The sequence below is a fragment of the Streptomyces sp. L500 genome (assembly GCF_054551825.1).
Genome location: NZ_JBTOLC010000001.1, coordinates 1 through 455,301, shown reverse-complemented (window position 1 = coordinate 455,301; position 455,301 = coordinate 1). Strand labels below are relative to the sequence as shown.

Genomic DNA, 455,301 nt, shown 5'->3' with positions numbered 1-455,301 from the left:
GCCGCATCATCGACGTCAGCACCCCCTGCCTGCGGTGCGTCGGCCGGACGCCCACCATGGTCACGCCCGCCGCCGGCACCAGCGCCCCGCCCGGAACCGCCATCCGGAAGGCGAAAGAGCCCGCCGAACCCACCACGTCGGGCCCGTCCCAGGCCCCGATCGAGCGGTCGAAACGGGTCAGTTCCCGCCACAGCGTCCGCTCCTCCGGCGTCTCCGGTACGCCACCGAAAGCCAGCTCCAAGGTGCCGTACCACTGATCCCAATCGGCCGGCCGCAGTACCCGTAGATCCGTCGTCATAACCCATGCCTAGCAACGCAATCCCGTTCAAGCGAACGAATTTCGCATATGGTTGCTCTCCGGGTGCTGACCCGGCGCTCCGAAGGCAGCCGTGTCGGCGCGGCGTGAATCGACGCACCGCCGAATGGGTGGATAAGGTCCCGATGCAATGACTGGCGGTGCGGAGACTCCGACGGCCCGGATGCGCAAAGCACTGCACCGGGCCCGCACGAGCATGCGCAAAGCCGGGGTCGACTACTTCCGCGGCGACGGCTCCGACTCGGTCGCCCTCACCGCCCTGCTGCTGGCCGTCCCCGCCCTCGCCTGGGGCACCGTCGCCCAGCCCGAGTGGTGCGCCCCGGCCGCGCTCGTCCTGCCCATCGTCGCGGGCGGCCTGCTGCTGCGCCCCGCGAGCCTGCTGGGCCTGTACGCCGCGTCGGCCGCCGCCCTCATCATGGAGTCGGCGCTCCTCGACGACCCCTCCCACCACGGCGCGGAACGCGTCACCCCCGGCACCATCCTCGTCGTGGCGGCGGTCGGTTTCTTCGGCCTGCTGATCGCGCAGTTCCGCAGCCGGGTCGGGGTCCCCTGGAGACGCGGCGGAACGATGCTCTTCGACCTCCGCGAACGCATCCGCGTCCAGAGCAAGCTCCCCAAGCTGCCCCGGGGCTGGCACCGCGAGATGGCGCTGCGCCCGGCCGGCGGCCAGTCCTTCTCCGGCGACTTCGTCGTGGCCGCGCGCACCAACGGCGGCCGCACCCTGGAGGTCGTCCTGACGGACGTCTCCGGCAAGGGCATGGACGCCGCCTCGCGGGCCCTGCTGCTCTCCGGCGCCTTCGGCGGCCTCCTCGGCTCCCTCCCGCCCCACGCCTTCCTCCCGGCCGCCAACGCCTACCTCCTGCGCCAGGACTGGGACGAGGGGTTCGCCACCTCCGTCCACCTCGTCCTCGACCTGGAGACGGGCGACTACGAGCTGCTGTCCGCCGGCCACCTGCCCGGCCTCCAGCTCTGCGCCGGCACGGGCCGCTGGGAGGAGAAGGCCGCCGAGGGCCCCCTGCTGGGCGTCTACGACGGCGCCCAGTTCGACCCCGTGAAGGGCAGGCTGCGCCCCGGCGACGTCCTGATGCTCTTCACGGACGGCCTGGTGGAGACGAACGAGCGCGAGCTGACGGAGGGCATGGACCGCCTCACGGGCGAGGCCGACCGCTACGTCACCTCGGGCTTCCACGGCGCGGCCTGGCACCTGATCGAGGCGGTGGCCAAGGACGTCAACGACGACCGCGCCCTGCTGCTCATCTGCCGCGAGACGGGAGCGGTGCCGGCGAGCCGGAAGTCGCCGTCCGCGGGAAAACAAACCGTCCGTCCGGCAAAGTGACACTCTAAAAATCCGATAGGCAAGATTCCGGCCATCTGCGCCTACCCTCGGGGCCAGCCCAGGAGAAGAAGGTGCGTCGTGAGGTTCAGACTGATCGGCCCGTTCGAGTTCGTGACCGACGAGGGCGAGGTCCGCCGGGCGGGGACGCCCAAGGTCTCGCAGACACTGGCCCTCCTGCTGATACGGGCGAACGAGATCGTCACGACCGAGTCCCTCATCCGCGAACTGTGGCAGGGCGCCGCGCCGCGCAGCGCCCTGAACACCGTGCAGACCTACATCCACCACGCCCGCAAACTGCTGGCGCAGGAGGGCCGCCCCGCCGGCCGCGACCCGCTGCTGACGCTGCGGCCCGGCGGCTACATGATGCGGGTGGACCCGGAGGCCGTCGACATCAAGGTCTTCGAGTGCCTGGTGGCCCAGGCCAGGGCCGACGTCCGGGAGTGCCGCCACGAGAGCGCGGAGGCCGCGCTCGGCCGGGCCCTGGACATCTGGCGGGGGCCGCTGCTGGTGAACGTGCCCACGGGCGACGTGCTGTCGAGCCGCATCGCCCGGCTGGAGGAGATCCGGGTGCGGGCCCTGGAGCTGCGCATCGAGGTGTGGGCCGCGCTCGGCCGGCAGCGCGACGCCATCGCCGAACTGCGGGTGCTGGTCCACGACTACCCGCTCAACGAGTCCTTCCACGGTCAGCTGATCGCGGCCCTCCACCAGGCCGGGCGGCGGGCCGAGGCGCTCCAGGCGTACCGGCAGATGCACCGCATCCTCTGGGACGAGCTGGGCCTGGAGCCCTCCGGCGATATCCAGCGGCTGCACCAGGAGATGCTCGTCACGCCCCCGTCGTCGTCCCCGCCGGCGCGGCGGGCGCCCGCCGGGTCGTCGCGCCGGCCGCCGCAGCGCACGGCCTCCCTGGGCGGCCCGCCGCCCGCCGGCCTCGCCTGGCGCCGGCCCTGCCGCCCCGAGCTCGCGCCCTGACCGCCGATGCCACCGCCGGGCGGTCCGGGGGATGTCTCAGCGCTGCGTCTCGTCTGTCCAAATCCGACTGGTCAAATCCGTACCGCGCAGTACTTGTACACGCCAAGGATCAATGCGGAGAACGTGGTACTGGGGATCGGTGGGGCCCTCGCGCCAGAAGTTGCGCGGGTTGTAGCCGACGCCGGCGGGGCTGCCCTTCCGGTAGAGGTCCCAGGCGTATGCCCGCGTCTCGGCGTCCGTCGCCCAGGTGGAGACGCTGTCGATGAACACCGCGTTCTGGCGCGGATTCCAGTAGGAATAGGTGGTGTGCGGGTTGTTCGCCAGGTGCGCGGCCTTGACCGGCGTCTTGTAGGCGGCGAGCCAGCCGACCGGCCGGCCGTCGACCACCTCCCATATCGGCAGCAGCACCCGCGCGCGGGGCCGCCCCTTCCGGTCGACGGTGATCATTGTGCAGTAGACGATGTCCCGGATGTATTCGAAGAACTTGTCCTCGATTTCGGAGAACGTCGTAACTTTCGTGGCCACAGCGGATCCTCGGCATTCATCATGAGTCGTCCTGTCCGCCGTCAGCATGCATGGCCCGAACCCGCTGCGGAAGGAGGCACTTTCACCTCACCCACGCACCGCCGGGGTACCGCGCGCACGGCACCGGTGGACGGCACCGGTAGGCGACCCGAACCTCAAGAGAACCTCAAGAGACGGCTGACACCATGGCCGCCCAATAGCACTCTCCTCAGGGCACGCGGCCGGGTGGTGCCGCCCGTTCGTGCCCGGTTCGGTGACGTCCTTTTGGGGTGGGGTAACCATGCAATTCGGATTGCTGGGGCCGTTGGAAGTCCTTTCGGACGGCGTGCCGGTGGTGCTGGGCGGGACCAAACAACGAGCCACTCTGGGCTCGCTCCTGCTCCAGGCCAACCGAGTCGTCCCGACGAGCGAACTCCTCGGCTCGCTGTGGGACGGTGACGGCGCGCCGGCCACGGCGCGCAAGATCCTGCAGAACGCGGTGTGGGCCCTGCGCGGCCTGCTCACCGCCGGTGGCACCCGCGTCAACACCGCGGAGCTGATCACCAAAGCGCCCGGCTACATGCTCAAGGTCGATCCCGCGCGCGTCGACCTGTTCGTCTTCCGGCAGCGGGTGGCGGACGGCCGGGCCGCACTGGCCGCGCAGGCGCCCGAGGCCGCCGCGGTCCTGCTGCGCGAAGCACTGGACCTGTGGCGCGGGCCCGTCCTCGCCGACCTCGTGGAGGCGGGCGTCGCCTGGCCGGAACTGACCGCCGCCGAGAAGGCGCGGCTCGACGCGATGGAGGACTTCTTCGAGGCGGAACTCGCCTGCGGGCGCCACCACACGGTCCTGGGACGGCTGGAGGCGATGGTCGAGGGCCAGCCCCACCGGGAGCGGTCCTCCGGGCAGCTGATGCTCGCGCTCTACCGCTGCGGCCGCCAGGCCGACGCCCTCAACCTCTACGACCGGGTGCGCGCCGCCCTGGGCGAGGGCCTCGGCCTGGAACCCGGCCGAGGACTCCGCATGCTCCAGCGCGCGATCCTCCAGCACGACCCGTCCCTGCTGACACCGGGCGCCCCGGGGCCCGTTCCGCACACGCCGCCGCTCGCGGTGGCGCCGGCGTCGCCGGGCGGGGCGGGGTCCGGTGCGGCGGGACGTCCGATGGTGGGCCCGACGTCCGGGCCGGTGCCCGGGCTGACACGGGACCTGACGTCCGGGCCGGTGCCCGGCCTGGGGGTCCCGGCGGCGTACGTGGACACCCCGGCCGACGGCCCGGCGTACCGTCCGTCACGCGGCCCCGCCTCCGGCCCGGGAACCCCGCCGGGGCATCCGGACGCACCGGACACCGGCGCCGCCGCCCCCGAACGCATGACGGTCAGCGCCCTCCTGCTGTGCGCCCGCCCCGTGGGCTGGCGCACGGCGAGCCCCGGGAGCGCCGACTCCGCGTTCGAAGGGCTCGGCAGCATGATCCGCGAGGAAGTCGAGCGCTGCGGTGGCACGTTCGTGACGAACATCGGCTCCGTCGCCCTCGCGCTGTTCGGCATCCACGACCCGCGCGGCGCGGCCGAGCGGGCGGTCCGCGCGGCGCTGGCCGTACGGACGCGGTGCGGTGCCGACGGCGGCGCCGCGGTGACCGCCGCCGTGACGTCGGGCCCCGCGCTCGTCCGGCTGCCGGGCGGCGACGGCGCCGGGGGCGCCGACGGGGCGCCGCCCACGGTCGCCGGGACCCTGCTCGACGACGGCCGGGCCCTGCTGGCCCGGGTGCCGGACGGCCGGGTGTGGCTGTGCGGCACCACGCGCCACGACATCTCCGGCGCCCTCCACCTGCGCAGAGCCGCCGGCCGGCCGGACGCGTGGGAGGTCCTGGGCGTGCGGGGCGAGCCCGGGGCGCCGCGGGCGTACGCGCGCCTCGCGGCCGTCGGGGAGCACGACCACGAACTCGACCTGGTGGCCGGGCTGCTGGAGTGGTCGCGGCTGCGCGGGCTGTCCCACCTGGTGACCGTGCTCGGCGAGCCCGGGTCGGGCAAGACCCGCTTCCTGGGCGACTTCGAGCGCCGCGCCCTGGAGGCGGCCCGGGCGCCCGTGCGGATCGTCACCGCCTATCCGCCCGACGACGACGATCCGGGCCCCCTGGCGCTCCCGGCCCTCGTCCTGGCCGAGTGCTGCGACATCCTGCCGGGCGACTCCATCGACACGGCCCACGACAAGCTGAACGCCGCCCTCCGGCGCCAGACGGCCGATGCCGACGAGCGCCACCGGCTCCACCAGCGGCTGCTGCCGCTGCTGTCGCCCGTGGGCGCCGCGCTGCGCCGCCCGGACGTCGGCGACGTCCTCGACGCGTGGCGGGAGTTCACGGTCGCGGCGGCCCGCGTCCAGCCGCTGGTGGTGGCCGTGGATGACATGCACCTGGCTGGGGACGAGTTGCTCGGCTGCGTCGAGTCGCTCGCCGACACCGGGGCGGACGACGCGGCGGCGCTCCTCGTCGTCGTCACCGCCCGGCCCGATCTGCTGCGCCGCCACCCGTGCTGGGCCGGCAGCATGCGGCGCGCGGTCACCATCACCCTGACGCCCCCGGCCGGCGCGCGCCCCGAACCGTCCGTGGCCGAACCGTCCGTGGCCGGGCGGGGCGCGCCCTGCGAGGGGCGGATCGCCGTATGACGTAAAGGCTCTACGAAGTGAAGGCGGTGGCCTCCCCCGAGTGTCAGGGGGAGGCCACCGCCTCGTTCAGCCGTTCCAGACCCCGGTGGCGGCGGCCCGTGCCACGAACTCCGAGAAGTCGCGCGGCGGCCGGCCGAGCACCCGCTGGACGGTGTCCGTGGGGGTGGCGTTCCTGCCGTCCCTGATCGTGGCGACGAGGTCGGCCACGAAGACGGCGTAGTCCTCCGCGACGTCGTACGAGACGAGCTCGGCGACGTAGTCCTCGTGGGAGACCGGCGTGTAGCGCACGGTGCGGCCCGTGGCCCGGGCGATCTCGCCGACGGCCTCGTCGAAGCTCAGGGCGCGCGGCCCGCTCAGCTCGTGGATCTGCCCGCCGTGGCCGTCCTCCAGGAGCGCGGTCACGGCGACGGCGGCGACGTCCTCGGCGTCCACGAACGGCTCGCGGCCGCTGCCCGCGGGCAGCGCCAGCTCACCGGCGAGGATGCCGTCGAGCAGGACGCCCTCGTCGAAGTTCTGGGCGAACCAGTTGGGGCGCAGCAGGGTCCACTCGGCGCCGGACTCCCGGACCGCCCGTTCCCCGGCGACCAGGGACTTGCCGCCCACGGTGTCGGTGACGCGGGCCTGGAGGACCACCAGCCGCCGGACACCGAGGTCGACCGCCCGCTTCGTCAGGTCGCGGATCTGAGCCTCCGCGTCCCACTCGCCCGGCTTGTCCTGCCGGTCGACGAGGTAGGCGGTGTCCGACCCGGCGAGGGCGGGCTCCCAGGTGGCCGTGTCGTCCCAGTCGAAGCGGACTTCACCGGAGCGGCTCGCCGCGCGGACCTTCGCGCCGCGTTCCCGCAGCCCTTTCACGACACGGCGGCCGGTCTTGCCGGTGCCGCCGAGCACCACGATCTTTCTGTCGGACATGGTGGCCACGACCTTTCCGTCGAATCCGTGGAATCCGTCGAATCCGTCGGATCCGTCAGAGGAAGAGGGTGTCGGGGGCGAGGCCGAGCAGGGAGCGGCCGTGCACCTCCTGGTTGGTGCGGTAGGCGAACAGCGCGTGGAGCGCCAGGCCCCGCATGTCGCGGTGGAACCGCTGGAAGGCCACGTCCCGCATGATCACGGAGGCGCCGGCGGCCTCGAAGAGCTCGTCCACGGCCTGGTTGGCGAGCTCGATGGCGAAGGCCGCCCTGCCGCGCGCCGCCGCCCGCTCGGGGGCGGTCGGGAGGGTGCCCGCGTCCGCGTGCCGCTGGAGCTCGCGCAGCCAGCCCTCCTGGAGGGCCTCGGCGGCCGCGATCTTGTTCTCGGCCTGGGCCACCTGGACCTGGGTCACCGGCGACTGGCTCTGGTCGGTCCAGGACGTGTAGGTGATGCCGCGGCCGGGCAGCCGGTCCAGGAAGAGCTCGTACGCGCCCCTGGCGAGCCCGAGGTAGGCGGAGGCGCCCAGGGCCATGAAGAACGGGATGAACGCGTAGTTGCGGCCGGTGGCACCGGTGTTGGACCGGTCGCCGGTGCTGCCGGCGAGCACGTCCAGGAGGCTGACGACGCGGTGGGCGGGCACCCGTACCGCGTCGGCGGTGACGGTGGAGCTGCCGGTGCCGGCGCCGGCGGAGGCGTGCCAGTCGTCGGCGATGGTCAGCTCGGAGACGCGCACCAGGGCTGCGGAGGGCGCGGGCGTGCCGTCCGGCCCGGGCAGCAGGGCCGCGAGCAGCGCCCAGTCGGCGCCCCGGCAGCCGGAGATCCAACCCCAGCTGCCGCTGAGGGTGTAGGCGCCGTCCTCGGTGGGGGCGAGGGTGCCGGAGGGGGTGAAGCCGGTGGAGACGCGGACCGAGCCGCCCGCGTACACCTCCTCCTGGGCCGCGTCCGGGAAGAGGCTCGGCACCCACGCGCTGGACGCCCAGATCATCGACACCCAGCCGGTGGCGGTCTCGGCGCGCGCGATCTCGGACACGATCCGGGTCAGGTCGGCGACCGGGGCCTCAAGGCCGCCGAAGCGACGCGGGACGCTCAGCCGGAACACGCCCGCCTTGTCGAGCAGTTCGATGTTCTCGTCCGGGATCCAGCGCCGCTCCTCGGCCTCGGGGCCGGTGGCACGGAGCGTGGCGGCCAGGGCGGTCACCTCGTCGAATACGGCGGCGACGGCGCTGTCGGTGGTGGACATCATGCCTCCAGAAAGTTATCGGCTTTTCCGTGCGATCCGATTCTTTCGAGGGGCAGTCATGTGCCGGTAACGGCTATTCCTCGGGGGAGGAACGGGACGGCAACCGGGGGGCGGTGGGTTTCACGGCAGGAGGAAATGAGCCGGTAATTCAACTGGTAACCCACCCGGTAACCCGTGCGGTAACCCACCCGGTAATCCGTCCGCTAACCCGGCCGGTGATCGGGTGGGCAAGCCGTTCCCGGGAAATGAAAAAGCGCCCTGCCCCGGGCAGCGGGTGCGGCCGGGGCAGGGCGCCGTGGGAGGCCGGCTTCGGGGGAAGAGCCGGCGGGGCGGGTGGGGGTCAGGCGTCGACGGGCTCGCGGACGGGGTCGGTGCCCGCCGCGGCGGCGTCCTCGATGCCGGAGCGGTTGCCCAGGCCGAACGCGCTGATGAAGGCGGCGATCAGCGCGGCGGCGAGCGGCACGATCAGCGCGGCCCGGTAGCCGTCGAGCTGCGCGGCGGGCGACGTGCCGTGCGTGGCGCCGATGGAGACGGCGGTCACCGAGGACAGGCCCAGGGCCGCGCCGAACTGGAAGGAGGTGTAGAGCAGACCACCGGCCACACCCTGCTCCTCCTCGTCGATGCCCTCGGTCGCGATGATGGTCAGCGGGCCGTAGGCCAGCGAGAAGGCGAGGCCGAGGATGATCAGGCTCGGGAACATCGCCAGGTACGTCCAGTCCATGTTCACCGGCAGGAACAGGGCGTAGGACAGCGCGGCCAGCAGCAGACCGCCGAAGATCACCCGGGCGTTGCCGAACTTCGCGACCAGCTTGGGCGTGAGCGTCGGGGAGAGGATGGAGTCGATGCCGATGACGATGAGCGCGAAGCTCGTCTGGAGGGTCGACCAGCCGCGCAGCTCCTGGAGGTAGAGCACCGCGACGAACTGGAACCCGAAGAATCCGGCGGCGAAGAGCAGGCCCGTCACATTGCCGCGGATGAGCGCGCCGTTGCGGAAGAGGCCCAGCCGGATCAGCGGATTGCTGGACCTGCGCTCGATGAGGACGAAGGCGAGGAAGAAGACCAGCCCGGCCGCGACCGTACCGGCCGTCACGGCGGCCGCGACGTGCGTGGCCCGCTCGACGGCGAAGACGAGGAGCAGGATGCCGGCGGTCACGCTGATCGCGCCGCCCAGGTCGACGCCCTGCCCGGACCGCTCCGGCCGCGGCGACTTGGGGATGAGGACCACGGCGGTGATGAGGATGAGCAGGGAGAGAATGACGGGGGCGAAGAACACCCAGCGCCAGCTGACCGAGGCCAGCAGCCCGCCGACGACCAGGCCGATGGAGAAACCACCGGCGGCGGTGCCGGAGTAGACGAGCAGCGCCTTGTTGCGCTGCGGGCCCTCGTCGAAGCTCGTGGTGATGATCGACAGGCCGGCCGGGGTCATGAAGGCCGCCGCGACACCCGTCACGAAGCGGGCCACGATGAGCATCCAGCCCTCGGTGGCGAATCCGCCCAGGCCGGAGAAGAGCAGGAAGACGACGAGCCAGAACACGAACATCTGACGGCGCCCGAAGAGGTCGGCCGCCCGGCCGCCGAGCAGCATGAAGCCGCCGTAGCCGAGGACGTAGGCGCTCATGACCCACTGGAGCATGCCGGTGGACATGTCCAGGTCGGCGCGGATGGACGGCAACGCCACATTGAGCATCGCCACGTCGATGCCCTCGAGGAAGATCGCACCGCACAGCACGAACAGCACGCCCCAGGCGCGCCCGCTCATGCGGTCGGTGCCGCTGCCCGATGAGGTCTGCGGTGTGGACACGGAAAGGCTCCTTGCGGGGACGGAAAAAGGGAAGGGGAGGGTGAGGAAGGGGCGGAGCGGAGGTGACACCACTCTTGAGGGCCGCTTGAAAGTGGCGTGAAAGTGGCGTGGGGCGAGGCGAGTTGGGCCGGAGAACCCGCGGTTCCCTCTTGTAACCACTCGAATCATCGGGCAGTGTGAATCGCCATGGAAGAAGGCACTTTGAAGTCACCGACTCACTGCACGGGTACCGAGGCCGAGTACGAAGTCCGGCAATGGGACACCCGCGAGGGCTGCGAGGTGCGCCAGATCCTCGACCGGGTCGCCGACAAGTGGTCGCTGCTCGTCATCGCCCTGCTGGACCGCCGCAGCCTCCGCTTCTCCGAGCTGCGCCGGGAGATCGACGGCATCAGCCAGCGGATGCTCACGGTCACCCTCCGGCAACTGGAGCGCGACGGCCTCGTCCTGCGCACGGTCCACCCGGTGGTCCCGCCGCGCGTCGACTACGAGCTCACCCCGCTCGGGGTGACCCTCCACGACACGATCCGCTCCCTGGTCATCTGGACCGAGGAACACCAGACGGAGGTCGCCGCCGCACGCGCCTCGTACGACAGCCGCACGGCTGAGGAAGCGCAGGCGTCGTAGGTTCGTTCGTACGCCACTATGGTGGGCCGATGACGTCGATCAAGCAGTTCCAGGTGACCTTCGACTGCGCGGAGCCTGAGCGCGTCGCCCGTTTCTGGTGCGAGGTGTTGGGGTACGTCGTACCGCCGCCGCCGAAGGGGTTCGCTTCGTGGGGCGACTTCGACCGCTCGCTGCCGGCTGAGCACCAGGGTTCGGCGTTCGCCTGCGTCGATCCCTCGGGTGTCGGCCCGCGACTGTTCTTCCAGCGCGTACCCGAAGGCAAGGTCGTCAAGAACCGGGTGCACCTCGACGTACGGGTCGGCACCGGGCTCGTGGGCGACGAGCGCCTCGCCGCACTCGAAGCCGAGCGCGCGCGACTGGAGGCGCTCGGCGCGGTATGCGTGCTGGTGCAGCGCGCCGATGGCATCAACGAGTCCTGCATCACGATGCAGGACATCGAGGGCAACGAGTTCTGTCTCGACTGACGGTGGTTGGCCTCGACTGACGGGCGGTGGCCTCGACTGACGGCGGTTGATGACGGTTGGCTAGTTTGGGCGGATGCCTACCGAACCACCCGTCATCCTCCTGCTGTCCGGCAGCCTGCGCGCCGCCTCCTCCAACGAGTCAGCGCTGCGCACGGCCGAGTCGATGGCCGCGTCGGCGGGGGTCCGCACGGTCCGCTACGCCGGGCTCGCGGACCTGCCGCACTTCAACCCCGACGACGACCACGACCCGCTGCCGGCCCCGGTCGTGGAACTGCGGACGGCGATCGCGGAAGCCGCGGCCGTCCTGATCTGCGCCCCCGAGTACGCGGGCACGCTGCCGGGCTCGTTCAAGAACCTGCTGGACTGGACGGTCGGCGGGACCGAGATCTGCGACAAGCCGGTGGCATGGGTGAACGTGGCCCCGGCAGGACGCGGCGGGGGAGCGGAGGCCACGCTGCGGACGGTGCTGAGCTATACGGGAGCCGCCATTGTGGAGCCCGCGTGCGTGAGGATTCCGCTGGGGGAAGGCGCGGAGGTGGAGCTCCGGCGGGTGCTGGCACTGCTGGCGGAGGCCGCCTGAGCGGGGTGGTTCGCGCTGCCTTGTCGCGAGGCAGCGCGAACCTCGGCGGGAAACGCCCAAAAGCCCCATCGGGGTGAGGGTTTCGCTGTTAAGCCAGGTCTTTCGAGACGAACGAGCCCATCCCGGGCTCGGTGTAGATGAGACCCTCCGCGCGGAGCGCACGGTGCACCTTGTGCGCCGTGACGCTGGCGATGCCGAACTCCTCGGTCAGTTGAAGCACCGACGGCACGCGCGTGCGGGGTTGGTAGGTGCCGTCCTTGATGCGCTGACGGATCACATCGGCGACCTGTCGCCAGCGGGGAATATCCGGAGCGAATTCGATCACATGCGTAAGCTACGCAACCCATGGCGCTCTAGTCGAGATACATAGTGGTCATCGCTATGCACCGTGCTATATCACGCCCTACGCTCCGTGCCTGATGACCCGGACCCCGGCGGCCGCTGCAACCGGCCCCGGGGCATGGCCAACGCTGCGATAGGAGCGTCGACATGCTCAACCTTATCCGCCGCCTCGCCTCATGGGGCAGGCGGCCTCAACGCCCCCGCACTCCCCACACCCCGCATCCCCAGAGGCGCGACTACGCGGTCGTAGTCACCGCACACGGCATCAACTTCGTGCCGCGTCAGCCGAGCGCAGCGGACATGGCGGGGGAGGTGGCCCGATGAGAGGGGATCGCTACGCCCTCACGGCCCCCACCGCGCCGTCCACGGCTCGGCTCGCGCGGGAGTTCGTCACGGCGACGCTCGTCGCCGCCGAGCGGCGGCTGCTCATCGAGCCGGCACGGCTCTGCGTCTCGGACACTGTCGCGAACGTGGTGCGGCACGCCCGCGTGCCGGAGCTGACGGTGGAGATGACCGTCCATGCCGAGAACGTGGTCGTCGCGGTCCGCGACGACGACCCGGGGCGGCTGCCGTGGCCGCGTCAGGCCGTCGGCGAGAGGGGCGGCGACGGCCGGGGCCTGGCGCTCGTACGCAGGTTGTCGCACGCCTCGGGTGTGACGTGGGTGTGGGACGGCCTCGACGTCGTTGGCAAACAGGTGTGGTTCGAGCTACGGGAGTGCGCGGCGCTCACCGTGTGACATAAGGAGCCAAAGGGGCCACTGACGATTGTCAGTGGCCTCTGCCATGGTGTGTGCAACGACGGGGAAACGACCTGCACACGTTCGTAACAGAGTGCTCGTCAGCCCCGGAAGCGCTTTGTGATCACCTTGACGATGTTGATAGACATGTTCGAGTCGTCAGTGACACATGAGAAACGACGGGGGTGAGCTCGTGAAGTTCGATATGGGACAAACGACGCTGTCCGGACTGATTTCCCGGACGCGTGGTTCCAGTGACGATCTGGGCGGTCTGATCCGCCAGCTGATCGTGGCCGCGCAGCCGCTGGAGGGCAAGTTCAACGGCGCGGGCAAGGCCGCCTTCGACCAGTTCAAGTCGCACTCCGACGAGGTGACGGCCGCGCTGAACAGCTCGCTGAGCGCGATTCTCGGCGGCCAGTCCGGCATGGACTCGTCGTTCGGCCAGGGTGACCAGGAGTCGGCGGACAACGCGCGCCAGCAGATGGCTGCGGCGAACTTCGACGCGGCCCGCTTCTCGGGTCGCTAGGAAAACGGGGGTAATCGACATGGCTGGTGCGGGTGCGGACCGTCGTAGTTACGACACGGGCGCGTCGAGCGAGGTGCAGGGATCGCTCGCGGGCATCATCTCGCGGCTGGAGTCGGTGCTGAGCGAGCGTGACGCCGCGGTGAAGGCGGCGATGGCCGACTTCCAGGCCGATGGCGTCTCGGATCAGTACCACGGCAAGGAGCAGCGCTGGAACAAGGCGGCGACCGAGGTCCGCCAGATCATCCACCTGCTGCGCTCCACGATGGAGAAGAACGACGGCACGGCGCAGTCGACGCTCTCCAAGGCGAAGGCCGCGGTCGACGCCATCGGCTGAGGCCCGCGCCGACGGGCGAGAGCAAGCAGCGTTTCGTAGAACGGGGGAGACATCGTGTCCAAATGGGATATTCAGCCGGACGGTGTCCGTACGGTACTGAATAACACCGGTGAGATCGCCGGGAAATTCGAGGAAGAATTCACGGCCTACAGCGAGGGCCTGGTCGGCTCCGCGACATCGGCGGGCACGATGATCCTGGGCGGGACGAAGGCGCCCGAAGGGGGCGCGTTCGGTCCCGTCGCCCAGGCGCTGCAGGAGTTCCAGCAGCACACGGAGAACGACGTGAAGTTCCTCCCCGTTCGCGCGGGCAAGTCCATCAAGGGCGCCCGGGAGGCCACTGAGGCGTACCTCAAGGGCGACGACGAGATGCTGCAGAACAAGCAGCACATGGCCGCGCAGGCGCCGACTCCGGAAGAGCTCAAGGGCCCGGGCGCGAAGGACGGCAAGCCGTGATCGACCCCAGCAAGATTCCCACGTACACGGGCAATCTGGAGCAACTGGAGACGCACGCGGCGTCGCTCAAGAAGACCGCGGGCAACATCCGGACCACCGGCAAGGACGTCCACAACGCCTTCCAGGCGCTGGACCCGGTCTACAACGGTCCCGAGGAGAAGGAACTCTTCAACTCGACCATTCCGGTCCGGGACAAGGCCGACGATTTCGCGAAGAAGCTGGAGTCCGTCGGCGGCGCGCTGCAGAGCTTCGCGACGGAGGCGAAGCCGCTGGTCGACAAGATGGACCGGCTCCGCAAGGAGGCCGAGGCCTTCGTCGCCGCGAACAAGGGCGACGACGACTGGCAGAAGGACCAGAAGAAGATCGATCAGAACGCTCGGATGGTCAGCGAGGTCGGTACGACCTGGGTGGCCTTCCAGGGCGTCGAGCGTGACGCGGCCAACAAGATCACCGCGTTGGTGGGCGGCACGAAGTTCGTTGTCGATGACGGTTCGCACAAGGCCGGCATGTACGGCTTCAAGGAAAGCGACGTCAAGGACGCGAAGGAGACCCCTTGGGGCACGGTCGACAAGCGTGAGTACACCGGCTGGCGGGCCGCGTGGGAGTGGACGAAGGACAACGTCGGCGGTGCGCTGAAGGGCTTCTTCGTCGACGGCGTCTGGGGCACCATCAAGGGCCTCGGCAGCATGGTCAACGTCTTCGACTGGGACAACTTCAAGAAGACCTGGTCGGGCATTGGTGACGTCTTCGGTGGTGTCAGCGCGTACATCATGACGCCGTACGACTGGGCCATGGACAAGATGTTCGGCCCGGTCGACCACAGCGACACCGACAAGCAGAAGGCGGCCCTGCGTAACTTCGGCAAGTCGCTCGTCGCCTGGGACGAATGGGGCAAGGACCCGGCGCGGGCGTTCGGGACGGTGCTGTTCAACGGCATCACGATCGGCTCGGGCAGCCTCCTCAAGCTCGGCAAGGCCGGCGAGGTGGCCAACGCCGGCAAGGTGAGCGCGGGTGCGAAGATCGCGGGCGCGCTGGGCAAGGCTGGCGCGCTCTCCGACCCGATGAGCTACCTCGGCAAGGCGGCGAACGTCACCAAGATCAAGGTCGGCGACTTCATGGAGGGCCTGAAGGCCAGCCGCGAGGGCCTGAACGACCTGGGCAAGAACCTGCCCACGGGCACGGGCGCCCACCCGGTCGAGCCCCCGGCGACGCCCGCCGCGCACACGGGCGACGCGCCCCACGCGGGCACTCCCGCCCACACGGGCGACGGCCTCCACTACACCGACAACAAGGGCAACCCGCGGGTCGTCCACGGCGACGGCACCATCCGCGACCCGCAGGGCAACATCGTGCCCAACACGAAGGCCATCGAGGAGCCGCACAAGTCGGACCTGCCCAACACCACGCACGAGCACGAGACCGTTCCCTCCAAGGAGAAGGTCCTGGAGGGCGCCGGCGGCCCCGGCCACGTGGCCGACCACTCGACGGGCAGCGGCTCGGGTACGCACGGTTCGTCCGGCGGCTCGGGTGCCCACGGCGCCGGCAGCGGCGGCTCGCACACCCCGCCCGGCAGCGGCGGCGGTCACGGCACGCCGCCCTCAAGCGGCGGCCACGGCCCCTCCGACCCCGGCTCGGGCTCAGGCAAGGACGCGGGCCACGACGGCGGCTCGGGCTCGGGCAAGGGCGCAGGCCACGACGGCGGCTCGGGCTCGGGCAAGGACGCGGGGCATGACTCCGGTTCGGGTACGGGCAAGGACGCGGGCCACGACGGCGGCGGCTCCAGCAAGGACACCGGCTCCAGCAAGGACACCGGCTCCGGTCACGACTCCGGCTCGGGTAAGGGCGCGGGCTCCGGCCACGGCGGCGCCGGCCACGACGGCACCGGCTCCGGAAAGGGCGCCGGTCACGACGGCACCGGCACCGGCACCGGCGCGGGTCACGGCGGCGGCTCCGGACACGACGCCGGTGGTTCCGGTCACGACGGCGGTGGCTCAGGCCACGACGGCGGCGGATCCGGCACGGATTCCGGATCTGGATCCGGATCCGGGTCGGGCGACCACACGCCGCCCGGCACGTACAAGCCGGGTCACGGCGAGGAGGTCCCGAACCTCAAGCGTCACGACAACAACTTCTCGGACACGCACAACCACAAGGGCCAGCGCAAGAGCTACCTCAACGAGGACGGCGACCTCGTGCCCGCCAACCCCGACGGCGACGCGTCGATCGTCGACCACATCGTGGGACGCGAGCCGAAGAAGTCGGAGAGCCCCTACACCTCCACCAGTGAGGACGGCGCCAACGCCAAGGACTACGGCGGCCAGAAGATCTCGATCGATCTGCCCCGGCTCGTGGACGACATAGCCAAGGGCAAGGTCAAGGGCGTGGAGGTCTATTCGCCGAAGGAGGTCGAGGCGGCCATCCAGCAGAGCGCCGACAAGATCGCCGGCCGGCCCATCGACATCAGCGTCCCGCCGAACACGCCGCACCCCGAGATCGACGAAATGGCCCAGAAGATTGCCAAGGACCTCGGTCTGGGCAAGGCCAAGACGAAGAGCCTCGCGCAGCGCATGAAGGACATGATGCACACACGCCGGGACTCGGAATGGCTCATCAAGGGCATCGTGCCGCATGACTACATCACCGGACCGTGACGGCGGCCGACGGGCGGAATGCGAAAGGATGCCACTCATGACCCGCTTCAGTGAATTGCTCGGCACGGATTTCGACGGTGAGCCGACGACCGACATCGAGGACGTGCTCTACGGGGCCTTCGACGACCCCGGGCACCGGGACCGCGTCCCCGGGCTCGTCGAGCTGATGAACGACCCCGCCGCGCCGGAGATCGAACGATTCCTGGCCTGCCTGGCGCTGACGATGTGGGGCGAGGCGGCCGGTTACGAGGCGGTGCTGCGGGCCGCCGCGGATCCCGAGGCCACGCCCTGGTACGACTTCTCGATCGACCGCAAGTTCTCCGTCGACAGCACGTTCGCGCAGCTCGCGGACGCCGTGGCCGAGCGGGACCTGGCGGAGGAGAAGGGCACCGAGGCCCTGCGGGTGGAGGCGGCCCGCGCCCTGGTGCGGCTGGCCGACAGCCAGTACTTCGAGGACAAGCTGGGCGAGCTGTTCGACAATGCCACGCTCCGGGCGTTGCTGGACGACATCAAGGACGTCGTCGGCCGGGGCGTGCGGTTCCTGACCACGGACGAGAAGCGCCGGTTCGACCTGCCCACTCAGCTGGTCGACCTGGCGAGCGGGGTGTCCACCGTCGACGGCCCGCTGGGCGTGGAACTGGCCATGAGCGTGCTCGACGCCGGCACCTACCCCCGCACGCTCAAGCACGCCGTCCCCATCGTCCACCGCGCCCAGGGCCCGGAGGCCCGCCGGCTCGGCGAGTACCTGCTGACGGTCGGCGACGAGGACGTGCGGCGACAGGTCCAGGAGATCCTGAACGGGTCCTGAGACCGGCGCAGTCGCTGACACGCCGGTGTCGGGCACGGTCTCACCACGCCGTGCCCGGCACCCGCGTGTCCGTCCATGGTCATGGTTGGTGCGTGGCGTGCGCTCTCTCGCATCGGGGGGCGAGCAGCGGTTCCGGCACTTCGGGGGAAGGGCAATAAGTCGTGATCGATCCCAGTAAGATACCCACCTTCACGGGCAATCTGGAGCAACTGGAGACACACGCCTCGTCGTTGAAGACGACGGCGGGCAACATCCGGACCACCGGCAAGGACGTCCACAACGCCTTCCAGGCGCTGGACCCGGTCTACAACGGTCCGGAGGAGAAGGAACTCTTCGCTTCGACCGCTCCGGTCCGGGACAAGGCCGATGAGTTCGCGAAGAAGCTGGAGTCCGTCGGCGGGGCGCTGCAGAGTTTCGCGACGGAGGCGAAGCCGCTGGTCGACAAGATGGACCGGCTGCGCAAAGAGGCCGAGGAATTCGTCGCCGCGAACAAGAGTGACGACGACTGGAAGAAGGACCAGAAGAAGGTCGACCAGAACGCGCGGATGGTCAGCGAGGTCGGCACGACCTGGGTGGCCTTCCAGGGGGTCGAGCGCGACGCGGCCAACAAGATCACCGCGCTCGTGGACGGCACGAAGTTCGTCGTCGACGACGGCTCGCATCAGGCCGGCATGTACGGCTTCAAGGAAAGCGACGTCAAGGACGCGAAGGAAACTCCTTGGGGCACGGTCGACAAGCGTGAGTACACCGGCTGGCGGGCCGCGTGGGAGTGGACGAAGGACAATGTCGGCGGTGCGCTGAAGGGCTTCTTCGTCGATGGTGTGTGGGGCACCATCAAGGGCCTCGGCAGCATGGTCAACGTCTTCGACTGGGACAACTTCAAGAAGACCTGGACGGGTATCGGCAATGTCTTCGGTGGTGTCAGCGCGTACCTCATGACGCCGTACGACTGGGCCATGGACAAGATGTTCGGCCCGACCGACCACAGCGACACCGACAAGCAGAAGGCGGCCCTGCGCGAATTCGGCAAGGGCCTCGTCGCCTGGGACGAATGGGGCAAGGACCCGGCGCGCGCGTTCGGGTCGGTGCTGTTCAACGGCCTGACCATAGGTGCCGGCAGCCTTCTCAAGCTCAGCAAGGCCGGCGAGGTGGCCAACGCCGGCAAGGTGGGCGCGGGCGCGAGGGTCGCAGGCGTGCTGGGCAAGGCGGGCGAGTTCGTCGACCCGATGAGCTACCTCGGCAAGGCGGCGGGCGTCACCAAACTCAAGGTCGGCGACTTCATGGCAGGTCTGAAGGCCAGTCGCGAGGGCCTCGACGACCTGGGCAAGAACATACCCACGGGGACGGATGCCCACCCGGCCGGGACACCGGCGACGTCGGCCGCGCACCCCACGCCTGCGGGGTCCGGCCATCCGGCACCCGAGGGCACCCCGGCGGCCTCCGGCGCCGCCTCGGCGCACCCCGGCGGAACGCCCGCGCACACCAGCGGTCCCACGCATGCCGCCGGCGGCGCTCCCGCGCACCCGGCCGACACCCCGGCGTCGCACACGGGCGGTTCGAAGGCCTCGGACGGCCTTCACTACACCGACCGCGAAGGCAACCACCGCGTCGTCCACGGCGACGGCACCATCCGGGACGAGCACGGCAACGTCGTGCCCGACACGAAGCCCAAGCAGGAGCCGCACAAGGACGACCTGCCCAACACCACGCACGAGCACGAGCACGCGGACGAGCACCGGACCGCTCCCGTGACGGAGCCGGCGAAGGTCCTCGAAGGAGCGGGCGGCCCCAGCCACGTGGAGCACGCGGGTGGACACCCGTCCTCTTCGCACCCGTCCTCTTCGCACCCGACCTCCATGCAGCCGGCCAACATGCGCTCCGGCGACGGCGCCCACCCGACGGGTGGCGGCACCGGCGGCCCGAACTCCACGCCCCATATGGGCGGTGGCGGCGGCTCTCAGCCGCCGCACGCCGGCGGTCCGCACGGCCCCTCCGGGCACGGTGGCCCGAGCACCCCGGCACACGCCTCGCACGCCACTCCGGGTTCCGGCGCCGATGGTCACCATGCCGGGGGTCACGGTTCCCATGGCAACGACGGCTCCTCGCACGGCACTGCCTCAGCCCACCACGGTGGCGACGTGCCCGCGCCGGACCACGGTGGCAACGCGTCCGCGCCGGACCACGGCGGCAACGGGTCCGCGCCGCACCACGGTGCGGACGGCAATCACACGACGCCGACTCCCAAGTCGTCCACTCCGGCGGACGTTGCCGAGCAGGTGAAGAAGGCCAACACCAACCAGGAGTGGTTCGAGAAGTACTACCGGCCGAGCGACGGACACCGTCTGGACGTCACCGTCCGTGACGAGAACGGCCGCAAGCTTCCCATTCTGCGGCGGGACGAGAACGGCAATTGGAGCAACAAGTTCCCGCCGTCCGAGGACGCGACCTTCAAGTGGGACAAGGCTCGTCCGGGCGAGATGGACAAGATTCCTGCGCAGCACCTCGATGACCTGAAGGAGGCGGCCGAGCGGCGACAGAAGTCGCTCGACGACCTCAAGAAGGCCGAAAGCGACCATGCGGCCGCGGAAAAGGCTTACAAGGCCGCGGGCGGGGCCGATGACGCCCTGAAGGCCAAGCTCGACGACTTGGCGAAAAAGCTCTCCGAGGCGCATGCGGAGAAGACGGACGCCACTGAAATGTTCGGCGAGAAGGCGGCCGAATATCACGCCATACCGGAGCATTACCCCGAAGCGAAGCGGATCGACGACCGGGCGAAAGGCAATGACCGCTTCGACCAGATATATCCGACCAAGGACGGTCGCTATGTCGTGGTCGAGGCGAAGTCGGCGCCGAAGACGGAACTCAAGGACCGCTGGGGAGCGGGGCCTTACAAAAAGCGTCGGGTGGCGCAGGGGACCCGTGAATATTTCGAGACCATTCTCCTCAAAATGGAGGATCGTGGGGAGACCGAGCTCGCCGGGAAACTGGCGGCGGCTCTGGAAGCCGGCAAGCTAGACTATGTGCTGGTCAAGGGGAATCCCGTCGGCAAAATGTACGAAGGCTATCTAATGAACCATTTCGACATCGGCTAGGAGGGTCCCGAATGACAGTCACGGTACCGCGTCACCGGTTTCCCGCTGACGACGCGGCGGAGCGGGCGCAGCGGCTCGACGCCGGCGTCCAGAGCAAGATCGCCGCTCTCGAGGGGTCGCCGCGAGGGTTCAACCTGGCGTTCCACTCGTCGTTGCTCGCCGCGAACACGCACCTGGCCGTGAACCCGGACGCCTCCCTGCTCCCCACCTGGGAGGCGGTCGTGACGGCGACGCAGATCGGATCCGCCCTGTTCGCCTCGGCGACGGCGACCGGGGAAACGGTGGAGTGCCGTATCGCGCACAAGGTACGGACGATCCGCGCGACCGGGCCCACCTATTCCACGGATGCCGGTAACTGGGTGATGGCGTTCTTCCTTGCCGTCATCTGCCGTGACAAGGACCGCGCGACCGAGCTGGCCAACGTCCCGGTGTCCCTGCTGCGGGAATCCGGTGCCGAGTACGACGAGTACATCTACGCCTGGGTCGAAACGCTCCAGGCGTGGCTGCTCGGCAACGGTGACATCGGCGAGAAGCTGACCGCCGCGATGGAAGGAACGGACCCGGACGTCCTGCGGATCGCGGACCGGGAGATGATGCTGAGGATCATCTATCCCCCGATCAACCTCTTCTACCGCTACATCATCGGGGACCAGCAGGCGTTCAACGCCGAACTGGCGAAGGCGCTCGAGTGGCACAAGGAATACTGGTCGAAGGACGAGGAGCGGGCGAGCGAGTCCACCGGCCAGGTCGCCTGGGAGCCGCTGGCCGTCACCTGCCTCGCCTATGACGCCGGTTTCCCGATCGAGGTCGAGTCCGATTACCTGCCCAAGCACCTGATCGAGCGCAGCTGGGTGGGCGAGTTCGACACGTGAGCCGCGGGCGCGTGCGGAGCTGAGGTTCCTGGGGCAGCGGACGGCAACGCCCGCACGGGCGCGACCCGCCGGCCGGGGTCGAGCACGGCTTCCGGGGCGCCGACCTGACGGACGCCGCCCTGCGAGGGAACTCCTTCAAGGTCGCGGTCGACGAAACCACCGTGGTGCGCGGGGCGGACAGGTGCGGGTGATTCCGCCCGGCGGGGCGCCGGCTGAGGCCCCGCCATCGCCGAAGGCGGCGATATCCGCGTAATGTCCGGCAGCCGTCCGGCAGCGCTTTGCGTTTTCTCAGGAGAAGTTGATAGGCATGAGCGCGCCGGTGCGTGCCCAAGACCGCACCGCTTGAGAGTGCAGTGAACGATTCGGGGGATTTCGTGGCGACTCCGCCGCAGCAACAGCCATTTCCGGCACAACAGCCCGACGGGGGCCCGCAGCCCGCTCAGCCGCAGCCCGGCTGGGGCCGGCCCGGCTTTCAGCCGCAGCAGCCGCAGCAGGGATTCCAGGGGCATCCGGCCCAGGCGTACTGCCGCCTCTGCGGTGGTTTCCCCGCCGCCGATGTGACCGTCCGCGGGCATCAGGGCATTTTGATCATGATGCGGTTCCTGAGCCTGAACGGCCCGTTCTGCCGTAATTGCGGTACGGCCGTGCTGCGCGACATGACCGGGAAAACCCTGCTGCAGGGCTGGTGGAGTCCGCTCTCGCTGGTCATCATCACCCCGTTCACGCTGCTGTGGAACGTATTCGTCAGGGCCAAGCTGAACAAGCTCGAGCCCCCTGTCCCGGGCCAGCCCGGGCCTCAGCTGGATCCGGGGCTGCCGCTGCGGAAGAGGCCGGCTGTATGGGGGTTGGCGATCCCGGTGATCTGGGTGCTGTTCATGGCCTTTCAGTACGCCCGGGGTTCGTAGGGTCCGGCAGGGTCCCTAGGCCCACACCGGACGGCGGAGCGCGGCAGAGCGGGGAATGATGGCGAAGGATTACGACAGTCAACTGCTGGAGTCGGTGTCGGTACGGCGCCGGCGTATGCGTGATGCCCTGCTCTTCGGCGCCCAGCGGGCCCGCCGGACGGCCGACGAGAAGCTGGGCAAGGTATTCGCGGGGATCGCCGTCGCGGCGGTGCTGTGCGCGGGGTGCGTGGGGTGGTCGTTCATCCAGCACACCCTGGCCAAGCAGAAAGAGCAGCAGAAACAGCAGGAGCAGCGGTACGCGCCGCAAGTGACTCCGTCTCCGGCGTTGTCGCCCACGCCGTCGGACCCCAACTCCGACCCCGACTCCTCGCCCTCTCCTTCGCATACGAAGTCGGCGAAAAAACCGAAAGGAACGCACAAAGTGACGGAGCCGGCCCAGTGATAGGTTCTGCCGCGTGGTGAATACGGGGGCGAAACAGCGTACGGAATTGAGCAGGGTCACGCTTGTCGGTGAGCGCCGGCGGGTGGATCTCGTGCTCCCCGCGGACGAGCCCATCGGGCGGCTGCTGCCCGACGTTCTGCGACTGCTGGGCGACACGGTCGGCGAGCGCCCGGCCGCCCGGCATCTGATCACCGCTGAAGGAACGGTTCTGCCGCAGGACGGCACCCTCGCCGACGCCGGCGTTCCCGACGGTGCGCAGCTGCGGCTGGTACGCGTGAACGACGCGCCGTCCGCGCCGGTCGTGCACGACGTCACCGACGAGCTCGCCGAGAACCTGGACGTACGCGCCTGGCGCTGGCGTCCCGAGGCGCGGCGGTGGACCGCGAGCCTGGCGACGATCGCCCTGGCCGTGACCGCCGGTGTGCTCGCCCGCGCCAGCCTCGGGCCCGCCTCCGTGGCCGGTGGTCTCACCGTGGCCGCCGCGCTCGTCGCGGCCCTCGGCGCCGTCGCCTCCCGGATCCGTGCCCGAGGCGCCCAAGGCACCCGGAGCAACGACGGCGGCGACGGCGGCGATGACGTCGGCCGCGGCCTCGGCACGACGCTCATGCTGACCGGCGGCGCCCTCGGCACCCTCGCCGCGTGGACCGCCGCCGACGCCCATTCCTGGTCCGGGCCCGCCCGGCTCGCCGCCGTGGCCGCCGCGCTCGCGGCGACGCTCGCGCTGCTCGGGCTGTGCTCCCGCCTCGGCAAGGGCGGCCTGATCGGCGCCGGTGCCGTCGTCGTCACCGCCGGCGTGTGGGAGGCCGTCGCGGCCGCCCAGCACGACGCGGCGCGGCTGGGCTCGGTCATGGCCGTCGTCTCCGTCGTCGCCCTCGGCCTGCTGCCCCGGGTCGCGCTGATGGCCGCCGGACTCACCGGGCTCGACGACCGCCGCTCCGGCGGCGCCTCCGTCAGCCGGCACGAGGTCGAGACGGCCCTCGCGGCGACCCACCGGGGCCTGGTCCTGGCCACGGTCGCCGTCGCCGCCTCCGCCGCGGCCGGCGGCCTGCTGGCCGTCACCGCCATCTCGTGGTGGACGGTCCTGCTCACCTCCGTGCTGATGGTCGTGCTGCTGTCCCGCTCGCGCGCCTTCCCGCTCGTCGCCGAGGTCGTCGCGCTGCTGGTCGCCGCCCTCGTCCTGCTGGTCCGGCTCGTGACGCTGTGGATCGACCACGTCCCCGGCACCCCGTACGGCCCGCTGGCGGCCCTGTGCGCGGTGGCCGTCGTGCCGCTCGCCGTCCTGGCGGTCCGGCTGCCGGAGCACGTCGGCGTGCGGCTGCGCCGCGCCGTGGACCTCGTCGAGGCCGTCGGCGTCATCGCGTTGTTCCCGCTCGCTGTCGGGGTGTTCGGCGTGTACGTGCGCCTGCTCCACCAGTTCTGAGCCCCACCAGTTCTGAGTTCCAGGAGAGAGGCATGTCCCAGGACGACTGGCAGGGCGACGTCCTGCGCAACCTGCGGAACCTGACGAACGAGCTGAACGAGCTCGCCGACGGGCCGCGAACGGCGGAAGGCGGCACCGAGGACCCACAGGTCCCCGGGCCGCCCGCCCCCGTCGAGGACGCCCGGCCCGCCGCCGCGGCGGCGGTGCCCGCACCCGCCCCCCGTCCCCTGCCCACCCCGGTCACCATGGAGATCCCGCTCCCCGAGGAACTGGTCAAGGGCAAGCCGCTGAGCGGCGACTCCGCCGCCAAGCGGACCTCGCGCTCGCTGCGGCGCCTGGTGGGCTCCTCGGCCACCCGCGAGGTGGAGGAGGCCACACGCGTCGCCCAGGCGCTCCAGCAACCCCTCACCACCGGCCGGCAGATCGTCGTCACCAGCATCCGCGGCGGCGCGGGCAAGACGACCGTCTCCGCGCTGCTCGGCCGCACCTACGCCCACTACCGCCAGGACCCCGTCCTGATGCTGGAGGCCGACTCCGCGCTGGGCACGCTCCCGGCCCGGCTGGGCGTCACCAAGGTGCGCTGGACGACCAGCGACCTCGCCCAGATCATCGACCCCTCGATGCAGCTCACCGACGTCGTCGGCTACCTCGTCCAGCTCCCCGACCGGGGCTGGCTGCTGCCCGGCAGCCAGGGCCGCGTCGGCAGCCGGCTGGACCTGCCCGACTACCGCACGGTGATGGTCGCGCTGCGCCGCTATTTCGGCATCACCGTCGTCGACTGCGACACCCTGCCGAGCGAGCTGTCGCGCACCGCGCTGGCGGCCGCCCAGGCGCGGGTGCTGGTCACCCCGGCCACCGTGGAGGGCGTCACCAGCACCCGCGCGGTGCTGGACTGGATGGCGTCGCTGGGGCGGCCGAGGATGCTGACGGGAACCGTGGTGGTCGTCGCCGCGTCGTCCCCCCACATGACGCTCGACGTGACCGCGGCGAGCGAGCACCTCCAGCTCGACGGCGTGAAGGTCCTGATGCTCCCCTACGACCGGCACCTCGCCGCCGGCGGCCCGATCCGCACCGACCTGCTCGGGCAGGTGACCCGCGAGGCCGTCACCGAGCTCGCCGCCGACGTCCTCACCCGGGCCATGAGCCGGCGAACGCCCCGATGAGCCGTCGAACGACCCGATACCGGCCGACCTCCCGTTGAGCCGGCGAACCTCCCGATGCCGTCGAACGTCCCGATGCCGGCGAACCTCCCGATGAGCAGGCGAACCTCCCGATGACCACGCGAATAGTCCACCGCCCCGCCCGCACCACCCGGCCGTTGCCGGCGCCGGAGGAGCGCACCATCGAGCCGCCGCCCAACCTGCCCGAGGGCAAGACCGGCGGCGCCCTCCACACCCTCATGCCCATCGCGGGCGTGATGAGCTCCGTCGTGATGATGACGGTCGTGCGCAACAGCCAGTTCGCAGGGCTCGGCGCGATCGTGCTCGTCGTCACGGTGATCGGCTCGGTGGGCATGCTGCTGTCGCAGCGCGGCAAGGCCCAGCGCACCCGCCGCCAGCAGCGCGAGCGCTACCTCGAATACCTGGAGGAGCTCCGCGAGGAGCTGGGCGCCGAGGAGCGCGAGCGCCGCGAGACCGCCCGCGTCCTCAACCCACCGCCCGAGGCGCTCTACGACATCGTGCGCGACCCGGCCCGGCTGTGGGAGCGCCGCCGTCTCGACGGCGACTTCCTCAAGGTGCGCGTCGGCACCGGACGGATGCCCGCGCGGCCCCTGAAGGTCGGCCAGCAGGGCGGCAGCGTCCTCACCCCGCCGGACCGCTTCATGCTCAACGAGGCGGGCGCGCTCAAGAACCGTTTCTCCACCGCGGCCGACCTGCCCCTGACCGTCCCCCTCGACCGCGTCGGCGACGTCAGCGTCGTCGGCGACCGCGAGGGCGTCCTGCGCGTCGTCCGCGCCCTGCTCAGCCAGGCCGCCGTCACCCACGCCCCCGACGACGTGGCCTTCGCGCTCGCCTGCCCGGGCGAGCGGATGGCCGACTGGGGTTGGTTCAAGTGGCTGCCCCACACCCTCGACACCGAGGAGCACGACGGGCCCGTCGCCGCCCGCCGCATCGCCCCCGCGCTCGCGCAGCTCGCCCGGCTGATGGGCGCCGACCTGCGCGCCCGCGCCTCCTACGCCGCCGAGGTGCGGCGCGGCCTGTCCGGCCGGGACGCCCTGGAGATGGCGAGCCGCCTCCTCGTCGTCAGCGACGAGTACGGCCAGGACGCGCGCGAACTGCCGCGCCCCGACGAGGCCGTGGGCCTCACCGACATGGGCGTCACCGTCCTCCACCTGGTCGCCGAGCGCGTCCAGGAGCCCGGCCAGGTGTCCCTGCGCATCACCGTCGACGGCGACCGGGTCCACATCGAGGACCTGCGCCCCGCCGAGCCCGTCGTCTCCGAGGGCACCGCCGACAACGCGACCGCCGCCGGAGTGGAGGGCATCGCCCGGCTGCTCGCCCCCCTGCGGCTGTCCGCCGAATCCCTCGTGGACGCGCCCCTGTCCGGCCCCGTCGACTTCGCCGAGCTGCTCGGCATCGACGACCCGGCCGCCCTGGACGTGAAGTCCCTGTGGCAGCCGCGCGGCGAACGCGCCTTCCTGCGCGTGCCCATCGGCGTGAGCGACTCCCGCGAGCCCGTCCTGCTCGACCTCAAGGAGTCCTCCGAGCTCGGCATGGGCCCGCACGGCCTGTGCGTCGGCGCCACCGGCTCCGGCAAGAGCGAACTCCTGCGCACCCTCGTCCTCGCGCTGGTGGCCAGCCACCCGCCGGAGGACCTGGCCATGGTCCTCGTCGACTACAAGGGCGGCGCCACCTTCGCGCCCTTCGCCGACCTGCCGCACGTCGCCGGCGTCATCACCAACCTGGAGAACCAGGCCGGCCTCGTCGAGCGCGTCCACTCCTCCCTCGCCGGCGAGGTCCAGCGCCGCCAGCAGGTCCTCAAGGACGCCGGGAACGTCGCCGACATCGGCCACTACGCCGCCCTGCGCGAGACCCGCCCCGACCTCGACCCGCTGCCCCACCTGTTCGTCGTCATCGACGAGTTCGGCGAACTCCTCACGGCCAAGCCGGACTTCATCGACCTGTTCCTGTCCATCGGCCGCATCGGCCGCTCCATCGGCGTCCACCTGCTGCTCTCCAGCCAGCGCATCGAGGGCGGCAAGCTCAAGGGCCTGGACACCTACCTCTCCTACCGGCTCGGCCTGCGCACCTTCTCCGCCGACGAGTCCCGCACCGTCCTCGACACCACCGACGCCTTCCACCTGCCGCCCATCCCCGGCTTCGGCTACCTGAAGGTCGACACCAGCGCCTACGAGCGGTTCAAGGCCAGCTTCGTCTCCGGCCCCTATCGCGGCCCCGTGACGCGCGCCACCGAGGACGAGGGCCCCGCTGTCTTCCCCTACCCGGACTTCAACACCCTCGGCGAGCCCGAGGACGCCCCGGGCGACGGCGAACAGCCCGCCATGCGCCACCGCAACCCCGGCCCCACCACCATGTCCGTCGTCGTCGACCAGCTCCGCGACGCCGCCGTCCCCACCCGTGCCATCTGGCTGCCGCCGCTGCCCCGGGCCATCGCCCTGGACACCTCGGCCGGCCCCCTCCAGGCCGGCACGCGCGGCATGCAACTGGCCGTCCGCCCCGGCCCCATGCGGGTGCCGCTCGGCCTCCTCGACGACCCGGCCAAGCAGTGGCAGGGCCAGTGGATCCTCGACCTCACCGTCGCCGGCGGCCACGCCGCCGTCATCGGCGGCCCCCAGTCCGGCAAGACGACCCTGCTGCGCACCCTCGCCCTGTCCCTGGCGATGACCCACACCCCGCGCGAGGCCGGCGTCTACGGGCTCGACCTGGTCGGCGGCGGCCTCGCCGCGCTCTCCGGGCTGCCCCACGTCGGCGGCATCGCCGGCCGCGCCGACCGCGAACGCGTCAGCCGCACCGTGGAAGAGGTGCGCGGCATGCTGGCCGCCCGCGAGGAACTCTTCCGCGAGCACGGCATCGACTCCGTCGAGCGGCTGCGCGAACTGCGCGCCGAGGGCCGGCTGCCCGAGCTGTCCTCCACCGAGATCGTGCTGCTCATCGACGGCTTCGGCGCCCTGCGCGACGACTTCGAGGAGATCGAGGACGCCGTCAACGACCTCCTCAAGCGCGGCGGCGGCTACGGCATCCACGTCGTCGCCGCCATGCACCGCTGGAACGACTGCCGCATCGCCACCCAGTCGATGTTCGGCACCCGCGTCGAGCTCCGCCTGAACGACCCCGGCGACTCCAGCATCGACCGCAAGCTCGCCGAGACCCTCGGCCCGGACGAGAAGGGCCGCGTCCTGACCGACGGCAAGCTCTTCGCCCAGACCGCGCTGCCCCGCATCGACTCCCTCGCCAGTACCTCCGAGCTGGGCCCGGCCGTCGAACAGGCCGCCATGGTCATCCGCTCGTCCTGGTCCGGCGACGGCGCCCAGCGGGTGCGCGTCCTGCCCGCCCGCATCCCGGCGCCCTCGCTGCCGTCCGTGTCCGCCGAGCCCAACCGCGTGCCGATCGGCCTCGACCAGACGGCGCTCGCGCCCGTCCTGCTCGACCTGTTCAGGCGCGACCAGCACCTGATGATCCTCGGCGACAGCGAGTGCGGGAAGACCAACATGCTGCGGCTGGTCGCCCAGGGGCTCATGGAGCGCTACTCCGACGAGGAGATCGTCTTCGCGGTCTTCGACCCCCGCCGGGGCCTGCGCAAGCTGATCCCCGAGGAGTACCGCGGCGGCTACGCGCACAACTCCCGGCTCTGCGGCGCCCTGGCCACCGGCATCGCCACCGAGCTCGAGAAGCGGATGCCCGACGACCTCGCCGCCCAGGACGCCCTGGCGTCCGGCACCTGGTACTCCGGCCCGCGCATCGTCATCCTCATCGACGACTACGACATCCTCACCACCGCGGGCCAGCAACCGCTCGCGCCCTTCCTGCCGTTCATCCCCTCCGCCCAGGACATCGGCCTCCACTTCGTCGTCACCCGCCGCGTGGCGGGCGCCTCGCGGGCGCTCTACGAGCCGTTCCTGATGACCCTGCGCGAGAGCGGCACCACGGCCGTCGTCATGGCCGGCGACCGGCAGGAGGGCCAGCTCTTCCCCGGCGTCTACGCCGGGGCGCAGCCGCCCGGCCGCGGCACGCTCGTCCGCCGGGGCGAGGCGACGCGACTGATCCAGACGGCGCTGGCGGCGGAGGACGCCGAACCCACCGGCAGCACAGTCACCACGGGAGACACGGGGAACACCGCATGACCAAGGACGTGATCGCGCTCACCGAGCGCATGCCGGACGCGACGAGCGTCCTGGCGGGCCTCCTCGCCGGCGGCCCCGACCTGCGGGTCGAGACCACCGGCGAGGGCGCCGTCATCCAGCTCTGCGACGCCGAGGGACGGCCGCTGGTCTCGATCGAGGCGCCCCTGATGCTCCAGGTGCCCGGGGAGGCCGACCGGCTGCTCGGCCCCGGCGCCGCGCCTGCGGGCGAAGGCCCCGCCTGGTGGATCGAGGCCCGGGCCACCACCGGCGTCCCCGAGGCCGAGCGCCTCGCGGGCGCCTTCGCGGCCCGGCTGACGATGCTGCTGGGCGGCCGGGTCTGGCCGCCGGACGCCCCCGGCACCACCGGGGCCGCCCGCCCCGTCGACGTCTCGGGCATCACGGCCGTCCCCGTGCCGGCCGCCGCCCAGCCGGCCGTCGACATGCTCACGGACCAGGCCGCGATCGTCCTCCAGGACCGGCCCGTCGTCCCCATGACCAGCTGGCTCTCGGAAGTGCTCCGCGCCACCGTGGAGAGCGACCGGGCCCTGCAGATCGTGACGCCGCCGCACTGCCACCTCTCCCTCGCCACCCGCCAGCTCCTCCAGTCCACCCCGTCGCGCTGGGTGGTGCAGGACGAGCGCGGCGGCTACTACGACGGCCTGACCGGCGCGGTGCTGCGCTGGCAGGACGGCGCCTTCGTACCGGACCGGGGCGAGGACGGCGAGACGCCGGTGGCGGATGCCTTCGCGGAGCCCGCGCGCACCGCCGGCACCGCCCGCACCGAGGAGCGCCAGCTCGTCGTCTCCTTCCGCACCCACCACCGGCCCGAGGCGGACCTCGTCCTCGGCGGCGCGCTGGAGGCCGCCTGGCGGGCGCTGACGGGCGGCCCGCCGGCCGGCTGGGGCACGGCGGAACCCGCGGGCCTGGCCTGGTCCCGCCGCCAGCTGACGGATCTGGCCTACCGGCGCGCCCCCGAGCCCACCTGGACGATGGCCGTCGGCACCCCCGACCGCCCGGCCCTCGCCACGCTGCGCGTGGAGCGCACGCCGGACGGCGTGGAGGAGGACGTCACCCTCACCCTCGGCTACGGCCCCGGCGAGCGGCTGCCGCTGGACGCGCTGCCCGCGCTGGCCGGCGAGCTGGTGACCGGGTACGGGCTGAAGACCATGGTGTGCCAGCTGCGTGAGGCGCGCCGGGACCTGACCGCTCCGCCCCGCTTCGAGCGGCTCCCGGTGCCGTACGCGTTCGCCCTGGGCGCGGAGGGGGTGCGGGAGGCCGGCCACGACCGCGCGGCCCGCCCGCCCCTGCCGGAGGCCCCGCTGCGGCTGGGGCCGGAGTCCGGGCCGGGCTTCTTCTACGCGTTGGGGGACGGCGAGTCGGACGAGGGCTGGGGGGCGTTGGAGGCGCTCATCCGCCATCTGCGGGGCGCGTAACCCGGCGCGCTCCCGGCACTGATCACACTATTGCTCCGAATGCATGGTTCCGTTTTCACCCCTCTCCCTGAGAACCCCTGGTAATACCCCGATGAATCGTCACGGCATCGCAACCGGAGGCGAGTTGGTGGCACGATGGTCGGGTGGGGGGTGTGCGGGACGGCATTGGCTCCCGGGCCCGGCCAGGTGCTTCCGACCGAAGGTGTGATCAGTTGTGGCCATTTCACTGTCCGTGGTGCTGCTTTTGGCGATCATCCTGGTGGTGATGATCCGCAGTAAGAACATCAAGGCGGGGCCGGCGATCGTGGCGATCCTCTTCGGCTTCTTCCTCGCCTCCACGGGCATGGCACCGTCGATCAATCGTTTCCTCAGCTCGCTCGCGCAGACGATAAACGGCATCAAGTTCTGAGGCGGGGCCGAGGGCCGGAGCGAGTGCCGGACCGAGTGCCGGGCGAAACAAAAACGCCTCCGGCGGGGCCGGAGGCGTCATGTGGAGCGGGCGACGGGAATCGAACCCGCGTAGCCAGTTTGGAAGACTGGGGCTCTACCATTGAGCTACGCCCGCGTGCGCCGTACGCACCCCGATGGCGGTGCGGCACGGTGTGCATCGTAGCGGGTCGGGGCGGTCCGCCGCACGCCGCCCCCGGATGCGCCCCCCACGCGCCCCCTCGTGCACCGTCGTCCCCGTCCTGCCCTGCGAAAAAGCGGCGTCCGGCACCCCTGGGGGCATGTACCCTACGTGTCGCACCGACGGGGTGTGGCGCAGCTTGGTAGCGCGTCCGCTTTGGGAGCGGAAGGTCGTCGGTTCGAATCCGGCCACCCCGACCAGCAAGATCACATTGTGGGGCCCCTCGTGCGTGCGGTTACTATGCAAGCTGCGCGTCTGTGTGTCTCTGAACCGGGCGCGGTCCGCCGATCGGCAACATCCGCCGGTCGGCAGAATCCCAGAAGTCAGCCCCAAGGAGACCGAACCGTGAAGAGCGCCGTGGAGACCCTGAACCCGACTCGGGTTCGGCTCACTGTCGAGGTGCCCTTCGAGGAGCTCAAGCCCAGCCTCGACGCGGCGTACAAGAAGATCAACCAGCAGGTCACGGTGAAGGGCTTCCGCCAGGGCAAGATCCCGGCCCGTGTCATCGACCAGCGCTTCGGCCGTGGCGCCGTGCTGGAGGAGGCCGTCAACGACGCGCTTCCGAAGTTCTACACGGAGGCCGTCAACGAGGCCGAGCTGAACCCGCTGGGTCAGCCCGAGGTCGACATCACCGAGCTGAAGGACGGCGAGCTGCTCTCCTTCACCGCCGAGGTCGACATCCGCCCGGCCCTCGAGATCCCGGACTACTCCGGCATCGAGGTCACCGTCGACGCCGTCGAGGTCACCGACGAGGACATCGAGAAGTCCGTCGAGCAGCTGCGTGAGCGCTTCGCCACCACCTCCCCGGTCGAGCGCGCCGCCGCCGAGGGCGACATCGTCACCGTCGACCTGGAGGCCAAGGTCGACGGCGAGGTGCTGGAGGACGGCGTCGCGGCCGACGTCGACTACACCATCGGTTCCGGCCAGCTCCTCGACGGCATCGACGACGCCGTGACGGGCCTGGAGGCCGGTGGCTCCGCCACCTTCACCTCCGAGCTCAAGGGCGGCTCCGCCGAGGGCAAGGAGGCCGAGATCTCGGTCACCGTCAAGGCCGTCAAGGCCCGTGAACTGCCCGCCCTGGACGACGAGTTCGCCCAGCTGGCGAGCGAGTTCGACACGCTGGACGAGCTCAAGGCCGACAGCCGCAAGCGCCTCGAGCGCATGAAGAAGTTCGACCAGGCCACCCAGGCCCAGGAGAAGGTCCTGGACGAGCTGCTGAAGCTCGTCGAGGTCCCGATGCCCGAGAAGCTGCTCGCGGACGAGGTCAACACCCGCAAGCACAACCTCGAGCACCACCAGCTCGGCCAGATCGGCATGAACCTCGAGAAGTACCTCGAGATGCAGGGCAAGACGGTCGAGGAGTTCGAGGCCGAGCTCAAGGAGCAGTCCGAGAAGGGCATCAAGACCCAGTTCGTGCTCGACGAGATCGTCAACAAGGAGAAGGTCTCCGTCGGCCAGGACGAGCTCACCGAGCACCTGGTGCGCCGCGCCCAGTCCTCCGGCATGGCCCCCGACCAGTTCGCGCAGGCCGTCGTCGAGCAGGGCCAGGTCCCGATGCTCGTCGGTGAGGTCGCCCGCGGCAAGGCCCTCGCGACGGTCGTCGAGGCCGCCACGGTCAAGGACTCCGCCGGCGAGGTCGTGAACCTCGAGGACGACGAGGACGAGGTCGAGGCCGCCACCGAGACGGTCGAGGCCGCCGAGGGCACCGAGGCCTGAGCCTCACCCCTCCCCGGCCGGGTCGCCCGGCCTGCCCCCTGACGGGCCCGTACGACCCCCGTACGGAGCCGCCCGGGGGAGCTCGCAGGAGCGTTTGACGACGGGCCCGGACGTGCCGGTCCCCGCCATTCGGCGGGACCGCGCGACCGGGCCCGTCGCGCACCCCCGGACAGGCTGTGCGCGGCCTGTGCACGGCCCTTTGGCGCGGGGGGAACCTGCGCTCAGAGCGAACAGTTCCTGATGCGGGATGGCGCCTGCCGACCAGCGCGTTAGGGTCCGTAGATACGAGGGCAGGGGAGACATGGCAGCGCGTCGGCGCGTACCGGCCACGCCACCCCGGTCCCCAGAGAAGACGCGGAGACGGCCCGTTGCCGTCAGAGACGAGCAGGTGGATACGTGACGAATCTGATGCCTTCCGCCGCCGGTGAGATCGCCATCGGTGGTGGCCTCGGCGACCAGGTCTACAACCGGCTGCTCGGGGAGCGGATCATCTTCCTCGGCCAGCAGGTCGACGACGACATCGCCAACAAGATCACCGCGCAGATGCTCCTCCTGGCCGCGGACCCGACCAAGGACATCTTCCTCTACATCAACAGCCCCGGTGGCTCGGTGACGGCGGGCATGGCGGTCTACGACACCATGCAGTACATCCCGAACGACGTGGTCACCATCGGCATGGGCCTCGCGGCCTCCATGGGCCAGTTCCTGCTGACCGGCGGCACCCCGGGCAAGCGCTTCGCGCTGCCCAACACCGACATCCTCATGCACCAGGGCTCCGCGGGCCTCGGCGGCACCGCCTCGGACATCAAGATCCAGGCCGAGCAGCTGCTGCGCACCAAGAAGCGCATGGCCGAGATCACCGCCGCGCACACCGGTCAGACCGTGGAGGCGATCATCCGCGACGGCGACCGCGACCGCTGGTTCACGGCGGAGGAGGCCAAGGAGTACGGGATCATCGACGAGATCATCACGCACGCCTCCGGCGTTCCGGGCGGCGGCGGCACCGGGGCCTGACCGCCCCGGCAGCAGGACCGCCCGCCGGCCGTACCCAGCCCACATCGCCACCAGGAGTGACACCCGCATGAACATCTCGTCCCCCAGCGGCCTCTACACCGGCCCCCAGGCCGAGGCCCGTTACGTCGTTCCGCGCTTCGTCGAGCGCACCTCGCAGGGCGTGCGCGAGTACGACCCGTACGCGAAGCTCTTCGAGGAGCGCGTGATCTTCCTCGGCGTCCAGATCGACGACGCCTCCGCCAACGACGTCATGGCGCAGCTGCTGTGCCTGGAGTCGATGGACCCCGACCGCGACATCTCGATCTACATCAACAGCCCCGGTGGCTCGTTCACGGCCCTCACGGCCATCTACGACACGATGCAGTTCGTGAAGCCGGACATCCAGACGGTCTGCATGGGCCAGGCCGCGTCCGCCGCCGCGATCCTCCTCGCCGCCGGTACCCCCGGCAAGCGCATGGCGCTTCCGAACGCCCGGGTGCTGATCCACCAGCCGTCCAGCCAGACGGGCCGCGAGCAGCTCTCCGACCTGGAGATCGCCGCCAAGGAGATCATGCGGATGCGCACCCAGCTGGAGGAGATGCTGGCCAAGCACTCCACCCAGCCGATCGAGAAGATCCGCGACGACATCGAGCGCGACAAGATCCTCACCGCTGAGGACGCGCTCGCGTACGGTCTGGTCGACCAGATCGTCTCGACGCGCAAGTCGTCCGTGACCGTCTGACCGCACCAGTCGGTCCGACCGGTCCCGGCCACCACCGCGCCGCCGACGACGGGCCCTCCCTTGGCCGAGTAGGTCCAAGGGGGGCCCGCGCGGGGGGCCCGGCAAGGTACCGTCGATAGGCAAGCACTCGGGTTCGCAGAGCAAGGCGGATCCCAGGCGAAGGGGAAGCACCTCGTGGCACGCATCGGTGACGGCGGCGATCTGCTCAAGTGCTCGTTCTGCGGCAAGAGCCAGAAGCAGGTGAAGAAGCTCATCGCGGGTCCTGGTGTGTACATCTGCGACGAGTGCATCGACCTCTGCAACGAGATCATCGAGGAAGAGCTCGCGGAGACCAGCGAGGTGCGCTGGGAGGAGCTTCCCAAGCCCCGTGAGATCTACGAGTTCCTCGAGGGCTACGTCGTCGGCCAGGAGGCCGCCAAGAAGGCCCTCTCCGTCGCCGTCTACAACCACTACAAGCGGGTCCAGGCCGGCGAGAACGGCGCGCACAACCGCGACGACGGCATCGAACTGGCCAAGTCCAACATCCTGCTGCTCGGCCCCACGGGCTCCGGCAAGACGCTGCTCGCCCAGACCCTGGCCCGCATGCTCAACGTCCCCTTCGCCATCGCCGACGCCACGGCCCTGACGGAGGCCGGCTATGTCGGCGAGGACGTCGAGAACATCCTGCTGAAGCTGATCCAGGCCGCCGACTACGACGTCAAGAAGGCCGAGACCGGCATCATCTACATCGATGAGATCGACAAGGTCGCCCGAAAGAGCGAAAATCCGTCGATCACACGAGATGTGTCGGGCGAGGGCGTCCAGCAGGCCCTGCTGAAGATCCTTGAGGGCACCACGGCCTCCGTCCCGCCCCAGGGCGGCCGCAAGCACCCCCACCAGGAATTCATCCAGATCGACACGACGAACGTCCTGTTCATCGTGGGCGGCGCCTTCTCCGGCCTCGAGAAGATCATCGAGTCCCGCGCGGGCGCGAAGGGCATCGGCTTCGGCGCCACGATCCGCTCCAAGCGCGAGATCGAGGCCAGCGACCAGTTCCAGGAGGTCATGCCGGAGGACCTGGTGAAGTTCGGGATGATCCCGGAGTTCATCGGCCGCCTCCCGGTCATCACCAGCGTCCACAACCTGGACCGCGAGGCCCTCCTCAAGATCCTCGTCGAGCCGCGCAACGCCCTGGTGAAGCAGTACCAGCGCCTCTTCGAACTCGACGGCGTCGAGCTCGACTTCGACCGCCCGGCCCTGGAGGCCATCGCCGACCAGGCGATCCTGCGGGGGACGGGGGCGCGCGGTCTGCGCGCCATCATGGAAGAGGTCCTGATGTCGGTGATGTACGAGGTCCCGTCGCGCAAGGACGTCGCGCGGGTCGTCATCACGGCGGACGTGGTCCAGTCGAACGTCAACCCGACCCTGGTACCGCGCACGCGCGGCAACGAGCCGGGGGAACGGCACGAGAAGAGCGCGTAGGTTTTCGCGGAGTACGTACTGAGGGGGCGCCCGGCCGGAAGGCGGGGCGCCCCCTCAGCACGTACACCGGGCGTCAGTCCCCGCTGGTGAAGATTTCCTCGGCCGTGGAGACGATGACGGCACGGTCCAGCCACTGGCCCAACGTGTCCAGGTAGGTGCAGGTCAGGACGCGCTCGCGGATCTCGGGGGACACAGGGATTTTCCGCTGTTCCAGCACACGCAGTACTGCCTCTGCGCGTCCCCTCAAATGGCCCGTGGTCTCACCCTCCTGCCACGTCTGCTCGATGAGGGTGCCACGGCCGGGGAAGTAGGTACGCGGCATGAGGTTCCTCCAGATGTCTCGTGCCGGGGTGTTTCCCAGGCCGATTTCCAGCAGTTCCGAGTAGTAGGCGATGGACTCCGGGTCGGCTGTGCTCAGCGCACGGGCCAGCGTTTCCAGTATGGCCGGGGCTTCCTGGTCGCTGCCATGTGTGATGGCGGAGAACGTCGCCAGTGCCAGGTTCCCGGCAGCCCGGTCCGGGTCGGTGATGACCGGGACGTTCACAGGTCCCAGGACCAGTGGGTGAAGTGACAGCGCGGTCCAGCCCTCGGGCCCCAGGCGGAAGGGACCGGCAGCCCAGTTGGCGGTCGTCTTGTCCTGGCAGACCACCAGGAGCAGTGCCGGGCACCCGTACTTCGACTTCAGATACGACAGGTAGTACGCCCAGCTGATCGCCTTGTCGGGGTCGCGCCGCCCCTGCGCCTCGATGGCGAGGACGAAGCCCCCACTGCCGCCCGGAGGACCGATGCGCAGCACGCTGTCCACGCGCCGCTCCAACGGCCGGATTTCCGTGACGTCCGCCGTGAGCACCTCGACGGCTGCCTTTTCCGGCAAGGGCACGCCCAGGATCCGGAACACGGGGTCGAGCAGCTCAGGACGGTCCTGGAATATCCGGTGAGCCGCCTCGTGGTGTGAAGTAACCATGGCCCGAAGCTAGGAGCGGGAACGCCTGTGCTTCCGACTATTGGCGAACGATCACTCGTTCGGGCGGTCTTATGTGGTGATTTCCGCTGGCGCAACGCAACGGCCGCCGCGATGCCGGGTGGGCATGCGCGGCTGTCACGTACAAGGGGGCCCACTGGGCCCCCTTCGGCGTCCCGGAAGCTGGGGGATCACCCGATAGCGCGGGAGGCGTATGGCGAATCGATTCGCTTCACGCGGGACCACCCGATCGTGGCTATTGTGGCTGCGGGGGCGGTTGCCGCCCGGGATGCTGGGCCTGGAAGGAGGCGCCGCGATGACCCTGACGGACCACGACGTTGCCGAGGTTGTCTTGCGAGGCAAGCCCGATCACGACCTGCTGCGCTTTCTGGACAGGATCCCTGAGCTCGACGTATTCAAGATCGAGCTCATTGACGGAAAGATCGTTATGCAGGCATCGGCGGCACCGCTGCACAACCGCATTGTGTCGAAGCTGGTGACCCAGTTTGACGCGAATGGTTGGGAGGCCCTTGGTGAGCAGGCCCTCATCTCGGAGATTCCCGGATTTGAGCCCAAGCCGGATCTCACCATCACGACTGCTGAGGATGTGGCGGACAAGCGCAACCCGCTCCCAGCGGATCGGGTTCGCATGACTGTCGAGGTGGTGTCCTCGGATAGAAACAGCGACTACGTCAAGAAGCGTCTCTGGTACGCCATGAGCAGGGTTCCGCTGTATCTCCTCGTCGACCCCTACGACGGCACCTGTAATCTGCACTCGCGACCGCAGGGCTCGGCGTACCGGACCGTCGACACGTACGAGTTCGGTGAGCCGATCAAGCTCGGAGAGCCGTTCTCGTTCGCCCTGGACACGTCTGCGTTCAAGGCGTACCCGCCGAAGTTGCCGTGAGGGACGGCGTGCGGGTGCCGCATGTGGCCTGCGGCAGTGAAGCCATGGTCTTGTGTTAGGTAGACGTGGCGGCTGCCGAACGTTGACCCTAGCCTTCCTCTGGCTGGGGCAGAGCTTGCGGCTGCCGCCACCTTCTAGGCGTGCTCGATGTCAGCGTGCGTTGCACGCAAAGTCGAAGTGCTTTTCCTTGACGCCGAGCTTCTGAAGCTTGCTCATGCACGCCCAACGGGCCGGAAAGCCGCTAGCGATCTCTCCGTCGTATGCGTAGCTGCACGCATCCTCCACGCCCGACCCTATTCGGTATCCATAGGTGCTCAAGTATGTTCGGCACTGAGCGGGGGTGGCCTCGGCCGGAGTTGTCATTGCAAACTGAAGTGTGCCAGCGGCCATGACAGCGCCAGCGGCAGCTGCGGCTCGTCGGATCACCTTGTGCATCGAGCTGTCCATTCCTCTGCTATCGCCCAGCGGTTGCCTGCCGGGCGTTCGCTTCTTGATCAACTTGAGTACGCTACCGACCATTGGCCAGCGCTTGACAGGTTCGATCAAGACAACAATGGCTCGTATTGGCTGTGCGGCATGTGTTGGTGGCTGAGCGCATGCAGGAACGAGATGCCTTCAGGTCGAGGCTCTTGATAAAGGGAAGGCCACCACGAACTCCAGGATGTGGCGTTCGTGGTGGCCGCGTGGGAGTGAATCCCTTGGGCTACTTCTCCTTGCGGACCTGGTTGCGGATCTTGGCGGTCGCGTCGGAGAGTTCCTGGGTGGACATGACGTTGCCGGTGGCCGCGCCAGCGGCGGCGCCGTAGGGGGAGTTGCTCTTCGAGACCTGGTGCGAGACGGACCCGACCGCGCTGGTGTCGCCCCAGACGCAGCTGGCGCTATCAACCTCGGACGAGAACTGGCCCATGGTGATGGTGATCTTCTGCGTCCTGCACTTCATCACGGCGCCGTCGAAACCGCTCGGCGAGTAGTCCGTCCAAGGGCCGGAGTCGATTTTGCTGCTAGCGCCCGTGATCTTCTTCTGCCGCTCGTCAGCCTGGGCGAGCAGAGAATCGACGGTCTTCTTGGGGTCGCTGATGGTGCCGTAGGTGCCGCCGACCGACAAGCCCTGCTTCTCGGGGTTGGTGTAGCGCTTGCTCACCGACGTGCCGTTCTCGATGCCGGCCGCCTTGGCCTGCTCGTTGTCGGCGAGGCTCTGTGGCTGGTTCTGCTGTGCGCCCGCAGGCACGGGGGCCTCGACGAACTTCCCGTCCAGTACCGACACCGGCAGGTCGATCGTGTACGGCTTCACGTCACCGCCGCTACCGCCGCCGCCGTTCAGGAAGAGCACGCCGCCCACGATCGCGCCCACCACGACCAGCACGCCCACCGTGATGCCGATCGCCTTGCCCGCGCCGCCGCCGCTCGGCTGGGTCGGGGGCGGGTAGCCGCCCGGCATGCCCGGCTGCTGGCCCCAGCCCTGGGGCTGGGGGGCCGGGGGCTGGCCCCAGCCGGCCTGCTGGGGCGGGGCGCCGTAGGGCGTGCCCGGCGGCGGGGGCGGGGGCGGCGGGGCGCCGTAGGGGGCGGGGGGCTGCTGGGGGTAGCCGTAGCCGGGCTGGCCGGGGGCGCCGCCCTGGCCGTACGGGTTGGGCGGCGGCTGCTGGCCGTACGGGCCCGGCTGGGGGTAGCTCATCAGTTCCTCTTCGACGCAGTTCTCTCACGCGACACGCGACAGCTCTGCGCCATCTTTCCCGATGGCTTATTCCGGCTTTACCTCGGCCCCGCAACGGTTTCGGAACAAGTCCCGTGCGTGCTACCGCGAGACGGCCGTGCGGGCGTCGTGGCGGAGGCCGGCGGTGAGTTCGGCCGCCCGGTCGAGGGGGATGTCACGCCCGTAGCGGGCGAACGACGCGTCGGCCAGGGAGACCGTACCGACCGTGTCGTGGTCGGCCCACGCGCACAACGTCCTGATGTGCGTCGGCTTGTCGTCGGTGCCCGCGAGGGTGAAGCGCGTGCCCTGGCACTTCAGCACCGTGTCCTTGTCGAGGCCCTCGGGCGTGAGCCTCTGCGGGCTGCCCGACCAGGTGAACGTGCTGAGGCGCTTGTCCTTCCTCGCCGCCGTCGCCGAGGTCAGGAACAGCATGTCGACCGAGCGTTCGGGGTCCTCGACCCGGCCCCAGATGCCGGTGAAGCTCATGTCCTTGCGGAGCTCGGTGGTGTACACGGCGTGCACCCGCTGTCCGTTCGTCACCCCGAGGAGGAGCGTCGCCCGGCTCAGCTGGTCCGCGGCGACGTCCTTGTCCTCCCCGGGCGCCTTCTTGTAGCGGCCGTCCAGGATCGTGTCCGGTGTCGTCAGCCGGTAGTGGTTTGCGATGGCTGTTGGCGACGGGCTTGCTGCCGTTGTGGCAGACGGAATCGCTGTCGGACGGGTCGCGGAGTTGCGGTCGGCGCTGTCGCAACCTGCCAGCGCCGGCCCCGCCAGCGCCAGCAGGGCCGTTCCCGCCAGTGTCGCCACCCCTACGCGACGGCTCGTCACTTCGTCAGCTCCACCCGCGTGTCCTTGCGTACCTTCGACGTCAGCTCCGCCGCCTCCGGCAGGGGGACCTTCTTTCCCGCCAGGACCGCCGCCGTGTCCAGGCTGAACACCGCTTCCGTCGTGCTGTGGTCGGCCCAGACGCACATCTGCATCGTGATGGGCTTGCCGCCCGGGGCGGTGGTGCCGACCAGGTGGGTGTGCTGGCACTTCATCACCGCGCCGTCGTCCAGCCCGGAGGGCGTGACGCGCTCCGCGGTGCCCTCGAGTTCCATGCGGCCCTCGCCGTCGCCGTCGTCCCTCTTGAGCGCGGCGCCCAGCGACGCGAACATGCCGTCCACGACGCGCTCCGGGGTCTTGATGCGGCCCCAGGCGCCGGTGAAGCGGACCTTCTTCTGCGTCGGCCCCGGGCTGCCCGTCTCGTACGCGCCCGAGATGGTCTCCGGGTCGGCGACGCCCATGTGGCGGAGGTCGGCCTTCTCGTCCGAGCCCAGTACCGGCAGGTCCGCGCCGGTCTCCTTGCGGTACTCGCCGGCCAGGATCGTGTCGGGGGTGACGAGCTTGTGGCGCGGGCCCGCCTCCGTGACCGGACCCCCGCCGCCCTTGGCGCCCCCACCGCCCCCGGTGCCGCCGCCACCCCCGTGGCCGCCCGACATCAGCACGAAGCCGCCCACGACGATCGCGCCGACCAGGATGACCGCGCCCAGCGCGATGCCGATGGCCTTGCCCTTGTTGCTGTTGTGCGGGGGGAGGGGCGGCGGGTACGGCATCGGCATCGGCATGCCGGGCTGTTGTCCGTAGGGGCCCGGTTGTCCGTACGGTCCCGGCTGGCCGTACGAGTGAGCCTGCTGGTGCGGATAGCCGTAGCCGGGCTGCTGCGGATAGCCGTAGCCGGGCTGGCCGTAGGGGGCGGGCGGCGGCTGCTGGCCGTACGGGCCCGGCTGGGGGTGGCTCATCGTCGTTCTCGGCTCTCTCACGTGCAGGGGGCCTGGGTCAGGTGCACGTCATCTTTGTCGATCGCTTATTCGAGCCGTGCGGCGGGGCGGAAACGGGTTCGTGAGCTGTCGGCCCCTCCCCGTAGAATTCGGTCCGTGACCGAGAACACTCAGCAGAGCCCCGACCGCGGGCCGAACGACAGCAACCCCGAACTGCCGACCCAGTACGCGCCGGCCGAGGTAGAGGGGCCGCTGTACGAGCGCTGGGTAGAGCGGGGCTACTTCGAGGCCGACGCCAAGAGCGACAAAGAGCCGTACACCATCGTCATCCCCCCGCCGAACGTCACGGGCTCCCTCCACCTGGGCCACGCCTTCGAGCACACGCTGATCGACGCCCTCACCCGCCGCAAGCGCATGCAGGGCTTCGAGGTCCTGTGGCAGCCCGGTATGGACCACGCCGGTATCGCCACGCAGAACGTGGTCGAGCGCGAGCTGGCCAAGGAGGGCAAGTCCCGCCACGACCTCGGCCGTGAGGCGTTCGTCGAGCGCGTCTGGCAGTGGAAGGCCGAGTCCGGCGGTCAGATCTCCGGGCAGATGCGTCGCCTGGGTGATGGTGTGGCGTGGAGCCGTGAGCGGTTCACCATGGACGAGGGTCTGTCCAAGGCCGTCCAGACGATCTTCAAGAAGCTCTACGACGACGAGCTGATCTACCGCGCCGAGCGCATCATCAACTGGTGCCCGCGCTGTCTGACCGCCATCTCCGACATCGAGGTGGAGTACCAGGACGACGAGGGCGAGCTCGTCTCCATCCGGTACGGCTCCGGGGACTCGGAGATCGTCGTCGCCACGACCCGCGCCGAGACGATGCTCGGCGACACCGCCGTGGCCGTCCACCCCGAGGACGAGCGCTACAAGCACCTCGTCGGCACCGAGATCGAGCTGCCGCTGACCGGCCGCCGCATCCCGGTCGTCGCCGATGAGCACGTCGACCCCGAGTTCGGCACGGGTGCCGTCAAGGTCACCCCCGCCCACGACCCGAACGACTTCGAGATCGGGCGCCGCCACGACCTGCCGTCGATCACCGTTCTCGACGAGCACGGCGTGATCACCGCCCATGGCCCCTTCCTCGGCCTGGACCGCTTCGAGGCCCGCTCCGCGATCGTCGGCGCCCTGCGCGCCGAGGGCCGGATCGTCGCCGAGAAGCGCCCGTACACCCACTCCGTGGGCCACTGCTCGCGCTGCAAGACGACGCTGGAGCCGCGTCAGTCCATGCAGTGGTGGGTGAAGACGGCCCCGCTGGCCAAGGCCGCCGCCGACGCCGTCCGCGACGGCCAGGTCAAGATCCACCCGCAGGAGATGGAGAAGCGGTACTTCGACTGGGTGGACAACCTCCACGACTGGTGCATCTCGCGTCAGCTGTGGTGGGGCCACCGCATCCCGGTCTGGTACGGCCCGGACGGCGAGATGGTCTGCGTCGGCCCGGACGAGCAGCCGCCCGCCGGCGAGGGCTGGCACCAGGAGACCGACGTCCTCGACACCTGGTTCTCCTCCGGCCTGTGGCCGTTCTCCACGCTCGGCTGGCCCGAGAAGACCGACAGCGTCGCGAAGTTCTACCCGAACTCCGTCCTCGTCACCGGCTACGACATCCTCTTCTTCTGGGTCGTCCGGATGATGATGTTCGGCCTGTACGCGATGGACGGCACCCCGCCGTTCCACACCATCGCCCTCCACGGCATGGTCCGCGACCAGTTCGGCAAGAAGATGTCGAAGTCCTTCGGCAACGCGGTCAACCCGCTGGACTGGATGGACAAGTACGGCTCCGACGCCGTCCGCTTCACCCTCGCGCGCGGCGCCAACCCCGGCGTCGACGTGCCGATCGGCGAGGACTGGGTCCAGGGCTCGCGGAACTTCGCCAACAAGATCTGGAACGCCACGCGCTTCGCGATGATGAACGGCGCGACGGTCGAGGGCGAGCTGCCGCCGGTGGAGCAGCTGTCGGCCACCGACCGCTGGATCCTCTCGCGGCTCAACGCCACGGTGGCCGAGGTCGACGCCTTCTACGACGACTACCAGTTCGCCAAGCTGTCCGATGCCCTCTTCCACTTCGCGTGGGACGAGGTCTTCGACTGGTACGTCGAGCTGTCCAAGACCACCTTCATGGGCGGCGGCGAGCCGGCCAAGGTCTCGGCGCGCGTCCTCGGCGAGGTCCTCGACGTCACGCTCAAGCTGCTGCACCCGGTCGTCCCCTTCGTCACCGAGACGCTGTGGACCGCGCTCACCGGCAAGGAGTCCGTCGTCGTCGCCGACTGGCCCAAGGACAGCGGTTTCCGTGACGCCGAGGCCGAGCGGGAGATCGAGAACCTCCAGCAGGTGATCACCGAGGTCCGCCGCTTCCGCGCCGACCAGGGTCTCCAGCCCGGCCAGCGCGTCCCGGCGAAGCTCGACCTGTCGGGCACGACGCTCGCCGCCCACGAGGGCGCGATCCGTCAGCTGCTGCGCCTCCAGCCCGCCGAGGACGGCTTCCACGCCACCGCGACCCTCCCGGTCGCCGGTGCCACGGTCGCCCTCGACCTGTCCGGCACGATCGACGTCGAGGCCGAGCGCAAGCGCCTGGCCAAGGCGCTGGCCGCGGCCGAGAAGGAGAAGGCGCAGGCCACGGCCAAGCTGGGCAACGAGGCCTTCCTGGCCAAGGCCGCCGAGGTCGCCGTGGAGAAGATCCGTACGCGCCTGGCGACGGCCGAGGCCGACATCGAGCGGATCAGCGCGCAGCTCGCGGCGCTCCCGGGCGCCTGAGCCGACCGGTAGCCGATACGACGATGCCGGGTCCCCCCACCAGTGGGGGGACCCGGCATCGGCCGTTTTCCGGGAATCAGCGCTCCGTCACCGGTCGCGCCTCCCACGGCCTCGTCCGGCCCGGGTCCCACATCGGCCCCCACGGTCCCGCCAAGGGTTCCTCCTCCACCCGGTCGAGGGATCTGTGCTGGTTCCGGTCCCGGCGGTCCCGTACCGGGGCGAGGAGCACGTACGCCGTGGACACCACCACGAAGCCCAGCCGGATCAGCCCCTTGAGCGACTCGTCGGGCACCACGAACACGCTGCCGTAGAGCACGAGCAGCGCGATCCAGCTCCACCACGGCACCAGCCGCCGCTGGCCGCACACGTCCCACAGCAGGGTGCCGAGCAGCACGGACGCCGTGTAGTAGGTGTAGACGCTGGGGTCGAGGACGATCCGGGCGTTGGCGCCCAGCAGGACGACGGCCGCCCAGCGGCCGCGCCACACCGCGATCGCGCCCAGGCCGAGGCCGAGCGCCGCCTGGGCGGGGCGGGCCCAGTCGGGGGTCTGCGGGGTGTTGCCGCCCAGCCAGCGCAGCGCGGACGCCGGGTTGTTGGGGATGGTGAACTTCGCGGCGGCGAAGGAGTCCGGGGCGACGAGGAAGAACGGCAGCCAGGCGACGGCCACCAGGCCCACGCACCACAGCCCCGCCCGCAGCCACCGCTCCTTGGGCAGCGCCAGCAGCAGCGGCAGGAAGGCCACCGCCGTGGGCTTGGAGTCCAGGGCGAGGGCCATGCAGATGCCGGTGGCCGCCGCGTCGCAGCGCGTCAGATAGTGGACGGCGAGCGCGGTGAAGAACAGGGCGAGGACGTCGTCCAGGTGCGCGAAGCGGACCGAGACCTCGATCCACATGGGGATGAAGGCCAGGCCCGCGATGAGGACCCGCTGCCGCAGCCGCTGGTGGTTGGTGCCGGTGCCCAGGAGGTGCCGGGCGGCGCTGCGGCCGGCCAGGACCAGGATCACCAGGCCCAGCAGGGACATCAGGGCCTCGGCCAGCACCTGGCCGACCATGGCCGGGAAGGGGTTGAACAGGCCGGCCACCAGGAAGCTGATGGGGCCCATCTGGAGCTCGGGGTGGCGTGCGTAGAGGTTGAGGCCGCCGTCGCCGGAGGTGCCCCCGTCGTAGATCAGCTCACCGCCGGTGCGCAGGTAGTGCCAGGAGAACCCGCCGCTGGGCTCCACGACGATGAACCAGAGCACTGCCCACCCGGTGAGCAGCAGCAAATGTGTTCTGTTGCTGAGTTGTGGTGTGCGCACAACGCTCCGTTCCGCCACCCGGAACCGTTCCGGGCATAAATATCACCGGCGGTCAGATGGCGGAACGGAGCGAAAGGTTGCCTCGTCGGTCGGTTCTGTGACCGAACTCATGGTTTCGCGCTGAAGGGTGTCGCGCGAGGGCGGCTCACGCCTCGATGGCCACCGGGCCGGAGGTGGTGCTCTCGGCGTTGCGGCGGGTCTTCGCCCAGCCGTTGCGGCCGCGCAGCATCCGGACGAAGCCCCGGGCGGACGCCGGGAAGAGATGGTAGGCGTACACCCACAGCGCCAGGCCCCACAGCAGGGCGGTCAGCAGCGAGCGGTCGTCGGCGCGGTCCCGGCGGTACACCGGGCCCCACAGGACGAACGGGGTCACGGAGACCACGGCCAGGGCGATCACCAGCGGCCACAGGGCCAGCATGCCGCCGAACGCCTCGCCCACGCCGTCCTCGGCGGCGGTGATGCCCAGCAGGGTGAACATGACCGCGCACAGCGCGAGGGTGACCAGGTGGGCGACGGGCTGGAGGAAGGTGTACAGGGTCTCCAGGACGCCCTTGCCGCCGTAGTGGCGGGAGGAGACGATGCGCGGCGCGTAGCGGACGCACTGGAGGTTGCCCTGGGCCCAGCGGGTGCGCTGGGTGAGGAACCGGCGGCCGTGGGGGAGGCCCTCCTGGGAGACCCAGGTGTCGGCTATGTGGGATATCCGGTCACCGTTGAGGATCATGTGGAGGCCCAGCTCGTAGTCCTCCAGCAGCGCGCCGCGCTGCCAGGGGCGGCGCTCGGCGGCGGCGATGCGGTCCAGGGAGGCGAGGCGGGTGAACTGGCCGTTGCCGCCCAGGCCGACGGAGCCGGTGCGGCCGCGCAGCAGCTGCATTCCGGCGTTGGAGACGGAGAACTCCATGTCCTGCATGCGCACCAGCAGGCGGGCGAAGGCGTTGGCGGCCCGGCCGCGGTCGGGCAGCGGGCGCGGGTCCTCGGTGTTGCGCATCCGGACGCTGACCTGGACGCCGCCGGTCTCGGGGTCGCCGAAGCCCTGGGGGCCGCTGACGCGGGCGAGGGCGTGGGGGTCGAGCTGGCCGTCGGCGTCGATGACGCACACGACGACGCGCTCGCGGTCGGTGTCCTTGGACAGGAACTGGTTCAGCTCGTCGTACGCGGCGTTGAGCGCGGCGCCCTTGCCCTGGCGGGCGTTGGGGCGGCGTCGGCTGACGAGGTGGACCCGGCGGTCCTCGTCGGCGAGGGCGGCGACGATGGCGCCGGTGCGGTCCTCGCTGTCGTCGTCGATGACCCAGACGTGCGCGCCCGGGTGGTCGGCGCGCAGCCGTGTGACGGTGGTGCCGACGACGGCCTCCTCGTCACGGCAGGGGACGAAGAAGTGCCAGTCGAACGCGCCGGGGTCGCCGTTCTCGACGGCGGGACGGCGGGTGTACGCGTGGCGGGCGCCGGCCCAGTAGAGCAGGAAACAGAGGAGGAGGAAGAAGGGGAAGGCGAGGAGGAAGGGGCTGGAGAACATACGGGGGGTACAGCTCCGGGCGTCGAGGGCGTCGAGGGCGTCGAGGGCGTCGAGGTGGGGGCGGTCGGCGGCTTGCCGGGCGGTCGCGAGCCGGGGCTACGCGGCGGCGGCCAGTTCCGCCGGGGCCGCCACGGCGGCCAGGAGCGCGACGATGCGGTCCGACGCCAGCCCGTCACCGAACGGGCTCGGCAGAGCGGCCAGGCGGGCGAGGCCCTCCGGGCCCTCCGCGAGGCGGCGGCGGGCGGCCTCGCCGATGGCGCGGCCCGGCTCGACCAGGTCCGCGAAGTCGGCCATGGCCTCCGGGCGCTCGGTGGAGCGGCGGACGACGACCAGCGGGCGGCCGAGGACCGTGCACTCCTCCTGGATGCCGCCGGAGTCGGAGACCAGCAGGGCGGCGTGCCGGGCGAGGGCCAGGAACTCGGAGTAGCCGAGCGGTGCCGTCACCGTCAGCGGGGCCAGCAGGTCCGCCAGGCCGGCGGCCTCGACACGGGCGCGGGTGCGCGGGTGCAGCGGCAGGACGACCGGGCGGCCGGGGGCCACGAGGGCGCCCAGCTCGGTGAGGATCGCCCGCAGCGCCTCGGCGGAGTCGGTGTTCTCGGGCCGGTGGACGGTCGCCAGGACGTAGCCGTCGGCGGTCAGCCCGTTCCGGTCCAGCAGCGCCGCGCGCTCGGTCGCGCCGGGGAGCTGGTTGCGGACGGCCTCGACGACGGTGTTGCCGGTGAGGGCGATCCGGGAGGCGTCGACGCCCTCGGCGAGGAGGTTGGCGCGGTTGTCCTCGGTGGCGGCGCACAGCACGTCGGCGATGCTGTCGATGAGGACGCGGTTGTGCTCCTCGGGCATGTTGCGGTCGTGGCTGCGCAGACCGGCCTCGACGTGCAGCAGCGGGATGTCGCGGGCGTTGGCGGCCAGCGCGCCGGCGAGGGCGGCGTTGGTGTCGCCCTGGACGACGACGGCCAGCGGCGGCTCGGCGGTGAACAGCGCGTCGAGCTGGGCGAGGGCGGCGGAGATCTGCACGGCGCGCGGCTGCCCGCCGACACCGGTGAGGAAGGTCGGCTCGGGCAGGCCCAGCTCGGTCAGGAAGCGGCCGGACAGCTCCTCGTCGTAGTGCTGGCCGGTGTGGACCAGGTGAGCGGCGGGTCCCAGGAGGCGCACGAGGTCGGTGAGCTTGACCAGCTCGGGACGTGTACCGAGAACGATCGCGATGCTGCGGGAAGGCAGGGACATGCGGGGCTCCTGGGGCTGTCGGGGGCGGTGACAGCTCCAGAGAGTGGGTGGTCTTGGTTGCCGGGTCGGATGGGGTTTGGTTGCGGGACGGTAGCGAACGGATTCCGGGACTTTGGTCCCGTTCGTTCCGGGGGCTGCTCCCGTCGTTCCCGGGGCTACTCCGGCCGGTAGCGGTAGCCCAGTCCCCGCACGGCCTCCAGGGGGTCCGCCGCCTCGTCGCCCGCCGCCTGGCGGAGCTTCCGTCGCAGCCGCAGGACCGCGAACTTCACGCGCTCCCGGCCGGTGCCCTCCGGGTCGTCCCAGACCCGGTCGAGGAGCTGGTCGGTGGTGATCACCCGGCCGCGGTTGCGGACGAGGACCTGGAGCAGGCGGTACTCGATGTCGCTGAGGCGGATCTCGTGGCCCTGCCAGACCGCCGAGCGGCGCTCGGGGACCAGGCGCAGCCCGTCGTCGCCGAAGGAGTCGCCGGCCCAGCGGGTGGGGGCGCTGCGGCGCAGCAGTGCCTCGACGCGGGCGAGGAGCTCGTCGTTGCCGAAGGGCTTGGGGAGGTAGTCGTCCGCGCCGGCGCGCAGGCCGCGCACGCGGTCGCTCTCGGCGCCCCGCGCGGTGAGCAGGAGCACGGGCAGGTCGCTCATGTCGCGGGTGCGTTCCAGTACCTCCCAGCCGTCAAGGCCGGGGAGGCCGATGTCGAGGATCATCAGCCCGGGGCGCTCGGCGAACAGCAGCCGCAGGGCCTCCCGGCCGTCGTCGGCGGTCGTGACCTCGTAGCCGCCGCGGGTGAGCAGGACGCGCAGGGCGAGGGCGAGGTCGGGGTCGTCCTCGACGACGAGGACGCCGGTCATGACGCCGCCCCCGTGGCGTCCTGCGGCGGGCCCGCTGACGGGGCCGCCGGCGGGCCGGCGATCGGCAGCCGGATGCGGAAGACCGCGCCCTCGCCCTCGCGGCCGCCGACGGTGATCGTGCCGCCGTGCCGTTCGACGACCGTGCGGCCGATGGCGAGGCCGAGGCCGGTGCCGGGGTAGCCGCCGGAGCGGGCGTTGGGGGCGCGGACGAAGCCGGTGAAGATCTCGTGGCGGTACTTCCCGGGGATGCCGATGCCCGTGTCGGCGACCTCGATGTCCCAGTGGACGCCCCGGGGCGCGGCCGTGATGCCGACCCGGCCGCCGGCCGGGGTGAACTTCGCGGCGTTCTCCAGCAGATTGCCGATCACGTGCCGGAGCCGGTGGCGGTCGCCGTGCAGGGCGGGGCCGCTCTCGCAGTCCAGCACGGCGAAGACGCCCGCGGCCGCCAGCTCTCCCATGTGGTCCAGCAGGGCCTCCGCGAGCATGTCGGGCACGTCCACCGGGGCGAACTCCAGCTCCGGCCCGACGGCCCGCATCCGGGTGGTCAGCAGCAGGTCGGAGATCACCCGCTGCATCCGCGCGGCGTTGCGCCGGATGGCGTCGAGGAACGATGCCTGCTCGGTGGTGAGGGTGCCGAAGGCGGGGTCGGCCAGGAGCTCGCCGAAGCTGCCGATGGAGGTGAGCGGGGTGCGCAGCTCGTGGGAGGCGGCGGCGGTGAAGGCGTTGCGCTGGCGGGCCAGCTCGGTGAGCGCGGCGTTGTCGCGCTTCAGGTCGTGCTCGCGCCGTTTGGCGTCGCTGATGTCGGTGAACGTCCACAGGGCACCGAGATACGCGCTGTTGTCGCGCAGCGGCTCGACCCGGCGGCGGATGGTCCGTCCGTCGGTCAGCGGGATCTCCGCGACGCGGTGGACGTGGCGGCGGGCCAGGATCTCGTCCGGGGAGTGGGGCTGGGAGACGTCGGTGGTGTAGAACGCCCGGACGAGCGGGAGGACCGGGCGCATGGGGGCGCCGGGGGAGAGGTCGGCCCTCCCGTCGAGGTCGAACATGGCGACGAATCTGCGGTTGACGGCCAGGATCTCGTCGGCCGGGCTCTGCAGGAGGGCGCCGGACGGCAGCGCCTCCAGGACCGCCCGGAGCCGGTCCCGGTCCTCCGAGGACGCCATGGCTCTCACCGCCGGAACCTCGCTTAACGGATCTTCCGGAAGAACCGTATGACAATCCGGATGGGCCCGCTCCTCATGGCCGGAGGGCGCCGACCGAGACGCCCCGGCCTTCCGGGCGCCCCCGGTCCGTAGACTGGGCCGCGTGAGCGAGCGCCCCCTGAATGACGAGAACGGCGATCTCGAACCCGGCGAAACCGGTACGCCCGGTGCCGCCGACCGGTTCGAGGAGATCGTCGATGCCGAGACCGACAGAGACCCCGACCTCGCCGTGATCGAGGCGGGCAGCCGCACCCTGCGCACCCAGGGCGGGCCGCCGCAGGGCGACGGCGTGCCGGCGCGTCCGGAGGACCCGGAGGTGGACCGGGCCCTGCGCGAGGTGGAGGCGGAGCTCGCGGGCCGCTGGGGCGAGACCAAGCTGGACCCGTCGCTGGTCCGCATGGAGGCCCTGATGGACATCCTGGGGCAGCCGCAGCGCGCCTACCCCGCGATCCACATCACCGGCACCAACGGCAAGACCAGCACCGCCCGCATGATCGAGGCCCTCCTCGGCGCCTTCGACCTGCGCACCGGCCGCTACACCAGCCCCCACGTGCAGTCCGTCACCGAGCGGATCAGCCTGGACGGCGCCCCCATCCCCGCCGAGCGCTTCATCGAGACGTACCGGGACATCAAGCCGTACGTCGAGATGGTCGACGAGCGCGAGGACTTCCGGATGTCCTTCTTCGAGGTCGTCACGGGCATGGCCTTCGCCGCCTTCGCGGACGCCCCCGTCGACGTGGCCGTCGTCGAGGTCGGCATGGGCGGCACCTGGGACGCCACGAACGTCGTCGACGGCACCGTCGCCGTGGTCACCCCGATCGCCCTCGACCACACCGACCGGCTCGGCTCCACGCCCGGTGACATCGCCACGGAGAAGGCCGGGATCGTCAAGTCCGGCGCCACCGTCGTGCTGTCCCAGCAGCCGGTGGACGCGGCGCAGGTGCTGCTCAAGCACGCCGTCGAGGTGGACGCCACGGTCGCCCGCGAGGGCATGGAGTTCGGCGTGGTCGGCCGGGAGGTCGCCGTCGGCGGCCAGCTGCTGACCCTGCGCGGCCTGGGCGGCGAGTACGAGGAGGTCTTCCTCCCGCTGTACGGCGCCCACCAGGCGCACAACGCCGCCGTGGCCCTGGCCGCCGTCGAGGCGTTCTTCGGGATCGGCTCGCAGCACGCCCGTCCGCTCGACATCGACGTGGTCCGCCGCGCCTTCGCGTCGGTCACCTCGCCGGGCCGGCTGGAGGTCGTGCGCCGCAGCCCCACAGTGGTGCTGGACGCCGCGCACAACCCGGCGGGCGCCCGTGTCACCGCCGACGGCATCACCGAGGCGTTCGGCTTCAGCCGGCTGATCGGCGTCGTCGGCACCAGCGCCGACAAGGACGTCCGGGGTCTGCTGGAAGCCTTCGAGCCGATCTTCGCCGAGATCGTCGTCACCCGGAACTCCACCCCGCGCGCGATGGACGTCGACGAGCTCGCCGGCGTGGCCGTCGAGGTCTTCGGCGCCGATCGGGTGCAGGTCGAGCCGCGTCTGGACGACGCCCTGGAGGCCGCGATCACCCTCGCCGAGGAGGAGAGCGAGTACTCCGGCGCGGGTGTCCTGGTGACCGGATCGGTGATCACCGTGGGCGAGGCCCGGCTGCTGCTGGGAAGGGGCTGACATGCGGACGCTGTGCGCCAGCACCCTGATCGGCGAGTTCTTCGTCATCGGCTTCGCGGGCCTGGTCGCCATGCAGACCTCCGACCTGTCCGCGGGCACGGTCTGGGCCGTCAGCGGCACCGCCATGGTGCTGAGCGTGCTGCTGTGCGGCGTGCTCACCCGGCCCGGCGGCGTCCAGCTGGGCTGGGCGCTCCAGCTCGGCCTGATCGCGAGCGGCCTGGTCGTCCCGATGATGTTCATCCTGGGCGTGGTCTTCGCCGGCCTGTGGTGGGCCTCGGTCCACTACGGCCGCAAGGTCGACGAGGCGAAGGCCCGCTTCGCCCGGCTGACGGCGGAAGCGGAGGCGGACGCTTCCGGGGCCGCCTGAGCCCCGGGGCACGGCCGGGCCCGCCCCGGCGCCCGCTCCGGCGCCCGCTCCGGCGCCCGCCCCGGCCCGTCCGGGCCGAGTACCGGCGGGCCCCGGCGGGCCTGTAGCCTTCGCCCCACGCATCCGATCGCCTGCCCGCTAGGAGCCCGCAGTATGAGCCAGCGCACCCTCGTCCTCCTCAAGCCCGACGCGGTCCGCCGCGGCCTGGTCGGCGAGATCATCGGCCGTATCGAGCGCAAGGCCGGCTGGACGATCGGCGCGCTGGAGCTGCGCACCCTGGAGCGCGCCACCCTGGAGCAGCACTACGCCGAGCACGTGGGCCGCGACTTCTACGAGCCGCTGATGGGCTTCATGTCCTCCGGCCCGGTCGTGGCGCTGGTCGTCGAGGGCGAGCGCGTCATCGAGGGCGTCCGCGCGCTGGCCGGCCCGACCGACCCGATCTCGGCCGCTCCCGGCTCCATCCGTGGTGACTTCGGCACCATCACGCGCGAGAACCTCATCCACGCCTCGGACTCGCAGGAGTCCGCGGAGCGGGAAATCAAGATTTTCTTTCCCGGTCTCGCCTGATACGGGATCACTCGGGGCTGCCGAACAGGCATTCTGATCAGGGCGGTCGATTAATCCCTTCGGCCGCCCTTGGCATATGCGCGCCGATCGGGGGAACCTCTCACTCCGACACGACGTCACCATTACTGGGGCCAGCTCGTGTTCCGCCGACAATGGCGGAGGAACCCTCGCGCCACGTTCGAGTGGGCGAGACTACGATGAAGCTTCCGCGCCCCGCAGCGCACCACCTGCCGACCTCGAGTAAGCATTCGCCCAAACTGGGAAGGCCAGACGTATCCTCATGGGGAACAACATGTCGTTCATCGGCCGTGACATGGCTGTCGACCTCGGGACCGCCAACACGCTGGTGTACGTCAGAGGCCGCGGGATCGTCCTCAACGAGCCGTCAGTCGTCGCGATCAATACCAACACCGGTGGGATCCTCGCGGTCGGCGCCGAAGCCAAGAAGATGATCGGCCGAACTCCGGGGAACATCGTCGCGGTGCGTCCTCTGAAGGACGGTGTCATCGCCGACTTCGAGATCACGGAGCGGATGCTCCGCTACTTCATCCTCAAAATCCACAAGCGCCGCTGGATGGCCCGCCCGCGTGTCGTGGTGTGCGTGCCCTCCGGCATCACCGGCGTCGAGCGCCGCGCCGTCATCGAGGCATCCACCCAGGCCGGCGCGCGTCAGGTGCACATCATCGAGGAGCCCATGGCCGCGGCCATCGGCTCCGGCCTGCCCGTCCACGAGGCGACCGGCAACATGGTCGTCGACATCGGCGGCGGCACCACCGAGGTCGCCGTGATCTCGCTGGGCGGCATCGTCACCGCGCAGTCCATCCGTGTCGCCGGCGACGAGCTGGACAACGCGATCATCCAGCACATCAAGAAGGAGTACAGCCTCCTCCTCGGTGAGCGCACCGCCGAACAAATCAAGATCACCATCGGTTCGGCGTACGACCTGGAGCAGGACGAGCACACCGAGATCCGCGGCCGCGACCTGGTCAGCGGGCTGCCCAAGACCGTGGTCATCTCGGCCGCCGAGGTCCGCAAGGCCATCGAGGAGCCCGTCAACTCCATCGTCGACGCCGTCAAGACCACCCTCGACAAGTGCCCGCCCGAGCTGTCGGGTGACGTCATGGACCGGGGCATCGTTCTCACCGGTGGAGGGGCGCTGCTGCGGGGCCTGGACGAGCGGCTGCGCCGCGAGACCGGGATGCCCATCCACATCGCCGAGGACCCGCTGGACTCCGTCGCCCTGGGCTCCGGCAAGTGCGTCGAGGAGTTCGAGGCGCTCCAGCAGGTTCTGGACGCCCAGCCCCGCCGGTGAACAGGATGACCGTCCGGGCCCGGAGCCGGACGGTCCGACGAGAAGGGCTCGCCGCCGCACGTGAGGGACACACGAGAGAGCCGGCTGCTGCTGGTCCTGCTGATCGCGATCGCCTTCGCGCTGATCACGGTCGACATCCGCGGCGGTGAGCAGTCCCCGCTCGACGGAGTGCGCCACGCCGCCGCCTCGGCGTTCGGACCGGTGGAGAAGGGCGTCGCCGCCGCCGTCGACCCGGTCGGCGAGGCCGTCGCCGCCGTCCGCGACTCCGGGGACCGCAGCAGCCGCATCGCCGAGCTGGAGCGCGAGAACACCGCCCTCAAGCAGCGCCTGGGCAGCGACGACCGCAACCGCGGCCGGCTCCGCGAGCTGGACGCCATGCTCAAGACCGCCGGCCGCGGCCAGTACGGCATCAAGGGCGCCCAGGTCATCGCCATAGGAGCCGCGCAGGGCTTCTCCTGGACGGTCACCATCGACATCGGCGCGAACGACGGCGTCCGCCGCGACATGACCGTGCTCAACGGCGACGGGCTCGTCGGCCGCGTCACCACCGTCGGCCCGGGCACCGCCACCGTCCTGCTCGCCAGCGACCCCAAGTTCACCGTCGGCACCCGCATGGAGAAGACCGGCGAGATCGGCTTCGCCAACGGCCAGGGCGACAGCTCCCTGCGCGTCGAGCTCCTCAACGGCAAGGCCACCGTCCGCAAGGGCGACCGGCTGGTCACCTTCGGCTCCAGCCGCGACAAGCCGTTCGTCGCCGGGGTCCCCGTCGGCGAGGTCACCCACGTCGAGCCCGCGGGCGGCGGCCTCACCCGCACCCTCCTGGTCCGCCCCTTCGTCGGCTTCAGCAAGCTCGACCTGGTCGGGGTCGTCGTCCAGGCGCCCCATGAGGACCCGCGCGACACCGTGCTGCCGCCCAAGCCCGAGGCCCCCAAGCCCGCCCCCACCGTGACCGTCACCGTCACCCCCAGCCCGAGTGCCAAGCCCCAGGACTGAACCGATGCGCTTGAACCGGATCCTGCTCTCGACCGCGCTCGTGGTGGTGGCCCTGGTCGCCCAGGTGAGCGTCCTGGCCCGGCTCCACCTGCCCGGCGCCGTACCCGACCTGATGCTCCTCGTCGTCGTCGGCCTCGCCCTGGTCTACGGCCACACCACCGGCTGCCTCGTCGGCTTCGGCGCGGGCCTCCTCGCGGACCTCGCGCCGCCCGCAGACCACGCCACCGGGCGCTACGCCCTCGTCCTGTGCGTCGTCGGCTATCTGGTCGGCCTCGCCCGGCCGGACAGCGGCCGGGTCCGCTCGGCGACCGTCCCGATGCTCGCCGTCGTCGGCGCGGCCGTCCTCTCCACGCTGCTGTACGCGGGCGTGGGCTCCCTCGTCGGGGACACCGCCGCCCGCCACGTGGGCCTGAGCGGCCTGGTGGCCACCGCCGCCTGCTACGACCTGCTGCTCGCGCCCTTCGTCGTGCCGCTCGTGATGACCATGGCCCGCCGTACCGTCTCCGACCCGCTCACCGGCGACGGCACGGCCGTCGCGGGCGGCGGCGACGGAGGGTACGGGCGGACGGCCAAGCGCGGCTTCCGCGCCGGCCGGGTGAGCCGCAGGAACCGGCTGGGCGGACGCGGCCGGGGCGGCCGCCTCGGGGTCCAGAGCGGCGGCCTGCTGCCGAGGGCGGGGCGCCGTCAGCCGAAGCTCAAGGGAGTGAAGCGCCTGTGAGTACCCTCTCGGAAGGGGGGCGCACCTCCCGGGTGGCGATCCGGCTGATCGTCATTCAGATCCTGGTCTTCTCGCTGCTGCTCACCCTCGCCGGCCGCCTGTGGTACCTCCAGATCCGCAACGGCGACCAGTACACCGCCGAGGCCGCCAGCAACCACATCCAGCAGGTCGTCGCCGCCGCCACCCGCGGCTCCATCCTCGACGCCCGGGGCGTGCCGCTCGCCGACAACGAGACCCGTCTCGTTGTCTCCGCGAACCGCACCGACCTGATGAAGATGAAGGACAAGGGGAAGACCGTCCTCACCCGCCTCGCGGGCGTGCTGAACCTCAAGCCCGAGGACGTCTCCGCCAAGGTCCGGCTGTGCGACGCCAAGACCCCCAAGCCCTGCTGGGCCGGTTCGCCCTACCAGCCCATCCCCATCACCGACGAGGCCACCACCCAGCAGGCCCTCCAGATCCGCGAGCGCCAGGAGGACTTCCCCGGCATCACCGCCGAGCCCACGGCCGTGCGCCGCTACGCGGGCCCCGGCGGCTCCAACACCGCCCAGGTCCTCGGCTACCTCTCGCCCGTCACCGACGCCGAGATCACCAAGGCCAGGGACTCCCGCACCCCGCTGCTCCGCTCCGACCAGGTCGGCCGCTCCGGGCTGGAGCGGCAGTACGACAGCGAGCTGCGCGGCAGGGCGGGCGTCACCCGCTACGAGGTCGACAACCTCGGCCGCGTCATCGGCAAGGCCAAGAGCGACAAGGCCGTCCCCGGCGCCAACATCGTCACCAGCATCGACGCCCGTGTGCAGGCCATAGCGGAGCGCGAGCTGGACCAGGCGATGAAGGACGCCCGCAAGGAGCTCGACCGCAACACCGGCGTCAACTACAAGGCCGACGCGGGCGCCGTCGTCGTACTGGAGTCCAAGACCGGCCGGGTGGTGGCCATGGCCTCCAACCCCACCTACGACCCCAACGCCTGGGTCGGCGGCATCTCCGGCAAGGACTACAAGGCCCTGACCGGCGAGGACTCCAACTACCCGCTGCTCAACCGGGCCATCCAGGGCCAGGCGGCCCCCGGCTCCATCTTCAAGGTCATCAGCACCACGGCCGCCGTCAAGGCCGGCTACTCCTTCACCGACCACTACAACTGCTCCAGCGCCTACAGCATCGGCAACCAGGTCTTCAAGAACTACGAGTCCAAGGGCTACGGCGCCATCGACCTCGGCCAGGCGCTGGAGGTCTCCTGCGACACCGTCTTCTACGACCTGGCCTACAAGCAGTGGCAGAAGGACGGCGGCAACAAGCCCCAGCACCCGGCGGACTGGTTCTACAAGACCGCCCACCAGTTCGGGCTCGGCAAGGAGACCGGCATCGACCTGCCCAACGAGGTCCGCGGCCGGGTCCCCGACCGCGAGTGGAAGAAGCGGTACTGGGAGGCGAACAAGGACGTCTGGTGCAAGCAGGGCGACAAGGACGACAGCTACGCCGGAAAGATCGCCAAGGAGAACTGCGAGTCGGGCATGCGGATGCGCGCCGGTGACTCCGTCAACTACTCCATCGGCCAGGGCGACACCCTCGTCACCCCCATCCAGATGGCCACCATCTACGCGGCCATCAGCAACGGCGGCACCCTCTGGAACCCCACCGTCGGCAAGGCGGTCATCAGCCCCGACGGCAAGAGCGTCCGGGAGATCAAGCCGACCTCCCACGGCCGGCTGCCCATAGACGGCACCCTCCGCGACCAGATGGACGCCGCCCTCGCCGGCGTCGCCACCAAGGGCACCGCCGCCTGGCGCTTCCAGGGCTGGCCGCAGGACCGGATCCCCATGCACGCCAAGACCGGCACCGCCGAGGTCTACGGCAAGCAGACCACGTCCTGGTTCGCCACCTACACCTCCGACTACACGGTCATCATGACGATCGCCCAGGGCGGCACCGGCTCCGGCGCCTCCGGCCCCGCCGTGCGCAACATCTACAACGCGCTCTACGGCGTCGACGAGAAGGGCAAGGTCGACGACTCGAAGGCGCTGCTGCCGCACCCGGAGAGCGGACTTCCCAGGATCGAGAAGGACGGCACCATCCAGGCGCAGCCCATCCCCACCCCGCCGCCGTCCCCCTCCCCGTCCGGCTCCGACGGGGCGTCCCCGGCGCCGTCCGCCTCGCCCGCGGACACCGGGCTGCCGTCCCCGCCGCCGGAGACCCCGACCGAGCCCGCGACCCGGCGGGAGGAGCAGAACCGATGAGCACCGCCCAGGGCTACCGGGTCCGCCGCTTCACCCCCGAACGCGGCGCCTGGTCCCGCCTCACCGCCCGCGACTCCGTGCTGCGCCGCCTCGACTGGGTGATGCTGCTCGCGGCCCTCGCCCTCTCGGCCATCGGCACGCTGCTCGTCTACTCGGCCACCCGCAACCGCACCGAGCTCAACCAGGGCGACCCGTACTACTTCCTGCTGCGCAACCTGCTCAACACCGGCATCGGCCTCGCCTTCGCCATCGGCGCGGTCTGGGTCGGCAGCCGGGCGCTGCGGGGCGCCGTGCCGATCCTCTACGGCATCTCCTGCCTCTTCACGCTGGCCGTGCTCACGCCGCTGGGCGCGACCATCAACGGCGCCCGCTCCTGGATCCAGCTCGGCGGGGGCTTCTCCATCCAGCCCTCCGAGTTCACGAAGATCACCATCACGCTGGGGATGGCGATGCTGCTGGCCGGGAAGGTCGACGCGGGCGACCGCCGCCATCCCGACCACCGGACCGTGATGCAGGCCCTCGGCCTGGCCGCGCTGCCGATCGCGATCATCCTGCTGATGCCGGACCTCGGCTCGGTCATGGTGCTCGTGGTGATCGTGCTCGCCGTGCTCCTCTCCTCCGGGGCCTCCAACCGATGGATCGCGGGCCTGCTGGGCGCCGGCATCCTCGGCTGCGTCCTCATCTGGCAGCTCGGGGTGCTCGACGAGTACCAGATCAACCGCTTCGCGGCCTTCGCCAACCCCGCCCTCGACCCCTCCGGCGTCGGCTACAACACCAACCAGGCGCGGATCGCCATCGGTTCCGGCGGGCTGTCCGGTTCCGGCCTCTTCCACGGCTCGCAGACCACGGGCCAGTTCGTGCCCGAACAGCAGACCGACTTCATCTTCACCGTGGCCGGTGAGGAGCTCGGCTTCGTGGGCGCCGGGACGATCATCTTCCTGCTCGGGGTGGTGCTCTGGCGGGCCTGCCGGATCGCCCGCGAGTCCACCGAGCTCTACGGCACCATCGTGGCCGCCGGGATCATCGCCTGGTTCGCCTTCCAGAGCTTCGAGAACATCGGCATGACCCTGGGCATCATGCCCGTCACCGGCCTGCCGCTGCCGTTCGTCTCCTACGGAGGGTCGTCGATGTTCGCCGCCTGGATAGCGGTGGGGCTCCTCCAGTCGATCAGGGCGCAGCGGCCGGTTTCCGCGTAGCCGGGTGGCGGGGGACTGCCGCCCGCGCCGTTCGCGCACTAGATTCGGCGTCATGGCGGACACCGTGAGAGAGATCGAGCGGAAGTACGAAGCCGGGAGGGATACGGGCGCGGCCCGGCTCCCGGACCTGAGCGGGGCCGCGCCCGTCGCGTCCGTCACCGACGAGGGCGTGCGCGAGCTCGACGCCGTCTATTACGACACCGCCGACCTGCGACTCGCCGCGGCCGGCATCACCCTGCGCCGCCGCACGGGCGGCCCGGACGAGGGCTGGCATCTCAAACTCCCGGTCGCTGCCGGGGAGCGTGACGAGATCCGCGCGCCCCTGACTGTCTCCGCGATACCGCGCGCTCTCACCGCACTGGTCCGCTCCCGCACCCGGGACGTCCCCCTGGCCCCGCTGATGCGGATCGTCTCGCGCCGGGAGGTCCGCCGTCTGCTCGCCGCCGACGGCGCCCCGCTGGCCGAGGCCAGCACCGACACGGTCACCGCCACCCGCCTCACGGGCGATGAGACCACTACCAGCTGGACCGAGATCGAGATCGAACTCGCCGAGGGCGCCGACCCCGCCCTGTTCGACACCCTCGAACCCCTGCTGCGCGCGGCCGGCCTGAGGCCCTCCAAGGCGCCCAGCAAACTCGCCCGGGCCCTGCGCGAGACCGGCCTCGGCGACCCCCGGCGCCGACCCGCCGCCGCCCCGCCCGTCGGAGCCCGCGCCGGCGACCACGTCCTCGCCTTCCTGCGCGCGCAGGTCGAGGCCGTCGTCGCCCTCGACCCCGGCGCCCGGCTCGGCACCGAGGACGCCGTCCACCAGATGAGGGTCGCCACCCGCCGCCTGCGCTCCTCCTTCCGCAGCCACGGCAAGGTCGTCGACCGCCGGACCACCGACCCGCTCGCCCAGGACCTGAAGTGGCTCGCCGACGAACTGGGCGTCGACCGCGACCGCGAGGTCCTCGCCGAACGGCTGCGCGACCGCCTCGACGAACTCCCGCGCGCCCTCGTGCGGGGCCCCGTCCGCGCCCGGCTGCGCGCCTGGTCCACCAGCAGCCGTCAAGGCGCCCGGCGGCGCCTGACCGCCGTGCTCGACAGCGCCCGCTACCTGGCCCTCCTGAACCGCCTCGACGCCCTCCTCGCCGACCCGCCCCTGCGCGACGCCGCCGCCGGACCACCGGGCGCCGTGCTGGCCCGGGCGATGCTCCGCGACTACGGCCGACTGGCCGGCCGCGTCGAGCACGCCCTCGCCGCCGCCCCCGGCCACGACCGCGACACCGCCCTCCACGACGCCCGCAAGGCGGCCAAACGCGCCCGCTACGCCGCCGAGGCGGCCACCCCGGCGCTGGGCAAGAAGGCGAAACGATTCGCCGCGCAGATGAAGTCCGTCCAGACCCTGCTGGGCGACCACCAGGACAGCGTCATGGCCCGAGGTGCCCTCCGCGCCATCGCCGCCGAGGCCGAAGGGGCGGGGGAGCCCACCTTCACCTTCGGGGTGCTCTACGGGCGTGAGGAGCGCCTCGCCGAGCGGGACGAGAGGGAGCTGCCGGGCCTGTGGGAGCGGATCTCGGCCCAGGTCTCGGCCCTACCGCCGGCCTGACCAGCGCGGACGTTGGCGGACAGCGCTCCTCGCGCGGCACGTTACGCTAGAGAGTCGCACTGTGCCCGCTCACGAAGGTTCGCCCAGATGACTGCCGAATCGGTCTTCCCACAGCTCGAGGCCCTGCTCCCGCATGTGCAGAAGCCCATCCAGTACGTCGGTGGCGAGCTGAACTCCACCGTCAAGCCCTGGGAGGAGTGCGACGTCCGCTGGTGCCTCATGTACCCGGACGCCTACGAGGTCGGACTCCCCAACCAGGGCGTCATGATCCTCTACGAGGTCCTCAACGAGCGCGAGGGCGTCCTCGCCGAGCGCACCTACAGCGTGTGGCCCGACCTCGAGGCCCTGATGCGCGAGCACGACGTGCCGCAGTTCACCGTGGACAGCCACCGGCCGGTCAAGGCGTTCGACGTCTTCGGCCTCAGCTTCTCCACCGAGCTCGGCTACACCAACATGCTCACCGCACTGGACCTCGCCGGGATCCCCCTGGAGGCCAAGGACCGCACGATCGACGACCCGATCCTCCTCGCCGGCGGCCACGCGGCCTTCAACCCCGAGCCCATCGCGGACTTCATCGACTGCGCCGTCATCGGCGACGGCGAGCAGGCCGTGCTGGAGATCACCGAGATCATCCGCGCCTGGAAGGCCGAGGGCCGCCCCGGCGGCCGCGACGAGCTGCTGCTGCGCCTCGCCAAGACCGGCGGCGTGTACGTCCCGCGCTTCTACGACGTCGAGTACCTGCCCGACGGCCGTATCGCCCGTGTCGTGCCCAACCAGTCGGGCGTGCCGTGGCGGGTGTCCAAGCACACCGTCATGGACCTCGACGAGTGGCCCTACCCCAAGCAGCCGCTGGTCCCGCTGGCCGAGACCGTCCACGAGCGGATGTCCGTGGAGATCTTCCGCGGTTGCACGCGCGGCTGCCGCTTCTGCCAGGCCGGCATGATCACGCGCCCCGTGCGCGAGCGCAGCATCACCGGCATCGGCGAGATGGTCGAGAAGGGCCTCAAGGCGACCGGCTTCGAGGAGGTCGGCCTGCTGTCGCTGTCCTCCGCCGACCACACCGAGATCGGCGAGGTCGCCAAGGGCCTGGCCGACCGCTACGAGGCGGACAAGATCGGCCTCTCCCTGCCGTCGACCCGCGTCGACGCGTTCAACGTCGACCTGGCGAACGAGCTGACCCGCAACGGCCGCCGTTCCGGTCTGACGTTCGCCCCCGAGGGCGGCTCCGAGCGCATGCGCAAGGTCATCAACAAGATGGTCTCGGAGGAGGACCTCATCCGGACCGTCGCCACCGCCTACGGCAACGGCTGGCGCCAGGTGAAGCTGTACTTCATGTGCGGCCTCCCCACCGAGACCGACGAGGACGTCCTCCAGATCGCCGACATGGCGACGAACGTCATCGCCAAGGGCCGCGAGGTGTCGAAGTCCAACGACATCCGCTGCACCGTCTCCATCGGCGGTTTCGTGCCCAAGCCGCACACCCCCTTCCAGTGGGCGCCGCAGCTCTCCGCCGAGGAGACCGACGCCCGTCTGGAGAAGCTCCGCGACCGGATCCGCGGCGACAAGAAGTACGGCCGCTCCATCGGCTTCCGCTACCACGACGGCAAGCCCGGCATCATCGAGGGACTGCTCTCCCGCGGCGACCGCCGCGTCGGCGCCGTCATCCGCGCCGTCTACGAGGACGGCGGCCGCTTCGACGGCTGGCGCGAGCACTTCAGCTACGACCGCTGGATGAAGTGCGCCGAGGCGACGCTGCCCGAGCAGGGCGTCGACGTCGACTGGTACACCACCCGCGAGCGCACCTACGAGGAGGTCCTGCCCTGGGACCACCTGGACTCCGGTCTCGACAAGGACTGGCTCTGGGAGGACTGGCAGGACGCCCTCGACGAGACCGAGGTCGAGGACTGCCGCTGGACCCCGTGCTTCGACTGCGGCGTCTGCCCGCAGATGGACACCCACATCCAGATCGGCCCGACGGGCAAGAAGCTGCTGCCGCTCTCCGTGGTCAAGTGAGCACCATCCGGTGACGGGGGCGTGCGGGGCCGAACCCCGCACGCCCCCGTACCACCGGGCCGGCGCGCGTACGCTGGGCAGCAGCACGACCGCACTCACTGAAGGAAAGAACACTGGGCAAGCGACAGCCCGAAGGACCGCCGCCCGCACCCGTGGTGCAGCGCATTCGACTGCGCTACACCAAGCGCGGCCGCCTTCGGTTCACCAGCCACCGCGATTTCCAGCGCGCCTTCGAGCGGGCGCTGCGGCGCGCCGAGGTGCCCATGGCGTACTCGGCGGGCTTCACCCCGCACCCCAAGGTCTCCTACGCCAACGCCGCTCCCACCGGCACGGGCAGCGAGGCCGAGTACCTGGAGATCCAGCTCGCCGAGGCCCGTGACCCCGCGCACCTGCGGGCGCTCCTCGACGAGTCGCTGCCGGCCGGCCTCGACATCGTCGACGCGGTCGAGGCCCACACGTCCTCGTTCGCCGACCGGCTGCAGGCATCCGTATGGGAACTGCGCCTCGACGGCGTCGAGGTCGCGGACGTCCGGCGCGCGGTGGAGGGGTTCCTGGCGGCGGAGACCGTCGAGGTCCAGCGACGTACCAAAAACGGGTTGCGAACCTTCGACGCGCGTGGCGCGGTGGCCCGACTCGAGGCCCTCGACGCTCCGGCCGATAGGCCGGGCGACGGTGCCTGTGCGATACTGCGGCTGGTTGTTCGGCACGTGACACCTGCCGTACGACCCGACGACGTCCTGTCCGGTCTCCGCGCTGTGGCCGACCTGGCGCCGCCGGTCCCCGCAGCGGTGACCAGGCTGGCGCAGGGGCTGCTCGATGAGGAGTCCGGCACGGTGACCGACCCGCTCGCGCCCGACCGCGACGCCGCCCCGGCCGCCCCATCCACGGCCGCCGGGCCGAGCGCCGCGCAGCAGGTGCCGGAAGGTTCCCGTTAGGGACGGCCGTCGCCGCGCCGCCGCGCCACCAGGGAGCCACCCGGTCCGGCAGGCGCACTGACCAGGAGACTTTCGCCGGTGCCGTGACACTCGGAACCGGCGAGCGAGAACAGCTCCCGTGCGGCGATCGCGCCCCGGGCCGCGGTACCGCGCTCATCACGCGGTGTCGTGGCCGGAACCCGGCGCGGCGCCCGGGAGCGTGACGGGAGAACCGCCCGCATGCTCGAAGCCATTGAGCCCAAGGAGCCGGGGGCCGCGCAGAGCGTTCCCGGCAACAACAACGATGACTCGCCCAGCGACACGCTGCCGCCGCGCCGCCGTCGCCGGGTCGCGTCCCGCCCCGCGGGTTCGCCCGTGACCTCCGGCGCGTCCGAGGCCCCGGCCGAGGCCGCCGCGCCGGCCGCCGAGGCCGCAGCCCCGGAGACCCCGGCGCGTCCGCGCCGCCGGGCCACCCGCAAGACGGCCGCCTCGGCCGCCGTCGAGCCCGCGACGGCCGCGTCGTCCGAGGCCGCCCCGGCCGAGGAGGCGCCCACCCGCCGCCGCGCCACGCGCAAGGCGACGGCTCCGGCCGGTGCGCCGCAGGCCGCCGAGGCCGCTGCCGAGCCGGCCGCCGAGGCCGTGACCGAGGCCGAGGAGGCGCCGGCCGCCCCCGCCCGCACGCGTCGTCGCGCCACCCGTAAGGTGTCCGCTCCGGCGGGTGCCCCGCAGGGTGCCGAGGCCGCGGAGCCGGCCGCCGAGGCCGTTCCGGAGGCCGCGCCCGTCGAGGCCGCAGCCCCCGAGACCCCCGCGCGTCCGCGCCGCCGTGCCACCCGTAAGGCGACGGCTCCGGCCGGTGCGCCGCAGGTCGCCGAGGCCGTTGCCGTCGAGCCGGCCGTCGAGGAGGCGCCCGCCGCCGCTGTGGCCGAGGCCGAGGAGGCCCCCGCCGCCGCCCCCGCCCGTACCCGCCGCCGCGCCACGCGCAAGGCGACGGCTCCGGCCGGCGCGCCGCAGGCCGTCGAGGCCGTCGTGCCCGCTGCCGAGCCGGTCGCCGAGGAGGCGCCCGCCGCTGCCGAGGTCGAGGAGGCTCCGGCCGCCCCCGCCCGCACGCGTCGTCGCGCCACTCGTAAGGCGTCCGCCCCGGCGGGTGCCCCGAAGGCCGCCGAGGCCGTCGAGGCCGACGTCGTCGTGCCCGTCGCCGAGGTCGAGGCTGAGGAGGAGCCGGAGGAGGCTCCGGCCGCCGCGCCCGTCCGTACGCGTCGTCGTGCGACGCGCCGCGCGTCCGCCCCGGCCGGCGCGCCGCAGGCCGTCGAGGCCGTCGTGCCCGCTGCCGAGCCGGTCGCCGAGGAGGCGCCCGCCGCTGCCGAGGAGGCTCCGGCCGCCCCCGCCCGTACGCGCCGTCGCGCCACGCGCCGCGCGTCCGCTCCGGCGGGTGCGCCCAAGGCCGCCGAGGCCGTGGAGCCCGTCGAGGAAGCGGCCGTCGAGGCCGTGACCGAGGCGGAGGAGCCCGAGGCCCGTCCCGCCCGTACGCGTCGTCGTGCCACCCGTAAGGCGTCCGCCCCGGCGGGTGCCCCGCAGGTCGCCGAGGTCGTCGCCGAGGCCGAGGAGGAGCCGGAGGAGGCCCTGGAGTCCGCCGCCGAGCCCGTAGCCGAGGAGGCCCCGGCCCGCCCCGCCCGTACGCGTCGCCGCGCCACGCGCGCCGCCGAGGCCGCCGCTCCGGTGGAGGAGGCCCCCGAGGGCGGCCGTCGCCGCCGTGCGGTGCGTCCGCCGTCGGCCGTCTTCCAGGCGCCGGTCTTCGCCGAGCCGATGTTCCAGACGCCGGAGACCGCCGCCGCGGCCGCCGCCGCCGAGGTCGTCGCCGAGCCGGTGGAGGAGGCCGCCCCGCAGGCTCCCGCCGAGGAGCGCGGCCGTCGTCGCCGTCGCCGCCGCGGCGAGCCCGCCGAGCAGGTCGCCCCGGCCGCCCCGGCTGTCGAAGAAGAGCCCGAGGCGCTGGAGGAGCAGGCCGAGGAGGCCGTCGCCGAGGACGAGGAGCTGGGCGAGCGCCCGTCGCGCCGTCGTCGTCGCGGTGGACGCCGTCGCCGTCGTGGCGAGACCGCCGAGGCCGAGGGTTACGCGGAGGAGGCTCCGGCCGAGGAGGCCGCCGAGCCCGCCGAGGAGGAGCCCGAGGACGAGGAGGAGGCCGAGGAGTCGGCCCTCTCGTCCGCCGGCAGCCGTCGTCGCCGTCGCCGCCGTCGGCGCAGCGGTGAGGCCCTGGAGGCCGAGCCGGGCGTGGACGAGCCGGAGCGCACGGTCGTCAAGGTCCGCGAGCCGCGCGAGCGCGCCGCCCGCACCGAGGGCGGCACGGGCTTCGACGAGGTCCAGTCCATCAAGGGCTCGACCCGTATGGAGGCGAAGAAGCAGCGCCGCCGCGAGGGCCGTGAGCAGGGCCGCCGCCGGGTGCCGATCATCACCGAGGCCGAGTTCCTGGCCCGCCGCGAGGCCGTCGAGCGGGTGATGGTCGTGCGTCAGCACGGCGACCGCACGCAGATCGGTGTGCTCGAGGACAACATCCTCGTCGAGCACTTCGTCAACAAGGAGCAGGCCACCAGCTACGTCGGCAACGTCTACCTGGGCAAGGTCCAGAACGTGCTGCCGTCGATGGAGGCCGCGTTCGTCGACATCGGCAAGGGCCGCAACGCCGTCCTGTACGCCGGCGAGGTCAACTTCGAGGCGCTCGGCATGGGCAACGGCCCGCGCCGCATCGAGACCGCGCTGAAGTCCGGCCAGTCCGTGCTCGTGCAGGTCACCAAGGACCCGATCGGCCACAAGGGCGCCCGCCTCACCAGCCAGGTCTCCCTGCCCGGCCGCTACCTGGTCTACGTGCCCGAGGGCTCGATGACCGGCATCAGCCGCAAGCTGCCCGACACCGAGCGCGCGCGCCTGAAGCAGATCCTCAAGAAGATCGTCCCCGAGGACGCGGGCGTCATCGTGCGCACCGCCGCCGAGGGCGCGAGCGAGGACGAGCTGCGCCGTGACGTGGAGCGCCTCCAGGCGCAGTGGGAGGAGATCAAGAAGAAGTCCAAGCAGATCTCGACGAGCGCGCCGAGCCTGCTGTACGGCGAGCCGGACATGACCGTCCGGGTCGTCCGCGACATCTTCAACGAGGACTTCTCCAAGGTCATCGTGAGCGGTGACGAGGCGTGGCAGACCATCCACGGCTATGTCTCGCACGTCGCCCCCGACCTGGCGGACCGGCTGCAGAGGTGGACGTCGGACGTCGACGTCTTCGCCACGTACCGGATCGACGAGCAGCTGTCGAAGGCGCTGGACCGCAAGGTCTGGCTGCCCAGCGGCGGCTCGCTGGTGATCGACCGGACCGAGGCGATGGTCGTCATCGACGTCAACACCGGCAAGTTCACCGGTCAGGGCGGCAACCTTGAAGAGACGGTCACCAGGAACAACCTGGAGGCGGCCGAGGAGATCGTGCGCCAGCTGCGGCTGCGCGACCTCGGCGGCATCATCGTGATCGACTTCATCGACATGGTGCTGGAGTCCAACCGGGACCTGGTGCTGCGGCGTCTGCTGGAGTGCCTGGGCCGGGACCGGACGAAGCACCAGGTCGCCGAGGTGACGTCGCTGGGCCTGGTCCAGATGACCCGCAAGCGGGTGGGCCAGGGCCTGCTGGAGTCCTTCTCCGAGTCGTGCGTCCACTGCAACGGCCGCGGTGTGATCGTCCACATGGACCAGCCGTCCTTCGTGGGCGGTGGCGGCGGCGGTGCCGTCGGTGGCAAGCGCGGCAAGAAGAAGGGCAAGGCCGCCGCCGAGCCGGTCGCCGAGGCCGCTCCGGCCGCCGCGGAGGCTCCCGCCGAAGCGGCTGTCGAGGCGCCCGAGCTGGAGCCGGTGACGGTGGCCGAGGCGGATCTGGTGCCCACGGTCGCCGGTGACGACGAGTGGTTCAGCAGCCCCGCCGAGGCCGAGGCGGCCGCCCGCAGCCGCGGTGGCCGTACGCGCCGCCGGGCGACCCGCAGGGTGTCCGCGCCGCAGGCCCCGGCCGAGCCTGAGGTCGTCGTGGTGGAGGCCGCCCCGGCCGAGCCCGCCCCGGAGCCCGAGGCGGCGCCCGCGCCGGTCGTCGAGCCCGAGGTCGTGCCGGAGGCCGTCGTCGAGCCGGTGGCCGAGGTGGCCGCGCCGGTCCGTACGCGCCGTCGTGTCACCCGTAAGGCGTCCGCTCCGGCGGGTTCGCCGGCCGGGGCCGAGGACGCCGCGGTGCTCGTCGTCGCCGCGCCGGAGCCCGAGGCGCAGGCCGCCGAGGAGCCCGTGGTGGTGGCCGAGGCCGACGTCGAGGTGATGGCCGACGCGGAGCCCGAGGCCGCCCCCGCCAAGAAGACGGCCCGTAAGACGGCCGCCAAGAAGGCGACGGCGAAGAAGGCGACCACGGCCAAGAAGGCGGCGGCGAAGAAGACCACCACCGCCAAGAAGGCGACGGCGAAGAAGGCGGCCACCAAGACGGCCGCCAAGAAGGCGCCCGCCAAGCGGACGACGAAGAAGGCCGTGGCGGCCGAGCCCGCCGCGGAGGACTGAGTCACCGTCCCCGCCGGGGCGGGCCCTTGACGGCCCGCCCCGGCGAGGGGGTCGGTTTGACCCCCTGGTCAAGGCCCCGTAACCTTGACCGTCGGTGTCTGTGCAAACCTGTGCGACACCGAAACCCCTGAGCAAACACCTCCCGGCCCCGCCGGGGGAGGCCGCTCGTCCTTTCAGGATCGTCATGGGCCCCGCCCGTGCGAGCGGCTGGCATCAGAGGTCCGTTCCTAGCGAGAGAGAGTTCCGCGTGTACGCGATCGTGCGCACCGGCGGCCGCCAGCAGAAGGTTGCTGTCGGCGACGTCATCGAGGTTGACCGTATTTCCACCAGCAAGGTCGGCGACACCGTCGAGCTCTCCACGCTGCTGGTCGTCGACGGTGACGCTGTCACCAGCGACCCCTGGGTCCTGGCCGGCGTGAAGGTTCAGGCCGAGGTTGTCGACCACCACAAGGGCGACAAGATCCGGATCCAGAAGTACAAGAACAAGACCGGTTACAAGAAGCGCATCGGTCACCGTCAGCTGCACACCGCGCTGAAGATCACCGGCATCGACGCCCCGGCGAAGTAAGGGACTGACACAAAATGGCACACAAGAAGGGCGCATCGTCCACCCGGAACGGTCGCGACTCCAACGCTCAGCGGCTCGGCGTGAAGCGCTTCGGCGGTCAGCTCGTCAACGCCGGTGAGATCCTGGTCCGCCAGCGCGGCACCCACTTCCACCCGGGCGCCGGTGTCGGTCGCGGTGGCGACGACACCCTGTTCGCGCTGAACGCCGGTGCGGTGCAGTTCGGCACCCACCGCGGCCGCAAGGTCGTCAACATCGTCCCGGTCGCCTGATCATCTGATCAGCACTCCGTAGAGCGATGAGCGAGGGCGGACCTCGCTTCCCCGGCGGGGAAGCAGGTCCGCCCTTGTCGCGTTACAACAGAGACATTCCCGCACTTTCTGCGTATCTGGAGGCACCCCGCTATGACCACCTTCGTGGACCGCGTCGAGCTGCATGTCGCCGCGGGTAACGGAGGCCACGGCTGCGCCTCCGTGCATCGCGAGAAGTTCAAGCCCCTCGGTGGCCCCGACGGCGGCAACGGCGGCCGTGGCGGTGATGTGACGCTGGTCGTCGACCAGGCCGTCACCACGCTTCTGGAGTACCACCACAGCCCGCACCGCAAGGCCACCAACGGCAAGCCCGGCGAGGGCGGCAACCGCTCCGGCAAGGACGGCACGGACCTCGTCCTGCCGGTCCCGGACGGCACGGTCGTCCTCGACCGGCACGGCAACGTCCTCGCGGACCTCGTCGGCCAGGGCACCACCTACGTCGCCGCCCAGGGCGGCCGCGGCGGCCTCGGCAACGCCGCGCTGGCCTCGGCCCGCCGCAAGGCCCCGGGCTTCGCCCTGCTGGGCGAGCCGGGCGACGACCAGGACATCGTCCTGGAGCTGAAGACCGTCGCCGACGTGGCCCTGGTCGGCTACCCGAGCGCCGGCAAGTCCTCGCTGATCTCGGTGCTCTCCGCGGCCAAGCCGAAGATCGCGGACTACCCCTTCACCACCCTCGTCCCCAACCTGGGCGTGGTCACCGCCGGCGCGACGGTCTACACCATCGCCGACGTCCCCGGTCTGATCCCGGGCGCCAGCCAGGGCAAGGGCCTGGGCCTGGAGTTCCTGCGCCACGTCGAGCGCTGCTCGGTGCTGGTGCACGTCCTGGACACCGCGACGCTGGAGTCCGAGCGCGACCCGCTGAGCGACCTCGACGTCATCGAGGCCGAGCTCAAGGAGTACGGCGGCCTGGAGAACCGGCCCCGCCTCGTCGTCCTCAACAAGGTCGACATCCCGGACGGCCAGGAGCTCGCCGAGATGGTCCGCCCCGAGCTGGAGTCCCGCGGCTACCGGATCTTCGAGGTCTCGGCGGTCTCCCGCCACGGCCTGAAGGAGCTCTCCTTCGCGCTGGCCGACATCGTGGCGAAGTCGCGTGCCGCGAAGCCGAAGGAGGAGGCGACCCGCATCGTCATCCGCCCGAAGGCCGTCGACGACGCGGGCTTCACCGTCACCCAGGAGGAGGACGGCCTCTTCCGCGTGCGCGGCGAGAAGCCGGAGCGCTGGGTGCGCCAGACCGACTTCAACAACGACGAGGCCGTGGGCTACCTGGCCGACCGCCTCAACCGCCTCGGTGTCGAGGAGCAGCTGATGAAGGCCGGTGCCCGCGCGGGCGACGGTGTGGCCATCGGCCCCGAGGACAACGCGGTCGTCTTCGACTGGGAGCCCACGATGCTCTCCGGCGCCGAGATGCTGGGCCGCCGCGGTGAGGACCACCGCTTCGAGGCCCCGCGCCCGGCGGCGCAGCGCCGCCGCGACAAGCAGGCGGAGCGCGACGAGTCGGACCAGGAGTACGAGGGCTTCGACCCGTTCGCGTAAGTCTTGTTCTCAAATTCCCCCAGCTACCGCTGGGAGGTGCCCCCAGGGGGCTGGATTCGTCCAGCCCCTCCGGCGTTTTCGCGGGCGCTCAGCCGCCTTGGGCGGCCTCCGACTCCTCCGCCGCGGCGAGGCGGGGGGCCGGGATCTCCGAGGCGCGGGCCTCCATCCGGGCCCGGCGCTCGTCCGACTTCGCGGCCAGCGCCAGCGCCGCCGCGTTGAAGCGGGTCAGTGAGGGCGGGTCGGCCGGGCCGAGCAGCCGGACCTTGAGCTCCGCGCGCGCCGCCGCCAGGTGGTCGAGGGCGGGGTCGCGGACGGCCGCGAGGAGCGCGGGGACGCCCTCGGCGCCGGGTGTGAGGATCGTCGCCGCGCCGACGGTGGGGAAGGCCGCCCGGAACTCCTCCTCCGTCAGCCCGCTGGTATTCGCGACCGCATAGGGCTTCTCGCTGATCAGATAGTCGGACACGACGCTGGAGACATCGCTGATCAGCAGATCCGAGCGGTTGAAACAGCCGAAGAGCGAGGGACGCGCCTCGGTGACGACCTGGTGCTCCCACTCCGGCAGCGAGGCCCAGTAGGCCGCCTCCCAGGCGGCCGTGGCGGCCTCGACGGTCTCGGCGCGGCCCTTGTCCGGCGTGGACTGCAGCAGCATGCGCTCGACCTCGTCGGCGCTGTCGCGGAAGTGGCAGGTGGTGAGCCGGTCCAGTTCGGCCGTGCGGCGGGCGAGTTCGGCCGCCGCCTCCGGCCCGGGGCGGGGGCCGGAGCGTTCGGCGGCGGCCCGGCGGATCAGCGCCTGGACGCGCTGGTCGGCGCGGCCCGCGCGCGGGTCCACGGAGCCGGTCATGGGGTGCGGCTTGTACAGCACGCGCACACCGGGGTCGGCGAGCAGGGCGCGCACGATGTTCTCCCCCGCGAGGATGACCGACGTGTTGCCGGGGTTGCCGTCCCAGCCCTCCCACGTGGGGGCGTAGAGGACGGTCAGGTACGGCCCGGTGGGCGCGCCGCCGCCGGCCGGTTCGATCGGCGCCAGTTGGGGGCGGCCCACCTCGACGACGTCCTTGTCCTCCACGCCGATGTCGGCGAGCTGGTAGCGCTCCCGGGCGGCGGGGCCCGCGACCCAGACCTCGTCGTAGGCCTTCGCGTAGGGGTTGCAGCTGGAGAGCTTGTCGCTCTCGCCGTGGTTGACGAAGGCGTGCTTGATGGACGGCATGCGCAGGACCTGCGAGGTCTTACCGGAGTTGGCCGGGTGCAGCATCATCTTCAGCGTGGACTTCTCCAGGGCCATCAGATGGACGACCTTGGGGATGCAGAGCACGGGCACGTCGGTGGCCTCGATCTTCTGCATCATGAACCGCTCGCGCAGCACGATCAGCGGACTGCCGTCCAGTGCGCCCATGGTCGAGAGCCACATGTTCGCCTGGTACGCCGAGGTCGTCCCGCCGGAGAAGTACATGCCCATGGTGGGGCGGTAGTCCGCCAGCCAGCGGTCCAGCCACTCCAGCGCCCGCGCCTCGTCGACCGGCCGGTTCCCCGGGCGCAGCCAGCCCGCCAGGTAGGCGGTGCCGCCGAGCGCGCAGGCGAGCGCGGCGCTGACGCCCGCCACGGCCCAGAACTCCTCGCCGGTGGCGGCGGCCGTCAGCATCCCGGCCGTGGCCGGCACGGCGAAGCGCAGCAGCCGGCGGCTGTGCTGACGGGCCAGCAGCCGGGGCGGCGCGGAGGTCAGCCGCAGTCCGGTGGTGTCGATGTTCCGGGTGAGGAAGGGCAGGGTGCGGCTGCGGCGGACGAGGATCGCGGTGACCTGGCAGGCGAGGTGGGCGCCGTAGAAGAGGACGAGCCCCGCGACGACGGGGGCGTAGTCGCGGGGTGCGTCGTCGCCGCCCAGGCGCAGCAGGCCGAGGAGGATCAGCATGTCGCGTTGGAGCTGCCGGACCATGACGTCGAAGCGGATCTTGCCGAGCACGGCGACCAGCCCCGGGTCGCGGTGCTGGAGGAGGAGGTCGAGCGCGAGGGCGGCCGCCGAGGAGGAGATCAGCAGGGGGACGTCCGGCAGCAGGGCGCCGACGAGCTGGGCGACGAACAGGGCCAGCATCGAGAGCAGCGCCGCGAGCTGTGCCGCCCGGCGGGAGGCTGTTCCGGCAGAAGGCACGGGAAGGCTCCTGGCAGGAGTGCGTGGGGGATGCGTGGGGGAGGGGCCGTCGTGGCCCACCGGAGGGCACCACGGAGTGAACGGTCGGTGACAGACCGTATGACGGTGGCAGGCCGGCGGGCAATCTTCCATCCGGCCGATCAGCCCAAAACGGCGGCGAACGGACGCAATCGTCAGACGGTAGATTTGCGGGTCCGGAACAGTCCGCCGACCGGCGGAGCATCGGTGATCACAGGGGTGTACGTACGTTGACTGGGGCAGAGCAGCCGGAGGAGGTCCGGCGGGAGGTCGTCGCGGCCCGCAGGATCGTGGTCAAGGTGGGGTCCTCCTCACTCACCACTGCGGGTGGAGGACTGGACGCGGACCGGGTTGACGCGCTCGTCGATGCTCTGGCCAAGACTCTGGCCGCGCGGGGTGCGGGGGAGAAGGAGATAGTCCTGGTCTCCTCGGGCGCCATCGCGGCCGGCCTGTCCCCGCTGGGCCTTCCCCGGCGCCCCCGCGACCTGGCGCGGCAGCAGGCCGCGGCCAGCGTCGGGCAGGGGCTGCTGGTGGCCCGGTACACGGCCTCCTTCGCCCGCTACGGGCGCCGGGTCGGCCAGGTGCTGCTGACCACGGACGACACCAGCCGCCGCGCGCATTACCGCAACGCCCGCCGGACGCTGGACCAGCTGCTGGCCATGGGCGCGGTGCCCGTCGTCAACGAGAACGACACCGTCGCCACGGACGAGATCCGCTTCGGTGACAACGACCGGCTGGCGGCGCTCGTCGCGCATCTGGTCCGGGCCGATCTGCTGGTCCTGCTCTCGGACGTCGACGGCCTGTACGACGGCGACCCCAGCATCCCGGGCACCTCCCGGATCGCCGAGGTCACCGGCGAGAAGGAGCTGGAGGGGATCTCCATCGGCAGCGCGGGCAAGGCCGGCGTGGGCACCGGTGGCATGGTCACCAAGGTCGAGGCCGCCCGGATCGCCGCCGCGGCCGGCATCCCCGTCGTCCTCACCTCCGCCAGCCAGGCGGCCGACGCCCTGCGCGGGCGCCCCACCGGCACGTACTTCCATCGCACGGGCCGCCGCTCCGCCGACCGGCTGCTGTGGCTCGCGCACGCCTCCACGCCGCGGGGCGCCCTGACCCTGGACGAGGGGGCCGTGCGGGCCGTCGTCGAGGGCACCGGCTCGCTGCTGCCGGCGGGCATCGCGGCGGTCGAGGGCGAGTTCAGCGCGGGCGACCCGGTGGAGCTGCGGGACCCGGCGGGCCGGGCCGTGGCGCGCGGTCTGGTGACCTACGACGCCGGGGAGATCCCCCAGCTGCTGGGCCGCTCCACCCGCGACCTGGCGCGCGAGCTGGGCCCGGGCTACGAGCGGGAGGTCGTCCACCGCGACGACCTGGTCGTGCTGCGCGGCTGAGCCCGGTCGCGCCGCGCGGCCCGGCGTCGCGCTCCCGGTCGCGAATGCCGTGTCCCTGACGGGCGTTAACCACGGAGGACAGGGTCCCGGTAAGTCCAGCCTTTCCATGGACCCTTTCCGTAAAACCGTCACGCGGCCGCCCGCCGACTGGTCAACTTTGATACACGGGGCCGTCGTCGGACGGGCGGTCCCACGGCACCACACGGCTCCGCCGCACGCGCGCGGAGCGGCGAGCAACAGGAGGCCGCCGGTGAGACGAGGGCGCCCGGGGGCACTGCCCCGAGGCACGGCTGGGCGGACACTGACCAGCGTCGGGACGGCCGGGACGGACGACAGGCCGGGGGAGCGGACCGAGACCGCCGCGAGCGGCGCGCCCTCGCGGCTGTGGCACATCACCCTCAGCGTCTCGGGCACCGAGGCGCCGCTGGGGGAGGTCCGGCGGGCGCTGGAGCAGCTCGCCCACGACCACCCGTTCCTGCTGACCAGCCGCTACGCCAACGATCACGCGGAGATCCGCTACTGGGAGGAGGCGCGCGACCTCCACGACGCGGCGGCCGTGGCGCTGCGGCTGTGGGGCGAGCACCGTTCCACGGCCAGGCTGCCGCCGTGGGAGATCGTCGGCCTCGAGGTCATCGACCGTGAGACGTATCACCAGCGGGTCGCCGAGGGCTACGGCCCGCTGCCGGCCACCCCGGTCGGGGTGCACCCCTTCTGACCGCGCCTGCTCCTGAGCGCCGCCGACGGGCCGGTCGCCGCCGGTCGCGGAGGGGCGCGCGTGGTCGCGGCCGTCCCGGAGTGTGGAATTCCGGGTGGTCGCGGCCCGCCCGCGGTTAGGCTGCGGCCATGAGCAGCGTTTTCCCCTCCCCCCTCGCCGACCCCATGCCGCAGTCCCCGGTGCTGCGTGCCGCCTACCGCGCCCGTGCCGCGGCCGCCGAGCTCGCGCCACTGCCGCGCTCGGCGAAGGACGAGGCGCTGCTGGCGATCGCCGACGCGCTGGAGGTCCGTACCCGCGAGATCGTCGAGGCCAACGCCGAGGACGTCGAGAAGGCCCGGGCCGCCGGTACGAGCGAGAGCGTGGTCGACCGGCTCACCCTCACCCCCGAGCGGGTGCGGGCCATCGCCAAGGACGTCCGGGACGTGGTGGCGCTGCCCGACCCGGTGGGCGAGGTCGTGCGCGGCTCCACGCTGCCCAACGGCATCGACCTGCGTCAGGTGCGGGTGCCGCTGGGCGTCGTCGGCATCATCTACGAGGCCCGGCCGAACGTGACCGTCGACGCCGCCGCCCTGTGCCTGAAGTCCGGCAACGCCGTGCTGCTGCGCGGCTCGTCCTCCGCGTACGCCTCCAACACCGCCCTGGTGCGGGTGATCCGTGACGCCGTGGGCGGCGCGGGGCTGCCGGCCGACGCGGTGCAGCTGGTGCCGGGCGAGAGCCGGGACTCCGTACGGGAGTTGATGCGCGCCCGGGGCATGGTCGACGTGCTCATCCCGCGCGGCGGCGCCTCCCTGATCCGCACGGTCGTCGAGGAGTCGACCGTCCCGGTGATCGAGACGGGCACGGGCAACTGCCACGTGTACGTCGACGCCGAGGCCGACCTGGACATGGCCGTGGAGATCCTCGTCAACTCCAAGGCCAGCCGCGTCAGCGTCTGCAACGCCGCCGAGACCCTGCTGGTGCACCGCGACATCGCGGAGCGCTTCCTGCCGCGCGCCCTGGAGGCGCTGGCGGCGGCCGGCGTGACCGTCCACGGCGACGAGCGGGTGGTGGAGCTGGCGAAGGGCTCCCCGGCCACGGTCGTGCCCGCGACGACCGAGGACTGGGAGACCGAGTACCTCTCGTACGACATCGCCGCCGCCGTGGTGGACGACCTGGACACGGCCGTGCGCCACATCCGGCTGTGGACCTCCGGGCACACCGAGGCGATCGTCACCACCTCCCAGGCGGCGGCCCGCCGCTTCACCCAGCTGGTGGACTCCACCACGGTCGCGGTCAACGCCTCGACCCGGTTCACCGACGGAGGTCAGTTCGGTTTCGGTGCCGAGATCGGCATCTCCACGCAGAAGCTCCACGCGCGCGGCCCGATGGGGCTGCCCGAGCTGACGTCGACGAAGTACATCGTCACGGGCGACGGCCACGTGCGCTAGCCGCCGCGGTAGGCCGAATTCCCGTACCGGCCGCGCGGATTGACCGGTTCGGGGCTACGCTGGACGGGTGCCGGACGACGTGGGGGGCAAGCCGTTCCCGGACGGCGAGGAGCCCGACAGCCACCTCCGTGGGGGCGCGGACGACCCGTTCGCCTCCATGGTCTTCGACGAGGAGTTCGTGCGGTCCGCGACGATCCACGAACCCTCCGCGGTCGAGCGGATGCTCGCCGCCGACCGGGCCCGCGCCGAGGCCGACGCCGCGCGCTCGCGGCCCGGCGGCGGCTCCGCCGACGACGATCCGTACGACGACGCGCGCGGCGGCCCGGCCGGCCGCCACGGCCGGCTGAACGGGCCGCGGGGCCTGGCCCGCGACCTCGACCCGGACGACGCCTACGGCCCCTACGGGCGCTACGGCATCGCGCGCGGGCCCTACCGGGGGCACGCCCGCTGGCAGCGCCCGGTCGCCTGGGTGCTCGCCGTCGTGATGGGCATAGGCGTGATCGCCCTCGCCTTCACCGCCGTCTACCGGGGCGGCTCCTCCGGCGGGCGGCAGAGCCCCGCCCCGCCGCCCGCGACCACGGGCGTGGACGCCCAGGTGGGGGAGGTGCGGGTGCCGCTGCCGTCGGTCTCGGCGGACTCCGAACCGCCGGTGGCCTCGGCGGTGCCGCCCTCCCGCTGAACCGGTCACCGAAAGTGATTTTTCGCTCTCTGGAAGTCGCTTTCTGTAATCCCGTGACCGATCGCAGGAGTCCTGGCCAAGACTCGGGTTCCCCCGCCCGGCCGCTTGAAATCTCGTCGGAACTTGTCGCGTACCAGGGCGTTTACCGAAGCCGCCACGGACCTACTCTTGAGATATGAACGGGCCTGGAGACCCCCCTGAGGGCACGCCCGAGGGCCCCCAGGGAGGCGGTGACGAGGAGTACCGATCCGTCGTCTTCGACGAATCGTTCGTCCGCGCTGCCCGCCTCCAGGAGTTCTCCGCCCGCGAGCGGATGGACGACCACGCCCCCGCCGTCCGCACCCGCCACGCCTGGGCCCGCGTCAGCGCCTCCCGGCAGGTGCTGCTGCTGGTGATACTGATCGCCCTCGCCTTCGGCACCGCCGTCTACATGGGGCTGCGCCACCCGTACAAGGAGCCGAAGCCGCCCGCCGCCGAGGCGCTGCGGATCGCCCTCGTGCCCCTCGCCCCGCGCGATCCCGTGCCCGGCGCCCCCGCCGCGAGGGACCTCTTCGACAACAGTCCGGCCGGCCGGCTGCGCGACGGAGCCGAGGGCGTCACCCTTCCGGCCGCACGGCGCACCCAGAATTTCTCCGAGAGCCTGGTGATGGCCGCGCTCGCCACGGCCAAGGAGTACACGGTCAAGTCCGCGCTCGACCCGGGCGTGCTCGTCGGCGGCAACCAGCGGGCCGTACGGCTGCTGCTCGCCCCCTCCCAGCTGGAGCAGTTCGACCGCAGCTTCAGCCGCCCCGCCGACGACGGGCAGCACGCGGCCACCGGCTGGCTGGTCCGCTTCGACCCGGGCCAGGTGGCCCTCGCCGACCGGACCGTCCGCAGCCAGGGCACGTTCACGGTCGTGGAGGCGTCCCCGGCCGCGCTGGAGGTCTCCGCCGACCACACGTTCGTCTACGCCCTGCGCCCGGCCGCCAAGGCGGGCGCGGCGGACGTCTCGCTGTTCGTCGTACGGCGCACGCTGCGCTTCCGCTTCGACCGGGACGACCTCCAGGAGCACCACGTCCAGGTGCTGCAGAGCCAGACGCAGGCCGGGCCGGAGTCCTGCTCGGCGGAGGACGCGTCCTTCCTGCGGCCGCTGTTCGCGGGCGAGAAGGCCGCGACGGAGGGACCGGCGGGCACCGACCCCTACGCGACGGGCGCCACCACGACCGACCTCTGCGGCACCCTGGCGCCGTCGGCCCAGCCGACACCGCCCCGGCACTGAGGGCGCCGGCGTCCCGCCGGATCTACGGCGCGTCGTTCCTCGGCGCGTCGCCCTTGGGGCCGGGCCCCGGGCCGCGTCCGAACAGCTTGCCGCCCAGGTCGCTCGCCCCGCCCGCGATGTCCCGCACCAGCCCCATCAGCGGGTCCCTGCTCGCCCGCACCGACTCCGCGTAGTGGTTCGCCGACTCCCGGAAGGAGTCGCTCACCGAGGCGTCCTTGTCGTCCTCGCGCCGCGCGTAGTGGCCGTCCATGATCCGCTGGTAGTCGCGGCTCTCGGACCACTTCTTCAGCTCCGCCGCGCGCACGGTGGTGAACGGATGGCTGCGCGGCAGCACGTTCATGATCTTCAGGACGGAGTCGCGCAGGTCGCCGCCGCGCTCGTACTCCTCGGCCTGGGCGAGGAACGCGTCCACGTTCATCTCGTGGAGGTGGTTGCCGCCCGCGACCTTCATCAGGCCGCGCATCGAGGCCCGCGGATCCTGGCCCACCAGCAGCCCCGCCCGGTCCGCCGACAGCTCCGACTTCCGGAACCACTCGCGCAGCGCCGTCACGATCGCCGTCACCGCCATCCCGCCCAGCGGGATCCAGGCGACCTTGACCGCCATCTCGGTCAGGAACAGCAGGATCGTGCGGTACACCGCGTGCCCGGACAGCGCGTGGCCGACCTCGTGGCCCACGGCCGCCCGCATCTCCTCCTCGTCCAGCAGCTCCACCAGGCCCGTCGTCACCACGATGACCGGCTCGTCCAGACCCACGCACATGGCGTTGGGCCGGGGATCCTGCGTGACGTACATCGGCGGGACCTTCGGCAGGTCCAGCACGGCACAGGCGTCGAGCAGCATCGCGTGCAGATGCGGGAACTGGAGCTCGCCCACCCGCACCGAATCCGACAGGAACAGCAGCCGCAGACTGCGTTCCGGCAGCAGCCCGCTCAGCGCCCTGAACACCGTGTCGAAACCGCTCAGCCTGCGCAACGCCACCAGGGCGGAGCGATCCGCCGGGTGCTCGTAGGCCCGCGAGGAGATGCCGGGGAACCGCCTGCGGTCCCGGCCGGGCAGCCGCTCCGGGCCCCCGGGCACGTACTCCTGGCTGTCGCTCATCGAGACCCCCTGACACGTCGGCCGGGCGCGGTCCGCACCGGGCTTTCCGGACCCCAGCCTAGGCCGTGCCACCGACATGGCTACCGTGGAGGCATGCCCGACATCACCGCTCTCGCCGCCCATCCCGGACTCATCGAGGTCCTCGCCGTCTCCAAGGGGGACCAGGGCCCCGGCGCCCTGCTGCGCACCGTCCTGATCGTCGGGCTCGTGGGCGTCCCCCTCGTCGCCTGGCTCCTGCTGCGCGGCTATCGCAAGTAGCCGCCGGAGCCCCCGCCGGCCGGCCCCGGCGACGCTTCCGTGGCGGGCCCGCCGGTCCGTACACGTGGAGTCGGCGTGAGCTCCGCATAAGGGCCCGCATACGATGTGGCAGAAGTCTCCAACCGTTAACCCGATCCCTCCCGGATAGGTTCTGCCGACGTGAACATCGCCACCGCCCACAGCGCCCTGGTCTCCCTCGCCGCCGAGGGCCACCACGTGGACAACCACGAGAGCCTCAGCCCCGCCATCACCGGTGGCTCCGCCCTGGTCATCCTGCTGCTCCTGCTGTGGATCACCACTCGTTTCAACCGCGACCGCTGATCCCACCGGTCCCTGGCGAACCGGCGTGGAAACGCGCCCAGTAGGGTCTGCACGCATGGGAGAGCAGACAGAGCCCGGGAAGCGGCGGCTCGGAGTGATGGGCGGGACGTTCGATCCCATCCACCACGGTCACCTGGTCGCCGCGAGCGAAGTGGCCGCGCAGTTCCACCTGGACGAGGTGGTCTTCGTGCCGACCGGGCAGCCGTGGCAGAAGAGCCACCGCGCGGTGTCCCCCGCCGAGGACCGCTATCTGATGACGGTGATCGCCACCGCGTCCAACCCGCAGTTCTCGGTCAGCCGGATCGACATCGACCGCGGTGGCCCCACCTACACCACGGACACCCTCCGTGAGCTGCGGGACCTCAACGAGAACGCGGACCTGTTCTTCATCACCGGCGCCGACGCCCTCGCGCAGATCCTCACCTGGCGGGACACCGAGGAACTCTTCTCGCTGGCCCACTTCATCGGCGTCACCCGGCCGGGCCACATACTGGCCAACCCGGGGCTGCCCGAGGACCGGGTCTCCTTCGTGGAGGTCCCCGCCCTCGCCATCTCCTCCTCTGACTGCCGCGCCCGTGTGGCGCAGGGCGAGCCCGTCTGGTACCTCGTGCCCGACGGTGTGGTGCGCTACATCGACAAGCGCAAGCTGTACCGTCACGACGGCTGAACCGCACGACGGCCGGCTCCGGCCCGCCGGCCACCGAGGGGCACTGGTGAACGACCGACAGGACCCGTACGCGCACGACCCATACGGGCGCGACCCGTACGCACAGGCGCAGGTGTACGGCTACGACGCCTATGGCCAACCCGTGTACCGGCCGGACGCCCCGGAGCGCGTGTACGACGCCTACGGTCAGCCGCTCCAGCAACAGACGCACGGCTACGACCCGTACACCGCGCAGCCCCAGCAGTCGCAAACGACGTACGACGCCTACGCGACGCAGACCCAGCAGGCGCAGCAGGAGTGGATCCCCCGGCAGACGGGTCCCGTCGGCCAGGGGGAGCCTGCCGGCCAGGGGGAACATGAGGGGACGGCGGACGGCCGCATCCCGGAGCCCCGGCCCGCGGCCGACTCCGCGGCCGATCCCGCACCCGGCTCCGCGCCGGAGGCGGACGCCTACCGGACCGAGCAGTTCTCCTTCATCGAGGAGCCGGACGAGGGCTCCGAGGACGTCATCGACTGGCTCAAGTTCAGCGAGAGCCGCACGGAGCGCCGCGACGAGCGCAAGCGCAAGGGCCGCAACCGCGTCGTCGCCCTCGCCGTGGTGCTCGTCCTCGCGCTGGGCGGCGGCATCGGCTGGTTCCTCCTCTCCGGAGGAGAGGAGAAGAAGAGCACGGCGGCCGCGGCGGGAGCGCAGAAGCGGGACGTGATCGTCGTCCACCTGCGGCAGACCCAGGGCGGCGACAGCTCCACCGCCCTGCTGGTCGACAACGAGACCAGCAAGAAGGCCACCACCCTCCTGCTGCCGAACTCGCTGGGGCTCACCACCAAGGAGGGCGGCACCGCCACGACGCTCGGCAAGGCCGTCCAGGACGCCGGTACCGGGGCGACCAGGGACGCCCTGAACACCCTGCTCGGCGCGGACATCAAGGGCAGCTGGCGGCTGGACACCCCCTACCTGGAGAACCTGGTCGAGCTCGTCGGCGGCATCACGGTCGACACGGACGCGACCGTGCCCGGCGCCAAGCAGGGCGACGGCCCGCTGGTCGAGCAGGGCAAGGGCAGGACCCTCGGCGGCCGGGCCGCGGTCGGCTACGCCACGTACCGGGCCACGGGCGAGGACCAGGGCCGGCAGCTGGCCCGGTTCGGCCAGGTCATGCAGGCGGTGCTGCGGAAGATGTCCACCGACCCGCGGGCGGCCACCACGACCGTCGACTCCCTGGCCCAGATCCCCGACCCCTCGCTCTCCGTCCAGCAGCTCGGCGCCTCCCTGGCCCACCTGGCCGAGAAGGCCAAGGAGGGGGCGTACGCCACCTCCGTCCTGCCCGTGAAGGCGGACGGGGCGCTCGGCGGGCAGCCGGCCGACGCCATGGTCAAGGACGTCCTCGGCGGCACGGTGCGCGCCACCGCCAAGGGCGCGCCGCCCCGGGTGAGCGTGAAGAACGCCACAGGATCCGCCGCCGCGTCCGGAACGGCGCAGGTCGCGCTGGTCAACGGCGGCTACACCTACGTCGACGGCGGTGCCCCGGGCACGGCGGAGGCGGCCTCCTCGGTGACCTACGCGGACGACTCCCGGGTGGCCGAGGCCAAGGAGGTCGCCAGGACGCTGGGCCTGCCGGAGAAGGCCGTGCGCAAGGGCACGGAGGCGGGCAACGCGGATGTCGCCGTGGTCCTGGGCAAGGACTACAAGGGCTGAGGGGCGGGAGCCCGGGCGCGGAGGGCGTGGCGGAAAAGGCCGGGAGGGCCGTCGGCGGGTCGTGAGACCCTTGAGACGTACTGACCCTCTTTACGAAAGCATGGCTTGTGACCGCCACGGACCGCTCCATCGAGCTCATCCAGGCCGCCGCCCAGGCTGCCGCCGACAAGCTCGCGCACGACGTCATCGCCTACGACGTCAGCGACGTACTGTCGATCACCGACGCCTTCCTGCTGGCCTCGGCCCCCAACGACCGCCAGGTCAAGTCGATCGTCGACGAGATCGAGGAGCGGCTGCTCAAGGAGCTCGGCGCCAAGCCGGTGCGCCGCGAGGGCGACCGCGACGCCCGCTGGGTGCTCCTGGACTACGTCGACATCGTCGTGCACGTGCAGCACAGCGAGGAGCGCGTCTTCTACGCCCTGGAGCGGCTGTGGAAGGACTGCCCGGAGATCGAGCTGCCCGCCGACGCCGTCGCCACCCGCGGCAAGGCCGAGGAGCACGCCCGTGACCAGGCCGCCGACGGCGACCTGGACGGAGACCTGAGCTGAACGGCCGCCCGGGCGGCCGCGGCCGCCGGCTCGTGCTGTGGCGGCACGGCCAGACCGCGTGGAACGTGGAGCGCCGTTTCCAGGGCACCACGGACATCGAGCTGACCGGCACCGGTGTCGCCCAGGCGCGCCGGTCCGCCCGGCTGCTGGCCGCGCTGCGGCCCGACGCGATCGTCGCCTCCGACCTGGGCCGCGCCAGGGCCACGGCGGCCGAGCTGGCCGCCGTCACGGGCCTCACGGTCACCCACCACGCCGAGCTGCGGGAGACCTACGCGGGCGCCTGGCAGGGGCTGACCCACGAGGAGATCGCCGAGCGCTACGGCGAGCAGTACGCGGCGTGGAAGCGCGGCGAGCCCGTGCGGCGCGGCGGCGGCGAGCTGGAGACCGAGGTCGCCGACCGGGCGGCGCCGGTCGTGCTGTCGCACGCCGAGAAGCTCCCCGACGGCGGCACGCTCGTCGTGGTCAGCCACGGCGGCACGATCCGCACCACCATCGGCCGGCTGCTGGGCCTGGAGGCCCGCTCGTGGGAGGCGCTGGGCGGCCTCTCCAACTGCTGCTGGTCCGTGCTGGGCGAGGGCGCCCGCGGCTGGCGTCTGCTGGAGCACAACGCCGGGACGCTGCCCGAGCCGGTGCTCGGCGACGACGACTGAGCGGCGCGTGGGGCTCGATTTCACATCTGGGCAGGTCACAGGCTAAAGTTCTTCTTGTTCGCGGGGAACGCGGGGGAAAACCTCCGGGGAAACCGAGAACAGCGGGGCTATAGCTCAGTTGGTAGAGCGCCTGCATGGCATGCAGGAGGTCAGGAGTTCAATTCTCCTTAGCTCCACAGTGACGACGATCCCGTCTCCCCTCCCGGGGAGGCGGGATTGTTGCTGTTCCGGCGCGGTCCCGTGGCAGAATCGGACACCCGGGAGCGAGCGGGGCCGAGGGGGAGGGGAGGAGCGCGGTCATGGGTGCTCACAGCCGGAAGTGCGACTGGTGCGGCAGCGGCACGCCGATCGTCCGCGACATGGAGCCGCTCAACTCCGCATACCAGTACTGGTGCGTGGAGTGCGCGCGGGCGCTGATCATAAAAGGCGACCCCATCGAGACCTACCGGGAGCTCGAGGGCGAGCCGATCTACGGACGACTGCTCGACGAGCACTGCGCCCTCAAGCGGTTCTACTCCTTCGTCACCGCGTGAAAATCGGTCATACCGGGGCGTTGCGGGACGCCCGATGAACCGATTTGGCAGATGGGGGGGAGGTCCGTGTAATGTAATCCGTGTCGCCAGGGAGACCGCGAGGAAAACCCGGGCGGAAAACAAAACAAGGGGCTATAGCTCAGTTGGTAGAGCGCCTGCATGGCATGCAGGAGGTCAGGAGTTCAATTCTCCTTAGCTCCACAGTGGTTGAGAGGGTCGTCCGCGAGGACGGCCCTCTCGGCGTTTGTGCGCCGCCCCGTTCTCAAGGGTCGTGCTCAGGGGGCGTCGAGGCGAAGCGCCAGCGCGGGGCAGCGGCGTACGGCCCGCTGTGCGCGCCCCCGTAGATGTCCGGGCACCCCGGCGTCCGCGAGCGCCGGAAAACCGTCCGGGCCCATCCGTACGAGCTCGGGCAGCAGCCCCGCGCACAGGCCGTGCCCCTCGCACAGCGTCCAGTCCACGGCGAGCCGCTTTCCGGCCGCGTTCCCCGGTTCCGTGTTCCCGTCACCGGGCAGTGGCAGCAGCCCGGCCGTGGGCCGCCCGCAGCCGCCGCCCAGGACGTGCGCGGCCAGATCGTCGGTGAAGGCCGCCAGCGCGCTCAGCGCGAAGCGCGCCGCCCCGTCCGGGTGCCCGCACGCCCCCCGCCCCCGGACGGCCCTCGCCGCCTCCCGTACGGCCTCCAGGGCACCGCGCCCGCCCCCGGCCACCACGTCCGCCAGGGCCCCGGCCAGCGTCGGCAGGCCCAGCCGGCACGGGCCGCACTGCCCCGCCGACTCGGCCGCCAGCCAGTGCGCCACCCGTACCGCCTCGCCCAGCGGACAGGTGTCGCCGGACAGCGGCAGCACCGCCCCGGCGCCCAGGGTCGCGCCGTGAGCGGCGAGGGCGCCCCTGGAGAGGGCCGTCCCGGCAGCGGCGGCCGCGTCCAGCCAGCCGCCGTGATAGCCGCCGACCAGCACGCCCTGCGGCGCGGCCTCGGTACCGCACTGGGCGAGGACGTACGACAGCGCCACCCCGCCGGGGGCCTCGACGACGCGCGGGAACGGCACCGCGCCGGAGACGGTGAGCAGGACGGTGCCCGGCTCGTCCGGGGTGCCGGTCGAGGCGTAGCGGGGGGTGCCGAGCCGGGCGGCGAGGGCGAGTTGGGCGTACGTCTCGGTGTTGGACAGCAGCGTCGGCAGGCCGTCCAGCCCGGCCGTCGTGGCGTGGCCGCGCCGTCCCGGCGGGAGCGCGGGGCCACCGCTCGCGGCGCGCAGCAGTGCGGAGGACTCCCCGGAGACCATGCGCTCGGGGAGGCGTACGACCCGGGCGCGCACGGCCCGCCCGCGCCGGTCGGACAGACCGCGCTCGCCGAGTGCCTCCCGTACGGACGCCTCCGTGCCCGTACGGGTCACCCCGATCACGAGCGTCCGGGCGCCGAGCGCCTCGGCGGCGAGCAGCGCGCCGTCCAGCACGAGGTGCGGGGCGCGCCGCAGCAGCACCGCGTCCTTGCGGCACGCGGGCTCGCCCTCGCACCCGTTGACGACCACCACGGGCGGCGTGCCGCGCCGCCGCGCGGCCCCGCCCACCGCCCGCACCTTCCGCGCGAACGGAAACCCGGCCCCACCCCGGCCGCGCAACGCGACGGCCTCGGCCAGCCGCGTCAGCTCGTCCTCGGTGAGGCGCGGGATCGAGCCGTGCACGGCGAGATGGGCGCGCCGGTCCAGCCGGGCCGCGTCGTCGAACCCGGCGGTCAGCCGTGGCAGCCCGAGAACGAGCACGTCGGGGAGTTCGGGGAGGGTCATGTGAGTTCAGCCCGTCCGCGTGAGGAACTCAGCCCCTCCGGCGTTTGAGGAGCGGGGTCTGGGGCGGAGCCCCAGGAAACTGGGGGCACCTCCCAGCGGTAGCTGGGGGAGAAAGGGCGGGACTGGGGCATCCTCCCCGCCGCATGCGCCCCCACCGGCCGTCGGCGTACGACGAACCGCCGCAACTGAGGCACCCCGAAACGCCGAACCGCGAGGGCGAGCGCCACCCCCACCAAACACCCCACATAACACCCCGTCACCCACCCCGCCGCCTCCCGCCCCGCGTTCAGCCCGTGGAGCAACGCCGTGCACCACGCCCCGTACGCGCTCGCGTGGAGCACCCGCCAGCGCCGCGCCGCCGCGCGCCCCCGCCCGGCGAAGACGCTGCGCAGGGCGCCGGTCGCGGCCGCGAGCACCAGCAGATAGCCCGCGAGCGAGCCGAGCCCGATGAGCCCGGCGCGCCCGCCGATGCCGGAGGCGAAGGGGATCAGGGCGCCGGTCGTGGAGGCGTGCGCCTCGGCGACCTTGACGCCCACGTGCACGAGGAGGAAGCCGAGCGCGCCGACTGCGAGGGCCCGGTGCACGGCCTGGGCGAGCAGCCGGCCGCGCGGGCCGAGGGCCAGGCGGTCGGCGGCGACGAGCCCCCAGACGACGGTCGCGGTCAGCGAGACCAGGGCGAGCACGCCGCCGGCCTGGTCGAGGAAGCGGTGGAGGTCCATGCCCCGGCAGGCTAGGCAGCGAACCGGCCCGCGCGGCCCGCTTCGCGCAACCCCGGTGCGCCACCGTCCCCCGCTGCTAACGTCTGTTCGTTCGGCGCGAGTTCGATCCGTAAGCCGCCGCTTTCCCAACAAACCACCCTCGCAGGCGATTTGATTGCGTGCTCGTGGTTCTCCTTTGATCACTTCTTGGTGAACACATGTCCCCTGAGTGAACGGTTTATCGGTCAGAGTGTGGCCGACCATTCGCATCGCAGGGGGTTTTCCTTGACTTCACGCCGGCCAAGCCACCGTTCCAGAACGCGCGCCGTCCTGTCCCTGACGGCGGCCCTGCCGCTGGTCGCCGGAGCGCTCGCGCTCGGCGTGCCCGCGGCCCACGCCGACTCCGGCCCGCACGACCGCCAGTCGCTGGCGGGCACCAAGCCGCTGTGGGCGACGCCCAGTGCCGACCAGGGGGCCGTCCCGGAGCAGAAGGCCGTCACCGCACGGGTCTACCTCGCCGGCCGTGACGCCAAGGGCCTGGCCGCGTACGCGCGTGCCGTCTCGGACCCGAAGTCCGCCTCGTACGGCAAGTACTTGACGGCCCAGCAGTCGAAGGAACGTTTCGGCGCGACCCAGGGCCAGATAGCCCGGGTCACCGACTGGCTGAAGTCCTCCGGCCTGACGGTGACCGGCGTCAACGACCACTACGTCACCGTGACCGGTGACGCGGCCGCCGCCCGGAAGGCGTTCGGCACCGAGCTCCACAACTACGTCAAGGACGGGAAGACCTACCACGCCCCGGCGCGGAACGCCTCCGTCCCGGCCGCCCTCGACGGCGCCGTCCTGACCGTCGTGGGCCTGAACAACGCCCCGCGCCTGACCCACCACCGCGACACGCTGCCCGGCCCGAGCGCCGGCTTCCGCAACGCCGGCCCGTTCTCCACGTACTACGGCTCGAACGTCAACACCGGCCTCCCCTCCGCGTACGGCGACCACGCCCCGTACGCCATCAAGGGCTACACCGGAAAGCAGCTGCGCGCCGTCTACGGGGCGAAGAACTTCACCGGCAAGGGCGTGACGGTCGCCATCACCGACGCCTACGCCTCCCCGACGATCGCCGCCGACATCCAGCAGTACGCCAAGCGCAACGGCGACAAGGCCTACCGCAAGGGCCAGTACTCCCAGGTGCTGCCCGCCGCCTGGACGCACGCCGACCCCAAGGAGTGCGACGCGGCCGGCTGGTACGGCGAGGAGACCCTCGACGTCGAGGCCGTGCACGCCGTCGCCCCCGACGCGAACATCGTCTACGTCGCCGGCTCCTCCTGCCAGGACGACGACCTGATCGACTCCCTGCACAAGATCGTCGACAACCGGCTGGCCGACATCGTCTCCAACTCCTGGGGCGACGTCGAGGCCAACGAGTCCCCGGACGTGGCCGCCGCCTACGACCAGGTCTTCCAGAAGGGCGCCGTCGAGGGCATCGGCTTCTATTTCTCCTCCGGCGACGACGGCGACAACGTCGCCAAGCACGGTGTGAAGCAGGTCGACACGCCCGCCAACTCCCCGTGGGTCACCTCCGTGGGCGGCACCTCCCTGGCCGTCGGCAAGGGCGACAAGTACCTGTGGGAGACCGGCTGGGGCACCCACAAGGCCGCGCTGTCCAAGGACGGCCTGACCTGGGAGGGCATGCCCGGCGCCTTCACCGGCGGCGCCGGCGGCGGCACCAGCAAGGTCTTCGAGCAGCCCTTCTACCAGCGCGGCGTCGTCCCCGACACGCTGGCGAAGTCGAACGGCACCGACAAGCCGATGCGCGTCGGCCCCGACATCGCGGCCGTCGCCGACTCCACCACCGGCTTCCTCGTCGGCCAGACGCAGACCTTCCCCGACGGCTCGGTGAAGTACGACGAGTACCGCATCGGCGGCACCTCGCTGGCCGCGCCCGTGATCGCGGGCGTCCAGGCGCTGGCCCAGCAGGCCCGGCACGGCGTCCCGATCGGCTTCGCCAACCCGGCCATCTACGACCGCTACGGCACCGGCGCCTACCACGACGTCACCGACCACCCGCTCGGCCAGGGCCGCAGCATCGCCGACGTCCGCGTCGACTACGCCAACGGCGTCGACGCCAAGGGCGGCCTGCTCACCTCGCTGCGCACCCTGGGCGCCGACAGCTCACTCTCCGCGACCGTCGGGTACGACAACGTCACCGGCGTCGGCACCCCGGCCGACGGCTACGTGACCTCGTACGTGCCCGGTCAGCGCCGCTGACCCCCGTCCGACCCCCGCTCGGCCCCCGCCGAGCCCCCCGGGGCCCGCACCGTGCTTCGGTGCGGGCCCCGGGCCCGCTGGGGTAACCTGACCCCATGCGTGCCGTACGCCTTCTGCTTAGCGAGCCGCGCTGATCAAGCACCGGCAGGTGACCGCCGACCCTTCGGCGGTCCGGACCGGCATCGGCGCGGCATCCCCTCCTGTGCGAGGGGTTTTTTCATTTGCGGGCCCGGGCCCTATGGCTCCGGACCGCGAGCGGACAGGCGACAGACGACGATCGATGGAGCTTTGAGGACGATGAGCGAGACCCCCACCGCCGCCGAGGTGGCCGCCCCGCACCGCTACACGGCCGCGCTGGCCGCTGACATCGAGGCGCGCTGGCAGGACTTCTGGGACGCGAACGGTACGTACGCCGCGCCCAACCCCAGCGGTGAGCTGGCCGGCGACGAGGCCGTCGTCGCCCGCCCCAAGAAGTTCATCATGGACATGTTCCCGTACCCCTCGGGCGCGGGCCTCCACGTCGGCCACCCCCTGGGCTACATCGCCACGGACGTCTACGCGCGCTACCACCGCATGACGGGCCACAACGTCCTCCACACCCTCGGCTTCGACGCCTTCGGCCTGCCCGCCGAGCAGTACGCCGTGCAGACCGGCACCCACCCCCGGGTCTCCACCGAGGCGAACATCGAGAACATGAAGGCCCAGCTGCGCCGGCTGGGCCTGGGCCACGACAAGCGCCGCTCGTTCGCGACGATCGAGCCGGAGTACTACAAGTGGACCCAGTGGATCTTCCTCCAGATCTTCAACTCCTGGTACGACCCGGAGGCGAAGAAGGCCCGCCCGATCGCCGAGCTCGTCGCCGAGTTCGAGAGCGGCCGGCGTGAGGTCCCCGGCGGCCGCGCCTGGAGCGAGCTGAACGCCGTCGAGCGCGACGAGCTGCTGGGCGCCTACCGCCTGGCCTACGCCTCCGACGCGCCCGTCAACTGGTGCCCCGGCCTGGGCACCGTGCTGGCCAACGAGGAGGTCACCGCCGACGGCCGCTCCGAGCGCGGCAACTTCCCCGTCTTCAAGTCCAAGCTGCGCCAGTGGAACATGCGGATCACCGCCTACGCGGACCGCCTGATCGACGACCTGGACGCCCTGGACTGGCCCGAGGCCATCAAGCTCCAGCAGCGCAACTGGATCGGCCGCAGCGAGGGCGCGCGCGTCGACTTCCAGGTCGCCGGCCACGAGGCCCGGAAGATCACCGTCTTCACCACCCGCCCCGACACCCTCTTCGGCGCCACCTACATGGTGCTGGCCCCCGAGCACGACCTGATCGACGCGATCGTGCCCGCCGAGTGGCCCGAAGGCACCAAGGACGTCTGGACCGCCGGCGCGGGCACCCCGGCCGAGGCCGTCGCCGCCTACCGCAAGCAGGCGCAGTCCAAGACCGACGTCGAGCGGCAGACCGAGGGCAAGGACAAGACCGGCGTCTTCACCGGCGCGTACGCCCTCAACCCGCTCACCGGCGAGCGCGTCCCCGTCTTCGTCGCCGACTACGTGCTGATGGGCTACGGCACCGGCGCGATCATGGCCGTGCCCGGCCAGGACGAGCGCGACTGGGAGTTCGCCACCGTCTTCGAGCTGCCGATCGTCCGCACCGTCCAGCCGCCCGAGGGCTGGGAGGGCGAGGCCTACAACGGCCAGGGCGCGGCCATCAACTCGGCCAACGCCGAGCTCGACCTCAACGGCATGCAGATCGACGAGGCCAAGCGCACCGTGATCGCCCACCTGGAGGCGCGCGGCATCGGCGAGGGCACCGTCAACTTCCGGCTGCGCGACTGGCTCTTCAGCCGTCAGCGCTACTGGGGCGAGCCCTTCCCGATCGTCTACGACGAGAACGGCGTCGCCCACGCGCTGCCCGAGTCGATGCTCCCGCTGGAGCTGCCCGAGGTCGACGACTACACCCCGCGCACCTTCGACGCGGACGACGCGGACACCTCCCCGGAGACCCCGCTCTCCCGCAACCAGGACTGGGTCAACGTCGAGCTGGACCTGGGCGACGGGCCGAAGACGTACCGCCGCGAGACCAACACCATGCCCAACTGGGCCGGTTCCTGCTGGTACGAGCTGCGCTACCTGGACCCGCGCAACGACGAGCAGCTGGTCTCCGCCGACGCCGAGCGCTACTGGATGGGCCCGCGCGAGGGCCAGCCGCTGGGCGGCGTCGACCTGTACGTCGGCGGTGCCGAGCACGCCGTGCTCCACCTGCTGTACGCCCGCTTCTGGTCGAAGGTCCTCTTCGACCTGGGCCACATCTCCTCGGCCGAGCCGTTCCACAAGCTCTACAACCAGGGCATGATCCAGGCGTACGTCTACCGCGACGCGCGCGGCATCGCGGTGCCCGCCGCCGAGGTGGAGGAGCAGGGCGGCGCGTTCTACTACGAGGGCGGCAAGGTCAGCCGACTGCTCGGCAAGATGGGCAAGTCCCTGAAGAACGCCGTCACCCCGGACGAGATCTGCGTCGAGTACGGCGCCGACACCCTGCGCCTGTACGAGATGGCGATGGGCCCGCTGGACGTCTCCCGCCCCTGGGACACCCGCGCCGTCGTCGGCCAGTACCGGCTGCTCCAGCGCCTGTGGCGCAACGTCGTCGACGAGAACACCGGCGAGGTCACGGTCGTCGACGCCGCGCCCGACGAGGCGACGCTGCGCGCCCTCCACAAGGCGATCGACGGCGTCGGCCAGGACATGGCGAACCTGCGCTTCAACACGGCCATCGCCAAGGTGACCGAGCTGAACAACCTCGTCACCAAGCTGCCCGAGGTGCCGCGCGTGGTCGCCGAGGGCCTGGTGCTGCTGATCGCGCCGCTCGCCCCGCACATCGCCGAGGAGCTGTGGCGCAAGCTCGGTCACGAGGGCTCGGTCGTCCACGCGGACTTCCCCGCCGCCGACCCGGCCTACCTGGTCGACGAGGCCGTGACCTGCGTCGTCCAGATCAAGGGCAAGGTCAAGGCCCGCCTGGAGGTCGCCCCGTCGATCTCCGACGAGGAGCTGGAGAAGGTCGCGCTGGCCGACCCGGCGGTCGTCGCCGCGCTGGGCGGCGCGGGCATCCGCAAGGTCATCGTGCGGGCGCCGAAGCTGGTGAACATCGTCCCGGCGTAATGCCTCGGGGCGGGCGCTAGGGGTTTGTCCCTACGGGCAGGTTGGGGGTTCCGAAGGAACCCGCGGCCTGCCCGTAGCGTTTACGGTGGAGAGGAGGCGGGGGCCGTCCCGCCGACGGGTCCTCTCGGGGGCTCGCCGAGTGTCCCGCTCGTGTCCCGCTTGCTGAGGAGCGCGTATGGTAGCCGCGGCCGTGATCATCGCCTTGATCTGTGCGCTCGTCGTGGCGCTGGCGGTCATCGCCACGGTCAAGACGGTCCGGACCGTCAAGCGCGGCGTCGACCAGGCGGTCACCCAGGCCCGTCGCACGGTCGAGGACACCCGGCTCAAGGCCCGGCAGTTCACCCAGGCCGGCCCGGCGGGCGAGGTCGCCGAGCTGCGCCTCTCGCTGCGGACGTCGATGCGCGCCACCCAGGAAGTGCTGCGGGAGAGCCGGAAGGACGACGCTTCCCTGACCGAGTCCCTCGCCCTCTTCGACCGCCTCAGCGCACACGGCCGCGAGCTCGACGAAGACCTGCGCAAGCTGGAGACCGAGCCCGACCGGGAGCGTGTCGCCGCCTGCCTGCCCGACCTCCGGGAGCGCACCAAGCAGATCACGCACTCCGCCGACTCCCTGCGCTTCGCCGCCCAGGACCGGGCCCGGCAGTTCGCCGGCGACGAACTGTCGCTGCTGAGCGAGCAGATCCGCATGGAGACGGGCGCGCTCCGCCACTGGGAGGCCGACGACGCGGGGGCGGCGGCGAAGGATACGGAGAAGACGGGCGCCGAGACCAAGGCCGAGCGGCCCGCGATAAGCGGCAGGGATGCCTCCCGGCAGTGGGGGTACACATGGGAGAAGGTCAAGCGTCCGGAAAGCCCCGCCTGAGCGAAGCGGCCCTGACCAGCGGAAACGATCAAGCGGTCCGGGGCCCGCACTGCCGTGGCGACGGCCCGGCGGGTAACCTCCGGGGCATGTCCCGCCATGTCGCGATCATCACTGATTCCACGGCCTACCTGCCCGCTCGGGCGATGGAGCGGCACGACATCGTCGCCGTACCGCTGACAGTGGTCCTGGGCGACGAGGCGCTGGAGGAGGGCACCGAGATCTCGGCCCGGTCGGTCGCCCAGGCCCTTCAGAAGCGCCGGCCGGTGACCACCTCGCGCCCCGCCCCCGAAGTCTTCGCGGCCGCCTACCGCGCCGCCGCCGAGGCCGGTGCCGACGGCATCGTCTCCCTCCACCTCTCCTCCGAGTTCTCGGGCACCTACGACGCCGCGGTCCTCGCGGCGAAGGAGGCTCCGGTGCCGGTACGGGTCGTGGACACCGGCATGGTTGCGATGGCCCTCGGCTTCTGCGCCCTCGCCGCCGCCGATACCGCCGAGGCGGGCGGCACGCTCGACGAGGCGGTGGCCGCGGCGGAGAAGCGCGCGCAGGGTACGGCCGCCTTCTTCTACGTCGACACCCTCGACTACCTGCGCCGCGGCGGGCGCATCGGCGCCGCCCAGGCGCTGCTCGGCTCGGCGCTCGCCGTCAAACCGCTGCTCCAGCTGGACGGGGGCCGTATCGAGCTGAGAGAGAAGGTCCGTACGGCGTCGAAGGCGATCGCCAGGCTGGAGGAGATCGTCGTCGAGCGCGCGGGTGCCGCGCCGGTCGACGTCGCGGTGCATCACCTGGCCGCCCCGGAGCGGGCCGAGCTGCTCGCGGAGCGGCTGCGGGAGCGGGTGCCGGGGCTGGCGGAGCTCCATGTGAGCGAGGTCGGCGCGGTCATCGGGGCGCACACGGGGCCGGGGCTGCTGGGCGTGGTGGTCTCGGCGAGGTGAGAGTCCTCTTGTGGGTGACGGATTTTTCCACAACCCGCCGGTAGTCCACAGGAATTGAGGCTTCCGGACAGGATCAGGCGGCGTCACCTAGCGTGACGGCATGACTTCATTCGCGCCTTCTCCGACACGTACCGTCACCGCCCTCGACCTGGGCCTCGGCTCGCTGCGCGACCGCGTGGCGGCCGATCCCGGGACCGGTGCCGACGCCCGCGCCGGCACCGTGCGCCCGCGAGGGCGGCTGCGCCCGCGTGGGGTGATGGCCGCGCTGGGAGACCGGCTGCCGTTGTGGGTGCGGGTGCGGTGCGGCATCGCGCCGAGGACGCTCGCGGCGCTGACGGCCGTGCTGGTCGCGGCGGTCGCCCTGGGCGCGTACCACTTCTGGGCGGGGCGCCCACGGACGGTCCGGGTGCCGGCGCGCGAGGGACCGGTGGCGGCGTCGCCGCCGGAGGCGGTCGTCCCGCCGGCGCCTGGCTCTGGTCCTGGTCCGTCGGCGCCCGGCTCCGGCCCGGTCCCGTCGGCCCGGAGCCTGGTGGTGGACGTGGCGGGCAAGGTGCGGCGCCCCGGGGTCCAGCGCCTGCCGCCGGGTTCACGGGTCGAGGACGCGCTGGAAGCCGCCGGAGGAGCGCGGCCGGGAGTGGACACGGCGGGGCTCAACCGGGCGCGCGTGCTGATGGACGGGGAGCTGATCGTGGTGGGCGCCGGCCCCACCCCTGGAGGCCCGGCGCAGGGAGGTCCGGTACTGGGTGGTCCGGGGCCGGTAGGCCCGGCATCGACCTCGGGCGGCGGCGCCGGGCCTGCCGGAGCCGGGCCGGTCAGCCTCAACTCCGCGACGCTCGAACAGCTCGACGCCCTCCCGGGCGTGGGTCCGGTCCTCGCCCAGCACATCCTCGACTACCGCACCCAGCACGGGGGTTTCCGCTCGGTCTCCGACCTCCGCCATGTCAACGGCATCGGCGCCCGCCGCTTCACCGACCTCAAGCCGCTGGTCCAGCCATGACACGGGTCGCTGACACCGATACGGGCGCTCTTTCGGCGGGAGGGGATGGGGAGGCCGCCCCGGCCGACCTGCGGCTGGTCGGGCCCGCGCTCGCGGCGTGGGCCGCCGCCGCGGTCGCCCTGACGGCGGAGGGCCGCGCGGTGGCCGTCGCCTGCGGGACGGCGGTGCTCGTGACCTGCGCGCTGCTGCTGGTGGCGGCTGCGCGCCGGGGCACCGGGGGCGGTGCCGAGGGCGGTGGCGGGGGAGCGGGCGGGGCCGGGATCGCCGGCGCGGTGGCGGCTGTGGTGCTGTGTGCCGCCGCAGGGGCGGCGGTTGGTGGGTTGGCGGGGGTCGACAGCCGGCGCGGGCCGGTGCCGGAGCTGGCGCGGCGGCATGCCGAGGCGACCGTCGAGGTGACGTTGACCGGGGACCCGAGGCCGACTCGGCCACGGGTGCGGGGCTCGGTCCGGGTCGCGCCCGCCGTCGTGGTGGAGGCCGAGGCGACCCGGGTGACCACCGCACGCGGGGTGACGACAGCGGTCCGCACGCCGGTGCTGCTGATGGCCCATCAGTCGTGGCTCGGGCTGCTGCCCTCCACCGAACTCAGGGTGGAAGGCCGGCTGATGCCGCCCTCCCGGTCGGGTGACCGCGTCGCGGCCGTCGTCCGGGTCGGTGACAGCGGCCCGCCGCGGATCGTCGCGGGGCCGTCCGTGGTGCAGCGGGTGGCGGGGCGGCTGCGCGCCGGCCTGCGGGAGGCGGCCGACGGGCTGGCGCCGGATGCCCGGGCGCTGCTGCCCGGCCTGGTCGTCGGGGACACCTCGCGCGTCCCCTCCGACCTCGAAGAGGCCTTCCGGGCCACGGATTTGACGCATCTGCTCGCCGTGTCCGGGGGAAATCTGGCGGTGCTGCTGGCCGTGCTCATCGGGCCGCCGCATCTCGCCTCGCGTGCCGAGCGCCGTGGGCTGGCGGCCCGGCTGGGGATCCCGCTGCGGCTGACGGCGGTGCTGGGCGGTGGGCTGGCGCTCGGTTTCGTGGTGGTGTGCCGTCCCGAGCCGAGCGTGCTGCGGGCGGCCGTGTGCGGGCTGATCACTCTGCTGGCCATCGGGACGGGCCGTCGCCGCGGCCTGCTGCCCGCGCTGGCGGGGGCCGTTCTCCTGCTCGTCCTCTACGACCCGTGGCTGGCCCGGGGCTACGGGCTTCTGCTCTCGGTCCTGGCCACCGGCGCCCTGCTGACCTTCGCCCCGCGCTGGGCGGCGGGCCTGCGGCGGCGCGGGGTGCCGCCCCGGATCGCGGAGGCGCTCGCGGCGGCGGGCGCGGCGCAGGCCGTGTGCGCGCCGGTGATCGTGGTGCTGGCGGCGCGGGTGAGCCTGGTGGCGGTGCCGTGCAATCTGCTCGCCGAGCCGGCGGTCGCGCCCGCCACGATCCTCGGGTTCGCCGCGCTCGCCGCCGCCCCGCTCGTGCCGCCGCTCGCCGAGGGGCTCGCCTGGCTGGCGGGCTGGCCGGCGCGGTGGACGGCGACCGTCGCCCGGACCGGCGCGGGGCTGCCCGGGGCCGAGCTGGACTGGCCGGGCGGCTGGGCCGGCGGGCTGTGGCTGGCGGCGGCGACGGTGGTCCTCCTCCTGGTCGCGGGGCGGGTGCTGCGCGGCCCGTGGGTCTGCGGGGCGTGCGCGCTGGTCCTGCTGCTGGCCGTGGTCCGCCCGGCACCCCTGACGAGGGGCCTCACCGGGTGGCCGCCACCGGACTGGCGGATGGTGGCGTGCGATGTCGGCCAGGGAGACGCGCTCGTGCTCGCCACCGGACGCCCGCACAGCGCGGTGCTCGTCGACGCCGGGCCCGAGCCGAGAGCCGTCGACCGCTGTCTGCGGCGGCTGGGCGTCGACGAGGTGCCGATGCTGCTGTTGAGCCACTTCTTCTTTCCGCTGTTCAGATCTGTCTCATGAGATCTGTGGTTCAGTCTCGATCCGTTGTGATGGTGTGAGACAGGTGAGCTGACGGGAGTTCCTCTCCGGGCCCCTGAGGAGGGGTTGGAGTGGATCTTGCCTTTGTGCAGTCTGGGCTGCTGGAGAGGTTCCTGGACAGTGACGTCATCTCCGCGGCGGAGGTAGAGGCGTTGCTGAAGCGGCGGGGTGTGCTCGACGGGACGCCGGTGTTCCTCGACGAGGAGTCGCAGATGCCGGTGCCTCCTCTGTGTGAGTACGGCAGGTATCTATCGACGGCGTTGTTGGACGAGACGACGCTGAGGGACTATGGGCGGGCGGTTCGACGCCTGGATGACTACCTCGTTGGCCTGGGCAGCGACGTGCTGTCTGCGGTGGAGTCGGATCTCGTTTCGTACCGGGACCAGCGGACCCGGTGGCAGAAGAAGCCGATCGGCTGGTCGGCGTGGGGCAAGGAGTCGTTTGTCCAGGACGACCTCTACGGGTTCCTCGTCGACCGCAAGATCTTGACGCACCGGCCGGCGCGGGTGGCGGCACGGGGACGCAACGCGCTGGCGCCGCAGGTCCGGTCCAGCATGGACATCCGGCATCTGAACTTCGAGCAGTACCGGTACTTCCGGGACGTGGGACTGGGGGGACAGCTGCCCAACGCCACGGTTGACCAGCGCTTTCGCGGGTGGTCACCGCTGCGTGGCCGGGCCGGTTCCGATCTGGCCCTGGGAACGGGGGGACGGTGGCGGGAGTGGTCGACGGTGCTGCTTCCCGAGATGGGGCTGTGGCCCGGGATGCCGGGCGGGGCCGTGGAGTACACGGTTCAGGCATGCGCGAAGTACGGCAAAGCCCGCACCGTCTACGTCCCTGAGGATGCGGTCGCCTCCGCAGATTTGTTCTGTCTCCTGGAGCGTCCGGACATCGTCCGCAGGGCCGCCTGCGGGCTGGAGCGCAAGGCCCGCGACCTGTTCGTCGTCGGTGAGGTCGACGTCGCGGGTGGGTGGGTGCGGGGCGTCCTGGACGGTGTCGTGCGTGAGTTCGAGATGTCGGCCATGGACGCCAAGCTGCGGCGGATCACCGTCCACGAGGGTGAGTCCGGCCTGGAGGCGCTGTCCTTGTTCGTCTGCCGCGGCGGGCTGATGCCGGGGGCGGACGCCTGGAAAGGCTACCGCCACCGGGCATGGACGCGCATGATCGAGCTCGCCGACCGGACCACCCCGCACTTGCCCACGCGGCGCTGGAGATGGCACGACCTGAGACACACGTACGCTCTGCAACTGCTGACCTATCTGGAGAACGCCATGGACGGCGAGGAGCCGGACATGCAGGCTCGCCGCCGCCGGCACCGCTCCTACTTGACCGGGCACATCCGGCACAATCCGCTGCTGATCGTCAGCCGTCGGCTCGGTCACTCCAACCCGGAGACCACCTACCAGTACCTCCAGTACACGGACGACCTGATCAACGAGTTCGAGGCCGCGTTCTCCAGCTGGGTCGGCGACGACGAGGCGACCTACGCCGAGATCGCCTCCCACGCCCTGGCTAGCACGAAGGGCGTTCGCTGATGTCGAAGCCGCGCCGGAAGTATCGGAGCAAGCAGGAACGCGAACGCCTGCTCATGGCCCTGGCGAATCCCGTCCCGCCAGGTGGCATCGGCCCCCGAGTGATCAGCATCCCCAGAGAGCTGTTGGCAGTGGACCCGTCAGGCTTTCGCTGCACACGGCTGGCCATGCAACTGGCGGACGAGTGGGTGGAGTACGTGGCCGCGACCGCCATCACGGCCCACGCGAGGACCTATCAGATGGCGATCAACCGGCTCTGCGAGTACGTCGACAAGAAGCTCGGGCCACAGGCAGAGGCGGTGAGCCTGACGGATCAGGGGTTCTTTGACCTGCTGATCGGCTGGGAACTATCCCTGCCAGAGACCTACGCTCCGAGTTCAACCTATCCCGCGGTGATGGCCGCCGGACTGCGGCTGCTGGTCGTGCGTCGCGACGACCACTCCGATCGTGATGTTGCACCGGACCTGGCCAGGTGGGCTCGCGGGCCCGCACTCCTCGGCAGCGGCGAGAAGACGGAACGGGACGAGTTCACCCGGCCGGAGAAGCGGGCCCTGGTCCGCGCCGCCTGGCAGAGCGTCCACGCCACCCGCAAGCGCCTGGACGAGGGCTGGGCTCTTGCCGAGCAAGGACAGCACCCCGACGCGGGCAGTTGGACCAGCATCGCTGACCTGCTCTGCGGACTGGCCCACGAGCAGATCACCCCCGACGACATCCGCCGACACCTACCTCCGTCCCGAGAGTGGCCATCAGAACTGAAGGAGTTCGCCGCCGCCCCCGGCAGGCCCCTCGTTCCGCAGTCGGCGCGACAGCAACTGGTGAGACAGCTGTTCGCGAGGTTGTATCCGCACACCTTGGACCTGCACGCCTTCCGCGTCCTGCTGATGGACGCGACCGGCTACACCTCGGAAGAGGTCACCGGGTTCGGCGAGAAACAGGTGGAGTTCCTGCCGAAGGGAGTCCGGCTCACCCTCCTCAAGAACAGGGCCGGACTGCTGCGGCACAGGGCCTTTCGAGACCAGCCCGCACCCGCCGACGAGCCGGAGCCGCAGAGTGCGAGTGACGATCAGGTCACCGTGGACTGGCCGCGGCGCGAGGCCAGCGCGGTGGTCCGCCAGCTCCTGGAAACCACCGCCCGGGTCCGCGCCAAGGCGCCCCACGTCACCGACACGCTCTTCGTCACCGCCGCCGTCTCGCCTAGCCTCACCCCCGAGTTCGGCAAATGGGATCCCCAGTCCCGGAAGAGGTTCGGCCACTGGCTGGACGCCATGGGAATCGAGATCAAGGGCGACCGGAACATCGGCCGCCTGCGGAAATCGGTCAAGGTCGAGAAGGCCATCGTGACCGAAGGCCGCATCAGCGACGCAGCGGACGATCACACCGAGGAAGCCTTCGCCGGCCATTACGCACAGGGCACCACCCTTCGGATCCTGTCCGGCCGGACGATCACCACAGCTCAGCAGCACTGGTTCGACAAGGCACTCGACCGCGTCGACGGCCCCACCGTCGTCCCGGACCTCTCCGCAGCCGTCGACCACGACCTGCTCAAGGACACCGGTTTGTCCACCGAGGAGGCCGAGGCCATCATGTCCGGCCAGCTCGACATGGGCGTCTCCCACTGCAAAAACCCCTACCAGGGGCCCTACAGCCGCCCCGGCGAACTCTGCGGCGTCGCACCGCTGCGCTGCTTGGAGTGCCGCAATGCCTGGATCCTGCCTTCCAATCTGCCCCAACTGCTGCTCTTCCAGCGGCACTTGGAAAGACTTCGTACGGTCCTGGCCCCGCCGGTCTTCGCCCGGCTATGGGGGCAGAGCTGGGTGAACCTCCGAGCTGTCCTGAAGGACCGCACGCCCGAGGACACCGCCCTGGCCCTCAAGCACATCGAAGCCGGCCAGGCCGTCCTGGACCTGCCACTGGCCGCGAACACGGAGTTCGACGCATGATCGTCACACTGCCCCAGCAACGACGCCCGTCCTTGTTCCGGGACGACGAGCCCGTCGTCGCCGGCCGCTCGTTACTTCCTGGGGCTCGCGAGCCCGGCGCCTACGTCCCCCGGTTCGGCGACACGGGCTGCTGGGACTTCAACGGGGTTCTCAAGAGGCCCGCCAATACCTCCGCCAGCGGCTGGAAGGTCATGTTCAGCCTGGAGCTGGAGGACCCGTACTGGAATCTGCTGGCTCGCGAGTTCATCATGTTCGCCTTCAACCCGCGGCATCCCCAGGTCCTCAAGAGCGGCGTCGTCCTGGAAAGGGCTGGCGACCCGCGAACCCTGGCCCACATCGCCTCGCGCCTTCGGACAGCAGCGCGTTGGGGCCGTAAGAACGGGCTTCCGGCTCACCCCGACGCATGGACGGTGGAGGACCTGCGGCAACGCATCACCGATCTGGCTGACGCCTGCACCGCCACGGGAACGGTCCGAGGCCACGTGGCTACCCTCAAGAGCCTGGCGGCGGCCGAGCCGGCCCTCAGCCTGCCCTGGCCCGCCGGAGATCCGTGGCCAGGCCAGAGTGCCCGCAACGTCGCCCGCGACACCCGGGACAGGACGGGAAAGCTCTCCACCCCCAGTGTTCCTCCACAGACCTGGTTCCCGCTGATCAGGGCCGCCTGGGCCTACATCCACGACTTCGCCCCCGACGTCCTGCGCGCTGACCGTCGCATCAGCGAGCTCCTGGCCGTCGCGACCTCCTCCATGCTCGGCTTTGACGCACGACTTGAGGAGTGGCTCGCGGACCCTCAAAACAAGGTCCCTGCCCATCCCGCAGCATCGAAGGACCAGACCCCGCAGGTGAATTGGAACCTTCTGCTACTTCTCATGGGCTTCGACGCGTCCACCCGCTCCAATGCCTTTTCTTCGAACTCTCCAGCAGCGAAGCGACGGCGCGTCCTCATCCTGGACGCGGCGGCCGAAGGACGGATCACAACTCATGCCCTGACCGGGGAGCTCCACCAGGTCACCCGGCCGGACGGCAGCACCGGAGGATGGCACCCCGGTATCGAACGCCGGGCCCTGACCGACCTCAAAACGGCACTGCGAGATGCCGCATTCGTCCTGGTCGTTGGCCTGTCCATGATGCGCGATTCGGAGATTCACGAGATCTTGCGCGAGCCCGTCGTCGAGCACTACAGCACCCCCGCAATCGCCTCCACCAAGATCAAGGGCACCACCCAGCGCCCCGGCAAGCACTGGTGGATTGCCGAACCCGTCGTTGAGGCCCTCACGGTCGCCGAAGCGATCTCCCTGCACCCCGAACGCATCTTCTCCCCAGTCACCGCCAGCAAGCAGGACGGCGCCATCCTCGGAGTCAGGATGCTGGCCGCGTTCGTGGCCTTCACGAATGCCAACCGAGCCACGACCGGGCTCGACGAGATCCCCACCGCCTACATCCGGCCCCACATGTTCCGCCGCACGATGGCCATGCTCACCGACCAGTTCCCCGGCTCCGAGATCGCCACCGGCATCCAGCTCAAGCACATCGCCGCACGGGCCCTCGCCAACGCCACCACCCAGAGTTACGCAGCCTCTGACACCGAGTGGGCCAAATACCTCGAAGGTGCTCTGGACAACGTCAAGTTCCGCAAGATCAAAGATCTCTACCACCGCCATACCGAAGGCGAGGAGATCGGATTCGGGCCCGGCGCCGAACGCGTCAAGGACGCCTTCGACCAGATCGCCGCGACTGTCAAGGCCCGCAACGGCGACGCTCGAACCGCTGAGACCCTCCTGCGAACGACCAGGATCCACATCAGGTTCGGCATGCTCAACAACTGCACCGCTGACCACACCAACCCCGTCGGTGCCGCCTGCCTGGAGAACGCGATCGTCCCCGAAGGACACGTCGGCCCGCTCGACGAACGCTGCCGGCCTGACCGATGTGCCAACAGCATGATCGGCCCCGAGCACCTACCGATCTACGACTCTTACCAGCGCAAACAGCTCCAGCTCATCAACAACCCCACCGTCCCTGCCTGCCGCCGAGACCTCGCCGAACGCGAACTCGACATCACCCGCAACGTGCTCAAGATGGCAGGTGGGCCCCAGTGACCGGACCCGCCGACGGCGACCTCGAAGACCAGGTCAGCCCCAAGACCGCCGCCGTGCTGCGGGCCGCGATGACCCGCCTCTTCGAAGGGCGTCCGCAACGAACCGACGGCCGCCTCACGAAGGAGAACCTCTACAAAGAAGCCCAGGTCAGCCGCGCGACCATGAACCGCGCACACGCGATCACGGCCGAGTGGGACGCGCACATCGCCGCCCACGGCAAGGCCACCCCTGGCGAAGCCAAACGCGACGCGACCATCGCCGACCTCAAAAGGCGCCTGACGAAGAAGACCCAGGAATGCACCCTCCTGGAGAACAAACTCAAAGCCGCCCACACCGCGATCGCCGCCCTCTACCACGACAACAAAGCCCTACGGCAGCAGCTCAACAAGAACGTCTCAACCACCGTCACGCCCATCCGCCCCCGTCAACGCCGCTTTTGACGCCCATTCTCAGGGTTCATACTCCTGATGGGAGAGCTCTTCCAGGTCTACTGATTGGGCATCATCCCAGACTCGTTCCATGGAGATAAAGAATTTCCGGAGGAGTGGGGACGGGGCATCAGGGTCGAAATGATACTCAAATATAGGGCACTCGCCTGCATCAAGCAGAGGCATGTAGGGTATTGCGCGAAGCCATGCGTCGGTCTTCACGATGTTCATGCTGGGTACGCCAGCATAGACCTTCGCTTGAACGTTTTCGGCCGTGTCGAATTCTGCCGCACGTTCACGATGGCGCGCGCATGTCACGAGGGTGTCATGGACCTCGCCTTGCTGCCTGGCGCTCGGACACAGCCTTTTCCTGAGCTCAGGTTGTTGCATTACATGGCCGTCAGGCGCTGAGACTACAACTCGCAGTCGACATCCATTAGATACTGCGTCTCGCACCGCCCACTGATACTGGTTTACCATGAACCCGTAGCCCGTATGCGCCATGAAGAATATGTCGGATGCGGAACGAACGCGGCCTGCGATGGTTCGGCTATTCTGCTCGGTTGCGTCCAGGTAAATCGTTACATCCTGCGCATAGTTGTGCGTCTCCGGATCCCCGGAACCGCTGAAGGCCCCTTCAGTTATCTGGATGGCCTCTTCTGTTGCCGGTCGGAACAGTTCCTCGGCCTTCCAGTCTGGGAGCATTTTCTCTAGAACCCGACAGTGGTGAGGGTAGGGCAATTCCTTAAGATCGCCACTTAGCCAGCGGTAAAATTGTGCCCTACTTGGGTGCCGCCCGGAGAGTTTTTCGTCTACCTCTCTGGCGGCCCTATCGTATTCGCTGCAGAAGGTTCCATATTCTTGCCAATGCCTCTGCTTGAGAAGGCATTTGAGTTGCGTTTGCATAATCTGTCCACACGTCTCGATGCCTCTACTTCTAACGTTACCTGCGACGAGACCTAGATGCGACAGACGGAGACATAGAAGTTGCAGACGAGGCTTAGACGGAGGCACGACGATAACTGTCTCCCTGCCACGCTGAGCTGACGGAATCCCGTCAACCTGGGAGGTTGGAATGAGTAGGCATGAAGCGCGGAAGCCCAACAGCTCGAAGCGGGCCCGAAATCCTCTCGGCACTCAGAGTCGTACCAGGCGTCTGACCCACCGCTATGGCCGCCTGCTGTGGGTGTACTTTCTCCGCGGCGCAGCCGGCGCCGCTGGAGGTGCGGCGTTCTACTGGATGTGGTGGCATATCAACACAATGTGATCGATTGGCTTTGGGCTATGCCAGGCTGCGGATCAGCCTGGCATAGCGCTGTTGTTCTGGCTGCCGGCGCGGAACTGCAGAGCCTGATCTCAGGACGCCCCGGGCCTGATCTGTCCACTCGGCCCGGCTTCTGCTGGGGCGCCGGTACTGTCGACCAGGCAGTCTCAGCCCAACCGCATCCTTGAGCCGAAACTCGCCAGGGCTCACTGCAAGCGTTGAAAGCATGAGCGAATGTCTCATGAGACACGCTGAGCGCGAAGAACATTCCCACGCCGATCACGTCGACGGCCTGCCGGGGGTGCTGCGCGGCCGCGCGGTGGGGGCGATCGAGACGACCCCGTACGCGCTGCCGGAGGGCCAGGCGGCGTTCGTCCGGCGGGAGGCCCGCCGGGCGGGTGTGCCGGTCGTGGAGGCGGCGCCGGGGGAGCGGCGGAGCGTGGGCGGGCTGTCGTGGGAGGTGCTGTGGCCGCCGCCCGCCGGGACGTCCGCCGTGGCGGAGGAGGGGCCCAACGACGCCAGCGTCGTCCTCCTCGTCCGCACGGGTGGGCTCACCCTCCTGCTGCTCGGGGACCTCGAACCACCCGCCCAGGAGGAGCTGTGGGAGACGCACCCCGGCCTCCCACAGGTGGACGTCCTCAAGGTCGCCCACCACGGTTCCGCCTACCAGGACACCCGGCTGACACGTGGGCTCCACCCCCGGCTGGCGGTGATCTCCGTGGGCGCCGGCAACCCCTACGGCCATCCGGCGGCCCGGACGATCGGCGCGCTGCGGGAGCAGGGGGCGGCGGTCCTGCGCACCGACACCGACGGACCGGTGGCCGTCACGGGCGGGACGGACGGGGCCGGCGGCCCGGTGGCCGTCACGGTGAGAAGGACGCGAAGGTCGAGAGGGACGAGAAGGAGACGAGGCCACCCGGCGGAAAGGCCGAGACGATCTAGGTCCGTGGACCGATGCGGTGCTCTCCCCGCGTGGGGGATAACGGAGTCATGCACGCAGCGGATATCGACGCCTATCTCCGTCACATCGACGCCACCCGCCCGGCCGCCCCCACCCTGGAGGCGCTGCGGGACCTGCAGTTCCGCCATCTGGTGGCGGTGCCCTTCGAGAACCTCTCGATCCACCTCGGTGAGGAGATCGTGCTGGAGGGCGGGGCCTTGGTGGACAAGGTCGTGCGCAGGCGGAGGGGAGGCTACTGCTACGAGCTCAACGGCGCGTTCGCGGAGTTGCTGACGGCGCTCGGCTATCGGGTGACGCTGCTGGCGGCGCGGGTGATGGGGCCGGACGGGACGTTCGGGATCCCCTTCGACCACTTGGCCCTGCTGGTCGGGGCCGAAGGCGGGCAGGGGGAGGAGTGGCTGGTGGACGTCGGCTTCGGCCGGAACAGTCACCATCCGCTGAGCTTCACCGAGCGCGGCGACCAGCTGGACGCCGGAGGGGTGTTCCGGATCGCCGAGACGGAGGAGGGGGACCTGGACGTCAGCAAGGACGGTGCGGTGCAGTACCGCCTGGAGCGGCGCCCCCGGGCGCTGGCCGACTTCGAGGCCGGCAATTGGTGGCACCGGACCTCGCCGCTCTCGCCGTTCGGGCAGTCGGTGCTCTGCTCCCGGCTCACCGAGGACGGCGGCCGGGTCACCATCAGCGGCCGCACGCTCGTGACGACGACGCTCGTGACGACGGACGCCGGCGGGCGCGTGGAGCGGACGCTGGCGGAAGGGGAGGTGGCGGCCGCCTACCGGGAGCACTTCGGCCTGGAGCTGGCGCGGGTCCCCGGGGTGCGCGGCGCGGGCCAGGGGAGCTGACCCGCCCCGGCCGTGGCCCACGAGGGTCCGGGTCTACTCGACCTCGGTCCAGCCGTCGTACTCCTCGGCGAGTTCGCGCAGCGCGGCGCGGTCGAGCTCGCCGTCGGGGTCGTCGATGACGACCAGCCACTGGGCGTCCTCGGCGTCGTCCTCGCCGGCGAGCGCCTCGCGGACCACCTGGGGGTCGTCGTCGAGAATGAACCGCCGGCCCGCTTCCTCGGCCGCCTCCTCGGCGGCGTCGCGGTCGGGCAGCACCAGCAGGTGCCGTACGGGGTCGGAAGACTGGGAAGAGAAGGGAGAAGCGCTGGTCACCCGCTTATTGTGCGGTATGCCTCCGGCGGCTTTCGGCGGGGTCTGTCACTGGCGCATGGGATGCTGGTCACGATGGCCAGGAAGACTGCAACCGACGACCTGCTCGCCCCCGTGACGATCGCCGTGGGCCAGGAGGATCTCCTTCTCGACCGCGCCGTTCAGGAGGTGGTGAAGGCCGCCCGCGCGGCCGACGCGGACACCGACGTCCGCGATCTCACCCCCGACGCGCTCCAGCCCGGCACGCTGGCCGAGCTGACCAGCCCGTCCCTGTTCGCCGAGCGCAAAGTCGTGATCGTCCGCAATGCGCAGGACCTCTCCGCGGACACGATCAAGGACGTGAAGGGCTACCTCGGCGCGCCCGCCGAGGAGATCACCCTGGTGCTGCTCCACGCGGGCGGCGCCAAGGGCAAGGGGCTGCTCGACGCGGCCCGCAAGGCGGGGGCCCGTGAGGTGGCCTGCCCGAAGATGACGAAGCCGGCGGACCGGCTCGCGTTCGTGCGCGGCGAGTTCCGCGCGACCGGCCGTTCGGCGACGCCGGAGGCGTGCCAGGCCCTGGTCGACGCCATCGGCAGCGATCTGCGCGAGCTGGCGAGCGCCTGCGCGCAGCTCGTCGCGGACATCGAGGGCGTCATCGACGAGTCGGTCGTCGCCCGCTACTACACGGGCCGCGCGGAGGCGTCCAGCTTCACCGTCGCCGACCGTGCCGTGGAGGGCCGGGCGGCCGAGGCCCTGGAGGCCCTGCGCTGGGCCATGTCCACGGGCGTCGCGCCCGTGCTGATCACCAGCGCCCTGGCCCAGGGTGTCCGCTCGATCGGCAAGCTGGCCTCCGCGCCGCGCGGCGCCCGCCCCGGGGATCTCGCCCGTGAGCTGGGCATGCCGCCGTGGAAGATCGACCGGGTGCGCCAGCAGATGCGCGGCTGGTCCGCGGACGGGGTGGCGGCCGCCCTCACCGCGATCGCCGAGGCCGACGCCGGCGTCAAGGGCGGCGGCGACGACCCCGAGTACGCCCTGGAGAAGGCGGTCGTGGCAGTGGCCCGAGCCGCCCGCGCCCGCGCGTAGACCAATCGGCCCGCACCCGTCGCCCAAGGGGGGCTGCGTCCCGAAACGCCTGGAGGCCCGCCTCCGCCCTGGGGAAGGGCGGAGGCGGGCCTCCAGGAACGTTCAGACGAGCCCATAGGGCTCATGCCGCGCCCGCGTGGCGAACGACCGAGCGCGGCGGGGTGCCGGGAACGGAGCGGTAGAGGGGCCGCTTCTGTCCGTACCGGCGAGGCTCCGGGGCTCACGCCCCGGAAAGGCTTCTTCAGCCCTTGAGGCCGGCAACCTGCTTGGCCAGCGCCGACTTCTTGTTGGCGGCGGCGTTCTTGTGCAGGACACCCTTGCTGGCGGCCTTGTCGAGCTTCTTGCCGGCGAAGGCGACGAGGGCGGCGGCCTTCTCGGCGTCACCGGCGAGGAGAGCCTCGCGGGCCGCGCGGACGGCGGTCTTGACCGAGGACTTGACGGCCTTGTTGCGCAGGCGCGCCTTCTCGTTGGTCTTGTTCCGCTTGATCTGGGACTTGATGTTCGCCACGAAAAGAGCCTTTTCAGGTTCGTTGGATTTCGATGAGTGCGTGATCACACGGCCGGTGGCCATGGGATCCCGTCGTGTAGAGGGCACGACAGGCACGGTGCACCAGGCTACCAGCAGCCACTCGGCCGTCCCAAACCGGACCGTACCCGCCGCTCGTGGGACCATGGTGGGGTCGTATACCCGACTCCCGCCGAGACTGGCGCGTCCGCGCCGAAGTCACCGAATGGATCCTGCGTGCCCGCCACCCCTACCAACGTGCCCGAGCCGAGCCGTACCGACCCGGCTCTGATCCGTAACTTCTGCATCATCGCGCACATCGACCACGGCAAGTCGACGCTCGCCGACCGGATGCTCCAGCTGACCGGCGTGGTCGACCAGCGGCAGATGCGCGCGCAGTACCTCGACCGGATGGACATCGAGCGCGAGCGCGGCATCACGATCAAGTCCCAGGCGGTCCGGCTGCCGTGGGCGCCCACCGAGGGCGAGGGTGAGGGCTCGACCCACATCCTGAACATGATCGACACGCCGGGGCACGTCGACTTCACCTACGAGGTCTCGCGCTCCCTGGCCGCGTGCGAGGGCTGCATCCTCCTCGTGGACGCCGCCCAGGGCATCGAGGCCCAGACCCTCGCCAACCTCTACCTGGCGATGGAGAACGACCTCACGATCATCCCGGTCCTCAACAAGATCGACCTGCCGGCCGCCCAGCCGGAGAAGTTCGCCGCCGAGCTGGCCAACCTGGTCGGCTGCGAGCCCGAGGACGTGCTGCGGGTCTCCGCGAAGACCGGTGTCGGCGTCGACGAGCTGCTCAACAAGGTCGTCGCCCAGGTGCCGGCCCCGGTCGGCGTCAAGGACGCCCCGGCCCGCGCCATGATCTTCGACTCGGTCTACGACTCGTACCGCGGCGTGGTCACCTACGTCCGTGTCGTCGACGGTGAGCTCAAGAAGCGCGAGCGCATCAAGATGATGTCGACCGGCGCCACCCACGAGCTGCTGGAGATCGGTGTCTCCTCGCCCGAGATGACGCCCGCCGACGGCCTCGGCGTCGGCGAGGTGGGCTACATCATCACGGGTGTGAAGGACGTGCGGCAGTCCAAGGTCGGTGACACGATCACCTCCCAGCAGAACGGCGCCACCGAGGCGCTGGGCGGCTACAAGGACCCCAAGCCGATGGTGTTCTCGGGCCTGTACCCGCTGGACGGCTCGGACTACCCGGAGCTGCGCGAGGCCCTCGACAAGCTCCAGCTCAACGACGCCGCGCTCGTCTACGAGCCGGAGACCTCGGCCGCCCTCGGCTTCGGCTTCCGCGTCGGCTTCCTCGGCCTGCTCCACCTGGACGTGGTCCGCGAGCGGCTGGAGCGCGAGTTCGGCCTCGACCTCATCGCCACCGCCCCCAACGTGGTCTACAACGTGCGGATGGAGGACGGCGCCGAGCACGTCGTCACCAACCCGAGCGAGTTCCCCGAGGGCAAGATCGCCGAGGTCCACGAGCCGGTCGTCAAGGCGACCGTGCTGGCGCCCACCGAGTTCGTCGGCGCGATCATGGAGCTCTGCCAGTCCCGCCGCGGCACGATGCTCGGCATGGACTACCTCTCCGAGGACCGGGTCGAGCTGCGCTACACCCTGCCCCTCGCGGAGATCGTCTTCGACTTCTTCGACCAGCTGAAGTCCAAGACCCGCGGCTACGCCTCCCTCGACTACGAGCCCACCGGCGAGCAGACCGCCGAGCTGGTCAAGGTCGACATCCTGCTGCACGGCGACAAGGTCGACGCGTTCTCCGCGATCACCCACAAGGACAAGGCGTACGCGTACGGCGTCCGTCTCGTCGCCAAGCTGCGCGAGCTCATCCCCCGGCAGAACTTCGAGGTGCCGATCCAGGCCGCCATCGGCTCGCGGGTCATCGCCCGTGAGACCGTGCGCGCCATCCGCAAGGACGTCCTCGCCAAGTGCTACGGCGGTGACATCTCCCGTAAGCGGAAGCTGCTGGAGAAGCAGAAGGAAGGCAAGAAGCGCATGAAGATGGTCGGCAGCGTGGAGGTCCCCCAGGAGGCCTTCATCGCGGTGCTGTCCAGCGACGAGAGCGGCGAGAAGGGCAAGAAGTAGCCCTCACGCGCCCGCGGCGCAGCGCGCGACGTGCCCCGACCGGTTCCCGGTCGGGGCACGTCGCCGTTTGTGGAAACCCCTCGGCCAAACCGTGCCCCCTCGCACTCTTACGCGAGAGGCCCTTCCGCTCTAGTCTGATCACTGCTCGCGGAGGTTACTCGCGGGTCACCAGGGTGAAAGCCAACGAAAGCAGTCCAGCGACGAAGCCGGACCCCGGAGGATGCCGTGACCGAGACACAGGCTCTGATCGAGAACAGGCCGCCCTCCGTGGCGACGCTCTTCCTCGAACGGGTCGAGGCCACACCGGACGCGGAGGCCTACCGCCACCCCGTGCCGTCCCCCTCCGGCGAGGGCCCCGACACCTGGGCCTCGCTCACCTGGCGGCAGGCCGCCGACCGGGTCTTCGCCATCGCCGCCGGCCTGATCGACCTCGGCGTCCTCCCCCAGGAGCGCGTCGCCCTCGCCTCCTCCACCCGGGTGGACTGGATCCTCGCCGACCTCGGCATCATGTGCGCGGGCACCGCCACCACCCCCGTCTACCCGAGCACCAACGCCGACGAGACCGCCTTCATGCTCTCCGACGCCGACTGCCGGATCCTGATCGCAGAGGACGCCGCCCAGCTCGCCAAGGCCCGGCTGCGCCGCGCCGAACTCCCGCACCTCGCCCACGTCGTCGTCATCGACGCGGCCGACGCCGTCCCCGCCGAGGGCGACCCGGAGGGCTGGGTGCTCTCCCTCGCCGACCTGGAGAAGCGCGGCACCGCCCACCTGGAGCGCCACCCCCGGGCCGTCAAGGACCGCATCGCCGCCCTGCGCCCCGAGCAGCTCGCCACCCTCATCTACACCTCCGGCACCACCGGCCGCCCCAAGGGCGTACGGCTGCGCCACGACGCCTGGTCGTACATGTCCCGCGCGATCCAGGCCACCGAGCTCGTCCGCCCCGACGACGTGCAGTACCTGTGGCTGCCGCTCGCCCACGTCTTCGGCAAGGTGCTCACCGCCGGGCACATCAGCGTCGGCCACATCACCGCCGTGGACGGCCGGGTCGACAAGATCGTGGAGAACCTGCCGATCGTCCGCCCCACCTATATGGCCGCCGTCCCCCGGATCTTCGAGAAGGTCTACAACGGGGTAGCGGCCAAGGCCCGCGAGGGCGGCCCGGCCAAGTACAAGATCTTCCGCTGGGCCGCCGAGGTCGCCCGCGAGTACGCCAAGGTCTCCCAGGACAACTACCGCCGCACCGGCAGCAAGGCCGTCCCCTTCGGGCTCGCCGCCAAACACCGCGTCGCCGACGCCCTCGTCTACGCCAAGATCCGCGACGCCTTCGGCGGCCGGCTGCGCGCCTGTGTCTCCGGCGCCTCCGCCCTCGCCCCCGACATCGGCTACTTCTTCGCCGGCGCCGGCATCCACATTCTGGAGGGCTACGGCCTCACCGAGACCAGCGCCGCCAACCTCGTCAACCCCGGCGAGGCCTACCGCACCGGCACCGTCGGCAAGCCCCTGCCCGGCACGGAGGTGCGCATCGCCGACGACGGCGAGATCCTGCTGCGCAGCCCCGGCGTCATGGAGGGCTACCACGGCCAGCCCGAGAAGACCGGCGAGGTCCTGGAGCCCGACGGCTGGTTCCACACCGGCGACATCGGCGAGCTCTCCCCGGACGGCTATCTGCGGATCACCGACCGGAAGAAGGACCTGATCAAGACATCGGGCGGCAAGTACATCGCCCCCGCCGAGATCGAGGGCCGCTTCAAGGCCGTGTGCCCCTACGTCTCCAACATCCTGGTGCACGGCGCCGACCGCAATTACTGCACCGCCCTCATCGCCCTCGACGGCCCGGCCCTGCTGACCTGGGCCAAGGAGCAGGGCATGGAGGACCGTTCGTACGCGGACGTGGTCGCCGCCGAGGAGACCCAGGCGCTCATCGGGGGCTATGTGCGGGAGCTGAACGAGGGGCTCCAGCGCTGGCAGACGATCAAGAAGTTCCGGCTGCTGCCCCGCGACCTCGACATCGAGCACGGCGAGCTGACCCCCAGCCTCAAGCTCAAGCGGCCGGTCGTCGAGCGTACGTACAAGGACCTCATCGAGGAGATGTACGCGGGCTCCAAGGAAGACTGACAGGTGGGAGCGGCGGGAAGGCCCGGTCGGGGGGCCGTGCGGCCCGCGTACTCCCATAGCGGTCACTTACTCAACTCGGCGCACCTGAGCACCGACAGTCTGTCAGTCTGTCGGTGGTGAAATCCGCACTATGCCGTATGCGGTCAGGAGCGCCACTGTGAGGACATCACCGAAGCCCCGTACGGACGGGCCGGTTCCGCGCAACCCCGCCCGTAGTCCCGACCCGCCGTCGTCCGGACCGCCCACGGCCCGCACCAGCCTGCCCGGCGATGCCCGCGCGCCCTCCGCCGCCCGGCGGTTCGTCCGCAGCGTGCTCGCCGGGTGGAACGCCCACGCCGTGATCACCGACGACGCCACGCTGCTCGTCAGCGAGCTGGTGACCAACGCCGTGGTGCACGCCGGGACATCGGTCGACCTCGAATGCCGGCTCGACCCGGCGCGCGGCGGCAGCCTCGTCGTCGAGGTCACCGACCACCACCCCGCCCGGGAGTTCCGCGCCCGCCCCCGCCAGGGCTGCGGGGACCGCGCCGACGGCCCCGCCCACGGCGGCCAGGGCCTGCGCCTCGTCGCCGAACTGGCCGAGACCTGGGGCACCGCCTACCGCCGCACCGACAAGACCGTCTGGTTCCACCTCCCCACCAGCCCCAGGGACCCCACGGGCCCTTCGTACGCCGTCGACCACACCCTCCTCGGCGACCTCCGCGTCGCCGAGATCCTCGCCCCCGGCACCCCCTGCGAACCACCCGCCCGCGATCTCGGCGACAGCGGCCCCCACCGCGCCCTGTCCTTCCTCGCCGAGGCATCCGAACTGCTCTCCGGCCAGTTCGACGAGGACACCGTCGCCTCCCTCGCCACCCAGCTCGCCGTCCCCCGCCTCGCCGACTGGTGCGCCGTCTGGCTCGACGCCGAGAGCACCCCCGGCGGCATCCGCCCCGCCCCGCGCCTCTCCCGCGTCTGGCACGCCCACGAGAGCTGCGTCGAGCCCCTCCGGCTCGCCCTCCAGAGCACCCCGCCCGCCCTGGCCCCCGCCGGCCGCGCCGTCCCCTGGCCCCACGCCCCCGCCGGCCCGTGCGACGGCCCGTCCGACGGAACCGCCGGGGGCCCGGCCCACGGCTCGGCCCTGGCCTGCCGGCTGGTCGCGGGCGGCCGGGGCGTCGGCACCCTCCTGCTGGGCCGCTCCGGGCCCACCGCCATGAGCGGCGACGTCGTCACCCTCACCGAGGACTTCGCCCGCCGCCTCGCCCTGGCCCTCGCCTCCGCCCGCAAATACACCCGCCAGGCCACCATCAGCCGCATCCTCCAGCGCGGGCTGCTCCCACGCCGCGTCGCCGAGATCCCCGGGCTCGACAAGGCCGTCGTCTACGAACCCCGCGGCGACACGGCCGCCGGCGGCGACTTCTACGACGTCTTCGCCGCCGGGCCCGACCGCTGGTGCTTCGCCCTCGGCGACGTCTGCGGCAGCGGCCCCGAGGCCGCCGTGACCACCGGCCTCGTCCGCCCCTGGCTCCGGCTCCTGGGAAAGGAGGGCTACGGCGTCGGCGACGTCCTCACCCGGCTCAACCGGATGCTCGCCGAGGAGGCGGCCGAAGCGGAGACCGGCGCCGGGCCGCGCTTCCTGTCCCTCCTCTACGGCGAGCTCGTGCCCCACCGCGAGGGCGTCCGCTGCACCCTCGCCAGCGCCGGGCACCCGCTGCCGCTGCTCCTGCGCCCCGACGGATCGGTGCGCAGCGTGGCGGCGCCGCAGATGCTCCTCGGCGTCGTCGACGACGTCACCTACGTCAGCCAGTCCTTCGACCTCGCGCACGGCGACACCCTGCTGTGCGTCACCGACGGCGTCACCGAGCGCAAGGCCGGCAACCGCCTCTTCGACGACGGCGACGGCCTCGCCACCGCCCTCGCGGGCTGCGCGGGCCTCACGGCCGAAGGCGTCGCCGGGCGCATCCGCCGCGCCGTCCACGGCTTCGCGCCGACGCCACCGGACGACGACCTGGCGCTGCTGGTGCTGCGGGCCGAGTAACCCGCGGCATGCCGGACAATGGGCGGTATGCCTTCCGTACTGCCCGATGGTGAGCCCATGCCCGAGGACGGGGCACTGCCCCGCCACGCCCTCGACGGCTCCGGGCAGCGGCCCCTCGGCTTCTACCTCCACGTCCCGTACTGCGCCACCCGCTGCGGCTACTGCGACTTCAACACCTACACCGCGAACGAGCTGCGCGGCTCCGGCGGCGCCCTCGCCTCCCGCGAGAACTACGCGGAGACGGTCGCCGAGGAGATCCGCCTCGCCCGCAAGGTGCTCGGCGACGACCCCCGCCCGGTCGAGACGGTCTTCGTGGGCGGCGGCACGCCCACGCTGCTGCCCGCCGCCGACCTGGGCCGGATGCTCGCCGCGATCCGCGACGAGTTCGGGCTGGCGGACGGCGCCGAGGTCACCACGGAGGCCAACCCCGAGTCCGTCGACCCCCGCTACCTGGAGGAGCTGCGGGCCGCCGGCTTCAACCGCGTCTCCTTCGGCATGCAGAGCGCCCGCCAGCACGTCCTGAAGATCCTCGACCGCACCCACACCCCGGGCCGCCCGGAGGCGTGTGTGGCGGAGGCGCGCGCGGCGGGCTTCGAGCACGTCAACCTCGACCTGATCTACGGCACGCCGGGGGAGAGCGACGACGACTGGCGCGCCTCCCTGGACGCGGTCATCGGCGCGGGCCCCGACCACGTCTCGGCGTACGCCCTGATCGTCGAGGAGGGCACGCAGCTCGCGCGGCGCATCCGGCGCGGCGAGGTGCCGATGACGGACGACGACGTCCACGCGGACCGCTACCTGATCGCCGAGGAGGCGCTCTCGGCGGCCGGCTTCTCCTGGTACGAGGTCTCGAACTGGGCGACGAACGAGGCGGGCCGCTGCCGCCACAACGAGCTCTACTGGCGCGGCGCGGACTGGTGGGGCGCGGGGCCGGGGGCGCACTCCCACGTGGGGGGCGTGCGGTGGTGGAACGTCAAGCATCCGGGGGCGTATGCGCAGGCGCTGGCCGAGGGGCGGTCGCCGGGGGCGGGCCGGGAGCTCCTCTCGGAGGAGGACCGGCGGGTGGAGCGGATTCTGCTGGAGCTGCGGCTGGAGGAGGGGTGCCCGTTGTCGCTCCTGAAGCCGGCCGGTTCCCAGGCGGCGGCCCGGGCGCTTGCGGACGGCCTGCTGCGGCCGGAGGCGTACGAGCGCGGGCGGGCCGCGCTGACCCTGCGGGGTCGTCTGCTGGCCGACGCGGTCGTCCGCGACCTGGTGGACTGAGCCCCAGCCCCGCCCTTTCACCGTTTCCTGGGGCTCCGCCCCAGACCCCGCTCCTCAAACGCCGGAGGGGCTGAAATCAGCCCGTCCGGGGGTGCGAGGGGGCACAGCCCCGCTCGGAAACGGTGAAAGGGCGGGTCAGGGGCACGTCACGAAGTCGATCAGCTCCTCGACCCGCCCGAGGAGCGCCGGCTCCAGGTCCTTATAGGACCGCACGGCGGAAAGGATCCGCTGCCACGCCGCACCCGTGTTCTCCGGCCACCCCAGCCCCCGGCACACCCCCGTCTTCCAGTCCTGCCCCCGCGGCACCGTCGGCCACCCCGGAATCCCCACCGACGCCGGCTTCACGGCCTCCCAGACGTCCACGTACGGGTGACCCACGACCAGCACGTGCGGGGACTCCGCCGTCACCTCCGCCGCGATGCGCGACTCCTTCGAGCCGGGCACGAGGTGGTCGACCAGGACGCCCAGCCGCGCGTCGGGACCGGGGCCGAAGGCGCGGACGATCGACGGGAGGTCGTCGACGCCCTCCAGGTACTCGACGACCACGCCCTCGACGCGCAGGTCGTCGCCCCACACCCGTTCCACGAGCTCCGCGTCGTGCCGGCCCTCGACGTAGATGCGGCCCGCGCGGGCGACGCGGGCGCGGGCGCCGGGGACGGCGAGGGAGCCGGAGGCGGTGCGGGCGGGGGCCGCCGGGGGAGCGGGGGCCGGGCGGACGAGGGTGACGACCCGGCCGTCCAGCAGGAACCCGCGCGGCTCCATGGGGAACACCCGGCACTTGCCGAAGCGGTCCTCCAGCGTCACCGTCGGCCCCTGGGCCGTCTTCTCGCAGCGGATCACCGCCCCGCAGAAACCGGTCGTGACCTCCTCGACCACGAGATCCGGCTCCGCCGGGATCTCCGGGACGGGAGCGGACCGCTTCCACGGAGGAGTGAGATCAGGGCTGTACCGCTTGCTCCACATGCGGGCCATTGTGGTTCAAGATCCACACCGCCGTCACGACACGCCGAAGCGCTCCGCCAGCGCGTCGCGCTGCGCCCGTACGAACGCCGCGTCCACGACCGCGCCGTGCCCCGGCACGTACAGCGCGTCGTCGCCGCCGAGGGACAGCAGCCGGTCCAGGGCCGCCGGCCAGGCGTGGGGGAGGGCGTCCGGGCCCGCCTGCGGCTCGCCGGACTCCTCGACGACGTCGCCGCAGAAGACGACCTCGCGTTCCCCCGCCACCAGCGCGGCCAGGTCGTGCGCCGTGTGCCCGGGTCCGATGTTGGCGAGCAGCACCCGCCGACCGCCGCCCAGGTCGACGGTGACCTCCCCGGACACCGCGTGGTGGGGGAGGACGAGGAGGTCCACGGCCTCGGCGGCGGTGTCGGGCTCCATGCCGTGCCGGACCGCGTCGTGCCGCAGCTCCTCCCGCTCCCGCGCCAGCAGCTCCTCGGTGCCCACCGCCGCGTACACCTGGACGCCGGAGAACGCGGCCGTGCCCAGGACGTGGTCGAAGTGGGGGTGGGTGAGTGCGATGTGCGTCACGGGGAGCCCGAAGAGCTCCTGCACCTCGCGACGGATCTCCACCCCTTCGTGGAGCGACGAGCCCGTGTCGACGACGAGCACGCCGTCCGCCCCCGCGATCGCCCCGACGGTCGCGTCCCAGCCCGGCAACCTGCGGCGGACGACCCCGGGCGCGAGCCGTTCCCAGTGCTCCCCACCGGCGTGCGCGGTGCCGGCATCCCCTTGCGTCTGCATACCGCGACGCTAGCGGCAGAGCGGTACGGTTGCCTGCTGCGGCCCGGCCGCGGGCACGCGGCGAGGACGGCCCTTGCCCTGGCCGTGGGGCCCGGCCGTACACTGGCTGGAGGGATCTGGCACTCGTGACCATTGAGTGCCAGGGGTGAAGACCCTGTGAGACCCGGTAAGAAACCGTAGGACCCGTACGGTCGTACGACGGCTGGACCACTGGACTGGAGGTGCGCGCGAATGCTGAGCGAACGAAGGCTCGAGGTGTTGCGCGCGATCGTCCAGGACTACGTCGGCACCGAGGAGCCCGTCGGCTCCAAGGCGCTCACCGAGCGGCACCGGCTGGGGGTCTCCCCGGCCACCGTGCGCAACGACATGGCCGCGCTGGAGGAGGAGGGCTACATCGCCCAGCCTCACACCAGCGCCGGCCGCATTCCGACCGACAAGGGCTACCGCCTCTTCGTCGACAGGCTCGCGGGCGTCAAGCCCCTGTCGACGCCGGAGCGGCGCGCCATCCACAACTTCCTGGACGGCGCCGTCGACCTGGACGACGTGGTGGCCCGGACCGTCCGGCTGCTGGCGCAGCTGACGCGTCAGGTCGCGGTGGTGCAGTACCCCTCGCTGACCCGTTCGACGGTGCGTCATGTGGAGCTGCTGTCCCTGGCCCCGGCCCGGGTGATGCTCGTCCTGATCACCGACACCGGGCGGGTCGAGCAGCGCATGGTCGACTGCCCGGCGCCGGTCGGTGAGAACGCGCTGGCGGATCTGCGCGCGCGGCTGAACAGCCGCGTCGTGGGCCGCCGGTTCGCGGACGTGCCGCAGCTGGTGCAGGACCTCCCCGAGTCGTTCGAGAAGGATGATCGCGGAACCGTTTCCACAGTCCTCTCGATCCTGCTGGAAACGCTGGTCGAGGAGACCGAGGAGCGGCTGATGATCGGCGGCACCGCCAATCTCACTCGTTTCGGTCATGACTTCCCGCTGACGATCCGGCCCGTGCTGGAGGCGCTGGAGGAGCAGGTCGTGCTGCTCAAGCTGCTCGGCGAGGCCAAGGACTCGGAGATGACCGTGCGCATCGGTCACGAGAACGCCCACGAGGGGCTGAACTCCACATCCGTCGTCGCCGTCGGCTACGGTTCGGGCGGCGAGGCCGTCGCCAAACTCGGCGTGGTCGGACCGACCCGCATGGACTACCCCGGAACGATGGGAGCGGTACGCGCAGTGGCACGTTACGTCGGACAGATCCTGGCGGAGTCGTAAGTGGCCACGGATTACTACGCGATCCTGGGCGTCCGCCGCGACGCCTCCGCGGACGAGATCAAGAAGGCCTTCCGCCGTCTCGCGCGAGAGCTCCACCCGGACGTCAATCCGGACCCGAAGACCCAGGAGCGGTTCAAGGAGATCAACGCCGCTTACGAGGTGCTCTCCGACCCGCAGAAGAAGCAGGTCTACGACCTCGGCGGCGACCCGCTGTCCTCCTCGGGCGGCGGGGGTGCCGGCGGCGGCTTCGGCGGCGCGGGCTTCGGCAACTTCTCCGACATCATGGACGCCTTCTTCGGCCAGGCCTCGCAGCGCGGTCCGCGCTCGCGCACGCGCCGCGGCCAGGACGCCATGATCCGTCTCGAGGTCACCCTGACCGAGGCGGCCTTCGGCACCACCAAGGACATCCAGGTCGACACCGCCGTCGTCTGCACCACGTGCAGCGGCGAGGGCGCGGCCCCGGGCACGTCCGCGCAGACCTGTGACATGTGCCGCGGCCGCGGCGAGGTCTCCCAGGTCACCCGGTCCTTCCTGGGCCAGGTCATGACGTCCCGCCCCTGCCCCCAGTGCCAGGGCTTCGGCACGGTCGTGCCGACCCCGTGCCCGGAGTGCGCCGGCGACGGCCGCGTCCGGTCCCGGCGGAACCTGACGGTGAAGATCCCCGCCGGTGTCGACAACGGCACCCGGATCCAGCTCGCGGGCGAGGGCGAGGTCGGCCCCGGCGGCGGCCCCGCCGGCGACCTCTACGTGGAGATCCACGAGAAGCCGCACCCGATGTTCCAGCGGCGTGGCGACGACCTCCACTGCACGGTCACCATCCCGATGACGGCGGCGGCGCTCGGCACGAAGGTGCCGCTGGAGACCCTGGACGGCGTCGAGGAGATCGACATCCGCCCGGGCACCCAGTCCGGCCAGTCGATCCCGCTCCACCAGCGGGGCGTCACCCACCTGCGCGGCGGCGGCCGCGGTGACCTCGTCGTCCACGTCGAGGTGACCACGCCGACCAAGCTGGACCCGCAGCAGGAGGAACTGCTGCGCCAGCTCGCCAAGATGCGCAACGAGGAACGCCCGACGGGCGAGTTCAAGCCGGGGCAGCAGGGGCTGTTCTCGCGGCTGAAGGACGCGTTCAACGGCCGTTAGGCCCGATGGTCACGGGGTAATCGGGGGCTGAGCCCCCGGTTACCCCACTTGTGACACGATGTGCTCATGGCCCCGTTGAACGGACTGTTCGAGCACCCGATCGTGCAGGCCCCCATGGCCGGCGGTGCCTCCACCCCGGCCCTCGCCGCCGCCGTCGGCGACGCCGGCGGCCTCGGTTTCCTCGCCGCGGGCTACAAGACCCCCGCGGCGATGTACGAGGAGATCAAGCAGCTCCGCGCGCGTACGTCCCGCCCCTTCGGCGTGAACCTGTTCATGCCCCAGCCGCCCGTCGCCGACCCGGCGGCGATCGAGGTCTACGCCGAGCAGCTGGCCGGCGAGTCCACCTGGTACCGGACCCCGCTGGGCGAGACCGACCAGGGCTCCGACGACGGCTACGAGGCCAAGCTCGCCGTCCTCCTCGACGACCCCGTCCCCGTCGTCTCCTTCACTTTCGGGTGTCCCGACCGCACGATCGTGGACGCCCTCGCCAAGGCCGGCACCGTGACCGTGGTGACCGTGACCTCCGCCGCCGAGGCGCTGGCCGCCCACGAGGCGGGCGCCGACGCGGTGTGCGTCCAGGGCATAGAGGCCGGCGGCCACCAGGGCACCCACCACGACGACCCGCACGCCGACGGCGCGGGCGCCGGGGTCGGCCTGCTGGCGCTCGTGGCCGAGGTCCGGGAGGCCGTCCCGCTGCCCGTCGTCGCGGCCGGCGGCCTGATGCGCGGCGCCCAGGTGGCGGCCGTCCTCGCGGCGGGCGCGAGCGCCGCCCAGCTCGGCACGGCCTTCCTCGCCTGCCCGGAGTCCGGGGCCCACGAGCTGCACAAGCGTGCCCTGACCGATCCCCGGTTCGTCCGCACCGAGCTCACCCGGGCCTTCTCCGGCCGCCCCGCCCGCGGCCTGGTGAACCGTTTCCTTCGGGAGCACGGCCCCTACGCCCCGGCCGCCTACCCCCAGATCCACTATCTGACCTCCGGCCTGCGCAAGGCGGCGGCCGCCGCCGGCGACCCCCAGGGCATGAACCTGTGGGCCGGCCAGGGCCACCGCCTGGCGCGGGAGCTCCCCGCCGGCGACCTGGTACGCCTCCTGGCGGCCGAACTGGACGCGGCCCGCACGGCATTGAGCGCGCGGACGTGACCGGAGGCAGTGGTGGACACGAGTGTGAATCGGCGCGGCGAGAGAGCGAGTACTTCATGACAGCCCCGGTCTTCCTGGTCGAGGAGGACGCCCTGACGGGCGTCTTCCCCGGCACCGTCTTCCCGCTGGACGGGCCAGAGGGCCGCCACGCGGTCTCGGTGCGCCGGCTGCGCGTGGGCGAGGAGATCGTCCTGACCGACGGCTCCGGCACGGGCGTCCACGGCACCGTCGCCGCCGTCGAGGGCAAGGACCACCTGGACGTCGCCGTCACCTCCGTGCGCTCCGAGCCGGAGCCCCGGCCCCGGATCACCGTCGTCCAGGCCCTGCCCAAGGGCGACCGCGGCGAGGTGGCCGTCGAGACCATGACGGAGACCGGCGTCGACGCGATCGTGCCCTGGTCCGCCTCCCGCTGCGTCACCCAGTGGAAGGGCGACCGCGGCCTGAAGTCCCTGGGCAAGTGGCGCGCGACCGCCCGCGAGGCCGGCAAGCAGGCCCGCCGGCTGCGCTTCCCCACCGTCGCCGACCTCGCCGGCACCCGGCAGGTCGCCGAGCTCCTGGCGGGCGCCGACTTCGCGGCCGTCCTCCACGAGGAGGGCAGCACCCCGCTCGCCACGGCACCCCTGCCGGAGACGGGCGACATCGTCCTGGTCGTCGGCCCGGAGGGCGGCGTCTCCCCCGAGGAGCTCGCCGCCTTCGCCGAGGCCGGCGCCCACCCCTACCGCCTCGGCCCGAGCGTCCTGCGCACCTCGACCGCCGGCACGGCGGCCGCGGCCCTGCTGCTGGGCCGCACGGGGCGCTGGGGCTAGGGGGCCGGACACGGTGGAGCCGGGGGGCGGACGGCGGGGATGACACGGACCCAGCAGCTCCAGACGCGCGACTACGAGCGGATGCTCGACCTCGCCGTCGCCGTTCTGGAGAGCGACGACCCCGAGTCGTCCTGGCAACTGATCACCGGGCAGCTCCTGGAGACGGTGGGCTGCGACTCGGTCACCTTCTCCGTCGTCGACTCGGCCCTGCGCACCGGAAGGGTGGAGGGCTGGGCCCCGCAGCGGCTCGCGCCGTTCGTCGGCGACCTCGTCCAGCGCCGGGTGCGCCAGCACCACCCGCTGGTGACCTACACCGTGGGCGGCGAGTCCGAGCCGGTGACCGTCGGCGAGTTATGCGCCCGCTGGCGCCACACCCAGTGGTACAGCGAGGCGCGCCGGGACTTCGGCATCACCGAGCAACTGGGCCTGCCCCTCCCCGGCGCCCCCGGCACGGCCCGCCTGGTGCTCATGGGCCGCGACGGCCGGTTCGGCCCCCAGGACGTGGCCTTCGCCGCGCGCCTCCAGCCGCTGCTCATCGGCGCGGCCAACCACATCCAGGAGCTGCGCCGCCTGCGCACCGCCGCGCCGGACCTGACCACCGCCCACCCCTCGGGCCACGGCCTCACGCCCCGTGAACTGACCGTGCTGGGGCTGCTGGCGGAGGGGCTGACGGCGAGCGGCATCGCCCGCCGCCTGTCGATCTCGCCGCACACGGTCAACCGCCACCTGGAGAAGATCTACCGGAAGCTCGGCACCAACAACCGTGTCTCCACCGTGCTCCTGGCCCAGCAGGCGGGCATCGTCCCCTGAACCTCTCAACCCCGACCCGGCCGGCCGGGGGTGGGGCCACCCGCACCCTTGAGTGGGAAGTTCTTCCCATCGTGCGGCCGGAGGCCCGCGTGCGACCCTGACAGGGACGCGCGATCGCGCCGACGCCGGCCACGGGGGATTCGACGTCGGCGCGATCCGCCTCCTCCGCGCCCCCATGCGGCCCCCGGGTCTCTTGGGGGCGTTTTCCGTAACCGGTACCATGCGGCGGACGGGGACCCGAGAGGGGACGGACCCGCCATGCCACAGCCGGACGGGCTCGGACTCCGGGCGCGGGACTACGAGTTCATGCTCGACCTCACCATGGCCGTCCTGGAGCACGACGACCCCGAGTCCCTCTGGCACCTCGTCTCCGCGCACCTCGTCGACGCCCTCGGCCTCAACACGGTCGTCTTCGCCTCGATCGACCTCCGCCGGGCCCGGGGCGAGGCCCGGGGCTGGGCGCCCCGGTCGCTCGGGCAGGGCGTGAACGAGGTGGTCCAGCGCCGGGTGCGCCAGCGCCACCCGCTGGTCCCCTACCTGGCCTCCGGCGCCCACCACCCCGTGATCGTGCGCGAACTCACCGACCGCTGGCGCGAATCCGCCTGGTACAGCGAGGCCCGCCGCGACTTCGGCACCACCCAGCAGCTCGGTATCCCCCTGCCGGGCGCGGACGGCCCCCAGGGCGGCCTCGTCCTGGGCCGGACCGGCGACTTCTCGGAGCACGACCTGGCCTTCGCGACCCGGATCCAGCCGCTCCTGACCGCCGCCGACCGGCACATACGGGAGCTGCGCCGGCTACGGGAGGCGGCGCCGCCCACCGCACCGGTCGCAGGCCCGCTCCTGGCGCGTCACGACCTCACGCCGCGCGAGCTGACGGTCCTGGGGCTGCTGGCCGAGGGCCTGACGGCGAGCGGTATCGCGCGCCGTCTGGCGATCTCCCCGCACACGGTCAACCGCCATCTGGAGAAGGTCTACCGGAAGCTCGGCACCAACAACCGGGTCTCGACGGTACTGACCGCCAAGCACGCGGGCATCGTCCCCTGACAGGAGGCGTTCACCCGCGCTCGCCGACCGCATGTAGCATGCCGCGAGCGGGGGCCGAGAGGAAGCGGGCCCGTCGATGTCAGGACTTCACGCGCGCGACTACGAGCGCATGCTCGACCTCGTCATGGCCGTCCTGGAGCACGACGAACCCGAGTCCCTCTGGCACCTGATGGCCGGACACCTCCAGGAAGCGCTGGGCTGCGACACCGTCATCTTCGCCGGCATCCGCGTCGCCGAGCGGGACGGCTACGCTCAGGGCTGGGCGCCGCACTCCATGGGACCGGACGTCAGCGAGGTCATCCGGCGCCGGGTCCAGCAGCGGCACCCGCTGATCGCGTACATGGAAGCCGCCGGCTCCAGCCCCGTGAGCATCACCCAGATCTGCGACACCTGGCGCAACTCCTCCTGGTACAGCGAGGCCCGCCGCGACTACGGCACCACCCACCAGCTCGGCGTTCCCCTCCTCGGGGTCCCCGGCGAGCTGCGTGCCGTCAGCCTCGGGCGGCGCGGCGACTTCACCGAACACGAAGTCGCCTTCACCGCGCGCGTCCAGCCCCTCCTGCTCCGGGTGGACCGCCACGTCCGCGAACTCCACCGGCTCCGCGCCGCGGTGGCCGACGCCGCCGGGGCCACGCCGCCGTCCGGGTTGTCGGCCGCCCCGGTCGGCGGCCCGTCCCCGCCCCGGCACGATCTGACGCCGCGCGAGCTGACGGTGCTGGGGCTGCTGGCCGAGGGCCTGACGGCGGCGGGCATCGGCCGCCGTCTGACGATCTCGCCGCACACGGTCAACCGTCACCTGGAGAAGGTCTACCGGAAGCTCGGCACGAACAATCGCGTCTCGGCGGTCCTGGCGGCGAAGCGCGCGGGGATCGTGCGGTAACAGGTCACTTGACGAGGTCATTTCACTTCGACCGTGACCTTCCACGGCGTGATCACCAAAGGACAGAAATGGCCCGGGTCGGGGCGGCAGCGTCGTTGCGCGGTGATGGTGGCGGTGCCGCCGTGTTCCGCGTTGAAGGTGGCTGACGCGTCGCCGTTCGGTGCCGCACGGCCGGCGGTGCGCCGGAGAACGTCGGGGTCGCTGGATGCCGGGATGCTCCAGGTCCAGGTGAGCCCGTTCTCGCGGTAGCCCGTGAGCCGGACTTCGATGTCGTCACCCGGGCTCGCGGTCACGGACCGGCCGGTGTCCGCGTTCGTGAGCACGATGCGCTGGGCCGGCTTCGCCCGGTCGGGTGCCTGGCCGTGGGCGGCCGCCGGTGCCGCGGTAGCGGCCATGACGGTGACCAGGGCCAGCGCCGTGCCCCATGGATCGGCGGACCACTTCGTTCCCACGATGTTTCCCTCCCCTTGATCCCGTCGGACAGGACGTCATTCCGACGGTAACAACGGGGTTAGCTTGGCGGGCAGTTCGACGGTAGGACGAAGAGCCGGTTCCAAACCACCCGTTCTAGTGGGGCCTTCGCACGTGAGTGGTGTCGGGGTCGAGAAGCGTGCCGTCGGCTCCGGCCGGCGTGACGTCCGGTACGGGGGCGCCGTGCCGGTCGACAAGGGTGGAGTGGGTCTCGCCCGGGTCGAACGCGTGGCGCTCTCCCCACTGCCGCAGCGTGAGGATGACCGCGAAGAGGTCGCGCCCGGCGTCGGTGAGCACGTACTCCTGGCGGCGCCCCGACGGCGCGGTGCGCTGGACGAGGAGTCCGTGAGCGGTGAGCTTGCGGAGGCGGTCGGTGAGGATGTTCCGGGCGATGCCGGTGCGTCGCTGGAACTCGGTGAACGCCCGTGCCCCGTCCATCGCGTCGCGGACGACGAGAAGGCTCCACCTGTCGCCGACGAGGTCGAGCGCGCGGGCGACGGGACATCCGGGATCGGTCCAGTCGGGGCTCGGCATGACACCTCCAGATGGGTTGCGGATTGAAACCATTCTGCCGTAGCGTCAAAACGGTTGCGATCTGCTACTGATTTTGGGGAGGGGACGCGCGATGAACGTGTGGCGGCGGTCGCTGCTCGCGGTGGTGTGCGGGACGGCTGTGGCGAGCGTCTATGCGGCGCAGCCGGTTCTGGAGCCGATGGGGCACGATCTCGGTCTGTCCACGGACCTCTCCGGATGGATCGTCTCGACCGCCCAGTTCGGCTATATCGCGGGGCTGTTACTGCTCGTACCGCTCGGCGACGTGGTCGCCGACAGGCGTCGGCTCATCGCCGTCCACCTGGCCGTCACCGCGGTGGGCCTGGTCCTGACGGCCTCCGCGTCGGCCGCGTGGATGGCGTTCGCGGGGCTCGCGGCAGCCGGCGCGTTCGCGGTCGTCGTGCAGACCACGGTGGCCTACACCGCGTCGATCTCGCCGCCCGGCGAACGCGGACGGAACATCGGCGTCGTCACCTCCGGCGTCGTCATCGGCATCCTCGGCGCGCGGGTCGTCACCGGCGCGCTCGCCGACGTATGGAGCTGGCGGAGCGTCTACGCCGTGCTCGCGGCGCTGTCACTCGGCCTCGCGGCCCTCGTCCTCCTCGCCCTGCCGCCGGACGACCGCCCGGCCGGTCCCAGCTACAAGCAGACCGTCTCCTTACTCAGCGGACTGTTCAAGGACCGCCTCTTCCTGTCGCGCGGGCTGATCGCGTTCTTCCTGTTCGCGTCGTTCGGAACCCTGTGGAGTGGCGTTTCCCTCCCGCTGGCGGACGCGCCCTGGCACCTGAGCGAGAGCCACATCGGACTCTTCGGCGTCGCCGGACTCGCCGGCGCGCTCGGCGCGTCCCGCGCGGGCCGGTGGGCGGACGCGGGCCGGGCGACCCCGGTCAGTGGCTTCGCCCTGCTCCTGCTGATCCTCTCGTGGGCGGCGATCGGGCAGCTCACGTGGGCCCTGTGGCTCCTCGTCCTCGGAATCGTGGCCCTCGACTTCGCCGTCCAGGCCGTACACGTGAGCAATCAGCACGTTCTTACTTCCGCGCATCCGGATCGGCTCAGCACCGTCATCGGCGGCTACATGGTCTTCTACTCCCTCGGCTCCGCCCTCGGCGCCGCCGCGACCACCGCCGCCTTCGCCGCGCACGGCTGGGTTGGCTCCAGCCTTCTCGGCGCCGGGTTCGCGGCCTGTGCGCTCGTTGTCTGGGCAGTCAGCCCCCATGGCAGCGCGGACCTCCCGTCCGAGCAGGTGACGTCCGAGGGAATCCGCACCCGGAGCGGGTGATGAGGCCGAGCATGGTGCGATGACCTTCCTCTCGCGGCGGCGCGTCCTGTCTCTGACGGCGGCCACGGCCGCCCCGCTCTCCCTGACGCGCGCCGCCCCGTCCGCGCGCCCGCGCACGCCCGATCCGGGATGGTCCGGCGACTGGCCCCCGCCGCTGCGGGACGCTGTTCTGCGGGCCATGCCCGCGGCCGTGGAGTACGCCCGTGCGGCGGCGAAGTGGCCCTACGGGGCCGTTTTGGTCGACGCCGCGACGGGTGCGGTTGTCGCCGGCGCCGGCAACACGGGCGAGAGTGGGGATCTGACGGCCCACGCCGAGACGAACCTTGTGCGGGAGGCCGTGGCGGGGGGCTTCGAGCTGTCGGAGCACGTGGTGGTCGCTACGGCCGAGCCCTGCCCGATGTGCGCGGGTGCGCTGGTGTGGTGCGGGGTGCGCGGTGTGGCCTTTGGGACGTCGGTCGCGCAGCTTGTGGGGTGGGGGGTGCCGCAGATCGCCGTTCCGGCAGACGAAATCTTTGGTCGGGTACGGGGGTTGTCGCGGCCCGCGCTGGCACGCGGGGTAAGGGCGGATCTTACGGATCCGCTCTATCGGGGGTAGGGGGGAGGGCGCCCGCCTTTATGTGGGTTATGAGGGGGCGGAGTCTTGCGGGGGTTGTGGTGAGGATGACGTCGGGGTCGTCGCTCTCGCGGAGGTGGATGGTCCCGGTGGGGGAGGGCGCCAGGTAGACACAGGATGCCGCAGCATCGCTGTACGTCGACTTCTGCCATTCTGGCGATTTCGCCAGGTAGAGGCAGGAAGAATCGTCTCCGCTATACGAGGACTTCTGCCAGGTGAAAACAGTCATGGTTTGCCTCAGAGAGCCTTTGCGATGCGGTGAATGAGGTCACGTGATGCGTCGGGAGGCAGTGCGACCTGCTCCATCCTGTCCAGCACCAAGCGATACCTCTCCAGCTTGGCGACAGCATCGATTTGCAACCCGCCGTAGGCGGCGTCAAGGACCACGGTGTCGAGCTGTGACACGGGCCCGTGCATGTAGTCGACGCCGTGGCCGGAGATGGGAAACGAGGTGCCGTCGAACGGGATCACCACGACGGTGACGTTGTCCCGATGGCTCACCTCTGTCAGATGTACAAGCTGGGCCTTGGCCGTCTCAGTTCCGCCGAACTGCATCCTCAGCGCAGCCTCATGGATGATCGCCTTGAACGGGGCCGCGCCATCGCGGTAGACGACTTCCTGTCGCTTGATGCGGTGCGAGACCCGGTGTTCGATCTCGTGTGGCATTAGCTTCGGAACCGCTTCGCGGAACACAGCACGAGCGTGCTCCGGCGTTTGCAGTAGTCCGGGGATCGTAATGGCCTGGGCGGCCCGCAGACCGGTGGCGTGATACTCGAACTCGGCGAGATCGACCAACCCGGCCGGGAGAGTCTCACGGTATTCCTCCCACCAGCCGCGTTTCCGGCTGCCGACCATCGTGGTGAGCGCGTTGATCAAGGCCGTGTCCGAGCACTCATAGTTGCGGGCCATGGTGCGCACACGTTCGCCACTCACGCCTACGCGGCCGGATTCGATGTTGCTGATCTGCGTCTGATTCGTTCCGAGCATGCGAGCTGCCTCGGTTGACGTCAGCCCTGCGCGCTCGCGCAGCTTGCGCAGTTCAACGCCCAGGCGGAGCTGTCGTGCTGTTACGTGGGGTCGGACAGGCATCCGCACTTCCTCAATCGTGCACAAGTTCGCTCGCGTCGCCCATGCGGGTGGTCGGGGTCATGCTTTAGACGAAGCCGTGTTGATGCTTATACGAGCACGGCTACGGTAACGCCAACCAGCCACTCTTACGGGAGACTTCATGGCAACCGTATCGCCGCCTCAGCCCTGGTCCTACCTCCTCGAACTGCCGCGCGATGCTCGCGCACCCGGCATCGCGCGTGTGACCCTCCAGGCGGTCCTGGACAGCCACGCCCTGTCCGAAATCGCCGAGAGGGCACTGCTCTTGACCAGTGAGCTGGTCACGAACGCCCACCTCCACACGGAGGGCCCGTGCTCCGTGCGGCTGCACTGCCGCGAAGGGGACCGACTCCGGGTGAACGTGTGGGACACGAGCCCAGTCGTACCCGGCATGTTCAGGCGCAGTCGAGCCCGCGCGACACCGGAGCCCGCCGCGCACGCGGAAGCAGGGCGCGGCCTCCGCTTCGTGGAAGCGTGGGCGGACGACTGGGGCAGCCATACATACGACCGGCGTCGGTTCGGCAAGACGCTGTGGTTCGAAATCGCGCACCCCGGAAAGAAGACCGCGCCGCGGTGGATCTCGCCCGCAGGGTGCACGGACTGTGTCGAGCTGGAAGGCGCGCGACGGAGGGCCGTGGCCGAGAAGAGGGCCCTGGAGGAGATTCAGGACGCAGGAATCGCAATCCGCAGCCACTTCCGGGACACACATCTGCTGCCGCAATGGTGACTCCGCGGTGACCGCAGCCGCATAGCGGACGGGCGCTCGTGGCGGGGTTCGCACCCCGCCACGCCCGGTCCCGTCCGCCCCGCGAGGCTCGTCAGGGGTGCCAGATCTCCTTGATGCTGGTGACCTTGCCCTCGGAGTCCGTCGTGATGTCGTAGATGTTGCCGGAGCAGCTGTACGGCTGCTTCACCGCGCTCTGGTTGGTGAGGCAGTCGCCCGCGTGCATCCAGAGCTCGCCGACGGGGACGTCCTTCGTCTTGCCCGAGCCGAGGGCGATCTCGGCCTTCGTCTCCGGGGCGAAGATGTAGTACTTGGCCTCGCCCTGGCCGTGGTAGATCCAGTCGTTGGGCGTGCAGGTGGGCTTGGCGTCCTTGGCGGACATCGAGCCCTTTGACGGCGGGACGGCGATCTCCACCATCTTGTGGCCGGCGGGCAGCTGCGGCGGGGTGCCGCAGTCGCTGCCGGGCTCGCCCTTGGGGCTGCCGCCCTTGGCGCCGTCGGCCGGCTTGGCCGAGGCGCCGGAGCCCCCGGTCGTACCGCCCGCTGTGTTCGTGTCGGAGTCGCAGGCGGTGAGGCCGCCGCCGAGGGCGGCGACGACGGCGAGGGCGCCGACGAGGCGTCGGGTTGCCTTCATGATGTTTCCCCCGTGGTGCGGAACAGTTGTCGTGATCATGTCTGATCGCGGAGTGTTCTACACCAAGGGGCAGGTCAGGGGCCAATCACCGGTCGGCGGGCCCGCCGCGCCACGTGGGCAGGGGTGCCCGGCCGGCGGCGGTCTCGAAGGCGGCGTGGGCGAGGAGGCGGGTGGAGTCGAGGGTGGGGAGCGGGGAGACGTCGGGGGTGATCAGGAGGGGGATCTCCGTGCAGACGAGGGCGACCGCGTCGCAGCCACGGGCGGCCAGGGCCTCGATGATCCGTACGTACGCGCGGCGCGAGCGCTCGTCGAGGACGCCGTTGAGGAGCTCGTCGAAGATGACGTCGTTGACGAGACGACGGTCGGCCGGGTCCGGGACCTCGGCCTCGATGCCGCGCCGGGCGAACGCCTCGACGTAGAGGGAGCCGTCCATGGTGTAGCGGGTGCCCAGCACGCCCACCCGCTTCCGGCCGTCGCGCGCGGCGCGGTCGGCGACGACGTCGGCGATGTGGAGGCCGGGGAGGGCGAGGTCGGGGCCGTGGCGGTCGAGGGCCATGTGGGCGGTGTTGTCGGGGCAGATGAAGAATTCCGCTCCCGCGCGGGCGAGGCGATCGGCACTGGCCGACAGGAGGGTGCGGACCGTGTCGTGGTCGCCCGCGTCCCAGGCGGGCATGCTGCGGGCCATGGCGATGAGGTCGAGGGTGACGTCCGGGTGCTCGTGGGGACCGAGCTCCGCGAAGCCCTTCCGGCAGAACGAACGGAGGCACAGCGCCGCGCCTTCCGCGCTGTGTCCCAGGATTCCCAGGTGCTTCATCGTGCCTCCGAACGATCGCGGGTGGAGGGTCCGAATTCTTGCCTATCCGGGGCAGTCAGGCAGCTCTAGTGTCATGTGCGCCTTATGACATCGAGGGGGAACGGGCATGGGGTTTGAGCCGGACCGGAGGATCTTCCTGACGAGAGCGCTCGGCGCGACTGCCGGGCTGGCGGCGATAGCGGCGACCACCGGGGTGACCGAGGCCCACGCGGCCGGTACGGGCGCCAAGGGCGCCAGTGGTGCCACCGGTCAGCGCAACTGGCGGTTCTGCCCGAAGTGCTACGTCATGTTCTATTACGGCTATCCGGACAACGGCCGCTGCGCGGCCGGTGACGCGCACGGCATGGCGGGCTACGACTTCGACATTCCCCACGACGTTCCCGAGAACGCCAATGCCCAGGCCAACTGGCGCTTCTGCACGCGCTGCTACGGCATGTTCTTCTTCGGGTATCCGAGCGGCGGCTGGTGCCCGGTCGGCGGGTCCCACAGTGCCGCCGGATACAACTTCGTCCTGCCGCACGACGTCGTCGAGACGCCGAACGCCCAGGCGTACTGGCGCTTCTGCACCAACTGCTACGCGCTGTTCTTCTGGGGCTATCCGGAAAAGGGCCGCTGCCCGGCCGGAGGCGGGCACAACGCGGCGGGATTCAATTTCGTCATCCCGCACTACTAGGCCGGGGTAAGGATTCCGGAGCCGTGTCGGCCCGCGTCAGACGACGAGCCGGTCCAGGATTGCCGCCACCTCCGCCGGGCGCAGGAGGAAGCCGGTGTGACTGGTGTCCATGGTGTGGACGTCGTAGGGGTTGTCCGGGGTCAGCGCGTCGGCCTCGGCGATCAGGCGGTCCTGCATCGCGACCGGAAGCGTGCGGTCGTCGGTGAGCCGGATGTATGTGCGGGCGATCGTTCCCCAGGTGTCGGCCTGTGCGCGGGCGTCGGCCGTCATCACGGCGAGGGACTCGTCGGGCTGCAGGATGTTGAGGAAGGCGCGGAACTGCCCGTCGGTGGCATCGGCCATGACGGCCGCCTTGAGGGCGGCGAGCAGCTCGGGGTCGGCCGTGCGGTAGTTGGCCCGTCCGACGCCGAGGGCGGCCGGGTCGCCCACGTTCAGCGGGGCCAGCGGGGCCAGCAGGCTGTCGGCGAACTCCGGTTCCCGCATGTACTCGACGGGGCTGGTCCGCTGGACGCACGACCAGGCGGATATGTAGACGAGCCGGTCCACCAGCTCCGGCACGGTGTTGCCCACTCCGGTGATGGTGGTCCCGCCGAGGCTCGCTCCCACCAGCACCACGGGGCCGTGCGGGGCCACCCGGCGGACGACGTCGACCACCGAGTCCACGTTGTCCCGCAGGGTGACCCCGGCCAGCGTCGAGGGCTCGACGGCCCAGGCGTCGAGATCCTGGGGGGCCTGGTAGGCCACCGGGTACTGCGCGTCGAACCCGTGGCCCGGCAGGTCGACAGCGAGGCTGCGGTGCCCGAGCAGCGCCAGCTCGCGCTGGACCGGCGTCCACATGAACGAGCTGGTGCCGGAGCCGTGGACCAGGACGAACGTGGGGTTTGCGCGGCGAGTGTTCATGATCCGGAGCGTAATGACCACGCCGCGACCATGCCTCCGGATTTACGGGTGGTACAGGGCCCGGGCGCGCGTCAGGTCGACGGTCCCGTCCCGGCGGCCGAGGTCGAGGAAGTGGTTGACCTGCCATGACTGGGTGGCGCGGGCCTGCCGGCTGGTCGTGGTCACCCAGGGCGGATAGACGCGGAATCCGCGCTTCCCGCCGGAGCCGTCGCGGGAGACGACGCCGCGCTCGCACAACACTTCACGCGGGAACACGAACTGCCCGAAGCCGTCGTCGTCCCGACTGCTGATGACGAAGAGGTCCACCCCGTCGGCGGCGTCGAACGGCCGGATCGGACCCTCCTCGGACCGCTGCCAGACGGTGACGAACTGGCCCACCTTCGTCGGGGTGGTCTTGCCCACGCGGAACCGCACCGAGCGGCCGTCCAGTGTGAACGCGCACGCCGCGTACTCGGCGCTCTCCGGTTCGGGCACCGGCGGCGAGCAGACGAAATCGCTCGGGTCGTACACCCGCGCCTTCGCCGCCAGCAGGTCACCGTGGATCGCCGCCCACGGCTCGTTCGTCTCCATGCCGTCATCCTGCCATCGCGTCGCGCTAGCGGCGCAGGTCCCCGCTGTGGACGTAGCGCAGCCCGCAGCCGTCCTCGTACGGGTCGCCGTCATCGCCGAACAGGGACCAGATCGGCTGCATCGGGAGCCACGTCAGGCCGAGGAGCCAGCGCTGGACGGCCTGCCAGAAGCGCGGACGCCCCGCGTCGTCCGCGCGCACCACACGCGTCATGCACAGGAACTTGCCCACCGTGGTGCGGAACAGCACGGCGCCCAGCACGTGGTGGACGAAGGACAGGCCGAAGAAGGCGACGGCGACGCAGATCCAGAAGGCGCCCGTGCTCTTGTCCGCCGTGAAGTGCACGCCGATGCCGAACCCGCCGAAGAACGTGATCATGCCGTCGATGAAGGCGAAGAGGTAGCGGCGCAGGTCCCCGACCTCCCGGGGGACGTGGTGAGCCGGCTGGACGGGCTGCTGGGGGTGGGCGTACGGGTGCGCCTGCTGGTGGTAGGGCTGCTGGTACGGCTGCGCCTGCTGGTAGGGCTGCTGGTACGGGTGCTGTGGAGCGTACTGGTGCTGAGGTGGGTACGGCTGCTGCGGAGCGTACTGGTGGTGCTGGGGATCGATCACGGGGTGTCATCTTGCTGCACTCATGTGACAGCTGATGCACAGGTTGATCTATGACCGGTATCGAACCCCAGCACCCAGTACCCAGTGCCCAGGCGGTGGAGCAGCGGAGCCGTGGAGCTCAGCCGCAGGCGCGCCCGTTCCTGTCCGGGTCCAGCTTCAGCGGGTCGTCGCGGCCGTTGAGCTTGAGGACGCCGTAGTCGTGCGCCTTCAGCCACGCGCAGCGGCCCGCCGTCGTCGGCGGGACCGTCTTCGGGAAGGCCGTCGGCACGCACACGTTCTCCGCGCCGTAGTGGCGGTCGCAGCCCGAGACCGTCACCGGGACCGGGTGGGACGTGTGGGCCGGCTCCGGGGCTTTCGCCTTCTCCGTCATCCTCCCCGCGAAGTCGTGCACCATAGGCGATGCCTTCGGGGTGTCCAGCGCGTCCGGGCCGCCGAGGTGGACCCAGGAGGCCACCGACGGGACGCCGTCCGCGTCCACGGCGAAGAGCATGTACCAGCCGGGCGGCGCCAGGTTCGGGTTGCTGGTGACGTTCAGATCGATCGTCGTTCCGTCAGCGCCCACCGTCATCGGCAGATCGACGAAACGCTGATTCGGGTCGGAGGAATGCGTCACCGCCGCCGGACGGATCAGCTCCGCCTTCACCACCGGGCGGTCGACCGTCATCCGCTGCGTACTCGCGTACTGCCAGCGGTTGTTCGCCACCGAGGTGATCTGGGGCCGCGCGCCCTTGTAGAGGTACGGCGGGGTGTAGATCGACACGTGGTCGTCGAACGTCCCGTTGCCCGGGTTGTCGCCGACCGCCATCACCCGGCCGTCCGGCAGCAGGAACGCCGACGAGTGGTACGTGCGCGGGATCGGGTCCGTGGCCAGGCCCGGCTGGAAGGTGTTCGTCGCCGGGTTGAACATCGACGCCTCGAACACCGGGTCCGCCCGGTCGTGGAGCCCGCCGCCCGTCTCCAGCACCTTGCCGTCGGGCATCAGCACGGCCGAGACGTACATCTTGCCCTGCGCGCCCGTCTCGGGCTTGGGCCCCTGGCCCTGGTCGACCGTGCCCTGCGGGAGCAGGGGACCGGGCGTGTAGCGGGGGTTGGGGGCCTTGAGGTCGATGAGGTCCGTGAGACGGCTCGCCTCCGGGTTGGTGTTGACCTGGCCGCCGCCCATGGTCAGGACGCGCTGGTCCTGCGCGGGCGGGAGCAGCACGCTCATCGACTGGTCGCGATTGTCCTTGTCCTGCAGGCCCGGGACGTCCGTGATCTTGTTGGCGTCGTAGTCGTAGACCGACGCACCGGTGCCCGGGGTGCCGTTGCCGAAGACATGGCTGCCGGAGTAGAAGAGCCGCCCGTCCTGCATCAGGATCATCGACGGGTACAGGCCCCAGTACGACCAGGTCTGGTTGACCTCCGTGCGCGGCAGCCACTTCTGCTGCGCCTGGGAGAACTTCTCGGCGGTCACGCTGCCGGTGGAGTCCTCCTTCAGGCCGCCGAAGCTGATGACGTCGCCGTTGCCGAGGAGGGTCGCGGAGGGATACCAGTGGCCCTCGTTCATGTCGTTCGTCTTCACGTACGACTCGGACGACGGGTCGAAGAGGTAGCTGTCCTTGAAGCCCTCGTAGCCGTGGCTGCCGTCGGCCGCCGGGTAGGACTTGTTGCCGCTCATGATGAGCACCCGGCCGTCGGACAGCTGGACGTGCCCGGCGCAGAACATGTCGACGGGCGTCGGGATCGTCTTCATCGCGCCGGTCTTCGGGTCGTATACGGCGGAGGTGAAGGTGCCCGCCTTGAACATCGCCGGGTCGTTGCCGGAGCCCGCGACGAGCAGCACCTTGCCGTTGTGAAGGACGACCGAGTGCATGCTGCGGACCGGGTTCTTGAAGGGCATCACGGCCCAGCTGCCCTTGACGCACGCGTCCCCGGCCGTGCAGACGGCCCCGGCGGCGGGCTGGGTGGCGTCCTCCATGTCGTAGTCGTCGGTGGTGACGGTGCCCGTGCCGTAGACGGAGACGCCCCAGGTGATCTGGTCGGTGCCGGGCGGCACGACGGGCGTACGGACGGTGGCGCGCGTGTAACCGGCGCTGACCGGCAGCGTCTTGAGGTCCGTCCAGTACTGCCAGCCCGCCTTCACGTCATGGCGGAAGACGGTGACGGACGCGTCGGGGGTGGTGCTCTTGTACCAGAGCGACAGGTCGTACTGGTGGGACGGCGTCACGCTCGGCGCGCACGAGCTGTCCTCGGCCATCAGCACCTTGCGGTCGCCGCTGACCCGGCGGGTGACGGACAGGGTCAGCGCCTTGCCGCCGCTGTGGGACTGGTCGGTGGTGGTGACGGTGAAGTCGTTGTCGCCCCAGCCGGCCTTCTCCCAGCAGGTGGGCATGGCGTCCGAGGCCCGTAAGGACTCGAGGCCGGGGTTGACGACGAGGTTCGACCCGGCGGTGGCCGGCGCGGGCGCGGCCAGCAGCAGGCCGAAGGACGCGCCGGCGGCGAGGAGCAGGGCGGCGGCGGTGCGGGATCGCTTGCCGCGGGGGCGAAGGAGGGCGCGTCTGACGCGTGTGCGGGTCGGCTTTCTGCTCAGTGCTGTCATGCCATCACAAATCCCTTCTCTGACGGCCGTCACGACGGTGTTTTCCGCTGTTGCGAGGCAGGTAGACGAGCGCCTGGACGTGGTCGTCTCCGTCACCGAGCTTCCGCCCTCTTGACCCTGCGGATCTCGATCCGGCCGTCGCCCTCGCCGAAGGAAGCGACTGTCTCGGAGTTCGTCAGCGCTGCCTTCACCAGCGGCAGCGTGGGGGCGTCGCGGCGGACGGTCGGGGAGGCGACGACGTAGTCCACGTCGCGCCAGCCGCGCGGCAGCGTTTTGGTGATGGCCGGGTCCAGGTCGGCCTTGTAGAACCAGACGGCCCCCGTCCCCGGGCGGTATCCGGCGTGGACCAGGTCGAGCCAGATCGCGTCGTCGGCGAGGACGCGCGTGCTGGACGGGTCGGGGACGTTGGCCTTGTCGCGGAGCCAGTGCGCTGCCGCGCGGTAGGGGGCGTTGGTGTCGGTGGTCAGGGCGGTGCGGGTGGCGTCGTACCAGTGGGGGAGGGCGACGGCGGCTGCCGTCACGGATATCGCCAGGGTCGCGGTCCGGCGGATGAGTGCGGGTCTTCGGCGGCCCCCGCTCCTCAAGCGCCGGAGGGGCTGCGGCGCAGCCGTCGCCGCGCCCGCCAGTGCCAGAGCCAGGAACGGCAGCATCTGGATCACGTACATCGCCGGCAGGTACCCCGACGGGCGCAGGGCCACCAGGGCCAGGATCGTCGCCGCCGTCGCCGGGCCCGCCAGGGCGCGGCCCGTGGGGGACCAGCGGGCCGCGGCGAGCAGGAGCACCGCCGCCGCCAGGCCCGCGATCGGCAGCACCCGGTCGTAGTAGAGCCACGACCGCAGCACCGCGTGCGCGCCCGAACGGTCGTCCAGGACGAAGCCCGAGCCCGCCCGGCTCATCTGGTACTTGATGCCGTCGATCAGCGAGACGTGGCCGGCGCCCGGGAACAGCTCGTGGTTGAGGAGCGCGAACAGGGGATAGGCGAGGCCCGTGAGGACGCACGCGGTGATCGCGCCCGTCACCGCGAACTTCCGGGTGTCGCGGTGGGTGTGCCGCCACATGGTCAGCAGCAGCGCGGGCAGGACGACCAGCATCGTCTCCTTGGACAGCACCGCCACCGCCGCCGCCAGGCCCGCCCCGAAGTGGTGCCACAGGTGGCGGCGGGGCGAGGCGGCCAGGCAGAAGGCCAGCAGGATCCACAGCACGGCGATGTTGTCGAGGAAGATCTCCCGCTGGAGCACCACCGACAGCGGCGACAGCCCGAACAGCGCCATCGCCAGGGCCGCCGCCCACCGCCGCAGGCCCAGCCGTCGGGCCAGGACGTACAGCAGCACCGCGCTGACGGCCGTCACCAGCAGCATCGCCACCCGCATCGGGGCGACGGACATGACGTCGGGGAAGAGGGCGGCGGGGAGCCAGGTGAGGAGGGCCAGTTGGAGCCAGCCCAGCGGCGGGTGGTCGTACCAGTACGTGTAGTGGGCCAGGCCCTTGCCCTCCTGGACTGCCCACGCCTGGGCGAGGTAGGTGCCCTCGTCGTCGCTGAGGGCGGGGAAACCGGTGGTGTTCCAGCCCTGGACGACGAGGATCGCGACCAGCACCGCCCCGCACAGCAGCAGGTCGGGGCGGGAGGCGCGCAGCCGGGTGGGCGGGGTGGGGCCGAGGACGAACGGGGGCTCGACAGCCGCCGGAATGGTCGCGGTCACGGCGTGACGTCCTCTCTGGTGAGGTGCGCGCCGACGTGTCGGGTGAGCTCCCAGTCGCTGCGGCCCCGCTGCTCCCGCCAGACGGCGCGGACGGCCGCGCCCGCGAGGAGCATCTGGTAGAAGGGGCCGCCGAGGATGAGCTTGAGGTAGTGGACGAAGCGCACGCGCAGGCCGTACTGCGCGCCGAAGTCGTGGAGGCCGACGACCTCGAAGACGAAGGTGACCAGCATGGCCACGGCGGGCAGGAAGGTCACCACGGCGACGCCGGCGGGGACGTCCAGCAGCAGGGCGATCGCCGTGTTCAGCGGGATGACGAGGCCGTTGAACGCCTGGAAGAAGGGCGTCATCAGGGTGTAGCGGGCGAGCATCCGCTGGGCGAGGGTGGGCAGTCGGCGCCAGTCGCGCTTGCGGTAGACCTGGAGGAAGCCCTGGTTCCAGCGGGTGCGCTGTTTGAGCAGGCTCATCAGGGTGCCGGGGGTCTCCTCGCGGGTGACCATCTCGGAGTCGTAGGCGACGACGACGCGCTTGCCGGTGCTGGAGAGCCGGACGCCCAGGTCGCAGTCCTCGGCCAGGCACTGGGGGTCCCAGCCGTCGGCCTCGCGGAGGACGTCGGTGCGGACGAAGACGGTGTTGCCGCCCAGCGGGATGAAACCTTTCTCCGCGTGGAGGTGGAGGCGGCTGCGGAACCAGAAGAAGTACTCCAGGCAGTTGCGCAGGCTGTACCAGCTGGAGTGGAAGTTGATCAGCTGCACGCCGCCCTGCACCACGTCCGCGCCCGTCGCGCGGAAGGCGTGGTCGACGTGGGCGAGCAGCTCGGGGTGGACCTGGTCCTCGGCGTCGAAGACGCCGACGACCTCGCCCAGGCAGTGGGGGAGCGCGGTGTTGAGGGCCTTGGGCTTGTTCTTCTTCTCGTGGGTGTCGACGATCACCCGCACCCGGTCCGGGGCGGCGGCCGCGACCTTCTCGGCGACCTCGGCGGTCTCCGGGTCGTCGTGCCCGACGATCACCAGCACCTCGAAGCGGCCGTGGGTGGATTCCAGCAGCCGGGTGACGGTGTGTTCCAGGACCGCCTGTTCATGGCGGGCGGGCACCAGGAGCGAGAAGGAGAGCGCGCCCTCGTCCCCGGCCGGCTGGAAGCGGGTGCCCGCGAGCGTCTCGGGCGTGCGCCAGGCGTGCATCTGCCACCAGAGCGTGAAGGCGGCCATCCAGAAGAGCGCGAGCGATACCGCGCAGACCACCATGGACGTCAGCAAAAGTTGTCCCCCCTACCCCCGGACGCGGCCCCCCAGCACGCGTGTGTGTGTCCAGGGCAGAGAGAGTAAGGGGAGAAGGTGAAACTCGGGTGCGGAAATGATAAATCCTGCGTTTCCGAACCAACTCCTGGAAGATCGTGAGAAGTTGGCCTGGACCAGACGGGAGCCGGGCGAACGATCCGGTGGCCGGAGGCGTCCTTCCCCCCGGACGCGGGCCGGTGGGACACTCCCCGCTATGGGTGCGTCAAGGCACATACGGTACGGACTGGGTGCCGCCGCCCTCACCGGTACCGCCATCGTGGCGCTGTCCGGCTGCGCGACGGGCCCCGGGCTCGATGCGACGGCCGTCGCCGCCACCACGCAGCGGGAGGCCGGCCGTGCCCTCGACCGGGAGGGCGTCCACGCCGCCTGGCTGAGCTGCAAGGGCAAGGCCGAGAACGGCGGCAAGGACCCCGGCACGGGCAGCGCGCTGCCGGTGACCGTCGTCGGCGTCGACTGCGAGGGCCGTACGGACAACGGCAAGAGGATCATCGTCTACGGCAGCGTCACGGGCATGTCCGGCCAGGGGTGCGTCCGGGGGCTGCTGACCGCCAAGGTCGACGGGCGGACCGTCTTCCAGGTGACCGTGCTGGGCGACTGCGACCGGACGGGCGGCGGCAGCGGCAAGCCCCCGGCCTCGGACAAGCCCCCCGTCTCGGACAAGCCCCCGGCCTCGGGGGGCTCCGCGCCGAAGCCCGGCGGGCATCCGGGCCCCTCGGCGAGCTGCACCGACAGACCTCCCGCACCGGGCAAGTGACGAGGCTGGTCACGGCGGGCGGACGGACGGACCGGTAACATCCGGACCGTACGAGCCGACGACCCGGGAGGAGCCCACCGGTGGCGGGAGAACCGCAGGCGGACTGCCTGTTCTGCAAGATCGTCAAGGGAGAGGTGCCCGCGACGGTCGTCAGGGAGACGGAGACGACCGTCGCCTTCCGCGACATCAACCCCCAGGCGCCCGTGCACTGCCTGGTGATCCCCAAGGTCCACTACCCGGACGCCGCCTCGCTGGCCGCCGCCGAGCCGCAGATCGCCGCCGACGTGCTGCGCGAGGCGGGCGAGGTCGCCCTCCAGGAGAACGGGGACAAAGGCTTCCGGATCGTCTTCAACACCGGCGCCGGCGCCGGGCAGACCGTCTTCCACGCCCACGCCCACGTCCTCGGCGGCCGTGGCTTCAACTGGCCCCCCGGGTAGACCCTTGTCCGTTCGCGAACTCGTCGTCCTCGGCACGGCCAGCCAGGTCCCCACCCGGCACCGCAACCACAACGGCTACGTCCTGCTCTGGGACGGGGACGGCATCCTCTTCGACCCCGGCGAGGGGACGCAGCGTCAGATGCTGCGCGCCGGGGTGGCCGCGCACGACCTCAACAGGATCTGCGTCACCCACTTCCACGGCGACCACTCGCTGGGCCTGGCCGGGGTGATCCAGCGGATCAACCTCGACCGGGTGCCGCACCCGGTCACCGCGCACTACCCGGCGAGCGGCGAGCGCTTCTTCAAGCGGCTGCGGTACGCCACGGCCTACCGCGAGACGGTCAAGCTCGTCCAGGAGCCGGTCGCGGGCACCGGCGCGGTGCTGGCGGCCACCGGCTCGTACACCCTCCAGGCGCGCCGGCTCTCGCATCCCGTCGAGTCCTACGGCTACCGCCTGGTCGAGCCCGACGGGCGCCGGATGCTGCCCGAGCTGCTGGCCGAGCGCGGGATCGGCGGGCCGGACGTCGGCCGGCTGATGCGCGAGGGCGCGGTCGGCGGGGTGACGCTGGAGGAGGTCAGCGAGGTGCGGCGCGGCCAGCGCTTCGCCTTCGTGATGGACACCCGGCTGTGCGACGGCGTCCACGAGCTGGCCGAGGGCTGCGACATGCTCGTCATCGAGTCGACGTTCCTCGACGAGGACGAGCCGCTGGCCACCGAGCACGGCCATCTGACGGCGGGCCAGGCCGCGCGCGTCGCCGCGCGGGCGGGCGTGCGCCACCTGGTGCTCACCCACTTCTCGCAGCGCTACGACGACCCGTCGGTCTTCGAGCGCCAGGCCCGCGAGGCGGGCTTCACCGGCGAGCTCACCGTCGCCCGGGACCTGCTGCGCGTACCGGTGCCGAAGCGCCGCTGAGCGATACGGAAGGGGGCGGGGTCCGCGCGACCCCGCCCCCTTCCATCCTCAAAAGCCTTACGGCAGGAAGTACATCGGGTTCGGCAGCTTGTAGGTGTGCTTCGCGTAGCCGCCCTGCAGGTCGCTGTACTGGTCGCCGAAGTTGGCGACGATCTCGAAGCCCTTGGACTCGATGTACTTGCGGGTGCCCGCCTTGTACTCGACCGTCGTGCACTTGGAGCCGCAGGCGAGGTAGGCCGGCGGGGTCTTCTTGTTCTTCAGGAAGAAGTGGGAGGCGTCGGCGGCGGGCTTGTAGCCGGCGTTCTTGAGGTTGCGGACGCTCCAGTCGCGCTGGTGCTCGTCGCGGCCGGTGACGAAGAAGACCTCGATGCCCTTGGACTGGGCCCAGTTGACGAGCTTGGGCATGCCGAAGACGGCCGTCATGTCGGTGGACTTCAGGTAGGCGTCCTGCGACTCCGGCGTGAAGCGGAAGCCCTGCTGGAGCTCGTAGTTGTAGGTCAGGAGGGTCGTGTCGTCCACGTCCAGGACGATGGCGGGCTTCTTCGCGCCCTTCTTGGCGTGCTGGGTGTTGCGGGCGACGTTCTCCAGCTGGGCCTTGGCCTTCTTCTGGATGTCGGCGAGCTGCTTGGCGTAGTTGCTGTTCGCCGAGGCGTAGTGCTGGCCGGAGGCGTCGACGGTGTCGCCGTAGAAGGCCTTGATCTTGTCCTGGACCTGGGTGAGGTTCGGGATCTCCTTGTCCGTGCGGGGCACCGCGTGGTCGGCGGAGGCGGCGCCCGCGGTGTACAGGCCGGCGCCGACGGCGAGGGCGGCGGTGGCGGCGGCGACGCGCACACGCGTGGACTTCAGGGAGAGCGACACTGGTGACTCCTGGGTAACAAGGACGGTGCAGCGCGAAGCTAAGCCCTGAGCCGGACGGGGTCAAGGTTCTGGCGGAGTGATGTCTACGCGCGGAGAAAGATCGTTTGGGCGTACCGTGGTGTGCGGACCAGCGACACGAAGGGTGGGGCACGAGATCATGGCGCAGGAAGTACGCGGAGTCATCGCACCGGGGAAGAACGAGCCGGTGCGGGTGGAGACGATCGTGGTACCGGACCCGGGTCCGGGCGAGGCCGTGGTGAAGGTCCAGGCGTGCGGTGTGTGCCACACCGACCTCCACTACAAGCAGGGCGGCATCAACGACGACTTCCCCTTCCTCCTCGGCCACGAGGCGGCGGGCGTCGTCGAGTCCGTGGGCGAGGGCGTCACCGAGGTGGCCCCGGGCGACTTCGTGATCCTCAACTGGCGGGCCGTCTGCGGCCAGTGCCGGGCCTGTCTGCGCGGCCGCCCCCAGTACTGCTTCAACACGCACAACGCCAAGCAGAAGATGACCCTGAAGGACGGCACGGAGCTGTCGCCCGCGCTCGGCATCGGCGCGTTCGCCGAGAAGACGCTGGTCGCGGCGGGTCAGTGCACCAAGGTCGACCCCGCGGTCGCCCCGGAGGTGGCGGGCCTGCTCGGCTGCGGCGTGATGGCCGGCATCGGCGCCGCGATCAACACCGGCGGCGTGGGCCGCGGCGACTCCGTCGCCGTCATCGGCTGCGGCGGCGTCGGCGACGCGGCGATCGCGGGCTCCCGCCTGGCGGGCGCGGCCCGGATCATCGCCGTGGACATCGACGACCGCAAGCTCGCGAAGGCGCGCGAGATGGGCGCCACCCACACGGTGAACTCCCGCTCCACCGATCCCGTCGAGGCGATCCGCGAGCTCACCGGCGGCCACGGCGCGGACGTCGTCATCGAGGCCGTCGGCCGCCCGGAGACCTACGAGCAGGCCTTCTACGCCCGTGACCTCGCCGGCACGGTCGTCCTCGTCGGCGTGCCGACGCCGGAGATGAAGCTGGAGCTCCCGCTCCTGGACGTCTTCGGGCGGGGCGGCGCGCTGAAGTCGTCCTGGTACGGCGACTGCCTGCCGTCGCGGGACTTCCCGATGCTGGTGGACCTCCACCTGCAGGGCCGGCTGGACCTCGGCGCGTTCGTCACCGAGACGATCGGGCTGGGCGACGTGGAGAAGGCGTTCGCCCGCATGCACGAGGGCGACGTGCTGCGGTCGGTGGTCGTCTTCTGATCCCCTGATCCCCTGGTCGGGGAACGCCGACGGGGCGGCGTGCGCCGACGTGATGTCGGAGTACGCCGCCCGCACGGTCGTCCGTCCCGGTTGCTTCGGGTCCCGGCTACTTCGGGTCGCGGTCGAAGGCCCGCTTCGACCAGCAGTAGCCGAGTGCCGTCAGGCCCAGGCACCAGGCGACCGCGAGCCATCCGTTGTCACCGATCCCGGTGCCGAGCAGCAGCCCGCGCAGGGTCTCGATGGCCGGGGTGAACGGCTGGTACTGGGCGACCGGCTGGAACCAGCCCGGCATCGCGTCGACGGGGACGAAGGCGCTGGAGACGAGCGGCAGGACGATCAGCGGCATCGCGTTGTTGCTGGCCGCCTCCGCGTTCGGGCTGACCATGCCCATCCCCACCGCGATCCAGGTGAGGGCCAGCGCGACCAGCGTCATCAGCCCGAACGCGGCCAGCCACTCCAGGGCCGTGGCGTTCGGGGCCCGGAAGCCGATGGCCACGGCGACGGCGCCCACGAGGACGACGCTGGCGACCGACTGCAGCACGCTGCCGATGACGTGCCCGATGAGCACGGAACCCCGGTGGATCGGCATCGTGCGGAAGCGGGCGATGATGCCCTCGGTCATGTCGTTGGAGACGGAGACCGCGGTGCCGACCACGGTGCCTCCGATGGTCATCATCAGGATGCCCGGCACGACGTAGGCGATGTACTGGGAGCGGCCTGCGCCACCGCCCATGCCCGCGCTCATCACGTCGCCGAAGATGTAGACGAAGAGCAGCAGCAGGATGATCGGCGTCAGCAGCAGGTTGAGCGTCATCGACGGGTAGCGCCGCGCGTGGAGGAGGTTGCGGCGCAGCATCGTGGACGAGTCGCGCAGGGTGTGGGTGAGGGAGCTCATCGGACAGCCTCCATCGGCTGGTCGGTGCTGCCGGTCAGGGCGAAGAACACGTCGTCGAGGTCGGGGGTGTGCACGGTCAGCTCGTCCGCCTCGATGCCGGCGGAGTCCAGCCAGTCGAGGATGGAGCGCAGCTCGCGCTGGGTGCCGTCGCTGGGGATCTGCAGCGCCAGCGCCTCGTCGTCCCGGGTGACCTCGCGGAGCGCGAGGGCGGCGTTCCGGTACGCGGCCGGGTCGGCGAAGCGGAGCCGGACGTGTCCGCCGGGGACGAGCCGCTTGAGCTCCTCGGCGGTGCCCTCGGCGGCGATCCTGCCGCCGTTCAGCACGGCGATGCGGTCGGCGAGCTCGTCGGCCTCGTCCAGGTACTGGGTGGTGAGGAAGACGGTGACGCCGCCGGAGACGAGCTCGCGGATGATCTGCCACATGTTGTGGCGGGAGCGCGGGTCGAGGCCGGTGGTCGGCTCGTCGAGGAAGATGATCCGTGGGTCGCCGACGAGGGTCATGGCGATGTCGAGGCGGCGCTTCATGCCGCCCGAGTAGGTGGAGGCGGGCTTCTTCGCCGCCTCGGTGAGGCCGAACCGCTCCAGCAGCTCGGCGGCGACCCGCCGTCCCTCGCGCTTGGACAGGTGGTGGAGGTCCGCCATGAGGAGCATGTTCTCCTCGCCGGTGATCAGTCCGTCGACGGCGGAGAACTGCCCGGTGACGCCGATCGCGGCGCGCACCCCGTCCGGGGAGGCGGCGACGTCGTGGCCCGCCACCCGCGCCTGTCCGCCGTCGGCGGTGATGAGCGTGGACAGGATCTGCACGGTGGTGGTCTTGCCGGCGCCGTTGGGACCGAGGAGCGCGAACACGGACCCGGCCGGGATGCGCAGATCGATGCCGTCGAGGACGGTCTTGTCGCCGTAGGACTTGCGCAGACCGGTGGCGGAGACGGCCACGGATGATGTGAGCATGACAGACGAAGGCATGGGCCCTCCCGTTCGAGGCTTTGAAGAGGTCGAGGCTTTGAAGTGGTGGGGCTTTGAAGTAGCCGGGGAAAGGGCCGGTCAGACCTTGGCGCGGAGGATGTCGACGTTGCCGTGCCGGGTGCGGGCGTGGATCTCGACGGTGTCCTCGGTCGCCGCCGGGGCCTCCGTCGCGGTGAGCGCGTTGCGCACCTGGCCGGAGCCCGGGTCGACGTCGAGCCAGGCGGCCGTCCCGGCGCGGACGCCGACCTCGATGGAGCCGTGGGAGGTCTCCAACCGGACGGTGCCGCGGGCCACTTCACCCACGCGCAGGGTGCCGTGGGCGGTGGTGGCGGTGACCGAGCCCGCGGCGCGACGGATGTCGATGTCGCCGGTGGAGTTGCTCACCCGCAGCTCGCCGGTCGCGGTGCCGACGGTCGTGGTGCCGTGGGAGTTCTTCAGGACGGCGGAGCCGTCGACGAGGCCGACGCGCAGGCTGCCGGAGCTGGTGGTGATCTCGGCCGTGCCCTCGGCCCGGTCCACGGTGATCGAGCCGTGCGACGCCTTCAGGTGCAGCGGGCCGGTCGCGTCGAGGCGGACGTCGCCGGAGGAGGTCTTCACCCGGACCTCCCCGAGCCGGCCCTCGCCGAGCACCTGGGCCCAGGCGCCGGTCATGTCGACGCGGGAGCCCGTGGGCAGTTCGACCGTCACGTCGACGACACCGGTGCGCCCGACGAGGTAGCGCGACTTGGGCGTCCGCAGGGTCAGTACGCCGCCCGCGTACGTCACCTCGGTCTGGTCGGCGGCCCGCGCGTCCAGTTCCTTCTTCGGGTCGCGGGGCAGGACCTCGACGAGGGTGTCGGGGCGGTCGCCCGCGACGAACCGGATGGAGCCGGCCTCCACGTGGGCGGTGACCGAGATGGGCGCGGGGGTGTCGAAAGAAGGCATGGGTGTCCCGTCCTCTTGAGTCTTCGAAAGCTGTGGGTGGAGTAGTGGGGTGGGCTAGCGCGCCCAGCCCTGTTCCGTCGTGCGCGGCCGGTTGCCGGTGGCGGTTCCGGTGTCGGCCGCGGCCGAAACGGCCCGTACCAGCCACGCGTTGACCGACAGGCCGTCGCGGTTCGCGGCCTCCTCGGCGCGGGCCTTGAGGTGGGCCGGCAGGCGCAGATTGACGCGGGCGGTGGTGCCGTCCTCGTCGCCGTCGGCGGGCGGTGGTGTCCGCGCCGTGAACGGTTCGGCGGGCGGCGGTGTCACCACGAAGTCGGGGTCCAGTCCGCGCAGCCGTACGTCGACCGAGCCCGGGGCGAGCTCGCGGGTGACCTCGTCCATCGCGGCGGAGAGCGCGTCGAGCAGGGTCAGCCGGGCCGCCGCCTCCAGAGGGGCGGTGAGCTTCTCGGCCAGCTCGCGGGCTTCGTCGCCACCGGCCTCGGCGGCCACCGCGAGTTCGCGGCGGAGAGTGTCGACGTATGGGGTGAGGTCCATGACGCCATCATGGCATCACGATGGCGCCATGCGCAAGAGGGGTGGTGCCGGACCTGGCGCAGCCCTCCGGGAGAAGGCTCTGAGCTGCGGAAACGTCAAGGGTGTGGGTGTGGGCGCTGGCGCCGGATGGCGTTGCGTAGTGCCACCCGGCGCCGCGTGGCGCCACGGCGGTGCCACGCGAGAGCCGGAGCTCTACCCGAGGCCCGCTCTGCTCAGGATGCGGGCGGCGACCGACGGGGAGTCGACCAGCGGGTGGAGCGCCAGCGCGCGGAGCGCCGCGTCGCGGTCCTCGTGGACCGCCGCCTCGATCGCCGCCCGCTCGACGGCCTTGAGCTGGAGCATCAGCCCCAGCTGGTCCTCCCGCAGCGGGGCGCACGGCAGCGGCCGGGCGCCCTTCGCGCCGACCTCGCACACCGTCTCGATGATGGCGGTGGAGTCCAGGGCGGGGACCGTCAGCCCGTTCGGCACATTGAGGATCAGCCGGGTGCGTTCGTCCGCGCTGATCGCCCGCATCAGGGCGAGCGCCACCTGGTCGTAGCCGCCGCCGTCCAGGTCGCAGGTGTCGCGCTGCCAGCCGCCGGTCGCCGCGCGGCTCTCGGCCATGTACGTCTCCTCGCGGCGCAGCCGGGTGTGCTCCCACAGCTCGAAGGAGCGCTCGGGCGCGGCGGCCGCGCGGGTGAAGAAGTCGCCCTGCTGCTGGTCGAGGAACTCGCCGCGGGTCTTGGCCGACTCCATGACCGAACGCAGGGTCTCGCGGCGGAAGTAGTAGTAGTGGAGGTATTCGTTGGGCAGGGCGCCGAGCGCCTGGAGCCAGCGGGCGCCGAAGAGCTTGCCCTCCTCGAAGGAGGTCAGGGCCGCCTCGTCGCGCAGCAGCCCCGGCAGCAGGTCCTCGCCGTCCCGGGCCAACGAGCGCAGCCAGCCCAGGTGGTTGAGGCCCACGTAGTCGTAGGTGAGCGACTCCGGGTCCGCGCCCACCGCCCGCGCGGCGCGACGGACCAGCCCCACGGGTGAATCGCAGATGCCGATGACGCGCGGGCCGAGCACGGCGGACATCGCCTCCGTCACCATCCCGGCGGGGTTGGTGAAGTTGATGACCCACGCGTCAGGGGCGATCCGCGCGACCCGTTCGGCGATGTCCGTGGCCACCAGGACCGTGCGGAGCCCGTAGAGGACGCCGCCCGCGCCGACGGTCTCCTGGCCCAGGACGCCCTCGGCGAGCGGGATCCGCTCGTCCATGACCCGTCCGGCCGTGCCGCCCACCCGGATCGCGGAGAAGACGAAGTCGGCGCCGCGCAGCGCGTCGTCCAGGTCCTCCGCGAGCCGTACGGAGGGGGCGCGGGGCACCCCGGCGGCCTGGGCGTCCAGCACGGAGGCGATCACCCTCATCCGCGCGGAGTCGGTGTCGTGGAGCACGAGCTCCGTGCAGCGGCCCGGGGCGTCGCGCCGGGCGTCGTCCAGCAGGGCCCGGTGCACCAGAGGCACCCGGAATCCACCGCCGCCGAGAATGGTGAGCCTCATGGAACGGAACGTACCGCAGCATCGGGCACACTGTGCGGATCCGCATTTCGTGCATCCCTGAGAGGAGCGACGAGCGAGCATGACGGCCTCTTCCACCCACACAGGTGTCCGCGGAGAACGCTTCGAGGGAACGGCGCCGGTCCTCGACCCGCTCGCCGCGCTCCGCACCGAGAGCGACCCGCCCACGGACGTCTATCTGACCGGGACCGTCTTCCTCGACATCATCTTCACCGGTCTGGACTCCGCCCCCGTGCGCGGCACCGAGTCCTGGGCGCGCGGGATGGGCTCCAGCCCCGGCGGCGTCGCCAACATGGCCACCGCCCTGGCCCGGCTGGGCCTGCGCACCTCGCTCGCCGCCGCCTTCGGCGACGACATGTACGGCGAGTACTGCTGGGAGTCCCTCTCCCGGGGCGAGGGCATCGACCTGAGCCTGTCGCGCACGGTGCCCGGCTGGCACTCCCCGGTCACCGTCTCGATGGCCTACGAGGGCGAGCGGACGATGATCTCCCACGGGCACGAGGCGCCGCCGCCGGAGGAGCCCGCCCCCGAGACCCCGCCGCCCGCGCGGGCCTGCGTGGGGCTGCTGATGCCCGGTCGGCAGGAGGAGTGGATCGCGACGGCGGCCCGCCAGGGCAGCCGGGTCTTCGCCGACGTCGGCTGGGACGAGACGGGCCGCTGGGACCCGGCGGACCTCGCCGACCTGGAGCACTGCGAGGCGTTCCTGCCCAACGCCGAGGAGGCCATGCGCTACACCCGCACCGACTGCCCGCGCGCCGCCGCCCGCGCGCTCACGGACAAGGTGCCGCTGGCCGTGGTCACGATGGGGGAGCGGGGCGCGTACGCGGTGGACGGGCGCACCGGCGAGAGCGCCGAGGTGCCCGCGATCGTCGTCGAGGCGCTCGACCCGACCGGCGCGGGGGACGTCTTCGTGGCCGGCTTCGTCACCGGCACCCTCGCCGAGTGGCCGCTCGCCGACCGGCTGGCCTTCGCGGGGCTGACGGCCGCCCTGTCCGTCCAGGAGTTCGGCGGCTCGCTGTCGGCGCCCGGCTGGGTGGAGATCGCCGCGTGGTGGCAGCACGTCCGCTCCTTCGACGACCAGTCCCCGGCCACCCTGCGCCGCTACGCCTTCCTCGACGAGATCCTCCCCGAGGCCATCAGCCCCTGGCCGCTGCGCCGGGCGCTGCCGACGCTGGGCTTCCGCAGGCCGTCGTAGGGCCGGATGGCTGTGGAAAAGCCCTCGGGATTGCCGGGGCCCGCGTCGTACCCTGGTATTCCAAGGTTGTTCGACATGAGAACGGCAGGAAGAGGTGATGAGCAGGCCTTCAGTGCCGGCCCATGACTCAGACACCCACACGACCGCAGGCGAGGACGAGCATCACCATCCCGGCCAAGCACCCCATGGTGACGGTGCTGGGCTCGGAGGACTCCCTCCTGCGCGTGATCGAAAAAGCCTTCCCGCTCACGGACATCCACGTCCGGGGCAATGAGATCAGTGCCACCGGGGACGAACGGGAAGTCGCCCTGGTACAGCGTCTCTTCGCCGAGATGATGCTGGTGCTCCGCACGGGCGCGCCGATGACGGAGGACGCGGTGGAACGTTCGATCGCCATGCTCAGGGACGAGGAGAAGGGGATCGAGGCCCCATCCGAGGTCCTCACCCAGAACATCCTCTCCAGCCGCGGCCGCACCATCCGTCCCAAGACGCTCAACCAGAAGCGCTACGTCGACGCGATCGACAAGCACACGGTCGTCTTCGGCATCGGCCCCGCCGGTACCGGAAAGACCTATCTGGCCATGGCCAAGGCGGTCCAGGCCCTGCAGTCCAAGCAGGTCAACCGGATCATCCTGACCCGGCCGGCCGTCGAGGCGGGCGAGCGCCTGGGCTTCCTGCCCGGCACGCTCTACGAGAAGATCGACCCCTATCTGCGGCCGCTCTACGACGCCCTCCACGACATGCTCGACCCCGACTCCATCCCGCGGCTGATGGCCGCCGGGACGATCGAGGTCGCGCCGCTGGCGTACATGCGGGGCCGGACGCTCAACGACGCGTTCATCATCCTCGACGAGGCGCAGAACACGAACCCCGAGCAGATGAAGATGTTCCTCACCCGGCTCGGCTTCGACTCCAAGATCGTGATCACGGGTGACATCACCCAGATCGACCTGCCCGGCGGCACCAAGAGCGGTCTGCGCCAGGTGCAGGAGATCCTGGAGGGCGTCACCGACGTCCATTTCTCGTACCTCACCAGCAGGGACGTCGTCCGGCACAAGCTGGTCGGCCGTATTGTCGACGCGTACGAGCAGTACGACAGCCGCAACGGAAAGTAAGACCCGGTAACAGCATGTCAATCGACGTCAACAACGAATCCGGCACGGAGGTCGACGAGCAGGCGATCCTGGACGTCGCCCGCTACGCCCTCACCCGGATGCGTATCCACCCGCTCTCCGAACTCTCGGTCATCGTTGTCGACGCCGATGCCATGGAGCAGCTCCACATCCAGTGGATGGACCTCCCCGGCCCCACCGACGTGATGTCCTTCCCCATGGACGAGCTGCGCCCGCCGGCCAAGGACGACGACGAGCCGCCGCAGGGCCTCCTCGGCGACATCGTCCTCTGCCCGGAGGTCGCGAAGAAGCAGGGCGAGGAGGCCCCGACCGGGCACTCCATGGACGAGGAGCTCCAGCTCCTGACCGTCCACGGAGTGCTCCACCTCCTCGGCTACGACCACGAGGAGCCCGACGAGAAGGCCGAGATGTTCGGCCTCCAGGCGGCGATCGTCGACGGCTGGCGCGCCGAGCGCGGCATCGAAGGGCCCTCCCCGGCTCCCACGTTCACGTGACCGGCCAGCTGATCGCCGCCGCGGTCCTGCTGCTCGTCGTCGCCTGGCTCGCCGCCTGCGCGGAGGCCGGCCTCGCCCGGACCACCCGGTTCCGGGCCGAGGAGGCCGCCCGGGCCGGGCGGCGGGGCAGCGCCCGGCTGATGGCCGTCGCGGCCGACCCCACCCGCTATCTCAACGTCGCGCTGCTGGTGCGCGTCGCCTGCGAGATGGCGGCGGGCGTCTTCGTCACCTACGTCTGCCTGAAGTCCTTCGACGCCACCTGGGAGGCGCTGACCGTCGCCATCGCGGTGATGGTCCTCGTCTCGTACGTGGCCGTCGGCGTCTCCCCGCGCACCATCGGCCGCCAGCACCCGCTGGGCACGGCCACGGCCGCGGCGTACGTGCTGCTGCCGCTCGCCCGGATCATGGGGCCCGTGCCCCGGCTGCTGATCCTCATCGGCAACGCCCTCACCCCCGGCAAGGGCTTCCGCATGGGCCCCTTCGCCTCGGAGGCGGAGCTGCGGGCCATGGTCGACCTGGCGGAACAGGAATCGCTCATCGAGGACGACGAGCGCCGCATGGTGCACTCCGTCTTCGAACTCGGCGACACCCTCGTCCGCGAGGTCATGGTGCCGCGCACGGACCTGATCGTCATAGAGCGCGGCAAGACCATCCGTCAGGCGCTCACCCTCGCGCTGCGCTCCGGCTTCTCCCGGATCCCGGTGACGGGGGAGAACGAGGACGACGTGGTGGGCATCGTCTACCTCAAGGACCTCGTCCGCAAGACGCACATCAGCCGTGACGCGGAGAGCGAGCTGGTCTCCACCGCGATGCGGCCGGCCGTCTTCGTCCCGGACACCAAGAACGCGGGCGACCTGCTGCGCGAGATGCAGCAGCAGCGCAACCACTGCGCGGTCGTCATCGACGAGTACGGCGGCACGGCCGGCATCGTCACCATCGAGGACATCCTCGAGGAGATCGTCGGCGAGATCACCGACGAGTACGACCGGGAGCTGCCGCCCGTCGAGGAGCTCGGCGACGACCGCTACCGGGTCACGGCCCGCCTCGACATCGGCGACCTCGGCGAGCTCTACGGCCTCGACGAGTTCGACGACGAGGACGTCGAGACGGTCGGCGGACTGCTGGCCAAGTCGCTGGGCCGGGTGCCGATCGCCGGCGCGACGGCGGAGGTCCCGCTCTTCGAGCACGTCTCCGAGCACGGCAAGGACCCCACGCTCACCGCGCTCCGGCTCACCGCGGAGGCCGCGGCGGGGCGGCGCAACCGCATCGTCACGGTGTTGGTGGAGCCGGTGCGGGGCCTCTTCCAGGAGGACTGAGGGCTGAGGACTGAGCGGGGGAATCGTCCCGTTCGGGGGAATCCTCCCGCCGCGGGGCGGGAACCGTCCTGGAATGGCGGTTCTCAGAACTCTCGCGCGGCCGCTGCTGGCGTCGGCGTTCATCAGCGCCGGCGTCCAGACCGTCCGCCGCCCGGAACTCCTCGCGCCGGTCGCGGCGCCCGTCGCGCTCGCCATCGCGGACTGGATCCCGCTCCTGCCGCGCGACGCGCGGGCGCTCGTGCGGCTGAACGGGGCGGTGCACGTGGGGGCGGGCGGGCTGCTCGCCCTGGGGATCCTCCCCAGGCTCTCCGCCCTGGCCCTCGCCGCCAGCCTCGTCCCGACGACCCTGGCGGGTCACGCGTACTGGCGGGAGGAGGACGCGGGGAAGCGGATGCAGCACCGGGTGGCGTTCTTCGCGAACGTCTCGATTCTGGGGGGACTGCTCGCCGTCGTCGCGGACGGTGGGTGAGGATGCCAACGCCGGACGGGCTGAAATCAGCCCGTCCGGCGTTTGAGGACACCGCGCGTCAGCGCGGCACGCGGCGCAGGCCGAAGAACGTTGCCGCGGCCACCGCCACGACCACCGCCGCGTCGACGCCGACACCCACCCGGACGCCCCCGAGCGTCGCCGACGCGAACGAGTGGCCCGCGTCCCGCAGCACACTCACCCGCGCCGACGCCACCGCGCTCAGCAGCGGGATGCCGATGGTCAGCCCCACCTGCTGTGAGCTGGTGACCAGGCCCGTGGCCAGGCCCTGCTCCCCGTCCGGCAGCCCCGACGTCGCCGTCACGCCGTAGGCGACGATCGCCCACAGGTGGCCGACGCAGCCGAGCGACGTGCCCACCAGGGCCAGCCACGCGCCGGCCTGGCCGGCGCCCAGGCCCAGCAGGGCCGCCGTGCAGACGGCCTGCACCAGCAGACCGGTCACCAGCGTGGCGCGCGCGCCGAAGCGGGCGATGATCCGGGGCGCGGTCACCCCGCCGAGCGCCGCCGCCAGGCCCGTCACACCGAAGATCAGGCCGGTGAGGACGGCCGACAGCTCCAGGACCTCCTGGAGGTACAGGGTGAGCAGGAAGATCACCGAGGACATCATCGCGAACGTGGTCAACCCGGCCAGGTTCCCCCAGGCCACCGTCCGCCGCCGCAGCATCGGCAGGGACACCAGCGGCTCGGCCGCCCGCGACTCGACCACGACGAACGCCACCAGCAGGGCCGCGCCGGCGACCAGCGTCGCGATGACGTCCGCGCCGCCGAAGCCCCGCTGGGCGGCGGTCGACAGGGCGTAGATCAGCGCGAGCAGCCCGCCCGTCACCGTCACCGCGCCCGGCAGGTCCAGCCGGGGACGGTCCGCCCGCCTGGACTCGGTCAGCAGGCCCGGCGCGGCGAGGAGCACGCCGACGCCCGCCACCGCCAGCAGCCCCATCGTGGAGCGCCAGCCCAGCGAGTCGGTCATCACACCGCCGAGCACCATGCCGATGGTGAAGCCCAGGGACATCAGGGTGCCGCTGATGCCCAGCGCCCGCTCACGCCGCGGGCCCTCGGTGAAGGTCGTGGTCAGCAGGGACATCCCGGTCGGCACGATCACGGCCGCGCCCAGCCCCTGGAGGGCCCGCCCGGTCAGGAAGGTCGCCGGGTCCCAGGCGACGGTGGCCAGGGCGGAGGCGACGGTGAAGAGGACGAGCCCGGCCAGGAACAGCTTCCGGCGCCCGTAGAGGTCGGCGATCCGGCCGAAGAAGAGCAGGAAGCCGCCCGACGGCAGGGCGAACGCCGTGACCGCCCACTGGAGGTCGGCCTGGCCCATGCCCAGGTCGTCGCCGAGCACGGGCAGCGCCACGTTCAGGATGGAGAAGTCGAGGGCGACGATGAACTGCGCCGCGCACAGCACCATCAGGATCAGCTTGTCGCGGGTGGTCATGCGCGGGGCCGCCGCGACGGGGGTCGTCAGGGGAGGGGAGTCGATCGCCATGCGATCAGCCTCCGCCGGGAGGAACAACGCTGGGGAGTGCGCGCTTATGGTGGTGGCCGCACCACCAGGCAAGGGGGAGAGTTTGACCGTCGCCACGCAGGAGAAGCCGCGCCGCCGCCAGGAGCTGCGCGAGTTCTTGATGAGCCGTCGGGCCAGGGTGTCACCGGCCGAGGCGGGGCTGCCCGACGGCGGGGGCCGCCGCCGGACGCCGGGGCTGCGCCGCGAGGAGGTCGCCGTCCTCGCCGGGGTGGGCGCCTCCTGGTACCAGTGGCTGGAACAGGGCCGGGACATCACCGTCTCGCCGCAGGTCCTCGACGCGGTCGCCCGCGTGCTGCGGCTGGGCGGCGCCGAGCGGCGGCACCTGTACGTCCTGGCGGGGCTGAACCCGCCGCTGCCCGAGGCCGAATACGACGCGGAGTACCTGTGCGACGGGCTGCGCCGGCTGATCGACGGCTGGCTGCCCTCCCCGGCGCACATCATGGACCCCTACTGGAACCTCGTCGCCTACAACGAGTCCGCCCGGGTCATCCTCGGGTTCCGCCCGGAGAACCGGCAGAACTGCCTCATCGACTTCTTCACCGACCCCGTCTACCGCTCGCGCGCCGGGAACTGGGAGGAGAACGCCCCGCGCGTCGTCGCCTCCTACCGCGCCGCCTGCTCGGACCGCCCCGGCGACGAGGGCTTCGAGGAGGTGCTGGCCGAGGTCTCCGCCGCGAGCCCGGAGTTCACGGAGCTGTGGGCGCGCGGTGACGTGTCCCCGGCGGGCCTGGTGCGCAAGGCCCTCCACCACCCGCTCGTGGGCGACCTCCTCTTCGAGAGCGCCCAGCTGCGCGTACCGGCCCGCCCGGACCTGACGATCGTGCTGCACAACCCCGTCGCCGGCACCGGCACGGCGGAGCGGGTGGCGTGGCTGACCTCGCCCGAGGGCCGGCGCGGCGCGATGTACTCCGTGGCCGGCTGAGGCGTGGCCGGTCGCCGGCCGAGGCCGCCCGGGAGCGCGTCCGGGGCCGCCCCTATGCTCCAGGCATGACGGATGCCCTGGATGCTGCCCTGGACCCCGAGGACCGCAAGCTGATCACGCTCGCCCGCGCCACCCGCGCCCGCAACGCCGTGCCCGAGGGCGCGGCCGTCCGTGACGAGACCGGCCGTACGTACGTCGCCGGGACGGTCGCCCTGGACTCGCTGCGGCTGAGCGCGCTCCGGACGGCCGTGGCCATGGCCGTGGCCAGCGGGGCGACGTCCCTGGAGGCCGCCGCGGTGGTCTCCGCGGCGGAGGCCGTCAGCGACGAGGACCGCGCCGCCGTGCGCGACCTCGGCGGGCCCGCGACGCCCGTGCTGCTGGCGGGCCCGGACGGGACGCCGGGGCCGGTGGTCACGGCCGGCTGAGCGCCGCGCCCGCCCGCTGGTTCGAGCCCGTCGGGGGATCGGGGAGAATATGGGGCATGGATAGAGCTTCCTCCCCGTCCCCGGCCCCCCACCGCGCGGGCTTCGCGTGCTTCGTCGGCCGCCCCAACGCGGGCAAGTCGACCCTGACCAACGCACTGGTGGGGACGAAGGTCGCGATCACCTCCAACCGTCCGCAGACCACCCGCCACACCGTGCGCGGCATCGTGCACCGCCCGGACGCCCAGCTCGTCCTGGTGGACACGCCCGGCCTCCACAAGCCGCGCACCCTGCTGGGCGAGCGGCTCAACGACGTGGTCCGGACCACCTGGGCCGAGGTCGACGTGATCGGTTTCTGCCTGCCCGCCGACCAGAAGCTCGGCCCGGGTGACAAGTTCATCGCCAAGGAACTCGCGGGGATCAAGAAGACCCCGAAGATCGCGATCGTCACCAAGACGGACCTGGTCGACTCCAAGCAGCTCGCCGAGCAGCTGATCGCCATCCAGCAGCTGGGCGAGGAGCTGGGCATCCAGTGGGCGCAGATCGTCCCGGTCTCGGCTGTGGGCGACAAGCAGGTCTCCCTGCTGGCCGACCTGATCGCGCCGATGCTGCCGGAGAGCCCGCCGCTCTACCCCGAGGGCGACCTCACCGACGAGCCCGAGCAGATCATGGTCGCCGAGCTGATCCGCGAGGCCGCCCTGGAGGGCGTCCGCGACGAGCTGCCGCACTCCATCGCCGTCGTGGTCGAGGAGATGCTGCCGCGCGAGGACCGGCCCAAGGACAGGCCGCTGCTGGACATCCACGCCAACGTCTACATCGAGCGGCCCAGCCAGAAGGGCATCATCATCGGCCCCAAGGGCGCCCGCCTGAAGGAGGTCGGCATGAAGTCCCGCAAGCACATCGAGGCCCTGCTGGGCACGCCGGTCTTCCTGGACCTCCACGTGAAGGTCGCCAAGGACTGGCAGCGGGACCCGAAGCAGCTCCGCAAGCTGGGCTTCTAGGGGGAGGGCCCCGTAAGGGGCGCGGGGAACTGCGCGATCAGCCCCCACCGGCCCGCAGATACCGGACCGCTACGCCCCCTCCTTGAGCACCGTCTGGATCAGCTCGCGCTGGTCCTCGGAGAGGTGGGGGTCCGCGAGGTGGACCGAGCGGCCGTCCACGTTGATCTCGTAGTGGAAGCCGTCCGGGACGCCCCGGCCGTGGTCGTGGGCGTCCCGGCCCGGCGCCAGCGCGCGGTGGGCCAGGGCCTCCAGGTGCGTGGCGTCGGACCGGCCGCAGGTGTCCAGCTCGGCCCGACGCTCGATGCCGGCGAAACCGCCGGTACGGCAGATGACGATACGCATACCGTCATCCCTACCCCATGGTTCGCGGACATTCCTGATCCGCGCGGCCCGCATCGGGGGCCGACCGGCCCTATGCCGCGGGAACGCCGACCTGGCTCCACGCCTTGAGCACGGCCTGGACGGCGTCCCCCTCGCCGTACAGCGTCCTCGCCGTGGCCGCCGTCAGCCGGGCGAAGGCCGCGAAGTCGGCGTCGGCGGCCAGCTCCCCGCCCGTCAGCGTGGCGTACCAGATCCTCCCGGCGCGCTCCCATGCCTGCCCGCCGAGGGCGGTGGCCAGCAGGTAGAACGCGTGGTTGGGGATGCCGGAGTTGATGTGCACACCGCCGTTGTCCCGGCTGGTGCGCACGAACTGGTCCATGGTGGCGGGCTGCGGGTCCCTGCCGAGCTTGTCGTCGTCGTAGGCGGTGCCGGGCGCCTTCATCGAGCGCAGGGCCTTGCCGGTGACGTCCGGGCCGAGGAGCCCCTCGCCGATCAGCCAGTCGGCCTGGTCGGTGGTCTGCCCGAGGGCGTACTGCTTGATCAGGGAGCCGAAGACGTCCGAGACGGACTCGTTGAGCGCGCCGGACTGGCCGTAGTACTCCAGATTGGCGGTGTGCTGGGTCACCCCGTGGGTCAGCTCGTGGCCGATGACGTCCACGGGAAGGGTGAAGTCGAGGAAGAGATCGCCGTCCCCGTCGCCGAAGACCATCTGCTCGCCGTCCCAGAAGGCGTTGTCGTACTTCTCGCCGTAGTGGACGGTGGCGTTCAGCGGCAGGCCGGCGCCGTCGATGGAGTGCCTGCCGTAGACCTTCAGATAGAGGTCGAACGTGGCGCCGAGCCCCGCGTGCGCCCGGTTGACCGTGGCGTCCTTGCTGGGCGCGTCGGCCTCGGCGTGCACCTTCGTGCCCGGCAGGGTCTCCACGTGCCGGGCGTCGAAGATCGTCCGCTGCGGCTTGTCGGAAAGGGCGCCCGCCGGGGAGCCCGCGGTCGTCCGCGCGGCGGTGAGCCGGCGGCGGGTGCGCAGGCTGCCGTCGTGCTCGAGGGTGCGGCGCGCGGGCTCGTGGTGCCGGGGGTCCTCGGACTGGGCCAGACGGTCGAGTACGTGCGGCGGGACGATGCCGCAGAAGATCCCGTGTTTCTGGGTAGTCATGGGCCGAATCTGGCACCGGGTCCCCGCCTTGTCAGTGCCCGGTGCATGGATTAACACAAACGAGTGGCCGGATTCCGTGGCCGGGGTCCCGCGTCCCGCATGCTGAAACGCCCCTGCCCCGCCCCGCGCGTCTCGGCTAGCCTGCTGTGCACCATGTGTGACGTGCTGCTTCTTCTTAGCCGCCGCGGCGAGGGTCTGTAGCGAAGGCCGACCCCCTCCCCGCGGAGTCCGGTGCTGCGCACCCGTCGATCAGCAGCCCGCAGCCCCGTCGGCCGTCCCGCAAGGACAATCCGAGGAGCCTTCCGCACCATGTCCCAGCAGCCTTCCGTTTCCGTCGGCCGCCCCACGCCCGTCACCGCCGCCACCGTCACCCAGCGGCCCTCCGGGATGCCGGTCCACAAGTACCGTCCGTACGAGGCCGTGGAGATCCCCGGCCGCACCTGGCCGGACCGGCGGATCACCAAGGCGCCCCGCTGGCTGTCGACCGATCTGCGCGACGGCAACCAGGCGCTGATCGACCCCATGTCGCCCGCCCGCAAGCGCGAGATGTTCGACCTGCTGGTCCGCATGGGCTACAAGGAGATCGAGGTCGGCTTCCCCTCCTCCGGCGCCACGGACTTCGACTTCGTCCGCTCGATCATCGAGGAGGACGCCATCCCCGAGGACGTGACGATCTCCGTCCTCACCCAGGCCCGCGAGGAGCTGATCGAGCGGACGGTCGAGTCCCTGCGCGGCGCCCACCGCGCCACCGTCCACCTCTACAACGCCACCGCGCCCGTCTTCCGCCGCGTGGTCTTCCGGGGCTCGCGCGAGCAGGTCAAGCAGATCGCCGTCGACGGCACCCGGCTGGTGATGGAGTACGCCGACAAGATCCTCGGCGCCGACACCGTCTTCGGCTACCAGTACAGCCCGGAGATCTTCACCGACACCGAGCTGGACTTCGCGCTGGAGGTCTGCGAGGGCGTCATGGACGTCTGGCAGCCCGAGGCGGGCCGCGAGATCATCCTGAACCTGCCGGCGACCGTGGAGCGCTCCACCCCCTCCACCCACGCCGACCGCTTCGAGTGGATGTCCCGGCACCTGTCCCGCCGCGAGCACATCTGCCTGTCCGTCCACCCCCACAACGACCGGGGCACCGCCGTCGCCGCCGCCGAACTGGCGATCATGGCCGGGGCGGACCGGATCGAGGGCTGCCTGTTCGGCCAGGGCGAGCGCACCGGCAACGTCGACCTGGTCACCCTGGGCATGAACCTCTTCTCCCAGGGCGTCGACCCGCAGATCGACTTCTCGCAGATCGACGAGGTCCGCCGGACCGCCGAGTACTGCAACCAGATGGAGGTCCACCCGCGCCACCCCTACGCGGGCGACCTGGTCTACACCGCCTTCTCCGGCTCCCACCAGGACGCCATCAAGAAGGGCTTCGAGGCGATGGCGGCCGACGCGGCCGCCGCCGGGAAGACCGTGGACGACATCGAGTGGGCGGTGCCCTACCTGCCCATCGACCCCAAGGACGTCGGCCGTTCGTACGAGGCGGTCATCCGCGTCAACTCCCAGTCCGGCAAGGGCGGCATCGCCTACGTCCTCAAGCATGACCACAAGCTGGACCTGCCGCGCCGGATGCAGATCGAGTTCTCGAGGATCATCCAGCTGAAGACCGACGCCGAGGGCGGCGAGGTCACCCCGCAGGAGATCTGGGCCGTCTTCCAGGACGAGTACCTGCCGGTGGACGGTCACGCCTGGGGCCGGATCGCGCTGCGCTCCACCCAGACCTCCACCACCAGCGACGGCACCGACGCGCTGACCGTCGAGGCCGTCGTCGACGGAGCGGAGACCGTGCTCACGGGCACGGGCAACGGCCCGATCTCGGCCTTCTTCGACGCGCTGGCCGGCATCGGCGTCGACGCCCGGCTGCTCGACTACACCGAGCACACGATGAGCGAGGGCGCGAGCGCCCAGGCCGCCTCGTACATCGAGTGCGTGATCGACGGAAAGGTGCTGTGGGGCATCGGCATCGACGGCAACACCACCCGGGCCTCGATCAAGGCCGTCGTCTCGGCGGTGAACCGCGCGTACCGCCACTGACGGTCCGTAACCCCCGTCGCGCTCCGTCAACCTGGCGCCGGTGAAAACACCGCATCCGGTGGGCTCGCCGGCGCCTTCGGCCAGTACCCGCCCCAACTCGGCCGCCGGGGTACTGACGCGGCATCAACGATGTGGCTAACATCACGTCAACGCGGCGACCAGGCCGTGGCGTTATGGAGGTGCGCCGTGATGCACGCGCAAGGCCGACACAGCCCGGACCGGTGTGTGGTGGGCGTACGCACCGTATGGCGCACCGTCGGAGACGGCGAGTTCTTCTGCCCCGGTTGCGGCGGGGACCGCAATTACCACCGTCGCACGGGCCGGCGCCGCCTTGTCGCGTTCGGGGTGCCGCTGCTGCCGCGCGGCCCGGTCGGGCCCATCGTGGAGTGCACGGCCTGCCGCGGCCGCTACGCCATGGACGTCCTCGACCACCCCACCACCACCCGCTTCTCCGCGATGCTGCGCGACGCCGTGCACACGGTGGCCCTCGCGGTGCTGGCCGCGGGCGGCACCGAGGCCCGTACGGTCCGTCGCGCGGCGGTCGGCGCGGTCCGGGCGGCCGGCTTCGCCGACTGCAGCGAGGAGCAGCTCGTCACCCTGATCGAGGCGCTCGCCGCGGACACCGGACGGCTGCCCGGCCGGTACGCGACGCCGCCGGGCGACGCGAGCCGCGACGGCTTCGACCCCTGCGGCACGGCCCTGGCCATCGAGCTCCACGAGGCCCTGGAGCCGCTGGCCCCCCACCTGGCGCCGGCGGGCCGTGAGCAGATCCTGCTCCAGGGGGCCCGGATCGCCCTGGCCGACGGCCCCTACCGGCCGGCGGAGCGGGAGGTGCTGGCGACGGTCGGGCGGGCGCTGCTGATCTGTCCCGAGGACACCGACCGGCTCCTCGCGGCGGCGCGCACGCCGTCGTGAGCGTCTACTTCTCGGGGACCGGCCTGCCGATCTGATCGAGCAGGCCGAAGCGGCGTACGAACCACGCGAAGTCGTGCGGGAGCGTCGCCGCCAGCTCCTCGCGGCGGCGCCACGCGCCGCGCTCCTCCAGCAGGGCCAGCGCCGCGCGGATGTGCTCCGGGAACTCCAGGGCGTGCAGCCGCACCATCTCCAGGATCATCGACTCCGGCAGATGGGCCGTGCCGAAGCGCAGACAGTTGTGGACGATCGAGGTGCGCGCCGCGCCCAGGAAAGCGGTGACCTCCTCCCTCGGCTTGAAGCGGTGCGCGATCTCGATGTCCGTGGTGTGGACGATCTCGGCTCCGGTCCGCCACGCCCGGACGCTGAACTCGGGCTCGAAACCGCTGTAGTGGACCATCCCTTCGTCGTAGCCGCCGATACGCTCGAAGAGCGCGCGTTCGAGGACGGTGCCGGCCGAGGAGGCGACCTGGACCAGCCGGCCCTCGGGGACGGCGGTGTTCCAGCGCGTGCCCATGTACGGGACGACGAGGCGGCAGCCGTGGCCGCGCCAGGCCGAGGTGCTGTCCAGAACGGTGACGGACAGGATCCGCCCCGGGGCGAGCAGCCGGATGGCCGTACGGTCCCAGCCGGCGGAAAAACCCGTGTGCGCGTCCGTCACGAACAGCACCCGGCCCCGGGCGTGGCGGGCGGCCAGATTGCGGGCGGCACCCACGCCGAGGCGCCGGGCGGAGCGGATGACCGTCGTACGGCGCCGGGCCGCGGCGCCGCCGACCTCCGGCCGCCGGTCGGGCGCCGAGCAGTCGTCCACGACGACGAACTCGATGTCGTCCGGCCCGGCGGCGGTGTCCAGGGCCGAGGCGATGGTCGCCCCGACCCTGGCGCCCTCGTTCCGCGCGGGCATCACCACGCTGATCACGGGCGGGACGGCCGTCACAGGTTCATGCCGCCGGTGATGGTGATGGTGTGCAGGGTGATCATCGAGAGCGCGTGGCCATCCGCTGTGCGGGGGCTCAGCCGGTCGGCCCCGGCCAGCCGGTCGTGCTCCTCGGGGGTCAGGCCGAAGCGCTCGGCGAGGGCGGGGGTGTCGTCGCACAGCTCACGCAGGGCGGTGGGGTCCTCGGCCACCGTCGTCATGATCTGCCGCAGTTTCCGGCTCATTCCGGTTTCCTTCCTCTGCTGGATTCGGGACGGAAGAGATCTGGGGCCGCCGCCAGCGGACGGTGGGCGGGAGCCGGTCGGCGTGGGCGCGGACGCGGTCGGCGTGCGGGAGCAGATCGCCGATCATCTGCCGCAGCTCCGCGCCGATGGGCGCCGACGGCTTGAAGCCCAGCTTCCGCAGCTTCTCGCTGTCGGGGTTGTAGTGGTGCGTCTCCGCCTCGTCGCGCGGATTGGCGACGGCGGCGATCCGGGCGTCGATCCCCAGCGCCCGCGCGGCGTCCCGGACCAGCTCGGCGAGCCGGCCGACGGACAGCACGTCGCGGAGCTGGTTGACGACGCGGTACTCGCCGGGGGCGGGCGGATGCTCCAGGACGAGCGTGAGGCACTGGAGGCAGTCGGCCAGCGACAGCAGGCCGCGGCTCTGGGTGCCGTTGCCGTACGGGGTGATGGGCCGGCCGATGACCGCCTGACAACAGAAACGATTGATCGCGGTGCCGAACGCCTCGTCGAAGTCCAGGCGGCTGTTGAGCCGGGGATCGGCGGGCGGGCACCAGCTCCCGTAGACGACCCCCTGCATCACATCCGTCGCCGCGAGCCCCCACAGCCGGCAGGCGAAGCCGACGTTCTGCGAGTCGAAGACCTTGCTCCAGTGGTACCAGGACCCCGCCTGCCGGGGGAACGGCAGCCGGTCGCGCCGGCCGCGGAACTCGACGTCGAAGAAGCCCTCGGGAATGTCCAGGTCGGGCGTGCCGTACTCGCCCATGGTGCCGAGCTTGACCAGATGGGCGCCGGGGCAGTGCTCGCGCATCGCGAACAGCAGGCTGAGGGTGCCGGAGACGTTGTTGCTCTGGACGAAGTCGGCGTGGCGGAAGTCGATCATCGAGTACGGGGCGGAGGGGCACTCCGCGAGGTGCACCACGGCGTCGGGGGCGAAGGCCGCCAGGGCCCGGCCCAGCGCGGGGTGGTCCCGCAGGTCCAGGGGCGAGAACGGCAGGGGCCCGCCGCTCAGCTCACGGAACGCGGCGAGCCGCTCGTACACCGGGGCGATCGGCACGGCGCTGACCGAGCCCCGCTCACCGACCCAGGCCCGGCGCAGCAGCGCGTCGGCACCGGCGACGGTGTGCCCCCGGGCGGCCAGGTGCTGGGCGAGCGGCCAGCCGAGATATCCGTCGATCCCCGCGATGAACACACGCACGCGTCGGCACCCCCTCGTCTCTCCCCGGAGACGGGCCACAATGTCGTGGCTTCTCCTGCAAAGAGAGCACATATCGGTCGCAGACGGGAGGGATTTCACCACATCGTGTGTATTGCGGATCGGGGGACGGATGCCCCTGGGGCTCCGGAGGCGATGGCACCCGGCACATCGCCCGTACGGGAGAATGGCTCCATGAGTCTGTTCCGCGACGACGGCATCGTCCTTCGTACCCAGAAGCTGGGGGAAGCGGATCGCATCATCACCCTCCTCACCCGAGGCCACGGCCGGGTGCGGGCCGTGGCCCGGGGGGTGCGGCGCACCAAATCGAAGTTCGGGGCGCGGCTGGAGCCGTTCTCCCACGTCGACGTCCAGTTCTTCGCGCGCGGCAGCGAGCTCGTGGGACGCGGGCTGCCGCTGTGCACCCAGAGCGAGACCATCGCTCCGTACGGTGGCGCGATCGTCACCGACTACGCCCGCTACACCGCCGGCACGGCCATGCTGGAGACCGCCGAGCGCTTCACCGACCACGAGGGCGAGCCCGCCGTGCAGCAGTACCTGCTGCTCGTCGGCGCGCTGCGCACCCTCGCCTCCGGGGCCCACGCCCCCCATCTGGTGCTCGACGCGTTCCTGCTGCGCTCCCTCGCCGTCAACGGCTACGCGCCCAGCTTCGGCGCCTGCGCGAAGTGCGGCATGCCCGGGCCGAACCGGTTCTTCTCCGCGGCCGCCGGCGGTGTGGTGTGCGGGGAGTGCCGGGTGCCCGGATGCGTCGTACCCTCCTCGGAGTCGATCGAGCTCCTGGGCGCGCTGCTCACGGGTGACTGGGCGACGGCGGACGCCTGCGAGGCGCGCCACGTCCGGGAGGGCAGCGGGCTCGTGGCGGCCTATCTGCAATGGCATCTGGAGCGGGGGCTTCGCTCGCTCAGGTATGTCGAGAACTAAGCGACAAAGGGATCAAGGAGAAGTGGCACCCATGGTTGTACGCGGGATTCTGGGCCGGCCCCGACGCGAGTACCGCACCCCCGACCCGCACCCTTCGGGCGCCCGCCCCCCGAAGATCCCCGGCGAGCTCGTCCCCGAGCACGTGGCGATCGTCATGGACGGCAACGGCCGCTGGGCCAAGGAGCGCGGCCTGCCGCGCACCGAGGGCCACAAGGTCGGCGCCGAGCGCGTCCTCGACGTCCTCCAGGGCGCGATCGAGATGGGCGTGGGCAGCATCTCCCTCTACGCCTTCTCGACCGAGAACTGGAAGCGCTCCCCGGACGAGGTCCGCTTCCTGATGAACTTCAACCGCGACTTCATCCGCAAGACCCGCGACCAGCTCGACGAACTCGGCATCCGCGTGCGCTGGGTCGGCCGCATGCCCCGGCTGTGGCGCTCGGTGGCCAAGGAGCTCCAGATCGCGCAGGAGCAGACCAAGAAGAACGACAAGCTCACGCTGTACTTCTGCATGAATTACGGCGGCCGCGCCGAGATCGCCGACGCGGCGCAGGCCCTGGCGGAGGACGTGAAGGCGGGCCGCCTCGACCCGTCGAAGGTCAACGAGAAGACGCTGGCCAAGTACCTCTACTACCCGGACATGCCGGACGTCGACCTCTTCCTGCGCCCGTCCGGCGAGCAGCGCACCTCCAACTACCTGCTCTGGCAGAGCGCCTACGCCGAGATGGTCTTCCAGGACGTCCTGTGGCCCGACTTCGACCGCCGCGACCTGTGGCGCGCCTGCCTGGAGTACGCCCAGCGCGACCGCCGCTTCGGCGGCGCGATCCCGAACGAGCAGCAGTTCCTCAAGGAGTCGTCGACCGGTGAGTGACACGGTGACGGCCGCCGGTTCGCTGACGCTCGAGTACGAGCTGACGGCCACCGACATCCGGTCCGCGCTGCACGGCCGCAACCGGGCCGTCCGCAGCGCGCGGTGGCAGAGGATCCTGCTGCCGGTCTGCACCGTGCTCATGGCGGTCGGCTTCATAGCGCCGCACGGCCCGGGCGCGGTGGCGGGCAAGGACTGGATCGCCCTGACGGTCATGACGGTCATGGTGACGCTGGTGCTGTTCCTGCCCACGATCCAGGCCCGGGCCCTCCACAAGACGGCGCGGCTCCAGGGCCCCACGCGTACGACGGTGGAGGCCGACGGGCTGTCCAGCGCGTCCGCCCATTCGTCCCAGCGCATGGCCTGGTCGCTCTTCGGGCGCTACGTCGAGCGGGACGACGTCTTCGTCCTGATGAGCGCCGACAAGCGGAGCGGCTGCCTGATCATCCTCCCCAAGCGCGCCCTCACCGCGCCGGGCGACACCGACATGCTGCGCGCCATGCTGGACTCGCGGGTGTCGCGGGCCTAGGGCGGGAAGACGTACATACGCGGCGGGCGCCTCCGGAAGTGTTCCGGAGGCGCCCGACGCGTTTCGCCGTTGAGGGGGGCGGTCAGCTCTTCGCGGCCGCCGCGCAGTCGCCGCAGGTGCCGAAGATCTCTATGGTGTGGGCGACGTCCACGAAGCCGTGTTCCTCGGCGATGGAGTCGGCCCACTTCTCGACGGCCGGGCCCTCGACCTCGACCGCCTTGCCGCAGGCGCGGCAGACGAGGTGGTGGTGGTGTCCGCTGGAGCAGCGGCGGTAGACGGCCTCGCCCTCGCTGGTGCGCAGGACGTCGACCTCGCCGGCGTCGGCGAGGGACTGGAGGGTGCGGTACACCGTGGTCAGGCCGACGGAGGCGCCGCGGTGCCTGAGCATGTCGTGGAGCTCCTGCGCGCTGCGGAACTCGTCCACCTCGTCGAGCGCTGCCGCGACGGCGGCCCGCTGCTTGGTGGCTCGGCCGCGTACCGGGGGACCGGCGGTCGCCACAGTTGCCTCCTCAAGCTCGCCTGAACACTCGTGACACTCGCGGCAACACTCCCACCGGGGGTGTTGCCACGACAATTGTGCCAGGCTCGTGGATCAGACCCGGACGTCGTCGGTGGTCGGGCCCGGGGTGGGCTCGTCCAGGGTGCAGCGTTCCTCGGCGACCGCCCGGTCCGCGCGTTTCCTCGCCAGGGGGGTGGCGAGCGCGGTGAGCGCGAGGAAGACGCCGATGGCCATGAGGACGATCGTCGCGCCCGAGGGGACGTCCACGTAGTACGAGGTGACCGTGCCCGAAAGGGTGACCAGGACGCCGATGGCCACGGCCATGGCGAAGGTCGTCGCGAAGCTGCGGGCGAGCTGCTGGGAGGCGGCCACGGGGATCACCATCAGCGCGCTGACCAGCAGCAGGCCGACGACGCGCATGGCGACGGTGACGGTCAGCGCGGCGGTGATCGCGATCAGCAGGTTCAGCACGCGCACCGGCAGGCCGGTGACGCGTGCGAACTCCTCGTCCTGGCAGATCGCGAACAGCTGCCGGCGCAGCCCGACCGTCGTGACGATCACGAACGCGGCCAGGACGCAGATCGCCACGATGTCCTGCTGCGAGACGGTGGTGATCGAGCCGAAGAGGTAGGTGGTGAGGTTGGCGTTGGAGCCGCCGGGGGCGAGGCTCATCAGCATCACGCCGCCCGCCATGCCGCCGTAGAAGAGCAGGGCGAGGGCGATGTCGCCGCGCGCCTTGCCGTAGGAGCGGATCAGCTCCATGATCACGGCGCCGACGACGCAGACGATCGTCGCGACCCACACCGGGCTGGTGTTGAGCAGGAAGCCCAGGCCCACGCCGGTGAGGGCGACATGGCCGATGCCGTCGCCCATCAGCGCCTGGCGGCGCTGGACGAGGTAGACGCCGATGGCGGGCGCGGTGACGCCCACCAGCAGTGCGGCGAGCAGCGCCCGCTGCATGAAGGCGAGTTCGAGAATGTCCATCAGCTCAGCAGCCCCGTTCTGATCGGTTCCGCGGACGGGTCGGCGTGCGGGTGCACATGGTCGTGGCCGGGGAGGGCGTGCTGGCCCACGGCCTTGGGGGGCGGGCCGTCGTGGACGACGCAGCCGTCGCGGAGCACCACCGCGCGGTCGATGAGCGGCTCCAGCGGGCCCAGCTCGTGGAGGACCAGCAGGACCGTGGCGCCGCGGCCGACCTCCTCGCGCAGGGCGTTCGCCAGCACCTCCTGGCTGGCGAGGTCCACCCCGGCCATCGGCTCGTCCATGATCAGCAGTTCGGGTTCGCCGGCCAGCGCGCGGGCGATCAGCACCCGCTGGTGCTGGCCGCCGGAGAGGGCGTTCACGGAGTCCTTGATCCGGTCGGCCATGCCGACCAGCTCCAGCGCCTTGACCACGGCCTCGCGGTCGGCCCTGCGGGTCGGCCCGAGCCTGGTACGGGCCAGCCGGCCGGCGGAGACGACCTCGCGCACGGTCGCGGGCACCCCGCCGGCGGCGGTGGTGCGCTGGGGGACGTAGCCGACGCGGGCCCAGTCGCGGAAGCGGCGGCGCGGGGTGCCGAAGAGCTCCAGCTCGCCGCCGGTCAGCGGCACCTGGCCCACGACGGCCCGGACGGCCGTGGACTTGCCGGAGCCGTTGGCGCCGAGCAGGGCGACGACCTCGCCGCGGCCCACGGTCAGGTCGACGCCGCGCAGGACGGGGCGCGAGCCCAGCGAGGCCGTGGCCCCGCGCAGGGATATGACAGGCCGCTCCATGGGTGCCTCCTCGGGAGTCGCTGTGCTCACTGTGCTTTGTGTGCTCGCTCGGTCCGTGTTCACTTGGTGCCCAGCGCCTTCTGCAGCGCGGCGAGGTTGGACTCCATGACCTCGAAGTAGTCGTGGCCCCTGGACTCGTCCGTGATGCCCTCGAGCGGGTCGAGCACGTCCGTCTTCAGCTTCAGGTCCTTCGCCAGGGTCTTCGCCGTGGCGGGGTTGGCGAGCGTCTCGAAGAAGACCGTGCTGACGTGGTGGTCCTCGGCGAGCTTGTGGAGGTCCTTCATCCGGGCGGCGCTGGGCTCGGACTCCGGGTCGACGCCGCTGATCGCCTCCTCGGTCAGGCCGTAGCGCTCGGCGAGGTAGCCGAAGGCGGCGTGGGTGGTGATGAAGGTGTCCGAGGCCCGGTTCTTCAGGCCCTCGGCGAACTTCTTGTTCAGCGCGTCCAGCTTCGTCCCGAGCGCGGCGGCGTTCTTCTCATAGTCCGCCTTGTGGTCCGGATCCGCCTTGCCGAGCGTCGCGGCGACGCCCTTGGCGACCTCGGCGTACTTCACCGGGTCCAGCCAGATGTGGGGGTCGTCGCTGCCGTCCTCGTGGGCGTGGCCCTCGTGGCCTTCCTCGGGGGAGGAGCCCGAGTGGTTGTCGCCGGTGGTGTGGTGGTGGCCGTCGACCTCGTTGCCGTGCTTCTCCAGCGAGGTCAGGGAGGCCGCGTCGGCGATGTGCTTGTTTCCGGACTGCTTGATCGCCTCGTCGACGGCGGGCTGGAGGCCCTTGAGGTAGACGATCGCGCCCGCGTCGGCCAGCGAGCCGGTCTGCTTGGGGGTGAGCTCGAGATCGTGCGGTTCGACACCGGGCTTGGTCAGGCCGGTGACCTTCACATGGTCGCCGCCGATCTCCTTCGCCAGGAATTCCAGGGGGTAGAACGACGCTATGACCTGCAGCTTTCCATCCGCGGTCCGGCCGTCGGAGCTCATGGCCGAACAGGCGGAGAGGGAGACCAGGCCGAGCGTCGTGGCGATGGCCACGGCGGCGCCGGTTATTCGGCGGCGGGAGCGAACGGGGCGGGTCGGACGTACGTTCATGACACTCATTTTCAACAAAAGTGGAAACGATTGTCAACAGCAGGGCGTCGGCAGCCCGGCTCGTCCGGTTGTGGCTGATTGGGTCAAGCCAAGGCCAGAGCCGATTTGATGAGAGGGGGTGGAGCGCCGGTAACCTGAATCATTCGCTGTTCGTCGTCGCAATGAAGAGAGCACCGTGGCCGCCGACAAGATCGACACCATCGTCAGCCTGAGCAAGCGCCGTGGCTTTGTCTATCCGTGCAGTGAGATCTACGGCGGCCAGCGCGCCGCCTGGGACTACGGTCCGCTCGGCGTGGAGCTCAAGGAGAACATCAAGCGCCAGTGGTGGCGCTACATGGTCACCTCGCGCGAGGACGTCGTGGGTATCGACTCGTCGGTGATCCTTGCCTCCGAGGTCTGGGTCGCCTCCGGCCACGTCGCGACCTTCAGCGACCCGCTGACCGAGTGCACCTCCTGCCACAAGCGCTACCGCGCGGACCACCTGGAGGAGGCCTACGAGGCCAAGCACGGCAAGCTGCCCGAGAACGGCCTGGCCGACATCAACTGCCCGAACTGCGGCAACAAGGGCCAGTTCACCGAGCCCAAGCAGTTCTCCGGCCTGCTCTCCACCCACCTCGGCCCCACCCAGGACTCCGGCTCGGTCGCCTACCTGCGCCCCGAGACCGCCCAGGGCATCTTCACCAACTTCGCCCAGGTCCAGCAGACCTCCCGGAAGAAGCCCCCGTTCGGCATCGCCCAGATGGGCAAGTCCTTCCGCAACGAGATCACGCCGGGCAACTTCATCTTCCGCACGCGCGAGTTCGAGCAGATGGAGATGGAGTTCTTCGTCAAGCCGGGCGAGGACGAGCAGTGGCAGGAGTACTGGATGCAGCAGCGCTGGAACTGGTACACCGGTCTCGGCCTGCGCGAGGAGAACATGCGGTGGTACGAGCACCCGAAGGAGAAGCTCTCCCACTACTCCAAGCGCACCGCTGACATCGAGTACCGCTTCCAGTTCGGCGGCAGCGAGTGGGGCGAGCTCGAGGGCGTCGCCAACCGCACCGACTACGACCTCGGCGCCCACGCCAAGGCGTCCGGCCAGGACCTGTCCTTCTTCGACCAGGAGGCCGGCGAGCGCTGGACCCCCTACGTCATCGAGCCCGCCGCCGGTGTCGGCCGCACGATGCTCGCCTTCCTCCTCGACGCCTACATCGAGGACGAGGCCCCCAACGCCAAGGGCAAGCTGGAGAAGCGCACCGTGCTGCGCCTCGACCCGCGCCTGTCCCCGGTGAAGGTCGCGGTCCTCCCGCTCTCCCGCAACCCGGAGCTGTCCCCGAAGGCCAAGGGCCTCGCGGCGGACCTCCGCAAGAACTGGAACATCGAGTTCGACGACGCGGGCGCCATCGGCCGCCGCTACCGTCGCCAGGACGAGATCGGTACGCCGTTCTGCGTCACGGTCGACTTCGACACGCTCGAGGACAACGCGGTGACGGTGCGCGAGCGCGACACGATGAAGCAGGAGCGGGTTTCGCTCGACCAGATCGAGGGCTACCTCGCCAGCCGCCTCATCGGCTGCTGACACCCCCTTCCTCCGGCCGAGGCCCCGGTTCCCCGCGCTCGCGGGGGCCGGGGCCTCGGCCTTGTCAGGGGGACCGGTCCTTTCGGGCCGGACCGGGGTGGCACCGGCTTCACCACCGGTTCGGGCAGCACTGCCATCGACCGGTCTGACCTGCGCGCTTACCGTGTGACGCATGCGAATTCCCCGGCCGCTCCAGCAGCTCCTCCGCCCCTTCGTCGGGTCGGCCCGTTCCGCCGCCTTTCACGCTGTCGGGGCGCTGATCCAGTGCGGGGCGCTGTTCGCGCTCGCCGTGCCGTGGCTGGACGGGGGGCCGACGCGGGCGTCGAGTTGTCTGCTGGCGCTGGCGGGGATGGTCGCGGTGGTCGGGGCGGCGTCGCCGCTGCTGACCGTCGCCCAGCGGAAGCGGTTCCGGGCGCGACTCGGGGTGGAGATTCCCGCGCCGGCGGCGGCCGGGGGCGTGAAGCGGTGGCTGCGTTCGGAGTCGGCCTGGCGCCAGGTGCGGTACCACCTGGTGTTCGGGCCGCTGATCGCGGCGGGCGCGGTGTGCGTCCTGCTGCTGTGGGCGACTTCCCTCGTCGCCGCCACCGTCTATGTGTGGGTGTGGGCCGTGCCGCCGGAGTACCGGCTGGCCGAGGTGGGCTACGTCGTGCAGGCCGCCTACCTCACCGCCGCCGGGCTCGCCGGGATCTACTGCTCCGCGTGGCTGTCCGGCGCCCTCGCCCGCGTCGACACCCGGGCGGCGCTGAAGCGCCTCGGGCCCAGCCGGGCCGAGCAGCTGGAGCGCCGGGTGGAGGAGGTCACCGAGGCCCGCGCCGGTGTCGTGGACGCCGCCGACGCCGAGCGCCGCCGCATCGAGCGGGACCTCCACGACGGCGCCCAGCAGCGACTGGTGTCCCTCGCCGTCAACCTGGGCCTGGCCAAGATGACGATGCCCGATCTGCCCGACGACGCCCGCAGGGTCATCGACGACGCGCACCGCGAGGCCAAGGAGGCCATCGCCGAACTCCAGGACCTCGTGCGCGGGCTCCACCCCGCCGTCCTGGAGGACCGGGGGCTGGACGCCGCGCTCTCCGGGCTCGCCGAGCGGGCGCCGCTGCCCGTGCGGGTGAAGGTGGACCTCGCCTCCCGGCCCGCCCCGGCGGTCGAGGCCGTCGCCTACTTCGTCGTGTCCGAGGCGCTCGCCAATGTGGTCAAGCACGCCCAGGCGTCGAGGGCGGATGTCACCGTCGAACGCTTCGGGGGCATACTGCTCGTCGTCGTCTCCGACGACGGCGTGGGCGGTGCCGACCCCTCGGGCGGCACGGGACTGGCCGGGCTGGCCAAGCGCGTCGCGTCGGTCGACGGCACGTTCTCGTTCAGCAGCCCCGTCGGGGGCCCGACCGTCGTGACCGTGGAGCTGCCGTGCGCGCTGTGATCGCCGAGGATTCCGTCCTGCTCCGAGTGGGCCTGGTGAAGGTCCTGGAAACGGCCGGATTCGAGGTGGTCGCGGAAGCCGGCGACGCCGAGTCGGCGCTGGCCGCCGTGGAACTGCACCGTCCCGACCTCGCCGTCCTCGACGTGCGGATGCCGCCCGGTTACACGGACGAGGGCGTACGAGCCGCTCTGGTGATGCGCGAACGGTGGCCCGGCACGGCGGTGCTGCTCCTCTCCCAGTACGTGGAGGAGCGCTACGCCACCGAGCTGCTGATCGGCGACACGGCGGGGTTCGGCTACCTCCTCAAGCAACGGGTCGCCGACGTCGAGGAGTTCATCGACGCGCTGCGGCGCGTGGCCGCGGGCGGCACCGCGCTCGACCCCCAGGTGGTCTCCCAGCTGCTGACGCGACGTCACAGCGACCCGCTGGACCGGCTGACGGCGCGCGAGCGGGAGGTCCTGACCGCCATGGCCGAGGGCCGCTCCAACGCGGGCATCGCCGAGCGGCTCGTCGTCAGCGAGAGCGCCGTGGCCAAGCACATCAACAGCATCCTGGCGAAGCTGGACCTGCCGAAGGCCGAGGCCGACCACCGGCGGGTCCTCGCCGTTCTGCGGTTCCTCGGGGTCGGGTGACCCCCGCCCCCTTTCCGGCCGCCCCCTTCCCGCGTGGGTGCGGCTATGCGTGGAGGCCGCGTACGACCAGGTCGCAGACCGCCTCGAAGGCGGTGTCGATCTCCGGCTTCGACCACTCCGCCGCGTAGGCGGGGTCGTGGAAGCGGCTGCTCGCGTCCCAGACGGCGCGGGCCGCCGTCGAGGGCTCGACGGGCCTGAACTCGCCCTCGCCCACTCCGCCTTCGATGATCCGGGCGAGCTGCTCGATCATCGTCGCGATGTGGCGCTCCACGGTGCTGCTGTTCTCGCCGACGAGAACCATGTACGTGGCGAACAGCTCCGGGTCGCCGCCCGCCTTGCGGCGCTTGGCCGCGAAGAGGGCGGCCAGCCAGTCGCGGAGCCGGCCCTCGGCCGGGCCCTCCGCGTCGGCCAGCGCCGACAACTCGGCGTGCGACTGGTCGAGCCAGCGGTCGGTGACCGCCTCCCGCAGGGCGGCCTTGCTGCCGAAGTGGCGGTAGACACTGCCGTGGCTGACCCCCAGCGCGCGGGCCACGTCGACCACGGTGGCCTTTGCGGGGCCGTAGCGGCGCAGCACGTCCTCGGTGGCTTCGAGGATGCGGTCTGACGTCAGCGGTTCCGGCGGCATCGCGGTGTGGGTTCCCTTCGGGGCGGGGGTACGGGTGCGGCTGTTTGTATGACCGACCGTACCCGGGTGCAGGCCGGTGGTCGGTTGTGCCCACCCTCCCCCAGCTACCGCTGGGAGGTGCCCCCAGCCCTGCGGAACGCCTGCCCACAACCGGGTCCGTGCGTCAGTGCTCGCTGTCCAGGTGGGTCATCTGGGAGTCCGGGTAGCGGGCGCCCGCGGCCGAGCCTGCGGGGATCGCTTCCTCGATGGCCGCGAGGTCGTCCGCGTCCAGGGTGAGGTCCAGCGCGCCCAGGGCCTCCTGGAGGCGGTCGCGGCGGCGGGCGCCCACCAGCGGGACGATGTCCTCGCCGCGCGAGAGGACCCAGGCGATGGCGGTCTGCGCGACCGTCGCGCCCCGGCCCTCGGCGACCTTGCGGAGCGCGTCGACGAGGTCGAGGTTGCGCTGGAGGTTCTCGCCCTGGAAGCGCGGGCTCATGCCGCGGAAGTCGTTCGCGGCGAGCTGCCGGTCGCGGCCGAAGTGGCCGCTGATCAGGCCGCGCGAGAGCACGCCGTACGCGGTGATCCCGATGCCCAGCTCACGGCAGGTGGGCAGGATGCGCTCCTCGATGCCGCGCGAGAGCAGCGAGTACTCGATCTGGAGGTCGGCGATCGGGGCGACGGAGGCGGCCCGGCGGATGGTGTCCGCGCCGGCCTCGGAGAGGCCGATGTGGCGGACGTGGCCGGCCTCGACGAGCTCGGCGATGGCGCCGACGGTCTCCTCGATCGGGACGTCCGGGTCGACGCGGGCGATCCGGTAGACGTCGATGTGGTCGACGCCCAGCCGCTGGAGCGAGTAGGCGGCGAAGTTCTTCACGGCGGCGGGACGGCCGTCGTAGCCGGACCAGCCGCCGTCCGGGTCGCGCAGGGCGCCGAACTTCACGCTGGTCAGCGCCTTCTCGCGGTGCGCGGCGGGCGCCGAGCGCAGGGCCTCGCCGATGAGCGTCTCGTTGTGGCCCATGCCGTAGAAGTCACCCGTGTCCAGCAGGGTGACGCCCGCGTCGAGGGCGGCGTGGATGGTGGCGATCGATTCGGCGCGGTCGGCGTCGCCGTAGAGGGCGGACATGCCCATGCAGCCGAGGCCGAGGGCGGAGACCTGGGGGCCGGTGGTGCCGAGGGTGCGGTGCAGCACGGGGACTCCTTCGAAGCGGAGGGCGGAGCGGGGTACGCCAACCACAGTGACACATGGACTGACAGATTTCAATATCTGTCAGTCCATGTGCCGTCCCCCGCCCCTCCTCACGCCACCGTGCGCGGCAATCGCAGGCTCAGCCCCGCCGTGATCACCACCAGCACCAGCTGCACCCCCAGCGTGATCTCCAGCCCCTCCCGCATCCCCACGCCCGGCGCCAGCGACAGGAACAGCGAGCCGAGCGTGGCCACGCCCAGCGCCATGAACGCCTGCTGCGTGGTGACCAGCACCCCGCCGCCCACCCCCGCCTGCGCCACCGGCACCTCGCTGAGCACCAGCCGCATCGTGATCGGCATCAGCAGGCCCTGGCCCAGCCCCTGCACGGCCAGCCCCGGCGCCAGGCCCAGCGCGCCCAGGCCGTCCCAGCCGAACCAGAACGTCGCGCCCACCGTGAGCAGCCCCAGCCCCTGGACGACCGCCCCCGCGGTCACCAGCCGCCGCCCGAACCGCGAGGCCAGCCGGGGGCCCGCCAGCGAGCCGATCAGGAAGGTCGCGCACATCGGCACCAGCGCCGCACCGGCCGCCAGCGGGCCCAGCCGCAGCCCCTCCTGGAGCGCCACCGCGAGGACGAACATGAAGCCGCCCCAGCCGATGGAGAAGGGCACGATCACCGCGAGGCCGTCGCGCACCGAGGGCACCCGCAGCAGCGACGGCGGCACCAGCGGGGTCCGCCCCGCGCGCTCCTCGCGCCGCTCCACGAGCACGAACGCCACCGCCGCGACCGGGAACGTCGCCAGCAGCAGCCACGACCACAGCGGCCAGCCCGTCGAGCGGCCCTCCGTCAGCGGGATCAGCAGCGACACCAGCGTCAGCGACAGCAGGACCGTGCCCCGCCCGTCCACCCGCGTCGGGTTCTCCGAGCGGGTCTCCGGCACCGAACGGACCGCGAGCAGCAGCGCCACCGCCGCGATCGGCGCGTTGATCAGGAAGATCGACCGCCAGCCGGTGCCCAGCACGTCGAACGACACCAGCACGCCGCCGAGCACCTGCCCGACCGCGCTCACCACACCGGCCGTGCCGCTGTACCAGCTCAGCGCCCGGGTGCGCTGTTCGCCGTGCGTCGTGGCCTGAATGGTCGCCAGCACCTGCGGGAGCATCAGCGCCGCCGCCGCGCCCTGCGCGATCCGCGCCGCCACCAGCGTCCAGGCGTCCGGGGCCAGGCCGCACGCCACGGAGGTCACGCCGAAGGCGGCCGTGCCCCACAGGAAGAGCCTGCGCCGGCCCGCCATGTCGCCCAGCCGCCCGCCCAGCACGAGCAGGACCGCGTAGGCGACGCCGTAGCCGCCGACCACCATCTCCAGCAGCGCCGGGCCGGCGTCCAGGTCGTGGTCGATCGTCGGCAGGGCGACGTTGACGATGAAGAAGTCCAGGAACGGCAGCGCCGCTCCCAGGAGGACGGTCGCCAGGCCCAGCGGACTCAGCGCGGGCGAGGAGGACGGCACACGGGCGGAGGGGGAGTCGGGAGTCGTCGGGACGGAGACGGGGGCTATGCGCGGTTCACTCACGGATACGACGATGGCGGTGCCCGGAGCCTGGTACCAGAGTGTCCTTATCCTGGTACCGGCACTACCTGGAAACTGCCTGCGCGGGCCCGCACCCTGGGGTAATGACGACGATGACGTTCGAGCGCTCCGCCGTAATCGTTCCTACGGCGGATGACGTACGCCGCCAGGAGCTGGCGGCCTTTCTCCGCTCCCGCAGGGAGCGCATCACCCCCGAGCAGGTGGGGCTGCCGCGCGGCCCGCGCCGCCGCACGCCGGGCCTGCGCCGCGAGGAGGTGGCCCAGCTCGCCGCCGTGGGCGTCACCTGGTACACGTGGCTGGAGCAGGCCCGGGACATCCAGGTCTCCAGCCAGGTGCTCGACGCCCTCGCCCGGGCGCTGCTGCTCGACCGGGGCGAGCGCGGCCACCTGTTCGCCCTGGCCAACTCCGTCGACCCGCTGCCCGGCACGGACGGCGCCGGCATCACCCCGGCGCTGCGCGAGATGCTGGAGGCGCTCGAACCGCTGCCCGCCTGTGTGCAGAACGCGCGCTACGACATCCTGGCCCACAACCGCTGCTACAACCGGCTGATGGGCGACCTGGACGCCCTGCCGCCGGAGAACCGCAACTGCCTGTGGCTGCACTTCACCGACCCCGTCTGGCGCGCCTCCGCGCTCAACGGGGAGGAGGCCCGGCGGGCCATGGCCGCCAAGTTCCGCGGCGCCATGGCCGAGCACATAGCCGAGCCGGCCTGGAAGTGCCTGCTCAGGCGGCTGCTGGAAGCCTCCGCGGACTTCCGTGAGCTCTGGGCGCGGCACGAGATCATGCCCGTCGACGACCACAAGGCGGCGATCCTCCAGCACAGCCGGGTGGGTCTGCTGCGGCTGAACCACACCAGCCTGTGGACCGGGCCCAACCCCGGCACCCGGCTGATCACCTTCACCCCCGCCGACGAGGACACCCGCGCGGCGCTCCACCGGCTCCACGCCCTCGCGCTCGACGGGGAACGGGGCGTCCTCGACGGGGAACGGGGCGTCTGCGCCGAATGAGGGACAATGGACGGTCAGCCCGACCGTCCGCACCACTTCGAGGAAGCTCCCTCCATGACGCTCCAGATCGGTCCGCACTCCGTGCAGCCGCCGGTGGTCCTGGCCCCCATGGCGGGGATCACCAACGCGCCCTTCCGCACGCTCTGCCGCGAGTTCTCGGGAGGGAAGGGGCTCTTCGTCAGCGAAATGATCACCACGCGCGCGCTCGTCGAGCGCGACGCGAAGACGATGCGGCTGATCCACTTCGACGGGACCGAGAAGCCCCGCTCGATCCAGCTCTACGGCGTCGACCCGGTGACCGTCGGCAAGGCCGTCCGCATGATCGTGGACGAGGACCTGGCCGACCACATCGACCTCAACTTCGGCTGCCCCGTCCCCAAGGTCACCCGCAAGGGCGGCGGCTCCGCCCTGCCGTACAAGCGGAACCTGCTGCGCTCGATCCTCCGCGAGGCCGTCGGCAACGCCGGCGCCCTCCCGGTGACCATGAAGATGCGCAAGGGCATCGACGACGACCACCTCACCTTCCTGGACGCCGGGCGGATCGCCGTCGAGGAGGGCGTCACCGCCATCGCCCTCCACGGGCGCACGGCCGCCCAGCACTACAGCGGCACCGCCGACTGGGAGGCCATCGCGCGCCTCAAGGAGGCCGTGCCGGAGATCCCGGTGCTGGGCAACGGGGACATCTGGTCGGCCGAGGACGCCGTGCGGATGATGCGGGAGACCGGCTGCGACGGCGTCGTGGTCGGCCGCGGCTGCCTGGGCCGGCCCTGGCTCTTCGGCGACCTCGTCGAGGCCTTCGAGGCGGCCGAGGAGGGCCGGGAGCCGTCGTACGCGCGGCCCACGCTCCGCGACGTGGCGGCGGTGATGGTGCGCCACGCCGCGCTGCTGGGGGAGTGGCTGGAGGACGAGCGGCGCGGGGTCATCGACTTCCGCAAGCACGTCGCCTGGTACACCAAGGGCTTCTCGGTGGGCTCGGAGCTCCGGAAGAAGCTGGCAATCGCCTCTTCTCTGGACGAAATGGGCGCTCTTTTGAGCGAGGTCGACCTGGATCAGCCCTGGCCGGTGGGTGCCGACGGGCCGCGCGGGCGGACCTCCGGGCGCGACCGAGTGGTGCTTCCGGACGGCTGGCTCGATGACCCGTTCGATGGCGCAACCGTGGGTACGGAAGCGGAACTGGACACTTCCGGCGGCTGACGGGCCGGTGGACGCGGCGTGATTCTCGCCACCTCTGATAGGTGACACGCTCAGATGAGCGGCCAAATCAGGGGTGCACCTTTCCAAGGGGTGGCACTGCGTGCCACCCCTTTTGGCTTCAACTCCTGATGGCACTCAGCGCCAGACGGCGGGAATCCTCGACGGGGTGTGATGGAGCGATGATTTTCGGTCATCATCTCTTCAGGAGTCGAAGGAGGTGGGGTCAAACCTCAAATGAGCGCTCAACTTTCGATCTGCTGGCGGATGGGTGGTCGCGCCCCCAAGTTGGCGGAGTAGACCTCCAAAACCGCCTTCGATCTGGGTACGCTCCCCGCCGTCAGGGCAGCCCACCCCCTTGCGTCCCGGGAGGCCCCAGTGAGGAGTCGATTCCCGTGCCGGTAACCGAAGATCGCCAGAAGTTCGTCTACGACTTCACCGAGGGCAACAAGGAGCTCAAGGACCTGCTCGGCGGGAAGGGTGCCAACCTCGCCGAGATGACCAACCTCGGTCTGCCGGTGCCGCCCGGCTTCACCATCACCACCGAGGCCTGCAAGGTCTACCTGGAGGGCGGCGAGGAGCCCCCGTCCATGCGCGACGAGGTCACCGCCCACCTGGAGGCCCTCGAGGAGCGGATGGGCAAGAAGCTCGGCCAGGCCGACAACCCGCTGCTGGTCTCGGTCCGTTCGGGCGCCAAGTTCTCCATGCCCGGCATGATGGACACGGTCCTCAACATCGGCCTCTCCGACGAGTCCGTGGCCGGCCTCGCGGTCCAGGCCGGCGACGAGCGCTTCGCCTGGGACTCCTACCGCCGCCTCATCCAGATGTTCGGCAAGACCGTCCTCGGCGTCGACGGCGAGCTCTTCGAGGACGCGCTGGAGGAGGCCAAGCGGGCCAAGGGCGTCACCACCGACGTCGACCTCGCCGCCGAGGACCTCAAGGCCCTGGTCGCGCGGTTCAAGGACATCGTCGCCAAGGAGACCGGCCGGGACTTCCCGCAGGCCCCCCGCGAGCAGATGGACCTCGCCATAAGGGCGGTCTTCGACTCCTGGAACGGCGACCGCGCCAAGCTCTACCGCCGCCAGGAGCGCATCCCCGGCGACCTGGGCACCGCCGTCAACATCTGCTCCATGGTCTTCGGCAACCTCGGCCCCGACTCCGGCACCGGCGTCGCCTTCACCCGCGACCCCGCCAGCGGCCACCAGGGCGTCTACGGCGACTACCTGCAGAACGCCCAGGGCGAGGACGTCGTCGCGGGCATCCGCAACACCATGCCGCTCGCCGAGCTGGAGCGCATCGACAAGGCCTCCTACGACCAGCTCATGCAGATCATGGAGACCCTCGAGACGCACTACAAGGACCTGTGCGACATCGAGTTCACCATCGAGCGCGGCAAGCTGTGGATGCTCCAGACCCGCGTCGGCAAGCGCACCGCCGGCGCCGCCTTCCGCATCGCCACCCAGCTCGTGGACCAGGGCCTCATCGACGAGGCCGAGGCGCTCCAGCGCGTCACGGGTGCCCAGCTCGCGCAGCTGATGTTCCCGCGCTTCGACGAGAAGGCGAAGACCGAGCTGCTGGGCCGGGGCATCGCCGCCTCGCCGGGCGCCGCCGTGGGCCGGGCCGTCTTCGACTCGTACACCGCCGTCAAGTGGTCCCGCTCCGGCGAGAAGGTCATCCTGATCCGCCGCGAGACCAACCCCGACGACCTCGACGGCATGATCGCCTCCGAGGGCATCCTGACCTCGCGCGGCGGCAAGACCTCGCACGCCGCCGTCGTCGCCCGCGGCATGGGCAAGACCTGTGTCTGCGGCGCCGAGGAGCTGGAGGTCGACACCAAGCAGCGCAAGATGACCGCCCCCGGCGGCGTGGTCGTCCAGGAGGGCGACGTCGTCTCCATCGACGGCTCCAGCGGCAAGGTCTACCTGGGCGAGGTCCCGGTCGTCCCGTCCCCGGTCGTCGAGTACTTCGAGGGCCGCATGCACGCGGGCGCCGACGACGCCGACGAGCTGGTCCAGGCCGTGCACCGGATGATGGCCTACGCCGACCGCATGCGCCGGCTGCGCGTCCGCGCCAACGCCGACAACGCCGAGGACGCGCTGCGCGCCCGCCGCTTCGGCGCCCAGGGCATCGGCCTGTGCCGCACCGAGCACATGTTCCTCGGCGAGCGGCGCGAGATGGTCGAGCGGCTGATCCTGGCGGACACCGACACCGAGCGCGAGGAGGCACTCAGTGCCCTTCTCCCGCTGCAGAAGGCCGACTTCGTGGAGCTCTTCGAGGCCATGGACGGGCTCCCGGTCACCGTCCGCCTCCTCGACCCGCCGCTGCACGAGTTCCTGCCCGACATCACCGACCTGTCGGTGCGCGTCGCCCTCGCCGAGGCGCGGCACGAGGCGCACGAGAACGACCTGCGCCTCCTCCAGGCCGTGCACAAGCTGCACGAGCAGAACCCGATGCTGGGTCTGCGCGGCGTCCGTCTCGGCCTGGTCATCCCCGGTCTGTTCGCCATGCAGGTCCGGGCGATCGCCGAGGCCGCCGCCGAGCGCAGGAACGCCAAGGGCGACCCGCGAGCCGAGATCATGATCCCGCTGGTGGGCACCGTCCAGGAGCTGGAGATCGTCCGCGAGGAGGCCGAGCGCGTCATCGCCGAGGTCGAGGCCGCGAGCGGCACCGGTCTCAAGCTGCCGCTGGGCACGATGATCGAGCTGCCGCGCGCCGCGCTGACGGCCGATCAGATCGCCGAGGCCGCCGAGTTCTTCTCCTTCGGCACCAACGACCTCACCCAGACCGTGTGGGGCTTCTCCCGCGACGACGTCGAGGCCAGCTTCTTCACCGCCTACCTGGAGAAGGGCATCTTCGGCGTCAGCCCCTTCGAGACCATCGACAAGGACGGCGTGGGCTCCCTCGTCCGCGCCGCCGCCAAGGCCGGCCGGGCCACCCGCCCCGACCTCAAGCTGGGCGTCTGCGGTGAGCACGGCGGCGACCCCGAGTCGGTGCACTTCTTCCACGAGGTGGGCCTGGACTACGTCTCCTGCTCCCCGTTCCGGGTGCCGGTGGCGCGGCTGGAGGCCGGGCGCGCGGCGGCGCTGAACGGCAAGGGCGGCAGCGACAGCCGCTGAGTGCCGGGCCGGTTGGCGACCGGCCGCACAAGCCCCGGAGCCGTCATTGGGATGACCTCGACCCTCAGACCCTCGACGGCTCCGGATCAACGGAGGGGCGGCACCCGTGCGGGGGGCCGCCCCTCCGGCATGCCGTGCCGGGGGCGGGGCCGGTAACCCCGCCGTAACGGGCCCGTCAGGCCCGGGACATGGCGAAGGGGCGGCGCCCGTGCGGGAGCGCCGCCCCTCTTTACTCCCCCACCGGGAGTTGTTGCCGCCCGCATCGGCTCGGGCGGCAACTCGCGTACTCAGCGACCGCTTTTTCGCTCGCCACCCCCCACGGGAACGAGCGGGGCGGCCCTGAGTGCGTGAATAGCATTTCGCTTCTGCGATGTTCGCCGCGAGTCCTTTCAACTGTGGCCAAAAGGGCGTGGTAACACCTCGTATCGGTGTGCATACTCAGTGAGCGGGGGGTGGTGACGGATGTCTCATGTGGGGGTTTGGTGCTGCGTGTCCATTTCACTGGACTCGATCTGGCCCGGTTGCGCCTGGCCGGCGACCCGGACGTGCTCTGGGAAACCGTATTGAGCCTGCACCGGCTGCGGGACAAACAAGGCGAGTCGATCTTTGGCGATTGGCGCTCGGAAACCCGCGCTCGGTTGAATGGTGAAACGCGGCTGCTGGCGCCGCTGGTTCCGCCCCGGGGATATTTCCCGGACTTCCTCACACCCCCCGAAGGGTTACTCGGACTCGAGTCCGGCATGGAAGCGCTGCGGGCCACCCCCGCCGACCGGGTGCACGACGAACTCGGCCGGCTGTCCACCGTCCGCACCCTGCCGGCTTGGATACGATCGCTCGCCGAGGGGGACTCCCGGGCGTTCGGGAAGCTGATCGGCGCCCTCCACGCCTACCACCAGGCGGCCATCGCCCCGTACTGGGCGCACATCCAGGCCCAGATCGAGGCGGACCGCGCCGTGCGCGGCCGGGCGCTGCTCGACGGCGGGGCCGACGCGCTGCTGTCCTCGCTGCCGCCGACGATGCGCTGGCAGGCGCCCGTACTCGAGGTCGACTACCCCGTCGACCGCGATCTGTACCTCAACGGGCGCGGGCTGGTGCTCCTGCCCTCGTTCTTCTGCCGCCGCACCCCGGTGACGCTCCAGAACACCGAGCTCACGCCCGTGCTGGTCTACCCGGCCCGGACGATGTCGGAGACGGCGCCCGTCGTCCCCGAGGCGCCGCGCTCGCTGGGCAAGCTCGTCGGCCACACGCGTTCGGCGGTGCTCGGCTCCATAGGGGGCGGCTGCACGACGAGCGAACTGGCCCGCAGGGTGGGCGTGTCGGCGGCCTCGGCCAGCCAGCACGCGGGCGTCCTGCGCGAGGCCGGGCTGGTGCTGACCCTGCGGCACGGCAGCGCGGTGATGCACACCCTCACCCCGCTCGGCGCCGCGCTGCTGCGCGGCGGCCACCGCGGCCCGGGCCACGGCGCACGGCGTCAGTCGTCGATCCCCGACCGCTCCACCCCGGCGACGATGCTGCAGTCTCCCGGGGGGTAACCCCCGGACCCCCAGCCGGGGCGTGGCGCACCGTGTCAGTCGTCGATCCCCGACCGCTCCACCCCGGCGACGATGCTGCAGTCTCCCGGGGGGTAACCCCCGGACCCCCAGCCGGGCCGTGGCGCACCGTGTCAGTCGTCGATCCCCGACCGCTCCACCCCGGCGACGATGTAGCGCTGGAGGAAGAGGAAGACCAGCAGCAGCGGCAGGATCGAGACCGCGGCCGCCACGAACAGCTCGTGGACGGTGACGGTCTGCGCGGTCGTGAAGGTCGACAGGGCCACCTGGACGGTCCACGAGCTCCGCCCCTGGCCGATGACCAGCGGCCACAGGAAGGAGTTCCACGCGCCGATGAACACGATGGTGCCCACCGCCGCGAACACCGGCCGGGAGTTGGGCACCACGACGCGCCAGTACGTGCGCCAGTGCCCCAGCCCGTCGACCTGCGCCGCGTCCTCCAGCTCCCGGGGGAAGCCCAGGAAGTACTGGCGGAAGACGAAGCACGCGAAGGCGCTGAAGAGCGTCGGCACGATCAGCCCGCGCAGCGAGGAGACCCACCCGAGCGAGGACACCAGCACGAACGACGGCACGAACGTCACCGCCGCCGGCACCATCAGGGTGCCCAGGATCGCGTAGAGGACGGCGTTCGCGTGGCGGTAGGGGATCCTGGCCAGCCCGTAGCCCGCGAGGGAGGCGAGCAGCAGGGTGCCGACCGTCGTCGCAACCGCGATCAGCGCCGAGTTCAGCAGGGCGTGGGCCATCGGCACGTCCGGGTCGGCGAACAGCTCCCGCACGTTCGACCAGCGCGGGTCGCGCGGGAACAGCGTCCAGCCGGGCGCGGTGATCTCCGCCTCGGAGGCCAGCCCGTTCCGCACGAGCAGATAGAAGGGCAGCAGGAACAGCGCGGCGAGCGCGCTCAGCAGCGCCAGGCGCAGGGTGCGCCCCGCGCGGGCGAGGGCGTCGTGGGAGTCGGGCACGGCTACGCCTCCTCCGTGCGGCCCAGTCCCGCCCAGCGGGCCTGCACGATCGTGACGACGGCGATGACGAGCGCCAGGACCACCGCTCCCGCGCTGCCCAGGCCCAGGTCCTGACCCTGGCCGAGGGCGAGGTAGTAGAGGTGGACCAGCGGAGGGCGGGCGTAGGGCGGATAGCCGCGCGCGTCGGAGAGCAGGTTGTAGAACTCGTCGAACGCCTGGAAGGAGTTGATGACCAGCAGCAGGACCACGGCCACGGACGTCGCGCGCAGCGCCGGGAAGGTGATGTGGCGGAAGGTCTGCCAGCCGGGGCGGGCGCCGTCGAGCGCGGCCGCCTCGTAGAGCCGGACCGGGATCCGCTGGAGTCCGGCCAGGAACAGCACCATGTAGAAGCCGCTCTGGAGCCAGAGCCGGACGGTGACGACGACCAGCCAGTACCAGGGCGGGTCGGGGGTCGCCAGCCAGGCGACGGGGTCGGCGCCGAACCAGCCGAGGACGGTGTTGGCCAGCCCGAAGCGGACGCCGTTGAACACCGACAGCTTCCACACCAGCGCGGCGACGACGTACGAGCAGGCGGTGGGCAGGAAGAACACCGAGCGGAAGAACGCCTGGGCGACGCGCAGCCGGTTCACGGCCAGGGCCAGACCGAGGGAGAGCGCGTAGGTGGCGGGGACGATGAAGGCGGTGAAGACCGCGAACGTCACGAGGGACGAGCGGAAGGCCGGATCGCCCAGCACCGTCGCGTAGTTGTCCAGGCCCACGAAGTCGGTGGGGGAGACGGTGTTGTGGGCGTCGAAGAAGCTCAGCCAGACGCTCCACAGCAGCGGTACGTAGGTGAAGAGCGCGAGCCCGGCCGCGAACGGGCCGACGAACACCCAGAACCAGAGGGCGCGGCTGTGCCGCCGCCGTACGCCGGTGGCGGGCATGTCAGTTCCCCTTCCGTACGCGCGTGAGCTCGTCCTCGGTCCTGCGGACCGCCGCCCTCAGCTGGGCGGCCGGGTCGGCGCCCTCCTGGATGACGCGGTGCAGCGCGTCCTGGTAGGCGACCTGGCTCGCGGGCGTCCACAGCAGGGGCTGTGCGTAGCCGTGGTCCTTGGTGAACCGCACCACCTCCGCCGCCGGGCCGGTCGCGAGCCGGTCCGCCTTCGCGGCGAGGGAGGCGCGGGCGGGGATGTGGAAGCCGTAGGAGAGCGCGAAGTCGAGCTGGTGGTCGGCCCGTTCGACCCACAACCACTTCACGAACGCCTTGGCCGCGTCCCGGTGCCCGCTGCGGGCGTTCACGGCGGCCGCGTACGCGCCGACGGGCACGGCGGGCCGGCCGGCGGGGCCGTCCGGGGGGAAGGGCAGGACGCCGAAGTCGTCGCCGAGCTCCTTCTTGATCCGGGGCAGTGCCCACAGCCCGGACCACTGCATGGCCGTGAGCCCCTGGACGAAGGCGGACGGGTCGGACCAGTCGGTGGGCGCGCCCAGCAGCAGCGATTTGTCGGCGTACAGCCGGTGGAGTTTGCCGAGGGTGCGGGCGGCGGCCGGGTCGTCGAAGCCGGCCTTGCCGTCCGGGGTGACGAGGGACAGCCCGGCGGCGTACAGGGGCGTGCCGGCGAGGACGCCCGCGCCGCCGTCGTTGCCGAGGAAGAGGCCCTTCGTCCTCGTCTTCCGGTCGGTGAGCCGCGCGGCGGCGTCGATCAGTTCGTCGAGGGTGTGGGGCGGGCTCACGCCGGCGGCGGAGAGGAGGCTCTTGCGGTAGTAGAGCAGCTGGGTGTCGACGACCTGGGGGACGCCCCAGAGGCGGCCGCCGTGGGTGCGGGGCGTGAGGACGGCGGGGAGGTAGTCGTCCCGGACGTCGCTGATGAGGTCGGTGACGTCGGTGACCTGGCCGCTGCGGATCTGGTCCAGGGTGGGCCCGGTGGTCTCGAAGACGTCGGGCCCGGAATCGGTGAGCAGCGCGGCGGCGGTCTGCTGGTCGTAGTTGCCGGGCCGCCACTCGACGTGGACGTCGGCGCCCGGATACGCGGCCGCGTACCGGCCGACGGCCTGCCGGGTGCCCACCTCGCCGTACTGGTGATACCACTGCGTCAGCCGCGTGCGGGAACCTTCGGCGCCGCGGCCGGTGTTGGAGCCGCACGCGGTCGCCGCGGCGGCCAGCCCCAGGCCGGCTCCGCCGGCCAGGAGCTGTCTACGGCTGATCGGCATCCGGGCTCTCCCCTCGCGCTTCCGTCGTGAGGTCAACGATCAGCGATGGAAGGCGATGTCGAACAGAGGGGTGGACGTCGGATGTCGGCCATTCCGGAGAGGGGCTCCGGGAACGGCTCCGGGGTGGCTCAGTCGGGGATGGCGTTGGCGGGGATGGCGTTGGCGGGGACGTCGCAGATCAGGTAGGGGATGCGGGCCTCGCACTGGTCGCAGGACTCGGCCGTGTACGAGCACACGGTGCCCTCGCCACGCCACTGCCGGGGGTCCGGATTCCGGGGGTCCGGCACATATGCCTTGCCCTTGAAGTACTCCTCGGCGAGGAAGACATGCTGCACGGCCCCCCACTTGGGAATTTCCCTGGCAAGGCCGAGCAGGAGCTTCATGGCCGCGCAAGGACGGGTGACACCCGCCATCTCGGGGAAGTCGACCCTGTCGCCCCTGATGTTCCACCAGCCTTTTCGGTCGCTGGGCAGCGCAGGTTCGACGATCTTCCAGCCCGAGGGAATGTGGGCCTTGGTGACCCACGGTGTCTCCTGGCGCCCGCTGGAGGCGACGAGGCGGTACTGCTTGTTGTTTATGCGCGCCTCAAGCACCCCGACCATAAACGCCTTTGTGGTGACCGACGTGTCCTGCCTGAGCGCGGCGACTATGTTGCCGAGGACGCCTTGCAACTCATTGCTCTCCGTGAGCTGCCGTACGCCATGGCCCTTGAGGCGCGTTTTTTTGCAGCGCGGGCATGTGGCCTCCTTCTTGCCGCCGTGCAGGAGATTGTTCATGAGGTCCGGGGCCTTGGGCCTCTTGGGTTTCGTGTCGGGCATGCGCCTCGTCCTGGGGTCGTCGACTGGTCCGGCAGGGTGGCACGCTACGCGCGCGCGGGCGGGCGGGCGGCTTTTTTCGGACGGGCCGCCGCAGGAGCGTTTTCGGACTGTCATGCCCATGGAGAAGGGCAGGTTATGGCTGGTTTTCGCCGGAGAGTGGCCACAAAGTGCGGTACATCGCAACAAAACAGCCGACAGCATGACTGGCTCGAACATCGCCGACCAAGATCACGGCACTGCTACCGTCCCGCCGGATTTTGTGTTTCGACACCCATGACGGCCCGTGCCCAGCGCGGCCAGAACGGTCGGGAGGGAATGCGTTGTGGCGATGACCGTCGACGAGCTCAAGGAATGGCTTACCGGTCTTTCCCCGAAATCGGGGGTGACCCTTCCGGGTGGCCTCCCGGATGCGTTGGGCGACCTCAAGGACGCGGTCAATCCCGAGGCCCTGGAGAAGTGGCTGACGGTGAGCGCCGAGCTCACGGTCACCGAAACGGACCCGGCGAACCTGCGGCTCAGCGGAACGTTCTCGACGGACGGCCCGACGGTATCGCTGTGGTTCTTCGCGGAAAGCGACGAACCCGCCGGCGGCGACGAAGTCATCGGCGTCCAGATCGCCCTGTCGCTGAGCGGAAACCTCCTTCTCGGGGCGCTGGCCGACATCGGTCTGCACGATCTCATGCTGGTCTACGAGATCCGTATGCTCGACGGCGCCGCCGTTCGCAAGCTCTACGCGCAGGCGGACGTCGAATTATCGGAAAGCGACGCGCTCACCCTCACCTGCTCGGTCGATTTCGAAGCCGACCGCACGAGTTACGACTTCGTCATCGAGCCCGAGGCAGGCAAGCAGCTCCACATCGCCGAGGCGTTCTTCGGCCTGTTCGGCGTCACGCCGCCGCCCGTGCTCAAGGGCGTCGAGCTGGAACGCCTCGTGCTGGGCTACGACCGGGGCGCGACCCCCGGGTTCCGGGTCGAGGTCGACGCCGCCGTTCCGCTGGGTGACGTCACCGCGGACTTCGGCGTCCAGGCCACGCTGACCAGGCGGACGGGCGAGGGCGAGGCCGGCTACGACCAGGAGTACGCCGCCCACCTGTCGCTGACCCTGCCCGCTCCCGAGGGCACGGACCCCCGCGTCCTGAGCTTCACCGTCGAGGACGCGCAGCACGCGGACTTCTCCGCCACCTGGGAGGACACCGAGGGCGTCACCCTCGCCGACCTGGCCGCCCTGCTGGGCGTGCAGGACGCCGCGGCCGCCGATGTCCTGGACCGGCTCGGGAGCGTCAACAAGCTCGTCTTCGGCTACTCCGCCGCCCGCAAGGCCATCGTGCTCGCCGCCGGAGGCGATCAGGGCTCGCTGGTCGTCGTGTCGGACCGGCCGGACGTCGACAAGCCGAGGGCCTGGGCCGTCCGCGTCGGGGTGGCGCTCAAAGCCATGCTCTCGGACGTCCCGCTGCTGCACGGGCAGATACCCGACGGGCAGGACGCCGGCCTGCGCGGCCTGGGCGTGCTCGTCGCCTCCCAGGACCTGACCGCCGAGCGGATCGGCGAGCTCAACAAGGCGCTGTCGGCGAGTGGCGACGACACGCTGCCCATGCTGCCGGCCGACGGGCTGGTCGAGGGCCTGGCGTTCCTCGTCGACCTCCAGCTGCCCGGACGGTCCGAGACCACCTCGCTCGTCGTGCGCGGCGGCACGGGCGGCAAGTCTCCCTCCTCGCCGCCCCGGCTGATCCGCGAGGACGGCAGCCCTGTCGTGGCAGCGGCGGCCCCGGCCGCCGGCGGCCTTCCCCTCGTCGCCTGGGCCGACGTCCAGCGCTCCGTCGGCCCCCTGCGCCTGCGCCGGGTCGGCGCCGGCCTCGCGGGCGAGACCGTCTGGGTGCTCTTCGACGCGTCCCTCGGCATGGCCGGGCTCGAACTCGGCGTCGAGGGGCTCGGCGTGGGCATATCGCTCAAGGACGGCGGCCTGCACGTCCGGCTCGACGGCATCAGCGTCGCCTACTCCCGCCCGCCCCTCGCGATCGCGGGCGGGCTGGTGTACAGGAGCGACGAGCGCTACGACCCGCTGGTCGAGGGCGTACTGGCCGTCTCCGCCGAGAAGTTCGGGATCACCGCCCTCGGCGCGTACGCACGGGAGCGGAAGGACGGCGAGCCGTCCATGTTCCTGTTCGGCAAGGTGACCGGGGAGTTCGGCGGCCCGCCGCCCGTCCAGATCACCGAGATCATGGCCGGATTCGGCTTCAACACCGATCTGCGGCTCCCCGAGGGCGACGAGGTCCTCCAGTTCCCGTTCCTCAAGGACATGACCGCCCCCGAGCCGAGCGCCGACTCCGACCCCATGGACGTCCTCGCGACGCTCATGGGCAGCGGCGACGACGCCTGGGTGCGGCCCCGGCCGGGACAGCTGTGGTTCGCGGCCGGACTGGGCTTCAAGGTCTTCGAGTTCCTGGAGGGGCAGGCCCTGCTCGTCCTGGAGGTCGGCGACGACTTCGCCGTCGCCGTCCTGGGCACGGCGGACGCGCGCTTCCCCAAGGACGTGGGCCTGAAGGCGTACGCGCGGGCCCGGCTCGGGATCTCCGCCAAGTACCGCCAGAGCGAACGCACCCTGAAGATCGCCGCGCAGCTCGCGCCGGGCTCGTTCCTCATCGACGAGGCGTGCGTCCTGACCGGCGGCTTCGCGCTGTACACCTGGTTCGACGACGCCCACGCGGGCGACTTCGTCCTCACGCTCGGCGGCTACCACCCGGACTTCCGCGTCCCCGCCCACTACCCGACGGTGCCGAGGCTGGGCTTCAACTGGCCCGTCACCTCCGAGCTGACGATCAGCGGCGGCTCGTACTTCGCCCTCACCCCGGGCGCCGTCATGGCCGGTGGCGCGCTGGACGTGAACTTCCGCTCCGGCGACCTCCACGCCTGGCTGAAGGCCGGCGCCAACATGCTCATCGAGTGGGCCCCGTTCCACTTCGACGTCGGCATCGAGGTCAGCATCGGGGTCAGCTACACCCTCGACCTGTGGCTGGTGCGCGAGACGATCAGCGTGGAGGTCGGCGCGTCGCTGCGGCTGTGGGGGCCGCCGACGGCCGGTGAGGTCACCGTCCACCTGTGGTTCATCTCCTTCACCATCTCCTTCGGCGACGGCAGCGCCAAGGACGGCCGCGCGGCCACCTGGGACGAGGTGCTCAAGCAACTGCCCGCCGCGCAGGACGCCGTCCGGCTGATGCCGACCGCCGGTCTGTCGCCCACGCGCGCCAAGGACGCGCAGGGCGAGGAGCTGTGGGTCGTGGGCCCCGGCGCGTTCTCCTTCGCCGTCCGCACGGCCGTGCCCGTCTCCGAGCTGCGGCTCGGCCCGGACAAGGGCGCCAAGGAGATCTCCGGCCGCAAGGTCGACATCCGTCCCCGGCGCGACGACGGCAAGGGCCTCGACTCGGTCCTCACCGTCACCCTGACCAAGGACACCGGCCCCGACCAGCCCGACCTCGGCACCTGGTACGTCGGTCCGGCCGCCGAGAACCGGGCGAGCCTGCCCGCCGCCCTGTGGGGCGAGTACCAGGGCGACCTCAAGGCCGACGGCGCGCAGTGGGTGGGCGACCAGCTCATGGGCGTCGACCTGCGGCTCCCGCCGCCCACCGAGGGCGACACCCCGGGCCCGATCAAGGCCGGCGTGCTGGCGCACGACGACCGTAGGCCGGACGGGACGCTGCCGTTGCACGCGCCGGCGGCGGTCCGGCAGACCATCGCCGCCGAGCTGTTCGCCGAACCGGTCCGTGGCCTCCGGGACATGGGCGCCGCCACCGGCGCCATGTCCGGCACGCTGATCGACCAGTCCCGCGACCGGCTGTTCGCGGCGATGGGCTACCTGGGCGTCAGCCCGGGCACCAACGGCAGGCTCGCCGCCGACGACACCCTGGTGGCGGGCGACGTCACCGCGCCGATCGCCGATACGGTCCCGGGCGAGCCGACTGTCAGCGAGCGGCTGTACGTGCTGGGCGCCGGGAGGACCGTCACCCCGGTCGACGCGCAGGGACTGACCCCGTACGCGCCCCTCGCCCTTCAGCACGAGAACCCCACGCACCTGGCCGTCAGCCCGGACGGCAGCCGGATGTACGCGGTCGGTGCCACGGAGCGGATCGACGTCTTCGACACCTCGGCCGACCGGCCCGACAAGGCGGTCGCCCTGGATTCGAGTTCGTTCGCCCTGGCGCAGAACGCGCGCGGAGCGGCGTACTCGCCCGACGGCAAGTGGGCCTACGCCACCTACCCGCAGCCGAACCAGATGGCGATCCTCGACCTGAGCGGAGAAGTGCCGAAGAGGGTTCACGAGTACGGCACGATCACCCCGGACTGGCAGCAGGCGATCCCCGCCGACGTGGCCGCCGCCCTCTCGGGGGGCGGGAAGCCACTGGCGTACATCGCCCTGCCCACCGAGGGAACCGTCGTCAAGGTCGACGTCTCCAGCGTGGCCAACCCCACCCCGCTTGCCTGGCTGACCGCCGGCCCCTCGCCGACCCGGCTGGCCGTCGACCCCAAGGGCCGCTGGGTCTACGCCCTCAACGCCGGTAAGTCCACCGTCACGGTCGTCGACGTCACCGCCGCCACCGGTGACTCCGCCGCCGTGGTCACGACCCTGCGCACCGGCACCGACCCCAGCGCGCTGGTCGCCTCCCCGGACGGCACCCGGCTGTACGTGGCGAGCGCCACGGCCGGCACGGTCTCGGTCTTCGACACCTCGGGCGCCTCGCCCGCCTCGGGCGGCAAGCCCGTGGAGGCGGGCGAGCCCGTCTGGGTCGGCCCGAAGCCCGTCGCGCTGGCCGTGTCCACCGCCGGTGACCGCCTCCACGTCGCCCTGGCGAAGGACCGGAAGCTCCGCGTCGTCGACGTGGCCGCCAACCCGCCCGTCCTGCTGCCCGAGACGGTCACGCTCCCCGACGACCCGCTGGCGCTGGCCGTCACCGTCCCGGCCGCCGACAACTCACGAACCAAGGAAGGCGGTGCGGCGTGAGCCGGCCCGAGCACCTTTCCGCCCCCGGACCCGACCCCACGCTGAACGTGGAGTTCCGCGACTCGCTCGTCCCGCAGATCACGGCGGGCGAGTACACGCTCACCGCGTACCAGACCCTCACCGGCGGCCCGGACGACTACCTGCCGACCGCCGACAAGCCGGTCACCCGGCACATCGACGTCCGGGCTCCCCGCTTCGCCGTGGAGCCCGAGTGGGTGCACGGCGCCTACCCGCCGCCCGGCGCCACCGGCCTGTACGACGACGTGCTGCCGCACATCACGCTCGACCGGCCCACGCTCCCCTGGGAGCGGGAGGAGCACACCGGCACCGGCGGCGAACGCCTGCCGTGGCTCGCCCTCCTCGTCTTCGGCGAGGGCGAACTGCCCGACGACCCGCACTGTCTGGGCCCGAGCCAGGACGACCAGCGCACCGTCGCCCAGCTCACCGGCCACGAGGACGGCGTCGTCCTGCCCGCCTTCGACACGACCACCGAGCCGATCGCGGCCGACGAGCTGAATCGCGTGTGCCGCACCGTCCTCGTGCCCCGCGCCGTCTTCCACGCCGTCGCGCCCGCCCAGGACGAACTGCCGCTCCTCACCCACGTCCGGCACGTCAACAAGCAGCACCAGGGCGTCACCCTCACCGAGGACACCATCCAGATCGGTGACTACGCCGTCGTCACCGGCAACCGGCTGCCCAGCCCCGACGGCGGCCGCTACGTCGCCCACCTGGTGTCCCTGGAGGGCTGGCTGGACCGGCTGCCCGACGGGAGCGAGGGCAACGAGACGTACACCGGCCCGGACGAGCGGCTGCGGCTGGTCTCCCTGTGGTCCTGGTCCTTCGAGACCCTCACCGACGACGCCCCCGGCTTCGCCGCCCTCACCGAGCACTTCGTCGACACCGAGGGCAAGGACGGGACCGAGCTGCTGCTGCGCGTCCCCGTGGGCGACCTGCCGCTGTCCGGCCCCGAACAGCAGGCGGTCGCCGACCGGCTGCGCGACGGGTACCTGCCCGTCTCGTGCCGCACGGAGTCGGGGCGCGCCACCTTCGGCTGGTACCGGGGGCCGTTCGTCGCGGAGCCCGTCAGGGAACAGGCCGAGCGGGACCGGCGGCGGTGCGCGGCCGAGGCCCTGATCCACCTGGAGCAGTACGGCGTCTTCGACGTCTCCCTCGCCACCGCCTTCACGGCGGGCCGGGGCGTGGCGCTCGCCGACCACCAGTTCGCCGCGGCCCTGCTGCGGCTGCGCGGCAAGGTGCGCACGGCGGCCGAGCAGGCCCTGAACCCCGCACCGGCCGTCGCCGCCCGCGCCCGGATCGAGCACCTGGCCGCCAACGGGCTCGTCGGCCACCTCCGCGAGCTCCACCGGCAGCCTGTCCTCGCCTCCGCCGCCGCGAACGCGGCGCGCCCGGCGGTCACCCCGGTGGCCGGGGCGACCACCCTGCCCGCCCTCGCCGACATCACCGTCGAGCGGCTGCGCACGGACGCCGGCCTGCGCGGCCGGCTGGACGCGGCCGTCGGCGACATCACCGGCGGCAGCGGGAAGAAGGACGGCCCGGACGAGGACTTCACCGCCGTACGCGACTGGCTGCTGCGGCTGCGGAACCTCACGGGCGTCCCCTTCGCCCACCTCGTCCCCGACGCCCGCATGCTCCCGGCCGAGAGCCTGCGCTTCTTCCACGTGGACGCCGACTGGACGACCACCCTGGTCGAGGGCGCCCTGAGCGTCGGCCTCGCCCACCGCTTCGACTTCACCGGCGACGACCTGGTCTTCGGCCCCCAGGGCGCGCTGCCGGAGCCCACCGCCCCCGTCACGGGCCTGCTGCTGCGGTCCAAGCTGGTCAGCGGCTGGCCGGCGCTGGAGGTCCGCCCGTTCGCGGCCCCGCACGAGACGGAGGGCGAGACCCCGCTGCGCGTCCTGCGCCGGGAGGCGCTCGCCGAGGACGTGCTGCTCGTCCTCTTCGAGGGCGTACCGGGCCGGGTCGAGATCGCCGAGCCGCAGCAGGGCGTCCACTTCGGCATCGACGAACCGGACAACGGCCGTGCGACCACGCCCCTGGACGACGGCATCATCCGGCTCCGGTCGGTCGTCGAGACGAAGACCGTGCACATCGGGCAGGAAACCGGGAACGCGTTCCCGCCGGATGGCAGCGGACTGCACGACTACGTACGCAAGCCGGGCGAGGGGAACCCCGACACCGTGCTGCGCATCGGCAAGCTCGCGAACGGGCTCGCCGGCGCGCTCGGCCTGCAACCACCCCTCAGCCCCGCCAGGTTCGCCATCCAGATGATCAACGCCGCCCAGCGCCGCACCTTCACCACCGCACCCGTCACGACAGGAGACCACCGCAATGGCTGACCGAGACGACACGCTCATCGTCCCGGTGACCGTGGACGCCCTGGTGGTCAACCAGATGCTCCGCCAGCAACCCGACGGGGGCTTCCGCCGCTGGCAGCCCAACTTCAACCTGCTGCGCCACAACCAGACCCCCGAGCCGGCCCCCTTCACCAACGAGGTGCCGTGGAGCGCCGACGGGAAGGACGACACGGAGTACAAGAAGTACGACGGCGTGTACGTGCGCTGGGAGCTGCCCGAGGCGCTGCGCAGGGGCGCGGCCCGCACGGCGGGCGGGCGCACCGAGTTCCCGCTCGTCCCCAACCGCTGGCTGGTGGTCCGGTACGTCAAGGACCAGCCGCAGCGGCTGGCGGCCTGGGTGGTGGAGAGCGACTTCCTGGACCCGGAGAAGGGCACGTCCCGCTTCGTGCACCCGTTCAAGGCGGGTGTCCAGGACCCGTCGGTCACGCCGTTCCGCTCCACGGTCATCACGACGAAGGCCGGCCGGGCGCTCGACATCGGCCCGGGGCCGGACGGCGCGGCGTGGAGCGAGCCGGCCGGCTCCGACGCGTCCCGCAGGGAGCTGTTCCTGACGGCGGTCGGCCCGGGCCTGATGACCTTCCACGCCTACCAGCCGTACCACGAGAACGTCTTCTCCCTCCACGACCCCCTCACCGGCATCGACAAGGCCGACGCCGTCGACTACCAGGTCGTCGGCTGGTACTCGGACCCCGCGCAGGAGGAACTGCGCCGCCTGCTCACCCCGAAGGACGCCACGGTGGCGGGCGTGCTGGCCGGGCTCGGCTGGACGGTGGACGGCGGCCTGCCCGACGGCTGGACGCCCGGCAGCACGACCTACAGCGGCCGGGTCGCCGGCGTGGCCTGGGACCGGGACGGCGGGATCCCCGCGTCGGACCGCCCGGACAAGAGCGGCGTCACGATCGCGGTCGGCAGCAGCGCGGACGAGGCCCACACGGCCATGACGGCCCTGGCCCACGCCGCCCTGCCCGAGGATTCCGGTACCGCCCTCGCACCCACCGACCACGCCCTGCTCCACGCGCTGAGCAGCGGTCTCACCGACACCCTGGACGGCCCGGACGGCGAGATCCGTACCGCGCAGGAGCTGCACAAGGGCTGGTTCGGCCAGGTGCCCGGCGGCTACGTCTGGCGGCTCGCCGACACGACCGGCCAGGGCAACGCCTCCGGCGACCCGAAGTCCGTCACCTGGTCCGGGGCGGCTCCCGAGCAGGAGCGGTGGCTGGCGGGGCTCAACGCCCTCCAGGACGACCACGACAAGAAGGCACGCGAACTCGCCTACCTCCAGCAGCGCCTGTACGCGCTGTGGTTCACGCACGGGCTGCCCGTCATCCCGCGGCAGTACACGCGCGAGCAGCTGCGCGCCGAGATCGACCCGGCCAACCCGCAGGGACTCGCCGCCGAGGTGGCCAGGCGGCGGACGGAGCTGGCGGAGGCGGAGCGCGCCGTCACCGCGTACGCGGCCGGCCGGCCCGGCGGCTGTGAGCTGCGCCGGGAGGCCCTGCCCCCGTTCTGGCAGGTGACGGACCCGTCCGTGGTGCTGGCCGGGACGAAGGGACACACGGCGGCGCACGCGGCGCTGTCGGGTGCCAAGGACACCCTCCTCCCGGTCCGGCTGCCCGACCGGATCACGGGCGGCGTTCCCGTGGGCGGCGCGTTGCCCGCCCCCTTCGCCGGCCTCAAGGCGGCCGGCTTGCCGCCCGTTGTGGCAGCACTTCTGGGCGAGTTCCTCGACCAGCTCGGGAAGAACGCGCTGCCGCAGTGGCGGCAGCCGTGGAAGCCGCTGCTGTACCAGTGGCAGGTCAGGCACTGGAACGTCCCCTACGGGAACTGGGAGTTCGACGGCACCCGCTACCAGTGGCAGCGTGGCGACGCCGACAAGGACCACACCCTCGACGTGACCGGGCGGCGCTTCCTCGTGCCCCTGCTCCAGCAGACCCTCGGCGGCGGCCTCGACCGCCACGGCGCCGGCGACGCCGCCGCGGACGCCGGGGACCTCGACCTGCTCTCGCAGAAGCTGGACGGCCTCACCGACCGGTTCGCCGGCCGCGACAAGGCCCCCAACCTCAGCCCGCCCGGCGCGATCGGCGACCTCGTCGGCGACGCCCGTAACCACCTGGCGCACAGGGGGCCTTTCCCCGTGCCGTTCGAGGACTGGCAGCCCTCCGGGTTCTCCCAGATCAGGGCCGGGCAGTTCGCCATGGCCGCGCTGAGCGTCGTCGACGAGTTCGGGCAGGCCCTGGACGTCCTGCTGCCCGGCGACGCCGACTACCTCCGCCCCGCTGTGGGCGACAGCCTGCTGCCCGGCGACAAGCACGCCGAGGACGTGCTGACGGACCGCTTCGTCCAGCTGCCGCCGCGCCTCCTCCAGCCCGCCCGGCTGCGCTTCGACTTCGTCGACGAGCGGCAGGACGACAAGCTCGTCGACCTGGAGGCCGGCACCACCCCGGTGTGCGCCTGGATCATCCCCAGCTACGTGGACCGCTCGCTGCTCTGCTACGCCCCCGACGGCACCCCGCTGGGCGAGCTGCGGCTGAAGCTGCGCGCGGACGCGTCCTCGCCCGACGGCGTGGGCACCGTCCTCGGCTGGGACGCGCTGCCGGACTCGTCCGTCCGGACGCTCGACGACCTGGCCACCGCGCGGCCGCAGTTGTACGCGTGCCTGCGGGAGCTCGTCGCCAAGGGCCCCGACGCCTTCGCCGACCTGCTCTCCACCGTCGACCGGGCGCTGACCGGCATCGACCCGGGCAACCCCTACGGCGACGAGGTGCTCGGCGCGCTGCTCGGCCGGCCGCTCGCCCTCGTCCGGGCCCGTCTCGGCTTCGAACTGGAGGGGCCGCCGGTCGCCGACCCCGGCTGGCAGTACGCGCTCGACTGGCGCACCCCGCTGGAGTGGGACGCGCACGGGACGACCGGGCAGGACGTACCCGACCAGATCGCGCACGTCGCCTACCGGTGGCCGGTCCGGCTCGGCAACGCCGGACAGCAGGGCGACGGCCTGATCGGCTACTTCACCGAGACCGACTACTCGGCCTTCCACGCGGTGGCCACGCCGGACACGGCCGCGCCCACGGGCTACGTGAACGAGATCGGCGAGGCGAACTGGCCGCGCCTGGCGGCCGACTCCAAGGAGCACACCCACCTGACGCTGCTGCTCGACCCCCAGGCCGCCGTCCACGCGACGACCGACCTGTTGCCGGTCACCGACCTGCGGCTGCCGGCCCGCTTCACGCGCAACGCGATGGCGGCGCTGAAGCCGGCCCTGCGGCTGAGCCCGGTGCTGGCCACCGCCCGCAAGCTGCCGGCCACCGCGCCGGCGGGCACGCCGGAGCCGCTGGCCCTGCCGTTCCCCGCGTCGCCGCAGGGCACGTGGGACTGGGCGGAACTGGACCTCCCCGACGGGGAGACCACCGCCCACTGGGAGCACCGGCCGATCGTCCGGACCGACCAGAACGCCCGCCTGGACGAGGACGGCCCGGTCGTCCGCACCGGCTTCCTGCGCCTGACCAACCCCTTCGACGGCGGTGCCGCCCAGTGACCTCTTCCCCGAAAGGAACCCCACCCGTGACCGACCCGGCCCCCCTCGGCCAGCCGCTGCTGGACTACGCCGTCATCACCGAGCCGTTCCCGCTGTACGCGGCGACCGAAGGCGCCCCGCCCACGACGCTCCACATCGTCGTCTCCAACGGCGGCGCCGAGTCCGTCTACTGCCGGGAGATCATCTTCTCCCTCCCGCACGGCGACCTCGCCCAGAGCCTGGTCGACGGCGACAAGGACGGCGACGGCAGCGCGACCGGCTGGACCGTGGAGCAGATCGACCCGGGCGTGCCGGGCCTGGACATCGCCCTCCCGGAGGGCGACTACGAGCACTTCCGCGCCACGCACAAGGACGAGAAGACGGGGGTGGACCGCTCCGGCATCACCATCACCCTCAAGAACCTGCGCATCAGCAAGGAGCCGGGCACGGCGCGGATCGAGATCCGCGAGACGGCCACGAAGGATCTCGGCAACTGGCCGACGAGCGCGGGCTACACGACGTGCGCGCTGACGAAGTTCCCGGCGCCGGCGCCCACGGCGCGGGACGTCTACGACTTCCACGCCGAGAAGGGCGAGGTGAAGGCGGGGGACGAGGTCCATCTCACGTGGCGTGGGCCGAGGAGCCTGGACTACACGGTCGTGTACGGCGACACGAGGGTCCTGGTGAAGGACCTCGAATGGAAGGGGACGATCACCCGAGACACCACCTTCTACCTGACGTATGACATCAACCAGGCCACGCACTGTCTGACGACGACGGTGACGGTGCCGGACCCGCAGCTCACCGGGCTGACGGTGACCGGTGCGGCCACGGTGAAGGGCACGCTGACGGTCGAGGGCGACGCGGACGTCACCGGCACCGTCGAGGCCACCGAGGACATCACGACCCGGAAGCACTTCCTCGACCCCAAGGGCACTCCGCTGCGAGGGGAACGGCAGTGACGACGGGACAGTTCGTGGTCAAGGGGCGCATCACCGCCTCGGGCGACATCGGCACCACCGGCGGCCACTACAAGATCACCAATCCTTCGGGGAGCCGGGACTTCGCCTACACGGGCACCGACGAGGGCCAGGACTTCACCGTCCCGGACGACGTCACCATCCTCGACCTGCACCTGCAGGGCGCGGCGGGCCGGGACGCCGGGGGCGCGAGCGGCGGCAAGGGCGCCGACATCAAGGCGCTCCTGTATGTGAACCCCGGTGACACGGTCACCGTCCGGATCGCCCGGGACGGCGCTTCGGGCGCCTCGGCGAAGGTCTTCCACGGGAACGACCTGATCGCGGGCGCGGGCAGTGGGGGAGACGCCGGCGAGGCGGGCGGCGGTGGCCACGGCGGGGACGACGGCGGCACGGGCGGCCCGGGCAAGGGCTCGGGTGCGCAACGGTCGGCAGGGGGCTCCGGAGGCCACGGCGGCGGTGGAGGGGCGGGCGGCGCCGGGGGCGACGCCGGTCTGCTCCGGCCCGGTGACGGCACGGCGGCCGGAGCCTCGGGGTCGGGCGGAGGCCGTGGCTCCGCCGGCGGCGACGGTAGCGGTGGCGGGGAAGGCTGGGGTTACTGGGGGCAGAGCGCCGGCAGCGGCGGTGGTGGCGGCGGCGCGGGAAGCCCTTCCAGCGCCGGATCCGGTGGTGGATCCGGTGGTGGTGACGCGAGTGGCGGCGGCAGCGGCTCGGGGAAGTCGGGCGGTTCGTCAGGGTCGCCCGACACCGGGGACAGCGCCGACAACAACCGCGGAGGCTATGGCGGCAGCGGCGGCGACGGCGGTTCCGGCGGGGCGGGAGGCGCGGGCGGTGCGAACGGCAGCGGCGGAACCCGTGCGTCCGACGGCGGTTCCGGCGCCGCCGGTTGTGGCGGTGGAGGCGGTGGCGGAGGCGGCTCGGGTACGGGATTCGCGGCGAGCTACGCCGGTGGTGGCGGTGGTGGCGGCGGTGGAGGTGGCGCCGGCGGCCAGGGCGGCGACGGCGGTCACGGCGGCGACAGCTTCTTCGACTCCGGCAAGGCCACGCTGATGTCCGCGAGCGCGGACCACTCCGGCGCCGCGAGCGTGACCATCGCGTGGGGGAACCACATCTTCCCCGTATAGGCGGAAGGGCCGGGCCCCGTCGTCCTTGTACGACGGGGCCCGGCCCTTCCCGCGCACGGTCACCCCGCCTGCGCCGCCCCGATCCGGAACCGCAGTCGGCAGATCACCGCGTCCGTGTCCCGCCGCACCGCGTGGGCGACCACCGCGCCGCGCTGGTTCTGCAGCAGTCGCTGCCAGAGCCGGGCCGGCTCGACCTCGGGTATCAGGACCGTCACCCGCGTGTCCGGGTGGCGGTCCGAGAGGGCGCGGACGTAGTCGACGATCGGCCGGCCCAGCGCGCGCGTCGGCGCGGGCAGCTCGATCAGGTCGACGCCCGGCCGCCACAGTTCCCAGTCGCGCCGCAGCGACTCCGCCGCCCGTCGTCCCTCCATGTCGGGCTGGGTGACGGTGACGGCCACGACCTCGTCGCCCAGCGACACGGCCGCCGTCAGCGCCTTGCTCGTCAGGCGGGAGAGCGACGACACCGGCACGACGACCACCGAGTGGCAGCGCCGCGGCGCCTCCGGCACTCGGCCCAGCTCCAGCCGTTCGCCGATCCGCTCGTACGCCCGGTGGACCACCTCGAAGGCCAGGACCAGCAGCGGCAGCGCCACCACGATCAGCCAGGCGCCCTCCGCGAACTTCGTGGCCGTGACGACGACCGCCGAGACGCCCGTCAGCAGCGCGCCGAAGCCGTTGAGGACGGCCTTCCCCCGCCAGCCGGCGGAACGTTCCTCCCGCCAGTGCCGCACCATGCCGACCTGGCAGATGGTGAAGCCGACGAACACGCCGATCGCGAAGAGCGGCACGAGCGTGTTGACGTCGCCGCCGGAGAAGGCCAGCAGCAGCGCGGAGACGGCGGCGAGCGCCAGCACGCCGTGCCGGTGGACCTGGCGGTCGGCCTTGAGGCCGAAGACGTGCGGCAGGTAGTTGTCGCGGGCCAGCAGGCCCATCAGGACCGGGAGCCCGCCGAAGGACGTGTTCGCGGCCAGCGCCAGCAGCACCACCGTCGCGAACTGCACCACGTAGAAGGCCCAGTTGTGGCCCAGCGAGGCGTCCGCGAGCTGCGCGAGGACGGTGACCCCCTCCACCGGCTGGAGGTGGAAGCGGCCGATCAGCACCGACAGGCCGATCAGCATGACGCCCAGCAGCGCCCCGAGGGCGACCTCCGTGCGCTGCGCCCGCCGGGTGGCGGGGGCGCGGAAGGACGGGACGGCGTTGGCGACGGCCTCGACGCCGGTGAGCGCGGAGCAGCCCGCCGCGAACGCCTTCAGCAGCAGGAGCGCGCCGACGGCGGTGGCGTTCCCGGCCAGTGCGGAGGCGTGCCCGGCGGCGGCCTCGGTGCTCGCGGGGGCGGAGCGGAAGAGCCCCACGACGACCACGGCGAGGATCGAGCCCACGAAGACGGCGGTCGGCACGATGAACGCCTTCGCGGAGTCCACGATGCCGCGCAGATTGACGCCGGTGACCAGGACCAGCACGGCCAGGCAGATCCACAGCCGGTCCGCGTAGAGGGAGGGGAAGGCCGAGGTGAGGGCGGCCACGCCGGCGGTGACCGACACCGCCACGTTCAGCACGTAGTCCAGGACCAGGGAGGCCGCCGTGAACAGGCTGGTGCGCCGGCCCAGGTGCCGCTTGGCGACCGCGTAGGAGCCGCCGCCGTCGGGGAACGCCGCGATGACCTGCCGGTAGGAGGCGACGAGCACGGCCAGCAGGGCGGCGATCGCGAGCGTGACCGGCAGCGTGTACCCGAGGCCGTGCGCCCCGGCCGCCGCCAGTACGAGGACGATCGACTCGGGCCCGTACGCCACCGACGCCATCGCGTCGAGCGACAGGGCCGCCAGGCCCTGGACGGCCGTCAGCCGGTGCCGGTCCTCGGCGGACCGCGCGGCGCCGGTATCGGGCGGCTCCTCGCCGGTGCCGGTGGCGTTCTCCGAATTGGCCAGCATGGACATGTTTTGTCGTACCTCCGTGGTGTCCGAGCGCTCAGACTGCGCTCGCGCGAAGGGGGCCGCGACCGGCCTTGGCGGCGTCTTGGCGCGCTTTGGCGGTTTCCATACGGGTTATTGACGCGCGGGACGGCGCGGGGCGGACGAGGCGTCAGGACGGCGCAAGGATTGGCCGAGGTCACGTCAGTACGCCGTCAACGCCCCGTGTCGCGCGCGGGGAGCGGTTCTAGCGTCAGGAGCATGGGACGGCGACAGACGTTACGCGCGCGGCACGGCGGCTACGTACGGCGGGCGCCCGGGACGCCGGGGCGCGTACTCGCCCGGGACCTCGGCTGGCGGCGCGAGGCCCGCTCCGCCTGGCTGTGCGGGCTGGCGCTCGGCGGCGCGCTGCTCCTCGCCGACGTCGCCCGGGGCAGCGTCACCTGGCCGCGCGGCGGCTGCTGGGCGGTCATCGGCGTGACGCTCGTCGCCGTGCTGTGGCCCCCGCGCGTCACGGCCGGCGCGAACTGGCTGGCCGTGCGGGGCCTGCTGCGCGAGCACCGGGTACGGACCGATCTGCTCACCCGGGTGCGCAGATCGGACGGCATGTCCCCGCGGCTGGTGCTGCGGGACGTGGCCGGCAACCGTGTGGAGTTCGACCCCAAGGTCCTCACCGCGAACCCGCTGCTCTGGCACCACCTCGACACGGGCGCGCGCCGCGCCCGCGAGAGCGGTCTGCTGCGCGAGGGCGCGATGCCGCTGGGCGCGCTGGCGGACCGCATCGACGGCGAGGGCGCGCGCACGCTGCTGCGGTCGGCGGGGCTGGAGTAACGTCCGGCCCCCGCCCGTGGGGCCCTCGCCCGGGTGGGCAAGTCCCGTCCGCGGAAAGCCCCGCTCAGGGATACGTCACGCCCGTCAGCCGTTCCGACACCGCCCACAGGCCCGCGCTCGCCCGGTCGTCCCGCGTCCACCACGCCCGTACCGAGCGGGCCGGCGCGCCGCGCCACAGCTGGATCCGGGGGCCGATGAAGTCGTCCTGCCGCACGCCCGCCGCCGTGGCGGCGTAGAGCGACGGCAGCGCGCCGTCCTCCGCGCTCTGCGCGAGGAGACGGTTCAGCAGCTCGGCGCCCCGCTCCATCCAGGCCCGGCCCTCCATGCGGGCGCCCGCCGTCTGGAGATTGGTCGACGCGTACCCCGGATGCGCGGCCACCGCCAGCACGGACCCGCCCTCGGCCGTCAGCCGGCGCGACAGCTCGTGTGTGAACAGCAGGTTGGCGCTCTTCGAGCGGCCGTAGGCGATCCAGCGCCGGTAGCGGTGGTCCATCTGCACATCGCGCGGGTCGACCGTGCCGAAGAGGTGGAGCCCGCTGGAGACGGTCACCACGCGCGCCCCGGGCCCGGCGGCGCGCAGCCGGGGCAGCAGCAGGCCCGTCAGCGCGAAGTGGCCGAGGTGGTTGGTGCCGAACTGCATCTCGAAGCCGTCCACCGTCCGGCGGTGCGGCAGCGCCATCACCCCGGCGTTGTTCACGAGCAGGTCGACGCGGTCCTCCGGCAGTTCCTTCTCGAAGGCCCGCACCGACGCCAGGTCGGCGAGGTCGAGCGTCGCCAACCGCAGGTCCGCGCCGGGGACCTGATCTCGCATCAGCTGCTCGGCGGCCTTGCCGCGGGTGGTGTCCCGGCAGGCCAGCACCACCCTGGCGCCCCGCCGGGCCAGTTCCCGCGCGGTCACATAGCCGATGCCGCTGTTGGCGCCGGTCACCACGGCGGTGCGGCCGTTCTGGTCGGGGATGTCCTTCGCGCTCCAGCCACTCATGACGCCGACAGTACTCGCGCCACGGCCCGTGCGCCGGGGCGACGCCGGAGGGAATTCATCGGTCATTCGCACTACCGACCTTCCGGAAAGCTGCTCGGTGCGCTGCGATCCCGGTGGTTGCGGTTAGCCTGTCGACAGCCTTCCTGACGTGGTGGGGGTGCCTGTGCGTTTCCTCCGGTGGTCCAGGGTCCCTTGGGTCCGGGCCGTGCTCGCGGGCCTGTACGTCGTGGCGCTGGCGGCCGCCGTGCCCAGGGGGGCCGGCGGGCACGGCCGGGGCGGCAACTGGTCCAGCGAGGAGGCCCGCCGCTTCTGGGGGCCCACCCGGACGGCGGACACCGCCGACTCCACCGACGGCGCGGACGGCGCCGCCGCGAGCGGGGCCCGGCGGATCACCGGCAGCGCGCGCCACTTCGACGGGGTGCCCTCGGTCGGCGTGCTCTTCTACGCCGGCGAGGACATGAAGGACCACCACTGCACGGCCAGCGTGGTGCACAGCCCCAAGGGCAACCTCATCGTCACCGCCGGGCACTGCGGCCTCGGCGAGGGCACCTCCTTCGTGCCGGACTACCAGCAGGGCGCGGGCTCCCAGCCGTACGGGGTGTGGACCGTGGACCGCGTCTTCACCGACCCCCGGCGCGACGACTACGGCGACGGCTCCGACCTGGACTTCGCCTTCGCGACGGTCAGACCCGACGGCCGGGGCCGCCAGATCGAACGGGTCACGGGCGCCAACCGGCTGATCCGCACGCCCGGCTTCACCAACCTGATCAGCGTCATCGGCTATCCGAGCGCCGACAGCGACCCCGCCGACCAGGCCGTCCGGTGCGCGGCCCTGACCGCCCGGCTGGCGGGCCACAACCAGCTGAGGATGCGCTGCGACGGCTTCTCCTCGGGCACCTCCGGCAGCCCCTGGCTCGTCCGCTTCAGCGAGAAGACCCGGACGGGCGACCTCGTCGGCGTCCTCGGCGGCCTCAACGGCGGCGGGCCCGACGGCGAGGACGCCGACCGCGTCTCCTACAGCCCCGTCAACGACGACGAGGTCTTCCGCCTCTACCTGGACGCGATCAACGGGCGCGAACCCAGGAGGTGACGGGCACCCAGGGATGACGGGAAGCCGCCAGTGACGGCGTTCCGGGGGCGGACCGGGCCGGTGTTCGAGCACGGTGTCCTTCTTCGTAGCCGAAAAGGCCGGACAGGGGGACAACCATGTCGAGGAGCTGGAGACCCGCCGCCGTCGTCACGGCGGCGCTGCTGGGACTGCTGATACCGACCGGCACCGCCCGGGCGGAGGACGACGCGGGCAAGCGCGTCCACGCGCGGGTGGTCGGCACGCTCGAGGGGGAGTCCGCCGCCCCCGCCGTCAACAGACACGGCGAGGTCGCGTTCACGACCAAGCAGGGCGACCAGATGGTGTGGAACGCGACGACGGGGGAGCGCCGGGCGCTCCAGAAGGTGCCGGACGCCGCTCCCTCCGACCTCACGGACGACGGCCGGGTCGTGGGCGCGCACCACACGGACGGCCTGATCCTGTGGGCCGCCGACGGCTCCGTGACCAGGATCGGGATTCCCCCCGGCCAGGCGGCGGTGCTCTACGGCTCGCCCCGGATCGGCGAGGACGGCACCGTGCTGCTCACGGCGTACCACCTCGTCCGGCTCGACCCCCGCCGTCCCCAGCCCGTCTACATGTCCTACCGGTGGACCCCCGGCGGGGGCTTCCAGCTGCTGGGCGCGGCGGGCGAGGGCACCACCGCCATGGCCGTGAACGACGCGGGCCTGATCGTCGGCAGCAGCGGGAACACCGCCGCCGCCTGGCACCCCGACGGCAGCGTCGAGACCTACGCGCCCACCCCGGGACACACCTCGCGGACCTGGGCGAGGGGAGTGAGCGACCGGGACGTGCTCGTGGGCGGGCAGCAGCGCCCGGGCTCCGACGGACGAGCCACCCCGACGCGCTGGGACGGCCCCGCGGAGCCGCGGGAGCTGACGGACCTGGGGTTCGGCGGAGAAGCCACCGGGGTCAACAGCCGGGGCTGGATCACCGGCACCGTCCACACGTCGGCCACCGACTACCGCACCGTGCCCGTGGTGTGGGACCCGCACGGCGGCCCGCACCGCCTCGACGAACTGCTGGACGTGCCCGACGGCGGCATGCCGGCCGACATCGAGGCGATCAACGACCGCGATCAGCTGCTGGTGCGGATGTACACCGCGGACCGGAAGCCCCTGGACCTGGTGGTCCAGCTCCACTGACCGGGCCGGAGGCCGTACGGCCTACCGCCCCGCCGTCTCCAGGGCCCGCTCGACGCCCGGCTCGTGCGGGCCCAGGAAGGCCGGGCTGGGCCGGACGACCGCGTCCAGCGCGGCCTTGCCCGCGGCGAGGACCTCGCGGGCCCCGCCCGCCAGCCAGGTGACGTCGTGCTTCTCGCCCGCCCCCACCCCGTACGCGTCGATGCCGGCCGCCCCGCACAGCGCCACCGCGCGCCGTATGTGGAAGTCCTGGCTGACGAGGACCGCCCGGTCCACCCCGAAGACCCGCTTGGCGCGGGCGCACGAGTCCCAGGTGTCGAAACCGGCGAAGTCGCTGACGATCCGGTCGTCGGGCACCCCGCGCTTCGTCAGGTAGGCGCGCATCGCGTCCGGTTCGTCGTAGTCGTCGCGGCTGTTGTCGCCCGTCACCAGCAGCACCCGGACCTTGCCCGCGCGGTACAGGCCCGCCGCCGTGTCGAGGCGGTGGGCCAGGTACGGGGAGGGCTTGCCGTCCCACAGGCCCGCGCCGAAGACCATGGCGACCGGGGCATCAGGGACGTCACGGGCGGTCCGCACCCGGGGCGTGCCCGCCGCGTGCACCCAGGTGACGGGCAGGAGCGCCAGCACACAGGCCGCCATCACACCCCGCACCACCCGTCGCCGGCCGGCGACGGTCGTGGGCAGCCGCCAGCGCGCCGCGCGCAGCCCCGTACCGCTCGTCACACCCATATGGACCTCCCCCGTATCGCGAAGCGCCAACGTCGCGGTGGAGCCGAAGGTTCCCGGGGCGCCCCCGCACCGCCGGCGGGACGCATCGCTGCTGTCACACCCTGGGGCTACCGTCGGGGGTATGAACGGCAGCGCAGCAGGGCCCGTGACAGAGCAGAACGGCATCGCCGGCTACGACCCGGCCGACCTGGAGCGGTGGGCGCCCGAGCCCGACAAACGGCCGGGCCGCACCGCCTTCCAGCGCGACCGGGCGAGGGTGCTGCACTCGGCGGCCCTGCGCCGACTGGCCGGCAAGACCCAGGTGGTCACGCCCGGCACCAGCGCCCGCGCCTGGGACGCCAGCCCCCGCACCCGGCTGACGCACTCCCTGGAGTGCGCCCAGGTCGGCCGGGAGCTGGGCGCCGCCCTCGGCTGCGACCCCGACCTGGTCGAGGTCGCCTGCCTCGCCCACGACCTCGGCCACCCGCCCTTCGGCCACAACGGCGAGCAGGCGCTCAACGAAGTCGCCGGTCCCTGCGGCGGTTTCGAGGGCAACGCCCAGTCGCTGCGCCTGCTCACCCGCCTGGAGCCCAAGCGCTTCGTCACCGTCCCCACCACCGGCGAACTCGTCAGCGTCGGCCTCAACCTGACGCGCGCCGCCCTGGACGCCGCCACCAAGTACCCCTGGCCGCAGGGCGCCCACCCCACCGACCCGGGCTCCCCGAAGTTCGGCGTCTACACCGACGACACCCCCGTCTTCACCTGGCTGCGCCAGGGCGCCCCCGGCCACCGCCGCAGCTTCGAGGCCCAGGTCATGGACTGGGCGGACGACGTCGCCTACTCGGTGCACGACGTCGAGGACGGCCTCCACGCCGGCCACCTCGACCCCCACGTCCTCCACGCCGAGTCCGAACGCCGGGAGATCTTCGCCGTCGCCGCCGGCCGCTACGCCCCGGGCGCCGCCCCCGACGAGCTCTCCGACGCCCTCGACCGGCTCCTGGAGCAGGAGTGGTGGCCGCACGGCTACGACGGCTCGGCCGTCTCCCAGGCCCGTCTGAAGGACGCGACGAGCCAGCTCATCGGTCGTTTCTGCCTGGCGGCGGAGGAGGCCACCCGGGCCGCCCACGGGCCCGGTCGGCTCACCCGCTACCGGGCCGAGCTGGTCGTCCCCCGGGGCACCCGGCTGGAGTGCGCCGTGCTCAAGGCCGTCGCCGACCGCTATGTGATGCAGCGCGAGGACCAGGAGAAGCTCCGCGCCGAACAGCGCGTCGTCATCGCCGAACTGGCCGAGGCGCTCGTGGCCCGCGCCCCCGACGGCCTCGACCCGCAGTTCCACTCCCTGTGGACCGAGGCGAAGGACGACGCCGGGCGGCTGCGCGCGGTCGTCGACCAGATCGCCGCCCTCACCGACAGCTCCGCCCGCTCCCTCCACGCCCGGCTCGTCGGCGGCGCCGGGGCCGGCCGGCCCGGGTCGTGACCCGCCCGACCCCTTGCGGGGGCCGCCCCGTCCGGGGTACTCCCTCTACCGGCGGCACGCGGGGTACGGCACGCTCGGCGGTGGCGCCTTCCGCGGTGGCGCGGTCCGCCCGGAGGCACGGCCCGCGGACGTGAGACCCGATGGCCGTACCACGCACGGCGTGGCACGGCGGCAGCGAGGAGGCAGCAAGTGGTGGACGCGAACCAGACGTTCGTCATCGTCGGAGGGGGACTGGCCGGCGCCAAGGCGGCGGAGACCCTCCGGCAGGAGGGATTCACCGGCCGGGTGATCCTCATCTGCGACGAACGCGAGCACCCCTACGAGCGGCCGCCGCTCTCCAAGGGGTACCTCACGGGCCGCGACGCCCGGGACAGCGTCTTCGTCCACAAGCCCGACTGGTACGCCAAAGCCGACGTCGAGCTCCATCTCGGCCAGCCCGCCGTCCACCTCGACCGGGCGGCCAAAACCGTGCGCCTGGGCGACGGCACCCTCGTCCACTACGACAAGCTGCTGCTGGCCACCGGCGCCGAGCCCCGCCGCCTCGACATCCCCGGCACCGGCCTCGCCGGCGTCCACCACCTGCGCCGCCTCGCCCACGCCGAGCGGCTGCGCGGCGTGCTGTCCTCCCTCGGCCGCGACAACGGCCACCTCGTGATCGCCGGAGCCGGCTGGATCGGCCTGGAGGTCGCCGCCGCCGCCCGCGGCTACGGCGCCGAGGTCACCGTCGTCGAGCCCGAGCCCACCCCGCTCCACACCGTCCTCGGCCCCGAGCTCGGCCAGCTCTTCACCGACCTCCACGCCGAGCACGGCGTCCGCTTCCACTTCGGCGCCCGCCTCGCCGAGATCGCCGGCCACGACGGCATGGTCCTGGCCGCCCGCACCGACGACGGCGAGGAGCACCCCGCCCACGACGTCCTCGCCGCCATCGGCGCCGCCCCCCGCACCGCCCTCGCCGAGGCCGCCGGCCTCGCCCTCGTCGACCGCGCCGACGGCGGCGGCATCGCCGTCGACGCCTCCCTGCGCACCTCCGACCCCGACATCTACGCCGCGGGCGACGTCGCCGCCGCCGAGCACCCCTGGCTGGGCACCCGGCTGCGCGTCGAGCACTGGGCCAACGCCCTGAACGAGGGCCCCGCCGCCGCCCGCGCCATGCTCGGCCGGGAGGTCACCTACGACCGGGTGCCCTACTTCTTCTCCGACCAGTACGACGTCGGCATGGAGTACTCCGGCTACGCCCCGCCGGGCTCCTACGACCAGGTCGTCTGCCGGGGCGACGTCGGAAAGCGCGAGTTCATCGCCTTCTGGCTCGCCGAGGGCCGGGTCCTCGCCGGGATGAACGTCAATGTGTGGGACGTCACCGAGGACATCCAGAAACTCATCCGCGCCGGTGCCCGCCCCGACCCCGACGCCCTCGCCGACCCCTCCGTGCCCCTGCGGTCCTTCGTTCCGTAGCCGAGCGGGCCCGCGCCGCCGTCGCCCGGCCGTAGAATTCACCGCGTGGCAGGCAGGATCAACGATGACGACGTGAAGGCGGTCCGGGACGCGATCCCGATCGACGCCGTCGTGTCCGAGTACCTCCAGTTGCGCAACGCGGGCGGCGGCAACCTCAAGGGCCTCTGCCCCTTCCACGACGAGAAGTCCCCGTCCTTCCAGGTCAGCCCCGCCAAGGGGCTCTTCTACTGCTTCGGCTGTCAGGAGGGCGGGGACACCGTCGACTTCGTCATGAAGATCGACCACCTCTCCTTCGCCGAGACCATCGAGCGGCTGGCCTCCCAGGCCGGCATCACCCTGCGCTACGAGGAGGGCGGCTACACCCCGGGCCGCCAGCAGGGCGAGCGCATCCGCCTCGTCGAGGCCCACAAGATCGCCGCCCGGTTCTACGCGGACCAGCTGGCGAGCCCCGAGGCCGAGATCGGCCGGAAGTTCCTGGCGGGCCGCGGCTTCGACCAGGCCGCCGCCGAGCACTTCGGCGTCGGCTACAGCCCGGCCGGCTGGGACCACCTCACCCGCTTCCTGCGCGGCAAGGGCTTCTCCGACAAGGAGCTGCTGCTCTCCGGCCTCGCCCAGGACAGCCGCAGCGGCAAGCCCATCGACCGCTTCCGCGGCCGCCTGATGTGGCCCATCCGCGACATCACCGGCGAGGTCATCGGCTTCGGCGCCCGCAAGCTCCGCGACGACGACAACGGCCCGAAGTACCTCAACACCCCCGAGACGGCGATCTACAAGAAGTCGCACGTCCTCTACGGCATCGACCTCGCCAAGAAGGACATCGCGAAGACCAACCGCGCCGTCGTCGTCGAGGGCTACACCGACGTCATGGCCTGCCACCTGGCCGGCGTCACCACCGCCATCGCCACCTGCGGCACCGCTTTCGCGGGCGACCATGTGAAAATTCTTCGCCGGCTGTTGATGGACAACTCCGGCGCGAAGGTGATCTTCACGTTCGATGGGGATGCTGCGGGACAGCGGGCCGCCCTGCGTGCCTTCGAGGACGACCAGAAGTTCGCCGCGAGCACGAATATCGCCGTCAGCCCGGGGGGCATGGACCCATGCGAGCTGCGTCTCGACCAGGGCGATGAGGCCGTGCGGCGCCTCGTCGAGGAGAGCACACCCCTCTTCGACTTCGCCATCCGCTCCACCGTCGCCCGGCACGACGTCCATACGCCCGAGGGCCAGGCGGCTGCGCTGGAGGCGGCCGCCCCGATTGTCGCCAACATCAAGGACAGTTCCATCCGCCACCAGTACGGTGTGCGGCTGGCCGGTCTCCTGGGCATCCTCGACACGCAGTTCGTTGTCATGCGGGTGGGGCAGCTCGCCCGCTGGGCGCGTGAGCGCGGCGCAGGCAGGACGGCACAGGGTGCCCCCGCCGGGCGGGCCTCCGGTGCGCCGCAGTCGTCCGTCACGGCAGGCCGGCAGGCGCACGCGCCGGCGCCGCAGGCACAGCGCGGGCCCGCGCTCAATCTGCGCAGCCCGGCCGCGCTCACCGAGCGCGAGCTGCTCAAGCTCGCGCTCCAGCACCCCCACCTGGTGGCCCCGGCCTTCGACGCGTACGGCGAGGACGAGTTCACCGCCGCGCCGTACGTGCTCGTGCGCCGCGCCGTCGAGGCGGCCGGGGGCGTCACCCACGCCGACGCGGGCTACCTCACGAAGGTGCGCGACGCGGCGCCCGACGACACCGTCCGGGCCCTGGTGACCGAGCTCGCCGTCGAGGCGATCCGCGCCAAGACCGTCGACGAGGGGTACGCGGGGGTCCAGCTCGTACAGGTGCGGCTGCGGGCCGTCGAGCGGCGCATCAAGGACGTCCAGGCGGGTCTGGTCCGCCTCGGCGACCGCCCGGACCCGGAGCACCTCGCCGCCGTCCAGAACGAGCTGTGGGTGCTCGAGCAGTACGGGCGGGCCCTGAAGGACCGCGGGGCGGCGGCGCTCTAGCGCTCCGCCGGAAGCGCGGCGCAGGCCGTCACCGTAAGCACCCCGTCACGATCCGCGCTCAGAAAGTGAGCGCACGCCCCTCGTGGCGGGCACGCTCCGTGCCCCACACTGGTGGGCGGTGCCTCAAGGGGGCCCGGAGCGCGGCAGGTCCGGTGTGCCGGACCGGAATCCCCCCGATGTCCGACGCCGCGCCGGCTCCCCGGCCGCCGCCGCGCCCGACCGTTCCGCCGTACGCCCAGCCGCACGTCCAGCCGCTCGTTCTGCCGCCTCAGCAGCGATCACCTGGAGGTCGCCCCCGTGCAGACCCGGACCCCGACCCTGAAGGCCCCGGCCCACCCGCTACAGGCGGTGCCCCAGCAGGCCGAGCCACCAGCGTCCGAGACCCTGGCCCTCCCCGACGATCCCGCCCCGGAGCCGGTCCCCGAACGGGCCGCACGGGCCGACACCAGCGGCCCCTCCTCCGACCTCTTCCGCCAGTACCTGAGGGAGATCGGCCGGATCCCGCTGCTCTCCGCCGCCGAGGAGGTGGAGCTCGCCCGCCGGGTCGAGGCGGGCCTGTTCGCCGAGGAGAAGCTCGGCAGCACCCCCGACCTCGACACCCAGCTCGCCCTCGACCTCGACCGGCTGGTCGTCCTCGGCAGGATGGCCAAACGCCGTCTCATCGAGGCGAATCTGCGCCTCGTCGTCTCCGTCGCCAAGCGCTACATCGGCCGCGGGCTGACGATGCTCGACCTCGTCCAGGAGGGAAACCTCGGTCTCATCAGGGCCGTTGAGAAGTTCGACTACGCGCGCGGCTACAAGTTCTCGACGTACGCGACGTGGTGGATCCGCCAGGCGATGTCCCGGGCGCTGGCCGACCAGGCCCGCACCATCCGCGTCCCCGTCCACGTCGTCGAGCTGATCAACCGGGTGGTGCGCGTCCAGCGCCGCATGCTCCAGGAGCGCGGCTACGAGCCCACCGCCGAGGAGGTGGCCGTCACCCTCGACCTGTCCGAGGAGCGCGTCAGCGAGGTCCTGCGGCTGGCCCAGGAACCGGTGTCGCTGCACGCGCCCGTCGGCGAGGAGGACGACGTCGCCCTCGGCGACCTCATCGAGGACGGCGACGCCGCCTCGCCCGTGGAGTCGGCCGCCTTCCTGCTGCTGCGCGAGCACCTGGAGGCCGTGCTCTCCACCCTCGGCGAACGCGAGCGCAAGGTCGTCCAGCTCCGCTACGGGCTCGTCGACGGCCGGCCGCGCACCCTGGAGGAGATCGGCCGGATCTTCGGCGTGACGCGCGAGCGCATCCGGCAGATCGAGTCCAAGACCCTCAACAAGCTGCGCGACCACGCCTTCGCGGACCAGTTGCGCGGCTACCTCGACTGAGCCGTCACTGGACGGCGTCGAAGGCCCCGGGGTGGGTCTGTTCGCGCACCGTCGCGTACTGCTGGCGCACCGCCTGCCCGACCGCCAGGTCCTCGCCCGCCATGTCGAAGACCTGACTGGCCGCCGCGGGCCACAGCGGGGGCTGCTGCGGGGACAGCACGCCCTGCTGGACGCCCAGCGCCCAGGCCGCCTGCCGGGCCGCGCCCAGCGCCGCGTAGTCGGCCGGCTGCGGCACGACGACCTGCGCCCCGAACAGCGACGGTGCGATCGCCTGCACGGCCGGCAGCTCGGCCGCCGCGCCCAGCAGGAACACCCGGCGCACCTCGACGCCGCGCCCGCGCAGCACGTCCAGGGCGTCCGTGAGGCCGCACAGCATGCCCTCGAAGGCCGCCCGGGCCAGATGCTCGGGCTTCATGCTCTCGCGCCGCAGACCGGCCAGCGTGCCCGCCGTGTGGGGCAGGTGCGGGGTCCGCTCGCCCTCCAGGTACGGCAGCAGCACCAGCCCGTAGGAGCCGGCGGAGGAGCGCAGGGCGAGCTCGGAGAGGCCCGGCAGGTCCGTGCCGAGCATCTCGGCGGTGCCGCGCAGGACCCGCACGGCGTTGAGCGTGTGGACGACGGGCAGGTGCATGCCGGTCGCGTCGGCGAAGGACGTGATGGTGCCGGTCCCGTCCGCGAGCGCGGAGTGGTGGACGGCGAAGACGGAGCCCGAGGCGCCCAGCGAGACCACCGCGTCGCCCGGCCCCACGCCCAGCCCGAAGGCCGCCGCCATCGTCTCGCCCGTGCCGGCGGAGATCAGCAGGCCCTCGGGGGTGTGCCCGGCCGGCTCGGCGGGCCCCAGCACGTCCGGGAGCGTCGCCTGGCGGCCCAGGGCCAGCTCCACCAGATCGGGCCGCCACTCGCCGGTGGCCGCCGACCAGAAGCCGGTGCCGGAGGCGTCGCCGCGGTCCGTCGTACGCCGCAGGGGGCGGCCCAGCAGCTGCCAGACCAGCCAGTCGTGCGGCTGGAGGACCGCGGCCACCCGGGCCGCGGACTCCGGCTCGTTGCGGGCCAGCCAGCGCAGCTTCGCCAGGGGCTGCCCGGCCTGCGGCACCGAGCCCACGGCCTCCGCCCACGCGGCCCGGCCGCCCAGGGCGTCGGTCAGCTCGGCGGCGGCGGACTGGACGCGCTTGTCGTTGCCGAGGAGGGCGGGGCGGACGAGGACGCCGCCCGCGTCCAGCGTCAGCAGCCCGTGCTGCTGCGCGGCGACGCCGATGGCCTGGACGCCCTCCAGCACTCCGCCGGTGGCCGCCTCGCCCAGCGAGATCAGCCACGCCTGCGGGTCACCCTCCGGAGCGGACGCCGGATGGGGCGCGTAGCCCTGCCGTAGCACCGCTCCCGACTCCGCGTCGCAGACGACGACGCTCGTGCCCTCGGAGGAACTGCCCAACCCCGCGACTATGCCCATGCCGAGATGATGCCAAACCTTTTGGCCCCGCCGGCATCCGGACGGGCCATTCGGGGGTGTGTGTCAGGTGTTGCTCGTGCCCCAGTCGTCGTCGACGCCCTGGCCCCGCTCGCGGAGGGAGCGGATCCGCTCCCCGACGGAGCCGGGCAGCCGGTCCCCCACCTTGTCGAAGGTCCGGGTGACCAGCGCCCGGCCGTTCACCGCGGCGGTCTCGGCGGTGTTGCGCACCGCCGGGTTCTGCGCGATCCGCCGCGCGCCCTTGCGCAGCTCCTCGTAGCGCTCGCGCCCGGCGCGCGCGCCGAGCACGTACCCGACAGCCGCGCCGGTGATGAAGGTCAGCCGGTAGCGCATCGCGCCCGTCCTTCCGTTGGTCCGCGGATCCCGCCGCCAGCCGCCTACCCGGCCGGACCGAAGGTCACTCCCGGGCTCGGCGGGCATACCGATTGGCGGAGCACCCCCCTGCTTGCGCTAATGTATGTCTCGCAGCGAGCGCACGCCGCCCGGGAGACCGGTCGGGCGAGCATTCGAGGCAAACGCGACAATCCCCTGTAGCTCAATTGGCAGAGCAGCCGGCTGTTAACCGGCAGGTTACTGGTTCGAGTCCAGTCGGGGGAGCGCGATCCTCTATAGCTCAATTGGCAGAGCAGCCGACTGTTAATCGGCAGGTTACTGGTTCGAGTCCAGTTGGAGGAGCCATGAGATCAGGACCCCTCGGGGTCCTTTTTTCATGCCGGAACACCCCGGAACCGGGAACCGGACGTGCGTGATCGAAGTCCTCATGGTCAGACCGATCACACGATACGGACCCACCGGGGCAGCAGATCGTATGAGCGGCTATGCTGCGGCAGACGGCGCGCACAGTTGTGCGCGACGCGCCGTGAACGGGGCGGTAGCTCAGCCGGTTAGAGCAGCGGACTCATAATCCGTCGGCCGTGGGTTCGAGTCCCACCCGCCCCACCACGCGGCATAGGTGCAGAAACGTTCTGACCTGCATCTTTGTAGACCGAAGGGCCGCCACATTCCGATGCGGCGGCCCTTCGGTCTTCTTCAAACTCGGCTGGTGGGGCCAAGGTGGGGCCGAGAGACTAGGCGGGTGCCAGGAACATCACCTGTGGGACCGGCGGTGTGGCCCGAGCTGCTGCTGCCGGGCGCTGCTGAGGGACCTGCGCGGGCACCGGTGCGGGCGGCAAAGCCTCCAGTGCTGCGGGTGAGTCCGGTGCGGCCGGGGTCTCGGCCGCCTCGACAGGCTCTGCCGGGATGGGACGTGTGGGCTTGGTGGCACGCGGGACGATGGACACGGTGGCTTCGGCCTCCGCGCGCATCAGCTGGGGCACGACGCTCGTGTACGTATCCGAGGTGATCTGGCGGGAGGAGTGACCCAGGCGCTCCTGGACGACCTTGATGTCGGTGCCGGCGAGGAGGGCGAGGGTTGCGGATCCGTGGCGGAGGTCGTGCAGGCGGATGGTCGGGAGCTCGTAGACCTCGACCAGGCGCTTGAAGCGGCGGGAGAACCAGTCCGGGTGGTAGGCCTCGCCGTTCTCCTGGGTGAAGACGCGGCCTGTCTCGACCCAGGCGCCTTCAGCCTCTAGGGCGGCCCTCTCGCGCTCCTGCTCTTCCTTCCACTCGCGTAGGACGGCGATCGTCTCGTCGCTGAGGAAGATGGTCCGGACGCTGTCGGCTTTGGGTTCTTCGGCGTAGGTGACGTACGCCACCTCGACTATCTGTGCGGAGATACGGAGCCAGCCGGCGTCCAGGTTGATCTCGGACCAGGTCAGGGCGCAGGCTTCGCCGCGTCGGAGGCCGAGGAAGACAAAGACGTGCCAGAGCGGGTAGAGGCGGTCGGGGACCGTCAGGTCCAAGAAGCGACCGGTCTGCTCGGGCGTCCACACCATGACGGGCGAGGGACGTTCACCCGTCTTGAGCCACTGCTCTACCCGTTCGGCGGTCCACACCAGGGCCTTCGGGCGCTTGGCGGGAGGCAGCTCGACGAGCGCGGCCCAGTTCCGGGTGATCAACTGCCGGTCGACGGCGCTGCTGAGGGCCGAGCTGAGCGTGTTGTTGATCCGGTGCTGGGTGGCGGCTCCGGTGATCTTCCGAAGGCCCTTACGGACGGCCTTGAGGGCCGCGTTGGCCGCAAGGAATGTACGGCGGAGGTCGCGGCGGAGCGGTGAGCCCTGTGGGGTGTTGAGCATCGAGTTCTGCCACACCTGTTTTGTGGTGGCGGCGGTGTGCTTGGCTTCCTCGACGCGGGCGTGGTGCAGGAGCCGTTCGGCGTTCTCTCGCTTGATCGCGTCGTACATCGCGTCCAGGTGGTGGACGCGCAGGTCGCGCAACCGGTAGCGGCCCAGATGCGGGATGAGGTAGAGGTCGATGTGCTCCTGGTAGCCCTCGGCCGTGGTGCGTGCCAGGGCCCGCTTGCTCTCAATCCAGCGGGTCAGGTACTCGGCGACCGTTTCGTCGGACTGGACGTCGACGCCTTGCTGGGCGTCCTTCCAGACTCTCTCGGCTTCCTCTTCGGCTTTGGTCTTCGTGCGGAAGCCGCCGCGTCGTACGCGCTGGCGTTCGCCGGCGGCGTCGGGTTCGAGTTCGATCTGGAAGTACCAGCGGCCGTGGTTCTTCTTCTGGAGGTCCGGGCACTGGGCGCCGAGCTGTCGCGTCTGCGGGGTGCCGTCGTCCTTGACCAGTGGCGTGCCGTCGGGGGCGAGCTTGGGTCCCTTGCAGGCACATCTCCGGCGATAGCTGATTTCGGGCATGGCTGACCTACTTGTCCTGATCCTGGTGGGCTCCCTCCTGATCTTTCGGTATCGAGCGTTATTTTTCGGCCGTGGCCGTATGCTTTCGGTCAGGTGGCGCGGGGAGATGGGTATGACCACCTATGAGTGCATCTGTTGCGTTGCGTGCCGAGGCTGCTGATGAGCGGCCCGGGATGTCGTGGGAAGAGCTGCGTGAGCTGCCGCCACTGGTGAACGTGGTCACGGCTGCGCGGGCGCTGGGAGTCGGCCGGGACAAGGCGTACCGCATGGTGAAGGACGGACAGTTCCCTGCCCGGACACTGAACATGGGCGGCGTGACGAAGGTGTCGACCGCGTCCCTGTGGGACCTCCTGGGCGTGGAGCGGCCGGCTGGCCGGTGACGGGGAGTGCGGGCAGCCGCGGGACGGCTGCCCGCGCCAGGCGGCCGGTCAGGCCCTGAGAGTGGGCGGCTGGCCGCCCAGATCGCCGAGCCACAGAGAGCGAAACGCCTGCTCGTAGAGCTGCTTGTGGGCGACGCTCGGCAGCCCGAGGGCCCGGTGGACGAGTTCGTGCAGGAAGTTGCTGGAGAGCTGGGCGGTGGCCCAGTGCAGGGTCAGGCCACGGGTCGGGTGCCGGTAGGCCCAGGTGGTGCGCATGCGGGTAGACATCCGAACGGCCATCTCGGGGGTGGCGGTGCGCGTGAGGATGGAGGGCGCGTTGCGCTCTACCCATCCCTGACCTGCGCGGGCGTAGAAGTCGACGAGCGCCCGCCGGGCGGTGCTGGCGTTGTCAGCGGTGGTGCGGCGCATGTGGAGCCAGGAGCCCGAACCGGTGTGCAGGTGCTGGACGACGGGCTGGTCCTGGGCGTCGTCGGGGACGATGCGTAGCCGGTGCCCGCGGCCTAGGACGACGAATCCGGAGCCGTTGACGAGTTCCTTCACGGGGTTTTCGGGAGCGTTCTGCTCCAGGTGCCGGAGCTGGCCATAGATCCAGGCGCGGCGGCGGCGTACGAGGGCGATGGCTTGCTCGTCGGTGGTGTCGTGGGGGCCGCGCACGATGACCTCTCTCGTGGCCTTCACGGTGATGTCGAGGGTCTTGCGGTCGGTGGTGCGCAGGGTGAAGGAGAAGCCCTTGGTAGTCACGCTGCGTTCCGTTGAATAGGTAGCGATCTTTGGCTCCAGGCATGGGCGGGAGCGGGCGGCCGGGGCGCGCCCGCTCCCTGGTGGTCAGTGCTGGTCGCAGATGCGGATCAGGGGTTCGCCGTGCACGGCAAGGTCGACTGCGATGCGGGAGGTTCGGCCGCACAGCTGGCAGGGGAGGTCGAAGGTGCGAGGGAGGCGTACAGGCCGGATGGGCTCGTCTTCGCGCATGCACATGGGCAGCGGGTCGTCGTCGAGCGCGTAGAGGCGGTAGCGGTCGTGGTGGGGGTCGGGCGCGGAGCACAGGACGGTGCGCGGGGTGTCGTCTTCGGGGAAGGCGAAGGTGTCGCCGGGTTCGAGGCGCTTGGCGGGCACGGTGTCGGGCAGGCGCACGGTGACCGTGAACGGGGCCGTCGCCTGCCGGGTGGCCGCAAGCGGGCGCGGGCGCGTCACCGGTTGCGAGCCTCGAGTGAGGCGCAGGTGTCGCGTATCAGGTCGGCTGCGCTGCCGGAGAGCGCGGTGAGCTGGTCGGGGTGGCGGTGGCCCGTGAAGACGACGGGGGCCTTCGCGTCGAGGAACAACCTGGTGATGTCGTGGAGGGTGGTGGGTGCCTGGACGTCGGACAGGTCCTGAAGACCCTGCTCGCGGTTGAGCCCGGCGATGACGGTCACGCAGCCGGTGGGCCGGTGGATGCGCGCGATGATCTCGGGCCGGTCCTCCAGGGCGCGGCGCAGCAGCCTGGCCTGGAAGGCCGGGTCGTCGCCGAGGTCGAGTTCGGTCACGAGGCAGTGGTGGTTGATGGCGAGTGCGGTGATTGCGGGCATGGGTGGGGTGTCCTGTTCAGATGAGGGGATGGCGTGACGGTCAGTTGGGGCGGCAGGTGCTGCCGCCCCGGGCGCCGGCGGGGTCAGCTGGTGGAGGTGGGGCAGATGTCGCGGATGAGGGCGGCGGCTTCGGCCGGGAGCCCGGTGAGGTGGCCGCTGGTCAGGTAGCCGGTGAAGACGATCGCGCCGGAGGTGTCATGGAACTGCCCGCCCAGTTCCTCGATAGCGAGGCCCGCGAAGAGGTTCGGCAGGTGCTGGGCACGGTTCTTGCCGCCGATGACTGCCAGCCAGCCGCCGGCGGGAGAGTGGATGTAGGTGATGACCGCGGGGGCGTCGAGCAGCTTGCGGGCGAGGGCCTTGGCCTGACTGTGCTGGTCACCGAGGTCGAGTTCGGTGATGGAGCCGTTGGGTTCGATGAGGAGCGCGGTGTTTTCGGGCATGGCGAAGCCGTCCTTGTTCAGATCACGGAGGTTGGGAGTGGTCGTTCGAGGCGACGGCTAGGTCATGCACCAGCCGGAGTCGCAGCCGACATCGATGGGGAGCTCGTCCTGGGCGCGGGTGATGGCCTCACGGAGCGGGCGGCCGCCGCCAGTGAGGAACACCGGGTCCTTGTGCTCACGGCGGCGACGGATGTTCAGGATCTCTTCGAGGTGGCATGCCTTGCCGAAGAGTGCCGGGCGGTCGCGGTGCATCTTGGCCCAGGACTCCCGGGACTTCAGCGGGCAGAAGAAGCAGGCCGACTTGTTCGGGACGAGGAGGCCGGCATCGCGGATGATCTGGATGCAGTCGGTGCGGCGCAGGCCGAGGTCCAGCAGCGGGTAGTGGATGCGCTCGTACGGCTCGGTGCGACTGTTGGTGGCCCGGCTGATCTCGTCCAGGCTGATGCCGATGCCGACCGTCGCGGGATTGTCGGCGGTGGCCCCGTGGAAGCGCAGCCACTTGCCGATGACCTTGACCTTGAAGTCCTGTGCAGCTGCGCGTCCCGGGCTTGCCGTTGCTCATGCGTACGGGGATGGGCAGGGAGCGGGAGTCCCGGCGCATCATGCGGCCCCACAGGGTTTCCAGTTCGCCGATGCGGGTGCGGCGCTCGCGGATGTGCAGGTCGATGCCGCGTTTGGTGGCGTAGGGGGCTGCGATGTGGCGGACGTAGTTCAGGGTGCGGGGGTCTTCGCTGTCGTCACCAACGTTGGCGAAGATGAAGTTGCGGTAGGGGATCTCGCGCTGGGCGGCCAGGACCAGGAGGGCGGTCGACTGGACCCCGCCGCCGTAGCTGACGGCCATCATGCGGCGGGCACCACCTGGTTCAGCAGGGTCTCGACCTTGCGTATCCCGGCAAGCATGTGGGCTTGAGCAACGAGGCGGTTGCGGTGCTCGATGACGGCTTGCGCTTCGGCCGCGGCTTCCTCGACGGCGTTGGGCGTGGTGAGGATGTCGGCGCAGGCGACGGTGACGTGGGGGCCGAGGTCCCAGATGATCGCGTTGACGGCCGTGCATGCGGCGGCGATCTGATCGATGTCGACTCCCGACCAGCGGAAGGACGCCGGCTCCTTGCCGCGCTGGCGTAGGGACTGGGCGGCAGCGCGCAGCATGCCTCCGCTGCCGCAGGCAGGGTCGTGGATGTGTTGGCCGGGCTGGAGCTTGTGGAGCTGGTCTTCGAACATGGTGACGGTGAACTCTTGCAGCATCATCTCGGCCATGCACTCGGCCACGGACGGCGGGGTGTGGTACTCGCCGAGACCCTGCTGCGCGCCGGATGAGCGCAGTGCGGTCATGGTGGGCGAGAGGACATCGGCGGCAGTCCGGAAGAACGGGTCCTCGTGGCCGGTCAGGTCGAGAAGCCCGGAAGTCAGAGCGGTCCTGGTGACGGCGCGGGTGACGTCGAGCCGGTGCTTGTCGTGGTCGCTGTCGTTCAGCCAGTCGTGGAGAATCCGCGCCCGGTCGATCAGGTCAGGGCGCCGCATCCAGTGCCGTGCCCAGATCTCCCGGTACATCTGGATCAACTGGACGTCGTCCTGGGCGAGGATCTGATGGGGCGCGTTGGGGCCCTTGGGATCCTTCGGATGCATGAGGGCCAGGGCGGCCACGATGCCGATGGGCACTTCGATGGCGGTGCCGCCGTGCTGCGTGTGCCAGGTGCGGGCTACGGCTTCGCCGATGGACAGGGCGCGTTCATGCGGGTTGGCGGGCAGCCGGGGGCGCAGGGAGCGGACCAGCGCCTGCATGCGAGGGGCGGCCGGGGGCGCGGCAGTAGTCGGAGCGGTGGGCTTGGCGAAGGTCGCCGGTATCGGGGCGGGCTCGGGAGCGGCGGCGTTGAGGTCCGCAAAAAAGTCGAGTTGAGTCATCGTCGCGTCACTCTTCGTGGTCGGCGTTGGGTGTGCGTCGCCTGCACCCCGCCGGTCGGCGGGGCGCAGGGTGGAGCGGGAGGGGGGCTCCCTTTCGCTCCATAGTTATATTTTAGTACCCCTGGGGAGGGTGTCAACTTCACCCTCATGGCGACCTGGGGGCTGTTGTAGGACGGCAGTGAAGATTTCAGTACCGCACGAAAGATTTCAGTAGGTGCTTCAGTACCAGCACGGGAGATTTCAGTGAGGAAACCCTCAGTTGGTCGTCTCGGCTGGTCAGGGGCGGGGCCCCGGCCGGTGGGGGTGAGTTGGGCAGCGCGCCCGTGTCGGGCGACGCGAGAACGTCAGTGGGTTCCGACAGCTGATGTCAGTACTTCCGGCATGAGGTATGTCAGTAGGTGCGTGGGGTCTCGTTGGCGTCGAGTGTGCGGAGTCCGTACCGGACGTCGTCGGCCAGGACGGCGATGGCGTCGTCGATGAGTCCAGGAGGCCAGCGTCGATCAGCCTGGAGATGGCGGCGCCCCACTCCAGGGACTCACGGTCTTCCGGGGAGACGCACCCGTCGTAGTGCGCGCGGGACAGCACGGCGGCGTCGAGATCGCTGAGGACGTCGCGCTCCAGTGGCCGGTGCGGTCCACGAAACCAGTCGTCGTGCCTGGCGGGGTGGAGCCAGTTCATCCGCTGGTCGGTGAGAACGTCCATGCGCGGGGTGAGGGTGAAGTGGTGGGGGCCGCGTTGGTGCCGGTGCCGGGGTTCTCGGGCGGGGTCTGGGTGTCGCGGTAGCGGGGCAGCGTGTAGATGCCCTCGACGAGAGGGTGCGGGCCTCGGCAGGGGAAGCAGGGGAGCATCGCGGGGCGCACCAGTGGGTGCTGCTCCCCTTGAGTGCTCTTGGCGCCCCGGGTTTCCCCCTACTGGCATGGCTGGTCAGCGGGCCACACTGGCATGCCTGCGCCCCTTATTTCCCGGGAGGCGGAGGGCGTTGTCAGCCGCTGTGTGGAGGAGTCCCACGGCCTGGACGCGTCACCCGAATGGAGGCACCACCTCGGACGGTTGCAGTCCCCGGTGCGGCCGGCGAGGCACTGGCCCGCGCGGCTACGGCAGTGCCTGACGCATGTGCAGTGCAGTGCAGTTGACTATCTACGGGAAGAGAGACGTAACGGTGCAGCGGAAGTGTGTACCTCCCCTGTGGGCGGGAGTCAGCCGGCGGACCGGTGCCGTGGCGTCGGCTCTGGTCCTGACCGCGAGCGCGTTCACGGCGCAGTTGCTGCTCCCGTCGTCGGCCGGCGCCGCGGAGGGCAGCCAGTGGTTCCCCTCGGACGGGTCCTTCGAGGTTCCCGCAGGGGTCACGTCGGTCACGTTTCACATCTGGGGCGGTGGCGGCGGGGGCGGTGGCGGGGGCGGCGGTGCGGGTTCCGGTGGCGGTGGAGGGGGCGGAGGCGGTAACACCGGCAGCGGAGGCAGCGGAGGGGCCGGAACCAGCGCCCTCGGCAGCGGTGGTGGTGGGGGAGGCGGTGGAGGGGGCGGAGGCGGCGGGGGAGGTCTTGGCGGTGCGAGCGGCGGCTACGTGACGTGCACCGTGCCCGTCAAGGCAGGCCAGAAGTTCAAGGTCCGCATTGGTGAAGGCGGCGCCGGAGGCAAGGTCGGCAACGGCGGCCAAGGCGGCGCCGGGGGCAAGGGGGGCCAGGAGGCGACGAGTGGCGACAACGGCAAGGACGGTGAGTCCCCCACCGCCAATGCCAAGAACGGCGAGCCCGGCAAACCGAGCAAGGTCATCATCGCCACTGGCGATGCGCGTTCCTTTCCCTACAGCGCCTTCGTCACTGGTGGAACTGGCGGGTACCTGGGCCATGTCGCACCACGCGCCGAAAAGAGCGCCGGTGGTTTCGCCTGGGGCTACGGCACCTACCGGAGTGGTGGCAAGGGCACGGGCGGAACCGGCGGCAAGGGCGCGGGTCAGAGCAGCCTGAAGGAGCCCACCGCGCAAGGCGGCTGCAACTTCAAGGGTGCCACGAATAAAACCCTCAACGTGGGCACAGCCGGACAGCGTGGCGAGCCCGGCAAGGCCGGCGGCGCCGGTATCGACGGTGGGGAAGGCGCCCGAAACAACAACCTCGTGAGCGGCGGACACGCGGGCACAGGCGGCGGTGGTGGAACCGGCGGAGCCGGTGGCCCTGGCCTGACGATCGCAGGGGTGACGCCCGGTACCGGCGGCAAGGGCGGCGACGGCGGCACCGGCGGCGGCTACATCGACAAAGAAGAGACCGGCGCGGGTGGCCAGGGCGGCGCCAGTGACAGCCGCGGTGGCTTCGGGCTGGAAGGCCATCAAGGCAGCGCCGGCAGCCCGGGCGCGAAGGGAAGCCCCGGCGCCGTCTACGTGACATGGACTACTCCCTGACCCCGGCAACTACCACCGCCGCGGGGTAGCGGGCGGACCGGTCCGTACCGCCCAGGCGGCTCGGCCCGCCGCCGACGTCGCTCCCTGCTGACCCGCCATGTCGCCGACCACTGACATTCCATGTCGCCAGCCGCTGGCATTTCGATGTCGTCCGACAGCCCGACCGCCGCACCCGGCCCGGTGGCCCCGCGGCGCTGAAGTGTTCGCTGCGGCAGACGGCCCGCCGGGCGCCGCACGAAAGATTTCAGTGCCCAGGTCACAGGCCCGCGTACTGAAATCTTCCGTGTGGACCGACAGCTGTCCGCTGGTGATTTGTCGACTCTCGGGCTTGTGGCCTGCCCTGCTGGAGGGGGCTACGACAGGGCGGCGGCGAGCCGTTCGCCCAGCCACTGGCCAACGTTGACGGGCACCGCGTTGCCGATCAGGGTGCTCTGCTGCGTGCTCGTTCCCTGGAAATAGTGAGAGTCGGGGAACCGCTGTGCGCGGGCCTTCTCCCGCGCGCCCAGCATGCGTATCCGGCAGGACCCGAGGGAGTCGCCGGGGATGACGAGCATGTGATGGTTGCCCTTTGCGGTAATGGTGCCGACCGGCTCATCAAGGGTCTGGGTGGTGCAGTTGTTGCGCATGATGGCGATGAACGGCTTGTCGCCGTACTTGGCGCGCCCGATCTCGATCTTGCGGAGTGTCTCGTCGACGTAGGGGCGGAACCTCTTGCCCGGCTTGCCGGCGCTGACCGCGCGGGTGGGCAGCGAGAAGTCGATCGAGTCCCGGATCGGGCGGGTGGCTGGCTCGACCTGCAGGTGGCCACACCTTCGGCTAGGGCATACGTACTGGTACGACGTCCCGTAGGTACCCACCCGGATGCGGTTGTTGTTGCCCCACTTCTGGACGCCGCGCACGATTCCGCAGCGTGGGCAGGAGGACAGCGGCCGGGGCCGCAGGTCCGGGGCGCGCACTCCCTTTCGGACGAACACGAACAGCATGCGCTGACGGTGCTGAGGAGCATTGCCAAGGTCGGCTGCGTCTATGTGGGCTGCATCCACCGAGGCGAGCTTTGGGGCATAGCCGAGGGCGTCGAAGGCTCTCGCCCATGCGGTAAACAGCGGCCAGCGGGTGCGGAATGCGGGCACGTTCTCTCCTGCGACCAGGTCGTACGGGTGTCCGGCGATAAGCGCGGCCTCGGTAGCGCGAAGAAGGTCCCAAGCGGTGGCCCGGGTGTGGGCCCATTCTTCCTGTGCAGGCTTTCCCTCTTCGGCGGCGTCGTCGAGAGTGGGCTGCGTCTTGGGGGCGGTGTGGCCCCCCGAAGGAGCGACCTCCCAGCATATGGGCGATCCAATAAGTACTCGGGCCGGCGGCAGCCGCCGCATGTCCAAGCCGTTGATGTTCTCCTGGATGGCTTGTAGGCCGGAGAAGTTGGCGCGGGCCGTGGCGACTGCGGCGGCATCGTGGTTGGCGGCGAACAGAGGGTGGAATCCGGCGCGTTTGGCTCCGAGCAGGTCGCCGCACCCGCCGGCGAACAAATGGTTCGAAGTGAGCAGGGCATCAGAGGTGATGGTCATCGGTGTTCTCGTTCGGCACGGAGTGGAGCCCGGTGAGGTACAAGGTGCGCTGATGGGCGGGCATGAGGCACCAGCGGCAGAAGTGCCGCGCGTTCCCGGGCGGCCCGGTCTTCCACTGGACGCCGCGGTCGCACAGAGCCCAGGCGCTCATGCCGTGACGGGGCACGCGGTCCTCGGCCCACAGAGAGTTCGGGGAGCCCGGCCAGAAGGTGGAGCGCCACGGTTCGGCGAGTATGTGAACGACGGACCCGGAGGATTCGGACAGGCCGAAGCCGTAGGGGGCGCCGACGCTGGGAACGGCCGGGGCGCGGTCGTCGCGACACGGGTGGTGATCGGTCATGGGCCTGCGGTCAGCCGTTGTCGATCCACAGCACGCCGTACGGCGTCTCCCAGACCTCGCTGAGCCCGGCCTTCACGATGTCGGCGTGCACGTTGTGCCACGAGATGCGGCCGTGGTGCCTGTACGAGGACAGGTCCCAGCCGGCCGGACCGCCCTCGAGCGACAGCAGGATCGCGGGGAGGGAAGGCCCGAACCCGATGATCCGGCTGCGGTAAGACAGGTGCAGCTGCCGTAGTTCCTCACGGTCTAGCTCCTCGCGCTCGCGGGGTGTTCGCCATCCGCCGAGCCGAGAGATCGCATCGAGGCTCCTGAGGGTGACCCATGCGATGGCCCGCTCGCGTGAAGGCGAGCGTTCGGGGAGCGGAGCCGAGCTCAGGTGCCCGCCCTGGCCGTCGTCGTCCTGATGACCGTGCTGGTGGAGGCGCGTGTCGAACCCTGCCTCGTAGGTCACGCCAGGCTCGGGCGGGATGGGCCCGCCAGTGGTCCTATCGGTGCAGAACGCGGCGAAAACGGTGGCCTCGTCCAGGGGTATGAGATCGGCGTAGTCCAGGCGCCAGCCCCGTACGGCAGCTCCACCTGCCTGGATGTGACGCGTGACGACCCCACCTGCGCCTGAAGCGACGGCGGCAGCCAGAACCTCCAGCACCACGGGTGCGTTGCCGGCGTCGAACTCGACGCTCCCGCCTTCGGGGGTGATGCTGAACCTTGCCGGCGCCGGTACGGGACAACCGTCGGCCGAGACAGTGACCGTCAGGATGCCGCTTCCTACAGCTCGGACCACGTGACCGTTGATGAGCGAGCGCAGCATGCTGGCCGCTGTGCCGCGGCAGAAGTTGTGCAGCAGCACGGGGTGGGTGCCTGTCCTCAGCGCAATGCGGTCGATGGCAGCGCGGGCCTGGGTGACGCTTTGGTGGGCAACGTGCTGTCTGAGGCTGGCGCGTTGCGTAGCGGCACGCTGGGTGGCGCGATTTTGGGGCATGGTCTCTCCGGGAGGGGTAGTTCGGTGGAGGGGTGCCGCCGCTGCGGGCGGCACCCCTGGTCCTTAGCGGGCTCGGCGGGCGGTATCGCGGGCCTTGTGGGCGGCGTCCGCTCGGGGCGAGAGCAGCCGGTGTTCGTCCTGGGTGGCGTGTGCGCCGGTCACGGTGTCCGAGCCGCCGAAGTCGGTCGCCCACGTCACGGTTGCCAGGTAGCGGCGGGAGCTGTCGATCTCGACGGTGTAGCGGGTGGAGGAGCCGAGCGATACCTCGACCTGATCGCCGAGATTCGTGCGCCGCCAGTGCGTGAGCGGCGCGGCGACGGCGGCGGCGAAGATCTCGCGGGTGGTCTGCGTGGGGATGGTGATGGACATGGGTTCCGCCGTTCGGTCGCTCCGTCTTCGATAGCTATATTCTAGTATCTTAGCGGGGGGCGTCAACTCCGTTTGTGCAGGTCAGATGGGGTGTGGCGATGTAGTGACGGCCCATGTGGGGGGCACTTCGGCCGTGCTGCCGAGCCTCAGAAGCCGCGTCTCCTGCGGGCGTGAGGACCTCGGCGCTGCCGCGACTTTCTCAAGCGGCAGCCGGGGCTGCTCGTCCCGGTCGCCGTTGGCTGCGGGCGCCAGGAGGGCGCTGTTGGCCGTCAGGTCTTGACTGAACTCACCCTGTCGACAAAGGGTGCGCCCTCGGGTCCCTTGATGAAGTCGAGGATCGTGATGTCCTCATGGGTGCAGCCCTTTGCGGCGTGCAGGTGCGGGTTCATGCAGTGATTCCGGCTGTGTTCGTAGACCATCCACTGACTCCGAAACACGCGGCCCGGCGCGCCGTCGCCCGAGTGCCGCGCCGGACGCCGGCCGTCCCGGGGTTGGCTCGCCCGGATAGATACGACGCGAACGGTGCCATCGTCCTTGATGCCGCGGCGGCGGTCGGAACGGACCTTCACCGGCTTGCGGACGATCTCCTCGGTTTCGGTGACCGCCTTGGCGACGCGCTCCTGCGTGATGAGGTCCCAGGTGCCGATGACCGTGCGCAAGGCCAGCTCATCCCGGTCCTTCGGCTCCGAGCGTGCACCGGACCCCTCTTCCCAGGTCTGCCCTTCAACGATCAGCGCCTCCGTGTCCCACCTCAGCGGTGCACCAACGGGTGCTGTGGCGGCGGTGTAGAAGGTGACCCACCACCGACTGCCGTCGGCGAGGAACAGGGGTGTGGTGATGCCGTGGCGACGGGCGACCCACGGTCCGTGTCGTAGGTCGCTGTCCCAGCGTCCCCATGAAGCGGCGACGACCGGCCTCTCTCCCGGTCCCGCTGCGAGGGGCGTGGCGAACACGATCAGCCCATAGGTGCTGGGGACGCGGTGCTCGACGAGCGGCGCGGTGCGCGGGCGGAGTGCCTTGCGGGAGGCCACGGCACACGTGTGGGCGTCCGCGTAGTACAGCTTGGCCTTCGATAGGCGCTCAGCCTCCTGGGCGCACAGGATGACCCCGGCGGCGTCCGCGTCCTCCAGCGCCGGGGCGAGGACGTACCGGCCGTCGGCGAGAGTCTGCCCCATCCATGACGGTGCGTGCTCGGACTGGTAGTCGGACACCAGCTTGCGCCGCCACTCGGGGATTTGGCGCGGATCTGGCGCCCACGACTCCGCCTCCGTGCTGGACGGGCGCGGCGGGCTCGTCGTGTCGAGAATCAGGGGCCCGCCGGTGCCGTACGGGTCGTTCCGGGCGACATTCGCCCCGAGCATCGCGATCAGCTCCATCATGGCCGGAGGGTTCGCGCGTTCCAGGAACGGCATGATGCCCTCGACGAGTTCGAGCTGGCCTTGCCGCAGGGCTTCCAGGGTCTTCTTCACTGCCCTCGCGCAGCCGTCGGGGATGTGAATGCTGGCTCCTGTGGCGACCAGGTGCTCGGCGACGTACGCCCCGAGGATGCGCCCGTCGCCGGCCTCCACGATGCGCTGCGCAAGGTCTGCGAGCTCGGCGTCGTTGCCGCGTTCGGTGTACGCGCGCCCGGCTTCGGCCAGTTGCTGGAAGGCGCGGGCGGTGGCGCCCACCAGTACCTGGATCGTTGCCGGACGGGCCGGCAGGCCGAAGGCGTCGGTGTTCGACGCGGGCGACGCCCCCTGGGTGGTCCGAGTGTCGCCTCGCCTGCGGGTGTCGGTGTTCACCGGGACTCCTTCAATCCTTTCGCGAGACCCTCTCGCCTATAGCTATATTCTAGTATCTTTGAGGGGGGCGTCAACTTCATCTCCGCAGGTCAGAGGGGGGGGCTGCGTCAGCGGTGTGCGAAGCTGACGCCCCTGGAGGGGGCTAGCGGGCGATGCCCGGACGCTCGGCGTCCCGGCTGTTCCGCACCACGCGAAGGATCTCGTTCGGGTCCAGGGCCAGGCCCTCGTCGACAGCCTGCCCGACGACGTGCTCCGCGGCCACGAGCCGGCTCTTCAGCTCCGCGACGGTCATCCGCAGCTCCAGCACCTCCAGCCCTTCGACGGCCATTGCGGCCCGGGCCAGCCAGTGAGCTTCCGTTTCGCCGTCCTCCCACGGGATGACAGAGGCGGGGTCCAAGAGGGCAGCCACCAGTCGCGGACTGGGTGGCGGCGCCACCGCATGGACCGGACGCAGGCAGCGGGCGGCTCGGTCTAGCACTCCCTCGATGTAGACGGTGGCCGTCACCAGGTCGCCGTCCAGGACGCGGCGGACCTCGTTTCGTATGAAGCGGTAGCCGAGGTCGTATGGGCCAGCGTTGCTGATGCACGGCCCGTCGACCCAAGCTTGCAGGACGGGGGCGATTCTCTTCAGATCAACAGCCGGATCCCCGTGTACTGGAGTGCTGGCCAAGAGCCTTCGGGCCTCGGCTGCCGCCCCGGCAGCGCCGTCGTCCCATGCGGTGGCGGAAGGGTGAGGCCGGAGGAGTTCGTCGAGGGCGAGAAGCTTCATGTCGGGTGTCACGTTGACCTCTTCAAAGTCGAGCTGATCACGGTTGCGCGGGGAGGAGCTGGGGGGAAGGGTGGGCCTCGTGGCATGAGACGGTTCGGTCTCAGGCGGCCAGCGGCAGGTTCGACGGCCGGCTGCTCGGCGGGTAGTCCCTGACCGCTTCGTGGACGGCGCGGGCGGCGGTGACGAGGGCGCGGGCCTCGCAGCGGCGACCCAGATGACCGAGCGCGCACGCTTCGAACATGGTCGGCCACTGCCACGCGGGGATGCGGTCGGCAAATTCTTCGAAGGAGTGGTGCTGCTGCGCGGGGTCGCGGCGGGCCCACGCGCGGTAGACGACGTGCAGAACGGAGCTGGTGGCCTGCCGGACCTGGGGCGGGGTGAGGCGGAGGTCGCGGATGATGTCCGCGGCTTCCAGGAGGAGCAAGTGCTTGGCGAGCACGGAGGATCCTTACGGGCTTGGAGGGGCGCATGCTCCTGAGGGGCGTGCGGCGGAGGCTCAGCAGTGGGTGAAGCCGAAGAACAACCAGCGAGGTTCAGAGCCGGTCAGGCGCAGGGCGCCGGCGAGCCCGGTCATGCCTTCAAGGCGCTGGTCGCTGTCGCGGATCAACTGACGTGCGAAGACTGCGGCTTCCCCGGGAGTCCGTTCCTCGAAGTCGACGAGGATCGCCCCGACTATCCGAGCGAGGCTCTCGGCGTGGGGATCGTGCCCGCGTTCCTCCGCAGCCGCGCGGACGGCGCTGAAGGCGGTTTGGAGGTCGGGGCCGCTGGCTTCGGCGTAGAAGGAGCACGCCATGGGCGCACCTGCTTTCGGTTCGTGTGGGCGTGACTCGGCCCGCCCTGCAGGGGGCGGGCCGGCGGAGATGGTTCTTCAGAGGATGGTTAGGCGGGGGCGGCCTGTGGCCCGGACACGGGGCAACCGGCGGCGCTTCCGTTCGCCTCCTCGGACGGGGCCCGCCTGGGCGTTGTCGCGTCCGCTGACCAGGCCGACGGCCACCTTTTCGAAGTCGCGGAAGTCTTGCGGCTTGAGGGTGCAGATCCACTGGTGCATCTCCTCGTTGCTCGCGCCGTTCTTCTCGTGACGGGCGGCGTAGAGTCGCCAGGCGATGGTTGTCACGTCCATCTCCAGGCGGGCCGCGGCGACGGCGAACGGCTCAGGAAGCTCGTGCAGCCGGGCGATGGCGGCCACTTTGTGGGGATCCGGCACGTAGTTGTTCAGCGTGAGCATTGCTGCCTTCCTTGTCATTGACTGGTAGAGGGCTGCCCTCCGCCCCGCGCTCAGGCGGCGGCGAGTTCCCCGCCGTGGCCGCTGAAATTGCGGATGTTCGCTCGCCCGGCGCGACGCGAGAGCGCGCGCATCTCCGATGCCCGGCACAGCCCGCACAGCGGCTCCTTCAACTCGCGGTGCTTGCGCCGACCGGTCCCCTCGCCGCAGATTCCCGCGAGCGAGGGCGGCTTGGACAGTTCGGGGGCGGACTCGGCCGCGGCGACGATCTGGCCGTTGACCCACAGCCGGGCCGCGCACACGCCGTCGAAGCCTTCCTTCGGCCGCACCCGCTCGTAGCAGGCGGCCACGAACGGGCATTGCTCGGCGCAGCCCCGCATCAGGGGGCCGGCTAGCGCGACCAGCTGCTTCCGGTCGCGCAGGAGCTTCTCGTCGGGCAGCACGTACTCGGTGACTCCTGCGCAGGGGGCGCTGGAGGTCCAGGCGGTCGAGGCGGTGGAAGTGATCACGGGGTGGGGGGCTTTCGTGACGGCGGGCGGGTCAGAAGAGGGTGGGGGAGATGGCTGGCGGGGGCAGGATCGCGTCCCGGGCGCCGACGGCGGCAAGACGGAGGTCGTGAAGGCGCCGCGTCCACGGATCGGCGAACACTTGCGCCCAGATCTCTGATGTGCGAAATGGTGTGTGCGAGGGGTGGTACGTGCGCTCGTGGTCCCGTATGGCGTGCACTCGGGCGTGCAGTCGGCCGTAGCGCACCGGCGTGGCGCGCTCGGCGATGTACGCGGCGACTTCGGTCCAGGACACGTCGAGGCTTCGCTGCCCGGTGTCGGTGACCACTGAGTACCTGAAGCCGTTCGGGGACGGCGCCCACGTGGCCAGGGCGCCCGCATCTGGCTCGCCCGGCAACCTGCGGGCCGACAGGGGGCGGTCGCCTTCCCTGAGCTTGTCCGCTCCCCAGAGCAGGCGCTCGCCGGCGTTGCCGAGGTCGATGAAGTCGAGCAATTCGGTGGGGTCGTCGAACAGGTCCCGCACCGCCATGAGGAAGTCCGAGGAGAGGAAATCTGATCCGGGCTGATTCATGCCAGCGCCGCCGCTTCGCACTCTTCGCAGAAATCAGAGCAGTAGGTGGTGGCGCCTTGCTCCTGCCCCAGCCCGCAAGCGCCGCAGTTCGCCCAGTCGCGCACCGTGAACGTGACCCGGCTGCTGCCGCAGTCCTGGCAGGCCACGCTATGAACGCGTTCACCGGTCTTGGCGTTGCTGTAGCCGAGCAGGCGTACGTGCGCGTTCCCGTAGTCGAGGTCCGGCAAGTCCGGCTGGGTCTGGTTCAGGTAGAGCCACATCTGGTGGATGAGGGAACGCTGACGCGCTTCCGGGCGGGATTCGCAGGTGGTTACCCAGTAGGAGCCGCTGGTCTCGGGGCTGGTGGCGGGGTCGGCGGCCTCGTGGAAGGTGATCTCCCAAACGGCGTGCAGCCCGGCGGTGTTCTTGAGCGTGACCGTCACAGTGCAGCCGCCTTCGAGCAGGCGCCGAGGTGGGCCATGCCGGCCGAGACCATCGGGGCGACGTTCAGGGTGGCGCTGTGGTAGTGACCGGTGGAGACCGTGTCGTAGACGGTGCACCGCCAAGGTGTCCCAGGCTCGTCTTCGGCCGTGTGGGAGAGGTGCCAGCCGGTAAGGGCGTCGCGGTTCCAGGGCAGCGCGTCGTCGCTGGCGACGATCAGCAGCGAGCCGTCCGAGACGGTGGCGCACACGGCCAGGCCCCCGCGGGTTTCCACGTATGCGGGGAGCCCGGCCGTCTCGAAGGCGTCGATCACGTCTCCGTACAGCTCGACAGCTTGGTGTTCATCGGGCCCGTAGCAGGCTCGGATCTTCTCGACGTCGGCGGCAACCATCACGAAAACCTCTCCAAGGTGATTCGCAGCTACATATTTAAGGTCGATGCTTGAGCTTCGGCCCTCATTGCCGCGTGGCGCCGATAGGTCGATAGCTTCGGAATCGAAGAGAGGTGACCCTCTCCGGCATGGTTATATTTTAGTACCTACGCTCTGGATGGGCAAACTTGCACCACTATAGGCAGCTACCTATTTGGAGCTGTGGGTGACCCCCGGCCCGTTGCGAGGCCGCCACTCTTCCCGCGCTTCTGCTGCCCGCTCGGAGACGCGAGCCCGGCCTTCGGCCCACGCGGCTCTCGCCGTCTCCGACATGGGCCTGTGTCGGACCGATTCGAAGAGGCGTTCATCCGCTTCCCGCGCGGCCTGCCTGGCTCGCTCCTTCTGTGCCTGCTGCTCCTGCTCCGCCTTTGCGCGCGGACTTGTGCCGCACGCCCGACATGATCTGCCAGGGGCATCACCGTGAGCGCGGCACCGCGAACCGGTCGAGTCGGGAGTGCGAGCCGCTGCTTCCGCACCGGCCTCCTGCGGCCAGGTCTCGGCAGGCTCTTGGGTCTTCGCTGTCGAGGGCTTCACGCCCCCCTCCTTATCGGCGGCAGGGTCCTCCGTTGCGTCTGCCACGGGGGTAGGGGGGATCTCCTCTGGATATTCGGTATGGGTATTAGTAATAAAGCCTGGTTCACCTACGCCTGGTTCACCTACGCCTGAAAACCCGTCTTCGGTGGGCGCGCTCTCAGTCATTTCACGGTCCAGCTTGCGACCGAGCTTGCGAGCCAGCCGACGCGCTTCCTTATCCCCGTACTCCGTCGCAACCCACTCCTGCGCCGTGTCGTAGACCTCGGTGTAGCGGCATACCTTCCCGTCGGCCCCACGGCCATCCACCACCCGGTAGTAGCCAATTTCCTTCAGCTCCTGCACGGCCTTCCTGACCGCGTCCCGCCCCTCCTTGCCCTCCCGGGCTATGGCGTCCGTACGGGCCATCCAGTCATCCGGCTTCGCGATGAGAAAGGCGAGGATGCCCCGGGCGCGGAAGGACAGGCGGGAGTCCTCGAGCGTCGCTGTCGGCAGCACTGCGAAGCCGGTGCTCAGGTGGCGGCGCAGAATGGTCACGGAACATGCCTCCGGGGGCGGTGCTGGGGGGAAAGGCGGGAATGCGGACGAGGACCCCGCACCCTCGGTGCGGGGCCGTCAGGAGGGCGTCAGGCGGCCTTGTTGGGGGCGCGGGTGACGCTGATCGTCCGAGGGGTCTTCTTGCCGGCGGCCTTGCGCATCGGAATGACCAAGCCGGCACGACGGGCGATCTTCACCATCTGATCGACGTTCGGGACCAAGGGCACAAGGATCTCGGCCTCATCGAAGAGGTCGACGAGCGCCTGAATATCGGGCTCTTCCTTCTCCTGGCCGCCGCCCCAGCCGAGCCGGTTCGCCCCGTACACGCCTTCCGGGGAGTCGTCGATCATGGCGCGGCGCTTCTCCTGGCGCTTCTTGGCCGCGCTGATCCGCTCGCGGTCGCGCACGTAGCCGGTCAGAACCTCGGCACGGTGGTCATCGTCATGCACGAGCATCGTCTGAACAGGGCGTCCGGGCGCGGTACCGGGCCAGCAGGCCGACGCCCACGGGCAGAAGTCGCACAGGTTCTTCGTCGGCAGCCCCGGCCCATCGTGGTCGCGGGACAGCTCCTCCGGCGAGCCGGCCTCAAGGACTTGGTCGACCCACCAGCGGGCCTGATCCGCCAGCCACGGGTCAAACGGGAACTCGCTGATGTGCTCTTCCCCGGTGTCGCGGCACACGAAGCGGAAGCGGATGCGCTGCACGTCCAGGGGGCCAATGCGATGCAGGTACCGCTGTCCTGGGACGTCGGCGAAGCCCACGGTGCGCAGCAGATCGGCGTAGAGCAAGACCTGACGCATCTCGGCCGCCGACGGCCCGTAGCGCAGGACGCGTTCCCACACGCGGGTCGACTTCGTCTTCACGTCCTCCACCGTCACCACATCGGCCGGGGCCACGGGCCGGTGGCGCTTGGGGAGCCGGGCGGCTGTGGCCTCGTCCAGCTGCACCACGTCGATGTGCCCGCGGATCCGGGAGTCGGCAACGGAACGCTCGACGAGCCACCCGTACTCCGTGCGCGCGGACTCCAGCAGCCCGGCGTGGATGTAGGTGCCGAGGATCGCCGCCCGCATGTCGGGGGTGTCTGTGTGCGGCACCTGGTGCACGACGTAGCCGGCCCGGCGCTGGCACACGGTGTCCGAAGCGCCCAGCTGCTTCTGCCGCGAGCGGGGTCTGCGCGCGTCAACGGCCGTGGCGGCCGTCCATATCGATATCTCGCCAGGGGCGAGGGTTGTCACGGTCACGAAAGTCTCCAAGAAGCATGCCGGGGCCCGCCCGCGCAGGCGGGCCCCGGCAGGAAAGAGGTGGGGAAGGTCAGAGGCCGGACTACCAGTCGGGGTCGCCGTGGAAGGGGTCCGCTTCGGCCCGCGCCTGCTCGGCGGCGGCCCGCAACCTGGCCGCGTCACTCGTGGGATCGTGCAGCTGCGGCGGGTTACGCAGCTCCGCCGCGGCGCGTTCGATCGCCACGCGGACCACACCGACTTCGTCGCGCGTCAGGTCCTTGTCGGCGACGGCTTCCTGCCACACAGCGGTGAGCCCGTCGAGACCGTCGCGATTGGCAATCTCCTCGACCTTCCTGATCCACGACTGAGCGAGGTCACCGGCCAACGGCGGCGTCTGTGGGAGGTCGTTGTGCGGCTCGAACTGCATCAAGTCGAAGATCAGGGTGTCGAGCGTGACGCCCTTCAGGTCTTTGGGCTTGCCCTCGCGTGGAACCTGGAAGGTCAGCGACCGTGCGCTGACCACGTAGAGGTGGTCATCTCCCCGGAGGGTGCGGACCCACAGTGTGGCGTCGAAGATCAGCGACTTGTGCCCTTCGACCTGCCAAGTCTTCGTGCCGTCGACCGGCTTGCCGGCTTCGTTGATGGTGGGGATCTCTTTGTTGCGGGCTATGAGGATCACGATGGCGGGCATCGTGCGCACCAGGTGCATGACCCGTTCCCACCGCTCGGTGGTGTCGTCCCACAAGTTCATGGCAGGCCGGAGCTCGGCGTCGGGGTCGAACCTCAGCTTGTGCTGCCCCGCGTTGCTGCGCCGGGCGCGCTGGTGAGTCCAGTGAACGAGCATCCGCCACAGCTGAGAAACCGAGTCGATGATCAGTACGACAGGCTTCTCGCCCGCCGCTGCGGTCCGCTTGGCTTCCGCGTGGACCGCCTCCAGCTGCTCAAGGATGTCCCGGAACGTGCCATTGTGCTGGATGATCGCGTAGTCCGCGCCGTCCACGGCCCCGTACTCATCGGCCGTGTCCTCGCCGAGCTCCAGCCAGTACGCCGTGCCGACGCGCGAGGAGCCGGTGAACGCGGCGGCGCCGAGGGCGGGGCTGCCCTTCTCGTCCGCGTCCCACAGCACTCTCGGCCAGGGAACAGTGGCGCTCGGCTTGCGTGTCCGCAGCTTGGGGGCGGGGTTCGGGTTCATGCCTTCTCCAAGAGGTCGAAGTTAAAGGCAGCTACATATTTCAGGGGCGGTGGAGACGCCGGGTCTCGAACACCGCTGACCACTCGGGATGCCGCTGGAGCAGGAGCCTCACGTAGCGCGATCGAAAGTCGTTGTTGAGCCGCCAGGGCTCCTTGCCTGCCGTCGCGCGCCCGTACTGCCAGCGCAGTACCTCGAAGAGCATCCCGATCCCGACCCGCTTGCTGCCGTGGGTGAGGCAGTCGGCCGTCAAGGCTTCCAGCTTGTCGCAGATCCAGGGGTTGAGCTCGTGGAATGCCTCGAACCGCTCCTGGATGCTCACCTCGCTCCCGACCGGTGCGGGGTAGCGCAGTGGCGCGATGGGCAGCTCAAGCTGCAACGAGTCCATAGTCGTCCCCTCCGTGAAACGTAGGTACCTATTTTGCGCTACAGGATCGGGCGGTCGTCGACCGCCCTCCTGTAGTTATATTCTAGTACCCGAATGGGGGGTGATCAACTCATTTCGGCGTCAGCCGCCTTCTCCGCGTGCATCCCACGGCTAGAGGCGGCAGAACCCGGGCCGGTATACGTGCCGTCGAGCAGTGCAGCGGCCACGTCCTCACGTATGCTCCACGCCCCCGTCCGGGACGCCTTGGCTGCCTCCTCGGCATAGCCCAGCACCGTCTCCACAAACCACACTGCGGAGCCCGACACCTTGTAATCCGGAGGCGCGACGAGGCGCGAATTCCGCTTCGCGTACGTCGAGATCTGCGGGTGGGTCACTCGGTACAGCTCCGCGTACTCGTGCGCCCCCATCAGTCGCGGGAGCTCGCCCTTCGAGGCCGGCTCCCAGTTCGCCCCCTGCTCCTCCTTGAGGGCGGCCAGGACGGACTGGTTCAGCTGACGGCCGTTGGCCCCCTCGGGCAACGCGAAGCTGATGGCCACGCCACCCGGCCACACGTACTTCCCCGACACGATCACCGCGTCGTCGTACGACACCAGACCCCGCGGCACCCATCGCGCATTGATCGCGTTATCGGCCACGCCGTACAGCCGTGCCCACTCCTTGCGCCCCACCAGCAGGGGCTTACGGCCTTCCACGACAACTCCATCCACTCAAATCAGAGGGTCCAGAATATAGGGATAGGAGCCGGAGCCCTCCGTCCGTTACATTCCGTTGCCGCTGTTACGCTGGGGTCACCTTCCAAGAGGTACGCCGAGGCCGCCGCAGAGACGCACGGGGGCCTTCGTGTTTCGTTCAACCCCGTCAGGTCGAGCACTGTCCCCGTGAAGCCCCGCTGAACATGGCAGCCCCGGGGCCCGGCGGTGTCGGCTCAACTGTGCTGACGGCGAGCGGCGATCAGGGTGCAGGCAACCGGATTGCTCGACTCGGGCGCCCGCAGCACCCAGATGTGCTCCACGAGGAAGCCTGCTTCGACCAGCAGGTCCTCCCACAGCAAGGGGCTGAGCACCCACATGCGCACGGTCAGCTCGCCCCCGCCGGTCAAGGGGAGGATCTCGTCCCGTGGGGCGACTGTGACCTCCGGCCCGGCCCCGTCCTTGTTCGTGTGCAGCACCGAGAAGACGAGACTCCCGCCTTCCCGCACGCGGGGAGCCAGGGCTTCCAGGAACGGGTGCGGATCGATGTATCCGAGGCCGTGCACCGAGTACGCGACGTCGTAGTCCGGCGACCTCTCCTGCCGAAGGAACTCCACGGCATCGGCCTGGACGAAGCCCACGCCGGGGACGTCGCCGTAGCGGGCCGTAGCGCGCAGGTACTGGGTGGGCGAGACTTCTACCGCGTCGACGAACGCTTCGTGGACGCGGGCGAGGTACGCGGGGTAGCGGCCCGTGCCGGAGCCAATATCGAGCGCCCGCTTCCCGGCCAGGTCGCCCAGGACCTCGGCGCCGGGCCCGGTGCCCCAAAACCCCCAGTCGAGCCGCTCAGGCTCCGAAAGGGAGGTGCCACGCTCAAGGTGGTGCTTCCCGTACATGATCCATGCCTGCTCGTTCAGCGCCGCATCATCCATCGCAGACTCCCCTTCCTTCACGCCGGAGTTCACGGTCTCAGAGCGAAGCACCGCATGGTGTCCAAGTCCGAGGCAGATGCGACGGACCACCCGCTGATCAGCAACTCCTCCTCGGTACCGGTGATTCCGATCGATGCACGCTCGGGGGGAACCCGATCTGCCATGGGTGTGACGACCCAGAACAGTCCCCCGGGGACAAGCAGGCTGCGGACCTGGTTGAGGAAGCCGGGCTTGTCCTTGATGAAGGCGTAGACCAGCCGCGCGGTGATCAGGGCGTAGGCGTGCTCCGGCAAGGGCGGCGGGTGTGGCGCTTCGATATCACCACAGCAGAAGGTGACCCTGTCCTCGTCCGTCTCGTCGGCTGCGAGCGCGATCGCGGTGGGTGCGCAGTCGAGGGCCGTTGTGTCGTAGCCGAGCCGGGCAAGGTGGCGGGCTAGGGCGCCGTCGCCGCTGCCGATGTCGAGCGCGTACCGGCCCCGGCCGGCCCCGGCGTGCCGGTCGAGGAGAGCAGTCTCCGCTTCGTCGAGCTGCCGGTACCGGTGCCCGGCGGACCACAGGGTGTCCCAGTAGGGGACCGGTTCTTGAATCGTCACCTCTATGCCTCTTTTCCGATGCCCACGGTCAGGGCCTGCTTGTGGTTCATTGCGCGGTGGCGGGGCTCGCGGGCACCTGGTGCATGGTGCGGATGCTGGAGGAGACCAGGACAAGGAAGGGAATCGTGAGAGCCAGGGTGCCGAGGACGAGGGTGTTCCGCAGGCCGAGCCACGTGCCGGCGGCCCCGGCGAGCAGGGCGGCCAGGGGGCGGGTGCCGTAGGTGATCCACTGGCCGGTGGCGAGCATCCGGCCCTGCATGCCGGGGGCGCAGACGGCCTGGCGGATGCTGCGCTGGGTGGACCCCTGCGCGGTGGCGCACCCCATCTGGACGAACAGGCCTGCGGCGATGGCCGCCTGCCCGATGAGGCCGGGCTCGGCGAGCAGCAGGGGCAGTTCGGTGAAGGGGGTGATGGCCAGGGCGGTGAGCATGACCCGGGCCGGCCCGTACCGGTCGACGAGCCATCGGACGGCGAGCGCGCCGACGACCCCGCCAAGAGCCATCACGCTCAGCAGCGTCCCGAGGACGGCCGCGGTGCCGTGCAGATCGCGCAGCAGGTACACGTCCCACAAGGTCGTGAGGAAGGCGAAGGCGCCGGTGTAGGCGGTGCCCGTCAGCAGCAGCGGCCGGATCACCGGGTGCAGCACCACGTACTTCACGCCCTCCGCGATCTCGGTGCGCATCGAACTGTGCCGCTCCGAGCGGTCCGGAGCGGGTTCGGGGGTGCGGATGCTGCCGAGGAGGAGCGCGCAGGCCAGGTAGGAGGCGACGTCCAGGTAGACGGCGCGCGCGGCTCCCAGGATGGCGACGACTGCGCCGCCGAGCTGGGCCCCGGCGCTGTCGGCCAAGGAGGAGACGGCGCCGACCTTGGCGTTCGCCTCCAGCAACTGCTCGCGGGGGAGCAAGGACGGCAGGTAGCTGATCCTTGGGGTGGATCCAATGAGGCCGGCGGCCGAGGTCAGCAGCGCCACCGCGTACAGCAGTTCCAGCGACAGGTAGCCAGCGGCATCCGCGAGGGGGACGGCGGCGAAACCTGCGCCGCACACGAGCACCGCGCCGATCATCAGGGGGCGCTTGCGGTGGCGGTCGGCGAGCGCCCCGGCGGGAAGGGCGACCAGCAGGGGCGGCAGCCGCTCGGCGAACGACAGCAACGACACCTCCCACACACTGGCGTGCAGGGAGACGATAGCGATCAGCGGCAGCGCGACCGAGGTGACGCCGCTGCCCACGATGTCGACCGCGGACGCCGACCAGTACCGGACGAAGTCCCCGTGCCGCCACAGGCTCCTTCCCGCCGGGGCGCTGCTCACCGGGCGTCGCTCCTCTCCTCAGTGTCGGCCGGCTTGCGCGGGCCGGGCACCGCAGCGTCGTACTGGCGGGCCTGCATCTCGTACAGCTCACGTACGGAGGGTGCGGTGGCGTAGGTGAACGGTTCGCAGACGTCGGTGCTGTGATGGCTGGCTGCGGCGAGGGCGGCGGTCAGGCGTTCGCGTGCCCCCAGGTTCGCGGTTGCTGTGGCATGGAGGGCGCCGAGGGCGAATTCGTTGCCGCAGCCGACGGCCGCGTATTCATCGGCGGGCTCGGCTACCTGGTAGTCCGCGTAGACGATGAAGAGGCGTCCGTGAATTCCGACGAGGAACGTGCCGGCCTTCTCCTGCTCGGATTCCTTACGTGCCCAGCCTGCTTCTTTCAGGCAGGTGCGCAGTTTGTTGACGAACCGGGTCGTCATGAAGCTGTCGAGGTCGCCTTTGGGTTTGGGTGCCTTGAAGGCGTGGTGCAGGAGCTGGCCCATGCGGAAGCTGCCGCAAAAGCCCAGGACATAGGGGCCGTTGCGGAATACCTTGGGGTCTTTGCGGATGGTGAGTCTGCATCCGGAGATGCCGGCGGAGTCCCCGCCGATGTGGACCCGGTCTTCTTCGATGAGCCCGACGATCACGGTCAAGGTGCACCCTCCTGTCGTTCCTGGTCGAGTTCGTAGAGCATCGTGTCGGGGCCGAGGCCGAGGGCCGAGGTGTGCGCCCGCCTGTAATGCGCGGCCCCCTCCGGCCCTCGACATCAGGCGTCTGCTGGTGAGCCCTTCCTGGCAGCGGGTACGGTCCCGTTGCGGTACTGGGCGGCCTGGAGTTCGTACATTTCCCGGTAGTGGCCGCCGGTGAGGGCCGTCAGCTCGGCGTGCGAGCCGGACTCGAGCAGCCGTCCCTTGTTGAGGACGTGGATCACGTCCGCGTTGGCCGTGGCGGCGAGCCGGTGGGTGATGAGCAGCACGGTGGTGATGCCGTCGTCGGTGAAGGAGCGCAGTGACTCGAACATGTCGATCTCGGCTTTCGGGTCGAGCGCGGCGGTCGGCTCGTCGACGATCAGCAGGTCGCGTTCGCGGTAGACGGCGCGTGAGACGCCGATGCGCTGCCACTGGCCTCCCGAGAGCCGCACGCCGCGTTCGAAGTCCTTGACGGCGATGGAGTCCCACCCGTGGGGCAGTTCTTCGACCACGGTGCGGATGTCGGCCCGTTCGGCTGCGGCTTCGATCTTTTCCTGGTTCAGCGGCCGGCCGGCGTCGCCGATGTGGATGTTGGCCCGGACGGTCATGGGCCAGCAGTCGACGTCCTGCGGGAGCAGGGCGACCCGGTCGAAGACGCTTTCGCGGTTGGCCTGAAGAATGTTGACGCCGTTGTAGGAGACGGTCCCTGCGGTGGGCAGGTAGAGGCCGGCGATGAGGCCGGCGAGCGTGGTCTTGCCCGAGCCGTTCTCGCCGACCAGGGCGACCACCTTGCCCTTGGGGATGGTGAGCGACACCTCTTGGAGCGCGTCGCGTTCGGCGCCGGGGTAGCGGAAGGTGACGTCCTGGAGGACGACTTCGACGCCCTGGCCCTCGACGCTGGCGCCGTGGTCGGGGATGGCGTGCTGGGCGCCGAGCTGGATGGCGTTGTTCATGTCGGTCAGGTACAGCGACTCCTCGCACATGTGGTTGAGCTGGGTGACGATCTGGTTGAGGTAGCCGGTGGCGTTGCGGATCGCCAGCACCGCTGTCCCGGCCGCGGCGAGTGGCATGCCGCCGACGACCAGCAGCCACCACAGCAGTCCGTAGGCGACGATGCGGGCGGTGCCGGACATGGCGGCCGTAACGACCTCTGTCTTCGCCTCGGCGCGCGCCAGGCGGGCCTTCTCCGCCGCCGCGGTGCGGCCCATGTCTTCCTGCGCGTGGATCAGCAACCGCCCGGCACCATGGACCCGCAGTTCCGGGGTCGCGCCGGCCCGGGTGATCGGCCAGAGCAGGACGTCGGTGGCACGGCGGTGGTCGATCCAGGCGTGCTGAGAGGCGTAGGCGCGGCGCATGACGACGACCGCGCCCCACCAGCGCGGTGCCGCGATGAGCAGAAGTGCGGCGAGCAGCAGGGGGTGCAGTGCGGCGAGGACGATGCCGGCGGCCCCCAGGCTCATCAGACCGCTGATGATCCATACCGAGCTCGACAGCATGCGCCGTACGGAGTCGGTGCCGTACTGGCCGAGCGCGAGCTGACGGTGGATGTCCTTGTCTTCCATCGCGGACATTTCGACCCGCGTCATCATGCCGTAGTACGCCGTCCGGCACGACAGCTCGATCTTCGGATACAGGCGCCCCTCGACCTGGACGATCAGACATCCCAGGAGCACTGACCCGGCCGAGGAAGCACCGCCGAGCAGGAGCGCGGGCAGGGCCTCGCGCAGCTTGTCCGGGGTGGGCCCATCGGCGAAGAGGTGCACCAGCACCTGGTTCGTCGCCACGAGCAGGAACGCCGACATCGCGCCGGAGGCCAGTTGCGCGGTCACCAGCACGACCAGGGCGCGGGGATCTTCACGCCACGCGATGCGGCCGATCATCGCGAGCATGCTGGGGAACTGGCGGGCCATGGCCCAAAAGCTCATGCGCAACAACGGGTCGGAGTACTTCGCCCATGCCTTGTCGTGCCGCAGCGCGCCGGAGAACAGCAGAATCTCGCTCTCCGACAACGGAGCCCGCTTCGGTTTTGTCACGCTCGCCTCCCCGTGGCCGTCCCGGCGCGGCGACCAGTTGCCTGGTCGTGTTCGAATCTCAAACGCACCCCTGTGGCATTTGTGAACCGATCCTGGTGGTGATGCACTACGCCTCCTCGTTGACGGGCGGGTCGGACGAGTGATCGGAAAACGGCCCCCGGATGGGTGTGGTCACGGCCTCTCGGGGGCGGTTTGTCGTTCAGGAATTCGAGTAGTCGTCAAGTGGCTCCTGGGCGCTGGGCGGGCGGTCTGCCGGTCGGTGTGCGATTCACTCGGGCGTGGCCGCTCACCCGATTCGGGACTTGTGTTGCTGATGGAAACGGCAGGGCTGATGCCTCTGCCCGCCCATCCCCGGGCAGGCGGTGGTTACGGATTTGCGTGTCGACGGGTGACGCTCACGGCACTGCTGTCGCTGGCGCCGGGCCGGCTGCTGTGGGGCAACGGGCTGTCGCGTCCGCACCCCGCCTGATGCCTTGCTCGATCTTCTTCGGGCCCCTCGGACGGGCGTAGACGCCCAGCTGCCAGGCACGGCGGATGGCGTGGCCTGGGGTGTGGGCGTTGAGCTTGGCCATGAGGTACTTCTGGTCGCGTGCTACCTGGTTGCGGGTGACGACGTACGGCTGATGCAGCGTTCGCAGCGGGAGAGCGGCGGCGTAGGAGGCGAGCACGTTCAGCTCCCCGGGCGTCAGCTCGGGACGCTCGCCACGGGCAGGGGCGGGCAGCGGGAAGGCAGGGTGCTGGTACGCGGCGTGGATCAGGGCGGGGGTACGTCCGGGGACGCGCAGCACGCGTGATGCCGCCTGGAGCACGCGCTGGACTTCCTGCCGTGTGATGCCCATGTCTTCGGCGACGCCTGCGTGGAGGTTGCCGAGGGCGAGCAGGGTGAGGGCCACGCGTTGCCGGGGCTCAAGCAGCGGGGCCGCCCGCAGCGCCTGCAGTTCGTGCTCCTCGCCGTCGGGGAAGCGGTAGTTCAGGGCGAGGAACGGGTCGGTGTGCACCGGATGCTCGAGCCGGGAGGCGGCGCCGGTGCTCATTCCTGCTCCGCTTCCGCCAGGGCTTCCGCCACGGCGACGTTGATCAGCAGGGAGAGGGTGGCCGCGGTGTAGTGGCCGACGACGATGTCGATCTCGCTGTCGGGCCGTTTGATGATGCCGAGCACGATGCGGTGGTCGTGCAGGGCGTGACCCCGCACGGCGTACAAGTCACGGACGGCCACGCGCAGGCGGGTGGCGCAGTAGTCGGCGTCGGTGGCGATGTTCGCGGGGCCGCCGAGGAGGACGAGGAGCTCGGCGGCGGCCTGGGCGGAAGTGTTCATCGTGGTCGTCACCGGTGCCCCCACAGGTGCACTGCGGTGTTGATCTCGGAGAAGGGGATGACTTCTTGTTCGCCCCAGTAGGAGTCGGCGCCGAGGTGGGTGAGCAGGTGGGCCAGGCGCATCTGGTGGTCGAGCCACGTGCCGGGCCGGCGCAGGCTCCGTGTGGTCGAGGTGGGCAGGTGCCGGTGGTGGCGGTCGAGCGCCACCCGCCACTGGTGCACCAGCTCGCCGGGCACCGAGCGGCGCGCGGGGTCGGCAATGTAGGTGCGGATCGTCTCGACGGTCCGGCTCAGCTCGTTGGCCGTTCCCGGGGGAGGCGGGGCGGCCAGGGCCAGGAGCAGTTCCCGGTTCCTGGCCTCCTCGGCCGGTACCCCGGCCTCCACCAGGGCGCGCGCCGATTCGCCGGGGCCGGGCTCGGCCTGGGGGGTGGTCATGGGGGGCTGCTCCTCGCGTTCGGGAATGGTGCTGTCCAGGGGATGGGGCCGGGGCGTGGTCATGTGTGGTCCAGGAGGGTGGCGTCGTCGGTGAGGTAGCCGAGCAGGCCGGGCAGCGCCGCTGTGGCCTTCTCCACCAGGTGAGCGGGCTGGTCGTCCTGCAGAGCCCAGCGGGCGTAGTGCGCGCCGTGCCAGGCGACATGAGTGAGGTCCACCGCCCGGCCGCAGACTTCCTGGTAGGCGGACCAGATCTCGCCCCAGTGCCCGTCGGCGGCATGGTGGACGTAGAGGACGGCCAGGTCCTCATCCGGACACCCCACCCCGCACGCGGAGAAGTCCGTGACCACAGGAAGGGACGCCGGATCCGGCCCGAGGAACACGGTGGCGGCGTGGAGGTTGCCGTGGACGAACGACATCCCGCACCCGTTGCGGTGATGACCGCTGCGCCGCAGCACGCTCAGCAGACGCAGGCGGTCGGGGCGTCGAGTGGTCTCCAGCGACATCCGGGACCGGCTCAGGCGCGGCACCCCCGCCCACGTCTCCTCCGGGAGGCGGTGGAGGTAGCCGGCGGTGCTTCCCAGGAGTCGCGCTCCCGCGGGCTTGTCCTCAACTTCCCTGATTGGCGTGCCGGATACCGGGGTGAGGCTGACCCAGGACACGGAGCCGGGGAAGGCCGCCTGGCCGGTGACGCGGGGAACGGTGATGTGCCCGCAGGATGCCGCGGTCCGTAGCCCGGCGATGGTCCGCTCCGCCGTTTGGCGTGGCCACCGGAAGAACACGGTCAGGACGGCGCGAGGGACCGTGAAGGTCACCCGGCCGCCCTCGAAGCTGCTGACCTGCGGTGGGAAATGCACTCCAAGGCGGCAGGAGGCGCCCATCCGGGCGCAGTCGACGGCAGCATCCCCCATCGCATCCGGCCCCGCCTCGACGTGGTCGGCGGGTCGAGTACGCCCCGGGCCGGGATGAAGGGCGAGCCAGCCCGGAGGGCGTGCGGACAGCATCCGGGCCCCCGCCGAGGCCTTGAGCCCGGCCCGCTCGGGCCGCACGGACCGGTAGGCGGAGGCCGCCCGCTCGGCGATGCGAGCCCAGGACAGCATCTGTTCTATGCGGCGATGCCCGTGGAGGCCCAGAGCCCGGCGCAGTGCCGGGTCCTTGCGCAGCCTGGCGAGAAGTTCCGGGAGGTCGGCCAGGTCCGGCTCGTCGGAGATGATCATGGCGCCGGTGTTCTCGAGGCCGGTAGCCGCCTGCCGGGTGGCGATGACGGGCAGGCCCGCGGCCATGTAGGCCAGGATCTGTGCACGCATCCCCGAGGGTTCGCTGTGCGCGGCGATGCCGACCGAGCCCTGGGCGAGCGCGGCAGGCAGATTCGGCACGGGCCCGTGCAGCGTCAGCCGGGGCAGCAGGGTGCGCATCGGCGCCGGGTAGCGGCCGTAGACCGAAACCGGCACGTCCTCGGGAAGACAACTGTTGAGGGTGGCCAGGGCCTGGGCGTTGCTCGCCCGGGTGAAGTCGGCGGCGACCACGACAGGCCCTCTCGGATTACCCCCCGCAGCCGCCCGCCGGGGCACGGCGCCGCAGGGCAGGTGCATCACCTGCCCGGCCCCCGCGTCGATGGCGTACTGGGCATCGTCGCTGGTGAACGCCACTACCGCATCGGCCAGCCGCAGGGCCTCGCCCTGGACCACGCCGTCGTGCATCCCCCCGGCGGCGCCCACGCTCGACAGAGCGGGCACGCGTTCTTGGGCGTGCATCTCGTACACCAGCGCACAGCCGGCCGCATCAGCCAGCTGCCGGCCGCTGCGCACGAGGAGGGCGCTGTCGGAGATCACCAGCACATCAGGCCGCGCCTTGCGCGTCAGGCGCTTGAGCTGCCCGTGCTTGGGGTCGTAGTAGTCCTCGTGCGTGAGGTAGTGGACGGGGAAGGGCCAGCTGTCGGTGGGGGTGGAGTCGCGGTTGATGTCGTACAGCAGCATCGACACCTCGACGTGGTGCTTGCCTTCGGCCAGGTGCCGGTTCAGCTCCAGCGCGCGGCTCGCGGCGGCGTTCAGCGGCAAGGAGCGGACGAACCCGTCCGTCGCACAGATCATCACAACCCGCAAAGAACGGTCAGACACGGCAAGGCACCCCCTGCCGCGAGCCGTTGCGCCGCAGCTTCCAGGCGCCCGTGCGGTGTCCGACGGCGCGGGCCGTCCCGGCGACCACGGACAACAACCAGGTCCGCGAGAAGCCGTCGCGCAGCGGGGCGGCTCCTCGCAGCGGGTACTGCGGGAGGTTCGCCGACGGCACGCTGTGTGCGGCGCGGGCCAGAGCGAGCCCCTGCCACCAGGCGCGCCGAGCGACTGCGAGCAGCGTCAGGTCACGGTCGTTGATGACGCGGCGCACCATCGCCCGCGGGTCCAGCAGGGCGAACTCGCCGGCCGCCTGGGTGCGCAGCATGGTCAGCAGGTCCTCGCACAGCACGAAGCGGCCACCGGCGTTGAAGTCGGTGTCGAAGCGCAGAACCGCCGAGCGGGGCATGCCCAGGTTGCAGCTGGCCAGCAGCCACGGCCCGAACACCTCCGTCGGCTCGCTCGGCCACCGCGTGGGCATGAACAGCGACAGCACTCCCTTGCTGAGCCGAGGGCCGGTGGCGGTCGGGTAATCGGGCAGAACCTGCCCGCCCGCCAGCGCAGCCCCGCTGTTGGCCAGGGCCCGCACCATGGTGCTGACCCAGGTCGGGCCGGGCACGACCTCCGGGGCGGCCACCAAGATCCATTCCCCGGCGGCGGCGTCGATCCCTCGGTTGTGGGCGCAGGCCAGGCTCGGCTGCGTCTCGTGGATCAAGGTCACGGGCATCGGATAGGCCATGTAGTGCGCGCGGGCCAGGGTGGGACGGGTGTTGGCGTCGACGATGACCACGTCGAGGGGGCCGAGGTAGTCCTGGCGGGAAAGCTGGTGCAGCAGCCGGTGCAGGTCCCGCACCTGGTCCCGCACCACGATCACGACACTCACCGCGCCGCCCATCACCGCGCACCCCCGGGCGTGGCGAGGGACACCTCGACGGGCAGGTGATCCGACAAGCTGCGGGTGACGGCGGTGTCGTGGGTGGTGACGGCTCGGACACTCGGGGCGGCGAGGCGGTTGGCGAGGATGAAGTCCGATCGGTGATCGATGAGCTCTTCCTGCCGCCAGTAGCCGGCCGTGCGGGCCGGGGCGGAGCCGAGCAAGCGGTAAGGGTCGGCGAACCCGGCGGCGGACAGCAGCTGGATCGCCCGCCGGTCCGTCGCCCCGAAACCCCCGTCCGCGTCGAGGTGGCAGTGACGGGAGCGGAGATTGGCCGGGATCTGCGACCACTCCGGTTCAAGATCAAGAACACCGATCGTGTTCAGATCGCCTGGGAGCAGCACCCGCTGGCCGTTGCCCTCGTAGGAGTCGGCGTAGCCGGTCAGCCACCGCGCCTCGGCCAGCCGCTCCTCCCCACCCAGAAATGACAGGTGGGTGGCCAGGATGACCCACGGCCGCGGGTCATCTCGCAGATAGACGGTGGCCCGCCCGAGCCCGTGGTAGAAGAGGCCCCGGCAGGCGTCCGGGTCGTAGGAGGCCACCCGTACGGTCTCGGGCCGGTAGAGCACCGCGAGGTGATTGCCCCGCCCGTGCTGGGAGAGCACGGGTGGGAGCGCCACCATGCGCAGAGTGTTGGCCAGCTCCCACAGCCGCCACCAGCCGCCCTCATCCCACCGCCGCAGCTCCTGGAGCACCAACACGTCCGGCTTGCGCGCCTTCAGGAACTTCGTCTGCCCCCGGCGCCGGTGCTCGCTCCCGTCGGCGTCAATCCCGCCGGTGAGGGTGTTGTAGGTCAGGATCCGCGCGGTCGTCTCGGACACCTCACCGGGCGGCACCGGACTCGGCTTGGCGGGCAGGGCGCTGGTGCTGGGGTGAACGATCGGAGGCGGGACCGGGGAGAGTACACGGCCGGGCGGCGGAGGTTCGCAGGAGAGGTCGTGCCGGGTGCTCGGGGAAGGCGCGGGCATGAAGTAGTCCTTCGTCGGTACGGGATCTGCGCTGAGACGGCCGGGACGGGACTGGCCGTGGGTGGTGAGCCGCCCGGTGGTTCGGGCCCCGCCAGCGCGTGCGGAGCTTGGGTCTTCCGGACGGACGATGCAGCGAGGGCTAGTGGAGGGCGGACAGCAGCACGCCGATCCCGAATACGGCCGGCAGGCCGTACAGCAGGAGCATCCGTCTGCCCGTCCGGGGGCGCCGGTGCCGGGCCTGGGCATGACGCCTGGGCAGCCGGGGTGGAGGGGGATGCCAGGCGGGCAGTTCGAGGGTGGGCTCGTCGGGCGGCCCGGGATCCCACCGGTGCAGGGCGTCCCACAGACGCTCCAGGGTCTCCGCGGAGACGGGCTCCGTCTCCCGCAGCGCCTGCCGGAAGCCCAGGGCGGCTACTTCGCTGCGCTCGCGGTTCACCACGTGCTCACCTCCGGCCAGGTCTCGCTGTCCGGAGGCGGAAGCGGCTGTCCTTCGGCGCGCAAGAAGAGCCGGTTTCCGGTGAACGCTGTCCGGCCGTGCAACCAGCGAGCGTTGTCCAGCAGGACGGCCTCGCCGGGGCGCAAGGAGATCGCCTGCTGATGCCGCGCCAGCACGGAGCGCAGCACCGGCACGTACGGCTGCGTCTGCTCCAGCCACCGGAGGACCCCGTCCTGCCGTACGCGCACGGCGTCGAGCTGGCCGGCCAAGAGCTTGAAGACCGGCGCGTAGAACGACTCAGCCCCGAGACCGAAGTACGCAGCCCTCGGCAGGGACAAGGCATGCGCGGCGTCCGGCCGCGACCGCAGAAGATCAACGTAGAGGGCCCGGCCGTCGGCCAGCAGCACCTCCCCGCCCGTCCGCCCCTTCTGAACGCAGGCCAGCAGGATCAGGCGCGGCGGCCAGCGCAGCGCGGCCCCGCACGTGTGCAGATCCACCGGGCCACGGGTGTGGACCGCGCCGTCGATACGGTGCGCGTGCTCGCGCGTGTCGCATATCCCGTGCAGCCCGTACGGCTCCTCCCCCTGGTACTGACTGGTGTCCATCACCTGAGCGGCGCCATCGGAGATGTCCTGCGCCGTCGCGAGCCCGGTCAAGGTCACCAGACCGGTTCGTTCAAGCCGATCGGCGATGACCTGACGTGCATCGTCGTCCCAGCCGGTGACCAGATGGGCCTTGAACAGTCGCGCATTACGGCGCTGACCGTTGACGGCCACGCGCGCTTCGGCGCGGGCAGGACTCACCGCGCACCCCGGCTCTCCGCCGCCTCGACGTAGGCCCACACCGAGTGATGCCCATTGCCAAGCCGTCGCCAGCCCCAGCCTTGTCCGAGTTCCTCGACGAGGTGCAGTCCCCGGCCGTGCTCTGCTTCGCCATCCGCGGTCCGGCCGCCTGTCCAGGCGGCGAACGACGGGGTCTGACGGCAGTTGTTGCTGCCGCCGTCCTCGACCTCGACCAGGACGGCCCCGTGCTCCTCAACGACTTGGAGGCCGATCTCACCGGGCGCGGCGTGCCGGAGGGCGTTGCTCAGCAGTTCGCTGACGATCAGCTCGGCGCGCTCGACGATGTCGGTGGTGATGCCCCAGTGGGTGAGCAGCCTGGAGACGGCGTGGCGGGCCTGGCTGATGGCCTCACGGCGAGGAGCGATGCCCATGGCCGCCGCACGGTTGGCGCGCAGACGGGGGCGTTTGCGCAGGGCCGGGGCCTGGCGAGGAGCCTCGGAGGGCCCGCTTCGGGGCGCGAGGGGCGGTCGCTCCGGCGACGACGCCGTAGCCGGAGCCGCCCGCCTGCCGGTGTGATGTCTCGTGCCGGGTGCCACGACTGACGGCGTCACTTGGACTCCCTGATCTGGCAGATGGATCCGGACGTGCGATCTCCGGAAGTAGTAGGAACAGCCTGGTAGGGGCGGGTGGCCGTCTCCATCCCCGTTCCGCCCTCGCCTTCGTCCGGGATTCCGCGGGCCAGCCTCGGAATCCCCTCGGACTTCCCTCGGAATCGATAAATGCCGTGTCCTCAGGGCAGGTTGATGAGGTAGTCGTTCTACCGTCAGGGGCACGGATTCATCGGATACACGGGACGAGGGGGTGTAATGCGCACCTTGTTCAGACGGCTGCTCGAAGAGGCCGGGATGCAGGATTACCGCGTGTTCCTGCCGCGCTTCAAAGAGGCTGCCGTCGAGCTGGCAGGAATGGAGCGGGATGCGGGCTTGAGGAGCCTGGAGCCCGCGCTGAAGACGTTCGAGGCGTGGTTTTACAACGGCCGGTTCCCGCAGAAGGACGCCCGCCGGGTGCTCAGCCACATGACCGGCTACAGCATCGAGCAACTGTGGAGCACCGCCTCGGACGGCCCTCTGCCCGACCCCGTCCCCCTGTTCGGCGCGACTCCCACCACCGGCCGCACGGAGACCCGTGCGGTGCTGCACGAGATGAGAAGGACAGCGGACATGGCCGCAAAGCGCGCGAGGGACTTCGCCATGGGAGCGGAGCGAGGCCACATCGGCCCGGAAACCCTCGGATTCCTCAAGGACCGCGTGGAGACGATCGTCCTCCAGTACCCGCGGGTCCCCCTGGCCGCGATCTGGGACGAGATCGCCGAAGCCCAGGACGACTGCTTCCGCCTCATTGAAGGCGGCCGGGCCAGGCCCACCCAGGCCCGCGAACTCCACATGATGGCGGCACTGCTGTCGTTCCACATGGCCAAGGGCTGCCACGACATGGGCGACGCGCAGAACGCCATGATCCAGGCCCGCACCGCCGGCGTCTGCGCCCAGCAGGCCGAGCACGCTGGGCTGATCGCCCTGACCTTCGGCCTCAAATCGCTGATCACCTACTGGTCCAACAAGGGCACCGAGGCCCTGCACTACGCCCGCCAGGGCGCGGCCGAATGCCCTGGCCTCCGGGGCACGGTGGCCGTGTGGCTGGCCGGCCTCGAAGCACGCGCCGCCGCCCTCTTGGGCGACGAACAGGCCGCCCGCACCGCCCTGCGCCGCGCACACGAGCTCCGGGATCATGTGGAGTTCGACGACCTCGACCACCTCGGCGGGCTGCTCACCTTCCCCGAGGCCAAGCACTTGTACTACACCGTCGAGTCCGAGGTCCTGCTCGGCAACGGCAGCACCCAGATAGCGGCCCTCGCCGAGCAGGCCGTGCACGGGTTCAGTGACCCCGACGCCCCGGACTGGGCGTTCGGCGACCTGGCCGGCGCCCAGTGCAACCTCGCCCTCACCCGCCTCCACAGCGGCGAGGTCGACGGAGTAGCCGAAGCCATCCGGCCCGTCCTCGACCTCACCCCCGCCCAACGCAACCGCGGCATCATCGTCTCCGCCGACCGCGTCAGCACCGCCCTCCTCCGAAGCCCCGCTCGCGACGCCGTCACCGCTCAGGACCTGCGCGCCGAAATCGAGGCGTACGGCTCCAGCAGGCGGGCGCTGCCGAGCTGATCCCCGGTAGAGTCCGCTGGCATGTACCCGGTCAGCCGCCACAGCCAGCGCCTGGAGCTCCGCGAACTCACCATCGACGACGTGGACGCGGTCCTCGCGATCTACGGCAGCCCCGAGGCCACCGAGCACCTGTCCTTCACACCGCGCTCCCGCCAGGACGTCGGGCACATCGTCGCCCGCTCGATCGCCTCTGCGACGGCTGCACCGCGCACCGAGTTCTGCCTTGCCGTCGTCGAACGGGACACCAGCGACCTGATCGGGTACGGTCGGCTGGCCACCGACCCGCACCAACAGCAAGCTGCCACCGTTGGGTTCGCCCTGCGCCCCGATGCATGGGGTGTCGGGTACGGTGCCGAAACCGTCCGGCTCCTGCTCGCCCTGGCCTTCGAGGACCTGGGCCTTCACCGGGTGTGGGGGGCGCGCTCGCCGTTGAACGTTGCCTCGGCGCGCGCCATGGAGAAGGTGGGCATGGTCGAGGAGGGCCGCATCCGCGGGCATGTCCTCAAGGCCGGTCGGTGGCGGGACTCCGTCGTCCACGCCATCCTGACCGACGAGTGGACGAACAGCAGGATCGGCGAGGCTCTCTAGCCGAGCCCAGCGCGGAGGCTGCGGGTTCCGGAGGCTCACGGGGCCCATCGCCGCGCCTGCCGACCCGAGCGAAGGCCACCGTTCGGCCATGGGAATGCCGGGGGTCATGACTCGGCCTCTAGCGCCGGTGTGGGGCCGTATTCACGATGCTGGTGCGGGGCGTCCTTGCGGACCATCAGCAGGCGGGCACCGGCCGCCGCGATGCGTTTGCCCCTCGCCGTGGCTATGCTCCTCGGGCCCAGGTGGGAGGCGGAGGGCAGCACGACTCCGTAGGCGCCGGGCAACCCCAGTGCGCCCATCAGCCCGTTGAACGCAGCCGAGTCGACCTCGTGGACACGTTCGGTGAACAGCCCGGACAAGGTCAGCTCGTGCCGGCGGCAGTACTCGACCAACGACTGTTCCAGGGCCGCCCCACGGGCCGGGGGGACATTGACCAGTCGCAGGAAGCCGTACACGACCGGGCCGCGGACATGGCGGTGCTCGGTGAGGGGTTCCATAGAGGTATCCCGTCCAGAAGGTCAAGGGGTGGCGAAACCGGCAGGGCACCCGGCGAATAAGCGGCTATGACCTGCCTGTTGAAGCGTCCTCCGTAGTCGACGGCGGGGAAATGACGCGGTGTTGCACTTGCGTTGCACTTCCGTTCCCCCGCATGCGTGTGCCGTGCTTGCATGAGCTCTCGGAAGGGAGCGACGCGTGGCGACCGTGCATCACTGGACCGGCCTGGAGGCGCGGGCCCTGCGGCTTGCCCTGCGGATGAGCGTCCGCGTGTTCGCCCTGAAGCTCGGTGTTGCCGTGAGGACCGTGTCCAACTGGGACAAGTACCTGGCCGAGACGGTGCCCCGCCCGGACACGCAGGCGATCTTGGACACTGCCCTCGCCCGCGCGGACGCGGCAGCGCACCTGCGATTCGAGACGTTCCTCTCCGAAGCCGGCGGGCCGCCCCAGGCCACCCCCCGCGTCACCTCCGCGGGCCCCCGGGCCTGGGAGTACGAATCGTGGACCGACGACCTGGAGCGGGTCGTCGTTGGCTTGAGCCGCCAGAGCTTTGCCTTCGCCGACAACCTGCTGGGCCGGTGGCTGAACCGCTTCCGCCCCAACGAGCTGGACGAAAAGGGCCTGTATCTCCTCGCCCGCTCCACGGCCCTCATGGGCGACCTCAAACGCGATCAAGGGGCGGTGGTCGGACCGCTCTCAGCCCAGCACGCGTATACCGGGGCCCGCTCGATCTTCACCCAGCTCGACATTCCCCGACGCGTCGCCCAGCTCGACCTCTCCCTGGCCGTGGTCGCCGAGATGTCCGGCAGCCTGGAGATCGCCGCCCGTCACTACGAGCACTTGGCCGTCGATGACCGGCTCGCCCGCCGGGATCGCGCGCGGGCCCGTTTGTGGGTCGGGACCGCGCTGAGCAAGGAGGGCGAGCACGACTATGCGGCCCGCGTCATGCTCGCCGCGACCCGTGACTTCGAAGAACTCGGCGAGCCGGACGACTGGTCCGTCGCCCACCAGAAACTTGCCCTCGCCCACCGAGGCGCCGGCGACCTGAGCAAAGCCCTGCACTTCATCGGCGTCGCCCGCGCGACAGGAGCGACCGACTCGCCGATGCAGCGTGTGCGCCTGGACACCGCCCACGGACACATCCTGCTGTCCGACCCCGCCACCCGGGATGATGGCCTGACGGCCCTCGATCAGGCCGCGAAGCTGGCCGCTCAGTACGGCATGAGCCACCAGCTGGCCAGCATCGAGAGCATCCGGCAGACCGCGGGGGCAACCAGCACCGGCGGCGGTGACCAAGGAGAGAGACGCCAGTGACGACGGACATCCAGCGGGGCATCACCGACGACCAGCGCAAGCGGGCCAAGCTGATCTGGGACTACCACCAGATGGGCCACGAACTCCGGCCGGCGGACGCCGCGATCGGCCTGGGCAGCCACGACCTGGGCGTCCCCGTCTTCTGCGCCGAGCTGTACCGGGCCGGACTCTTCCCCACCCTCGTCTTCTCCGGCGGACCCAACCCCACCCACCCCGGCCGATTCCCCCGGGGCGAGGCCGTCCACTTCCGCGAGCATGCCCTCGCCCTGGGCGTCCCCGACGACGCGGTCCTGCTGGAGCCCAAAGCCCGCAACACCGGCCAGAACATCACCTTCTCCCGCGACGTCCTGGCCGCCGCCGGCATCGCCGTGAAGACCGTGCTGCTGGTCTCCATGCCCTATATGGAACGACGGGCCTTTGCCACCGCCCGCAAGGTCTGGCCCGAGGCGGAGATCATCTGCGCCTCGGCGCCACTGGAGTTCGACGACTACTTGAAGACGATCGGTGACGAGAAGCTCGTCGTCGATCAGCTCGTGGGTGATCTACAGCGGGTGATCGAGTATCCGAAGCTCGACTTCGCTATCGAGCAGGACGTCCCGGAGGACGTACATGCTGCCTATCAATCTCTCCTCGAAGACGGCTTCGACAGCCGCCTGCTTACCCCTTGAACCGCCGCCGGGCGGGCTGTGTGCCATCCATCAGCCCAACTTCTTCCCCCGGCTCTCGACGTTGGCCAAGCTGTTCGCGGCGGACTGCTGGATCGTCCTTGACGACGTCCAGTTCACCCGCCGCGACTACCAGCACCGCACCCGCCTCGCTGCCCTGGACGAACCCGCTCACCGCTGGTGGCTGTCCATCCCGTCTCATCTCCCCCAAGGCCGCCGCACCACAGTCGGCGAGGTCGTCATGGCCGAACCCGTCCGGTCCCGGCAACGGACCGCGCGAACGCTCCAGCAGCACTACGGATCCAGCCCCCACTGGCCCGCGTTCCGGCAGGCCATGGCCGCCGTTCTCGACGCCTTCGCCACCAGCGACCGGACCGCCGCGGTCGCCGAAGCATCCGCACGCGCCCTGCTGAACCTTCTCGGCTGGCAGGGCCGCGTCCTCCGCAGCAGCAGCCTCCCGGCCCGGCCGGGACGCTCGCAGCGGCTCGCCGACCTCGCTGCCGCTGTCGGGGCCCACACCTATCTGTGCGGCTCCGGCGGCATGAGCTACCTCGACGCGACCCCCTTCGCCGCCAACGGCATCACCGTCACCCCGTTCGCCGTCCCCGCGACCGGCGTGTGGGATACCGCCTGCGACATCAGCAGCATCTGGGCCCTGATGCGCATCGGCCCCCGCCACCTGGTCGGCGACCTGCAAACCATCAGATCAGGCCAGATCAGGCCGGCGGCAGTACGGGGGGCACTACGAGGCCATCTGGCCAGGGCTGATGCGCTGGGGACTGTCGCCGGTCTGGGCTCGTCGTCGCCCTCCGGCCATTGTGAGCAAACACCGGCTGCAAACGCCTTGCCGCGCAATACCGTCCCTTCATCATTGCTCCGACCCGCGCAAGGAGGCACAGCCACAAGTGCACGACGACGCGGGGAAGGCCCCGCATCGGCACAGCACCAGGAGGAACGCTCATGAACGAGTTCGCACCCCCGCCGAAGCGGGGCCGTACCTTCGAGAAGCTGTTCGCAACCAAGGCCAACCGCAGGGTCCAGTCGCCGGCCGAGACCCACGAGTACAAGAAGAAGGCGGGATCCTCGGACGGCGCGAAGACCTACGACACCACCGCCGTCTGATCCGTCACGGTGCACACGCCCGAGGGTCCCGGACAGCGGGGCCCTCGGGCCAGCCGAAGGGAAACCACGTGATCAAGTTACGTCTGACCCCGTACGCAAGCACCACATGGAAGTGGGACGGCCACCGCTACGTCACCGATGACGGCACGAGCGTGGTGGCGCCGTTCGCCCACCCGATGGTGGAACAGGCCGCCGTCACTGACGGCGCCCGAACGCTGCTGGCCGTGCGTGAACGCGTCGCAGACCGACGGCCCGCCCATCCCGGGCCGCACGAGGTCACTTCAGGCGAGTTCGACAAGTCCCGTGCGATGGCCGAGCAATGGCCCGCGGACTACGTCCTCGTGGAGACGGCGCCCGGCGTTCCCTGCCGTGTCACGGCCGGACCTGCGCGGACCACCCCTCTGTACGTCGCGCACGACGCGGAAAGCCTCTACGGCTCATGGGACATGGCCGACCTGGAACAGCACGCCACTGGCCTCAGCCCCCGAGAGGTCGCCCGGCTGCTGATCTACCGGCCCCGGTACAGCACCGAAACGGTATTCCGGGGCATCCACCGGGTGACCGAACGCACGGCCGCGATCTACGGCGGACACCTCCACCTGCACTACCCCGAGCCCGTCCTGCACAGCGGGCCACGCAACCTCGCGCCCGACGCCGATGTCCTGGCGGCCTTCGTGAACGCGATCGACGACGCTCTGGACATCCGGCCCCTCGACGCTCCGACCACGGTGGTCCACCTCACCGGCGGCTTCGACTCCGGCACCGTGGGCACCCGCCTCGCTGAACGCCACCCGGACCGCTTCCCCACAGCAGCCCTGATCATCGGCGGCCCCGGGCGGGACCACCAGGTCAGACGGCGGGCTGAGATCCTCAAGGCACTGCCCTTCGCCAAGCCGGACCACCTCGTCGATGCCATGGAACACGCCCCGTTCGATCCCGCGTGTGCCCGCGTTCGGGGCGAGAAGATCAGCCCCTACGAGGAGCCACTGCACCACCCGTTCACCCGGCTTACCGAACTACTGGCCGAGCACGGGGCCCGGGCGGTCGTGACCGGGCTCGGCGGCGACGAAATGGTGGCTCTGTCGCAGGACGAGTATCCACACCAGTCCATGGGCGAGATCAGCGATGCCCTGCCCTGGCTGGGATCACGAGCACGGGCGGCACTGGAGTACGCGGACGACGGCATCGCCCCACCCGCAGCGGTCAACAGCATGACCTTGCTGTCCCTGGAAACCACGGCCCCCGTGATGCTGCGTGCCGGTATCTGGCCCGTGCACCCCTTCGCCGACCCGGGCATGGTCCAGCTCGGAGAATGGCTCCCCCTGCACTGGCGGGAACTCAAGCACCTCCAACGCCGCCGGCTCGCCTCTCTCGGCCTGAGCCCGGACGTCACCCAGTCCCGGGTCCGCGAATCGTTCGCCGAAGTCGTTCAGCACGCACTGACCACCCACGCCCAACCCCTGCTCGCCACCATGCTCCGCGACGGCTCCCCCCTCTTCGAAGACCACCTCGTGGAACCCGATGGTCTACGCCAAGCCGCCCGACGACTCGCCGAAGGGCCGTACCGGGAGGACGACGACGCGAAACTCCTCGAAGTCCTCGACCTGCACCTCGCCGCCTGCGCATTCCTCTGACACCCACGACCCCGGGTACCCTGCCCTCACCCTGCCTCCCGGGAGGAGCACCTTGTACGCGATGCGCCCGGCCACCGCAGCCGACATCCCCGCCATCGAGACCATGATCTTCGCCCGCTCCGCATGGCTGGAAGACCGTGGTCTGCCGAGCTGGCGCGCAGACGCCGCCGAACTCGCAGCGCAAGCAGAGAACCCGAACGGTGACGTGTGGGTCCTCGCCGACGACAGCGGAAAGGTGATCGGCTGCACCACCGTGCAGGACGAAACCCCTCCGTGGGGTTGGACGGAGGAGGAACTGGCCGAGCCCGCCCACTACCTCTACACGACCGTCACCGACCCAGAATTCCGCCACCAGAAGCCGGGAACGACCATTGCCCTATGGGCAGTGGACCGCGCGTTCACAGAGGGAAGGGCATGGGTCCGGCGCGGCTGCCGCTTCCCCGAACTCGTCAACTACTACCGAGGCCAGGGCTTTGACCTCCTCCACGAGGTCCAGCGCACCCACGCCCGCATCTACCTCATGGCCCGCCGCGCCGAGCGCATTGCGGACCTGGACGAACGCTTCAAGGACCTTCAGGCCATCCGATCCTGAGCGTGTGCCGCACCATTCCCACATCACACTTCTGGGTACTGCCGGAGACTCTTCTCGTTGACCGCCCGGATGACGGCGTCGGCTCAGCTGGCCCTGATCGAACCCGAGCCCCCCGCGCTCGAGGCATCGGCCATGCAGCTCCGGAATCCGCCGCGAGGAGGGCCGCACCGTTGCTACGGTCCGGCTCATGACGCTGTCTGTGCCGCGTGCTATGGATCTTCGCCGTGAGCCGGTGGACGAGGTCCTGGACCGGGTTGAGCTGTCGTTCCAGGTCAGGCTCGACCGGCGGACGCTGGTGCGCAAACGCCGGTCCGTCGGGGCCCGGACGGACCGTGACACGTGGGTGAGGGTCGAGCGGCGCGGCTTCGACCGGATCGGCGCCCAAGGGTGGAACGGCCCGGAGGCTGCCGCGGTCCTCACCGGCGTCGCCATGCCGCGCTGGTTCGCGGGCTTCGCCTGGCGCGAGGGGGACGAGCCGGTGATGTGGCGGGCCGATGAGTTCGAACTGGCCCCGGCTGCGCCCGTCGGGAAAGCCGCGCTCGTGACTGAAGACCCTGGACTGCCTGATGAGTGGTGGGTGGCGCTGAACGCCTCCCTGGACGCCCTTGCTGGCCAGCGGACACCGCGCATCGCCACTCCGGACACGGAGACCGCGACGCAGGACCTGGTGACCGCCACCCTCCGGGAGACCTTCCCCGACCTGTCGAACACAAGCGTGGACGAGTGGTCAACGGCGCACGCCGATCTGACGTGGGCGAACGTGACTGGGCCGGAGTTCTGCATGATCGACTGGGAAGACTGGGGAACGGCGCCCCGCGGGCTCGACGCCGCGACGCTGTGGGGGAACTCCCTCGCCGTCCCAGCTCTGGCCCAGCGCGTGTGGAACGAACGCCGCCAGGACCTGGACAGCCGAACGGGACGGCTGATGGCGCTGTTCTTCTGCGCGAAGGTCATCGGCCCGCACGCTCACCCGCAGGACCCACGGCTGCAGCCCGCCCGGAAGGAAGCCGCGCGCCTCATCGCCGAGCTCGCCGCTGACGCCGCGGCGGCACAAGGCGCACGGCACCGTTGAGGACCCGCCGGCTCGACGAGGACGGGGTGCTGCTTGTCTGATCACCTGTGGGGCGCTGACTGGTCGGGTAGCGTGCAGTCACCCGCTCCGGGCGGGCACCACGCATAGACGGAGGGGGTTGCGGCATGGAGAGCTTCTTCTCTCCGCGGAGGACTTGGCCGGATGGCCCGTACCTGCACTTCCTGATCACCCTCGACGATCCGGGCTATCAGGCGTACGTCGACGCTCACCGGGGCCTTCTCTCCTCCTACGGCGACAAGCTCGGTGCCGTGCCGGCCGAGTGGCTGCACTCGACCGTGCAGGGCATCCACCACACCCTGACCCGAGACCAGGTCGAGCAGGCGGTGGAGGCCGTCCGCGCCGAGCTGGCCTGGAACGCTGCGCCCATGACCCTCCAGATGGGCCCTGTGTGGCCGGGCCCGAGCGCGGTGACCGTCGCGATGTACCCGGAGAAGCAGCTCGCCCGTCTCAACGCCTTGGTGCGCACTGCCCTGTCGAAGGTCGACGGCATCCGGCTGCGGGAGGCGGGCGCGCGGTTCTGGCCGCACAGCACGGCGGCGTACTACCGGGCGCCCGACGTTCATGACGCCGATTTCAACCGGTCCGTCCGCTCGGTCCGCCCCGACCGTGTCGAGGTCGCGGTGCAGCGCGTCGACGCGGTGTACCTGCACCAGGACGTGGAGCGCGGCTACTACACCTGGGACCACCTCGCGTCTCTTCCCGTGTGCGCGGCGCCGATGCTCACCGTCGGTGAGCGGCTGGAAGAGCTTTGCCAGCAGGCCGCCCGGGAGGGCAGTGAGCTGTGGCGCGATGCCTGGGAACGGGCCCGCGCCGCCGTCAGCCCCGGCCTCGGCCACGAGGAGATCAGCGTGGGAGGACCGTACCGCTCCGGCGGACAGTACGTGGACGGCGCCGCCGCCTTGGCCATCGCCTTCTACCTGCTGGCGCGCGAGCGCGGTGCCGCCGTCCCTACCATCACCCGGCAGCAGGTTGAAGAACTCGCCTGGCCCTACAAGGGCACGCAGATCACGACGCCGCCGATGGGCAAGCGGTGGACCGACCTGCTGGAGGCCGCGGGCCACCGGACGGACGACCCCGACGACCCGGTTATGGTGCGCTGGCGCGCGCTCAGCTACGAACACCCCGAGCCCGACCCGGACACCCCCGACGCGAGCACCTACCGCGTCGGGCACGCCGGCGAGACGGGGCTCCAGTTGCTTCTGGCCCCGGTCAACCGTGAGCACGTACGCTTCGAGCCCTGAAGGGCGACGTACGGCCGATGAATTGGGGGGCCATGAGCACTGAGGGACCGAAGACCCGGGACATGAGCAAGCTGGGGCTCCTCGCCCTGCCCGTACGTCCGCTCGCTGACTCCACCTGGGGTGACGTCGAGGAGTGGGAGACGGGAACTGAGGGGACGAGCCGCCGGGAGACGGAGGCTCGAATTCACCTGAGCGTGGTACTTAGATCAGGGCAGGCCGGGCGCTGAACAGTTTGGCCTGACGCTCACTGACGTTCGCCTTTACCGAACGAGGCCGGTGAGTCGTTCAAGGGTCTGGTGCCAGGCTGCGTCCCAGCCGGTACTGCGTCGGCTTCTGTCGGCGTCCTGAACAATGCGGCTGCCTTCTGCGTAGGTGCCGAGGGCTAGGTCGAGCCAGCACAGCATGAGATGGTCGTCAGTTTGCGGCGGTCGTGTCGCGATGGCGGTATGGGCGGCCCATGAGGCTCGGGCGAGGTCTCCTCCGTCGGGGAGGGCTCCGCCCAGTCGGTGCAGCAGCGTGCTGGCGCGCAGGATGGCGGCGAGGGATGCGGCGTCGGCTGGTTCTCCGTTGGCGCCTGCGGACGTGGTGAGCTCGTGCCAGGTGCACCATGCCGTTTCGAGGGCTTCCCCGGGTTGCGTGGCCGGTGGGCCGGGGGTGCAGTCGTGAGCGAGGTAGAGGTGTGCCTTCTCGGTACAGGCTGACCTGGCGGTGACGACGGTGCCCAGTGGATGGAGGAAGCCGGCGGTAAGTCCTGTTTCCTCCGCGAGCTCTCGCCGTGCGGCGTCGTGTGGTTCCTCGCCGGTTTCGATCATCCCGCCGGGCAGGTCCTGGAGGAGGATGCTGTGGAGGTAGATGTGCTGCCGCACGAGTGGTATCCGGCCGCCGTGGACAGCGAGGACGCGCACTGACTCGGGCACCTGGGCGTAGGGGTAGTCGATGGTACGGCCGTCCGGGCGTACGGCTTGGTCCACGGTCAGACGGGTCGTCTGGCGGGGGCCGCCTGTGTAGAGAGTCCGGCTCTGCCGCCGTTGCCATGCGCTGCTGCCCATGGTGATCACCATAGGTGTGTGCGCTGCGTTCGGGGCCCTGTTTGTGAGGCCCTGGTCATCGTCTCCGAGGCGGGAAGCGCGCTCGGCATCCTCCTCGCCGCCCGCGCCCTCGCCCCGTAGCTGGCCCCGCTGCGCCAGGTAGGTTGAAGAGCACAAGACCTGGGCCATGGAGGGGACCATGAACATCGACCGCACGCCGACCGTGGACGAGATGGCGATGTGGCTGGCCGACACGAGTGTTCCCCTCGCCCACCGGGTGCTGTGGCGCCTCCTCGACGAGTCCGATGTCCGGATCGGTGAACTCCTCGCCATGGAGGTACCCGTCGTGGCGCTGGCCGACCGGACCCTCCACATCGTGGATTCTCAGGAGGGCCCCAAAGACGTCAGCGTCACGGAGGAAGCGGCGACAGGACTCGGCGAGCTCATCGGTACGCGGCAGCACGGCCCCGTGTTCATCGAGCCGGACGGGACTCGCCTGACCCGCACTTCCACAGCGGAGACCTTCCGCACTCTGACTGGCATGTCCCTGCACGCGATCCGGCACGGCCGGCTCGACCGATGGCGGCGCGGTCGGCACGACAGCGGCATGCTGGCCGCGCCGCATCACACCCTCACTGGCTCGAACTGACCCCTGCTTCACGGGGCCGGTCATCAGTGCAAGGCGGCGAGGTGGTCTGCCGCGAGAAGCAGAAGCGCGGCTCCAGCCGAGGCCAAGCACGCCACCTGGAGCCGCCGGTATTTGATCAGCGCCAGCCGCGACAGGACCCCGACCTCCTCGCAGCGAGCGTCCTCGCGGACGGCTTCCCGGATCTCCTCCGGCGTCAGCTTCGCCCAGCGCAAGAACGAGCTGTGGCCGTCGTCGTGGAGCCTGGGCAGAACCGCGAGTGCGATGAACACGATCGACACCCCGACGAGCCCGGACGCCACGCCGGAGATGATGCGGGCGATGCTCGGGCCGTCGGATAAGGCGGTGCGGATCATCGCGGCCAGCCCCGCGTCGAGAGCGAAGAGCAGCGCCGCTTTCGTATCAGTCTTGCCGAGCGCCTCGGTGGCGCTCTTCAGGGCCCGGTCGAGGCCACTGTCGTCCTGGTGGTTCGTGGATCCGCTGGTCACGGTTCTCCTCCGATGTTCGGGAACACGAAAGGAGCCCGAACAGCTTGGGGCTGTTCGGGCTCCGTCGAAGATTCGGTTATGCCGGCCCGGCTACAGCTCCGGGCGCGCACAGGTAGCGTGGGCGGCAACTGCACGTAAGGACGGGGCGGGGGACCATGGACACAGAGCCGGAGAACAACGGGGCAACGATCATCCCGTTCCCCGGGACGAGGGCTACGGGCCGCGAGCACCCCGCCGCGAAGGACCTGCGGAACCTCACATGGGGCGACGTCGAAGAGTTGCTGGCCACGGCACCCCGTCCGCGTTCAGCCTCACCGTCGGGCGCGACCGGCCAACGGCACATCCACCTCCCGGCCGCAGCGGCATGGCGACTCCGTACGCTCCTGCACGAGCAGGGCTGCTTTGGCACTTCCCCAACCGCACTGTGGCCCGACACCCCACGTTGCGCAGACGCGTTCACGCGCGCCCTCAAGAAGCCGTGAGGCTGGCCTCAGCATGACGAAGGCCCCCTCCGCCGGGCGTGACGGCAAGGGGGCCTTCCGGTTACTCGACCGCTGTAAGCGGCGGTGCAGCAGACGGTACTGCCGCGGCCTTTGTCTTGCCGTCCTCGACGCGCTGGACGACCTCGCCCGTACCCAGGACGGCCGCTGCAAGGCCCAGGATCAGGGCCTGTGGCAGGTCATCGACGTAGTGCGCGACGAGCGCGATGCCCGCCGCGATGATGGCGTACAGACGGGTGCTGTTCGCGTGGATGAAGGTACCCATGATCTTCTCTCAGCTTCCGTAGGCGAGCTTGTGGAGCAGGTCCCAGCCACGGCGGCCGATGGCCGGGTCGTACGGCTGGCCCGTGGTGTAGAGGCCGTGCTTGGCGTTGAAGCCGGCCACCGCGCGCTGGGTGGCCGGACCGTAGTTGTCCGAGGACGGGATCGACGGGTCGAGCCAGCCGGTGCGCTTCAGCGCCTCCTGAAGGCCCTTCGCCGACGGAGTGCTCTTGTTCGGGGCGAGGCCCGCGGGGAACGGCGGCGGCGAGTACGACGACGAGCCCCCCGACGAACCGCCAGTGGAACCGCCGCCGGAGACCGGGCCGGACGGCTTGCCCTTCAGCCGCTGCTCGATCCGGTGCCGCATGTCGGCCATCTCGAAGCCCACCGGGTCGATCTTCGTGTCCGTCCACTCCTTGTGGCCGATCACGCTCCCCGCACCCCACTCGTGGGCCCGGCAGATCGCCGCGGACGCGCGCTCGATCGCATCCAGCTGCGCCGACGGCCACGGGTCCTCGCCGTCGCCCAGGTTGATGCACTCGAAGCCGTAGAAGTGGGTGTTGCCGTCGGTGTCGGTGTCGTCGGGGTCCGGCAGGGACTCCTCAGCGATCACCGCGCGCAGCACGTCGCCGTCGCCGCGCCCCGCGTGGTTCGCGCGGCCGTTGCCGATCAGGTAGACCGTGCCGTCCTTGTCGATCACCCCGTGGCACAGCGGGCCCGGAAGCTCGCTGTATCCGTTCTCGCAGATGCTGATCGATGCATCCGTGCCCGTGGTCACCGTGTGATGCACGATGATCCCGTTCACCGGGCCCCACGGCCCCTTGCCATTGCGGTTGTGCGTCCGCCAGCCCGGACGCTCCACAACGCGGACGCCCTCCTCACGAAGGGCAGCGACCAGACGGTCGGGATTCAGTGGTGTCGCCACCAGGTGCTCTCAAACTCCCCGCGCCCAAAACCAGTGTTCTCACTCCGCCCCCACAGCGGATCCTGTGCCGGGGATCAGGACGCGGTGCCCTTCGACGCCAGCCACAGCTGCACCACCATCACCAGCAGCGGCGCCACGAACGAGCTCAGTACCAGCCGGCGCGTCGCCGCGGCCTGCGTCTGATCCTCCGTGCGCTGCTGCGCCGCCCGCTCCACCATCTGTTCGTGATCCCCACGAAGATGCGACAGCCCCGCCTCAACCTGACCGATACGCTGCTCCACCGCCCGCTGATCAGCCCGGTACACGTCCTCCGTGACCACCTGATCCAAACGAGCCGCGAGCTGCGCCAGGTCGCCGCGCAGATCCTCGCGCAGCTGAGACACGGCACGGTGCAGCTCCCACAGCGTGGGCTCGGCGCCCGGCGGCGGTACAGACACCGCAATCACTCCCGCACCCCGCGCTTCACCCCTGATGGTACGGGTGCATGCGTTCGAGGAGCCGGTAGAGGACAGGTCGGCTGGGTCCACCTGGTCACTTCAAAGTGGCCCCGACGCCTAGCCCGGTGCGCCTGTACAGTTTTCCAGTTTTCCGGAGTGGGTGCGCGCCCCTCTTCGGGTGTGTAAGGCTGTCCAGAGTCAACTTTTATGTGTCAGGCAGGCCGTCAAGTTGGGATGTGACACTGACACCTACGAGCAATGAGCCTCTGCCACGGGAAGGCTCCGTCCCCCGCAGCAGCTCGCGCGGGCCCGCCCCGACGGCCGGGTAGCCGTCGAAGCGGGCCGTTGAAGAGGCGACCTCAGAGCCACCGACCCCCGGTGATTCACGCACCGGGGGTCGGTTCACCTCGCCAACCAGGCCGCTAAGACCGGTGCCACAAACGCGGCGATCACAGCTAGAGCCCGGTGACGACGCTCGATTCCATCGAGAACCCTGCGAAGCCCCTCCTGCACGCGCTGCCCCACAACGATCTCCCTTCTCCCCTCCGGGCCTGGACAGGCCCTGCCCCGGGCAGGCGGCCCGGGAGCACACCTGGTGAGAAATCGCTACGCGACAGCACACGCGATGCTACGGCAAAGACCGTTATCCGCAGGCAACTTGTGGAAATCCGGCGCCCCTTGTGGACAGTGGTCAAGGCGTTGAACGCCGAGCATGCCGACGTTCACTCTTGCCACTACCCTCATGTGCCCGTTTCCGGCGTCCCAGCCGGCTTCGTTCGCTGCCTTGCGAGCCGTCTGGAACCGGGATTGTCAGTGGGGGCACGTACGGTGAGGGCATCAACCCAAGTGCTGGCTGCGCTCGCCAACTGCCCCGTTCCCCATGGAGCGGGGCAGCTGGGTTTCCGGACCCTCGACAGCCCCGCCGGACCTCCAGCCCCGTACACATCCGGCCATGGTCACCGGCTCCGTCTGGCATCCTCTCTCGAAGAGGGCTTCGAGCGAATACCGTGGCAGCAACGCGAAGACGACCGAGAAGAGGGGGCTCGGATGCACATCACGGTCATGGCGCAAAACCTCGGCCGAGGCGGCTGGAAGCACACGGACGGAACGCTCGAGGACCGGTGGCCACACCTCGCCGCCAACATCAACAGCATCCGCCCCGACATCCTCCTCGGCCAGGAAGCCGAAGGATGGGCAGCAGACGGGCACGCCCGCCTTGCCCACGCCGAACGCGACCTGGACATGGACGGCATCCTCGCCCCCAGCCCCTCCGGCCTCGGCCCCGTCACGATGTACCGCCGCGAGACCCTAGGCCGCCGCACCTACCTCAACCACGACTTCTCCGCGCACGAAACCCACCACGGCTTCGAGACTGTCGGCTGGAACGTGCCCTGCCTGCCGGCCACCCTCGCCGCGGGAAGCGTGCACCTGAACCCCTACGACATCGGCCGGGCCGAAACCGAGGTCTCGTTCATCGGCAGCCGCGTCCTGCGCCCCGGCGGCGGGTACGGCATCCTCGCAGGAGACTTCAACTACCCGCCGATCGCCGGGCCCGATCCGGCATACGAACGGATGCTTCCGTACAACCGCGGGTCGCGGCTCAAGGTCCCCGACGACCCGGCGAACCCGGGCCTGCCCGAACCCGATCGCCGCGTGGCCCGGCGGATCGCAGCCAAGGGCTTCGTCGACGTCGCCTGGCATCTGTTCGAGCAGACCGGCGACGAGAAGCTACTCCAGCGCACCGGAAGCGATGATCGAATCGACTGGATTCTCGTCAGCTACGCCCTGGTGCCGTGCATCATCGACTACGGCGTCGTCTCCGGCGGCTCCGACCATAACGGCATCTGGGCCAAGCTCGACCTGGCCAAGGCGAAGACCGACGACGTGTGGAGCTACCGATGATCAAGCAGGGATACCACGAGCCTGAACCGATTGAAGGCTCGCCCGAGGGCTATCCCGCCGATCACCTGTGGCAGATCACCGTCGACCGGATCGTCATCGAACGCTGGGATGCGGACGCTGCCGCCCACAATCGGGAAGTGGCCGACGACCTGTGGGGCAGCGTCGACTCCTACGTGCACGAAACCGGGCTAGAGCTTCTGCCGTGCCCGGGCTGCGGCAACACCGAGAGCCTGATCATCCGAGGGGCGTGGGGCGACCCGATCGTCGTCCACTGCCCGTGCGGTGACTACCAGACCACCCCGACTGAGTACACCCACTCGCCGGCCAACGACTGGGGCCGTAACCTCCTCAAGCGGCTCATCCTCACCACCGCAGACCCCGCTTACGAAGCCCGCCGCCTGCTACACCGCGTCACCGAGTGCCACGATCAGGAACGGAAGAAGCAGACCCAGCCCTGGTACAGGGGCCCTTACCAGGAAGACGTCGCGGTCGCCGCCTCCGTCGACCTGGAGGGAGACGACCTCGGCAGCTCCCTCACCCAGGCGCTCCAGCCGAAGCTGCCTCAGCGCCATGGCGGCAGGCCGCTGCACCTCCTCCTCGTCAGCGTTGCCCTCGCGCTGACCATCCCGCAGGTTCGAGACAGTGAGGACGGGCGCAGGCTCCGAAGTGCCGTCGAGAGCCTGCTGGGGCACCTCCGTGCGGAAGGCGCAGCACCAGCGTCTCTCTAGCGTGATGCGCCGGAGGGGCGATGCGGGCATCGGTGGCCGGCTAGACCGGCACAGTCTCAAACACCGACAAGTCGTCGGAAAACACTCCGACATATCGTCGGAATCTGGAACCTCGTGACGGCAGTAGCATCCCCGCAACGACCCCTAACAGCAGGGAGGTTGCTGCCATGAAAACGCTCATCGTCGGCTCGCGGGCGAGTCGCCTGGCCAGAGCTCAGGTCCGGGAGTGGCTGGGCCCGCTCCGTGAGCGATTCCCACACGTGACGTTCAAGCAGCGCGTGATCCTGGAAGGCGGCGACGAAGACCGCGAGACGGCCACGCTCGCCGCCGTCGCCAAGACCACCGGGGGCAGTGCCTTCTCCACCAACCAAGAAGCTGCCCTCCTTGCGGGAGCGGTCGACGTCATCGTGCACTCCCTCAAGGACCTGCCGACCTCCCAGGCCCCGGGCCTGACCCTCCTGCCCACCCCCGCCCGCCGGCAAGACGTGCGTGACGCCCTCTGCGGCAGCACCCTCGCAGACCTCCCCAAGGGCGCCCGCGTGGGCACCGGAGCACCACGCCGCATCGGCCAGCTCCTCGCCCTCCGGCCGGACCTCAACATGGTCCCGATCCGAGGCAACGTCCCCCCGCGCCTCGGAAGGCTCCAGGGCACGGACGCCCTCGACGCCGTGGTCCTCGCCGCGGCCGGCCTGAACCGCCTGGGCCTTGGGCACACCATCAGTGAGCATCTCCCTCTCGACACCTACTTGCCCTCCCCAGGGCAGGGCGCCCTCGGCATCCAGGTCCGCGAGGACAGCGAGGCGGCCCGGCTCCTCGCCGACACCGGCAACCCCATCCTGGACACGGAGGTCAGGGCCGAGCGGACGCTGCTCGCCGAACTGCACGGCGGCTGCTCCGTCCCCATCGGCGCGTACAGCAAAGCTCACCGCGACGGCACGTTGACACTCTCTGCTCAGGTCTCGGCCGTCGACGGAAGCCGACACGTCGCCACCTGCGGCACCGGGTCCGTGCACGACCCTGAAGAGCTCGGCCGCCGTGTCGCCGACGATCTCCTCACTCAAGGGGCGGAGGACATCCTCTCCACAGTCCGGCAGAGGACCTGAAGCCGGCGGTACGGCTAGGCCATCAGGCAACGGCTGGTCCGGAGCGAAAACCGCTCCAGACCAGCCGTGTGGGGCAGACTGCTGTGCCTACCGCGTGTAGGTGATCCTCAGCTGCGGCGGGTTGGCCTGTCCCACGCCGTGCGCGCGACCGTAATACGTGTCGGCGGTGGAGTTCGGGTCCAGGGCAATGCCCTTCGTCCTCGCCGGGTCGAAGAGGTTGCTGATGTCGATCCACTTCCCCTCGTTGCGGCCGAAGTCGACCGACTTCGAGGCGCTGTAGCTGGAGAAGGAAGCCGGGCGGGAGCCGTGCCCGTGGGTCTTGATCACGGCCGTTCCGCCGCTGGAGCTGTACCAGTGATCGAAGTACAGGTAGACCTCCGCGCGCAGGACGGTCGCTCCGGCGAGGTCCTTGGCCACCTCGGCCGGGAAGCCGGCGAGTGCGGCGAGGGTGCCGTGGGTCTCCGAGTAGTAGCCCTGGAGCAGCTTGTCGCCGTAGAACGTGCTGTAGTCGGCACGCCGGTCGTAGGAGCCGGTCCAGGCGGCCGTGTACGTCTTGGTGTACTGCTGCGGGACGGGCTTCGGGTCCGGGGTAGATCCGCCAGAACTGGAGCCGCCCGTGTTGAAGCCGCCGGATTCAGTGAGCTTCGGGCCGACGTCCTCCACGTACATGACGGCCGGGTAGCCGTCACCGCCAATGAGCGTGACGGACTGCCCGGACGGCCCTTCCTTCACGTCGAAGGTGGCGAGGAGCCTGTGCCTGCCCGCGCCGAGCGCAGCGCCGGAGACGGGCAGTTCCAGACGGACCCGCTGCCACGCCCCGGTCCGGACAAGCTGGTGCACGGCGCTCTGGATTTGCGGAGACTTCAGGGTCGGGGTGTCAGCGCCGCCGTCCCGGAGGCGCAGGCGCAGCTCGCCGCCGCCCACGGACGGCTCGACGTGAGCGTCGACGACGATGCGGTACTCGCGGGCCGGGTCGGCGTCGAAGCCGATCTCGAACCAGCCGACCTCGGTGCCGGTGGTCTTCAGTCGGCTCGTCTGCCTGCCGATGGCGATCACGCCACGCGGGAGCCGGTCGAGAGTGGTCTGCAGGTCGGTTCCGCGCCAGGTCAGGCGGTCAGCCACTGCGAGGGACTGGAAGCCGGCGCTGCCGGTGTCGCTGATGGAGGCTACGGCGGTGCCGTCGTGCGACGTGAGGCTGAGGTAGTTCGGTGCGCCGGTGACGAGGGAGACGACCTGCTCGCCCTGTCCGTCGTACAGCCGGACGCCGTCGGGGGCGATCTCAGCGCGCTCACCTGTGGTCGCGCTGGTCATGATCGAGCGGACTTCGGCGTTGTCGAACGACACCTGCCCGGCCGTGCCCGCGGCCTCCAGGCGGGCCTCGGCGCGGACGGCGCCTTCGGGGGCGCGGACCTTGCCGGTGATGCGCCGCCAGCCATCGTCTCCTTGAGGCTGCGGTGCCGCGATGGTGCCGCTGTCGAGGATCTTGCCGGTGGCGTCCTTCCACACCAGCGAGATCGACACGCTTGCGCCTGACCAGTTCGTCGAGCAGCGGTAGTGCACGCCGAGCCAGTACAGGTCGCCTCCGAGGACCGGGAAGGGTTCGTAGGGGAACCAGCGCGGCTCGGCTGCCGTGGTGTCGATCGTCAGGCAGCGGCCCGAGTCGTGGCCGCCGGTCTCGATGCGGGCCCAGGGCAGTCCGAGGGTGGTGATGCGGGCCTCGACACCGCCGGTCTCAAAACCGGGGTCGGGCACAAGGTTGCCGGTGGAGCCGACGCTGAGTTTGTCGGCGGTGATGGAGCCGGCGGCAATGTCGGCGGTGCCGGTCTGGCGCGGCTCACCCGCAACAGCGGCCGTGGCGGGGCTGGCGGCGCCGGACAGGGATCGCGTGCGCAGGCGTACCCACCACTGCTGGTATCCGAGAGGGACGGTGACGTGGCCGCCCTGTGCGGTCTCGATGGTCCCGCGGAGGGTTGACGCGTCGGGCTCGAACGACTCGGTGGGGCTGACGTGGACTTCGACGCGGGCGAAGTCCAGGGGGGAGACCGCGCCATTCTCGAACTTTCCGTCCCAGGTGACGACGAGGGAGGCCATGGCGGGCGCGACCGTCGGGGCGATCGGTGTCGGCGGGGTGGGGCCGTTGACGACGGTGACGCCGCTGGTGCCGTCCGGCTGCTGGCCGATGAGGGCGCGCAGGGAACCCTGGTCGTCGTGAACGTGGAGGGTGGCGTCTTCGAGGGAGGCGCTGGCGAGCTTGGGGGCCCGGATCGCGGAGTTGACCTGCTTCTCCAGGCGGGCGAGCCGGCTGCCTATGTCTTCAGGCACGGGGTGGTTCTTCTTTCGGTGGGGGGGGGGAGGGTTATGAGGTGAGCCCGTAGTGGTAGGACTCGGCCGGGTCGAGGGTGAGCGTGGCGCTCTCCCCGCCCGGGGTATCGGGGTGGATCGTCCAGCCGGTGATGCGGCACCAGCCGGAGAATTTCGTCCACTGGTCGCGGATGGTGACCCGGACGTCGTCGCCGATCTGCCATGAGCCGATCGGGGCCGCCGGGTGGTCGCGGACGGTGATCTGGTCGACGGTGCCCATGACCTGCCGCCAGGCACGTTCGGCTCGGGCCCGCTCGGCGAGGACGTCGGTCCCGCGGACCTCGGGCAGGTCGAGGGTCCGCTCCAGGCGTAGCCGGCCGTTTCGGACGGCATCCGTTGATCGCTGCTTGGCGCGGCCTTCGCCGATGCCGGTGGCGATGACGACTTGCGCGTACTCATCCGCGCTGTAGGTCACGGGCACGCTTCGGGTGATGTTGATGTCGGTGGAGAAGTGGATGTCGGTGCGGCGGGCGCCGAGGCGGGGGTAGCCGAGTTCGATGCGGCGCACGGGCCGGTGCTCGTCGTCCCAACGGACGGTGCACGTGTAGTCCGGCGAGTCCGCGGCCTTGAAGAGGTTGTCGAACTGGTCGCCCAAGTTCGGGGTCTCCCACCATCGGGAGTGCCACGGGTCAGCGGGCGTGCCGGTCTGCGCTTTCGACGTGGTGGCGTCGACCACGATGCCGAGATCACCGTCGGGGATGGACTGGGTGTAGGCCACGATGTCCCGGGCGATCTGGCAGGGGTCCGCCCTGACGTACGGGCCGCGCCCGCCGAGCTCCCCGTCGAGGTCGTACCGGCGGTGAAGGTACGAGGTCCAGCCGGACGCCTCGATCTTGAGGGTGTCGCCTTCGGGCTCGGCCTGCCAGATGATCCCGCCCCAGCGCAGCAGCCCGTCCCGCTCCACGTAGATCAAGGTCGTGCCGGGGTCTACGAGGTCGATGGCCGTGTGCGCGAGGCGCGGCGAGAGTTCTCCTCGTAGGTGCCCGGGGCCGCTGAGCTGCGGACCGAACTCCACGGTCGTCAGCGGCAGGTCGAGCGTGCGCCACTGGCCGGTCAGGGCGTCCTGGGTGAGGTACCGGTAGGTCACGTCACACCGGGCCCTCGGTGAACTCCAGATCGAGGATGATGCTGGTGCCCTCGTCGACCTGAAGGTGACCGCCGAACTTCGGGGTCAGTTGCGTCTGGACGAACAGGGGCTGCGTCGTTCCCCGGTACTCGGCCGGGATGGTGATGGTGTCGGCGATGACGACGGTGTTGCGGCGGACATCCGTCTGGTCGTCATCGATGGTGGTGTCCTGGCCCTCGTGGGCGCCCAGAACGGTCTGGAAGGCGCCGTAGGCCGGGTTGCCCTCGATGCGTAGGCCGGCGAGGGTCACCAGGACGATCGCCTTCGTGGCCCACCCCGGCACGGGCACCATCCACCGTGCTGGGGTGGGCCAGTCCGCGTACTTGTCGTTGGTCTGCCGCAGCTGGTTCGGGGAACCGGGGTAGACGGTGTGGAGGGTGCGTACGCGGCGGGGGTTCGCGACCTTGCGGACATCGGTGATCATCCCGGCCGTGATGGCCCCGGTGCGCGCGGGGATGTCGATGCGGGCGATGGCGATGCCGGTGATGCCCGGCGGCGGGGCTGTGGCCGTCGAGGACACGTTCGGAATGACCTCGAAGACGTTGATCTTGTCCTTCGCAGGGTCCAGGCCGCCCTCGTACTCGGGATCGACCACGCGGAGCACGATCAAGTCAGACCGCGGCGTTGCTCCGGCCGGGGAGATGGCCACGATCTCCTGGCCGATGTTGTAGGCGCTGTACGAGCCCTGCCACAGAGCGGCGCGGCCCCGGATGATGGCCGCGCCTTCACCGACCACGACTCCGGCGCCCGGCGTGGGCAGCGGTGCCACCTTCAGGTCCGGGCCCTCACTGATGCCCTCGCCTCCCTGCGCGAGGGAGCGGAGCATCATGCGGAAAGTCTGGGCGGAATGGGACGCGCCGGTGGTGAGCAGCGGCGCCTGGGCCAGCGTCACGATCAATCTCCAGATGAAGAAGGGGAAGAAGGGGAGTGGGAAGCGGGTTACAGGGCCCGGTAGGCGTCGCGCCATGTCACGGTCAGCCGGCATGACGCGGTCGGGTCGATGGCCGTCCAGCGGATCTCGCTGCGCCCTGGCGGAAGGTCGAATGCGCCAAGGTCGGATTCCGTGGTGAGGAGCACGGCGCCGCCGTTCTCGCGCTCGACGTGCCGTTGTCCTGGCCGGGTGTCGATGCGGGCCCACTGGCCTTCCTCGAGCGTCCCGTTGAGCTGGAGGGAACACCCGGTGGCCACCTGGGTGATCCGGGGGTTCGCGCACGGTCCGTGGACGGTGATCACTGGCCACGCGGGCACGTCGCCGCTGCTGGTGACCCAGCCGGGCCGCCGCTGCCCGCCCGTCTCTCCGCTGGCGACCCGGATCGGGGCCTGCACGGGGGCAGTGAAGCCGCCGGAGGAGAGCCAGCCCAGCCGTAGCTGTATCTGCTGCTCCGTGTCCGCGTAGAAGCGCGGATCGGTGGCCACGAACTCGATGTCGAGCGGCACCCAGCCGAGCGCGGCCTTCGACCACTCCGGATCAACCTTCTGTAGCCGACCGACCAGCACCTTCACCGGGGAGCCGGGCCACTTGATGCGTAGAGGAGTGACCGCGCCGCCGACGGTGCGCACCGCCGGGTCGTCGGCCACGGCCTGGAGGCGGGCCACCAGAGCGCGCGCCGCCTCCGGATCACCGGGCGTCCTGACGCCGCAGTCGATCCGGATCTTCCGCTCCGCGTACCAGTCCGGGGCTGGCCACACGCCATCCGCGCCGGGCTGGTCGGTGAACTCTCCTCGCCCGTCGGGGCGGCCGAGCCCTTCGATCTCGGCGATCGGGATCGAAGTGCCGTGGCCGAGGAGGACGCCACCGATGTCGATCTGCCAGTCCTGGAGGTCGATGCCGGTCACCGGAGCACCCCGCCCCGCTTGGCCCGCCGCACCTGATAGGCGACCGCCGAAGCGATCCCCTCGGGCGTCGCCGAAGACCGGGAGACGTTGATCGTCTGCGTGCCGATCGCGGGGGCCTGGTGCACCACCACGACCTGAGTGCGACCGCCGGCCGCGTCCACGAGACGCTTCGGGGCGACCGCGAGGCCGAACCGGTCGGCCACCGACCCGAGTACGGCGGTGGACCGCCCCCGCTTTGCCGGGCCGAGCGGCAGGTACGCCTCGCCGCCCGTGCTCTTCTCGGCGAACTTGATCAGTCCGTCCCTGCCGGGCGGGCTGCTGTAGATGCCCGGTTCCCACAGGCCGCCGTTCTCGTAAGCGCGGCCGGCGTTGGCCTTGATCAGGTCGTTGAGGAATCGATTCGCCTTGGCGCCCTTGATGTACTCCTTGCCGGCGTTGGCCACCTCGATGAGCCGGTCTTCCTCCAGGCCCGTCGCATCAGCGACCGCATGGATCCCGAGGTCGGGCTTGAGTGCCCCGAGGATCTTGAGGAGGTCCGTCAGCTGCTCGCTGTCCAGCACGCGGCCCGCGGCCTTAGCCGACTCGTTCGCGCGCTGAGCCTGGCCACGGTCTCGCGCGGCCTGGGCGGCGACGGTCTTGGCGTTGTCGTCGCCCTGTGCGGCGAGGCGGGAGGCGAGCTCCCCGAAGCCCTGGTTCGCGAGTTCGGCGAGGTTGCGCTGGAACTCCTCGGAGCCCTTGGCCGCGCTCGACAGCTTGTCGCTGTAGTCGGTCAGGGCGCTCTTTGCCGTGCCGGCGAGGCGCCGCAGGCTCTCGGCCATCTCGTCGACGTACTTTCCGCTGCCGGATGCCATCTTCTTGACGAAGTCGACGGAGTCCGCGCCCATCTGCTCCAGCGCGCCCGACACGTCGGCACCGGCCCGCCGAGAGATGGCCGCCAGGTTCTTGCGCCATTCCTCGGCGGTCCGCGCGGACTTGTTGAGGTTCTTCTCGAAGAGGCCGAGGTCGAACGTCTCCTTATCCCCGTCCTTCTTCGTTGATTTCGAAGCGATGTCGGAGACGGTGAACAGCTGGGCCCCGGAGCTGGGGTTGTAACTCCAGTCGGAAAGACCGCCATTCGCGTGGTAGACAACTTCGCCGCCGAAGCGCCGGGCCACCTCACCCAGAATGGCCTTCGAGCGGGTTCGTTTACTCGGCGCCAAAGGGAGGTAAGCCTCGCCTCCGGTCTCGTCCTCCGCCCAAACGCGCCACGTTCCGGCTGGGGCAATCTGTGCGACGTGGTTTTCGCGAACGCCGCCGTCGGCGTAGAACTCCAGGACGCCGCCGTCGGCTTCGGCCTTGCCGTACCGGTAGCCGTCAGCGTAAGGGCCCCAGGTGTTCTCCTTAATCGTGTTGAGGTACTCGTTTCGGAAAATGCTGATGGTTACGGTCTTGTCCTGAAGGCCGTTGATGGCGCTCTGGATCGTGCTTACCTGGCCGGTCGCCGACCCCGTAGGCACGGAGACCGTGACCTCCTTGCCGTGAAGCTCGACAATCTTGAAGCCGAGCTGTTCGATCTGGTCCCGCGCCTCCTGAGTGGGGGCGGACACGGTGACCGTCTTCCCGTGCGTGCTGGCCAGCTTGCCCTTCAGCTCCTCAAGCGAGGAGATGGCACTCTGCGTCCCGGCGGACACGGCGACGTGCTTGGCGCCGGGGGTAGCCGAGATCTTGGCGATCAGGGCGTCCAGGTTCGACCGGGCGGTATCAGTCGGAACGGTGACCTCGACCTGGCGGTCCTTGAGGTCCTTGATCTTGAAGCCGAGCGATTCGAGCTTGGCTCTCGCGTCGTTGTCGAGCGCCGAGAGAGTGATCGTTTTTTGGTCCGGGTATGCCTTCAGCTGTTGCTGGACGGCCATGAGCTGGGCCATGACCGGCTCCATGCCGGCGGTCTGGAGCAGGATGGACACCTGACTAGGTACGAGCCCTGCCGCGTCCGCGAGCTTCGTTGCCTGCTCAGCCGACAGCCCGTAACCCTCGGCGGTCGAGATCGCAGCCTCACGGGCTTTCGCCATCTGGTCCTGGGCTGCTTGCAGAGACTCGGGGACGGTTTTGCCCTGCGTCTGCGCGTATTGGTACGCGGCCAGTGAGGCTTCCGCCGAAGTCGTGGAGAGACTCTGGAAGGTGTCGTACAGCTTCTGGCCGTTTCGCGTCACCGTGGACAGTGACCCGTCGACGTTCAGCAGGGTCTTGCCGTAGCCCTCAGCCTGGTCCACGCCGCCCTTGAAGGACTCCTTCGCATCGCTGATGGCCCGGTTCATCCGGGACTCCGCTGCGGAGAAATTCACGCTGCCGCCCGCCAGGACGTTCAGCGCGTCGTGGAGGGCTCGGGCGCGGGAGTCGGCATCGGCGGTGTTGTCCGACAAGCGGCGCATCGCATCGCTGAACTGGCCAAAGGGGCCTGTCGCGTTGGCGGCGCTCTTACCGCTGGACCCGATGGCGTCGGCCATGTTCTTCGAGTCCTGAAGTGCCTGGGCCATCTCGCCCTTGACCGACCCGAGCGCGGTGGCCGCGCGGGCTGCCGCGACACCCTGGTCGGTGTGGACCTTCGCCGCGCCCGCCGTAGTAACGAGCATCCGCTCGTTGTCCTTGGCGGTGGCATTGAGCCGGGCCTGCAGGTCGCCGAGTCCGTTGCCCTGCGACAGGTAGGCGTCGGTGAGTTCGCGGACGCTCACGCCGGCTTTGCCCATCACGTCGACGAGCCGCTTCTTCCCGTCGAAGACCTTCGTCTCCATGAGGTTTTGCACCGCAGCGGCGCGGACGCCTTCTGTCGTCGCGCCGTTGGATTCACGCAGGGCCTGAGTGAGGGAGCTGATGCGGGACTGATGCTCAGCAGCGGCCTGGGCGGCCCTCTGCTGATGGGCGGCAAACAGCGACAGGCCCACGCCAGCCGCGGCCAAAGCAGCACCCCAGGGACCGCCCAGTACGCCCATGAGCCCGCGGGCAGCGCCGCCGACGCCTGCTCCCACGGCGCGCGCAAAGCCGGCGACCGGCGTGGAGGCGGAGCGGAATGCGGCGGCCATCTGCCCGACGACCGGCACGCGGGTTTCGAGGACGGCGAGGGCCTGGCCGACGCGGCCGATGGACTGCCCCGAAGCAGCGGCCAGGGACGCCTGTACCCGCATCTGGTCGCCGAAGGAACGGAAGGCCCCGGTCACCGGTCCAGAAACGTTTCTTCCAAGACCGAGCAGCATCGGGTTGAGACGGGCCATCAGCATCAGCGACGTGATCGCGGTCTGCACGGGGCCCGGTAGAGCTGCGAAGGCATGCACGATCCCCGCGACGGCCTGGCCGATCGGGCGCAGCACCGCGGACATCGAACCCAGGACCGACAGCGCCAGGTTCACGGCGGTGGTGAGGCCGCCGAGCGCGCTGGCCGCCCCGCCACCCCCGTTGGCCAGGTCGGACAGAGCATGGCCGATGGGGGAGAGGGCGGCCCCGAGGTTGCGCAGGACTTCCATCGCGGCGCGGCCCGCGTTGACCAGGACACTGACGCCGGAGGCCGCCACGTTGAACGCACCCTCCTTGAGCGGCTCGCGGAGCCCGCTGAAGGTCTTCTTCACCTCAGCCCAGCCCCGCGAGACCGACGAGGACGTGCGCGGGCCGAGCAGGGTGACCAAGTTCTGGCCGTAGGTGAGGGCGGAGGCCAGGTACGGCGTCGCCTTCGCCAGGCCGGTAGTCGCGAGCCGGGTGATCTTCTCCAGGCCAGGCGCGGCCGCCGTATAAAGGGTCTGGCCGGTGTTCTTCGTCTGCGTTTTGAGCTGAGTGAGCGCGCCGGCCAACCCCTTGGTCTGGGAGGCGGCGATCTCGCCCGCTGCGCCGGTGCGCGAGACGGCGGACCGCATCTGGTCGAACGCGTTGGCGCCCTGGTGGGCCAGGGCGGCGGCGCCCGCCAGGGCGGGCTTTCCGACGACCTTGGCCAGGGAGCCCAGGAAGTCCTTCTGGGACATCCGGTGCTCGGCCTGCTCGAACCCCTCGATGACGGTGCGGAGGCCCTTGAAGTTGCCCTGGGCATCCCACGCCTCGATGCCCATCTCCCGCAGGCCCTCGCGCATCTGCGCGGTGGGCTTCGCCAAGTTGGTGAGCATTCCGCGCAGCGATGTGCCCGCCTTGGAGCCCAAAATGCCCGAGCGGGCCAGCATCGCAACGGCGGCTGCCGTGTCCTCCAGCGAAACCCCGAGCTGCGCGGCAACAGGGCCGGTGTAGCTCATCGCCGTGTAGATGTCCTCAAGTCCACCCGAGGCGGCGTTCGCCCCGGCGGCGAGGACATCAGCGGCACGGCCCGCGTTGTTCGAGCTGAGCCCGAACTGATCCATCACGTCACCGAGAAACCTCGCGGCGTCGGCAGCGGAGAGATTATCGGCCGCCGCCAACTGCATCGCGGCTCTGGCGTTAGAAATCGACGATGTGGAGGTCTGGCCGGCCTTGGCCAATTCCAGCATCGCGTCCGCCGCTTTCGCAGCGGAGGTGCCGGGGATCGTCAGATCCGCCCCGAGCTGCCGGGCCTTGGCAGCAGCCTGGATCATCTCGGAGCCGGAAGCCCCGGTGACCGCCCCCCATTTGTTGATGGACCTCTGGTACTCGTTGCCTTCCTTAGCGATCTCCGCGAGGCCGGCAACGATGCCGCCACCGACCACGAGACTGCGCAGGTGGTGCATCTCCTGCCGGGCCGAGCCGACCCCCTGCCGCAGGCGCGACATGGAGGCGTGCCCGTCTGCGCCTGCCCGGCGCAGGCCAGCTCCGGCGTTGGCCGACTGGCGGCCGAGATCCCGCAGGCCGGCGGATGCGGTACGGGCGCCCGAACCGATCTGCGCGAGCCGGCGGTTCGTTGCCTGGACCGAGCGGTCCAGGGACCGCATCGCCTGCGCGGCCTGACGAACAGCGGAGAGAAGTTGTGCCGCGTCAGCGCGCATCTGCACGCTGAGCGTGTAATTCGACACCGAGCCCGGAGCCCGTTCTCCCCCGCGCCCGGTCTAGCTAGCTCCCCTGCTGTTCCCACACCTCCCGCGGCACCAGGCCGATCCGCACGCCGTAACTGTCCGGGCCGTCCGGCACCTGGTCCTGCTCCCGGGCGATCAGCTCACACCCGACGCAGCGGACCGTGGTCGTCACGTACGCGTAGCGATCACCTCCTGCCGACTCGTCCCACTCCACTGCCCGGGTTCCGCACTGGCCGCAGGACTGCCGCCGGTAGGCGGCATAGGCCAAAGCCTTGGCCCGGTCCGTCTCCGACCAGCGGCCGTCACCGGCACCGAGGAAGAAGGAGTGGGGGATGCAGTACCTATCGCACAGCTCCAGCTCCTCCCGGAGCCGGAGATCAGCGATCAGTCTTTTCCCACCTCCTCCACGCTGGCGCTGGCCACCTGCTGCACCTGCCACGCCGCCTGGAAAAGGCTGTTGGCATCAGCGATCGGCCAGGCATCGAGGAGGTCCTGCGCGTCCTGCTCGCTCATGCCGTCGACCTCCTGGCCCTGTCCGTCCCGCTCGACGTGGGCGGCGGCGATCAGCGCGGCCGGGAAGAGCTCCGGGTTCCAGGCGTCGCCCTCTTCGGCCTGCGTCTCGGTGGGCGGGAAGCGCCTGATGAGGGCGTCGATGGCCGGTCGCGGTAGAGCCCGGAAGTGCAGGGCTATGGACACCTCGTCGTAGAGGGCCTGGGCAGCGGCCAGGTCGTCCTCCGCGCGGCGGGTCTCGCCGCTCGTGGACCGGCCAGCAGCGGCGTCGGCGTGGCGGCACGCGGCGAAGTGGGTCTTCGCGTCGTCCAGGCAGCGGCGTGCGCTCTGGTCGTCGCAGATGGTCATGACCCGCTCGGGCAGGGCGCGGGCGCGAAGGCGCGCGAGCTTCGCGGCCCAGTGGGCGTCGCGGGCGACGGCCTGAGCGGGGGGCGGGGAGGAGATGGGGATGGGCACACGAGCTCCAGGAACAGAAAAGGCGGAGAGGGAGGAGACCCGGCCGGGCGCGTGCGGCGGCGCGCCTGAGTGGAAGGGAGGGGAGCACGCCATGCGTGGCAGGCACCCGGCCGGGCAGATGAGGGGGCCGGGGCCTACGGCTTGTCGGTCTTCGGCGGAATCGGCTCACCAGCGGCGGGTGGCACGGGTGCGTCCTGGACCGGCTTCTCGGTGATCGAGAAGGACACCGTGAACTTCGCGGCTTCGTTGTCCGTCGAGTAATTCGGCGATCGGCTGCCGATGCGCACGGGGAAGACATCCATGGACCTGTTGCCCGGGATGTCGCCCTTGCGGAGGAACACGATCCAGCCGGTCTCGTCCTTCGACAGCAGCTGTTCGATCTCGTCGCTGATCTTGTCCTCGTAGAAGCCGAGGCTGCTGTCGTCTGCCTCGTCCGTGCCGGGGATCTTCGTCTCGAAGGTGCTGCCAAGGTCGGGCGTCTCGATGGCCTTGTTCGACAGGCTCCAGCCGTCGATCGCCGCGATCGCATTGGTGAGGTCGGTGCCGGCCGTCAGCTCCGGCCGGGTCGGGATGTGGCCGGTGGAGGCGACCTTGGTGAGCCACAGGACCCGGGTCACGCCACGGCGGCTGTACTTCTTTACCTGCAAGACTGCTGTCCGATTCCAGGGACGGCAGCCGTGCGCGAGGTGGTGTGAAGCGGTGGCCCCGTCCCTCGACGTTGCGTCGGGGAACCAGCCCGTACCAAGAACTTGGCCGGGAGTCCGCGCGGGGCCTCCGCGGTGAGGGCGCGGACCGAAGTCAGCCAGGACGGCTGGCGGCGGTCACCGCACGCTGATCACGATACTGCCACCAGCGGGCATTCCGGCTTCGGGCAGATCAAGGCCGCGCGCGGTAGGGGGACGCCCGGCTACTCCTACGCCTCCCACAGGCGGGCGAGAACAGCTTCTGGTCTACAGATCGAGCAGGTGACGGCTTCCTCTGGGTCGGCCAGAAGACGTAGCGCCTCGCGGTCGGTCACCAACTGCTGCGAGTGGGCGCCCGCCGCGCAGTCCGCGCGGTGAATGACGAGGTCAGGGCCCCGAGACAGGATCGACTCCTCCACGCGCCAACGCTTACGCTCCTCAGGCGGCGGAGGGTCGAGAACCCGGTAATCCTGATCAGGCAGGGGCTGCACCACGGGGTACGGTGCGCTGAAGGTGATCTCTCGCGTCTGAGCCACAGGCCCGCGCGGAGTATCAAGCCGATCAGGAACCTCGAGGACCAAGTCGTACCACCAGATCCCGGACCGGTCGCGCCGTCGTCGAGTCACGCGGACGTCGACGACTCCTTGATCGCCGGGCAGGGACACCGTGGCGTACGGAAAGGCCACCTGGGGCGTCTCGTCATCCACGCTTCGAATTCTAGTTCGAACCTGTGAGGGGTGCGGGCCAGCTGCCCCGCGCTGGCAGTTCGCAGCGGGGGCGGCGAACGTTAGCTGTCCAGGTGGGGGTGAAGCGCCTTCCGCTTCACGATCTTCTCGACCTCGTAGCGGTTCAGCTCGGATTCCTTGGCGTGCTCGGTGATCGCCTCAGCCGCGCGCTCGGCAGCCTCGCGCCACGCCTTCCACTGCGCATCCCAGTCTTCGCCGGTGAGCCCGGAGAGCTTCTCGCGTTCCTCGACGGAGGCGCGCTGAAGGTTGATCAAGGATTCGGGGATGTCGAGTTCATCGGGCATATGGGCGATTTTAAGTCAGCCGGTGGGTGGTGGTCGGCCACGGCGAGAGCGCGTCGGCTCTCTTCCCCCGTGGGTCAGCCGCTGATGCTGAGCCGGTACTTCTGGGCCCAGGTCACCACGCCGTTGTCGGCCGCGGAGGCGTCCGCACCCTGATCCCCTGCCGACTCGCGGGCCCACACGTCCCCGGCCGGTACCTTGATCGGCCGGGTCCACTCGCCGGTGGGTCTGCGTTCGAGCACAGCGCGGCGTACCCGATCGGACAGCCACTCGGCCTGATCGGTTCGGCCGGCGATCACGGTCACCTGGTAGTCCAGGTGTGCGTCCTCCGACTGATCGGCCAGGGGCGCGCCGTCGGAGGCGCCGCCGAGCGGGTAGAGCACCAGGTAGGGGAGCGGCGCCGGCTTCCCGCCGAGCAGGGGGAGGGCGCCGGTGCCGCAGGGCTTTCCGGTGGCCTCGGTGAGCATCAGGCGGAATGCCTCGGTGACGGGCGCGTGGTCGATCACTCGTCGCCTCCGGTGAGGAAGTCGGCGGCCGCGGACGCCTCGATGCTGGCGGCGCCGTACCGGCACATGCCCAGGGCTTCCCAGTGGGTGAGGCCGGGGGTGGTCAAGACGGTCAGGGTGCGCTCGCCGTCATCGTCCAGGATTTCGGCCACCACGACGGCGCGAGCAAGCATGCCCAGCTCGGCCTCACCGATCACCACGGCCAGGGACGCCTCTAGGTCTTCGGAGAGCCAGTTCACAGGGCCGTCCTGATGGCCGTGCCGAGCTCGCGCACCAGCTTCGGGCCTGTCTCCTGAGCGGCAGGTCCGAGGTGCGGACGGGGCGGCTGGCGATAGACGCGGCCCAGGCTGTCCGCTCCGGCAAAGCCGAACTCCAGCCGACGCGCCTGAGGCGCGGAAGTGCCGACTTCGGCCGTCACGACCGAACCGCCACCGGTGATCTGGGCTTGCCACGACGCCCTGTACTGGCCGGTGATCACCTGGGGGCCAGGCCGGCCGGATGCGTTCTGCTGAACCTGGGCCTTCAGGGCGTGGGCGCTGTGCCCCATGGCTGTGTGCATGGCTGCCAAGGCCGCGATGCCACCGCGCTCCAAGGCCGCGGCGAGCGCCCCGGCGCTGGTGAAGGAGCCACCACTCACTTCTCGTCCTCCCGGTTGTGCTCTTCCAGCCACACCGTGCGCACCACGGGGAACGAAGAGACCTCGCCGAGCGCCGCGACACGGTAAGTACGGCCAACGCCCTGCTCGTCCTTGGCCTGGACGACCCGGACGGTGTCGTCGTCTCGTACCTCGGCCGCACTCAGAGGCAGCAGCATCCGGTACCCGGCGCGTACCTCCTCGACCCACGCGCCGTCGTGCCCGCTACGGCTACGAATGCGTTCCTGCCCTCGGTACAGACCGGCTTGGCCCGAGTGGATCACCTGAGGGTCGGCGGGTGCGAGGTCGCCCGTGGCCGGGTCGAATACGTCCTCGCCGGTGCTGCGGGTCACCAGGACCGTGTCCGGCATCAGGTGCCTCTCCGCGAACGCGGCTATCGCCTTCGCGTCAAGCACTGATGGCCAACTCGCGCAGCTGCGCCAGGGTGGCGCGCGTCAGCTCGCCCGGTTCCCCGTCGAGGTCCTCGCGAGCGAGAACGGCTTCGTGGAGCTGGCGCCAGTCCACGGACCGGATGAAGTCGACGATCGCGTGCCGGAGATCGCTGGGTTGGGCCATCACCTCAGCCATGCCCTCGAACTCGACTCCCTTCCAGCCGGGCTGGACGTACAGCATGACCTCGGGGTCGCCTTCCACCGTCTGCGCGATGCGGTACGCCTCGACGCCCGAGGCGACATCGTGACCGTCGATTTCAATGACGACCGGCTTCTCTGGGCGTGCGCTGACACGAACGTGGTGGGTATCAGGGTAGGTGCTCACGAAATTGACCATAGGTGTGTGAGTGGTGAAACCTGCTGGACTATTCGGCTCTTGCCCTAGGCTGCTTTGCCGTACGTTGCGAGGTATTGCTGACGGAGGTCCGCCGGAATGCGGCCCCGGTCCGCAACCTTGATCCGGCGGCGCTTCGCCCAAGCCCGGATCTCGGCGGTGGTCGGCTCCGCCAGCGCCTTCGCCCCGGTTGCTGTCCGGAGGTTCCTCGGATTAGAGGCGGTGCCTCGGCGCCCACGGCTTGCTGCTACGTACGGGGCCAGTTTCTCTTCGAGGCGGGCATAGCTGTCATCGCTAAGGTCCACGACGATACGTCGACTATCCAACATGATCAGGCGTTCCTTGACGCTGTCGTCACGCTCCCCGGTGAGGTCGTCCACAAGGTAGGTCTCTACACGCTTAGCCATTAATTTCCCTTCCGTTCGGCGATGAAGGTACCTCATTCCCTGTATTTACCTAGCCGTTTCGCAGTTTTACGGGGAGCGGTCAATGTGTAGTTGCTAAGGCAACGCTATGCGGGTAGAAAAGGGACGCTGGAATGGCTTGCTTAGTCAGGAAGGGGGGCGCACCAGAGAGTGCGAGCTATGTTCTCGTTTCCTGTGACGGGTCGTGGCCGCGAGGGGTGATTCCACCCCGGACGGGGTCGTCGTTCAGCAAGGACCCGCCATCCAGCGCCGCGAAGGCTCGCGCCCGACTCCCCGTCCTGGGAGTAGGTGATCAGCCGTGTGTATCCGAGGGCCTGCGCGGCGCGCCAAGATGCCCCGTAAAGCATGGAATTGGCGTTTCGGGCGCCATCGCTTGCTGTCCGCGTCACCTCAAGGGTGCGGCCATCGTCAAGGTGACGGGCAACCGGGCGGCCGACAATGGCCACGGCACGGAGTACGCCGTCTTGGTCTGCAGCGCCAACGGCGAATACCTGGCCTGGCGGTGGTTTGTGATGCCGGTGCCACAACCGCACGAACTCCGCGGCCTCCCGGAACCGGACGGGCGTCAGCGTCAGGCGTGCAGATTCCGCTGGCTTGCTCATGGTCCGATCACCAGCGCCCTTGCGCGCCGGCGAAGGCGAGCCACTGCCACTCTGACGCAGCCGCAACGGAGACGAGCGGGCGGATTCAGCGGCGGCGGCGCGGGCACAGCGTCACCGTGGTCAGCAGCTCACGGCCCGTCGACGGGGCATCGTCCGGCGCGGTCTCGGCGGCCACAGCGGTGATCCGCCGTTCCAGGGCAGCGGCGTTGGCGGACTGGTCGACGGTGACGACGCCGTTGACGCTGACTTTCAGCGGCTCAGCGAGCAGCTTGGCCAGGCGTTCGCTCAGGACCTCAAGGGTGACGGCGCGGGCGGAGCGGAGACGGGCGTATCGGGTCTGAAGATCTGCGGGGTCGGTGTCGGGGCCGAGCTGGGCGAGCATCCAGCTCAGGGCATCGCTGTGCACAAAGGACTCCGGGGAGGGGAAATGGGTCGGCCGGGAGAAGTGCCGTAGCTTCTCCCGGCCGCGCGGTGGAGGAGGTGACTTAGCTGTCCTCGGCTGCCTTGGCGGGCTTGCGGGACGGCTTGCCGGTGCTGGGCTCGGGGGGCTTGCCGCCCTCCCAGCAGTCCGGGTTGGTGATCTGCTCGGCGATGGCCGGGTCGGTGATCTCGGTGCTGGCTATGAGGATCAGCGGGACGCGGTCGACGGGGTCGAGGGCGTGGACGGTCGCGGCCAGGGTGCCGAGAACCTTGCCCTGGTCGGCGGCGCTCACTAGAGGACCTTCGCGGTGATGTGGCAGTCCGGCGAGTACAGGACGGGCATCGCGGCGGCGGAGCCCTTAGTCCAGATCTGCACGGGGTCGTCCTCGACGTCGCGGGTGATCACGATGCCGGGTGCGTCCTCGCGCTCGATCTGCGGGTTGCTGCCGCGCGAGAGGGCCAGGGACTCGGCGGTGGTGCCGTACTGGGTCTGGCCCCACTTCGCCCGGTCCGGCGGCAGCATGATCCACCGGTCCTCCGGCAGAACGCGCCGGGAGGTGTCGTTCTGCCACACCTGCGCCTTGTAGAGGGTGACCGGCGGCAGGCCGTAGTTTCCGCGGACGCTGTTGATCTGCTCGGGGTTGAGGGTAGCCGTGGGGGTCTGGCCGCCGGCCGGGGTGCCGTAGTAGGCGGCCCGGTAGGCCATGTTGGCCGCGAGGTGCGACCACGCCTTGCGAGAGGTAAGCACCATCTCCGGCGCGGGGGCGCCGATGGAGTCGAGGTAGTCGATCCACCGGAGCTCGTCCGCGATCGGATCCGAGGTCGGGTCCGACCAGGGCTTGGGGGCCGTCGGCATGTTGGCCTGTGGCACGCCGTAGTCGGCCTCGACCGTCAGCCCGTTCTCGGCGACGAGGGAGAACTTGCCGTCCAGGAGCACGTCACCGGCCGCGAGCTCCAGACGGGAGCGGATGGCCTCGACGTGCCGTTCGACGTCGTCGTAGAGGAGTTCCACAAGGCGGTCGTCGTCGGCGCCGCGCTGGGCGTCCAGGAGTAGCTGCTCCATTTCGCCCACGAGCAGCTTCTGGCCGAGCGCGGGGAGCAGTCCCTCGGTGAGCTTGCTCTCCGCCTGCCGCTTCGCGAAGGGCACGCTCGCGTCGTAGGCGCGGTAGGAGGCCGCGTTGACGCGCCGCTTGTTCTGCCGGATACGCCACTTGACGTCCTTGACCTGCACCTCGCCGAAGACGGTGCTGGTCAGGAGGAAATCCTGCGGGTTGGGGATAGTGCGGGCGTAGACCGTCAGGTCGGCGACGGACACGCCCTTGATCAGGTCGGCGACGCTCACGCGGCCACCTCACCGAGGAAGCGGATCTGCGCACTGCCAGGGGCCGGGGCGACCTTCGCGGGGTTGATGCCGCCGGGGATGCGATCGGCCTTTACCGAGCCGTGCCAGAACAGCGCGGCCGGGATGTTCTTGGCGCCGGGCGTGTACAGGGCCTCGGCGTACACGAGACCGGCGAGCACCTGGCGGCCGTCCTTGGCTTCCGGATCGTAGAGGCCGTAGAGGCCGGAGGCGGTGATGCGGCCGACCGGGACGCCGGAGCGCACGAAGCCGTGCGGCTGGCCGGGCTCGGGCTCCGCGTAATGGATGCCCTTGGTGAAGGTGGTGAGGTCGAGGGTGATGGTCTCGGTGCTGTCGGTGCCGTGTCGGGACGCGAGCCAGTCGCGGTCAGCGGTCACCTGCACGGTGGTGGTGTACGGCTGGATACTCAAGCCGCTTTCTCCTGGTGATCGAGAAGTTCGCGCGCACTCACCAGGGCGGTGGAACGGTCCACGAAGAAGGGGGCGGGGCGTGGTCCCCGTGTGTACGAGCCCGTGTCGGGCCCGCGGGTCAGCTGGCCGGCGGAAGCAGGCCGCGTCGGCGGGCCATCTCCAGACCGGCGGAGCCGGGAGAGCGGGCGGGGGTGTGGCTGCGCGGCGGCGGCACGGAGGCAGGGGCGCCGCCGGGCGCGGGCGTCATCCGCGGGCCTGCGCTGGCCGCAAACAGCTCCGGCCTGCGGCTGGTGAGCTGCTGCACGGCTTCGGCGAGCTGCTCGTCGTCGGCTTCGTCGGCGACCAGGAGCAGGGCCAGGGCGTCATCGAGGTCGGCGCCGGTGGCGCCGGCCTGCGCAAGGTGGGCGCGACGGACCGCGGCGCGCTCGCGGGCAACGGCGGCGGCTTCGCGGGCGTTGACGGCCTCTTCCCGCTGGGCCAGCTGGAGGTCGCGGCGCTGGGACTCGGACAGGTCATCCGCCTGAGCCTTGCGAGCCACATTGACGTACTGCTCCAGGGCAGCGGTGTCCGGGAATCCGAGACGGTCGACCAGGGCTCGGACCGCAGTGCGCGCCCCCTGGTCCTTCTCCCGGGCCATGAGCGTCGCCAGGCGCTCCTGGCTCATCGTCAGCTCCACGCCCGTGGACGGGTCGTTCGCTCCGGACGGCGGATCGGTCAGAGTGCCGGAAGTCATGAGTGAGTGCTGCTCCCACACGGCCCCGCGCCATGCCCGAGTCTACGGAAACGAGCGGCGCAACCGGCCGACGGGCAGCACCAGGGCCGCTCGCGAACCGATCAGCAGACCCTAAAACGGCTGATCAACGCCTTCACTGGCATGATCCACACCATGTCTGACGATACGAACCGCACGGCCCCTCTCGCGGGCAACCTGAGAGCCAGGAACCGGCGACGGGTCGCCTGGGGCACGGCTGCCGCCCTCGGGGCCGCCGGCATAGCTGCCGGGCTGTTCCTCTGGAAGCCCTGGGCGGACGACGCCACCTTCACCGCCACCATCAGCTCGGCCTCCACCGGATCGGCCACGAGCGGCGAGAAGTGCACGCCGAACCTGGCTGGCGAGACCATCGTGATTTACGACAAGACGGGGAAGCGCAAGCTGGCCGAAGGCGTCACCAGCCGGGACGGCGAACGGCTGCCCGCTTCCTTCGGCAACTTCGGTGGCTACTGCTTCGACGTCACCCGCGTTGAAGGAGTCCCCGGCGGTCAGGGCAGCTATCAAGTCCAGGTCGGGGGCGGCAACACCACCAAGGTCACCGAGGAAGACCTTCGCCGTCCCGCGGACGCGCAGCGCGAGAAGCTGAAGACGGCGAAGATCCTGGACGACAACGAGAACTAGGCAGCCTTCGCCCCCTCGCCGGAGGCCCCTTCCCGCTCCTCCTCTTCAGGAACCTCCTCAGCCAGCTCGGTCGGCTCCTCCACGGTGCGCTGCCTCTCGGGTGTCTGCTCCTTGCGGCGTCCGTCGATACGTGCCACCTCTTCGCGGGCATCTTCAATCGGATACCCGGCGTCCTGAAGCATCCGGATAGCCGTCTCCAAGGACAGCACTCCGGCCCCGACGCCCTTGACGACTTCGTCGAGGACGGCGGCCCGGTCGGTGGGCGTGTGCGGGCCGAAGACGAGGCGGGCGGGGAACTGTTCGCCGATCGGCCACCCTTCGGCCTGGCCGGCCTGGTGCAGGCGCTGCACCATCCGCAAAAGCAGCGTGTACTTGTGGGCGCGTGCGAGGCGCATGGCGTCGACGAGGGAGTCGAGGGGGCCGAGGCTGAGCTGGAGGGCGTAGCCGCTGGGGACGTCGGAGGGGTCGACGGTGCCGAGGCTGACGGCGGGAAGCCGGGCGTTGACGGCGGCGCGGTCGCGGATCTCCTCGACGCGGGCGCGGAGTTCGGCGAGCTGGTTGGAGGTGTCGAGGACGTCCATTCGTCCGCCGTCGGCGAGCTGGAAGACGGTGCCGGGCTGGACGGACAGGGGCTTGGGGCGGCCGGTGATGCGGTCGACCTCGGTGTGGACGCCGGCGAGGCCGATGATGGGGGCGCCGGTGGTGGCCGAGGCGCGGGCGTTGTCGGTGTCGGTCTCCGCCAGCTCGTCCAGGGCTTGCATGATCTTGGCGAGCGTGGACTGCCCGAAGTGCTCGCCATCGGCGATCGTGTTGCTGATGTGGACCAGGGGCAGGAAATCGACGTGCAGGTCCAGGTGGTCCAGGACCGTGCCGTCGGCCCGGGTCCGGAAGGTGGCCTTCTCCAGCGGCAGGTCGTCCAGGGCCTGGCCGTGCCGTAGGTCGTCGAGCGTCCATTCGGCGTCGGTCAGGTAGCAGGTGAGCGTGGACAGCTTGCCGGGCGCCCACGGGTAGGCGCGCTGGGAGCTGCCGCTGGTTGAGCCGTACGGGTTGCCGGCAGTCCGCTCCCGGTCGTCCTGGTCGCCGCGGGGTGAGGGTGCGATGGGGGCCAGTTCGTAGGTGATGCGCCGCAGACGAGCCTTGATGCCGCGCTTTGGGTCCTCAGGAAGTTCCCACGCGAGGTGGACGCGGGTCGGGTAGTCGCCAGGGTCGGCGTCGTCCTCGAGGACGGGGAAGTAGAAGCCCGGGTCGACGGTCCGCAGCCGCACCCGTCCCTTCTCGGGGTCCCAGGCGAGGAGGTACAGGCCGTCGCCCAGGAGGACGGCCTTGCGTTCACAGGCCTGCATGCGCAGCGGCAGCAGCTCGGTCTCGGCCCACTGCCGCAGGCGCTCCTGTGCGGCTGCGGCGGCCACCGCGTCGGGGGTGGCCTGGTCGTCCTTGGCGTGCTCGGCGCCGGGCACCACGATCTGCTGCGATTTGCCGAGCAGGTGGGCGAGGGTGGTGTCGACGAACGCCGAGGGGTCGCCGAACTCGCGGCGCTCGGCTGCGTCGGGGTTCCCCGCGAAGGTGGCCAGCTCGCCGGCCTGGAGCGAGTCGTACGCGGACAGCAACTTGTAGGCGGCCAGGCGGCGCACCGCTTCGTCCGGCAGCCAGGTGGCCTGGATCTCGGGTGCGAGGACGCGGTGGGGGCGGCCGTCGTGGGTGGAGGCCATGACGGGCTTGTAGTTCAGCCACGACCAGGCGTCGATCAGGAATCGGGGCAGGCCCACCAGCAGGTATCCCTCGTCGGCCCCGCGCCCGCCTCTCAGCGTAGGCGACCAGGCCGTGTGTACCGCGGGGCCGGGCGCGTGGGACGCTGCCGCGATGGACGTGCGGCACGAGACAGCCAGCGCGTACCTCTTCGCCCGCTTCGGCCCGCTGTGGCGCCTCGGGGTGTCGAGCACCCCCGTCACGGCGGGTGGATGATCCCGGGCGGCCATATGAGGCCCGGGGAGAGCCCGGAGCAGACGGCCGTGCGGGAAGCCGTCGAGGAGACCGGCTACCGTCCGCGCCTCTTCCCGGCCGCCGGGAGCGTGCTGCCCGCGGACTACCCGCACCCGCAGGCCATGCTGGCGGAGCTGTCCCTGGGCAGCGCGCTGTGGTGGGTGGTCGCCATCCCGGCCGGTCCCGACGGACGGCACCCCGAGCCCCACCTTCATGTCGACCATGTGCACGTAGGCGTCGTCGACCGCCCGCACGGGCCCCGAGGGCTGGCGGAGCACCCGTTCCGCTGGGTCACGGCCGACGAGCTGGAGAGGCTGGACGCGCCCGCGGACAACCGCATCCTCGCCACCGCCCTCTTCGAGCTGATACCGGCCACGGCCGCCGCCGGCCGCTCACGCCCGGCGCTGGACGAGGACCTGCGCCGCGAGCTCCTGCGCCGCCGCGACATCGACCAGGCGTTCCGGGCGAACCTGCCCGTGGCCCGGACGGAGGAGGTGGCGGCGCAGTGGGCGGCGATGGACAACGACAACACCGAGTGGCTGCGGCAGGTCATCGACCGCGTCGGCTGGCCTGGACGATCACTGTGCGGCGACGAGGCTGCCGATGCGGCGTGGCTGCTGGCCCAGCACGCCGACCGCCAGCCCCACCTTCAGGAGGCATGGGTCGATCTGCTGGCCGAGGCAGTGACAGCGGGCGATGCCGAGCCGAGGCACCTGGCGTTCCTGGAGGACCCCATCTCCGTCCGGGCCACCCGCGGGCAGTGGTTCGGCACTCAGCACCACAAGTCGCCTACCGGGCAGTGGGAGCCCTTCCCGGTCCGGGAGCCGGGCGGAGTCGATCAGAGGCGGGCTGAGAACGGCCTGGAACCGCTGTCTTAGAACACCAAAAGGATCAACGACAGCTACTGACGTCGACGCCCCTCCAAGGCCCGCACAGGGCCGCTGAGGCCCTTCGAAGATCGTCGGCTTCGAAGCATCCGCAAGGCCGTCAGGATCCCTGCCCTTGGGGGTAGGGGGTTCTTCTCTATGGATGTTAGGTCTGGGTATTAGTAATAATCCCTGATCCACCTACGCCTGGTTAACCGACGCCTGAAAACCCGTCTTCGGTGGCAGGCCACTCGATCAGGTCCTCCAGGTACCCGGTCCTCCCGCTGTCGCCGCCCGGACGGCGGCCATGAACAACGGGGCGTTCGTCGCATCCATCAGCCGGACGTCCTCCTCCGGAGAGAACCATCCCCAGCCCAGCAACCCCGGTGACCAGCACCGCGCGGCCGCGAGGAGGCTACGTCCTCCACGTACGAATCGCCGGCGGTGAGCCGCTTGATGCGGGGGGGCACGTCGTATCCGACAACGCGATGGTCCACCTCGCCGGCGCGCACGGCGAGCGGCAGTCGCACGTAGCCTGGCTGGCGACGACAACGTCGACGACGACTCCAATCTGGGTAAGGAGCGGCTGTGCCCCTGGTTTCCGTGGTGATGCCGGTACACAACTCGGCGGCCACGCTCGGGCCCTCAGTTCGGTCGGTGCTGGCGCAGACCCACACCGATCTCGAACTGCTGATCACCGACGACGCGTCCTCGGACGACTCGATGGATCTGCTGAAAGAGCTGGCCCGGCAGGACGAGCGGGTCCTGCCGGAGGCGGCAGCCCGGCAGGGGGGTGCGGCCCGGGCCCGGAACCTGGCCATCGCGCGGGCCCGGGGTGACTACATCGCCTTTCTCGACAGCGACGACATGTGGCTCCCGACGAAGCTGGAGAAGCAGCTCGCCTTCGCCGCGACGGCCGGGACACCCCTCACGTTCACCTCCTACTACAAGGTCGACGCCCTGTACGCGGGCGAGGCCGCCGACTTCGTCCCGAACGGGCGTGTGGTGTGGGCGCCGGAGAGCGTGGACTACAGCGCGATGCTGGTCCAGGACCACATCGGCGCCCTGACCGCCATGTACGACCGCAGGGTGGTCGGGGCGAAGCTGATGCCGGACATGCCGAAGAGGCAGGACTACGCGCTCTGGTTGTCGATCATGCGGGACGGGACCCCCGCCCGCGCTCTGCGGGAACCCTTGGCGGTGTACCGGGCGCAGCGCCCCGGGTCGCTCTCGTCGAACAAGCTGTCGCTCGTCCCGTACAACTGGAACCTCTACCGCCGGCACGAGCAGCTCTCGGTGTTCCGGTCGGCTCGGGCTCTGGCCGGGGCGGCATGGCACTCGGTGCGGAAGTCGCGCATCTAGATCCGCCCACGAGCCCGGGGAGCTCAGTGCGCGACGCGATGCTGATGGACTGACCTCTCATCCGTCACCGCTCCTTCGGGTCTCCTTCCGGCCCGGGAAGCCCTTGGTAAGGAGCGCCCGGTTGAAGGCACCCAGTGCTTAACCGGAACGATCTCCGGATGGCCACGCCGGGGGCCAGGAGAGCGTGACCCGGCAGTGGACCTTGTCGATCACCCGTCCGCCGGGAAGTTCGGGAATCTGGTCATTCGGCGTACCGGCCGGGTAGACGGCGATGCGCGGGCCGGGCCCGTCACGGTGTTCCCGGCCCCAGGTACGCACGTGGTCGGCGATCCGCGCGGCGAAGGCAGGACCGTCCGGGCCGAAGGCGTGGACCCCGTATTCGAAAGACGATTCATCAGCGGTGATGCGCGGGGTGATGTAGGCGAAATTGGAACCGTCCACGCTGGCCATCGAGAACCGCTTGTTGTACGGGGAGACCAGACCAGTGTCGAGGTCCGGATCCACCGCCATGGTGCAGAACCCCGGCAGCACGGTGGCCATGTACATCTGAAGTGTGTCCACGGGCACTCCCCGCTTGACGGTCACCCCCGTCCAGGATTCCGTCCGCGGGCTGCGTACCGCGTTGGCCAGCAGGCCCGGCTCGGCGGGCAGCCCGTCATCGAACCGCAGGGTGATCTCCTCGGTGCCGTTGATCAGCAGCAGCTGGGCCTCGCGCTCCCCAGCGCCCTGCATGGACACGAATCCGCAGATCCGTGCCGAAGTGCTGACCAGGTGGTCGCCTACGTGCTGGAAGGCGACCGAGCGCGTGAGCCCTTGCATCCGTAGCGGCGCAACGAGCCGCCCGCCCTCGGCGAGCTGCTCGATCCACGCGGTCGGGATGTCCCACGTTCCGACGGTCACGATGATCACGTCGTAGGGGGCGTGAGCCGGAACGCCCTCTGCGGCGTCCGCGAGGACGACCCGCACGTTCGAGTAACCGGTCTCTGCCAGCAGACGGGCGGTCCGGTCCGTGACCTGCGGGTCGATATCGACCGTCGTGACCTCGCCGTCCTCGCCGACCAGCTCCGCCAGGTACGCGGCGTTGAGGCCGCCGGAGCCGATCTCCAGCACCCGCGCCCCCGGGCCGGCCTCCGCCTGCTCCAGCATGAACGCCTGGATCTGCGGCGCGGAGACCGAGCTGACGGCCCTCCCGTGCTCGTTCCTCTTGGTGATCACGGCGTTGTAGGCGTGGTACGCGTCCTCCAGGCTCGCCTCGGGAGCGAACCTGTGCCGCTCGACCCTGCGCATCACGGCTTCGACTTCCTTCGAGACGATCTCACCCGCCTCGATGAGCTCGTCAACGACCTTGTCGCGCAGCCACGCAGCGCGCTCGTGGTCGGAGGTCATATCGGTCATGGAGTGCGTCCTTGCTCAGTCGGTGGGCCTGTGATCAGCCGAAGCGCGAGCCATGCTCCTGGACCCGGCCGAGGCTAGTGAAGCAACGCTCATGCGGACGGAGATCCGACGGGAATCACTCCTCAGGGGCCTGCGCAGCAGGCCCATCGGCTACGCGGTAGAGGTCGTCGCAGAGGGAGGACGCTTCCTGGTGCACCGACCGCAGCCGGTACCGCAGTTCGGTGTCGGGGACTAGACGGAGTGCTCGGTCGTGGCTTTCGCCCGTGGCTACGAGGCGGGCTCGTTGCTGACTGACGTAGGCGGCGAGGAAGCGGCGCACTTCAGGTTCGGTCTGGCCGCTGTCGAGTAGGCGGGCGGAGTAGATCACCATCAGGGGAAACGCCCAGCACGCGTGCAAGAACCCGAACACGGGGCGGAGGGTGTTCTTCCAGGGGGAGAAGAACTCCTCCTTGCCGTTGATCTTGATTTCGGTCGCGGCTAGGGCGTCGTTGAGCCAGTTGTGACCGGCTTCGTGGATGAGGTCGCGGGCAAGCACGGCTGGGTGGCTGGTGTAGTCGGTGAACACCGTTCCGGGCAGTCGGCTCGTGGTCCAGCTCCGGAGGGTTCCGGTGAGGGGCTTGTGGGATAGGAGGCACGCCACGATGGCGTGGGCTGAGAGCAGCCTGCCGAATCCGGTCTCGTCAGCGAGATCGTAGGCAGTACGAGTCATCTGCCGAAGATGGTCCGGGGCCGGTGTGGTGCCGGGGCTGATGACGTAGAACGGGGAAGTCTCTGTTTCCTGCACCTGGTGCGACGGCGGGTCAAGCACTACTGGGAAGGCGCCGGTTCCCGAGGTGAGCGCGGCGGCGTTCCCGTCCGGGTGTTGTGCGTACCAGCTGAAGGTGTCGGCGTCTCCATCGCGGGCCGCGCGTTCTGCGCCTTCCAGTGCGTGGTGGGCCAGGGCGTACCGGGCGGCAGGATGTGCGGCTGTGAGGGTGCTGCGGGCTGCGCTGGCGTTGAGAGCTGTGTAGATGCGGTGGGCTTTGTTGCGGTGGAGTTGTTCCGTTGAAGGCAGGTGGAAGAGTGCGGTGAGGTCCACGCCGGCTCCTTGCGGAATGCGGAGGTGGGACCGGGCCAGAGCTGGCCCGGTCCCTTGGTGCTGCCCTGCCGGATCACGACGGGCGGTAGTGGGCGTCAGGAACGAGCCTTCGGCTGCTCGGTCGGCCAGGGGTCGGCGCCCTCCTCGGAGGTGTGGATGGTGAAGCGGACCTCTTCGCCATCGGTGTGGAGGTTCTTCACGGCGGCGAGGAAATCGTCCGCCCACGTGGTGGTGGTGTTCACTGCCTATTTCCTTCCGTGATGGTGATCGGCCGGACGCTGGTCGAGCGGCGCCCGGTGAGCCGGGGACAGGTCAGGTGTTCTTCGTCTCCGGCGGTTCGGGGGTGCCGCTGCCGGGCGGGACCGGGCAGCGGCAAGACGCTCCGGACGGTTCTTCGCCCGCAAGGGCGTCCCGGAGCAGAGCGGTGGCGACATCCAGCGCCGCGAAGTAGGACGGCCAGGAGGCATCCGGGGCGGGGACGAGACTGGCGTCGAGCACCGGTGTGACGAGCCTCGTGGTCTCGCACGTCAGGTTGCTGCGGGCGATGAGGAGGCGCACCGGCTGGGGAAGACGCGGGGTGACCTGGGCGGCGGTGCGGCACAGGGCGCCGGCGGCTGCTGCGTACTCGTCCGGGTTGCGGGGGAGGATGCCGAACCGTTGCCGCGTGTTCTTCGCGGTGGGGTTGTCGTACTGGTGGCCTTCGCAGCTGTCGTAGGTGACCAGGCCCCAGCCCCGGGTGATGACGTCGATCAGGGGTTTGACGCCGGGCTCGATGGCGTCTGCCCATTGCGGGTGCGCGGGGTCCAGGTCGTCGGCGGCGTGGACCCCGGGGAGGCCCTTGGCGTTGATGTTGCCGTAGGCGCTGGTGTGCAGCTCGGCCCGGTGGCGTGGTGCGTTCGGGTCGTCCCAGGTAGCGAGGAATGCGGAAACGTCCCGCATGGTGTTGGGGCTGCGGGGCCGCCACCGCAGGGTCTGGCACCAGGCGCCTTCCGGGTGCCCTGGGTCGGCGAGGAGCGCGGCGGTGCCGTCAATGATCCGCATGCGGTAGGCGCAGTAGGCGTCGTCGCCATCCATGTTCATGCGCCACCGGGTGGCGATGCATCCACCCCCGCACGTGGACCGGTAGTCGCAGGTGAAGCACTTGTTCATGAGCGCCTTGCCCTGGCCGAGGAGATTCGATCCCTGCTGGGCGGCGGTGATCTGGGCGGCGGTGGTGTTTTCGTCCAAGACCGTGAGCTGTGCTTGCGGCCACGGCAGCTCGTCGCAGCTGCCTATGCGGCCGGAGGGATACAGGGTGAAGACGTGGTCGCACTTCGTGGCGCTGAAGTGACAGAAGGAGGTGTCCAGGCCGCGGAGTCGGCGGATGGTGGGGACGGCCGGGGAGAGGTTGATCTTCCGAAAGTGGCCGGCGCGTATCCAGTGTGCGGTGGTGCCGATGATGAACTCGGCGTACTCGTCCGGGGTGATCGACCAGGCGGGCCCGTTCTCCGCGTTCAGGGCCTGTATCTGCATGAGGCGGCTGGGCGTGACGCGCTTGGTGCTGGCCGCGGTCGGTCGGGTGATGGTGGTGTCGAAGCAGGGGACGAAGCTGACCGAGCGGACGGCGGTGAAGCCCGCCAGGTGGTCGAGGACTTCGGCCGGACGTCCGAGGACGGCGGGGGTAACGGTGGTGATGATCCCTGCCTGACGGCCCCGGCCGGCCAGGAGGTGGAGCGCCGCGACCACGGCGGGATAGGTGGGCTGTCCGTCGTAGCCGACGCGCCACCGGTTGCCTTCCGCGTCGCCGTCCAGGGAGATCCCGATCTTCAGCTCGGGGTACAGCTCGTCGAACAGGTCGAGCCATTCGCCGTCCAGGTTGACGCCGTTGGTCTGCATCGATACGCGGACCACCTGCGGCATGCCCGCGAGCTCCCGGAGCAGGCCGGCCATGTGCTCCTTGCCCGCCGTCAGGGGTTCGCCGCCGTGCAGCCCCACAGCGAGGGGGCGCCCGGGGAACAGGCCAGGAAGGAGGCGAAGCTGGTCCGCGGTGATCCGGGCTCCTCCCGGGGATTCCTTGCGCTTCTCGTAGCAGTGGAGGCAGTCGATGTCGCAGGTCTCGCCGCGCACCTTCACGATCACCGACACGGCGTCGGTCTCGGGTGACTCGTCCAGGGTCCGGTACAGGTCGGAAACCTGGTTCCTCCGGTCAGCGGTGACGTTCACTGTTCCTCCCGTCTGGCCCCACCGGGGGCTTCTACGCGGGTGTGCTCACTGCCTCACCTGGTCGGCCCAGGCCAGGAGCTGGCTGGTGGTGAGGGGGGTGCGGGCGTCGGCGTACTGGAGGGACCAGCCGTCGCTGTACCTCTGGGGCAGCCACCCGAACCGCCCCCAAGCCGGGTCCACCGGGACGTCCTTGCTGCCGGCGGCGGGCCACACCAGGAGCAGGGCGTTAAGCAGCCGGGCGCGGGCCTGGCGGAACCAGTCCGGACACGGATCCGAACCCTCGGCGCTCTGCCATGCCGGCGAAGGCAGTGGGGTGTTCTTCCCTGCGAGGACGGGGGTCCACTTGTCGCCGAGCAGCGGGAGGCCGGCCGCCGTGTTCTCGGCCTGCATGACCGTGACCGACAGCTGCCCCAGCACCAGGTCGGCGCTGTCGTACAAGCCGGCGGAGGTCAGCCCGTCGAGGTCCTCGAGGAGGCTGATCGCACGCTGTACCCGGTCCGCCAGGGCCCACTTGCGATAGGTGTCCCGTTCGGCCTCGGTAAGGACCGGCTTCTCCTGGCAGTCCAGGGCCCGGGCGGTCCGCAGCGATGTCAGCGCGGGAAGCTGCCGCCTGATGGAACGGAACTGCTCCATGTCGGTGGCCAGGACGTGGAAGGTGCCCAGCAGGGCGCGGAGGGCGTCCATGTCGGCGGCCGTGGACGAGGCCAGATCGACACGTACCCCGTCGGCCATCCGGGACCGGACCACCGGGGCGGGCCCGGTGGGGACGACGATGCGCAGATCGATGTCGCTGCGCGCGTGGGCGATGCCGTGGGCGACCGGACCTTCGAGCCAGACCTGCGCGCCGGGGTACTCCTGGCGAAGCTGACCGGCCACAGCGCGGGCGGCGCGCATCCGCTGCTCGTACCAGATGGTCATCCTGGCCCCTCCTCAGTGAGCAGGGTCCGGACCGTTTCGGTGACCCAGGCGTCGAGCCGCTCCCGTACGTCGCTGCGCTGCGCGCCGATGTGGGGGGTCACCAGGAGATTCACCGGCTTGGGGCCGCTGGGGAACCGGCGGGTCTCGAATGCTTCGACGGGGTCCACGGCGAGGCCGGACAGGAGACCGGCGTCGAGTGCGTGCAGGCAGGCCGCGATGTCCACGGTGGCGAGCCTGCCCACGACGATCAGCAGAGGTTTCCGGGCCGCCGAGGCGCGAAGGAAGTCCGCGCCGAACATCGCCGTGTTCGCAGCGGTGTGGGGAACGGCCACGACATGGGCGTCCCCCCAGGCCGGAAGGTCCCCGGCGGGCGCTTGTACGAGCTCCGGGCCGATGCTCGGCCGGGCTGCGAAGAGCGTGTGCGCGACGTGAGGCGCGAGGGCGTCGGCGCAGGCTCTGCCGACGGGGCCGGCGCCCCAGAGGGCAACGTTTATCGCCGAAACGGGCACGGACATGCAGGCGGCTTTGAGGTGTTCGCCGCGGGCGATCCCTTGCGCGCCGAGCGGGATGCGGCGGGCCAGGGACAGCAGCGCCGCAAGGCACCATTCGCCGACGGCCGGGGCAGAGGCCCCAGGGTTTCGGTGCATGCTAATCCCGCGCTCGGCGAGGAGGCCCGCGTCGATCCCGTCCAGCCCCGACCCGGCACGGATGACGTGGCGCAGCGACGGCAGGGTGCCGAGCTCGGCCCGTTCGAGCCGGACACCGGAGCGCAGCACGATCACCTCGGCTCGCTTGGCGTCGTCGGCTGGCACCTCGCGAAGCGCAGTGAACTCGCGCACACTGTGCGCGGGGAGAGCGCGGGCGAGCTGGACTGTGTCGGCGGCTCCTCGGGCGACGAGTACGGTGCTGGTCACCATCGGTCCACCAGAATGTCGCGGTCGTCCTTGAGGGCGTCGAGGATGTGCTGCCCGACCCGGGGGAGGATGTGCCGGGTGGTGATCTCCTCCAGCGGAACCCATTCGAATCCCACCTGGATGGGATCGGCCGGCTCGGACATGCGGGGTTCACTGCGGCCGTCGGTGATCTCGGCGAGGAAGTTGTGCTGAGTCTTGTGCTGCGGGCCCAGGTTGCGGCCGTACTGGCCGGGCACGTACTCCACGACGAACATCTCGCGCACGGTGCGGACCTCCAGCCCGGTCTCCTCGCGGACCTTGCGGACCACGGCGTCCCGCAGCGACTCCCCTTCCCGGGCCTTACCGCCCGGCAGGTTGTAGTGGAAGGACCCGCCGCTGCTGCTGTCGTCGTACGACAGCAGCAGGATCTTCCCCTCGTGCACGATCGCGGCTTTCACGGACACGCTGATCTTCGGCAGAGCGGTCATGCTCGTCCTCCTGGCGGTCGCGGGTAGCGAAGGGTCTACAGGCAGGCGCGGGCGTCGGGGTCAGAGACGCGGAGAAGGTCCTGCACGTCGGCGAGGGCATCGGGGCGGAACATGCCCGTGGTGCGAAAGGAGTCCGCCGCGCTGCGCATGGCCGTCATGGCCGCGCGGGAGAGCTGGTTGGCGTAGATGGCCATGGCGAACCCGGCCTGACCGAGCACGGCCTGGCTGAGGTGCGCGAAGGCGGTGGGTACCGTGACCAGCGGGACCCCGTTCCACCGCTGTGCGGTCGCCATGGCCTGGCTGCCGGTGGTGTCCTTGGAGTGCACCAGGATGGCGTCCGCCCCGGCCGCCTGGTACGCCTCCGCCCTGAGGACCGCTTCGTCGAGCGTCCCGCCGCAGATCAGCGTCTCCGTGCGGGCGATGAGCAGGACGCCACCAGCGGACGCCGCCTTGATCTCCTTGATCTGCGCGCAGGCGAGGTCAGCGTCGGCCAGGCCCTGCGCACGGTGCTCGGAGAACGAGTTGCATTTCGGGTAGGCGCTGTCCTCCAGGCAGACGGCCGCCGCGCCGGCCGCTGCAAGCTCGAAGGCGTAGCGGCGGGCTGTGGCGGCCGATCCGCCGGCGTTGTCGATGTCCACGACCACCGGCAGGTCACACACCCGGCGCAGGGACAGCACCACGTCGGCGAGGTCGCGGGAGCCGAGGACGTTCTCGTCGGGCAGGCCGAACGCGGTGGACACCTCCAGGCCGGAAACCCACAGGGCATCGAAGCGGGAGTCGGCGGCGATACGGGCCGCCATGGCGTTCGCGGCCCCGATCGCCTGCACCGGCTTCCCGGCCCCCGCTGCTTTCTCCAGGGCGCCGCGCAGGCGATCGGACGGCCGCTGGCCTATCACCGTGGTCACACATCCTCCATGGGCAGAGCAGGGGTCAGGTTGTGTCCAGCCAGGGCATCCCAGGCGTCCCTCAGCACCGCGGCCCGGTCCTGCGAGGCATCGATGCGCACCGTCGGCCCGATCTTCGGGAACGCGGACGGGCAGGAAAGGATCTCCGCGATCGTCTCCCGCACCCGCGCCTGGACCTCAAGCACGTCCCAGTCCTTGCGCACGTCGTCGCCACCGGTGCGCCCGGCTGCTCTGGCCATGGACTGCTCGGTCGCCGTCTCCAGGACGATCGTCAGGCTGGGAGTCACGTCGATCGCGTCCGCGAGGTGCGCGTACGTCTCTTTCGGCGGCTGGTCGTGCTTGACGGCGAAGAACGCGAGCTCGCTGATCAGCCACCGGTCAGCGATCACCGGCCGGGCCGAAAGGGACGGCGCGATCAGGCGCCTCACCGACGCTTCCTTGTCGGCACGCAGTGCGGCAAGGTACCGGTCCCGGTTGCCCGGTGCCGGCCGGTACTTGCCTTCCACCAGATCCGGGGCGACCTGCGGAGCGAGCCAGTTCGTGGTCAGCATGGCCAGCGGCGTGATGCCGTAGAGGTTCTCGAACAGGCGGAACAGGCCCTTGCGTAGGGTCGTCTTCCCGCTGCCGTCCAGGCCCTCGACCACGATGAAGGGGAACGCGTTCACTTATTCCACCTGCCCCGCTCCGGTGCCGCCCGCGTACTTGGTGAACCGCCCCCGCCACGGAAGCGAGGTGCTGACCAGGTCGAAGAGGCGAAGGTCGCCCAGCGCGGCCAGCAGGCCCGGCATCTTCGGCTCCACGATGACGCCCTCGGTAATGGCCCGGCAGTACGCCAGCCGCAGGCTTGGGTCCGAGGTGCCAGCGGTCCTGAGCCGGGCCTGCAGGACCCGGGTGGCCACGCCCAGTGCGACAACTCGCGCCGCTTCCTCAATTACGCTGATGGGAGCCCCGTCGTCCCCGGTCGGTGCGGGAGCCGCGTTGATTCCTTGCTTGTGGCGGATGACGGCCAGGACGCCGACCCACCAGGCGGCAGCGGCGCACACGGCCTCCACGGCATCCTGGGTGATCTTGTCGCTGGTGCCTGCCGTCAGAGTGAGGGCGATGTTCTGGGCGGCCAGTGCAAGAGCTCCGTTGCTGCCGCCGTCGAGCCCGAGCTGCTGGGGTACCGACAACCAGTTGGTCAGGCCGGAGTCCTCAGCCGCGGGTACGGCGTGTGCGGGCGCCGGGGCTGGGCGTGTCACTAGTTCGCGGGGGATCAGGCTTTCGGGGAGCCCGCAGGAAGCGGCATCGAGGCCGGCGGCTTTCCTCCACTGATCAAGGTACAAGTAGACACGCTGGCAGTGCAGGCCATCCGCCAGGATTTCCCAGGATTCGCTCACTGGTACTGATGCGGGGGCGGGGCATCGGGCGAGTACCAAGTTCGTTTCCCTTCCGCTAGTTCGAGCAGCGCAGCGTACTGGCCGCAGCGGGTCCGGAGGTGCCTTCTACTCCTCCGGTGTGACGTCGGGCGCCGCTACCGCAAGCGGAGGCTGGGGGGTGGCGGCGTCGAGGAGCTGGCCGACCTGCTGGTGCAGGGCGACGACCGGGCCCACGAGTCCGAGTGCCAGCAATGCGACAGCCGCCCTGATCGGGTGATCGGTAATGCCGTCGCTGTCCTTGACGTCGTGGCGGGCGGTCACCGGACTGCCTCTAAACCATTAACAGCCAGAGAGATCAGGTCCACATAGTCGATGGCTCGTTCGAGGATCATTCGTCCTCCTTGCCTGTGGGTTGCAGGTTCGGGCGCTGTCGTATGGCCCCAGAATTGGGGGCGCAATCGCGCCCCGGCAGGGGCTTGTGCGAACCGGCAAGTTCCTTGCGTAGTCCGCAAGTTCCTTGCGCGGCGGCCCTGCCCTGGCAGAGGGGTTGCGGCTACCGTGGACGAGTCCTGGGGCGAGGAGGATCGATGCCTTCCAACGGCGCGACCGTGCATCGGCACCAGCAGATCCCGGACGTCGGCGCGCTGATCCGCAGCAGCCGCAACGGCCGCCAGCCCCGGATGACGCAAGCAGAGCTGGGGGCGCTGGTCGGCTACTCGGAATCGTGGGTCTGCCGCGTCGAGAAAGGCGAACGTGTCCCTCCGTGGCAGACCCTGGCCCGTATCGCCGCCATTCTGGACATCCCCCCCGATGATCTGATCGCCGCCGCTCACCCGCTGGAGCGAGGCGGGACACGGGATACGGGAAGCACCGGTGCCATGGTGATGACGGCCGCTACGGTGACGGAAGGGCATGTCGAGGGCCAGGAGGACGCGGTGCGACGCAGGCACTTTCTTACCGGGGCAATTGGCGTTGGCACGGTCGTGGCCGCCGGCGGCTCGGTCGCCGCCCGTGGGCGAGGACCTTCGGCTGACCCGCGTGGCATGCTCGAGGCCGCACTGTTCCAGCCCCCGGTCGTGGGACCGGTGCCGCTCGGACGGCTCGCCGCCGCGCTCCGCCAGGCGCGCGAGGACTTCCGGCAGGTTCGCTACGCCCACCTCGCATCCGACCTGCCGGTCCTCCTGGCGGCCGCGGAAGCGACCCGCGAGGCCCTGCGCGGCCACCAACGGGAACGCGCCTGCGCCATGATGGCCGGCGCTTACAGTCTGGCGTGCGAGCTGGCGATCAAACTGCGCTCCGAGGAATCGTGGGTGGCCGCCGACCGCGCCCTGACCGCTGCCCGAGCGTCCGGGGAGCCCGCACCGCTGGGGGAAGCCGCACGCGTCCTGTCGGTGGCCATGCGGCACGCAGGCCGCCACCAGCAAGCCGTCGGCCTGCTCACCCGCACCAGCCGCGATCTGGCCGACGACCACACCCCGCAGGCTCAGGCCGTACGCGCCGCGATGCTTCTGACCTGCGGCTACACGGCAGCGCACTACGGGGACCGAACGGCCGCACTCGACATGGTGTGCGAGGCAGAGACGATCGGCCAGCAGATCCGGTACGGGCCCGGACTGGAGCAGGTCACCGTGCAGGCCACGGCCGAGCAGTGCGACAGCTTCCGGATGAGCGTCTTCAACAAGCTCGGCACCCCCGACGAAGGTGTCGACGTGGTGCGCCGCATCCGCCCCGCGGTGTTCCCGACCGCTGAACGGCGCGCACGCTTCCACACGGACGCCGCCCGGATGTGGCACCAGCTCGGTGACCCTCGCCGCACCTGGGCCGAGCTGCGGGCGATCGAGCACGAAGCGCCGGAGGAGACCTGCCGGCCATCCGTACGGGCGCTCACCACAGACCTGATGTGCTCGCCCGTCAGCCTTCCAGGACTTCGAGAGTTCGCGGTGCGCACGGGAGCGGTCCACAGCTGAAGCCATCTCTCGACGGGGGACAGGCCGACGGCCGTGACGGGTGCTCACGCCTCCGCCACCCCGGCGTACTGCTCCTCCGCGCTTGCGTCGGCGAGGAACAGCCCGAGAAGCATCTGGCAGATGTAGCGGGACTCCAGCGCCCACACGAGCGCCGTGGCCGGATAGCAGTAGGCGTCGGGCGAGTCGTAGGCCGCGCGGCGTCCGATGTAGCCGAGCCTGAGGCCGGTTTTGCCCCACTGCTGCTGGTGCTTCCTCTCCGCGCGAAGCTGGACCAGCTCGGCGAGGCCCTTGGGGTTCAAGGTGCCGTCCGGGCATGAGGGCCGGGGCGCCGGAGGCGCGCTGGTGCTCGACCTCGGGCTCCCTGGCGGCCGCCGTCATGCGATACCTCCGAGCTGCGCGAAGTCCTTCCACATCTGGGCCGGCCACCCACCCGGGTCGCCGTGCTCGTCGAGGAAGGCTTTGGCCTCGTCGGACAGCGGTGGCGCATCGGTCCGGGAGGCGCCCTGCGGTGGGAGGGGCACGGGGTTCGGGGTGATCGTCACGGGGACGCTCCGTCGATGAACGGTAGGCCGGACGGCTCCGGGCATGGCTGTCCGCAGGCACACAGGCATGGCTGACTCCTGCACGAATGGGCAATGGGTGGTGGCGGCGGCCCGCCGCTGCAAATCGCCCTCGGGGGACGGCGAGCCGCCGCACTGGTCGAACCGCCCCCTGGTCGGAGAAAGAGAGGCCGGTTCAGGCAACCCAGTATCGGACCGCGTGCGTGAGGTCACCATGCTCTGGGTATCGACGTTTCGGCCCGCATATCAGTTGACGCGCCGATACGCAGACAGGGACAACGATGCCAGCAGCAAAGGAACTTGACCCGTTACGCAACCTCGCCTCGCTCGCGGGGAAGATGCTGCGCAACCGTCGCAACCTCGCAAACCTGACGCAGACGCAGCTCGGGAGCCTGATCCCGCTCTCCCAGGCGATGGTCGCCGGGATCGAGCTCGGCCAGGAGATCCCCAGCGCGGAGACCGCACAGCTCATCGACGAGGCCGTGGACGGAGGCGGCGAGCTGGCTGCCATGTGGCACCACGTTCGCAAAGACCTTCAGCAGCGGGCCACCTACCCCGCTTGGTCCTACGCCTACCTGGCTGCTGAAGCCGAATCCACCCGCATCCAGCACTTCGCGAACGTGATCCCAGGACTCGTGCAGAGCGAAGACTACGCACGAGCCCTCATCGGCTCCGGCGTCACCCTCTTCGGCGGAGACGTCGAAGAGAAGGTCGAGGCCCGCATGGAGCGGCAGGCCCTCCTCCAAGGAGAGACCCCGCCGTGGTTCTGGAGCATCCTGGACGAAGCCGCGCTCTACCGCGTCGTCGGCAGCCATCAGGTGATGTGCCGCCAGCTGGCCCACCTGCTCGAACTCGCCAAGAGACCGCGGATCTGCTTCCGAGTCCTGCCCTTCGACCGGGAGATCCCGGGTGGCGTGACCTCGATCGGGGCGATGCTCCTGGTCTCGCGGCCGGGGAAAAACGAGGCAGTCTACTGGGAGAGCGGCCTCAACGGCGCTTTCTTGGAGACACCGAAGGAAGTGGAGGTATACAGGTCCTTCTACGATCAGTTGGATCTCGACGTGTTGACCCCGCAAGCAACAACTGACCTGATCCGCAAGGCCCGTGAGGAGCATCATGCGCACTGCGAGCACCATTGACCTGACGCGCGCCATCTGGCGCAAGTCCACGCACAGCGGCAACGGCACGGACTGTGTTGAGGTCGCCGATCAGTTCCCCGGCGCCGTCCCGGTTCGCGACAGCAAGCGTCCCAATGGACCCGTCATCGTCGTGCCGGCCACGGCCTGGTCGGCGTTCGTCGACCAGATCCACTCCGGGGCGTGAACATCTGACCGACCCAGAACAGCAACGTGCCCTCTCCCCAGGGTGAGTGGGGAGAGGGCACACTTGCGTCGCGACCTGAGCAGTTTAGGCAGTATGCAGGCCGTCGGGGAGAGTGCCGCGACGTCGACGAACAGCCTGTGGCCTGCCTACGGAGTCCGAGCCAAAGCCGGGCCTTACCTGCGGTGCGAGCCGGATGGCGACGTCAAGTGGTACATCCGGCGTCAATGCCCAGCAGCGTCTCCAGGTGCGCCGCGGCCCCGGTGCCCGGCCTGGCGAGCACCGTGGTCATCCCGGCCTCGAGGGCAGGCGGCAGGTTCCACTCGTAGTCGTCGACGAACACGCACGCCTCGCCCGGCAGGCCCATGCGCTCCAGTACCGTCCGGTAGATCGCAGGGTCCGGCTTGGCCATCTGCTCCCGTTCGGAGACCACCGTTACGTCGAACAGGTCCCACACCCCCAGAGCCTCATACGGGTTGTAAGGGTGCAGGCCGAAGGAGTTCGAGAGCATCCCGATCTTGTACCCAGCCTCACGCGCCGCACGGGCCAGGGCCACCATGTCGGCCGCCGGCGCGACACCGGACCAGGCTCGGCCCATCAAGTTCTCGTGCCGTTCGAGCCCGAGCAGCCGCGCCGTCTCCCGGTTCCACTCCTCCTGGGCAATCGCCCCGATCTCAAGCTGCTCGTACAGGCGGCGGCCAGCCGGATCGTCGCCGAGGGCGTAACCCCATGCATCGGGATCGAGCCCTTCGCTCTCGCACCAGGCGCGGTGAACTGGACTGACATCTTCGGTCAGCACCCCGGCGAAGTCCAGCACAAGCCCCTGAAACTGGCGGCGACCGTCGCAACTCTCACTCACGTGCGACGTACCCATACTGCCTCCTTCGACGCATGGCCTACTGAGACGGTATCGACAGTGCCCGAACCGCGACGGCCGTTTCTCTGACCCCTTAGAGCGTGATGTTGACGAACACGGCACGGCCCACGGGCGGTATGAATAGTCTCCGCCGAGTGACCACGCCACAGCACCCCTCCGGCCGTATGTACCTCCGCAACGCCGCCTCCGGCCTCGTCGTCCGTGACGGACAGGTTCTCCTGGTCCGCGGGACCTGGCCCGACCCCGGCATCGAGAACTATTGGCTTCCTGGTGGTGGGCAACAGCCGGGTGAGACCCTGGCGGCCTGCGCGGAGCGCGAAGTTCTTGAGGAGACTGGGGTTCGGGTCAAAGCCGGTCCGCTGCTCGTCCTGCGCGAGCACATCGCAGGCAACCACCGCGGCAGCAACGTCCCCATCGACACGGGTCATCACCGAGTCGAGGCCGTCTTCTGGTGCAACATCCTCGATGCCCCCAGCACCCTCGGCGGGACCCTTCACGACGACGCGCAGACCGGCGTCGAATGGGCGCCCCTCGACAAGGTGTGCGACCTGCGGATGATCCCGCCGTTCCTGCAAGCACGTCTCCCAGAGCTGGCCGCCCAGGCCGTCACCGGGAACATCCCGGCTGTATACGCCGGAGACATCGAATGACCGGACCCGCTGAACATGGCCGGGAGACAGCAAAGGCCCGGCAAGTGCCGGGCCTTCACGTATGAGTAGCGGGGACAGGATTTGAACCTGCGACCTCTGGGTTATGAGCCCAGCGAGCTACCGAGCTGCTCCACCCCGCGTCGGTACGGTGAACAGTACGGCATCGGCCAGGTGGGGGCGAACCAGTTTTCCCGGCGCAGAAGCACTGTTCCGGCCACCCGGTGACTGATTCACCGGCGGCCCGACAGCCTCCCGTCCTGGTAGGGCACGGAGCCTGTACCGCTGTGCATCGGGTCGGCGAGCTGGGTCAGTGCGTGCACGGCCGCGTCCATACGGTCCGGGGAGTCCATGCCGGCCACCCACCTCACCATCTGTTGCTCGAGCGTCGGCCACTGGCCGACGTGGTGCACGCGGCCCTGCTCGTACAGCTGGGCAATCGGCTCTGCCCTCAAGCGTTTGCCCTGCTTGGCGGTGACCGACAAGATCGCGGGCATCAGCATGCCCTCCGTGCGGTTCTCCCGCTGGAGCTCCTGCCACGCCTGCTGGACGATCTGTCGGCTCATGTCGCCGCCGAAGTTCGACTCGATGACGATGGCGTCCGCGCGCAGCTCGATCGCCAGCAGGCACGTTTCTGCACCCCATGTCTCCGCGCCGAGATTCCCGGAGCGGTCGTCCAGGACGTATAGGCGCCCGTCTCGGTCGCGGGCCGCCGCGACGATGCCGCACTCGTCCCCGACCGCGGACTCGCCGCCGGCCGGGTCGACCGCGACGACGATCCGCGCCAGGTCGATGCCGCGCAGCTGGGCCGCGCTGATGCGATGGTTGGTGATCCAGTCCCACTGCCACACGCCGCCTTCCATCGGGCGGGGCTGCTGCATGTACAGCGACCACCACACCCGTTCGCCGACGCTGCGCCGGATCTCCTCCAGCGCGGGCTCGTCGTACCGCTCAGGCCACAGCGCCTTCCCGACGTGCCTGCCGAGGGCGTCGTTCTCGCTGAGGGCGAGGGCGGGCAGGTCGATGTGCGTCCACCGCTCGGCCTCCTCGGCCAAGATCCGGCCCGCAAGATCGTCCTCGTCCCACCGGGTCTGGATGACGATCACCGACCCGCCCGGCTCGATACGGGTCAGCAGAACCGCCTGCCACCACTCCCACAGGCGACGGCGCATCGTGGGCGACGCGGCCTCGGCGGCGTCCTTGATCGGGTCGTCAACGACCGCCAGATGGGCACCTTTACCGGTCAGGCCGCCGCCCACGCCCGCAGCGACGAAGCCGCCCTCGGAGCCGTCGAGGTCGAACCGGTTCGCCGCGGATGACCCCGGGCGCAGGGCGACGCCGATCTGCGGCCCGTACGCGAGGATCGCGTCCCTGATCCACCGGCCGTGGTCGTCGGCCAAGTCCGACGAATACGAGGCGATCATCACCCGGTGGTCCGGGCGACGGCGCAGATACCACAGCGGCGCCCACCGGGCGGCCCGCCTGCTCTTGCCGTGCCGGGGCGGCATGGTCAGCAGCAGCCGCGTCGGCTGCCCCGCCGCCACCCGTTCGAACGCGGCGTCGATCTGCGCCAGATGTGCGGCCTGCATCTCGCGGCCCTCGGTGAGGACCGCGGCCATCGCCCCCGGGGAGCGGTCCATCGCCATCTCCCGCTCGATGGCAACGAGACGGGCCCGCAACTCAGGAGAGGAGGCGGCGGCGATCTCACGGCGACGCTGCGCGGGAAGCGTCCGATAAACGCTGAGAGCCGCCTCCTCGTCAGCCCGCGTCACTGTCGCCCGGCGCACCGCCGGCCAGGCCGATCAGCCGCTCCAGCTCCTCCATGCTGGCCGACTGCACCTGCACCGGGAGCCCGTCCGGTCCAGAGACCTCCGTCCGCGCGGGCCTGTTCAGACCCAGGAGATGGGACTCGCGCTCGATGATGCGCACCGCCCGGTCGGTGGCCTGGTAGTCCCCGGACCGAACGGCCGCCCGGTACATGGGGAAGAACAGCTTCTCCAGCCGCGCCAGCATCAGCCGCCGGAGCTCATCCGTGCTCTCGTCCAGCACGGCAGCCCGCTCCGCAAGCGCCTTCGAGACGTCCTTGCACGCCAGCTCGATCAGCCGCTTGTCCGTAGGCGGCTCCAGGCCCCTCTTGTACTTCTCGATGCCGTACCCCTGCGGGTACGCGACACCATCGCTGTTGATGGAGGGGTCGGCGGCGAGCTTCCTGCCGATGGTCAGCCAGTCGACACCGGCGATCTTCAGGTCGATCGCATCGGAACGCCGCTGGGTGATGGCGGCCCGGGTAGCGCGGTTGGGGCGGCCCATGAACAGACTCCCTGGACCCCCGCGCCCTCCATCAATGATCTCGTAACGGAGAGGGATCCAGCCCTTGCGGGCGGGAAGTCCCGTTCGCTGTCGTAGCGTGACGGTTGGAGTGCAACAGTCCTGATCACTGTGGGTACTCCCGCTTTGCCCGTGCTGCCGTGCCCCGCCCGCATCAAAGGGGATCGTCGGACCGACGTGAGGCTCAGCGTGTGAGGGGACCGGACCCGGCGGGCGGGAGCGGTCCCCTCAAAGCTGCCCGACCTCGCCACCCACCGGGCGGGTGAGCCGAGGCCGTGCCTACAGCAGCCGCATCTGCCCGCGGACCCAGCTCGTCGGCCGGCTGCGCGACGTCGGGTTCGGAATGCTGGGCAGCCCGCGGGCGGCGGACAGGTGATGGGCGAACTGCCAGTTCCGGCACGTCGCGTACTTCGGATCGTCCGCGTGCGGGTCGTCGGCAGGCACGGCGTCCGCGTCGAAGGGGATTGGTCTGCCGCCCGTGAGGGTCACGTGCAGGCCCTGGACCTGGAGCTCGTGCCGCTCGCCCGGCGCCGCCTCGAACGCGAGGTGGGCGTTGTTCTGCCACCGCCGGGTGACCCCGCACAGGTACCAGGCGATCGGCGGTTCGAACTCGTCCAGCTGGACCTGCATCAGGTCCAGCTCCGGGCGGACGTGACGGCTGTAGCCGCCGTGCATGGACCGGGCACAGTGCCTCGTGAGGTCCACCCCGGTGACGTACTTCAGCCACACGAATTGATGGAACCCTTCGCGGCGAACCACGATTGTGGGCACACTCATCCTTCCCCCACTTAAAGAGAAAACAATTCACCCTCCATTCTATTTACATTCCCAGGAAGTGGCAATTTTCTGATCCCGGGATTCGCATGCGGACATCAATGATTTCACGAGCGGCTTATGGCGATTGTGTCGGTAATTCCCCGGGTATTCCATGTTGAATTCTGTCTCCAGGGCGAGGCGGCGCCGCTCCGCGCCGACGCCCAGCGGCTTCCGGCACACGGCGTAGATGTTGCTGCCCGTCGCCGCACCCATGACCTCCACCTCCCCGAAGTAGCGGCCAAGCGTCTCCCGCAGCGTCTCCCGCGTGTGGTACCGCTGCATCGTCCACACCCCGGACCGGAACGTGGCGGAGAAGTTGTTCTCGTCCAGGAAGTCCAAGCCGCACCGGTACTTCTTCGACGTCTTCTTCTTCGCAGCCCACTTCTTCTGAAGATTGCCCAGGTTGCGCGTCCCTGTGATGAATGTGCCCCCATCCGCGACGAGCGAATTGCAGGCGATCAGCACATGCTCCTCGAACTCCAACGACGTCACCGAGTTCAGGACCGAGTCCAGCACCACAATGTCGTACAGGCCGCTCTTCGCCACATCACGCTGAAGGTCCCGGATCTGCGCAACGCTGGCCGCCACATCAAGGCTGCCGGCCGTGCCATCTGTCCGAACATGCGGTTCGTACCAGTGCGCATCGAAGCCCTGCCCCCGCAGCCTCCGGATATACGCCGCCTCGCCGGCGCCGAAGTCCGCGATCCGCTGCTCCTTCCCGCCCTTCTCGATCAGAGGCAGCACGTACCGCTCGTAGGTCGTCGACCGGTTCGAGATCCCCTCATCCCCGGCAAGGCGGTGCATCTGGCACTTGTGCTGGTTGTACGCCTTGATCTCCACCCCGCTGTAGTCGTAGACGCCGTAGTCGCCGTCCAGCCACTGGATCAACTCGTCGGCCTCCTGCACCGACACCCGGTACACCAGCAGCGGCTTCCGCAGGTCCTTACACACCACCGCGTAGTCCTGGTTGAGGATCACCCGGCCCCGATGGTCGGCCACCACCGAACCCCACGTCCCGTACCCCGAGACCAGCCGCCGGATCTCCGACTGCACCACAGCGTTCGCGCGCGCCCGAACGAAGATGTCCTCCGGCTCCAGCCATGACCAGCCGTGCTCGTCCTCCGAGCACGCGGGCAGCCGCACCGTGGACCCGTCCGTCTCCACCGAGTTGTGCAGCAGGTTGAACCGGATTTCGTCGTGGATGCCGACCTGGTCGTCCAGCACGATCGCCGGCACCCGGTCCACGCCGATCGCCGCCAGGCTCTTCGTCCGCTGGTGCCCCGCGACCAAGGTGCCGCCGCGGTTGACGATCACCGGCTTCACACACCCGAACAGCTCCAGCGACCGCTGGAGCCGCGCGAACGACTCCTCGGACAGCCTGCGCGGGTTGTAGTCGGCCGGCCGCAGGTTGGACAGCGGCATCGACTCGATGAACTCAGGCACCCGCGGCCACCGTCCGGGCGCTGCCGTCCATCACGAAGTGCCCGAATCCTCCATCGGTACCGTGCGCCTCGACGTACGCCTTGTGCGCGGCCGTCAGCCGGTCGATCTCCTCGCTGGTGACCTGCACGCGGGTGACGCCCCACTGCATGTACCCCCACTGGAGGTAGTCGGCCTGCGTCGAAGCGCCCTCCGACTCCTGGGTCTCCGTCGGCAGTGCGGACGGCAGTTCCACTCGGTCCAGCAGTTCGTCCAGGGCGTCCTGGTCGTAGCCCGTGCCGTCGAGGTCGGGCAGTTCGTCGAGGATGTCGGCGAGGAGGACACTGTCGTAGCCGGCCAGGTCGGAGCTGCGGTTGTCGACGATGACGATCTTCGCCGCGGTCTCGTCGTCCACGTCGAGCCACGTGACCGCGATCTCGTCCCAGCCCAGCTCCTTCGCGGCCTTGAAGGTGTGGTTGCCTGCCAGGATCTCGTTCGGTCGGCCCGTCAGGCTGCCCTTGTTGACGACGATCGGCCGGTACTGGCCGTTCACGGACAGCGACTCCGAGATCGCCGCGACATCGCCGGTGCGAGGGTTGCGGTGATAGGGAGCCAGGTCGGCGATCGAGGCGGCAAGGTCCGCCAGGGAGGCAGGGATGCGGGTTGCAGAGGACGACACGGAGACTCCAGCCCCACGCCCACCACGAGCCTAGGCGCATGAGCCGTAGGTCACGCTGCGGGCCACAGCTCAAGTTCCGTGATCGCCCTCCAGCTGGCCTGCGCGCGTGTACGGTTGGTGGCGGTCAGTGGGTTAGACAACGCTGATCGCGACAGTCGCGGCTGCCGAAGTGAGGCAGCACGTCGTGGGACGCGCCCCGCCGGGCGAGACCTGCGGCACGCATTCCACGGGACAGTGAACGTGGGACTGTGAACATATGCACCAGATACCCGGCCCGTTGGGGTCGGCGCAGGACAAGCGAATACTGTCTGAGTCTTGCGGCGGCACGTACTCGGTCCTCACCACCTATCGAACCGGTGGCCGGACTGAGCGTGCTGTTAGCCATCCGGCCACCTCTTGAGAGGAGCCGGATTTGGAAGCTTTGACGTCGTCACCGCACGCAATAGCTGAAGTGCTCGGGTTGAGCCTGTCTCCTGCGGTAACTGTCCTCCTGCTGGGTGCCCTTGTTCTCTTCGCCTCCGCTCTCGTAGCAGTTTGCCGTGCAGACCGCCCTGACCTCCCCGCAGTGATCCGCGCGCTGGCGGAGTGGTTCCCCTGGAGCGGAGGCCGACCTCCGCGATCAAGGCGGTAGCTCGCTGAGGTGAGCGGCCACCCTGAGACAACAGGTCTCCACGGTGGCCGCCCACCCCAGCGGCTACATGCACCTCCGGCGTGCAAGCGATCACAAGAAGAAGGGGGCAACGGGCCGGACGGATCTGAGGGGGAATCCGTGCACGCCCAACAAACGGCGCTAGAACCGCGGTCGCGACCAAAGCCGTTGCCTGCGCGGCAGAGACACGGCCGGCCTCGAGCTCAAAGCGATCAGAATCGTCGCTCTGTGCTCGGGCGGCACGCCGCGCAGCGCGAGCCAGAAGGTTCCGGTTCGAGCGGCATGACCGGTGACGGCGGCAATGCTGTGGGCCACGGCGCAGAGCACCAGCGGTTCCAAAGGCATGTCCAACAACTCCTCCGAAGTCCCAAAGTCGAGGCACCAGCAGAACGCGCAACAGCCCTGTCCGGATAGCCCGGTAGACGATCACCGGTACTTGTCCGGACACCCGGACACGTCGGTACGCAGCCCACTACCCTCGGGCCAGCTGTGATTGCACACGGGGGAGCCGTTGGACACCAAGCCATTCGCCCAGTACCTCAAGGCCCTGCGCCTGAACGCGGGCAAGCCGACGTACCGGGAGCTGGAGACGCACACCGGCTACAGCAAGACCGTGATCGGCGACGCCTTTCAAGGGCGCCGCCTGCCCACGTGGCCCGTTACAGAGGCACTCGTGCGGGCGCTGCAAGCTGATCGCGAGGAGGCACGGCAGCGGTGGGCAGCAGCCGGCGGTGGTTCGACCAGCGCGACACCGATCCCCGGATGGCTGATTGAATCCCGCTCCCGCGTCCCCAAGCTGCGCACAGGCAAGGGGCTGGCCAAGGCGGCCGAGCTAGCCACCACGCAGCCCTACGCCGCCATCGATGACGGCTGGGAGGTGACCCGGCTCTCCGCGGTACAGCTGGCCGGCTCTCTCTACCAGGACCTTCCCGGCCGCTGGACCTCGAACATCGTGGCCACCTTCCGCCGGGCCGAGGACGACGGACATCTTCCCGGTGGAGCGGGTGCGGTCGCCGCGCACCTGAACGTGGTCCATGTGGGCTTGCGTATTCCGCCGTACGCGGCGCCGTCTACCGAGGTCGCGTTGCAGTACGTCGTCCTCGCCTACCGGCTCGCCTACCTCGTGAACGTCACCCTTCACGGCGAGCCCATTGAACTTCCAGCGGAGGCCCTGGCAAACGACGAGGCATCAGTTCCCCCTGAAGCACCGGTCTCCTACGCCGCAGGCGGTCGGGCAGACTGACGGCCGCGACTCGCTCGGGCACTTACCGGAGGATGTGACGGATCCGCTGCGCGTCACCGCCCCATGGCCCGTCGCCCCTCGGGCGTATACGTGTGTTCGAAGGGTGCGAGCACGCTCATGATCGCTTTGGACTCGATGACCAACGTCTGGTTGTACAGCTCGTCGGTGAAGTGCCTGGCGCAGTCGTTGTGGGCCCGGCCGTACGGCGCGGGTACTGGCGGGGTGTACCCGCAGTCCTCGGCGTTGGGCCGGTGCCCGGAGCCCTCCGCCCGCGTCCGTATCCAGGTGTCGGCGTCGACGTGGATGGTCCAGCTGATCGTGAACCGGACCTGCCCGTCGAGCTCGTCCGGGAGGTATCTGTCCACGCCGGGGTCGCGCAGGCGGGCGTCCGTGGCGTCGAGCATCGGTATGAAGCTGGCCGCGTCCGAGAGGTACCAGGGGAACTCCGGGATGCACCGGGACGGGTCCATGCCGGCTGCCTCTGCCCAGGTGTCGGGGTCGACTTCCCAACGGGTGTCGAGGCGGACGATCACGCGCTTCTCCTTCGTCGAGGGTGTGGGTGAGGCCAGGGGCGGCACCTGGTGGCGCGGCTCCTGGCCTCTTGGCTCAGTCGTGTGTGCGTGAGGTTCGGCGAGCGGTCTGGCTCGGGCGGTCTCGGCGGTTCGAGAGCGCGGAGCCGGGGCAGTCCGGCTTGCCACAATGCGGCAGCAGAGCCCCGTCGTGCTTTGCTCTGCCCCAGATGCTGCGGTAGGTGAAGGCGCGCGCATTTGGGAAGAGACCGAGGACGGCATCCTGCCTTGCTGGCCAGTTGTGGCCGCCTGCTCCGCGTTCCGTGCACCCGGTGCAGTGGTCTTCGCCTTGGATATGGCCGGCCGCCCACGCGCTTTCAGCGAGTTCCAGGAGGGTGTCGAACAGGGAGGCGCCGCGGTGGAGGCTGTCGGCTGCCTCGGCCATCAGAAGCCCGAGTTCGGGACACCTTTTGGAAGGCATCGGCCCGGTTGTCACAGTGCTGGTGTCGTTGTTCATGGTGATCCGCTCCTGTGAGGTCAGGCCTGCATGCGGCTGAGTGCCTTCGTCTCGTCGCTGCGGTGGGTGAGCATGGCGGCGGCCATGACGTCCCCGGGGGTGAGCGGCTTGGCGTCGGTGGGGATATCGATCTTGGTTGCGCCGCCCTTGATGGCGATGGTCAGGGGCAGCTTGTCCTTGACCTTGCGGTCGAGCTGCGCGAGGTCGAGGGTGAGGGAGGAGACCTTGCCGTCGCGGAGCGCCACGTCGACGCTGATGTCCTTGTCGGGGATGTCGTCCAGGTCATCGGTCATCCGGTCGACGCGGCCGCCGAGCTTGTCCGTCAACGGCTTGAGGCCGTCCGTGATGTCCTTGGCGGTCTTCTTCGCGGGCAGGGTCACCTTCACGTGATCGGCGCCGTTGACCTTGCCCGTGTTCTTGAAGGAGACGTTGCCGTCCAGGGCCTTCTCAAGGGTCTCGAGGACCTGCTTCTGCGTCTTCGCGTCCAGCTGGTCGTCCTCGGCCGGTTCGTCCTGGTAGGCCGTGGGGTCGAGGTAGACCCAGCCTCCCTTGAGGGCGGTTTTGACGCTGTCCATGGAGGGGGGCAGCGTGTCGGCCTTCTTCACCAGCTGGTCGAGGCCGGCCACGTCCGTGTCGTTCTGGTCGTCGTCGCCGTGGCTGCGTCCGAGCTGGGAGAGGTCCTTGAGGTCGGCTCGGGCGTAGAGGGTCTTGCCGGCGGACCGCATCTCCAGCATCGGCTTGTGTCCCGCGCGAGACAGGGCGAAGGAGCCGGTGCCGGAGTCGTCGTTCCGGGCGTCCTTGAGGGGCATGTCGTAGCTCAGGGCATAGGACAGGCGCAGGTCGGCGAGCGTGTCGGCGTCGGCGCGCTTGAAGTCCTTCTGGTCGCGCATGGCCGCGTAGATCTGGTCTGCGGTGGCGTCGAGGCGGATCTCCGCGGACATGGCGTGCTGGGAGCCGAGCGCGGCGAACGCCTTCTTGACCTTGGTGGCGGCGCTGTCGTGGCGGGACGGCAGGCAGGCGGTGGAGGCTGCGGCTATGAGGGCGGTGCAGCTGATGGCGGCCAGGGCCTTGCGCTTGGTGTTGATGGCGTGCTCCGTGATCGTGCTGGTGTTGCTGGGTATGGCGGCGGGGCCCTGGTGGAACGCGGCAGCGGGCCAGCTTCCCTCGGGCATCGCGAGGGCCGGGGGAGGGGCGCCGAGGCGGTGCGGCCCGGTGGGGAGGTGCCGTTACTGGACCGGGCTGCCGACGTACCGGGCCCATACGTAGCCCCGGCCGTCGTCTCCGGTGCGGGCCTGGGACTCGAAGGCGCCGGCGGGCCGGAAGGCGGCGGCTACGCCGTTGCGGATGCGGTGGCAGTAGTTGCTGGCGTGGTTGGGGCTGTCGTAGTCGGCGATGCGCGCCCATTCGCCCCTGTGACCGCGGAGTTCTTCGGCTACCTCGTATGCCTGGTGGCTTCGGCGTGGGGGCGGCACGGGCTCGAATCGGACGTACATCAGGTGGTCCTCGGCTTGTCGGCGGTCAGGTTCTCGGCGAGTGCACGGATACGGGCGGCGGTGCGCCACGGCTGGTCGGCGAGGTGTTCACAGAGGAAGTCCGCCAGGCGTGCGATCTCGGCGAGGGCTTCGTCGGTGGTGAGGCCCGGGAGACTCTGCCTGGGCGCCGGCGGGTTTGGCGTGGTGCGGTTGGCGGCGTCGCGGGCAGAGCCGGTCACGGTGGTCTCCGTCAGGGGGCTATCGGTAGTTGCAGCGGCAGGTGTTGGTGAGGAGGTTGAAGTAGCTGTCGCACGCCTTGCACCACGGCTGCTCGGGCTTGGGCTCCGGCTTGGGCGCGCGGTCGGTGGTGTCGTCGGGGGCGGTCACGGTCGGGCCTTCGGTCGGAGGTCTTCGGGGAGTTGGGCGCGGGGCCCGTTGGGGGCGAGGGTGTCGACGATGAGCTTCATGTCGCGGGGCCGCCACAGGGTGGCTTCGAGGCCGCTGGCGGCCAGGTGCTGGAGCCATTCGCGCTGGGCGGGCCGTATGCGGCCGGTGTCCGTCTTCAGCTCGACGAACAGGACGCGCCGGGTGTGCGGGTGGCCGAACACCTCGTCGGGCCATCCGGCGTCGGAGCGTTGCGAGTTGTGCGTGTGGTAGGCGAGGCTCCAGCCGCGCATCTCGGCGATCTTCCGGACCTGGCGGCGGAACTGCTCCTCGGTCACTGCTTCGCCCGGGGCGGCCGGATCGCGGCTTCGAGTACCGCCTGGTGCTCGGCCCAGCGAGGGTCTCGTGCGGCCGGCATGCCCGGGTGGGAGGCCGGGGGTGGCGGGAGCCGGCGGTGGCGCTCCTTGAGGAGGTCGGTCAAGGGCCGGGCCGGGTTGAGCTCTTCGACAATGGCCGAGAGGGGGCGCCCGTACCGCTCGGCGATCAGGGCCTCGTACTCGGCGTCGTGCGTGGTGCTTGGCATGTGTCTCTCCATGGGTGGGCCGGGACCCGCGTGGGGGTGCGGGTCCCGGCCGGAGGGGTGGCCCGTATCGGACGGGCCGGTCCGGGCAGGCTGGGCGCGGGGGGTCGCTTAGCCCGTCCGGAGGTCGGTTGGTGTCAGGGGCCGTGCCAGGGCCGGTGACGTCGTAAAACCTAGCACGACCAAACGTAGGTACCTATTTAAGGTCGGGAAGAAGGGCGCGGGAGTGCTCCAGCTCGCAGGGGTGGTAGCCCGCCGCCCGGCCTGCCCCGGCCCACAGGACCATCACCAGGGGCGCGCCGTCGAGCCAGTCCTGCCCGAAGGCTGTGACCCGACCGCGCAGGAGCTTCTTCTCCTCACCCTCGGGTGAGGCGAGGTGGACGGCGTCGCCTTTGGCGAATCCGTGCTGGCTGTCATTGGTCTGCATGTCTCGTTCCCCCTGAGATCAGGTGAGGTTCTTGGTGCGGGCGATGATGTTCGTGGCGCTGGTGACGGCCTTGGCGCGTCCCTGCCGGATCAGTTCGTTGGGTAGGTCCGAGAGCCCGGAGGTGATGGGGCCGGGCACGGCGAGCAGGGGCCGGTCCATGCGCTCGGCGGTCCGGCCGGCGAGCTCGTACTTCGCTGATACGCCCTCCACGAGGGTGACGGCCCGGGAGAGTCCGGCGATCAGGGACTCGCGCTCGACAACCGTGGAAAGGCTCGTGCGGTAGCGAGGGCCGTGCTTGCTCACCAGGAGCCCCCCGGCGTGGATGATGCTGTGCCGCGTTCTGGTGATCTCCTGCGTGGCGGGCCCGGTGATGCCGCCGGAGAGGACTCCGACGGGGGTCCCGTTGCGTGCCGCGCAGCCGGCCAGGGCGGAGGGGCCGATGCCGCTGCCGACGCCGGCTGCCGCGACGGTGTTGTACCCGAAGGAGGCGAGGCCGTCGGCCAGGTAGGCCGCGCAGTGCCTGCCGTAGTCGCTGGCCGCCATGCTTCCGACGATCGCGATGGACTTCTTTACCGTCTTGGCGAGCGAGGGGGCGCCGATCACCCACAGGCCCAGCGGGCCTTGGTCGCCGAGGCCGTTGAGTGCCTGCGGCCACTCCGGGTCTGTGGGGATGACGTACCGGGCTCCGGCCTCCTCGCCCTCGGCAAGGGCGCGCTGGCCGTCGTAGGCGAGGACCTTGGCGAGGTGCTTGGGAAGCGGCCGTTCGTCGGCGCTCGCCTCTATGGCCTTCAGGGTGAGAGCCGCCGGCACGGCTGGGGTGAGCTGGGCGATGTACTTCGACTGGAGGGTCTCGGCGAGGGTCAGGCGGGCGATGCGCTCTGCGCGCATGTCCTGGGTGTCGTTCACGTGTGGTTCTTTCGTTGTCGATCCGGAGCGGGCCCGGCGCGTTGGCCGGGCCCGGGTGAGGCGGGGAGGGGTCAGGGGCGCGGCTGGCTGTCGTCGGCGCCGTCGAAGTCGGCAAAGGGGCCGACATTGCCGCGCCACTCGAAGCCGACGCTGTATCCGGGCTGGCCGACGGTGATCCCGGCGTTCAGGCCGCGGTAGACGGTGGTAAAGGGGAGGGCAGCGAGCGCGAGCGCAAGAAGGATCAGCGCGGCGCGAGCGGAGGCAGGCAGGGCGCGGAGGCGGGTGGCCATCGGGGCTCCTTGAACGGGGCGACGGTGCGCCGCGGGGGGTTAGGCGGTGCGGGGCGGCAGGACGAGCACTTCGAGGGCGGGCCCCCACGTGGTGACCGGCTCGTCGAAGGCGCAGCCGCCGCCGGGGCTTTCGAAGTCAGTGGCCCGCCAGTCCTTCGGGCCGCCGACCTGGGGGCGCTCGAAGTGCTGCACGCCTCCCTCCGGCAGGTGGACGGCGAGTCGTATCGCGCCGGTGGCCGTGGTCTGGATGTCGGTGCGGGTGCCGTTGGTGACGGCACTCATGGCCAGGCTGTTCCCAAGGCTCATTAATGATTCCTTTCTAAACGCAGCTACATATTTGAAGTCAGTGGAGAGTGCCCACGCCGTCGCAGGTGAGGCAGTCGGCATCGCCGGCGAGCCCCTCGACGCAGTGGGGGCACTCCATGAACCGGCCGGTTCCGTGGCAGTTCTCGCACTCACGGGTCATCGCATAGGGGCCGTCGCAGTAGTGCAGGATGCCGTCCTCGCACTCCGTGCAGTCGGGGGCCTGGAGGCCGAGGGCTTCGTAGGCTTCCATGATGGCCGGGGCGCTGATCATGTGCGGCGACTTCCTCTCGCTGTCCGGGTCCCCTGTGCGGTTCCCTCTCGCTCTATGGTTATATTCTAGTACCTCTGTGGGGGGTGTCCACTCCGGCAAAGTGCTATGGGTCACAAGGGGCTTGCCGACGAGTCCGCAGCTGCGCCGTCTGCCTTCGCCGCCGTCGCGTTACGAGCATCGGCGAGGTGCGCCAGCCAGCGACGACGCACCCCTGGTACCTCCCGACCGTCCTCGGCGGCTTCCGCGTCCTCGTAGACCCAGTCCCACAACTCGTCGCGACCCAGCCACCAGCCCTCGCCCAGGTCGTGCAGGAGGTTCTCCTCCTCCGAGTGCACGAAGAACCGGAAGATGTGAGCGAGACACGCCACCTCGTTCACCTCAGGGCGCCCTGCGAGACCGACGCGGATCTTGCGCTGCCTGTACCTGATCCGGACGCCGGGCTCGCACATGACGCAGGCGACGTCCTGGGGAGCAGTGCCCAGAATCCGGATGATGTCGGGCGTGAGGACAGCCTCCAGGGACTCTCTGCGCATGACGTGCATCTGCCGGGCCCTCGGTTGAGGGGCGGGAATGCCTGTCGTCGGCTGAAGGGCGCCGCTAACCCAAACCTTCTCGACGCCGGGCACCGGGGCGTGAAGACGCCATTCCTGGCCCATCCAGATAACGCGCTCGTAGTCCGGCTCCAACTGCTCCACCACGGGCTCGGCCGAGAAGCGGTGCGGGCCGTAGAGTGCCGGATGCCGGGCGTGCACAGTCTTGGCGATGTGCCGTTCCCACGCCTCCCTCAGGCACCAGGCCACGGCTGCCTCGCGAGAACGTACTCCCTTCCCCCTGTGAGTGTCCGTGGCGATCCCGTCGTGGCGCCTCGGCAGGCGCTTGGCTCCCCAGGACTCGAACCGCGTACCGACGCTCCATCCGAAGACGTCGTACTCGAAACCGAAGTACTCGACAACCTCTCCCAGCAGAGGCAGCGGCTCCACGGGGGTTGGGTCCTGCAGCCGTTCCTTCTCGAGCGTGTCGTTCTCCGCGCAGCCGGCCGTGTTCATTGTGTGCGGCATGTGGTGTAGCTCGTCCTTCAAAGGGGGGGCGGGGGCCGCATCGGCCCCCGGCCGGGTTGCGGTCAGAAGAGGGCGTCCTGGCCTTCGGTGCCGCCGCCGGCGGTGCGCGGGGGCCGGGCGGGGCGGGGAGGGGGTGGCTCCTCGCCGAAGAGCGGGGCGGTCCCGAACCGGTCGGGTACGGCGGTGATGCGTGCAGCGGCCGGGACGTTCAGTTCGTTGGGGGCGGCGAGGTCGAAGTCGGCATGGTTCATGGCCGTCCAGGCCCTGCCGAAGTCGCAGGCGCCGACGGTCTCGTCCGGCTGGCCGCTCATGGCCGCGTCCGCCATCCGAACGTGCCCGGCGCGATACGGCCGTACAGCAGCTCGCCACGGTGGATCGCGCTCATCTCCGCGGCCTCGCCGGGCGTGAACTTTCGTACGGCCCATGTGTCGTGCGGCAGTGGCGGGCCGGGGCCGATCTCGCCGGACAGTGCAGCGGCTTGATAGACCTCCCGCGGTGCGACGCGGGCGTTTATGTGCCGGTCCGTGCAGGGGGCGCAGAAGGCGCCCAGGGTCACGTCTTCGTCGCGGGGGGAGGCCGGGGCGGCCAGGTGTACCAGCACTCGTGTCGCTGCGTTGCAGCAGAAGGAGCTGCTGCAGCCGCCGGCTGGGCCGGTGATGAGGCCGCTGGGGGTGGAGATATTCACGGTGTCCCTCTCGTGGCGGGATGGGGCGGCCCCGCGTGTCAGGGCCGCCGCGCGCCGTCAGGCGGCTACGAGCTCGCGCGTGTCCTCGTGGGCCTCTGCGCACTCGGTGGTGATCTCGGCGGCCGGGTTGATCGCGATGGCCTCGGCGGCTTCGGCGTGCGCCCGCGCCTGGCGCAGCTGGAAGCGTGCCTTCGACAGGGAGTCAGCCACGCGGTCGAGCTGGTCCAGGCGGGCGCCGACCTGGCCGGCCAGGGCCTCGGCGAGCTTCATCGGCTCGGTGCGCGCGATCTCGTCCAGGAGGGCGCGGACCTGCTCCACGCGGTCGAGGGCTCCTCGGGTGCGCTTCTGCGTGGCGGCGCGCTCCGTGCGCTGCTCCTCGGTCATTTCCTCGACCTGGAGGAGGGCGGGCTGGTCCTGCTGCTGCTTCATGGCGTAGGCGAAGTGGATGATCTCGTTGTCGGCCTTGAACTCGCCGCGGGCGTACTTGCCAAGGATCACGCTCTGGTTTGCGTGGGTGAGGGCGGCGATCTTCACTGCGGCGAGGATGCCGATGTGGCCCTTCTCTACGACCTGGACGACGTCGGTGTGCAGGTCGAGGAGCGCGAGGCGCATGGTGACGTAGAGGGCGGTCTTGCTGAAGTCGGCGGCGACGCTTTCGATGGTCGCGTCCTCTTCTTCGTCCAGAATCCTCTGGAACCCGCGGGCCTCTTCGAAGGGCGTCATGTCCTCGCGGTTGATGTTCTCGCTCATGGAGGCTTTGAACTGGTCCAGCTCGCCTGCCACGGTGATGATCTTCGCGCGGATCGTCTTCTTGCCGGCGAGCTCGTGGGCTCGGTAGCGCCGCTCACCGGCGACGATCTCGTAACCGCCGCGCTTGTTGTCCGGCCGCACCGCGATGTCCTGGATCAGGCCGTGCTTCAGGATGGAGTTTTTCAGCTCCTCCAGGGCCACCGGGTCGAAGTGCTTGCGCGGCTGGTCCGGGTTGGGGTGGACCTGCTTCATCTTGAGGACGCGAATGGTGGCCACGGGGACTCCAAGAGGTGATTTCGGGAGGGGCCCTTCCCCCTTCCTTATGGTTATATTCTAGTACCTCTATGGGTGGGCTCCAACTCCCCGAACGTGAGCTGCGCAACACAAATCCGCAGGTCAGGGGGCGCGCGCCTCGCGGGATGCGGCGACGTGCCGACCTGTGTTCCCAGCGCCAGCCCAGGGGCCGCCGAGTCGCCTCCACGCCCCTGCCCCGCGCACAGCTCACCCCGCGAGCGGCCGACCTTCCTCCACGCGCTGCCGCCAGCGCCGCACCGCCACAGGCGCACCCGCGAGGAGGGCGTTGCGGCAGTCCTCTGAAATCGGGCACACGGCACACAGGCGGGCGGCCTCCATCTTCGAAGCCCTCTTCCCTGCGTCGTCCCGCCGGCCTGTGCACAACGCCGCACTCCAGGCGACCGGCCGCGCCAACGGATCGCTGCACCCGTGCAGGCCATTCAGGGTGAGCGCGCGATCTACGGAGTGGCGACCACTCTGCTCGCGGCGCCGGGGTTCCTGCGCTAGCGCAATGATGCGCTGCGGGTCGATCACGGTTGCCCCCTTGTCCCCAAGCCGGTGCGCACGCCAAGTGGCGCCGGAATCCTAGTGCTTGCTGCGTCAAGCATGGGCGGCGCCTCTCATTCGACCGGCGTCGCGATCTATGTATACGCCATGCCGTGAGGGCTCGTTCTCAAATGTCGCATGGCGTTATTTGGAACCGGTGGGCCGCGATCAAATGACGCAATGCGACATTTGGTCGGAGCGCGTCTGTACACCGTTTAGTGTTCTTGTGCAGTCAGCACGAGAGGTGAAGTGAAGTTGCGAGCGATCATGGTGAGGAAGCCGGGCGGCCCGGAGGTTCTCACGCCCCACGACTACTTGGGCCCCGAGCCCTTGGAAGATCACGAGCTCGTGAACGTGAAGCTCGCCGGCGTCAACGCCGCCGACATCCTCATGCGTGAAGACCAGTACGTCTCTCCGCTCAAGTTCCCCTATGTTCCTGGAAAGGAACTCGTAGGACGCACGCAGGACGGCCGCAGGGTCGTCGGCATCACCAGCGACGGCGCCTACGCCGAGCAGGCCCAGGTCTACAAGGGCCTGTGCTGGGAGATTCCCGAGGGTGTGACCGACGAGCAAGCACTCACACTGGCCGTCGATGGCCTGTCGGCGTGGCACATGCTTCACACGGCCCTTCGCGTCGAACGCTACGAGAAGGTCCTCATCCCCGCAGCCTCCAGTTCCCTGGGGAGCCTCGCCCTTCAGATCGCCAAGTCGCACGGCTCCCTTGTGGTCGCCATGGACCGCGGCGAAGACAAGCTCCAGGCAGCCCGCGACCTGGGCGCGGACGCCGTCGTGGATTGCTCCGACCTCGACGGGCTGCCCGACCGCATCCGCGAGGTGGCACACGGCCCGGTGGACGTTGCCCTGGAAGTCGAGGGCGGCCCCATGTTCGCCAAAACCCTGGCCGCCCTGGGTTTCCGCGGCCGCATGGTCGTCGACGCCTTCTCTTCCCGGAAGCGTCAGTGCGTTGCCCAGACCGACGCAGTCTTCGGCTCCAAGACGGTCAGCGGATTCTGGCTCCCCAGCTTCCTGGACAATCTTTACGCCGTGGAAAAGACCATGCAGACGCTGTTCGGAGCCGTCATGGTCGACGCTCTTAAGACGCCGGAGCCCCGCCGGTACATGCTCGAACACGCGCAACGCGCCCACGCGGCCTTGGAGGAAGGCCAGTCCGGCAAGGTGATGCTCGACGTCGACGCCATCCACCGCATGCCAGTCGGATACTTCTATGGCGGGTGAAACGATCATTCCAACCAAGTAGTAACCTAGCGGGCGCGCCTGAAAGAAGGCGGATGAACTTTTAAGTCACAACACGCTCTGCCTTTAGGGGGGACGGAGCGGACGTCCAAGGACCACATTGAGCAACCCCACAAGCGATCCGGCTCAATCCCCGGACACCCAGAAGGGCAGTGAGAAGGACAGCGAGAAGAGCACAGCGCAGCAAAAGCTACTCCGCGTTCTCGGGGCATTTCAGAAGCTGCCTGGTTACTCTCACACCCTTGCCGAAATCGCGACGGCCGCCGGACTCGACAAGCAGTCAACCAAGAGGGCACTCAAGGCTAGCTGCGAAGAAGGAACCATCGAACGCTTCGCCCACGGCCGCTACGGCCCCGGAGGCGGCTCCGCCCTCCTGGCCATGCGCTTTCTTGCCTCACACACACCGCCTGCCTCAGAGATCCACACGGCCCTCGTGGAACTCAACGCCTCCACTGGGGGCATCGCCAGCTTCTACGCAGCCGTAGGAGACATGCGAGTCTGCGCCCACCGTGTCACAGGCAACAACCAACTAAACCTCGACTGGCTTGAGATGCTGCCCGTCGCCGCCTCCCTGCGCACCTGCGCATCAGGTCGGGTCATCCTCGCGCACATGCCCCCGTTCATCCAGGGCACGGTCCTCGCCGAGCCAGCATTTGAAGGAAACGCCTACGGCGTCCTGCCCCAGGACGAGCTGGAGGCGTCCCTCAAGGGCATCCGTGAACGCGGCTTCGCCATCGGGCGCGAAGAGGGAGTCGAAGGCTGGGACACGGTGGCTGCGCCCGTCATGCGCAGCGGCGTCATCTCGGGCTCGGTCCTCGTACGTCTTCCCGCCGACCGACACCCCCGGCTATTCAGCCGACCAGTCCAGGACACCATCACAGCCGCTAGACAGCTCTCCCTGACCCGACCCCTCTAATACCGACGAGCCGCACCCCCAGCAGGGGTGCGGCTCGTCGGCAACGGCCTGGGCGGCGGGCCGCCGGACCTACCGCCAGCGGATGTCGATGCGGTCATGCGGATCCGCCCCACGACCGCGCCTCCCAGGCAACACCAGGACCGCGCGGGTCTCCAGCGCCACCAGGGCGCGCCGTGAAGCAACCGGCGCGCCCTTCCACCACTGCACGTAGTCCAACACACTCCCCTTCGGAACTCCCGAGACGATCTGTTCGAGGTACCGAAGGCGCGCCCGGGTATCCCGCGCATCCTGCCGGGTCGCCGCCTGCGCCTCTTCCATGGAGCCGCGGGCAGACTCGGGGACCTGCCCCCGGAGCATCGAGGTGATCTTCGCCAGGCTCCGCTCGACCTTAACCAGGTGCGGACGCAGTCGGCCGACCTCGTCCTCCACATCCTTCAGCAGCGCCTCAAGATGCTCCCGAGCGCCGGGCCGCAGCAACTCCGCCAGCACCTGCTCGCCCACAGCGGTCTCCAGCAGCTCAGCGTTCATGCTGATCTTCCCGCATGGCGCCGCCTTCGCCTCAGCCTTGTCGGCCCCCGTGGTGCCGCGGGCTTCGCCCGGCGACGCAGTGGGGCACCGGTAGACCGCATTCGCGCCGGCCCACGATGACGTGAGCGCCGACATGCACAGACCACACAGGCCATTGCCACTGGTCAGCAGATACTCCCGGTCCTCCGCCGACTCGCGGGTTGTCGACAGCGCCAGCAGCTCAGCGCGCTCCTCGGGAGTTATCACCCACGGCGCACCCTCGACCGGGTTGCCGTCAGCGTCGAGCCCCGCCATGCGGGGATTGAGCAGGGTCCGCATCAGGACCTCGGGGGACCACAAATTCCCTGCCGTCGTACGGTGCCCCTCGGCGTTGAACCATCGAGTGGTGTGCGCCTTCTTCTCCTGCGCGAGGAGACGGGACGTGGCTAGACGCAGAGCATCTACCTCAACCTGCACAGGCTCCCCGGAGGCCGAGAAGCCGTATAGGCGGCGCGCCATCACATCTCCATCTCAGTCGAGCTGGTCGCCTTCGCCTTAGCAACCACTTAGCTCCCTAATAGGTAAATGTATATGCGTGAACGCCGAACCCCGTCCAGCCGCAAGACATCCCGCCCTGACATGGATGAAAGGTGCAGGTCAAGGCATCGCGACTCACTGCCCGAGTGGCGTACCTCACGTCGGAATGGGGTGGTCTGTTCCGCATCCCACCTCATGAAACGGCTCCACTGTCCACCAGAAATATGTAGCCAACCAATGGTCAAGCGGCGCAGTGACGCCCGGCCGGCAGGCGGAACCCCGTCACTCTCTGCATGTGCGCGCCGCCGACGGCTCGTGCCGAGTCGGGGTCGGCAAGGTGACGCGCCTTGTTCGCAAGGCCGCACTCCCGGCCGGATGTGTGCCACACCGGCCGGCGGGGTGGCGCACTTGGTCCCGCCCGGACCGATCCACGACCCGCAAGACCTCGACAACGGGAAACCCTAGCCAAGCGGTCCAGAAAGGTCGTACATCCGAAATCGCCATCAAAGGGTCATCGTGGCGTCATGGAAACGACTGAAAAACATCGCTCCGTAGCGCCGTGCGACCTCGCGCAGCGTCCCGAGTGCTGCAAGGCCCGCAAGGCTGCCGCCCCAGCCGTCGCCCCTGGTCTTGCCTGGCTGACCACCTCGAAGTCTGGCGCTGGCCGGTAGGGCTTCCTCCGGGCCTGCTGAGCTGGGATACTTGATCAAGGTCCACTGCCGTTGAGGGTGGGCCACGGAGAGCCACCCCGTCGAACGTGGGTAAGTGAATCCGCTGCGCCTTTGTCCGGTCCCCCTCGGATGGGCAGGTCGGCGCACTGCTCGTCTCTTCGGAGGCGTGCTGCGTCTCGCTGTGGGGCCTCAGTGGGGCCACGGTGAGGCCGGAAGGGTGAGTAAGGCTCGGGAAGGGTAAGGCAAGGCCGGTAGGCCGAACCGCCTCTGACCTGCGAAAACAGGGGATTGAGGGGTTGTTCCGGGAAAGGCCAGGACTGTAATGGGCGGACTCATAATCCGTCGGCCGTGGGTTCGAGTCCCACCCGCCCCACACGCGCGGTTCAGGTGCAGAAACGATCTCGCCTGCCGTTTCGACGCCCCGACCGGGATCTCCCGGGCGGGGCGGCGTGCTGTCCGGGGTTGCTACGGCCGGGTCGGCGCCGGAATAGGCCGCCGTCCTCTCCTGTTGCCGTGCGTGGGCCACACTGGCCCGGACACTGGCCCCTGGCCCCGACGCACGCGACAACCGGAAGCGGGTAGGCGCTCATGAGCAGCAGCACCGTGGAGCTCACCAAGGACAACTTCGACGAGGTCGTCTCCGGCAACGGATTCGTGCTCATCGACTTCTGGGCCGAGTGGTGCGGTCCCTGCCGCAACTTCGCGCCCGTCTTCGAGCGGGCGGCCGGGCGCCACCAGGACCTGGTGTTCGCGAAGGTGGACACCGAGGCCCAGCCCGAGCTCGCGGCGACGTTCGAGATCCGGTCGATCCCCACGCTGATGATCGTGCGCGACAACATCGCCGTGTACGCCCAGCCCGGCGCGCTCCCGGAGGCCGCGCTGGAGGACATCATCAAGCAGGCGCGGGCCCTGGACATGGACGAGGTGCGGGCCTCGGTGGAGCAGGCCCGGGCCGAGGCGGCGGCTCCCGGCACCGATGGGTGAGCTGCTGCTGATCCGGCACGGCGAGACGGCCTGGAGCCGGGACGGCCGGCACACCGGCTGGACGGACGTCCCGCTGACCGAGCGCGGCGAGCGGCAGGCCGAGGCGCTGCGGCCGGCGCTGGAGGGGCGCGACATCGCCCTGGTGCTCACCAGCCCGCTGGTCAGGGCCGTGCGCACGGCCGAGCTGGCGGGGCTGAAGGGCGCGGAGACCGAGCCGGATCTGCGGGAGTGGGACTACGGCGGCTACGAGGGCGTCACCACGGCCGACATCCAGCGGGACCGGCCCGGCTGGTTCCTCTTCGACGACGGGGTCGCGCCCGGCCCGCCCGAGCACCCCGGCGAGTCGCCGGAGGAGGTCGGCGCCCGCGCCGACCGGGTGCTGGCCCGGATCGCCTCCCGCCTCGCGGACGGTGTCGCCGGTGACGTCGTGCTGGTCGCGCACGGGCACTTCCTGCGGGTGCTGACGGCTCGTAGGCTCGGACTGCCGCCGTCGGCCGGCGCGCTGTTCCGGCTGGACACCGGCACGGTCAGCCGCATCGGCACCGAGCACGGCCGCCCGGCGCTGGTCGCCTGGAACGGGCGTGTCGGAGCCTGAAGCCGCCGCCGGCCGCAGGATGATCGGGGCGATCGCCCCGGGGCTTGATATATGACCCTTACTTCATGGAGGAGACAGCGTGGCCACCAACCGCATCGCCACCACCGTCTGGCACGGTGAGCTGATCAAGGGCAACGGCGAGACCACCCTCGAGTCGTCCGGCATCGGGACGTACCCGGTCACCTGGGCCTCCCGCGCCGAGGAGGCCAACGGGAAGACCAGCCCGGAGGAGCTGATCGCGGCCGCCCACTCCAGCTGCTTCTCCATGGCCCTCTCCCACGCCCTGACCGGCGCGGGCACCCCGCCGACCCGCCTGGAGACCAAGGCCGAGGTGACCTTCCAGCCCGGCGAGGGCATCACCGGCATCCACCTCTCCGTCCGCGGCGAGGTGCCCGGCCTGGACGAGGAGGGCTTCGTCGCGGCGGCCGAGGACGCCAAGAAGAACTGCCCGGTCAGCCAGGCGCTCACCGGGACGACGATCACGCTGGACGCCGAGCTCGCCTGACGCCGGCTCGGCTATGGCGCCATCCTGGCGTGGACGATCAGGTCGCCCGCGCACGTGACCAGGCGGAGCGCCTTCTCCCGGGTTTCCGCGTAGACCTTTCGTGTGGGGAAGGCGCCTCCGGCGACCTTCTCGGTGCCGGTGACCGTGAAGTGGAGCACCTCGCCGTCGCCGCGCTCGACGTCGATCGCGTCGCCCTCCGCGATCCTGTGCAGGTCGCGGAAGACGGCCTTGCCCTTGGGGGCGGCGTCATGGCCGATGATCACGGCGGCGCCCGGGGTGCCGGGCCTGGCGCTGTCCCGGTACCAGCCGGCGGTCATGCCCTTCTCCGGCGGAGGCCCCTGCACGGTGTCGTCGCCGTTGCGGCCGAGCCGTATCAGCGGGCTGTCCACGCCGAGGGACGGGATGGCGACCCGGGACGGCTCCTCGGCCCGCGCCGGGCCGCCGATCACCTTGCCGGTCCCACCGCCGGGCGCGCAGGCGCCGAGCACCACGGCGGCCACCACCAGCAGCAGGGCCGTCAGGGAACGGGGCGTGGACATGGGCATGCGCCCCAACCTAGGCGCCGCTCCGACGCCCCCGCCTCGGCCGAACGGCCATTCCGGGCCCGCCACGTGCGGGGTCCGGGCCCCGTAAGGGGCGCGGGGAACTGCGCGACAAGCCACGACGCGCCCGCGGATGGAGTGCCGTGCTGCGCCCGGGCTCTCGTGGTGGTGCGTCGGCTGCGGGCCGTCGGTGGCCGATCGCGCAGTTCCCCGCGCCCCTTCGGGCCGCTGGCCCGCCGGGCCGGCGCTACGGCGACAACCGCTGCAACAGCCCCCATGTGAACTCCGCCACATACTCCCCGCGCACCCCGGCCGCGTCCGGGGCTGTGAAGGCCAGCCGCCAGCGCGTCGGGGCCGTGCCCTCCATGGGGCGGGCGGGCGGGAAGGCGCGGGCGACCTCGTCCACCGTGCAGGACCAGGGCCGCAGCTCCTCGACCGTACGCGGCTGCGGACCCCGCGCCCCGGGGGCGCGGACCAGCCACTCGTTCCACACCGCGCCGCCGGGGGCGCTCAGCACCTCGAAGCGCAGCGTGGGCCAGAGCGGCACCCGCCAGGTCGTCGCCTCGAAGGTCAGATCGCCGACGCGGCGCTCCCCGGTGCTCTCCGGCGGGCCCAGGACGGAGCGGTAGCGGGGCCCCGCGCCCCGGCCGCGCGGGGAGCGCGTCATGGCCTGCCAGCGGCGGTTGGCCTCGCGCATCTCGGCGCGCCCGACGCCCAGTTCGCGCAGCGCGTCCTCGACCAGTCCGGGCTGGTGGTCGGCCATCCGGCGCAGCAGCACGAGCTGGAACTCCAGGGGCCCGAAGGCGGCGACGGACCCGGGGGCGGGGTCGGAAGACGGTCTCATGCGTGCCATCGTGGCGCACCAGCCCCGCCCTTCGGCAACGCATCGGAAAACCTCGGCGAGTTGCCGGCCGCGGGCCCGGCCGCGGTGCCGAAGTCCCCTTTTCGCGGAACCTTTACCTCCCGGCAGCCGTGAGACGGCCCGGAGGCCGCCCACGCCGAGGTCGCGGCCGGTACGGTCTGAGGCCATGACGGAACTCGACCCCCAGCGCACCGCACTCGTCCTCGTCGACCTCATGGAACGCCTCGTGGCGTTGCCCCTCGCGCCCCACGCCGGCGATGAAGTGGCTCGGAACGCGACCGAGTTGGCGCGTTCCTTCCGCAAGGCGGGGGCGCCGGTGGTGGTCGTCCGGGTGGAGCGGCCCGGCCTCGCCGAGCAGCCGCCCGGCAGCGGGCTGCTCGCGGGGGTCGCGGAGGCGGGCGACATCGAGATCGTCAAGCGGACCGTGGGCGCGTTCCACGGCACCGGGCTCGACGACCGGCTGCGCGAGCGCGGCGTGCGGACGCTGGTGCTCGCGGGGATCGCCACCAACCTCGGGGTGGAGTCGACCGGCCGGGCGGCCGCCGACCACGGCTACGAGCTCGTCTTCGTCGAGGACGCGATGAGCGCGCTGACGGCCGAGGAGCACCGGGCGTCGGTGGCGCTGGACATGCCGCGGCTGGGGACGGTCGTCACGGCGGCGGAGCTGCGGCTGTCCGCGTAGCCCTCCTCGCCGGGCGGGCCGGGGCGGCCGGTGCCGTCGCCCGGGCCGCACCCACCCGGGGGCGCCGCCGCGCGTCAGCCGGCCGTGCGGGGCGCCGGCGGTTCCTCGCCCAGCATCCGCTTCAGCAGGTCCCGCAGCGCGGCGCGCTCCTCCTCGGACAGCCCGGCCAGCGGCTCGCGCGCGAAGCGCAGCGACTCCCGCAGCCGGGCCGCCGTCAGCCGGCCCTCCTCCGTGGCCGCCGCGAGCTTGACCCGGCGGTCGTCCGGGTCCGGGCGGCGCTCGACCAGGTCCCGGGCCTCCAGCCGGTCGACGATCCCCGTGATGTTCGACGGCTCGCACTTCAGCTTCAGGGCGATCCGCCGCATCGGCAGCGGCTCCCTGGCCAGCAGGGCCAGCACCCGCGCCTGGGCGCCGGTGAGCGAGTGCCGGGCGGCCGCCTCCTCGTACTCCTCGTGGTAGCGCGCCACGACGGTGGCGATGAGGTCGACCACCTCAAGGGTGAGAGCGTCGTCGGCGGGCCGCGGAGGGGGTGTCATGAAGAGCAGAATACTCCATTGCTTGACATCATGAAATATCGAGGCACATGATTGGTTGAGGTTCTTAAGTAATTGGAGGGTTCGGTTCCCATGACCGCCACAGCCGCCCGCATCCCCGAGACCAGCCGCGAATGGCACCTGGTGGCCCGCCCCGTGGGCTGGCCGAAGCCGGAGGACTTCGCCCTGCGCGAGGCCGCCGTCCCCGAGGTCGGCGAGGGCCAGATCCTCGTCCGCAACATCCACCTGTCGGTGGACCCGTACATGCGCGGCCGCATGGACGAGCGCGAGTCCTACATCCCGCCGTACCAGCTCGACCGGCCGATGGACGGCGGCGCGGTCGGCGAGGTCCTGGCCTCCCGGGCCGAGGGCTACGAGGTGGGCGACCACGTCCTCCACGGCCTCGGCTGGCGCGAGTACGCGGTCGTCGACGCCGCCCGCACCGCCAAGGTCGACCCGAAGGTCGCCCCGCTCTCCGCCTACCTCGGTGTGCTGGGCATGCCCGGCATGACCGCCTACGCGGGCCTGCTGGAGGTCGCCTCCTTCAAGGAGGGCGACACCGTCTTCGTCTCCGGCGCCGCCGGCGCCGTCGGCAGCCTCGTCGGCCAGATCGCCCGGCTCAAGGGCGCCGCGCGCGTCATCGGCAGCGCGGGCTCGGACGAGAAGGTCCGGGTGCTGCGCGAGGAGTACGGCTACGACGCCGCGTTCAACTACAAGAACGGCCCGGTCGTCGACCAGCTGAAGGAGGCGGCCCCCGACGGCATCGACGTCTACTTCGACAACGTCGGCGGCGAGCACCTGGAGGCGGCGCTGAGCGCGCTCAACCTCCACGGCCGCGTCACCATCTGCGGCATGATCGCCCAGTACAACGCCACCGAGTCCGTGCCCGGCCCGCGCAACATGGTCAACATCCTGGCCAAGCGGCTGCGCGTCCAGGGCATGATCGTCTCGGACCACGACGCGCTGCGCCCGCGGTTCGTCGAGGAGGTCGGCGGCTGGATCCGCTCCGGCGAGCTCAAGGTCCGCGAGACCGTCGTCGAGGGCATCGAGAACACCGCCGACGCGTTCCTCGGCCTGCTGCGCGGCGAGAACACCGGCAAGATGATCGTCACCCTCTGACGGCACGGGCCGCCCCACCACGGCGGCTACGATGTGCCGCCATGCGAGATCTTGTGACGGGCATGTCGTACCTGGTCAAGGGCCAGCGCTGGGTGGGGCGCAACCGCCGGCGGTGGGGTTTCGGGCTGCTGCCCGGGCTGATCACCCTGATCGGGTACGCGGCGGCGCTGACCGTGCTCGTCCTCCGGGCCGACGACGTCGTCGACTGGGCGACGCCCTTCGCCGACGGCTGGGGCTCGCCCTGGCTCGGCCTGTTCCGCGGCGCGCTGACGGCGCTCTTCTTCGGCGGCTGCCTGCTGCTGGCGCTGCTCTCCTTCACGGCGGTGACGCTGCTCGTCGGACAGCCCTTCTACGAGGCGCTGTCCGAGCGGGTCGACCTGACGGAGGGCGGCAGCGCGCCGTCGTCCGGGCTGCCGCTCTGGCGCGAGCTGTGGATCTCGGCCCGGGAGAGCCTCGCCGTGCTCGTCCGGGCGGCACTGTGGGGCGTCCTCTTCTTCGCCCTGGGCTTCGTGCCCTTCGTCGGCCAGACGGTGGTGCCGGCGATCGGCTTCTGCGTCTCCGGCTTCTTCCTGACAGAGGAACTCACGGCTGTCGCCCTTCAGCGGCGAAGGGTCGCGCTGAAGGAGCGGCTGGAACTGCTGCGCTCGCGCAAGCTGCTGGTGCTGGGCTTCGGAGTGCCGCTGACCCTGCTCTTCCTGCTGCCGCTCGTCGCGGTGTTCGTGATGCCGGGGGCCGTGGCGGGGGCGACGCTGCTGGCGCGGGACCTGATGGGGGAGACGGGGGAGGACGGCGAGCCGGACGCCGGAGGGGCCGACGTCGTGTCGGCCCCTCCGGCGTCCGAGTGGTGACTACTCCCGGCCCGCCGACGTGGAGGACATGTCCGGGTAGCGGTCGCCGGAGACCTTGGACGCGATGGGCTCCAGGGCCGTGAGCTCGTCCGCCGTCAGGTCGAGGCGGGTGGCGCCCACGTTCTCCTCCAGGCGGGAGCGCTTGCGGGTGCCGGGGATCGGAACGACCGTCAGGTCCTCCACCCGCGCCCGGAGCTGCACCCACGCCAGCGCGACCTGGGCGAGCGTGACGCCCCGCGCCTCGGCGATCCGCCGCAGGGGCTCCAGCAGGGCGACGTTCGCCGACGCGTTGTCACCCGTGAAGCGCGGCTGCGTACGACGCCAGTCGTCGGCCGACAGGTCCTTGTCGGCGTTGGCGAAAGCACCCGTCAGGAAGCCGCGGCCGAGCGGCGAGTACGGCACGAGGGCGACGCCCAGCTCACGGGCCGCCGGGACGACGTTCTCCTCGATGTCCCGGCTGAAGAGCGACCACTCCGACTGCACGGCCGCGATCGGGTGCACGGCGTGCGCCTCGCGCAGCTCGCTGCCCGTGACCTCGCTCAGGCCCAGGTGCTTGACCTTGCCCTCCGCCACCAGCTCGGCCATCGTGCCCACCGACTCCGCCAGCGGCACGTCGGGGTTGCGGCGGTGCATGTAGTACAGGTCGATCTGCTCGACGCCCAGCCGCCGCAGGCTGCCCTCGACGGCCTTGCGGATGTAGGGCGGGTCGTTGCGGATGACGCGGTCGGCGGGGTTCTCGGGGTCGGCGTCGATGGCGAACTTCGTCGCCAGCACCACGTGTTCCCGGTTGGCCCGGATGAACGGGGCGATGAACTTCTCGTTCTCCCCGAACCCGTACATGTCGGCGGTGTCGTAGAGGGTGACGCCCAGCTCCAGCGCCCGCTCCAGCGTCGCCCGGGCCTCCGCCTCGTCCGTCGTCGGGCCGTAGGCGAAGCTCATGCCCATGCAGCCCAGGCCCTGGACGCCGACCTCCGGGCCGCCGTCGCCGAGGGTCACGCGTGCGATCTTGTCGTTGCTCATCTTCCGTCAGGCCCCTTCGGACGCCCGGCGGGCGTCGGCATAGATGTTGATCTTGTAGTCCAGTACTTCCAGCGTGCTGCGCAGCTCCGCGATGCGCATCCGCACGTCGTCGCGGTGCGCGCTCAGCAGCCGTTCGCGCTCGGGAAAGGTGTGCTCGCCCTCGCGGACCAGCTCCGCGTAGCGGACCATGTCCGCCACCGGCATCCCGGTCAGCCGCAGCCGGCTCACCAGGTCCAGCCAGTCGAGGTCGCGGTCGGTGTAGCGGCGCTGCCCCGTGTGGGAGCGGTCGACGTGCGGCATCAGCCCGATCCGCTCGTACCAGCGGAGGGTGTGCGCGGACAGCCCCGCGTACTCGGCCACTTCGCTGATCGTGTAGCGGTCCCGGCCCTCCGGGCGGCGCTGGCGCTCCAGGGCGAGCGGGGAGCAGAGGTCGTCCACGGCTCCGGCCGGCGCGCTCTCGGTTTCCATCAATGTCATTGCCGCTTCCCCCTCGCTCGCCCCGTGCGGTGCGTCCCCAACGCTAGAGACTTGGAGTGCACTCGAAGCAAGCGGGATTCCGACGTGATCCGGCCCGATCCCCCGCCGCGTTAGGCTCCTTGCCATGGAAAGCCTGCGGATGATCGAGAACTGGCCCGTCAAGACCGCGGCGGCGGCCGTCGTGCGCGCCGACGGCACCCTCGCGGGTGCGCACGGCCCGACCCGGCACCGTTTCCCGCTGGCCTCCGTCACCAAACCGCTGGCCGCGTACGCCGCGCTGATCGCCGTCGAGGAAGGCGCGATCGAGCTCGACGAGCCGGCCGGCCCGCCCGGTGCCACGGTGCGTCATCTCCTCGCCCACACCTCGGGCCTGGCCTTCGACGAGGACCGCTCCATGGCGGAGCCGGGCACCCGGCGGCTGTACTCCAACGCCGGCTTCGACGCCCTCGGCGACCACATCGCCAAGGCCACGGACATCCCCTTCGCCGAGTACCTGCGGCAGGCCGTGCTGGAGCCCCTCGGCATGACCTCCACCGACCTCCCCGGCTCGCCCGCCAAGGACGGCGTCTCGACGGTGGACGACCTGGCCCGGTTCGCCGCCGAGCTCCAGGCGCCGCGCCTGCTGTCGCGCTCCACGCTGGACGAGGCCACGACGGTGGTCTTCCCGGGCGTCACGGGCGTCCTGCCCGGCTACGGGCACCAGCGGCCCAACGACTGGGGCCTCGGCTTCGAGATCCGCGACGGGAAGTCCCCGCACTGGACGGGCACGTCGTCCTCGCCGCGGACCTTCGGCCACTTCGGGCAGTCCGGCACGTTCCTGTGGGTCGACCCGGACCTGGGAGCGGCCTGCGTCGCCCTCGCGGACCGCGCCTTCGGCTCCTGGGCCATCGAGGCGTGGCCGCTGCTGACGAACGCGGTGATCAACGAACTCCGTCAGCGATAACCTTCCGGGCAATCGGGCGGGTGGCCGGGCTACCCGAAGTGCGGCTCGGCGTGCATCTCCCAGGCAAGCACCTCGACGGCGGAGCCGATGGCCTCGACCCGCACGCCAGAGGCGTCGAGAATCCGAGCCGCATCCCCGTCCCGCAGCACCTCGCTGTCAAGGCGAACGGCTCCCCGCACGACGTGCACGTACAACCAGGGCGCGTCCGGCAGCCCCGCGCACTCACCACTCCGCAGGCGCCGGACGTGCAACACCGCCTCCGCCCGCCGCAAGGCGTACGGCGTCCCGTCGGCGATCCCTCGCACCACCTCGTACGACGGTTCGCCCCCGAATTCGGACGGCGTCAGCCACATCTGGACGAAACGCAACGGAACGGACCCCGTGTTGCGCTCGGTGTGGCGGACGCCGGAGCCGGCGCTCAGCCGCTGGAGGTCGCCGGGGCGGACGGTGACGACCCGCCCCGTGGAGTCCTCGTGGGTGAGCTCGCCCTCGATCACCCAGGTGACGATCTCGACGTCCCGGTGCGGATGCTCGGCGAAGCCCGCGCCGCCCGCCAGCCGCTCCTCGTTGCAGGCCGCGAGCGGGCCGAACCGTACATTGTCGGGGTCGTAGAAGCCCGAGAAGGAGAAGGCGTGCCAGGTCTCGATCCCGGCCGCCGGATCGCCGCCGCGGAAGCGATCGGCGGCCCGCTGCACGTACGTCATCGGCCCACCGTAGCCCCGCCGGGAGCCCCGGAGGGGTCCCGGCGGCTCCGTATCGCACCCGAATAAGGCAGGCTTGTCCCCGTGCCCGAACCAGCCGCTCACCCCACGCACCCCCACCGCGCCACCCTCCGCAACCTGGAACAGTCCTCCGGGACGCTGGCCGCCGCGGCCATCGCCCGCATGGACGCCCAGCTGTCGTGGTACCGGGCGATGCCCCCGGAGAACCGGTCGTGGATCGGCCTGGTCGCCCAGGCCGGCATCGCGGCGTTCACCGAGTGGTTCCGGCATCCGGAGACCCCGCAGGCCATCAGCACGGACGTGTTCGGCACGGCCCCGCGCGAGCTGACCCGGGCGATCACGCTGCGGCAGACCGTGGAGATGGTCCGGACGACCATCGAGGTCATGGAGTCGGCCATCGACGAGGTGGCCGCCCCCGGCGACGAGAACGCGCTGCGCGAGGCGCTGCTGGTCTACGCCCGGGAGATCGCCTTCGCCACGGCCCAGGTGTACGCCCAGGCCGCCGAGGCGCGCGGCGCCTGGGACGCCCGGCTGGAGTCGCTGGTCGTCAACGCGGTGCTCTCGGGCGAGGCCGACGAGGGCGCCCTCTCGCGCGCGGCCGCGCTGGGCTGGAACGCGCCGACGCATGTCGCGGTGGTGCTGGGCACGGCGCCCAACGGGGACAGCGAGCTGACCGTCGAGGCCATCCGCCGGGCCGCGCGCCACGCCAAGCTGCAGGTGCTCACCGGCGTGCTGGGCGACCGGCTGGTGGTGATCGCGGGCGGCTCGGACAATCCGCTGCAGGCGGCGAAGGCGCTGATCGGCCCGTTCGCGGCGGGCCCGGTGGTGGCCGGGCCGGTGGTGCCCGACCTGCTGGCGGCGACCAGGTCCGCGCAGGCCGCCGCGGCCGGCCTCAAGGCGTGCGCGGCCTGGCCGGACGCCCCGCGCCCGGTGCTGGCCGACGACCTCCTGCCGGAGCGGGCGATGGCCGGTGACCCGGCCGCCCGTGAGCAGCTGGTGGAGGAGATCTACAGACCGCTCGAAGAGGCGGGCTCGGCGCTGCTGGAGACGCTGAGCGTCTATCTGGAGCAGGCCAGCAGCCTGGAGGGCGCGGCGCGGATGCTGTTCGTCCATCCCAACACCGTGCGGTACCGGCTGCGACGTGTGACGGACGTCACCGGATGGTCACCCTCCGATGTCCGTTCCGCCTTCACGCTGCGCATCGCGCTGATCCTGGGGCGGTTGGCCGACGCGGAGTGACACACTTACGCTTTTGTTGAACGCCAACAATTCCCCTGACGGTTCTTGGTCCCTGTCCTCACGGGTGGGCGGAGCCGTCCACGAGAGAGAGTGTGAGGGTGCTCGTACTCGTCGCTCCCGGCCAGGGCGCTCAGACGCCCGGCTTCCTGACCCCCTGGCTCGACCTCCCCGGTGTCGCCGACCGCCTCCGTGCGTGGTCGGACGCCATCGACCTGGACCTTGTCCACTACGGCACGAACGCCGACGCCGACGAGATCCGTGACACCGCCGTGGCACAGCCGCTGCTGGTGGCCTCCGCGCTGCTCTCGGCCGGGCAGCTCTTCCCGTCCGGCGCCGAGCTCGCCGCGCGGGTCGGCGCCGTCGCCGGGCACAGCGTGGGCGAGCTCGCCGCCGCCGCGCTCACCGGGGTGCTGTCCGAGGAGGAGGCCATGCGGCTGGTGCGCAAGCGCGGGCTGGCCATGGCCGAGGCCGCCGCGGTCACCGAGACCGGGATGGCCGCCCTGCTGGGCGGCGAGGCGGACGTCGTCCTGCCGCACCTGGAGAAGCTGGGCCTGACCCCGGCGAACGTCAACGGCGCGGGCCAGATCGTGGCCGCCGGCACGGCGGAGCAGCTGGCGGCGCTGGCCGAGGACAAGCCCGAGGGCACCCGGCGCGTGGTGCCGCTCAAGGTGGCGGGCGCCTTCCACACCCACCACATGGCACCGGCCGTCTCGGCCCTGGAGTCGGCGGTCGCCGAGCTGACCCCCGCCGCCCCCCACACCCGTTACGTCTCCAACAAGGACGGCGCCGTCGTGGCCGGCGGCCCCGAGGTCGTCGCGCGGCTGGTCGGCCAGGTGGCCAACCCGGTCCGCTGGGACCTGTGCATGGAGACCTTCAAGGAGCTGGGCGTCACGGCCATGATCGAGGCGGCGCCCGGTGGCACCCTCGTGGGGCTGGCGAAGCGCGCCCTGCCGGGTGTCACTACGCTCGCGCTCAAGACCCCGGAGGACCTCGACGCCGCCCGCGCGCTCATCGCCGAGCACGCCGGCCTCGAGGCCGCCCCGGCCGAACAAGGAGCCCGAGAAGCATGACCGCGAAGATCAAGCCCGCGAGGGGCGCCGCGTACGCGCGCATCATGGGCGTGGGCGGCTACCGTCCCGTGCGCGTGGTGCCGAACGAGGAGATCCTCAAGCACATCGACTCCTCGGACGAGTGGATCCGCTCGCGCTCGGGCATCGCCACCCGGCACTGGGCCGGCCCGGAGGAGACCGTCAGCGCGATGTCCCTGGAGGCCGCCGGCAAGGCGATCGCCGACGCGGGCATCACCGCCGACCAGATCGGTGCCGTCATCGTCTCGACGGTGTCGCACTTCAAGCAGACCCCGGCCGTCGCGACCGAGATCGCCCACAAGGTGGGCGCGGGCAAGCCCGCCGCCTTCGACATCTCGGCCGGCTGCGCGGGCTTCGGCTACGGCCTGGCCATGGCCCGGGACATGGTGACCGGCGGCTCCGCCGAGCACGTCCTGGTCATCGGCGTCGAGCGGCTCTCGGACCTCACCGACCTGGAGGACCGCGCGACGGCCTTCCTGTTCGGCGACGGCGCCGGCGCCGTGGTCGTCGGCCCGTCCGCCGAGCCCGCCATCGGCCCGGTCGTCTGGGGCTCCGAGGGCGACAAGGCCGAGACGATCAAGCAGACCGTCGCCTGGGACGTCTACCGCGAGGAGACGGACGTCCGCTTCCCCGCCATCACCCAGGAGGGTCAGGCGGTGTTCCGCTGGGCCGTCTTCGAAATGGCGAAGATCGCCCAGCAGGCGCTGGACGAGGCGGGCATCAGCCCCGAGGACCTGGACGTCTTCATTCCGCACCAGGCCAACATGCGGATCATCGATTCGATGGTGAAGACCCTCAAGCTGCCGGAGAGCGTCACGGTCGCCCGTGACGTGGAGACCACGGGCAACACCTCCGCGGCCTCCATTCCGCTCGCGATGGAGCGGCTCCTGGCCACCGGCGCGGCGAAGAGCGGGGACACCGCGCTCCTCATCGGCTTCGGGGCGGGTCTCGTGTACGCCGCCACGGTCGTTACCCTCCCCTAGGCGAGTTCCCCGGACCTCGCCGCACCAGCAGTTCCCTTAATCAGCAGCACATCGCAATACATAGAAGGAGCGCGCACATGGCCGCCACCCAGGAAGAGATCCTCAAGGGCCTCGCCGAGATCGTCAACGAGATCGCCGGCATCCCGGTCGAGGACGTCCAGCTGGACAAGTCCTTCACCGACGACCTGGACGTCGACTCGCTGTCCATGGTCGAGGTCGTCGTCGCCGCCGAGGAGCGCTTCGACGTCAAGATCCCCGACGAGGACGTCAAGGGCCTGAAGACCGTCGGCGACGCCGCCGGCTACATCCTGAAGCACCAGGCCTGACCGTAGCGTTCGTCGCCACCCCGGCGGTGGCGGTTCCAGCACCTCTACACGTGGAGACAGAATCCCGATGAACTCGACCAATCGCACCGTGGTCGTCACCGGTATCGGCGCAACCACACCGCTGGGTGGCGACAGCGCTTCGACCTGGGAGGGGCTGCTCGCCGGCCGCTCCGGCGTCAAGCCTCTGGAGAACGAGCGCTTCGCCGACCTCCCGGTCCGCATCGCCGCCCCCGTGGCGGTCGACCCCGCCGACGTCCTGCCCCGCCCCATGCTCCGCAAGCTGGACCGCTCGGCGCAGTTCGCGCTGATCGCGGCGCGCGAGGCCTGGGCCGACGCGGGCTTCACCGACAAGGCCGGCGACGACGCCGGCGTCACCCCCGAGCGGCTGGGTGCGGTCGTCGCCTCCGGCATCGGCGGCGTGACCACCCTGCTCGACCAGTACGACGTGCTCCGGGAGAAGGGCGCCCGCCGCGTCTCCCCGCACACCGTGCCGATGCTGATGCCCAACAGCCCCTCCGCCAACGTCGGCCTGGAGGTGAACGCCCGGGCGGGCGTCCACACCCCGGTCAGCGCCTGCGCGTCGGGCGCCGAGGCCATCGGCTACGCCTACGAGATGATCCGCTCCGGCCGTGCCGACGTCGTCGTCGCCGGCGGCACCGAGGCGGCCATCCACCCGCTGCCCGTCGCGGCGTTCGCCAGCATGATGGCGATGTCGAAGAACAACGACGAGCCCGCCAAGGCCTCCCGCCCGTACGACAAGGACCGTGACGGCTTCGTGCTCGGCGAGGGCGCCGGCATCGTCGTCCTGGAGTCGGCCGAGCACGCCGCGAAGCGCGGCGCCCGCGTCTACTGCGAGGTGCTGGGCCAGGGCCTGTCCGCCGACAGCCACCACATCGCGCAGCCGGAGCCGACGGGCCGCGGCATCGCCGCCGCCCTGCAGAACCTGCTCGACAGCAGCGACCTGAAGCCGGCGGAGGTCGTGCACCTCAACGCGCACGCCACCTCCACGCCGCAGGGCGACGCCGCCGAGATCAAGGCGCTGCGCAAGGTCCTGGGCGACGACCTCGACCACGTCGCGGTCTCCGCGACCAAGTCGATGACGGGCCACCTGCTCGGCGGCGCCGGCGGCATCGAGACGGTCGCGACCGTCCTCGCCCTGTACCACCGCATGGCCCCGCCGACCATCAACGTCGACGAGCTGGACGAGGACATCGACGCGGACATCGTCCGCGGCGAGCCCCGCCCGCTGCCGCAGGGCACCATCGCGGCGATCAACAACTCGTTCGGCTTCGGCGGCCACAACGTGGTGCTGGCGCTGCGCACGGTCTGACGCTCTGCACGGAAGGGCCCGCCCCGGTCAGGGGCGGGCCCTTCCGCGCTTATCGCTTCGTGATCCCGGTCACTTCGTGAAGCTGGCGAAGTACGAGGCCGCCATGTCCTCGTCGCCGTGGCCCGCTTCGATCGCCCGGCGGAAGCGCTCGGCGCCCGCCGCCGCGACGTCCAGGCGCACCCCGACGGCCTCCCCGGCCGCGACGATCAGCCGCGCGTCCTTCTCGGCCGTGGTGGTCGCGAAGGACGGCGGGGTGAGGGCGTCGTCCCTCAGCAGCCCGGCCTTGGCCCGCAGATAGCCCATGTCGAGCGGGCCGCCCGCGACCGCGTCCAGGAAACGGTCCGGGTCCACGCCCAGCCCGTCGGCCAGCGCCAGGGCCTCGGCGGTGCCGTGGGTGACGGCCAGCACCCAGCTGTTGATGACGAGCTTGAGCCGGGTCGCGGCGCCGCCCGCCGCGTCGTCGCCGATCCAGACGGTCCGGGAACCGATGGCGTCGAAGACGGGCGCCAGGGTGTCGCGGATCTCCTCGGGACCCGCGGCCAGCACCGTGAGCGTGCCCTCCTCGGCGGGCCGCCGGGTGCCCAGGACGGGGGCGTCGACCAGGACGAGCCCGTGCTCGCGGGCGAAGTCCGCGAGCACGGCCGTGCCGTCGAGCCCGGCGGTGGTGGACTGCGCCCAGACCGTCCCCGGGCGCAGGGCGGGGGCGGCGGAGCGCATCACGTCGAGGGCGGCCGGGCCGTCGTACAGCATGGTGACGACCACATCGGCGCCGGTGACCGCCTCGGCGGGCGTCCCCACGACGGTGACACCGTGCGCGGCCAGCGGCTCGGCCTTGGCGTGACTGCGGTTCCAGGCCCGGACGGAGAGCCCGGCGCGGGCGAGATTGCGGGCCATGGCGAAGCCCATGATGCCGGTGCCGAGGACGGTGACGGTGATGGGTGAGGTCATGCGTCGACGCTAGGGCCTGGAGCGGGCTCGAAGGCAAGACCCCGCCGTTGTCAGACCACCTGGTGCAGCCAGCGGACCGGCGCGCCCTCGCCCGCGTGACGGAAGGGTTCCAGTTCGTCGTCCCACGGCTTGCCGAGCAGCTTCTCGACCTCCGCCTGGAGGTCCGTCCCGTCCCGGTCGGCGCGCGAGAGCGCGGCGCGGAGGCGGTCCTCGGGGATCAGGATGTCGCCGTGGATACCGGTGACGGCGTGGAAGATGCCGAGGTCGGGGGTGGAGCTGTAGCGCTCGCCCTCGGCGGTGGCGCACGGTTCGGCCGTCACCTCGAAGCGCAGGAGGTGCCAGCCGCGCAGCGCGGAGGCGAGTCTGGAGGCGGTGCCCACCTGGCCCTGCCAGGAGAGCTCGGAGCGCCAGGTGCCGGGGGAGACGGGCTGCCGGATCCAGTCGAGGGTGACGCGCGTGCCGAGCACGCCGCCCACGGCCCATTCGACGTGCGGGCAGAGCGCTCGGGGCGCGGAGTGCACATACAGAACTCCACGTGTCGTCACCGGGTCCTCCAGTGCGGTTCGAGGGTGGCCTTCCCCAGCGGCCTCGCAGCCGAACCGGTCCCGCCCGGGACAGCAGCAGACATTCTGCCCCAATGGCCACTCCCGCACCAGCCCGCGAGGTTACCAACAGTAAACACCATCGGGAGCAATTCTCCTGAAAAGGGACAGGATGTGACGTGTTGTGATTTGGTGCCGCCGTGGACCGAAAGGCGGAGCGAAAGATGCCGGACCGACTCGATCACCCGGGAAGAAAAGCTACCGTGCGGGCGTGTCGCGGGCGTGACGTACCGTCGGTCCCGGACAGATATCACCCGGCCGGAGGGGAACACGAGCATGAACGTCGCACGGGGGAAGAGGCGAGGGGCGGTCGTCACAGCGGCCGTGGCGGCGGTCTGCGCCACCCTGCTGGCCTCGGGCTGCGAGAGCGGTGCGGCCGCCGGTGCCGGCGGCGGCGAGCAGCGGGCCGCCGCCCCGGCCAAGCCCAAGCCCGTCCGCCCGGCCTGGAACCCGCGCCCCGCCTCCATCGCCTCCCTCGGCGACTCCATCACCCGTGGCTTCGACGCCTGTTCCATGCTCAAGGACTGCCCCGAGGCGTCCTGGGCCACCGGCACCTCCGTCGACAGCCTCGCCCGCCGGCTGCTGGCCTCGCCCGGGACCAGCAGCTGGAACCACGCCCGCACCGGCGCCCGGATGGCCGACCTGCCGGAGCAGATGCGCGCGGCCGTCGCCGAGAAGCCGCAGCTCGTCACCGTGCTCGTGGGCGCCAACGACGCCTGCCGCAAGAACGTGGACGACATGACCACCGTGGACGACTTCCGCGCCGACTTCGAGAAGTCCCTGAAGGAGCTGCGCACCGCCCTGCCCAAGTCCCAGGTGTACGTGGCCGGGGTGCCGGACCTGCGGCGGCTGTGGGCGGAGGGGCGCAAGAGCCTGATCGGCCCGGAGATCTGGAAGCTGGGCTCGGTCTGCCCGTCGATGCTGGCCGACGCCGCCTCCGACGACGCGGTGGCCGAGGCCCGCCGCGTACGGGTGGAGCAGCGGGTCCTCGAGTACAACACCGTGCTCAAGAACGTGTGCGCGCGCGACGGGCTGTGCCGCTTCGACGCCTCGGTCCACGGCTACGACTTCACCGGCCAGGCGCTCAGCAAGTGGGACTGGTTCCACCCCAGCAAGCAGGGGCAGGGTGAACTCGCGGCCCTCGCCTACCGCACCATCACCGCCGCCGAGCCGCCCGCCGCGTAGGGCGCCGCACAGTACGCACGGCCCGGTCCGCCACCGGCGCGCCCGGCGCGGAACTCGCCGGCACCGGGGCCCGTACCCTCGCCCCGGGCACCCGGTGCCGTCCGCGCCCGCGCGATGACGCCCGGGCCGTGGCCGAAGACGGGCACGGGTGGCCTCGACCGGCCCGTGCCGCCTTCCGCCCCGCACGTTATCCGATGAACGAGCGCTTCTCATAAGCGAGTTCACCCGCGCGTGGACGTGCCGGGAGAATCGCCCCGCCGGTCACCCGCCCGTCACTCGGTGCTCTCGCGATGGGCGTGGAGATCGATGTCGAGGATGCCCTCCCAGTCGGTGAGCTCCTCCATCAGCGGATGCGCCGATCCCTTGCCCTCCAGGCTCAGCACCACACCCGCCTCCCTGACCTTGCCCCTGGGCCGTTCCGCGCCCTCCTCCGGCTCCGCCCGGGCGTGGACCTGGACGTCCGTGACCCGGAAGCCGCTCCGGGTGCACAGCTCCAGCACCCGGCCCAGCAGCCCCTTGCGGGTGCGGTAGGACAGGCTCAGCTCGACGTGCTCCAGCGCGGGCGTCGCGGCCAGCCGGCGGGTCACCACCGGGAAGCCGCGCACCACCAGGAAGTGCACGGCGGCCGCCATGCCGCCCAGCAGGGGCAGCCCACCGCCGCAGGCCATGCCGACGGCGCAGGTCAGCCAGATCGTGGCGGCCGTCGTCAGGCCGCGTACGGCGTCCCGGCGGACGAAGATCAGGCCACCGCCGATGAAGCCGATGCCCGAGACGATCTGCGCGGCCACCCGGGAGCCGTCGAACCGGCCCATCCCCAGATCGGGCACCGCGGCGAAGCCGTGGATCGAGACCTCCATGAACAGCGCGCTGCCCACGCCGACCAGCGTGTGGGTGCGCAGCCCCGCGCTCTTCTGCTGGAGCTCCCGCTCCAGCCCGATGAGCGAGGAGAGCAGCAGTGCCAGGGCCAACTCGGCTAACTGGCGCTTTCCTTGCCCCGCTCCCGGATCGAACAGCGGGGCGGCGGAGGCTCTTCCGGCGGATATCAGCGGGTCCATGAGGAGCTGCACTGTGTCCATCTCGCCATTGTGGCCTGAAACCGCTGTTGCGCGAAGGGAGTTGGCAGCCCTCTATCGCTCCATGCGGTCACGGTGATTACCTTCCGTCCCATGAGACCCCGTGATATATCCCGGACGCCGGGCCCTGGCCGGCTGGCCGTCCTCGGCGCCGTCCTCCTCGCCTGCTCCCCGCTCGCCCTCGCCGCCCCCGCCGGGGCCGCGCCCGCCGCCCCCGCCCTCACCGTGGAGGAGCAGCGTCTCTCCGGGCCCGTGCCGCAGGAGATCCTGCGCCGCAGCGGCTTCGACGACGTCGCCCCCGGCTTCGCCCGCGCCCTGGCCCGTACGCGCGGCGCCGCCGAGGCCGAGCGCCTGGCGGCCGCCGACGGCCGGCGGCTGTGGCGGCGGGCCGTGGACCGGGCCCAGGGGCGCGGCCCGGACGCCGGCGAGCTGAGCCGGGACGACGACCGGCCGCTGTACTGGGCGCGGCTGGGCATGACGCGGGCGCTGCGCGAGTGGCGGCCGGCGTTCCCGCTGCCGGAGCGGCGGCGCGCGGCCCTGGAGGCCGCCGTGGAGCGGTCCTCGCGCGGCCAGGACTCGATCGAGCTCCCGGCGGGCGGCGCGGTGAAGCGCGTACTGATCACCGGCTTCGACCCGTTCCAGCTGGACTCCGACATCCGCCGCTCCAACCCCTCCGGCGCGGCCGCGCTGGCCCTGGACGGCACCGTGATCGACACCCCGGCCGGCCCGGCGCGCGTGGAGGCGGCCGTCTTCCCGGTGCGCTGGGCGGACTTCGCCGACGGCACGGTCGAACGGACCCTGCTGCCCTACTTCCGGCCCGGCCCCCGCCAGGTGGACCTGTTCACCACCATCAGCCAGGGCCGCCCCGGCCGCTTCGACGTCGAGCGCACCAACGGCGCCTGGCGCGGCGGCTACCCGGACAACGCCCGGCTCTCGCGCACGGAGACCGTGCCGGTGCCGCCCGGCGTGCCGACCGTGACCCCGCAGCCGCAGTGGACGACCACGACCCTGCCGTACGCGGCCGTCACGGCGGCGACGACCGGTCCGTTCCCCGTCCACGACAACACGTCCGTGACCGAGATCCCGGCGGGCGGCACGGAGCCCGTCGCCCGGCCCGACGGCCCGACCCCGGGCTCGACCGCCCGCGCGGGCGGCGGCGGTGACTACCTCTCCAACGAGATCGCCTACCGCGCGACCCTGCTGCGCGACGCCGTGGGCCTGAAGGTGCCGGGCGGCCATCTCCACACCCCGGTGCTGAACTTCGGCGAGGGCAACACGGATCCCTCGACCGGGCAGGTCAGCGACCCCGCCTTCGTCCACGAGCGGATGGCGATCACCGCGCAGATCCGGTCCGTGCTGGCGGTGGCCGTGGGAGCGACGGCCGGGTCATGATGTGCCCATGATCATCGCAGCAGCGCAGTTCACCGCCCGGCCGTGCGACGTCGCCGCCAACGTGACCCGCACGGCCGGACTGGTCGCCGAGGCGGGCGAGCGGGGCGCGGCCCTCGTCGTCCTCCCCGAGCTCGCCGTCACCGGTTACGAGCTCGACGCCATCACCGGCGACCCGGACCGGCTGACCTTCGCCCCCGACGACCCCCGGCTGGACCCGCTGCGCGCGGCGTGCCGGACGGCGGGCGTCGCGGCGGAGGTGAACTGCGCGGGCCGCGCCCCGTCCGGGCCGACGATCAGCACCTTCGTGTACGGCCCCGACGGGGAGCTCCTCACCCGCTACGACAAGCAGCACGTGACGGACACGGAGGGCGCCGCGGGCTTCACGGCGGGCACGGAGGACGGCCGCTTCACGCTGGACGGAGTCACGTTCGGCCTCGCCATCTGCTACGACGCCCACTTCCCCGACCTCGTGCGCCGGGCCGCCGCCGACGGCTGCGCCGTACTGCTGGCCAGCTCCCTCTACGGCCGGGGCGGCGGCGCCCGCGAACGGACGGAGATCTTCCCGTCCCTCGCCCGGACCAACGACTTCCACGTCCTGCTGGCCAACCACGTAGGCGCGGCGGGCCCCTACGACGCGTGCGGGCTCAGCGCGGTGTGGGGCCCGAACGGCGACGTGCGGGCGGAGGGTCCGGACAACGCGGAGGGTCTGGTTCTGGCGACGGTGCGGTAGCGCCCCAAAGGGGCGCGGGGAACTGCGCGACCAGCCCCCACCGGGCCGTCAGTGGCAAATGAACCGCCGCTCACCCCCACGGTGCTCCGTAATCGGACTGCGGCACCCCCGAGGACACGGCGCCGGCACCGCCGCCGCGTTGATCCGCCGCTCCGGCGGATGCACACACACCGAGCAGTACCAGGACGGCCGCTGGCCCGGCGTCACATCCCACCACATCGCGTTGTGGCAACGATTGCAGCGCATACCGGCATCGTCGCGCGGCCGGCCCCGCCCCGTCCCCGCTTCGGCCGCGCGACCACCCGTACCGGGGACGGTCAGCCCTCGCCCGGGGTCACCAGGCCCGACTCGTAGGCGAAGATGACCGCCTGCGCGCGGTCCCGGAGGCTCAGCTTCCCCAGGACCCGTCCGACGTGCGTCTTGACCGTCTGCTCGGCCAGGACCAGCCGGTCCGCGATCTCCTGGTTGGACAGGCCCCGGGCGATCAGCTCCAGCACCTCCGTCTCCCGGGGCGTCAGCCCGCCGGGGCGGGCCGTGCCCGAACGGCGTCGGGGCGCCGGGCGTTTGGCGAAGTCCGCGATGAGCCGGCGGGTCACGGAGGGCGCCAGGAGCGCCTCGCCCGCGGCGACCACCCGCACCGCCGAGATCAGATCCGCCGGCGGGGCGTCCTTGAGGAGGAAGCCGGAGGCGCCCGCCCGCAGCGCCTCGTAGACGTAGTCGTCGACGTCGAAGGTCGTCAGCATCAGCACCTTGGGCCGGTGGACCACCCCTCGCGGCGGGTCGAGGATCTGCCGGGCCGCCTCCAGACCGTCCATCTCCGGCATCCGGACGTCCATCAGCACCACGTCCGGGTGGGCGGAGCGGCTCAGGGCCACGCCCTGCCGGCCGTCCGCCGCGTCGCCGACGACGTCGATGTCGGACTGGGCGGCCAGCAGCGCGGCGAAGCCCGCCCGCACCATGGCCTGGTCGTCGACGATGATCACCTTGATGGTCATGCGGTGGAGGATTCCTCTTCTGTGCGCAGCGGGAGCCGGGCCGCGACCCGGAAGCCGCCCTCCGGCAGGGGGCCGGTGTCGAGGGTCCCACCCACCAGGCGGACCCGCTCCCGCATCCCCACCAGACCGTGGCCCGTCCCGCCGGTCTCCAGCGGGGGAGTGTCCCGCTCAGGCGCCGCGTTGACGACGAGGACCACGAGGCCCGTCCCGTCGGGTTCCGGCGAGAGCGAGACGCGGGTGGCCGCACCCGGGGCGTGCCGGACGACGTTGGCCAGGGCCTCCTGCGTGATGCGGTAGGCGGACAGGTCCACGGCCTGCGGCAGCGTGGGGAGTCCGGGCATCGACAGCTCGACGGGCACCCCCGCCCGTACCGTCGCCTCGATCAGCTGCGGAATCCGCTCGACGCCGGGCTGCGGTGTCCGGTCGGCCGTGCCGGGGGCGCCGGCGGTGTCCTCGTTGCGCAGCACGCCCAGCAGCCGGCGCATCTCCGTCAGCGACTCCCGGGCCGTGGCGGCGATCGAGGCGAACTCCTCGCGGGCCGCGTCCGGGAGACCCTCGACGCGGTACGGGGCGCTGTCCGCCTGCACGGTGATGACGGACATGTGGTGGGCGACCACGTCGTGGAGCTCCCGGGCGATGCGGGCACGCTCCTCCAGCAGGGTGCGGCGGGACCGTTCGGCCTCGCTGATGGTCTCCTGCTCGGCCAGCGCCCGCTGGGTGACGGCGCGTTCGCGCAGCAGGCCGCCGATGACGAGCAGCACCCCGCCGATGACGAGCAGCGCCACCCAGGAGCCGTTGCTGCGCCCCGGGGCGATGAGCTCGAAGACGACACTGGCGGCGCCCGTCAGCGTCCACACCGCGATCAGGGTGCGGTTGCGCTCGCGCAGGCCGACGGCGAGCAGGAGCAGCAGCATGCCGATGATGGCCATCGGCGTCCACGGCCAGGGCTGGGGGTGCGGGCCCGGCGGAAAGCCCAGGATGGCCGCCGCGCAGACCGTGTGGGCGGTGAAGGCCACCGCCCAGGCGACCAGCGGCCGCCGCACGGCGAACAGCAGCGGCAGTACCTGGAAGAGGCCGAGCACCAGCGCCAGGTCGGGGTTCAGGTGGTAGCCCTCGCCGAGGAACATGACCGTGACCGGCAGCAGGATGGCGACGAACACCATCGCCACGGCGTACGGCAGCCGCCGGACGAACCGGCGCGGGGAGTGGCCGAAGAGCGGGGTGGGCGGCCCGGCGGGGGTGAAGGTGTCACGCAGCCGGGCGAGCGGGGTCATGGGCGTGGTGGGCATGGCCCGACCAGCGTAGATCGGGGGCCTGCCGGTGGGCGTCACCCCACGGTGCCGACCCCGGGGGCCGGGTCATACCGAGGTATCACGCGCTCCGGCCGCCCCTACAGTTCCGCCAGCAGCTGCGCCTTCTTCGTGCTGAACTCGATGTCGGTCAGCAGCCCCGCCTGGTGGAGCTCGCCCAGGTGCCGGATGCGCTCGGCGATGCCGCCGGGGTCGGGCCGGGCGGTCACGCGGTGCCGGCCGGGGGCGGCGGGCACCTTGGCCCGTACGGCGGCGAGGACGGCCGCCGCGAACGGCAGGGACTCGTGGACAAGCCCGTAGCCCATGCCGAAGGCCACGGCCGCCGGGTCCTGGTCGGGCTCGGGGCGGCGCTCGCCGTCGGCGCCCCGCAGCACCAGGCGGAGGTGGCCGGCGGCGGCGTCGGGGGAGCGCCATTCGACGCCGGTCAGCTCGTCGAGGGGGAAGCGCTGGTCGCCGGCCTTCCACTTGGCGGAGGAGGCGCCGGTCCAGAACCAGCGGAAGGAGACGGCCCGGCCGTCGAAGGACGCCTTGCCGTCGTAGGCCTTGAAGGTCAGCGGGGGCGTGGGCGCGGTCACCAGATGGCGCTCGGCGGGCTCCTGGGCGCGGGGGCCGAGCGCGTCGCGTATCCGCTCGGCGTAGTACTCGGCGAGCAGCTCGCGCTCGGCCGGGAGCACCAGCCGGTAGGGGTCGTTGCCCTCCTTGAGCTGGCCGTCGGCCACGTCGATCAGCGGATCGGCGCCGGGTCTGGGCACGGCGCGCAGCACCACCGTCCCATGCCTCCCCGGGGCCGCTTCGACGGCCGCGAGCGCCTCGAAGGGGACGCGTCGCTCGCCGAGCGCCTGGAGCAGCTTCGGTGTGCGGATCCCCCGTTCGAAGCGGATGAGCACGGAGTCGGTGCCGAACTCCCAGACGGTGTGGAAACCGGCCAGCACATCACCCATGCCGCTCATCGTAAGCGGCGCCCGCCCGCCCGTCCCCCCTCGTGGCGCTACGCGCGTCAAGCCGGTCAGGCCGCGGCGGCGACGGCCTCCGGGCCCAGCCCGTCCGCGCAGTCACCGCTGTCCCTCGCGCACCGGACGGAGGCGGGGGCTCCGACGCCGATCCCGGCGAAGTTGGCGAGGCTGGTGGTGCCGGGCGCGAAGTAGCCGGTGTGGCCCTGGGCGTCGCCGGCGGACAGCACCCGCGCCCCGAAGCCCGCGGAGACCGGGTCGGCGCCGTGGCCGAGGCCGCCGACCTCCATGTGGGGCACGCCCTGGATCCAGTCGTCCGCGTCGCGCATCGCCCATATCCGGGCGGTGGTGGCCAGGTCGGAGACGCTCTGGGCGCGCATGCCGGGGCTGCCGGCCACGGCCACGTCGGTGACGCGGGCGGGGAGCTCGCGGGCGGCGACGCCGCACACCACCGAGCCGTAGCTGTGGCAGAACAGCGCGACCTTCGAATCGCCGGGCAGCGACCGGACGAGCCGGCGCAGCCGCAGCGCGCCCTCGGCGGCGAGCTTGCCCGTGGCGGCGTCCATGCCGACGCCGGCGGGCGAGGTGTAGTCGGCCCAGGCGATGACGGCCGTCCTGGTGGCGGGGCCCGCCTTCCGCTCGGCGGCGTAGAGGGAGCGGCCCATGCCGACGGGGGCGCTGTAGGCGCGCTGGGTCTTCTCGAACGTGAGCACATTGGTGTCGACGCCCGGGACCACCACGGAGACCCGCCGGGCCGCGTCGAGGTCGCCGAAGACCTCCGCGACCCGGCCGTCGCCGGCGGGGTCGAAGGCGAGGATCTGCCGGTCCGGGGCGAGCAGCGACTCGAAGCGGTGCATCCGGCGGGCGGCCTCGTAGCGGCCGGCGGGGGTCAGCCCGGCGTCGTGGCTGCGTTTCTCCTCGACCGCGCGGGCCTGGGTGAGCGCGGCGCGGTTGGCGCGGTAGCGCAGCTCGGTGGGGGCGCCGCCGAGGTTGCCGACGACGAGCGGATAGCGCTCGGCGAGCCGCTCGCGCTGACCCGCGGTGAGCGTGGTGAAGAAACGGGACAGCGCCGACGGCTCCGCGTCGGGGGAGGGCAGCGGGCGGCCGCTGACGGAGCCGTGCCGCCAGGCCTTGAGCGAGGCGGCGCGTGGATCCTCCGCACCCTTGTGGCTTCTGACCGCCGTCCAGCCGGTGGTCGCGAGCATCACGAACACCACGGCCAGCGCCAGCAGCGCGCGCCAGGCCGTGGTGGCGTTGGTCCAGGGGATGGAGGAGGAGCCGAGCTCCGGGAAGGAAGTCACCGCGGACCACCCTAGGAGAAATCCGCTTGCGTCCGGGAAGCCGGTGAGCTATCTCACGTTTGCATGGCCGTGATTGAGCGCACTCGTCCGCCTACCGCTCAAGAACGCCAGTTTTCCGCCAGTGCGGGACCGATCTGATCCAGATAGGCGGCCGTGCGCTGCCGGAACCCCTCCATGTCCCCGTCCAGCAGATCGCCCCAGCGCTTGCCCACCTCGCGCATCACCCCGCTGAACGCCGCGACCAGGATGCGCGGCCGGGGGTCCTCCGCCGGCAGCCCCTCCCGGCGGGCGATCTCGTCGGTGAGCCGGTCCTCCAGCTCGGCCAGCCGCCGCAGATGGGCCGCGAGCAGCTGCGGGGTCTCCTGGATCATCCGGTACGTCCGGACGTAGAGCTCCAGCGGGACGACCGACTCGATGGCCTCCCCGATGCCGTCCCAGCACTCGACGACGGCCGAGCGCAGCGCGGTGAGCGGCGGCTCCGCCGCCGGGCGCGCGCACACGGCGGCCAGGATGTGCGACTCGATCATCCACTGGACGGCGAGGGCCACGTCCTCCTTGCCCGCGAAGTAGCGGAAGAAGGTGCGCTGCGAGACGTCCGCGGCGGCCGCGATCTCGTCGACCGTCGTGCCCTCGTACCCCTGGAGGGCGAACAGCTCCTGGGCGCACCGGACGAGGGCCTCGCGGGTGCGGCGCTTCTTGCGCTCACGCAGGCCCGTGGTGCTCTCGATCGTGTGCATGCCGCCTCTTCCCGATGCGTTTTCGCTGCTCAGCATAGTTGTGGCCAAGATGACAGACTGCGCCTCTTGAAAGTGATTGTCGAGTGTCAGCGGCTGCCATAATCTCGGTGGCATGACTCGGACCCGGACCACCGTCGCCGAGGCGACGCCGCCCCAGAAGCCCCGCGACGGCTTGAGCGGCTTACGGGGCCATCCCTGGCTGACCCTGCTCTCCGTCGCGATCGGCGTGATGATGGTCGCGCTCGACGGCACCATCGTCGCCATCGCCAATCCCGCCATCCAGAAGGACCTGGGCGCCTCGCTCGCCGACGTCCAATGGATCACCAATGCCTATCTCCTCGCCCTCGCCGTCGCCCTGATCACCGCGGGCAAGCTGGGTGACCGCTTCGGTCACCGGCAGGTCTTCCTCATCGGTACCACCGGATTCGCCCTCTCCTCCGGACTCATCGCCCTGTCGGGCAGCGTGTCGCTCGTGATCGCCCTCCGCGTGCTCCAGGGCCTGTGCGGCGCGCTGCTGATGCCCACCGCGCTCGGCCTGATCCGCGCCACCTTCCCCGCCGCGAAGCTCAACATGGCCATCGGCCTGTGGGGCATGGTCGTCGGCGCCTCCACGGCCGGCGGCCCGATCGTCGGCGGCCTGCTCGTCGAGCACGTCAACTGGCAGTCCGTCTTCTTCATCAACGTCCCCGTCGGGGCGCTGGCGCTGGCGCTCGGCTCGGTCTTCCTCGCCGGTCACCGGGCCGAGGACGCGCCCCGGTCCTTCGACATCCCGGGCATCGTCCTGCTGTCCGGCGCGATGTTCTGCCTGATCTGGGCGCTGATCAAGGCCCCCGCCTGGTCCTGGAGCGACGCCCGGACCGTGGTCTTCCTCGGTACCTCGGCCGCCGCCTTCCTCCTTTTCGCCTTCCGGCAGACCCGCGGCCGCGAACCGCTGCTCCCCCTGAGCCTGTTCCGCTCCGTGCCGCTGTCCGCCGGGGTGGTCCTGATGGTGCTGATGGCCTTCGCCTTCATCGGCGGGCTGTTCTTCGTGACCTTCTACCTCCAGAACGTCCACGGGATGTCCCCGGTGGACGCGGGCACGCATCTGCTGCCGCTGACCGGGATGATGATCGTCGGATCGCCGCTGGCGGGTGCGCTCATCTCCCGGATCGGACCGCGGATCCCGCTGATGGTGGGCATGATCAGCGCCGCCGTGGCCTGCTTCGGGCTGGCCACGCTGGACGCCGGTACCGGCACGCTCACGATGTCGCTGTGGTTCCTGCTGATGGGCGTGGGCCTCGCGCCGGTCATGGTCGGCGCGACGGAGGTGATCGTCGGCAACGCGCCCCTGCGGCACGCGGGCGTGGCCGGGGGACTCCAGCAGTCGGCCATGCAGGTGGGCGGCTCGCTGGGCACGGCCGTCCTCGGCGCGGTGATGGCGTCCCGGGTCGAGCACCTCCTGCCGGAGAAGTGGGCCGGGGCGGGGCTCCCCGCTCTTGGGCCCGAGCGGCTTTCCCAGGCCGCCGACGCGGTCTCGGTCGGCGTGGCCCCGGTGCCGGCGGGGACGCCGCCGCAGTACGCGGAGAAGATCTCCACCGTCGCGCATGACACGTTCGTGTCGGGGATGCAGGTGGGATTCCGGGTCGCCGGGTGCGTGGCGATCGCCGCGGCGCTGGTGGCGGCCTTCACCAAGCGGGGGGAGAACGCGGGGGGTTCGGTGGGGGCCGGGCACCTCTGATCTTCCCCCTATCAGGGTGGGAATGGGCGGCGGCCCTTGGCAGCGGCGATCACGGAGCGTGAGACTCCTCGTACCGATCGGACTGGGGGAGTGATCGCTGTGGTGCGTGCTGTTGTCTTCGGGCTCGCCGCCGTTCTGGCTCTGGCGGGGGCGCCTGCCGCGCAGGCGCGGGCGGCTACGGGCGCCACCGGCGCCTGCGCGGCGGGGCAGTTGTGCTTGTGGCCCAAGCCGGGCTATCGGGGGGCGGTCCATGCCAGTGAGCTGGCGGGGATCGACATCGAGAGCTGTACGGCCCTGCCGGCCGGGGTGACGGGGGCGTCGCTCGTCAACCGGACGGGGCATCCGGTGACGACGTATCAGAGTGGTACGTGCGCCGAGACCGGCGAGTTCGACACGTATCCGTCGGGGAGCTGGGTGCCCGAGTCTCCGTACGTCGTGCGGGCGTACAAGGTGTGGGAGCACTGACGTCCGCTGACGCCTGCCCACAAACCGGCGAACGCCGGAGCCCCCGGCCGCTTCAAGCGGCCGGGGGCTCCGGCGTCACGACTGACCGTCAGCGCGAGCGACTACGCGTCGCCACCGGCCGCGCCCGGGTCGGCCGCGGCCACGTCCAGGAGCTCGTAGCGGTCGATGGCCTGCTTCAGGGCAGAGCGGTCGATCTTGCCCTCCTTGGCGAGCTCGGTGAGCACCGCCAGGACGATCGACTGCGCGTCGATGTGGAAGAAGCGACGGGCCGCGCCACGGGTGTCCGCGAAGCCGAAGCCGTCGGCGCCCAGCGAGGTGTACGTGCCGGGGACCCAGCGCGCGATCTGGTCCGGGACGGCGCGCATCCAGTCGGACACGGCCACCTTCGGGCCCTCGACGCCGGCGAGCTTGCTCGTCACGTACGGGACGCGCTGGTCCTCCTCCGGGTGGAGCAGGTTGTGCTCCTCCACCTCGATGGCGTCGCGGCGCAGCTCGTTCCAGGAGGTCGCCGACCAGACGTCCGCCTTGACGTTCCACTCCTCGGCGAGGATGCGCTGGGCCTCGATCGCCCACGGCACGGCCACACCGGAGGCCATGATCTGCGCCGGGATGGCGCCCGCCTCGCCCTGCTTGAAGCGGTACAGACCCTTGAGGATGCCCTCGGCGTCCACGTTCTCCGGCTCGGCCGGGTGCTGGATCGGCTCGTTGTAGACGGTGAGGTAGTAGAAGATGTCTTCCGCGTTCTCGCCGTACATCCGGCGCAGACCGTCCTGGACGATGTGCGCGATCTCGAAGCCGAACGCCGGGTCGTACGCGACGACGGCCGGGTTGGTCGAGGCCAGCAGGTGCGAGTGGCCGTCGGCGTGCTGGAGGCCCTCACCGGTCAGGGTGGTGCGACCGGCGGTGGCGCCGAGGACGAAGCCGCGGGCCAGCTGGTCGGCCATCTGCCAGAACTGGTCGCCCGTGCGCTGGAACCCGAACATCGAGTAGAAGACGTAGATCGGGATCAGCGGCTCGCCGTGGGTGGCGTAGGCGGAACCGGCGGCGATCAGCGACGCGGTGCAGCCCGCCTCGGAGATGCCGTCGTGCAGCATCTGACCGGTCGGGGACTCCTTGTACGCGAGGAGCAGCTCGCGGTCCACGGCCTCGTACTGCTGGCCCAGCGGGTTGTAGATCTTCGCCGAGGGGAACAGCGAGTCCATGCCGAAGGTGCGGTACTCGTCGGGGGCGATCGGCACGAAGCGCTTGCCGATCTCCTTGTCCCGCATGAGGTCCTTGAGCAGGCGGACGAAGGCCATGGTGGTGGCGATCGACTGCTGGCCGGAGCCCTTCTTCGTCGGCGCGTAGGCCTTGTCGCCCGGCAGGACGAGCGGCTTGGAGCGGTCGACACGGGTGGGCACGTACCCGCCGAGCGCCTTGCGGCGGTCGTGCATGTACTGGATCTCTTCCGAGTCCTTGCCCGGGTGGTAGTACGGCGGCAGGCCGGACTCCAGCTCCTTGTCGGAGATCGGGATGTGGAGACGGTCACGGAAGCGCTTGAGGTCCTCGACCGTGAGCTTCTTCATCTGGTGGGTCGCGTTGCGGCCCTCGAAGTTCGGGCCGAGCGTCCAGCCCTTGACCGTCTGCGCGAGGATCACGGTCGGCTGGCCCTTGTGGGCCTTGGCCGCCGCGTAGGCCGCGAAGATCTTCTTGTGGTCGTGACCGCCACGGCCCAGGTGGAGGATCTGGTCGTCGCTCATGCCCTCGACCATCTTGCGGAGACGCTGGTCGTCGCCGAAGAAGTGCTCGCGGATGTACGCGCCGGTCTCGGTGGCGTACGTCTGGAACTGGCCGTCGGGGGTGCTGTTGAGCTTGTTGACCAGGATGCCGTCGCGGTCCTGCGCGAGCAGCGGGTCCCAGGAGCGGTCCCACACCAGCTTGATCACGTTCCAGCCGGCGCCGCGGAACTGCGACTCCAGCTCCTGCATGATCTTGCCGTTGCCGCGGACCGGGCCGTCGAGGCGCTGCAGGTTGCAGTTGACGACGAAGGTCAGGTTGTCCAGGCCCTCACGGGCGGCCAGGGACAGCTGGCCGAGCGACTCGGGCTCGTCCATCTCGCCGTCGCCCAGGAACGCCCAAACGTGGGACTTGGAGGTGTCGGCGATGCCGCGCGCCTCCATGTAGCGGTTCATGCGGGCCTGGTAGATCGCGCCGAGGGGGCCGAGGCCCATCGAGACGGTCGGGAACTCCCAGAAGTCCGGCATCAGACGCGGGTGGGGGTACGACGACAGGCCGTAGGGGGCCTTCGACTTCTCCTGGCGGAACGCGTCGAGCTGCTGCTCGGTCAGTCGGTCCAGCAGGAAGGCGCGGGCGTAGACACCGGGGGAGGCGTGGCCCTGGAAGAAGATCTGGTCGCCGCCGTCACCGCCGTCCTTGCCGCGGAAGAAGTGGTTGAAGCCCACGTCGTAGAGCGAGGCGGAGGAGGCGAAGGTGGCGATGTGGCCGCCGACGCCGATGCCCGGGCGCTGGGCGCGGGAGACCATGACGGCCGCGTTCCAGCGGGTCGCGTTGAGGACCTTGCGCTCGATCTCCTCGTTGCCGGGGAAGAACGGCTCGTCCTTGGTCGCGATGGTGTTGACGTAGTCCGTGCTGCGCATCTCGGGCACGGCGACGCGCTTCTCACGTGCCCGCTCGATCAGACGAAGCATGAGGTAGCGGGCACGTTCCCGGCCCCGCTCGTCGACGGCAGCGTCGAGCGAGTCGAGCCATTCCTGGGTCTCTTCGGGATCGAAGTCCGGGACCTGGCTGGGAAGACCGCCAATGATGATCGGGTTGCGATCGGATCCGGAAGCCACGCTGTTCCTTCGCTGTTCGGTCGTGTCGCGCTCTGCGCGCGGGATGCTGCGCACGGGGTCAACACTGTCTTTGCTTATATGTCGCGCCGGCTCCCATCGTGGACCTCGGCGGCGGAAACGTCATCTCTACTGGGCAGTAACCACCACATACGAGACGAATCGTCGAAGGTTGGTCGCCCTGGGCGGCCAAATCGCAACCATACGCCCCCGATGGGAGTCGCTCGCGTACGGCCGTTCGGGCTCGACCCCGGTCATCGCAAGGAGTAACTTCGCAAACCCGGCAGAACGCTGTGGTGTGAATCACTCGCGCTTGTTGCCTCATGGTTGGAGTTGCCATGAGACGTCCGCGTCCGTCAACGTTTCGGCGGGCCTGGCGGCCGGGTACTTGCGCGATCGGTCCGGCACGTGTGGACTACGCCCAATGCCTCGCGTACGCGAGGAACACAAGACAATTTCTCGAAACATGACAGGAGGCAATCCGTGAGCGCGACCGCGGACCACGCGGAGGAGCGGACCCTGGCCGTGAGGCTGGGTTTCCAGCCCGGACAGGTGGTCCAGGAGATCGGTTACGACGAGGACACCGATCAGGAACTCCGTGAGGCCATCGAGGAGCACACCGGCACGGAGCTCGTCGACGAGGATTATGACGACGTCGCCGATGCCGTCCTGCTGTGGTTCCGCGACGAGGACGGCGACCTCACAGACGCGCTGGTGGATGCCATCGGCTACCTGGAGGAGGACGGCATGATCTGCCTCCTGACCCCCAAGACCGGCCGTGACGGCTACATCGAGCCGAGCGACATCAACGAGGCCGCGCGCACCGCCGGCCTCACCCAGACCAAGTCCATCAGCGTGGGCAAGGACTGGAACGGCAGCCGTCTGGCCACCCCGAAGGCCGCGAAGACCAGCGGCGGCCGCCGCTAGCCCGAGCGGACCGGCGTCCGGACATCCGCGAGCCCCCGGCGACACCCGTCGCCGGGGGCTCGCGCGTTTCGCGCGCGGCGGAACACCCGGCCCACCCGGCGCACCCGGCTCAAGACGGCCGGGCGGGCAGTGAAAGACTGGGCCCGCCGACAGGCTCCGTCACCAGAGAGGTGTTACCCCCATGGCTATCGCCGCAGGCGACAAGGCGCCCGACTTCGCGCTCAAGAACCAGCACGGCGAGACCGTCCGGCTCTCCGACTTCCGCGGTGAGAAGAACGTCGTGCTGCTCTTCTACCCCTTCGCCTTCACCGGCGTGTGCACCGGCGAGCTGTGCGCCCTGCGCGACAACCTGCCCACCTTCGCCAACGACGACGTGCAGCTGCTGGCCGTCTCCAACGACGCCCCCTTCAGCCTGCGCGTCTTCGCCGAGCAGGAGGGCCTGGAGTACCCGCTGCTCTCCGACTTCTGGCCGCACGGCGAGACCAGCCGCGCCTACGGCGTCTTCGACGAGGAGAAGGGCTGCGCGCTGCGCGGCACCTTCATCATCGACAAGGAGGGCGTCGTCCGCTGGACGATCGTCAACGGCCTGCCCGACGCGCGTGACCTGAACGAGTACACCAAGGCCCTCGCCGCGCTCTGACACCGCCGTTCGAGCATGTTTCCGAGCCGCCCGGGGCAACCCCTACAGGTGTCCCGGGCGTCTGAAGCGCAAGAGCCTGTTTACGGTGGGAACCGGTCACTAGGATCAAACCGTTGATCGGGTGCCATCGAACAACCGGGGGCGCGGGAAACGCCTGGCCCCCCGAACCAATGGAGGACTCGTGGGAGTCAGTCTCAGCAAGGGCGGCAACGTCTCCCTGACCAAGGCGGCCCCGAACCTGACGGCCGTCGTCGTCGGTCTCGGCTGGGACGCCCGGACCACCACCGGCACGGACTTCGACCTGGACGCCAGCGCGCTGCTCACCAACGAGCAGGGCAAGGTCGCCAACGACCAGAACTTCGTCTTCTTCAACAACCTCAAGAGCCCCGACGGCTCCGTCGAACACACGGGTGACAACCTCACCGGTGAGGGCGAGGGCGACGACGAGGTCATCAAGGTCAACCTGGCCGGCGTCCCCGCGGATGTTCACAAGATCGTCTTCCCGGTCTCCATCTACGATGCCGAGACCCGCCAGCAGAGCTTCGGCCAGGTGCGCAACGCCTACATCCGCGTGGTGAACCAGGCCGACAACACCGAGCTGGCCCGCTACGACCTCAGCGAGGACGCCTCGACCGAGACCGCCATGGTCTTCGGCGAGCTCTACCGCAACGGCGCCGAGTGGAAGTTCCGGGCCATCGGCCAGGGCTACGCCTCGGGTCTGCGCGGCATCGCCCAGGACTTCGGCGTCAACGTCTGACGTCTTCGCGTCCGAGCCGCCCGTCCGGCGCCGCAGCCCCGACTTTCCCGGGGGTGCGGCGCCGGACGCGCACCGGCGGCACTCCTCCGGCCGGCGAGCAACGGGCCGCCGCCGGGCAGCACCACAACTCGGGGAGGAAAAGACCATGGGTGTCACGCTCGCCAAGGGAGGCAATGTCTCCCTCTCCAAGGCCGCGCCGAATCTCACCAACGTCACCATCGGCCTCGGCTGGGACGCGCGCTCCACCACGGGGGCCCCCTTCGACCTGGACGCGAGCGCGCTGCTGTGCTCCGCGGGCCGGGTGCTGGGCGACGAGTACTTCGTCTTCTACAACAACCTCAAGAGCCCCGACGGCTCCGTCGAACACACGGGTGACAATCTCACCGGTGAGGGCGAGGGCGACGACGAGTCCATCCTCGTCGACCTCACCAAGGTGCCGGTCACCTGCGACAAGATCGTCTTCCCGGTCTCCATCCACGAGGCCGATGTGCGCGGTCAGAGCTTCGGACAGGTCAGCAACGCCTACATCCGGGTCGTCAACCAGGCCGACGGCTCCGAACTGGCGCGCTACGACCTCAGCGAGGACGCCGCCGGCGAGACCGCGATGATCTTCGGCGAGGTCTACCGCTACGGCGGCGAATGGAAGTTCCGGGCCGTGGGGCAGGGGTACGCGTCGGGCCTTCGGGGTATCGCCCTAGACTTCGGGGTCAACGTTTCGTAAAGCCGCGTCCGCGCGGAGAGACCCGGACAACGAAGGATTGGGTGGCCAGTGCTCCTGAAAACCTTTGGTTGGTCGTTCGCCATCACGGCGGTCGGACTGGCCTTGGCAGGCGTTCTCTGGGGATGGCAGGGGCTGGCGGTCGTCGCGATCCTCTCCGTCCTGGAGATCTCGCTCTCGTTCGACAACGCGGTGATCAACGCCGGAATCCTCCGGAAGATGAATCCGTTCTGGCAGCGGATCTTCCTGACCGTGGGCATCCTCATCGCCGTCTTCGGCATGAGGCTCGTCTTCCCGGTCGTGATCGTCGCGATCACCGCCAAACTCGGCCCGATCGAAGCGGTCAAGGTCGCCATCCAGGACCACGACCGCTATGAACAGCTGGTCACCGGTGCCCACCCGGCCATCGCCGCCTTCGGCGGGATGTTCCTGCTGATGATCTTCCTGGACTTCATCTTCGAGGACCGGGACATCAAGTGGCTGGCGTGGCTGGAGAGGCCGCTGGCCCGGCTGGGCAAGCTGGAGACCCTCTCCACCGTCGTGGCCCTCGTCGTGCTGCTGATCGCCGCGACCACCGTCGCCACCTCCGTCCCCGTGCACGGCGGCGAGGGCACGGTCGACAAGGCGTCCACGGTGCTCCTGGCCGGCATCGGCGGCCTGGTGACCTATCTGATCGTCGGCGGCATCTCGGGCTTCTTCGAGGACCGCCTGGAGCAGGACGAGGAGGACGAGGACGGGGTCCAGGACGCCGTGCCCGCGAAGCAGGGCCCGTCGGTCGTCGGGCTGGCCGGCAAGGCCGCCTTCTTCATGTTCCTCTACCTCGAGGTCATCGACGCCTCCTTCTCCTTCGACGGTGTCATCGGCGCCTTCGCCATCACCAACGACATCTTCATGATGGCGCTGGGTCTGGGCATCGGCGCGATGTACATCCGTTCGCTCACGGTCTTCCTCGTCCGCAAGGGCACCCTGGACGACTACGTGTACCTGGAGCACGGCGCCCACTACGCCATCGGCGCCCTGGCCGTGATCCTGCTGATCACCATCAAGCACGAGATCAACGACGTCATCACCGGTCTGGTCGGCGTGGTCCTGATCGGCCTGTCGTTCCTGTCCTCCGTGGTCCGCAACCGCCGGGAGGCGGCCGAGGGCGACGGCGCCGGTTCAAAGGCCGAGGTCTCCTCCGGGGTGTGACAGCGGCACATTTGAGGAACGCTCTCACCGGGGCGGTCTCGAGGATCATCCTCGGGCCGCCCCGTGGCATGTGTGCTCAAAGTGGGGGTGCAAGGCAATGATCAGGGAGAAGTTCTTCGGCAACTGGGGCTATGCCGCCACACGCCAGTTCGATGCGAGCGGCACCAACGGCGCGGTCGAGCTGACCAAGCGCCATCCCACGTTTTCGCTGACCAAACAGGGTGCCATCAGCGGCAACCTGCGGGTCAACCTGTCCTGGCGGATGCGGACCTCGGACTTCGACGACCGCCGCCCCACCCTCGGCTCCTCGCTGCGCAACCCGCTGCGCAAGTTCACCCCCGAGGTGGTCCAGGCCCAGGGCCAGGCGATGGTCAACGTCGACCTCGACCTCGCCTGTATGTACGAGCTCCAGGACGGGTCGAAGGGCGTAGTCCAGCCGCTCGGCAACATACTGGGCAGCATCAACGCCCCGCCGTATATTCAGCTCAGCGGCGACGACCGCTTCGGGTCGGGGTCGGGCGAGACGATCTACATCAACATGGACCACCGCGACCAGTTCAAACGCCTGCTGGTCTTCGTCTACATCTATGACGGCACACCCGCGTTCGACCGTACCCACGCGATGGTGACCCTCTACCCGGGCAACGGCCCCCGGCTGGAGGTCTCGCTCCACGAGCGGGCCCCGGAGGCCCGGTCGTGCGCGGTGGTGCTGATCGAGAACGTCAAGGGCGAGATCCTCGTGCGGCGCGAGATGAAGTACGTCTACGGCTTCCAGTCCGAGCTCGACCGGCTGTACGGGTGGGGCCTCCAGTGGGGCCGGGGGTACAAGAGCAAGGTGTGAGCGCCGCCTGATCGCCAGGGCCCGTGCCCGTGCTCGTGCTCGTCACCGGCCGGGGAGGAACTGCGGCCCCTGCGGGGGCAGCCGGAAGGCCGGATCGGGCACGGGCTGGTGCGGCGGGTAGCCGTAGGACGGCTGGGGCGACTGCTGCGACTGGTGCTGCTGCTGCGGATATCCGTACGCGGGCGCGGGTGCGGGCGCCGGGATGGCGGGCGGGTCGGCGGGCGGCGGGGGATAGGCGTAGCCGCCGGAGGAGGACGCCGGGGAGGCGGGTGCCGCTGCCACCGGTGCGGGCCGGGCGCCCTCGCCGGTCGTGGCACCGGTCGTGGCACCGGTCGTGGCGGTGGGGCCCGTGCCGGACGCCGCCGGGGCGCCGTCCTCCTCCGGCTCGTCCACCGAGATGCCGAACTCCGTCGCCAGCCCCACCAGCCCCGAGGCGTAGCCCTGTCCGAGCGCGCGGAACTTCCAGCCGTCCCCGCGCCGGTAGAGCTCGCCGCAGAGCATCGCCGTCTCGTCGCCCGTCTCCGGCGTGACGTCGAAGCGGGCGATGGGCTCCGCGTCGGTGGAGCCCGCGCCGCTCCGCGCGGTGTCGTAGAGCAGCACGCACAGGTCCCGGACGAGCCCGAAGGGCCCGCCGTCGGCGGAGGCGGCCACCACCACGCGCGCCACGGACGCGTCGAGCGCCGTCAGATCCGCCTCGACCGAGTCCGTCGCGCCCTCCACCAGCCGCTTCTTGGGCAGATGGCGGACCAGGCCCGAGGGGTGGCGCGGCTGGTTGTAGAAGACGAAGTCCTCGTCCGAGCGCACCCGGCCCGCCTCCCCCAGCAGCAGGGCGGAGGCGTCCACGTCCGGGATGCCCGGGCCGGGTGTCCAGCGCAGCACGGCCCGCACGGTGGGGGCGTCCAGCGGGATGTTCGACCCCTTCAGCATGGCGTGCGTCATGTCCGCAATCCTGCCTTCCCGTGCCGCTCCGGGACAACGCAGGGGTCGCCGAGCGGGGAGTCGCGCCCCGCCCCGCGCCGCTGCCGCGCCCCGAAGCGTTTACCTGAAGGAACTGTGCAGGTCATGGGCTTTTCCTGGACTTGGGGAACTCTTGACCCGTCCCCGGACGTACCATAATCGGCCACGCTTCCGTGCCGTTCGACCGGCGGGAAGGGGCCCACGCCGTGGCATTCGGGGAGAACAATGAGGCATTTCGGATACCTGTCGCCCGCGGTGCGGAGTGGACTGTTCCATAGGGAGCCGGGCGAGTTCACCGCCGGTTCTCCCGCCCGTACGCTCTCCGTCGCCCTCGGGGCCACCCTCTACTGCCCCGCCACCCGGCCCTCCCTCGCCCTCGACGTACGCAAACAGGCGCGGCGCGGAGTGGTCTCCATGGTCCTCTGCCTGGAGGACTCCATCGACGACGCGGACGTCGTCGGCGCCGAGGAGAACCTCGTCCGGCAGCTCACCGACCTCGCGGGGGCCGAGGAGGACCTCCCCCTGCTGTTCGTCCGCGTCCGCGAGCCCGCCCAGATAGGCGATCTCGTCCGCCGCCTCGGCCCGGCGGGCCGGCTGGTGTCCGGATTCGTACTGCCGAAGTTCACCGAGGACCGCGGCCTTCCGTTCCTGGAGGAGCTGACCGCCGCCGAAGCCGCCTCCGGACGACGGCTCTTCGCCATGCCCGTCCTCGAATCCCCCGACCTGCTCCACCTGGAGAGCCGCACCGAGACGCTGACGGGCATCGCCAGAACCGTCGAGAAGTACCGCGACCGCGTCCTCGCCCTGCGGCTGGGCGTCACCGACTTCTGCTCCGCCTACGGGCTGCGCCGCGCCCCCGACATGACCGCCTACGACGTCCAGCTCGTCGCCTCCGTCATAGCCGACGTCGTCAACGTCCTCGGCCGCGCCGACGGCAGCGGCTTCACCGTCACCGGCCCGGTCTGGGAGTACTTCCCGCAGCCCGAGCGGATGTTCAAGCCCCAGCTGCGCCGCAGCCCCTTCGCCGGCCCCGCCGAGGCGCTGCGCACGGCCCTCATCCAGCACGACATGGACGGCCTCCTGCGCGAGATCCAGCTCGACCGCGCCAACGGCCTCCAGGGCAAGACCTGCATCCACCCCTCGCACGTGGCCCCCGTCCACGCGCTCTCCGTCGTCAGCCACGAGGAGTACAGCGACGCGCGCGACATCCTGCGGCCCGACCGCGACGGCGGCGGCGTCCTGCGCTCCGCCTACACGAACAAGATGAACGAAGTGAAACCGCACCGGGCCTGGGCCGAGCGGACCATGCTGCGCGCCGAGGTGTTCGGCGTCGCACGGGAGGACGTCAGCTTCGTGGAGCTGCTGGCGGCGGGGCTGCAGAGCGGATGAACGACGTGAACGACGTGAAAGGCATGGACGAAGCTGTGATCTGGTCGGGACAGTGGGTCGCGGACCGGCTGGGTGTGGGGCTCGAAGGCGACCCCCGGCTGCCGGAGCTGTTGGGCCTGGCCTTGCGGCGCAACCCCAAGCGGGCGCACCTGCTGGTCTCCAACGTGCTGGGCAAGCACGTCCCCGCCTCCCCGGCGGCGGTGTACGAGGCGGGGGCCGGCCTCGGCCGCCGGGTCCGCGTGCTGCTGGGCGACGCGGACGCGGCCCGGGCCGTCGTCCTCGGCTACGCCGAGACGGCCACGGGCCTCGGCCACGCGGTCGCCGACGGCCTCGGCCTCGCCCCCTACCTCCACTCGACGCGGCGCGCCGTGCCCGGCGTCGCCTCGGTGGGCGGCTTCGAGGAGGAGCACAGCCACGCCACGTCGCATCTGCTGCTGCCGGAGGACCCGGCGTTCTTCACGGGCGACGGCCCGCTCGTCCTCGTCGACGACGAGTTCTCGACGGGCCGCACGGTCCTCAACACCATCGCCGCGTTGCACGCGCGGTTCCCGCGCGAGCGGTACGTGGTGGTGGCGCTGGTCGACATGAGGTCGGCCGCCGACCGGGCCCGCCTGGACGAGTTCGCGCGCGAGCTGGGCGCGCGGGTGGAGCTCGTCGCTCTCGCTCAGGGCACGGTGTCCCTGCCGGAGGGGGTGCTGGAGCGGGGGCGGGAGCTCGTCGCCGCGGCGGAGGGAGATGCCCCGATCCCGCCCCTTCCCGAAACCGGGGCTCCGCCCCGGACCCCGGCGGTGCCGACCCGCGTCGATCCGCGCTGGCCCGTCGGCCTGCCCGACGGCGGCCGGCACGGCTTCACCCCCGCCCACCGGGCGCGCCTGGAAGCGGCGCTGCCGGGCATGGCGGCCCGCATCGGTGAAGCCCTCCCGCAGGGAGCGCGCCGCGTCCTCGTCCTCGGTACCGAGGAACTGATGTACGCCCCCCTGCGCCTCGCGCAGGCGCTGGAACCCGCCTTCGAAGAGGTCCGGTTCTCGACCACCACCCGCTCACCCGTCCTCCCCGTCGACGACCCCGGCTACGCGATCCGCTCCCGCATCGCCTTCCCCGCCCACGACACCCCCACCGACGGCCCCGGCGACCGCTACGCGTACAACGTGGCGGGCGCCGGCTTCGACGCGGTCGTCGCCGTCGTCGACTCGACCGCCGACACCCCCGCCCTCCACGCCCCCGGCGGCCTCCTGGACCGCCTCGCCGGCCACACCCGGCACGTACTGCTCGCCGTGATCCCCTCCTACGTGCCCCGACGACAGGTTCCCCCCATGCCGCTGCCCGACCCCCTCCGGGGCCCCGCGTTCTCCTCGTACGAGCCCGAGGACGTCGGCTGGCTCCTGCGGGACCTGTCCGCCGTGCGGCTGGAGGCGCCCACCGAGGAGCGGGAGGAGGCGATCCAGAGCGGAGGCGCGCACTACGCCGAGTCGCTGCCCGTCGAGTACCAGCCCAGCGAGCACTACCAGGCCCTCTACCACTCCGCCCTCGACGCCTCCGCGCGGCGGATCGCGCTCGCCGTCGGCACAGTCACCGAGACCGTGCTGGCCGAACGCTCGCCGCGCCCCGTCCTGGTGTCGCTGGCCCGCGCCGGCACCCCCGTCGGCGTGCTGATGCGCCGCTGGGCCCGGCACGCCCACGGCCTGGACGTCCCCCACTACGCCGTCTCCATCGTGCGCGGCAAGGGCATCGACCCCAACGCCCTGCGCTGGCTGGCCGAGCACCACGACCCGGCCGACGTCGTCTTCGTCGACGGCTGGACCGGCAAGGGCGCCATCACCCGTGAACTCGCCGCGACCCTCCAGGACTTCCCGGGCTTCGACCCGCGCCTCGCCGTCCTCGCCGACCCCGGTCACTGCGTGACCACCTACGGCACCCGCGACGACTTCCTCATCCCCTCCGCCTGCCTCAACTCCACCGTGTCCGGCCTGATATCCCGCACCGTCCTGCGCGACGACCTCGTCGGGCCGGGCGACTACCACGGCGCGAAGTTCTACCGCGAACTCGCCGGCGCCGACGTCTCCCGGGCCTTCGTCGACACCGTCGCCGCGCGCTTCGCCGACCCCGGCCTCCGCGACGACGTGACCCGCGCCGCCAAGGAGCTCGCGGCGGCCGACCGCACCCCCACCTGGGCCGGCTGGGCGGCCGTCGAGCGGATCAGCGAGGAGTACGGCATCCACGACGTCAACCTCGTCAAGCCCGGCGTCGGCGAGACCACACGCGTCCTGCTGCGCCGCGTGCCCTGGAAGGTCCTCGCCGCCCGCGGCGCGGGCGCCGACCTGGACCACGTACGGCTCCTGGCCGAACAGCGCGGCGTGCCCGTCGAGGAGGTGGACGGCCTGCCGTACAGCTGCGTCGGCCTGATCCACCCCCGCTACACCCGCTGCGCCACCGGCGCCGACGGCCGGACGGTGGCCGCCCGATGACCCTCCTCGTCGCCAGCGACCTCGACCGCACCCTGATCTACTCCACGTCCGCGCTGAGCCTGTCCATGCCGGACGCCGAGGCCCCGCGCCTGCTGTGCGTGGAGACGTACGAGAGCAGACCGCTGTCCTATATGACGGAGACGGCCGCCGGGCTCCTCGCCGAGCTGGCCCGTACCGTCACGTTCGTCCCCACCACCACCCGCACCCGCGAACAGTACGAACGGATCCGGCTGCCCGGCCCCGCGCCGGAGTTCGCGATCTGCGCCAACGGCGGCGAGCTGCTCGTGGCGGGCGAGCCCGACGCCGGCTGGCGGGCCCGCGTGGAGCGCGCGCTGGCCGCCGAGTGCGCCACGCTCGCCGAGGTCCACGCGCACCTGCTGCGCGTCGCCGACCCGGCGTGGCTGCTCAAGGCGCGTACGGCGGCGGACCTCTTCTCCTACCTCGTCGTCGACCGGGCGCTGCTGCCCGCCGGCTGGCTCCAGGAGCTGACGGACTGGGCCGGTGAGCGGGGCTGGACGGTCTCGCTCCAGGGCCGCAAGGTCTACGCCGTGCCGAAGCCGCTCACCAAGAGCGCGGCCGTCGCGGAGGTGGCCCGGCGCACCGGGGCGGCCGAGGTGCTCGCCGCCGGGGACTCGCTGCTGGACGCCGATCTGCTGCTGGCCGCCGACCGCGCCTGGCGGCCGGGCCACGGCGAGCTGTCCGACGTGGGCTGGACGGCCCCGCACGTCACCGCGCTGGAGACCCGGGGGGTCGCGGCCGGCGAGGAGATCGTCCGGGCGTTCCTGGGAGGGCGCGGGCGCTAGTCTCCAACCCGTAGTCGTCGACGAGTAGATGACGAGGAGATCGCGTGTCCGAGACCAAGAACCCTCCGCTCAGCGCTGAGCTCTACGCGTACGTCCTGGCCAACAATCCGCCGCTCGACCCCGTCCAGCAGCGCCTGGTCGAGTCCACCCACGCGCTGTTCCCCGACAACGCGGTCAAGCAGGTGCCCGGGGAGCAGGCGGCGCTGCTGGCCTTCCTCGTCCGGCTCACGGGCGCCCGGCACGTCGTGGAGGTCGGCACGTTCACCGGGCTGTCGGCCCTCGCGATGGCCCGGGCGCTGCCCGCCGACGGCAGGCTGATCACCCTGGACATCTCGGAGGAGTGGACGGCCCACGCCCGTACGGCGTGGGCCGAGGCCGGGGTCGCCGACCGGATCGACCTGCGGATCGCCCCCGCGCTGGACTCGCTGCGCGCGATGCCCGCCGAGCCGCACATCGACCTCGCCTTCCTTGACGCGAACAAGGACGGCTACATCGCCTACTGGGAGGAGCTCGTGCCCCGGCTCCGCCCGGGCGGGCTGCTGATCGTCGACAACGTCCTGTTCTTCGGCACGGTCGTCGACCCGACCGTGACCGACGGATCCGGGGCGGCGGTACGGGAGTTCAACGCGCACGCGCTCGCGGACAAGCGGATGGAGTCGGTGATGCTCACGGTCGCGGACGGTGTGACGCTGGCGCGCCGGGTGGGCTGACCACCCCCTGCGCGGCTCAGCCGCAGCAGCCGCCCCCACAGCATCCGCCGCCTCCGCTCGGGCGGGGGGCGGCGGAGGGGGCGGCGGAACCGGTCATGGCGACGGTGGACAGCAGCTTGACGGTGTCCGTGTGCCCGTCGGGGCAGGTCGCCGGGGCGGAGGACTCGGCCATGGGGCGGGTCAGCTCGAAGGTGTCGCCACAGGCCTTGCAGCGGTATTCGTAACGAGGCATGCGGGCAGCATAGGTCAGCGGTTCTCGCCCCGGCCCCGCTCCTCGCGGATCTCCTGGACGACCCGGGCGGCGGTGTCCCGCACGGCCTCCGTCTCGGTCAGGAAGTGCCACCAGTCCGGATGCCGGCCCTCCAGCCCGTCGACCGCCCGTTCCAGCCGGGCCACCGCGTCGTCGAGGGGGCGGGCGTGCCGGGGGTCGGGGGTGCTGCGGCCGTCCATCGCCAGGCGCTGGGCGTCCCGGAGGGCGAAGCGGGTGCGCTCGACCTCCTTGCCGTGGTCGAGGGCCACCTCGTCCAGCCGCCGCAGCCGGTCGCCGGCGGCGGTGATCGCCTCGTCGGTGGTGCCCAGCAGCGCGCGCACGGTGGCCAGGAGCGCGGTGGCGTCCGCCCAGCGCTGCTCGTCCCGGGCGGTACGGGCGTCCGCGAGCTTCGCCTCGGCGGCGGCGACGGCCTGCCGCGCCTCGTCGGGCACCCGCTGGAGGTCCTGCCAGCAGGCGGCGCTGTAGCGGCGGCGGAGTTCGCTGAGGACCGGGCCGACGGTCTCCGCGCGAGTGGTCAGCGCCTGGGCGCGGGTGCGCAGGGAGACGAGTCGTTTGTCGAGGTCGGCGGCCCGTTGCGGCAGCCGTCCGGCCTCGTCGCGGATGGCCTCGGCCTCGCGCCGCACGTCCTCGGTGCGCTGCACGGTCCCCTGGACGCCGTGCCGTCCGGCGCCCTCGTTGAGCTTGGTCAGCTCGGGGCCGAGCGCGGCGAGCCGGGCGGCCAGGTCGTCGGCGCGCAGGCCCGTCGCCCGGGCGGCGTCCAGTGCCTCGCTCGCGGCGCGCAGCGCCTGCCGGGCCCGTTCCACGGCGGGGGCGACCTGCGCGAGTTGGCTCTCGGCCCGGGTCAGCAGGGGGGCCAGGCTCTCCCCGAACCGCTCCAGATCCCCCTTGACCCGCACCAGCTCGTCCTTGGCGCGGGTCAGCTCCCCGTGGGCGCGGGAGGCGGCGGAGGACTCCAGGTCGTCGCGGTCGAGGTCGTGGGAGTCGACGGTGGCGATATAGGCGGCCGAGACCTCGTCGATGCGCCGGCCGAACTCCTCGAAGTCGGCGGCCGTCTTGCGGGCGGCGGGGGAGGAGTCGACGGCGGTGATCGTCTCGATGGTGATCCGCAGCTCGCGCTGGGCGGTGTCCAGCTCGTAGAAGGCGGCGGCCGCCGCGTCCTTCGCGGCCTGCGCCTCCTCGCGGCGGCCCTCGCCGCGGCCCCAGCCCCAGCGGCGGGTGCCGCCGCCGGCGAAGGCGGCGGGCGCGAGGGCCACGGCGGCGGGGAGCAGCAGGAGGGGCAGCAGCGCGGGCGCCAGGGCCGCACGGACCGTAGCCGTCACCGTACGTGAGAACGTCGCCGTCACTTGCCCTCTCCCGATGGATCGCCCCAGGCCCGGGTGTCATTCTCCCACCCGGCCGGAGCGAGCACACGGGCCGGTCAGCCGGTGGCGCGGATGTCCACGGCGCCGTTGGAGCTGTGCGCGCGGACCGAGCGCCCGGAGGCGTCGTCGCGGGGGACGCCGACCTTGACGCCGCCGGAGTCGCTGCGGGCGTCGACCTTGTAGCCGGTGCGGGGGAGGGTGACGCGGATGCCGCCGTTGTCGGTCTCGGCGTCGACGCTCTCGGGGGCCTTCGACGCGCTGATCGCTATCCGCCCGTTGGAGGAGCCGGCCTTGATCCTCGGCGCGCCGACGTTCTCGGCGACGATCTCGCCGTTGGAAGTCTCCAGCTCCAGGGCGCCGTTGGAGTCGCGGACGTCGATGCGGCCGTTGTCGCTCTTGAGCGTCAGCGGGGTCTCGAAGCCGCCGGCCTTGATCTCGCCGTTGGCGTCGTCGACCTTCACGGAGACGCCGCGCGGCACCTCGATCCGGTGCTTGGCCTCGCAGCCCACGCTGATGCCGCTGCACTTCAGCCGCAGCTTCAGCGTGTCGCCCCGCATCTCCCACGACACCCCGGCCGACCCGCCCAGCGTCCACCCGTCGAACCACCGGGTGACCTTGATGTCCTTGCCGTCCTTGGCCACCGGTACGAGCTCGATCGCGGAGTTGTCGGAGTCGACCGTGAGCTGCTTCCCACTGATCGAGAACGTCCGCGTCTCGGGCGTGGCGTCCTCCGCGTTGGCCGTCCCGCACCCGGTGAGGCTCACCGCGGCGACGAGGGCCCCACCTCCGAGGACGGAAACGCGGACGGCGCGGCGGACGCGGGCATTCATGGGCTGTCTCCAGGGGCGGTGCGGGGGCCGGTACGGGGGTCGGTACGGGGTGCTGCTCACTGCTTCCTTGATCGTAGATACGGGGCGTGCGGTTCCGGGATACCGCTCTCTACCGGATCGGGGGTGGGGTTAACCCCCCTATCCCTTGGGCCATGCCTTGGGTTTGCGAGGACCAGGGTGGGGCAAGGTAGGCTGTCCTTTCGTGCCAGGGCGCATAGCTCAGCGGTAGAGCGCCGCTCTTACAAAGCGGATGTCGGCGGTTCAAATCCGTCTGTGCCCACGTGTACGAAGGCCCCCAGCCGGTCACGGCTGGGGGCCTTCGGCGTCTCCACGGCGGCTACCCGGCGGGATCGTGGGTGATCAGGTCTCCCGGCTGGCAGCGGAGGGCCTCGCAGATGCTCGACAGGGTCGAGAAGCGGATGGCCTTGGCCCGCCCGTTCTTGAGCACGGACAGGTTGACGACGGTGATGCCCACCTGTGCCGACAGCTCGGTGAGCGTCATGCCGCGCTCGGCGAGGATCCGGTCGAGGTGGATCCGGATCGAGTGGAGTTCCTCTTCGGGCATCAGATGGTCCCTTCGAGGTCCTCTCGCATTCGCACGCCCTGGCGCATGATCTTCCCCATTATCACCGCGGCGAGACCGGCGAGGACGCCTGCCAGTGAGCCGGAGACCTCCGGCCCGGAACCCACCATCGGCGCCATGCTCGCGACGAGCCAGGACTGCGACCAGCCGACGACCAGCCCGGCCAGCGGTGTGCCCACGGCGACGAACCAGCCGAGGACGGAGAGCCGTCGCGCCACCGTGTCGGTGAACGGCCCCTGTCGCACGACGGCCTCCATCAGCCGGGAGAAGAGCAGCAGCGCGACGGCGGCGAACAGCAGCCAGGGCAGTTCGCCACCGAGGTCGGCGGCGCGCTGGCCCACGGAGGGGCTGTCCTGGCAGAGGCGCTCGGTGCTGGCGGAAGCCGTCACGCCCTTGACGGTCGGCAGGCTGTCCGCCAGTGGGGCATTGCGCCAGAAATGCGTCTCCACGCAGACCGCTCCGTCGTCGAGCATGTGCGTGACCCCCTTGCCGGCGAAGGCGAGCCCGCAGAGCACCGCCAGCGCGAGGGTGACCGAGGCCAGGGTCCTGGTGAGTCGTGTGTTCATCGCGTCCGCCCCTATCGTTTTTCGATATGCCGGAGACTAGGGGACCATATCGATATTCGACAAGTCGCGCGGACGGGGAGGGCACGGCATGGCGGATGTGCGGGGGTGGCACAGGCCGAGGGCGTGGGTGCTGGGTGTCGCGGCGCTCCTCGCCTGGTTCCTCTACGTCACCTGGGTCGCCGCGCCGTTCCTCGCCGTCGCGAGTGCGGTGGCTTCCGTGCGCGAGGTCCGCGCGGTCCGGCCGGACGGGGGCGGGCGGAAGGAAGCGGCCGTGGGCGTCGTGGTGGCGGGGCTGGCCGTGGTGGTCAGCGGGTTCGGGGTCTGCGTGCTGGTGGGGATGGGCCGGTGAGGCGGCAAGCGGCCGCTCAGTGGCTGCCCACCGACGGCAGGAGGGGGCTGCCGCTGCGGTCCAGCCAGGCGCGGTACGTGGGGCTCGCCTCGGCCGCGGCCACGTAGGAGGCCATCAAGTCGCCGTAGAGCGCGTCCAGTTCGCGCAGCGGTAAGGAGCCGTGACGGGACGCCAGGGAGAGCTGGGCGGTGAGCGGATCGCCGGCGAGGGGGCGGATCACCGTGCCGAGGGCCGGGTCGGCAGTGGGCTGGCAGGGGCGTACGGCCTCGCCGGAGGCGACGAGGTCGGCGGCCGTGGTGTTGTCGCGGACGTGGACGAGGCGGGGGTCCAGGCCGGTGGCCGTGAAGACCCGGCGCAGGGCTGCGGCCTCCTCGTCCGCCGTCGGGTCGACGATCCAGGCGTCGTGGGCGAGCTCGGCGAGCCGGACCAGCGGCCGGGACGCCGCCGGATGCGCGGCGGACAGCGAGACGAAGCGCGGCTCACCGGCGATCAGCACCCGCCGCTCCACCCCCGCCGGCACGTGCAGCGGGAAGCCCGCCGCCTCGTGGACGAACGCGACGTCCAGCTGATTGGTGGCGAGCAGCTGGAGGAGGGTGTTCGAGGACACCTCTATATGGATGGTCGTATCGGTCTCCGGCAGCCGCTGGTGGATCCGGCGCAGCCAGCCCGTCACCGCCCGGCTGCCGATGCTGCCGATGCGCAGCCGCAGGCCCCCGACACCGCAGGCGGCCTCCCGCGCGGCGGTGACGAGCGCCGACATCTCCGCGATGATCGGCCGGGCCCGGGAGAGGACGGAATGGCCGAGGGGCGTGGGGCGACTTCCGGTCTGTCCCCGGGTGAACAGCAGCCCGCCGATGGTGCTCTCGATGCGGCGGAGCTGGGTGGTGAGCGAGGGCTGGGTCATGCCGAGCTGCACCGCGGCCTTCCGTACGCTCCCGGTGTCCGCGATGGCGCAAAGTGCACGGAGGTGCCTGACCTCAAGCTCCACGAGAGGGAGCATATCCGCGCCCCGTACGTCACACCAGACACATCCCGGACGCATCGGGGCAGTTGAACGGGGTGGTGCGGCGAGGGTGGCGGAGGATAGGCGATTGGATGGCGTTATGGCCAACTGGCATCATCCGCACCATTGATAACTCGTCAGAGACTCATGGGGAACAAGAGTTCACCCGGTGAACCCCTGCCGTCGCGTCCCACCTCGTGACGGCCGAAGCGGGTTCTCGGCATGAATGGAGTCCCCCACATGAATCGCTCCTCGATGGTGCTGTCGGCCGCGCTCGGCCTCGGCCTCGCCGCCGTGATGACCGCCGGACCGGCGGTGGCGGTCGACCACAGCTCCTCGCAGGCCAGCACGGCCGCGTCGCGGTCCGCCTACATCGGCTCGGCGGCCGAACAGGCCGACAACAAGGCGTTCTTCGACGCCGTGATGAAGTCCGCGAAGGCCAAGCAGGCCGCCAACCCGCAGCTGAGCGTCGTCACGGTCACCTACGACCCGAGCAGCGCGCCGAGCTTCGCGCAGGAGATAGCCAACAGCGCGCAGATCTGGAACAGCTCCGTCCGGAACGTCCAGCTGCGCGCCGGCTCCAACGCCGACTTCAGATACTACGAGGGCAACGACTCCCGCGGTTCGTACGCCAGCACCGACGGGCATGGTCGTGGCTATGTCTTCCTCGACTACCAGCAGAACGAGCAGTACGACTCCACCCGCGTCACCGCGCACGAGACCGGCCACGTCCTCGGTCTGCCGGACCACTACTCCGGCCCGTGCAGCGAGCTGATGTCCGGTGGCGGCCCCGGCCCGTCCTGCACCAACCCGTACCCGAACAGCACCGAGCGCAGCCGGGTCAACCAGCTCTGGGCGAACGGCCTGAAGGCCGGCGCGCTCGACAAGGGTCTCAACAAGATCGTCCGCTGACCCCACGCCGTCGCGTCGTCGCGTAGTCGCGTCGTCGCGGTAGGGGAAAGCACACGGCCCGGCTCCGAGAAGGAGCCGGGCCGTGACGTCTGTGCGTCTATAGGGGCAGGGTGGCTAGGAGGTCTGGGCCTCCGGCTCCTCCGGGCGGCGCATGAGGTAGACCGCCCCGGAGCCCGCCAGGAAGAGCGCGAACACCGACACCGCCGTGCTGAGCCAGCTCGCGCCCAGCCACTGCCCGCCGAAGTAGCCCAGGCTCACGCTGTACGCGGCCCAGGTCAGGCCCGCCAGCGCGGACCAGGGGAGGAATTCGGCCACCCGGCGGTGCATCACGCCCGCGCCCAGGCTGACGACCGAGCGGCCGGCGGGCGCGAAGCGGGCGAGCACGACGAGCGGGCCGCCGCCGCGCAGCAGGGCCGCGCCCAGCCTGTCCTGGGCGGCGGTGAGACGGCGGGAGCGGGCGATCGCGCGGTCGAAGCGGTCGCCGCCGCGCCAGGCGAGGCGGTAGGCGACCATGTCGCCCATCACCGAGGCCGTGGCGGCGCACAGCACCAGCGGGAACATGTCGGAGAAGCTCGCGTGGCCATGGGCGGCGGCGTCACCCACGGCGCCCGCGGCCGAGCCCGCCGCGGCGGTCGCCGCGGTGATCACCAGCACCCCGCTGGGCAGCACGGGCAGGAAGACGTCCAGGAGGACGGACAAGCCGACGATCACGTATATCCACGGGGTTCCGGCCAAGGCCCCCAACTGCTCCAGCACGTCCTGATCTCCCGGTACGGTCCCCCGCCGCGACGTCGCAGGGGAGCGGCAGGGGCGGCCTTGACAACCGTACAGCGTACGCCTGAAGTGGCCGGGAAAAGAGCGCGGGGTGCGTGATGTTGTTCGCATCACGCACCCCACGGACATGTCGGGATGTGTACCGGATGTGTCCGGTCCGGTACGGACCCGCTCGGTTCTGCCTGCTCAGCCCTGCTCGGCTGCTCGCTCAGCCCCGCTTGCCGCGACCGAGGAAACGATCCACCGACAGCGCGCCCGGGCCGGTGAAGACCAGCAGCAGGAAGGCCCAGGCGAACATCGCGGAGGCCTCGCCGCCGTTCTGGATCGGCCACAGCGCCATGCTCTGGTGGACGTCGAAGTACGCGTACGCCATCGAGCCGGAGGCGATGAAGGCGGCGCTGCGGGTGCCGGCGCCCAGCAGTACGAGCACGCCCGCCACCAGCTGGATCACCGCGGCGTACCAGCCCGGCCAGGTGCCGGCCGGGATCGTGCCGCCGTGGCTGCCCGCGGCGCCGCCGAGGATGCCGAAGAGCGACGCGGCACCGTGGCAGGCGAAGAGCAGGCCGACGACGACGCGGAAGAGCGACAGCGCGTACGGCCGGGCGGCGTCGAGGCGTGCGGAGAGCGTGGACCCGGCCGCGGCGGAGGTGTTCGCGCCGGCCGTCGGGGACGCGGCGGTGGGCGTGGGGGACATGGGGTGGGCTCCTCGTATCAGGTCGTATCGGGGACGGGGAAACGACGAGGGCTTCAGGTTAGGGGGGCCTAATCAATACTTGCAAGTTCAATAATTAAGTTTTGGATGATGTCACATTCCCCTGATCGGGGAATAGGGGCGGCGACGAGCGGGGGCGGGCGCGGTGACCCAGGTCACCGCGCCCGCCCCCGTCGAGATGTATCCGTCAGCAGCCGTTGAGGATGCCCGTCAGGGCGTTCTTCTCCGCGGAGTCGACGGACAGCTTGTAGGTGTACTTCACGTCGACCCACATCCGCGCGTACGTACAGGCGTAGGACTTCAGCGGCGGCATCCACTTCGCCGGGTCCTTGTCGCCCTTCGCCCGGTTGACGCTGTTGGTCACCGCGACCAGCTGCGGGTGGGTGAGGTCGTTGGCGAACGCCTGGCGCTGCGCGTTGGTCCACTGGCTCGCGCCCGAGCGCCACGCCTCCGCGAGCGGCACGAGGTGGTCGATGTCTATGTCGGAGGCGTCGTCCCAGGTCGCGCCGTCGTACGGCGAGACCCAGGTGCCCGCGACGGCGGCGCAGCGGTCGTCCTGCTCCACGTCCTGGCCGTCCCGCTGGAGGACGACCTCGCGGGTGTTGCACTCGCCGTGCTGGGTGATCCAGTGCGGGAACTTGGCGCGGCTGTAGCCGGTCATCGGCCCCTCGGAGGCGACCGTCAGCTTGCCCAGGTAGGCGCGGGCGGTGGCGCCGTCGACCGGGGCGGGCGGCGCGGCCTGGGCCGCCGGTCCGTTCAGCACGAGCGTGCCGACCAGGGCGGCGAGGCCGGCCGCGATGGCGGAGCGACGCGCGTAGACGCTGGGCATGGGAACTCCCTTGGTGGTGGAGGGGGTACGGGCCGCTGGAGCGCGGCCAGCTTGCGGGCGGCGGACGTACGGGGGGTGGTCGCCAGATGTCAGGATGGCGACGCGCGCATGTCAAAGCAAGGCTTTACGGAAAGGAGTTGATGGGGAATCACTCATTCCGTGGGCGCTCCGGCCCCGCCCCGCCTCGGTGTGCCTGACACGTCAACAGCCACGGGCGGCCGGGCGGTCGGCACGCGGATCGCCGACCGTAGGGTGGCGGCGTGCTCGCCGCCGCCGTTCTGCTGCCCGCCAACACCACGCTCGGGGTGGTGCTGGCCGTCCTGCTCGTGGCGGCCATCACCGTCGCGGCGGTGGCCCGCCTCGCCGACGGCCGCGAGCGCGGCTACGCGCGGGCCATCGCCCTCGCCGGGCTCCGCGCGGCCGTCCAGCTGGCCGTCGTCGCGTCGCTCATCGGCTGGGTGGTCCGGGCCATGCCGCTGCTGGCGGGCTTCCTGCTGCTGATGTTCGCCGTCGCCGTCCGCACCGCCGGGCGTCGGCTCACCGACGACCGCACCTGGTGGTGGGCGGCCGTCCCGATCGCCGCGGGCGTGCTGCCGGTCGTCCTCGCGCTGCTGCTGACCGGGCTCGTACCCGCCAAGGGCGTCGCCCTCATCCCCGTCACCGGCATCCTCATCGGCGGCGCCCTCACCGCCACCGTCCTGGCCGGCCGGCGCGCCCTGGACGAGCTGCGCACCCGGCACGGCGAGGTCGAGGCCGCCATGGCCCTGGGCTTCCTCCCCCGCGAGGCCCGTCTGGAGATCGCCCGCCCGGCCGCCTCCGACGCCCTCCTGCCGGGCCTGGACCAGACCCGCACCGTGGGCCTCGTCACCCTGCCCGGCGCCTTCGTGGGAATGCTGCTGGGCGGCGCGTCCCCGCTGCTCGCGGGCGTGGTGCAGCTCTTCGTCCTGATCGCGCTGCTGGCGGTGCAGGCGGTCGCGGTGGCGGTGGTCCTGGAGCTCGTCGCGCGCGGGCTGCTCGGCCGATCACGTACGCTGGGGGGAGCAGAAGGGGAGTAGCTCTTCGCCGGACCGTCGACATACTGCTGGGCCTCGCGCCCGGCCGGCGCCCGGAGGCCGTGCGTTTCGTGCGCACCGGCCAGCGAGACCTTCGGCCGCAGTGTCCATGACGCTGCCGTGCCGAAGCGACCCCTGATTCCTTGACGCAGGTGCTGCTCGCGGTGCGGAGGCGTCTTCTCCCACCGATGACAGAGGAAACCGTCCCTGTGTTCAGCTTCACCGTCGCCGCCCTGGTCTTCGGCGTGATCTTCCTCGCCGAGCTCCCCGACAAGACGGCCCTGGCCTCCCTGATGCTCGGCACCCGCTACCGCGCCTCGTACGTCTTCGCGGGCGTCGCGGCGGCCTTCCTGGTCCACGTCGCCCTGGCCATCGCGGCCGGCAGCCTCCTCACCCTCCTCCCGCACCGCCTCCTCCAGGCCATCGTCGGCGTCCTCTTCCTCGCGGGCGCGGCGATGCTGCTGCTGAAGAAGGACGACGACGAGGAAGAGATCACGAAGCCCGCCGACCAGTCCTTCTGGAAGGTCTCCGGCGCGGGCTTCATGCTGATCCTCGTCGCGGAGTTCGGCGACCTCACCCAGATCATGACCGCCAACCTCGCCGCCCGCTACGACGACCCGGTGTCGGTGGGCGTGGGCGCGACGCTCGGCCTGTGGGCCGTGGCGGGCCTGGGCATCGTGGGCGGCAAGACCCTGATGCGCTACGTCCCGCTGACGCTGATCACGAAGATCGCGGCGCTGGTGATGCTGGCGCTGGCGGGCTTCAGCCTGTACGAGGCGGCGATGGGCTGACGCGCGTCGGTGTCAGCCGTCGCTCAGCAGGTTGGTGATCAGCTTCCGCAGCCGCCCCGCCCGGACGGTCTCCACGCCGTGGACGAGCTGGGCGCCGTAGACCACGGCGGTGCGGGCGGGCGGGGCGCTGGTCCAGCGGGTGCGCGGGGCGCGGGCGAGCGCGGCGGCGGAGTCGAGCCCTCCGTGGTGCGAGATCTCTCGGGCGAAGCGCGTACCGGGGAGGAAAGCGCTGTCGGAGCCGGCGGTCCGGTCGGTCCACAGCGCCTCGGAGGAGGCGGTCTCGATATAGAACGCCCCGCCCTCGTCGGCCTCCTGGAGATGGAAGGCCACCCGCGCGACCCGCTGTCGCCGCCGGTCGGGCGCGTCCACGCCGTGGAGGTGCGGCTCGATGCTGTCGCCGGGGCGGAGGTCGTGGTAGTCCCACGGGGTGGCGGTCGCCACGGACGGGAAGGCGCGCCGGATGGCGGGCAGCGCCCGCTCGACGCCGGCCGCCAGGATCTCCTGGACCTCGCCGGGTGCCACCAGCCCGTCACTGGGCCGGGCGGGCCGCCAGCCGGTGGCGACGAGGTGCTCGTCGAGCAGCTTGGTGAGTTCTGCTGTCTCATCGGGGGTGAGGAAACCCTCGACGGTCTGGACGGCCAGGGTCTCGGTCATGTGGATCACGATCGGACTCCTCTCACGGCGCCTGATGCCCCCGTCGGCTCCGCATTCCAGTGCGGGGCGTGTGGATTGGCAACCGTGCCGGAGCGCGCCCGTGAAGCACGGGGGCGCGCGGGCGGCGCGTGCGGGGGCGCGCGGGTCTAGGGTCTGCCCGCGCTGCTCCGGCGATTGGCCTCGCGCAGCCGACGCAGGAGTTCACGGCGGCGGTACGGCACGACTTCGCGGGCGTGCCCACGTCCGGACGTCGTCGGCGCGTACAGCGCCATCCGCTCGGGCAGCTCCAACGCCTGCCCGAGCGGCCGGAAGTCGAGCACGCGGCGCGTGCCGCACCGGCCACAGGTGGCGAGGCCGCCTGCGGCCGTCCAACTGCCTGCGGGGTGCGGGCAGTGCCACGTGGTTGAGGTGGTGCGGGTGGCGGCCATCAGTGTGCCGCCCGCTGATGCCGCCCCATGGCGGTGGCCATCGCCTCGGCACGGCGCCGGTCGCCTTGGCGGACGGCTTCGTAGCGCTTCTGCTTGATTTCCGCGCACTGCTCGCAGCGCGTAGCCCCAACGGCCTCGCCTTGCGGGCCGCTAGCCTGGATGGGCATCGAACCTCCTGCTTGCTCAGGGGTGAGATGTCGGCCTCGGCAGGGCGCGATCGGTGGTACCAGCACCGTCGGGCCGGAACTGCCGGGGCCTTTTCGTATGCGTGATGCCTTTCGGGCGCCGCGAGCGAACCCCTGACCGTTCACTCCGGATGTCGGTCGCAGCGTGACGGCGACGCTACTCGCAGTATTTCTGTGAGTCAAGAAATCCTGCGACTATCCCGGCTGTTCGGGTTCTGGAAGTCTTGGTGCGACTTGAGGGGAGTGCAGGCATGGTCGCTGGCTTTGGTCTGGTCGTACGCTTCACGCTGCGAGACGGGGAATCAGCGGAGGGCTTCGACGAGTTGGTGTCGCGGACGCTGGAGGGCATCCGGCGATACGAGCAAGGGACAGTCGTCTACGTGAACCATCGAGTGCCGGACGATCCGCATGTCCGCGTGTTCTACGAGCTGTACGAGAGCCGTGCCGCCTTCGAGGCTCATGAGCGACAGCCGCACACGCGGCACTTCCTCGTCGAGCGTGAGAAGTTCGTGGTCGCGACTGATGTGACCTTTTTGGAGCACATCGACGGAAAGGTGCAGACGGCCCGGTGACTCCTGAAAGCCGGCGCGAGTTCGGCGCACGCGTCGCGGAATTGCGGACCCAGCGCGGCCTGACACAGAAGGAACTGGCTGCGGAGATCGGCCGGACCACGAGCTGGCTCTCCCAGGTGGAGCGCGGTGTTCAGCCTGTCAACAGGCTCGATGTCCTGCGGATGTTGGCCCGCAGCCTCGGCGTCGAACCACACGAGCTGCGCCCTGACGCGCCCAGGACGGAGGAGCCCGGCTCAGCGGCGCGCTCGAACGATCTCGATCGAGTGCGGCTTCTCCTCTCCGGGCACCCGGCTCCCTACGCGCTTCTCGCCACGTGTCCCACGGAAGCCGAGGTGTCGTTCCCCGAACTCCGGGCCGGGCTGGACGCCATCTGGGCCCTGGCGCACGGCGGCAGGATGGCTGAGCTGAGCGAGTCCCTCTCGGAGATCGTTCCACGCCTGGAGTCCCTGGCCCGGACGGCACCTGAACGCGAACGCCCGCAGGTGTACGGCCTGCTTGCTCGTGCCTATCAAGCGATGGCCGCCGCGTTCGTGCGTCAGAACGAGGCGGACGCCGCTTGGGTGGCGGCGGATCGCGCCATCGCGGCTGCCGAGATGTCGGGCCGTGTGCTGGACGTATTCGCGGGCACATTCCGGCTCGCTCACGCCTGTCTTCGCCTCAAGCGTTATGACCAAGCGGAGCACGTCGCGCAAACCGCGGTGCACGCTCTCGCGCGGCACGTCCAGGCCGGTGCTGCCGAGGAGACACCGGCGGTGTTGTCGCTACTGGGTTCCCTGCACCTCGTGCTCGCCCAAGTGCACGCACGCTGCGGGAATCGTTCGGCTGCCCGAGGCGAGGTCGGGCGGGCTCGCCGGGCCGCCGAGCGGCTTGGCGAGGACCGCAATGACTTCAACCTCGAATTCGGTCCGACGAATGTCGAGATCCAGGCGGTGTCCGTGGCCGTCGACCTCGGTGACGCGGGCGAGGCCCTCCACATAGGAGCGCGCCTGGACGCCTCGGGCCTGTCCGTCGAGCGCCAGGCCAGGCTGGCCCTGGACATCGGCCGGGCCCATGCTCAACTCCGGCACCTGGAAGAGGCGCTCCAGTCGTTCCTGGAGGCGGAGCAATTGGCTCCGGAGACGATTCAGTCGCATGTCGCCGCCCGTTCGGCGATCCGGGATCTGATGCTGATAGAAGGCCGCGCGGCGTCCCCCGAGCTGCGAGCCCTGGCCCAGCGGGCAGATGCCATGTCATGAGCTGGCGGGCGGCCGCGTGAGCCCGGGGGCGCAGCCTGGCGGCTGAACGTGCCGCAGCGCGGGCCTCGTCCTCCGGCCGCTGGCGGCTGTGATCCCCGCTGCCGCAAGTGGCAGGGACGCGCCCCGGCGGCGTGCTGCGCGGGCCGGTAGCCGGGGGCGACGCCGAGACCGTCGTTCAGTCGAAGCGGATGTGCTTCACGCCCGTCCACGCCCGGCGCAGGCGGCCCTTCAGCGGGCCGTCCGTGTTGGGGGTGAGCCGGAGGCCCGCCGAGGTCGCGATCGTGTCGGCGACCCGGGGCACGGACACGTCGTCTGTCCAGATGTGCTCGCCGAATTCCTCCGCGCGCAGCCGCTCCAGACACTCGTCCAGCTTCGCCACCGCGAACGTCTCGCGCCGCAGGGACGCCCCCAGGCCGCGCTCGCGCAGCCGCCGCAGGACCGTCTCGCGGCGCGCGAGGAGCGCGAAGTGGCGGACGTCGTGGCCGTCGTCGCGGAGGCGGCCGACCGTTTCGGCGAAGTACGTGCTGTTGACGATCGTCATGGGGACGATCACCGGGCCCGTGGTGTGCCCGGTCAGGGCCATGTCCAGGACCTCGTACACCGCCTGGCGCCACACCGGCAGGTCCTGGAAGTCGCCGCGCAGCGCCGGCGGCAGCATCCGGTGGAGGCCGAAGCCCGCGTGCTCGGGGTCGCAGACGACGCTGCCGGGGAGGCGGCGGTGGAGTTCGTGGGCGGTCTGGGTCTTGCCGCCCCCGAAGGGGCCGTTGATCCACAGGAGCATGCGCGCGAGCCTACGCCGACGCGCCCGCCGCCCGGCCCCCGTCTCAGCCCGTCGTGATCCGCAGGACGATCCCGCCGGCCGCGTCCGTCTCGACCCGCACCGCCGTGAGGTCCGCCACGGCCACGTCCGGGCCGTGGGCGGCCGCGCGCGGGCCGACGCCCACGACGCGCATGCCGGCCGCGCGGCCCGCCGCGATGCCCGCCTCGGAGTCCTCGAAGACAACGCAGTCCTGCGGGGCGAAGCCCAGCTCGGCCGCGCCCTTGAGGAAGCCCTCCGGGTCCGGCTTGCTGGCGCTGACGGACTCGGCCGTCACCCGCACCGCCGGCATGGGCAGGCCCGCCGCGCCCATGCGGGCGTCGGACAGGGCGCGGTCGGCCGAGGTGACCAGGGCGTGCGGCAGCCGCTCCAGGGCGGCCATGAAGGCGGGGGCGCCGGGGACGGGGACGACGCCGTCGACGTCGGCGGTCTCGGCGGCCAGCATCCGGCGGTTGTCCTCGTGGTTGAGCTCCATGGGGCGCTCGGGGAGGAGGACGGCCATGGTCGCGTAGCCCTGGCGGCCGTGGACGACCTTCATGACCTCGTCGCCGTCCAGGCCCTGCTCGTCCGCCCAGCCGCGCCAGCAGCGCTCGACGACCGCGTCGGAGTTGACGATCGTGCCGTCCATGTCCAGGAGGAGGGCTCGGGCCGTGAGAGTGGTCATGGGGCAGCTCCAGAGCGGCGCGCGGAAGAAGACAAGTGGCTCCACCCACCGGTCAGGGAGTGCGGGTGGAGCCACTTTGTTTCTCAAAGATACAAAACGGACCCGGTCGAACGCCAACGGCCCTGGTCGGAGTGGTCCGAGCGCGGTCCGAGCGCGGTCCGATGGGCCGGATCGGAGTGATCCGGCGGGCTGGATCGGCGTAGTCCGACAGGCCGGAATCGCCCGTCCGGACGACCATGGGAGGAGCGATCCGAACCCGAGCGATCCGAACCCGAGCGACCCACCCCGAGCGACCCGAACCCGAGGAGCTGTCCATGGCCCAGGACGTCCCGGGCCCGGCCGGAGCGGCCCGGGCCGCCCCCGGAGCGCCGTCCATACCCGGCGAAGGGCTGCCCAAGGGCGGCGTGCGCGTCGCGATCGGCGCGCTGCTGCTCGGCATGCTGCTGGCGGCCCTCGACCAGACGATCGTCTCCACCGCCCTGCCGACGATCGTCAGCGACCTCGGCGGCCTGGAGCACCTCTCCTGGGTCGTCACCGCCTACATGCTCGCGTCCACCGCCGCCACGCCCCTGTGGGGCAAGCTCGGCGACCAGTACGGGCGCAAGAAGCTCTTCCAGACGGCCATCGTCATCTTCCTCATCGGCTCCGCGCTCTGCGGCCTCGCCCGGAACATGCCCGAGCTGATCGGCTTCCGCGCCCTCCAGGGCCTGGGCGGCGGCGGGCTGATGGTGCTGTCGATGGCGATCGTCGGCGACATCGTGCCGCCCCGCGACCGGGGCCGCTACCAGGGCCTCTTCGGCGCCGTCTTCGGCGGTACGAGCGTGCTGGGCCCCCTGCTCGGCGGGCTCTTCGTGGACCACCTCAGCTGGCGCTGGGTGTTCTACGTCAACCTCCCCATCGGCGTCGTCGCCCTCGCCGTGATCGCCGCCGTCCTCCACATCCCCGCCAGCCGCGTCCCGCACCGCATCGACTACCTCGGCACCTTCCTCATCGCCGCCGTCGCCGTCTGCCTGGTGCTGATGACCTCGCTCGGCGGGACGTCCTACCCCTGGTCGTCCTGGCGGATCATCGGGCTGGGCGTGGTGGGCGTGGCGCTGCTCCTGCCCTTCGTGCTCGTCGAGCGGCGCGCCGCCGAGCCCGTCCTGCCGCTGGGGCTGTTCCGGATCCACACCTTCGCGCTCTGCTCGGTGATCGGCTTCGTCGTCGGCTTCGCGATGTTCGGCTCCATGACCTACCTGCCGACGTTCCTGCAGGTCGTCCACGGCGTCTCGCCGACCCTCTCCGGGGTGCACATGCTGCCGATGGTGGCCGGTCTGCTGATCGCCTCGACCGGCTCCGGCCAGATCGTCAGCCGCACCGGGCGCTACAAGGTCTTCCCCATCGCCGGGACCGCCGTGATGACCATCGGCCTGCTCCTGCTCCACCGGCTCGACCCGGCCGTCAGCACCGCGATGATGAGCACGTACTTCTTCGTCTTCGGCTTCGGACTGGGCCTCGTCATGCAGGTCCTCGTGCTGATCGTGCAGAACTCCGTCGGCTACCAGGACCTCGGCGTCGCCACCTCCGGCGCCACGTTCTTCCGCTCCATCGGCGCGTCCTTCGGCGTCTCGATCTTCGGCACGATCTTCACCAACAAGCTCGGCCCCCGGATCGCCGACGCCCTCGCCGGCGTCCCCCTGCCGCCCGGCGTCACCCCCGACGCCCTCAAGTCCGATCCCCGCGTCCTCCACCGGCTGCCGCCCGCCCAGCGCACCGGCGTCCTCGCCGCCTACTCCCAGTCGATCACCGACGTCTTCCTCTACGCCGTGCCGCCCGCCCTCCTCGCCTTCGCCCTCGCCTGGCTGCTCAGGGAGGAGCCGCTGCGCGGCAGCGTCACCGCGCCCGACACCAGCGAGGTCGTCGCCAGCAACCCCGTCGAGCGCTCCTCGCGCGACGAGGTCGCCCGCGCCCTCTCCCTCCTCGGCAGCCGCGAGGGCCGCCGCAAGGTCTACGAGAAGATCGGCCAACGGGCCGGAGTCGACCTCGAACCCGCCGCCAACTGGCTGCTGCTGCGCATCAAACGCGACGGCCACGCCGAGCCCGCGATCCTCGCCGAACGCGTGGACATCCCGCTGCGCGTCGTCACCGAGGGCGCCCGCCAGCTGGAGATCCGGGAACTGGTCCGGCGCGAGGGGCTGGAGCTCGTCCTCACCGACGCGGGAGGACAGGTGGCGGACGAACTCTTCCGCGCCCGCGAGCAGATGCTCGCGGAACTCCTGGGCGACTGGTGGACGGCCGCCGACCGCCCCCACGACCTGAGCTGCCTCGTCGAGGAGCTCAACCGCGAACTGTGCGGCTCCGACGCCGAACAGCCCCGCGACGGCGGGGCGGCGGGCGCCAGACCCGACCACCGCCTGTAACCCGACCACCGCCTGTGAGGAGGGATCAGTCCAGCTCCTTGCCGAGCCACACCTCCGAGTACGCGTCCGCCTCCTTGTAGGGGGCGACGTCCCCGAAGCCGTGCCGGGCGTACAGCGCCCGCGCCTCCACCAGATCCCGCCGGGTCTCCAGCACGATCCGCTCCGCGCCCCACGCGCGCGCCGTCTCCTCGGCGGCGCCCAGCAGCGCGCCCGAGCCGCCCAGACCGCGCCGGTCCGCCCGTACGTACATCCGGCACAACTCGGCCGTACGGGCGTCCAGCCGCCGCAGCCCCACGCACCCGGCCCGCTCCTCGCCGTACCGGGCCACCAGCAGCGTCCCGGGGTCGTCGCCGCGCATCTCGGCCAGGTGCCGCTCGATCTCCTCGGGCGTGCACCGGCGCCCGTCGTGCAGCAGGTACCAGCGGTCGGCGACGTCGACGAGGTACTCCCGCAGCAGCGCGGCCGACTCGGGCGAGCCGACCGGCTGCGGGGAGACGTTCCAGATGGTCATGCGGCGGATGGTCGCACGCGTGCGGCCGTCCGATCAGCTGCTTTTCCGGGGGCCGGTCCGGAGCCGGCCCGGAGTCGGCTCAGTGCGCCGGGGGCCGTGGTCAGCCCTGCTTCGGCGCGGCCTGCTGGACGACCTCGAACGACCACACCGTCGACCCCGTCGCGGCGGGCTTGTGCTTGGGGGCGCCCTCGCCACCGGCCTGGCCACCGCCCTGGTGGGCGGCCTTCATCGGGCCCTCCATCCACGCCTGGAAGTCCTCCTCGCTGCGCCAGCGCGTGTAGACGAGGTAGTCGTCCGTTCCTTCCAGCGGGCGAAGAAGCTCGAACCACTCGAAACCGTCGGCACTCTCCACCGTGCCCGCGCGGGACGCGAACCGCTTCTCCAGGACCTCGCGCTGCTCGGCCGGGACGGTGAGGGCATTGATCTTCACGATGCTCATGAGGCCATCCTGCACTGCCGCGGCCGCTCAGCGGTTCCCGACCCCGCCTCCACCCACGTCCGCCAGGACGCCGTCCAGCTGTTCCGCCGTCAGCGGCGGCGCGGGCAGGTCGGAGACGGCCTTCGCGCGCAGGCCGTCGAAGAGCAGGGCGAGGTGGCGGCGCCAGGAGCCGGGGGCCACGGCCGCGGCGGAGGGGACGCAACGGCCCAGGGCGGCCAGGGCGAACAGCAGGTCCTCGGCGACCACGTCCGGGCGCATCGTGCCCTGCTCCTGCGCGCGGCGGACGAGCGCGCCCACCGTGGCGTGGTTGTGCTCGCGCAGCGCGGCCAGGGTGGGGCCGGCCGGGATGGTCGTCGTCATCAGCTCGATCGCCCCGCGGTCGGCGGCCAGGCCCTCGAAGATCCGCTCCATGTAGGCGGTCAGCGACGCGAAGGCGTCCTCACCCGCGCGGGCCCGTTCGCCCTCGCTCATGCTCGCGCCCAGGGACTCCCCGAACACCGCCTCGATCAGCGCCTCCCGGGTGGGGAAACGCCGGTACAGGGTGGCGTTGCCCACGCCCGCGCGGCGGGCGATCTCGTCCAGCGGGACCTCCAGGCCCTGCTCGGCGAAGAGCTCCCGGGCCGCCGCGACGAGGGCCTCGCGATTGCGCCGGGCGTCCGCCCGCAGGGCCGGGGGCCGCCGTTCACTGCTGCCACTGGTGCTCATGACCGCACCCTAATGGCCCCCGGGGCGTTGGACTCAGGCCACCGTCAAGAGGCCGCGGGACGTCCTGTGGACGATCCGCGCGAGTGCGCGGCGGCTGAGTAAGGTCTCAAAGGGCCGACGCGAGTGACCGAGCCGGGTGACGGGAGGAGCGGCGGAGCGTGGCGGAAGCGGAGCGGGGCGGACCGGTGGGTCCGCCGAGGGCGGGCTCGCGGCCCGCCGTGGCCCTGGCGGCGCTGTGGCTGCTCGCCGGGCTGCTGGCCGTGCGTCAGGCGGCGGCCGTGCTGCGGCTCCCCCCGGCGCGCCGGTTCACCGGCCTCGCCACCTGGGCCGGCGAGCACGGCGTCCCGCACACGCATGGCTCCCTCTACGGCTCCCTCTACGACTCCGGCAGGTTCACCGGCACCCCCCTCGCCGGGCTCGTGCTCCGGCCCCTCACCGACGCGGCCCGACACGGCCTCGGCGTCGTGTGGACGCTGAGCACGCTGTCGCTCGTCGTCGCCGTCGCCCTCGTCGCCGTCCGGGTCCTTCCTGTCGGTGGACGTATGCGCCGTGGCGCCGCGCCCGTCGCCGTCATCCTGACGCTTCTCTCCCTGCCCGTCCGCAACACCTTCACCCTCGGTCAGACGAGCGTCCTCCCGGTGCTCCTCGTCCTCCTCGGCTGCTGCCGGCCCCGGATCGCCGACCGGCGCTCCGGCCGGACCACCGGCGTCCTCGTCGGCCTCGCGGCGGCCCTCCAGCCCGCCGTCCTCCTCTTCGCCCCCCTGCTGTGGCTCACCGGCCGCCGCCGCGCCGCGCTCGTCACCGGCGCCACCTTCGCCGGCTCCACGGCCCTGGCCTGGGCGGCCCTGCCCGACGACTCCTGGACGTACTGGGTCCACCACATCGCCGGAGCCGGCCTCGGCGACCGGCCCGACGGCCTGGCCAACCAGTCCCTGCACGGCCTGCTCCTCCGCCTCGGCCTGCGCGGACCGCTGGAACTCGGCCTCTACGGACTGCTGGCCGCCGTCGTCATCACCGTCGGCCTGCGCCGGGCCGCCCGCTACGCCCGCGACGGACAGCCGCTGCTCGCCACGGCCCTCACCGGCTGCGTCGCGGTCGCCGTCGCGCCCACCGCCTGGCAGCACCAGCAGCTGTGGATCCTCTTCGCCGTCGCCGGCCGCGTCGGCAGGCGACGCGCCGACCGGCTCGCCTGGCCCGTGCTCGTCGTGCTCGTCATGACGCTGAGCAGCAGCGTGCTCGTCGCCCCGAACCCCGTCCTCGGGCCCGTCGGACAGCACGCGCCGCTGCTCGCCGCCCTCGCGGCCGCCTGCGCGGTGCCGTTCCTCTCGCGCTCCTCCGCGCTGTGGGACCGGCCCGTGCCCACCCCGGTCGCCGGGCCGCAGCGCGGCCGCTTCCGCTGGGTGCCGCTGCTGCGCTTCTTCAAGCGCGCGCTGAACCGCCCGAACCTCCTCCTGGAGCTGATGCTGATACGGGTCGGCTACTGGGCCTACTCCTACATCCGCGCCCAGGCCCCCGACTCACGCGCCCTCGCCGAGTACCACGGCCGGCAGATCCTCGCCGTCGAGGAGTTCCTCCGCCTGGACGTCGAACACGGCGTCAACCACTTCGTGGCGGGCGTGGGCCGGCTCGCGGACGCCATGGACTACTACTACGGCACCTTCCACTTCCTGGTGCCGATGCTGCTGCTGGGGTATCTGTACTGGCGCCGTCCGGCGACGTACCGCTGGGCGCGCACGGGGTTGGCCCTCGCGACGCTGGTGGCGCTGGCCGGCTTCTGGCTCTACCCCCTGGCACCGCCGCGCCTGATGCCCGGCCTCGGCTTCATCGACACCGCCAACGGCCCGCAGGACCTGTCCCACCCCGAGTTCGGCGCGCTGACCGAGCTGGCCAACCAGTACGCGGCGATGCCCTCGCTGCACATCGGCTGGTCGCTGTGGTGCGGGGTCGTGATCGCGGTCGTGGGACCGCGGACGTGGGCGAGGTGGCTGGGGATGCTGTATCCGCTGATGACGCTCACGGTCATCGTCGGGACGGCCAACCACTATGTGCTGGACGCGGTGGGCGGGGCGGCGGTCGTCGCCGCGGGCTTCGGGATCCAGTACGTCTTGACCGGGCCGGGGCGGGGTGCGCTCGCGCTCGCGGGGATTCCGGGTGCGCGGAAAGGGAGCGACGACGGGGTGGCCCCGGAGCGTGCGCCTGTGCGGGCCGTGGGGTGAGACCCGGGGGCCGCGCCCCCGGGTGCCCTGCTGGTGCGGGCCGTGGGTGCGTTGTGCCCACCCGTTCCGCCTGGGGGCACCTCCCAGCGGTAGCTGGGGGAGGAACGATTGCCCACAACGTGGCGGCGTCAGCCGCCCACCGTGATCTGGGAGGACGGGTCCGTGACGTCCGTGATGTCGTAGGTCGCGTTGAGGACCGCCGTCGTGGCCGTCGTCGGGCAGCCGAAGCCGCCCTCGACCTTCACCGGTATCGCCACGTCCGTCACCACGAGCTGGGACGGCGTGCCGTTCACGAACACGGTGGGGATGGTCGTCGGTCCGTCCGGCCCGGCCGTCACCGTGCAGTTGGCAAGGCCGCTGGACTTGAGGACCATGCCCTGGGCGGGCGCGTTGAGCGTGGCCGTGATGGGGGAGCCGTTCTGCATCGAGACGGTCCAGGCACCGGACGTCGTGATGCTGATGTCCACGCCCGGCAGGCTGCCCGTGCAGTCGCCGTAGGCCGGCGAGCTGATGGCCATCGTCACCGGGCCCGAGGGGTTGGTGTTGCCGGGGGCGTCCGGGATGCGGTTGGTGTCTCCGGACGGCGTGGAGCCCGACGACGCACAGGTGATGGTGATCGAGCCGGCCTTGAAGGTGGCCGAGCCGTTGAGCTTGGCCGCGAAGGTGTGGCCGGCGGGCTGGACGGTCGTCGAACCGGCGTCGGCGGCTCTGGCGGCCGCCGGGCCGCCACCGGTGAGGGTGAGGCCCGCGGTGAGGGCGAGACCGGCGGTGGCGGCGAGGAGGGGACGGGGACGGGGACGGGTGCGGCGGGGGATCACGGGGGCTCCTTCGGGGGAGGAGGGTGGTGGGAGCGGTGCTTGGCTGGGTGGGGCGCGTCCTCGTTGCCCGGGTGCGGGCCGTGGTCGCGTTGTGCCCACCCGTTCCGCCTGGGGGCACCTCCCAGCGGTAGCTGGGGGAGGAACGATTGCCCACAACGACGGTCAGTCGACGGGCCCGTCCGTCGTCACCGGTTGCCACGCGAAGATCATCGCGCCGCCGACGATGCCGACGAGGGTGCCGAAGAGGAATCCGCCGAGGTTGGACATCACCAGCGCGGCCGTCGCGATCAGGACGGTGAGGATCCCGGCGAGGCTCCGGTACTGCGGGGCGAACCACGCGGTCAGACCCATGACGATCATGACGATGCCCATCAGGACCGACGGGATGCCCGCGATGCCCTGCTCCAGCATGACCTTCATCGGGGCGAGCGGGAGGGCGCAGATCTCCGCGCCCGCGACGACGGCCGCCAGGCCGCCCCAGAAGGGGCGTCCCTTTCGCCAGCGCCGCCAGGTCGTCCACCCGCGGGCGAGCGACCCGGTGCCGTCCCGGCGCCCCGGCACGTCAGAAGCACTCATCCTTGCCGAGCTTGATCTTCAGGTCGAGGCCGGCGAGCTTGAACCGTCCGGCGTTGGTCGCCCAGGCCGTCTGCCGCACATCCGTCATCTTGATGGACTTGGCCTGCTGGCCGAACGCGTCCTGGAGGCCCTGCGCCGAGGCGGGGCCCTTGTTGAGGGTCGACGCGTCACGGCCGATCTCGATGTTCTCGAACTCGGCGTCGCCGGACATCTGGGTGGCGTCGAGGAACAGGTCGGTGGCCTCGACGGTCTTCGCGCCCTGGCCGGCGTGGAGCATGAGGGAGATGTCGCCGATCAGCGGCAGGGTGGTGACCACGGACTGGCACAGGTCCTTGAGCTTGGCTTCCTTGATGGTGGTGACGGCCACCGGCAGCAGTTTGCCGCGGGCGTTCCTGTCGATCCCGCCGTACTGGGCGAAGCCCGTGCCCGTCAGGCTGGACGCCCCGACCTTGAACTCCTGCCCGGAGACGGCGAACGAGGCGGCCAGCGCCCCGTCGGCGAGCGCGACGGCCAGCGCGGCCGTGGCGGCGAAGCCGGGCACGGCCAGGACGGCGAACTTCCGCCACCTGACACGACCCGTCGTCACCTGTCTTCCCTGATCGTCCTTCATGCGGCTGCCCCCTGAACAATCCCGTGAGAGTGAGGTGAGGTGCGGTGCGTGGGGGAGGGCGCACAGCGGTGCGCTGCCGAAGCGCTCATGCGCCGTCCCTGAAGGTGTACCCGAGAGTAAGTCGGACGGCTGTACCTGACAAGGGGTCAGGTCTGGACCGATTCCCGTACCGGAAAAGGGAGTTGATCGATCACTCGTAGCTGACGCGGAGCTCCTTGATGCCGTTCAGCCACGCCGAGCGGAGCCGGCGCGGCGCCCCGGCGAGCCGGATGCCGGGGAGGGTGTCGGCGACGGCGGCGAAGATCAGGTCGATCTCCAGCGCCGCCAGGGAGCGGCCCAGGCAGAAGTGCGGGCCCCCGCCGCCGAAGCCCAGGTGGGGGTTGGGGTCACGGGTGATGTCGAAGGTCTCCGGGGCGTCGAAGACCTCGGGGTCGTGATTGGCGGAGGCGTAGAACAGGCCCACGCGCTCGCCTTCGCGGATCGCCGTGCCGCCGCCGAGCTCGGTGTCGCGCGTCGCCGTGCGCTGGAAGGAGATCACCGGGGTCGCCCAGCGGACGATCTCCTCGGCGGTGGTGGCGGGCCGCTCCCGCTTGTAGAGCTCCCACTGCTCGGGGTGGGTGAGGAAGGCGTGCATGCCGTGGCTGATGGCGTTGCGCGTGGTCTCGTTGCCGGCGACGGCCAGCATCAGCACGAAGAAGCCGAACTCGTCGGAGCCCAGGCTGCCCTCGTCCTCGGCGGCCACCAGCCGGCTGACGATGTCCCGCGCGGGGTGGGCCGCGCGGGCGGCGGCGAGGTCCATCGCGTAGGCGATCAGCTCCATCGCGGAGCGGCTGCCGGTCTCTTCGGTGAGGGCGAGCTCGGGGTCGTCGTAGGCGATCATCCGGTTGGACCAGTCGAAGATCTTCGCCCGGTCGTGCTGGGGGACGCCGATGAGTTCCGCGATGGCCTGGAGGGGGAGTTCGCAGGCGATGTCGGTGACGAAGTCGCCGCTGCCGTGCTCCCGGGCCGCCGTGACGATCCGTCCGGCCCGCTCCCGCAGGGCCGACTCCAGGGCCCGGATCGCCCGGGGGGTGAAGCCGCGCTGGACGATCCGGCGGACGCGGGTGTGCTCGGGCGGGTCCATGTTGAGCATCATCAGCCGCTGGGCGTCGATCCGCTCGCGCCGCATGCCGGGGTGGAAGCGGATGACGGAGGTGTTGCGGGCGGAGGAGAAGTCCTCCGGCCGGGTGGACGCCTCCTTGACGTCCGCGTGCCGGGTGACGGCCCAGTAGCCGTCGTCGTCGAAGCCCGCGAGGCCGTGCGGCTGGGGGATCCAGGACACCGGGGCGGAGCGCCGCAGCAGGGCGAACTCCGGCAGCGGCACCCTACGGGCGTTGACGTCCGGATCGGTGAAGTCGAAGCCCTCGGGCAGCGCGGGACAGGACGACATGGCCACCACTCCAGTTCGGGGAGCCGCCGGGACGGCGGGCTAATGCTGATGGGCCATCAGAAACCTGTCGTCCGACGGTAGTGACGGGGTCGTGGACCGGCAAGCCACGCGACGCCATCTGTCGCACGCGCGGGGCGTGCGCGACCCTTGTGCGGCGGGGGCCGCGCTGAGGAGACTACCGACGGCAGCGGAAATGGAACGTGTACTCGTTTTTGCCGGGGGCGCCGGGACGCCCAGCGGACGCGCGAGGAGAGGACAGCCGGACATGGCCGCGGAACCCGTGATCGTCGAAGCCGTACGGACGCCCATCGGCAGGCGCGGCGGCGCGCTCGCCAACCTCCACCCCGCCTATCTGCTGGGCGAGACCTATCGCGAGGTCCTCGCCCGCACCGGCATCCAGCCCGACTGCGTCGAGCAGATCGTCGGCGGCACGGTCACCCACGCCGGGGAGCAGTCGATGAACCCGGCCCGCACCGCCTGGCTCGCCATGGGCCTGCCCTACGAGACCGCCGCCACCACCGTGGACGCCCAGTGCGGCTCGTCCCAGCAGGCCAGCCACCTCGTCGCCAACATGATCGCGAGCGGGGTGATCGACATCGGCATCGGCTGCGGCGTCGAGGCCATGTCCCGGGTGCCGCTCGGCAGCGGCTCCAAGCACGGGCCCGGCCGGCCCTTCCCCGACGAGTGGAACGTCGACCTGCCCAACCAGTTCGAGGCCGCCGAGCGCATAGCCCGCCGGCGCGGCCTCACCCGCGAACGCGTCGACGCCCTCGGCCTGCTCTCCCAGGAACGCGCGGCCCGCGCCTGGGCGGAGGAGCGCTTCAAGCGCGAGACCTTCGCCGTGCAGGTGCCCACCACGGAGGAGGAGCAGGACGCCGGGCAGGGCATGTGGCGCCTGGTCGACCGCGACGAGGGCCTGCGCGACACCAGCATGGAGGCGCTGGCCGGGCTCAAGCCCGTCATGCCCACGGCCGTCCACACCGCGGGCAACTCCTCGCAGATATCCGACGGCGCGGCGGCGCTGCTCTGGGCCTCCAAACGGATGGCCCGGGCGCTGCGGCTGCGCCCCCGGGCCCGGATCGTCGCCCAGGCGCTCGTCGGCGCCGACCCCCACTTCCACCTGGACGGGCCCGTCGACGCGACCCGGGCCGTGCTGGGCCGGGCGGGAATGTCCCTGCGGGACATCGACCTGGTGGAGATCAACGAGGCATTCGCCTCGGTGGTGCTCTCCTGGGCGCGGGTCTTCGAGCAGGATCTGGAGAAGGTCAACGTCAACGGCGGCGCGATAGCGCTCGGCCACCCGGTCGGGGCGACGGGCGCCCGGCTGATCACCACGGCGCTGCACGAACTCGAGCGCCGGGACGGCGAGTTCGCGCTGATCACGATGTGCGCGGGCGGGGCGCTGGCGACTGGGACGATCATTCAGCGGCTGTGACGGGGGTGTGGCGGGCGCGCCGCCCCGGAGCGGGGGCGGCGCGCCTTCCTTCGCTTGCCGTCACTTGCCGTCACTTGACGAGCGTGAGGGCCTGCTTGGCGGCGCGCAGGCCCGACTCGAGGGCGCCCTCGATGAAGGCGCCGTGCCAGCCCTGGGCGATGTCGGCGCCCGCGAAGAGGATCCGGCCGTGGGGCTGTTCGATCTGGGGGAAGAGCCCGGTCAGCTGGCCGGGGCGACGGAAGCCCCAGGCGCCGGCCGCCCACTTCTCGGTGCCCCATGCCATGGCGCGGGACTTGAGGACCTGGGCGCCCGGGATCCACAGCTGGACGGCCTCCTGGACCTTCACCGGGTTGTTGACGTCCAGCCCGGGGCCGGTGAACGCGATCATGAGCCGGCCGTCCGCGAGCTGCTTCTGCGGCACCATCATCAGGATCGGCGAGCCCTCGGGCGCGGTACCGGTGGTCGCGTCGATCTTGCCCTTGATGTGCAGCCACATCTTGGTGCCGTGCGGAACGCCGATGCCCTGGGTGGTGGCCTGGGCGTGTGCCTTGGGCAGGCCGGGCTCGAAGGTGATGTTCTTCCAGGCGTTGGTGGAGGTGGCCACGACGACCGCGGGGGCCTTGTAGCGGCGGCCGGAGGCGGTGTACACCGTGACCTTCCCCGTGCCGGGGTCGGAGATCCTGGTGACCGGCGAGTTCTTGACGACCGGGGTGAAGTTCTCCCGCAGCATGGCGTTGAGTATCGCGGTCATACCGCCGACGGGCCGGCGGCCGATGGTGTTGGTGTAGGCCTCGTACGTACCGCCGGCGAGCTGGTACCACTGGGCCATGCCGGTCAGCGAGCCGAGGGTGCTGGGGCCGCCGGAGTAGACGGAGGTCTCGCCGGTGAGCAGGTTGACCTCGGTCGGCGAGAGGTTCATCTGCTTGATCCGGTCGGCCAGCGAGAGCGGGTCCACGGCGGCCAGCAGGTCCTTGCGGTACAGCGGCTCGGCCGGGCGCTCGAAGTATTTCTCGGAGCCCTTGTAGAACTCGGTCCACAGGGGGACCACCAACTTGGCGGCTTCATCGGGCGTGACCGCCTTCAGCCCGGTGGAACCGGCGACGATGACGCGGTCCGGGATGGGGTCCCCGTAGGTGGTGATGTTGTACCGGGCGAGTTCCTTGTTGACCAGCTGGTGCTGAGGGGCGAGCCACTGGCCGCCGACCTCGATCTGCTCGCCGGCCCAGGTGTCCGTCCAGATGCGGCCGCCGACGCGGTCCGACGCCTCCAGGACCACGGTGGACAGGCCCTTCGCGCCGAGCTCGCGCGCCACCATGGCCCCGGCGTACCCGGCGCCGATGATGACCACGTCGACCAGCGATTCCTCTTCGGCGTGGGCGATGCCCTGTCCGGCTGCGCCGAGGCCGGCTGTCAGCGCTCCGGCGCCGATGCCCTTGAGCAGCGATCGGCGCCCGAAACGGCGGTTGACGGCGTTGGCGATGGACGAATTCACGCCATGAGAGTGCATGGGAGTCCTCTGAGTTTTGTCTGGCTGCGGCCATCGGGTCGGTGTAATTGCCGACAGAACGTCCTGGCGAGCGAAACCCCAGGGCGTTCGGGCGCACTGCACCCGTCATCGCGTGCAGTGACTTTCCGGCGCGGCCCGATGGTCATTCGATGGGCGGGCGCCGGCCGCGTGGTCGCCGTCCGTCATGGACGGCGACCACGCGGCAGAGTGCCCAAGCGGGCAGCCGAGGGGAAAGGTCGCGTGGGGGCGAAAGGATTCGCCGGGCTGCCGTCGGAAAAGGCTGGGGACGTTGAACAATCAGGCGCGGCAGGAGATGAGCCGGACGCCGCCGGTCATGCGTGCGCAGCGGATCCGGTGCTGCTCACCGAAGGTGACATCGGTGTGGTTCCCTGCCGCGTGAAGGAGTTGTCCCCGCCCGCATCGGGCGCGGCGCCATAGCCACTCGTGACCATTCTGGTCCCCCCGTATCAATCAGTGTGGCCCGAACTGCGTGATGTCTCATTGAGGGCCTTGACGCGACTGTACTGAACGGTCATCCATGCCCTGGCATGCGCGGAGTCACCGGAGGGTCTGCCCCCACTCATCCGTGGTGGGCGCAACGAAACGTCACGCGTCCTCGAACGTCACCGGTGTTTCGAAGGCCGCGCGGCGGGTGGCCCGGCGGAGGGCCTTGAGGACGGCCGGGCCGAGCGTGAGCGAGGCGACCACGGTCACCAGGGCCCGGGGCAGATCCCAGCCCAGGGACGTCGCCAGACAGTAGGCGAGGAAGCGGGAGAGGTTCTCCGGCAGCGGGTCGCCCGGGACGAAGGAGACGCCCGAGGCGAGTGCGCCGATGTACGGCCAGCCCTGAAGGTTCATCACCGTCCCGTAGACGACGGACGCCACCGCCCCGTAGCCCGCCAGCATCACCAGCTCGCCCCGCCCCCGCAGCCGGTCCGCCCCCGGCAGCAGCCCCGCGCCCATGGTCACCCACCCCATGGCCAGCATCTGGAACGGCATCCACGGCCCGACCCCGCCCGTCAGCAGGGCGGAGGCGAACATCGACAGGGCGCCCAGGACGAAGCCGAAGCCCGGCCCGAGCACCCGCCCGGACAGGACCATCAGGAAGAACATCGGCTCGATGCCCGCCGTCCCCGCGCCCAGCGGCCGCAGCGCGGCCCCGGCCGCCGCGAGGACGCCGAGCATCGCGACGGCCTTGGCGTCCAGCCCGGTGTCCGCGATCGTCGCCATGACCACGGCGAGCAGCAGCGGCAGCAGGGCGGCGAACAGCCAGGGGGCGTCCTGCGAATGGGCCAGCCCGGAGGCGGAGTCGGCGAGCAGGGGCCAGCCGAAGGCGGCCACGCCGATGACGGTGATCAGGGCGAGGGCGATGACGGACCGCCGGCCGAGACGGATGGCGCGTGCCTGGCGGGTGCCGTGTGCCTGACGGGTGGCTTCCGTCTGGTGGGTGGCCGACGCCTCGTGGTCGGTCGGCGCTTGGCGGTCGGCCGGCGCCTGGTGGTCGGTCGGCGCCTGGTGGTCGGTCACGTCCCCTCCAGCGCGTCGCGGACCTGCGGCACCGTCAGCCACGGCTGCGGCGCGAGGACCTTCGCGACCTGCGGGGCGAAGGCCGGGGAGGAGACCACGACCTCCGCCGTCGGGCCGTCCGCGACGACCTCGCCCTCCGCGAGGATCACCACCCGGTGCGCCAGCTCCGCCGCGAGCTCCACGTCGTGCGTGGCCAGCACGATGGCGTGGCCCTGGCCGGCCAGCCCGCGCAGGATCTCCACCAGCCGGGCCTTGGCCGCGTAGTCCAGGCCGCGCGTCGGCTCGTCCAGGAGCAGCAGCGGCGGCCGCGCCGTGAGCACCACGGCCAGCGCGAGCGCCAGCCGCTGGCCCTCGGACAGATCGCGGGGGTGGGTGCCGTCCGCCACGTCCGGGAGCAGCCCGGACACCAGCGCCCGGCAGGTGCCGGGGGCGGCCTGCGCGTCGTGGTCGGCGGCCGCGCACTCCGCGGCGACCGTGTCCGCGTACAGCAGGTCGCGCGGCTCCTGCGGGACGAGGCCCACGTGCCGCAGCAGTTCACGCGGGGTCGTGCGCCGCGGCTCCACGCCGCCCACGCGCACCGCGCCCCGGTCGGGCGCGTGGATGCCGACGAGGGTGCGGAGGAGGGTGGACTTGCCCGCGCCGTTGCGGCCCATCAGGGCGACGGTCTCGCCGGCGCGGACGGACAGCTCGACGTCGCGGAGGGCGGGGACGCGGTCGTGGCGGACGGAGAGGCCGGTGACGGACGCGGCCTGTTCCGTGTCCGGCACCGTCTGGGGGACCGGCGGGGCCAGCGGCGCCAGCCGCTCCCGAAGCGACGCTGCCTTGCGGCGGGCGTCGCGCACGGACAGCGGCGGCGGGGACCAGCCGGCGAGCCGGCCCAGGGCGACGACGGGCGGGTGGACGGGCGAGACGGCCATGACCTCGGCGGGGTCGCCGACGACGGGCGCCGCGCCGGGGCCGGGCAGCAGGATCACCTGGTCCGCGTACTGCACCACGCGCTCCAGCCGGTGCTCGGCCAGCAGCACGGTGGTGCCCAGGTCGTGCACCAGGCGCTGGAGCACGGCCAGCACCTCCTCGGCGGCGGCCGGGTCCAGCGCGGACGTCGGCTCGTCCAGGACCAGCACCTTCGGGTGGGCGGTCAGCACCGAACCGATCGCGACGCGCTGCCGCTGGCCGCCGGAGAGGGTGGCGATGGGCCGGTCCCGGAGGCCGGCCAGGCCCAGCAGGTCCAGGGTCTCCTCGACGCGGCGGCGCATGGTGGCGGGCGGGACGCCGAGGGACTCCATGCCGTAGGCGAGCTCGTCCTCGACGGTGTCGGTCACGAAGTGCGCGAGCGGGTCCTGGCCCACGGTGCCGACGACGTCGGCGAGTTCACGGGGGCGGTGCGTACGGGTGTCCCGCCCGGCGACGGTGACCCTGCCGCGCAGGGTCCCCCCGGTGAAGTGCGGCACGAGCCCGCTCACGGTGCCCAGCAGTGTCGACTTGCCGACCCCGGAGGGGCCGACGAGGAGGCACAGCTCGCCTTCGGGGACGGTGAGGTCGATGCCGGAGAGGGTGGGGGGCGGCTGGTGGCTGTTGCCGTTGCCGTCGCCGTCGTAGGAGACCGAGACGTTCTCGAAGCGGATCACTGGGGTGTCTCCTTCCGGGTGGGGGCGGTTTCGGCACCGCCGGATTCGCTGTCGGTGGCTGATCGCCGCGGCGGCGGGAGGGGTGCCCCGGTCCCGCCCCTTCCCGTTTCCTGGGGGAGTGCCCCCAGACCCCCCGGACCGCCCGCCGACCCGAGGGCTTCGCCCCGGGCGTCGGGGGCCGGGGCGGGAGCCGCGGCGCGCGGCCCCCGGCGGTCGGCCCGGCGGTGACCAGCCGCCGTCGTCGTCGCCCTCTCGCGGGAGGCGACCGGCGCGACGAACGCCGGCAGCAACCCCAGAAGCACCGACACCGCCGGCCAAACCGGCAACCCCGGCGCCGCCAGCGGCACCGCCGCCGGGTGGAGGGCGGCCGGCGCGTAGTCGCCCGCCCAGATCATCAGGCCCGCCACCGCCGCCCCCGACGCGGAGACCAGCCAGGCGCGGGCGCCCCAGCGGTCGGGGCGGTAGCGGGTGCGGACCGAGCGGCGCCCGCCGAGCCACAGGCCGGCGAGAGCCGCGGCCAGCCCCGCGACCAGCACCGGCACCCCGTAGCCCGCACCGGTGTCGCCCAGCAACCCGTACGTGCCGGCGCACACGCCGAGCAGGCCGCCCAGGGTGAGCGCGCTCGTCGTGCGGCGCACGGCGGGCGGTACCTGCGCGGTACGGCCGTACCCCCGCGCGTCCATCGCGGCGGCCAGCGCCACCGACCGCTCCAGCGCGCCCTCCAGCACCGGCAGCCCCACCTGGAGCAGGGCCTTGAGCCCCCGGTCCGGGCGGCCGCGCAGCCGGCGCGCGGCGCGCAGCCGCTGGACGTCCGCGACGAGGTTGGGCGCGAAGGTCATGGCGACGACCACCGCCACCCCGGCCTCGTAGAGCGCGCCCGGCAGGGACTTCAGCAGCCGCGCCGGGTTGGCGAGGGCGTTCGCGGCGCCGACGCAGATCAGCAGCGTGGCCAGCTTCATGCCGTCGGCGAGCGCGAAGACCAGCCCCTCGGCGGTCACCCGGCCACCGATCCGCACGCCCCGCGCCCACTCCGGGAGCGGAACCTCCGGAAGGGTGAGGACCGTGTGCGTCCCGGGAATCGGCGAGCCCAGGATCACCGCGAAGACCAGCCTGATGACGATCACGGCCAGCCCGAGCTTGAGGAACGCCCCGTACGAGCGGGCCCACGGCGCGTCCGTGCGCCGGGCCGCGACGACGTACCCGGCGACGCCCGCCAGCAGGGCGAGCAGCAGCATGTTCGTGGTGCGCGAGGCGGCCGTCGCCAGGCCCAGCGCCCACACCCACCACGCGCCGGCGTGCAGCGCGGAGGAACGGTCGGAGGAACGGTCCGTCATCCGCGACGACGCCGCCGGGTCTGCCACACCGCCGCCGCGCCGAGCACGGCCACGGCGGCGATGCCGCCGATCAGACCGACGGAGGGGCCGTCGTCACTCTTGTCGCTCCCGGTGGCCTTCGGCTCCGCCGACTTCCCCGCGTCCGCCTTCTCGTTCGCTTTCTCGCCGCAGCCCGTCCTCGGGTATCCGGCGATCGCGCACAGCAGGGCGTTCGAGTCGTAGCGCAGCGGCTTGGCGACGGCGGCCAGCGCGTCGGCCGCGCTGCCGTCCGCGCCGACCTTCGCGCACGCCGAACGGGCGGCGGGCGGCGTCTCGCCGGCGGGGGCGTCGGCGGGGGTGCCGAAGTCGAGGACGACGGCGACGCGCTTGCCGCCGTCCTCGGCGGGCGTGTCGGCGCAGACCACCGCGAAGTCGGCGGCGCCGCGCGGCTTGGCCGCGTCGGCGGAGTCCTTGCTGACGGCGAAGCGGAAGCCGACGACGGAGCCGTCGGCCGGGCGCAGCGTGGCCGGGCCCTGGGTCGCGTACGCCCAGGACCCGCCGGCGGCCGGTGCCTGCCAGAAGGACCAGTAGCGGTAGCCCTCCGCGTGCGCGGGAGCCGCGCCGAGCACGGCGGCGGCGCCGACGAACAGGGAGACGAACAGGGTCCGGGCCGCCGTCACGGCTGGTTCTTCTTCTTGCGGCCGCTGATCAGGAAGCCGACGCCGACGCTGGCGACGAAGAACACGGCGACGAACCACCAGGCGCCGAAGCCGCCGCCGTCCTTCTTCTTCTCGTCCTTCTTCTCGGGGGAGGCGGAGGAAGAGGACGGATCCGGCTTGGGTCCGGTCTCGTTGAGCGCCGCCACCAGGTCGGTGCCGCCGAAGGAGCGCGGGTCGGCGCCCGCCGCGTGCGCGGCCAGGACGAGCTTGGCGAGGCGGCCGGGGTTGCCCTTGGCCCACTCGGCGGTCTTGCTGTCGGCGGACTCCAGCCACTTCAGCGGCTTGCGCGCGGCCTCCACGTGGCCGCCGGCCGCGAGGGCGAGGGCGGCGTCGGCGGTCGCCCCGGTGTCCGGGCCCTCGGGGGCGCCGGGCATGGACGACTTGAGGTGGCCACCGTTGGCGTCGAGCTTCTTCACCAGGTAGCCGGCGACGGCCTCGGCCGCGTTCCACCGGTCGGTGTCGGCGCCGTCGCCGCAGGCGGCGGGCTGGACGGGCCGGTCCGCGCCCTTGGCGGCGGGCACGAGGAAGCCCTTGCCGAGGACGGCCGTGGCGGCGGCGGTCGAGGCGAGGTCGTTGGCGGGCAGCTCACCGTTCTGCGGCATGTAGCCGAAGGCGCCCGCCTGGTCCTTCTTCTCCTCCTTCTCCTGGCAGCGGATCTGGAAGGAGGACAGCGCGTCGAAGGGGGTCTTGCCGTCCTTGACCGCGGCCTTCGCCGGGTCCTGGCCGGCGGCGGCGAAGGCGCCGACGGCGATGGCGGTGGAGTTGGCGTCGCTGGGGTTGCCGGGGCCCATGCCCCAGCCGCCGTCGGCGTTCTGGTGGGCCTTGAGCCAGTCGAGGCCCTTGGCGACGGCCCGGTCCCGGCCGCCGACGGCCGCCAGGCCCTGCACGGCGGCCGCCGTCGCGTCGGTGAACTCGCCCGCCTTGGCGTCGCACGGCGTCTTCGGGTCGGCCCGGAAGCCGGGGAAGCCGCCGTCGGCGCACTGCTGGCCGGTCAGCCAGTCCACGGCCTGCCCGGTCGGGGAGACCCCGGCCGTGTGCTGGGCGATGAAGGCCAGCGACTGCCGGAAGACACCGTCGAACTTCGGGTCGCCCGTGCCGTAGAGCCCCGGGGCGGCCGGGGAGGGCGAGGTGCCGTCGGCGAAGGCGGCGGGAGCCGTGGCCGTGCCCAGGACGGCCGCGGTGGCCAGGGCCGCGGCGCCGCGGCGCGCGAGGACGGCGAAGGAGGTGGCCATGAAAGCGGTGCCTCTCGGTGGATGACGGTGTCGGGCGGCCCCGGCGGGACGCCCCTGCCGGGGCAGGGCGCGTCGCCGACGTGTCGCTTTGGTGGGGGGCTGAACACTTTATCCGGCTCCCGTCCGGGGACGGCTACCGCCGTCGGCGGGCGACTCCTGGGGCGGCGGGCGACAGGTGTTCGACGATGTGCCGGTCGAAGCGCGCCGGTCGAAGTACGCTGCGGGCGAGAGACCGTGGCACGTGTGGAACGGACGGGGGAAGTGCTTCGTGTCGAGGGCGGCTTTTCGGTTTTCCGAGTTATCTGCGCGCGACCCGGACAGCCTCGGGGGCTTCCGGCTGGTGGCACGGCTGGGCGAGGGCGGCATGGGGCAGGTGTTCCTGGCCTTCTCCCCGGGAGGACAGCCCGCGGCCGTGAAGGTGATCCGTGAGGAGTTCGCCAAGGACGCGGAGTTCGGACGGCGGTTCGCGCGCGAGGTGGCCGCCGCCCAGCGGGTGCGTGGTGCCCACCTCGCACCGCTGCTGGACGCCGATCCCCGCGCCGAGCGGCCGTGGCTGGCCACGGCGTACGTGGCCGGGCCGTCCCTGCGGGACCTGGTGGCCGGCCACGGGCCGCTGCCGGCCGGCGAGGTGATGCTGCTCGCCTGGGGCATCGCCCACGCCCTGGCCGACGTCCACGCCTCGAAGGTGGTGCACCGGGACCTCAAGCCCGGCAACATCATGCTGGACGAGAGCGGCCCGAAGGTCATCGACTTCGGCATCGTCAAATCCCTGACGCAGTCGGTGACGTACCGCAGCCACTCGACCCGGATCGGCACCCCGCTGTACATGTCGCCCGAGCAGGCGATGGGCCGCGCCGTCGGCGAGGCCTCCGACGTCTTCGCGCTCGGCTCAAGCCTGTACTACCTCGCCACCGGCCGGGAGGCGTTCGGCGCGGACAACGAGTGGGCCGTCGCCCATCGCATCGTCGCGGACGATCCGGACCTGTCCGACCTGGCTCCACCCCTGCGCCGCCTGGTCGCCGCCTGCCTGCGGAAGGACGGCGACCGACGCCCCACACCGGCGCTCGTGCGGGAGTGGTGCGAGGAGGAACTGGGCGACGAGCTCGGTCCTGGAGCGTGGATGGGGATCACCGGCGCCCGCGCGGCGATCAAGCAGCGTACCGGTGCGTTGCACGCCCTGGCCTCCGCGCACGCGGGCGAGGCGCCGGAGCTCCGACGCGAGGCGCCACCGACGCCGACGCGCCCCTACGAGCCGGACGTGCCGGATGTGTCTGACGAGCCGGACGAGCCGGACACCCCGAATCCGCCGGAACGAGCGCCGGGCCGAACCGGGCCCCTCGTGACGCGGCGCATCCTCGCCGCCCACTTCGCGGAGCTCCTCCTGGGGGCGGTGGCGATGGTCTGCGCGACTTTCCTGCCGATGTTCTCGGAGACCTGGACGAGGAAGTCCTCCGGCGAGCAAGCGGGGCGGGTGGAGATGTTCTTCGACTGGCGCCACCCGTGGGACGCCGTGTCGAGCGGCATTCCCGGGGTGTCCCCGGACTGGGCCGGCGTACCCATCGGCGTCTTCGGTACCGCGATCGGGCTCGTCCTCGCGGCCAGGGTCCCGGTGCAGGCGGCCAGGGAACCCGGGCTCCAGGGCTGGGACAACTGGGCACTCAAGGCGTGCCTCGGCTGGCTCCTGGTGGTCGGTTTCTTCACCCTGTTCCTGATCGGAATGATGATTTTCGGGGGGATCAGCGACGACAACCCGGCCTACACGATCCGTACCGGCTTCATGACCGGAGGATGGCTGTTGCTCGCGGCGAACGGCCTGATGTACGACGCGGTCCAGCGCACCTACGGACGCCTGCGCGCCGCGAACGGCGACGGCTGACAAGCGGCGGCCTCCCTTGCCCTCCACAAGCGGAACTGCTACGAGATCTGATGCAGCGTCAGATCCTGTGTCAGGTCAGCCGTCCGCCGGGAGGCCCCGCCATGAGCGACATCGTCGAGCACGGACAGCTCTACATCGGCGGCCGCTGGGCCGAGCCCGCCGCAGGACACGGTGGGCCGGTCATCGAGGTCGTCTCGCCCCATACCGAGGCCGTCATCGGGCGCGTCCCGCACGCCGGGCGGATCGACGTGGACCGGGCCGTCGCGGCAGCGCGGAGCTCCTTCGACTCCGGCGTGTGGTCGGGGCTGCCGCTGGCGGAACGGATCGAGGTCGTCACCCGGATCAAGGACGGCATCGCCGCCCGCCACGAGGAGCTCGCCCGGCTGATCTCCGCGCAGAACGGCTCCCCCTACTCCTGGAGCGTCCTCGCGCAGGCGCTCGGCGCGGTGCTGGTCTGGGACAGCGCCATCGCCATCGCCCGGGACTTCCCCCACGAGGAGCGGCGCGCCGGCGCCCTGGGCCCGCTGCTGGTGCGGCGGGAGCCGGTGGGCGTCGTGGCGGCCGTGGTGCCGTGGAACGTGCCGCAGTTCGTGGCGGCGGCCAAGCTCGCGCCCGCCCTGCTGGCCGGCTGCTCGGTGGTGCTCAAGCCGGCGCCGGAGACGCCCCTGGACGCGTACGTCCTCGCCGGGATCGCCACCGCGTCCGGGCTGCCGGAAGGCGTGCTGTCCATCCTCCCTGGCGGTCGGGAGACGGGCGAGTACCTCGTCGGGCACCCGGGCGTCGACAAGGTCTCCTTCACCGGATCCGTCGCGGCCGGCAAGCGCGTCATGGAGGTCGCCTCCCGCAACCTCACCCGCGTCACCCTGGAGCTGGGCGGCAAGTCCGCCGCGATCGTCCTGCCCGACGCCGACCTGGACGCCGCCGTCGCCGGCATCGTGCCCAGCGCCTGGATGAACAACGGCCAGGCATGCGTCGCCCAGACCCGCGTCCTCGCCCCCCGCGCCCACTACGCCGAGCTCGCCGAGCGCCTCGCGTCCGCCGCGTCCGCACTGGTCGTCGGCGACCCGCTCGACCCCGCCACCCAGGTCGGCCCGCTGGTCGCGCGCCGCCAGCGCGAGCGGTCGCTCGACTACATCCGGCTCGGCCGCCTCGACGGCGCCTCCGTCCTCGCCGGCGGCGGCCGCCCCGCCGGGCTCCCGACGGGCTGGTACGTCGAGCCGACCCTCTTCGGCGATGTCACCAACACCATGCGGGTCGCCCGTGAGGAGATCTTCGGGCCCGTCGTCTGCCTGCTGCCCTACGGCGACGTGGAAGAGGCGATCGCCATCGCCGACGACTCCGACTACGGGCTCTCCGGCAGCGTCTGGACCGGCGACCTCGAACGCGGCGTGGAGATCGCCCGCCGGGTGCGCACGGGCACGTACTCCGTGAACACCTTCAGTCTCGACCTGTTCGGCCCCTTCGGCGGCTACAAGGACTCCGGCCTAGGCCGGGAGGGCGGCCCCGAGGGCTACGCCGAGTACCTGGAGCAGAAGACCATCCACCTGCCGAAGGGGACGGGCGGTGGATGACCCCCGCTGGCGCGTGACCGTCGACCGGACGCGCTGCGTCGGCTCGGGCCAGTGCGCGGGGGTCGCCCCGGGGGCGTTCCGGCTGGACGCGACGACCCGGCGCTCGCACCCGGTCACGGAGGAGACCGCCCCCGCCGACGAGCTCCTCGCCGCGGCCGAGTGCTGCCCCGTGGAGGCCGTCGCCATCCGGGTGCTCGGCACGGGCGAGGCGGTGTTCCCGCCGGAGGAGCCCTGCGAGTGAGCCCCGGGCCCCCTGCGAGTGAGCCCGGGAGCCCGGGGAGCGTGCCCGCGCCTCCGGCGCGCGGCGCGCGCCCCGGTATCGGTCCTGACCTGCGTTCGCCCTGGTCCGTACATATGTTTACGCGTGCGTTCCGCACGACATGTTCGTGACAGATACGACTGTCCCGGCCCCCCGTGGCGTGGAAATCTCTTCCCGTCGCAGCTCAAGGGGGGCCGATGGAGAAGCGGTACGAGGTCTACTGCCTGGCCGACAGGCACTTCTACGAGATCCCGGACCGGCTGTCCCGCCCGGCGTCCGGTGCGGGTGGCGGCCGGGTCGAGGACGCGCTGTTCGAAACCGCGCGGCGGCCCGTGCCCGAGGGGTGGGCGAGCGGCCGCAACGGCGACTGGCTCCACCTCGCGCCCCTCGGCGCGGACGGACGGCAGCCCGCGCAGGGCTGGAAGATCCATGTGTCGGCCACGGCGGACGGCGCCGACAAGACCGCCGCCGACGTGTGGGACTACTGCGTCCCCCGGGGCGTCCCGTTCAAGTTCGTGCCCGCGCCCCACCTGCTGCACCTCCGCAACAACAAGTACGCGCCCCGCGACGGCAGCGGAAAGTTCGTCACGATCTACCCCGCCGACGAGGAGGGCCTGCACACCGTCCTCACCGACCTGGAGGGGATCCTCGGCGGGCGCCCGGGGCCGTACATCCTCACCGACCTGCGCTGGCACGACGGGCCGCTGTACGTGCGCTACGGCGCCTTCGCCCGCCGCTACTGCGTCGACGCGCGCGGCAGCCTCGTCCCCGCCATCGAGGACGCGGACGGCACGCTCGTCCCCGACCCGCGCGACCCCGCCTTTCAGGTGCCCGCGTGGGTGACCCTGCCCGCGTTCCTGGAGCCCCACCTGGCCGCCCGCAACGCGACCACCGTCGCCGATCTGCCCTACCGCATCGAGAAGGCCCTGCACTTCTCCAACGGCGGGGGCGTCTACCGGGGCACCGACACCCGCGACGGCTCGCGGGTCGTCCTCAAGGAGGCCCGCCCGCACGCCGGGCTCGCCGCCGACGGCGCCGACGCCATCGCCCGGCTGGAACGCGAGAAGGACGCCCTCGACCGGCTCGCCGGCCTCGGCGTCGCCCCCGGCGTCCGCGACTGGCTCACCATCGGCGACCACCGCTTCCTCGTCATGGACTTCGTCGAGGGCCGCCCCCTCAACTCCTTCTTCGGCGAACGCCACCCGCTGCTCGCCGCCGACCCCGACCCGGCCGCCGTCGCCGACTACACCGCCTGGGCCCTGCGGATCCACCGAGGGGTGGAACGAGCCGTCGAAGCCGTCCACTCCCGGGGCGTGGTCTTCAACGACCTCCACATGTTCAACATCATGGTCGGGCCCGACGAGGAGTCCGTCACCCTCATCGACTTCGAGGCCGCCGCGCCCGCCACCGAGGGCGGCCGGCAGATCGTCGCCCACCCCGGTTTCTTCGCCCCGCCGGACCGCACCGGCACCGACGTCGACCGCTACGCCCTCGCCTGCCTGCGGATCGCGCTGTTCCTGCCCGTCACCACGCTCTTCGTCATCGACCGGGCCAAGGCCGCGCACCTCGCCGACATCATCGCCGAGCACTTCCCCGCCGTCCCGCGGGAGTTCCTCGACGAGGCCGTCGCCGAGATCACGCGGGAGGCGTCCGGTGGTACCGCCACCACCGCCGCCGCACGGTCCGGGCCCGCGCTGGCGGGGCCCGTGTCCGCCGGGCCCGTGGCGGCCACGGTCCTCCCCCCTACGGACGACTGGCCCGCCGCCCGCGACTCCATGGTCCGCGCGATCCTCGCCTCCGCCACACCCGAGCGCGACGACCGGCTCTTCCCCGGGGACATCGCCCAGTTCTCCGAGGGCGGCGGCCTCGGCCTCGCCCACGGCGCCGCCGGCGTCCTGTACGCGCTCGCCGAGACCGGTGCCGACCGCTACGAGCAGGGCGAACGCTGGCTGCTCGCCCACACCGACCCCGGCGCGACCCCGCCCGGCACCCCGCTCGGCCTCTACGACGGACTCGCGGGCGTCGCCCACGTCCTCCACCGTCTCGGCCACACCCGGCGCGCCCTCGACCTCACCGCCACCCTCCTCGGCGAGAAGTGGCAACGCCTCACCTCCGGCCTGCGCGGCGGGCTCGCCGGCATCGGCCTCCACCTCGACGACCTGGCGCGGACGACGGGAGACCGCCACTTCCACGAACGCGCGGTGGAGGCCGCCCAGTTGCTGGCCGACCGGCTCGCCGCCGACGGCGGCGAGGCGCGGCAGCGCGCGGGGCTGATGCGCGGCGCCACCGGCTCCGCCCTCCTCTTCCTCCGGCTGTACGAACGCACCGGCGCGCCCGCCCTCCTCGATCTCGCCGGCACGGCCCTGCGCGCCGACCTCGCGCGCTGCGTCCGCACCGCCAACGGCGCCCTCGAGGTCGACGAGGGCTGGCGGACCATGCCCTACCTCGGCGACGGCAGCGTCGGCATCGGCGTCGTCCTGGACGACTACCTCGCCCACGTCCCCGACCCGGACGAGGACCTCACCGAGGCCCGCGCCGCGATCCTGACCGCCGCCCGGTCCCGCTTCTACGCCCACCCCGGCCTCTTCCAGGGGCGCGCCGGAATGATCTGGCACCTCGGCCGCACGACGACACCGGGGCTCGCTCCGGCCGACCTGGCCGCCCAAGTGGCCGCCCTGGGCTGGTACGGCATCCCCTACCAGGGCGAACTCGCCTTCCCGGGCCACCAGATGATGCGGCTGTCGATGGACCTCGCCACGGGCACGGCGGGCTGTCTGTTCGCGCTCGGCTCCCTCCGGGGCGACGCCGGGCTGCCCTTCCTCCCGCCCCCACGGGGGCCCCAGAGCCGGCTCCACCACGTCGTGGAGTCGTGACCAACCGTTCCACCTGTTCCAACCGTTCCACTTCCGTCCCCATGAAAGGAATCAGAACCATGGCGCTTCTCGACCTGCAGAACATGGAGTCCGACAGCCACGACGGTGGCCACGGCGGCGGCGGGCAGAGCACGGTCAGCCTGCTCTCGTGCATCAGCGCGGCCAGCGTGCTGCTGTGCCTGTGACGACTCACGCTCGCGGGTGACCGCTCAGGGTGGGCCCTCCCCGAAGGGAGGGCCCACCCGGGCCGCGGGGGCCGGGGCGGCAGCCCCGGGAAACGGTGAAAGGGCGGGACCGGGGCACTGCTCCGCCGCCACGGCGCCCGGCCACCGCCTGCCGGTCCGGCGGTGCCGAACCCGCCCCCGGTACAAGGCACCACCGACGCGAGGACGACCGCATGATCCTGACGGCCCCGGAAACCGGCCAACGCGGCGGCGACCGCCTCCTCGCCACCACCCTCCGCGCCGCCGCCCCCCGCACCGCCGCCCTCGTCCTGATCGCCACCGCGAGCACGGGCGCGGCCCTGCTGCTGCCCGCCGTGCTCGGGCACACCCTCGACCTGCTGCTGAAGGGGCAAGCGACCCACCGCTGGGTGGCCCTCTGCGCCGCCCTCGTCTGCGTCCCCGCCGTCCTCGACGCGCTCGGCGAGTACCTCAACGCCACCACCACCGCCCGCACCACCGCCCGGCTGCGCCGCACCGCGCTCGGTCACGTCCTCGCGGCGGGCCCCCGGGCCACGGCCCGGATGACGCCGGGCGACCTCGTCGCCCGGCTCGTCGGCAACGCCGCGCAGGCCGGGACGGCCCCGACGACCGTCGCCGGTACCGTCACCGCCGTCGTCGGCCCGATCGGCGGCATCGTCGCGCTCGCCCTCCTCGACCCGTGGCTCGCCCTCGTGTTCCTCGCGGGCGCGCCGCTGCTCGCGCTGCTGCTCCGGGCGTTCACCCGCGCATCCACCGACAGCCTCGCCGGCTACCAGCGCCTGCAGGGCGAGCTCGCCGGGAGGCTGATGGAGGCCGTCGGCGGCGCCCGGACCATCGCGGCCGCCGGCACGGCCGCCCGCGAACGGGACCGCGTCCTCGAACCCCTCCCCGGCCTCTCCCTCCACGGCCACCGCATGTGGCGGGTCCAGGGCCGCTCCTCCGCCCAGGCGACGGCCCTGGTGCCGCTGCTCCAGATCGCCGTCCTCGCCGTCGCCGGACTGGAGCTGTCGCGGGGCAGGCTGACCGTCGGCGAGCTGTTGGCGGCGTCCCGCTACGCGGTCCTCGCGACGGGCGTCGGCATGCTCGTCGGGCACCTGGGGGCACTGGTCCACGGACGTACCGCCGCGCGCCGCCTGGCCGAGGTCCACGCCCTGCCGCCGACCGTCCACGGCACCCGGCGGCTGCCCGCCGACGGCGACGGCACGCTGCGGCTGCGCGGCGTCGCCGCCGAGCGCGGCGGGCGGACGGTGCTGCGCGGGGTGGACCTCGTCGTACCGGGCGGCTCGACGACGGCCGTCGTCGGCCGCTCCGGCACGGGCAAGTCCGTCCTCGCCGAACTGGCCGGCCGTCTCGCCGACCCCGACGCGGGCGAGATCACCCTCGACGGGGTCCCGCTGCGCGAGCTCGCCCACGACGAACTGCGCCGCCAGGTCGGCTACGCCTTCGCCCGCCCGGCGCTGCTCGGCGGCACGATCGGCGGGACGCTCGCCTTCGGCTCGTTCGCGCCCCCGCCCGAGGCCGTCGTCGACGCCGCCCGCGCGGCGTGCGCGGACGACTTCGTACGGCGGCTGCCGGACGGCTACGACACCGCGTGCGCGGCCGCGCCCCTCTCCGGCGGCGAGGCCCAACGCCTCGGCCTCGCCCGCGCCTTCGCCCACGCGGGCCGGCTGCTGATCCTGGACGACGCCACGTCCAGCCTCGACTCGGTCACGGAGGCACGGGTGGCCGACGCGCTGCTGCACGACGTCGCCGCCCGCACCCGGCTGATCGTCGCCCACCGGCTCGCGACGGCGGAACGGGCCGACCGCGTCGCCTGGCTGGACGGGGGCCGCGTACGGGCCGTCGGCCCGCACACGGAGCTCTGGCGCCTGCCGGGGTACCGGGCGGTGTTCGAGGGGTGACAGGGCTCCTCGCGGGGGCCGGGGCTTCGCCCCGGGAAACGGTGAAAGGGCGGGACAGGGGCCTCTTCCCCGCCGCAACGGCGCGCAACCGAATCGGAGGTGTACGGCGGTGCCGAACCACCCGCTCCTGACCCACCTGTCACGCCACCGCCGCGTCCTCGCGGCCCTCGCCGCCTGGTCCGCCGTCGAGGCCGCCCACACCCTCACCACCGGCTACGCCCTCGCCCGCGCCCTCGACACCGGCTTCCTGGCCGGTCGCCCGGCCACCGGCCTGCTCTGGCTCGCGGCCGCCGCGGTCGCCGTCGTCGTCGGCGCCTATGGCACCGGGCGGACCTTCCGGGGCGTGGCCGCGCTCGTCGAGCCCTTCCGGGACGCGCTCGTCCGCCGCGTCGTGACCCGCGCGCTGGACGACGGCGACGCCGCCGCCGTCTCCCGGCTCACCCACCAAGTGGAGATCGCCCGCGACACGTTCGCCGGCCTGGTGATGGTGACGCGCTCGTTCGTCTTCACGGCCGCCGGCGCCCTGGTGGGCCTGTTCCTGCTCGCGCCCGTCCTCCTCGCCGTCGTGGTACCGCCGCTCCTCCTCGGCCTCGGGCTGTTCCTCGCGACCCTGCGGCCGCTGGCCCGCCGCCAGGAGGCGTTCCTGGTAGCCGACGAGGCGCTGGCGCAGTCGTTCGGCGAGGCGTGCGCGGGCCTGCGCGACATCGCCGCGGGCGGCGGCGAGGCACGCGTACGAACGGACACGGGCGCGCTCGTCGACGCCGAGCTCCGCGCCTCGACCGCGCTCGCCCGCTGGTCCGTGGCGAGGGCGGCGGCCCTGGCCCTCGCGGGCCGCTTCCCCGTCGTGCCGCTGCTCGTCGCGACGCCCTGGCTGCTGGACCACGGGGTGACCCCGGGCGCCCTCGTCGGCGCGCTGGCGTACCTGACGCAGTCGCTGCTGCCCGCGCTCCAGAGCCTCATCCACGGGCTGGGCACGAGCGGTTCACGGCTGGCGGTGGTCGTCCGGAGGCTGACGGCGGCGGCCCCGGAGCCGACATCCACCACTGCTCCAGGGCCCACCACCGACCCCGCCGCCCCCGCCGTCGAACTGCGCCGCGTCACCTTCGGCTACGGCGCCCACGCCGAGCCCGTCGTCCGCGACCTCGACCTCACCCTCGCGCCCGGCACGCGGCTGGTCGTCGTCGGGCCGAGCGGCGTGGGCAAGTCCACGCTGGCGGGGCTGATCGCGGGGCTGCTGGAACCGTCGTCCGGCGAGGTGCGGGTAGGCGGCGCGGCGGCGCGCGCCGAGGGGGCGGCGGCGCGGCGCGTACTCATCCCGCAGGAGGCGTACGTCTTCTCCGGCACCGTCGGCGACAACCTGCGCTACCTGCGCGACGACCCCGTCGGCGAGCGCGAGGTGCTGGCCGCCGCCGAGGCGATCGGCGCGGACGCGCTCGTCCGGCGGCTGGGCGGGCTGGACGCACCCGTGACGCCGGACGAGCTCTCGGCGGGGGAGCGGCAACTGATCGCGCTGGTCCGCGCGTACCTCTCGCCGGCCCCCGTGGCGCTGCTGGACGAGGCGGCCTGCCACCTGGACCCCGCCGCCGAGGCGCGCGCCGAGGGCGCCTTCGCGGCGCGCCCCGGCGGCACCCTCGTGGTCGTCGCGCACCGCGCGGGCTCGGCCCGGCGCGCGGATCGCGTGCTGGTCATGGACGGTCCCGGTACGGTCGCAGGCACGCACCGGGAGCTCATGGCGCGTTCGGCGTCGTACCGGGAGCTGATGGGCGGGGGGCGGCGTTCCTCACACCCAGCCGGCGCCGCGCGAGATGCGGATCGCGTCCACCCGGTTGCGGGCCCCGGTCTTCCGGGTGATGGCGGCCATGTAGTTGCGCACGGTTCCGTTCGACAGGTGGAGGCTGCGCGCGATCTCGCCGACGGAGGCGCCCTCGGCGGCGAGTGAGAGCACGCTCAGCTCCCGCCGGGTCAGGGGGATCTCGGCCGCCTGGAGGAAGCCGAAGCCGAGCGTCTCGTCGATGTAGCGCTCGCCCTTCGCGACATGCCGTATGCCTTCGACCAGCCGGTCAGGAGAAGCGTTTTTGCTGAGGTAGCCCAGGGCGCCGGCCTCATAGGCACGACGCAGCGGGCCGGGGCGTCCGGTGGTCGTCAGCGCCAGCAGGGCGGGCCGGCCGACGGCCCGTTCGCCGCCGTCGCCTTCCGGACATCGCCCGCCCCCGGTCCGTCCGTCCCCAGCCCGGACCTCCCCGTTCCGTCCGTCCCCCGCCCGGACGTTCCCCGGCCGGGTGTCCGCCCGCAGGTTCACGCACTCGACCGCGTCCGGGCTGTCCATGTCGGCCACGCACACATCGGGCCGGGTCGTCCGGGCCGCGGTGGCCGCGCCCCGCCAGGAGGTAGAGAACACGTCCAGGTCCGGTTCTCTGCCGAGGAGTGCCGCCAGTGCCATGCGCAGCAGATAGGTGTCGTGTATCAGAAGGACCCGTATCACGGTCTGCCTCTCCCGCTCCGTGTGGCGAAACGCCTCGGACACGCCAGTAAATTCATACCGGCGCGAGCCATCGCTCCGGGTGCAGTTACCCGCTACCCGGGGGGCGTAAGGGCGTAGGGGGCAGGTCGGGTCCGCCTCAACTCCGGTCGCTGTACGCCTGGCGCGACGACTCCGGGCCGATGAGGCGGCAGACCGTCTCGATGTCGATCCTCACCTGCGCGATGGACGCCCGCCCCGACAGCCAGGTGATCAGCGCCGAGTGCCAGGTGTGCTCGATGACGCGGACGGCCGACAGCTGGGCCGGGGTGGGCGGGCCCGCCGGGCCCATGGCGTCCAGGATGATGGTGGTGGTCAGCCGGGAGACCGTGTCCACCTCGGCGCTCACCGACCGGTCGGCGAAGGTCAGGGCGCGCACCATGGCGTCGGCCAGATGCGGTTCGCGCTGCATCGCGCGGAACGCCCGCATCAGGGTCTGGGCGACGCGCGCGGCCGGGTCGTCCTCCGTCGGGGGGCGCTCGCGCAGCGCGGCGTGGAGCTGCTCCAGCTGGTCGCGCATGGTGGCGACCAGCAGATGGACCTTGGACGGGAAGTAGCGGTAGAGCGTGCCGAGGGCGACGCCCGAGGACTCGGCGACCTCCCGCATCTGGACGGCGTCGAAGCCGCCGCGGCTCGCCAGCCGGGTGGTGGCCTGGAGGATCCGGCGGCGCCGGGCCTCCTGACGCGCGGTCAGGGCGGGGGCGGACACGAGGGGCGGCACGGCCGACGTGGATTCCGTCGTCCTGGATTCCATCGTCATATGTCCCGTTTCATCGTGTCGTGCAACACTCCGTCCGGCGGCACCCGGGGGCCTTGCCGGGGGGCCTTGGACGGCACAGCATGACAGGGGTCGGGTCGTGGCGCGAATCACCCGGCGACGCTCTTTCGGTCCCCTGACATCCCGGTAGATTCAAGCTTCTGACGACCCAGTCTGAAACTTGTTCTAGATTAGCGCGACCCGTTACGCTCCGGCGGAACAGCCAGCGAGAAGGAGGCCGGAGTGACCGCTGAGGCCACGGAGGCATCGGTCACGCGAGCCCGCAGCAGCCTCCCGGCCGGGGGCGACCCCGCGCGTGGCGATTCGCCGCTGCGCATCGCGATGCTCACCTACAAGGGCAACCCCTTCTGCGGCGGCCAGGGCGTCTACGTCCGCCACCTCTCCCGCGAGCTCGCCCGCCTCGGCCACTCCGTCGAGGTCATCGGCGCCCAGCCCTACCCCGTCCTCGACGGGGGCGTGCCGCTCACCGAGCTCCCCAGCCTCGACCTCTACCGGCAGCCGGACCCCTTCCGCACCCCGCGCCGCGAGGAGTACCGCGACTGGATCGACCTCCTGGAGGTCGGCACCATGTGGGCCGGGCGCTTCCCCGAGCCGCTGACGTTCTCGCTGCGCGCCCGCCGCCATCTCGCCGCCCGGCGCGGCGACTTCGACGTCGTCCACGACAACCAGACCCTCGGCTACGGGCTCCTGGGCGGCCCCGGCGCCATCGGCGCGCCGCTCGTCACCACCGTCCACCACCCCATCACCGTCGACCGGCAGCTGGAGCTGGACGCCGCGAAGGACTGGAAGCGCCGGGCGTCCGTACGCCGCTGGTACGCGTTCACCCGCATGCAGAAACGTGTCGCCAGGCGGCTGCCGTCCGTGCTGACCGTCTCCGGCTCCTCCCGCCAGGAGATCGTCGACCACCTCGGGGTGCGCCGGGAGCGGGTCCACGTCGTCCACATCGGCGCCGACACCGATCTCTTCTCGCCGGATCCGTCCGTCGCCGAGGTGCCGGGGCGGATCGTCACCACCTCGAGCGCGGACGTCCCGCTCAAGGGCCTGATCCACCTGATCGACGCGCTCGCCCCGGTCCGCGCCCGGCACCCGGACGCCCACCTGGTCGTCGTCGGCAAGCGCGCCGAGGACGGGCCGGTGGCCGCCGCGATCCGCCGCCACGGCCTGGAGAACGCGGTGGAGTTCGTCAAGGGCATCACGGACGAGGAGCTCGTCGACCTCGTCCGCTCGGCGCAGGTCGCGTGCGTGCCGTCGCTGTACGAGGGGTTCTCGCTGCCGGCCGCCGAGGCCATGGCCACGGGCACCCCGCTGGTGGCCACGACCGGGGGAGCGATCCCCGAGGTCGCCGGGCCCGACGGCGAGACGTGCCTGGCGGTACCGCCGGGCGACGCGGACGCGCTGGCCGCCGGGCTCTCCCGGCTCCTCGGCGACGCGGACCTGCGGCGGCGCCTGGGGGCGGCGGGCCGGGAACGCGTCCTGGCCAGGTTCACCTGGCGGCAGGCGGCGATCGGGACGGCCGAGCACTATCGCGCGGCGATCGCGCGGGCCGGAGCGACGCCGGGCCGGTCGGGCACCGCCGGATGACGCCGGCGGGGGCCGGCCGGCGCCGCGGCGGTGGGGGCACCCGTCCCGCCGCGACGGCGCCCAACCACCGTCAACGAGCCCGGCGGTGCCGAATCCACGAGAAAGTGAACACTCCGTGCTGACCGTCGATTTCTCCCGCTTCCCGCTCGCCGCGGGCGACCGCGTCCTCGACCTCGGCTGCGGCGCCGGCCGCCACGCCTTCGAGTGCTACCGGCGCGGCGCCCGGGTCGTCGCCCTCGACCGCAACGCGGACGAGATCCGTGAGGTCGCCAAGTGGTTCGCCGCCATGAAGGAGGCGGGGGAGGCCCCCGAGGGCGCCACCGCCACCGCCATGGAGGGCGACGCCCTCGCGCTGCCCTTCCCCGACGCGAGCTTCGACGTCGTCATCATCTCCGAGGTCATGGAGCACATCCCGGACGACAAGGGCGTGCTCGCCGAGATGGTGCGCGTCCTCAAGCCCGGCGGCCGGATAGCCGTCACCGTGCCCCGCTACGGCCCGGAGAAGATCTGCTGGGCGCTCAGCGACGCGTACCACGAGGTCGAGGGCGGCCACATCCGCATCTACAAGGCCGACGAACTCCTCCGCAAGATGACCGAGGCCGGCCTCAAGCCCTACGGCACCCACCACGCCCACGGCCTCCACAGCCCCTACTGGTGGCTCAAGTGCGCCTTCGGCGTCGACAACGACAAGGTGCTGCCCGTCCGCGCGTACCACAAGCTGCTGGTCTGGGACATCATGAAGAAGCCCGCCGCCACGCGCGTCGCCGAGCAGCTGCTCAACCCCGTCATCGGCAAGAGCTTCGTCGCCTACGCGACCAAGCCGCACCTGCCCGAGGGCGCCGCCAAGTGACCGCCTTCAGCGGCCCCGGCCGCACCGAACGCCTCGTCCTGCCGGGCGTCCTGACCGCCGAGGAGGCGGCCGGCACCGTCGCCGGCATCGCCGCCGTCCAGCGCCCGGACGGCGCCATACCGTGGTTCACCGGCCACCACCTCGACCCCTGGGACCACGTCGAGGCCGCCATGGCCCTGGACGCCGCGGGCGAGCGCCGCCGCGCCGAGGCCGCCTACCGCTGGCTCGCCGACCACCAGAACCCCGACGGCTCCTGGTACGCCGCCTACGCCGACGGCGACGCCGCACGGCCCGCCGACCGCTCCCGCGAGACGAACTTCGTCGCCTACGTCGCCGTCGGCGTCTGGCACCACTACCTCTCCACCGGCGACGACGCCTTCCTCGACCGCATGTGGCCGACCGTCTTCGCCGCCGTCGAGTTCGTCCTCCGGCTCCAGCAGCCGGGCGGCCAGATCGGCTGGAAGCGGGAGGACGACGGCACGGACGTCACCGACGCCCTGCTCACCGGCTGCTCCTCCATCCACCAGGCGCTGCGCTGCGCGCTGGCCATCGCCGAGCACCGCGAGGAGCCGCAGCCGGACTGGGAGCTGGCCGCCGGCCTCCTGGCCCACGCCATACGCCACCACCCGGAGCGCTTCCTCGACAAGAGCCGCTACTCCATGGACTGGTACTACCCGGTCCTCGGCGGCGCCCTGACCGGCCCGGCGGCCAAGGAGCGCATCGAGGAGCGCTGGGACGACTTCGTCGTCCCCGGCCTCGGTGTCCGCTGCGTCGTCCCCAACCCCTGGGTCACCGGCGGCGAGAGCTGCGAACTGGCGCTGGCCCTGTGGGCGATGGGCGAGTCCGACCGGGCCGTCGACATCCTCCAGTGGATCCAGCACCTGCGCGCCGAGGACGGCATGTACTGGACGGGCTACGTCTTCGACGACAAGGCCGTCTGGCCCGAGGAACGCACGACGTGGACGGCCGGCTCCCTGCTGCTCGCCGTCGCCGCCCTCGGCGGCGACGAGGCGACGACGGCGGTCTTCGGCGGCGAGCGCCTGCCGTCCGGCCTGGAGCCCGACTGCTGCGACGGCTGACGCCCCGACGGGCCCGGCGTCCGAGACGGGCCCGCTCGGCGTGGCTGACGAAAACGTCGACGCGGGCGGGCCGGCGTGGAGGAGAGCGCTGTCGGCACCGGTCGGAGCGAACCGGTGGCGGAACCGGACGCGGTGGGCGAACCTGAGAGGGACCACCCCCGGGAGGTATCCGTGTCTCAGCGCGCCCGCCGGGCGGCCGTCGCCCTGCTCCTGGCCTGCGGCCTGCTCCTCACGGGCACGGCCTGCGGCGGTGGCAAGACCGCGAAGAGCGGGACGCAGGGCGGCGAGCCCGGTCCCACCGCCACCGGATCGGCGGAACGCCAGCGGTTCGCCAAGACCCGCTTCGTCACCAACGCGGGCCTCGCCGCCGGCGCCACCTACCAGTGGATCGTCAAGCCCTTCCGCAACGGCGCCTTCAAGAAGGGCGCCGACGGCCGCACCGGCTCGCTGGTCAAGGCGGGCCTGGCCGGTACGTTCGCGTACAACCGGCTCAAGGCCGCCGTCAACAACGCCAAGGGCGATCCGACGCTCAGCAAGGCTCTGGCCCCGGTGACCGCCGGCATCGAGTCCCTCAAGGGGCTGGGGACCAAACTCCGCAAGGGCGAGGCCGGGGACGCCGACATCAACGACTTCGACAAGGTCGTCACGAGCGTCAAGGACGCGGGCAAAAGCGCGGGCGCCCCGGTCACCGACAAGGTGCCGTCGTTCTCCGACGTGCAGAAGGGCGGAGGGAGCTGACGCCCGAACGGGCCCACGCGCCCTGTGCGTTGTCGTACCCCCGCCCTAAAGTGGCGCCATGACCCTTTTGAGCCATGACCGTTACTGTTCGGAGATCCTCGCCCAGACCGACCGGACGCGCGCCGTCCTGCGCGGCGTCCCCGTCGATACCGTCGTGCCCACCTGCCCCGACTGGACCGTCGCCCAACTGGCGCGGCACCTCGGCCACGCCCACCGCTGGGCGGCGGGGCTGGTGCGCGAGCGGATCGTCGACTTCACCCCGGACCCGTCCCTCGATTCCACCGCCGGGGCCGAGGAGCTGGACGCCGCCGGGCTCGACGCGTGGCTGGCCGAGGGGGCCGAGGAAGTGGTCGCGGCGCTGCGGGAGGCGGGGCCGGACGTTCCGGTGTGGACGTTCGGGCGGGAGCGGACGTCGGGCTTCTGGGCCCGCCGGATGACGCACGAGACGGTGATGCACCGCGCCGACGCCGCCTCCGCCGCCGGCGCCCCGTTCACGATCGAGCAGGACGTCGCCGCGGACACCGTCGACGAGTGGCTGGGCATCATCACGTCGCCGCTGGCGATGGCCTGGAAGCCGCAGCTCAAGGAGCTCCTGGGGGAGGGGCGCACCCTCCACCTCCACGCCACGGACACCCCGCCCGAGCTGAACGCCGAGTGGTTCATCGACGCGAGCGGCGAGAGCGTCGAGTGGCGCCGGGCGCACGAGAAGGCGGCCGTGGCCGTCCGGGGCCCGCTGACGGAGGTCCTGCGCGTGTTCTACCGGCGGCTCCCGGCCGACACCGGCCTGGTGGAGGTCGTCGGCGACCGCGCGGTGCTGGAGCACTGGCTGGAGCGGGCCTCCTTCTGATGAAGGGCCGTCGATGAAGGTGAGGACACGGCGGCGGCCCGTCGTGTCCGCCCTGCTGGCGCTCCTGGCCGCCACCGCGTGCGTCGGCGGTGGCGGCGGCCACGGCCCCCGCCCCGGCGCGGCCGGCGTGGGCGACCCCCTCTTCCCCCGCCTCGGCAACGGCGGCTACCACGTCCGCCACTACGGACTCACTCTCGACTACGACCCCGGCACCCGCCGCCTCGCGGCCACCGCCGTCATCAGCGCCCGTGCCACCCAGGACCTCTCCTCCTTCGACCTCGACCTCAAGGGCCTGACCGTCCGCGCCGCCCGCGTCGACGGAAAACCGGCCCGGACGCACCGCGCCGGCGGCGAACTGACGGTGCGCCCGGCCGCGCCGCTGCGGAAGGACGCCGCCTTCGAGACGGTCGTCGAGTACGCCGGTCGGCCGGAGGAGATCACGGACGCGGACGGCTCGATCGAGGGCTGGGTCCGCTCGGCGTCGGTCGACGGCGCGGTCGCCCTCGGCGAGCCGGCGGGCTCGACGGCCTGGTTCCCCGGCAATCACCACCCCTCCGACAAGGCCGCCTACGACATCACCGTCACCGTCCCCGACGGCTACACCGCCGTCGCCAACGGCGAGCTCGTCCGGACGGAGCACGAGCCCGGCGGCCGGACCGCCTTCGTCTGGCACAGCGGGGAGCCCCTGGCGAGCTATCTGGCGACCGTCGCCGTCGGCCGGTTCACCGTGACGACCGGCAGGACGCCGCACGGGCTGCCCTACTACATCGCCGCCGCCCCCGAGGAGGCCGCGGCCGCGCCGGACATGGTGAAGCTGCTGCCCGAGGTCGTCGAGTGGGAGAGCGGGCTGTTCGGCCCGTACCCCTTCTCCTCGACGGGCGGGGTCGTCGACCACAACGCCCGGGTCGGCTACGCCCTGGAGACCCAGCCCAAGCCGTACTACCAGGGCGCCCCCGGCGCCACCACGATCGTCCACGAGCTGGCCCACCAGTGGTTCGGCAACGCGGTCACCCCGAGCACCTGGCGGGACGTCTGGCTCAACGAGGGCTTCGCCACCTACGCCGAATGGCTGTGGGAGGAGAAGCGGGGCGGCCGTACGACGCGGGAGATCTTCACCGACTACTACGACGGCCGGGACCCGAACAGCAAGGGTCCCGGCGGCACGACCATCTGGGACTTCCCGCCCGACTCGCCCACCCCGCGGAACCTCACCGACCCGCCCGTCTACGGCCGGGGCGCGATGGCGCTCCAGAAGCTCCGGGAGGCGGTCGGCGACCGCGAGTTCTTCGGCATCCTCCGCGCCTGGGTCCGGGAACACCGCTACGGGAACGCCGACACGAAGGCGTTCGTCCGGCTCTGCGAGAGCCGGACGGGCAAGGATCTGGGCGGTCTCTTCGACACCTGGCTCCACAAGGAGGGCAGACCCGCGCTGACCGGGTAGGCCGTCGGGAAGCCGGCCGGGCTCAGGAGTTCAGCTCGGCGAGGAGGGTGAGGGCGTCCGGGTCCCGGGTCGTCACCAGGAGGTCGGTGACCGGGCCCGCACGCCACAGCGCCAGCCGCTCGGCGATGCGCTCGCGCGGGCCGACCAGCGAGATCTCGTCGGCGAAGGCGTCGGGCACGGCCCCGACCGCCTCCTCCCGCCGCCCGGCGAGGAACAGCCGCTGGATCCGGCGCGCCTCCTCCGCGTACCCCATCCGGCCCATCAGGGCGGCGTGGAAATTGCGGGTGGCGTGGCCCATGCCGCCGATGTAGAAGGCGAGCATGGCCTTCACCGGCCGCAGCCCCTCCGCGAGCTCCCCCGCCGGGCAGACGCGCACCTGCGCCATGGGAGCGACGAGGAAGCCCTTCGGCGCCTCGGCGAGAGCCTCGGTGTGGAGCCCGGTCCGGGTCGGAGACCAGTAGAGGGGGAGCCAGCCGTCCGCGATGCGCGTGGTCTGGGCGATGTTGCGCGGGCCCTCGGCGCCCAGCAGGACCGGCAGGTCCGGGCGGAGGGGATGGGTGACGGACCGCAGCGGCTTGCCGAGCCCCGTCGCGCCGGGCCCCGGGTAGGGGAGGGGGTGGTAGCGCCCGTCGAGGGCCACCGGCGCCTCGCGGCGCAGCACCTGCCGGACGACCTCCACGTACTCGCGGGTCGCGGTCAGCGGACTGTCCGGGAACGGGCGCCCGTACCAGCCCTCCACCACCTGCGGCCCCGAGAGCCCCAGCCCGAGCAGCAGCCGGCCGCCGGAGAGGTGGTCGAGGGTCAGGGCGTGCATCGCGGTGGCGGCGGGGGAACGGGCGGCCATCTGGGCGACGGCGGTGCCGAGCCGGATGCGGCGGGTGTGGGCGGCGATCCACGTCAGCGGGGTGAAGGCGTCGGATCCCCAGGACTCGGCGGTCCAGACGGAGTGGTAGCCGAGCCGCTCGGCGTGCCGGGCGAGCTCCACGTGCCGGGGGTCGGGGCGGCGGCCCCAATAGCCGAGGGCGAGACCGAGCCGCATCGCGGACCTCCTCTGACGCACCGTCAGGCGAAGGACTTTAGGGCCGCCGGATGGCGGTGACAAGGGCGACGAGGCCGGACGCGCGACGGCCCGCCGGGTGGAACCCGGCGGGCCGTCACTACGAACTCAAGGGCCTCAGCCGCGCTGAATGCCCGTCGTGTCCTGGAGCAGGCCGCGACGGCCGTCCTGCGTCTGCGCGACGATCGCGGCACCGCGCTGGTCGACCGCGAGGTACCAGGTGCCCGGCGCGAGCTCGCCGACCTGGTTCGAGGAGCCGTCCTCCGCGAACAGCGGCCGGTTCACCGGCACCGCGAACCAGAACGGGGCGAAGTCCGCGGCGGGCGCGCCCGGCTGACCGGCGGCGGGCTGCGCGGCGGCCGGCTGGGCCTGCTGCTGCGGCTGGGCCTGCGCCGGCTGAGCCTGCTGGGCCTGCTGCGGCTGGGCGGCCGGGCCGCCGAACGGCATGGTGGCCTGCGCGCCGTACGGGGACGGAGCCCCCGGCTGCGGGGCGCCGGCCGCCGGGCCGGGGTAGCCGTAGCCCGCGTGCGGCGGCTGCGCGCCGTACGGGGCGGGGGCCGCGGCCTGCGGCGCGGGCATCAGCGGGGCCTTGAGGGCGGGGGTGCGCGGCGTCAGCACCGCGACGGCCGCGAGCACGAGGTTGGCGATCAGCCCCAGGATCTGGCCGACACCGGGCGAGATCTGCTCCACGTCCGGGCCACCGAAGATCGTCCACAGCGAGGACCAGGCCGCGAACACGGCGAACGCGGTGCCCCACTGGTCGAGGCTGAGCCCGACGAGCTTGCGCCCCTCCGGCTGGAACCGGGCGGCGACGATCAGAGCGGCGGCGATGATTCCGGCGAGGAAGATCGACGGCAGTACGGGGAAGAGTTCAGGCTTCCAGCCGATCGGCTCCTTGGGGCAGCCGACCGTCGCCTGCCCGCAGTCGTACGAACGGAAGCTGAGGAACGAGGCGATGAACAGCAACACCGCTGCTCCGATCACCCCGCCGTCGCCTCGAGTGAGGGAGCGGATGTTCACCTAAAATCCTTTGTCAGTACTGTCAGTAATCGTCGCTGCGGGGGTGGCGGCCACCCATCGTAAGGGGAACCTATCGCCTGGGCGGCCAGGGCGTCCTCTTCGTATCACCCTCGTGACACGGCCGTGGCCTGCCTGTTCGGGGGCCCGCGCTCCGGTCCTCCTTACCCGTGCAAGAAGTCCGTAATGCCGTCCGCGATCCCCTGCGCCGCCTTTTCGCGCCAGTTCCCGTCGGTGAGCAGAGCGGCGTCCTGCGCGTCGCGCATATTGCCGCACTCGATGAACACCTTGGGAATCGTCGACAGATTGAGACCGCCCAGATCCCCCCGGGTGTCGAGCCCGGTGCCGTGCCCGATGTAATTGGACGGGGCGCTGCCGGTGACCTTCACGAAGTTCCCCGCGACGCGCGCCCCCAGCTCCTTCGACGGCTCCACGATCGGGGCGGTGTCGGCCGCGCCGCCGCGCACCCGCGCGGGCAGGATCACATGGAAGCCGCGCTGGCCGGGCTCCGCGCCGTCCGCGTGGATGGACACGGCGGCGTCGCCGTGCGCCTTGTTCCCGATCTCGGCGCGCTCGGTGACACACGGCCCGTACGGCCGGTCGCCGTCGTGCGTCAGCACGACCTTGGCGCCCCGCGACTGGAGGATCGCGCGCAGCCGGTGCGCGACGTCGAGGCTGAAGGACGCTTCCGCGTAGCCGGAGTTGGTCTCGGTGCCGGTGGTGTCGCACTCCTTGCGGCCGGTGCCGATGTCGACCTGACGGTTGATCTCGGCGGAGTGCTCGGCGTTGTGGATGTTGTGGCCGGGGTCGATCACGACGACCTTGCCCCGCAGCGGCCCGTCACCGGCGGGTTCGGCTTCGGAGCCCTTCGGTTCGGCGGAGGCCGGCTCGCTCCCGGCGGGCTGTGGCGCGGTGCTCGCGGGCGACGGCGAGGCCGGTGCGGATGAGGACGTGCTCGGCGAGGACGACGAAGCGGCGGCCACGGGCTTCTTCCCGTCGTCACCGCCGCCCATACCGACCGCACCACCGCCGCACCCGGCCAGCCCGGCCGCCAGGAGCACCACTGTCGGCCCGGCGACGAGACGCCGGGCTATGGGGAGAACGCTGCCGTGGGACACGCGGGCGATGCTAGCGCCGCCGCTCAGTTTCCGAGACCCGTACGCCGCAGTACGCGCAGCGAGCGCGTCACGGAGACCTCGGTGAACGCACCGGACGCGAGCGCCCGGAGATACACGCGGTATGGGGCCTGACCGCCGTCGGCGGGGTCGGGGAACACGTCGTGGATGACGAGCAGGCCGTCGGGCGCGACGTGGGGCGCCCACCCCTCGTAGTCGGCGTTCGCGTGCTCGTCGGTGTGCCCGCCGTCGACGAAGACCAGCCCGAGCGGCGCCTGCCACACCTTCGCCACCTGGGGCGATCGCCCGACGACGGCGATGACGTGCTCCTCCAGGCCCGCCTTGTAGAGCGTCCTGCGGAACGTCGGCAGCGTGTCCATCCGGCCCACGCCCGGGTCGTCGTCCACGACGGACGGGTCGTGGTACTCCCAGCCGGGCTGCTGCTCCTCGCTGCCGCGGTGGTGGTCGACGGTCACCGCGACGGTGCCGGCCTCGCGGGCCGCGTCGGCGAGGAGGATCGTCGAACGGCCGCAGTACGTGCCCACTTCCAGCAGCGGCAACCCCAGCCGCCCCGCGTCCCGCGCGGCGGCGTACAGGGCGAGGCCCTCGTCCACCGGCATGAATCCCTTCGCGGCCTCGAAGGCGGCGAGTATGTCGGGCGTGGGTTGCATTGGGTCCGTCCCCGTTCTGCGTGTGTGCGGTGCCGGCTGCGGCTGGGGGCCATTTTCCCCAACCCCGCCCCTTCCCGTTTCCCGGGGCTCCGCCCCAGACCCCGCGCCTCAAACGCCGGCGGGGCTGGAATCGGCCCTTGGGGCCTACAACCACCCGTTCTGGCGGGCTGCCCGAACGGCCTCCATCCGGTTCCGAGTCCCGGTCTTCCCGATCGCCGCCGACAAATAATTCCGCACCGTCGCCGGCGACAAGTGCACCTTCGCCGCGATGTCCGCGACCGTCGCCCCGTCCACCGCCGCCGTCAGCACGTCGCGTTCCCGCTGCGTCAGCGGATTCGGCCCCGCGCTGAGCGCCGCCGCCGCCAGCGCCGGGTCGATGACCCGCTCGCCCGCCAGCACCCGGCGGATCGCCGCCGCCAGGTCCTCGACCGGGCCGTCCTTGACCAGGAACCCCGACGCCCCCGCCTCCATCGCCCGCCGCAGATAGCCGGGGCGGCCGAACGTGGTCAGTATCAGCACCCGGCACTCCGGGAGCCGGGTGCGGAGGTCGGCGGCGGCGTCGAGGCCGCTGCGGCCGGGGAGTTCGATGTCCAGCAGCGCGATGTCGGGGCACGCCTCAAGGGCCTTGGGGACGATGTCGTCGCCGTTGCCGACCTGGGCGACGATCTCGATGTCGTCCTCCAGCCCGAGCAGCAGCGCCAGCGCACCGCGCATCATCCCCTGGTCCTCCGCCAGAAGCACCTTGATCAGCTCGCTGCTCACGCGACCCGTTCCTCCTCGTCGCTCTCGACCCCGTCGTTCTCGTCCACCGGAAGCTCCGCCACCAGGCGGAAGCCCCGCTTCCCGTCGGGGCCCGACGTCAGGGAGCCGCCACCGGCGGCCAGCCGCTCGGCCAGGCCCTTCAGGCCGTTGCCGCCCGACCCGGGCGCCCCGCCCGGCTCCGACCCTACGCCGCGCCCGTCGTCGCTGATCTCCAGATGAACCCGGTCCTCCGCGCCCCGGACCTCGATCACGCACCGCTGCGCCCTGCTGTGCCGGACGACGTTGGTGACCCCCTCCCGGACGACCCAGCCCAGCAGCGCCGCCGTCTGCGACGGCAGCGGCGGGCCCGACTGGCGGATGTCGGCCGTGATGCCGGACGCGTCGAGCACCGAACGGGCGCGGTCGAGCTCCGTGGTGAGGCTGCCCTCGCGGTAGCCGGTCACCGCCTCGCGGATCTCGGTGAGGGCCTGCCGGCCCACGGCCTCGATGTCGGCGGCCTGGCCGAGGGCGGCCTCCAGGTTCCTGGGGGCGAGCCGGCGCACCGCCTCCGCCTTGACCACGATCACGGACATGGTGTGTCCGAGCAGATCGTGGAGATCGCGGGAGAAGCGCAGCCGCTCGCGCTCCACGGCCGAGCGGGCCAGCTCCTCGCGGGTCTCGCGGAGTTCGGCGACGGTCTCGAAGAGCCGCAGCACCGCCGACGTCACCATGCCGGACATGACGGAGCCGTAGCCCGTGACCATCGCGTTCTCGGCGCCGCTGTGCCAGCCGGCGATCACCCCCGCCGACGCCGCGATGCCCAGCACCGCGAAGGCCAGCGCCCGGTCGCCGCGCAGCACGATGCCGGCGGCCAGGGACAGCACGGGGAAGCACATCAGCCATTCGCCGCCGTACCCCAGCGACAGCGCGTAGGCGGTCACGGCCACGCCCAGGAGCAGCAGCCGGGGCGTCCGGGTGCCCAGCCGCGCCCGGTCCAGGCCGAGCACCACCGCCGCCGTGTAGAGGGCGGCGAACACGGCGACGCCCAGGCCGCCCAGCCAGGGATGCGGGAACGCCCCCTTGGCGAGGTCCTGCACATCGCCGGAAATCATCAACAGCCAGGGCAGGAACGCGAACTTGCCCGGCGGTTTGTGCCGCTCCATGTCGTCGAGCGGGGCCCCCGTGGTCTTTCTCATGACCGGAATCCTAGGGAAGGGGTTAACGGAGGGTCAGGTCCGGATGTCCGCGGTCGGCCATGACATTTGTCGGTCCCGTGCCGCCCGGTGTCTTCCGGCGTCAACCGGAATCGGCTATACATGAGGGCCCGTTGAGTAGAACGCGTTCTAGTCAACGGGCCTACGCATTCCGGACGGCGAAGGAGCGCACACCTCCATGCCCATCGACCCGGTCAAGGCGACCACCGCCGCACCCCGGACCGCCTCGCTCGCCTGGGACCACAAGGACGTCCTGCTCTACCACCTCGGCATCGGCGCGGGCTCGCACCAGGGCGGCCGGAGCCTCGCCACCGACCCCGGCGAACTCCGCTACACCCTGGAGAGCCGGCTCCACGTCCTCCCGAGCTTCGCGACGGTCGCCGGCGGCGGCCGCGCCGTGGCCGGCGCCCTGACCATGCCCGGCATCGACATCGACCTCGCCGCCGTCCTCCACGGCGGACAGACCGTCACCCTCCACCGGCCCCTGCCCATCCGCGCCACCGGCGTCACCCAGACCTCGCGCGTCGCCGCCGTATACGACAAGGGCAAGGCGGCCGTCATCGTGCTCCGCTCGGACACCGAGGACGACGACGGACCCCTGTGGACCGGCGTCAGCGAGATCTTCGTCAAGGGCGAGGGCGGCTTCGGCGGCGAACGCGGCACCACCGAGCGCCTCCCCGCCCCGGACGCCGAGCCCGGCCTCACCGTCGACCGGCACGTCCGCGAGGACCAGGCCCTCCTCTACCGCCTCTCCGGCGACTGGAACCCCCTCCACGCCGACCCCGAGTTCGCCCGGATCGCCGGTTTCGACAAGCCGATCCTCCACGGCCTGTGCTCCTACGGCATCGTCCTCAAGGCCGTCGTGGACACCGTGCTCGGCGGCGACGTCACCCGGGTGCGCTCCTACGCCACCCGCTTCGCCGGCGTCGTCTATCCCGGCGAGACCCTGCGCGTACGGATCTGGCGCGACACCCCCGGGCCCGGCCGCGTGCAGGTCACGGCCGGTGTCGTCGAACGCGACGACGCGCCCGTGCTGACCGACACGCTCGTCGAGTACGCGTAACCGCAACCACGAAGGCACCCGCACCCGTGAAGGGAGCACCGCCATGCGCGCCGCCGTACAGCACAAGACCGGGCAGGACACCCTCGACGTCCTCGACGGCGTCCAGACCGTGGGGTTCGGCCCCGGCAAGGTCAGGATCCGCGTCCGGGCCGCCGGACTGTGCCACTCCGACCTCTCCGCCATGTCCGGGGTCCTGCCCCAGCGCGCCCCCCTCGTCCCCGGCCACGAGGGCGCGGGCGACGTCGTGGAAGTGGGGGAGGGCGTCACCCACGTCAAGCCGGGCGACCGCGTCCTGATCTGCTGGCTGCCGCCCTGCGGCGACTGCGCCTCCTGCGCCCGCGGCCAGACCCACCTCTGCCTCGCGGGCCTCGCGAACGCCGCCGCCCCCAACTTCCGTCACCGCTCCGAGGACCTCTACGGCTTCGCCGGCACCGGAACCTTCGCCGAGGAGGTCGTCGTCGGCGCGGGCTGCGCCGTGCCCATCCCCGACGACGTGCCCTACGAGATCGCCGCCCTCCTCGGCTGCGGCGTCACCACCGGGCTCGGCGCGGTCCTCAACACCGCCAAGGTGGAACCCGGCGCGTCCGTCGCCGTCATCGGCTGCGGCGGCGTGGGCATCTCCGCGATCCAGGGCGCGAAGGTCTGCGGCGCCGCCCGGATCGTGGCCGTCGACCCGGTGGCCTCCCGCCGCGAGGCGGCCCTGCGCTTCGGCGCCACCGAGGCCGTGGCCCCCGAGGGCCTGACCGACGCCTCCTCACGCGTCACCTCCGGCGAGGGCTTCGACTACGTCTTCGAGGTCGTCGGCACCTCCGCCACCGCCCGCACCGCCTACGAGGCCACCCGGCGCGGCGGCACCCTCTGCGTCGTCGGCGCGGGCGCCCTCGACGACCACTTCCGGATCAGCATGTTCGAGCTGTTCTTCGACGAGAAGCGGATCCTGCCCTCCTTGTACGGCGGCGGTGACGTCCGCCGCTCCTACGACCGCGCGATCGCCCTCTGGCGGGCGGGCCGCGTCGACCTGGAGGGCCTGATCACCCACCGGGTGCCGCTCGCCCGCGTCAACGACGCCATCGAGCAGATGCGCACGGGCGAGGCGCTGCGCACATGGGTGATGCTGTGATGCCGCCGCGCCCGCTGCTCGGCAGGACGGCCGTCGTCACCGGCGCCGGGCGCGGCCTCGGCCGGGCCGAGGCCCTGGAGCTGGCCCGGCACGGCGCCCGAGTCGTCGTCAACGACTACGGCCGCCCGGGCCGCGACGGCACGGGGGCGCCTTCCGCCGCCCCCGCCGAGTCCGTCGTCGCGGAGATCCGCGCGGCGGGCGGCGAGGCCGTCGCCCACACCGGCGACGTCTCCGACTTCGGGCAGGCCCGCGCGCTCGTGGAGCTGGCCGTCGCCACGTACGGCTCGCTGGACATCCTGGTCAACAACGCGGGCATCCTGCGGGACCGGATGGTCTTCTCGATGACGGAGGACGAATGGGACGCGGTCGTCCGCGTCCACCTCAAGGGCCACTTCAACACGATCCGCTTCGCCGCCGCGCACTGGCGCGACCGCTCCAAGGCGACGGGCGGCGCCCCGGTCCACGGCCGGATCGTCACCACCGCCTCCGAGGCGTTCCTGGCCGGCTCGCCCGGCCAGCCGAACTACGCGGCGGCCAAGGGCGGCATCGTCGGCCTGACCCTCTCGACGGCGTCGGCCCTCCGGAAGTACGGCGTCACCGCGAACGCGATCTGCCCACGGGCGCGGACCCGGATGACGGAGGACGTCTTCGCCTCCGCCCCTGCCGCGGGGGAGGGCGGCGTGGACCCCCTCGCCCCCGAGCATGTGGCTCCGCTGGTCGCGTATCTGGCGTCACCGCCGGCGGCGGGCATCACGGGGCAGGTCTTCGTCGTCCACGGGGGGATGGTGGCGGTGATGGAGCGGCCGAGGGTGGCGGCGCGCTTCGACACGAAGGGGGACGTCTTCACGATCGAGGAGCTGGACGGGGTCCTGACCCCTTATTACGCGGGGCGCGACGCGGGCGAGGGCTTCGCGGCGCGGCTCCCCTGACAGGCGTCCTCAAACGCCGGACGGGCTGACAAAGTCAGCCCGTCCGGCGTTTGAGGACCGGGGGTCCGGGGGCGGAGCCCCCGGGACGTCAGTCGGTTTCCCGCCGGTGCTTGCCGTGCGCGGCACCAGCCACCGCGCTGTCGTCCGGCGACGCCGGACCACGGTGCCTGCCGGCACCAGTGCCGGCGCCGGCGGCTGCGGCCCGGGCGGCGGACGCGTCGAACGGGCGCGCCTCGGTCGTGTCGGTTCGGGCATCGGGCATGAGGAAAAGTCACTCCGTCGGATGGGGAAGCGTACGCATCGGGGGCCACGGCACCGCCTCACACGGCGTAACTTGACGTAACACCACGTCAGACGCAACCGCCAACACGCCACCCAGCCACGGTCGTTGGCAAGACCGGCTACGGCCGCGCGACCCCCATCCGAAGTTTAACGGGGCCTTGATCAACGAGCCACCCGTCCCCTACGGTGTGTCCGCCTTGTGCCCCGTTACGGAGTACGCGCACAGGGAGGCGCCTGCTGGAGCGGCGCCTGCTGCAGCGGCACGGGCCGCGGCGGCCGCGGTACGGGCACCGCGGTCATGGCCGACGCCGCCGAGGGGTCGGAAAGCTCCTCGACGAGCTCGTCGACCTCCTCCGGCACCCGCGCCAGCCCGCACGGCACGCTCGCCGTCACGAACGGCAGCCGCAGCTCCCCGCTCGCCGTCCACAGCCCGGCCCCGGCGAGCCAGCCGGTCGGGCCGGGGAAGCGGCGCAGCCGTTTGGCGGCCGGGCTCCACACGCCCACCCAGTCGCCGCCCGCCCCCTGGTCGACGCGGAACGCCACCGCGCAGTCCTCGGGGGCCAGGCCCTGGCCGGGCCGGGCGGCGAAGGGGGTGAGCTCGGCGTCCGCCGGCAGCAGGCACTCGGGGAAGCGCACGGGCCGGGCCGAGCCGAGGACGCCCCAGCCCAGCCGGTCGACGCCGGGCGCGTCGGAGCGGACGAGCAGCAGGCCGCTGTCGGGCTCGGCGAGGAGCAGGCGGTCGTTGCTCTTCTCGGTGATCTGGAGCAGCGGGCTGGTCTCGCCGCCCCGGCCCAGGTCGACGACGACGGCCTTGGTCAGCCCGTCCAGCTCGCGGTCCAGGGCGAGCAGCCGTCCGGAGCGGTCGAGCCAGGCGCCGCCCTCGCACCGGCCGGGCACGGTGGCGAGCAGCTCGGGGCCGCCGCTGCCGCCGTGCACCCGCCACAGGGTGGTCTGCGTCTCGCCGTGGACGAGCGCGTAGGCGGACCTGCCGTCGGGCGCGGGGGGCAGCAGGCACAGGTAGGGGCACTCGATGGCGCCGAGCGGAACTTCGCCGGTGCCGGGCCCGGCGGGGTAGAGGAGCGACAGCGCGTACCGCTCGGCGACGCGGCGGCGGATGAGGACCCGGCCGTCGCTGAGCGGGAGCAACTGGCTGTCGGGCTCCTCGGGCTGGGTGCCGGGCAGGGATACCGCGTAGGGCTCGGGGCCGTCGAGGGTCCAGCGCTCGGGGAACCAGCCGTCGGTGCCGCGGCCGAGGGCGAGCCAGGCCGCGTACGAACCGTCCACCGTAACGGTGAACGCCGGGCGTCTCGGTTCCTCCGGCGGCGCGCTCCGCGGAAGGCTCTGCGGAGTGCTCTGGGGGCCGTGGGGAGCACAGACCGTCATGGGAAACGTCACCTCCGGCACAGAACGTAGTTATCCGGATTCCTGTGGAGCGTCACGACCCCGGGTGCTTCACCTGTATGGGTGGTTAGTTGTCCGGTTCGCCGGAGAAAAGGGGGTGAGTGTGCTTCCTGGAGGGCATGTGATTAAGGTAAGGCGATCCTAAGTACCTAGCCGGGAGGCTCCATGTCCCTCCGCCGCCGCGGCACCACGACCGCCGCCGCAGCCCTGTCCATAGCCGCCGCCCTCGCGCTCACCGCCTGCGGCGGCTCCTCCGGCGGCTCCTCGGAATCGGGCAAGGACGGCGGCGCCGGTTCGAAGGCGGTGTCCGAGAAGGGCAAGGACTTCGGCAAGGCCGCCGAGCAGACCGCGAAGATGGGCACGGACGCCGCCCCCGGCCAGTTCCCGCGCACCATCACCCACGCCCTGGGGAAGACGGAGCTCAAGCAGCGCCCCCAGCGCGTCGTCGTCCTCGACGTCGGCGAGCTCGACAACGTCGTCTCGCTCGGCCTCAAGCCCGTCGGCTGGGCCCCCAGCGAGGGCAGCAAGGGCATCCCCGACTACCTCAAGAAGGACGTCGGCGACCCCAAGAGCGTCGGCACCGTCAACAACCTCAACCTTGAGGCGATCAACGAGCTCAAGCCCGACCTGATCCTCGGCAGCAAGCTCCGCGCCGAGAAGCACTACAAGGACCTCTCGAAGATCGCCCCCACCGTGTTCTCCGTCCGCCCGGGCTACACCTGGAAGGAGAACTACCTCCTCAACGCCGCCGCACTCGACAAGACGGCCGAGGCCAAGAAGCAGCTGGCGGACTACGAGGCCAAGGCGAAGAAGCTCGGCGCCGACCTCGGCGACAAGAAGCCGACGGTCACCATGCTGCGCTACCTGCCGCAGTTCACCCGTCTGTACGCGCAGCAGTCGTTCATCGGCACGATCCTCAAGGACGCCGGCCTGCCCCGGCCCAAGAACCAGCAGGTCGACAAGCTCGCCGTGGAGATCAGCCCCGAGAACATCGACCAGGCCGACGCCGACTGGATCTTCACCGGCGTCTACGGCGACCCCGACAAGACCAAGCGCGACACCGCCGAGGACAACCCGCTCTGGAAGAGCCTCAAGGCGGTCAAGGACGGTCAGGCGAAGAACGTCCCCGACGAGACCTGGTACCTCGGCCTCGGCGTCACGGCGGCCGACAGCGTCCTCGACGACCTCCGCGGCTTCCTCGTGAAGAAGTAGGGAAAGAAGTAGGCCGGAGCGGCGGAGCCCTACGCGTCAGCGAAGGCCGGGCACGGAGGAAGGTAGCCTTTCCTCCGTGCCCGTACTGTCTGAAGTCATCTCCGCCCTCGAAGCCCTCTGGCCCCCGGAGCGCGCTGAGCAGTGGGACGCCGTCGGTACGGTCTGCGGCGACCCCGACGCCGAGATCACCCGGGTCCTGTTCGCCGTCGACCCCGTCCAGGAAGTCGTCGACGAGGCCGTGGAGCTCGGCGCCGACCTGATCGTCGCCCACCACCCGCTCTATCTGCGCGGTACGACGACGGTCTCGGCCGGCACCTTCAAGGGCCGCGCCGTGCACACCCTGATCAAGAACGACATCGCGCTGCACGTCGCGCACACCAACGCCGACCGCGCCGACCCCGGCGTCTCCGACGCCCTCGCCGGCGCCCTCGACCTGCGCGTCGTCGCCCCCCTCGTGCCCGACCCCAGTGACCCCGCCGGCCGCCGGGGCCTCGGCCGGATCTGCGAGCTCGACCCGCCGCTGACCCTGGCCGCCTTCGCCGAGCGCGCCGCCAAGCGGCTGCCCGCCACCGCCCAGGGCATCCGCGCCGCCGGCGACCCCGAGCAGCTCATCCGCACGGTCGCCGTCTGCGGCGGCTCCGGCGACTCCCTCTTCGAGGACGTACGGGCCGCCCGCGTCGACGCCTACGTCACCGCCGACCTGCGCCACCACCCGGCGTCCGACGCCCGGGCCGAGAGCCCGCTGGCGCTCGTGGACGCCGCCCACTGGGCCACCGAATGGCCCTGGACCGAGCAGGCCGCCGCCCAGCTCGACGAGATCTCCGACCGCCACGGCTGGGGCCTGCGCACCCATGTCTCCCGTACGGTCACCGACCCCTGGACCGCCCACGCGGCGTCGTCCTCCCATCACCAGTAATCAGGAGCCCCCAAATCAACGCCGCGCCCGCCGACCAGATCCGCCTCCTCGACCTCCAGGCCCTGGACGTCCGTCTCACCCAGCTCGCCCACAAGCGCAAGAGCCTCCCCGAGCACGCCGAGATCGTCTCCCTCGAGGGCGACCTCGCCCAGCACCGCGACCTCCTCGTCGCCGCGCAGACCGAGGAGAGCGACTGCGCCCGCGAGCAGGCCAAGGCCGAGCAGGACGTCGACCAGGTCCGCCAGCGCGCCGCCCGCGACCAGCAGCGCCTGGACTCCGGCGCCGGCATGTCCCCCAAGGACCTGGAGAAGCTCCAGCACGAGATCGCCTCCCTCGCCAAGCGCCAGGGCGACCTGGAGGACGTCGTCCTCGAGGTCATGGAGCGCCGCGAGGCCGCCGCCGAGCGGGCCACCGAGCTGACCGGCCGCGTCGCCTCCGTCCAGGCCAAGGTCGACGACGCCGTCGCCCGCCGCGACGCCGCCACCGCGACGATCGACGCCGAGGTCGCCACCGTCACCAAGGAGCGCGAGGTCGTCGCCGGCTCCATCCCGGCCGACCTGATCAAGCTCTACGACCGGCTGCGGGAGAAGCAGGGCGGCGTCGGCGCCGCCCGCCTCTACCAGCGCCGCTGCGAGGGCTGCCAGCTGGAGCTCGACATCACCGAGCTCAACGAGGTCCGCAAGGCCGCCAAGGACGCGGTCGTCCGCTGCGAGAACTGCAGCCGCATCCTGGTCCGCACGTCCGACTCGGGCCTGTAAGCCGGCCATGCCCAACCGCTTCATCGTCGAGGCCGACGGCGGCTCCCGGGGCAACCCGGGCCCCGCCGGCTACGGCGCGGTCGTCCTCGACGCCGTCACCGGCGAGGCGCTCGCCGAGGCCGCCGAGTACATCGGCACGGCCACCAACAACGTCGCCGAGTACAAGGGCCTGATCGCCGGCCTGGAGGCCGCCCACGCCCTCGACCCCGACGCCGAGGTCCAGGTCCGCATGGACTCCAAGCTCGTCGTCGAGCAGATGTCCGGCCGCTGGAAGATCAAGCACCCCGACATGAAGCCGCTCGCCGCCCGGGCCCAGCGGGCCTTCCCGGCGGGCCGGGTCTCCTACCAGTGGATCCCGCGCGAGAAGAACAAGCACGCGGACCGGCTGGCCAACGAGGCCATGGACGCGGGCAAGGCGGGCCGGCAGTGGGAGCCCGGCCTCTCGTCGGCGGACCGGGGCACGACCGGTGTCGCCGCGGCCCTGGAGATCCCCGCCGCCGAACCCCTCGCCGAGCCCAAGGCCGCCCCCGTCGGCTGGGCCGCCCCCGCCGACCTCGGCGCGCCCACCACGTTCGTCCTGCTCCGCCACGGCGAGACCGCCCTCACCCCGGAGAAGCGTTTCTCCGGCAGCGGCGGCAGCGACCCGGAGCTGTCCCCCGCCGGCCGCCGCCAGGCCGAGGCGGCCGCCGCCGCGCTCGCCGCGCGCGGCACCATCCAGGCGATCGTCACCTCGCCGATGCGCCGGTGCCGGGAGACGGCGGAAGCCATCGCCGGCCGGCTCGGCCTGGACGTCCGCGTCGAGGAGGGCCTCCGCGAGGCCGACTTCGGCAGCTGGGAGGGTCTGACGTTCACCGAGGTCCGCGAACGCTTCCCCGAGGACCTCGACGCCTGGCTCGCCTCGACCAAGGCCGCCCCCACGGGCGGCGGCGAGAGCTTCGCGACGGTCGCCCGCCGCGTCTCCCTCTCCCGCGACAAGCTCATCGCCCGCTACGCGGGCCGCACGGTGCTGCTGGTCACCCACGTGACACCGATCAAGACCCTCGTCCGGCTGGCGCTGGGCGCCCCGCCGGAGTCGCTGTTCCGCATGGAACTCTCGGCGGCGTCGCTCTCGGCGGTGGCGTACTACGCGGACGGCAACGCGTCGCTGCGCCTGCTGAACGAGACGTCGCACCTGCGGTGAGCATCTCGAAACGGTGAAAGGGCGGGACCGGGGCCTCAACCCCCACCCGCCCTTCGCCACCGTTCACGGCGAGGTCAGGGTCGAAGCGACCCGATCACAATCGGGGCACTCCCACCGATCCGGCGCCCCCATACGCGGCGGAGTCATGTCGACATCGCACTCCGGGCACCGCATGGTGATCGGCTCCACGTGCCCGCACGTCCCGCACACCCACAGCGGCCCCTCGGAGTCGTGCTGCCGCCAGGCCGTCCGCAGACACCGGGAACACCCGGTCGTGACGATCCCGGCCCCGCGACTTATCACCGGGGGCTCGGGCGTCGTGTCGGCGTACTCGATGATCTGCGCCCGGAGCCGGTCATCGGTCGTATTGGCCATCCGGAGCAGATGTGCGACTCGCGAGCGTGCTTCGTCAACGAAATCGTTCATGGCGGCAGCAGGTTAGCGCGCCACCGGTCATGTGCAGTCCAGATGTTGTCAGTGAACCGCTCGTTGGTGTCTTCCCATGGCCACGGCCGCGGCGGCCGCGGTGGTCATGTCCTTGTCCCTGATCGCCTGCGCGCGCCGCCGTTTGATCGCCGCGCACTCGGCACAACGGTTGTTGAGCAGCCGCCGCAGCCCGGCGACGATCTCCTGCGCCACGTCCACGCGGAGCGGCGGGAACTGCACATATGCGCTGCCGTTCGCGGGTTCGCCCGCGGTGATGTGCAGGGCCCACCCGTGATCGCGGCAGACGCGCTGCAACTCGCCCGCCGTCTGCGCGGAGAGCCGGCGCAGGTCGGCGTCGGAGGGGGGTGGGGAGGTGGAGTAGGTGAGAGGAACCATCGGTTTCCTTGATTTCGGCCGTTGAATCACGCCCATGTGGGTGACCAACTACTTGTTGTAGGGACAGAGTTGCGGATGGCTGCCTACGCTCTCAACGTTTTGCACGTGCCATGGGCAATCTGGAACAGGGGGAGGACAGTGCGATGCGGCAAGGAGCCACGACGGCGGCGGTGTTCGGCGAGGTGCTCCGTCACCACCGGGAGGTGGCGGGGCTGACGCAGGAGGGCCTGGCGGTCAAGATCCCGTGCGATCGGTCGCTGGTCGCGAGGGTGGAGACGGGGACGCGGGTTCCGCAGCGGCGGTTCGTGCTGGCGTGTGATCGGGAGCTGGGCACGGGGGAGATGTTCGCCAAGCTCTGGCGGAAGATCGACTGGTATCCGGCGGTCAGCCATCCGGACTGGTTCAAACGCCGGGTGGAGATGGAGGAGAAGGCGGTCGCACTTCGCGAGTACCAGATCGACGTGGTGCCGGGCCTGCTGCAGACCGAGGAATATGCGCGAGCGCTGCTCTCGCAATTCTCCTCGGGGCGCGAACTGGACGAACGGGTGACGGCCCGAATGAGTCGACAGCAGCGCTTCCTGGAGACCGATGGCCCGCTTCTGGTCGTGGTCCTGGACGAGAGTGTTGTTCGCAACGTCGTCGGGAACGCGACGGTGATGCGCGACCAGTGCGCACAGCTGCTGCTCGCGGGCGAGCGGACGAACATGGGGGTCCAGGTAGTGCCCTTCAGCGCACAGCTGGCCAGGCCAAAGGGCTCAATGTCGCTGATCAGTCTGCCCGACGGGCAGGACTGGGTGTACTCGGAATCCTTGGAAGCGGGCCATTTCATCAACGATCCGGCGATTATCGCGCGCTACACCAAGCTCTACGATGTGCTCAGGGCTGACTGCCTCTCAGGCCCCGACTCCGCCGCCTTGATCAGAGATGCAATGGAAGGGTACGAGCGCAATGGCAATGTGGCGCAAAAGCAGCTACAGCGGCAACGACGCAGGCAACTGCATAGAAATAGCCCCCGGTATCCCCGACTTCGTCCCCGTAAGGGACAGTAAGTTCGCTCCCCAGGGCCCTGCCCTGGTCTTCCGGGCCGCCGCGTGGACGGCCTTCGTCAACGGGCTGAAGCGGGGCGCCTTCTAGGCGCCCGCGCCCGCCCCCCGCAGGGCCGCCGCCTGCGCGGCGAGTTCCTTCACCCGCCCCCAGTCATGGGTGCGCACCGCGTCCGCGGGCAGCATCCACGTACCGCCGACGCATCCCACGTTCGGCAGCGCGAGGTACTCGCGGGCCGACTCCGGCCCGATCCCGCCCGTAGGGCAGAAGCGGGCTGTCGGCAGGGGCGCGGACAGCGACCGCAAATAGTTCACGCCGCCCGCCGCTTCCGCCGGGAAGAACTTCATCTCGCGCACCCCGCGCTCCAGCAGCGCCAGCACCTCCGACGCGGTGGCGACGCCCGGCAGGAAGGGGACGCCCATCGCTCGTAGGGCGTCCAGCAGCCGGTCCGTCCAACCGGGGCTGACCAGGAAGCGGGCCCCGGCCTCGACGGCGGCTTCGGCCTGCGCGGGGCGCAGGACCGTGCCGGCGCCGACGATCGCCTCCGGTACCTCAGCGGAAATCGCACGAATCGCGTCGAGCGCGGTGTGGGTTCGCAGGGTGACCTCGATGACCGGGAGTCCCCCGGCCACCAGCGCCCGCGCGAGCGGTATCGCGTCGGCGGCGTCGTGGAGGACGACGACGGGGATGACGGGCGCGAGATCAAGGAGATCGGTCACGCCCGTCATCCTGCCGAGCGGAGCCGTTCATCACAACGGACGTTGCATCATGTGCAACGGTCCCGTCAGAGCTCGGTCACGATGACATCCAGAGCCTGCGGCTTTCCGCGCTTCACGGGGGCGTCGTCGCCCTCCACGACGTAGCCGAGCTCCCGCAGGGCGGTCGCGAGGTCGGCCGGGGTGGCGGGGTCGAGCCCGGCGGTCAGCAGCTCGCGGACGAGCCGTCCCTTCGTGGCCTTGTTGAAGTGGCTGACGACCGTCCGCTTCTCCACGCCGCCGACGGTCTTGGAGTGCAGCACGCGAACCGTGGCGGTCCGCTCGGCGAGCTCGCCCTTGGGCTTCCAGGCGGTGGCGTAGGCGGCGGAGCGCAGGTCGAGGACGAGGCCGTCGCCGGCGGCCTCGGGCAGGACGTCGGCCATGGGGGCGCGCCAGTAGGCGCCGAGGGCACCGAGGCCGGGGAGCTTGACGCCCATGGAGCAGCGGTAGGAGGGGATGGGGTCGGTGATCCGGACCGCGCCCCAGAGGCCGGAGAAGACGAGCAGGGAGCGCTCGGCGGCGCGGCGGGCGGGGGCGGTGAGGGTGGCGAGGCCGAGGGCGTCGTAGAGGACGCCGGTGTAGATCTCGCCGGCGGGGCGGGTGCCGGACGTCCGCAGGGCGGCGTTCTTGGCGATCTCGCCGCGGAGGCCGGGGCTGAGGCCGAGGATGTCGGCGGCCTTGTCCTGGTCGCCGGTGCAGAGGTCGACGAGCTCGGCCAGCACGGTCTCGCGGGCGGCCGTGAGGCCGGGGAGCGAGAGCTTCCCGGTGTCCAGCGCGGGCCCGGTGCCGCCCGTGGCCTTGCCCTCGGACGGCGGCAGCAGCACGAGCACGGTCGATCTCCTTGGGTGAGCGTCTGGGGTGTCCGTGTCGCACCCTAACGCGGTGGAACGCGTGGTGATCGCCCCGGAGTGAACGGGCCTGGTGGCGGGCCGGTAGCATGGGGGCACGGCGGACGAGCCGGCCGGGCGGCCGCGTGGGACCTTTCGGGGTCTCCCGAGGAACGTCCGGGCTCCATACGGCAGGGTGGTGGGTAACGCCCACCCGGGGTGACCCGCGGGACAGTGCCACAGAAAACAGACCGCCGGGGATCTTCGGATTCCCGGTAAGGGTGAAACGGTGGTGTAAGAGACCACCAGCGCCTGGGGTGACCCAGGCGGCTAGGTAAACCCCACCCGGAGCAAGGTCAAGAGGGGCGGTCGCTTCACGGCGACGGCCCTGCGCGGACGATCGAGGGCTGCCCGCCCGAGTCCGCGGGTAGACCGCACGAGCCTGTCGGCAACGGCAGGCCTAGATGGATGGCCGCCGCCGCGGCGCCCGCAAGGGACCGCGCGCACAGAACCCGGCGTACAGGCCGACTCGTCCGCCCCTCCCCCGTATTCTGGGCTGCCTCTGGTGAGCTTGGGGCGTCCGAGGAGGAGAGCATGACCGCACAGCCCGAGCATGGTCCGCAGGACGGTTCGCCGCGTGACCGGGCGCTGATCCCGCGCCCGGAACGCAGCCCCGAAGCCGTCCGCGCGGCTCTGGCTCGCGTCGCTCCGCACCGCCTGGGTGAGATGGAGAGACACAAGGAGGACGCCCTCGCCGCCGCCTTGCGGGACGGGAAGATCGGCCACCTTCAGCACTGGCTCGCCTGGTGGGCCGCCCAGGTCGAGATCGAGCGTCGCCCCGATCTCAGCCTTCGGCACCACAACGCCCTCGATGCCATCCACAGCTCCACCAGCAAGGACGATGCGGCCTTCCGCAGAGGTATGAACGAACTCCTCGCGGTCAGGGAAGAGGCGAGGCGAGCGGTCTCGGCATGAGCTGGCGGTGGGAATACGACCCTAGCGAGGAACACGTCATCGGCGGGGCTCCGCCCGCCTTCGTCGCGGAGGTCGAGAAGAAGGCCGATGAAGTCGTCAGAGCGGCTGCGGCGTTCTACGTCGACGGCGTCGGATATCAAGGGATGAGCCCGGCGGGGGAATGCGTCGACGTCCCCGGTGGGTTCTTCGTCTGCATCGCCATTCCTCGGCACGAATGCGTCTATATCCACCAGGTGAGCTATCTCTGACACGAGGGCCGAAAAGCCACCCAACCCCGCGCACGCCCCGTTGTGCGACCCACCCCCCACCGGTTGCATATGCGCCGACCGAAGACATTCCGGTTCCGGTACGTACGAGGGGGAATCGTGCGCACATCCAGAGCGCGTTCAGGTAGAGGATCGGGCAGAAGACAGGCCGCCGCGAGGAGCGGCATAGCAGGGGCGGCCGCGCTGATCGGCGCGGCCGCCCTTGTCGTGTCGGCGGTGCCCGCCCAGGCCGTCGCCGCGCCGCCCACCCCGGGGCCCGCCGAGGTGGTGCCGGGGAAGGGGACCTCCACGCCCTCCCTGGTGGGCGGCATCCGCGAGGACGCCGGGGCGGCCGGCAGCGCCGCCGACGCGGCGAAGCGGCACCTCGCGGGGAAGAAGGACCGTTACCGCATCGACCGCCCCGACCGTGACCTCGCGCTCGTCCGGGCCGTCACGAGCGGCGCGGGCGAAACCGTACGGCTCCAGCAGAAGCACCACGGTGTCGACGTTCTCGGCGGGCAATACGTCGTCCGCATGCAGCGTCAGAACGGCAAACGTGTCGTGACCGGCACGTCCGGCAAGTACTTCACAGCGCTCACCACCCCCACCACCCCCGACATAAGCGAGGAACTCGCTGTCGAGCGTGCCGTCGACGCCACGCTCGCCCAGCTCGGCCGCGACGGCTTCGCCGTCGACACCGGCGACGAGGGCGACGCGCCACCCCTCAGCGGCACCGCGCGCGGCCTGGTCGTGCTGCCCAAGGGGCCCGGGGTGCTCACCCACCACGTGACCGTCCGCGGCACCGACCCCGCCACCGGGCAGCCCGTGCTGCGCGAGGTGTACATCGACGCCCAGGCCGGATATCCCGTCCTGCAGTACAGCGGTATCAAGACATTCGGGACTGCCGGAGGCGGCAGTTCCGCGTCCGGAACCAAGGCGGCCGCCTCCGGGGCGCGGTCCCTCGCCGACGGCTCCGCCGTCAAGGGCTCCGGCGTCAAGTTCGACGGGACGACCGTCGAGCTCGACCTCACCCACGACGCCTCCGACAACCAGTACGTCATGCGCGACGACGCCCGCATGCGCGACGGCAGCAAGGCATCCATCTCGACCTGGGACGCCCGCAAGAAGAGCGTCGACGAGGTGTCGAAGCAATGGCCCGCCGACGTCCTGGAGTTCAGGTCGGCGAACCCCGCCTTCGGCAAGGAGGCCACCGAGGCCGGGGCCGTCGACGCGCACTGGGCGGCCGGGAAGGTCTACGACTACTACAAGTCCGTGCACGGCCGGGACAGCCTCGACGGCCGGGGCATGGCCATCGACTCCATGGTCGGCGTCACCTTGTACGGAGGGCCGTACGTCAACGCCTTCTGGGACGGCGCCAAGATGGTGTACGGCGGCGGTGACCAGGAGTACCGCCCGTTCTCCGCGAGCCTGGACGTCGTCGGGCACGAGATGACGCACGGCGTCGTCGAGAACAGCGCCGACCTCGTCTACGCGGGCCAGTCCGGCGCCCTCAACGAGGCGATCGCCGACTACTTCGGCAACGCCATCGACACCGACGCGCACGGTGTCGCCATGGACAGCCCCGAATCCGGCCTGCTGGGCGAGGGGCTGTGTCGGACGAAGTCGCCGCGCGCCTGCGCCACCCGGGACATGAACGACGGGAGGACGACCTCCAAGGGCTTCCTCGGCGTCGACTTCGCCACGGACAACGGCGGCGTCCACCTCAACTCCACGATCTTCTCCGGCGCGTTGTGGGACATCCGCAAGGACCTGAACCGCACCCTCGCCGACAGGATCGTCTACCGGGCGCTCACCGAGTACATGACCCCGCTGGACGGCTTCACCGAGGGCCGTGACGCCGTGATCGCCGCCGCCAAGGACCTCAAGGTCCCGGCGAAGGACCTGAACGCCGTCACGCGCGCGTTCAACGGCCACGGCATCGTTCCCGACTGGGAGCTGGCCATCGGCGTGGACACCGACCGGCTGCTGGGCCGGCTCAACACCGTGGACTCGCGCGTCGGCGCGGGCGGCGGCTGGTGGGTCGCCTCGAAGTCGAACGAGAGCGGCAGCGAGCCCTACTCGATCTGGGCCGGCCGCGCGGACGGCACCGGTGAGAAGCAGCTGATCAGCCCCAACGACGGCCGCTACCACGTCAACCCGGTCACCGACGGGAAGACCGTGGTCTGGCAGGCACGCGGGCCCCGTGGCTACGACCTGCTGTCACGGCCGCTGGCGGGCGGTCCCGTCAAGACGCTGACGCACAGCCGGTACGGGTTCCACCAGCAGGCGAAGGTGGACGGCGACGTCGTCGTCTTCGTCCAGCTCTTCCGGCGCGGCGTCTCGCAGCTGGGCTACCTGCGCAAGGGCGACAAGGAGCCGACCTGGGTCGACGACGCCGTCGGGCGCCGCGACGCGATCGGCCAGCACTCCCTGAAGAACGGCAAGATCGCCTACGGCACGCGCGTCTTCAAGGGTCGCGGGAAGTACGAGTACTCCACCAAGGTCCTGGACCTCGCGTCCGGGAAGACGACCGTGATGCCGCAGCTCGGCACGCCCCTGGGCGTCGGCCAGACCGCCCTCACGAGCCGTTACGTCTTCTGGACGGTGGACGAGGTCGCCGACCAGGGCCAGCGGGCCGTCCGCCGCGCGAACCTCGACGGCACGGGCGTGGTGGACATCAGCAAGGAGCAGGGAGCGGACGCCCTGTACCCGGAGGGGCTGACGGCCTCCGAGGACGCGGTGACCGTCTCGTCCAGGACGCCCGGCACGCCGGGGTCCCGCAGCAACGAGACCCTGCCCAAGCTCTGGCAGTTCTCCACCGACGGCTCGCGCCGCGCCCGGATGTCCTGCAACCGCGGTGAGCAGGGCCTGCCCGCCGCGCTCTCCGGCACGCAGGTGGTGTGGACCGACTCCTCCACCGGCTACGCCGACCTCGTCACCCGCACCCGGCCGGCGGGCAACTGCGGCTGACGGCAGTAGTTCTCAAACGCTTCAGAACAGCGCTTCACGCCGCCTCCTGCGGCTCGCACCCCGCGCCCGCGTGCGGCCCGCAGGAGGCGTTCATCACCGCCAGGCCCTGGTCGTCGACGAACTTGGTGAACACCTGCTGGGCGTAGCCGAAGATCAGGGCCCAGGCGATGATCTGCCCGGACGAGTCCAGGGCGCTGAGGCCGGGGACGAAGTCGCCGCGCATCAGCAGCAGGCCCAGGACGGCGGTCAGCGCCCCCATCGGCAGCTTCAGCAGCGCCAGCGCCACCGGCACGTTGTAGGGGGCGGACGTGCCCCGGATGTGGCGCAGGGAGAGCGCGGCGGCCACCGACGCCGCCACGGTCCCGGTCATCTCGACCACGGGGTAGTCCCACTTCGACGCGGCCCGGCCGAACGCCTCGTCGAGGTCCTTCACGTCGGACGGCGGCTCCATGCCCGTCGGGCAGACGATGCCGATCCCCTCCGGCCGGAAGCACAGCGGCACCACGTCCGGCGCCCAGACGCCGAGCAGGGCGACCGCGAACGCCATCACCGCCAGTCCCAGGCTGACGATCACCACGATGCGGGCGAAGCCGAACGCGCGGAGCTTCTCGCGCTGCAGGGCCTGCTGGGCGGTGACGACCGCGCCGACGAGGGCCGCGCGCCGGTCGGAGGTCAGCGGGGTTTCGCAGATCTCCCGGGCGATCTCCTCGGCCCGCTTCCTGCGCTCGTCGGTGACCGGCAGCTGTTCCCGGACGAGGGCCACCAGGCCGGGGATCAGCGCCTGGACGTCGGCCAGCGGGGCCATGCGCAGCATCAGGCCGTACGCCGCGTCGATGTGGACGTTCGCGACGGCGAGGTGCTTGTTCGGCCGGTGGCCGGGGTGGGAGCCGTGGCAGAGGGCGTCCTCCGCCGCCTGGAGCTCCGCGAACGCCTCATCGGCCAGGGCCGGGGCCGCGGCCCGCACCTCGATGTCGGCGTCCGCGAGCGCCCTGTCCTTCGCGATGCGGACGCGCGCCCGGAGTTCACCGATGCGCGAGCGGGCCCCTTCGCGGAGCTCCCACGCGCCCTTCTCGAAGCGGCGCTGATGGTGTCGGTTCCCGGCCATAGCGGTGAATATCGCCCATCGCGGTGGACGGGGTCGACGCGATGCGGCCGGGTTAACCCCATTGGTCCATCGGGGCCGCGCGCTCTTCGCGGTACGCGGCTAGCGTGAACGGGGATCCACCCTGCCGAGTACCGCGCCTGAAAGGGGCGGAACATGTCCTTCCTTGTCCCAGCCGTCGCCGCTGCCCTTGCCGTCACCGCGCCCCTGAGCGGGACCCCGGGGCACGGCCCGAACGTCCACGGGCAGTTCGAGGCCGCCGGCAGCGGTAACCACCGGGCGGTGACGTTCGACAAGAAGGCGGTGCCCGAGAAGAGCCGGGTCGCCGTGGTGGAGCGGACGGTGAAGGACGGGACGTGGATCGTGCTGAGGGTGCGGGGGATCCAGGCCGGCCGGGTGTACGGGGCGCACGTCCATCAGAAGCCGTGCGGCAACGCGCCCGACGACTCCGGGGCGCACTACCAGAACGTCAAGGACCCCAAGTCCCCGTCGGTGGACCCGAAATACGCCAACCCGCAGAACGAGGCGTGGCTGGACTTCACCACCGACAAGCGCGGGAACGGCCGCTCGACCGCCACCGTGAAGTGGCGCTTCCGCGCCGGCGAGGCCCGTTCCGTCGTCATCCACGAGCACGCCACCGAGACCGCGCCCGGCAAGGCGGGGACGGCCGGGGCACGGCTCGCCTGTGTGAACGTGCCGTTCACATAGACGCGTCACACGGACGAAGCCGTCAGGAGCGCTTCTCGTACGGGCTCGGCACCGGGAAGTAGCCCTCCAGGAACGGGGCTATCAGCGCGTCCGTGCGCGCCAGGTCCTCGGCCGTGGACACCGTGTCGTTGATGCAGAACACGTCCAGGTCGCGGTTGGCCAGCAGGCGGTTGAGGCGGCGCGAGGTGTTCTGGTGCGCCAGGTCCACGTACACGTAGCGGAGGTCGGACGGTATCGCCCGGGCCTGGTGGTACGCGTAGTAGTGGTGGAGCGAGGAGGCCAGCGAGAGGTCATCGGGGCTGCGGAAGCGCGCGGCGGCGGTGGCCGCGTGGGCCTCGGCGTAGCGCTCCTCCAGCTCGGTGAGGACGGCGCGGCTCAGCGCGTGGGGCACGTGCCGCATCTTCTGGGTGAAGGTGGTGGAGAAGCCCTCCTCCACCAGCGCCCGGTTGTTCTTCGCGGCCGCCGCCACCGGCGGGTCCTCGGGGCGGTGCTCGCCGAGGGGGACCAGCGCGGGGGAGGGGAAGAACTTCGTGAGGCCGTTGGAGAGGAAGAACGTCTGCGGGGTCAGCGGGTTGCCGAGGAAGACGTCGTCGTTGAAGTAGAGGAAGTGCTCCGAGAGGCCCTCGATGTGGTGCAGCTGGCTCTCGATGGCGTGGGAGTTGAACGTCGGCAGGACGTCCGGGTCGGAGAAGATCTCCTTGTGGCTCACCACGCGGATCCCCGGGTGGGAGGTGTCCAGCCAGGACGGCGTCTGGTCGTCGGTGACCAGGAAGACGTTGCGCACCCACGGCGCGTACTGGTGGAGCGAGCGCAGCGAGTACTTCAGCTCGTCGCGGCTGATGTAGCGGGCGTCGTTCGCCGCCTCCTCGTGGAGCTCCTCGACGGAAGCGCCGGCGCCCTGCGCCTTGGCGCGGCGCGCGGCCCAGGCGGGGTCGCTGCCGTCCACCCAGGTGTAGACGACGTCGATGGGGAAGGTGATGTCCTGCGGCAGCCGGATCGTGAACTGCGGGCGGGTGCGGACCGTGGTCCGCCCGGGGCGCGACGCGTACCCCAGCGAGCCGGTGAACAGCTCGACGGGGGCGTCCACCGACGCGTCGGCCTCGTCCGCCGGGACCTCCTCGACCACGCCGTTGCGGCGCGGCGCGACGAGCAGCGGCCCGTGCGGGCCGTCCTCACGCGTCCAGAACTGGATGTCGCAGCCGTGCTCCTGCCCCAGGACCAGCGAGCCGTCGCCGGTGGTGCGGAACCAGGTCACACGCGTGGCCGGGCTCTTCTCCACCTGGCGCCAGGTGCCCTCGACGAAGCCGGGAAGCGCCTGACCAGGGGTGTTCTCCCGGTTCACCGGGGCGACGTAACCGGGTATTCGGGCGCACAGCCGGGCCAGCTGCTGGTGGACCCGGCGGCGGTCGGCGGCGGCGACCGCGACGACCGGGGCGGACTCGGTGGTCGCGGCCCGGACGCAGAAGTAGTCGATCCCGGCCTGCTCCAGCGCGGTGCACACCAGGTCCAGGGCGGCGGCGCGGGAGCCGTGCGGGGTGAGATCCGGGTCGACGAGCGCGATGTGGGCCTTGCCGTCGACGAGGACCACGCGCGGCTGGGCGGCGGCCGCTTCCTCGGACGTACCGGCGAAGCGGCGCTGGAGCCGCTTGCCGCGCAGCTTCTGGCGGCGCTGCTCCAGGTCGAGGGAGTCGGCCATGTGCTGCATCAGGGCACCGCGGGTCTCGACGGAGACCCGCTGGGCGATCGCGCGGCGCGCACTCTCGGGCAGCAGCCGGCGGTAGGCCTTGACCAGGCCGGACTTCTCGGGGTTCGCCCCCCGCTTCACCGGAGCGGGAGCGGAGGCGGCGGCCGGGGCGGTGACGGGCGTGGCGTCGTCCGTGCGCTGGGCCGGGACGGAACCGCCCGTGCCCGCGGCGGCCGGGGTCGAGGTCGAATGGTCGATAGTCAAGATCGCTTCAACCCCTCGGCCGCATCTCGGCGATGCGGCGCAACGCGTAAAACAACCAGTACGTCCAGTGACGACCGGCCCGGAAAAAGACAGAGACTCAAGTAATTACCAGAGCGCTCAACAGCGAGGCAATCGCAGGCCACCGCCCCGCCGCCCCTCCGGAGCCGCCGGAGGGCGCCCGGGGACGACCCGCGCGCACCGCTCCCGACCGTGCCCCTCAAGGGATCCACGCCCGTCGGCCGCGCTTGGTTGCCTCGTCGCCCTGTGGGGTATTTCACCACCCGGTAACGTCCCCGTAGAACCGGGGTGGTAGCGGAATTATCCGATTCCGCCCTCCGGGCCGGGCCCCGCCGACGTTTACTCTGAATGGGTGCACGCTCAGATCATGACCCCCGGCGGCCGCGAGGAGCGCCCGTGACCGCGCCCCGTCACGCCCTGCGCGTGATCAAGAAGTCGGCCCGTATCGCGCTGACCCGCAGCCCTGCCTGGAAGGTCGGCCAGACGGTCCGCCGCCGGGTGAACACCGGGCTGGCGACCGGCCGCGACACCTACGTCGACTCCGTCCTGATGCCCGCCTCCCAGGGCTCCGCGGCCCGCGTCCAGTACGCCGCCGTGCTCGACGGCCACACGCTGAACCTGCACGCGACGCTGCCCGCCGGCACCCTCCCCGAGGGCGACACCGGCACCACGGCCCACCTCGTCCTGCTCAGCGGCGCCACCCGCCTGCGCACCGAGGCCGCGCTGGGCCGCGAGGAGAACGGCGAGATCTCCGTGACCGCCACCGCCCTCCTCGGCGACACCCTCGGTGGCGTCCCCGTCACCCCCGGCCGCTGGCACCTCTCCCTGGAGCTGGAGCCCGCCCGGCACGAGGGCCGCGCCGCCCTGCGGCTGCGCCTCCTCGGCGACGGCGCCCCCAGCTACACCGGACCCACCCGCGCCCTGGCCACCTGCGCCGTCACGGGCCGCCGCCACCGGCTCGGCATCACCCCCGCCGGCCAGCTGCGGCTGACCGTCGCCCCGGCCCGGGCCCGCGCCGAGGTGCTGCGCGTCGAGCGCTCCTTCAGCGGCGTCGGCGTCCTCTTCGCGATCTACGGCTCCGGCACGGCCGTCGCCGACGGGGAACGCCCCGTCGTCGAGGTCGCCGAGCTCGACCGCAAGCACGCCCTCGACCGCCGGCCCGCCGAGCCGCTGCCCGGCGACCCCGGCGCCTGGCGGCTGACCGTGCCCCTCGCCCAGCTGCTCGACACCTCCCGCCGGCAGACCCTGACCCTGCGCCTGCCCCGCGGCGCCCGCGGCGCCAAGCCGCTGGAGATCGGCCGCCGCGAGCACGACCTGCGCTCCCCGCGCCAGGTCGTCACCCCGCCCAAGTTCACCGTACGGGCCGAGGACGGCACCTTCGTCCAGGTCAAGCCCCAGTACACCCGCCGCGGCGCGCTCCAGCTCGTCTGCACCCCGCGCACCCCCGTCGCAGGCTCCCACCAGTGACGCCGGGAAACCGCCACCGGACCGCCGCACACCACGAAGGCCGCACGTGAAAATCACCTTTCTGCTGACCTCCGCCGACACGATGGGCGGGACCGAACGCGCCACCATGACCCTCGCCGAGCTGCTGGCACGGCAGCACGACGTGGAGATCCTCAGCGTCTTCCGCACGGAGGACGAGGCGTTCTTCGACAGCGGTGCCGTGCGCGTCCGCCACCTCGTCGACGCCCGCGGCGACGCCCAGCGCCCCGTGCGGAGCGACGCGGCCTCCGGCTCCGACATGGCCGCCGCCCACCGGCGCCTGGCCGCCACCCCCAGCGAGCTGGTCCGCCCCGAGTGGGAGGCCGCCTTCAACCGCCTGGCCGACCTCGAGCTCGCCGAGGCCCTCAGCACCATCGACACGGACGTGCTGGTCTCCACCACCCCGGCCCTGATGGCGTACATGGCCCAGCTCGCCCCCCGCCGGGTGCTCACCGTCCACCTCGACCACCGCGTCTCCGAGCTGCGCGGCGTCACCGGCGAGCCCCTGCGGATGTACACCTCGCACATCGACGCCCTCGTCTCCCTCACCAGCCGCACCCGCGACTGGTTCGCCGAGACCCTCGGCGCCTGCGCCCCCCGCCTGGCCACCATCGGCAACTCCCTGCCCGACGGCTTCCGCCCCCGCTCCACCCTGGAGACCCGCACCGTCGTCCTCGGCGCCCGCCTGGCCGGCGAGAAGCAGGTCGAGCACGCCATCCGCTCCTTCGCCACCGCCGCCGCCGACCGCCCCCGCTGGACGCTGCGCGTCCTCGGCGGCGGCCCGCGCATGCGCGCGCTGAAGAACCTCGCCGCCCACCTCGGCGTCGCCGACCAGGTCCAGCTCGTGGGCTCCACCGCCAACATGGCCGAGGAGTGGGCCAAGGCGTCCATCGCCATGCTCACCTCCCGCGTCGAGGCCTTCGGCCTCGTCCTCGTCGAGGCCCAGGCCGCCGGCGTGCCCGTCGTCGCCTACGACTGCCCCAACGGCCCCGGCGAGATCCTCACCGACGGCCGCGACGGCCTCCTCGTGCCGCTCGGCGAGGAGGGCGAGCTCGCCGACGCCCTCGCCCGGCTCATGGACGACGACGACCTCCGCCGCGAGATGGGCGCGGAGGCGCATCGGAACTCCGCCCGCTTCACCGGCGGCCAGGTCACCCAGGAGTGGAACCGCCTCCTGGAGGAGCTCGCCCGGGACCGCGACGGCGGAGACCGCGACGCAGCCAAGGCCCGCCGCCGCGCCCTCCAGGCCGCCGCCGACGCCGAGGGCGGCATCGCCGGCGCGGCCGTCCCCAAGGGCGTCGACCGGCCGTTCTCCGACGTGGCCCACAAGGCCCAGGAAGTACGCGTCGAAGCCGCGCGCCCCGACGTCAAGCGGGCCGGCGGCCAGATCTGCCTCGTCAAGGAGAACACCACCCCCTTCGAGGTGATGCAGGACAACCTCGACCTCGCCGTCGACGTCCTCGACGCGCTCGGCCTCGCCTACGCGCTCACCCCCACCGCCATGCTGCGGCACACCATCACCGTCGACGGCGCCAACCGTGACGCCTTCGTCGCCGACTTCGCCGAGCGCTACCGCGACGAGCCCGTCTACGCCGGCCTGCTCAACGACCGCGGCTCGGTGCTCCGCACCGTCCTCGCTTCCTTCCTCACCCCCGACGTCATCCCCGCCAACTGCAGCCGCATCCGCGTCTTCCGCCCCGTCCTCACCGGCGGCGGCCAGCTGCGCGTCAGCGGCGTCTACGGCTGCGACGTCGTCTTCTGGCAGGACACCGAGGACGACGAGACCACCGTCACCGTCCCCGGCAACACCCGCTACGGCGCCACCCTGCCCCGCACCGAGCTGGAGCGGCCCGCCGTCACCCGCATCGGGGAGCGCGACTACCGCACCCTCGACGCCTTCGCCAGGACCTTCGTCGACGAGGTCGACTTCCCCATCGACGTCGTCTACACCTGGGTCGACGGCACCGACCCCGAGTGGCTGGCCCGCAAGGAGCGCACCCAGGCCGAGCACGGCATCCTCGCCGCCGAGTCCGCCGGCAGCTCCGCCCGCTTCCGCAGCCGCGACGAGCTCCGCTACTCCCTGCGCTCCCTCGACCTCCACGCCCCCTGGGTGCGCACCATCTACCTGCTCACCGACGACCAGACCCCCGACTGGCTCGACACCGACCACCCCCGGGTGCGCGTCGTCAGCCACCGCGAGGCCTTCGGCGACACCGGCAAGCTGCCCTCCTTCAACTCCCACGCCATCGAGAGCCGCATCCACCGCATCGAGGGCATCTCCGAGCACATCCTCTACTTCAACGACGACGTCTTCCTCGGCCGCCCGATGAAGCCCGAGTCCTTCTTCCACGGGTCGGGCGCGGCCAAGTGCTTCATGTCGCCCACCGCGATCCCGGCCGGCGACCCCTCGCTCGACACCGACCTCGTCTTCGCCGCGGCCAAGAACAACCGCGCCCTGATCGAGAAGGAGTTCGGCAAGACCGTCGCCAACACCTTCCTCCACACCCCCCACCCGCTGCGCCGCAGCACCCTGGAGGAGATGGAGGAGCGCTTCGCCGAGGAGATCGGGCTCACCGCGTCCGCGCAGTTCCGCGCCCGCACCGACCTCGCGATCGCCTCGTCGCTGCACCACTGGTACGGGCTCTTCACCGGCCGCAGCATGCCCGGAGCCATCAGCTCCGCGTTCGTGAACGTCGGCCTGCGCGAGCACCACGTCCGGCTGCACCGCATCCTGGCGACCCGTTCCCACGACGTGTTCTGCATCAACGACTACCACGACGGCGACGTCCCCGAGGACGAGCAGGCCGACGCGCTCGCCGTGTTCCTCGAGAGCTACTTCCCCGTCGCCTCGCAGTTCGAGAAGGGCTCCGAGCGCAACCGTCGCCTTGTCCACGGTGGTGAGTGAGGACTATGGAAATGCGTGCCTTCCGCCGTAGAACGGTCCTGACCGGGCTGCTCGCCCTGGCCGTGGCCGGCTGCTCGACCGGTACGCCGCACTCGTCCTCCACCGCCCAGGGGGACGTCGCGGCCGACCGGTCGAACGGCGCGGTCACCACGCTCCAGATCGTCGCCCACCCGGACGACGACCTGTACTTCATGAACCCCGACGTCAACCAGTCGATCGGCGGTCAGCACCGCGTCGTCAGCGTCTACTTCACCAGCGGCGAGGCCAACGGCATCAACAAGGTGCCCGGTTCGAAGGACCAGCCGCGCAAGGACTTCGCCGGTTACGCGGGCGCCCGCCAGCAGGGCCTGCGCCAGGCGTACGCCTTCATGGCCACGGGCAACGCCCACGCCGAGTGGAAGCGCGGCACCCTGGAACTGCCGGGCGGCCTCAAGGCCGAGACCGACAGCCTGGCCGACAACCCGGCCGTGACCCTGGTCTTCCTCGGCGTCGCCCAGCACACCCAGGACCGGCCGGGCCAGCCCGACGTCCGCGTCCCCACCCTGTGGTCGAACCCCAAGGCCAAGAGCGAGAACCGGCTCGCCACCGGCTCCACCGTCACCGAGGCCCGCCCGCTCACCAAGGCCCAGGTCACCGACGCCCTCACCGGCGTGCTCGACCGGTTCAAGCCCACGCTCGTCCGCACCATGGACCTCGACCCCGACATGCAGGTCCACGACGAGGCCAACCGGCTCCACCACGACCAGCGCGGCTACTCCGACCACCCCGACCACACGGCCGTCGCCCAGTTCACCTACGCCGCCCTCCAGCACTACAAGGGCCCGGGCAACGGACGGCACTACGTCGTCGCCGCCTACCGCGGCTACTACAACGAGCGCTGGCCGCGGAATCTGCCCGTCTCCGTGGTGCGCCGCAAGGCCGACGTCCTCAACGTCTACGGCGGCGAGCCCGGTTCCTGCGGCTTCGCCGCGGGCTGCGGCGACTACGACGTCGGCAAGGACCGCTCGTACGGCACGGGCTGGATGCAGCGCACCAGCCCCCGCTACCCCGGCAACGCCACCTGGATGCTGCCCGGCCCCGACGGCCGCCTCACCGCTTTCGGCGTCCTCGACCAGCAGGCCGCCATGTGGCAGGAGACCGCCCCGGGCAGCGGCACCTGGGACGGCCCCAAGTTCCTCGGCGGCGGCCAGCTGCTGCCCACGCTCACGGCGAGCCTCACCAAGGACGGCCGCTGGCAGCTCTTCGCCGAGCGTATCGCCGGCCTCGGCGTGAAGCCCGAGGAGAACCGCCGGGAGATCGTCACGGTCGAACAGCGCGACAAGGGCGGCGCGTTCGGCTCCTGGACCTCGCTCGGCAACCCCGAGCAGGACCCGGCCCGCGGCCGCCGCGTCGGCGCCCCCGTCGTCGCCCGCAACGCCGACGGCTCCCTCCAGCTCTTCGCCCGCAACTGGGCCAAGGGCGTCGCCACCCGCCAGCAGCAGCCCGACGGCTCCTGGTCCCCGTGGACCGACCTGCCGGAGGCGGAGGTCCAGGAGGGCCTGACCGCGATCACCGACGCCAAGGGCCGCATCCACCTCTTCGGCGCGGGCCACGACACGGTCAGCCACTGGGAGCAGCAGACCCCCGGCGGCCCCTTCTCCCTCGACCGCTCCAACCTCCCCGCCTCGGTCGACCCGCCGGCCGCCCTCGCCAAGCGCGACGGTTCGGTGCAACTGGTCTTCCGCGAGGCCAAGTCCACCAACATCGTCGCCTACCGCCTCCCGCCGGGCGGCGGCACCTGGCAGCGCGAGAACGTCGACCTGGCGGGACGAGGCTTCGGCGCCCTGAGCCTCCTGGCCGCCCCGTCGGGCGACGGCACGCTGATCGCGGCCCGCAACAACGACGGCTCCACCAGCCTCGCCACGATCGGCGTCGGCGGCAACCGTGCCCCGCGCTGGTCCACGGTCCCGGGCGCGGTGGTGGGCACGGCGGCCCTGGCCACGAGCTCCGGCTCCGGCGACAAACCGCTGCTGGGCTGGCTCGGCCCGGACGGAAAGCTGCACAGCGCGCGGGTGAAGTAAACACGTGCGAAGGGGTCGGCCCCCACCTCTACGAGGTGGGGGCCGACCCCTTTCACATTCAGGTCCGGTTGTCAGGCACCGAGCCAGAAGACACGACCGTCGGCGAGGGTGCCCTTGCCGTCACCGGCGTACCAGCGCAGGTTGCCGCGGCCCCAGCGGGTGAAGAGGTCGCCCTTGCCGTCGCCGTCGAAGTCGCCGCCGAGGACGTACTGCATGGTGTCCCAGGACGCGTCGCGCCACATGTCGCGACCGTTCTCGAACGAGCCCGTGCCGTTGCCCGCGTAGAAGTGCAGCCGGCCGTTGGCGGCCACCGCGGCGATGTCGTCGCGGCCGTCGCCGTTGAAGTCACCGGTGGCGATGTGCTTCTTGGTCCAGGTCTTGTCGCGCCACATCTCCTTCCGGGCACCGTCGGCCAGCGTGCCGTCGGGGGCGGTCGAGTAGGCCATCAGCGTGCCGTCGTCCCACTGGGCGATCAGGCCGTCGCGCTTCCAGCCGTCGCCCTTGTAACGGGCCACGAGCGGGATCTTGCCCCAGGAGGTGTCGTTCCAGGCCTTCTTGCCCGGCGCGAGCTTGCCGCTCTCGGTGCCGGCGTAGAGGGCCATGCTGCCGTCCGCGCCCACGGCGAGGATGTCGGCCATGCCGTCGCCGTTGAAGTCACCGCCGATGATCTTCTTCTTGCCGTCCCAGGTGTTGTCCTTCCACAGGGCGCGGCCGTAACCGAGGGTGCCGTCCGGGCCGGCGTAGAAGGCCAGCAGCGAACCGTCCTTCATGACCGCGGCCACGTCGGTGCGGCCGTCGCCGTTGAAGTCGGCGGTCGTGACGACGTTGGTGAGCTGGTCGGACTTGCCGGTCAGCCGCAGCTGCTGGATCCAGGCGTTGACGTCGTCGACGCGGGCGGAGACGGCGCCGGTCCGGGGCTCGCTGTCGGGGGTGCCGAAGCAACCGCCCTGCCAGGAGGCGCTGTTGACGGCCGCGAGCTCGGGCTTGCCGTCCTTCTCGCGGAAGGCGGGACCGCCGGTGTCACCCTTGCAGAGGGCGGCGTCGGCGGACTTGCCGCCGAGGTCGACGGTGGTGCCGGAAACGGCGCCGACCCCGAAGACGGCGGTGTGCAGCAGGTCGGGAGCCCACTCGTCCTTCGTCCGGCCATAGCCGGTGACGCGCAGCTCGTCACCCGCCTTGGGCTCGTAGCCGGCGACGTTCACCGGGGCGATGCCGGTGACGGGCTTGGCCAGCCGGACCATGACCACGTCACGGTCGCCGCGGGGCGTCAGCTCGACACCCTCGACGGTGACGCCACCGTCACGGCTGAGGTCGGTGCGGCCGACGGTCACCATGGTCTTCATCTTGGGGGCGCCGCCGGTGATGCGGAAGCCCTGGGAGGGGGCGTCGGCGAAGCAGCTGGCGGCGGTGAGCACCCACTGCTCGTCGACGAGCGCGCCGGTGCAGCTGCGCTTGCCGTCGCCGATGTCGAGCTT

Annotated in this window: 433 protein-coding genes, 10 tRNA genes, 1 other RNA gene and 4 pseudogenes (1 of these 448 only partly in view); 218 read left to right on the top strand and 230 right to left on the bottom strand. The window is 71.2% G+C overall.

Annotated elements, in window-relative coordinates:
* Window positions 1–298 carry the beginning of a GNAT family N-acetyltransferase gene (locus tag ACX9I7_RS02240; protein ID WP_459386329.1) on the bottom strand. 959 nt of this gene lie to the left of the window's left edge, so 298 of the gene's 1,257 nt are visible here — the first part of the coding sequence; its start codon is at window positions 296–298; the stop codon falls past the left edge of the window.
* 148 nt (window positions 299–446) lie between these two features.
* On the opposite strand from ACX9I7_RS02240, the gene ACX9I7_RS02235 reads away from it, so the two are divergent.
* Both ACX9I7_RS02235 and ACX9I7_RS02230 read left to right on the top strand, forming a co-directional pair.
* Window positions 447–1,652 carry a PP2C family protein-serine/threonine phosphatase gene (locus ACX9I7_RS02235; RefSeq protein WP_387575781.1) on the top strand — a complete coding sequence of 402 codons (1,206 nt, stop codon included), beginning with the start codon at window positions 447–449 and terminating at the stop codon, window positions 1,650–1,652.
* Between the two features lie 78 nt (window positions 1,653–1,730).
* Window positions 1,731–2,621 (top strand): AfsR/SARP family transcriptional regulator, encoded by an 891-nt coding sequence (locus tag ACX9I7_RS02230; RefSeq protein WP_459386328.1) that lies wholly within the window; start codon window positions 1,731–1,733, stop codon window positions 2,619–2,621.
* 36 nt (window positions 2,622–2,657) lie between these two features.
* Here the strand turns inward: ACX9I7_RS02230 and ACX9I7_RS02225 are convergent, their stop codons facing one another.
* Complete coding sequence (locus tag ACX9I7_RS02225) at window positions 2,658–3,146, bottom strand: pyridoxamine 5'-phosphate oxidase family protein (RefSeq protein ID WP_126914152.1); 489 nt, start codon at window positions 3,144–3,146, stop codon at window positions 2,658–2,660.
* Window positions 3,147–3,426: 280 nt separating this feature from the next.
* Here ACX9I7_RS02225 and ACX9I7_RS02220 point away from each other — a divergent pair, with 280 nt between their 5' ends.
* A complete protein-coding gene (locus ACX9I7_RS02220; RefSeq protein ID WP_459386327.1) occupies window positions 3,427–5,781 on the top strand; it encodes an AfsR/SARP family transcriptional regulator in 2,355 nt (784 codons plus the stop codon).
* 66 nt (window positions 5,782–5,847) lie between these two features.
* Here ACX9I7_RS02220 and ACX9I7_RS02215 read toward each other — a convergent pair whose 3' ends face one another.
* The 3 genes from ACX9I7_RS02215 to ACX9I7_RS02205 form a co-directional block, all read right to left on the bottom strand.
* A complete protein-coding gene (locus ACX9I7_RS02215; RefSeq protein ID WP_459386326.1) occupies window positions 5,848–6,690 on the bottom strand; it encodes an NmrA family NAD(P)-binding protein in 843 nt (280 codons plus the stop codon).
* A 55-nt stretch (window positions 6,691–6,745) separates the two neighbouring features.
* Window positions 6,746–7,927, bottom strand: coding sequence for an acyl-CoA dehydrogenase family protein (locus tag ACX9I7_RS02210; RefSeq protein WP_459386325.1), 1,182 nt, complete (start codon window positions 7,925–7,927; stop codon window positions 6,746–6,748).
* 340 nt (window positions 7,928–8,267) lie between these two features.
* Window positions 8,268–9,686, bottom strand: coding sequence for an MFS transporter (locus ACX9I7_RS02205; protein WP_387576120.1), 1,419 nt, complete (start codon window positions 9,684–9,686; stop codon window positions 8,268–8,270).
* A gap of 228 nt (window positions 9,687–9,914) precedes the next feature.
* On the opposite strand from ACX9I7_RS02205, the gene ACX9I7_RS02200 reads away from it, so the two are divergent.
* The 3 genes from ACX9I7_RS02200 to ACX9I7_RS02190 all read left to right on the top strand — a co-directional run bounded on the left by ACX9I7_RS02200 (window position 9,915) and on the right by ACX9I7_RS02190 (window position 11,396).
* Complete coding sequence (locus ACX9I7_RS02200; protein WP_126914150.1) at window positions 9,915–10,352, top strand: winged helix-turn-helix transcriptional regulator; 438 nt, start codon at window positions 9,915–9,917, stop codon at window positions 10,350–10,352.
* Between the two features lie 29 nt (window positions 10,353–10,381).
* Complete coding sequence (locus ACX9I7_RS02195; RefSeq protein WP_459386324.1) at window positions 10,382–10,816, top strand: VOC family protein; 435 nt, start codon at window positions 10,382–10,384, stop codon at window positions 10,814–10,816.
* 73 nt (window positions 10,817–10,889) lie between these two features.
* Window positions 10,890–11,396, top strand: coding sequence for an NADPH-dependent FMN reductase (locus ACX9I7_RS02190; protein ID WP_387575790.1), 507 nt, complete (start codon window positions 10,890–10,892; stop codon window positions 11,394–11,396).
* Between the two features lie 88 nt (window positions 11,397–11,484).
* Here the strand turns inward: ACX9I7_RS02190 and ACX9I7_RS02185 are convergent, their stop codons facing one another.
* The gene (locus ACX9I7_RS02185) at window positions 11,485–11,721 is read right to left on the bottom strand and encodes a GntR family transcriptional regulator (RefSeq protein WP_387575792.1); all 237 of its coding nucleotides are present in this window, start codon (window positions 11,719–11,721) and stop codon (window positions 11,485–11,487) included.
* A gap of 337 nt (window positions 11,722–12,058) precedes the next feature.
* Between ACX9I7_RS02185 and ACX9I7_RS02180 the strand changes: the two genes are divergently transcribed.
* The 15 genes from ACX9I7_RS02180 (at window position 12,059) to ACX9I7_RS02110 (ending at window position 31,122) form a co-directional block, all read left to right on the top strand.
* A complete protein-coding gene (locus ACX9I7_RS02180; RefSeq protein ID WP_459386323.1) occupies window positions 12,059–12,475 on the top strand; it encodes an ATP-binding protein in 417 nt (138 codons plus the stop codon).
* 193 nt (window positions 12,476–12,668) lie between these two features.
* A complete protein-coding gene (locus ACX9I7_RS02175) occupies window positions 12,669–13,001 on the top strand; it encodes a hypothetical protein (protein WP_126914146.1) in 333 nt (110 codons plus the stop codon).
* Between the two features lie 19 nt (window positions 13,002–13,020).
* The gene (locus tag ACX9I7_RS02170) at window positions 13,021–13,335 is read left to right on the top strand and encodes a pore-forming ESAT-6 family protein (protein WP_189452336.1); all 315 of its coding nucleotides are present in this window, start codon (window positions 13,021–13,023) and stop codon (window positions 13,333–13,335) included.
* Between the two features lie 54 nt (window positions 13,336–13,389).
* A complete protein-coding gene (locus ACX9I7_RS02165) occupies window positions 13,390–13,788 on the top strand; it encodes a DUF6507 family protein (RefSeq protein WP_387575798.1) in 399 nt (132 codons plus the stop codon).
* A complete protein-coding gene (locus tag ACX9I7_RS02160) occupies window positions 13,785–16,439 on the top strand; it encodes a hypothetical protein (RefSeq protein WP_459386322.1) in 2,655 nt (884 codons plus the stop codon). Before ACX9I7_RS02165 ends, ACX9I7_RS02160 begins: the two co-directional genes overlap by 4 nt.
* Window positions 16,440–16,476: 37 nt before the next feature.
* Window positions 16,477–17,247 carry a hypothetical protein gene (locus ACX9I7_RS02155; RefSeq protein ID WP_387575802.1) on the top strand — a complete coding sequence of 257 codons (771 nt, stop codon included), beginning with the start codon at window positions 16,477–16,479 and terminating at the stop codon, window positions 17,245–17,247.
* Between the two features lie 161 nt (window positions 17,248–17,408).
* On the top strand, window positions 17,409–20,339 hold the full coding sequence (locus ACX9I7_RS02150; RefSeq protein WP_459386321.1) for a hypothetical protein: 2,931 nt from the start codon (window positions 17,409–17,411) through the stop codon (window positions 20,337–20,339).
* Between the two features lie 11 nt (window positions 20,340–20,350).
* The gene (locus tag ACX9I7_RS02145) at window positions 20,351–21,211 is read left to right on the top strand and encodes an immunity 49 family protein (protein ID WP_387575806.1); all 861 of its coding nucleotides are present in this window, start codon (window positions 20,351–20,353) and stop codon (window positions 21,209–21,211) included.
* A 323-nt stretch (window positions 21,212–21,534) separates the two neighbouring features.
* A complete protein-coding gene (locus ACX9I7_RS02140; protein WP_459386320.1) occupies window positions 21,535–22,116 on the top strand; it encodes a hypothetical protein in 582 nt (193 codons plus the stop codon).
* A 55-nt stretch (window positions 22,117–22,171) separates the two neighbouring features.
* Entirely contained in the window at window positions 22,172–22,558 is a 387-nt protein-coding gene (locus ACX9I7_RS02135; protein WP_435838894.1) for a hypothetical protein, read from the top strand.
* Window positions 22,559–22,571: 13 nt separating this feature from the next.
* Entirely contained in the window at window positions 22,572–23,978 is a 1,407-nt protein-coding gene (gene eccD / locus ACX9I7_RS02130) for a type VII secretion integral membrane protein EccD (protein WP_459386319.1), read from the top strand.
* 32 nt (window positions 23,979–24,010) lie between these two features.
* Window positions 24,011–25,141, top strand: a complete 1,131-nt coding sequence (locus tag ACX9I7_RS02125; protein WP_387575813.1) for a MinD/ParA family ATP-binding protein — start codon at window positions 24,011–24,013, stop codon at window positions 25,139–25,141.
* A 110-nt stretch (window positions 25,142–25,251) separates the two neighbouring features.
* Entirely contained in the window at window positions 25,252–29,280 is a 4,029-nt protein-coding gene (eccCa, locus tag ACX9I7_RS02120) for a type VII secretion protein EccCa (protein WP_387575815.1), read from the top strand.
* Complete coding sequence (locus ACX9I7_RS02115) at window positions 29,277–30,713, top strand: DUF6177 family protein (RefSeq protein WP_459386318.1); 1,437 nt, start codon at window positions 29,277–29,279, stop codon at window positions 30,711–30,713. Before eccCa ends, ACX9I7_RS02115 begins: the two co-directional genes overlap by 4 nt.
* Before the next feature lie 214 nt (window positions 30,714–30,927).
* Window positions 30,928–31,122, top strand: coding sequence for a hypothetical protein (locus ACX9I7_RS02110; protein ID WP_126914139.1), 195 nt, complete (start codon window positions 30,928–30,930; stop codon window positions 31,120–31,122).
* 82 nt (window positions 31,123–31,204) lie between these two features.
* Here the strand turns inward: ACX9I7_RS02110 and ACX9I7_RS02105 are convergent.
* Window positions 31,205–31,278: transfer RNA gene (locus tag ACX9I7_RS02105), tRNA-Gly, on the bottom strand.
* Between the two features lie 186 nt (window positions 31,279–31,464).
* On the opposite strand from ACX9I7_RS02105, the gene ACX9I7_RS02100 reads away from it, so the two are divergent.
* From ACX9I7_RS02100 to clpX, 5 genes are all read left to right on the top strand, one after another.
* Window positions 31,465–31,541: transfer RNA gene (locus ACX9I7_RS02100), tRNA-Pro, on the top strand.
* A 145-nt stretch (window positions 31,542–31,686) separates the two neighbouring features.
* Complete coding sequence (gene tig, locus ACX9I7_RS02095; protein WP_387575819.1) at window positions 31,687–33,057, top strand: trigger factor; 1,371 nt, start codon at window positions 31,687–31,689, stop codon at window positions 33,055–33,057.
* 408 nt (window positions 33,058–33,465) lie between these two features.
* Window positions 33,466–34,071, top strand: coding sequence for an ATP-dependent Clp protease proteolytic subunit (locus tag ACX9I7_RS02090; protein ID WP_126917990.1), 606 nt, complete (start codon window positions 33,466–33,468; stop codon window positions 34,069–34,071).
* 67 nt (window positions 34,072–34,138) lie between these two features.
* On the top strand, window positions 34,139–34,792 hold the full coding sequence (locus tag ACX9I7_RS02085) for an ATP-dependent Clp protease proteolytic subunit (protein ID WP_071963375.1): 654 nt from the start codon (window positions 34,139–34,141) through the stop codon (window positions 34,790–34,792).
* A gap of 174 nt (window positions 34,793–34,966) precedes the next feature.
* On the top strand, window positions 34,967–36,253 hold the full coding sequence (gene clpX / locus ACX9I7_RS02080; protein WP_126914137.1) for an ATP-dependent Clp protease ATP-binding subunit ClpX: 1,287 nt from the start codon (window positions 34,967–34,969) through the stop codon (window positions 36,251–36,253).
* Between the two features lie 73 nt (window positions 36,254–36,326).
* On the opposite strand, the gene ACX9I7_RS02075 is transcribed toward clpX, so the two are convergent.
* On the bottom strand, window positions 36,327–37,151 hold the full coding sequence (locus ACX9I7_RS02075; RefSeq protein WP_387575822.1) for a hypothetical protein: 825 nt from the start codon (window positions 37,149–37,151) through the stop codon (window positions 36,327–36,329).
* 379 nt (window positions 37,152–37,530) lie between these two features.
* On the opposite strand from ACX9I7_RS02075, the gene ACX9I7_RS02070 reads away from it, so the two are divergent.
* Window positions 37,531–38,121, top strand: a complete 591-nt coding sequence (locus ACX9I7_RS02070) for a Uma2 family endonuclease (protein ID WP_459386317.1) — start codon at window positions 37,531–37,533, stop codon at window positions 38,119–38,121.
* Between the two features lie 703 nt (window positions 38,122–38,824).
* Here the strand turns inward: ACX9I7_RS02070 and ACX9I7_RS02065 are convergent.
* From ACX9I7_RS02065 to ACX9I7_RS02055, 3 genes are all read right to left on the bottom strand, one after another.
* Complete coding sequence (locus tag ACX9I7_RS02065; RefSeq protein WP_459386316.1) at window positions 38,825–39,793, bottom strand: hypothetical protein; 969 nt, start codon at window positions 39,791–39,793, stop codon at window positions 38,825–38,827.
* A gap of 120 nt (window positions 39,794–39,913) precedes the next feature.
* Window positions 39,914–40,636 (bottom strand): hypothetical protein, encoded by a 723-nt coding sequence (locus ACX9I7_RS02060; protein ID WP_459386315.1) that lies wholly within the window; start codon window positions 40,634–40,636, stop codon window positions 39,914–39,916.
* Window positions 40,633–41,589, bottom strand: coding sequence for a hypothetical protein (locus ACX9I7_RS02055; RefSeq protein ID WP_459386314.1), 957 nt, complete (start codon window positions 41,587–41,589; stop codon window positions 40,633–40,635). Before ACX9I7_RS02055 ends, ACX9I7_RS02060 begins: the two co-directional genes overlap by 4 nt.
* A gap of 135 nt (window positions 41,590–41,724) precedes the next feature.
* Here ACX9I7_RS02055 and ACX9I7_RS02050 point away from each other — a divergent pair, with 135 nt between their 5' ends.
* Window positions 41,725–44,361, top strand: a complete 2,637-nt coding sequence (locus ACX9I7_RS02050) for a valine--tRNA ligase (RefSeq protein WP_459386313.1) — start codon at window positions 41,725–41,727, stop codon at window positions 44,359–44,361.
* Window positions 44,362–44,437: 76 nt separating this feature from the next.
* On the opposite strand, the gene ACX9I7_RS02045 is transcribed toward ACX9I7_RS02050, so the two are convergent.
* From ACX9I7_RS02045 to ACX9I7_RS02025, 5 genes are all read right to left on the bottom strand, one after another.
* Window positions 44,438–45,625, bottom strand: coding sequence for a hypothetical protein (locus ACX9I7_RS02045; protein WP_387575830.1), 1,188 nt, complete (start codon window positions 45,623–45,625; stop codon window positions 44,438–44,440).
* 178 nt (window positions 45,626–45,803) lie between these two features.
* On the bottom strand, window positions 45,804–47,168 hold the full coding sequence (locus tag ACX9I7_RS02040; RefSeq protein WP_126914130.1) for a glycosyltransferase: 1,365 nt from the start codon (window positions 47,166–47,168) through the stop codon (window positions 45,804–45,806).
* A 96-nt stretch (window positions 47,169–47,264) separates the two neighbouring features.
* Window positions 47,265–48,392, bottom strand: a complete 1,128-nt coding sequence (gene wecB, locus ACX9I7_RS02035) for a non-hydrolyzing UDP-N-acetylglucosamine 2-epimerase (RefSeq protein WP_459386312.1) — start codon at window positions 48,390–48,392, stop codon at window positions 47,265–47,267.
* A gap of 155 nt (window positions 48,393–48,547) precedes the next feature.
* The gene (locus ACX9I7_RS02030) at window positions 48,548–49,234 is read right to left on the bottom strand and encodes a response regulator transcription factor (protein WP_358217962.1); all 687 of its coding nucleotides are present in this window, start codon (window positions 49,232–49,234) and stop codon (window positions 48,548–48,550) included.
* Window positions 49,231–50,397 carry an ATP-binding protein gene (locus ACX9I7_RS02025; RefSeq protein WP_459386311.1) on the bottom strand — a complete coding sequence of 389 codons (1,167 nt, stop codon included), beginning with the start codon at window positions 50,395–50,397 and terminating at the stop codon, window positions 49,231–49,233. The genes ACX9I7_RS02030 and ACX9I7_RS02025 overlap by 4 nt, the downstream gene beginning before the upstream one ends.
* A gap of 142 nt (window positions 50,398–50,539) precedes the next feature.
* Between ACX9I7_RS02025 and folC the strand changes: the two genes are divergently transcribed.
* From folC to obgE, 15 genes are all read left to right on the top strand, one after another.
* Window positions 50,540–52,087: a bifunctional tetrahydrofolate synthase/dihydrofolate synthase gene (gene folC / locus ACX9I7_RS02020; RefSeq protein ID WP_189452302.1), complete on the top strand. Its 1,548-nt coding sequence runs from the start codon at window positions 50,540–50,542 to the stop codon at window positions 52,085–52,087.
* A gap of 1 nt (window position 52,088) precedes the next feature.
* Window positions 52,089–52,454 carry a DUF4233 domain-containing protein gene (locus ACX9I7_RS02015; RefSeq protein ID WP_459386310.1) on the top strand — a complete coding sequence of 122 codons (366 nt, stop codon included), beginning with the start codon at window positions 52,089–52,091 and terminating at the stop codon, window positions 52,452–52,454.
* Between the two features lie 153 nt (window positions 52,455–52,607).
* Window positions 52,608–53,021 (top strand): nucleoside-diphosphate kinase, encoded by a 414-nt coding sequence (gene ndk / locus ACX9I7_RS02010; protein ID WP_387575839.1) that lies wholly within the window; start codon window positions 52,608–52,610, stop codon window positions 53,019–53,021.
* Between the two features lie 292 nt (window positions 53,022–53,313).
* Window positions 53,314–54,333, top strand: a complete 1,020-nt coding sequence (locus ACX9I7_RS02005; RefSeq protein WP_004950903.1) for a rod shape-determining protein — start codon at window positions 53,314–53,316, stop codon at window positions 54,331–54,333.
* A 60-nt stretch (window positions 54,334–54,393) separates the two neighbouring features.
* On the top strand, window positions 54,394–55,326 hold the full coding sequence (gene mreC, locus ACX9I7_RS02000; protein ID WP_126914123.1) for a rod shape-determining protein MreC: 933 nt from the start codon (window positions 54,394–54,396) through the stop codon (window positions 55,324–55,326).
* A 4-nt stretch (window positions 55,327–55,330) separates the two neighbouring features.
* On the top strand, window positions 55,331–56,044 hold the full coding sequence (gene mreD, locus ACX9I7_RS01995; RefSeq protein WP_387575842.1) for a rod shape-determining protein MreD: 714 nt from the start codon (window positions 55,331–55,333) through the stop codon (window positions 56,042–56,044).
* On the top strand, window positions 56,041–58,275 hold the full coding sequence (gene mrdA / locus ACX9I7_RS01990; protein WP_387575844.1) for a penicillin-binding protein 2: 2,235 nt from the start codon (window positions 56,041–56,043) through the stop codon (window positions 58,273–58,275). The genes mreD and mrdA overlap by 4 nt, the downstream gene beginning before the upstream one ends.
* Window positions 58,272–59,471, top strand: a complete 1,200-nt coding sequence (gene rodA / locus ACX9I7_RS01985) for a rod shape-determining protein RodA (RefSeq protein ID WP_189452293.1) — start codon at window positions 58,272–58,274, stop codon at window positions 59,469–59,471. The genes mrdA and rodA overlap by 4 nt, the downstream gene beginning before the upstream one ends.
* A 52-nt stretch (window positions 59,472–59,523) precedes the next feature.
* Window positions 59,524–61,059, top strand: coding sequence for a CYTH and CHAD domain-containing protein (locus ACX9I7_RS01980; protein WP_459386309.1), 1,536 nt, complete (start codon window positions 59,524–59,526; stop codon window positions 61,057–61,059).
* Window positions 61,060–61,146: 87 nt separating this feature from the next.
* Window positions 61,147–63,072, top strand: a complete 1,926-nt coding sequence (locus ACX9I7_RS01975; protein WP_459386308.1) for a TIGR03960 family B12-binding radical SAM protein — start codon at window positions 61,147–61,149, stop codon at window positions 63,070–63,072.
* A 155-nt stretch (window positions 63,073–63,227) separates the two neighbouring features.
* Window positions 63,228–64,007: a TIGR03936 family radical SAM-associated protein gene (locus tag ACX9I7_RS01970; protein ID WP_387576122.1), complete on the top strand. Its 780-nt coding sequence runs from the start codon at window positions 63,228–63,230 to the stop codon at window positions 64,005–64,007.
* 219 nt (window positions 64,008–64,226) lie between these two features.
* Window positions 64,227–68,540 (top strand): Rne/Rng family ribonuclease, encoded by a 4,314-nt coding sequence (locus ACX9I7_RS01965; protein WP_459386307.1) that lies wholly within the window; start codon window positions 64,227–64,229, stop codon window positions 68,538–68,540.
* 247 nt (window positions 68,541–68,787) lie between these two features.
* Window positions 68,788–69,108: a 50S ribosomal protein L21 gene (gene rplU, locus ACX9I7_RS01960; RefSeq protein WP_018538042.1), complete on the top strand. Its 321-nt coding sequence runs from the start codon at window positions 68,788–68,790 to the stop codon at window positions 69,106–69,108.
* A gap of 14 nt (window positions 69,109–69,122) precedes the next feature.
* Window positions 69,123–69,377: a 50S ribosomal protein L27 gene (gene rpmA / locus ACX9I7_RS01955; protein WP_126914116.1), complete on the top strand. Its 255-nt coding sequence runs from the start codon at window positions 69,123–69,125 to the stop codon at window positions 69,375–69,377.
* A gap of 132 nt (window positions 69,378–69,509) precedes the next feature.
* Window positions 69,510–70,949: a GTPase ObgE gene (gene obgE, locus ACX9I7_RS01950; protein WP_387575851.1), complete on the top strand. Its 1,440-nt coding sequence runs from the start codon at window positions 69,510–69,512 to the stop codon at window positions 70,947–70,949.
* A gap of 88 nt (window positions 70,950–71,037) precedes the next feature.
* Here the strand turns inward: obgE and ACX9I7_RS01945 are convergent, their stop codons facing one another.
* Entirely contained in the window at window positions 71,038–73,092 is a 2,055-nt protein-coding gene (locus ACX9I7_RS01945; protein ID WP_387575853.1) for a hypothetical protein, read from the bottom strand.
* Between the two features lie 308 nt (window positions 73,093–73,400).
* On the opposite strand from ACX9I7_RS01945, the gene proB reads away from it, so the two are divergent.
* The 5 genes from proB (at window position 73,401) to ACX9I7_RS01920 (ending at window position 78,574) form a co-directional block, all read left to right on the top strand.
* A complete protein-coding gene (gene proB / locus ACX9I7_RS01940) occupies window positions 73,401–74,495 on the top strand; it encodes a glutamate 5-kinase (RefSeq protein WP_358630801.1) in 1,095 nt (364 codons plus the stop codon).
* Between the two features lie 250 nt (window positions 74,496–74,745).
* A complete protein-coding gene (locus ACX9I7_RS01935; protein ID WP_126914112.1) occupies window positions 74,746–75,210 on the top strand; it encodes a hypothetical protein in 465 nt (154 codons plus the stop codon).
* Between the two features lie 128 nt (window positions 75,211–75,338).
* Window positions 75,339–76,637 carry a glutamate-5-semialdehyde dehydrogenase gene (locus ACX9I7_RS01930; protein ID WP_358630684.1) on the top strand — a complete coding sequence of 433 codons (1,299 nt, stop codon included), beginning with the start codon at window positions 75,339–75,341 and terminating at the stop codon, window positions 76,635–76,637.
* Window positions 76,638–76,704: 67 nt separating this feature from the next.
* Window positions 76,705–77,316 carry an SCO2584 family spore wall biosynthesis protein gene (locus ACX9I7_RS01925; RefSeq protein WP_459386306.1) on the top strand — a complete coding sequence of 204 codons (612 nt, stop codon included), beginning with the start codon at window positions 76,705–76,707 and terminating at the stop codon, window positions 77,314–77,316.
* A 175-nt stretch (window positions 77,317–77,491) separates the two neighbouring features.
* The gene (locus ACX9I7_RS01920; protein ID WP_387575858.1) at window positions 77,492–78,574 is read left to right on the top strand and encodes an SCO2583 family membrane protein; all 1,083 of its coding nucleotides are present in this window, start codon (window positions 77,492–77,494) and stop codon (window positions 78,572–78,574) included.
* A 22-nt stretch (window positions 78,575–78,596) separates the two neighbouring features.
* Here the strand turns inward: ACX9I7_RS01920 and ACX9I7_RS01915 are convergent, their stop codons facing one another.
* Complete coding sequence (locus ACX9I7_RS01915) at window positions 78,597–79,673, bottom strand: M48 family metallopeptidase (protein ID WP_387575860.1); 1,077 nt, start codon at window positions 79,671–79,673, stop codon at window positions 78,597–78,599.
* A gap of 93 nt (window positions 79,674–79,766) precedes the next feature.
* Between ACX9I7_RS01915 and ACX9I7_RS01910 the strand changes: the two genes are divergently transcribed.
* The 9 genes from ACX9I7_RS01910 (at window position 79,767) to ACX9I7_RS01870 (ending at window position 84,541) form a co-directional block, all read left to right on the top strand.
* Entirely contained in the window at window positions 79,767–79,931 is a 165-nt protein-coding gene (locus ACX9I7_RS01910) for a hypothetical protein (RefSeq protein ID WP_189452891.1), read from the top strand.
* Window positions 79,932–80,090: 159 nt separating this feature from the next.
* Entirely contained in the window at window positions 80,091–80,252 is a 162-nt protein-coding gene (locus ACX9I7_RS01905) for a hypothetical protein (protein ID WP_164737779.1), read from the top strand.
* A gap of 55 nt (window positions 80,253–80,307) precedes the next feature.
* A complete protein-coding gene (gene nadD / locus ACX9I7_RS01900; RefSeq protein ID WP_189452263.1) occupies window positions 80,308–80,919 on the top strand; it encodes a nicotinate-nucleotide adenylyltransferase in 612 nt (203 codons plus the stop codon).
* Between the two features lie 46 nt (window positions 80,920–80,965).
* Window positions 80,966–82,609 (top strand): LCP family protein, encoded by a 1,644-nt coding sequence (locus tag ACX9I7_RS01895; RefSeq protein WP_459386305.1) that lies wholly within the window; start codon window positions 80,966–80,968, stop codon window positions 82,607–82,609.
* 107 nt (window positions 82,610–82,716) lie between these two features.
* Window positions 82,717–83,157: a ribosome silencing factor gene (rsfS, locus tag ACX9I7_RS01890; protein ID WP_358217951.1), complete on the top strand. Its 441-nt coding sequence runs from the start codon at window positions 82,717–82,719 to the stop codon at window positions 83,155–83,157.
* Window positions 83,154–83,807: a histidine phosphatase family protein gene (locus ACX9I7_RS01885; protein WP_189452824.1), complete on the top strand. Its 654-nt coding sequence runs from the start codon at window positions 83,154–83,156 to the stop codon at window positions 83,805–83,807. The genes rsfS and ACX9I7_RS01885 overlap by 4 nt, the downstream gene beginning before the upstream one ends.
* A gap of 103 nt (window positions 83,808–83,910) precedes the next feature.
* Window positions 83,911–83,983 (top strand) — tRNA-Ala (locus ACX9I7_RS01880).
* 123 nt (window positions 83,984–84,106) lie between these two features.
* A complete protein-coding gene (locus ACX9I7_RS01875) occupies window positions 84,107–84,340 on the top strand; it encodes a hypothetical protein (RefSeq protein ID WP_126914103.1) in 234 nt (77 codons plus the stop codon).
* 128 nt (window positions 84,341–84,468) lie between these two features.
* Window positions 84,469–84,541: transfer RNA gene (locus ACX9I7_RS01870), tRNA-Ala, on the top strand.
* Window positions 84,542–84,615: 74 nt separating this feature from the next.
* Here ACX9I7_RS01870 and ACX9I7_RS01865 read toward each other — a convergent pair.
* Window positions 84,616–86,118 (bottom strand): NADH-ubiquinone oxidoreductase-F iron-sulfur binding region domain-containing protein, encoded by a 1,503-nt coding sequence (locus tag ACX9I7_RS01865; protein WP_459386304.1) that lies wholly within the window; start codon window positions 86,116–86,118, stop codon window positions 84,616–84,618.
* Window positions 86,115–86,837: a hypothetical protein gene (locus tag ACX9I7_RS01860; protein WP_459386303.1), complete on the bottom strand. Its 723-nt coding sequence runs from the start codon at window positions 86,835–86,837 to the stop codon at window positions 86,115–86,117. Before ACX9I7_RS01860 ends, ACX9I7_RS01865 begins: the two co-directional genes overlap by 4 nt.
* A 315-nt stretch (window positions 86,838–87,152) precedes the next feature.
* Here ACX9I7_RS01860 and ACX9I7_RS01855 point away from each other — a divergent pair, with 315 nt between their 5' ends.
* From ACX9I7_RS01855 to ACX9I7_RS01810, 10 genes and pseudogenes are all read left to right on the top strand, one after another.
* Window positions 87,153–89,081: a S53 family peptidase gene (locus ACX9I7_RS01855; protein ID WP_459386392.1), complete on the top strand. Its 1,929-nt coding sequence runs from the start codon at window positions 87,153–87,155 to the stop codon at window positions 89,079–89,081.
* Between the two features lie 297 nt (window positions 89,082–89,378).
* Complete coding sequence (gene leuS, locus ACX9I7_RS01850; RefSeq protein WP_459386302.1) at window positions 89,379–92,228, top strand: leucine--tRNA ligase; 2,850 nt, start codon at window positions 89,379–89,381, stop codon at window positions 92,226–92,228.
* A gap of 175 nt (window positions 92,229–92,403) precedes the next feature.
* A complete protein-coding gene (locus tag ACX9I7_RS01845) occupies window positions 92,404–93,090 on the top strand; it encodes a hypothetical protein (RefSeq protein ID WP_387575872.1) in 687 nt (228 codons plus the stop codon).
* Window positions 93,091–93,176: 86 nt separating this feature from the next.
* Window positions 93,177–94,022 (top strand): DegV family protein, encoded by an 846-nt coding sequence (locus tag ACX9I7_RS01840; protein ID WP_459386301.1) that lies wholly within the window; start codon window positions 93,177–93,179, stop codon window positions 94,020–94,022.
* A gap of 100 nt (window positions 94,023–94,122) precedes the next feature.
* Window positions 94,123–95,019, top strand: a complete 897-nt coding sequence (locus tag ACX9I7_RS01835; RefSeq protein WP_459386300.1) for a helix-hairpin-helix domain-containing protein — start codon at window positions 94,123–94,125, stop codon at window positions 95,017–95,019.
* Window positions 95,016–96,908 (top strand): annotated as a pseudogene (locus ACX9I7_RS01830) (ComEC/Rec2 family competence protein); the annotation flags it as partial. The gene ACX9I7_RS01835 and the pseudogene ACX9I7_RS01830, both read left to right, overlap by 4 nt.
* A gap of 119 nt (window positions 96,909–97,027) precedes the next feature.
* Window positions 97,028–98,491: a site-specific integrase gene (locus ACX9I7_RS01825; protein WP_459386299.1), complete on the top strand. Its 1,464-nt coding sequence runs from the start codon at window positions 97,028–97,030 to the stop codon at window positions 98,489–98,491.
* A 164-nt stretch (window positions 98,492–98,655) separates the two neighbouring features.
* A complete protein-coding gene (locus ACX9I7_RS01820) occupies window positions 98,656–100,428 on the top strand; it encodes a hypothetical protein (RefSeq protein ID WP_459386298.1) in 1,773 nt (590 codons plus the stop codon).
* Window positions 100,425–102,527: an integrase gene (locus ACX9I7_RS01815; protein WP_459386297.1), complete on the top strand. Its 2,103-nt coding sequence runs from the start codon at window positions 100,425–100,427 to the stop codon at window positions 102,525–102,527. Before ACX9I7_RS01820 ends, ACX9I7_RS01815 begins: the two co-directional genes overlap by 4 nt.
* Complete coding sequence (locus ACX9I7_RS01810) at window positions 102,524–102,967, top strand: hypothetical protein (RefSeq protein WP_459386296.1); 444 nt, start codon at window positions 102,524–102,526, stop codon at window positions 102,965–102,967. Before ACX9I7_RS01815 ends, ACX9I7_RS01810 begins: the two co-directional genes overlap by 4 nt.
* Window positions 102,968–102,976: 9 nt before the next feature.
* On the opposite strand, the gene ACX9I7_RS01805 is transcribed toward ACX9I7_RS01810, so the two are convergent.
* Window positions 102,977–103,861 carry a hypothetical protein gene (locus tag ACX9I7_RS01805; RefSeq protein WP_459386295.1) on the bottom strand — a complete coding sequence of 295 codons (885 nt, stop codon included), beginning with the start codon at window positions 103,859–103,861 and terminating at the stop codon, window positions 102,977–102,979.
* 623 nt (window positions 103,862–104,484) lie between these two features.
* Here ACX9I7_RS01805 and ACX9I7_RS01800 point away from each other — a divergent pair.
* Both ACX9I7_RS01800 and ACX9I7_RS01795 read left to right on the top strand, forming a co-directional pair.
* A pseudogene (locus ACX9I7_RS01800) lies at window positions 104,485–105,063 on the top strand (ComEC/Rec2 family competence protein); the annotation flags it as partial.
* 146 nt (window positions 105,064–105,209) lie between these two features.
* Window positions 105,210–106,022, top strand: a complete 813-nt coding sequence (locus ACX9I7_RS01795) for an arylamine N-acetyltransferase family protein (RefSeq protein ID WP_387575876.1) — start codon at window positions 105,210–105,212, stop codon at window positions 106,020–106,022.
* A gap of 33 nt (window positions 106,023–106,055) precedes the next feature.
* On the opposite strand, the gene ACX9I7_RS01790 is transcribed toward ACX9I7_RS01795, so the two are convergent.
* A complete protein-coding gene (locus ACX9I7_RS01790) occupies window positions 106,056–106,334 on the bottom strand; it encodes a hypothetical protein (RefSeq protein ID WP_189452244.1) in 279 nt (92 codons plus the stop codon).
* Between the two features lie 72 nt (window positions 106,335–106,406).
* On the opposite strand from ACX9I7_RS01790, the gene holA reads away from it, so the two are divergent.
* Window positions 106,407–107,393: a DNA polymerase III subunit delta gene (holA, locus tag ACX9I7_RS01785; RefSeq protein WP_358630711.1), complete on the top strand. Its 987-nt coding sequence runs from the start codon at window positions 106,407–106,409 to the stop codon at window positions 107,391–107,393.
* A 241-nt stretch (window positions 107,394–107,634) separates the two neighbouring features.
* Here the strand turns inward: holA and rpsT are convergent, their stop codons facing one another.
* Window positions 107,635–107,901 carry a 30S ribosomal protein S20 gene (gene rpsT, locus ACX9I7_RS01780; protein ID WP_189452240.1) on the bottom strand — a complete coding sequence of 89 codons (267 nt, stop codon included), beginning with the start codon at window positions 107,899–107,901 and terminating at the stop codon, window positions 107,635–107,637.
* A 234-nt stretch (window positions 107,902–108,135) separates the two neighbouring features.
* Here rpsT and lepA point away from each other — a divergent pair, with 234 nt between their 5' ends.
* The 4 genes from lepA (at window position 108,136) to hemW (ending at window position 115,396) form a co-directional block, all read left to right on the top strand.
* Window positions 108,136–110,004, top strand: coding sequence for a translation elongation factor 4 (lepA, locus tag ACX9I7_RS01775; RefSeq protein WP_189452238.1), 1,869 nt, complete (start codon window positions 108,136–108,138; stop codon window positions 110,002–110,004).
* Window positions 110,005–110,229: 225 nt separating this feature from the next.
* A complete protein-coding gene (locus ACX9I7_RS01770; protein ID WP_189452237.1) occupies window positions 110,230–112,119 on the top strand; it encodes an AMP-dependent synthetase/ligase in 1,890 nt (629 codons plus the stop codon).
* A 130-nt stretch (window positions 112,120–112,249) separates the two neighbouring features.
* Window positions 112,250–114,136 carry a SpoIIE family protein phosphatase gene (locus tag ACX9I7_RS01765; RefSeq protein ID WP_459386294.1) on the top strand — a complete coding sequence of 629 codons (1,887 nt, stop codon included), beginning with the start codon at window positions 112,250–112,252 and terminating at the stop codon, window positions 114,134–114,136.
* A 27-nt stretch (window positions 114,137–114,163) separates the two neighbouring features.
* Window positions 114,164–115,396, top strand: coding sequence for a radical SAM family heme chaperone HemW (gene hemW, locus ACX9I7_RS01760; protein WP_459386293.1), 1,233 nt, complete (start codon window positions 114,164–114,166; stop codon window positions 115,394–115,396).
* A 135-nt stretch (window positions 115,397–115,531) separates the two neighbouring features.
* Here hemW and ACX9I7_RS01755 read toward each other — a convergent pair whose 3' ends face one another.
* Both ACX9I7_RS01755 and ACX9I7_RS01750 read right to left on the bottom strand, forming a co-directional pair.
* Window positions 115,532–116,359, bottom strand: a complete 828-nt coding sequence (locus ACX9I7_RS01755; protein WP_459386292.1) for a DUF3097 domain-containing protein — start codon at window positions 116,357–116,359, stop codon at window positions 115,532–115,534.
* Between the two features lie 33 nt (window positions 116,360–116,392).
* On the bottom strand, window positions 116,393–117,136 hold the full coding sequence (locus ACX9I7_RS01750; RefSeq protein ID WP_459386291.1) for an MBL fold metallo-hydrolase: 744 nt from the start codon (window positions 117,134–117,136) through the stop codon (window positions 116,393–116,395).
* Window positions 117,137–117,367: 231 nt separating this feature from the next.
* Here ACX9I7_RS01750 and hrcA point away from each other — a divergent pair, with 231 nt between their 5' ends.
* The 7 genes from hrcA (at window position 117,368) to ACX9I7_RS01715 (ending at window position 124,201) form a co-directional block, all read left to right on the top strand.
* Window positions 117,368–118,384, top strand: coding sequence for a heat-inducible transcriptional repressor HrcA (gene hrcA, locus ACX9I7_RS01745; RefSeq protein ID WP_189452227.1), 1,017 nt, complete (start codon window positions 117,368–117,370; stop codon window positions 118,382–118,384).
* Window positions 118,385–119,524: a molecular chaperone DnaJ gene (gene dnaJ / locus ACX9I7_RS01740; RefSeq protein WP_459386290.1), complete on the top strand. Its 1,140-nt coding sequence runs from the start codon at window positions 118,385–118,387 to the stop codon at window positions 119,522–119,524. It abuts the gene before it with no gap.
* 66 nt (window positions 119,525–119,590) lie between these two features.
* Entirely contained in the window at window positions 119,591–120,661 is a 1,071-nt protein-coding gene (locus ACX9I7_RS01735) for a nitronate monooxygenase (RefSeq protein ID WP_459386289.1), read from the top strand.
* Window positions 120,662–120,717: 56 nt separating this feature from the next.
* Entirely contained in the window at window positions 120,718–121,467 is a 750-nt protein-coding gene (locus tag ACX9I7_RS01730) for a 16S rRNA (uracil(1498)-N(3))-methyltransferase (RefSeq protein WP_189452221.1), read from the top strand.
* A gap of 39 nt (window positions 121,468–121,506) precedes the next feature.
* Window positions 121,507–122,277, top strand: a complete 771-nt coding sequence (locus ACX9I7_RS01725) for a response regulator transcription factor (RefSeq protein WP_387575892.1) — start codon at window positions 121,507–121,509, stop codon at window positions 122,275–122,277.
* A gap of 258 nt (window positions 122,278–122,535) precedes the next feature.
* A complete protein-coding gene (locus ACX9I7_RS01720; RefSeq protein ID WP_459386288.1) occupies window positions 122,536–123,321 on the top strand; it encodes a helix-turn-helix transcriptional regulator in 786 nt (261 codons plus the stop codon).
* Between the two features lie 76 nt (window positions 123,322–123,397).
* A complete protein-coding gene (locus ACX9I7_RS01715) occupies window positions 123,398–124,201 on the top strand; it encodes a helix-turn-helix transcriptional regulator (protein WP_459386287.1) in 804 nt (267 codons plus the stop codon).
* Between the two features lie 17 nt (window positions 124,202–124,218).
* Here the strand turns inward: ACX9I7_RS01715 and ACX9I7_RS01710 are convergent, their stop codons facing one another.
* A complete protein-coding gene (locus ACX9I7_RS01710) occupies window positions 124,219–124,653 on the bottom strand; it encodes a hypothetical protein (protein WP_459386286.1) in 435 nt (144 codons plus the stop codon).
* 115 nt (window positions 124,654–124,768) lie between these two features.
* The gene (locus tag ACX9I7_RS01705) at window positions 124,769–125,206 is read right to left on the bottom strand and encodes a winged helix-turn-helix transcriptional regulator (protein WP_459386285.1); all 438 of its coding nucleotides are present in this window, start codon (window positions 125,204–125,206) and stop codon (window positions 124,769–124,771) included.
* A 91-nt stretch (window positions 125,207–125,297) separates the two neighbouring features.
* Between ACX9I7_RS01705 and ACX9I7_RS01700 the strand changes: the two genes are divergently transcribed.
* Entirely contained in the window at window positions 125,298–126,503 is a 1,206-nt protein-coding gene (locus ACX9I7_RS01700; RefSeq protein WP_459386284.1) for an MFS transporter, read from the top strand.
* Window positions 126,504–126,522: 19 nt separating this feature from the next.
* Entirely contained in the window at window positions 126,523–127,098 is a 576-nt protein-coding gene (locus ACX9I7_RS01695) for a nucleoside deaminase (RefSeq protein WP_459386283.1), read from the top strand.
* On the opposite strand, the gene ACX9I7_RS01690 is transcribed toward ACX9I7_RS01695, so the two are convergent.
* Together ACX9I7_RS01690 and ACX9I7_RS01685 are read right to left on the bottom strand one after the other, a co-directional pair.
* On the bottom strand, window positions 127,073–127,345 hold the full coding sequence (locus ACX9I7_RS01690) for a DUF397 domain-containing protein (RefSeq protein ID WP_459386282.1): 273 nt from the start codon (window positions 127,343–127,345) through the stop codon (window positions 127,073–127,075). The genes ACX9I7_RS01695 and ACX9I7_RS01690 overlap by 26 nt on opposite strands.
* A gap of 8 nt (window positions 127,346–127,353) precedes the next feature.
* Window positions 127,354–128,205, bottom strand: a complete 852-nt coding sequence (locus ACX9I7_RS01685; RefSeq protein WP_397612606.1) for a helix-turn-helix domain-containing protein — start codon at window positions 128,203–128,205, stop codon at window positions 127,354–127,356.
* Between the two features lie 139 nt (window positions 128,206–128,344).
* On the opposite strand from ACX9I7_RS01685, the gene ACX9I7_RS01680 reads away from it, so the two are divergent.
* Window positions 128,345–128,950, top strand: coding sequence for an ATP-binding protein (locus ACX9I7_RS01680; RefSeq protein WP_387575910.1), 606 nt, complete (start codon window positions 128,345–128,347; stop codon window positions 128,948–128,950).
* 91 nt (window positions 128,951–129,041) lie between these two features.
* Here ACX9I7_RS01680 and ACX9I7_RS01675 read toward each other — a convergent pair whose 3' ends face one another.
* Both ACX9I7_RS01675 and ACX9I7_RS01670 read right to left on the bottom strand, forming a co-directional pair.
* The gene (locus ACX9I7_RS01675) at window positions 129,042–129,581 is read right to left on the bottom strand and encodes a hypothetical protein (protein ID WP_459386281.1); all 540 of its coding nucleotides are present in this window, start codon (window positions 129,579–129,581) and stop codon (window positions 129,042–129,044) included.
* An 85-nt stretch (window positions 129,582–129,666) separates the two neighbouring features.
* The gene (locus tag ACX9I7_RS01670; RefSeq protein WP_459386280.1) at window positions 129,667–130,395 is read right to left on the bottom strand and encodes an aspartate/glutamate racemase family protein; all 729 of its coding nucleotides are present in this window, start codon (window positions 130,393–130,395) and stop codon (window positions 129,667–129,669) included.
* A 106-nt stretch (window positions 130,396–130,501) separates the two neighbouring features.
* On the opposite strand from ACX9I7_RS01670, the gene ACX9I7_RS01665 reads away from it, so the two are divergent.
* A complete protein-coding gene (locus ACX9I7_RS01665; RefSeq protein ID WP_459386279.1) occupies window positions 130,502–131,068 on the top strand; it encodes a hypothetical protein in 567 nt (188 codons plus the stop codon).
* Between the two features lie 36 nt (window positions 131,069–131,104).
* On the opposite strand, the gene ACX9I7_RS01660 is transcribed toward ACX9I7_RS01665, so the two are convergent.
* From ACX9I7_RS01660 to ACX9I7_RS01635, 6 genes are all read right to left on the bottom strand, one after another.
* On the bottom strand, window positions 131,105–131,968 hold the full coding sequence (locus tag ACX9I7_RS01660) for an alpha/beta fold hydrolase (RefSeq protein WP_387575918.1): 864 nt from the start codon (window positions 131,966–131,968) through the stop codon (window positions 131,105–131,107).
* A gap of 42 nt (window positions 131,969–132,010) precedes the next feature.
* Complete coding sequence (locus ACX9I7_RS01655) at window positions 132,011–132,538, bottom strand: MepB family protein (RefSeq protein ID WP_459386278.1); 528 nt, start codon at window positions 132,536–132,538, stop codon at window positions 132,011–132,013.
* Between the two features lie 25 nt (window positions 132,539–132,563).
* Entirely contained in the window at window positions 132,564–133,148 is a 585-nt protein-coding gene (locus ACX9I7_RS01650) for an RDD family protein (RefSeq protein WP_459386277.1), read from the bottom strand.
* A gap of 118 nt (window positions 133,149–133,266) precedes the next feature.
* Entirely contained in the window at window positions 133,267–135,726 is a 2,460-nt protein-coding gene (locus ACX9I7_RS01645; protein ID WP_459386276.1) for a galactose oxidase-like domain-containing protein, read from the bottom strand.
* A 92-nt stretch (window positions 135,727–135,818) separates the two neighbouring features.
* Window positions 135,819–137,426: an ArnT family glycosyltransferase gene (locus tag ACX9I7_RS01640; RefSeq protein WP_387575926.1), complete on the bottom strand. Its 1,608-nt coding sequence runs from the start codon at window positions 137,424–137,426 to the stop codon at window positions 135,819–135,821.
* The gene (locus ACX9I7_RS01635) at window positions 137,423–138,667 is read right to left on the bottom strand and encodes a glycosyltransferase (protein ID WP_387575928.1); all 1,245 of its coding nucleotides are present in this window, start codon (window positions 138,665–138,667) and stop codon (window positions 137,423–137,425) included. The genes ACX9I7_RS01640 and ACX9I7_RS01635 overlap by 4 nt, the downstream gene beginning before the upstream one ends.
* A 247-nt stretch (window positions 138,668–138,914) precedes the next feature.
* Between ACX9I7_RS01635 and ACX9I7_RS01630 the strand changes: the two genes are divergently transcribed.
* The 3 genes from ACX9I7_RS01630 to ACX9I7_RS01620 all read left to right on the top strand — a co-directional run bounded on the left by ACX9I7_RS01630 (window position 138,915) and on the right by ACX9I7_RS01620 (window position 140,825).
* A complete protein-coding gene (locus ACX9I7_RS01630) occupies window positions 138,915–139,475 on the top strand; it encodes a hypothetical protein (protein ID WP_459386275.1) in 561 nt (186 codons plus the stop codon).
* 80 nt (window positions 139,476–139,555) lie between these two features.
* A complete protein-coding gene (locus tag ACX9I7_RS01625; RefSeq protein WP_358630792.1) occupies window positions 139,556–139,912 on the top strand; it encodes a histidine triad nucleotide-binding protein in 357 nt (118 codons plus the stop codon).
* Between the two features lie 4 nt (window positions 139,913–139,916).
* Entirely contained in the window at window positions 139,917–140,825 is a 909-nt protein-coding gene (locus tag ACX9I7_RS01620; protein ID WP_189452174.1) for a ribonuclease Z, read from the top strand.
* Between the two features lie 57 nt (window positions 140,826–140,882).
* Here the strand turns inward: ACX9I7_RS01620 and ACX9I7_RS01615 are convergent, their stop codons facing one another.
* Window positions 140,883–141,683: an HAD family acid phosphatase gene (locus ACX9I7_RS01615; protein WP_459386274.1), complete on the bottom strand. Its 801-nt coding sequence runs from the start codon at window positions 141,681–141,683 to the stop codon at window positions 140,883–140,885.
* Between the two features lie 157 nt (window positions 141,684–141,840).
* Between ACX9I7_RS01615 and ACX9I7_RS01610 the strand changes: the two genes are divergently transcribed.
* Window positions 141,841–142,926, top strand: a complete 1,086-nt coding sequence (locus ACX9I7_RS01610) for an S-(hydroxymethyl)mycothiol dehydrogenase (RefSeq protein ID WP_126914055.1) — start codon at window positions 141,841–141,843, stop codon at window positions 142,924–142,926.
* 106 nt (window positions 142,927–143,032) lie between these two features.
* Here the strand turns inward: ACX9I7_RS01610 and ACX9I7_RS01605 are convergent, their stop codons facing one another.
* The 5 genes from ACX9I7_RS01605 to ACX9I7_RS01585 form a co-directional block, all read right to left on the bottom strand.
* Entirely contained in the window at window positions 143,033–143,821 is a 789-nt protein-coding gene (locus ACX9I7_RS01605) for an ABC transporter permease (protein ID WP_387575935.1), read from the bottom strand.
* On the bottom strand, window positions 143,818–144,786 hold the full coding sequence (locus tag ACX9I7_RS01600; protein WP_459386273.1) for an ATP-binding cassette domain-containing protein: 969 nt from the start codon (window positions 144,784–144,786) through the stop codon (window positions 143,818–143,820). The genes ACX9I7_RS01605 and ACX9I7_RS01600 overlap by 4 nt, the downstream gene beginning before the upstream one ends.
* Window positions 144,787–144,864: 78 nt before the next feature.
* Window positions 144,865–145,710, bottom strand: coding sequence for a DUF4097 family beta strand repeat-containing protein (locus tag ACX9I7_RS01595; RefSeq protein WP_387575939.1), 846 nt, complete (start codon window positions 145,708–145,710; stop codon window positions 144,865–144,867).
* Between the two features lie 54 nt (window positions 145,711–145,764).
* Window positions 145,765–146,241, bottom strand: coding sequence for a hypothetical protein (locus ACX9I7_RS01590; RefSeq protein WP_387575941.1), 477 nt, complete (start codon window positions 146,239–146,241; stop codon window positions 145,765–145,767).
* 192 nt (window positions 146,242–146,433) lie between these two features.
* A complete protein-coding gene (locus ACX9I7_RS01585; protein ID WP_387575943.1) occupies window positions 146,434–147,759 on the bottom strand; it encodes a 6-phospho-beta-glucosidase in 1,326 nt (441 codons plus the stop codon).
* Between the two features lie 79 nt (window positions 147,760–147,838).
* On the opposite strand from ACX9I7_RS01585, the gene ACX9I7_RS01580 reads away from it, so the two are divergent.
* From ACX9I7_RS01580 to ACX9I7_RS01560, 5 genes are all read left to right on the top strand, one after another.
* The gene (locus ACX9I7_RS01580) at window positions 147,839–148,972 is read left to right on the top strand and encodes a carbohydrate kinase family protein (protein ID WP_387575945.1); all 1,134 of its coding nucleotides are present in this window, start codon (window positions 147,839–147,841) and stop codon (window positions 148,970–148,972) included.
* A gap of 122 nt (window positions 148,973–149,094) precedes the next feature.
* Window positions 149,095–150,087 (top strand): PhoH family protein, encoded by a 993-nt coding sequence (locus tag ACX9I7_RS01575; protein WP_387575947.1) that lies wholly within the window; start codon window positions 149,095–149,097, stop codon window positions 150,085–150,087.
* A gap of 14 nt (window positions 150,088–150,101) precedes the next feature.
* Window positions 150,102–150,599: an rRNA maturation RNase YbeY gene (gene ybeY / locus ACX9I7_RS01570; RefSeq protein WP_126914047.1), complete on the top strand. Its 498-nt coding sequence runs from the start codon at window positions 150,102–150,104 to the stop codon at window positions 150,597–150,599.
* Window positions 150,596–151,915, top strand: coding sequence for a hemolysin family protein (locus ACX9I7_RS01565; protein WP_358631035.1), 1,320 nt, complete (start codon window positions 150,596–150,598; stop codon window positions 151,913–151,915). The genes ybeY and ACX9I7_RS01565 overlap by 4 nt, the downstream gene beginning before the upstream one ends.
* A gap of 73 nt (window positions 151,916–151,988) precedes the next feature.
* A complete protein-coding gene (locus ACX9I7_RS01560; protein ID WP_387575950.1) occupies window positions 151,989–152,384 on the top strand; it encodes a DoxX family membrane protein in 396 nt (131 codons plus the stop codon).
* A gap of 58 nt (window positions 152,385–152,442) precedes the next feature.
* On the opposite strand, the gene ACX9I7_RS01555 is transcribed toward ACX9I7_RS01560, so the two are convergent.
* Complete coding sequence (locus ACX9I7_RS01555) at window positions 152,443–153,882, bottom strand: MFS transporter (RefSeq protein WP_459386272.1); 1,440 nt, start codon at window positions 153,880–153,882, stop codon at window positions 152,443–152,445.
* Window positions 153,883–153,928: 46 nt separating this feature from the next.
* Here ACX9I7_RS01555 and ACX9I7_RS01550 point away from each other — a divergent pair, with 46 nt between their 5' ends.
* From ACX9I7_RS01550 to era, 3 genes are all read left to right on the top strand, one after another.
* Window positions 153,929–154,843 carry a helix-turn-helix transcriptional regulator gene (locus ACX9I7_RS01550; protein ID WP_387575954.1) on the top strand — a complete coding sequence of 305 codons (915 nt, stop codon included), beginning with the start codon at window positions 153,929–153,931 and terminating at the stop codon, window positions 154,841–154,843.
* A gap of 65 nt (window positions 154,844–154,908) precedes the next feature.
* A complete protein-coding gene (locus ACX9I7_RS01545) occupies window positions 154,909–155,268 on the top strand; it encodes a cytidine deaminase (RefSeq protein WP_459386271.1) in 360 nt (119 codons plus the stop codon).
* A 56-nt stretch (window positions 155,269–155,324) separates the two neighbouring features.
* Window positions 155,325–156,266, top strand: coding sequence for a GTPase Era (gene era / locus ACX9I7_RS01540; protein ID WP_189452145.1), 942 nt, complete (start codon window positions 155,325–155,327; stop codon window positions 156,264–156,266).
* 69 nt (window positions 156,267–156,335) lie between these two features.
* Here era and ACX9I7_RS01535 read toward each other — a convergent pair whose 3' ends face one another.
* Both ACX9I7_RS01535 and ACX9I7_RS01530 read right to left on the bottom strand, forming a co-directional pair.
* Complete coding sequence (locus ACX9I7_RS01535; protein ID WP_387575958.1) at window positions 156,336–156,608, bottom strand: protealysin inhibitor emfourin; 273 nt, start codon at window positions 156,606–156,608, stop codon at window positions 156,336–156,338.
* Window positions 156,609–156,678: 70 nt separating this feature from the next.
* Complete coding sequence (locus tag ACX9I7_RS01530; RefSeq protein WP_459386270.1) at window positions 156,679–157,737, bottom strand: M4 family metallopeptidase; 1,059 nt, start codon at window positions 157,735–157,737, stop codon at window positions 156,679–156,681.
* Between the two features lie 309 nt (window positions 157,738–158,046).
* On the opposite strand from ACX9I7_RS01530, the gene leuA reads away from it, so the two are divergent.
* Window positions 158,047–159,819 (top strand): 2-isopropylmalate synthase, encoded by a 1,773-nt coding sequence (gene leuA, locus ACX9I7_RS01525; RefSeq protein ID WP_459386269.1) that lies wholly within the window; start codon window positions 158,047–158,049, stop codon window positions 159,817–159,819.
* Between the two features lie 189 nt (window positions 159,820–160,008).
* Entirely contained in the window at window positions 160,009–160,734 is a 726-nt protein-coding gene (locus tag ACX9I7_RS01520) for a tellurite resistance TerB family protein (protein ID WP_126914037.1), read from the top strand.
* A gap of 4 nt (window positions 160,735–160,738) precedes the next feature.
* Here ACX9I7_RS01520 and ACX9I7_RS01515 read toward each other — a convergent pair whose 3' ends face one another.
* From ACX9I7_RS01515 to ACX9I7_RS01505, 3 genes are read right to left on the bottom strand one after another with little or no spacing between them, the layout of a single operon-like run.
* The gene (locus ACX9I7_RS01515) at window positions 160,739–161,668 is read right to left on the bottom strand and encodes a glycosyltransferase family 2 protein (RefSeq protein ID WP_459386268.1); all 930 of its coding nucleotides are present in this window, start codon (window positions 161,666–161,668) and stop codon (window positions 160,739–160,741) included.
* Complete coding sequence (locus tag ACX9I7_RS01510; protein ID WP_387575966.1) at window positions 161,665–161,892, bottom strand: hypothetical protein; 228 nt, start codon at window positions 161,890–161,892, stop codon at window positions 161,665–161,667. The genes ACX9I7_RS01515 and ACX9I7_RS01510 overlap by 4 nt, the downstream gene beginning before the upstream one ends.
* Complete coding sequence (locus tag ACX9I7_RS01505; protein WP_459386267.1) at window positions 161,831–163,087, bottom strand: NAD-dependent epimerase/dehydratase family protein; 1,257 nt, start codon at window positions 163,085–163,087, stop codon at window positions 161,831–161,833. Before ACX9I7_RS01505 ends, ACX9I7_RS01510 begins: the two co-directional genes overlap by 62 nt.
* Window positions 163,088–163,279: 192 nt before the next feature.
* Between ACX9I7_RS01505 and recO the strand changes: the two genes are divergently transcribed.
* Genes recO through ACX9I7_RS01490 form a run of 3 tightly spaced genes read left to right on the top strand, consistent with a single transcriptional unit; the run spans window position 163,280 to window position 165,420 of the window.
* Window positions 163,280–164,026 (top strand): DNA repair protein RecO, encoded by a 747-nt coding sequence (gene recO, locus ACX9I7_RS01500; RefSeq protein ID WP_189452132.1) that lies wholly within the window; start codon window positions 163,280–163,282, stop codon window positions 164,024–164,026.
* A gap of 31 nt (window positions 164,027–164,057) precedes the next feature.
* Complete coding sequence (locus ACX9I7_RS01495) at window positions 164,058–164,894, top strand: isoprenyl transferase (RefSeq protein WP_358239042.1); 837 nt, start codon at window positions 164,058–164,060, stop codon at window positions 164,892–164,894.
* Window positions 164,887–165,420, top strand: a complete 534-nt coding sequence (locus ACX9I7_RS01490) for a YcxB family protein (RefSeq protein WP_459386266.1) — start codon at window positions 164,887–164,889, stop codon at window positions 165,418–165,420. The genes ACX9I7_RS01495 and ACX9I7_RS01490 overlap by 8 nt, the downstream gene beginning before the upstream one ends.
* Before the next feature lie 82 nt (window positions 165,421–165,502).
* Here the strand turns inward: ACX9I7_RS01490 and ACX9I7_RS01485 are convergent, their stop codons facing one another.
* From ACX9I7_RS01485 to ACX9I7_RS01470, 4 genes are all read right to left on the bottom strand, one after another.
* Complete coding sequence (locus tag ACX9I7_RS01485; RefSeq protein ID WP_459386265.1) at window positions 165,503–165,919, bottom strand: Fur family transcriptional regulator; 417 nt, start codon at window positions 165,917–165,919, stop codon at window positions 165,503–165,505.
* A gap of 93 nt (window positions 165,920–166,012) precedes the next feature.
* Window positions 166,013–166,903, bottom strand: a complete 891-nt coding sequence (locus ACX9I7_RS01480; RefSeq protein ID WP_459386264.1) for a metal ABC transporter permease — start codon at window positions 166,901–166,903, stop codon at window positions 166,013–166,015.
* Entirely contained in the window at window positions 166,903–167,670 is a 768-nt protein-coding gene (locus ACX9I7_RS01475; RefSeq protein WP_189452122.1) for a metal ABC transporter ATP-binding protein, read from the bottom strand. Before ACX9I7_RS01475 ends, ACX9I7_RS01480 begins: the two co-directional genes overlap by 1 nt.
* Window positions 167,671–167,729: 59 nt before the next feature.
* Entirely contained in the window at window positions 167,730–168,749 is a 1,020-nt protein-coding gene (locus tag ACX9I7_RS01470; RefSeq protein ID WP_387575974.1) for a metal ABC transporter substrate-binding protein, read from the bottom strand.
* A gap of 175 nt (window positions 168,750–168,924) precedes the next feature.
* Between ACX9I7_RS01470 and ACX9I7_RS01465 the strand changes: the two genes are divergently transcribed.
* The 3 genes from ACX9I7_RS01465 (at window position 168,925) to ACX9I7_RS01455 (ending at window position 172,353) form a co-directional block, all read left to right on the top strand.
* A complete protein-coding gene (locus tag ACX9I7_RS01465) occupies window positions 168,925–170,307 on the top strand; it encodes a glycine--tRNA ligase (protein WP_189452119.1) in 1,383 nt (460 codons plus the stop codon).
* A 172-nt stretch (window positions 170,308–170,479) separates the two neighbouring features.
* A complete protein-coding gene (locus ACX9I7_RS01460; protein ID WP_459386263.1) occupies window positions 170,480–171,721 on the top strand; it encodes a sensor histidine kinase in 1,242 nt (413 codons plus the stop codon).
* Window positions 171,709–172,353 carry a response regulator transcription factor gene (locus ACX9I7_RS01455; RefSeq protein WP_358630988.1) on the top strand — a complete coding sequence of 215 codons (645 nt, stop codon included), beginning with the start codon at window positions 171,709–171,711 and terminating at the stop codon, window positions 172,351–172,353. Before ACX9I7_RS01460 ends, ACX9I7_RS01455 begins: the two co-directional genes overlap by 13 nt.
* A 43-nt stretch (window positions 172,354–172,396) precedes the next feature.
* On the opposite strand, the gene ACX9I7_RS01450 is transcribed toward ACX9I7_RS01455, so the two are convergent.
* The 3 genes from ACX9I7_RS01450 to ACX9I7_RS01440 all read right to left on the bottom strand — a co-directional run bounded on the left by ACX9I7_RS01450 (window position 172,397) and on the right by ACX9I7_RS01440 (window position 175,711).
* The gene (locus tag ACX9I7_RS01450; RefSeq protein WP_459386262.1) at window positions 172,397–172,978 is read right to left on the bottom strand and encodes a TetR family transcriptional regulator; all 582 of its coding nucleotides are present in this window, start codon (window positions 172,976–172,978) and stop codon (window positions 172,397–172,399) included.
* A gap of 163 nt (window positions 172,979–173,141) precedes the next feature.
* Window positions 173,142–174,146 (bottom strand): aldo/keto reductase, encoded by a 1,005-nt coding sequence (locus ACX9I7_RS01445; RefSeq protein WP_387575981.1) that lies wholly within the window; start codon window positions 174,144–174,146, stop codon window positions 173,142–173,144.
* Window positions 174,147–174,253: 107 nt separating this feature from the next.
* Entirely contained in the window at window positions 174,254–175,711 is a 1,458-nt protein-coding gene (locus ACX9I7_RS01440) for an MFS transporter (protein WP_387575983.1), read from the bottom strand.
* A 101-nt stretch (window positions 175,712–175,812) separates the two neighbouring features.
* Between ACX9I7_RS01440 and ACX9I7_RS01435 the strand changes: the two genes are divergently transcribed.
* The 4 genes from ACX9I7_RS01435 to ACX9I7_RS01420 all read left to right on the top strand — a co-directional run bounded on the left by ACX9I7_RS01435 (window position 175,813) and on the right by ACX9I7_RS01420 (window position 182,575).
* On the top strand, window positions 175,813–176,736 hold the full coding sequence (locus tag ACX9I7_RS01435; RefSeq protein WP_459386261.1) for a helix-turn-helix transcriptional regulator: 924 nt from the start codon (window positions 175,813–175,815) through the stop codon (window positions 176,734–176,736).
* A gap of 54 nt (window positions 176,737–176,790) precedes the next feature.
* On the top strand, window positions 176,791–177,930 hold the full coding sequence (gene dusB, locus ACX9I7_RS01430) for a tRNA dihydrouridine synthase DusB (RefSeq protein ID WP_392757650.1): 1,140 nt from the start codon (window positions 176,791–176,793) through the stop codon (window positions 177,928–177,930).
* 392 nt (window positions 177,931–178,322) lie between these two features.
* A complete protein-coding gene (gene ppdK, locus ACX9I7_RS01425; protein ID WP_387575989.1) occupies window positions 178,323–181,043 on the top strand; it encodes a pyruvate, phosphate dikinase in 2,721 nt (906 codons plus the stop codon).
* A gap of 482 nt (window positions 181,044–181,525) precedes the next feature.
* A complete protein-coding gene (locus tag ACX9I7_RS01420; protein ID WP_387575991.1) occupies window positions 181,526–182,575 on the top strand; it encodes an ArsR/SmtB family transcription factor in 1,050 nt (349 codons plus the stop codon).
* 131 nt (window positions 182,576–182,706) lie between these two features.
* Here ACX9I7_RS01420 and ACX9I7_RS01415 read toward each other — a convergent pair whose 3' ends face one another.
* The 4 genes from ACX9I7_RS01415 to ACX9I7_RS01400 form a co-directional block, all read right to left on the bottom strand.
* On the bottom strand, window positions 182,707–183,552 hold the full coding sequence (locus ACX9I7_RS01415) for a carbohydrate ABC transporter permease (protein ID WP_459386260.1): 846 nt from the start codon (window positions 183,550–183,552) through the stop codon (window positions 182,707–182,709).
* A gap of 2 nt (window positions 183,553–183,554) precedes the next feature.
* Window positions 183,555–184,475, bottom strand: a complete 921-nt coding sequence (locus tag ACX9I7_RS01410; RefSeq protein ID WP_459386259.1) for a carbohydrate ABC transporter permease — start codon at window positions 184,473–184,475, stop codon at window positions 183,555–183,557.
* Window position 184,476: 1 nt separating this feature from the next.
* Window positions 184,477–185,739 (bottom strand): ABC transporter substrate-binding protein, encoded by a 1,263-nt coding sequence (locus ACX9I7_RS01405; protein WP_459386258.1) that lies wholly within the window; start codon window positions 185,737–185,739, stop codon window positions 184,477–184,479.
* Window positions 185,740–185,867: 128 nt separating this feature from the next.
* Window positions 185,868–186,557, bottom strand: coding sequence for a hypothetical protein (locus ACX9I7_RS01400; protein WP_459386257.1), 690 nt, complete (start codon window positions 186,555–186,557; stop codon window positions 185,868–185,870).
* A gap of 328 nt (window positions 186,558–186,885) precedes the next feature.
* Here ACX9I7_RS01400 and ACX9I7_RS01395 point away from each other — a divergent pair, with 328 nt between their 5' ends.
* From ACX9I7_RS01395 to ACX9I7_RS01375, 5 genes are read left to right on the top strand one after another with little or no spacing between them, the layout of a single operon-like run.
* A complete protein-coding gene (locus tag ACX9I7_RS01395; RefSeq protein ID WP_459386391.1) occupies window positions 186,886–191,550 on the top strand; it encodes a DUF6603 domain-containing protein in 4,665 nt (1,554 codons plus the stop codon).
* Window positions 191,547–193,907 carry a hypothetical protein gene (locus ACX9I7_RS01390; protein ID WP_459386256.1) on the top strand — a complete coding sequence of 787 codons (2,361 nt, stop codon included), beginning with the start codon at window positions 191,547–191,549 and terminating at the stop codon, window positions 193,905–193,907. Before ACX9I7_RS01395 ends, ACX9I7_RS01390 begins: the two co-directional genes overlap by 4 nt.
* Entirely contained in the window at window positions 193,900–197,457 is a 3,558-nt protein-coding gene (locus ACX9I7_RS01385) for a hypothetical protein (RefSeq protein WP_459386255.1), read from the top strand. Before ACX9I7_RS01390 ends, ACX9I7_RS01385 begins: the two co-directional genes overlap by 8 nt.
* Window positions 197,458–197,483: 26 nt before the next feature.
* Window positions 197,484–198,398: a hypothetical protein gene (locus tag ACX9I7_RS01380; RefSeq protein WP_387576003.1), complete on the top strand. Its 915-nt coding sequence runs from the start codon at window positions 197,484–197,486 to the stop codon at window positions 198,396–198,398.
* Entirely contained in the window at window positions 198,395–199,537 is a 1,143-nt protein-coding gene (locus ACX9I7_RS01375; protein WP_459386254.1) for a hypothetical protein, read from the top strand. The genes ACX9I7_RS01380 and ACX9I7_RS01375 overlap by 4 nt, the downstream gene beginning before the upstream one ends.
* A gap of 59 nt (window positions 199,538–199,596) precedes the next feature.
* On the opposite strand, the gene ACX9I7_RS01370 is transcribed toward ACX9I7_RS01375, so the two are convergent.
* Entirely contained in the window at window positions 199,597–201,465 is a 1,869-nt protein-coding gene (locus ACX9I7_RS01370) for an APC family permease (RefSeq protein WP_459386253.1), read from the bottom strand.
* A gap of 240 nt (window positions 201,466–201,705) precedes the next feature.
* On the opposite strand from ACX9I7_RS01370, the gene ACX9I7_RS01365 reads away from it, so the two are divergent.
* Entirely contained in the window at window positions 201,706–202,275 is a 570-nt protein-coding gene (locus ACX9I7_RS01365; RefSeq protein WP_387576009.1) for a hypothetical protein, read from the top strand.
* 64 nt (window positions 202,276–202,339) lie between these two features.
* Here ACX9I7_RS01365 and ACX9I7_RS01360 read toward each other — a convergent pair whose 3' ends face one another.
* The gene (locus ACX9I7_RS01360) at window positions 202,340–203,257 is read right to left on the bottom strand and encodes an oxidoreductase (protein ID WP_459386252.1); all 918 of its coding nucleotides are present in this window, start codon (window positions 203,255–203,257) and stop codon (window positions 202,340–202,342) included.
* A 205-nt stretch (window positions 203,258–203,462) separates the two neighbouring features.
* Here ACX9I7_RS01360 and ACX9I7_RS01355 point away from each other — a divergent pair, with 205 nt between their 5' ends.
* Complete coding sequence (locus ACX9I7_RS01355) at window positions 203,463–204,347, top strand: trypsin-like serine peptidase (RefSeq protein ID WP_459386251.1); 885 nt, start codon at window positions 203,463–203,465, stop codon at window positions 204,345–204,347.
* 116 nt (window positions 204,348–204,463) lie between these two features.
* Window positions 204,464–205,507, top strand: coding sequence for a hypothetical protein (locus ACX9I7_RS01350; RefSeq protein WP_459386250.1), 1,044 nt, complete (start codon window positions 204,464–204,466; stop codon window positions 205,505–205,507).
* Window positions 205,508–205,528: 21 nt separating this feature from the next.
* Here the strand turns inward: ACX9I7_RS01350 and ACX9I7_RS01345 are convergent, their stop codons facing one another.
* On the bottom strand, window positions 205,529–206,233 hold the full coding sequence (locus ACX9I7_RS01345) for a SanA/YdcF family protein (RefSeq protein WP_459386249.1): 705 nt from the start codon (window positions 206,231–206,233) through the stop codon (window positions 205,529–205,531).
* Window positions 206,234–206,354: 121 nt separating this feature from the next.
* On the opposite strand from ACX9I7_RS01345, the gene ACX9I7_RS01340 reads away from it, so the two are divergent.
* The 4 genes and pseudogenes from ACX9I7_RS01340 to ACX9I7_RS01325 all read left to right on the top strand — a co-directional run.
* Window positions 206,355–207,689 (top strand): deoxyguanosinetriphosphate triphosphohydrolase, encoded by a 1,335-nt coding sequence (locus tag ACX9I7_RS01340; protein ID WP_387576019.1) that lies wholly within the window; start codon window positions 206,355–206,357, stop codon window positions 207,687–207,689.
* 189 nt (window positions 207,690–207,878) lie between these two features.
* On the top strand, window positions 207,879–209,141 hold the full coding sequence (locus ACX9I7_RS01335) for an NAD(P)/FAD-dependent oxidoreductase (RefSeq protein ID WP_387576021.1): 1,263 nt from the start codon (window positions 207,879–207,881) through the stop codon (window positions 209,139–209,141).
* A 45-nt stretch (window positions 209,142–209,186) separates the two neighbouring features.
* Window positions 209,187–211,118 (top strand): DNA primase, encoded by a 1,932-nt coding sequence (gene dnaG / locus ACX9I7_RS01330; protein ID WP_387576023.1) that lies wholly within the window; start codon window positions 209,187–209,189, stop codon window positions 211,116–211,118.
* A 189-nt stretch (window positions 211,119–211,307) separates the two neighbouring features.
* Window positions 211,308–212,480 (top strand): annotated as a pseudogene (locus tag ACX9I7_RS01325) (RNA polymerase sigma factor); the annotation flags it as partial.
* A gap of 4 nt (window positions 212,481–212,484) precedes the next feature.
* Here ACX9I7_RS01325 and ACX9I7_RS01320 read toward each other — a convergent pair.
* Window positions 212,485–213,924 carry an FGGY family carbohydrate kinase gene (locus ACX9I7_RS01320; RefSeq protein ID WP_387576025.1) on the bottom strand — a complete coding sequence of 480 codons (1,440 nt, stop codon included), beginning with the start codon at window positions 213,922–213,924 and terminating at the stop codon, window positions 212,485–212,487.
* 63 nt (window positions 213,925–213,987) lie between these two features.
* Window positions 213,988–214,275, bottom strand: coding sequence for a YtxH domain-containing protein (locus ACX9I7_RS01315; protein WP_358630916.1), 288 nt, complete (start codon window positions 214,273–214,275; stop codon window positions 213,988–213,990).
* Between the two features lie 191 nt (window positions 214,276–214,466).
* Between ACX9I7_RS01315 and ACX9I7_RS01310 the strand changes: the two genes are divergently transcribed.
* From ACX9I7_RS01310 to ACX9I7_RS01300, 3 genes are all read left to right on the top strand, one after another.
* Window positions 214,467–214,539, top strand: a tRNA-Asn gene (locus tag ACX9I7_RS01310).
* A 5-nt stretch (window positions 214,540–214,544) separates the two neighbouring features.
* Window positions 214,545–214,620, top strand: a tRNA-Asn gene (locus ACX9I7_RS01305).
* Window positions 214,621–214,807: 187 nt separating this feature from the next.
* Window positions 214,808–214,884, top strand: a tRNA-Ile gene (locus ACX9I7_RS01300).
* 125 nt (window positions 214,885–215,009) lie between these two features.
* Here the strand turns inward: ACX9I7_RS01300 and ACX9I7_RS01295 are convergent.
* Window positions 215,010–216,677 (bottom strand): tyrosine-type recombinase/integrase, encoded by a 1,668-nt coding sequence (locus tag ACX9I7_RS01295; protein ID WP_459386248.1) that lies wholly within the window; start codon window positions 216,675–216,677, stop codon window positions 215,010–215,012.
* A gap of 173 nt (window positions 216,678–216,850) precedes the next feature.
* Here ACX9I7_RS01295 and ACX9I7_RS01290 point away from each other — a divergent pair, with 173 nt between their 5' ends.
* Entirely contained in the window at window positions 216,851–217,057 is a 207-nt protein-coding gene (locus ACX9I7_RS01290) for a DNA-binding protein (RefSeq protein WP_459386247.1), read from the top strand.
* 48 nt (window positions 217,058–217,105) lie between these two features.
* Here ACX9I7_RS01290 and ACX9I7_RS01285 read toward each other — a convergent pair whose 3' ends face one another.
* The 7 genes from ACX9I7_RS01285 to ACX9I7_RS01255 form a co-directional block, all read right to left on the bottom strand.
* Window positions 217,106–217,798: a YgjP-like metallopeptidase domain-containing protein gene (locus tag ACX9I7_RS01285; RefSeq protein ID WP_459386246.1), complete on the bottom strand. Its 693-nt coding sequence runs from the start codon at window positions 217,796–217,798 to the stop codon at window positions 217,106–217,108.
* An 84-nt stretch (window positions 217,799–217,882) separates the two neighbouring features.
* Window positions 217,883–218,248 carry a hypothetical protein gene (locus ACX9I7_RS01280; RefSeq protein ID WP_459386245.1) on the bottom strand — a complete coding sequence of 122 codons (366 nt, stop codon included), beginning with the start codon at window positions 218,246–218,248 and terminating at the stop codon, window positions 217,883–217,885.
* Window positions 218,245–218,619, bottom strand: a complete 375-nt coding sequence (locus ACX9I7_RS01275; protein WP_459386244.1) for a hypothetical protein — start codon at window positions 218,617–218,619, stop codon at window positions 218,245–218,247. Before ACX9I7_RS01275 ends, ACX9I7_RS01280 begins: the two co-directional genes overlap by 4 nt.
* An 83-nt stretch (window positions 218,620–218,702) precedes the next feature.
* Window positions 218,703–219,059, bottom strand: a complete 357-nt coding sequence (locus ACX9I7_RS01270) for a hypothetical protein (protein ID WP_459386243.1) — start codon at window positions 219,057–219,059, stop codon at window positions 218,703–218,705.
* Window positions 219,060–219,116: 57 nt separating this feature from the next.
* Window positions 219,117–219,311: a hypothetical protein gene (locus tag ACX9I7_RS01265; RefSeq protein WP_459386242.1), complete on the bottom strand. Its 195-nt coding sequence runs from the start codon at window positions 219,309–219,311 to the stop codon at window positions 219,117–219,119.
* Window positions 219,312–219,899: 588 nt separating this feature from the next.
* The gene (locus ACX9I7_RS01260) at window positions 219,900–220,961 is read right to left on the bottom strand and encodes an N-6 DNA methylase (RefSeq protein ID WP_459386241.1); all 1,062 of its coding nucleotides are present in this window, start codon (window positions 220,959–220,961) and stop codon (window positions 219,900–219,902) included.
* Between the two features lie 674 nt (window positions 220,962–221,635).
* Window positions 221,636–221,821, bottom strand: a complete 186-nt coding sequence (locus ACX9I7_RS01255) for a hypothetical protein (protein ID WP_450298627.1) — start codon at window positions 221,819–221,821, stop codon at window positions 221,636–221,638.
* 716 nt (window positions 221,822–222,537) lie between these two features.
* Here ACX9I7_RS01255 and ACX9I7_RS01250 point away from each other — a divergent pair.
* A complete protein-coding gene (locus ACX9I7_RS01250; RefSeq protein WP_459386240.1) occupies window positions 222,538–223,356 on the top strand; it encodes a hypothetical protein in 819 nt (272 codons plus the stop codon).
* A 353-nt stretch (window positions 223,357–223,709) separates the two neighbouring features.
* Here ACX9I7_RS01250 and ACX9I7_RS01245 read toward each other — a convergent pair whose 3' ends face one another.
* The 32 genes from ACX9I7_RS01245 to ACX9I7_RS01090 form a co-directional block, all read right to left on the bottom strand.
* A complete protein-coding gene (locus ACX9I7_RS01245) occupies window positions 223,710–224,915 on the bottom strand; it encodes a DNA cytosine methyltransferase (protein ID WP_459386239.1) in 1,206 nt (401 codons plus the stop codon).
* The gene (locus tag ACX9I7_RS01240) at window positions 224,899–225,255 is read right to left on the bottom strand and encodes a hypothetical protein (protein ID WP_459386238.1); all 357 of its coding nucleotides are present in this window, start codon (window positions 225,253–225,255) and stop codon (window positions 224,899–224,901) included. Before ACX9I7_RS01240 ends, ACX9I7_RS01245 begins: the two co-directional genes overlap by 17 nt.
* Before the next feature lie 10 nt (window positions 225,256–225,265).
* Window positions 225,266–226,102 carry a hypothetical protein gene (locus tag ACX9I7_RS01235; protein WP_459386237.1) on the bottom strand — a complete coding sequence of 279 codons (837 nt, stop codon included), beginning with the start codon at window positions 226,100–226,102 and terminating at the stop codon, window positions 225,266–225,268.
* Window positions 226,103–226,297: 195 nt separating this feature from the next.
* A complete protein-coding gene (locus tag ACX9I7_RS01230; protein WP_459386236.1) occupies window positions 226,298–226,603 on the bottom strand; it encodes a hypothetical protein in 306 nt (101 codons plus the stop codon).
* Window positions 226,604–226,872: 269 nt separating this feature from the next.
* Window positions 226,873–228,387, bottom strand: a complete 1,515-nt coding sequence (locus ACX9I7_RS01225) for a hypothetical protein (protein ID WP_459386235.1) — start codon at window positions 228,385–228,387, stop codon at window positions 226,873–226,875.
* A gap of 142 nt (window positions 228,388–228,529) precedes the next feature.
* The gene (locus tag ACX9I7_RS01220) at window positions 228,530–228,796 is read right to left on the bottom strand and encodes a hypothetical protein (RefSeq protein ID WP_459386234.1); all 267 of its coding nucleotides are present in this window, start codon (window positions 228,794–228,796) and stop codon (window positions 228,530–228,532) included.
* A 460-nt stretch (window positions 228,797–229,256) separates the two neighbouring features.
* The gene (locus tag ACX9I7_RS01215; RefSeq protein ID WP_459386233.1) at window positions 229,257–229,595 is read right to left on the bottom strand and encodes a hypothetical protein; all 339 of its coding nucleotides are present in this window, start codon (window positions 229,593–229,595) and stop codon (window positions 229,257–229,259) included.
* Between the two features lie 57 nt (window positions 229,596–229,652).
* Entirely contained in the window at window positions 229,653–229,949 is a 297-nt protein-coding gene (locus ACX9I7_RS01210) for a hypothetical protein (protein ID WP_459386232.1), read from the bottom strand.
* 75 nt (window positions 229,950–230,024) lie between these two features.
* Window positions 230,025–230,381: a hypothetical protein gene (locus ACX9I7_RS01205; RefSeq protein WP_459386231.1), complete on the bottom strand. Its 357-nt coding sequence runs from the start codon at window positions 230,379–230,381 to the stop codon at window positions 230,025–230,027.
* 50 nt (window positions 230,382–230,431) lie between these two features.
* Window positions 230,432–230,887 carry a hypothetical protein gene (locus ACX9I7_RS01200; RefSeq protein WP_459386230.1) on the bottom strand — a complete coding sequence of 152 codons (456 nt, stop codon included), beginning with the start codon at window positions 230,885–230,887 and terminating at the stop codon, window positions 230,432–230,434.
* Window positions 230,888–230,918: 31 nt separating this feature from the next.
* Window positions 230,919–231,455, bottom strand: coding sequence for a hypothetical protein (locus tag ACX9I7_RS01195; RefSeq protein ID WP_459386229.1), 537 nt, complete (start codon window positions 231,453–231,455; stop codon window positions 230,919–230,921).
* Window positions 231,452–231,877, bottom strand: a complete 426-nt coding sequence (locus ACX9I7_RS01190) for a hypothetical protein (RefSeq protein WP_459386228.1) — start codon at window positions 231,875–231,877, stop codon at window positions 231,452–231,454. The genes ACX9I7_RS01195 and ACX9I7_RS01190 overlap by 4 nt, the downstream gene beginning before the upstream one ends.
* Window positions 231,874–232,266, bottom strand: a complete 393-nt coding sequence (locus tag ACX9I7_RS01185; protein WP_459386227.1) for a hypothetical protein — start codon at window positions 232,264–232,266, stop codon at window positions 231,874–231,876. The genes ACX9I7_RS01190 and ACX9I7_RS01185 overlap by 4 nt, the downstream gene beginning before the upstream one ends.
* Before the next feature lie 189 nt (window positions 232,267–232,455).
* Window positions 232,456–233,373, bottom strand: a complete 918-nt coding sequence (locus tag ACX9I7_RS01180; RefSeq protein ID WP_459386226.1) for a hypothetical protein — start codon at window positions 233,371–233,373, stop codon at window positions 232,456–232,458.
* Between the two features lie 89 nt (window positions 233,374–233,462).
* Window positions 233,463–234,608 carry a PD-(D/E)XK nuclease family protein gene (locus ACX9I7_RS01175; protein ID WP_459386225.1) on the bottom strand — a complete coding sequence of 382 codons (1,146 nt, stop codon included), beginning with the start codon at window positions 234,606–234,608 and terminating at the stop codon, window positions 233,463–233,465.
* An 88-nt stretch (window positions 234,609–234,696) separates the two neighbouring features.
* Window positions 234,697–235,785: a DEAD/DEAH box helicase family protein gene (locus ACX9I7_RS01170; RefSeq protein ID WP_459386224.1), complete on the bottom strand. Its 1,089-nt coding sequence runs from the start codon at window positions 235,783–235,785 to the stop codon at window positions 234,697–234,699.
* A gap of 40 nt (window positions 235,786–235,825) precedes the next feature.
* Window positions 235,826–236,170, bottom strand: coding sequence for a hypothetical protein (locus ACX9I7_RS01165; protein WP_459386223.1), 345 nt, complete (start codon window positions 236,168–236,170; stop codon window positions 235,826–235,828).
* Window positions 236,171–236,274: 104 nt separating this feature from the next.
* Window positions 236,275–236,862, bottom strand: coding sequence for a hypothetical protein (locus ACX9I7_RS01160; RefSeq protein WP_459386222.1), 588 nt, complete (start codon window positions 236,860–236,862; stop codon window positions 236,275–236,277).
* Window positions 236,863–237,095: 233 nt separating this feature from the next.
* Window positions 237,096–237,824 (bottom strand): class I SAM-dependent methyltransferase, encoded by a 729-nt coding sequence (locus ACX9I7_RS01155; protein WP_459386221.1) that lies wholly within the window; start codon window positions 237,822–237,824, stop codon window positions 237,096–237,098.
* Window positions 237,821–238,384: a class I SAM-dependent methyltransferase gene (locus ACX9I7_RS01150; protein WP_459386220.1), complete on the bottom strand. Its 564-nt coding sequence runs from the start codon at window positions 238,382–238,384 to the stop codon at window positions 237,821–237,823. The genes ACX9I7_RS01155 and ACX9I7_RS01150 overlap by 4 nt, the downstream gene beginning before the upstream one ends.
* Before the next feature lie 46 nt (window positions 238,385–238,430).
* A complete protein-coding gene (locus tag ACX9I7_RS01145) occupies window positions 238,431–239,693 on the bottom strand; it encodes an MFS transporter (protein WP_459386219.1) in 1,263 nt (420 codons plus the stop codon).
* Window positions 239,690–240,319: a hypothetical protein gene (locus ACX9I7_RS01140; RefSeq protein ID WP_459386390.1), complete on the bottom strand. Its 630-nt coding sequence runs from the start codon at window positions 240,317–240,319 to the stop codon at window positions 239,690–239,692. The genes ACX9I7_RS01145 and ACX9I7_RS01140 overlap by 4 nt, the downstream gene beginning before the upstream one ends.
* 119 nt (window positions 240,320–240,438) lie before the next feature.
* Window positions 240,439–242,394 (bottom strand): ABC transporter ATP-binding protein, encoded by a 1,956-nt coding sequence (locus tag ACX9I7_RS01135; RefSeq protein WP_459386218.1) that lies wholly within the window; start codon window positions 242,392–242,394, stop codon window positions 240,439–240,441.
* Between the two features lie 395 nt (window positions 242,395–242,789).
* Window positions 242,790–243,428 carry a hypothetical protein gene (locus tag ACX9I7_RS01130; protein WP_459386217.1) on the bottom strand — a complete coding sequence of 213 codons (639 nt, stop codon included), beginning with the start codon at window positions 243,426–243,428 and terminating at the stop codon, window positions 242,790–242,792.
* Window positions 243,425–243,709, bottom strand: a complete 285-nt coding sequence (locus tag ACX9I7_RS01125) for a PTS transporter subunit EIIB (RefSeq protein WP_459386216.1) — start codon at window positions 243,707–243,709, stop codon at window positions 243,425–243,427. The genes ACX9I7_RS01130 and ACX9I7_RS01125 overlap by 4 nt, the downstream gene beginning before the upstream one ends.
* Before the next feature lie 8 nt (window positions 243,710–243,717).
* Complete coding sequence (locus ACX9I7_RS01120; protein WP_459386215.1) at window positions 243,718–244,143, bottom strand: hypothetical protein; 426 nt, start codon at window positions 244,141–244,143, stop codon at window positions 243,718–243,720.
* A gap of 59 nt (window positions 244,144–244,202) precedes the next feature.
* The gene (locus tag ACX9I7_RS01115; RefSeq protein ID WP_459386214.1) at window positions 244,203–246,230 is read right to left on the bottom strand and encodes a glycosyltransferase family 4 protein; all 2,028 of its coding nucleotides are present in this window, start codon (window positions 246,228–246,230) and stop codon (window positions 244,203–244,205) included.
* Between the two features lie 19 nt (window positions 246,231–246,249).
* Entirely contained in the window at window positions 246,250–247,134 is an 885-nt protein-coding gene (locus tag ACX9I7_RS01110; protein WP_459386213.1) for a glycosyltransferase, read from the bottom strand.
* A gap of 11 nt (window positions 247,135–247,145) precedes the next feature.
* Window positions 247,146–248,153 (bottom strand): endonuclease/exonuclease/phosphatase family protein, encoded by a 1,008-nt coding sequence (locus ACX9I7_RS01105; protein WP_459386212.1) that lies wholly within the window; start codon window positions 248,151–248,153, stop codon window positions 247,146–247,148.
* Window positions 248,154–248,292: 139 nt separating this feature from the next.
* Window positions 248,293–248,592: a hypothetical protein gene (locus ACX9I7_RS01100; RefSeq protein ID WP_459386211.1), complete on the bottom strand. Its 300-nt coding sequence runs from the start codon at window positions 248,590–248,592 to the stop codon at window positions 248,293–248,295.
* Window positions 248,586–249,365, bottom strand: a complete 780-nt coding sequence (locus ACX9I7_RS01095; protein WP_459386210.1) for a TauD/TfdA family dioxygenase — start codon at window positions 249,363–249,365, stop codon at window positions 248,586–248,588. The genes ACX9I7_RS01100 and ACX9I7_RS01095 overlap by 7 nt, the downstream gene beginning before the upstream one ends.
* A 23-nt stretch (window positions 249,366–249,388) precedes the next feature.
* Window positions 249,389–249,802 (bottom strand): ATP-binding protein, encoded by a 414-nt coding sequence (locus ACX9I7_RS01090; protein WP_459386209.1) that lies wholly within the window; start codon window positions 249,800–249,802, stop codon window positions 249,389–249,391.
* A 435-nt stretch (window positions 249,803–250,237) separates the two neighbouring features.
* On the opposite strand from ACX9I7_RS01090, the gene ACX9I7_RS01085 reads away from it, so the two are divergent.
* Both ACX9I7_RS01085 and ACX9I7_RS01080 read left to right on the top strand, forming a co-directional pair.
* A complete protein-coding gene (locus ACX9I7_RS01085; protein ID WP_459386208.1) occupies window positions 250,238–251,587 on the top strand; it encodes a hypothetical protein in 1,350 nt (449 codons plus the stop codon).
* Window positions 251,588–251,608: 21 nt separating this feature from the next.
* Complete coding sequence (locus ACX9I7_RS01080) at window positions 251,609–252,175, top strand: GNAT family N-acetyltransferase (RefSeq protein WP_459386207.1); 567 nt, start codon at window positions 251,609–251,611, stop codon at window positions 252,173–252,175.
* 104 nt (window positions 252,176–252,279) lie between these two features.
* Here the strand turns inward: ACX9I7_RS01080 and ACX9I7_RS01075 are convergent, their stop codons facing one another.
* Window positions 252,280–252,672 (bottom strand): hypothetical protein, encoded by a 393-nt coding sequence (locus tag ACX9I7_RS01075; RefSeq protein WP_459386206.1) that lies wholly within the window; start codon window positions 252,670–252,672, stop codon window positions 252,280–252,282.
* A 196-nt stretch (window positions 252,673–252,868) separates the two neighbouring features.
* On the opposite strand from ACX9I7_RS01075, the gene ACX9I7_RS01070 reads away from it, so the two are divergent.
* The 8 genes from ACX9I7_RS01070 to ACX9I7_RS01035 all read left to right on the top strand — a co-directional run bounded on the left by ACX9I7_RS01070 (window position 252,869) and on the right by ACX9I7_RS01035 (window position 260,331).
* The gene (locus ACX9I7_RS01070) at window positions 252,869–253,984 is read left to right on the top strand and encodes a helix-turn-helix domain-containing protein (protein ID WP_459386205.1); all 1,116 of its coding nucleotides are present in this window, start codon (window positions 252,869–252,871) and stop codon (window positions 253,982–253,984) included.
* Entirely contained in the window at window positions 253,981–254,652 is a 672-nt protein-coding gene (locus ACX9I7_RS01065) for a YdcF family protein (RefSeq protein ID WP_459386204.1), read from the top strand. Before ACX9I7_RS01070 ends, ACX9I7_RS01065 begins: the two co-directional genes overlap by 4 nt.
* Window positions 254,594–255,613: a WbqC family protein gene (locus tag ACX9I7_RS01060; protein WP_459386203.1), complete on the top strand. Its 1,020-nt coding sequence runs from the start codon at window positions 254,594–254,596 to the stop codon at window positions 255,611–255,613. The genes ACX9I7_RS01065 and ACX9I7_RS01060 overlap by 59 nt, the downstream gene beginning before the upstream one ends.
* A complete protein-coding gene (locus tag ACX9I7_RS01055; RefSeq protein ID WP_450298600.1) occupies window positions 255,610–255,771 on the top strand; it encodes a hypothetical protein in 162 nt (53 codons plus the stop codon). The genes ACX9I7_RS01060 and ACX9I7_RS01055 overlap by 4 nt, the downstream gene beginning before the upstream one ends.
* A gap of 68 nt (window positions 255,772–255,839) precedes the next feature.
* A complete protein-coding gene (locus tag ACX9I7_RS01050) occupies window positions 255,840–257,405 on the top strand; it encodes an asparagine synthase-related protein (protein WP_450298599.1) in 1,566 nt (521 codons plus the stop codon).
* Between the two features lie 61 nt (window positions 257,406–257,466).
* Window positions 257,467–257,997 (top strand): GNAT family N-acetyltransferase, encoded by a 531-nt coding sequence (locus ACX9I7_RS01045; RefSeq protein WP_459386389.1) that lies wholly within the window; start codon window positions 257,467–257,469, stop codon window positions 257,995–257,997.
* Between the two features lie 187 nt (window positions 257,998–258,184).
* A complete protein-coding gene (locus ACX9I7_RS01040) occupies window positions 258,185–259,069 on the top strand; it encodes a hypothetical protein (protein WP_459386202.1) in 885 nt (294 codons plus the stop codon).
* 125 nt (window positions 259,070–259,194) lie between these two features.
* Complete coding sequence (locus tag ACX9I7_RS01035; protein WP_459386201.1) at window positions 259,195–260,331, top strand: 2'-5' RNA ligase family protein; 1,137 nt, start codon at window positions 259,195–259,197, stop codon at window positions 260,329–260,331.
* Window positions 260,332–260,591: 260 nt separating this feature from the next.
* Here ACX9I7_RS01035 and ACX9I7_RS01030 read toward each other — a convergent pair whose 3' ends face one another.
* Window positions 260,592–261,380 (bottom strand): NUDIX hydrolase, encoded by a 789-nt coding sequence (locus ACX9I7_RS01030; RefSeq protein ID WP_459386200.1) that lies wholly within the window; start codon window positions 261,378–261,380, stop codon window positions 260,592–260,594.
* 178 nt (window positions 261,381–261,558) lie between these two features.
* Here ACX9I7_RS01030 and ACX9I7_RS01025 point away from each other — a divergent pair, with 178 nt between their 5' ends.
* Window positions 261,559–262,008, top strand: coding sequence for a hypothetical protein (locus tag ACX9I7_RS01025; RefSeq protein ID WP_459386199.1), 450 nt, complete (start codon window positions 261,559–261,561; stop codon window positions 262,006–262,008).
* Between the two features lie 23 nt (window positions 262,009–262,031).
* Here ACX9I7_RS01025 and ACX9I7_RS01020 read toward each other — a convergent pair whose 3' ends face one another.
* From ACX9I7_RS01020 to ACX9I7_RS01005, 4 genes are all read right to left on the bottom strand, one after another.
* Window positions 262,032–262,493 carry a Pycsar system effector family protein gene (locus ACX9I7_RS01020; RefSeq protein WP_459386198.1) on the bottom strand — a complete coding sequence of 154 codons (462 nt, stop codon included), beginning with the start codon at window positions 262,491–262,493 and terminating at the stop codon, window positions 262,032–262,034.
* A 543-nt stretch (window positions 262,494–263,036) separates the two neighbouring features.
* Window positions 263,037–263,258: a hypothetical protein gene (locus ACX9I7_RS01015; protein WP_367132841.1), complete on the bottom strand. Its 222-nt coding sequence runs from the start codon at window positions 263,256–263,258 to the stop codon at window positions 263,037–263,039.
* A 9-nt stretch (window positions 263,259–263,267) separates the two neighbouring features.
* Window positions 263,268–264,179: a peptidoglycan recognition protein family protein gene (locus ACX9I7_RS01010; protein WP_459386197.1), complete on the bottom strand. Its 912-nt coding sequence runs from the start codon at window positions 264,177–264,179 to the stop codon at window positions 263,268–263,270.
* 74 nt (window positions 264,180–264,253) lie between these two features.
* Entirely contained in the window at window positions 264,254–264,616 is a 363-nt protein-coding gene (locus ACX9I7_RS01005) for a hypothetical protein (protein ID WP_459386196.1), read from the bottom strand.
* Window positions 264,617–265,462: 846 nt separating this feature from the next.
* Here ACX9I7_RS01005 and ACX9I7_RS01000 point away from each other — a divergent pair.
* The 3 genes from ACX9I7_RS01000 (at window position 265,463) to hemC (ending at window position 268,349) form a co-directional block, all read left to right on the top strand.
* Window positions 265,463–266,518 (top strand): endonuclease/exonuclease/phosphatase family protein, encoded by a 1,056-nt coding sequence (locus ACX9I7_RS01000; RefSeq protein WP_459386195.1) that lies wholly within the window; start codon window positions 265,463–265,465, stop codon window positions 266,516–266,518.
* Window positions 266,515–267,246 carry a hypothetical protein gene (locus ACX9I7_RS00995; RefSeq protein ID WP_459386194.1) on the top strand — a complete coding sequence of 244 codons (732 nt, stop codon included), beginning with the start codon at window positions 266,515–266,517 and terminating at the stop codon, window positions 267,244–267,246. Before ACX9I7_RS01000 ends, ACX9I7_RS00995 begins: the two co-directional genes overlap by 4 nt.
* A gap of 167 nt (window positions 267,247–267,413) precedes the next feature.
* Window positions 267,414–268,349, top strand: coding sequence for a hydroxymethylbilane synthase (gene hemC, locus ACX9I7_RS00990; protein ID WP_459386193.1), 936 nt, complete (start codon window positions 267,414–267,416; stop codon window positions 268,347–268,349).
* Between the two features lie 87 nt (window positions 268,350–268,436).
* On the opposite strand, the gene ACX9I7_RS00985 is transcribed toward hemC, so the two are convergent.
* The 22 genes from ACX9I7_RS00985 to ACX9I7_RS00880 all read right to left on the bottom strand — a co-directional run bounded on the left by ACX9I7_RS00985 (window position 268,437) and on the right by ACX9I7_RS00880 (window position 287,197).
* On the bottom strand, window positions 268,437–270,671 hold the full coding sequence (locus ACX9I7_RS00985; protein ID WP_459386192.1) for a hypothetical protein: 2,235 nt from the start codon (window positions 270,669–270,671) through the stop codon (window positions 268,437–268,439).
* A 34-nt stretch (window positions 270,672–270,705) separates the two neighbouring features.
* Window positions 270,706–271,797 (bottom strand): hypothetical protein, encoded by a 1,092-nt coding sequence (locus ACX9I7_RS00980; RefSeq protein ID WP_459386191.1) that lies wholly within the window; start codon window positions 271,795–271,797, stop codon window positions 270,706–270,708.
* 1 nt (window position 271,798) lies between these two features.
* Entirely contained in the window at window positions 271,799–272,728 is a 930-nt protein-coding gene (locus ACX9I7_RS00975; protein ID WP_459386190.1) for a hypothetical protein, read from the bottom strand.
* 47 nt (window positions 272,729–272,775) lie between these two features.
* Window positions 272,776–273,672, bottom strand: a complete 897-nt coding sequence (locus ACX9I7_RS00970; protein WP_459386189.1) for a phage distal tail protein — start codon at window positions 273,670–273,672, stop codon at window positions 272,776–272,778.
* Entirely contained in the window at window positions 273,669–278,618 is a 4,950-nt protein-coding gene (locus tag ACX9I7_RS00965; protein ID WP_459386388.1) for a phage tail tape measure protein, read from the bottom strand. Before ACX9I7_RS00965 ends, ACX9I7_RS00970 begins: the two co-directional genes overlap by 4 nt.
* 64 nt (window positions 278,619–278,682) lie before the next feature.
* Complete coding sequence (locus ACX9I7_RS00960) at window positions 278,683–278,817, bottom strand: hypothetical protein (RefSeq protein WP_459386188.1); 135 nt, start codon at window positions 278,815–278,817, stop codon at window positions 278,683–278,685.
* Window positions 278,818–279,029: 212 nt separating this feature from the next.
* Entirely contained in the window at window positions 279,030–279,611 is a 582-nt protein-coding gene (locus ACX9I7_RS00955) for a hypothetical protein (protein ID WP_459386187.1), read from the bottom strand.
* A 134-nt stretch (window positions 279,612–279,745) separates the two neighbouring features.
* Window positions 279,746–280,258, bottom strand: a complete 513-nt coding sequence (locus ACX9I7_RS00950; protein WP_459386186.1) for a phage tail tube protein — start codon at window positions 280,256–280,258, stop codon at window positions 279,746–279,748.
* 266 nt (window positions 280,259–280,524) lie between these two features.
* Window positions 280,525–281,001 carry a DUF6233 domain-containing protein gene (locus tag ACX9I7_RS00945; RefSeq protein WP_459386185.1) on the bottom strand — a complete coding sequence of 159 codons (477 nt, stop codon included), beginning with the start codon at window positions 280,999–281,001 and terminating at the stop codon, window positions 280,525–280,527.
* A gap of 80 nt (window positions 281,002–281,081) precedes the next feature.
* Complete coding sequence (locus ACX9I7_RS00940; protein ID WP_459386184.1) at window positions 281,082–281,324, bottom strand: hypothetical protein; 243 nt, start codon at window positions 281,322–281,324, stop codon at window positions 281,082–281,084.
* 74 nt (window positions 281,325–281,398) lie between these two features.
* Entirely contained in the window at window positions 281,399–281,827 is a 429-nt protein-coding gene (locus tag ACX9I7_RS00935) for a hypothetical protein (protein ID WP_459386183.1), read from the bottom strand.
* On the bottom strand, window positions 281,824–282,066 hold the full coding sequence (locus tag ACX9I7_RS00930; RefSeq protein WP_459386182.1) for a hypothetical protein: 243 nt from the start codon (window positions 282,064–282,066) through the stop codon (window positions 281,824–281,826). The genes ACX9I7_RS00935 and ACX9I7_RS00930 overlap by 4 nt, the downstream gene beginning before the upstream one ends.
* Window positions 282,063–282,464, bottom strand: a complete 402-nt coding sequence (locus ACX9I7_RS00925) for an HK97 gp10 family phage protein (RefSeq protein WP_459386181.1) — start codon at window positions 282,462–282,464, stop codon at window positions 282,063–282,065. The genes ACX9I7_RS00930 and ACX9I7_RS00925 overlap by 4 nt, the downstream gene beginning before the upstream one ends.
* A complete protein-coding gene (locus ACX9I7_RS00920) occupies window positions 282,461–282,877 on the bottom strand; it encodes a DUF6093 family protein (RefSeq protein WP_459386180.1) in 417 nt (138 codons plus the stop codon). The genes ACX9I7_RS00925 and ACX9I7_RS00920 overlap by 4 nt, the downstream gene beginning before the upstream one ends.
* Window positions 282,870–283,238 (bottom strand): hypothetical protein, encoded by a 369-nt coding sequence (locus ACX9I7_RS00915; RefSeq protein ID WP_459386179.1) that lies wholly within the window; start codon window positions 283,236–283,238, stop codon window positions 282,870–282,872. Before ACX9I7_RS00915 ends, ACX9I7_RS00920 begins: the two co-directional genes overlap by 8 nt.
* A 56-nt stretch (window positions 283,239–283,294) precedes the next feature.
* Window positions 283,295–283,654, bottom strand: coding sequence for an Lsr2 dimerization domain-containing protein (locus tag ACX9I7_RS00910; protein WP_459386178.1), 360 nt, complete (start codon window positions 283,652–283,654; stop codon window positions 283,295–283,297).
* A 140-nt stretch (window positions 283,655–283,794) separates the two neighbouring features.
* The gene (locus ACX9I7_RS00905; protein WP_459386177.1) at window positions 283,795–284,274 is read right to left on the bottom strand and encodes an XF1762 family protein; all 480 of its coding nucleotides are present in this window, start codon (window positions 284,272–284,274) and stop codon (window positions 283,795–283,797) included.
* An 85-nt stretch (window positions 284,275–284,359) separates the two neighbouring features.
* Window positions 284,360–284,680, bottom strand: coding sequence for a hypothetical protein (locus tag ACX9I7_RS00900; protein WP_459386176.1), 321 nt, complete (start codon window positions 284,678–284,680; stop codon window positions 284,360–284,362).
* A gap of 79 nt (window positions 284,681–284,759) precedes the next feature.
* Window positions 284,760–284,987, bottom strand: coding sequence for a hypothetical protein (locus ACX9I7_RS00895; RefSeq protein WP_459386175.1), 228 nt, complete (start codon window positions 284,985–284,987; stop codon window positions 284,760–284,762).
* Window positions 284,987–286,036, bottom strand: coding sequence for a major capsid protein (locus tag ACX9I7_RS00890; protein WP_459386174.1), 1,050 nt, complete (start codon window positions 286,034–286,036; stop codon window positions 284,987–284,989). Before ACX9I7_RS00890 ends, ACX9I7_RS00895 begins: the two co-directional genes overlap by 1 nt.
* A complete protein-coding gene (locus ACX9I7_RS00885; RefSeq protein WP_459386173.1) occupies window positions 286,033–286,464 on the bottom strand; it encodes a head decoration protein in 432 nt (143 codons plus the stop codon). Before ACX9I7_RS00885 ends, ACX9I7_RS00890 begins: the two co-directional genes overlap by 4 nt.
* Window positions 286,465–286,582: 118 nt before the next feature.
* On the bottom strand, window positions 286,583–287,197 hold the full coding sequence (locus tag ACX9I7_RS00880; RefSeq protein WP_459386172.1) for a hypothetical protein: 615 nt from the start codon (window positions 287,195–287,197) through the stop codon (window positions 286,583–286,585).
* A 153-nt stretch (window positions 287,198–287,350) separates the two neighbouring features.
* Here ACX9I7_RS00880 and ACX9I7_RS00875 point away from each other — a divergent pair, with 153 nt between their 5' ends.
* Window positions 287,351–287,857, top strand: a complete 507-nt coding sequence (locus ACX9I7_RS00875) for a hypothetical protein (RefSeq protein ID WP_459386171.1) — start codon at window positions 287,351–287,353, stop codon at window positions 287,855–287,857.
* On the opposite strand, the gene ACX9I7_RS00870 is transcribed toward ACX9I7_RS00875, so the two are convergent.
* On the bottom strand, window positions 287,854–289,623 hold the full coding sequence (locus ACX9I7_RS00870; RefSeq protein WP_459386170.1) for a hypothetical protein: 1,770 nt from the start codon (window positions 289,621–289,623) through the stop codon (window positions 287,854–287,856). The two genes, ACX9I7_RS00875 and ACX9I7_RS00870, sit on opposite strands and share 4 nt — an antisense overlap.
* 210 nt (window positions 289,624–289,833) lie before the next feature.
* Between ACX9I7_RS00870 and ACX9I7_RS00865 the strand changes: the two genes are divergently transcribed.
* Window positions 289,834–290,715, top strand: a complete 882-nt coding sequence (locus ACX9I7_RS00865; RefSeq protein WP_459386169.1) for a DUF6624 domain-containing protein — start codon at window positions 289,834–289,836, stop codon at window positions 290,713–290,715.
* Window positions 290,716–291,291: 576 nt separating this feature from the next.
* On the top strand, window positions 291,292–292,065 hold the full coding sequence (locus ACX9I7_RS00860; protein WP_459386168.1) for a glycosyltransferase family 2 protein: 774 nt from the start codon (window positions 291,292–291,294) through the stop codon (window positions 292,063–292,065).
* A 138-nt stretch (window positions 292,066–292,203) separates the two neighbouring features.
* On the opposite strand, the gene fxlM is transcribed toward ACX9I7_RS00860, so the two are convergent.
* From fxlM to ACX9I7_RS00805, 11 genes are all read right to left on the bottom strand, one after another.
* Window positions 292,204–293,460 carry a methyltransferase, FxLD system gene (fxlM, locus tag ACX9I7_RS00855; protein ID WP_459386167.1) on the bottom strand — a complete coding sequence of 419 codons (1,257 nt, stop codon included), beginning with the start codon at window positions 293,458–293,460 and terminating at the stop codon, window positions 292,204–292,206.
* A gap of 115 nt (window positions 293,461–293,575) precedes the next feature.
* Complete coding sequence (locus tag ACX9I7_RS00850; RefSeq protein WP_459386166.1) at window positions 293,576–294,538, bottom strand: aKG-HExxH-type peptide beta-hydroxylase; 963 nt, start codon at window positions 294,536–294,538, stop codon at window positions 293,576–293,578.
* Window positions 294,539–294,633: 95 nt separating this feature from the next.
* Entirely contained in the window at window positions 294,634–294,780 is a 147-nt protein-coding gene (locus ACX9I7_RS00845; RefSeq protein ID WP_459386165.1) for a hypothetical protein, read from the bottom strand.
* Window positions 294,781–294,850: 70 nt separating this feature from the next.
* Complete coding sequence (locus ACX9I7_RS00840) at window positions 294,851–296,740, bottom strand: radical SAM protein (RefSeq protein ID WP_459386164.1); 1,890 nt, start codon at window positions 296,738–296,740, stop codon at window positions 294,851–294,853.
* A 45-nt stretch (window positions 296,741–296,785) separates the two neighbouring features.
* Entirely contained in the window at window positions 296,786–297,658 is an 873-nt protein-coding gene (locus ACX9I7_RS00835) for a hypothetical protein (RefSeq protein WP_459386163.1), read from the bottom strand.
* Window positions 297,655–298,575 carry an NAD(P)-dependent oxidoreductase gene (locus ACX9I7_RS00830; RefSeq protein WP_459386162.1) on the bottom strand — a complete coding sequence of 307 codons (921 nt, stop codon included), beginning with the start codon at window positions 298,573–298,575 and terminating at the stop codon, window positions 297,655–297,657. The genes ACX9I7_RS00835 and ACX9I7_RS00830 overlap by 4 nt, the downstream gene beginning before the upstream one ends.
* On the bottom strand, window positions 298,569–299,039 hold the full coding sequence (locus ACX9I7_RS00825) for an NUDIX domain-containing protein (protein WP_459386161.1): 471 nt from the start codon (window positions 299,037–299,039) through the stop codon (window positions 298,569–298,571). The genes ACX9I7_RS00830 and ACX9I7_RS00825 overlap by 7 nt, the downstream gene beginning before the upstream one ends.
* Before the next feature lie 35 nt (window positions 299,040–299,074).
* Entirely contained in the window at window positions 299,075–299,944 is an 870-nt protein-coding gene (locus tag ACX9I7_RS00820) for an isocitrate lyase/phosphoenolpyruvate mutase family protein (RefSeq protein WP_459386160.1), read from the bottom strand.
* On the bottom strand, window positions 299,941–300,609 hold the full coding sequence (locus tag ACX9I7_RS00815) for a dTMP kinase (RefSeq protein WP_459386159.1): 669 nt from the start codon (window positions 300,607–300,609) through the stop codon (window positions 299,941–299,943). Before ACX9I7_RS00815 ends, ACX9I7_RS00820 begins: the two co-directional genes overlap by 4 nt.
* A complete protein-coding gene (locus ACX9I7_RS00810) occupies window positions 300,610–301,323 on the bottom strand; it encodes a hypothetical protein (protein WP_459386158.1) in 714 nt (237 codons plus the stop codon).
* A 105-nt stretch (window positions 301,324–301,428) separates the two neighbouring features.
* On the bottom strand, window positions 301,429–301,623 hold the full coding sequence (locus ACX9I7_RS00805; protein WP_459386157.1) for a hypothetical protein: 195 nt from the start codon (window positions 301,621–301,623) through the stop codon (window positions 301,429–301,431).
* 266 nt (window positions 301,624–301,889) lie between these two features.
* Here ACX9I7_RS00805 and ACX9I7_RS00800 point away from each other — a divergent pair, with 266 nt between their 5' ends.
* Window positions 301,890–303,269: a helix-turn-helix domain-containing protein gene (locus ACX9I7_RS00800; protein ID WP_459386156.1), complete on the top strand. Its 1,380-nt coding sequence runs from the start codon at window positions 301,890–301,892 to the stop codon at window positions 303,267–303,269.
* 44 nt (window positions 303,270–303,313) lie between these two features.
* Here the strand turns inward: ACX9I7_RS00800 and ACX9I7_RS00795 are convergent, their stop codons facing one another.
* The gene (locus tag ACX9I7_RS00795) at window positions 303,314–303,568 is read right to left on the bottom strand and encodes a hypothetical protein (protein WP_459386155.1); all 255 of its coding nucleotides are present in this window, start codon (window positions 303,566–303,568) and stop codon (window positions 303,314–303,316) included.
* Between the two features lie 75 nt (window positions 303,569–303,643).
* Window positions 303,644–303,811, bottom strand: coding sequence for a hypothetical protein (locus ACX9I7_RS00790; RefSeq protein ID WP_459386154.1), 168 nt, complete (start codon window positions 303,809–303,811; stop codon window positions 303,644–303,646).
* A 299-nt stretch (window positions 303,812–304,110) separates the two neighbouring features.
* Here ACX9I7_RS00790 and ACX9I7_RS00785 point away from each other — a divergent pair, with 299 nt between their 5' ends.
* Both ACX9I7_RS00785 and ACX9I7_RS00780 read left to right on the top strand, forming a co-directional pair.
* Window positions 304,111–304,968 (top strand): helix-turn-helix domain-containing protein, encoded by an 858-nt coding sequence (locus ACX9I7_RS00785; protein ID WP_459386153.1) that lies wholly within the window; start codon window positions 304,111–304,113, stop codon window positions 304,966–304,968.
* Window positions 304,946–305,152, top strand: a complete 207-nt coding sequence (locus tag ACX9I7_RS00780) for a DUF397 domain-containing protein (RefSeq protein WP_459386152.1) — start codon at window positions 304,946–304,948, stop codon at window positions 305,150–305,152. Before ACX9I7_RS00785 ends, ACX9I7_RS00780 begins: the two co-directional genes overlap by 23 nt.
* A 202-nt stretch (window positions 305,153–305,354) precedes the next feature.
* Here ACX9I7_RS00780 and ACX9I7_RS00775 read toward each other — a convergent pair whose 3' ends face one another.
* On the bottom strand, window positions 305,355–306,023 hold the full coding sequence (locus ACX9I7_RS00775) for an HAD family hydrolase (protein ID WP_459386151.1): 669 nt from the start codon (window positions 306,021–306,023) through the stop codon (window positions 305,355–305,357).
* A gap of 137 nt (window positions 306,024–306,160) precedes the next feature.
* Here ACX9I7_RS00775 and ACX9I7_RS00770 point away from each other — a divergent pair, with 137 nt between their 5' ends.
* Window positions 306,161–306,676 carry an NUDIX domain-containing protein gene (locus tag ACX9I7_RS00770; RefSeq protein WP_459386150.1) on the top strand — a complete coding sequence of 172 codons (516 nt, stop codon included), beginning with the start codon at window positions 306,161–306,163 and terminating at the stop codon, window positions 306,674–306,676.
* Between the two features lie 66 nt (window positions 306,677–306,742).
* Here ACX9I7_RS00770 and ACX9I7_RS00765 read toward each other — a convergent pair.
* The 6 genes from ACX9I7_RS00765 to ACX9I7_RS00740 form a co-directional block, all read right to left on the bottom strand.
* Window positions 306,743–306,816 (bottom strand) — tRNA-Met (locus ACX9I7_RS00765).
* A 90-nt stretch (window positions 306,817–306,906) separates the two neighbouring features.
* Window positions 306,907–308,313 (bottom strand): terminase large subunit domain-containing protein, encoded by a 1,407-nt coding sequence (locus ACX9I7_RS00760; RefSeq protein ID WP_459386149.1) that lies wholly within the window; start codon window positions 308,311–308,313, stop codon window positions 306,907–306,909.
* A 118-nt stretch (window positions 308,314–308,431) separates the two neighbouring features.
* Entirely contained in the window at window positions 308,432–308,983 is a 552-nt protein-coding gene (locus tag ACX9I7_RS00755) for a hypothetical protein (RefSeq protein WP_459386148.1), read from the bottom strand.
* 297 nt (window positions 308,984–309,280) lie between these two features.
* Window positions 309,281–309,730: a hypothetical protein gene (locus tag ACX9I7_RS00750; RefSeq protein ID WP_459386147.1), complete on the bottom strand. Its 450-nt coding sequence runs from the start codon at window positions 309,728–309,730 to the stop codon at window positions 309,281–309,283.
* An 87-nt stretch (window positions 309,731–309,817) separates the two neighbouring features.
* Window positions 309,818–311,260 carry a ParB N-terminal domain-containing protein gene (locus tag ACX9I7_RS00745; protein WP_459386146.1) on the bottom strand — a complete coding sequence of 481 codons (1,443 nt, stop codon included), beginning with the start codon at window positions 311,258–311,260 and terminating at the stop codon, window positions 309,818–309,820.
* Window positions 311,253–311,915 carry a ParB N-terminal domain-containing protein gene (locus ACX9I7_RS00740; RefSeq protein ID WP_459386145.1) on the bottom strand — a complete coding sequence of 221 codons (663 nt, stop codon included), beginning with the start codon at window positions 311,913–311,915 and terminating at the stop codon, window positions 311,253–311,255. Before ACX9I7_RS00740 ends, ACX9I7_RS00745 begins: the two co-directional genes overlap by 8 nt.
* Before the next feature lie 1,160 nt (window positions 311,916–313,075).
* On the opposite strand from ACX9I7_RS00740, the gene ACX9I7_RS00735 reads away from it, so the two are divergent.
* Window positions 313,076–313,807: a helix-turn-helix domain-containing protein gene (locus ACX9I7_RS00735; protein WP_459386144.1), complete on the top strand. Its 732-nt coding sequence runs from the start codon at window positions 313,076–313,078 to the stop codon at window positions 313,805–313,807.
* Window positions 313,808–313,860: 53 nt separating this feature from the next.
* Here the strand turns inward: ACX9I7_RS00735 and ACX9I7_RS00730 are convergent, their stop codons facing one another.
* From ACX9I7_RS00730 to ACX9I7_RS00650, 17 genes are all read right to left on the bottom strand, one after another.
* Window positions 313,861–314,340, bottom strand: coding sequence for a hypothetical protein (locus ACX9I7_RS00730; protein ID WP_459386143.1), 480 nt, complete (start codon window positions 314,338–314,340; stop codon window positions 313,861–313,863).
* A 73-nt stretch (window positions 314,341–314,413) separates the two neighbouring features.
* Window positions 314,414–314,833, bottom strand: coding sequence for a hypothetical protein (locus ACX9I7_RS00725; protein ID WP_459386142.1), 420 nt, complete (start codon window positions 314,831–314,833; stop codon window positions 314,414–314,416).
* Between the two features lie 20 nt (window positions 314,834–314,853).
* Window positions 314,854–316,005: a hypothetical protein gene (locus tag ACX9I7_RS00720; RefSeq protein ID WP_459386141.1), complete on the bottom strand. Its 1,152-nt coding sequence runs from the start codon at window positions 316,003–316,005 to the stop codon at window positions 314,854–314,856.
* Between the two features lie 54 nt (window positions 316,006–316,059).
* Complete coding sequence (locus tag ACX9I7_RS00715) at window positions 316,060–316,326, bottom strand: hypothetical protein (protein WP_459386140.1); 267 nt, start codon at window positions 316,324–316,326, stop codon at window positions 316,060–316,062.
* On the bottom strand, window positions 316,326–316,544 hold the full coding sequence (locus ACX9I7_RS00710; protein WP_459386139.1) for a hypothetical protein: 219 nt from the start codon (window positions 316,542–316,544) through the stop codon (window positions 316,326–316,328). Before ACX9I7_RS00710 ends, ACX9I7_RS00715 begins: the two co-directional genes overlap by 1 nt.
* A 19-nt stretch (window positions 316,545–316,563) precedes the next feature.
* Window positions 316,564–316,692, bottom strand: a complete 129-nt coding sequence (locus ACX9I7_RS00705) for a hypothetical protein (RefSeq protein ID WP_459386138.1) — start codon at window positions 316,690–316,692, stop codon at window positions 316,564–316,566.
* Window positions 316,689–317,027: a VRR-NUC domain-containing protein gene (locus tag ACX9I7_RS00700; protein ID WP_459386137.1), complete on the bottom strand. Its 339-nt coding sequence runs from the start codon at window positions 317,025–317,027 to the stop codon at window positions 316,689–316,691. The genes ACX9I7_RS00705 and ACX9I7_RS00700 overlap by 4 nt, the downstream gene beginning before the upstream one ends.
* Window positions 317,024–317,272: a hypothetical protein gene (locus ACX9I7_RS00695; RefSeq protein WP_459386136.1), complete on the bottom strand. Its 249-nt coding sequence runs from the start codon at window positions 317,270–317,272 to the stop codon at window positions 317,024–317,026. The genes ACX9I7_RS00700 and ACX9I7_RS00695 overlap by 4 nt, the downstream gene beginning before the upstream one ends.
* Before the next feature lie 193 nt (window positions 317,273–317,465).
* Window positions 317,466–317,696 (bottom strand): hypothetical protein, encoded by a 231-nt coding sequence (locus ACX9I7_RS00690; protein WP_459386135.1) that lies wholly within the window; start codon window positions 317,694–317,696, stop codon window positions 317,466–317,468.
* Window positions 317,697–317,714: 18 nt separating this feature from the next.
* Window positions 317,715–318,602, bottom strand: coding sequence for a DNA-processing protein DprA (locus ACX9I7_RS00685; RefSeq protein WP_459386134.1), 888 nt, complete (start codon window positions 318,600–318,602; stop codon window positions 317,715–317,717).
* A gap of 71 nt (window positions 318,603–318,673) precedes the next feature.
* Complete coding sequence (locus ACX9I7_RS00680; protein WP_459386133.1) at window positions 318,674–318,892, bottom strand: hypothetical protein; 219 nt, start codon at window positions 318,890–318,892, stop codon at window positions 318,674–318,676.
* Between the two features lie 39 nt (window positions 318,893–318,931).
* Window positions 318,932–319,198 (bottom strand): hypothetical protein, encoded by a 267-nt coding sequence (locus tag ACX9I7_RS00675; RefSeq protein WP_459386132.1) that lies wholly within the window; start codon window positions 319,196–319,198, stop codon window positions 318,932–318,934.
* Between the two features lie 37 nt (window positions 319,199–319,235).
* The gene (locus ACX9I7_RS00670; RefSeq protein WP_459386131.1) at window positions 319,236–319,469 is read right to left on the bottom strand and encodes a hypothetical protein; all 234 of its coding nucleotides are present in this window, start codon (window positions 319,467–319,469) and stop codon (window positions 319,236–319,238) included.
* Between the two features lie 110 nt (window positions 319,470–319,579).
* Entirely contained in the window at window positions 319,580–320,515 is a 936-nt protein-coding gene (locus ACX9I7_RS00665; RefSeq protein ID WP_459386130.1) for a hypothetical protein, read from the bottom strand.
* A 74-nt stretch (window positions 320,516–320,589) separates the two neighbouring features.
* Complete coding sequence (locus tag ACX9I7_RS00660) at window positions 320,590–320,838, bottom strand: hypothetical protein (protein WP_459386129.1); 249 nt, start codon at window positions 320,836–320,838, stop codon at window positions 320,590–320,592.
* On the bottom strand, window positions 320,835–321,212 hold the full coding sequence (locus tag ACX9I7_RS00655) for a hypothetical protein (RefSeq protein ID WP_459386128.1): 378 nt from the start codon (window positions 321,210–321,212) through the stop codon (window positions 320,835–320,837). Before ACX9I7_RS00655 ends, ACX9I7_RS00660 begins: the two co-directional genes overlap by 4 nt.
* Before the next feature lie 57 nt (window positions 321,213–321,269).
* Entirely contained in the window at window positions 321,270–322,238 is a 969-nt protein-coding gene (locus tag ACX9I7_RS00650) for a ParB/RepB/Spo0J family partition protein (protein WP_459386127.1), read from the bottom strand.
* A gap of 912 nt (window positions 322,239–323,150) precedes the next feature.
* Between ACX9I7_RS00650 and ACX9I7_RS00645 the strand changes: the two genes are divergently transcribed.
* A complete protein-coding gene (locus tag ACX9I7_RS00645) occupies window positions 323,151–324,038 on the top strand; it encodes a quinone oxidoreductase family protein (RefSeq protein ID WP_459386126.1) in 888 nt (295 codons plus the stop codon).
* Window positions 324,039–324,156: 118 nt separating this feature from the next.
* A complete protein-coding gene (locus ACX9I7_RS00640) occupies window positions 324,157–324,972 on the top strand; it encodes an IclR family transcriptional regulator (protein WP_459386125.1) in 816 nt (271 codons plus the stop codon).
* Between the two features lie 69 nt (window positions 324,973–325,041).
* Here the strand turns inward: ACX9I7_RS00640 and ACX9I7_RS00635 are convergent, their stop codons facing one another.
* Window positions 325,042–325,794: a hypothetical protein gene (locus ACX9I7_RS00635; RefSeq protein WP_459386124.1), complete on the bottom strand. Its 753-nt coding sequence runs from the start codon at window positions 325,792–325,794 to the stop codon at window positions 325,042–325,044.
* Window positions 325,795–326,979: 1,185 nt separating this feature from the next.
* On the opposite strand from ACX9I7_RS00635, the gene ACX9I7_RS00630 reads away from it, so the two are divergent.
* The 4 genes from ACX9I7_RS00630 (at window position 326,980) to ACX9I7_RS00615 (ending at window position 328,771) form a co-directional block, all read left to right on the top strand.
* Window positions 326,980–327,060 (top strand) — tRNA-Ser (locus ACX9I7_RS00630).
* Between the two features lie 215 nt (window positions 327,061–327,275).
* Window positions 327,276–327,671, top strand: coding sequence for a thioredoxin (gene trxA / locus ACX9I7_RS00625; RefSeq protein WP_459386123.1), 396 nt, complete (start codon window positions 327,276–327,278; stop codon window positions 327,669–327,671).
* Window positions 327,664–328,266 (top strand): histidine phosphatase family protein, encoded by a 603-nt coding sequence (locus tag ACX9I7_RS00620; protein ID WP_387576030.1) that lies wholly within the window; start codon window positions 327,664–327,666, stop codon window positions 328,264–328,266. The genes trxA and ACX9I7_RS00620 overlap by 8 nt, the downstream gene beginning before the upstream one ends.
* 79 nt (window positions 328,267–328,345) lie before the next feature.
* On the top strand, window positions 328,346–328,771 hold the full coding sequence (locus ACX9I7_RS00615; RefSeq protein WP_387576032.1) for an OsmC family protein: 426 nt from the start codon (window positions 328,346–328,348) through the stop codon (window positions 328,769–328,771).
* 11 nt (window positions 328,772–328,782) lie between these two features.
* On the opposite strand, the gene ACX9I7_RS00610 is transcribed toward ACX9I7_RS00615, so the two are convergent.
* Both ACX9I7_RS00610 and ACX9I7_RS00605 read right to left on the bottom strand, forming a co-directional pair.
* Window positions 328,783–329,316, bottom strand: coding sequence for a sortase domain-containing protein (locus tag ACX9I7_RS00610; RefSeq protein WP_387576033.1), 534 nt, complete (start codon window positions 329,314–329,316; stop codon window positions 328,783–328,785).
* 244 nt (window positions 329,317–329,560) lie between these two features.
* Complete coding sequence (locus ACX9I7_RS00605; RefSeq protein WP_459386122.1) at window positions 329,561–330,157, bottom strand: hypothetical protein; 597 nt, start codon at window positions 330,155–330,157, stop codon at window positions 329,561–329,563.
* A 184-nt stretch (window positions 330,158–330,341) separates the two neighbouring features.
* On the opposite strand from ACX9I7_RS00605, the gene ACX9I7_RS00600 reads away from it, so the two are divergent.
* Window positions 330,342–330,857, top strand: a complete 516-nt coding sequence (locus tag ACX9I7_RS00600) for an isochorismatase family protein (RefSeq protein ID WP_387576037.1) — start codon at window positions 330,342–330,344, stop codon at window positions 330,855–330,857.
* Between the two features lie 74 nt (window positions 330,858–330,931).
* Here ACX9I7_RS00600 and ACX9I7_RS00595 read toward each other — a convergent pair whose 3' ends face one another.
* Complete coding sequence (locus ACX9I7_RS00595) at window positions 330,932–331,393, bottom strand: MarR family winged helix-turn-helix transcriptional regulator (RefSeq protein ID WP_358630900.1); 462 nt, start codon at window positions 331,391–331,393, stop codon at window positions 330,932–330,934.
* Window positions 331,394–331,483: 90 nt separating this feature from the next.
* On the opposite strand from ACX9I7_RS00595, the gene ACX9I7_RS00590 reads away from it, so the two are divergent.
* Window positions 331,484–332,509, top strand: coding sequence for an NADP-dependent oxidoreductase (locus ACX9I7_RS00590; protein ID WP_387576041.1), 1,026 nt, complete (start codon window positions 331,484–331,486; stop codon window positions 332,507–332,509).
* A 41-nt stretch (window positions 332,510–332,550) separates the two neighbouring features.
* Entirely contained in the window at window positions 332,551–333,357 is an 807-nt protein-coding gene (locus ACX9I7_RS00585) for an EI24 domain-containing protein (RefSeq protein WP_387576043.1), read from the top strand.
* Here the strand turns inward: ACX9I7_RS00585 and ACX9I7_RS00580 are convergent, their stop codons facing one another.
* Together ACX9I7_RS00580 and ACX9I7_RS00575 are read right to left on the bottom strand one after the other, a co-directional pair.
* The gene (locus ACX9I7_RS00580; protein WP_387576045.1) at window positions 333,358–334,377 is read right to left on the bottom strand and encodes an aldo/keto reductase; all 1,020 of its coding nucleotides are present in this window, start codon (window positions 334,375–334,377) and stop codon (window positions 333,358–333,360) included.
* A gap of 6 nt (window positions 334,378–334,383) precedes the next feature.
* Complete coding sequence (locus tag ACX9I7_RS00575; protein ID WP_189452081.1) at window positions 334,384–334,854, bottom strand: MerR family transcriptional regulator; 471 nt, start codon at window positions 334,852–334,854, stop codon at window positions 334,384–334,386.
* A 124-nt stretch (window positions 334,855–334,978) separates the two neighbouring features.
* Between ACX9I7_RS00575 and ACX9I7_RS00570 the strand changes: the two genes are divergently transcribed.
* Entirely contained in the window at window positions 334,979–335,797 is an 819-nt protein-coding gene (locus ACX9I7_RS00570) for a serine hydrolase domain-containing protein (protein ID WP_387576048.1), read from the top strand.
* A gap of 29 nt (window positions 335,798–335,826) precedes the next feature.
* Here ACX9I7_RS00570 and ACX9I7_RS00565 read toward each other — a convergent pair whose 3' ends face one another.
* Window positions 335,827–336,501, bottom strand: coding sequence for a pirin family protein (locus ACX9I7_RS00565; RefSeq protein ID WP_459386121.1), 675 nt, complete (start codon window positions 336,499–336,501; stop codon window positions 335,827–335,829).
* Between the two features lie 81 nt (window positions 336,502–336,582).
* On the opposite strand from ACX9I7_RS00565, the gene ACX9I7_RS00560 reads away from it, so the two are divergent.
* The 5 genes from ACX9I7_RS00560 (at window position 336,583) to fabF (ending at window position 341,485) form a co-directional block, all read left to right on the top strand.
* On the top strand, window positions 336,583–337,758 hold the full coding sequence (locus tag ACX9I7_RS00560; protein ID WP_387576050.1) for a PucR family transcriptional regulator: 1,176 nt from the start codon (window positions 336,583–336,585) through the stop codon (window positions 337,756–337,758).
* A 98-nt stretch (window positions 337,759–337,856) separates the two neighbouring features.
* Entirely contained in the window at window positions 337,857–338,828 is a 972-nt protein-coding gene (locus ACX9I7_RS00555) for an ACP S-malonyltransferase (protein ID WP_387576052.1), read from the top strand.
* On the top strand, window positions 338,825–339,829 hold the full coding sequence (locus tag ACX9I7_RS00550) for a ketoacyl-ACP synthase III (protein ID WP_387576054.1): 1,005 nt from the start codon (window positions 338,825–338,827) through the stop codon (window positions 339,827–339,829). Before ACX9I7_RS00555 ends, ACX9I7_RS00550 begins: the two co-directional genes overlap by 4 nt.
* Window positions 339,830–339,906: 77 nt before the next feature.
* Complete coding sequence (locus tag ACX9I7_RS00545; RefSeq protein WP_358630872.1) at window positions 339,907–340,155, top strand: acyl carrier protein; 249 nt, start codon at window positions 339,907–339,909, stop codon at window positions 340,153–340,155.
* A 67-nt stretch (window positions 340,156–340,222) separates the two neighbouring features.
* Window positions 340,223–341,485 (top strand): beta-ketoacyl-ACP synthase II, encoded by a 1,263-nt coding sequence (gene fabF / locus ACX9I7_RS00540; protein ID WP_387576057.1) that lies wholly within the window; start codon window positions 340,223–340,225, stop codon window positions 341,483–341,485.
* A 69-nt stretch (window positions 341,486–341,554) separates the two neighbouring features.
* Here the strand turns inward: fabF and ACX9I7_RS00535 are convergent, their stop codons facing one another.
* Together ACX9I7_RS00535 and ACX9I7_RS00530 are read right to left on the bottom strand one after the other, a co-directional pair.
* Window positions 341,555–342,433 (bottom strand): NAD(P)-dependent oxidoreductase, encoded by an 879-nt coding sequence (locus tag ACX9I7_RS00535; protein ID WP_459386120.1) that lies wholly within the window; start codon window positions 342,431–342,433, stop codon window positions 341,555–341,557.
* A 50-nt stretch (window positions 342,434–342,483) separates the two neighbouring features.
* Entirely contained in the window at window positions 342,484–342,978 is a 495-nt protein-coding gene (locus tag ACX9I7_RS00530) for a DUF3145 domain-containing protein (RefSeq protein ID WP_387576061.1), read from the bottom strand.
* 333 nt (window positions 342,979–343,311) lie between these two features.
* Between ACX9I7_RS00530 and ACX9I7_RS00525 the strand changes: the two genes are divergently transcribed.
* Window positions 343,312–344,220 carry an SGNH/GDSL hydrolase family protein gene (locus ACX9I7_RS00525; protein ID WP_459386119.1) on the top strand — a complete coding sequence of 303 codons (909 nt, stop codon included), beginning with the start codon at window positions 343,312–343,314 and terminating at the stop codon, window positions 344,218–344,220.
* 272 nt (window positions 344,221–344,492) lie between these two features.
* Here ACX9I7_RS00525 and ACX9I7_RS00520 read toward each other — a convergent pair whose 3' ends face one another.
* Entirely contained in the window at window positions 344,493–345,296 is an 804-nt protein-coding gene (locus ACX9I7_RS00520; RefSeq protein ID WP_387576065.1) for an MgtC/SapB family protein, read from the bottom strand.
* Between the two features lie 90 nt (window positions 345,297–345,386).
* Between ACX9I7_RS00520 and ACX9I7_RS00515 the strand changes: the two genes are divergently transcribed.
* Both ACX9I7_RS00515 and ACX9I7_RS00510 read left to right on the top strand, forming a co-directional pair.
* Window positions 345,387–346,685, top strand: coding sequence for a pyroglutamyl peptidase (locus ACX9I7_RS00515; RefSeq protein WP_459386118.1), 1,299 nt, complete (start codon window positions 345,387–345,389; stop codon window positions 346,683–346,685).
* A 7-nt stretch (window positions 346,686–346,692) separates the two neighbouring features.
* Window positions 346,693–347,415 (top strand): carbon-nitrogen hydrolase family protein, encoded by a 723-nt coding sequence (locus tag ACX9I7_RS00510; RefSeq protein ID WP_459386117.1) that lies wholly within the window; start codon window positions 346,693–346,695, stop codon window positions 347,413–347,415.
* Between the two features lie 317 nt (window positions 347,416–347,732).
* Here the strand turns inward: ACX9I7_RS00510 and ACX9I7_RS00505 are convergent, their stop codons facing one another.
* The 5 genes from ACX9I7_RS00505 to ACX9I7_RS00485 form a co-directional block, all read right to left on the bottom strand.
* A complete protein-coding gene (locus ACX9I7_RS00505; protein ID WP_126913976.1) occupies window positions 347,733–348,410 on the bottom strand; it encodes a response regulator in 678 nt (225 codons plus the stop codon).
* Entirely contained in the window at window positions 348,407–349,699 is a 1,293-nt protein-coding gene (locus ACX9I7_RS00500) for a sensor histidine kinase (RefSeq protein ID WP_387576072.1), read from the bottom strand. Before ACX9I7_RS00500 ends, ACX9I7_RS00505 begins: the two co-directional genes overlap by 4 nt.
* Window positions 349,700–349,800: 101 nt before the next feature.
* A complete protein-coding gene (locus tag ACX9I7_RS00495) occupies window positions 349,801–350,661 on the bottom strand; it encodes a DUF4429 domain-containing protein (RefSeq protein ID WP_387576074.1) in 861 nt (286 codons plus the stop codon).
* Between the two features lie 65 nt (window positions 350,662–350,726).
* Window positions 350,727–351,971 carry an alpha/beta hydrolase gene (locus ACX9I7_RS00490; protein WP_387576076.1) on the bottom strand — a complete coding sequence of 415 codons (1,245 nt, stop codon included), beginning with the start codon at window positions 351,969–351,971 and terminating at the stop codon, window positions 350,727–350,729.
* Between the two features lie 98 nt (window positions 351,972–352,069).
* Window positions 352,070–352,708, bottom strand: coding sequence for a TetR family transcriptional regulator (locus ACX9I7_RS00485; RefSeq protein ID WP_387576078.1), 639 nt, complete (start codon window positions 352,706–352,708; stop codon window positions 352,070–352,072).
* Between the two features lie 112 nt (window positions 352,709–352,820).
* On the opposite strand from ACX9I7_RS00485, the gene ACX9I7_RS00480 reads away from it, so the two are divergent.
* Window positions 352,821–354,425, top strand: coding sequence for an MFS transporter (locus tag ACX9I7_RS00480; protein ID WP_459386116.1), 1,605 nt, complete (start codon window positions 352,821–352,823; stop codon window positions 354,423–354,425).
* Between the two features lie 102 nt (window positions 354,426–354,527).
* Window positions 354,528–354,890 carry a peptidase inhibitor family I36 protein gene (locus ACX9I7_RS00475; RefSeq protein ID WP_387576082.1) on the top strand — a complete coding sequence of 121 codons (363 nt, stop codon included), beginning with the start codon at window positions 354,528–354,530 and terminating at the stop codon, window positions 354,888–354,890.
* A 101-nt stretch (window positions 354,891–354,991) separates the two neighbouring features.
* Here the strand turns inward: ACX9I7_RS00475 and aceE are convergent, their stop codons facing one another.
* Window positions 354,992–357,724: a pyruvate dehydrogenase (acetyl-transferring), homodimeric type gene (aceE, locus tag ACX9I7_RS00470; RefSeq protein WP_387576084.1), complete on the bottom strand. Its 2,733-nt coding sequence runs from the start codon at window positions 357,722–357,724 to the stop codon at window positions 354,992–354,994.
* Window positions 357,725–358,204: 480 nt separating this feature from the next.
* On the opposite strand from aceE, the gene ACX9I7_RS00465 reads away from it, so the two are divergent.
* The 6 genes from ACX9I7_RS00465 to ACX9I7_RS00440 all read left to right on the top strand — a co-directional run bounded on the left by ACX9I7_RS00465 (window position 358,205) and on the right by ACX9I7_RS00440 (window position 362,795).
* The gene (locus tag ACX9I7_RS00465) at window positions 358,205–358,648 is read left to right on the top strand and encodes a DUF3052 domain-containing protein (RefSeq protein ID WP_387576086.1); all 444 of its coding nucleotides are present in this window, start codon (window positions 358,205–358,207) and stop codon (window positions 358,646–358,648) included.
* A 181-nt stretch (window positions 358,649–358,829) separates the two neighbouring features.
* On the top strand, window positions 358,830–359,288 hold the full coding sequence (locus ACX9I7_RS00460; RefSeq protein WP_189452060.1) for a peroxiredoxin: 459 nt from the start codon (window positions 358,830–358,832) through the stop codon (window positions 359,286–359,288).
* Window positions 359,289–359,469: 181 nt separating this feature from the next.
* Window positions 359,470–360,045 carry a TerD family protein gene (locus tag ACX9I7_RS00455; protein ID WP_387576088.1) on the top strand — a complete coding sequence of 192 codons (576 nt, stop codon included), beginning with the start codon at window positions 359,470–359,472 and terminating at the stop codon, window positions 360,043–360,045.
* A gap of 145 nt (window positions 360,046–360,190) precedes the next feature.
* The gene (locus tag ACX9I7_RS00450; protein WP_189452058.1) at window positions 360,191–360,766 is read left to right on the top strand and encodes a TerD family protein; all 576 of its coding nucleotides are present in this window, start codon (window positions 360,191–360,193) and stop codon (window positions 360,764–360,766) included.
* A 48-nt stretch (window positions 360,767–360,814) separates the two neighbouring features.
* Window positions 360,815–361,954, top strand: coding sequence for a DUF475 domain-containing protein (locus ACX9I7_RS00445; protein WP_459386115.1), 1,140 nt, complete (start codon window positions 360,815–360,817; stop codon window positions 361,952–361,954).
* A 97-nt stretch (window positions 361,955–362,051) separates the two neighbouring features.
* Window positions 362,052–362,795: a TerD family protein gene (locus tag ACX9I7_RS00440; RefSeq protein WP_387576092.1), complete on the top strand. Its 744-nt coding sequence runs from the start codon at window positions 362,052–362,054 to the stop codon at window positions 362,793–362,795.
* A gap of 42 nt (window positions 362,796–362,837) precedes the next feature.
* Here the strand turns inward: ACX9I7_RS00440 and ACX9I7_RS00435 are convergent, their stop codons facing one another.
* Window positions 362,838–363,734, bottom strand: coding sequence for a TerD family protein (locus ACX9I7_RS00435; protein ID WP_459386114.1), 897 nt, complete (start codon window positions 363,732–363,734; stop codon window positions 362,838–362,840).
* Window positions 363,735–363,977: 243 nt separating this feature from the next.
* Here ACX9I7_RS00435 and ACX9I7_RS00430 point away from each other — a divergent pair, with 243 nt between their 5' ends.
* From ACX9I7_RS00430 to ACX9I7_RS00415, 4 genes are read left to right on the top strand one after another with little or no spacing between them, the layout of a single operon-like run.
* Complete coding sequence (locus ACX9I7_RS00430) at window positions 363,978–365,141, top strand: HpcH/HpaI aldolase/citrate lyase family protein (RefSeq protein ID WP_392757702.1); 1,164 nt, start codon at window positions 363,978–363,980, stop codon at window positions 365,139–365,141.
* A complete protein-coding gene (locus ACX9I7_RS00425) occupies window positions 365,138–367,606 on the top strand; it encodes a phosphoribosyltransferase (RefSeq protein ID WP_459386113.1) in 2,469 nt (822 codons plus the stop codon). The genes ACX9I7_RS00430 and ACX9I7_RS00425 overlap by 4 nt, the downstream gene beginning before the upstream one ends.
* A complete protein-coding gene (locus ACX9I7_RS00420) occupies window positions 367,603–368,409 on the top strand; it encodes an HAD family hydrolase (protein ID WP_358630807.1) in 807 nt (268 codons plus the stop codon). The genes ACX9I7_RS00425 and ACX9I7_RS00420 overlap by 4 nt, the downstream gene beginning before the upstream one ends.
* A gap of 44 nt (window positions 368,410–368,453) precedes the next feature.
* Window positions 368,454–369,119: an O-methyltransferase gene (locus ACX9I7_RS00415; protein ID WP_387576100.1), complete on the top strand. Its 666-nt coding sequence runs from the start codon at window positions 368,454–368,456 to the stop codon at window positions 369,117–369,119.
* A 16-nt stretch (window positions 369,120–369,135) separates the two neighbouring features.
* On the opposite strand, the gene ACX9I7_RS00410 is transcribed toward ACX9I7_RS00415, so the two are convergent.
* The 3 genes from ACX9I7_RS00410 to ACX9I7_RS00400 all read right to left on the bottom strand — a co-directional run bounded on the left by ACX9I7_RS00410 (window position 369,136) and on the right by ACX9I7_RS00400 (window position 371,581).
* The gene (locus ACX9I7_RS00410; protein ID WP_392757713.1) at window positions 369,136–369,351 is read right to left on the bottom strand and encodes an FmdB family zinc ribbon protein; all 216 of its coding nucleotides are present in this window, start codon (window positions 369,349–369,351) and stop codon (window positions 369,136–369,138) included.
* 14 nt (window positions 369,352–369,365) lie between these two features.
* On the bottom strand, window positions 369,366–370,733 hold the full coding sequence (locus tag ACX9I7_RS00405; RefSeq protein WP_459386112.1) for a hypothetical protein: 1,368 nt from the start codon (window positions 370,731–370,733) through the stop codon (window positions 369,366–369,368).
* Window positions 370,734–370,807: 74 nt separating this feature from the next.
* Complete coding sequence (locus ACX9I7_RS00400; protein WP_459386111.1) at window positions 370,808–371,581, bottom strand: DUF4097 family beta strand repeat-containing protein; 774 nt, start codon at window positions 371,579–371,581, stop codon at window positions 370,808–370,810.
* Between the two features lie 208 nt (window positions 371,582–371,789).
* Here ACX9I7_RS00400 and ACX9I7_RS00395 point away from each other — a divergent pair.
* Window positions 371,790–371,861 (top strand) — tRNA-Val (locus tag ACX9I7_RS00395).
* 57 nt (window positions 371,862–371,918) lie between these two features.
* Here the strand turns inward: ACX9I7_RS00395 and ACX9I7_RS00390 are convergent.
* On the bottom strand, window positions 371,919–372,146 hold the full coding sequence (locus tag ACX9I7_RS00390; protein WP_459386110.1) for a helix-turn-helix domain-containing protein: 228 nt from the start codon (window positions 372,144–372,146) through the stop codon (window positions 371,919–371,921).
* Complete coding sequence (locus ACX9I7_RS00385; RefSeq protein ID WP_387576108.1) at window positions 372,146–372,730, bottom strand: DUF2975 domain-containing protein; 585 nt, start codon at window positions 372,728–372,730, stop codon at window positions 372,146–372,148. Before ACX9I7_RS00385 ends, ACX9I7_RS00390 begins: the two co-directional genes overlap by 1 nt.
* Before the next feature lie 88 nt (window positions 372,731–372,818).
* Here ACX9I7_RS00385 and ACX9I7_RS00380 point away from each other — a divergent pair, with 88 nt between their 5' ends.
* Entirely contained in the window at window positions 372,819–373,079 is a 261-nt protein-coding gene (locus ACX9I7_RS00380; RefSeq protein WP_459386109.1) for a hypothetical protein, read from the top strand.
* Between the two features lie 16 nt (window positions 373,080–373,095).
* Here ACX9I7_RS00380 and ACX9I7_RS00375 read toward each other — a convergent pair whose 3' ends face one another.
* Window positions 373,096–374,079, bottom strand: coding sequence for a LysR family transcriptional regulator (locus ACX9I7_RS00375; RefSeq protein WP_459386108.1), 984 nt, complete (start codon window positions 374,077–374,079; stop codon window positions 373,096–373,098).
* 243 nt (window positions 374,080–374,322) lie between these two features.
* Here ACX9I7_RS00375 and snpA point away from each other — a divergent pair, with 243 nt between their 5' ends.
* Complete coding sequence (gene snpA, locus ACX9I7_RS00370) at window positions 374,323–374,994, top strand: snapalysin (RefSeq protein ID WP_387576114.1); 672 nt, start codon at window positions 374,323–374,325, stop codon at window positions 374,992–374,994.
* A 114-nt stretch (window positions 374,995–375,108) separates the two neighbouring features.
* Here snpA and ACX9I7_RS00365 read toward each other — a convergent pair whose 3' ends face one another.
* From ACX9I7_RS00365 to ACX9I7_RS00355, 3 genes are all read right to left on the bottom strand, one after another.
* Window positions 375,109–375,750 carry a DedA family protein gene (locus ACX9I7_RS00365; RefSeq protein ID WP_189451942.1) on the bottom strand — a complete coding sequence of 214 codons (642 nt, stop codon included), beginning with the start codon at window positions 375,748–375,750 and terminating at the stop codon, window positions 375,109–375,111.
* Between the two features lie 226 nt (window positions 375,751–375,976).
* Entirely contained in the window at window positions 375,977–376,462 is a 486-nt protein-coding gene (locus ACX9I7_RS00360) for a DoxX family protein (RefSeq protein WP_387576116.1), read from the bottom strand.
* A gap of 205 nt (window positions 376,463–376,667) precedes the next feature.
* Window positions 376,668–377,309: an HNH endonuclease family protein gene (locus ACX9I7_RS00355; RefSeq protein ID WP_358634692.1), complete on the bottom strand. Its 642-nt coding sequence runs from the start codon at window positions 377,307–377,309 to the stop codon at window positions 376,668–376,670.
* A gap of 260 nt (window positions 377,310–377,569) precedes the next feature.
* Between ACX9I7_RS00355 and ACX9I7_RS00350 the strand changes: the two genes are divergently transcribed.
* On the top strand, window positions 377,570–378,364 hold the full coding sequence (locus tag ACX9I7_RS00350; protein WP_459386107.1) for an ABC transporter permease: 795 nt from the start codon (window positions 377,570–377,572) through the stop codon (window positions 378,362–378,364).
* 206 nt (window positions 378,365–378,570) lie between these two features.
* The gene (locus ACX9I7_RS00345) at window positions 378,571–379,152 is read left to right on the top strand and encodes a TMEM165/GDT1 family protein (RefSeq protein ID WP_358634696.1); all 582 of its coding nucleotides are present in this window, start codon (window positions 378,571–378,573) and stop codon (window positions 379,150–379,152) included.
* Window positions 379,153–379,164: 12 nt separating this feature from the next.
* Here the strand turns inward: ACX9I7_RS00345 and ACX9I7_RS00340 are convergent, their stop codons facing one another.
* Both ACX9I7_RS00340 and ACX9I7_RS00335 read right to left on the bottom strand, forming a co-directional pair.
* A complete protein-coding gene (locus ACX9I7_RS00340; protein WP_459386106.1) occupies window positions 379,165–379,815 on the bottom strand; it encodes a hypothetical protein in 651 nt (216 codons plus the stop codon).
* A 137-nt stretch (window positions 379,816–379,952) separates the two neighbouring features.
* A complete protein-coding gene (locus tag ACX9I7_RS00335; protein WP_459386105.1) occupies window positions 379,953–380,234 on the bottom strand; it encodes a DUF6255 family natural product biosynthesis protein in 282 nt (93 codons plus the stop codon).
* A gap of 436 nt (window positions 380,235–380,670) precedes the next feature.
* Here ACX9I7_RS00335 and ACX9I7_RS00330 point away from each other — a divergent pair, with 436 nt between their 5' ends.
* Window positions 380,671–380,991, top strand: coding sequence for a putative quinol monooxygenase (locus tag ACX9I7_RS00330; RefSeq protein ID WP_387574685.1), 321 nt, complete (start codon window positions 380,671–380,673; stop codon window positions 380,989–380,991).
* The gene (locus ACX9I7_RS00325) at window positions 380,988–382,226 is read left to right on the top strand and encodes a helix-turn-helix domain-containing protein (protein ID WP_459386104.1); all 1,239 of its coding nucleotides are present in this window, start codon (window positions 380,988–380,990) and stop codon (window positions 382,224–382,226) included. Before ACX9I7_RS00330 ends, ACX9I7_RS00325 begins: the two co-directional genes overlap by 4 nt.
* Window positions 382,227–382,401: 175 nt before the next feature.
* On the opposite strand, the gene ACX9I7_RS00320 is transcribed toward ACX9I7_RS00325, so the two are convergent.
* Both ACX9I7_RS00320 and ACX9I7_RS00315 read right to left on the bottom strand, forming a co-directional pair.
* Window positions 382,402–383,007 (bottom strand): AAA family ATPase, encoded by a 606-nt coding sequence (locus ACX9I7_RS00320; protein ID WP_459386103.1) that lies wholly within the window; start codon window positions 383,005–383,007, stop codon window positions 382,402–382,404.
* A gap of 43 nt (window positions 383,008–383,050) precedes the next feature.
* The gene (locus ACX9I7_RS00315; RefSeq protein WP_387574679.1) at window positions 383,051–383,707 is read right to left on the bottom strand and encodes an HAD-IA family hydrolase; all 657 of its coding nucleotides are present in this window, start codon (window positions 383,705–383,707) and stop codon (window positions 383,051–383,053) included.
* A gap of 314 nt (window positions 383,708–384,021) precedes the next feature.
* Here ACX9I7_RS00315 and ACX9I7_RS00310 point away from each other — a divergent pair, with 314 nt between their 5' ends.
* Complete coding sequence (locus ACX9I7_RS00310) at window positions 384,022–386,106, top strand: MDR family MFS transporter (protein ID WP_459386102.1); 2,085 nt, start codon at window positions 384,022–384,024, stop codon at window positions 386,104–386,106.
* Window positions 386,107–386,131: 25 nt separating this feature from the next.
* Here ACX9I7_RS00310 and ACX9I7_RS00305 read toward each other — a convergent pair whose 3' ends face one another.
* The 3 genes from ACX9I7_RS00305 to ACX9I7_RS00295 form a co-directional block, all read right to left on the bottom strand.
* Window positions 386,132–386,617: a GNAT family N-acetyltransferase gene (locus ACX9I7_RS00305; protein ID WP_459386101.1), complete on the bottom strand. Its 486-nt coding sequence runs from the start codon at window positions 386,615–386,617 to the stop codon at window positions 386,132–386,134.
* Window positions 386,618–386,717: 100 nt separating this feature from the next.
* Window positions 386,718–387,056: an antibiotic biosynthesis monooxygenase family protein gene (locus ACX9I7_RS00300; RefSeq protein WP_459386100.1), complete on the bottom strand. Its 339-nt coding sequence runs from the start codon at window positions 387,054–387,056 to the stop codon at window positions 386,718–386,720.
* Window positions 387,057–387,083: 27 nt separating this feature from the next.
* The gene (locus tag ACX9I7_RS00295) at window positions 387,084–387,761 is read right to left on the bottom strand and encodes a TetR/AcrR family transcriptional regulator (RefSeq protein ID WP_387574673.1); all 678 of its coding nucleotides are present in this window, start codon (window positions 387,759–387,761) and stop codon (window positions 387,084–387,086) included.
* Window positions 387,762–387,919: 158 nt separating this feature from the next.
* On the opposite strand from ACX9I7_RS00295, the gene ACX9I7_RS00290 reads away from it, so the two are divergent.
* Complete coding sequence (locus tag ACX9I7_RS00290) at window positions 387,920–389,977, top strand: bifunctional glycosyltransferase 87/phosphatase PAP2 family protein (protein ID WP_459386099.1); 2,058 nt, start codon at window positions 387,920–387,922, stop codon at window positions 389,975–389,977.
* Window positions 389,978–390,105: 128 nt separating this feature from the next.
* On the opposite strand, the gene ACX9I7_RS00285 is transcribed toward ACX9I7_RS00290, so the two are convergent.
* The 4 genes from ACX9I7_RS00285 to ACX9I7_RS00270 form a co-directional block, all read right to left on the bottom strand.
* Entirely contained in the window at window positions 390,106–390,795 is a 690-nt protein-coding gene (locus tag ACX9I7_RS00285) for a hypothetical protein (protein ID WP_459386098.1), read from the bottom strand.
* A 162-nt stretch (window positions 390,796–390,957) separates the two neighbouring features.
* A complete protein-coding gene (locus ACX9I7_RS00280; protein ID WP_459386097.1) occupies window positions 390,958–391,371 on the bottom strand; it encodes a DUF6114 domain-containing protein in 414 nt (137 codons plus the stop codon).
* Entirely contained in the window at window positions 391,358–391,981 is a 624-nt protein-coding gene (locus ACX9I7_RS00275) for a DUF6230 family protein (protein ID WP_387574665.1), read from the bottom strand. Before ACX9I7_RS00275 ends, ACX9I7_RS00280 begins: the two co-directional genes overlap by 14 nt.
* Window positions 391,982–392,171: 190 nt before the next feature.
* Window positions 392,172–393,410, bottom strand: coding sequence for a cytochrome P450 (locus tag ACX9I7_RS00270; protein ID WP_459386096.1), 1,239 nt, complete (start codon window positions 393,408–393,410; stop codon window positions 392,172–392,174).
* 265 nt (window positions 393,411–393,675) lie between these two features.
* Here ACX9I7_RS00270 and ACX9I7_RS00265 point away from each other — a divergent pair, with 265 nt between their 5' ends.
* Window positions 393,676–394,845: a steroid 3-ketoacyl-CoA thiolase gene (locus ACX9I7_RS00265; RefSeq protein WP_459386095.1), complete on the top strand. Its 1,170-nt coding sequence runs from the start codon at window positions 393,676–393,678 to the stop codon at window positions 394,843–394,845.
* A 70-nt stretch (window positions 394,846–394,915) separates the two neighbouring features.
* Here the strand turns inward: ACX9I7_RS00265 and ACX9I7_RS00260 are convergent, their stop codons facing one another.
* The 6 genes from ACX9I7_RS00260 to ACX9I7_RS00235 all read right to left on the bottom strand — a co-directional run bounded on the left by ACX9I7_RS00260 (window position 394,916) and on the right by ACX9I7_RS00235 (window position 402,771).
* On the bottom strand, window positions 394,916–396,337 hold the full coding sequence (locus tag ACX9I7_RS00260; protein WP_387574659.1) for a flavin monoamine oxidase family protein: 1,422 nt from the start codon (window positions 396,335–396,337) through the stop codon (window positions 394,916–394,918).
* A gap of 621 nt (window positions 396,338–396,958) precedes the next feature.
* Window positions 396,959–397,747 (bottom strand): ECF transporter S component, encoded by a 789-nt coding sequence (locus ACX9I7_RS00255; protein ID WP_459386387.1) that lies wholly within the window; start codon window positions 397,745–397,747, stop codon window positions 396,959–396,961.
* Between the two features lie 128 nt (window positions 397,748–397,875).
* Complete coding sequence (locus ACX9I7_RS00250; protein WP_459386094.1) at window positions 397,876–399,507, bottom strand: ABC transporter ATP-binding protein; 1,632 nt, start codon at window positions 399,505–399,507, stop codon at window positions 397,876–397,878.
* Window positions 399,504–400,841, bottom strand: a complete 1,338-nt coding sequence (locus ACX9I7_RS00245; protein ID WP_459386093.1) for an energy-coupling factor transporter transmembrane component T — start codon at window positions 400,839–400,841, stop codon at window positions 399,504–399,506. The genes ACX9I7_RS00250 and ACX9I7_RS00245 overlap by 4 nt, the downstream gene beginning before the upstream one ends.
* Complete coding sequence (locus ACX9I7_RS00240) at window positions 400,838–401,500, bottom strand: SCO2322 family protein (protein WP_459386092.1); 663 nt, start codon at window positions 401,498–401,500, stop codon at window positions 400,838–400,840. The genes ACX9I7_RS00245 and ACX9I7_RS00240 overlap by 4 nt, the downstream gene beginning before the upstream one ends.
* Window positions 401,497–402,771, bottom strand: coding sequence for a prenyltransferase/squalene oxidase repeat-containing protein (locus ACX9I7_RS00235; RefSeq protein ID WP_459386091.1), 1,275 nt, complete (start codon window positions 402,769–402,771; stop codon window positions 401,497–401,499). The genes ACX9I7_RS00240 and ACX9I7_RS00235 overlap by 4 nt, the downstream gene beginning before the upstream one ends.
* Before the next feature lie 340 nt (window positions 402,772–403,111).
* Here ACX9I7_RS00235 and ACX9I7_RS00230 point away from each other — a divergent pair, with 340 nt between their 5' ends.
* The 7 genes from ACX9I7_RS00230 to ACX9I7_RS00200 all read left to right on the top strand — a co-directional run bounded on the left by ACX9I7_RS00230 (window position 403,112) and on the right by ACX9I7_RS00200 (window position 413,393).
* Window positions 403,112–404,647 (top strand): serine/threonine-protein kinase, encoded by a 1,536-nt coding sequence (locus tag ACX9I7_RS00230; RefSeq protein WP_387574648.1) that lies wholly within the window; start codon window positions 403,112–403,114, stop codon window positions 404,645–404,647.
* Between the two features lie 101 nt (window positions 404,648–404,748).
* Window positions 404,749–406,218: an aldehyde dehydrogenase gene (locus ACX9I7_RS00225; protein WP_387574645.1), complete on the top strand. Its 1,470-nt coding sequence runs from the start codon at window positions 404,749–404,751 to the stop codon at window positions 406,216–406,218.
* Entirely contained in the window at window positions 406,211–406,459 is a 249-nt protein-coding gene (locus ACX9I7_RS00220; RefSeq protein WP_387574643.1) for a ferredoxin, read from the top strand. The genes ACX9I7_RS00225 and ACX9I7_RS00220 overlap by 8 nt, the downstream gene beginning before the upstream one ends.
* A gap of 215 nt (window positions 406,460–406,674) precedes the next feature.
* A complete protein-coding gene (gene lanKC / locus ACX9I7_RS00215; protein ID WP_459386090.1) occupies window positions 406,675–409,350 on the top strand; it encodes a class III lanthionine synthetase LanKC in 2,676 nt (891 codons plus the stop codon).
* Between the two features lie 59 nt (window positions 409,351–409,409).
* Window positions 409,410–409,535, top strand: coding sequence for a SapB/AmfS family lanthipeptide (locus tag ACX9I7_RS00210; RefSeq protein ID WP_358633840.1), 126 nt, complete (start codon window positions 409,410–409,412; stop codon window positions 409,533–409,535).
* 212 nt (window positions 409,536–409,747) lie between these two features.
* Window positions 409,748–411,454, top strand: coding sequence for an ABC transporter ATP-binding protein (locus ACX9I7_RS00205; protein WP_459386089.1), 1,707 nt, complete (start codon window positions 409,748–409,750; stop codon window positions 411,452–411,454).
* Between the two features lie 109 nt (window positions 411,455–411,563).
* A complete protein-coding gene (locus ACX9I7_RS00200) occupies window positions 411,564–413,393 on the top strand; it encodes an ATP-binding cassette domain-containing protein (protein WP_459386088.1) in 1,830 nt (609 codons plus the stop codon).
* Here ACX9I7_RS00200 and ACX9I7_RS00195 read toward each other — a convergent pair.
* Window positions 413,319–413,780, bottom strand: a pseudogene (locus ACX9I7_RS00195) (LuxR C-terminal-related transcriptional regulator); the annotation flags it as partial. The gene ACX9I7_RS00200 and the pseudogene ACX9I7_RS00195 overlap by 75 nt on opposite strands.
* 292 nt (window positions 413,781–414,072) lie before the next feature.
* Complete coding sequence (locus ACX9I7_RS00190; RefSeq protein WP_459386386.1) at window positions 414,073–414,726, bottom strand: TetR family transcriptional regulator; 654 nt, start codon at window positions 414,724–414,726, stop codon at window positions 414,073–414,075.
* A 246-nt stretch (window positions 414,727–414,972) separates the two neighbouring features.
* On the opposite strand from ACX9I7_RS00190, the gene ACX9I7_RS00185 reads away from it, so the two are divergent.
* The 6 genes from ACX9I7_RS00185 to ACX9I7_RS00160 all read left to right on the top strand — a co-directional run bounded on the left by ACX9I7_RS00185 (window position 414,973) and on the right by ACX9I7_RS00160 (window position 421,286).
* Window positions 414,973–416,331 carry a glycosyltransferase family 4 protein gene (locus ACX9I7_RS00185; RefSeq protein WP_387574635.1) on the top strand — a complete coding sequence of 453 codons (1,359 nt, stop codon included), beginning with the start codon at window positions 414,973–414,975 and terminating at the stop codon, window positions 416,329–416,331.
* Window positions 416,332–416,446: 115 nt separating this feature from the next.
* On the top strand, window positions 416,447–417,181 hold the full coding sequence (locus ACX9I7_RS00180; protein WP_189451912.1) for a class I SAM-dependent methyltransferase: 735 nt from the start codon (window positions 416,447–416,449) through the stop codon (window positions 417,179–417,181).
* Window positions 417,178–418,260, top strand: coding sequence for a prenyltransferase/squalene oxidase repeat-containing protein (locus tag ACX9I7_RS00175; RefSeq protein ID WP_459386087.1), 1,083 nt, complete (start codon window positions 417,178–417,180; stop codon window positions 418,258–418,260). Before ACX9I7_RS00180 ends, ACX9I7_RS00175 begins: the two co-directional genes overlap by 4 nt.
* Before the next feature lie 171 nt (window positions 418,261–418,431).
* Window positions 418,432–418,998, top strand: coding sequence for a hypothetical protein (locus ACX9I7_RS00170; RefSeq protein ID WP_387574629.1), 567 nt, complete (start codon window positions 418,432–418,434; stop codon window positions 418,996–418,998).
* 58 nt (window positions 418,999–419,056) lie between these two features.
* Window positions 419,057–419,845 (top strand): maleylpyruvate isomerase family mycothiol-dependent enzyme, encoded by a 789-nt coding sequence (locus ACX9I7_RS00165; protein WP_459386086.1) that lies wholly within the window; start codon window positions 419,057–419,059, stop codon window positions 419,843–419,845.
* A gap of 13 nt (window positions 419,846–419,858) precedes the next feature.
* Window positions 419,859–421,286, top strand: a complete 1,428-nt coding sequence (locus ACX9I7_RS00160; protein WP_459386085.1) for a M1 family metallopeptidase — start codon at window positions 419,859–419,861, stop codon at window positions 421,284–421,286.
* Between the two features lie 22 nt (window positions 421,287–421,308).
* On the opposite strand, the gene ACX9I7_RS00155 is transcribed toward ACX9I7_RS00160, so the two are convergent.
* The 6 genes from ACX9I7_RS00155 to ACX9I7_RS00130 form a co-directional block, all read right to left on the bottom strand.
* The gene (locus ACX9I7_RS00155; RefSeq protein WP_387574622.1) at window positions 421,309–422,325 is read right to left on the bottom strand and encodes an LLM class F420-dependent oxidoreductase; all 1,017 of its coding nucleotides are present in this window, start codon (window positions 422,323–422,325) and stop codon (window positions 421,309–421,311) included.
* A 135-nt stretch (window positions 422,326–422,460) separates the two neighbouring features.
* Window positions 422,461–423,363, bottom strand: coding sequence for a DUF5336 domain-containing protein (locus tag ACX9I7_RS00150; RefSeq protein WP_189451906.1), 903 nt, complete (start codon window positions 423,361–423,363; stop codon window positions 422,461–422,463).
* 161 nt (window positions 423,364–423,524) lie between these two features.
* The gene (locus ACX9I7_RS00145) at window positions 423,525–424,478 is read right to left on the bottom strand and encodes an N-acetylmuramoyl-L-alanine amidase (RefSeq protein WP_459386084.1); all 954 of its coding nucleotides are present in this window, start codon (window positions 424,476–424,478) and stop codon (window positions 423,525–423,527) included.
* A 23-nt stretch (window positions 424,479–424,501) separates the two neighbouring features.
* The gene (locus ACX9I7_RS00140) at window positions 424,502–425,146 is read right to left on the bottom strand and encodes a class I SAM-dependent methyltransferase (protein ID WP_387574618.1); all 645 of its coding nucleotides are present in this window, start codon (window positions 425,144–425,146) and stop codon (window positions 424,502–424,504) included.
* A gap of 144 nt (window positions 425,147–425,290) precedes the next feature.
* Window positions 425,291–425,896: a response regulator gene (locus ACX9I7_RS00135; RefSeq protein ID WP_387574717.1), complete on the bottom strand. Its 606-nt coding sequence runs from the start codon at window positions 425,894–425,896 to the stop codon at window positions 425,291–425,293.
* An 8-nt stretch (window positions 425,897–425,904) separates the two neighbouring features.
* The gene (locus tag ACX9I7_RS00130) at window positions 425,905–427,083 is read right to left on the bottom strand and encodes a sensor histidine kinase (RefSeq protein ID WP_459386083.1); all 1,179 of its coding nucleotides are present in this window, start codon (window positions 427,081–427,083) and stop codon (window positions 425,905–425,907) included.
* A 196-nt stretch (window positions 427,084–427,279) separates the two neighbouring features.
* On the opposite strand from ACX9I7_RS00130, the gene ACX9I7_RS00125 reads away from it, so the two are divergent.
* Genes ACX9I7_RS00125 through ACX9I7_RS00115 form a run of 3 tightly spaced genes read left to right on the top strand, consistent with a single transcriptional unit; the run spans window position 427,280 to window position 430,213 of the window.
* Window positions 427,280–428,164, top strand: coding sequence for a MaoC/PaaZ C-terminal domain-containing protein (locus ACX9I7_RS00125; RefSeq protein ID WP_387574614.1), 885 nt, complete (start codon window positions 427,280–427,282; stop codon window positions 428,162–428,164).
* Between the two features lie 43 nt (window positions 428,165–428,207).
* Window positions 428,208–429,284, top strand: coding sequence for a Zn-dependent alcohol dehydrogenase (locus tag ACX9I7_RS00120; RefSeq protein WP_387574612.1), 1,077 nt, complete (start codon window positions 428,208–428,210; stop codon window positions 429,282–429,284).
* Window positions 429,269–430,213: a 3-oxoacyl-ACP reductase gene (locus ACX9I7_RS00115; protein WP_459386082.1), complete on the top strand. Its 945-nt coding sequence runs from the start codon at window positions 429,269–429,271 to the stop codon at window positions 430,211–430,213. The genes ACX9I7_RS00120 and ACX9I7_RS00115 overlap by 16 nt, the downstream gene beginning before the upstream one ends.
* Window positions 430,214–430,301: 88 nt before the next feature.
* Here the strand turns inward: ACX9I7_RS00115 and ACX9I7_RS00110 are convergent, their stop codons facing one another.
* Both ACX9I7_RS00110 and ACX9I7_RS00105 read right to left on the bottom strand, forming a co-directional pair.
* Window positions 430,302–430,475 carry a hypothetical protein gene (locus ACX9I7_RS00110; RefSeq protein ID WP_189451899.1) on the bottom strand — a complete coding sequence of 58 codons (174 nt, stop codon included), beginning with the start codon at window positions 430,473–430,475 and terminating at the stop codon, window positions 430,302–430,304.
* Window positions 430,476–430,702: 227 nt separating this feature from the next.
* The gene (locus ACX9I7_RS00105) at window positions 430,703–431,779 is read right to left on the bottom strand and encodes a hypothetical protein (RefSeq protein WP_387574608.1); all 1,077 of its coding nucleotides are present in this window, start codon (window positions 431,777–431,779) and stop codon (window positions 430,703–430,705) included.
* Between the two features lie 282 nt (window positions 431,780–432,061).
* Here ACX9I7_RS00105 and ACX9I7_RS00100 point away from each other — a divergent pair, with 282 nt between their 5' ends.
* The 4 genes from ACX9I7_RS00100 (at window position 432,062) to ACX9I7_RS00085 (ending at window position 435,962) form a co-directional block, all read left to right on the top strand.
* On the top strand, window positions 432,062–433,108 hold the full coding sequence (locus tag ACX9I7_RS00100) for an ABC transporter substrate-binding protein (protein ID WP_459386081.1): 1,047 nt from the start codon (window positions 432,062–432,064) through the stop codon (window positions 433,106–433,108).
* A gap of 76 nt (window positions 433,109–433,184) precedes the next feature.
* A complete protein-coding gene (locus tag ACX9I7_RS00095; RefSeq protein WP_189451897.1) occupies window positions 433,185–434,024 on the top strand; it encodes a Nif3-like dinuclear metal center hexameric protein in 840 nt (279 codons plus the stop codon).
* 14 nt (window positions 434,025–434,038) lie between these two features.
* Window positions 434,039–434,782, top strand: a complete 744-nt coding sequence (locus ACX9I7_RS00090) for a zinc ribbon domain-containing protein (RefSeq protein ID WP_387574715.1) — start codon at window positions 434,039–434,041, stop codon at window positions 434,780–434,782.
* A 7-nt stretch (window positions 434,783–434,789) separates the two neighbouring features.
* Entirely contained in the window at window positions 434,790–435,962 is a 1,173-nt protein-coding gene (locus ACX9I7_RS00085; RefSeq protein WP_387574603.1) for a bifunctional RNase H/acid phosphatase, read from the top strand.
* A 474-nt stretch (window positions 435,963–436,436) separates the two neighbouring features.
* Here ACX9I7_RS00085 and ACX9I7_RS00080 read toward each other — a convergent pair whose 3' ends face one another.
* Window positions 436,437–436,784, bottom strand: a complete 348-nt coding sequence (locus ACX9I7_RS00080; RefSeq protein ID WP_459386080.1) for a hypothetical protein — start codon at window positions 436,782–436,784, stop codon at window positions 436,437–436,439.
* A 110-nt stretch (window positions 436,785–436,894) separates the two neighbouring features.
* Between ACX9I7_RS00080 and ACX9I7_RS00075 the strand changes: the two genes are divergently transcribed.
* Entirely contained in the window at window positions 436,895–437,833 is a 939-nt protein-coding gene (locus ACX9I7_RS00075) for a helix-turn-helix domain-containing protein (protein WP_459386079.1), read from the top strand.
* The gene (locus ACX9I7_RS00070; RefSeq protein ID WP_387574713.1) at window positions 437,784–437,918 is read left to right on the top strand and encodes a DUF397 domain-containing protein; all 135 of its coding nucleotides are present in this window, start codon (window positions 437,784–437,786) and stop codon (window positions 437,916–437,918) included. Before ACX9I7_RS00075 ends, ACX9I7_RS00070 begins: the two co-directional genes overlap by 50 nt.
* Here the strand turns inward: ACX9I7_RS00070 and ACX9I7_RS00065 are convergent.
* Together ACX9I7_RS00065 and yaaA are read right to left on the bottom strand one after the other, a co-directional pair.
* Window positions 437,915–438,556 carry a bifunctional 4-hydroxy-2-oxoglutarate aldolase/2-dehydro-3-deoxy-phosphogluconate aldolase gene (locus tag ACX9I7_RS00065; protein ID WP_387574597.1) on the bottom strand — a complete coding sequence of 214 codons (642 nt, stop codon included), beginning with the start codon at window positions 438,554–438,556 and terminating at the stop codon, window positions 437,915–437,917. The two genes, ACX9I7_RS00070 and ACX9I7_RS00065, sit on opposite strands and share 4 nt — an antisense overlap.
* 56 nt (window positions 438,557–438,612) lie before the next feature.
* On the bottom strand, window positions 438,613–439,413 hold the full coding sequence (yaaA, locus tag ACX9I7_RS00060; RefSeq protein WP_459386078.1) for a peroxide stress protein YaaA: 801 nt from the start codon (window positions 439,411–439,413) through the stop codon (window positions 438,613–438,615).
* 123 nt (window positions 439,414–439,536) lie between these two features.
* Between yaaA and rnpB the strand changes: the two genes are divergently transcribed.
* The 4 genes from rnpB (at window position 439,537) to ACX9I7_RS00040 (ending at window position 443,600) form a co-directional block, all read left to right on the top strand.
* Window positions 439,537–439,946: RNase P RNA component class A (gene rnpB / locus ACX9I7_RS00055), an RNA gene on the top strand.
* 58 nt (window positions 439,947–440,004) lie between these two features.
* Window positions 440,005–440,385 carry a hypothetical protein gene (locus ACX9I7_RS00050; protein WP_358626079.1) on the top strand — a complete coding sequence of 127 codons (381 nt, stop codon included), beginning with the start codon at window positions 440,005–440,007 and terminating at the stop codon, window positions 440,383–440,385.
* Window positions 440,382–440,633, top strand: coding sequence for a hypothetical protein (locus tag ACX9I7_RS00045; protein WP_358626081.1), 252 nt, complete (start codon window positions 440,382–440,384; stop codon window positions 440,631–440,633). The genes ACX9I7_RS00050 and ACX9I7_RS00045 overlap by 4 nt, the downstream gene beginning before the upstream one ends.
* A 234-nt stretch (window positions 440,634–440,867) precedes the next feature.
* The gene (locus tag ACX9I7_RS00040; RefSeq protein WP_459386077.1) at window positions 440,868–443,600 is read left to right on the top strand and encodes a M4 family metallopeptidase; all 2,733 of its coding nucleotides are present in this window, start codon (window positions 440,868–440,870) and stop codon (window positions 443,598–443,600) included.
* A gap of 34 nt (window positions 443,601–443,634) precedes the next feature.
* Here ACX9I7_RS00040 and ACX9I7_RS00035 read toward each other — a convergent pair whose 3' ends face one another.
* A complete protein-coding gene (locus ACX9I7_RS00035; protein ID WP_387574589.1) occupies window positions 443,635–444,705 on the bottom strand; it encodes a hypothetical protein in 1,071 nt (356 codons plus the stop codon).
* Window positions 444,706–444,858: 153 nt separating this feature from the next.
* Here ACX9I7_RS00035 and ACX9I7_RS00030 point away from each other — a divergent pair, with 153 nt between their 5' ends.
* The gene (locus ACX9I7_RS00030) at window positions 444,859–445,410 is read left to right on the top strand and encodes a superoxide dismutase family protein (RefSeq protein WP_459386076.1); all 552 of its coding nucleotides are present in this window, start codon (window positions 444,859–444,861) and stop codon (window positions 445,408–445,410) included.
* Between the two features lie 22 nt (window positions 445,411–445,432).
* Here ACX9I7_RS00030 and ACX9I7_RS00025 read toward each other — a convergent pair whose 3' ends face one another.
* Window positions 445,433–447,115, bottom strand: coding sequence for a stealth family protein (locus ACX9I7_RS00025; protein WP_459386385.1), 1,683 nt, complete (start codon window positions 447,113–447,115; stop codon window positions 445,433–445,435).
* A gap of 657 nt (window positions 447,116–447,772) precedes the next feature.
* Here ACX9I7_RS00025 and ACX9I7_RS00020 point away from each other — a divergent pair.
* Genes ACX9I7_RS00020 through ACX9I7_RS00010 form a run of 3 tightly spaced genes read left to right on the top strand, consistent with a single transcriptional unit; the run spans window position 447,773 to window position 453,826 of the window.
* The gene (locus ACX9I7_RS00020) at window positions 447,773–448,843 is read left to right on the top strand and encodes a hypothetical protein (protein WP_387574584.1); all 1,071 of its coding nucleotides are present in this window, start codon (window positions 447,773–447,775) and stop codon (window positions 448,841–448,843) included.
* Between the two features lie 46 nt (window positions 448,844–448,889).
* Window positions 448,890–451,766, top strand: a complete 2,877-nt coding sequence (locus ACX9I7_RS00015) for a stealth conserved region 3 domain-containing protein (protein ID WP_387574581.1) — start codon at window positions 448,890–448,892, stop codon at window positions 451,764–451,766.
* 11 nt (window positions 451,767–451,777) lie between these two features.
* Window positions 451,778–453,826 (top strand): PIG-L family deacetylase, encoded by a 2,049-nt coding sequence (locus tag ACX9I7_RS00010; RefSeq protein ID WP_459386075.1) that lies wholly within the window; start codon window positions 451,778–451,780, stop codon window positions 453,824–453,826.
* Between the two features lie 71 nt (window positions 453,827–453,897).
* On the opposite strand, the gene ACX9I7_RS00005 is transcribed toward ACX9I7_RS00010, so the two are convergent.
* Window positions 453,898–455,301: trypsin-like serine protease (locus ACX9I7_RS00005; RefSeq protein WP_459386074.1), on the bottom strand; the 1,404-nt coding region annotated here is incomplete at its 5' end.

Coding starts and splice junctions, on each gene's coding strand:
- ACX9I7_RS00780 (WP_459386152.1), top strand. CDS start 304,946: ATGCGCACTGCGAGCACCATTGACCTGACGCGCGCCATCTGGCGCAAG.
- ACX9I7_RS00485 (WP_387576078.1), bottom strand. CDS start 352,708: ATGCACACGATCGAGAGCACCACGGGCCTGCGTGAGCGCAAGAAGCGC.
- ACX9I7_RS00125 (WP_387574614.1), top strand. CDS start 427,280: ATGCCCATCGACCCGGTCAAGGCGACCACCGCCGCACCCCGGACCGCC.
- ACX9I7_RS01735 (WP_459386289.1), top strand. CDS start 119,591: ATGGCCCCGTTGAACGGACTGTTCGAGCACCCGATCGTGCAGGCCCCC.
- ACX9I7_RS01805 (WP_459386295.1), bottom strand. CDS start 103,861: ATGCAAACGCAACTCAAATGCCTTCTCAAGCAGAGGCATTGGCAAGAA.
- ACX9I7_RS02065 (WP_459386316.1), bottom strand. CDS start 39,793: ATGAGCTACCCCCAGCCGGGCCCGTACGGCCAGCAGCCGCCGCCCAAC.
- ACX9I7_RS02085 (WP_071963375.1), top strand. CDS start 34,139: ATGAACATCTCGTCCCCCAGCGGCCTCTACACCGGCCCCCAGGCCGAG.
- ACX9I7_RS00480 (WP_459386116.1), top strand. CDS start 352,821: ATGACTCGGACCCGGACCACCGTCGCCGAGGCGACGCCGCCCCAGAAG.
- ACX9I7_RS01480 (WP_459386264.1), bottom strand. CDS start 166,903: ATGGACATTCTCGAACTCGCCTTCATGCAGCGGGCGCTGCTCGCCGCA.
- ACX9I7_RS00155 (WP_387574622.1), bottom strand. CDS start 422,325: ATGCGGCTCGGTCTCGCCCTCGGCTATTGGGGCCGCCGCCCCGACCCC.
- ACX9I7_RS00865 (WP_459386169.1), top strand. CDS start 289,834: ATGAGGCCCGGGGAGAGCCCGGAGCAGACGGCCGTGCGGGAAGCCGTC.
- ACX9I7_RS00785 (WP_459386153.1), top strand. CDS start 304,111: ATGCCAGCAGCAAAGGAACTTGACCCGTTACGCAACCTCGCCTCGCTC.
- ACX9I7_RS00505 (WP_126913976.1), bottom strand. CDS start 348,410: ATGACCATCAAGGTGATCATCGTCGACGACCAGGCCATGGTGCGGGCG.
- hrcA (WP_189452227.1), top strand. CDS start 117,368: ATGCTGAGCGAACGAAGGCTCGAGGTGTTGCGCGCGATCGTCCAGGAC.
- ACX9I7_RS01105 (WP_459386212.1), bottom strand. CDS start 248,153: ATGCCCGCGCCTTCCCCGAGCACCCGGCACGACCTCTCCTGCGAACCT.
- ACX9I7_RS01400 (WP_459386257.1), bottom strand. CDS start 186,557: ATGCCCGACACGAAACCCAAGAGGCCCAAGGCCCCGGACCTCATGAAC.
- nadD (WP_189452263.1), top strand. CDS start 80,308: ATGGGAGAGCAGACAGAGCCCGGGAAGCGGCGGCTCGGAGTGATGGGC.
- ACX9I7_RS00575 (WP_189452081.1), bottom strand. CDS start 334,854: ATGACATTGATGGAAACCGAGAGCGCGCCGGCCGGAGCCGTGGACGAC.
- ACX9I7_RS00715 (WP_459386140.1), bottom strand. CDS start 316,326: ATGTACGTCCGATTCGAGCCCGTGCCGCCCCCACGCCGAAGCCACCAG.
- ACX9I7_RS01655 (WP_459386278.1), bottom strand. CDS start 132,538: ATGGAGACGAACGAGCCGTGGGCGGCGATCCACGGTGACCTGCTGGCG.
- ACX9I7_RS02025 (WP_459386311.1), bottom strand. CDS start 50,397: ATGGCGTCCTCGGAGGACCGGGACCGGCTCCGGGCGGTCCTGGAGGCG.
- ACX9I7_RS00570 (WP_387576048.1), top strand. CDS start 334,979: ATGGAAAGCCTGCGGATGATCGAGAACTGGCCCGTCAAGACCGCGGCG.
- ACX9I7_RS01450 (WP_459386262.1), bottom strand. CDS start 172,978: ATGCCGCCGGAACCGCTGACGTCAGACCGCATCCTCGAAGCCACCGAG.
- ACX9I7_RS02090 (WP_126917990.1), top strand. CDS start 33,466: ATGCCTTCCGCCGCCGGTGAGATCGCCATCGGTGGTGGCCTCGGCGAC.
- ACX9I7_RS01205 (WP_459386231.1), bottom strand. CDS start 230,381: ATGCTCACGCTGAACAACTACGTGCCGGATCCCCACAAAGTGGCCGCC.
- ACX9I7_RS00590 (WP_387576041.1), top strand. CDS start 331,484: ATGACCGCCACAGCCGCCCGCATCCCCGAGACCAGCCGCGAATGGCAC.
- ACX9I7_RS00725 (WP_459386142.1), bottom strand. CDS start 314,833: ATGAACAACGACACCAGCACTGTGACAACCGGGCCGATGCCTTCCAAA.
- ACX9I7_RS00520 (WP_387576065.1), bottom strand. CDS start 345,296: ATGGACACAGTGCAGCTCCTCATGGACCCGCTGATATCCGCCGGAAGA.
- ACX9I7_RS01170 (WP_459386224.1), bottom strand. CDS start 235,785: ATGAACCCGAACCCCGCCCCCAAGCTGCGGACACGCAAGCCGAGCGCC.
- holA (WP_358630711.1), top strand. CDS start 106,407: ATGGCCAGGAAGACTGCAACCGACGACCTGCTCGCCCCCGTGACGATC.
- ACX9I7_RS01755 (WP_459386292.1), bottom strand. CDS start 116,359: ATGTGGAGCAAGCGGTACAGCCCTGATCTCACTCCTCCGTGGAAGCGG.
- ACX9I7_RS01865 (WP_459386304.1), bottom strand. CDS start 86,118: ATGACCCTCCCCGAACTCCCCGACGTGCTCGTTCTCGGGCTGCCACGG.
- ACX9I7_RS01265 (WP_459386242.1), bottom strand. CDS start 219,311: ATGCACCGCGACCGCCCGGCACTCTTCGGCAAGGCATGCCACCTCGAA.
- ACX9I7_RS01210 (WP_459386232.1), bottom strand. CDS start 229,949: ATGGCGTGCTCCTTCTACGCCGAAGCCAGCGGCCCCGACCTCCAAACC.
- ACX9I7_RS01750 (WP_459386291.1), bottom strand. CDS start 117,136: ATGCAGACGCAAGGGGATGCCGGCACCGCGCACGCCGGTGGGGAGCAC.
- ACX9I7_RS01510 (WP_387575966.1), bottom strand. CDS start 161,892: ATGAGCCGGAAACTGCGGCAGATCATGACGACGGTGGCCGAGGACCCC.
- ACX9I7_RS01605 (WP_387575935.1), bottom strand. CDS start 143,821: ATGAGCTCCCTCACCCACACCCTGCGCGACTCGTCCACGATGCTGCGC.
- ACX9I7_RS01600 (WP_459386273.1), bottom strand. CDS start 144,786: ATGCCTTCGTCTGTCATGCTCACATCATCCGTGGCCGTCTCCGCCACC.
- ACX9I7_RS02015 (WP_459386310.1), top strand. CDS start 52,089: ATGCGGACGCTGTGCGCCAGCACCCTGATCGGCGAGTTCTTCGTCATC.
- ACX9I7_RS00775 (WP_459386151.1), bottom strand. CDS start 306,023: ATGGGTACGTCGCACGTGAGTGAGAGTTGCGACGGTCGCCGCCAGTTT.
- ACX9I7_RS01920 (WP_387575858.1), top strand. CDS start 77,492: ATGAACGGGCCTGGAGACCCCCCTGAGGGCACGCCCGAGGGCCCCCAG.
- ACX9I7_RS00085 (WP_387574603.1), top strand. CDS start 434,790: ATGCCCAACCGCTTCATCGTCGAGGCCGACGGCGGCTCCCGGGGCAAC.
- trxA (WP_459386123.1), top strand. CDS start 327,276: ATGAGCAGCAGCACCGTGGAGCTCACCAAGGACAACTTCGACGAGGTC.
- ACX9I7_RS01730 (WP_189452221.1), top strand. CDS start 120,718: ATGACAGCCCCGGTCTTCCTGGTCGAGGAGGACGCCCTGACGGGCGTC.
- ACX9I7_RS00355 (WP_358634692.1), bottom strand. CDS start 377,309: ATGCCCAGCGTCTACGCGCGTCGCTCCGCCATCGCGGCCGGCCTCGCC.
- ACX9I7_RS01045 (WP_459386389.1), top strand. CDS start 257,467: ATGCGCCCGGCCACCGCAGCCGACATCCCCGCCATCGAGACCATGATC.
- hemC (WP_459386193.1), top strand. CDS start 267,414: ATGAAAACGCTCATCGTCGGCTCGCGGGCGAGTCGCCTGGCCAGAGCT.
- ACX9I7_RS00695 (WP_459386136.1), bottom strand. CDS start 317,272: ATGCCAAGCACCACGCACGACGCCGAGTACGAGGCCCTGATCGCCGAG.
- ACX9I7_RS00110 (WP_189451899.1), bottom strand. CDS start 430,475: ATGCCCGATGCCCGAACCGACACGACCGAGGCGCGCCCGTTCGACGCG.
- ACX9I7_RS00300 (WP_459386100.1), bottom strand. CDS start 387,056: ATGAGCATCGTGAAGATCAATGCCCTCACCGTCCCGGCCGAGCAGCGC.
- ACX9I7_RS00280 (WP_459386097.1), bottom strand. CDS start 391,371: ATGAGTGCTTCTGACGTGCCGGGGCGCCGGGACGGCACCGGGTCGCTC.
- ACX9I7_RS02215 (WP_459386326.1), bottom strand. CDS start 6,690: ATGTCCGACAGAAAGATCGTGGTGCTCGGCGGCACCGGCAAGACCGGC.
- ACX9I7_RS01665 (WP_459386279.1), top strand. CDS start 130,502: ATGGGGTTTGAGCCGGACCGGAGGATCTTCCTGACGAGAGCGCTCGGC.
- ACX9I7_RS00380 (WP_459386109.1), top strand. CDS start 372,819: ATGGCGGATGTGCGGGGGTGGCACAGGCCGAGGGCGTGGGTGCTGGGT.
- ACX9I7_RS01645 (WP_459386276.1), bottom strand. CDS start 135,726: ATGACAGCACTGAGCAGAAAGCCGACCCGCACACGCGTCAGACGCGCC.
- ACX9I7_RS00115 (WP_459386082.1), top strand. CDS start 429,269: ATGGGTGATGCTGTGATGCCGCCGCGCCCGCTGCTCGGCAGGACGGCC.
- ACX9I7_RS01545 (WP_459386271.1), top strand. CDS start 154,909: ATGACGGATGCCCTGGATGCTGCCCTGGACCCCGAGGACCGCAAGCTG.
- ACX9I7_RS00495 (WP_387576074.1), bottom strand. CDS start 350,661: ATGGGTGATGTGCTGGCCGGTTTCCACACCGTCTGGGAGTTCGGCACC.
- ACX9I7_RS01555 (WP_459386272.1), bottom strand. CDS start 153,882: ATGGCGATCGACTCCCCTCCCCTGACGACCCCCGTCGCGGCGGCCCCG.
- ACX9I7_RS00315 (WP_387574679.1), bottom strand. CDS start 383,707: ATGACCACTCTCACGGCCCGAGCCCTCCTCCTGGACATGGACGGCACG.
- ACX9I7_RS01410 (WP_459386259.1), bottom strand. CDS start 184,475: ATGCCCGCCACCGGCGTACGGCGGCGGCACAGCCGCGCCCTCTGGTTC.
- ACX9I7_RS01530 (WP_459386270.1), bottom strand. CDS start 157,737: ATGACTACCCAGAAACACGGGATCTTCTGCGGCATCGTCCCGCCGCAC.
- ACX9I7_RS01405 (WP_459386258.1), bottom strand. CDS start 185,739: ATGCCGATCAGCCGTAGACAGCTCCTGGCCGGCGGAGCCGGCCTGGGG.
- ACX9I7_RS01270 (WP_459386243.1), bottom strand. CDS start 219,059: ATGCCCGAAAACACCGCGCTCCTCATCGAACCCAACGGCTCCATCACC.
- ACX9I7_RS00335 (WP_459386105.1), bottom strand. CDS start 380,234: ATGGCCGCCACCCGCACCACCTCAACCACGTGGCACTGCCCGCACCCC.
- ACX9I7_RS01520 (WP_126914037.1), top strand. CDS start 160,009: ATGCACGCGCAAGGCCGACACAGCCCGGACCGGTGTGTGGTGGGCGTA.
- ACX9I7_RS00330 (WP_387574685.1), top strand. CDS start 380,671: ATGGTCGCTGGCTTTGGTCTGGTCGTACGCTTCACGCTGCGAGACGGG.
- ACX9I7_RS02155 (WP_387575802.1), top strand. CDS start 16,477: ATGACCCGCTTCAGTGAATTGCTCGGCACGGATTTCGACGGTGAGCCG.
- ACX9I7_RS01475 (WP_189452122.1), bottom strand. CDS start 167,670: ATGGAGCGGCCTGTCATATCCCTGCGCGGGGCCACGGCCTCGCTGGGC.
- ybeY (WP_126914047.1), top strand. CDS start 150,102: ATGTCAATCGACGTCAACAACGAATCCGGCACGGAGGTCGACGAGCAG.
- ACX9I7_RS00940 (WP_459386184.1), bottom strand. CDS start 281,324: ATGCCCGATGAACTCGACATCCCCGAATCCTTGATCAACCTTCAGCGC.
- ACX9I7_RS01930 (WP_358630684.1), top strand. CDS start 75,339: ATGAGCAGCGTTTTCCCCTCCCCCCTCGCCGACCCCATGCCGCAGTCC.
- ACX9I7_RS00160 (WP_459386085.1), top strand. CDS start 419,859: ATGAAGGTGAGGACACGGCGGCGGCCCGTCGTGTCCGCCCTGCTGGCG.
- ACX9I7_RS01320 (WP_387576025.1), bottom strand. CDS start 213,924: ATGGGCATAGTCGCGGGGTTGGGCAGTTCCTCCGAGGGCACGAGCGTC.
- ACX9I7_RS01085 (WP_459386208.1), top strand. CDS start 250,238: ATGCGCACCTTGTTCAGACGGCTGCTCGAAGAGGCCGGGATGCAGGAT.
- ACX9I7_RS02145 (WP_387575806.1), top strand. CDS start 20,351: ATGACAGTCACGGTACCGCGTCACCGGTTTCCCGCTGACGACGCGGCG.
- ACX9I7_RS01115 (WP_459386214.1), bottom strand. CDS start 246,230: ATGATCTGTGCGACGGACGGGTTCGTCCGCTCCTTGCCGCTGAACGCC.
- ACX9I7_RS00440 (WP_387576092.1), top strand. CDS start 362,052: ATGATCAGGGAGAAGTTCTTCGGCAACTGGGGCTATGCCGCCACACGC.
- ACX9I7_RS00375 (WP_459386108.1), bottom strand. CDS start 374,079: ATGCTCCCTCTCGTGGAGCTTGAGGTCAGGCACCTCCGTGCACTTTGC.
- ACX9I7_RS00825 (WP_459386161.1), bottom strand. CDS start 299,039: ATGACCGCTCTGCCGAAGATCAGCGTGTCCGTGAAAGCCGCGATCGTG.
- ACX9I7_RS01015 (WP_367132841.1), bottom strand. CDS start 263,258: ATGGGTACCTTCATCCACGCGAACAGCACCCGTCTGTACGCCATCATC.
- ACX9I7_RS02205 (WP_387576120.1), bottom strand. CDS start 9,686: ATGAGCGGGCGCGCCTGGGGCGTGCTGTTCGTGCTGTGCGGTGCGATC.
- ACX9I7_RS02005 (WP_004950903.1), top strand. CDS start 53,314: ATGTCGTTCATCGGCCGTGACATGGCTGTCGACCTCGGGACCGCCAAC.
- snpA (WP_387576114.1), top strand. CDS start 374,323: ATGAATCGCTCCTCGATGGTGCTGTCGGCCGCGCTCGGCCTCGGCCTC.
- ACX9I7_RS00075 (WP_459386079.1), top strand. CDS start 436,895: ATGGGCAATCTGGAACAGGGGGAGGACAGTGCGATGCGGCAAGGAGCC.
- ACX9I7_RS01230 (WP_459386236.1), bottom strand. CDS start 226,603: ATGTCCATCACCATCCCCACGCAGACCACCCGCGAGATCTTCGCCGCC.
- ACX9I7_RS00515 (WP_459386118.1), top strand. CDS start 345,387: ATGAGACCCCGTGATATATCCCGGACGCCGGGCCCTGGCCGGCTGGCC.
- ACX9I7_RS01975 (WP_459386308.1), top strand. CDS start 61,147: ATGACTGCCGAATCGGTCTTCCCACAGCTCGAGGCCCTGCTCCCGCAT.
- ACX9I7_RS00245 (WP_459386093.1), bottom strand. CDS start 400,841: ATGACGGACCGTTCCTCCGACCGTTCCTCCGCGCTGCACGCCGGCGCG.
- ACX9I7_RS02055 (WP_459386314.1), bottom strand. CDS start 41,589: ATGAGCCACCCCCAGCCGGGCCCGTACGGCCAGCAGCCGCCGCCCGCC.
- ACX9I7_RS00525 (WP_459386119.1), top strand. CDS start 343,312: ATGAACGTCGCACGGGGGAAGAGGCGAGGGGCGGTCGTCACAGCGGCC.
- ACX9I7_RS00140 (WP_387574618.1), bottom strand. CDS start 425,146: ATGCAACCCACGCCCGACATACTCGCCGCCTTCGAGGCCGCGAAGGGA.
- ACX9I7_RS02195 (WP_459386324.1), top strand. CDS start 10,382: ATGACGTCGATCAAGCAGTTCCAGGTGACCTTCGACTGCGCGGAGCCT.
- ACX9I7_RS00680 (WP_459386133.1), bottom strand. CDS start 318,892: ATGGCCACCCGCCTCCGCGCCCTGCCTGCCTCCGCTCGCGCCGCGCTG.
- ACX9I7_RS00050 (WP_358626079.1), top strand. CDS start 440,005: ATGACCGCACAGCCCGAGCATGGTCCGCAGGACGGTTCGCCGCGTGAC.
- ACX9I7_RS00430 (WP_392757702.1), top strand. CDS start 363,978: ATGAGGCATTTCGGATACCTGTCGCCCGCGGTGCGGAGTGGACTGTTC.
- wecB (WP_459386312.1), bottom strand. CDS start 48,392: ATGTCCCTGCCTTCCCGCAGCATCGCGATCGTTCTCGGTACACGTCCC.
- hemW (WP_459386293.1), top strand. CDS start 114,164: ATGCCTTCCGTACTGCCCGATGGTGAGCCCATGCCCGAGGACGGGGCA.
- ndk (WP_387575839.1), top strand. CDS start 52,608: ATGAGCCAGCGCACCCTCGTCCTCCTCAAGCCCGACGCGGTCCGCCGC.
- ACX9I7_RS00205 (WP_459386089.1), top strand. CDS start 409,748: ATGATCCTGACGGCCCCGGAAACCGGCCAACGCGGCGGCGACCGCCTC.
- ACX9I7_RS00210 (WP_358633840.1), top strand. CDS start 409,410: ATGGCGCTTCTCGACCTGCAGAACATGGAGTCCGACAGCCACGACGGT.
- ACX9I7_RS01910 (WP_189452891.1), top strand. CDS start 79,767: ATGCCCGACATCACCGCTCTCGCCGCCCATCCCGGACTCATCGAGGTC.
- ACX9I7_RS02200 (WP_126914150.1), top strand. CDS start 9,915: ATGGAAGAAGGCACTTTGAAGTCACCGACTCACTGCACGGGTACCGAG.
- ACX9I7_RS01370 (WP_459386253.1), bottom strand. CDS start 201,465: ATGCTGGCCAATTCGGAGAACGCCACCGGCACCGGCGAGGAGCCGCCC.
- ACX9I7_RS00720 (WP_459386141.1), bottom strand. CDS start 316,005: ATGCCCGAGGGAAGCTGGCCCGCTGCCGCGTTCCACCAGGGCCCCGCC.
- ACX9I7_RS00835 (WP_459386163.1), bottom strand. CDS start 297,658: ATGACCATCTGGTACGAGCAGCGGATGCGCGCCGCCCGCGCTGTGGCC.
- ACX9I7_RS01840 (WP_459386301.1), top strand. CDS start 93,177: ATGTCCCGCCATGTCGCGATCATCACTGATTCCACGGCCTACCTGCCC.
- ACX9I7_RS01030 (WP_459386200.1), bottom strand. CDS start 261,380: ATGGGCAGCAGCGCATGGCAACGGCGGCAGAGCCGGACTCTCTACACA.
- ACX9I7_RS01815 (WP_459386297.1), top strand. CDS start 100,425: ATGATCGTCACACTGCCCCAGCAACGACGCCCGTCCTTGTTCCGGGAC.
- ACX9I7_RS02040 (WP_126914130.1), bottom strand. CDS start 47,168: ATGTTCTCCAGCCCCTTCCTCCTCGCCTTCCCCTTCTTCCTCCTCCTC.
- ACX9I7_RS01275 (WP_459386244.1), bottom strand. CDS start 218,619: ATGCCCGCAATCACCGCACTCGCCATCAACCACCACTGCCTCGTGACC.
- ACX9I7_RS00270 (WP_459386096.1), bottom strand. CDS start 393,410: ATGTCGTCCTGTCCCGCGCTGCCCGAGGGCTTCGACTTCACCGATCCG.
- ACX9I7_RS01055 (WP_450298600.1), top strand. CDS start 255,610: ATGAACGAGTTCGCACCCCCGCCGAAGCGGGGCCGTACCTTCGAGAAG.
- ACX9I7_RS01340 (WP_387576019.1), top strand. CDS start 206,355: ATGAACGGCAGCGCAGCAGGGCCCGTGACAGAGCAGAACGGCATCGCC.
- ACX9I7_RS00035 (WP_387574589.1), bottom strand. CDS start 444,705: ATGGCCGGGAACCGACACCATCAGCGCCGCTTCGAGAAGGGCGCGTGG.
- dusB (WP_392757650.1), top strand. CDS start 176,791: ATGACGCTCCAGATCGGTCCGCACTCCGTGCAGCCGCCGGTGGTCCTG.
- ACX9I7_RS00830 (WP_459386162.1), bottom strand. CDS start 298,575: ATGGTGACCAGCACCGTACTCGTCGCCCGAGGAGCCGCCGACACAGTC.
- ACX9I7_RS00450 (WP_189452058.1), top strand. CDS start 360,191: ATGGGTGTCACGCTCGCCAAGGGAGGCAATGTCTCCCTCTCCAAGGCC.
- ACX9I7_RS00100 (WP_459386081.1), top strand. CDS start 432,062: ATGTCCCTCCGCCGCCGCGGCACCACGACCGCCGCCGCAGCCCTGTCC.
- leuS (WP_459386302.1), top strand. CDS start 89,379: ATGAGCGAGACCCCCACCGCCGCCGAGGTGGCCGCCCCGCACCGCTAC.
- ACX9I7_RS01245 (WP_459386239.1), bottom strand. CDS start 224,915: ATGACCATCACCTCTGATGCCCTGCTCACTTCGAACCATTTGTTCGCC.
- ACX9I7_RS01680 (WP_387575910.1), top strand. CDS start 128,345: ATGGCAACCGTATCGCCGCCTCAGCCCTGGTCCTACCTCCTCGAACTG.
- ACX9I7_RS01130 (WP_459386217.1), bottom strand. CDS start 243,428: ATGAGCACCGGCGCCGCCTCCCGGCTCGAGCATCCGGTGCACACCGAC.
- ACX9I7_RS00435 (WP_459386114.1), bottom strand. CDS start 363,734: ATGACGCACGCCATGCTGAAGGGGTCGAACATCCCGCTGGACGCCCCC.
- ACX9I7_RS00045 (WP_358626081.1), top strand. CDS start 440,382: ATGAGCTGGCGGTGGGAATACGACCCTAGCGAGGAACACGTCATCGGC.
- fabF (WP_387576057.1), top strand. CDS start 340,223: ATGAACTCGACCAATCGCACCGTGGTCGTCACCGGTATCGGCGCAACC.
- ACX9I7_RS00635 (WP_459386124.1), bottom strand. CDS start 325,794: ATGGCGGGGCTCGACGCTGACGGCAACCCGGTCGAGGGTGCGCCGTGG.
- ACX9I7_RS01585 (WP_387575943.1), bottom strand. CDS start 147,759: ATGAGGCTCACCATTCTCGGCGGCGGTGGATTCCGGGTGCCTCTGGTG.
- ACX9I7_RS00030 (WP_459386076.1), top strand. CDS start 444,859: ATGTCCTTCCTTGTCCCAGCCGTCGCCGCTGCCCTTGCCGTCACCGCG.
- ACX9I7_RS01705 (WP_459386285.1), bottom strand. CDS start 125,206: ATGCCGAGCCCCGACTGGACCGATCCCGGATGTCCCGTCGCCCGCGCG.
- ACX9I7_RS01535 (WP_387575958.1), bottom strand. CDS start 156,608: ATGCGTATCGTCATCTGCCGTACCGGCGGTTTCGCCGGCATCGAGCGT.
- ACX9I7_RS00755 (WP_459386148.1), bottom strand. CDS start 308,983: ATGGGCCGCCCCAACCGCGCTACCCGGGCCGCCATCACCCAGCGGCGT.
- ACX9I7_RS00760 (WP_459386149.1), bottom strand. CDS start 308,313: ATGGACCGCTCCCCGGGGGCGATGGCCGCGGTCCTCACCGAGGGCCGC.
- ACX9I7_RS00235 (WP_459386091.1), bottom strand. CDS start 402,771: ATGGCCACCTCCTTCGCCGTCCTCGCGCGCCGCGGCGCCGCGGCCCTG.
- ACX9I7_RS00800 (WP_459386156.1), top strand. CDS start 301,890: ATGCCTTCCAACGGCGCGACCGTGCATCGGCACCAGCAGATCCCGGAC.
- ACX9I7_RS00995 (WP_459386194.1), top strand. CDS start 266,515: ATGATCAAGCAGGGATACCACGAGCCTGAACCGATTGAAGGCTCGCCC.
- ACX9I7_RS01040 (WP_459386202.1), top strand. CDS start 258,185: ATGACGCTGTCTGTGCCGCGTGCTATGGATCTTCGCCGTGAGCCGGTG.
- ACX9I7_RS00965 (WP_459386388.1), bottom strand. CDS start 278,618: ATGCGCGCTGACGCGGCACAACTTCTCTCCGCTGTTCGTCAGGCCGCG.
- ACX9I7_RS01630 (WP_459386275.1), top strand. CDS start 138,915: ATGGGTGCGTCAAGGCACATACGGTACGGACTGGGTGCCGCCGCCCTC.
- ACX9I7_RS01575 (WP_387575947.1), top strand. CDS start 149,095: ATGACTCAGACACCCACACGACCGCAGGCGAGGACGAGCATCACCATC.
- ACX9I7_RS02070 (WP_459386317.1), top strand. CDS start 37,531: ATGACCCTGACGGACCACGACGTTGCCGAGGTTGTCTTGCGAGGCAAG.
- ACX9I7_RS01290 (WP_459386247.1), top strand. CDS start 216,851: ATGTCGTGGGAAGAGCTGCGTGAGCTGCCGCCACTGGTGAACGTGGTC.
- ACX9I7_RS01260 (WP_459386241.1), bottom strand. CDS start 220,961: ATGACTCAACTCGACTTTTTTGCGGACCTCAACGCCGCCGCTCCCGAG.
- ACX9I7_RS01195 (WP_459386229.1), bottom strand. CDS start 231,455: ATGAATCAGCCCGGATCAGATTTCCTCTCCTCGGACTTCCTCATGGCG.
- ACX9I7_RS00190 (WP_459386386.1), bottom strand. CDS start 414,726: ATGGAATCCAGGACGACGGAATCCACGTCGGCCGTGCCGCCCCTCGTG.
- ACX9I7_RS00425 (WP_459386113.1), top strand. CDS start 365,138: ATGAACGACGTGAACGACGTGAAAGGCATGGACGAAGCTGTGATCTGG.
- ACX9I7_RS01165 (WP_459386223.1), bottom strand. CDS start 236,170: ATGGACTCGTTGCAGCTTGAGCTGCCCATCGCGCCACTGCGCTACCCC.
- ACX9I7_RS01315 (WP_358630916.1), bottom strand. CDS start 214,275: ATGCGCTACCGGCTGACCTTCATCACCGGCGCGGCTGTCGGGTACGTG.
- ACX9I7_RS00690 (WP_459386135.1), bottom strand. CDS start 317,696: ATGCAGACCAATGACAGCCAGCACGGATTCGCCAAAGGCGACGCCGTC.
- ACX9I7_RS01700 (WP_459386284.1), top strand. CDS start 125,298: ATGAACGTGTGGCGGCGGTCGCTGCTCGCGGTGGTGTGCGGGACGGCT.
- ACX9I7_RS01185 (WP_459386227.1), bottom strand. CDS start 232,266: ATGGTTGCCGCCGACGTCGAGAAGATCCGAGCCTGCTACGGGCCCGAT.
- ACX9I7_RS01075 (WP_459386206.1), bottom strand. CDS start 252,672: ATGGAACCCCTCACCGAGCACCGCCATGTCCGCGGCCCGGTCGTGTAC.
- ACX9I7_RS00550 (WP_387576054.1), top strand. CDS start 338,825: ATGACCGCGAAGATCAAGCCCGCGAGGGGCGCCGCGTACGCGCGCATC.
- ACX9I7_RS02135 (WP_435838894.1), top strand. CDS start 22,172: ATGATGGCGAAGGATTACGACAGTCAACTGCTGGAGTCGGTGTCGGTA.
- ACX9I7_RS01495 (WP_358239042.1), top strand. CDS start 164,058: ATGGTTGTACGCGGGATTCTGGGCCGGCCCCGACGCGAGTACCGCACC.
- ACX9I7_RS00565 (WP_459386121.1), bottom strand. CDS start 336,501: ATGACGTACGTGCAGCGGGCCGCCGATCGCTTCCGCGGCGGCGATCCG.
- ACX9I7_RS02125 (WP_387575813.1), top strand. CDS start 24,011: ATGTCCCAGGACGACTGGCAGGGCGACGTCCTGCGCAACCTGCGGAAC.
- ACX9I7_RS01435 (WP_459386261.1), top strand. CDS start 175,813: ATGACGACGATGACGTTCGAGCGCTCCGCCGTAATCGTTCCTACGGCG.
- ACX9I7_RS01470 (WP_387575974.1), bottom strand. CDS start 168,749: ATGAACGTACGTCCGACCCGCCCCGTTCGCTCCCGCCGCCGAATAACC.
- ACX9I7_RS00460 (WP_189452060.1), top strand. CDS start 358,830: ATGGCTATCGCCGCAGGCGACAAGGCGCCCGACTTCGCGCTCAAGAAC.
- ACX9I7_RS00130 (WP_459386083.1), bottom strand. CDS start 427,083: ATGAGAAAGACCACGGGGGCCCCGCTCGACGACATGGAGCGGCACAAA.
- ACX9I7_RS01035 (WP_459386201.1), top strand. CDS start 259,195: ATGGAGAGCTTCTTCTCTCCGCGGAGGACTTGGCCGGATGGCCCGTAC.
- ACX9I7_RS01845 (WP_387575872.1), top strand. CDS start 92,404: ATGGTAGCCGCGGCCGTGATCATCGCCTTGATCTGTGCGCTCGTCGTG.
- leuA (WP_459386269.1), top strand. CDS start 158,047: ATGTCCCAGCAGCCTTCCGTTTCCGTCGGCCGCCCCACGCCCGTCACC.
- ACX9I7_RS00880 (WP_459386172.1), bottom strand. CDS start 287,197: ATGACTTCCGGCACTCTGACCGATCCGCCGTCCGGAGCGAACGACCCG.
- ACX9I7_RS02210 (WP_459386325.1), bottom strand. CDS start 7,927: ATGTCCACCACCGACAGCGCCGTCGCCGCCGTATTCGACGAGGTGACC.
- ACX9I7_RS00295 (WP_387574673.1), bottom strand. CDS start 387,761: ATGAGCACCAGTGGCAGCAGTGAACGGCGGCCCCCGGCCCTGCGGGCG.
- ACX9I7_RS01125 (WP_459386216.1), bottom strand. CDS start 243,709: ATGAACACTTCCGCCCAGGCCGCCGCCGAGCTCCTCGTCCTCCTCGGC.
- lanKC (WP_459386090.1), top strand. CDS start 406,675: ATGGAGAAGCGGTACGAGGTCTACTGCCTGGCCGACAGGCACTTCTAC.
- ACX9I7_RS01725 (WP_387575892.1), top strand. CDS start 121,507: ATGACACGGACCCAGCAGCTCCAGACGCGCGACTACGAGCGGATGCTC.
- ACX9I7_RS01240 (WP_459386238.1), bottom strand. CDS start 225,255: ATGACCGATCACCACCCGTGTCGCGACGACCGCGCCCCGGCCGTTCCC.
- ACX9I7_RS00025 (WP_459386385.1), bottom strand. CDS start 447,115: ATGCAGCACATGGCCGACTCCCTCGACCTGGAGCAGCGCCGCCAGAAG.
- ACX9I7_RS01720 (WP_459386288.1), top strand. CDS start 122,536: ATGCCACAGCCGGACGGGCTCGGACTCCGGGCGCGGGACTACGAGTTC.
- ACX9I7_RS00620 (WP_387576030.1), top strand. CDS start 327,664: ATGGGTGAGCTGCTGCTGATCCGGCACGGCGAGACGGCCTGGAGCCGG.
- ACX9I7_RS00905 (WP_459386177.1), bottom strand. CDS start 284,274: ATGAGCAAGCCAGCGGAATCTGCACGCCTGACGCTGACGCCCGTCCGG.
- ACX9I7_RS01580 (WP_387575945.1), top strand. CDS start 147,839: ATGACGGCCTCTTCCACCCACACAGGTGTCCGCGGAGAACGCTTCGAG.
- recO (WP_189452132.1), top strand. CDS start 163,280: ATGAGTCTGTTCCGCGACGACGGCATCGTCCTTCGTACCCAGAAGCTG.
- ACX9I7_RS00265 (WP_459386095.1), top strand. CDS start 393,676: ATGGCCGCGGAACCCGTGATCGTCGAAGCCGTACGGACGCCCATCGGC.
- ACX9I7_RS01670 (WP_459386280.1), bottom strand. CDS start 130,395: ATGAAGCACCTGGGAATCCTGGGACACAGCGCGGAAGGCGCGGCGCTG.
- ACX9I7_RS01860 (WP_459386303.1), bottom strand. CDS start 86,837: ATGGACCTCCACCGCTTCCTCGACCAGGCCGGCGGCGTGCTCGCCCTG.
- ACX9I7_RS01795 (WP_387575876.1), top strand. CDS start 105,210: ATGCACGCAGCGGATATCGACGCCTATCTCCGTCACATCGACGCCACC.
- ACX9I7_RS01715 (WP_459386287.1), top strand. CDS start 123,398: ATGTCAGGACTTCACGCGCGCGACTACGAGCGCATGCTCGACCTCGTC.
- ACX9I7_RS00600 (WP_387576037.1), top strand. CDS start 330,342: ATGACGGAACTCGACCCCCAGCGCACCGCACTCGTCCTCGTCGACCTC.
- ACX9I7_RS02180 (WP_459386323.1), top strand. CDS start 12,059: ATGAGAGGGGATCGCTACGCCCTCACGGCCCCCACCGCGCCGTCCACG.
- rodA (WP_189452293.1), top strand. CDS start 58,272: ATGAGCACCGCCCAGGGCTACCGGGTCCGCCGCTTCACCCCCGAACGC.
- ACX9I7_RS00665 (WP_459386130.1), bottom strand. CDS start 320,515: ATGAACACGGCCGGCTGCGCGGAGAACGACACGCTCGAGAAGGAACGG.
- ACX9I7_RS00080 (WP_459386080.1), bottom strand. CDS start 436,784: ATGGTTCCTCTCACCTACTCCACCTCCCCACCCCCCTCCGACGCCGAC.
- ACX9I7_RS00910 (WP_459386178.1), bottom strand. CDS start 283,654: ATGGCTAAGCGTGTAGAGACCTACCTTGTGGACGACCTCACCGGGGAG.
- ACX9I7_RS01695 (WP_459386283.1), top strand. CDS start 126,523: ATGACCTTCCTCTCGCGGCGGCGCGTCCTGTCTCTGACGGCGGCCACG.
- eccCa (WP_387575815.1), top strand. CDS start 25,252: ATGACCACGCGAATAGTCCACCGCCCCGCCCGCACCACCCGGCCGTTG.
- fxlM (WP_459386167.1), bottom strand. CDS start 293,460: ATGACCGATATGACCTCCGACCACGAGCGCGCTGCGTGGCTGCGCGAC.
- ACX9I7_RS01460 (WP_459386263.1), top strand. CDS start 170,480: ATGCGAATTCCCCGGCCGCTCCAGCAGCTCCTCCGCCCCTTCGTCGGG.
- mreD (WP_387575842.1), top strand. CDS start 55,331: ATGCGCTTGAACCGGATCCTGCTCTCGACCGCGCTCGTGGTGGTGGCC.
- ACX9I7_RS00610 (WP_387576033.1), bottom strand. CDS start 329,316: ATGCCCATGTCCACGCCCCGTTCCCTGACGGCCCTGCTGCTGGTGGTG.
- ACX9I7_RS01550 (WP_387575954.1), top strand. CDS start 153,929: ATGGTGGTGGCCGCACCACCAGGCAAGGGGGAGAGTTTGACCGTCGCC.
- ACX9I7_RS00595 (WP_358630900.1), bottom strand. CDS start 331,393: ATGACACCCCCTCCGCGGCCCGCCGACGACGCTCTCACCCTTGAGGTG.
- ACX9I7_RS00410 (WP_392757713.1), bottom strand. CDS start 369,351: ATGCCTCGTTACGAATACCGCTGCAAGGCCTGTGGCGACACCTTCGAG.
- ACX9I7_RS00310 (WP_459386102.1), top strand. CDS start 384,022: ATGGCCCAGGACGTCCCGGGCCCGGCCGGAGCGGCCCGGGCCGCCCCC.
- ACX9I7_RS01360 (WP_459386252.1), bottom strand. CDS start 203,257: ATGAGTGGCTGGAGCGCGAAGGACATCCCCGACCAGAACGGCCGCACC.
- ACX9I7_RS01915 (WP_387575860.1), bottom strand. CDS start 79,673: ATGAGCGACAGCCAGGAGTACGTGCCCGGGGGCCCGGAGCGGCTGCCC.
- ACX9I7_RS00420 (WP_358630807.1), top strand. CDS start 367,603: ATGACCCTCCTCGTCGCCAGCGACCTCGACCGCACCCTGATCTACTCC.
- ACX9I7_RS00535 (WP_459386120.1), bottom strand. CDS start 342,433: ATGACCTCACCCATCACCGTCACCGTCCTCGGCACCGGCATCATGGGC.
- ACX9I7_RS00580 (WP_387576045.1), bottom strand. CDS start 334,377: ATGAGCAACGACAAGATCGCACGCGTGACCCTCGGCGACGGCGGCCCG.
- ACX9I7_RS01635 (WP_387575928.1), bottom strand. CDS start 138,667: ATGGTGGTCTGCGCGGTATCGCTCGCGCTCTTCTGGATGGCCGCCTTC.
- ACX9I7_RS02235 (WP_387575781.1), top strand. CDS start 447: ATGACTGGCGGTGCGGAGACTCCGACGGCCCGGATGCGCAAAGCACTG.
- ACX9I7_RS01765 (WP_459386294.1), top strand. CDS start 112,250: ATGCCGTATGCGGTCAGGAGCGCCACTGTGAGGACATCACCGAAGCCC.
- ACX9I7_RS01345 (WP_459386249.1), bottom strand. CDS start 206,233: ATGGGTGTGACGAGCGGTACGGGGCTGCGCGCGGCGCGCTGGCGGCTG.
- ACX9I7_RS01090 (WP_459386209.1), bottom strand. CDS start 249,802: ATGGGCATCGCTCCTCGCCGTGAGGCCATCAGCCAGGCCCGCCACGCC.
- ACX9I7_RS01120 (WP_459386215.1), bottom strand. CDS start 244,143: ATGACCACCCCCCAGGCCGAGCCCGGCCCCGGCGAATCGGCGCGCGCC.
- ACX9I7_RS02190 (WP_387575790.1), top strand. CDS start 10,890: ATGCCTACCGAACCACCCGTCATCCTCCTGCTGTCCGGCAGCCTGCGC.
- ACX9I7_RS00320 (WP_459386103.1), bottom strand. CDS start 383,007: ATGCTCCTGTGGATCAACGGCCCCTTCGGGGGCGGCAAGACCCAGACC.
- ACX9I7_RS00500 (WP_387576072.1), bottom strand. CDS start 349,699: ATGCCCACCACGCCCATGACCCCGCTCGCCCGGCTGCGTGACACCTTC.
- ACX9I7_RS01080 (WP_459386207.1), top strand. CDS start 251,609: ATGTACCCGGTCAGCCGCCACAGCCAGCGCCTGGAGCTCCGCGAACTC.
- ACX9I7_RS01350 (WP_459386250.1), top strand. CDS start 204,464: ATGTCGAGGAGCTGGAGACCCGCCGCCGTCGTCACGGCGGCGCTGCTG.
- ACX9I7_RS01685 (WP_397612606.1), bottom strand. CDS start 128,205: ATGCCTGTCCGACCCCACGTAACAGCACGACAGCTCCGCCTGGGCGTT.
- rpmA (WP_126914116.1), top strand. CDS start 69,123: ATGGCACACAAGAAGGGCGCATCGTCCACCCGGAACGGTCGCGACTCC.
- ACX9I7_RS00605 (WP_459386122.1), bottom strand. CDS start 330,157: ATGAGACCGTCTTCCGACCCCGCCCCCGGGTCCGTCGCCGCCTTCGGG.
- ACX9I7_RS00275 (WP_387574665.1), bottom strand. CDS start 391,981: ATGAAGGACGATCAGGGAAGACAGGTGACGACGGGTCGTGTCAGGTGG.
- ACX9I7_RS00400 (WP_459386111.1), bottom strand. CDS start 371,581: ATGAATGCCCGCGTCCGCCGCGCCGTCCGCGTTTCCGTCCTCGGAGGT.
- ACX9I7_RS00875 (WP_459386171.1), top strand. CDS start 287,351: ATGTCTGACGATACGAACCGCACGGCCCCTCTCGCGGGCAACCTGAGA.
- ACX9I7_RS01295 (WP_459386248.1), bottom strand. CDS start 216,677: ATGCCCGAAATCAGCTATCGCCGGAGATGTGCCTGCAAGGGACCCAAG.
- ACX9I7_RS00305 (WP_459386101.1), bottom strand. CDS start 386,617: ATGACCATCTGGAACGTCTCCCCGCAGCCGGTCGGCTCGCCCGAGTCG.
- ACX9I7_RS00390 (WP_459386110.1), bottom strand. CDS start 372,146: ATGCCCGAAGAGGAACTCCACTCGATCCGGATCCACCTCGACCGGATC.
- obgE (WP_387575851.1), top strand. CDS start 69,510: ATGACCACCTTCGTGGACCGCGTCGAGCTGCATGTCGCCGCGGGTAAC.
- ACX9I7_RS01690 (WP_459386282.1), bottom strand. CDS start 127,345: ATGACTGTTTTCACCTGGCAGAAGTCCTCGTATAGCGGAGACGATTCT.
- ACX9I7_RS00120 (WP_387574612.1), top strand. CDS start 428,208: ATGCGCGCCGCCGTACAGCACAAGACCGGGCAGGACACCCTCGACGTC.
- ACX9I7_RS01965 (WP_459386307.1), top strand. CDS start 64,227: ATGCTCGAAGCCATTGAGCCCAAGGAGCCGGGGGCCGCGCAGAGCGTT.
- ACX9I7_RS02030 (WP_358217962.1), bottom strand. CDS start 49,234: ATGACCGGCGTCCTCGTCGTCGAGGACGACCCCGACCTCGCCCTCGCC.
- ACX9I7_RS01590 (WP_387575941.1), bottom strand. CDS start 146,241: ATGGACCTCACCCCATACGTCGACACTCTCCGCCGCGAACTCGCGGTG.
- ACX9I7_RS01395 (WP_459386391.1), top strand. CDS start 186,886: ATGACCGTCGACGAGCTCAAGGAATGGCTTACCGGTCTTTCCCCGAAA.
- ACX9I7_RS01675 (WP_459386281.1), bottom strand. CDS start 129,581: ATGAAGGCAACCCGACGCCTCGTCGGCGCCCTCGCCGTCGTCGCCGCC.
- ACX9I7_RS00010 (WP_459386075.1), top strand. CDS start 451,778: ATGCGTGCCTTCCGCCGTAGAACGGTCCTGACCGGGCTGCTCGCCCTG.
- ACX9I7_RS01835 (WP_459386300.1), top strand. CDS start 94,123: ATGACTTCATTCGCGCCTTCTCCGACACGTACCGTCACCGCCCTCGAC.
- ACX9I7_RS00225 (WP_387574645.1), top strand. CDS start 404,749: ATGAGCGACATCGTCGAGCACGGACAGCTCTACATCGGCGGCCGCTGG.
- ACX9I7_RS01025 (WP_459386199.1), top strand. CDS start 261,559: ATGAACATCGACCGCACGCCGACCGTGGACGAGATGGCGATGTGGCTG.
- ACX9I7_RS01595 (WP_387575939.1), bottom strand. CDS start 145,710: ATGCCTTCTTTCGACACCCCCGCGCCCATCTCGGTCACCGCCCACGTG.
- ACX9I7_RS00165 (WP_459386086.1), top strand. CDS start 419,057: ATGACCCTTTTGAGCCATGACCGTTACTGTTCGGAGATCCTCGCCCAG.
- ACX9I7_RS01365 (WP_387576009.1), top strand. CDS start 201,706: ATGGGACGGCGACAGACGTTACGCGCGCGGCACGGCGGCTACGTACGG.
- ACX9I7_RS00360 (WP_387576116.1), bottom strand. CDS start 376,462: ATGTCCCCCACGCCCACCGCCGCGTCCCCGACGGCCGGCGCGAACACC.
- ACX9I7_RS01385 (WP_459386255.1), top strand. CDS start 193,900: ATGGCTGACCGAGACGACACGCTCATCGTCCCGGTGACCGTGGACGCC.
- ACX9I7_RS01060 (WP_459386203.1), top strand. CDS start 254,594: ATGCTGCCTATCAATCTCTCCTCGAAGACGGCTTCGACAGCCGCCTGC.
- ACX9I7_RS00675 (WP_459386132.1), bottom strand. CDS start 319,198: ATGAGCCTTGGGAACAGCCTGGCCATGAGTGCCGTCACCAACGGCACC.
- ACX9I7_RS01980 (WP_459386309.1), top strand. CDS start 59,524: ATGGCGGACACCGTGAGAGAGATCGAGCGGAAGTACGAAGCCGGGAGG.
- ACX9I7_RS00585 (WP_387576043.1), top strand. CDS start 332,551: ATGCGAGATCTTGTGACGGGCATGTCGTACCTGGTCAAGGGCCAGCGC.
- ACX9I7_RS01610 (WP_126914055.1), top strand. CDS start 141,841: ATGGCGCAGGAAGTACGCGGAGTCATCGCACCGGGGAAGAACGAGCCG.
- ACX9I7_RS01820 (WP_459386298.1), top strand. CDS start 98,656: ATGCAACTGGCGGACGAGTGGGTGGAGTACGTGGCCGCGACCGCCATC.
- ACX9I7_RS00510 (WP_459386117.1), top strand. CDS start 346,693: ATGATCATCGCAGCAGCGCAGTTCACCGCCCGGCCGTGCGACGTCGCC.
- ACX9I7_RS00065 (WP_387574597.1), bottom strand. CDS start 438,556: ATGACGGGCGTGACCGATCTCCTTGATCTCGCGCCCGTCATCCCCGTC.
- ACX9I7_RS01560 (WP_387575950.1), top strand. CDS start 151,989: ATGGCGGTTCTCAGAACTCTCGCGCGGCCGCTGCTGGCGTCGGCGTTC.
- ACX9I7_RS02115 (WP_459386318.1), top strand. CDS start 29,277: ATGACCAAGGACGTGATCGCGCTCACCGAGCGCATGCCGGACGCGACG.
- ACX9I7_RS02220 (WP_459386327.1), top strand. CDS start 3,427: ATGCAATTCGGATTGCTGGGGCCGTTGGAAGTCCTTTCGGACGGCGTG.
- ACX9I7_RS00660 (WP_459386129.1), bottom strand. CDS start 320,838: ATGAGCGGCCAGCCGGACGAGACCGTCGGCGCCTGCGACTTCGGCAGG.
- ACX9I7_RS00670 (WP_459386131.1), bottom strand. CDS start 319,469: ATGATCAGCGCCCCGGCCATCATGGAAGCCTACGAAGCCCTCGGCCTC.
- ACX9I7_RS01875 (WP_126914103.1), top strand. CDS start 84,107: ATGGGTGCTCACAGCCGGAAGTGCGACTGGTGCGGCAGCGGCACGCCG.
- ACX9I7_RS00545 (WP_358630872.1), top strand. CDS start 339,907: ATGGCCGCCACCCAGGAAGAGATCCTCAAGGGCCTCGCCGAGATCGTC.
- ACX9I7_RS01660 (WP_387575918.1), bottom strand. CDS start 131,968: ATGAACACTCGCCGCGCAAACCCCACGTTCGTCCTGGTCCACGGCTCC.
- ACX9I7_RS02170 (WP_189452336.1), top strand. CDS start 13,021: ATGGCTGGTGCGGGTGCGGACCGTCGTAGTTACGACACGGGCGCGTCG.
- ACX9I7_RS00385 (WP_387576108.1), bottom strand. CDS start 372,730: ATGAACACACGACTCACCAGGACCCTGGCCTCGGTCACCCTCGCGCTG.
- era (WP_189452145.1), top strand. CDS start 155,325: ATGGATAGAGCTTCCTCCCCGTCCCCGGCCCCCCACCGCGCGGGCTTC.